Raw genomic sequence first — 455,625 nt, 5'->3', positions numbered from 1 at the left:
TCGGGTTGGCCGTTGTCGGACCTCGTCCGTAGCGTCGAGGGCGGGTCGACCTGATGGGAAGGAGCAACGATGAACGACGAGACGAGCCAGAGCCAGGAGGCCCGCGACGTTGAGCAGGCCACCTGGTTCGAATGCGACGACGGCTGGGGCGCGTTGATCGCCGAGCTGGAGACCAGACTGAAGGCGCTGTCCCCGGACTACACGATCAGCCAGGTGAAGGAGAAGTTCGGCGGGCTGCGTTACTACGCGAATGCAGGCGACGTGAACGCGGAGACCTCGAAGCGGTTCTACGACCTGATTCATGAAGCCGAGACGAAGTCCTTCGAGATCTGCGAGTGCTGCGGTCAGCCTGGGCAACTCTCGCGCCGCGGAAAGCACGGTTGGTACAAGACCCTCTGCCCGAAGTGCGCAGCGAGTATGAACTTCGAGCCCGTGCGCGATGCCGGGAGCGGGACCTCATGACGAGCGCGGCAATAGTGTCACGTTTCCGTTATACTTCTGCCATGGCAGGGAAGGCTCTCGCGCGTGACGAGCTGTGGGATATCGCGAACACACAGCATGGCTTCGTGACCGCTCAACAGGCCACCGAGATCGGGATCGACAAGCACGCACTCCAGATGCTCGTCCACCGGGGCACGCTCAGCAGGGCTGCCCACGGCGTCTACAGGTTCCCGCAGTATCCGGTCGGCGAGCACGACAACCTCATGCTCGCGGTTCTGTGGGCGAGGGTGCCCGAAGCCGCTCTGTCGCACGAGACGGCGCTGGACGCGTACGGCATCAGCGACGTGAACCCCAACCGCATCCATCTCACCGTGGCCAAGCAGCGCCGCTTCCGCCGGGCCGGTGGAGACGACTACGTCGTGCACTACGAGGACCTGGCCCCGAAGCAGATCGGCTGGTGGCAGGAGATCCCGGCCGTGACTCCGGCGACCGCCATCGCGCAGTGCATCGAGTTCGGCACGCCGACGTACGTGCTGCGTCAGGCGATCGAGCGCGGACACGCGCAGGGCTACCTGAAGGCGGCTGAGCGCGACGAGCTCGCGGCAGCGTTGGAGGCTCGCCATGAGCGATGAGCACCTCGGCTCACGGCTGGCCGCACTCCTCCGCACGCTGAAGCCGAAGGCCAAGGAGCCGGTCTCCGCCAAGGTCCTCAACACCTGGATCGCCCAAGCCGAGGGCAAACTCGGCGACGAGGCGAAGGGCGGACGGCTCGGCTGGCTCATCGCGTCCTCCGTCGCGATCGCCGCGGTCCAACGTGCCATCGATGCCAAGGGCCGGCACCTGTTCCTACTCAAGGGCGGCACCCTGCTCCAGCATCGGCTGCCGGCCACGGCCCGGACGACCAAGGATGTCGACGGTCTGATCCGTGGCGACCTCGATCAGTTCATCCTCGCCTTGGATGAAGCGCTCGATGAGCCATGGGGTCCGCTCACCTTGCGCAGGGGCGAGGTCGAGGTGGTCAACGTGCCGACCAAGATCATCAAGCCGCGTCGCTTCGACATCATCCTTGAACTCCGAGGTGTGACCTGGCGCCGCATCCAGTTCGAGGTGTCACCCGACGAGGCCGGCGTGAGCGATGAGCACGAGGCCATCGAGCCGCCGCCGCTTGGCGGTTTCGGGCTGCCTGATCCGGACGCCCTCGTCGGGATCGCCATGCGCTTCCAGATCGCGCAGAAGCTCCACGCAGTCTCCGATCCGCACGAGCCGCCGGACTCGATCAACGACCGCGCGCGTGACGTCGTCGACCTCCTCCTGCTCCGCGACCTCGCCGAGTCGACCGGGAGTCCGACCATGGCCGAGATTCGATATTTTGCGCCATGGAAGCGCAGGTCCCGGGCCAGTGTCTCCAGAGGCCGACGTGCTCGCTACAAAGCGACCATGAACCTGCCTCTCTCGATCACGCCTGATCCCTTCCTCACCGACCTGACGGACCTTCCCGCTGGCCTCACCAGCGTCGATGTCGACCGCATCCAGACGGCGGTCACCGCCGCCCGCGCCAGCTCGACACGCAAGACCTACGCCCTCGCGTGGAGCCAGTGGGAACGCTGGTGTGCCGACCGGGCCCTGACCGCGATGCCCGGCAACCCCTACGCGCTGGCGGCCTACCTCACCGAGCGCGCCGAAGCCGGACGCGCCATGCGCACCTTGGACATGGCCTGCACCGTCATCCGTCACGTCCACCGCGCCGCCTCGGCCGAGGACCCGGTCGACACCGACGTGGTGGACCAGGTCAGACGCGGCCTGCGCCGGACCTACGGCGTCACGCCCCGTCGGCAGGCCCGCCCACTGGGCGTGGACGAGCTGCGTCAGATCATCGAGGCGATCGACCGCACCACCGTCATCGGGGTCCGTGACGCCGCCATGATCCTGCTCGGCTACGCCTCGGCACTGCGACGCTCCGAGCTGGTCGCCCTGAGGTTGGCCGACATCACCTACGAGCCCACCGGACTCCTGCTCGCCATCCGGCACTCGAAGACAGACCAAGAGGGTCACGGTGCCATCGTCGCGGTGGCACGCGGCGCCAGGCCCGAGACCGACCCCGTCGCCGCCCTCGCCGCCTGGCGCGCCCTGCGCGGAGAGCAACCCGGCGCCCTCTTCACCCGACTGTGGGGCAGCACGATCAGCGACAAGCCACTCGACGGTCGTGCTGTCCTGCGGGTTCTCCGCGGCCGCGCCGAGGCCGTCGGGATCGACGCCACCCGACTCACCGCCCACTCCCTGCGAGCCGGCCACGCCACCACCGCGGCACTCGCCGGAGTCCCGGTCGACCGGATCGCGGCACAGACCAGACACAAGGACCTCTCCGTCCTGGTCAACTGCTACATCCGCCCCATCGAGACCCTGGCCAACACCTCCAGCACGCACCTCGGCCTATGACAAGACCATGTCCCGTTTCTTGGAATGAGCTGTCTCCGCTCATGGGAAACATGTCGATTCGAGAAAACAGTGTTCATTGACGAGCATCACCCGGGTCCCGGGCTGACTCGCTGAAGCCGCCGTCCCGAGGAGCTTCAGGTGCGGGGGCGGCGCTTGGTGCGCCGGTACTCCTCAACGGCTTCCTTGGTCGCGTGCCAGACGCCGTCGGGAGTCTGCATGGCCTCGAGGCGTCCTCGCTGGGCTGCCTGCCGAAGGGCTGCCAACGAGAACTCCTCATCCACCAAGGCGGCCAACGGCACGAGCCGGTCGGGTTCGGCGAGCGCAGGAACGATGAACCGGTTGAGATTGTCATACATGGCACGAGCCAGGATCTCCCCCAACGGGCCGTAGTCACCGTTGTCACCGCGATCCAACGCCGACAAGTACGCCGCGCGCTGCCGCTTGAGAATGATCACCGGCGGATACCCGAGCCGCACCAAGATCAGGTTCAGCACGAGCCGTCCCGCGCGGCCGTTGCCGTCGATGAAGGGGTGGACCCGCTCGAACTCCACATGCAGCCTCGCGAGGGTCTCCGGGAGCGGCGCCTCCGTCTGACCGGTCAGTGCATCGGTCGATGAGTTCACGACGTCGATCCAGTCCTGGACCCTCGCAGCCACCAGCGGCCACGTCGGCGGGGTCATACCACCCCCGAAGGGGCGGATGTCGTGCTCACGGAACCGTCCCGGCGCCTCGTTCGGAGTCGCCTCCGGGTGAGGCTCGACCTGCCAGACCGGGCTCATCGCCAGCTCGTGGACGTGGCGCAGCTCGGACAGCGAGATCAACCCGTCAGTCTTCCAATCGCCCGGGTCGAGGGCCTGGGCGTAGACCCACTGCGCGGCATCGGCATACCCGCGGACCTCCATGTACTCCTTGAGCGGCTTCGCGCCCACCGCCTGCCCCCGGTCGAGGAGTTGCTCGACCTCTCGCAACACGAGGGTGTTGCCTTCGAGCGCGGTCGAGTGGTGGGCCTCCAGGTGCCAGATGTCCGCCCAGATCAGTTCCGCCTGGGCAGGCGTGGGCAGGCCGCCGAGCCGCTCGTGGAACTCGGTGATCGCATGGTCGAGGCGCGCGTAGACCGTCGCGCGTGACGGACGCCCACGAGCCACACCGCACCTCCATTGATAAGTGTGATGACTAGCGAATAGATCTTATCAAAGTGTGATCAGGTGCGGTCGAGGCAATAGATCTAATCAAAGAGACGTCGGCGCTGACGCGGTCGCTCCCGTGTGCAGCCACGCCACGGCCGGCCTCCCCAGGAGTCGAAGTCGACCGGATCGCGGTCGCAGGCCAGACACTCAGTGACTATCCCTATAAGTGGGATGTATTTTCCAGTTATGCGTAGTGATGGTCCGGCCCTGCTTCCGATCTTCCGGTCGCAGCATCAGGCGGAGCTGCTGATGTGGCTCTACCTCCATCCCGACGCCGAGTACGGCGTGAGCGATCTCGCCGAGCGTCTCGGGGTGCCACTGTCGACCCTGCACCGCGAGGTCGTTCGTCTCGACGCCGCCGGCCTCATCGCCAGCCGAACTCTCGGCCGCAACCGACTCGTCCGCGCCAACACCGACCACCCAGCGGCGAAGGCGCTCGCCCAGCTCTTGGAGGTCACCTTCGGCCCCCGCGTGGTCATCGCCGAGGAGTTCGCGATCCCCGGCGTGAAGAAGGTCGTCTTCGGGTCCTGGGCTGCCCGCCATGCCGGCGAGGCCGGCCCGCCCCCGAACGACATCGACGTGCTGGTGGTCGGCAAGGTCGACCGCGCCGATGTCTACGAGGCGGCCGACCGGGCGTCGAGCCGCCTCGGCATCGAGGTCAACCCAGTCGTCCGGACGTCGAAGCAATGGGTGGACCCCGAGGATGCGCTCGTGAAGCAAATCAGGGCGTCGGCCCACGCCGAGGTGGATCTGGCAACGCTCCACGGGACGGCTGCGTGTGACGCCCTAGAGTCGAAACGTGCAAGAACAGGATGACGAGATCTCGGACCATGAAGATGACAACTCGACCGACGGCGGTGAAGCGGTCGACCCGTCATGGTGGGCAGAGGCTAACGGACAGCGCCGACGCCCGTAACTTCGAGCCGGCAGAACTACTGCACGAGATTCTGCGGAACCTGGCAGAGGCCTCCGGCGACGAGTTTGGCATTGAGTCTCTGCGCGCCCGCACACTGACGGCGATGGCTCGGGTGACGTCCGCGATGCTGAACCCCGACTCGCGGGACGATCCGTTCGCCCCTGCAATGCGGTGGTCCGGACGGAGAACAGTCGTTCCTAGCGACCTCGACGACGACGAGCTGAAATTGCTCGCCGATGCCCTTCCTTTCGTGGAACAGGCCGTCCTCAAAGCCCGGCTCGCAGATGTGGTGTGGACCTACCGAGTCCCGCGCGATCCGGCTACCGCAGTGGCCGCCACCGACGGTTACCTCGCGATCCCACTCACCTGGGATACGTGGGTACGCACTGGCCATGACAGCTACCGCCGAGTCGTGCAGCTGGCCCGCAGCCAAGGTAAGCCAGGCGGCGCCGTGCTCGACACCCTTACTGCCCGCCTTGTCGCGTTCATCTCGACGGGTGACGAACAGGGACACTTTCGCGCGCAGGTTTCCCAAGTCCTTCGAACCACCGGGAAGGTCACCAAGGCTCAGTCCCTTGACCTTGGCAAGCGACTCTCCGAGCTCGCCGCCGACAACCCTGCCGGCAGCCAGCCCGAACGTGCCCTCCTGCGGGAGGCCGCTGCCTGGTATCACCGCGCCGGCGAAGACGACGGAGCCCTTACGTGTCAGGTCCGCATCGCCAACTCCTACGCCGCAGAGGCAGAGCAACGAATGCATGGCGACAGGGGGGCGATGGCCGCGAGTGGACCGTTGGAACAGTCCATTGAAGTCCTCAGGGAACTACCCCGCACATACCGAGACGCTCATGGACTCGAGGAGGGTCTCGCCACCAGGCGATCCCGGCTGCGTGAACTGCGCCAGCACTCGCTCGAAGAGATGACACCTATCCGTAGCCAAGAACTGGACGACATCTACGAGTGGGTGGAGAGAGCCCGCCAACATGTCTCCGGCCGCGAACGCTTCGCCGCCCTGGTCGCGTTGACGGGAGTCTCGCCGATGATCGACCTCGACGAGCAAACCGAAGCGGTGCGTGAGTACCTCGCTGACAGCCTCATGCGGCTGTTCTCCCGCACGACCTTGAGTTCAGATGCGCGCAAGGTTGGTGCCCGCACCGGCGACGCGACGATGGCCCCCATGGACGATGAAGTCCTCGAGGAGCTGGTGCGCCGCAACACTTTCCGCATCGGGCTGATTGTGCAGGCACTCATCGTGCCTGCGGTCGAAACGCTCAGCGACGAGCATCGATTCGACCTCGCGTTCGTTGAAACCATCTGCCGTGAATCCTCGACAGTACCGATGCGACACGCCGGTCTCTGGGCTCGTGGTCTCTGGCACGGCCTCAGCGGTGACTTCCCGTCCGCGGTCTCGATCCTCATCCCGCAGATCGAACAGATGGTGCGCTTGCGTCTGAAGAACGAAGGCGTCCACACGCTCTACATCGGTGACGGCGGAGTTGAGACTGAAAAGGCGCTCGGCGCGCTCCTAGACATAGAGCAAGCCATTGCCTATCTCGGGCCGAACCTGTGCTTCGAGTTGCGCGCCCTGTTGCTCGAACAGGTCGGACCCAACCTGCGCAACGAACTCGCGCACGGACTCGTCACTGATGGCGTGTTGTGGGGTGCTCCGAGCATCTATGCATGGTGGCTTTGTCTGCGCATGGCGCTCGCACCCTTCGAGTTCGGCGAGGACCCTGCAGGCGACCCGGAAGTTGAGCCGAGAGACGAAATCGGGCTCTCCTGACCCTTCCGTGGGTGTCTGAGCGCGCCTTTGGGTGAGAACACGCCGTTCCTGCCTAGGTTCTGGTCTTGCGAAGGATCAGAACTGCTGAGCAAGGAACGGCGCGCAATCACGGACTCTATGGCGGCGGCTCCTCGGGGTCGAGAAGACGGTGGTCGAGGGCGTGGAGTTTGAGGAGGAACTCGTCGGCACGGTCAGGCTGGTGGCCTATGTCCGGCCGACGTCGAGGGCGGCGTCGCGGTGCGGATTGTGTGGCCGCAGATCCGGGCGTTACGACGCTGGTGAGGGACGCCGGCGGTGGCGTGGCCTGGACTTCGGGGAGGTGATGGTCTTTCTCGAGGCCGACGCGCCACGGGTCCGGTGCGGGGTCCACGGAGTGGTCGTGGCGGCGGTGCCGTGGGCTCGTCACAACGCTGGTCATACCCGCGGGTTCGACCAGCAGGTCGCCTGGCTGGCCACCCAGGCGTCGAAGACCGCGATCACGGTGTTGATGCGGATCGCGTGGCGCACTGTGGGAGCGATCATCACCAGGTTCTGGGCAGACACCGCGGCTGCGGTCGATGCGTTCGCTGGGCTGCGGAAGATCGGTGTCGATGAGATCTCCGTGCGCCACGAGGCGCTGTTGTTTCGGATGGAGGTGAGAGACCTTCATCGCCTGGTTGTCGTAGTGGCTGGGTGAAGCTGGCGGCAGCCTGAACCGGGAGGCGCCGGTGAGGGTGGGAGCAGCCGCGGTGAAGTCAGGGCGGTTCGGTACTACCGGACGGGGCCGTGCCTGGTGAGCGAGAGGGGAAGGTGTACGCGAGGAACCGGTGTCGTAAAGCCTCTTGATCGTCGCCCAGCTCTAACCCGGTGGATTCGGGCTGGTCAGCGGTGCGTACCCCGTCCGGGACGGCGCCAGCCAGGCGCTGGGACCGACGGGGAACTACCGGAACGGTGCGGAGTGTCGCGTCCGGTAGGTCGTGGTGTGGGCCTACGGCGTCCGCGGAGCAATCCGTGGATGTAACCACGACGAGGCCGCAGGGGCAAAGCCGGGCACCTCACCCCTCGACCGAACAACAGTGAACGTGGGAACCGTCTGCATCTGTTCCCGCGGCCGTCAGCAGTCCTGGCGGTCCGGGATAGGCACGTCGTCTGCTGAAGGGCGTAGATGGGGCGGAGCCGTCGTAGTACTCCGAGGCCGGGAGAGCCGGTCACATGGGGAAGGGCGGCAGCGAGAGGAAGCAAGGAGGGACTGTGATGTCTGAAGATGCGTCGGTGAATATCGGCGCCGTCCTCGATGCGGGTGTCTGGCCCGAGCCAGACCACGCGTGGTGGGCGGTACGGAGGATGCAGACCAAACTGCACTGCTGGGCGGTCGACGACGTCGACCGCCGGTTTGATGATCTGTACAACCTGGTCTGTGACCCGGCGTTCTTGATGGTGGCGTGGGAACGCGTCGCACAGAACAAGGGGTCGCGGACGCCCGGGGTGGATCGGGCTACTGTGGCCCAGATCCGTTACCGGGATGGGGTGGAGGCGTTCCTGAGCGAGGTCCGCGAGCAGTTGAAGGCGCGGACCTTCACACCGGTTGAGGTGCGGCAGGTGATGATCCCCAAGGCCAGCGGCAAGGTCCGCGCTCTGGGCATCCCGACCGTGACTGATCGGGTCGTGCAGGCCGCCTTGAAACTGGTGTTGGAACCGATCTTCGAGGCGGACTTCGAGCCGTGCTCCTACGGGTTCCGACCGAACCGGCGCGCGCATGACGCGGTCGCTGAGATCCACCACTTCGCGTCCAAGTCGTACAAGTGGGTGTTGGAGGCCGACATCGAGGCGTGTTTCGACATGATCGACCACGTCGCCTTGATGGACCGCGTCCGGCGCAGGATCGGCGACAAACGCGTGCTGGGGCTGGTCAAGGCGTTCCTCAAGGCCGGGGTGATGACCACCACCGGCACCCGCGAGGCGACGCACACCGGCACCCCGCAGGGCGGGATCTTGTCCCCGTTGTTGGCGAACATTGCGTTGTCAGCGCTCGATGAGCACTTCATGACGAAGTGGCGCGAGCAGATGGCCACCGAGGTTCACCGGCAACGGCGCCGCAAGCACGGCGAGGCGAACTACCGACTGATCCGGTACGCCGATGACTTCGTCATCGTCGTGACCGGGGAACGGGAGGATGCCGAGTCGTTGCGTGAGGAGGTGGCGGCCGTGATCGCCCCACTGGGGTTGCGGCTATCGCCGGAGAAGACCCGCGTGGTCCACATCGACCACGGGTTCGACTTCCTCGGTTTCCACATCCGACGGATGCGGAAGCGGGGCAGCAACAAGTGGTTCGTGTACACCAAGCCCTCGGCCAAGGCGATCGCCACGGTCAAGGGCAAGGTGAAGGCGATGACCTACAGAGCGACCCTGCACCGCGAGCCCGGGTATCTCATCGACTACCTCGGCCGGGTGCTACGGGGGTGGGCCAACTACTTCCGACACGGTGTGTCCAAAGCGATCTTCGCCGGGATCGACTCCTACGCGTGGGAGCGGATCACGGCATGGCTACGGAAGAAGCACCGCATCGGGTGGCCAGAACTCCGGCGCAGGTTCTGCCTGCCCGGGACCTGGAGGCTCGCCGTCGATGGTGTCAGGTTCAAGGGCGCAGCCAGCGTCCCCGTAGTCAGGTACCGCTACCGCGGCTACCGCATCCCGACACCGTGGACACCGACAGGCAACGCCGCCTGAACAGCAGCCACCTCGTGGAGAGCCCGGTGCGGTGAGAATCGCACGCCGGGTTCGGCGGGCGGCCCGGGGAAACGGAACGGCAGCAATGCCGCCACCGCGCCCCGGGCCGACCCAACTACAAACGCGGCCACAAGTACCTCACCGTCGTGGTCGACCACGACTCTGGGCGCCTGGTGTGGGCCGCTCCGGGACGCGACAAGGCCACTTTGAACTCGTTCTTCGACGCCCTCGCCGAATCCGGTGTTCTTGCTGGACAGGACCGGTGTTCGCTCATCACTCACGTCACCGCTGACGGTGCGGAGTGGATCAGCGCAGTGGTCGCCGACCGATGCCCGAACGCGGTCCGCTGTGCTGACCCGTTCCATGTCGTGAAGTGGGCGACCGACGCTTTGGACGAGGTCCGCCGCGAAGCGTGGAACCAGGCCCGGGGCGCGGTCCATCAGCGCCGCGCGGGCCGTGCGACCGGCCTCGCCAAAGACCTCAAGGGCGCCCGGTTCGCGTTGTGGAAAAACCCCGAGGACCTCACCCCCGGCCAGACCGCGCAACCGGAGTGGATCGTCAAGACCAACCCCAGGCTCTACCGCGCCTACCTGCTCAAAGAGGGCCTGCGAACCGTGTTCAAGCTGCCGCTGAAGCAGGCCACCGAAGCTTTGGAACGATGGCTGTCGTGGGCACGTCGCTGCCGCATACCCGTCTTCGTGAAGCCCGCCAGGACCATCACCAGCCACCAAGCCTCGATCCTCGCCGCGATCGAGCACGGCCTGTCCAACGGACGCATCGAGTCGGTCAACACAAAGATCCGCCTCATCACCCGCGTCGCGTTCGGGTTCAAGTCACCCGAAGCCCTCATCACCCTGGCCATCCTCAACCTCGGCGGCCACCGCCCCACCCTCCCCGGCCGGAAATGACCCACGGAACAGTCAGGAGAGCCAATAAAGGTGGGCAGCAGCGAGCGCGCGGGTCGCACAGCGACTCGCGTACGTGTGCCTGTGATGGATGCCCACTGCTCGTCCCTCCAGATCAGCCCGGCGATGTTGCCGGACATTCCCAGCGTAGGAGACGTCCAGATGGTCGGCCAAACGACTTTCGCTGAGACTCGGCCGGACGGTGTCCCACCCAGCGGTCAGGGGCCGAGCAGGCCGAGGGGGACGACCTGGACGCCGTCGTCGCGGGTGTAGGCCAGCGAGGTGCCGGTGACGATGACGAGAGCCTTGGGCTTGCGGTTGACGCGGTCGGCGAGTTTGAGCAGCGATGCGGCGGCCTTGTCGATCTCGTTGCGACCGAGTTTGACTTCGACGCCGATCCATTCGCCGTCACGGGTTTCCAGGACGTAGTCGACTTCGAGACGTCCTGCGGCTTCGCGGTAGTGGAAGATCCAGGCTTGGGCAGCCTCGGCGTAGACACGCAGGTCGTGGGCGACGAGGCTCTCGAACAGGAAGCCGGTGGTCTCCAGATCGGTGAGCATCCGGGTCGGGGTCATGCCCAGCAGCGCGGCGGCCAGGGATGGGTCGGCCAACTGTCGCTTCGGCGTGGTGGTCAGCCGCTTCGAGGAGCGGACTGACGGGTCCCAGGCAGGCACTTCGTCAACGACCATCATCCGGCGCAACGCTTCGAGGTAGGGCTCCGCCGCGTAACGGCTCGGCCCTTCGGCGTCGTGATCGTCACGGGCGCGTTTGACGATTGCCGCCAGTGTCGCCGGTTGCGAGATGACTTGGGCGTATGCCTGCAGGAAGCGGCGCACCATGCGGGGATTGCGTTCGGCGCCGGACACCTCGTCGATGTCGTGGTCGATGATGACGTTGAGGTAGCCCTCCAGGAATCGGGTGGCATCGGTCTCGCTGCCACCCACAAGAGCGGGCCAGCCGCCGACAGCGATGTGGTTGAGGTAGTCGCGGATCTCGACCGGCGAGTTCGTTGGGCTGACCGTTGTACCGCTCATCAGACCGGACACCGAGACGGTCGGTGTCGTTGCCTGCTTCTCGGTCAACGTCATGGTCCGCATCCGCAAGGTGCCGAATCTTCCCGCGCCGGAGTGGCGGGGAATGCTGTCGTCGGGAGTGGCTGACCCGGTGAGGATGAACTGGCCGCGTTGCCTGCGGTCGTCCACGGCACGCCTCACGACATCCCAGAGGCGAGGAACACGCTGCCACTCGTCAAGTAGCCGAGGAGGTGTGCCGTCGAGCAGGAGGCGCGGGTCGAGCCCGGCCAACTCGATGGCGGACGGGTCGGAGTCGAGCAGGACCTCGCTCGCTGCTCGCTGGCGAGCGGTCTGTGTCTTGCCGCATCCCTTGACGCCTTCGATGAGGACCGCGCCCATCGCGTCCAACTCCGCTTGGAGAGCAGCATCGGCCAGACGCGGCAGGTACGCCAGCGCTCCATCCTGGGTTTCGACCATCAGAAATCACCTCCTTCAACCAACAAAATACACGGATGCGAACTACAAAATCGCACATCCTGATCGACGTGGCGCGGCGAACAGCTCAGTCTGGCGCACATGACCAGAAAAGCGTTCGGCCAGGGCCATCCTTCGGTGGCAGGCTGGACGAACAGAGTGGGTGACGACGGGAGCGAGAGGGGATGGGCCGGTGGCCGAGAGATTCTTCGGTGTCGACGGTGAGATGTCCAGCAACACCATCGCCGATGGTCACCGGCTGATTCAGATTGGCGTTGCGGTCGATACGACGCCCGACGGCAGTCGTCTCGACGTGCCGGAGTTGTTCGCCTCGCTGGTCGGCTGGTCAGAAGGCGAACTTCCGTGGGATGACCGCGCTGCTTCGATCCATCGCATCCCTCGCGCTGACGTGCTCGCCGCGCCGAGAGCCGACGTCGTGGACGCTCGCCTCCACGATTGGTTGGTCGAGCACGGGGCGCACGAGGACTGGCGTGCCGATCAGGTCATGGTCGGCTTCAACGTCGGTGCTTTCGATGCGCCGTTCATCTCCCAAGCGCTCCCGCGCTCATTCAGTCTGTTCTCCCGTAGATACGGTGATCTCAATCCCTTGTGCTTCGCGCTCGGGCATGCGGTTTCTCTCTCGGGAGGCAGCCCTTCTCCGACCTCGTGGCGTCGTTACCTGCGGCGGGTGGGACTGAGGAAGGTCCAACTGCTGGGGCGGGAAGAAGCCGAGCACGACGCAGGTACCGACGCGCTGCTGGCGCTCGCGGCATGGCGCGAGGTCGAGTCGATCCTGTCCGGGCTCCAAGCGGACGCGGCAAGGCAAAGGCGTGCCGACCGCGAAGAACGGATCGCTGCGGTCGACGGTGCGCGAAGACCTTCCCCATAGCTGAGAGACTCATCCTGACTATGGGGAAGGTCGAGGTTGCTCACTCGCCGCCGTGCCAGTCGCCTGCCACGCCGATCCGCAGACCACTCATGACGTTACCCACGGCAGTACGCCGAGGTCGCGCGGCCCGGCTTCGATCAGCTCGATGACATCGGCTTCGCTGACCGGTCGGCCGCCCCAGGCATCGACACCGACGTTGATCATCCGGCCCTTCTGCCGCCACGAGTCGTGGACATGGCCGCACAGAAGCCACGAGCCGTCGTCGACAACACGCCACGGGGCGAACTTGTCGGAGATGACCTCGCCGTGACGATCCTCCTGGCCCGCCAGTGAGGGGTCGACATACGGGAAGTGCGAGACGTGCACGTCGATGCCGTTGCTCAGCGTGAGTGACGTGTTGGTCAGCACCAGATCAGCGAGCTGGCAGCGCTCGCGGTAGACCTCGACGAACCGCTCGGCGCGCTTGCCGTTGTAGGGGTGGCAGCGATCGTGGTTCCCGGCCACGAGCGTCACGTCGACCGGAATCCGGGCGAGATGTGTGAGCGTGTGGTCGAGCGTGCCGAGTGCCACGTCGCCGAGGTGCCACAGTTCGTCGCCCAGCTCGAACAGGGTCGCGGCGCGGTTCACCAGGTCCACGTTCATGTGGTCGACGTGCGCGTACGGGCGGTCGCAGAACCGGATGATGTTCTGGTGTCCGTAGTGGGTGTCTGAGGTGAAGTACCGCATTACTCAAGCCTGACCGAACCCACCGCCGACGGCGAAGCCATTTTCTCCCGACTCGACGTACCGCACCTGTCGCCCTGCTCACGAGTCCCAGCGCCCGTCCCCGGGCTCCGCCCGCCCGCAAACGAATGGACGCATGCTACCGGTGGTAGTGGCTGCACACCTGTCTCACGAAGACGTGAGAGAGGAGCGGTCGGTGAAGGGTGGCGTGACCCTGTTTCGTGGCACGGGTGCGGCTGAGTGCCGGTATCTGGAGTCGGATCGTTCGACGGCTGATGACTACTACTTGGAGGGCGGCACCGCGCTCGCCGAGTTCACGCTCACCGACTCCTCCGGCGAGGTCGTGGCCGAGCGCTCGCTCACGCCGGAGGAGTACGCCGACTGGGTGGACTGGATCGACCCTGTGACCGGGACTTCGATGGGCACACCGCGCCTCCCGGGTGAGGGGCGGAAGGGTTCGCCCCGGTTCGCGGAGATGGTGGTCAATACCCCGAAGTCCCTGTCGGTGGCCGCGGCTCTGCACTCGGAGGTGTCTGAGGCTCTGGACGAGGCGCAGCGGGACGCGGCTGCTGAGATTCGCCGCTGGCTCTCGGCGCATTCGGTGACTCGGGTGGGGCCGCGTGGGTTGCAGGAGGTGGTGCCGGTCGAGGGTTTGCAGACGGTGGCCGTGATGCACAAGACCTCCCGCGCGGGTGATCCCCACCGTCACATTCATCCAGATCGGCACTCGGGTCCGCGCGGCCGGGAAGTGGCGGGCGTTGGACACGGCGGCGTCGTTCAAGCAGCAGGGCGCAATCCGAGCGCTTGGGACGGCGGTCATCGCCGCGCACCCGAAGTTGGCGGCCGTACTGGATGCCCATGGCCTGACACTCGACCCGGTGACCGGCGAAGTCACCGAGCTGGAGCAGTTCAACGCGGTGCTGTCGAAGCGCGCTGCACAGGTGGAGCGGAACCTCGCCCGCTTCGCCGCCGAGTGGGAGAACGCCCACCCCGGTCAGGAACCGGGGCCGGTCGTGCGGGCGAGGTTGCATGCGAAGGCGTGGGACCACCAGCGCCCGTACATCTTCAAGGCTTGGCTCCCGCACTGGACGGCCGATTTCTACCTCGCTCTGCTGCTCGGCATCGAGATCCTCGGCTGCAACGCCTTCTTCACTGCGGTGTCTCGCCAGCTCTTCGGCATGGCTCGGGCTGGTCAGCTGCCCGCCGCTCGGACGCTGTCCAAGACACGCAACGGCACGCCGTACGCCGCCATCCTGACTGTTGGTGTCTTCACAGCGCTGCCTCTGCTCATCGCCCAGCAGATGTCCGTACTTGCCGGCGGAGCGACAGCCGGGATCTACGTTGCCTACGTGCTGCTGCTTCTGGTCCTGCTGATCGCTCGCCTCAGGGGCTGGCCGAAGCGCGATGCCCCCTTCAAGCTGGGTGGTTGGGGGATCCCAGCCAACCTGATGGCCCTCGTCCTCGGCGCCGCGTCGCTGCTCACGCTGGTGTGGCCTCGTGACGACACCAACCCCGAGGTGTGGGGCATGCGAGCGGCGTACTGGATGGTCGGCATCCCGATCGTCCTCGGCGCCGTGGTCTACCTCGCGCGTGGCGGCGAGCGTGCCGTGGCCAGCGAGTCCGACTTGCTGCAGACCTCGGAGCTGGAGAGCCAGGCTGAAGCAGCCTCGAACCCGCACTTGTCCTAGACTCATGGCCGTTCGTCGACGGATGCGTCGAGTGTCCCGTCTTTTCGGCGGGCACTTCGTTGCGTGGGTGGTGTGCAGCACCGCGAACTGTGCGGGCATGCTGCGGCTGGGTTGGTTTGCCTCGGGCCGAGCCCGGGGCTAGCGCCCCGACATAGGAGCCGACGAAGGGATGCAGACATGCCGATCGATCCGAAGACCACTGCGGTGGTGCTGATCGAATACCAAAACGACTTCACTTCCGAGGGTGGCGTCCTGCATGACGCCGTCTCCGAGGCGATGGACTCGACGAAGATGCTGTCCAAGACCAAGGACGTCGTCGACGCAGCGCGGGCCGAGGGCGACATCGTGATCGAGTGTAAGCGTGGTCTCGACACCTTCGCCAGCACGAACCTCGACTTCATGCTGCGCAGCAAGGGCATCAAGACATTGGTGCTCGGCGGGTTCCTCACGAACTGCTGTGTCGAGTCGACGATGCGGTCGGGCTACGAGAATGGCTACCAAGTGATCGCGCTCAGCGACTGCGTGGCCGCGACGTCGCCCGATGAGCATGAGAACGCACTGAAGTACGACTACCCGATGTTCTCCACTCCGATGCCCGCTGTGGAGTTCATCGACCAGCTCGAAGGCTGAGACCCCAGCAGGGCGAATGCCGGCTCGGTGCGGCGGCGGTCACCGAGCTTCAGGCAGGATGAACGCCGTGCTGCTGACCGTCTCCACCACTCACCACCCGGCGACCGACCTGGGCTACCTCCTGCACAAGCACCCCGACCGCGTGCAGGAGTTCAAGCAGTCGTTCGGCACGGCAACGGTCTTCTACCCCGAGGCCACCGACGAGCGGTGCACCGTCGCGCTGATGCTGTCCGTGGACCCGGTCCGGCTGGCGCGCTCGCGCGCGAAGAACGCTCCCGACTTCAGCCTGGCGCAGTACGTCAACGATCGGTCCTACGCCGCCTCGTCCCTGCTCGGGGTGGCGATGGCCGACGTGTTCAGCACGGCCCGCAGTGGCCGGTGCAACTCCCGGCAGGATCTGGCCGACTCGGCGATCCCGCTCGAGATCGTGATCCCGGTGCTGCCATGCCGTGGCGGACCGGACATCGCGCACCGACTCTTCGAGCCGCTCGGCTGGACGGTCGAGGCAGAGCCCATCCCGCTCGACGATGCCTTCGTCGACTGGGGCGACTCGCGCTACGTTCGCCTCCGCTTGACCGGAGTGGTCAGGCTCGCGGACGCGCTCAACCAGCTGCACGTCCTGCTGCCTGTGCTGGACGAGTCCAAGCACTACTGGCAGGGACTCGACGAGGTCGACAAGCTGCTCCGGTCGGGTGGGGGCTGGCTGGCGAGCCACCCCGATGCCAGCCTGATCACACGTCGCTACCTCGGCCGCCGCGGCAGCCTGACGCGCACCGCGCTCGCACGGCTGGCCGAGCTCGGCGACGACGTGGAGGAGACCCTCGACCCGGTCGCGGACGAGGAGATCGCCCAGCCGGAGGAGAAGCGGGTCCCGCTCAACACCCAGCGGCACGACGCCGTCCACCAGACGCTGCTCGACCTCGGCGCACGGTCGGTGATCGATCTCGGCTGCGGCCCGGGCCAGTTCCTGGACCGTCTGGTCAAGACCCCCACGTTCACCCGAGTTGCCGGCTGCGACGTGTCCACCCGCTCACTCCAGTACGCCGCAAGGCGCCTGCATCTCGACCGGATGAGTGAACGCCAGGCCGCGCGCGTCGTACTCTTCCAAAGCGCTCTCACCTACGAGGACGACCGGTACTCCGGCTTCGACGCCGCCGTGCTGATGGAGGTCGTCGAGCACGTCGACCCGCCCCGGCTCGAAGCACTCGAACGCGTCGTCTTCGGGGCCGCTCGGCCGGGAGCAGTCGTCGTCACGACGCCGAATCGGGAGTACAACGCGCTCTACGACGGGCTCGTCGGTATGCGGCACCCCGACCACCGGTTCGAGTGGAGCCGCAAGGAGTTCGCGGCGTGGAGCGATCGCGTCGCCGCGACGTACGACTATGCCATCGAGCGCCGAGGCATCGGCGAGCACGACGACAACCTCGGTCACCCGACGCAGATGGCGATCTTCACCCGGAGGGAGGGATCCGATGACTGAGACAGCAACCGGGAGTCGGCAAGTCACCGTCCCCGCCATGGGACTCGTCGTCCTCGTCGGCGTCTCCGGGAGCGGCAAGTCCACTTTCGCGCGCGCCCACTTCAAGCCCACCGAGATCGTCTCCAGCGATTTCTGCCGTGGCCTGGTCGCCGACGACGAGAACGACCAGTCGGCCACTCCGGACGCCTTCGACGTCCTCCACTACATCGTCGGCACCCGGCTGCGCCGAGGCCTGCTCACGGTCGTCGACGCCACCAATGTCCAGCAGGCTTCGCGCGCCGCGCTGGTCAAGCTCGCCAAGAGCCACGACGTGCTCGTGGACGCGATCGTCCTCGACGTCCCCGAGTCCCTCGCGATCGAGCGCAATGCGCAGCGCTCTGATCGCAACTTCGGCAGCCATGTGATTGCTCGGCAGCAGCGCGACCTCAAGCGGTCCTTGGGGCGGTTGAAGAAGGAGGGCTTCCGTCGCGTCCACGTGCTCCGGGGCACCGATCAGATCGACGGTGCCGAGATCGTCCGCGAGCGCCCGTGGAACGACCGCACGGACATCCGAGGCCCGTTCGACATCATCGGCGACGTCCACGGCTGTGCCTCCGAGCTGTGCAGCCTGCTCACCGAGCTCGGCTGGACGCTGGAGTACGACGACGGCCGGGCCGTCGGAGCCACCCACCCGGAGGGACGCCGAGCCGTCTTCGTCGGCGACCTCGTCGACCGCGGCCCCGACACCCCCGGTGTGCTCCGCCTCGTCATGGGCATGGTTGCGGCCGGGACGGCGCTCTGTGTGTCGGGCAACCACGAGGCCAAGCTGGTGCGTGCCCTCAAGGGCGCGAAGGTGACCGTCTCGCACGGACTGGCCGAGTCGCTCGAGCAGCTCGGCAACGAGTCCGAGGACTTCCAGAAGGCGGCGTTGTCCTTCATGGACGGGCTGATCAGCCACTACGTCCTCGACGACGGCAAGCTCGTCGTCGCCCACGCCGGGCTGAAGGAGTCCTACCACGGACGATCCTCCGGTCGCGTGCGTGCGTTCGCGCTCTACGGCGACACGACCGGCGAGACCGACGACTACGGCCTTCCGGTTCGCTATCCGTGGGCCCAGGAGTATCGCGGTCAGGCGATGGTCGTCTACGGACATACCCCGGTGCCCAAGGCCGAGTGGATCAACAACACCATCTGCCTCGACACCGGCGTCGTCTTCGGCGGCGAGCTGACCGCACTCCGCTACCCCGAGCGGGAGATCGTCTCCGTCCCGGCAGAGCAGGAGTGGTACGAACCGGTCCGCCCGCTCGTCCCGACCTCGGCGGACCGGGAACCCTCGGTCCTCCAGATCAGTGACGTCGCGGGCACCCGCTGGTTGGAGACGACCCACGCCGGCAAGGTGAAGATCCCCGAGGAGAGCGCCGCCGCGGCCCTGGAGATCATGAGCCGCTTTGCCGTCGACCCGCGCTGGCTCGTCTACCTCCCGCCCACCATGTCACCGGTTGCTACTGCCAAGCTCGACGGCTACCTCGAGCACCCCGAGCAGGCGTTCGAGGAGTACGCCGGCTGGGGCGTCACCCGGGTCGTCTGCGAAGAGAAGCACATGGGCTCCCGTGCTGTTGCGGTCATCACCGCGGACACCGATGCTGCCGAGCGCCGCTTCGGAGTCGCCGATGGCAGCACCGGCGTGATCTACACCCGCACCGGACGGCCCTTCTTCGCCGACATCAGCGAGCTCGTCGACCGGCTGCGGGTGGCCGCAGCCCCGCTGTTCGAGTCGCTGGACACTGACTGGCTCGCCCTCGACTGCGAACTTCTGCCGTGGTCTGCCAAGGCCCTCGACCTGGTCAAGGCGCAGTATGCCTCGGTCGGGGCCGCCGCGCGGCACGTGCTGCCCGAGGCGATCACCGTGCTCGAGCAGGCCGCGTCCAGGGGCCTCGACGTCGGCGGTCTCATCGACCGGTCGCAGCAGCGGCTGGCGAACGCGGAGGCTTTCCGCGACGCGTATGCGGCGTACGTCGCCCCCACCGACGGGCTCGACGGCGTTACGCTCGCCCCGTTCCAGATCCTCGCCGCCGAGGGCCGCGCGCTCGCACTCACCGAACCCCACGAGTGGCACCTCGCCGAGCTCGCCAAGCTCGACGGCAGCCTCATCACGCCCACTCGGCACCGCTTCGTCGACCTTTCGTCGGCCGACGAGCGCGAGGCAGCGACCCAGTGGTGGCTCGACCTGACCGCCAGCGGGGGAGAGGGCATGGTCGTCAAACCGGCCCACCTCACCGAGGGGCGCATCCAGCCCGGGATCAAGGTCCGCGGCCGGGAGTATCTGCGGATCATCTACGGCCCCGACTACACCGACTCCCTCGACGTGCTCGGTGAGCGCCACCTCGGCAAGAAGCGGCAACTCGCCCAGCGCGAGCACGGCCTCGGACTCGCCGCGCTGACCGCCTTCGTCGACCACGAGCCGTTGTGGAAGGTGCACCAGTCGGTCTTCGCGGTTCTGGCACTGGAGTCGGAACCCGTCGATCCGCGCCTGTAGTTCAATAGAGCGGTGGTGGCGCAGGTCCAAGAGATGGGGACGGCGCGGCTCGTGGGCGGGGGCGGCGTCTCGCGTTCCGGGCAACGCCGCGGATGAGTGCGTCGCATCTCTTCCTCGCCGCCGCCGTGACCGGCTACATCGCTATCGGCATCCGCTTCGAGGAGCGCGACCTCCGGCGCACCTTCGGAGCGGCGTACGACGACTATGCGACACGCGTCCCCGCTCTCCTCCCGTGGCACCTCCGCGGTCGGCCGGCGGAGTAGACGTACTGACCGTCATCTGACGAGGTGGTCTGGCCGGCTCGTCGAGCTAGGGAGCCAGGTGGGCCAGCCCGACCTGCTCGATCACATTGGCGCCGACATAGAGGCCGTTGCGGGCCCGGATCGCCTCCCCGGTGGCGGCTGCCCGCCTCCGGACGGTCTGGTCGGTCAGCAACCGATCGACCGCGCCCAGCAGCTCCTCGTCGGTGAAGCCGTAGGTCGAGAGGCGGATCCCATAGCCGGTCTCGTCCACGCGCTGAGCGTTGTCGTATTGGTCCCAGAACAGCGGAAGCACGATCATCGGCTTGCCGAAGTGGAGGGACTCAGTGGTGGTGTTGTTCCCACCGTGGCTGATCACCAGGTCGACGAGGGGGAGGACGTTCGTCTGCGGCACGATCGGGGCGCCGACCATGTTGTCGGCCAGGCGGATCTCGTCGGCCCGGGGCCCCATGCTCACGAGGACCCGGTGCTCGGTGGTGCCAAGCACGTCGATCAGGCGCTGCATCAGCCCGATGTCGGCGCTGCCCAAGGAGCCGAGTGACAGATAGATCAGTGCCGACCCGTCCGGCCGGTTGGCGAGCTCGGCCGGCAGGGTGAAGTCGGCGTCGGTCTCGCGCAGGCTGGAGTCCATCCGATGCCAGGTGGGACCCAAGGGGCGAGCGGCGACGTAGTCGAGCTCCTCAGGGAAGACGTAGAGGTTCGCCACCTCTGAGGTGTGCACGAAGTCGCGCTCGGGCAGCGGGGGAGCGCCCTGCTCCTGCATCCAGGCGTCGTACGCCGCCCAGGTCTCGTGGTGGGTTCGATCGAACTCCGCGAGGAACTCCGCCCAGCCACTGCGGTCCGCAGCCGCGTATCCGGAGAAGACCGGCGGGATGTCCGCGCCGCGCACCTCCAACGGATTGCAGGAGACGATGCGCACGAATGGGGCGCCCGAGGTGAGCAGGGCCGGGAAGCTGATCACGTTGTCCTCGACGAGGACATCGGGTCGGTGCTCGGCGATGGTGGCCTTCAGCTGCGGCTCGACGTACTTCGCGCCGTCGATCAATGCCTGGTAGGTGGGCTGGACGAACGAGCGCAACTGCTCAATCGTGGGCTTGCGGAACTCCGGCGCGGTTTCGTTGATGAAATCGATCCAGAACTGGCCGGCTGCTTCCTCGGTCGCATCCGGGTCCGGCTCGGCGAGGTCGACCAGTGCTTCCACGAAACCGAGTGGCGCGAGTTTCCCTTCCCAGGAGCGTTCGGCAGCAAAGACGATCTTGTGGCCACGGTCGTACAGCACCTTGGCCAGCCCGATGCACTGGTTGGTGGGCCCGTGGGCGGACTCGGGCATGAACAGCACGGTCAGGCTCTGGCTCATCGAGCGTCCTCCGGCACCGACATACCCAGAGTCTTGCACTCCTGGTCATCGGACGGCCCTCGTGTTCCTTGGCCGCGGGCATCACTGGATGTCGACGGTGGGGTCACCTGGCCCGTCAGGATGGAGCAGGTCGTAGGCGCGGGAGAGCTTCTTGGGCACGACCATCCGCCACGCATCGACGACCAGCTCGCGGGCTTCGGTCGGGTCCAGCGCCGCGAGGTTCGACTCGACCCAGTTGAAGCGCATGTCGGAGGCCGAGGGCATCAGGAACTTGTGGGGCTCGCTCTCGACGAGAGCCTCACGCTCCTCCTTCGGGAACCCGAAGCCCATCATCGCCTCATCGCGTGAGAACGCGACGTAGACGATCTGCTTGACGCGGAACTTCAATCGGCCGCGCACATACACGGGGTACGACCGCTCGAGCTCACTGCCCAGCGGCAGGACATCCTCCAACACCGCCATCCCCCGAGTCTTGCACCCGAGGACGTCGCGGGCCGACTGGGTTCTTTCCGCTGCCAGTAGTGCTCCTCGAACCAGGTCAGCATCTCGGGGTGAGTGATCGACTACGACGCCGGGCGCTGGTACGACGAACAGTGGCAGGTAGTAGCCACCGTCGGACTCCTCGACGCCGACGACGAGGCTGTGGTCGGCGATCAGGCCGCCGCGGCAGGGGCCGTCATCGTGAGAACGGCTCGGCGGTCCAGCGCATCGCGCGACCGTGGCCGTGAGTCTCGGCGACCATCTGCCCGTCGATCCCGAGCACGAACGTCTGCCTGTCGGCAGGGATCGCCGGTCCGGTCGCGGTGATCGAGGGCAGGACATTCTTTCCCTCGTTGCTCACCCAGTGACACTCACCTTGAGCAACCAGTTGCCGCATCATCGCGTCGAACCGGAGCCGGTCGGTTGGTTCTAGGTAGGCGATGACGGCGCTGTGAAACACGACCACGGTCCCGAACCCCCGAGCGATCTCGACTTGTCCGGTCAGCTCCTCCAGCAGGTCGCCACGAACGAGATGGGGAGGTGCGGCACTGGCGATCTCGATCGCGTGGGCGAGAGTCACTAGTCGTCTCTGTTGTTCTGGCCAGACCAACTGCGCCAGCCAGGCCATCTGGTCGGCGTCTCGTACGTCGAGAGGGCTGATGTCGATCCCGCCCCGCCATGCGATCTCCGGAAGTCTCGGTGGGAGTGGAACCGGGCCCGAGACTCGGCAGGGGAGGACCGGATCGCCTCCGAGGGATGTGATGTCGGATTCTGACTCCCATCTATACCCCCATCGATCTGGGAAGAGGCACAAGCCCGCAGAGGCGCCGACCTCGACGAGCGCCAGGGGGCCGGGGACCTGAGCGAATGCCGGGACGAGCGTGGCCAGGCGGCCGACCTCGTTGGTCTGAGTTGCTCTTCTCAAGATCGTCGCTCGGATGGCACCGTCGTCGCGCAGTAGTGCCTCGCGCAGATTCGAATACGGCCCGGGTGCTGGGACGCCGTGCCAGCGTGCCGCGGCGAAAACGAGGTTGGGTTGCTGCTTGGGCCCTGGCAGGGATGCGACCCACGCGCTGACCTCAGGATCATCCGCTAGGTGAGTAGCCCACTCGGCGAAGGTCGGAGAGTCCGGAGCGGCGTACGCCGCGAAGCTGAGGTAGGACTCCGCGACGTCGGCATAAGGCTCCATCAGTCACGAGGATACGAGGCGCTCACGGTGGCAGGGCTGGTGGTGCGTGGCTGTGGTAGGTGTGGCCGGTGGGGGTGGTGATCTGGACGGTGTGGTGTCCTGGTCGGGGATCGGTGACGTGGCTGGTCCAGCCGGGGGTCTCCTTGGTTTGGTTGTGCGCCGCGCAGAGGCCTTGACCGTCGGCGATGGTGGTTGGTCCGCCGGCGGCGACGGGGACCACGTGGTCGGCGTGGGCGATGGGGGCGTCGCATCGGGGGTGTCGACAGTGCTGGTCACGGGCGTGGATGACGCGCAGCTCGGGTCCGCTGTAGAACCGTTTGCGGGCCCGGTCGACGGTGGTGACCACGTCGGTGGCGGGGTCGGTGAACCAGCGGCGGAGCCATACCGGTGCGTCGGGCTGGGTAGCGAGGTCTCGCGCGGTCGATGCGGGGCAGGGTGTGTTGGTGTGGGTGAAGCGTCCGGGCTGCTCGGAGTTGCCGAGCAGGGCGTCGGGAGTCAGCACTAGGCCGATCTCGACCGGGACTGCGGTGGCGGTGGTCTGGCCGGTGAGGCGTTCGACCATGAGGTCGGCCATGATCTGGCGGGTGGTGCGTTGGTCGCCGCCGGCGTGGATGGCTTCGGCTGACTTCTTCAGGTTGGCGTAGCAGGCGACGCCTTGGCCCATCGGCACCAGTGCGGTCAACCAGGCCATCGATTCTGGTGCGGGACGCACTGAGACTCGCCGCTCGGACTCAGCGTGCGCGCGGCGGCGCACGACCGCCTCGACGTCGAGGCGGGCAGCAGCGGCCTGGGCTGCGGCGACCACACGGCGGGGTGTCATCGACGTCACCGGCGGCTGTATCAGGTTGCCGTGGTCATCGAGGCGGGTGGCGCACAGCAGTGCGTCGACCCGGCCGCGGCCTTCGCGGGTCAGGCATGCGGTCTCGCGGACCAGCAGGGTCGCGGTCCACTCGCTGATCTCCCCGCCGGTGAGCAGGACCTGGGTGTGTGGCATCTCGCGAGTCAACGCGGCCGCCAGGCCGAGCCGCCGCGAGCCTTGTGAGGCTGGTAGCGCGCAGGCCAACGCGACCTGGTCGCCGATCCCGCGGCCTAGCCGCCGAGCCGGCACACCCGCCGCACGCTGCTGCTCGCGTTGGGAGGCAGCGAAGGTGTCGGTGATCCTGGCCTGTGCCGCGGCAGTGGCGGCCTTGACCCGCTCCAGCAGCGCGAGCTGCTCGATCCGCACCGCATCCGGATCGGGCCCAGGATCGGCACCGGTATCGGTGGGCCGTCCATCCAGATCAGCGAGGTCGGCCATCATCGCGCGCAGCGACGCCACCCCGGGGTCCAACCCCATCGCGTCGGCTTGCTCGACCGTTCCTGCTGCCATACATGTCACTCAACACGTGACCACCGACAGCCAGGCCCTGGATCCGGGAGTTACCCACAGGATTCAGATAACGAAACGATAACGATCGCTTGAGCGCCGACGGTTGGCGGCCACGCGCGATTGGCCGGGGCGGTGATCACGGTTCGGTCCGTCGAAGAGGGACGGGACGCGGCTCGGGGTTGTGTCGGACGCCGCCGATACGTTCCAGATGTGACCGACACGAACCACGGTGGGACACCCACCGACACCCCGCGTGAGCCGAACACCGCGAGCCATGACCCCGACGCAGCCTGGGAGGAGTTCGAGGGCAACCTCGCCGCCTACCTGGCCACGATGGTCGACCCGGAGGAGGGCGATCACTTGTTGGTCGAGCTCACGGATCCGACTCCCTTCGACGGCGCCGGCTGTGCGCCGTACGCCCAATTCGCCTCGTTCGGTGACGGGGAGGCGATCCGTGCGGAGATCTCCGGCAACGCCCACCTGCGGCCGCGGCACCAGTTGGATCCTGCGGGTTGTGAGTTCCTCGATCTGATGGGTTGGTCGGGCAACGACGCTGCCGGCGACGCCGACGAGCAGAACTGGTTTGCCATGTGCCCGATCGCGGATGTCGGCCAGATCGCTGCCGAGGTGGTGATCGCGCTGCGGCACTACTTCGGCATCGCCCACCCGCACCTGTTGACCTACGACGCATGGGGGCCCGCAGCGGAGGGTGCCGGTCTGCTCGGCCTGTGTGCTACCTCGGACGTCCCGGCTGATGAGCCGACCGCACCGCGGACGGCTCCGGGCAGGGTGCGGCGGCCGGTGCTCGAGCAGATGGCCATCAAGGCTGCTGATCACGACGAGTTGCGCGACCTGGTCAGGCGACTGCTCGGGGAGAAGTACGACGACGAGCCGACCGTCGACGACGACGGCGACTTCGTCCTCGAGCACATGGGGCAGCCGGTCTGGATCCGCGTGCTTGTCAACCAGCCGGCTGTCGAGATCATGGCCCGGGTCGCCCATGGAGTGCGCTCGCGTCGCGGGACCGCCGTCGAGCTTGGGCTGCTCAACCGGGACAACCTGTGGGTGCGCTGGACCCTGCGCGATCGTGCGGTGTGGCAGGGCCTTGTGCTGCCGGCGCACCCGTTCGTGCGCCGATACCTGTGGTGGGTCTAGCTCACCCGCCAGGTCCGCCATCGGTACGGCGGTTATCCACATCCCTGCGCGAGCAGGGATGCAGCAACGCCTTGGCCGAGGCAGGATCCCTCTCATGAAGAAGCCAGTCGCCACCATCGCTGCGGCCCTGATCCTCGGCGGCACCGCAGTGATCTCGGCTGGTGTCGCACCGGAGCCCAACCCGCCGCGCACGCCGTGGTGGATGCGCACTCCGTGCGCCTACGAGGACTCGGCGAACTGCTACTGGAACGCAGGTGAGCAAGGCGACGGCCAAGGCCACTCGTTCTACGTCCGCAAGTTTCCCCACCGCACCTGCTGGATGTATGTCCAGAGGGCCTACGCCAAGAAGCATGACCACTGCGAGGCCCACAGGAAGGGCCGGGTGTAGGCGCCCTGCCCTGGTCTCGCTTGCCCCGGTTGGGGCGCACCCAATGGCGCGCTGCTGTGAACCCCGCTGCTCCCTTTCGGACCGGTACGGTGACGCCATGTCAGAGGACGCCGCCCCTACCCGCGGTCTTCGCTGGGTGCTCGCGGTGGTCGGCCTGGCCGCCTTGGGCGTCGTCACTTTGCCGCTGGCTGCTGCCATCTTGGACCGTTGGGACGAGAACCTGATCTTGCCGGCGCACCTCCTGGTGATGGTGCTGGCCGGCGCGCTGGCCTGGCTCGCGATTCCCGGCTTGGCAAGAACCGGCACCTCGCGGGGCCGCCGTGCCTTGGTAAGTGGTGCCGTTGGCCTAGTGATGGCCCTCGTCGCGGTGGGGTTGTTCTTCCTGCTTCTGAACGGCTTCAGCGGCGCCTAACCTGTACGGGCCGATCGGCTCGTGCCGCCCCAATCCGAGGAGCTATGCCCCTCCCTACAGTTTTACCGCCGGGCTAAGGCGCCGGGAATGAAACGGCCGCAGGGGGATTCTGGGACCTGGCCGTCCTCCATGACTACCTGGCCGCGAACCAGCGTCATGACCGGCCAACCCACGAATCGACGTCCCTCGAACGAGCTGTACCCGACGTACGACTTGACGTGCTCGGGACCAAGGATGACCTCGCGTTCCATATCAACGAGGACAAGGTCGGCGTCATAGCCTGGCTCGAGAAGGCCCTTGCGTGGCCGGAGACCGAAGATATCGGACGGGTTGTAGGAGGTGAGCCGCACCACGTCGGGCAAGGTGAGGGCACCCCGGTTCACGGCGTCGAGTGCAAGTGGCAGCATCTCTTGAACTTGCGGGATGCCGTCGTAGGCATGCCAAATGTTGTCTTGACCCTGGAGCCTGGCCTCTTTGGTCCACGCCGCATGATCCGAGGAGAGGATGGAGACGCTTCCGTCCCGTAGCAAAGGCCAGAGTGCCTCGACTTCGGCGGGGTCTCGGACTGGTGGTCCTGTCTTGACCCAAGAGCCACGCTTTGCGAGATCGACAGTGCTTAACCATAGGTTGCGGGGGCAGACCTCTGCGTAGATCTCCGCGCCGCGATCTCGTGCGTGACGTGTGTGTTTCACTCCCTCTGCCGTGGACATGTGGGCGACAACAACTCGGGTACCTATCCGACTGGCAAGGTAGGTGATGCGTCGTACTGCTTCATTCTCAGAGAGTTTGGATCGGTACTCCTCGTGAGCCAGTGGATCCTTCCTGCCCGCAGCGAGTAGGCGCTCGCGATTGCGGGAGAGGATCGCTTGGTTTTCGGCGTGCACGATAAGGGTTGCATTGAGCCGCTTCATGATGGTCAGGACGTCGACCAGTTGAGCATCGTTGAGGTGCGGGAAGTGTGGATCTGTTGACACCATCAGGACCTTGACCCCGGTCACACCCCGCTCATACAGCGCCGGCAAGGTGTCCGCTGCGGTGTGTGCGGTGAGTCCGGTGACGCCACCGTGCAGCCCGTAGTCAACGAAGCAGCGACCTTCTGCGTAGCCCCTCCGGTAGTCAAAGTGGTCGACGCTGTCGAGCGGCGGGGTGTCCCACGGCATGAGCAGTACCGTGGTCACCCCGCCAGCTGCGGCAGCCCGTGTGCCGGTCTCGAGCGGTTCCGCCAGGATGTTCGCGTCCTCGCAGAAGTGGGTATGCGCATCGATGACTCCAGGAAGGACTACTCGCCCGGTCGCATCGATCTCGCGCCGCGCCGATGGCATGGCGGAGCGATCACCAACGGCGACAATCACGCCACCGTCGATTGCGAATGATGTCTGCGAGACGCCCTCAATTGACGCGACTTCCGCATTCTCGATGACCAGGTCGACCGGCAACGAACTGAATCCTTTCCTAGAGGGTCACTTTTCCTTGACACCGATGCGGGGGTGCGGGCGGGGGCCGAGGCTGATGCCGGCCGCGATCAGGATCTCGTCCGCGCCCGGACCGTCTGGAACGTAGATCTGCACTGTCTGGTGGAATGCAGCGAGGGCAGCATCGTGGCGGTTCTTGAGCGGGATATCCAGGCTGGACCCAGCTGGCCCGCGCTTCTCGACGGACGGAATCATGGCGTCACCTCCTCCGAGGAGATCGCGAACGGTCCCGCCGAAGTCCATGTTGTGGATGATCGCAGATCCATGCTCGATTTCTCCGTTGAGGCCGACGAGTGCGGCCTTGCCGAAGCAGGCAGTCTCGATCGAATCGAGCCCAAAGCCGATGGCATTGAGGGCGCGGGGCACGAGGAGTTCGGCCAGAGCCTTGGAGTACTGCGCACGAAGCGGCGTGAGGTCCTCGGTGAATCCACCCGCGAATGGATTGTCGATGATGGCCGCTCCGACAGCCGCCCGACATGGTCCCTCTACATTCTGGCCGCCCTCGATGAGAGTTTCCTCGACGAAAGTGAAGACCTTTCGAATCACTGCGATTCTCCGTTCTTGTTGTTGTGTGGTGTGCGGCGCACCAACCGTCCTGCAGGTGCGCCGACGATCTGGTTGTTTTCCATGACGAGCTGGCCGCGCACGAACGTCATCACCGGCCATCCCTTGATTTCTCGACCCTCAAAGGCGCTGTAGCCGACGTAGGCCTTGATCAGGTCAGAGGTGAGCGTCTCCGTGCGTTCCATGTCGACGACGACGAGGTCAGCGTCGTAGCCGGGTTCCAGAAGGCCCTTGCGTGGTCGAAGACCGAAGATGCGGGAAGGGTTGTAGGAGCTCAGGCGTACGACGTCAGCGAGGGAGATCCTGCCCCGACTGACGGCATCCAGCGCTAGGGGCAACATCTCTTGTACCGAAGGAATCCCCCCGTCGGCCATCCAGATGTTCTCTTCGCCAGCTTGTTTGTTCTCTTTGGTCCACGCGGCGTGATCCGAGGAGATGATGGAGATGCTTCCATCACGCAGCAAAGGCCAGAGTGCCTCGACTTCGGCGGGGTCTCGGACTGGTGGCCCGGTCTTGACCCAGGGTCCTCGCTCTGCGAGGTCGACCGTGCTGAGCCACAGGTTCCTCGGGCAGATCTCTGCATAGATCTCACTGCCGCGGTCGCGGGCATCGCGGGTGTGGAGCACCCCTTCGGCAGTCGACATGTGCGCAACCACGACCCGGGCCCCCACCTGCTCGGCGAAGTAGGTGAGCCGACGCACCGCTTCGTTCTCCGAGAGGCTGGAGCGAAACTCTTCGTGCGCTAGCGGATCTATCCGACCCTCGGCAACGAGCCTGTCGCGATTCGCCACGATCATCTCGTGGTTCTCGGCATGGACGATCAGAGGCAGGTCAAGGTCCTTCATGATCCGAAGGACACCGACCAGGTCGCCGTCGTCTAGGTGCGGGAAGTGCGGATCGTCGGTGACCATCAACACCTTCACGGCCGTGATCCCGGCCGAGGCGAGCTCGGGCAGGTTGCGCCATGCGTCGCTAGCGGCACTTCCGAGAACGGTCCCGTGGAAGGTGTAGTCGACGTAGCACCGACCCTCGGCGTACTTCCGGCGATACTCGAAGTGCTCGAGACTGTCGATCGGTGGCGTGTCCCACGGCATGAGCAGCACCGTCGTCACGCCCCCGGCTGCAGCAGCCTGCGTCCCTGTCTCGTACGGCTCTGCGAGGATCCCGAGGTCCTCGCAGAAGTGCGTGTGAGCATCAATAGCTCCGGGAAGAATGACCTTGCCGGCAACGTCGATCACCTGCTCGGCCCGCGGCATTGCCCCGGACTCTCCGACCGCGACGATGCGGCCGCCATCGACGGCGATGGACTGCCGCGAGATGCCTTCGACGGTTGCTACCTCTCCGCCCTCAATAATTAGGTCAACTGCCATGAGACGACTGGACCACTCTTTCTGCAACTCGGCCGGATGTGTTCGTTGCGTGACTAAGAATGTTTCGACCCGTTGGCTGCGCGACACGCACTTCGCCCTCGGCGACGACGATCTCTCCGCGCACGATGGTGAAGCGGGGCCATCCCGTCAACTGCATGCCATCGAAGGGCGTGAGTTTGCCCTGACTGTGAAGGTCGCGGGAGTCGACCACCTTGGTCCATTGAAGATCAACGATGGTCAGGTCGCCGTCGGCGCCAGGTGCTATCGAGCCCTTGCAAGGCGACCATCCGAAAAGACGGGACGGGTTGGCGGAGGTGGCTCTCACCAATTGATGCAGATCTAGGTCGCCGCGGTGCACAGCATTCAACAGCGTCGGCACCAGTAGTTCGGCCCCCGAGAATCCGGTGACGCTCGGATGCCAAAGGTCGGCGCGATCGAGCTCTGCTGACTCATGTGGCGCATGATCCGAAACAACGATGTCGACGGAGCCATCGCGAACTCCGGCCCATAGGACCTGCTGGTCTCCTGCTGTTCTCAGCGGAGGAGAGATCGGGGCGAGCCGATGACGGGAATCTATGTCGTGGCGCCCGAAGTAGAGGTAGTGCGGACTGGTTTCGCACGAGACGCGGGTGCCAAGCCCACGAGATCGGCGGATGGAGTTCAGCCCCTCCCCGGAGGAGAGGTGGTTGACGTGTAGTGGCTTCTTGGCACCGTTCGCGAGCGCCAAGAAGCTGGAGATCGAGTGGTTCTCCGCCTCGACCACGCGACTGCCCAGCCAGCGCTCGCGAGCACAATCGGTGGCTCTGATCGTCCGTTCGGCTGAGACCAGCGCCTGGGTCTCGGGAAGGAAGCCGATCGGAGCGGTTGTCGAGGTGGACTTAAGCAGATGGAAGAACTCGCCGGTGTCCGGCGGCTCGGCACCGAAGATCGCGACGTCGGTGAACACGTTGAGTCCGCACGCGCCCGCTGCCAGCATGGCGTCGACCTGTCGAGGCGTGGTTCCATGTTGGATAAGTCCGCAAACGCCATAGTCGACGAAGGAACCCCGCTCCTCGATCTGCTCGAGTTTCGCCCGCAGCGAAGCGTCGTCCACCGGCGGTGGGTCGGTGTTCGGCATGTCAACGATGCTCGTGACGCCACCGACTGCGGAGGCGAGCGACCCAGTCCGGAAGGATTCCTTCCTGGGCATGCCCGGGTCGCGATAGTGCACGTGGGCATCGATCACGCCGGGCAGGACGGTGAGTCCCGGCACGGGCAGAACCACCCGTGCGGACGGAGCCAGCCGGGCTGTGCCGAGGTAGACGATCTTTCCACTCGAGATTCCGACGGAAGCTGCTGCAGCCCAATCGGCGGTCACCACCGTCCCGTCGGTGACGAGGAGGTCGAGCTCAGGCACTGGGCGTCCTATCCTTCCTAACCTCCCATATTCGGAAGATATGTTGACACGATAGGCGGAGGTTCCTACCATGTCAACATGGTCGACCTTTCGAGTCAGCGCAAGACGCTCGCTCAGACTGTGGCGGAGGACCTGCTGTCGCAGATCCAGGCTGGAGCGTTTGCCCCAGGCACCAAACTGCCCGCCCAGCGGCAGTTGATGGAGACCTATGGGGTGGGCGCCAACGTGGTGCGCGAGGCGTGCCAGATGCTCGTCATGGCAGGTGTGTTAGACGTTCGACCTGGGCGCGGGTCAACGGTGGTCGGCGTCTCCTCCGATCGAGCTCTGGGGCCCGACACCGTTGCAGCTCTGCTGGAGAACCAGGCCATCCTCGACCTGGCCGAGTTTCGCCAGGTGATCGAGGTCGAGATCGCGGAGAAGGCCGCGGCGCGAGCGGAACCCGAGGACATCGAGGCGATGCAATCAGCGCTGGAGTCCTTCGAGGCTGCGCTTGAAGCGCACGAGTCGGTCTACGACTCTGACATCGAGTTTCACAAGGCTGTGGCGCACGCTTCCCAGAACCAGGTCTTCGTCAACGCCCTCGATGCGCTCGGAGACCTCCTTCGAGTGGCACGTGAACGGACCGCCGCGGTGCCAGGCACCACCGAGCGCGCCGCCGAGGAGCATAGACGGGTTTTCGAGGCCGTACTTGCACGGAACCCTGCAGCAGCGAGGGCCGCGATGGCAGCACACATGACCACCGTTGCTGAAACGACCCGGGCCATGCAGATCGACACCGGTGAACGTTCTGATCGCCGGTCGCAGCGTCCCGAGCAGGAGTTGGACAGTGGCCCCAGCTGACCCCCCGATCCGGGTTGGCCTTCTGCAGATGCAAGCCGTGGACTCAGTGCCCGCCAATCTCGCCAATGCGGCCGTCTTGGTCAGCAAGGCAGCGCAGGCGGGAGCGCGGATCGTGTGTCTGCCGGAGCTCTTCGCCACGCCCTACTTCTGCCATGACGTCGACCCGGCCAACTTCGCCTATGCGGAACGACTCGATGGGCAGACGGTCGAGACGATGAGAACAGTAGCGAAGCGACACGGTGTCACCATCGTCGCTCCCATCTATGAATGCGCTCCTGATGGAAAGAACTACAACACGGCGGCGGTCATCCATGGGGATGGCACTCTCGCCGGGGTGTATCGGAAGTCCAGCATCCCCAGGTCAGTGATGAGCGATTGGGTGAGCGTCGAACAAGACTATTTCGCTCCGGGTGACACCGGCTTCCGAGTCTTTGATGACCCGAGCGGGATCCGGGTGGGCATCATGATCTGCTACGACAGACACTTTCCCGAAGCGGCCCGAGTCCTGGCGTTGCGAGGTGCCGATCTCATCCTGGTTCCTGCCGCAACGGGAGGGCCATCGCGCAAGTGGTGGGATGTCGAGCTCCGAGCCCACGCGATCGCGAATATCTGCTACGTGGCCGGCGTCAATCGGGTGGGGTTCGATGACCACGACGTCGATCGACCTTTCTACTACGGAGCAAGTCTCATTGCGGCTCACGACGGCTCGATCCTTGCGTCGGGCTCTGAATCGACCCAAGACGTCGTCGTGGCTGACCTGGACCTCATGGCTATGAAGCGTGCGCGTGAAGAACTTGGTTGGCTGCGCGACCGTCGGCCCGATCTCTACGGCGATCTCACCAACTGAGAGTGATCCGATTCCTCGAAAGACAACTGAATACAGCCACGGCCGTCCCGCTGGGATGTTCGAACAATGCCAGAAGAAGCGAGGAAAGAGTAATGAACCAACAGCCGTTGGGCGCACAGTTGCGCCCTTCTCGTAGGGGTCTCATCGCGGGAGGCGCCTCAGTTCTCGGGCTCATGATGCTTGGCGCGTGTGGGAGCAAGAACGGTGGATCCAGCGGAGGATCAGGGGGTGGCGGCTTGAAGGGCCTCAAGTTGAGCGGCACGCTTCAAGATGCTCCACTGCCGGGCAACCAGTACAAGACCGTGGTAGCGCCGGCTTGGGACAAGAGCGTCGGCTCAACGATGAACCTCTCGCTCACCGACTACGACTCCCTCTACCAGAACGTCGTGCGTGACCTCACCAGTCGCAGCGGCGAGTACGACGTCTTTGGTCTCGACCTCCTGTGGACCGGACAGTTCGCCGTTGGTGGGTCGGTGGAGTTCCTCGACGATATGGTCGCGAAGGATGCGGACCTCAGCAAGAATGTGAATAAAGTCCTCCTGGACGGCGTTCGGTGGCAGGGCGATCTGGTCGGCCTACCCGCCACCAATCAGAGTTGGAATCTGTTCTACCGCAAGGACGTTTTCGAGAAGCAGGGCCTTCAGCCGCCCGAGAACTGGGACGATTTCCTAGGGATCGCGAAGGAATTGACCCACGACTGGGCAGGTGACGGCAAGGATCATTACGGCGTCGCGATGAACTGTGTCCGCGGTGCGCCGGTGGCCCATGACTGGCTCGGATACTTCGCGGCCATGGGCGGTCAGGTCTTCGACAACTGGCCCGACACCGAAGCGACGAACTACAAGCCCCAACTGAACAGCGATGCCGCCGTCCAGGCGCTTCAACTTCTCATGGACATGCGCCAGTACGCTCCTGGCGATGTCTTGACCTATGACTGGAACAAGACCCAGGCGGCCTTCGCCAGCGGCAAGGTCGCGATGATCTGTTCGTGGAACGACGGCACCGCGGCGCAGGCTTTTGCTGATGGCTCACCCATCGCGGACAACGTCGGCTGGGCTCGGCTCCCCAACTCTCCTGGAATCGATCGCTTTGACCCGCGCGGTTTCTGGGGGATCTCGGTGAACGGTGCCGGCGACTCGACCAATGCGGCGTTCAACTTCTTGGCATTCGGACTCAGCAAGGAGATGCAGCGCCAGATGGTCGCGAACCTCCCTGGCACCGTTCCGGTTCGCGACGATCTCATCGGTGAGTTGAAGTCGGACTCCGGACCGAACGCCTACCTGGGCTTCATCGAAGAGATCAACGGAAACTCCAACCCGATGAACTTCGCGTGGCGACCCACGCTGCCTGAGTGGTCGAGCATCCAGGACGCCCTCGGTCTGGCGCTGAACCAGGCGCTGACGGGCCAGGCCAGCGTGACCGATGCCCTCAACCAGGCCAATTCGGAGGTTGAGAAGGCCATGGAGAAGGCCGGTCACTAGCGATGGGCCTCCTGGGGTGGGCCGACTGAAGCGTGGTCGGCTCACCCTCCGGGGGGAAGCCCGAATCTCCTGCAGCTTGTTAGACGAAAGGAAGCGGTGTGCCCGATCAATGGCTTGGTGGCGTGTACGACCCCAGGGAGCGTGAGCGAATCGATGTGCGCGATCCGGCGACGGGGAACGCGATCGACGACGTCCCGCGTGGCACTGTCGAGGACGTCGAGGATGCGGTCTCGCGTGCGGTGGACGCTTTCGCGACCTGGCGGCGTCTGCCCACCGGGGAACGCGCAGGGCTCCTCCACGGCGTCGCCTCCGGAATCCGAAGTCATCAGGACTCGCTCGCCCGGTTGCTCACCCTGGAGAGCGGAAAGCCGCTGCGCGATAGCGTCGCAGAGCTCGATCTGGCTGCAGAGACCTTCGACTTCTATGCCGAAGTGGGTCGGACTGATGTTGGCAGGATGATTGCCCCTGGGGATCCCGATCAGATCGACTTCACCAGGTATGAGCCGTACGGCGTCACCGCCTGCATCACGCCCTGGAACTTTCCCCTCCAGCTCTTGGCGTGGAAGATGGCGCCAGCCCTCGCGGCCGGCAATCCGGTCGTCGTCTTGCCCTCGCCGCTGACACCGCTGGCAACCCTGAAGTTCGCCGAGGTTGCGACAGGCCACCTTCCGCCGGGCGTCGTCAGCGTGCTCACCGGCTTCGGCCCGGAGGTCGGCGAGGCGCTCGTCCTTCACCGCGATGTCCCGCACATCGCGCTCACTGGATCCGTGCAGACCGGACAGGTCGTGATGGCTCAGGCGGCGAAGCGTCTGAAGAAGCTCACCCTTGAACTCGGTGGCAAGGATCCGCTCGTGGTCGCTCCAGACATGAGCGTCGACGAGGCGGTGCCGCCGATCGCCTTCGCTGGGCTCCTCCATGCTGGCCAGTGCTGCACCAGCACCGAGCGGGTCTATGTCCCCAGGGCCTCATTCGAGGAGTTCACCGAGGCGCTGGCCGCGTTCGTGAGTGTCATGCGCCTCGGCCCTGGGATGGACTCGACGACCGACATGGGGCCACTGATCAACAACGATGCTGTCGACCGGGTGGCAAGCCAGGTCGACGAGGCCGTCATCGGCGGGGCCCGACTCGTGACCGGTGGCAGGCGGGAGGGCGTGGAAGGTGGGAGCTTCTACGCGCCCACTGTGCTTGCCCACGTCGACCCAAGCTCTCGGCTGATGAGAGAAGAGATCTTTGGTCCCGTCCTTCCGATATCCCCGTATGACGACTTCGACCACGTGATCGCGATGGCGAACGACAGCGAGTTCGGTCTCGCAGCCTCCTTGTTGACGCGAGACGCCGCTCTTGCGAAGAGATTCTACGAGGAAGTGGATGCGGGAACGATCTACATCAACGACCCCCTCACGCCAAACTACGCCGCCCCATTCGGCGGGATGAAGTCGAGTGGTCTGGGCCGTGAGCTCGGTGTCGAGGGGCTGGATCAGTTCCGACAGGTTAAGCATGTCCACTGGGACGTGGTTGGTCGCGCTAAGGACGCGTGGCGCACGTCGTGAGCTGGACGATGCGTCAGCAGCGCGCGGGTGCGCCACGACGACGGCGCGCACGGCGCGCGGGTGCGCCACGCTGGTGGGCAAGGGCCGGATTTCTAGCCCCCGCGCTCACCGCCCTCGTCCTGACGGCGATCTATCCCGTCGTGTTCCTCGGTGTCACCAGCGTTCTCAACTGGCGGTTCAACCGACCGGACCTCGGCATCTCGTTTGCGGGAACAGACAACTTCACGCAGCAACTTGACTCAGCTGGGACCTTCGTCCCAGCGCTGATCCGATCGTTGGTGTTCGTCGGCATCACAGTCAGCGTCGAGACCATTCTCGGTGTGCTGATCGCCCTTCTTCTCTATCGGGACTTCAAGATGAAGGCCGCTGTCGTGGCGGTCTTGGCGCTCCCGATGATGCTGACTCCAGTCGCCGTGGCATACATCTGGCGCTACATGTTCGACGCCGATGGTGGAATCATCAATGCACTCCTTGAGAGTGTTGGAATCGCGGGCCCTGTGTGGTTGCAGTCTGTCGATCCACCGTGGCTCTCCTTCGCCTCTGTGATGATCGTCGACGTGTGGCAGTGGACTCCCTTCATGATGCTGCTTGCGCTGGCGAACTTGGCTGCGATTCCCGAGGAGGTGATCGAAGCCGCTCGCATCGATGGCGCGGGAACGTGGCAACTCATCAGGCGGATCATCTTGCCCCTGATGACTCCGGGACTGCTCGTAGCCGTCCTGTTGCGTTCGATGACGGCCTTCAAGGAGTTCGACAAGATCTTCATCATGACGGGGGGTGGACCGGGGTCGTCGACTGAGTTGGTCTCCTATCGGATCTACGTCGATGGACTTCGTGAGTTCGACTTCGGCGCCGTGGGAGTATCGGGCCTGCTGATCACCATCATCGCACTGATGTTCGCCTCGACGTTCCTCGGCGTTTCGCGGAGGTTGAGCAGATGAGGCGTGGTCACGCGTGGATGCGGATGGGGCTAGCGGCCGCCCTAGGGGTGGTCGTCGTGTTCTCTGTCTTCCCGACCTACTGGGCGCTCATGTTGTCCTTCAAGCCGCCCGGGATGGAGCTCTCGCAGTCGCCAGACTTCATTTTCAGGCCGACCCTGCAGAACTATGACGCCGCCCTGCCCACCCTGTGGCCGTATGCGAGTCACAGCATTGTCGTAGCAGTGGCCTCCACGACACTGTCCATGGCCGCCGGATGCTTGGCTGCCTATGCGATCGCTCGGTTCGGGATTCGAGGCCGAGAGGGATTCATGTTCGCGATCTTGGTGACGCTGATGGTGCCTCCGATCGTGATCGCTATCCCGCTGTATCTGCTAGCCATCGAAACCGGAACGCAGGGAACCCTGCTCGCAGTCGCGCTCGCGCAGGCGCTGTTCAACACGCCGATGGTCGTATGGATGATGCGGTCGTTCTTCGAAGACGTCCCCATTGCGATCGAAGAGTCGGCCCAGATAGATGGCGCGTCGACGTGGAGGACCTTCATCTACATCGCTCTCCCTCTGGTCCGCCCCGGAATCATCGCGACAGCGACCTTGAGTGCCTTTTATTCGTGGAGCGAATTCTTGCTCGCTAACACCTTAGCAGGCCCTGACAGCCAGACTCTGCCGGTTCGGATCGCGGGTTTCAATCGAGATGCGTCAGAGGTGCTTTGGGGGCAACTTGGAGCGACGATCGTAGTCAGCATTGTTCCGACGATTTTGTTCACATTGTTAATTCAGCGCTACCTGGTGCGTGGCATCACCTTCGGTGCAGTGAAGGACTAGGTTGACGTGAACCCGGGAGGAGATCTGTGAAGATCGAACGAATCGAGCTAGTGCCCCTGAGGTGGCATCTAGACACGCCGAAGTGGGATGCCCATCTTGATATCCGCTTTCGAGACTGCCTCCTTGTCAAGGTCCATACCGATGAGGGAGTTGAAGGGATCGGCGAGGCCGCCGCTTTCGGATCGGCCATGGGGGCGGTCTCGTCGGTCATCCGCGATCAGTTGTCGCCGCTGGTGGTAGGAGAGGACCCCCTGCGGATCGAAGGCATCTGGCGGAGGATGTACGACGCGACGATCCACCTGGGCAGATCGGGCATCGTGATGGCGGCGATGAGCGGCATCGACATCGCACTCTGGGACATTGCAGGCAAGGTGGCGGGCCTCCCGCTGTACAAGATGCTCGGTGCGGTGACCGGGAGGCTCCCCTGCTACGCGAGTGGTGGTCTCTATGAACGGGGTTCGTCGCCCGAACATGTGGCCGGAGAGGTCGTCGCCTATGCGGAGAGGGGTTTCACCGGAGCGAAGGTGAAGGTTGCGGGCGCCGACTTGAAGGATGACCTCGCTCGCGTGGAGGCTGTTCGGGCAGCCGTCGGCGACGCTTTCGACCTCATGGTGGATGCGAACTGTGGCTACTCCGTTCAGGAGGCGGTCGACTTCTCTCGGGCTGCGGCTGACGTCGGTCTGGCTTGGCTTGAGGAACCGGTTCGAGCGGACGATCTCGATGGTGCCGTCGAGGTGGCTCGGCGCTCAGCCGTGCCGATCGCCGGGTATGAGTCCCAGTCATCCAGGTTCGTCTTCCGAGATCTCATCGTTCGGGGCGCGGTGAGTGTCGTTCAGGCTGACTGCATTTGGGCAGGCGGCGTGACGAACGTTCGCAAGATCGCTGGACTGGCGGATTCGTGGCACCAGAAGTTCGCGCCGCACGTCTTTTCATCTGCCGTCGCGCTGGCCGCGAACTCACATCTGCTCGCGTCCTGCCCCAACGCAGGGCCACTGGAGTTCGATGGGCAGCCGAATCCGCTCCGTGACGAGATCGTGTTGAACCCTCGCTTCCCTCATGACCTCGGGGTCTACCAACTTCCAGAACGTCCCGGACTAGGCCTGGAGCTAAATCCGGATGGACTGGAGAGGTACCGGATCAGTGTGGCGAGGGGTTAGCGGAGCCGATGGCTACCCTCGGCATCGACTTGGGAACATCGTCGCTGAAGGCGGTGATCGTCGAGGGCGATGAGATCATCGTCAGATCAGGTCGTTCTGTTCCGAAGCCGGGCCAGGATTCAGCCGGTCGCGTGGAACTTGATGCAAGGGCCTACGCGGACCTGGTGCGCGAGGTCATACAGTCCTGCATCGCGGAGGTCGGCGTCATTGACGGCGTGGCGATAGTGGGTCAGACCCCGACCATGGTTCTGGCCGACTCGTTGTTGCGGCCGGTGCGGCCAGCATTGAGTTGGATGGACGCACGCGCCGTGACGGAGGCGGCGATGCTAAGCGAGCGACTTGGGGATCCGATCGCGACAGTGGGGACTTCGTTGCCCTGGGCCGCCGCGAACCTGCCAGCGAAGCTGCTGTGGTTGCGAAGGCACGAGGCTGATGTCCTTGATTCGGCGCGCTGGGTGCTTCAGCTAAAGGACTACATCGCGGCGCTCCTCACTGGACAACCGTGCACCGATAGCTGGTCGTCGAAGGGACTGACGCGGGTCGACCGGCCCGAACCGGCCCTGCCGGTTCTTGAAGTTGCGGGGCTCTCGCAGGACGTCTTGCCTCCGGTGAGGGACCCTTGGTCCACGGCCGGCGAGGTCTCCCGGGCCGGGTCGGAGTGGTCCGGCATTGCGCAAGGGACCGTTGTTGGCGTCGGCTGGAGTGATGCCCTCGCCGCCATGGTTCCCCTTGGAGTGTTCGATGACGAAATGGAGTTCGTCGCAACGGGGACTTCCGACATTGTTGGGTTCTCATTCTCAGGACCGCCCCTGTCTGGTGGCGAGGGACTCCTTGAGGTTCCGGCTGCTGCCACCGGGACATTGACCGTGCGTTATGGACCGACGCAGTCAAGTGGGGGGTCCCTTGCGTGGTTGGCGAGCCTCTTGGGACTGACGGTCGACGAGTGCCTGCGGCGAGTCGGTGAGATCGTTGACTGGGATGTGCCGACGTTCCTCCCCTATCTAGAAGGTGAGCGAGCGCCGATCTGGCGACATGATGTAGCGGCGATCTTTGAGGGCGTGCGAGGTCGGCATGACCGCGGCGCATTTATTCGCGCGGTCTTACTGGGCGTGGCGTGCAGCGCGCGTCACGTCCTCGAGTCGGGCGGACGGTCCCTGCCCACTTCAGGCATGGTCCGCTTGGGAGGGGGACCTAGCCGCAACCAACACTGGTCGTACTTGAGAGCAGCAGTGCTTGGACGTCCTGTCGAGGTGCTCGCCGAGTCCGAGCTGTCCGCCTTGGGAGCCGCTCTGCTCGCTCGCGCCGCAACGGGATGCAGCCTCCGTGGTCTGGCAACCGGCGTGTTGGCCCGTGCCACGGTCGTCAGACCGTCTGTAGAGGATGTGGCAGCTGGGCAGGTCGCCTATGAGAAGTACAGCCGCGCTGTGGCTGTCGCGTTGGGAGCTGGATAAGTTGGTCGAGATTTCCTTTCCGGAGGGCGTGGTTGCTGTTGTCCGTACGACCGACGAAGCCCTCGGCAGAACGGTCTGCCTCGGCCTTGCGCAGGTCGACGGCATTGCCATCGAAGTGACCCTGACGACGCCAGGGGCGTCGAGTGTCATTCGCGAACTCAGCTCCATGGGGGCGCGGGTGGGAGCCGGAACGGTGCTCGGTGTCGCCGAGGTTGATGAATGTGTGCAGGCCGGCGCGACGTTCATGGCTAGCCCGGTCACAGACGCGCGTGTGATCGATCGAGCGCGGAGGCATGGGGTTCCGTTCGCGCCTGGAGTGATGACTCCAACCGAAGCACTCACGGCACGGAGTCTCGGCGCGCCCGCCGTGAAGGTGTTCCCGATCAATGCGGTCGGGGGCACCGCCTTCATCACGACGCTTCTCGAACCGATTCCCGATCTGGCGACCGTCGTATCGGGCGGCGTCAAGCTGTCCGACATCGCGGAGTATCTGGATGTTGGCTCGCACGCAGTATGTGTCGGGCGATCGCTGATCGATGCCCCCGCTGCGGCAGCGGGGGACATCGACAGCGTCGGCGCGACCGCGAGGCGTCGCCTTCGGGAGGCCGCCGTCCAGAGAAGGGCTGACGGTGGTGGCCCATGTTGACCCGGACGCGGGATCGTCCTGACCCAGGCGGGCGCTACCTCACCTCGGCCCGACGCAGCGCCCACAGCCCGATGGCCATCGGGATCACCAGCCAGGGGAGCGAGGCGACGGCGACATGAGCCCACTGCTCACCGGTCGGCCAGCCTTCGAAGAGCGCGCTCTGGGCGAAGTTGAAGTCCAGCCACGGCTGGAGGTCGCGCCACCATTGCTGGTAGGCGGCCAGCATCGCCGAGAGTCCGCCGAGCACGAAGCCGTAGACGAAGTAGGCGACGATCGCGGCCGGTGAGTTGCGCAGCACCACGCCGAGCATGAAGCCGACCGCCATGCCGAGCAGGTTGGCGATCACGATCGAACTGAACTCGCCGACGCTGACGTTCCACACCGTGTCGACGCCCACCAGAGCGGAGCCGACGAGGTTGCCGAGGGCACCGACGGCCAGCGCGATCAGCATCGACACCACGCCGATGATCGCGGCGACCACGGCCTTGGCGCGGATGATCCGACCGCGGTGCGGCACCATCGTGAACGTCGCCAGCCCACTGCGCTGGGTCCACTCACTCGTCACCGACAAGATCGCGAGCATCGGCAAGATGATCGTCATCGGGATGCCGATCGCGCTGGCGAACGCCTCGAACGTGATCTGGTCGTCGGGCGCGAAGGCGATGATCGCCCCGGTCGCGATGACCGAGAGCACCACGACGCTGGCACACAGCCACCAGCCAGCCCGGGTGTCGAAGGTCTTGCGCAGCTCGACGCCGACGAGTCGGGCGAAGGATGGCGGGGAGTACGTCGCGCGCACCTGACTTGGGTCACGCGCTTGGGTTGTGTCGGGTCGTAGGCCTGTGACCTGTGGTGATGCGGTGGGTTTGGTGGGTTTCCACGCACTAACGGGGTCGGTTTAGGGTCACTGGATGGCGTTCATCCGACGGGTCCGAACGGCGTCGGGCGCGACGGCGGTGCAGGTCGCGGAGTACGCCGGCCAGGGCCGTCAGCGGATCGTGAAGCACCTCGGCTCGGCCCATACCGAAGCCGAGCTCGGGCTGTTGCTGGAGCAGGCCCGCGAACTGCTGGCCGATCCGTCACAAGGACTGCTGCCGCTCGAGGTCGAGCCAACGCCGGCGGTGGCTGGGCTGGTGCCCGAGGTCGGCGAGCCGCTCCTGTTCGACGTTGCCGGGCGTGACTCGGGTATCGAGGAGGACCGTGTTGCTCGGGGTGCTGGCAGGGACCGGCCCGGCCGGGTGGTGGCGACGGGGTCACGGCTGCTGTACGAGGCTCTCACGGCGGTCTACGACGAGCTGGGATTCGACGTGCTGGGCGACGAGACGTTCCGGAGCCTGGTGGTGGCGCGGATCGTGGAGCCGACCTCGCTGCTTGACAGTGCCCGGGTGCTGGCCGACCTGGGTGTTGCTGCGTCGTCGTATTCGACGATGAAACGCACCCTGCGACGGGTCAAGACCGCCAAGTACCGCGACCAGATCGCCGCCAGGTGCTTTGCCCATGCCCTCTCGGCCGGGGACGTCTCACTGTGCCTGTACGACGTGACGACGCTCTACTTCGAGGCCGAGAACGAGGACGCGTTTCGCAAAGTAGGCTACTCCAAGGAGCGTCGCATCGACCCACAAATCGTGGTCGGCCTATTGGTCGACCGGCAGGGATTCCCCCTGGAGATCGGCTGTTTCGAGGGCGACACGGCAGAGACGACCACGATCGTCCCGATCATCGAACAGTTCGCTGACCGGCATGGCATCGCTGACATGGTCATCGTCGCCGATGCCGGGATGCTCTCGGCGAAGAACCTCACCGCTCTGGACGGGGCTAACTTGAGGTTCATCGTCGGCTCCCGCACCACGAAGGCACCCATCGACCTGGCCTCCCACTTCCGCTGGCATGGGGACGCGTTCACCGACGGGCAGATCATCGACACCACCACACCCAAGAACGCCCGGGTCATCGACAACGACGAACTGGAAAGGGTCGAACCGATCTGGGACCGGCAGCAGCATCCGGGATCGTGGCGGGTGGTGTGGGCCTACTCGGCCAAACGCGCGGCGCGTGACAACAAGACGCTCACCATTCAGGAGAACCGGGCCAAGGACGTCATCGCCGGTGAGAAGAAGGCGAAGGCCACCCGGTTCGTCAAAACCAGCAAGGGCAAACCCACCCTGGACGAGGCATCACTGGCACGGGCTCGCCGGCTGGTCGGGTTGAAGGGCTACGTCACCAACCTCGACGCCACGACGATGCCCGCCGCCGAGGTCATCGCGAAGTACCACGACCTGTGGCACGTCGAGCAGTCCTTCCGCATGTCCAAAACCGACCTGCGCGCCAGGCCGATCTTCCACCACACCCGCGACGCGATCGAGGCCCACCTCACCGTCGTGTTTACCGCACTGGCCGTCGCCCGCGAGGCCCAGAACCGCACCGGGCTGGCGATCGGCAACATCGTCCGACAGCTACGCCCGCTGCGCAGCGCGACCATCGCGATCAACGGTGCCCGGCAGACCTTCAGGCCCGAAGTCACCTCAGGGCACCAAGAGATCCTCGACGCACTGAACTCGCCCGGCGTCACGCACTAACGCGTTTGGCCCAACTCAGGTCGGGATGCCGATCGCGCTGGCGAACGCCTCGAACGTGATCTGGTCGTCGGGCGCGAAGGCGATGATCGCCCCGGTCGCGATGACCGAGAGCACCACGACGCTGGCACACAGCCACCAGCCAGCCCGGGTGTCGAAGGTCTTGCGCAGCTCGACGCCGACGAGTCGGGCGAAGGATGGCGGGGAGTACGTCGCGCGCACGCGGCTCGGTGCGGCGTCGGTGGCTGGCAGGGTCGTGGTGGTCATGCTGCTGCTCCAGAGGTCGGGGCGCTGTCGCGCTGGGTCTCGGCGGTCAGATCGAGGAAGATGTCCTCCAGACCGCCACCGTCGGCGGGCCTGAGGGTGGTGAGGGGTACGCCGGTCGCGTGGGCGACCAGTCCGATGGCACGGGTGTCGGTGTCGACCCGCAGGCCGCCCTCGACCGGGGTGGCGTCGTGGCCGGCACGGATGAGTGCGTCGGCGAGCCGGGGTTGGTCGGCGGAGTGGGCGGGAGCGACGTACGACCCGGCGCCGGCCAGCAGGTCGGCCTTCGAGCCCTGCGCGACGATGCGGCCCTGGCCGATGACCACGATCTCGTCGGCGATGACCTCGATCTCGCCGAGTAGGTGCGAGGACAACAACACCGAGCCGCCAGCGCCGGCGAACTCGCGAAGCAGGTCGCGCATCCAGCGGATGCCGGCGGGGTCGAGACCGTTGGCCGGCTCGTCGAGGATCAGCGTGTGTGGGTCACCGATCAGCGCGGCCGCGATCCCGAGCCGCTGCCGCATGCCGAGTGAGTAGTTGCGCACCCGACGGTCCGCCTCCTCGTCGGTCAGCGACACCAGGTCGAGCATCTCCTGCACGCGGGTGCGGGGGAGTCCGATGGTCTGGGCGGCGATCGCAAGGATCTCGCGGCCGGTGCGGCCGGCATGCTGGGCGGAGGCGTCGAGGAGGACACCGACCTCGCGGGCCGGGTTCGGCAGATCGGCGTACTGCTCACCTGCGATCGTCGCGGTGCCCGACGTGGCCGGAGTGAGTCCGACCAGCACTCGCATGGTCGTGGACTTTCCGGCGCCGTTGGGACCGAGAAAGCCCGTGACGAGGCCGGGTTGAGCGGTGAACGAGACGTCGTCGACGGCGCGGTAGCCGCCGTAGACCCGGGTCAGATGAGAGACATTGATCATGGCTGCGAGCCTGCCCGCTCCACCACCGTCACCACATCCGGGAGCGCCCCCGGCTCGACCCTGAACCGACCCCGGGGTAGTCCCCGGCTCGGTCGACGGGGGCCTCGCCGACGGCTGCGGGTTGGGGGTATCGCGGGAGTCCGCCAACACCGATGATGAGGTTTGTGCCCACCACCACTCCCGCCGACAAGGCGGCCGCCCTCCTTGCCCTGCACGCCGGCCCCGGCTTCGTGCTCCCCAACGCCTGGGACGCCGGCTCCGCCAGCATCCTCGAACAGGTCGGCTTTCCCGCGATCGCCACGACCAGCGCCGGCATCGCCTGGTCGCGCGGTGTGCCGGACGGAGGCACGCTCGACCGCGACGAGATGCTCGACCAGGTCGGCCGGATCGTGGCCGCGGTGAGCGTGCCGGTGACCGCGGACCTGGAAGCCGGGTACGGCGACACGGCGGACGATGTCGCCGACACCATTGCCCGGGCCGCGGAAGCTCGGAGCGGTTGGCGCCAACCTGGAGGACGCCGACAGCGACGGCCTGTTCGAGGTCGAGAAGGCCGTCGAGCGGATCACGGCAGCCAGGCAGGCGGCGCCCCGGGGCACGTTCGTGTTGAACGCTCGCACCGACACCTACTTCGCCGGCACCAGCGGCGAAGTCTTCGCCGAGACCGTCGAGCGAGCACGGCGCTACGTCGATGCAGGCGCCGACTGCGTCTTCGTGCCCGGGGTCGTCGAAGCGGACACGATCCACCAGCTCGCCGAGGCCATCCCGGCCCCGCTCAACATCGTGGCCGGGCTGTCCAACACCATCCCCGCGCCGACCCTCTTCTCTCTCGGCGTCCGACGGGTCAGCTTGGGTGGCAGCCTGGCTCGAGCCGCCCTCAGCGGATTGGAGCGTGCCGGCCGGGAACTGCTCGACGCGGGGACACTCGGCTTCCTCGACGGCGCGATCGGCTATGCCGACCTGCAGCGCCGCTTCAGTTCCTAGCCCTCACTCCACCGGGAACCAGTTCCCGTGGATGGCCAGGTCGACCAGGTCGCCGCGAGAGACGACGGGGCTGGCGGCGACTGGATCGGCATCCACCGCCGGGCCGTTGGAAGCCCTCAGGTCGATCACCTTGCCGTCCCTGCGGAAGTAGGTCACCCGCGCGGTAACCACCCCCGGGTCGGCGCCGGCGACGTCGGGGCGACCGATGGTCCACACGGCCCAACCGTCGTCGGTGGAGACGCAACCGGTCCGCCGACTCTCCTGCATCTGCATGCAGCGCTGCTGCATCAGGTCGGGATCGATCGACTGTCCGAGGACCGCGTCGTAGTCGTAGGCCATCGCGTCCACCGCCCCGCCCTGGAACAGCCGCTCCGCCTGGCTCCGCTGGGCGACCCGCTCGAGGCTGACCTCCGTGCTCGGGCCGGGAAGGGCGTCGGCGAGGATCGTGGACAACTCCGTCGGAGTCGCGATCCTGACCGTCGGCGGGTTCTGCTCGCCGGCGGCGTACGACGTCGTGTCGAGGTCGCCTCGTGCCGGGGTCGCCGTCCGATCGGGAGCAGCGGGCTGCAGAGTCGTGGCCCAGGTGGTGCCGAGCACGGCCACGGTGGCGAGCGCGGCACCGCCCATGGCCAGCCCACGGCGGCGTCGGCGGCGATCGCCGACCGCCATGGCAGACGTGATCAGGTGGTCGTCGGGGACGAGCTCGTCGGTGACGTTGTGCATCAGCACGGCGAGTCGGCCCTCGGTGTCGTGGGTCATCGGTGTTGTCCTTCCTCGAGTGTGGGCACGGTGAGGAACTCCTCGCCCAGCTGATCGCGCAGCCGCGCCAGCGCTCGGCTGGAGCGGCTGCGCACAGCCTGGTTGGTCAGCTGGAGATCAGCCGCCACCGACGCGACGTCCTGGTCGAGCAGGTAGCGCTGTACCACCACGGTCCGGTCCAACGGCGCCAGCGAACGCAGCGCCTCGACCAGGCTGTGCCGCAGTTCGACGTCGACCCCGTCGGTAGCCGCCTGCTCGGGCGGCTCCGCCATCGGTCGTTCGCCAGAACTCTTCCGTCTGCGGCCGTCGATGAAGGTGCGGACCAAGACGGTGCGGGCGTACGCCGCCACGTTGCCGGCCTCCCGGACCCGCCCCCAGCGGACGTAGATTCGGGTCAGCGTCTCTTGGACCAGGTCGTCTGCGGAGTGCCGATCGCCCGCCAGCAGCCAGGCAGTACGAAACAGCTCACCGGATCGCGCTCGCGCGAACTCCTCGAACTCGGCCCGCTGGGCTGCCCGCATGGTTGTTCCTCCTCATCCTCCTCGACGGGGTGGCTCAGGGAGATGTGTCATGACGTGCCTTGTGGGCGATCAGCGGGCCCGAGCGTCGACGACGCTGGCGGTGAAGATCCTGCTCGTCTCAAGGAGAGATAGTGCGGCATCTCTACGACGCCCCGACGATCCGCAGCGCGATGTCGACGTAAGCGTCGGCGAGCTCCTCGGGCGAGGACGGGCCTTCGGTGCTGTACCAGCGTGCGATGTCGACACCGAGCGAGAGCAGCGCGGTGGCCGCGATCCGCGGCTGAGGACAGTCGAAGGAGCCGTCGGCGACACCGCGCTCGACGAGGACGTGCACCTCGTTGCTGATCTGTCGGCGGAGCTCGCGGACCTCGGCCCAGTGCGCGGGGGTGAGCGCAGCCAACTCGTAGTTCACGACCCGGGCGCTGGTGCTCTCCATTGCGTGGTGACGAGCGAACTCGCGCACGGCGTTGCAGAGTTGCTCGACGGTCGAGCCGCCGCGAGCGACCGCCTCCCGCAGCAACAGGAGAGTGCGCTCGTGGCCGGAGCGTGAGATCTGGTAGAGCAGCTCCTCCTTGGAGCGGTGGTGCACGTAGACCGCAGCCGGACTCATCCCCGCGGCGGCGGCGATGTCACGGGTCGTGGTGCCGTGGAAGCCGCGCTGGGCGAAGGCCCCCGCGGCGGCTCGCAGCAGCCGGCTGCGGCTGTCCTCGCCCGTCGGCGGCTGGCTCGTGCTCATCTCGCTCCCTCCTGCTCGGCCGTTGACCGAGGCTCGGGCCTCGGGCATAGTAAGCGCCAAGCCTACTAAGCAACCGCTTAGTAGCGCCCAGGCCACGAAGGAGCAGCGGTGCCCGAAGCAGTCATCGTCTCAGCGGCCCGGTCCCCGATCGGTCGGGCGTTCAAGGGGTCACTCAAGGACATCCGACCCGACGACCTAGCCCTTCAGATGGTCCAGGCTGCGCTGGCGAAGGTGCCGGAGCTCGATCCGAACGACCTCGTCGACCTGATCCTCGGCTGCGGACTGCCGGGCGGTGAGCAGGGCTTCAACATGGGCCGGGTCGTCGCGGTGCGGGCGGGCTACGACCACCTTCCTGGTACGACGGTCACCCGCTACTGCTCCTCTTCTCTGCAGACGACCCGGATGGCCTTCCACGCCATCAAGTCCGGTGAGGGCGATGCCTTCATCTCCGCCGGCGTGGAGACGGTCAGCCGGTTCGCCAAGGGCAACAGCGACCACATCGAGGGGCGCGACCTGAAGAACCCCGCCTTCGGCGCGGCGGAGCAGCGCACCGCAGGGCGCGCCGCGGGCGGAGCCCCGACCTGGACCGACCCACGCGAGGACGGAGCCCTTCCCGACGTCTACATCGCGATGGGCCAGACGGCCGAGAACGCTCAGCAGGTCCTCGGGATGAGCCGCCGCGAGCAGGACGAGTTCGCCGTGCGCAGTCAGAACCTCACCGAGCAGCGGATCGCCGAGGGCTTCTGGGCGCGCGAGATCAGCCCAGCCACCATGCCGGACGGGACTGTGGTGTCAGCAGACGACGGACCGCGAGCCGGGGTCACCCTGGAGGCCGTCAGCGAGCTCAAGCCGGTCTTCCGGCCTGACGGGACCATCACCGCCGGCAACGCCTGCCCTCTGAACGACGGCGCCGCGGCGCTGGTCGTGATGAGCGACGCCAAGGCCCGTGAACTCGGTCTGGTGCCGCTGGCGCGCATCGTGTCCACCTCGGTCACCGGCCTGTCGCCGGAGATCATGGGCCTCGGTCCGGTCACGGCTATCCCGGCCGCGCTGCGTAGCGCGGGGATGACTCTCGAGGACATCGACCTGGTGGAGATCAACGAGGCGTTCGCGGTGCAGGCGCTCGGATCGGCGCAGCAACTGGGCATCCCGCTCGACAAGTTGAACGTCAACGGCGGCGCGATCGCCGTCGGGCACCCGTTCGGCATGACCGGTGCCCGGATCACCGCCACGCTGATCAACTCCCTGCAGTGGCACGACAAGCAGTTCGGCGTCGAGTCGATGTGTGTGGGCGGCGGGATGGGCATGGCGATGGTCATCGAGCGGCTGAGCTGAGCGACCCGCCACGATGACCGACCCCGTCGCTGGACAGGCCCCCGCCGGGCGGCTCTTCGCCGGGCAGGGCGTCGTCGTCACCGGTGCGGCCGGCGGCATCGGCCGAGCGTTGGCGGCCCGACTCGTCATCGAGGGCGCGCGGGTCGTCATCAACGATCTGGACCCCGCGCGCACCCGCGCGACCGCCGCGGACATCGGCGCGACGGCCGTCCCTGGCGATGCCGCGAGCGAAGCCGGATCAGCGGCGCTCGTCGCCGCGGCCGACGAGCAGCTGGGCACGATCGACGCCTGGTTCGCCAACGCCGGCATCGTGCGTGGTTTCGGTCTCGACGCGACCGAAGCGGAGTGGTCGGCCAGCTGGGAGGTCAACACGATGGCGCACGTCCGGGCGGCGCGGCTGCTGGTGCCGCACTGGCTCGAGCGCGGCCAGGGGCGCTTCGTGGTGACCGCATCGGCTGCCGGACTCCTGACGGCGCTCGGCGCGGCGCCGTACTCCGTCACCAAGCACGGCGCGGTCGCCTTCGCGGAGTGGCTCGCAGCGACCTACCGACACCGCGGCATCGCGGTGCACGCGGTCTGCCCACAGGGCGTGCAGACCGAGATGCTCACCAACTCGGGGCCGATGGAGCAACTGCTCGTTGCCGACGGCGCGCTCACAGCCGACGACGTCGCGGAGGCGACCATGACGGCGATCCGCGAGGATCGCTTCCTGGCGCTGCCGCACGCGCAGGTCGCCGGCTACTACCGTCGCCGTGCCGAGGACACCGACCGGTGGCTGAGCGGGATGAACAAGCTGCAGCGCCACCTAGAGAGCGAGGAGGAGAGATGAGGATCTTCAACGGGATCCCCGAGCTGGAGGCGGCCGTGGGGTCGCAGCTGGGGTATTCGGAGTGGCACACCGTGACCCAGGAGCAGATCGACAAGTTCGCCGAGGCTACCGGGGACCACCAGTGGATCCATGTCGACCCCGAGAAGGCGGCGGCCGGCCCGTTCGGCACCACCATCGCGCACGGCTTCCTCACCCTCTCCCTGCTGCCGATGCTCGTCTCGGGGATCTACCGGGTCGACGGGGTGAAGATGGCGATCAACTATGGCGCGAACAAGGTGCGCTTCCCCTCGCCCGTGCCGGTCGGCTCCCGAGTGCGGGCCGGTGTGGAGCTGCTCGGGGTCGTCCCCAACTCGCTCGGCTACCAGGTCGCCAGCCGGGTGACCATCGAGCGCGAGGGCGGCGACAAGCCGGCCTGCGTGGTCGACATGCTCGCCGTCGTCGTGCCGTGATGACGGATGCAGCGGACGCCGTTCCCGGCCTCGACCTGGGTCGGCTCGGCAGATGGCTCGCCGGCCATCTCCCCGGCGCAGGCCCGGAGTTCACCGCCACCCTCGTCGCAGGCGGCAAGTCCAACCTGACCTATCTGGTCGCAGACGGTGATCACGAATGGATCGTCCGTCGACCTCCTCTGGGTCACGTGCTCGCGACCGCGCACGACATGGCTCGGGAGCACCGCGTCATCACGGCCCTGCGCGGGACCGCGGTCCCGGTGCCCACCACCTATGGCTTGTGCGAAGACGTCGACGTCATCGGTGCGCCGTTCTATGTGATGCAGCGCTGCGCCGGGACGCCATACCGCTTCGCCACAGAGCTGGAGGCCCTCGGAGCCGAGCGCACCCGCGCGATCTCCGAGCAGCTCGTCGACACCCTGGCGGCCTTGCACGCGGTCGACCCTGTCGTCGTAGGGCTGAGCGACTTCGGTCGGCCCGCCGGGTTTCTCGCCCGCCAGGTGAGCCGGTGGAAGAAGCAGCTGGACGCCTCCCACAGCCGAGATCTGCCGGCTGCCGACGAGCTTCATCGGCGGCTCGCCGCAGACGTCCCGACGGAGTCGGCCGCGGGCATCGTGCACGGCGACTTCCGCCTCGACAACGTGCTCGTCGACGATCAGGACCAGATCGCCGCTGTGCTCGACTGGGAGATGGCGACCCTCGGCGACCCGCTCACCGACCTGGCGTTGATGCTCGTCTACGGCAGGCTCGGGGCCGCCGACAGCGCTCTGGCAGTGAGCACAGTGAGTGCGGCGCCGGGGTTCCTCACCGAGGACGAGATCGTCGCGCGCTATGCCGCCGGCAGTGCGCGTGACCTCGCCCGATTCGGCTTCTACCTCGGGCTGGCGGCGTTCAAGCTCGCCGTGGTCCTTGAGGGCATCTACTACCGGCATCTGCACGGTCAGACGGTCGGTGAAGGCTTCGACCGCGTCGGCGAAGGCGTCGACGTGCTGCTGGACGTGGGACTGAGAGCAGTGGAGGAGAACCGCTGATGGACTTCGCCTTCGACGCGCGCACCGAGGAGATGCGCGCCACCATGCTCGCGTGGATGGACAGCCACGTCCATCCGGCCGAGCAGGTCTTCGCCGAGCAGCTGGAGCAGCTCGATGACCGGTGGGCGTGGGACTCGGTGCCGATCCTGGACGACCTGCGCGCCTCCGCACGCGAGCGGGACCTGTGGAACCTCTTCCTGCCCGGCGACGAGGGCGGTGGTCTGACGAACCTGCAGTACGCGCCGCTGGCGGAGATCTCCGGCCGTAGCGGGCACCTTGCGCCCGCGGCGATGAACTGCGCGGCCCCGGACACCGGCAATATGGAGGTGCTCGCCCAGTTCGGCACGCCCGAGCAGAAGGAGCGCTGGCTCCGGCCGTTGCTCGACGCCGAGATCAGGTCTGCCTTCGCGATGACCGAGCCGGCGGTGGCCTCCTCCGACGCGACCAACATCGCCACCCGCATCGAGCGAGACGGCGACGAGTACGTGCTGAACGGTCGCAAGTGGTGGATCACCGGTGCGATGAACCCCCACGCGAAGATCTTCATCGTGATGGGCAAGACCGACCCGACCGCGGATCGGCACCGGCAGCAGTCGATGATCCTCGTGGAGCGAGACACTCCCGGGTTCGAGATCCATCGCGGCATGCGGGTGCTCGGCTACGACGACCACGAGCACGGCGGCCACGCGGAGCTGTCGTTCACCGACGTCCGAGTGCCGGCCACCAACCTGATCGGCGGGGAGGGCGACGGCTTCGCGATCGCCCAGGCCCGGCTCGGCCCCGGCCGCATCCACCACTGCATGCGGGCGATCGGCATCGCCGAGCGGGCCATCGAGCTGATGTGCGCCCGCGCTCAGGAGCGGGTCGCCTTCGGCAAGCCGCTCGCCGACCAGGGCGTCATCCGGGACTGGATCGCCGAGTCGCGGGTGCGACTGGAGCAGCTCCGGCTGCTGGTGCTCAAAGCAGCCTGGCTGATGGACACCGTCGGCAACAAGGCCGCCCACACCGAGATCCAGGCGATCAAGATCGCCACCCCGGCCACCGTGGAGTGGATCTTGGACAAGGCGATCCAGACCCACGGCGCCGGCGGCCTCTCCCAGGACTTCCCGCTGGCCAGCATGATCGCCGGGGTTCGCACGCTGCGGTTCGCCGACGGTCCCGACGAGGTCCACAAGAACGCCCTTGCCCGCGCCGAGCTGCGTCGCCAAGCCGCAGCCCGCGAGGCACGCTCGTGAGCGACGCACTCGCCGCCGATGCCGTCAGCGAGCTGGAGCAACGGGTCACGACCTTCCTCACCGAGCACGCCCCCGCCGAGACCGACCGACTGGACTTTCTGCGTGCCCAGTTCGACGCCGGCCTCGCCTGGGTGTGGTGTCCCGTCGGGCTCGGCGGACTCGACCTCCCGCGCAGTCTGCAGGGCGTGGTCGACACGCTGCTCGAGCGGGCCGGTGCGCCGACCAACGCACCGGAGAAGAACGGCATCGGTCTCGGCATGGCCGCACCGACGATCCTCGCGGTCGGCACTGACGAGCAGAAGCGCCGCTTCCTCCGACCCCTGTGGACCGGTGAGGAGATCTGGTGCCAGCTGTTCAGCGAGCCTGGTGCCGGCAGCGACCTCGCGAACGTATCGACCCGTGCGGTCCGTGACGGTGACGGCTGGGTGGTCAACGGGCAGAAGGTGTGGACCTCGGGTGCGCAAACCGCCCGGTTCGCGATTCTGGTCGCCCGCACCGATCCCGACCAGCCCAAGCACGCGGGGCTGACCTACTTCCTCTGCGACATGACCGACGCCGGCGTGGACGTCCGGCCGCTGCGGCAGATCACCGGCGAGGCAGAGTTCAACGAGGTCTTCCTCACCGACGTGCGCATCCCGGACAGCCAGCGGCTCGGCGCCGAAGGCCAGGGCTGGCGGGTCGCCAACGCGACGCTCAACAACGAGCGGGTCTCGATCGGCAGGTCCGCCGAGCGTGAATCCGCGATGATCGGGGTCGTCGCCCGGACCTGGCGCGAGCACCCGGACCGGCGTACGCCCGAGTTGCACGACCGCCTGCTGCGCCTCTGGGTGGACGCCGAAGTGCTCCGGCTCACCGGCCAGCGGCTGCAGCAGAAGCTCGCCCAGGGCCAGCCGGGTCCGGAAGGGGCGGCGATGAAGCTCGGCTTCGCGCGGGTAGCCCAGCAGGCGTCCGGGCTGGAGCTGGAGCTGCTGGGTGAGGAGGGACTGCGCTACTCCGAGTGGACGATGCGGCGACCGGACCGGGTCGACTTCACCGGCCGTGACGCCGGCTATCGCTACCTGCGCGCCAAGGGCAACTCGATCGAGGGCGGCACCTCGGAGATCCTGCGCAACATCGTCGCCGAACGCGTCCTCGGCCTGCCCGCCGAGCACCGGGTCGACAAGGACCGGCCGTGGAAGGAGACCGTCAAGTGAGCCTCGATCTGCTGCCCTCCGACGTCGAGACGGATCTTCGGGCGGTGGTCGGCCAGCTGCTCGCCGACCGCTGTCAGGCAGCCGCGATCGCCGCGGCGTACGACGGCGACCGATCCGTGGTCGCGCCCCTCTGGACCGCCCTCGCCGCCGAGCTCGGACTTGCGGGGCTGCTGATCCCAGACGAGCGTGGGGGAGCGGGTGCCACCGCTCGGGAGGCTGCTGCGGTGTTGGAGGAGCTCGGTCGGGCCGTCGCGCCGGTGCCCTATCTGACCAGCGCCGTGATCGCCACGACAGCGCTCCTCGACTCCGCCGATTCCACCGGCCCCGCCGCCGAACTGCTGGCCGGTCTCGCCACCGGGGAGCGCACGGCGGCGTTGCTGCTGCCGCTGTCGACCGGCCCTGACGATCCGCTCCCGGCCCTGTCTCGAGACGGCGGCGGTCGGGTGAGTGGGTTGGTGACCAGCGCGGCCGGTGCACTGGAGGCGGACACGTTCCTCGTGCTGGTGGCCGCGGACGAGGGTCCCGCGCTGGGTGTGGTTGCGGCAGCGGATGCGACCGTCCTCCCGGTGGCGTCTCTCGACATGTCCCGTCAGCTCGCCGACGTCACCCTCGACGGCGCGCCGGTCACCATCGTCGTCGAGGCCGGCGAGCCCGCGGTGAGGCGGGCCCTGCTCGTCGGCGCCGCATTGCTTGCCTCCGAGCAGGTGGGTCTGGCTCGCTGGTGCCTCGAGGAGACCCTCGCCTACCTCAAGGTGCGCACCCAGTTCGGCCGAGTCGTCGGCGGCTTCCAGGCGCTCAAGCACCGGTTCGCGGACCTCTACGCGCAGGTCGAGTCGGCCTCGGCAGCAGCTGCCTACGCCGTCGCCGCGTTGGCCGCCGACGATCCCGACGTGGCCGTCGCCGTCAGTGTGGCGCAGTCCTACTGCAGCGAGGTCGCGGTCCATGCCGCCGAGGAGGCGATCCAGCTCCATGGTGGCATCGGGATGACCTGGGAGCACCCGGCCCACCTCTACCTCAAGCGCGCCAAGGCCGATCAGATCGCGCTCGGCACCCCCGGCGTCCATCGCGCCCGACTGGCTGCCCTGGTCGATCTCCCTGGCCCGGCTGCCGCGGGCTAGGACAGGCCGCGCTCGAGCGAGTCGAACGCGGCGGCACCGGCGGCCATGACCTGCCGAGCCACCTTGGGAGCGGCGTGGCCCGCGATGGCGCCGTCCTGGACGGCCCGAGACATCGCCCGGCTGACGTTGACCAGCGCCGAGGCGTGCACGAACGGGCGCAGGTCGCCGGGAGCGGCCGCCAGCTCGTCGGCGATCAACTCGGTCAACGCGGCGACCGCGCGATCAGACTCCAGGCGCTCCCTCGCCTGTAGTGACGGGCTCTCCCGGATCACCTCGTCTCGGCCGGGACGGCGTCGGTGAGGCTGGCGAGGCGGCCGATCAGGCGGACCCTGGTGAAGAGGCCGACGGCCAGCGCGACCGCCGTACTCCCCGCGCACACGAAGAACGCGACGTCCACGCCCCAGGCCCCGGCCAGCACGCCGCCGATCGCCGCGCCGGCCGGGGAGCCGCCCCAGGCGATCATGCGGGCGGTCGTGTTCACGCGCGACTGCAGTCGCATCGGGGTCAGCGTCTGGCGGACGACGATGCCGTTCAAGATGACCACCGTCGACACCAGGTTGAACCCGATCATGACCGCGGCCGCGAGCACCCACGACGTCGTTGCCCCGAGTGCGATGGTCAGCAGCGACACGGCCGCATAGCCGATCACCGTGACTGCGCCGACGGTCCAGTTCCGTTGCAGCCAGCCGAGGGCGACGCTGCCGAGGAAGGCGCCGATGGAGGCGGCGACGTAGAGCAGTCCGAGTCGGCCGTCGTCGTCTGCGAAGCCGAGCTGTTCGACTGCGAGGACGACCGTGAGTCCGGCCACCGCCCCTCCGGTCACCGAGAGGCCGATGCCCATGAAGGTCAGCTGGCGGATCACCGGATGTGCCCACACGAACGCCAGGCCCTCGGCGATCTCGGCGCGCAGCGAGGTGGGGGCGTCCGACTTCTCGATGGCGCCCGGATCCCACGGCATCCGGGCGAGCAGGAGCGCGGCGATGGCATAGGCGACGCCGTCGATCGCCACCACCCAGGGTGCCCCGACCGAGGCGATCAGCACACCGGCGATGCCGGGGCCGGCGATGCTGAGCACGGTGTTGATGGCCGTCATCGTTGCCATGGCCGATCCGATGCGGTCGCGGCCGACCAGCACCGGCAGTGCGCCGAAGGCGGAGGCGTCAGAGAACACGAAGGCGATGCCGACCGTCAGCGCGACAGCGAAGATCTGTGGCACGGTGAGGATCCCGGCCAGATGGGCGGCCGGGATCGTGAGCATCGTCGCTCCGGCCAGGATGCTCGTCCATGTCATCACCCGCCGGTTGTTCCATCGGTCCGCGAGGGCACCGGCAGGTAGGCCCAAGACCAGATAGGGCAACGCCTCGAGGGCGGCCAACAGCCCGGTCAGGGTCGCGCTCGAGGTGCGCTGGTAGACCAGCACGGGCATGGCGACCAGGCTCATCACGTTGCCCGCCCAGGAGACGGTGCGAGCGGCGAGGAAGTCCCGGAAGCCGGGCTCGCGGATCCAGGCGGTGGTCATCGCCAAAGTCCTCCGGGCAACTAATGAGAAATCTTCTCAACAAGCGTACGCCGCCCCCTCGCGCATGGCGACGCCGCCTCGTGTGCGCGATCGCTGGTGCAGCGGCTCGGCGAGTGGCATTAATACATGCGCATGTGTTTATATATGGAGCAAGGGCCCCGCAGCGGCCTCTGGGCAGCCGGCGAAGAGCTGCCCTCCCGATACCAGCCAGGGAGGCAACATCATGTCGACTACCCATGAGGTGCACGCAGCCCACGAGCACACCCACGCACCGGACTGCGGCCACGTCGCCGTCGAGCACGAGGGCCATGTGGACTACCTCCACGACGGACACGCCCACCACGAGCACGACGGCCACTACGACGAGCACGCGCTCGATGCGCATGTCACCGCAGAGGTGCACGAGCATGAGCACGGTGCCGACTGTGGCCACGGGACGGTTCAGCACGGCGACCACGTCGACTACGTCCACGGAGAGCACCGGCACGCCGCGCACGGCGACCACTATGACGAGCACTGATCCGGGACGCGTGTCAGGTTGAAGCCGGGTGGCGCCCTCCAGCAAGATCTGGCCATGGCCGGTTCGCGTGAGGACCCTGGTGGCCGGCGCGACCTGGACGCCCGCTACCGCGCGGTCGGCGAACTCTTCAGCGCCTTGGCAGCACCGGTGCGTGCGGCGATCGTGCACCGGCTGACGGTCCGGGAGCACTCGGTGACCGAGCTGGTGGAGGAGTTGGGCATCTCGCAGCCGCTGGTGTCCCAGCATCTGCGCACCCTGCGTGGAGCCGGCCTCGTGCAAGCCGATCGCAACGGACGCGTCCTGGTCTACCGCCTAGTCGACGAGCACGTGGCGCACATCTTCCTCGACGCCTATCGGCACAGCCGCGAAGGCCGGGAGGGCGACTAGCAGTCGCGGTGGGCCCGCACTAGGAGGTACTCCGCGTCGATGTCGATCGAGCCGCCGGGGTGGGCGAGAGCGGCCAGCTGATCACCGAGGTCGGTGCGCATCTGGTCGGCCCGCGGGCCGAGCATGGCGCCGGCTGCGATGTGTGCGGGAGAACAGGTGAAGTAGAAGTCCACGGCGGCCTCGCTGCTCGCGAACCGCCAGGGGAGGGTGCGGACCTCGATCTCGACCTCGGCGAACGCTTGGCCCAAGAGACCCGCCACCTGCTCGGCATCGCCCCACCTCAGCGGTGCAGTCGCGGCGCCCGGCTGCGGCAGGTGGCGGGCCATCAACGCCGACATCTGACCCAGGTAGCCCGCCGGAGTCCAGGCGGTGAAGGCGAGGATGCCGTCAGGGCGCAGACAGCGGGCCACCTCTCGGAGGGTGGCCGAGGGATCGTTGGTGAAGATCAGGCCGAACGACGAGGCGACCACGGCGAAGGTCTCGTCTCGGAAGGGGAGCTCCTCGAGCGGTTCCTCCCGCCAGTCGACGACCAGGTCTTCGCGATCCGCTGCCTCACGGGCCTGAGAGAGAAGCGGAGCGCAGACGTCGACCGCGCTGACCGCCCAGCCGTCGGCGGCCAGCGCGAGGGCGACCGACCCGGTGCCGGTGGCCAGGTCCAGCGCACGGCGCCCGTGGCCCTCGCCGAGGGCTCCGGCCAGGGCACCTGCTGCAGGACGCAACCGCTCGGCCAGGCGGGCGTAGTCGCCCATCGCCCACAGCTGGGCCAGCGCTTGTCTGTGCTCGGCCTGCATCACTGACCTCCAGGCGCAGCCACCAGGCGCGCGCTATGGCCCCGGCCCTGCAGCTGACCGAGGAGACGGCAGACGAGGTAGATGGCGAACGAGATGGTGGTGACATAGGGACTGATCGGGATGGTGGTGCCGAGCGCGAGCAGGATGCCGCCCACCATCGAGCTGAAGGCGAAGACCACCGACAACACCGGCACCAGGCTGGGTGACGAGGTCACCTGCAGGGCTGCGGCCGCCGGCGTACACAGCAGGGTGAGGATGAGCAGTGCGCCGATGACCTGGATCGACACCGCGACCGTGCAGCCGAGCAGGATCACGAAGAACGGGCCAAGGAAGCGCACCGGCACTCCGCGGGCGGCAGCGACCTCGGGATCGACGCTGGCGAACATCAACGGACGCCAGATGGCCGCGAGCACGATCAGCACGACCAGTGAGGTGACCAGCAGGACGGTGAGGGAGGTGTCGTCGATGGCCACGATCTGGCCGGTGAGCAGACCGAACTTGTTGGCCGCTCGGCCCTTGTAGAGGGCGAGGAACAAGATGCCGAGCCCGAGTCCGAACGGCATCAACACGCCGATGATCGAGTTGCGATCGCGTGCTCGCATGCCGAGGACGCCCAGCGCGAGTGCTGCGAGCAGGGAGCCGGCGAAGGAGCCCGCGACGACACTCACCCCCAAGAGCAGCGCGCCGGAGGCGCCGGCGAAGGAGAAGCTCGCTGATCCCGTGCACCGCGAAGGGCAGGTCTCGCGTCATCACGAAGACACTGACCAACCCGCCGACGACACCGAGCACCGCTCCGGCGATCAGCGAGTTGCGGACCAGGGGGAGCAGCTCGCCGTAGTTGTCGAAGTTGACGATCTGGTGCCAGTCGATCGCTGCGATGCTCACGCCGTTGCCTTCGTCGGATGAGAGGTCGTGTGGGGGTGGGTGTGGGCCACGTCGTCGGCGCCGAGGACGACGATCTGGTCGCCCCGGCGGATCACCTCGATCGGCGAGCGGTAGAGCTCGCTGAGCACCGCACTGGTCATCACCTCGTCGGGAGGTCCGATCCGGAAGCGGCCGTCGTTGAGATAGAGCACCTGGTCGGTGACCGGCAGCACCGGGTTGATCTCGTGGGTCACGAAGAGTACGGCGGTGTCGCGGTCGCGGCGCTGCTTGTCGAGCAGGTCCACCACGCCTCGCTGGTGGCGCAGGTCCAAGGAGAGGAGCGGCTCGTCGCAGAGGAGCACGGCGGGTTCGGTTGCCAGCGCCTGGGCGGCACGGAGCTGCTGCTGCTCCCCGCCGGAGAGTCGACCGATCGGCCGATTCGCGAAGGCGCCGGCGCCGACCCGCTCGATCAACTCGTCGACCTGGCGCCGCTGCTCTCGGTTCCGCCAGGGCAGGGGAGGACCCCAGTGGGTTCCGTCCAGACCGAGCTGGACCAGGTCGCGGCCGCGCAGCGGGACGTCGATGGCATACCCGTGATGTTGGGGGATGTAGCCGATCCGACTGCTGCCCCGGCGTGCTGGCTGCCCGCAGACACGGACCTCGCCCTCGGTCAGCGACAGGGTGCCCAGGATGGCTTTGAGCAGGCTGGACTTGCCCGACCCGTTCGAGCCCAGCACGGTGATGAACTGTCCGGGCTCGACCGTGAGATCGAGCCCGGACCACAGCGTCCTGGTGCCGAACGAGAGTCGGGCGTCACGCAGCTCGACGACCGCCGTCATCGGCTCAGCCGAGGGCCGAGCGCAGGGCGTCGATGTTCTGCTGCATCCAGCCGACGTAGTCCAGCCCGCTGGGGAGCGTCTCGGTCACTGGCACGACCGGGATGCCCGCCTTCTTCGCTGCCTTCTCGATCTGCTCGGTGATCGGTCCACTGGTCTGCTCGTTGTAGACCAGCACCTTCACCTCGTGGTTGGTGTAGAGGTCCAGGGTCTCCTTCAACGTCGCCGCGGAGACGTCCTCGCCCTCCTCGATCGCCTCGCTGAAGGCCTCCGGCGTCTTGTTGACCAGGCCAGCCGCCTCGGTCAGGTAGAGCGGAACCGGCTCGGTGATGCCGACGCCCTCGCCGGCGTGGGAGGACTTGAGATCGTCCGTCTCGCTGATCAGACCGTCCACCTTGTCCTTGAAGGCGCTGGCGTTGCTGGTGAAGGTGGCGGCGTCGTCGGGATCGGCCTTGCCCAGCTCGGCAGCGATCTCGTCGGCCACCTTCTGGACCGTCGGGAAGTCGTACCACACGTGTTCGTTGAGCTCACCGTCCGCCGGCGCGGTCTTGCCGGAGATGTCCACGGCATTGAGCACGGTGGCGTCGGAGCTGTTGGCGTCGAGGAGCTGGTCCACGAAGTCGTCGTAGCCGCCACCGTTCTCGATCACGATGCTCGCCTTGGAGATGGCCAGCGCGGTGTTCGCGTCGGCCTCGTAGGAGTGCGGGTCCTGATCGGGGTCGGAGATGATCGAGGTCACCTCGACAGCGTCTCCGCCGACCTGCTTGGCCACGTCGCCCCACACATTGGTCGACGCGACGATGCCGATCGGCGCGCTCTGCCCGCCACTGCTGGTGGCGTCCTTGCTCGCACCGTCGTCGCTCGAGCCACAGGCGGACAGCGCGAGCACGCCCGCCAGCATCAATCCGGCGCCCACCGTGCCGGTCTTCCTCCACCGCATTTCTCGGTCCCTCTCTGATTTCGTCCGCGACTGTCGTGTCGTCGTACAACCTAACGTAGACGATAATCATAATCGCTACCGGGAGGGAGGGAGCGATGACACAGCTCGACACGACGCCGAGGAGGCGATGGATCGGCCAGGCCGAGCTCGTCGCGCTCGCGGCGCTCGCGGTCATGCTCGGCCAGCACTGGGTCCGACAGGCGCTCGATGGCGAGGCCTTGCGCACCTGGTGCACGATGTTCGTCGCTGTGGTCGTCCAGTCCACGCCCTTCCTGGTCGCGGGTGTGCTCCTGTCCGCATCGATCTCTCGGTTCCTCTCCGAGGGCGCTCTGCGTCGGCTGATCCCGGAGAATCCGGTGCTGGCGGTGCCGGTTGCCGGGATCGCCGGTGTCGGTCTGCCTGGGTGCGAGTGCGCCGCGGTCCCCGTCGCCGACGGGCTGATGCGCCGCGGGCTCCACCAGGCCGCTGCGCTGACCTTCCTGCTGGCCGCCCCCGCGGTGAATCCAGCGGTGATCGTCTCGACGGCGGTCGCCTTCCGGGGCAACCACGCGATGGTGTTCGCCCGGGTGGGCGCGTCCCTGGTGACCGCCATCCTGGTGGGTTGGTGGTGCCTGGCGCGCGGCGACCGCCTGCGTCTGGAGCAGCGAGCACGCGTGCACGAGCACGAGGAGACCTTCCTCGGCGCGGCGCTGCACGACTTCCTCTATGCGGGAGGCTTCCTGGTGATCGGGGCGATGGCGGCCGCGGCGATCAACACCTTCGTGCCGCCACGCATCCTGGATGCCGTCGCCGGGCATGCGTTGCTCGGCGCGCTCGCCTTGGGCGCCTTCGCCTTCGTCGCAGCTCTCTGCTCGGAGTCCGACGCCTTCGTCGCCGCGAGCCTGACGTCGTTCTCCGACTCGGCGAAGTTGGTCTTCCTCGTCGTCGGCCCGGCGATGGACATCAAGCTCGCCTCGATGGAGTCCGGCCAGTTCGGGATCGGCTTCGCGCGCGAGTTCGTCCCGGTCGTCTTGGTGGTGGCCGTGCTCACGGCACTGACCGCGGGGTGGATCCTGCTATGACTGCGAAGACGCAAGGCATCGTGGTGGCGCTGCTTGCCGCCGTCCTGGTGCGGCTGGCCCTGACCGGGGAGTACCTCCGCTTCGTGCTGCCCTGGATGCGGTGGCCGCTGCTCGTCACCGGCCTGGTGTTGCTCGTGATGGCGATCCGCCCCGCGCTCGGGCTGGGCGGCAGCGCCGAGCGGGTTCCGTGGCCGACCTGGTTGCTGGTCTTGCCGGTGCTGATCGTGTTCGCGGTCGCGCCGCCACCGCTCGGCGCCTACCTCGCCGAGCGTCGGTCCGCACAGCCGCCTCCGCGCCCTGCCAGTCCATCGGTGGTTCGGGTCCACCACGGCAGGGGACCGGTCGACCTCGGCCTGGACGAGTTCACCTGGGGAGCCGCTCAGCCGGACGACGTGATGGGGCTGACCGACGCCACCGTCCGGATCGAAGGCTTCGTGAGCACCGATCACCAGGGAGGGTGGTATCTCACCCGGCTGGTGATCTTCTGCTGCGCCGCTGATGCGGTCGTCGAGCGGATCAAGATCCTCGGACATCCCGCACCGCCCCGGGACCAGTGGGTGCGGGTCACCGGTGTCTGGGTCGCAGGCACCGGCGCCGACCCGGCAACACCGCCCGAGATGACCGCGACGGAGGTGGTCGACCTGCCACCGCCGAAGAACCCCTACGGGTAGCCGGCCTACGCGCGCTGCCGAGCGCAGTCGGCACAGGTGCCGAAGAGCTCGAGGGTATGGCTGACCTCGGTGTAGCCGTGCTTCTCGGCCATCGCGTCCGCCCAGCGCTCGACCGCCGGGCCTTGGATCTCGACCGCGCGACCACACCAGCGGCAGACGAGGTGGTGATGGTGGGTCTGGCTGCAGGAGCGGTACGCCGACTCGCCCGAGTCGGTCTTCAACACGTCGGCCTGACCCGAGTCGACGAGTGACTGGAGGGCGCGGTAGACCGTGGCGAGCCCGACGGTGTTCCCGCCTGCCCGCATGGTCGCGTGGATGTCCTGGGCACTGCGGAAGTCGGGGGACTTCTCCAGTTCCTCGATGATCGCGTTGAACTGGCGAGTCGAGCGCTCACGGGTCCCCGCACGCACGGTCGGCCCCGGCTCGCTGGCTGGCATCGGTCCTCCACTCGTTGGCTCGGCCCCAACTTACCGGGCCGCGGGGAGATCGGCTGCTGGTGGCTTTCGGAGAAGTGATGCCAGACCTCGAAGTGGCGCCTGCAGATCAGAGTCGACGTAGCAGGAGGACGGCATCGTCGAGCTCGGCCGGCTCGCCGTCAGGTGAGGTGACCTGCTTGGTGCGGATCTCGGCGAGCATGGTCTTCCAAGCGTTGGTGTCCAGGGCCAGCTCCTCGAGCTCCTCGGCCGGGGTGAGGAACCGGTGCTCGTGGGCCGAGGCATCGGCCCACGGCGGTGCCGCTGCGTGGGAGGTGATCAGCAGGTGCCCGCCGGGCACGACCAGGTCGGCCGCCCGGCGCAGGATCTCGCTGCGCGGCAGCTCCACCGGTGAGTGCAGGAAGCTCGCGGTGACCAGGTCGTAGGGGCCGTCGTCGGCCAGCGTGGAGAGGTCTCCGGCGACGAAACGAGCCCGGCCCGGGGGGAGCCCCGCAGCCTCGGCGGCAGCGGTCGCCCGCCGGATCGCCGTGGGCGAGATGTCGATGCCGGTAGCCGACCAGCCCTGCTGGGCGAGCCAGACCACGTCCGCCCCTTCCCCGCAGCCCAGGTCGAGCGCACGGCCGACCGAGAGGCCACCGGCGATGTCGGCGAGGGTCTGGTTCGCCCGTCCCGACCAGACCCGGTCGGCGGCGTCGGCGTACCGCTCCTCCCAGAAGTCCACGGGCGCGACCGTCGGCCAGGTGCTCTCGACGGCGGCGTCGAAGTCTTCCTCCACGAGGACAGCATTCACCATCGCGCCGGTGAACGAGGCGGTGCCGATCGAGGCTGGGACGTTCGCGGACGGGTCGGCGACGTTGCCGACCGCCCAGATGCGCGGATGGCTGGTCTGGCCGACTCGGTCGGTCGCGAGGAAGCTGCCCATCGGAGTGTCGGTGCGGGCGAGGTCGAGGTGAGCGAGGAAGCCGTCGTGGGGTCGACCGCTGGCGCCGGTGAACAGGGCGTCGACCGTGGTCACCTGGCCATCAGCGGTGCGCACACCGAGGGACGAGCCTTGGTCGACGATCTCGGTGACGGGGGAGTCGACCAGCTCGACGTGGCGCGATCGCAGGCGCCGCTCGGTCGACTCGTCGAGCTCGCCGATCCCGGCGGTGAAGACGACGAAGCGGTTGCTCCACTGCCGCACCAGCTGCGCCAGATGCAGGCCGAACGGTGAGGTGGCGAGCAGCCCCAGGCGCTGGTCGCGCACCTCCCAGCCGTGGCAGTAGGGACAGTGCAGGACCCGCGTGCCCCACTGCTCGGCCAGCCCGGGGATCTCCGGCAACTCGTCGGTCATCCCGCTGGCGACGATCACTGCACGTGCCTGGAGCGCCCTGGTGGAGAGATCCCTGCTGGCAGGGTCGACGTCGAGCGGCTCGGCCAGGGTGACGGTCAGGCCGTCCTCGCCGTCGTCGACGCGCTCCGCGGCGCCGGATCGGATCTCGACGCCGTACGACGCGCACTCGGCCCGGCCGCTCTCGAGAAGCTCGAGCGGGTTGGTGCCCTCTCGGCCCAAGACGCCGTGCATGTGCGTGGCGAAGCGGTTGCGGGGGCTCCCTGCGTCCAGCACGAGCACGCGACGGCGTGCCCGCCCCAGCATCAGCGCGGCAGACAGCCCGGCCGGGCCACCGCCGATCACGATGGCATCCCAGCGGTCGTCACGCTCGGGTGCCTGCGGTCTGGTCATGGGCGCGTCAGTCATGGACACAGTCCAGTCGCAATCTGCGATAATGACAAACATTCTTGCGGTATTCGCAAAGATCTCTTCGCCGTGAGTGCGTTGAGGGGAGGCCCCATGGTCGAGGAGTTGAAGCAGATCGGTGCGCGGTTGCGCAGTCTGCGGCATGCCCGCGGGCTGACCCTGGCCGAGCTCGCTTCACGGGCGGACATCTCGGTCAGCACCCTGTCTCGGCTGGAGTCCGGCAAACGGCAGGCGAGCCTGGAGCTGCTGCTGCCGTTGACCCGTCAGCTCGGGGTGCGGATTGACGACCTGATCCCACCGGAGCAGACCGACCCTCGCGTGCGCAGGCCGGTGATCCGCAGGGACGGACTGGTCATCGCCCCACTCGCGCCCGAGGGTGCGCCGATCCGCACCTACAAGATCACCTATCCGCCGGCGACTACGCCTCCCGAGCCGCGCGTCCACGACGGCTATGAATGGCTCTATGTGATCTCGGGGCGGCTCCGGCTGATCCTGGGTGACCAGGACCTCGTCCTCACCCGGGGCGAGGCAGCCGAGTTCGACACTCGCGTCCCGCACAGCATGTCCGCCGTCGGCTCCCGGCCCGCCCAGGTGCTCAGCATCTTCAACGACGACGGCATGCGGATGCACACGCACACCGCGGTGGCGGAGTGAGCAGCCCGACCGGCTGCGGCGCAGTGGGTTAGCCTTCCGTCATGGCCTCGGTTGACCTCCCTGCGGGCGACTCGTCGGCGCCCGAGGCGGATCCGCTTGCCGATCCCGTCGGCGACGCGCGCGCCGCCGTCCACGTAGGGCTCTATGTCTCCGGCCTGCGGTGCATGCTGCAGTACGTCGTCGCGCCTGCCGTCGGAGCATTCGGCGTCGTGCTCGGTCCGATCGGGTTCGTGCTGCAGGTCCTCGGCACGGTGACCGCGACCTTCGGTGCGCTGCGGCTGTGGCGGCTCGGACACCGGTTCCGGGTGCCCTATGCCGTCGTTGCCGTGGCCTGCTGGCTGCTCGCCTTCTACGCGCTGGCGGAGATGGTCGGCCTCGTCGGCTGAGTCCACGGATTTGCGGTCGGTGCGACCTGTGGCGACCGATTTGGTTGCAGAGTGGTTACCGAACGGTCATTTTCGCGTGTGACGCCTTCCGCTGACGGGGATGGCGTGCGATTCTCTGCACGTCCACCATCTGGGACGTTGTCTGCCGAGGGAGAAGTGATATGCGCCGAGCACTGCTCGTCGCGTCCGCCGCTGTGCTGTCCAGCCTGATGCTGGTGTCGTGCGGGGACGCCAAGACCGATTCCAGCGGTTCCTCATCGAAGACGGAGGCCGGCACCGGGACCGTCTGCTCGACCACGGATGCCGCCGACGACCTGCTGGCTGAGATCTGCGACAAGGGAGTGCTCACGGTGTCGACGGACCCGGCGTACCCACCGCAGTCCAAGCTGAACGCGAAGACGGGGGAGTACGAAGGCTTCGACATCGACGTGGCCACGGAGATCGCCAAGCGACTCGGGGTGGACATCGCTTGGGAGGCGCCCTCCTGGGACGTCATCACCGCAGGCAGCTGGAACGGCCGCTGGGACATGAGCGTGGGCTCGATGACGCCGACCAACGACCGGCAGAAGGTGCTCTACTTCACCGATCCCTACTACTACACGCCGGCCGTCGTCGTGGTCCACCAGGACAACACCTCGGTGCAGGATCTCTCCACGGACCTGGACGGCAAGACGATCGGCGTCTGCAGCGGCTGCACCTACGACCAGTACTTGCAGAAGACCCTGGCCATCAAGGGCTTCACGTTCGACTTCATCATCGATGACGCCGTCATCAAGGGCTACGACACCGACACCACCGCGCTGCAGGACCTCGCCCTCGGTGACGGCAACCGTCTCGATGCGGTGATCACCTCATCGACCACCGCGCAGGGCTACGTCGACGCGGGCAACCCGGTCAAGATCGTCGGCGACCCGGTGTTCTACGAGCCGTTGTCGGCTGCCTTCGACAAGAGCTCCGAGAAGGACTCGACCAGCCTGGCCGAGGCTGCGAACAAGATCGTCGCCGACATGCACGCTGACGGCACGCTCAGCAACATGTCGAAGAAGTGGTACGACGGGCTCGACCTGACCGTCCAGAACTGATCTTGTCGTGATCGACGAAGCCCCGGGCTGGCGAGAGCGGGCCGCTCTCGCCAGCGCCCGGGTCCCGTTCAATCTCAAGGTCGCCGTGGTCTGGCTGCTGCTGTTCGCGGTGGTGGCGACGTTCTTCGCGCTCTCCCAGTTCGACACCGACTGGATGAAGCAGAACACAGGGTTCATCGCCAAGGGCGTCCGCTTCACCATGCAGATGGCGATCGGCGGCATCGTTCTCGCGGTGATCCTGGCCCTGTTCGGCGCGCTGGGACGCCTGTCGAGCAATCCGATCGCCTACGGCGTCTCCGGGTTCTACGTCTCCTTCTTCCGGGGCACGCCGCTCATCGTGCAGATGTTCTTGATCTACCTGGCGCTGCCGCAGATCGCCAACAACCTGGTCGATCGGTATCCCGGCCTCGGCACGAACTTCTCGCACACGCTGACCCTCTCGTCCCTCCAGGCCGGCACGTTGGCGCTCGGGCTGAACTACGGCGCCTACATGACCGAGATCTTCCGCGCCGGCATCCAATCGGTCGCGCACGGGCAGGGCGAGGCCGCCGACGCGCTGGGCATGCGCTATTGGACCAAGATGCGCCGGGTGGTCCTCCCGCAGGCGCTGCGGGTGATCATCCCGCCGACCGGCAACGAGTTCATCGCGATGATGAAGGACACCGCGCTGGTCTCCTTCCTCGGTGTGACCGTGGAGAGCGCCGAGATCTTCCGCCGGGCCCAATTGGTCGGCAAGGCCGACTTGAAGAACCTCGAGGCGTACATCGTCGCGGCTGGTCTCTATTGGGCGCTGACCGCCGTGTTCTCGTTCTTCCAGCGGCGGATGGAGAAGCGGCTCGAGAGCGGCTACGTCCGGGACGCCAAGGGCGGGCGGTTCGTAGAGCCGATGGTGTTAGGAGGTAGCCATGCCGGAGGCGGCCCATCTGCCTGAGGTGTTGAACCGCGACGTGATCGTCCGGATCAGCGATCTGCGCAAGGTCTACGGCCACAATGAAGTCTTGCGTGGCGTCTCCCTCGACCTGCACAAGGGCGAAGTGATCGTCATCTTCGGCCGGTCCGGCTCGGGGAAGTCGACGCTGTTGCGCTGCGTCAACTTCCTCGAGGATCCCAGTGGAGGGACGATCGAGATCGCCGGACAACACCTCGGCGGCGGCCATCGCACCCGGGCCAAGCGCGAGCGCATCCGTCGAGTGCGACTGTTTGCCGGCATGGTGTTCCAGCAGTTCAACCTGTTCCCGCACATGACCGCCGTCGAGAACGTGATGGCCGGCCCGTTGGCGCTGAGCCGCGGGGACCGGAAAGCGCAGGCCGAGCTCACCGGCACCTCGATGGAGAAAGAAGCGGTGCGGGCCCGAGCGATGGATCTGCTTGCCGAGGTCGGCCTCGCGGACCGGGCCGAGGAGCACCCGATCCGGCTCTCCGGCGGTCAGCAGCAGCGGGTGGCGATCGCCCGGGCGCTCGCGATGCAGCCCGAGGTGATGCTCTTCGACGAGCCCACCTCGGCGCTGGACCCCGAGCTCACCGGCGAGGTGCTGGCGGTGATGAAGCGGTTGGCGATCGAGCGACACATGCCCATGCTCGTGGTGACCCACGAGATGGGTTTTGCGCGCGAGGTCGCCGACCGGATGGCGTTCTTCCACGAGGGCGTCATCTTGGAGCAGGGCCCACCTGCCCAGATCTTCGGTCAGAGTCAGAACCCGGAGACCCGACAGTTCCTCGAGGCGGTGCTGTAGCCCGCGCCGGCCTAGCCCTCCGACTCAGCCCGGAGCGATCCGGTCCTTGCCCGGACCGCCGTTGATGTAGTCGCGACCCGGCCCGGTGCGCAGCCAGTCGTTGCCCGGGCCGCCCCAGACACGATCGTTGCCCTTGGCGCCATTGACGAAGTCGGCGCCCTTGCCGCACTTGACGATGTCGTTGCCGGCGTCGGCCAGCACCCAGAGGCGGAAGCGAGCGGGCAGGGTGTGGCCGTCGACGAAGTCGTTGCCCAACCGCGGCCAGACCTGGACGAACATCTTGCGGTGGTTGAACTTCTTCGGGATCTTGCACACCACCGAGATGCCCTTCTTGACCTTCTCGCGGTGGCAGCCCTTGGCGATCCGAGAAGCGTGCTTGGTGCGGGTGTCGCGATAGCGCAGGCTGTCGGTCTTCTCCACGTACTTGACGGTGAGATGGGAGTGCTGCTGCCCGGCGATGTAGACAAATCCGAACTTCGACATCCGAATGATCGCCTTGTCCTTCACGTCGTGGACGCCGGCGTCTCCGGGGCCCAGCATGAGCGGCGGCAGACCCTTCGCGGAGGCCGGACTGGCACCGATCGCGAGGATGGTTCCGAGGGCAAGACAGAGTGCTACGAACAAGCGAGTCAAGAGAATCTCCTGGCTGTGGGGGTCCTCGACCTTTGCACATCTCCCCCGAGATGGCGAGTCCGGACGGCTATCGACAGCCTGACTGAACATTCAGTAAGGTCCGATGAACAAGCCAGACAGGCAGGTCGACGATGAAGATCCGATGGGCCCATCTCGCGGCCCTGCTCGTCGCTGCGGCGCTAGCCGCATGCAGCACGTCGACCGAGGATCTGGGCGCGGGACCTCCGCTGGCGACGGCCGCCGGCACGCCGTCCTCAGCCGCGACGGAGGACCCGATGTCCTTGTCGTTGGCGGTCTTCAACGTCGAGTACGGCGGCACGGCCGCCACCGACGCCGTCCTGGCCGACCTCGACGCCGATGTCGTCGGTGTGCTCGAGTCCTACAACCGGTTGCCAGAGATCGCGGCCGCTGCCGACTATCCCTACTACGACGTCGGTCTGCAGATTCTCTCGAAGTACCCCATCCTCGAGCCGTCGGGCGCCGACGGGCTCTACGCCTACCTCGAGGTGCGGCCGGGCGAGGCGATCGCGATGATCAACACCCACCTCGACTACGTCAAGGACGGCCCCAACCGGCTCCAGCGTGGGGTGCCCGTGGCCAAGGTGCTCGCTGACGAGCAGGAGATCAGACTCTCCTCGATCGACAAGCTGCTGCCATCGGCGACCCGGCTGCTGGACCAAGGCTGGCCGGTGCTGTTCACCGGAGACCTGAACGAGCCCTCCCACCTGGACTGGACCGGGCAGACAGCGGACCAGCACGACGGGATCGGCCCGGTGGCGTGGCCGGTCAGTGAGGCGCTCGTCGGCGCCGGGCTGCGCGACTCCTACCGCGTCGCGCACCCGGATCCGCGCACCGACCCGGGCAACACCTGGGGCCAGGTCGCGGGTCGGGGCCACAGCATGCCGCGTCGGATCGACTTCGCCTATGTCGGCGGCCCGATCACCGTCCACGACAGCCAGGTGGTCGGCGAGCGCGGGGGAGAAGGCGTCGACCGAGATTATCCGCGATGGACCTCCGACCACCGGGCCGTGCTGTCCGACCTCAGTGTCACCCCAGTCCCCATCCCGACGACGGTGGCGCTGTCCAGCCGGATGCTGACCGTGGGTGACACCGTGACGGTGACCTATCGCCTGCCCGCAGCGGTCGACGGTCGAGACGATGCCTCGGGCGGCAGGATCACCCTGACCGGGCCTAGCACCATGTCACGCGACCTGTCCGATGCCGCTGGATCGGAGAGATTCGGCACGCGCGATCTCGAGCCGGGCTCCTACCAGGTGGACCTGGTCGATGCGGACGGCCAGGTCGTCGCCAGCAACGAGCTCTACGTCCGGCCGCGTGATGCGCAGGTCAGTCTCACCACTGATCGATCGACCTACGCGGTGGGCGACCCGATCACGGTGAGCTGGACCGACGGGCCGGCCAACCGGTGGGACTGGATCGGGGTCTACCGCGCCGGTGCGGCGGACCCGGAGAGTGACGACTACCTGGTCTGGGCCTACACCGGCGGCCACGACGCCGGCGCACTCCCGCCGACGACGGACGGCGAGCTGGTCCTCGGTCGGGACCAGCAGGGCAGGCCCTGGCCCCTGCCGCGTGGACGCTACGTCGTGCGCTACCTGCTCACCGATCAGTACGCCAGCGCTGGCTCGGCCACCTTCACCGTCCGCTGATCTTGCCGATCGACCGGCGGCTACGGGAGCGGCTCGAGCACCTCGTAGTCGCCGAGCCTGGGTGCGAGCGCCGCCACCTGGGCATCGCCGTCGCCGAGCAGGTGGTCCAGGGTGGTCAGTCGGGCGACCAGGTGGCCGACGGCGTACTCCATCGTCATCCCGATGCCACCGTGCAGTTGGATCGCCTCCTGGCCGATGTGTCGACCGGCCCGGCTCACCTGCAGCTTCGCGCGGGCGGCGGCGTCGCGCACCTGCGCGGGGGTCGAGCGGGGGTCGGCCAGCACCATGGTGGCCCAGGTAACGATGCTGCGGGTGAGCTCGAGCGAGGTGTACATGTCGGCGGCCCGGAAGGTGAGGGCCTGGAAGTGGTTGAGGGTGACGCCGAACTGCTTGCGCGTGGTGAGGTAGCCGGTCGTCAGCCGCAGGGCCGTCTCCATCGCGCCCAGTGACTCGTGGCAGGAGGCGATCCGTGTCGCCGCCAGCACCTGCTCGACAGCCTCGGTGGCGTCGCCGCCTGCGCCGAGAGGCCGAGCAGGAGCCGCGTCGAAGGCGACCCGCGCGGCGCGGCCGCCGTCCAGAGTGCGGTACGACGTCCGCTCGGTGTTCGCGGCATCCACCAGGTGAAGGGTGTCGTCGGCCAGCACCACGAAGACGTCGGCGCGTCCGCCGTTGAGGACTGGTTCCGCGACGCCCGTGACCCGACCGTCGTTCACGTGCAGTTCGTGGCCACGCGTGGTGAGCCAGGCGAACGCCGGCACCATCTCACCGGATGCCAGCGACCCGAGCAGCTCTGTCTGCTGCTCGGGTGAGCCGCAAGCGGCGATCAGGCTGCCGGTGAGCACGACCGCCTCCACGAACGGCTCGGGCGCGATCACCGCACCGATCTCCTCGGCGACGACAGCCACGTCGACCGGGCCGCCGCCGCTGCCGCCCACATCCTCGGGGAAGGGCAGGCCGAGCACGCCCATCTCGGCGAGGCCCTGCCAGATCTCCTCGTCGAAGCCGGGGTCGGTCTCGGTGACGGTGCGGCGCCGTTCGGCGTCGTACCCCTTCAGCAGTGAGCGGACCGCATCGGCCAGCGCTTCTTGCTCGTGGTCGCGCAGGAAGTCCATGGATGTGCTCCTTTACAGCCCGAGGATGGTGCCGGCGATGATCTGCCGCTGCACCTCGTTGGAGCCGCCGTAGATCGAGGCTTTGCGGAAGTTGAGGTAGGTCGGCCCGGCCAGCCGGGCCCAGACAGGAACGTCGGAGCCGTCGCCACCCCCCGACGCCACCGAGAGTGGGCCGGCGGCCTCGACCAGGAGCTCGGTGACCGCCTGCTGCAGCTCGGTGCCCTTGAGTTTGAGCACCGAGGAGGCGGGATCGGGCTTGCCGTCGGCGGAGTTCGCGACCACGCGCAACGCGGTCAGCTCCAAGGCGAGCAGCTGGTTCTCGACCTCCACGACGCGTGCCGCGAAGAGCGGGTCGGCGAGCTTGCCGTTGCCGGCGGCGACCTTCTTGACCCGAGTCAGGTTGCGCTTGGTGGAGCCGACTGGTGCGACCCCCACCCGCTCGTTGCCGAGAAGGAACTTGGCATAGGTCCAGCCTTGGTTGAGCTCGCCGACGAGAAGGTCGGCTGGCACTCGGACGTCTTCGAAGAAGACCTCGTTGACCTCGAAGGAGCCGTCGATCAGCTGGATCGGGCGCAGCGTGACGCCGTCGGCATCCATCGGCACCAGGAGCATCGAGATGCCGGCCTGCTTCTTGGCCTCCGGGTCGGTGCGGCAGAGCACGAAGATCCAGTCGGCGTGCTGCCCCAGGGTCGTCCAGGTCTTCTGTCCGTTGATCACCCACTCGTCGCCGTCGCGCACCGCCCGGGTGGTCAGCGACGCAAGATCCGACCCCGCGTTGGGCTCTGAGAACCCCTGACACCACCAGATGTCGAGGTTGGCGGTGGGCGGTAGGAAGCGCTCCTTCATCTGCTGGCTGCCGAAGTTCGCGATCACCGGACCGATCATGTTCGCGTTGAAGGCGAGTGGCGGGATCACCCCCGCGAGCTGCAGCTCCTCGTGCCAGATGTGGCGCTGCAGGGGCGTCCAGTCGCGCCCGCCCCACTCGACCGGCCAGTTCGGCACGGCCAGACCGTGGGCGTTGAGGATCCGCTGGGTGGTGACCACGTCCTCCTTGCTGGTGTGCCAGCCGGCGAGGGTCTGGTCCCGGATCTCTGCGGGAACCTCGGTGGTGAAGAAGATCCGCATCTCCTCGCGGAACGCCTGCTCCTCGGCGGTCAGGGCGAGATCCATGCTTTGCTCCTCAAGGCTGCTGGGACGGGCGGCTGCTGGGACGGGCGTCTCACGCTACCCCGCGCCATCTGGCGGGGGCGCGATGGATCGCACTTCCATGGATACTGGGCAGGTGGCCTCGACGAGTAGCACCGGCACTGCGGCGATCGCTGGAGTGGTGGACCGACCCCGGCTGTTCCGAATCCTCGACTCGCCATTGCTCCGGGTCTGTGTCGTCCAGGGTCCGAGTGGTTCGGGCAAGACCACCCTGCTTCGCAGCTGGGCGCTCCAGCCGGACCGCTGCGGAGCGACCCTGTGGGTCTCGCTCGGAGGCGGTTTCACGACCCGGGACGCCTTCTGGCGACATGTCGCGAGCAGCGCAACGCGTCACGGCGATCTCTCGAAGGAGGCGGCTGCTCAAGCGGGGGAGGAGCTCAGCCTGGCTGGCGATCCGGTTCGGATCGCGACCAGGTTGCTTGCTGACGTCGGCCCCGTCGCGGTGATCCTGGACGCCTACGAGCATCTGGCGGACCTGACGTCGGCGATTGACGCCGACCTTGCGCGGCTCCTCGCCGCTGTGCCCGAGCTACGGGTCGTGATCACCACCCGGGGGCGCACCGATCTGGTGGACCTGGATCTGCCAGGCGGCGGGCTGGTCCGCGTGATCACGCTGGCCGAGCTGGCCTTGACCACCGGCGAGATCGCCACCTTGGTCGCCGCCCAGACCGGGATCGACGATGGGGACTTGGCTGTGTCGGTCGGGGACGCGACCCGTGGGTTCCCCTTGACAGTGCGTGCCGTCGTGCTCGCGCTGGCGCAGCTTGGTCGGATCCCGCGAGTCGACTCGATGGAGTGGGACGCGGTCGTGGCGGCCAGGCTCGAGTCCCTGTTGCCCGACCCGGTCGCGGTCCAGTTCGTCACCGACACCAGCGTGCCGCCCTATGTCGACCTTGAGCTAGCCCAGCAGTTGAGCGGACACCCAGCCCCGCTGGAACTCTTGGAGATGCTTGAGCGCAACGGCTTCGGTCGGTGGATTCCCTACGCCCGGAACCGGCCGGTCTTTCAGTACGCCGAAACCATCCGCGACACGTTCCGGGCCCGCGCCCTCGATGACGCCGAGCGTTTTCGGCGGTCCTGCACGACCACCGCACTGTGGTTGCTCGAGAACGAGGAGGTCGTCGACCAAGCGCTGCGGTTCGCTGTTGACGGCGAGGACTACGCCCTCGCCGACCGCGTGGTCATCTCGCTTCTGATCAGCAATCCGCACAGCTACATCACCGACCGGTTCCTTCCGGTGTTGGAGAAGGTTCCCGAGACCAGGCTGAGCGAGCACCCGATGCTGGCATTCGGGCTCGGCCTAGCGCTGATGGCGAACCCCCTGCGACGCCTCGAAGCGCCTCGCGTCTTCCAGATTGCGGTCGACTCATCCACGCGACCGCCGTACATCGAGCCGTCGATCGATGCGTTCTCACACCTCAGCATGCGAGCCGTCGCCCAGCGCCTTGCCGGGGACTGGCACGGGTCGTCCACCGAGTGCCTGGAGGCGCTGCGGTTGGTCGATGAGATCCCGGCTGCCGTGCTCGGCAGCTTCAGCGAGCACGTGGGGACGATCCTTCGGCAGTTGAGTTTCTCGATCTGGCAGGGCGGCTTGGTCGAGGAGGCTCTCGCGACCGCCAACCGCTCGGTGGCCCTGTGCTCCGCGCCTGCCCCGCGCAACTACTCGACGGTCTATGCCGCGGCGATCCATGCGTTCGCCGGGGAGACCATGGCGGCCGAGGCCATCGTCACCTCGATCGATGGAAGCGCCTGGCCACCCGAGATGCGCCAGACCTCGCTGAACGGTCTGGGTCTGCTGGCCGAAGCCTACGTGTGCCTCGACCGACACGACTTCGAGCGAGCGGCAGCGGTTCTTCGGGACACCCACGCATACATGCGCACCAACGAGTACTGGCCGTTTGTCACCTCGGCCTGGGTGCTAGCCAAGCACGGACTCGGCCAAGCGCACGCAGAGGCCGAGCGGGTCACCAGGGAGCTTGCCGGAACGACCCCTCCGCCTGGCGCGGGCGACAACGTCGCCACCGCCCAACTGCATGCCGTCCTCGCGAGCGCGTGGATGGCCAGCGGTGATCATCGCGCGGCCCGGCGGCTGCTCGAGGCGCAACCCGAGGACAGCCCCTTTCTGGCGTCGGCCAGGGTGACGTGGCTGCTCGGGGCGCGACGTGACGGCGAGGCGCTGCAGCAGACTCGCCTCCTCCTCGACCTCCCCGGCCACACGATTCGTTCACGCGTCGAGACCCAGACGGTCGGCGCGGTGGCAGCGCTCCGACAGGGTGAGGCCGAACCGGCCTGGTTGTGGCTGAACTCCGCTGCCGTGGCATGGGAGACCTCTGGGCCGCGGATGCACGTTGCTCTGCTCGACCCCCGGGACCGGCGAGCGCTGTGGGAGTTCGCTTGCGAACGGAGGTCGGCGGCCCTGCGCCGCTATCTCGACATCCCTTTGTCGTCCGTCCAATCTGTCGGGCGTGCCACGGCGAGCCTGACTCGGCGCGAAACGGTGGTGCTCGCCGCGCTCGCAGAACACGAAGGGATCCGCGAGGTGGCCGAGGCACTCTTCGTGTCTCCGCACACCGTCAAGACACAACTACAGAGCATCTACCGCAAACTCGGCGTCTCCTCGCGCCAGTCCGCTCTGATCGTCGCGCGCGAACTCGGCCTGGTCGAGGCTCCGCTGGTCCCGGGACCAAGTGTGCGTCCTCGCGGATGAATTGGGGAGCATGGGGCCTTCCGCTCCGGCGGTCTGGTGCGGCAGAGTCCATGCCACTGGGGGCTGAATCGTTTCGGCTGGATATCCCACGGGCAGTTTGGACCCACGCTCGTCGCTGCTTGGTCGGGCCGCATCAGGAAGCCCCAGTGTGTAGTACTATGCGCGCGTTTGCCGCTTACGACCGGGCAGCGCGGGCCATGGGCCCGTTTGCCCTCTACCTAAACAGACCTGAGATCTGGGGGACTGATGAGACTGCTCGGAGTTCGACGCACGCCCTCGCTTGGACAGATGTGGATCAGAGCGGCATTCGTCGGCCTCTTGGTCGTCCTCGGTTTGCCGATTCTCGGCACTCCTGCCCACGCTGCGGAAGACTACCTACAGATCACCAAGACCGTTGACGAGTCGCAGCCAGAGCCCGGGCAGACGTTCACCTACACCATCCAGGTCACGTGCTCCGAGGCGGACTGTCTCGACGCCCAGCTGACCGACACGTTGCCGACGGAGCTAGCCGGCTTCGACATCGTCAATGTCGTGATGACCCCGAGCACCGGGACCATTCCTCGGACAGTCACCTGGAACCCCGGCGGCACCTCGGTGCCGCCGACGGAGGTTGGCACCGACACCGGCTTCGTCGTCGACATGGCCCAGGTGACCGATGACCCGGTCGGCGTTGGGCTGATCAACGGCCAGACACTCACGGTGCAGATCAGTCTCCGGGTGCCCGACGACTATCCGGCAGGGGTCAGCGCCGACATCGTGAATACCGCGCACGCCACGGCGTCCAACGCCAATCCGGTCCAAGACAGCGCGACAGTCAACATCCAGTCCCCCACCGAGATCGCGGTCAACACCACCAAGACGTGGACCCCGGCGAGCCAGGCGTTCAACCCGGGAGCGGCGTCGAACATGGCGCTCGGCGTCACCAACACCTCGAACGCAGCCGTCAACACGATGGCTATCCAGGATCCGAAGGCGGCGCCCGACGGTGCGGCGAACCTGGATGCGACCAACCCCTTCACGATCACGAACTTCACCGGATTCAGCGGAGTTTCGCTCCCTGCTGGCTGCACCAACGTCCAAGTCGACGCCTACGTGCTCAGCGGCGGGACGTGGAGTTGGGTCGAGGGCAACTCCGTCGCAGCGCCGACTCTCAACCTGCCCGCTGGGGTGGCCAATGACGATGTCGGCGGCATCCGGATCACCTGCACGGGCACCATGGCGCCCAATGCGCAGATGAGCGTCGACGTGGGTCTAGCCCAACGTGCGACCCACCGCAACGACGGGTCGGATCTGTCCACTGCCCAACACCGGGTCAACAACGTCGCGGTCGGCTCGGTGTCGGTCACTGGCGGGGACGCCCCGGTCACCGGGGACGCCACCGACGACTACACCGTCCTCCCGTCGGTCCCGTCGGTCGAGGCCACCAAGGACATCTCCCCGAACCGCATCACCGCCGGCCAGACCTCGGTGGCGACGCTGAGCGTCAGCAACGGTGCCGTCCCGGTCACCGAGATGACCGTGTCCGACCTGGACTTCTTCACCGACGAGGTGACCTTCGGCGGGTTCACTTCGGCACCGAGTTGGCCAGCTGGCGCGACCGCCGCGACCATCACCTACTACCCGCTCGACGGTGGTGCCTCGGTCACTACGTCGTTTGCCGACGGGGCGACTCCGAATGCGCCGGGCATGCCGATCTCCGGCTTCGCGATCACCTGGACAGGCGATGCCATCCAGGCCAACGCGCCCAGCCAGATCGTCTTCGATATCGACACCACCGAGGATGCCGTCGGCGACCTGAGCAACACCGTCGACGCCGAGGTCACCGCCGCCAACGGGCTGACCGGCGAAGACAGTGACACCGACACCCTGACGATCATCAACCCGAGCGTCGATGTCACTCTCAACAAGAGTGTGCGCCCGTCCACCGCGGTCGAGCCGGGCGAGCAGGTGATCGCCTCCCTGGAGACCAACGCCACCGCACAGGGTGACGGCGTCACTCTCGACACCATCGTGGTGGAGGACTCCTGGGCCGACGGTGCGAACGAGTTCTGGAACGCCTTCGACCTCCAGGCCATCGCGCCAACGCAGGTGCCTGGCGGCACCACGCTCGTGGTGGCTGTGCAGGGACCTGACGGCGTCTGGCACGACCTTCCGGCGTACGGTCCGCAGACGGGCGCGACCGTCTTCCAGATGACCAATGCCGAGTTGGCGACCGCGCTCGACGCGTTCGGGCTGACCCCGGAACAGGCCCAAGGCATCCGGTTCACCTACACCAACGCCGACTTCCCGGCCGACGTCACCGTCACACCCAACATCGTCTACTCCGCTCGTAGTACGCAGCGCGACGGCGGTGCGGTGACACCCGGCGACGACCAAGCGACCTCCTACCAGAACACCGCCACTGCTCAGGTCGAGGGTGAGTCGGCCGGAGGCAAGAGTCTCGACGACGACGACACCGATGTCGGCCAGGGCACCGTGATCACCCACGAAGGCGGACCTGGCCCGGCCGACATCACCAAGAACTGGGTGGAGTCGTCGGTCAATGCCCAGTCGAGTCAGCAGGCCACCAGCAACCTGACCTGGAACGTCGCGGAGGGCCTCGGCTCGGTGACGATCAGCGACCCGGCCAGCGGATACGCCAGCCCGGCCGGGACGGTGTTCGACGCCTTCGACCTGGTCCAGATCAACCCGATCGCGGCCAGCAGCGAGCCGTACTCGAACGGCTGGTATCTCAAGTACGACACCATCACCGCTGTTCAACTCTTCAACTCGATCACCGGCAGTTGGGAGACGGTCACCACCCCGGCGGCCGGCTGGATCAATGCGAGCGGCGCGTTCGTCGGCTACACGCTGAGCGCCGCTGAGCGGTCCCGGACCACTGGAGTCCGCCTGGTGCTCGAGCCCAACGACGCAGCCCGGACCGCGGCTCAGCAGACCGGCGCGTCCTTCGACCCGTTCGCGCCGGCTCCTGGCTCGGGTGTGGGCTGGGGTAGCGCGGACCGCACGTTCTCGTTGACCTGGCAGGTGCGGGACCAGAAGCGCTCCGACGGGTCGTTCGTGGTCGGCGATGAGCAGTACAACACCGCTGACGAAGGGATCGTCGACAACACCACCTCCCTCGACGGTGTGCCACTGGACGGCAGCGCCGCGGTGCGTGACACAGACAACGACACCATCCAGATCCTCGACCCCGAGCCCGGTGTCGCGGTGGACAAGTCGGTGACCGCGGCGGACCCGATCTTCGTGCCCATGCCGGACCCGGGAACCTCGGCGGCCGATTACCCGACCGCCTCGTGGCAGATGGTCGCCCACAACACCTCGACTGCTCGGGCCTCCTATGTCCGGGTCACCGACCCGGCAACCTGCAGCGACACCGCTCTCGGTGACTGCCAGACCGCCGCGACCGCAGCGGGCGCCACCGGCAACCCGTTCGTGACCGACGGCAGCGTCGACTACCTGACCGACTCGGCCATGGGCACGCCGTTCGATCGGTTCAACCTCACCGGCATCAACATCGCCGCCAGCATCCCCGGGCAGGTCGACCTCTCCCAGAGCGTCGTGTGGCTGTTGCGCTACCAAGGTGGCACCTACACCGCCGAGCAGACCACTGCTGCCGCGGTCAACGCCATGCTGACCAACCCGGAGACGATCGTCGGGATCAGCGTGACCTTCCAGGGTGCCGACCCGGCGTCGACTGGTGGCACCATCACCCAGGACAACCTGCTGAGCGTCACCATGAGCACCCAACTGCGCACCACGCTGCGCAGTTCTGGTGCGGATCAGGTGCTGTCGGCGGGTCAGAACGTCGAGGTGCCGAACCGCGTCTTCGCCCAGTCCTACGACCCGGTTACCTCGCCCGGCACCGTGACCGGTGACGTCGATGACGCTCAGGTCAACCTGACCGGTGGGGACATCAACATCACCCCGACCAAGTCGGTCTCGCCGGGCGTGGTCTACGAAGCCGACCCGGACGCTCCCGTCACGGTGACCCTGGGCGCCAACCAGGGCTCCAACCCCCGCAGCACCCTGCCGCCGTCCTCGGTGGTGATCGAGGACCAAGCCGACTCGGTCGGCTTCTGGAACACCTTCCAGTTCACCGGTTTGGGGGCGATCACCCTGCCGGCCGGTGCCGACCGTGTCCAGGTTGACGTCTACGGTCCGTTCGGTGCCGGCGGAGCACTCGGCTGGGCAACCGGCACCCCGGCGGCGAGCACCCCGGAGGTGCCCGTGGCCGAGGCGTCGTATCCCGACATCCAGGGCATCCGGATCACCTACACCCGGGCTGACGGCGGCTACTTCAGCGGCGTCCCGGCGGCTAACTGGTCGGCGTCCGCGGTCTTCACCGTCGAAGTGCGCGACACCTACCTGGATTCCGGCGACCCGGTCGAGTTCGAGGGCACCTACCAGAACAGCCAGACCTCGCAGGCGATCCGTCGAGACGGCAACAACTCCGAGGAGAAGGCCACTGGTGCCCAGATCGAGCTGTCGCACGGCACCCGCGAGATAGCCGTCCACAAGTTGACCAACGAGGGCAACCGGCTGGCCAGCGTGGGTGACACCGTTCCCTTCGCGCTCACCTTCGAGAACACGGGAACTGGCGTGCTCACGGTGACCGAATTGCGCGACGTGCTGCCACCCGAGCTCGTCTACACCGGCAGCACCGAGCCGACCTATACCGCTGAGCCCAGCGGCACGCTGTCGGAGAACGTCACCGTGAGCAGTTCTGCCGACGGAAGGACGCTGACCTTCACCTGGCCGACCGGCGGGCGGACGATGCAGCCGGGTGAGACTTTCGAGATCATCCTCCCGCTCGAGTTGCAGCCAGGCCTGAGCGCCGGCGAGACGGCCACCAACACCATGACCGTGCAGACCGAAGAGGAACTCAGTCGCTGCACCAACATCCAGGCCGGTGGCAGCACGACCGAAGACTACGCAACTGATCCGCACACCTGCGGCACGACCGACTATGTCGGCGTCATCACCGGGCCCAACCTGTTCACCGTCAAGGGTGTCCGCGGGTCGTTGGACAGCACGGCCGACGGCGGTGCCTACAACCCGAACAGCGGCGCGAGCTGTGCCCCGACCTTGACAGCCACGCCGGGTGACACGGTCGCGGCCGATGGCCGCTTCTACCGGGCGCCCTGCGTGTCGCACAGCACCCTTGGCGGCACCGACGACTGGGTGCTGCACGCGGCGAATGCCGGCACGGTGAACGTGGATCGGATGATCATCTTCGATCAGCTCCCGGTGGCCGGTGACAGTTCGCTGATCTCCGGCGCCGCGCGCGGATCGCAGTACCGCCCGCAGATCGTGCCGGGCTCGCTGAAGGTGACCGCCCCCAACCTGGCGGGCTACACCATCGAGACCACCAGCAGTCCCAACGTCTGTGTGGGCACCTGGGCCAACCTGCAGAACCAGGCCCCGTGCGAACAGAACGGCGAGGTCTGGACCGCGGCCTCGGGCAGCACGGACTGGAGCCAGGTGACCGGTCTTCGGATCACCATGGACTTCGGGCCGACCGCGGCAGGGGCACTGGCTCCCGGACAGACTGTGGACGTGAACTTCTCCACGATCAATGTCCCGATGACCGCCGGGGACCCCAGCGGCGCGTCGACGGAGGTTCCCGGCACCGACGAGTTCGCGTGGAACCAGTTCGGCGTGAAGTACCACAACGCCAACGCGGCGAACGACAGCAAGATCGCCCCGAGCAGGGTCGGCGTCCACCTCCGGTTCGGTTCGATCCAGATCGACAAGAGGGTGACCGGAGCCGCCGCCTCGCATGCACCAGACCAGTTCCTGGTCGACGTGGCGTGCACCTTCGGCAGCGGCGCCGATCAGGTTCCACTCGACTTGGGTGACGACGCGGTGGTCGAGTTGAACGACGGCAATGGCTACAGCCATCGGATCGACGGCATCCCGCTCGGCTCGGAGTGCACCGTGGCCGAGCAGGGCGACGTCGGAGAGTTCGGCGAGACGAGCCGCGACGGCACGCCGACCACCCTCCAGGTGACCGAACCCACCGATCCGACTCAGCCGGTTGACGAGCAGGATGTCCCGTCGGCACAGATCGCAACGATCACGAACGACTACCAGTTCAGCGGCCTGTCGGTCACCAAGCACGTCGACACCGAGGCCACCGGAGCCAGTTTCGGCCCGTTCCAGTTCACGCTCGCCTGCACCGATGGCGCCGGCGACCCGATCGACTTCGATGGTGATGGGACGACTCTGCTGGAGTTCAGCCTGGACGCCGACGAGACGTTCACGGCGCCGGAAAACACGATCCCGGTCGGCGCGACCTGCGACCTGGCGGAGACCGACAGCTTCTTCGCCGACAACATCGTGATCACCGGTGACAACGTGGTCGACAACGGCGACGGCACGGCCACGGTGACCCCGGGGACCGAGCCCGCCGAGGTCGTCGTCACGAACGCCTACGACGCCGGCACGCTGACCCTGACCAAGGTCGTCGACGGTCAAGGCGCGGACCTGTACGGTGCCGGTCCCTTCACCTTCGATGTGCTGTGCACCTACCAGGGCCAGGACGTTTTCGACGACTCCATCGAGTTGGCCCGGGGCGGTAGTAGCACCCTTGGTCCCTACCCGGTGGGCACGACCTGTGTGGTGAGCGAGACCGGCACTGGTGGAGCGTCGGCCAGCGTCCTCGACCCCGAGGACGGCACGGTGGTCATCCCTGCTCCGGATCAGGACGGCGGAACCACCCAGGTGGCGGTCACGGCGACCAACACCTTCGACCTGACCGGGTTCGAGGTGGACAAGAAGATCGTCGGTGCGCTGGACGCGCCCGGTGCGCATGGGCCGTTCACGGTCCGCGCCACCTGCACCTGGCTGGTCGACGGTGATCGCGTCGCGTTCGACGTCCCCGGTGGTGCCGATCGTGTCCTCTCGGCGCGCAACGACTACCACGCCAGCTATCACCACCTGCCGTCCTCGGCGCGGTGCACCGTCAAGGAGACCGACACCGGAGGGGCCGATAGCACGACCGTCCGGGTCAAGGGCGGCGACGACGGTGCGGTCAAGTCCGGCACGAGTGTGAACGTCGACCTGGCGGGCACGCAGACCGGTGGCGTGAGCGTGCTGTTCACCAACCGCTTCGTCGACGAGTCGGACACCAACAACGGCCATCACCATGGCAACGACGGTCACCTGCCGGGCACGGGCTCGGACATCTCGCCGTGGATGCTGTGGGTCGGTGGTCTGCTGTTGGCCCTCGGTGCCGCCGGGGTGTACGCCGGACGGCGGCGTCGCACCGGCTGACCCGCGAGACTGTGGGGATCTGTGGGATGTGGCCGCCGGGGATGGGCCACATCCCACAGATCGCTGGTGGATGGGCGCCGCGCAGCGCGAACGGCGTGGCGGATACCATCTCGCCATGAGCTTCGACAGTGACCTAGGGCCGATCAACTACGTGGTCGTGGCCTTCGCATCCACCCCCGTTCCATCGGCGGGGCTCGACCAGCTCGCCGCGCTCGTCGACACCGGGCGGATCCTGGTGCTCGACGTGGAGTTCGTCGCGAAGTCGGCCGACGGATCGGTGACCACGGTCGACGCGGCCGAGGTGGGCGCACCGACCTTCGCGGGTGCGTCGTCTGGACTGATCGACAACGACGACATCGCCGTGGTCGCCGACAAGCTCGTCCCCGGTGGCGTCGGCATCGTCGTGGTCTACGAGGACCTGACTCTCTTGCCTGCGCTGAAGGCGTGGGAGGGCGAGGGCGCCACCGTGGTCTCGGAGGGTCCGATCCTGGTCGAGGACCTGGTCGAGTCGATCGACGCGACCGAGCAGGGTTGAACTGGGCAGGGTTGAACTGGGCAGGGTTGAACTGGGCAGGATCGAACTGGACAGAGTTGAGGAGACAACTATGAGTCTGTTGCGCACCGCTGGTCGGGCCGCCGTCGCGAGCTCAGTGCACGGGCGGGTGCAGCGTCGCCAGCAGCAGCGCTGGGCCGCCCAAGACGCTACCGCTGCGACGCCTCAGCCGCCCCCGGCTGCACCGGCCCCGGCTCCGGTCGCGGCCCCGGTGTCGGCGGCGCCAGCCGAGGACCCGATGATCGCCCAGCTGCGCCAACTCGGTGAGCTGCGTGACGCGGGCGTCCTCACCGAGGAAGAGTTCAGCGCCAAGAAGGCGCATATCCTCGGCATCTAGTTTGGCCGCCGCTGGGCAGCCGTTCGGCGCACCAGACGGGTCCGAGCACCCACGGGGGCCGCAGGGCCTCGACAGGCGGGTGGGTTCGCCCTAGGGTGGCTCAAAACGAATCATGTTCGTTTAGGACGGGCCGTCAGTGACGTATCAGCCGGTGCCCAGGGGCGCCTGAAGTGGTGACTCTGTGTGCGTTGTGGCGCTATCCGGTGAAGTCGCTCGGGGGTGAGCGACTGACTGGCGCCGATGTGCGGCCGGAGGAGCCCTTGCCGGGTGACCGGGCGTGGGCGATCCGTGACGACGCCACCGGCGAGATCATCTCCGCGAAGCGTGACCCACGGATCCTGTATGCGTGGGCGACGACCCACGACGACGGCGTGTCGGTGTCGGTCCCTGGGTTGGCGAGCCCAATGCCGGTCGCGCAGGCGGGACCCACGCTGAGCGCGTGGTTGGGGCGACGCGTCTCGATGTGCGACACGTCGTCGCTGCGCCCGGAGACGACCTTCGACTTCGGCTTCCGCGTGGACCTGGGCTCACGGAGCTACGGCGACTCCGGCAACGTGCTGCACCTGGTCTCGACGGCCACCTTGCGAGCACTCGGTGACCTGGTGCCCGGCATCACCCCTGCCGAGGCGGTGCGCAGGACTCGGCCGAACCTCGTCGTGGATCTCGGCCCCGAGCCGTTCGCCGAAGATCAGCCGGCTGGGTCGACGCTCATGGTCGGCGAGGTCGTGCTCAGGGTGGTCGGTCGGACGGGCCGCTGCATGATGGTCGACCGGGCCCAGCCCGGTGTGCCCCGAGCCGCCCTGCTCGACCTGCTCACCGAGCGCCGCGACGGTGCCCTCGGGGTCTATGTGACCGTCCGTCAGGGTGGCCGGCTTGAGGTCGGGGTGGAGCCACCGGTTGGGGTGGAGCCATGAGTGGCACCGATCGGACGGACGCTGCCGAGCTGGCCGTCGCGCTCTCCTCCCTGACCGGGGACGACAGCGACCAAGCTACCGCGCTGAGGCCCGTCATGGCCCGCCTGACTGACTATCTGGACCGGGTGCCAGCCGAGGGCGTGCACACGGACGAAGCTCGACCCACGTGCGAGGACCCTCTCGGGACCTTGCGGAGGCTGGTCCTGTCCGACGACCTCGGTGTTGCCGCTCTCGCCAGAGCGGCCGAGCGTGCGCTGGCCCGCGCCACGCCTCCGCAGGCATCGGGCGTGGCGGCGGCACGGCGCGCACACCTGCTGCGGGTAAGCGCGGTGCAGCCGACCGGTCGCGATGCGGCCATGCTCACCTTCGACGTCCCGCCCGGGCTCCGGTCGACCTATCGATGGCGAGCAGGTGAGCACGTCACGGTGATCGTCGACGTCGCCGGCGTGGAGCTCGAGCGGCACTACTCGGTGTGCCTGCCGCCGTCGGCCCTCGAGGAGGGGCGGCTCGCGATCGCGGTCCGAGCCACCGCAGCCGGGCTCGCGTCACCTGCGCTGTGCGCGACAGCGCCCGGAGACCTACTGGAGCTGGGGCCACCGGAGGGGGAGATGTGCTGGCCGGGCCGGGGCGATGCTCCCGACGGCGTCGACACCGGAAAGGTGCTGCTCGTCGCCGTAGGCAGTGGCATCACGCCGGTCCTGGCCATTGCAGCGGCTGCGCTGGAGGCCGGTCGACAAGTCGGCCTGCTGATCGTCGAGCGACGGGTAGAGGACGTGGTGTTGGGGGAGCTGGTGGCCGAGCTCGCCGCGCGCTTCCCGGCAACTCTCACTTGGCAGGGGCTGTGGACGCGCGCCGGAGACGGGCGACCCGACCGGGCGCGCTTGCGCGCCGAGCTTGCGGTCCTGGCCGACGCGCTGGGTGATGATCCGGCCGTCTATGTCTGCGGCCCGGACGAGGTGGCCGACCTGGCGGTCGAGGCCCTTGCCGATCTGGGCTTCGATGACCGCGTCCAGCGGGAGAAGCTTCACCTCCGATCGACTGGCCCACGTGGAGGTGCCGCGACCAGGCGGCGAACTCGTCGTACGCCTGCCCAGTGGCACCAGGACCGTGCAGCTGCTGCCCGGCGAAACCTTGCTGGTGGCGATGCGACGTGGAGGCATCGATCACCCGTTCTCCTGCCTGTCTGGCAGTTGCGGCACCTGCCTGGTCGACGTCGCGCCCGGATCGGTCCCAGCCGCTGTCGTCCAGCAGCCCGCCGGAGGCGAGCGGCTCTACGACCGCGTCTACGCCTGCCTCGCCGCCCATGCGATCGGCCACGACGCCGCTGCCCCCGAGCTGACTCCGTCGAACAACCATTCACCCGAGAGCGTGAGGACCCAGCCATGACCATCACCATCCACGCGTCCGCCGAGACCGGCCGGCGGCAGCGGGGCCTCGCCCTCGGCGAGCGGTTCGCCGCCGACGTCGCCGCCGGCTGGGAGGGCTACTCCCGGCTGTTCGACGACTGTGGTATCTCCCGCGAGGAGGTCGGCACGATCGGACGACGCACGCTCGACGTCGTGGGCGAGTGGGCGCCGGGTCTGGCCGAGGAGATCATCGGCATCGCCGAGGGCGCCGGCCTCGAGCCGTGGCAGGGCGCGGCGCTGAACGCCCGCACCGAGATCTTGGCACGCTACCGACCGGCGACGGTCGGTGAGTGCTCGACGGCGGTCTATCTGCCGATCGGCGAGCTGCCCCGGACCCTGCAGACCTGGGACTGGTATGCGCATCTGCGGAACGTGAAGCTGCTCTGGCAGCTGCGCACAGACGCCGGGCGGCGGGTGACGACGTTCACCGAGTTCGGCGTGCTCGGCAAGATCGGCGTGAACGACGCAGGCCTCGGGCTCCACTTCAACCTGCTGCAGCACGAGCAGGACGGGGAGGAGCTGGGGGTGCCGGTCCACCTGGTGGCGCGGCGGATCCTCGAGGAGGCCGCCGATCTGGACGCCGCGGAGGCCATCGTGCGCTCGGCACGGGTGTCCGCGTCGACGGCCATCACCGTCGTCACGACGACCTTCGACGACTCAGGCGCACGGCGCTCGGGGGCGACCACCTTCGAGCTTCTCCCCGGCCGGACTGGGGATCCAGCACATCGAGGATGGCGGTCAACTGCTCCACACCAACCACTTCTTGGACCCCGAGCTGGCCAAGGGGGAGCGGCTGACGCCGGTGGACCCGGACACCAACTTCCGTCACGACGAGATGGTCCGGCGCCAAGAGGCGCTGCAGGACCGGTCCCTGGCCGCGCGAGCCGAGGCGCTGCACGTCCACCGCGAGGACGGCGCCGCACTGTGCTGCCACCCGGTCCCCGATTCACCTCTCGGCGAGCAGTGGGAGACCCTGTTGGTCGTCGGGCTCGACGTGGATCGTGGCGAACTGGTCTGCCGGGACGGCGGCGTCTGCGCACCCGAGCAAGACGCCTGGATCAGACTGTGACACCGCGGCGTCGCGCCGGTCGACCGAGCAGCCCGGTCCTCGACCGGGAGCGGATCGTCACCGGTGCTCTTCGAGCTCCTCGACGAGGTGGGCCCGGACCGCTTCTCTCTCGATGCGCTGGCGCAGCGACTGTCGGTGCGACCGTCGTCGTTCTACAACCACACCTCGGGGAAGGACGACATCCTCGCCGGTGTCCAGGAGCTGGTCACCGATGCCATCGGCGCCACCATGTTCACCGAGCTGCCCTGGCGGGAGGCCACCAGCGCCTGGGCGCACAGCTATCGCAACGCCTTCATCGCCCATCCCAACGCGATCACGCTGTTCGCGATCTCGCCGGTGATGGGGGCCGCGCGCACGATGCACATGTACGAGCAGGTCGTCGCCGGATTCGAGCGCGCAGGCTGGCCGCAGCACACGATCATCTCGGCGCTGGTCGCCATCGAGTCGTTCCTGCTCGGGTCCGCGCTGGATGCCTGGGCCGCACCCGCCCAGTGGCAGCCCGGTCGCGACGCTGCCGAGGTGCCGCGGTTTGCCGCCGCCGTCCAAGCCCGAGACACCCACGCCGAGGAGACCGGCTTGCGATTGAGCGAGCTGTCCTTCGAGCTCGGCCTCGCCGCCCTGCTCGACGGGCTTGCTGCCGAGCTCGACAGTCACCTAGCCGCGAACACCGGCCGTTCCGCTCGCACCACAACGTCTCGACCCACTGCCACCACCCGCAAGGAGCCCGATGATGGCTGATGACAGCTACGGAAGCGTGCTCGACGTGGTTGCCCGATATCGCGCGCGAGAGGTGTCACCGGTCGAGGTGCTGATCGAGACCTGTCCCGGTCCGATCACCCCTTCACCTCGGCCGGAGATATCGCTAAGGTCGTGCGAGGCAATAACGAAGACCATTCGTTTCTGGACGGAGGCTCTATGAGCGCCACCCTGGCCATCATCGGTGCGGACATCCGCACCATGGATCCGCAGCGTCCACGCGCGAGCGCCGTCGCCCTCGACGGCGACACGATCGTCGCCGTCGGCGACGATGCCGAGATCCGTGAGGTCTGCGACGGCGCCACCGAGATCCTCGACGGCCGGGGGTGGCACCTGACCCCGGGCCTGACCGACGGGCACCAGCACCTGCTCGAGGGCGCGACCATCGCGCAGGGCATCGACTTCGACCGGGTCGGCACCCTCGACCGGGCTCGGACCCTGGTGGCGGCGGAGCGGGATCGGGTCGGGCCCGGGTCGTGGCTCTACGGCTACGCGCTGGAGTACTCCACGTTCGGTGGCCGCCCCTACCACCACACCATGTTCGACGACGTGTCCGGTGGGCGACCGATGTTCGTCTTCGCGCTCGACCTGCACACCGGCTTCGCGAACGCGGAGGCGCTGCGGCTGGCCGGAGTGACCGGCGCCCGGGACTTCCCGGACTCCTCCTCCATCGTGGTCGACGACGAGGGCAAGCCGACCGGGGAGCTGCGGGAGCGGTCAGCGGTGGAGGTGGTGCTCGCTGCGATCCCGCCGCGCACCCCCGCGCAGACCCGAGCTCTGCAGATCGAGGCGCTGCGGCGGCAGAACGCCGTCGGCCTCACCGCGATCCACCAGATGGACGGTGACCCGGACGCGCTCGACGCGTTCGAGGCGCTGGAGGCCGAGGACGCGCTCACCATGACGGTCGCGGTCCACAACATCTTGACCCCGACCATGGAGAGCGACTACATCGACGAGCTGCTCGCCACACCGCCGCGCAGCGGTCGCCGGTGGCGCTCCGACGGCGTCAAGTTCTGGCTCGACGGTGTCGTCGAGACGGGGACCGCGTGGTTGGAGCATGCCGACGACCGCGGCGGCGGCACCGAGCCCAACTGGCCCTCCCTGCCCGACTGGGAGGTGCTGGTGCGTCGCTGCCACGACGCCGGTCGGCGGATCGCCACCCACGCGATCGGGGACCGCGCGGTCCGCGAGACCTTGGATGTCTACAGCCGGATCGACGGTGCCGCCGGACGGCACCGGATCGAGCACATCGAGACCGCGCCCGACCAGATCGTCGGTCGCTTCCGGCCGGAGGGAATCACCGCTTCGGTGCAGCCGATCCACATGCGCTGGATCGCCGCCGACTTCTCCGATCCGTGGTCGCAGCGGCTCGACCACGACCAGTGTCAGCACGCGATGCCCTCGGGTGATCTCTCCGCGGCCGGTGCACTGGTCGTCTTGGGGTCGGACTGGCCGGTGGCGCCGTACGACCCTCGGCTCGGCATCTTCGCCGCCCAACTGCGGCGCTCGCCTGACGTGGACGACCCCGCGCCGGTCGGCGCATCCCGGCCGCTGACCGGGGAGGAGACTCTCGCCGGCTACACAATCAACGCTGCCCGCGCCGTCGGAGAGGGCGACGTCGCCGGGATGCTGCGCCCCGGCTACCGCGCTGACGTGGTTGCCTGGGCCGACGACATCGCCACCTGCAATCCGGTCGACGTGCCCGACCTCCCTGTGCTGCTCACCGTGCAGGCGGGTCGGATCGTCCACCGCGCCCCGGAGGTCGACCCGGCATGACCAGACGCCATCCGAGCAGCCACACCTGAGCAATCCATTCACGACTACTGTTCCAACCATCGCACCACACAGAGCCGGCAAGACCGGCGAAGGAGAGGCCCATGTCCCGAGTTGGCCGCACCCGTGTCCTGACCGCCGTCGCTACGGTCGCTCTCTTGTTCATCGCCGGATGCGGTCGCTCCGCCGACGAAGATGACAACCAGAACAACAACGTCAGCGAGGACACCAAGCTGACCACGATCACTCCCGCCGGCACCTCCGAAGCGGGACCGATCACCTGGACGGTCTACCGCGACGTGCAGACCCTTGACCCGATCTACGCCTTCGACTACCCGGACAACACGGCCGTCTCGCTCATGTGCGAGTCGTTGCTGCGCATGCAGCCCGACGGTCAGATCGCCGACGGCCTTGCCAAGATGAGCCAGCCCGACGACTCCACCTTGGTGTTCGACATCGACCCGGCAGCGACGTTCTGGGACGGCAACAAGGTGACCGCGGAGGACGTGGTCTTCAGCCTCAAGCGGCAGACCGATCCGAACCTCGGTGGCTTCTACGGCGCCACCTTCAGCCGCGTCGACTCGATCGAGGCAACCGGCGACGAGCAGGTGACGGTGAAGCTGAAGGAGCCGGACGCCTGGCTGCAGGGCGAGCTGGCGTCGTTCCCCGGCATCATCTTGGAGAAGAGCTTCACCGAGGCCCAGGGAGCCAAGTACGGCACCCCGGATGGCTCCATCATGTGCACCGGTGCCTACAAGCTGAAGTCCTGGGAGCCCGCCACCGGCGTGGTCGCCGAGGCCAACACGGACTACTGGGGCAGCACTGGTGCTCCGAAGACGAGCGAGATCGTCTTGAAGGGCGCCCCCGACGAGGCGGCGTTCACCAACTCCTTGACGACTGGTGAGATCCAGGGCTCCTACGTGTTCGCACTCTCGACGCTCAAGCAGCTCGAGGACTCCGACAAGGTCAACGTCGTCCAGGGCCCCGGCTACTCGACCGATGCCTTCGTGATCAGCAACCTCGACGGTGCGCTCGGCGATCTGAAGGTCCGCCAGGCGCTCTCGATGGCCATCGACCGACAGGGCATCATCGACACGGTCTACAAGGGCGCTGCGTTGATGCCGCGCTGGTTCTCCAACCCCGGCACCTTCGGCTACGGCGTCTCCACCTTCCAGGATGCCTACGACGCGACCGACCCGATGTCGCAGGACATCGACAAGGCCAAGGAGCTGGTCAAGGAGGCCGGCGCCGAGGGCAAGACGGTCACCATCGGCATGTCGAGTGAGCTCGCCAACATCTCCGCAGTGGCCAGCGAGTATCAGACCGCGGGCAAGGCGATCGGACTCGACGTCAAGCTGAAGTCGGTGTCGGCCAACAACTACATCAACTTCTTCATCGACCCCAAGGCTCGCGCCAGCGTCGACGGCTTCCTCACCGTCAACTACGGTGACTATGCCGACCCGGCCGCCCTGCTCGCCACCATCGTGCTGCCGGACGGATCGCAGAACTTCTCCGGCTACAGCGACGCGGAGACGACCAAACTGATGAACCAGGCGCGCAGCGAGATGGATCCGGACAAGCGAGCCGAGATCATGGTCAAGGTGGAGGAGCGGATCACCGAGCAGCTCCCATGGATCCCCAACGTGCAGCCCACCACGGTGCTGATCCTCAACAAGGAGTTCAGCGGAGCAGTCTCGTCCTTCGCCTACATGTTCGCCCCCTGGGCGAACCAGCTCGGCGGTAGCTGAGCCGGGGGTGACTCGCGTGCGGTTCCTGCTGCGGAGGCTGGCCATGCTGGTGGCCAGCCTCCTGGTGGCCAGCTTCTTGATCTTCGCCGCGATGTACGCCGCACCCGGCAACCCGCTGGCGGCCCTCTCCGGTGGTCGGTCACTCTCGCCGGAGGCGCAGGCGGCGCTCGAGCAGCGCTACCACCTGGACCAGCCGTTCTTCAAGCAGTACTGGTACTGGCTCAGCGGCGCCGTGCACGGTGACCTGGGGATCTCCATCACGCTCAAGCAGGACGTCTCGTCCCTGATCGCCCAACGCGCGTGGATCACCATGTCGCTGGTGCTCTACGCCTCGATCCTGATCGTGCTGATCGGGGTCGGGTTGGGCATCGTGGCGGGGCTCAAGTCCGGCTGGCTGGACACCTCGATCCTGGTGGTGTCGTCGTTCTGCGCGGCGATCCCGGCCTTCGTGGCGGCGATCGTGCTGGCGCTGGTCTTCGCGGTGACGCTGGGTTGGTTCCCGACGATGGGCACAGGGGAGGGCTTCTTCGGCAACCTGCGAGCGTTGACTCTGCCCGCCATCTCGCTGGCGATCTCGGCGATAGCGATCGTGGCCCGGGTGACCCGGGCGGCGATCCGGGAGGAGGCCGGAAAGGAGCACGTGCAGACCGCCGTCTCCCGTGGCATCCCACGACACTTCGTGATCACCCGGCACGTGTTGCGCAACGCGTCCATCCCGATCACCACCGTCACCGGCATCACCATCGCCTCGCTGATCGCCGGGTCGGCGGTCGTCGAGCAGGCCTTCGGCCTCAACGGGTTGGGGCAGTGGCTGGTCAGAGCCGCCGCGTCGAAGGACCTCGCTGTCGTCCAGGGGATCTCGCTGTTGCTGGTGATCGCCTTCGTCGTGGTCAACGTCGTGGTCGACATCCTCTACGCGGTGCTCGATCCCCGTGTCACCCTTGGGCAGCGTGCGTCATGACCGCGATGGTGACCACGACGGCGACCCAGGAGAGGCCGCGCCGACGGGGACTGCGATCGAGGCTCGGAGTCTCGGGCGCCATTGCGGCGACCATCGTCGCGATCGCTTCTCTGGTCGCGGTGATCGGCCCCTGGATCGCACCACACGACCCCACCATCGCCAACCTGTCTCAGGCGTGGCTCGCTCCCAGCGCCGACCACTTGCTGGGTCAGGACGTCCAGGGTCGCGACGTGCTGTCGCGTCTGCTCGCTGGCGCCCGATCCTCCATGCTCGGGCCGCTCCTGGTGGTCGTGGTCTGCATGGTCCTCGGCTCGTCCCTGGCGGTGACCTCCGCCTGGCGACGGGGCTTCACCGATTCGGCGATCTCCTCCGGCCTGGACATCCTGTTCGCCTTCCCGGCCATCTTGTTGGCGGCACTGTCCGCGGTCGTCTTCAGCCCCGGCCTGTGGGCCGCGGTGGCCGCACTGTCGGTGGCCTACACGCCGTACGTCGCTCGCGTGCTGCGCGGCGCCATGCTGCGCGAGCGCAACCAGCCCTACATCGCGGCGCTCGAGGTGCAGGGCAGTGGAGCGACCTCGATCTGCATCCGACACCTGCTGCCGAACGTGATGCCGCTGATGGTCGCCCAGGCCACCATCCTGTTCGGGTACGCCGTCCTCGACCTCGCCGTCATCTCCTATCTGGGGCTCGGCGTCCAGCCGCCGAACCCCGACTGGGGCGTGATGATCTCCGAGAACCAGTCCGGCATCCTGCAGCACTACCCGATGCCCGCGCTCACTGCGGGTGCCTGCATCGTGGCGGTCGTGGTGGCGATGAACCTGCTCGGCGAGCGACTGCTCGAGCGATCGAATGCGAGTGGACGATGACCGCGACGACGATCGAGACCCAGCCACAGCCCGCCGGCGCGGGGTCACCACTGCTCGAGGTGGACTCACTGGCGCTCCAGTTGCCCGTGGACGGCGAGTATCGGCCCATCCTGCGAGGGGTCTCCTTCACCCTGGCCGCTGGTGAGGCGCTCGGCCTGGTCGGTGAGTCGGGCTCGGGCAAGTCGATGACGGTGCGCGCGATCGACCGGATCCTCCCGCCGCGCGCTCGACTGGAGGGCACGATCCGTTTCGACGGCCAGACGGTGGCCGACCTGTCCGGCGCGGCGCTGAAGAAGTATCGCGGCGAGGTCGCGATGGTCTTCCAGGATCCACGCGCGCACATCAACCCGGTGCGCCGGGTCGGTGACTTCATGACCGAGGTGCTGCGCACCAACCTCGGGGTGAAGCCGAAGGCCGCGGCGGAGCGAGCGGTGGAGATGCTGGCTCGGGTCGGCATCCCCGACGGTGCGCGCCGGCTGGATCAGTATCCCCACGAGCTCTCGGGCGGACTGCTCCAGCGGGTGATGATCGCCAGTGCTCTGCTCACCGAGCCGCGGCTGCTGCTGGCCGATGAGCCTACTACCGCGCTGGATGTGACGACCCAGGCCGAGATCATGGCGATCCTCGACGACCTGCGCCGCGACTTCCAGCTCGCGGTGCTGTTCATCACCCACGACCTGGATCTGGCCTCCGCGGTCTGCAACCGGACTGCGGTGATGTATGCCGGGGAGATCGTCGAGGTCCGCCAGTCATCGCTGCTGCACACCGATCCGCTGCATCCCTACACCTCGGCGCTGGGAGCCGCTCGACCGGATATCAGCGAGTCGGCGCATCGACTGCAGGCCATCGCCGGCCGACCGCTGTCCGCGCTCGAGGCGCCACTCGACGCCTGCGCCTTCGCGGCCCGCTGCCAGCATCACGAGGAGGTCTGCGACAGCAGCCACCCCGACCTGGTTGCGATCGACGGCGGCCTCACTCGATGTGTGCGCGCCGACGATCTGCGTGGACGACTGGGGGTGAGCCATGACTGAGCCCTCGCACACCACCCCGTCGAGCGGTGCGCCCAGCGACGCCGTACTCGCCGTGCGCAACCTGCGCAAGGACTTCGGTGAGGTGACCGCCGTCGACGACGTGAGCTTCACGGTGCCGCGCGGAGGCTCGCTCGGCATCGTGGGTGAGTCGGGATCGGGCAAGACCACCGTCGCGAAGATGATCGTCGGGCTGGAGCGACCCACCTCCGGCGAGATCTACGCCGCTGGCCACGATCGCTCCAAGCCCGCGCGAGGCGGGGCGGAGCGTCGGCGCCGTGGGCGCGAGGTGCAGATCGTCTTCCAGGATCCCTACTCCAGCCTCGACCCGCGCCAGCCGATCGCCGCAATGCTGGACGAGGTGCTCCGACTGCACCACGAGATGTCGCAGGCCGATCGACGAGCTCGGGTGGTCGAGTTGGTCGACCTGGTCGGGCTCGACGAGCGGCAGGGACAGGCGCTGCCGCGAGCGCTCTCTGGAGGGCAACGCCAGCGCGCCGCCATCGCCCGAGCGCTCGCCGCCCAGCCCGAGGTGATCATCCTCGACGAGTCGGTAGCCGCGCTGGACGTCTCGATCCAGGCTCAGATCCTCAACCTCCTGGCTGACGTGCGCGACGACGTCGGTGTCTCCTTCGTGCTGATCAGCCACGACCTGGCCGTCGTCCGCCAACTCACCGAGGAAGTGGTGGTGATGCGGAACGGCCGCATCGTCGAGTCCGGCACCACGACGAGCGTGCTGGACGATCCGCAGGAGGCCTACACCAAGCGACTCCGGGCCAGCGTCCCCGGTCCTGGGTGGAGCATCGACCAGGTCCGCGAGGCCGCCAGCCTCGCCACCGACTGACGCCGCGGTTAGCGGCCGAGGGCGGTGAGGGTCTGGCGGGCGATCTCCCACTCCTCGTTGGTGGGGATGACGAGCACGGCGACGTCGGCGCCGGCGGGCGAGACGAGGGTGGGACCGTCGACCTCACCCCGGTTGCGCTCCAGGTCCAGCCGGATGCCGAGACGGTCGAGGCCGGCCAGTGCGGCCTCCCGCAGGTCGGGATTGTGCTCGCCGACACCTGCGGTGAAGACGATGGCATCCACGGAGCCGAGCACGGCGTAGTAGGCGCCGACGTACTTGCGGATGCGGTAGGCGTAGACGTCGAAGGCCAGCTCCGCCGCGGGATCGCCCTCCGCCCGCAGCCGCACCACCTCACGGAAGTCGTTCTGGCCAGCGATCCCCTTCAGACCCGAGTCGCGGTTGAGTGCGGTGTCGATCTGCTCGAGTGTCCAGCCGAACTGCCGAGCGAGGTGGGCATGGAGGGCCGGGTCGATGTCACCGGAGCGGGTGCCCATCACCAGCCCCTCCAGCGGGGTCAGCCCCATCGACGTGTCGACCGACTCGCCAGCACGTACGGCGGTCGCCGACGCGCCGTTGCCGAGGTGCAGCACGATCACGTTGACCTCGGCCGGATCGCGGCCCAGCATCCGGGCGGCCTCGCCCGAGACGAACTGATGAGAGGTGCCGTGGAAGCCGTAGCGGCGGATGCGGTGCTCGTCGCGCCAGGCGAGCGGGACGGCGTAGGTGTAGGCCCGGGGTGGGATGGTCTGGTGGAACGCGGTGTCGAACACCGCCACGTGGGGCAGGTCGGGGAAGAGCCGGCGTGCGACGGTCAGCCCCTCCAGGTTCGCCGGGTTGTGCAGCGGGGCGAGCGGCACCAGGTCGGCCACCGCTGCCAGCACCTGGTCGTCGACGACGACCGGATCGGCGAAGCGTGCGCCGCCGTGGACCACCCGATGGCCGACGGCGGTGATCGGGGTCTCGGTGAGGGAGGGCCCGATCCGGCCGAAGGCATCGACCGCGGTGCGCAGCGCCTCCTCGTGGCTGCGACACTGCCGATCCTCTCGGTGCTTCGTGCCATCGGGGCCGGTGTGGGTGTGGCTGCCGCCCGACTCCTCACCGATCCGCTCGACGAGCCCGGTCGCCAGGGCGACGCCGGTGTCGGCATCGACGAGGCTGTACTTCAGCGACGAGGAGCCGGCGTTGACCACCAGCACGTGGGCGGTCATTGCTGCTGGGCCTCGGTCGGGGCTTGGGCCTGGATCGCGGTGATCGCGACGGTGTTGACGATGTCGCGCACGGTGGCTCCCCGGGACAGGTCGTTGACCGGCTTGCGCAGCCCTTGCAGCACCGGCCCGATCGCGACCGCGCCGGCCGAGCGCTGCACGGCCTTGTAGGTGTTGTTGCCGGTGTTGAGATCTGGGAAGACGAACACGGTCGCCCGACCGGCCACCTGCGAGTCCGGGAGCTTGGTCCGGGCGACGGCGGCGTCGATCGCGGCGTCGTACTGGATCGGGCCCTCGACCAGCAGGTCGGGCGCCTTCTGCTTGACCAGAGCGGTCGCTGCCGACACCTTCTCGACCTCGGCGCCGCTGCCGGAGCTGCCTGTCGAGTAGGACAGCATCGCCACCCGCGGCTCGACCCCGAACGCGGCGGCGGTGCCGGCCGAGGAGATCGCGATGTCGGCGAGCTGTTCCGCGGTCGGCTCCGGGTTGACCGCACAGTCGCCGTAGACCAACACCTGGTGGTCCAAGCACATGAAGAAGACCGACGACACGACGGAGACGCCCGGCACGGTCTTCACCAGCTCGAGGGCCGGTCGGATCGTGTGGGCGGTGGTGTGCACGGCGCCGGAGACCATGCCGTCGGCCAGCCCGAGCTCGACCATCATGGTGCCGAAGTAGGACACGTCCAAGACGGTGCTGCGCGCCTCCTCGAGGTCGACGCCCTTGTGCTGGCGACGTTGGTGATACTCCTCCGCGAAGCGCTCCTTCAGATCGCTCTCGCGCGGGTCGAGCAGCGTTGCTGCCGTGATGTCTGCGCCGATCCCCGCGGCCCGGTTGGTGATCGTCACCGGGTCGCCGAGCAGGGTCAGGTCGGCCACCCCGCGCCGCAGCAGCAGGTCGGCTGCCTGGAGGATGCGCTCCTCCTCACCCTCGGGCAGCACGATGTGCCGGCGGCCACTCCTGGCCGTGTCGAGCAGCTGGTGTTCGAACATCAGGGGAGTGACGGCGCTGGTGGGCGCCACCTCGAGCCGGTCCAGGAGGGTGTCGGTGTCGACGTGCTCCTCGAAGAGGTTCAGGGCAACACCCACCTTGCGGGGCGAATCGGGATCCAACCGTCCACGGACCGAGGAGAGTCGGGCGGCCGTCTCGTGAGTCCCGTGCTCGGTGGCGATCATCGGCAGTCGGGCGCCGGTGCCCTCGAGCAGCCGACTCACCTGATCGGGAAGAGCGAAGCCGCCGTTGAGCACGATGCCGGAGACCTGCGGGAAGCTCGTCGAGTGGTGCGCCATCAGCACACCGAGCACGACCTCCGGACGGTCGCCGGGCACGATCACCACGGCGCCGTCGAAGAGCCGGTCCAGCACGTGGGGCATCGTCATCGCGGCCACGATCACACCGGTGGCCTCACGGGTGAGCAGAGCATCCTCGCCGCGCACCAGCCAGCCGTCGCAGGCCGCCACCAGGTCCTCGACCGACGGCGCCGACAAGATCGGCTCCTCGGGCAGAACGGCCGCCAGCACGTCCTTGCCCGCGAGCGTCGCCCTCGTCTCATCAAGGTCGTCCGGCTGCACCCGGTTGGCGATCACCGCGAACAGGCTGCCGTGGCTGGCACTGAGCTCGGTGGCGGCGAGATCGGCCATCGCGTTGAGCTCGGCCGGCGTCCGGCCGCGACCATTGAGCACCAGCAGCACCGGCGCACCCAGGTTCGCCGCGATCCGGGCGTTGTAGGAGAACTCCGTCGGCGTCCCCACATCGGTGTAGTCGCTGCCCACCACGACGACCGCGTCGCTGGCATCGGCAACGCGGTGGTAGCGCTCGACCACCAGGTCGAGCGCCGCAGCCGGATCGGCGTGGGCCTGGTCGTAGGTCACCCCGACACACGAGTCGTAGTCGAGGTGTACAGCGTCCTGGGCGACCAGCAGATCCAGCACCGCATCGTGATGTTCCGGGTGACTGGGTTCGGTGCGGATCACCGGGCGGAAGACACCGACCCGCTCGACCCGACGAGACAGGGCATTGAGGACGCCCAGCGCCACTGCCGACTTGCCGGTGTTGCCCTCCAACGAGGCGACATAGACGCTGCGACCCATGTTCGGAGCGTAGCGATGTCCGTCGGAGTCGAGGGCGTGCGTCCATGGCGCTCGACGCCGATTGGTCGAGCCCGTGCCGTCGGCCGAGCCTGTCGAGGCCGCGGCGCCTGGTCGGGCAGACTGAGGCGGGTGGTCCGGGCTCGGAGCGGACCGACGACCAGCGGGTGGAGGGACGACGGTGGCCAAGTCAGCGGGGCGCGACCAGCGCGAGCCGATGGAGCGACTGGTGCGGCTGGCCAGGGTGTTGCACCACGCAGGCAAGGTCGGCGTCGAGACACCGACGTTGCTGACGGTCGCCGGCTTCGAGGGTCGCAAGGACGGTGCCAGCCAACTCGCCCGCGAGTTCCGGCAGATGCGCACGCTCGGCTGGCAGATCGACAACATCGGCGGCAGCGGCGAGTTGGGCCGCTACCGGATGACCACCGTCGACAACCGCCTGCGACTCCGGCTCACCCCTGCCCAGCAGACCGCCCTACGTCGTGCCGTGCTGCTCGCCGACCGCGACGGCCTGGTCGAGCGACTCGGGCTTCCCGACAGCGAGCGGCCCGCCGACCTCTCGGCAGCGGTGCCGACCGGGCCTGCCGATCCGGCGCTCGCGGCGGTGATGCGCGCCGTACGCCTGCGGTGCATCCTGCGCTATCGCTACTCCGGCGTCGACCGCGTGGTGCATCCCGACTCGGTGCGCACGCAGCACGGCACCTGGTATCTCCTGGGCCACGAGGACGGCTCCGACCTAGCAAAGTGGTTCGTGGTGAGTCGGATGCAAGACGTCCGCTCCGACCCACCCGGCACCGCGACTCCCACGCCGACGACACGTCACACCGGCCTGCACCCGATGACGTGGGAGATCGACGAGCCCACCGAGGTGACGCTGCGGGCGTCCGACGAGTTCGCACCCGACGTACGCCGCTCGCTCGGCCCCCCGCACTCGGAGACCGCGACCGACGGCGTCGTGGAGATGGTCTATCGGGTGACCCATCGCGCCGCGCTGCGCCACCGGCTGTGTGAGCTTGGCCCACGGGTGGAGCTGGTCGGACCCGAGGACGTCCGCCGCGAGTTGCTCGACGAGCTCGCCGAGATGGCAGGTGAGTGATGCCACCAGCCAAGTACGTCCAGCGCATCGCTCGGCTGCCGGAGGTCTTCGAGGTGCTCGCCGCGCACCCGGACGGACTCCCGCTCGCCTCCGTCGCCGACACGCTCGGCCTCCCGCCTGACGAGCTGCGAGAGGACCTGCTCGCCTTCTTCGCCGCCGACGTCGGCGTCCTGCTCGGTCTTTCCGGCCCGGCATCCTTCGAGTTCCTCGGCTCGGATGGCGAGGAGGAGGATCCAGCGACGGCCGATGTTCTTCGCCTGGTCGACGAGCGACCCACCGAGGAGCTCGGCGTCGAGCATGTCGACGCCTCCGAGCTCGCCCTGATCTACGCCGCCGCCCAGGCCCTGCTGGAGATCGAGCCCATGAACGACGACCTGGCCGGCGCGGTCGACGTGATCGCCGAGACGCTCTTCGGAGGCAGTGCGGGCGCAGCCGACCTCGGCGCCGTCGATGGATCGCCTGACCAGACCACGCCGGATGTCGAGCCGTTGGCGGTCCTGCAACAGGCTGTCAGGGAACACCGCCGGGTGCGGATCTACTACTCACGGGCCTGGCAGCCGGGGGTGACCGAGCGAGACATCGACCCCTACCTGCTGGTGCAGACCCGGCGCGGCTGGGAGGTCGATGCCGGCCCGCCCGACGAGGAGACCGGGCTGCGCACCTTCCTGCTCTCCCATGTGCGCTCCGCCGAGCTGACCGACCGGACCTTCGACCCGCCCGCCGATCTGGACCGTCTCCTCAAGGAGCAACGGGCGACCACCACCGTGCGGGTCGAGGTGCCCCACACGGCGCGCTGGGCCGCGGATGTGTACGCCGAGCGGGTCGAGGTGATCGACGACGACGAACACAGCGTCGTGCTCGACCTGGACCTGTTGCCACCGGTGCGGGAGCGGATCGGCCGGCTGCTGCTCGTCTCCGGACCCCGGGCGCGGGTGCTCGACCCGGCCCGGTTGGTCGCCGCGGGTCCCGAAGTCGCCGCGACGTTGTTGGCCCATCATCGAGCGCCCGGCGCTCGGGATCTCTCTGCTGTCGAGACGATCGATACCAAAGCGATACACGACTAGGTCGAGGCTCAGAGGCTGAGCCGACCCTCGAGGAGTAACATCACGCCGAACCGTGGCCGGATGGTCGCGGGAGCACCCCAGAAGGAGAAGAGATCCACATGCGCAAGCCGTCGCTGCGGTCGGTCCTGTCGCCTTTCGCCATCGTGGCTGTCGCCGCGTTGTCGCTGGCCGGATGTGCCAACAACGAGACGTCCTCACCCGCGAAGAGCAGCGAGAGCGTGGAGGTGTCCAAGGACGCCGACGCCGCCGCCAAGCTGCCGTCGGAGATCGCCGACAAGGGCGTGATCGCGATCGGGATCGACCCGACCTATCCACCCAACGAGTCGAAGGACGCGCAGGGGCAGCCGGTCGGCTGGGAGGTCGAGTTGATGGACGCGATGGCGGCCAAGCTCGGCGTGAAGACGGAGTACACCGTCGCCAAGTTCGACAACATCATCCCCGGCATCACCGGCGGCAAGTACGACATGGGTCTGTCCTCCTTCTTCGACACCAAGGAGCGGGAGAAGCAGGTCGACATGGTCGACTACTACACCGCCGGCATCCAGTGGGCCACCTTGAAGGGCAAGACGGTGGACCCGGACGACGCCTGCGGCATCACCCTCGCCGTGCAGAACGGCACCACTCAACAGCTCGAGGACGGCCCGGCGAAGTCCAAGGCCTGCACCGACGCGGGCAAGGAAAAGATCACCCTGCTCGGCTTCGACACCCAAGACGACGCCACGGCCGCCGTCACCCTCGGCCGCGCGCAGGCCGTCTCTGCCGACTCGCCGGTGATCCAGTACGCCGTCAAGCAGTCCGACGGCAAGTTGGAGCTGTCTGGTGACGTCTACGACGTCTTCCTCTACGGCATGCCCACCGCGAAGGGTGACACTGCCCTTGACGAGGCGCTGGTGGCGGCGCTCGACTCGCTCAAGGCCGACGGCACCTACGAGGCGATCCTGAAGAAGTGGGGCGTCGAGAGCGGCGCACTGTCCGAGTTCAAGATCAACGGGGCCGAGCGGTAGCCATGAACTCCTCGGCGACGACCCCGGGGGTTCAGCCCCCGGGGTCGACCCCGGATGACGAGGACGTCATCAAGGCGATTCCGCTGCGGCACCCGGTGCGGCTCCTGTGCGCCATCCTCGTCCTGGCCGCCGTGGCCATCTTCCTCTACGACGCAGCGACCAACCGCCCGGCCTATCAGTGGGACATCGTCGGGAAGTACGTCTTCGACCGCCGGATCTCCCGGGCCGCGATGATCACCCTGTCGCTGACGGCGCTCTCGATGTTCTTCGCGATCCTGCTGGCCGTCGCGCTGGCCATCATGCGGCTCTCGCCCAACCCGGTGCTGAAGTCGGTGGCGTGGGGTTACCTCTGGATCTTCAGAGGGACACCGGTCTACGTGCAGTTGGTGTTCTGGGGGCTCTTCCCGACCATCTACCAGAGCATCTTCCTCGGCATCCCGCTTACTCACATCGGGTTCGACATCTCACCGCAGAGCGCGATCAGCCTTTATTGGTGGGCGGTCATCGGTCTCGCCCTCAACGAGGCTGCCTACATGGCCGAGATCGTCCGCGCCGGACTGCTCTCGGTCGACCCGGGCCAGGAGGAGGCGGCGACCGCCCTGGGTCTGTCCTGGTGGCAGACCATGCGACGGATCATCCTGCCCCAGGCGATGCGGGTCATCATCCCGCCGACGGGCAACGAGGTGATCTCGATGCTGAAGACCACCTCCCTGGTGACTGCGGTGCCCTACTCGATGGATCTCTACACCCGCACCCGGGACATCTCCGGTGAGAACTTCGCCCCGGTGTCGATGCTGATCGTGGCCTCGATCTGGTACGTCTTCTTCACCTCGATCCTGATGATCGGGCAGTACTTCCTCGAGCGGCACTACGCACGCGGGACCCGACACGTGGAACTCGGCGGCGTCCAGGGTGAACCCAACCCGATCATCGCGCCGAACCACCAGGGAGGGCCGGCATGACGATCACGCCCATGGTCAACGCCGAGCGGGTGGTCAAGAAGTTCGGCTCCCACACCGTGCTCAAGGGTTGCAGTGCCACCGTCGAGAAGGGGCAGGTGCTCTGCATCATCGGCCCGTCCGGCTCGGGCAAGTCGACGTTCCTGCGCTGCATCAATCACCTGGAGAAGATCGACGGTGGCCGCCTGTTCGTCGATGGCTCACTGATCGGCTACCGCCAGCACGGGGACAAGGTCTACGAGCTCAAGCCGCGGGAGGCGTCGGCCCAACGTCGAGACATCGGCATGGTGTTCCAGCGCTTCAACCTCTTCCCGCACCTCACCGTGATGGAGAACATCACCGAGTCCCCCCGGCGAGTCAAGCGGGTGCCGAAGGCCGAGGCCGAGGCCCGGGCGACCGAGCTCCTGGCCCGGGTCGGTCTGGCCGAGAAGGCGAAGGCCTACCCGGGCTCGCTGTCGGGTGGTCAGCAGCAGCGGGTGGCGATCGCCCGGTCACTGGCGATGGAGCCCAAGCTGATGCTCTTCGACGAGCCGACCTCGGCCCTGGACCCGGAATTGGTCGGTGAGGTGCTCGAGGTGATGAAGCAGCTCGCCGAGAGTGGCATGACGATGATCGTGGTCACCCATGAGATGGGCTTCGCGCGCGAGGTTGCCGACCGGCTCATCTTCATGGACGACGGCCTCATCGTCGAGGAGGGTGAGCCCCGGGAGATGATCGCCAACCCGCAGCACGACCGCACCAAGGCGTTCCTCTCCAAGGTGCTCTGACCCCGGCGGTCCTTCTCGGAACGCTCAGACCAGGGCGCGCAGACCCCGCTTGGCGAGCTGGTCGGCGATGATCACCCGGTGGATCTCCGAGGCGCCCTCCCAGATCCGCTCGACCCGCAGCTCGCGGGTGAACCGCTCGGCGACGTTCTCCCGCATGTAGCCGCGGCCGCCGAAGATCTGCACGGCCCGATCGGCGACCCGGCCGGCCATCTCGGAGGCGTAGAGCTTGACCATCGATGCCCGTGCGTGCAGCACCTTGCGGTCGGTGCCCGCGTCGATGGAGCGGGCCGTCTCGTAGACCATTGATCGGGCGGCGAACAGTTCGGTGAGGCTGTCGGAGAGCATGGCTTGGACGAGCTGCTTGTCGATCAGCCGCTCGTCGCCGATCACCCGGTCCTGGGCGAAGGCGGTGGCCTCCTCGATGAGCCGCTCGGCGGCACCGAGACAGCGCGCGGCGATCATCATCCGCTCGAACCGGAACCACTCGTGCGCGAAGGTCATCCCCTCGCCCTCGGCACCGATCAGGTGCGAGACCGGCACCCGCACGTCTTCGAAGGCGACGATCGGGTGATGGTGGGTGGTTGTGTGGGAGTACGCCGGCGTGCGGACCACGCGCACCCCGGGCGACGGGAGGTCCACCACCACCAGGGCATGCTCACCTGCCTGGTCTCCCTCGGTGAGCACGCCTTGGAAGAAGCAGTAGGTCGAGGAGTTGAAGGAGGTCACGTGCCACTTCACGCCGTTGAGGACGTATTCGTCGCCGTCGCGCCGGACGGTCGCCTCGAGTGCTGAGACGTCGGTCCCGGCGAACTCCTCGGTGATGGCGTAGCACTCCTCGTTCTCTCCGCGCACGGCCGGCAGCAGCCACCGCTCCCGCTGATAGTCGGTCGCGACCTCGGCCCACCAGGCTGGGGGAGTGTGCATGATCCAGGCGAGGGCGTTGGTCACCCGGCCGGCCTGCTCTTGGACCAGCACCTGTTGGAGGAAGGGCAGCCCGGGGCCGCCGACGGAGGCCGGGATGTTGGTGGCGTAGAGGCCGAGCTCGATGGCTCGGTCGCGATGCTTCTCGGTGGCGCCGGCGGGGAGTGCGCCGCCGGCCATCTCGGCCTCGACCTCGAGGGGGATGAGCTCGTCGGTGAAGGCCCGTGCCCGCGCTTGCAGCTCTAGGTCCTGCTCGGTCAAGCCGTACATCCCGCACCTCTCCCAGGCTCATTGACTGACTGTTCAGTCTAGATCAGGGTCGGGCGCGGTGACCAGCACCCGGCGTACGCCGTCAGCCACCACTCGCGTGGCACAGGGCGACGAAGGCACCGAGGGGGCTTCCCGGACATTGACTGACGGTTCAGTCTGTGCCAGCGTGGGCGAGTGGCCAGCACACGGTGTCTCCCTCGGAGTGCCGACGCCGTCGTGGTCGGTGGCGGGACGATCGGAGCCTGGGCGGCCTGGTTTCTCAAGCAGTCCGGACTGGCCGATGTCGTGCTGGTCGAGGCCGACCGGCTTGGTCAAGGTGCCAGCACCCGCGCGGCCGGGATGGTCCGGGCCCAAGGCGGCACTGAGGCGGCTGTCCGGCTCGGCATGTTCAGCCGTGACTTCTACGCCCAGCTCGGGGAGCGGGTCGGCATTGATGCCGGGTTCGTCGCGCAGGGCTACTTCATGCCGTGCTTCACCGAGCCGGAGGTGACGACCGCGCACGCGCGCATCGCGATGCAACAGTCCCTCGGGCTGGACGTGCGGTGGGTCGGGCCGGACGAGTTCGACGCGATGAACCCGTCGGTGGCGCCGGGGGAGACGCTCGGTGCGTCGTACGCCCCCGGCGACGGCTACATCGAGCCGCCGTTGAACGTGCTCGCCTACACCGCGGCCCTGTTCACCGCGGGCGTGCACGTCGCCGAGCGGACCGCGTTCACTGGCGTGCGCACGGCCGGCGGGCGGATCACTGCAGTGCAGACGACCGCCGGCGAGGTCGCTACGGATCGGCTGGTGCTGACCGGCGGCCCGCACCTGAAGACGATCGGTGAGCAACTCGGCGTGCTCATCCCCTCCGCCGGCGTGCGGCACCAGGTCGTCACCACCGCGGCCCACCCCGACCTGGCCGCTGATCGGCTGCCGATGGTCTTCGACCTGATGTCGGGGATCTACTGGCGGCCCGACGGGTACGGCGGAGCGCTGTGGGGGATGAGCAATCCCGACGAACCCGCTGGGGTGGCGGTGGACTTCGACTGGGCCTACTTCGAGTCCATGCGGGCGCGGATCGCCAAACTTCTGCCGGCCACCGACCGGCTGGGCCTACGCCGTGCCTGGGCCGCCACCATCGACTTCACGCCGGACCACCTGCCAATCCTCGGACCGTTGCTCACTGCGGACGGGCCGGTCGGAGGGACCACGGTGGCCGCGGCCGGAGGACACGGGATGATGTGGGGTCCTGCCGTGTCTCGGGTCGCGGCCGACCTGGCCACCGCTGGCACGACCGATGTCGTGGACGTCGCCGATCTGGGTCTGGACCGTTTCGATGACCAAGGTCGCAGCCGCCTCGACCCGGACCCGATCGCGCTGCCCTTCCCGACGTCCCCGTAGGAGCGCGGGCGACCGCGACGGATGCGCCCCGGTCGCCGGTCTGAGGTGCATCCTGTCGCGGGTTGCTGCGCTGAGTCGTCAGAGCACGGGCACGTCGTACTGAGCGATCGCCTGGTCAACCGTGACCAACGTTCCCCCCTCACTGATCGTCTGCGCGATGAGCATCCTGTCGAACGGGTCACGGTGGTGGAAGGGAAGCTCACGGAGCAGCGCGGCGTGGCCTGAGGTCAGCGGGAGATCGGTGTAGGTCCCGCCTGCCGTGGGGTCGGCCAGGAACGGCTCGACGCCGTGGAGTTCGCCGACCGAGGACTTGATGGCGAGCTCGGCTACCACTACCGCAGAGACGAGGACGTCGTTGCCCGGGTCGATGATCGCCTCCCGCTGCGAGGTGGTGAGTCGGTTCGGCGAATGGCGCGCCCAGAGGTAGGTGTGGGTGTCGAGCAGCAACCTCATGCGCCGTACCAGTCGCGCTCGTCTTGGGGCGTCCAGGAGTCGAAGTCGTCGGCGACGGTCAGTGGACTCTCGGCGAGGTCGCCGAGCCGGCGGGGCTCGCTTCGACGGACCACAGGGCCGAGTTGCGCAACCGGCTTGCCGTTCCGCGCGATCACCACGGTCTCCCCAGCCTCCGCGGCCGCGATCAGCCGACTGAACGAGCTCTTCGCGTCGTAGATGTTGACAGTGGTCATGGCACCATCATACCTGGTTGGCCAGACCTGGTCAGGCCCGATCGTGCGTGATGGACGCCGGCCAATCCAGCCCGATCTCGGCGCGCGTGGATCGCGTCGCCCTCAGCAGACCAATACATCCACGGCGAGCACGCCGTCGGGGGTGCAGATCAGCGGATTGATGTCCAAGGCGTCCACGTGGTCGGGGAGGTCGAGGGCGAGGCGAGAGAGGGCGGCGAGGGCGCCGGCGACGGCAGTCCGGTCGGCCGGCGGCGCGCCGCGGACGCCGTCCAGCAGACGGGAGATGAGGGGCACCTCGCCCAGCAGCGCGAGCGCGGCCGATTCGTCGAAGGGTGGCAGCGCCACCACCCGCTGGGCGACCAGCTCCACCAGGGTGCCGCCGGCGGCGAGCACGACCAGTGGCCCGAGGTGGGGATCGCGCACGACGCCCAACGCGAGCTCCACGCCCGCCGGCGCCATCGCCTGCACCAGCACGGCGGGACCGAGTCGAGCGGCCAGGTCGTCGTACGCCGCCTGCACCTGCGCGGCATCCGTCAGCCCCAGCACCACCCCGCCGACGTCGACCTTGTGAGCGACCGCGGCGGCGGTCTTCAGCGCGACCGGCCAGCCGACGGCCTCGGCGGTCAGCACGGAGTCGTCGGGGGAGGTCACCACGCGGGAGCCCGCGACCGGAATGCCGTACGACGACAGCAGCGCGAAGCCGTCACCCACCTCGGCAGTCCCGCTGGCGGACCCGGTGGTCAGGGGCGGGGGAGTGACCCGACGATGCGTGACCAGGTGACGCAATGCCCGCAGGCCGGGCTCCAGCCCCTCCAGCACGGGGATCCCGGCGGCCCGGAGCCGGGCCGCCGTCGGCTGATGGACCGCGGCCGAGGAAGGGGCGAGCGCGACGAACGGCGCATCGATCTCGGCCTGGACGCGCAGCAGCGCCTCGGGATAGGAGTCGTCCCCGTCGAACTCCTCGACCAGGTCGACGGCGAGCGCAGTCACGCCCACCGAGTCGTCCGCAGCCAGCATCGCCAAACAATCGGCGAACAGCTCCTCGGTGTCGGCCCCAGTGCTCCACACGTCGAGCGGATTTCCAGCCGCCAGGCCGTCGTCGATGCGTGCGGAGAGCGCGCCGAGGGTGGCCTCGGAGAGCTGGGTGAACGAGACGCCGAGCCGCTCCGCCACGTCGGCGGTGTAGGTGCGCTCGCCGCCCGAGTCGTGGATCGAGGCGACACCGAGCCCGGGCCGGACGGGCCGCCGGCCGATGGCGAACAGCTCGAGGGTGTCGATCAGCTCGTCGAGGGAGCGGGCCCGGTGCACGCCGTAGGCCCGCAGCAGCGCCTCCCACGCGGCATCACCGCCGGCAATGGCACCCGAGTGAGCAGCGACCAGGGACTGGCCGACCTCGGAGGTCCCGACGGTGAGAGCGACCACGGCCACGTCCTGATCGGCCGCCCGGGCGAGCGCTGCTCGCAGCGAGTCGATCGACCGCATCGTCTCGAGGAAGAGGCCGATCACGCGGGTCTGCGGCAGGTCCAGCGCATAGTGCAGATAGTCGGCAGTGGTGGTGACCAGCTCCTGGCCGGAGGAGACGACCAGGGAGTAGTCCAGCCGTCGATGCGTGCGCAGCATCGCGGAGAAGACCGAGCCGGAATGGGTCACGAACGCGATCGGTCCCGGCGTCAGGTCGTCGCGCTCCAGATAGCCCATCGCCCGGACTCCCCGGGCCAGGTTGAGGTAGCCCATGCAGCCTCCGCCGACCATCGGCAGGTCGCCGGCCGCGGCTCGCAACGGCTCGGCGAGTCCGGTCGCCGAGCCGAAGACGACCGCGCCGCCGTCGCCGCGCTTGGCCGCCAGGGAGACCTGGTCGACCAGCGCTGCGTCCGGCACTCCGAGCAGGACCAGGTCGACGGCTTCGTCGAGGTCGGCGAGGCTGGGCACGGTGGGTTGACCCTGCACCTCCGGGTGGTGGGGGTGAACCAGGTGGACCCGCTCGACGCCGGGGCTGCGCAGGGCCTCGGTGCTCAGCCGCGCACCGAATGAGCCGGGTCGGGCGCTCGCTCCGACGACCGCGATGGACCGGGGCTCCAGAAGGCGACGCACGGCGGCGCGACGCGGATCCTCGCCCACCAGAGTCCTTCCGCTCGACCGGCCGTTGCTGACTGACTGTTCAGTCTAAGCGCCTGATATCGTGAGCGGCAAGGCAGGCAGGTTTCCCGCTGACCCTCGGCGCAGGCGCGCGGGCCAGCGTGGCGAAGGGGAGCTCGGAGTCGATGACCAGCACGGCAGGCGCCTCAGGCAGTGCGCCGCTCGCCGGGGCGGACCAGCGTCGCGATCAGATGCTGGCCGCGGCCGCTGCGCTGATCGCCGAGCGTGGTTTCTCCGAGACCCGGATCGCCGATGTGGCCAAGCGGGTGGGCGCCTCCTCAGCGCTGGTCGTCTACTACTTCGGCACCAAGGACAAACTGCTCACCGAGGCGCTGACCTACTCCGAGGCGCATTTCTACGACGCGGCCGACCGCATGCTTGCCGAGACCCCCGGCCTCCGCGACCGGCTCGAGACGCTGGTGCGAATGACCTGCGACCCCGACGGTGAGGACGACATCCCCGGCGCCTGGGGGCTGTGGTTCGACCTGTGGGCGCAGGCCTTCCGGCACCCGCAAGTGGCCGAGGACCGGATCGTGGCGGATCGACGTTGGCGAGACACCATCGTCGGGGTGCTCGAGGACGGCATGGCCGCGGGCGAGATCGGCACCGTCGACACCGCGCAGTTCGCGATCACCTTCGCGGCTCTTCTCGACGGGCTGTGCATTCAGGTGGCGTTGCGGGACCCCGATGTCGACTCCGACCGCGCGTTCGCGATCGCGATGGACTTCGCAACTAAGGCGCTGTCGCTCCCTCCGGCGTCGCGGGGTCGGCGATAGCCTCCGCGGATCCCACGGCCGACTCCGGCAGCAGCTGGGCGGCCCGGTGTGAGACGCGCGTGCACACCTCCTGACCCTCCACCAGCCAGGCCGGCAAGCTCGCCGTGCACGTTGGCGACCTCGGCGGTCAGCCGACAGCCGGCGGCTCGGGTGATCACGTGGGTGTGGCCGCCGCGGAAGACCAGGTGCTCGATCCGGGAGGGGAAGACGTTGGCCTCGTCGTCGGCGCAGATCCCCTCGATCGGGCTCAACTCGACCCGCTCCGGTCGCAGCACCAAGGTCACCTCCTGGCCCAAGGTCACGGTGCGGGTGGCGTGCGCGACCAGGGCAAGGCCCTCGATCTCGGTGGTCACCAGGTCGGCTGCGGTCTCGGTCACCTTGCCCTGGTAGAGGTTGGCGCTGCCGAGGAACCCGGCGACGTACGCCGACGCGGGGTTGGCGTAGATCTCGCTGGGCGTGCCCTGCTGCTCGACCTTCCCGTCGACCAGGATCGCGAGGCGGTCCGACATCGTCAGCGCCTCCTCCTGGTCGTGGGTGACGTAGACGAAGGTGGTGCCGATCCGCTTCTGCAGCGCGCGCAGGTCGACCTGGAGCTGACGCCGCAGCTTCGCGTCCAGCGCGCCGAGCGGCTCGTCGAGCAGCAGCACCGTCGGCTCGAGCACGAGTGCCCGGGCGAGGGCCACCCGCTGTTGTTGGCCGCCGGACAGCTGGGCCGGCCGCCGGGTGGCGTAGCGAGACATCTCGACCAGCTCGATCGCCTCGGCGACACGCCGGCGGGTCTCCTGCTTCGAGGTCTTCTGATACTTCAGGCCGAAGGCGACGTTGTCCTCCACCGACATGAAGGGGAAGAGGGCATAGGACTGGAACACGGTGTTGACCGGTCGCTTGTTGGGCGCGATGTCGACGATGCTGCGCCCGTCGAGCAGGATCTCGCCCTCGTCGGGGTACTCGAACCCCGCGAGCATGCGCAGCGTGGTGGTCTTCCCGCAGCCGGAGGCGCCCAGCAGCGAGAAGAACTCACCTGACGCGATCTCGAGGTCGAGGCCGTTGACCGCGACGGCGTCGGCGTACCGCTTCACCAGGCCCTGCAGGCTCAGGGCACCCGCCGCGCTCTCCGTCATCAGCCTCAGGCCTCCCCGGTCTCGTCGTCCGCGACCGGAGCGGCGACCAGCTCAGCGAGCCTGGCCACGTTGGCCACGAACCTGTCCACGTCCTCGTCGGTGTGCTGCACCGAGATCAGCCATTGCTCGATCTTGCCCCACGGAGGCAGGAACACACCACCGTTGTGCTGCACCAGCCAGTGCGCCTGACCGAGCTCCGCGTCCACGTCGAGGAAGTCGCGGAAGTCGTGGCAGGGTTCGGAGCGGAAGGCGATGCAGCCCTTGGCGCCGGCGGTCACCACGTGCCAAGGCAGGCCGTGTCGCGCGATCACGCCCTCGATGCCGTCGACCATCCGGCGGCGCAGGCGATCGATGTGTTCGTACGCCGCGGGGGTGAGGACCTCCGTCAACGTCGCCAACGCCGCAGCCATGGCCAGCGGGTTGCCGTTGAAGGTGCCCACCTGCTCGTAGGAGCCGTCCGCGATGAGCTCCATCAACTCCTCGGTGCCGCCGATCGCCGCGGTCGAGACCCCACCGCCGATCGCCTTGGCGACGGCGACCAGGTCGGGCGTCACACCGTAGACGCCGGTGGCGCCGGCCGGGCCGGCGGTGAGACCCGTCTTCACCTCGTCGAAGGCGAGCAGCGCGCCGTGGGCATGCAGCAGCTCCTTCAGCCCGGCCAGATAGCCCGGCAGCGGGTGGATGATGCCCGCGTTCATCATGATCGGCTCGACGATCATGCCGGCGACCTGGCCGTCGTACTCCTTCAGGATCTGCTCAAGGCTGACCAGGTCGTTGAACGCGACGATGACCGTTAGGTCCCGGATCGCCTGCGGGATGCCGCTATTGCCCGCCACGGCGATCGGCCGAGTGGCCGGGCCGATCTCCTCGTCCTCGGGGAGCACGGAGACCTCGACCGAGTCGTGGTGGCCGTGGTAGCCCCCCTCCACCTTGATGATCACGTCGCGACCGGTCGCCGCCCGCATCAGGTGGATGCAGTCCATGGTGGCCTCGGTGCCGGAGTTGGCGAAGCGCCACTCGGGCAGGCCCCAGCGCCGGGACAGTTCCTCGGCGACCGCGATGGCGTCCTCGGTGGGCTGCGCGAAGTGGGTGCCGCGGGCGACCCGCTCGGAGACCGCCTTGACGATCGCCGGATGGGCGTGGCCGACGATCGAGACGCCGTACCCCCCATGGAAGTCGGAGTACTCGTTGCCGTCGACGTCGTAGATCTTCGAGCCGGCGCCGTGGCTGAGCCAGACGGCTTGCGGCTCGGCGATCTGCCAGTTCGAGGTCGCTCCTCCGGCGAGCGAGCGGCGGGCCCGGTCGATCAGCTCACGGCTGCGTGGCTGGCGGTCCAAGAAGGCCTCGCTCTCGGTCTCGATGACCTCGGCGATCGCCTCGCGCGAGGGCGCGGCGATCGTGCTGGAAGCGGGGCTGGCGGTGCTGGTCACGGTGTCCTCCACACGTGCGATTCATCGTTGTGATTCATTGACTGATCGTTCAGTCTATGTGACGGTGTCACTTATCCGCCCCGGTTGGCAAGGGTCGACGCGGAAGTTCGAGGTGGCATGACTGACAGTTCCGGAGGCTCACCACGCGGTGCTGCCGCGCGGCTGCGGGTTCGCCGGAGCATCTCTCGCCGCTCCTTCCTGAGAGGGCTGTCGGCTTCGATGGTCGTCCCGGCGACGGGGTCGCTGCTCAGCGGCTGCGGCAACCAGCTCTACACCTCCGGCGACTTGGTCATCGCCTCCCCCGAGCATCCGGTGAAGTGGCCGTTGAGCACGAAGAACCCGCCGATCGAGGCTGGCCAGATCCCGGAGCCGGGCAGCACGCTGCGGCTCTACAACTACGCCGACTACATCGGACCGGCGGTCCTCAAGGCCTTCAAAGCCAAGTACGACGTCGACGTCAGCGTCTCGACCTTCAACAGCACCGACGAGGCGCTCACCAAGATCGCCTCCGGTGCAGTCGAGTTCGACATCTACTTCCCGAGCTACGACCAGATCGGGAAGATGGTCGCCGGTGACCTGCTGCGGCCACTGACCCACGACTACATCACCAACGTCGGCAACCTGTGGCCGATGTTCCGCAACCCGTGGTACGACCAGGGTTGGCAGTACTCCGTGCCCTACACCGTCTACACCACCGGGATCGGCTGGCGGGCCGACCGGGTCGACCTCGACATCGCGACGCTGGACAATCCCTACGACGTCTTCTGGGACTCCCAGTTCCGCGGTCGCACCGCCGTCATCGACGACTTCCACACCACGATGGCGATGGTGCTGCTCCGCAACGGGATCCGCGACGTCAACACCGGCAAGGTCGCCGACCTAGACCTGATCCGCACCCAGCTCAAGCAGATGACCGACGCCACCGACCCGCGCGTCACGATCACGATGTACAACGACCTGCCCGCAGGACAGTTCGACGTGTCGATGATGTGGAGCGGTGACCTGGTCAACGCGCAGTACTACCTGCCCAAGGGCGTCTCCCCGGAAGTCCTGCGCTACTGGTTCAACTCCGACGGCTACGGCACCGTCGACAACGACCTGATGGTGCTCCTCGCCTCCGGGAAGAACCCGGTCGCCGCCCACCACTTCCTCAACTTCATGCTCGACGCCGACATCGCGAGCAAGAACTTCTCCTACACCGGGTATCAGCCGCCACAGCGATCGATCAACCCCGACACCTTGGTCGAGGACGGTTTCCTCCCCGAGCAGCTCTCGACCGCAGCCGTGCAGCCGGCGTACTTCCGCGACAGCCCCCGACTGCTCGAGCTCAACCCCGTCGTCGACGCGCAGTGGCACAACATCTGGCAGGAGTACAAGGCCAATGGCTGATCCAGGGCGAGACGCACGCACCCGCCGGGCCAAGAAGCAGGCGGGTGGCTGGGTCTGGCCGCTGGTCGCCGCTCCGGGCACCCTCTGGCTGCTTCTGCTGTTCGTCGCCCCGCTCTACGTCGTGCTCGCCATCTTGTTCGGCCAGATCGACCCGATCCTGCGCCAGCCGGTGCCGGTGTGGAACCCGATCGAGTGGAACACGATCCAGTTCCGCTTCGTCATCGAGCACATCGTCGGCGACCAGGGCTACTTCGGTCCGCCGCTGCTGCGCACTGCGGTCTACGTCGGCATCGCCAGCCTCCTGTGCCTGCTGATCTCCTATCCGGTGGCCTATTTCGTGGCGCGGTTCGCGGGCCGCTGGCAGGGCGTCCTCCTGATCCTGCTCGTTGCGCCGTTCTGGATCAGTTACATGATGCGGATGCTGGCCTGGATCAACCTGTTACAGAACGACGGCCTGGTCAACCAGGTGATCGGCCTGGTGAACCCCTCCTGGCAGGTCAACTGGCTCTCAGGGCACGCCGTGACCGTCATCCTCGGCCTCGCCTACGGCTACGTGCCCTACATGATCCTGCCGCTCTTCGCCGGCCTCGATCGGATCCCCCAACAGACGTTGGAGGCGGCCCGCGACCTAGGCGCCGGCCGGTTCGAGACGTTCCGCAGAGTCACCCTCCGGCTGTCCATGCCCGCGATCGTGACCGCCTCGCTGCTTACCTGTCTGCCGATGCTCGGTGACTACTTCACCACCGACCTGCTCGCCGGCACGCCGGGGAACTCGATGGTCGGCAACCTGATCAACAACGCCGTGCTCACCCCGGGCCAGACCGGCCAGGCCGCCGCCTTCGTGGTGATCGTCTCGCTGGTCTCGCTGGTGCCGATGATGCTCTACGTCTGGGTGTCTCGTGACCGAGAGGGGGTGGCGTCTTGATGAGTTCCCGCCGTCGACCGACCGTGCTGGCCACGATCACGGTGCTCTACATCGCCTGGTCCCTGCTCCCGGTGCTCATCGCCGTCCTGTTCTCCTTCAACGCCGGCCGCTCTCGCACCGAGTGGACCGGCTTCTCGCTGCAGTGGTACTTCACCGAGCCCGAGCGCTCGGTCTGGCACGACGCCAGCATGCACACCGCCCTGCTGCACACCATGCGGCTCGGCGTCATCGTCACCCTTGTCACCGTCCCGCTTGGGGTGCTGCTCGCACTCGGTCTGGACCGGTGGCGCGGCCGGTTGCCGAGCGGAGTCAGCTTCTTGGTGCTGCTGTCCTTCGTGCTGCCCGAAGTGCTGCTCGCCGTCGCCCTGCTGTTCGTCGCGACCACCGTCTCGACGCCGCTCCAGCTGGGCACCTTCGGCCAGGTCCTCGGGCTGGTCACCTATCAGCTGTCCTATCCGGTCATCATCGTGCGCGGCCGGATGCTCGCGATCGGGCCGCAGTACGAACAGGCGGCCGTCGACCTCGGCGCCAGCCGCTGGGGCGCCGTCTGGCGGGTGCTCATCCCGATGCTCATCCCGGCGATCTTCGCCAGCACCGTGCTGGTCTTCGCCGACGTGATCGACAACTTCGTGCTGGTCCGCTACCTCTCCGGCGACGCCTCCACCGAGCCGGTCTCGGTGAAGATCTACAACACCGCCCGTGCCGCCCCCACTCCTGCGCTCAACGCCCTGGCCACCCTGGTCCTCCTTGCTTCGCTGATCGTGGTGACCGTCGGCTTCTTGGCCTACAAGTGGTTCAGCCGAGGCGAGAAGGGTGTCGGCGTCCAATCGTTCGCCGCCGAGCTCTAACCGGCCTTCGGCCCGTGCTGGGTCGTCGATTCGGACCAGATTGGGGTCCCGCCAAGGTCGGGACCCCCGAACCGGTCCGAATTGGCGGCGAGCCACGATCCGGGTTGCGCGAGAGGTGCAACCAGAGCGGCGCAGCCGGCGCGGCTGGTGCTGGACGGGGTAAGGGGCCCCAGATATCCTGACTGTGCGTTCAATCAGGATTCAATCGACCTCGAGATCGGACGGACACGCACCATGAGCATCGACGTGAGCCCACAGCAGCTGACCGCGACCGCGGACGCCGCGCCACTGGATCATGACGAGGTGCGACTGTCGCTGGCGCCGTTCGGCTCGAGTCGGATGCTGCCGGTGGCGGCGTACCTCGACGAAGCGGTGCTGGGTTGGGAGAAGAAGCACATCTTCGGCGGCTGGGTCTGTGTGGGGCGCGCGGAGCAACTGCGCAAACCACAGTCCGCCGCCGCGTTCGCCTGGGGCGAGGTCGGTGTGCTGGTGACCCGAACCAAGGACGGCTCACTGCGTGCGTTCGAGAATGCGTGCCGGCACCGTGGCCACGAGCTGCTGCCGTGCGGCGGCAGCTCGGAGACCCGGATGGTCGTCTGTCCCTACCACGCCTGGACCTATCGGCACGAGGGTGACCTCCGGGCGGCGCCTGGCTACTCGCGCGACGACGACTCCTTCGACAGGAGTCAGTACAGCCTGAAGAAGCTCGACGTACAGGAGTGGCATGGCTGGCTGTTCGTTGCGCCCGTGGACGAGCACGGCGACTTCGCGGCTCACATCGGTGAGCTCGAGGGGATCATTGCCAACTACGACGGCGAGGATCTCGTCACTGCCGAGTCGCACACCTACGACGTGGCGGCGAACTGGAAGGTGATCATCGAGAACTACCAGGAGTGCTACCACTGCTCGTCGATCCATCCCGAGCTGTGCGCGGTCAGCCCGCCACAGAGTGGCGAGAACATCGAGCGCGAGGGCAACTGGGTCGGCGGCTGGATGGACCTGCGCGACGGTGCCGCCACCATGTCCTTGGACGGTCACAGCGACGGCACCGTGATGGCGCGGTTGTCTGAGGAGGAGCAGCACACCGTGATGTACGTCGCGGTGATGCCCAACCTGCTTCTCAGCCTGCACCCCGACTACGTGATGACGCACCTGCTGACGCCGATCACCCCCGACCGGACCCAGATCACCTGTTCGTGGGCCTTCCCGCGGGCGGTGGTGGAGCGGGAGGGCTTCGACCCGGCGTACGCCGTCGACTTCTGGGACATCACCAACCGTCAAGACTGGGGTGCCTGCGAGTCGGTGCAGCGGGGGATCAAGACTCCTGGCTACGAGCCAGGCCCGTTGGCACCCGACGAGGACGGCGTCTACCACTTCGTCACGCTGCTCGCGCAGCGCTACCTCGGGCACTGACCGAGGACGGGCAGCCCCTCTCGGCGGAACTCATATCCGACGGCCCGGTGACGACGAGTTGGACGGGTGGCTGGGTGCGGTCGGCGTCGATCTGTGGCTGACCGGGTGGTTTGGTCGGGCCCTGGCCGAGCGGAGCCGTCCCGATCCGCCGGGCTACGATAGTCCCGTGTCAACCACCGTCATCGAGCGAGCATGAGCGACTCAGCGGCCGACCCGGAGTTGGCGGAAGTCGAGGCGAGTGGTCGTGCGATGCGGCGGCCGGCCTGGGTGAACCGGATGATCTGGCTGGCGGTGGCCGCAGTCATTACGGTGTTGACGGTTCGCCTGGTCGGCAGGGTGGACTGGCCGGCTGTCGGGCGGGCGCTGTCGCACCTGACCTGGTGGCAGCCGTTCGTGCTGCTGGCGGTCCTGCTGACACGACAGGTGATGAATGCGCTGCCGCTGAAGATCTACATCCCTGGTGTGACCATCTATCGCGCCACGATCAACGATCTGGGCGCGATGCTGATGTCGCTCTTCGCGCCACCGCCTAGCGACATCGCGCTGCGCACCGCCATGTTCAGCTCGTGGGGCATCTCCACCAGCACCGGCCTGGCGGGCGCGGTGATGAACACGCTCACGTTCTACGTCGTCAGGTTCGGCGTGCCGGTGCTCGGGTTCGTGCTGTTGCTGGTGACCGGACAGCCGGCTGGATTGCGCTACCTGGAGATCTTGAGCATCGCGATCGCGGTCGCGATCTTCGTGGGCATCGTGCTGGTCATCCGCAGTGAGGCACTGGCCCGCACGGTGGGCACCCGGTCCGCCCTGGTCGTGCGGAAGGTGCGGTCCAGCGTCAAGCCCGAGTCTTGGGCCGAGGCCTGTGTCCGCTTCCGCGCCGAGACGGCGCTCCGCTTCCGACAGGGCTTCCCGCGCTCGATGCTGGCCCTGGTGGGCATGGTCGTCGCGGACCTCACCCTGCTGGTGTGCTGTCTGCGGTTCGTCGGGGTGAGTGCCGCCGACGTGAGCCTGCTGGAGATCGCGATCGCCTACCTGTTCGCCTACCCCTTCACCGTCTTCCCCTTCGCCGGCATCGGCGTCGTGGACGCGATCCTGCTCGCCGCCCTGGTCGGATCGGGTGGCCAGGGCATCGAGGCGGCGGCTGTGGCGGCGCTCGGTGTGTGGCGCATCTTCACCATCGGCGGACCAGTTCTGCTCGGCGTGATCGCCGTGGCCATCTGGCGGCGAAGTCTGGGCGACAAGCAGCACGCCACTGCCGGCTGAGGTCTCCTGGCGCCTGAGCCGGGTGTTCTGTCAGACGGTTGTGCCGTCAGGCCCGGGCGAAGCAGCGCAGGTAGACGGAAGGCGAGCGTGCCCCGTGGCCCCGGCTCCCATCATCGCGACCACCGAGCCGACTCTGGACGTCGATCGGCGTCGAGAGGTGATGAGGAGGCCCCGGAACGTATCCGTGCTGGTCCGGCTCAGTGATGCATGAGGACTACCGCTCCTCGAACGCACTGCGGAGGGCGAGGGCGAGGTGGTCCTGTCGGGTGGGTGACACCCATCGGGCCTCGTCGTCGACGAGATAGGCGAAGACGCGGGGCCCGAGGGTGTGATCGGGTTGGTCGGGCAGGCGGGGCACCAGGTGGAGGTGCAGGTGGGAGAAGCCCTCGGCCTCGGAGAACTGCATCAGGTAGGTCTTCGCGCACCCGGTGACCTGCTCCAGGGCGGCGCTCAGCCGCTGCACCAGCCCGCCCAGCTCATCGGCGGCGTCAGTTGTCAGATCGGTGAACGCCAAGACATGCCGGGTCGACAGGATCACCAGCCAGCCGGGCAGGGTGCTGTTGAAGGCGTGAGCGACCCGCCAGTGCTCGGTGCTGACGATGCTCTCGCGCGGAGGTGGGGCCGGGTTCGTCTGCTGGTCGCAGGAGTAGCAGCCAGGCACGAGCTCCCCTTTCGGGACCCACGACAGGCTCAGACGTCAACTGCGAGCAGCGCCGTCGCTGCTCACCTTCTCCTTGATGATCAGAGCGGGCAGCAACAAGGTGGCCACCGCAGTGACCAGCCAGACCAGCACAGTGGCTGCGATCCAGGAGCCGACCCCGTTGATGGTCAGTCCGCTTCCGAACACCTTGGCTCCGAGGAGCGCCACGAAGCTCGCCACGAGGCCCGTGCCGCCGAGGAACGCGGGAGCGTTCTTGGCTGCGACCTTGGTGATGAAGGGCGAGAGAATCGCCTGGATCGCGGCATAGATGATCACGACCAAGACGAAGCCCGAGGGATGCAACGTCATGCCCGGAACGATCAGCGAGGCGACGATGAGGCCGACTGCGGCGGACAACAAGAAGACGGCAAGTCGCAGGAGAAGTCGCACCATGGGCTCACCCTAGCGAGCCCGTACCTCGGGGGCGCCTCCTGGACCGGCGTGGCGCCGCGATCTCATCCGTCGGAGGTGACGAAATCGGCCCCATCCAGAGGAGATCAGCGCAGCCTTTCCTCGCTTGCGGCAACTCGATGAACGGTGTTCCATCGGGGTCGATGCAGACAGATGACGAGGATTTCGCAGGGGCGGACGAGATCGGCCATGTCCACGCCGACGTGTCCGGTGGCTGGCTGCGCGCGGCCGTGTTCGGCGCCATGGACGGGTTGGTCACCAACATCAGCCTCGTCGTCGGGATCGGGGCGGCAGGGGCTTCGGATCGGGTCGTGCTGCTGACGGGAACGGCGGGTCTGGTGGCCGGGGCATTCTCGATGGCGATGGGCGAGTACACCTCCGTGTCGACGCAGAACGAGCAGGTCGAGCGCGAGGTGGCGGTCGAGCGCAGGGAGATTGCAGAGAACGCCGAGGCCGAGGTTGCCGAGCTCTCGGAGATGTTCGTCGACATGGGCATGCGTTACGAGGTCGCCCTGCTGGCCGCACAGGACGTGCACCGCGACCCCGAGCACGCGACCATGGTCCATGTCGCCCAGGAGCTGGGTGTCGACCCCGACGAGCAGCCATCGCCGCTCGTCGCGGCGGGCTCGTCGTTCGCGATGTTCTCGGTCGGTGCGCTGATCCCGCTGCTCCCCTACCTGCTCGGCTTCGGCTCGGTGCTGACCGGACTCATCGCGGGGGCACTCGGCCTGCTGGCGGCCGGCGGTGTGGCCGCGCGGTTCACCGCCGTGCCCTGGTGGCGAGGCGCGACCCGACAGCTGGTGTTCGGTGCCCTGGCGGCAGCAGCGACGTACGCCGTCGGCTCGCTCTTCGGTGCCGGTGGGTTGACCTGATCCATCGGTGCCGGCCGGCAGGTGAGGGCGACCCACCACTAGATTGACGCCGTGTCCGATCAGGTAGTCAACGGCATCTTCGCCACCGCGCTCGGTGCCGTGCTGGCCGTGCTGCTGCTCGCCCCGACCGCCGCCGTGCAGTATCGCCGGGACGGGCGACTCGGCCCGGGCGACCTGCTCACCTTGGTCGGTGCGGCGGTGTACGGGTTGGCGCTATGGACCTACACGCTGCTGCCGTTTCCCGTTGACGACACCTTCGCCTGTCAGCGCACCCAGCTGGAGATCCTGGGCTCGTTCCGGCCGGTGATCGAGCGCGGTCTGGTGGCGCCGTCGGTGCTGCTCCACGACGCCGCCTTCATGCAACTGGCGTTGAACGTGCTGCTGTTCGTGCCGCTCGGCTTCTTCGTCAGGCTGGTGCTGCATCGCGGAGTGGTGGTCACCACCATCCTCGGCCTGCTGATCTCACTGGCGATCGAGACGACGCAGCTCAGTGGCATCTGGGGGCTCTACCACTGCGCCTATCGCGTGTTCGACGTGGACGACCTGATCGTCAACACCTTCGGCGCCTTCCTCGGAGGCGTGTTGGCGTGGCTGCTGCTGCACCGGCATCGGCGCGCCCCCGAGGCGCTGCCGACCACGATCACTCTCGGTCGCCGATGGGTCGGCTTCCTCAGCGACGCGATCGTGGTGATGACCGCGGGGCTCGCTGCGGCGATCGCCTACCGTGCATGGAGTCTCTACGGCCGGGACCTCCCGTTCGATCAGGTGAGCACCCACGCCACCACAGCCTGGCAACTCGGCGTGCCGCTAGCGCTCGAGGCCGCGATGGTGCTGATCGCGGGCCGGACGGTGGGGGAGTGGGTGATCTCCGTGGAGCCGGTCACTGGTCGGGTTCCCGTGCCGCTGGCTCGGTTGATCAAGCTGACCTTGGGGGTCGGCGGCTTTGCCGTGCTGCTGGTGCTGGACTTCCCGGGCAGCCGGTTGCTGCTCATCGCCCAGGTGGCGGTGACCCTGCTGGCCGCGATCCGGACGCGCGCGCACCGAGGGTTGACCCACTGGGCGGCCGGCATGGAGCTGACCATCGGGCGATCGTGAGGCCTCCTAGGAGACGTCCGCCTCCATCGCGGCGACGTAGTCGCGCTTGATCTGCCGCCAGGCCTCGTCGGTCATCGTGCGGCGCCAGTACGGCGAGCACGACATGTCGGAGCGGGCCAGGCCACGGTCGGAGAGCAGATGACGGCGGACCTGCCGGATCTCGTCGGCCTCGCCATGCACGAAAGCCTGCCCGCGGCCCACCGGAAACCGCAGGTCGGCGACCGCGTCCGGCAGGAGGTCGACATCGTCCGGTCCACCGCTGCGGTGCAGCCAGCCGATGTCGGCCTCGTCGGGCGCGGTGAGCGGGATCTCGTGATCGGGACCGTCGCAGACCAGCCGCACGATGACCCGGGCTTCGCTGGGCATGCTCTCCAAGGCGGCGGCGATGGCGGGAAGCGCGGACTCGTCACCGACGAGGAGGTGCCAATCGGCGGCGGGGTCGGGCAGGTAGCCGCTGCCGGGACCCTCGAAGACCAGCACGTCACCGGGCTGGGCGTGGCTGGCCCAGCGGCCCGCGACCCCGACATCGCCGTGCACGACGAAGTCGACCGTCATCTGCCGGCTGGCCGGATCCCAACTGCGCACGGTGTAGCGCCGACGGGCCGGCTGCTGCTCGCGGGGGTGAGTCTTGCGGACCTCTCCCGGATCGAACACGCCGTCGTAGCCGGCGCCCTCGGGCGGGAAGGCCAGGTTGATATAGGTGTCCGTCGCCTCCGGCATCTCGAGGTGGTCCAGATCGCCGCCCCCGAGCACCACGCGGACCAGGGTCGGCGTGAGTGGGGCGGCAGTGACGACACGAGCATGCATGGGCGATCCTTCGCAGGCGACTGAGTTAGGCAACCCTAACTCAGTGGTTCCGTTAGCTGGTCCGGTGCCCAGCCCATCGGCCCGAGTCCGCCTGACCAGGCGAGGTCAGCGTAGGCGATGTGGCCTGCGCAGCACCGCGGGCAAGTAGGCAGCACCGGGGGCGTCGGGAGCGGTCCAGCTCGTCGCCGGCTCCGCCGAGCTGACCCCGCTGGCGGCGTACCCCGTCGAAGCGTCACCGACCGGCGCCGGCAACCGATTCTGGCGCGCCCGGTCCCGCGGCCCGTTGACAGCCGAACTCGCCCGAGCTGGTCGACCGATCGCCTACGGCTACCTCGACGAGCGATTCCCGCTGTCGGCCTACCAGACGGTGTTCGCCACTCGACCCGGGAGCGCGGAGATGCCATCCGCCGGTCGTCCGTTCACCACCGAACTGGTCACCCTCCTGGTCAGCCGAGGAATCGCGATCGCGCCGGTCACGTTGCACACGGGTCTGTCCTCGCAGGAGGTTGGCGAGGGGCCGCCGCCTGAGTGGTTCGAGGTCCCCGAGACGACCGCTCGCCTGCTGAACGCCGCTCGTGTCGCCGGCGGGCGGATCGTCGCCGTGGGCACCACCGTCACTCGAGCCCTGGCGTCCGCTGTGGACCCCTCGGGACTGGTGGTCGGGCGACGCGACTGGACCGACCCACAGGCCTCTCACCTCCTGCTCGTCGAGGCGGTGGCGGGCGCGGACCTCACCCGGGCGGCGTACGACGCGGCGGAGCGCGGCGGCTACCTGTGGCACGAGTTCGGCGACAGCTGCGTCTTCCTCCGCTGAGCGCTCAGCCGGAGGAGACGACGCAGGCGGAGGATGCGGCGCCCTCGGCGGGGAAGGCGTTGGCGAGGGCGTCGGCGATCCGGCGGGATCGTTGGGCATAGCCGGCGCTGGTGAAGTGGATGCCGTCATCGACGAACCAGGAGTCCTGCACCTCGGCCCGCCAGTCGTAGATCCGCAGGTCCGGATAGCGACTGCAGGCCTTGAGCAGGGCCTGGTCGAAGGCCTGCATGTGGCTGTCGGCGTAGGCGCCCGATTTGTTCCGTGACTTCACCGTCAACCAGAGCACCGGCTGGCCGGACAGCTTCTTCATGAGCAGGTCGATCCGCTGCGTCGAGGAGTAGACGCCGCCGACGGCCTGGTTGGCCGAGTCGTTGGTGCCCATCGCGATGATCCAGCAGCCCCGATAGCCACGCTTGAGCTGGGCCTGCACGGCGTCTTGGGCGTTGGGCTGGTTGTGCCAGCGCTCCACGATGGAGCGAGCACCGAGGATGTCGGTGCGGATGTCGCTGACCCCGTGCCGACGGAGCTGCGCCGGCAGCCGCAGCGACGCGTCGGGCAGGTAGGCCGGGCTGACCAGACCGAGTGAGGTCGACTCCCCGATCACGACCACGCTGGAGCAGGACGTGGCGGTCGCCGACGTCCGCGTCCGGTGGCGATGCCGGTGGGCGTTGCGCAACGGGGCGGCAGCCAGCTGAGCGCCCGAGTCACCCGACTGGCCGTCTCCCGAGTGACCCTGCGCGGTGGAGGTGCGGTCCGGGAACTCGTCGAGCCCACGATGACCGGTGATCCCCGAACCAGCCGCGTCGGAATCCCCGCTCTGGCCGGCGAAGTCGGCCACGTCAGGTGGGATGGGCGGCTCGTCGACACCCGGAGCGATCACCGTCGCCGCACTGGCCCGGCTCCCGTCGGCGGTCTGCGCCGACATGAGCGCAAACGTCCCTGCCACCAACATCGTGGCGAGCCCGATGGGGAGCAGGGGAACATGCGTCAGCCGCCGGCCCTCGCCCGGCACCTCGGCGCCCTGCACAGCGGGGCTCTGCACAGCGGGGCTCTGCACCTCGGCGATCTGGAGCCGCACCCGTCGCAAGGCACCGACGAGTCCGTAGCGACGGATCGGATCCTCGACCAGCCGCCAGGAGAAGCTCGGCGAGCACCAGCACGGTAGCCGTCACGAGGGCTCCCCAAAGGTAGCGGTGCGCGTCCAGCGTCGCCGAGGAGACGGCGACGATCACAGGCAGCTGCCACAGGTAGATCGCATAGGACCGCTCACCGAGCCAGCGCAGCGGCTCTCGGCCGAGCAGGAAGCCGAGGCCCGTCCGCGGCACGGCCACGGCGGCGACGACGGCCGCCGTACACACCGACAGCAGCAGGATCCCACCGCGGTAGATGCCCAGGGAGTAGTCGTCGGTGTGGGCGACCAGCCAACCGATCCCGACCAGGCCGGCCACGCCGAGCAGGTCCACGCCGAAGCGGCGCACGCGGCTCGACCCGAGAGCAGGGCCGAGGCGGTCCCAGACCAGCGCCAGCAGCGCGCCCACCAAGATGCCGCCGGCGCGGGTGTCGGTGCCTTCGTAGGCGCGGGTGTGGTCGAAACCGGGGCTGACCAGCACCGCCAGCAGCACGAACGACAGGCTCGCCGCCAGGAGCGTGAGCATGACCAGGGTGCGGCGGCGAAGCCGGAAGACGCCGAAGGCGAGCAGCAGCAACAGCGGCCAGACGACGTAGAACTGCTCCTCGACCGAGAGCGACCACAGGTGGTCCAGTGGACCCGGGCCGGTGAACCGCTGGAAGTAGGTCTCCCCGACGGCGATCGTGTGCCAGTTGGCGACGTACGCCGCCGCGGCGGCGGCCTGCTCGCCGCGCTGGGCCAGCAGCGGCCGCTCGCTGAGCGCCGTCCACGCCAGCACCACCGTCAACACCACGGCGAGCGCTGGCAGCAGCCGTCGTGCCCGGGCGAGCCAGAACCGACGCAGCTCGAGCGTGCCGGTGCGCTGCCAGCTGGACAGCAGAATGCGAGTGATCAGGAAGCCGCTGAGGGTGAAGAACACCCCGACCCCGAGCAACCCACCGGCCATCTGCGGGAAGCCCAGATGGAAGCCGAGCACAGCCAGCACGGCCAGTGCCCGGATGCCATCCAGGCCCGGCAGGTAGCTCCGCTCCTCACCGACTGGTCGGGGCACCCTGACACTCCTCTTTGTCGTCGATCGGCACTGGCGGGGCTGGCTGGCGGGGCTGGCTGGCGGGGGCTGCTGACACCACTAGGACGACTGGCTGACCCGTGGGGTTGTCAGCGTCCCCCGTCGCACCGGACCGCCCCGGCCAGTCTTCCGCAACTGCCCCGGCTCCCGCGGCACCGCTGACCGCGCGTCTCCTATCGGGATGGGCGACGCCGGCTGCCGGTGCTCGGACCCATCTCCCGCGGTGCTGTGGTGGGTGAGGACCCGGTATCCAGGGCAATTTGCCACGACAAGACCGCGGCAGACGCAAGAAGACCGCGGCAGTTGGCAGCCTCGATCAGGCCGGGTAGGACACCTCGGCCTGCCAGTCGCCCTCGGGCTGGCGGGAGGCGGCGAAGATCGCCTCGGCGACATGAGGCGGGCTGAGCGGACCCTCCTCGGCCAGCACGCCGCGGACGGTGACCGAGACGGCGCGGATCCCGTCGGGCGCGAGCGCCTGATCCAGGCTCAGAACGAGATTGCGCAAGCCGGCCTTCTGCACCCCCAACGACGGCGCCACATGGGAGGGGTGGTCGGCTGCCGAGCTGCCGGTGACGGTGACCCGGCCGCCGGCCGTCATGAAGGGCCGGGCCGCCTGGACGGCAGTGAGCAGGGCGCCGACGCCGAGCGCGACGTCGGCGAGCAGTTCCGGCACGCTGAGCACGAGCGGATCCCGAGCCCGAAACGCGCTCGGGTTGAAGTGCAGCACGTCGATCTGGCCGAAGCGACGGCCGTACGACGCCACCGCCTCGGTCAGTGCCGGCGCATCGGTCACGTCCAACGCGTCCCAGACCGTGGTGATGCCGTCCGCTGCCAGGGAGTCGGCGAGCGTCTCCAGCTGGTCCGCGCCGCGCGAGACCAGCGCGACGTCGTACCCTTCTCGCCCGAAGCGGCCGGCCACCTGCCCACCCACGCCGGGACCGGCCCCGATCACCACGATCACTGGTTTGCGCACGCGTTCAGGCTACCGACGCGCCCGCAAACATATTGCGAGACGCGGGGCGGTCGAGGTCTCTGCCAGGACGGGAACTCGACTCTTCGACGCCCTGTTCATTCGACGCGCTGTTCAGGCTGTTCAGCCAGGGTGGCCACGATGCGGCGGTGCGCGGCCCAGATCTCCTCGGGGAGGCCGGGGAACTGCTCCAGGTGGGCCTGCCGGTTGTCGAGCTCCTGCTTCCAGCGCTCCACGTCGATGGTGAGCACCCGGTCGAGGTCGTGCTGGGGCAGGTCCAGGCCGGTCAGGTCGAGCTCGTCCTCGGTAGGCAGGATGCCGACCGCGGTCTCGCGGCCCTTGACCTCGCCGTTCTTGAGCTGCATCAGCCAGAGCAGGGCCCGCAGGTTCTCGCGGTAGCCCGGCCATAGGAAGTGGCCGTCCTCCGGGTCACGCTGGAACCAGTTGACGTGGGCGAAGATGGGCTGCTCGGAGGCGGCTCCGACGATCTTGAGCCAGTGCGCGGCGTAGGGGCCCTCGGGGTAGGACATGAACGGCCGCATCGACATCGGGTCGTAGCGCAGCTGTCCGTCGACGCCCTCGGCCGCGAAGGTGGCCTCCGCGCCCAGGGTCAGGCCGTCGTAGACGCCCTCGGCCAGGTCGGTGATCGCCCGGACCAGCGGCTCGCGATCACGGGTGCGGCCACCGAAGATGATGCCGTCGATGGCGACCCCCTCGGGGCGCTCGAAGTCGGCGGCCACGTTGGGCACGTTGGCGAGCGTGGTCGTGAAGCGGCTGTTGGGGTGCGCCCAGGGGTCACCGGCCTGCTCGGGGGAGCGCTCGGAGATCAGCTCGCCCTTCCAGTCCCGCCAGCCGGTGAGGTCGGCGGGCGCCTGCTTGGTGCGGCCCTCCCACCAGACCTCGTGGGTGAGCTCGTTGTAGGCGATGTTGGTGAACAGCGCGTGGGAGTCGGCCCGGATGGAGTCCAGGGCCGTCGGGTTGGTCAGTTCGTTGGTGTCCTTGGCGACCCCGAAGACGCCGAACTCGGGGTTCATCCCGTAGAGCTTGCCGTCTTCTGGGTCGACCCACAGCCAGGTGATGTCGTCGCCGTAGAACGACACGTGGTAGCGGTCGCCGAGGGCGTCCGGGGCCAGCGTCATGGCCAGGTTGGTCTTCCCCGACGCGCTCGGGAAGCCGCCGCAGATGTGGTAGACCCGACCGGTCTCCTTGTCGGTGATGCCGAGCAGCATGAACTGCTCGGCGAGGAACTTGCCGGACGCCCAGCCGTCGTACGCCGCCTGGCGCAGGCCGTGGGCGATCTTGCCGAGCAGCGCGTTGCCGCCGTACGACGACCCGAAGTGCAGGATCGTCCGCTCGTCGGCGACCGTCACGAAGTAGCGCTTGTCGTCCGGCGTGCCCTGGCCGAGGTTCTCCAGGTCGCCGGTCACGTGCACGGCTCGGACGAAGGAGTCGGGGTCGGCGAGGTTCTCGATGAAGGAGACGTCGACGCGGGCCATCCGGATCATGTGCAGCACGACCGTGCGGTGGTCGGTCAGCTCGACGCCCGCCGCGTAGGCCTCGAGCGGCGATCCCGGGGGTGACATCAGGTAGGGGATGACGTACATCGTCTTGCCCGCCATCGCACCCTTCATGTGGCCCTCGACCACGGGGCGGATCTCGTCGCTGTGTCGCCAGTTGTTGTAGACGCCCTTGTCCTCCGGGCGGCTGGTCGCGACGATGGTGCGCTCCTCGGAGCGCGCGGTGTCCTTGAAGTAGCTGCGCGAGTAGTAGAGGCCCTCTCCGGCCGGAAGGATCTCGCCCGCGTCCAGCGACTCCCGGACCAGCCGGGCGTCGTCGGCCGCGCTGACGACCTCGATCCGGGCAGCACCGGTGTGCTCGGCCCAGTGCTGGACGTACTCCCTCACTCTGGGGTTGTGCAGTCCTGCTTCGTCGAGCACCTTGTCCACGTCGACCACGGGCGTTCCTCTCTGTCGTGTGAGGTGTGCGCGGGGAATCCTCGACGCTGAGGAACAGCTCGCGCGGCCATCTCGTGTGCTGCTGCGGTCATTCCACCTCAATTGGCGGAAATCCACACTTGGCACGATCCAATGGTCGGCTAGTGGAGTGGCGCGGCTGAGATTTGGGGTCGTGGCGGCGTCTAGATGCCGCGCAGCCGCACCGAGAGGCAGGTGACGCAGCCCTCGAGCTTCTCGTACTCCGAGATGTCGACGGCGACCACGTCGAGTCCGCGCTCCCGGTAGAGCTCGGCGGTGCGGGGGGCGGAGGTGCTCATCAGCACCCGGTTGTCCCCGAGCAGGACCACGTGGCCGCCGTGCTCCTCGGGCACCGCGAGGAAGGAGGGGTAGACCGACGAGTCGTCGACGAAGTCGGGGTGGCCGACCACAGTGCCGTCCGGCAGCGCCGTGACGGCGGACTTCAGGTGCAGAACCAGGCTGAGCGGGACGGGCACGACCTCGTCGGCGAGCCCGCGTAGATGGGTGGCGAACTGGTCGAAGCCGTCCCACGACGTGCGGCCGCCGATGCCCACCCAGACGGTGCCGTTGTGCTTGAGCACGTCGCCGCCGTCGAGGGTGCCGGGGTCCTCGATCCGCTCGATCCGGTAGCCGAGATCGCGGAGCACCGGCTCCACCTCGACCGGCTCGGGCTGCCGCTCCGGCGCGCCGGGACGAGTCATCACGGCGAGATCGCCGTACACCACGACGGTGTCCTCGATGAACGCCGAGTCGGGGCACTCCGGCGCGGGCGGGGCCTCGCGGACCTCCCAGTCGTTCTCCTGCAGGGCGGCGACGTAGGACTCCCATTGCTGGAGCGCCAGGTTGGCGTCGACCGGCTGCCGTTCGAGGTGGGTCAGGAGGCCCTCGGCCATCCGCGGGCTGGGGCGACGGACCAAGGCGAGGCGACGGCTTCTCATGGCCCCACTCTGCCGCATCACGGCCGAGTCGAGTAGGTGTGTCCGCTGCCTGCCGCACTGATCAGGCGGGGTCGGTCAGGCGGGGTCGGTCAGGCGGGGTCGGTCAGGCGGGGTCGGTCAGGCGGGGTCGGTCAGGCGGGGTCGGTCAGGCGGTGGTGCTGGTGGCGGACCAGGTGAAGACCCGGTTGTCGTCTCGCGGGCTGCCGGTGCAGGAGTACGCCGGGTCGGCGCTGGGGCGGGTCCAGCAGTCGAAGCGGGTGGAGGCGTTCACCACGGTCACGATGACGTTGGAGATCTGGCTCGCGTCGAAGAGCACGGTGCCCTTGCCCTTGCCGGCGGCATCCAGTGCCAGCACCTTGCGGGTGACCTTGCCGCTCTTGTAGCGGACCTGGACCACGGCGGCGGGCGCCGACTTGGAGGACGGGCCGTCGATCTTCACCAGGAGGCGCTGGTTGGCGCCGGTGACCGAACTGCCCGGCCGGATCCGCACATGGCGGGAGGCCAGGTGGTCGACTTCGAGGCTGCCTCCGGTGGACTTCCCGCTGGTGAGGACGGGATCGGCGTCCATCGGGGCGCTGACCGACCAGGCTGCGCCCTCTTCGTAGGTCTTGGCGGGTGTGGTGTTCGCGGCGGCGAAGTCGCGGTAGAGCTTGTTGAAGGTGCCCTTCTTCTCCAACGCCTTGACCACGGCTCGGGTGGAGTACATGCTGCCGCCGCCGTTGTACTCCCCGGCGTTCTCCCACACGGTGCGGACGATCTTGTCGCCGAGCTTGCGGCTCTTGGTGAGGTATTCCCACCAGATCCAGTTGCCGAACTGGGTGGTGCCGCCGCTGCCCGCCATGTCCAGCGGGCTCCACGGGAGTGCGATCTGGCTGGAGGGGAGGTACTTGCGGTTGTCGTTGACCTTGTCGGCGTACCGCTCCTCCATCCACGTCGCGGTGGACTCCACCAGCCAGGCATCCTCGTCGCTGTCGTAGGCGAGCTGGATAGCGTGGAAGAGTTCGTGGGCGGCGGTGGCCCGCAGCGTGTTGAGCGCCTTGTGTCCGTCGAACTGGTCGGGCTGGAAGTCGTTGTCGAGGACGCAGTACGCCGACGCCAGATAGCCGTTGCCGACCTTCTTGTCCTTGGTGCAGTAGCCGGCGTACCCCTTCGAGCCGACGTCCTTCAGATAGACGTCGAGCTTCTTGTTTCCTCCGCGCTTGCCGTCAGGAAGCGGCGACCGGAAGCCGAGCTTGTCGACCTCGAACTTCCAGATCTTGTTCATCTGGGTGAGCACCACGTCGGGCTGTCCGGCGGGGGGCTTGTCGACGGTCGTATTGACCCAGTGCACGCACACGTGCGTGGAGCACTTCGACTTCACCTTCTTGGTGGTGTAGGCGTCGCCCCGTGGGTCGTCGGGATTGGTCGGCCGAGCGGCCGCTGTGGAAGGCGAGGCCTGCTTGGTCGGGGCGGCGGTGGCGGGCGAAGCGAGGGGAAGTAGCAGGGCCACCGCCAGAGCGGCAGCCGTCGTCAGGGTGGCGGGCCTGACGGCGAACAGGCGGCGCATGCTCTCTCCAGGGCGGTCTCGGCGATCGATCTCGTGGTCCGGCGCGGAGGTGGCGACGGGCTCGCGGCGGATCCGGCCTACCTCTGCAGTGTCATCATGTCGGCCGAGGGCCATCGGTGACTCAGGAATGCAGAAATTGATCCGAGCAGACTCCGAGACCCCCGTGCCGATCCACCGTAACCCGGCCAGTCGGCCGACCCCAAGCCTGCCTCCACCGGTCTCGGCGCTGGGACGGTAGGAGAGAATCACACGCGATGGCGACGTCGTTCTCTCTGCCCAGCTCTGATCCGGCCACCGATGCGGCCCGCCGGCGGGGTCTGCGCCGGATGCGCTCGCTCGCCGTCGCGCTGCTCGTCTTCGCCGCGGTGGTCTATGTCGCGACCCAGGGGATGACCGGCTGGTGGGGGTTCGTCAACGCCGGTGCCGAGGCCTCCATGGTGGGAGCGATCGCGGACTGGTTCGCGGTGACGGCGCTCTTCAAGCACCCACTCGGGCTGCCTGTCCCACACACCGCGCTGATCCCGCGGCGCAAGGACGATCTGGGCCGCAGCCTGGAGGAGTTCGTGGGGGAGAACTTCCTCCAGGAAGCCATCATCCGGGACCGGGTCGCAACGGCTGCCATCTCGCTGCGACTCGGCCGTTGGCTGGCCGAGCCGGAGAACCGGGATCGGGCAGTGGGCGAGATCGCCGACGTTGCCGCGATCGGACTGGCCCGGGTCACCGACCAGCACGTCGCCGACTTGATCTCCGAGGCGATCGTGCCGCGACTTCGCGAGGAGCCGATCGCGTCGCTGCTGGGTGGGCTGTTGGCCGAGACCGTGCGCGACGACCTCCATCACGGACTGGTCGACCTCGGTCTCGACGAGCTGCTGCGCTGGCTGGTGCATAACCCCGATACCTTCACCGAGGTCCTCGCCGAGCGTGCGCCCTGGTGGGCGCCACCCCGCCTCAACACCGCGGTCACGGGTCGGCTGCACACCGAGGCGATCAAGTGGGTGGCCGACATCCGCAACGACCCGCACCACCATGCCCGCGAGGCCGTGGACTCCATGCTCGCCCAGCTCGCCACCGACCTGCTCTCCGACCCCGCGACCCAGGAGCGGGCGGAGCGGCTCAAGGAGCGGGTGCTGGATCACCCCGCCGTGCTGGAGTCGGCCGTCTCGGTCTGGAACGCCCTCCGACGCGCCCTTCTTGCCTCGCTGGAAGACCCGACGGGAGCGGTGCGACAGCGCCTCGCCCTGGAGCTGGCCCGCTTTGCCGACCGGCTGCTGGCGGACCCAGCGCTCCGCGAGCGCCTCGACGGCTGGGCTGCCGATCTGGCGGTGTTCGCGGTGCAGCGGTACGGCGCCGAGGTCACCGCCGTCATCACCCACACCGTGCAGCGCTGGGACGGCAAGGAGGCAGCCCGCCGCATCGAGCTGCACGTGGGCCGGGACCTGCAGTTCATCCGGATCAACGGGACCATCGTGGGCGGCCTGGTCGGCGTCCTCATCCACGCCGTGAGTCTGCTCGTCCCGTAGGGGCTGGGTCTGCGGGTGGGCGCCGCCGCGGTCGGGGTCGCCAGCGGGTGTCTGGTTGTCCGTGGTGACGACCGACAGGGCAACGACGACGGATGGGCGCCGCCGGTGGCTGGGGTTGCTGGCCGGGTCGCTGGTCGGCTGGTCTGCCCGGGTGGGCGTCTGCCGCGGTGTTCTTGTGTCTGCCGCGGTCTTGTTGTGGCAAAGTGCCCTGTGTTCCGGGTCCTCAGCCACTACAGCACCGCGGGAGTTGGGTCCGGGCCACCACCGCAGACCAGCAACCCGGACGACGACCAGGACCACCGGCGGCCTTCCCGTGTCGCTGCCCGGCGAGCACCCCAGGCGACCAGCAACCCGGCCGACGGCCTCGGCCACTCATCGCCTCCTGTGCGAGGATCTGCGCATGCGGGAGGTAGTGATCGCGGACGAGTCGATCCGGCTCGGGCAGTTCCTCAAGCTGGCCGACCTGGTGGAGTCGGGGGCTCAGGCCAAGCCGCTGCTGCTTGCCGGGGAGGTCCGGGTCAACGGCGAGGTGGAGACCCGACGCGGTCGACGACTGGCACCGGGAGACGAGGTCACCGTGGCCGGTGAGAGCTGCCGGGTCGGCGTCAGCTGACGCCGAGCAGGTCCACCACGAAGACGAGCGTCTCGCCGGGCTTGATCACCCCGCCCGCGCCGCGGTCGCCGTACCCCAGATGCGGGGGAATCACCAGTTGACGTCGACCGCCGACCTTCATGCCCTGCACACCTTGGTCCCAACCGGCGATGACCTGGCCGATGCCGAGTCGGAACTGCAGCGGCGCGCCGCGGTTGTACGACGCGTCGAACTCCTCGCCGGAGGACAACGCCACCCCGACGTAGTGCACGCTCACGGTCTGGCCGGTCGCCGCCTCGTCACCGTCGCCGACGGTCAGGTCGGTGACCACGAGGTCGGCCGGGGGAGTGGGGTCGACAAAGTCGATCTCAGGCTTGTCCATAGGAACACCCTAGGGTGCATGGTCCCTGCCGGCGCGAGGCGCCGGGTGGATCAGGACTGGATGTAGGAGTCCAACTGGTCGCGCTCGAACTCCAGCTCGCCGATGCGGTGCTTGACGATGTCGCCGATGCTCACGATCCCGGCGAGCCGCCCCTCGGTGACGACCGGGACGTGGCGGATCCGGCGCTCGGTCATCAGCGCCATCAGGTCGTCGAGGGAGTTGTCCGGATCGCAGGTGAAGACGCCGACGGTCATGATCCCCGACACGGGGCCCTCCAGCGCGCTCTCGTCGGTGTGCAGACGCCGCACGACGTCGCGCTCGGAGACGATGCCGTCCACACTGGTGCCGTCGGAGCTGACGATGAGGGCGCCGACGTTGTGCTCGGCGAGGAGGGCGAGCAACTCGCGCACACTCGCGTCGGGATTGATGGTGATCACCTGCTGGCTCGGCTTTCCCGAGATCACCTCGTGGATGCGCATCGGCGTCGCCTTTCGAGTCGAAGTCCGGACCTACGCGAGATCAGTCGGCTGCTGACCTCCACGCTATCCGGATCGGCGGGTGCCGAGGAAGAGTGGCCGACGTCACGTGAGCGGTCGGATCGGCGGCCTCAGACCTCGGGGCTCTCGACGGAGCGCATCCGGCGCGCCCTCAACTCGCTCACCGATCCGGGGCCGCGCGGATGGTCGTCGGGGTCTGGTCGGCCGTCTCCGCGTGCGGTGCCGAGGAAAGACAGCGCCGCTTCGTGCAGGTGACCGTTCGAGGCGATCGCGTTGCCGCCCCAGGGGCCGTCGCTGCCGTCGAGGGCGGTGAAGCGCCCACCGGCCTCCCGCACGATCACATCGAGCGCGGCCATGTCGTAGACGAACAGTTCCGGCTCGGCCGCTAGGTCGACGGCTCCCTCGGCGAGCAGCATGTAGGACCAGAAGTCGCCGTACGCACGCGTGCGCCAGCAGCGCCGCGCCAGGGCCAGGAAGTCGTCGAGCCGGTCACGTTCGTCCCAGCCGCCGAGCGAGGCGTAGGACAGCGAGGCGTCCTCGAGCCTGCGCACATCGGACACCTGGCAGCGGGTCGCCTTGACCAGCGATCTGCCGGTCCAGGCGCCGGCGCCGGTCGATGCCCACCAGCGCCGTTGCAGGGCGGGCGCCGAGACCACACCGACCACGACCTCGCCGTCGACGGCCAAAGCGATCAGAGTGGCCCAGACTGGGACGCCGCGCACGAAGTTCTTGGTGCCGTCGATCGGGTCGATGATCCACTGGCGTTGGCTGTGCCCGCTGCTGCCGTGCTCCTCGCCGATCACGGCGTCGCGGGAGCGCACCCGCGAGAGAGTACGCCGCAGCGCCTCCTCGACGGCCAGGTCGGCCTCCGTGACCGGTGTCAGGTCTGGCTTGTTCATGACGTGGAGGTCCAGGGCCCGGAACCTGGCTTCGGTCAACGAGTCCGCGTCGTCTGCGAGCACATGGGCCAGCCGCAGGTCGTCGGTGTAGTCGGGCAAGGAGGCCATGGGCACAGGCTAGTGCCCTGTCGCGGCCAAAGGGCGGTGTGGGCGCGCTCATAGGGAAGCCGACTAGCCTCTCGCCGTATGGAGCTCGACGGCTTGCCCCTCCACCCCCTGATCGTGCATGCCGTGGTGGTCTTCGCGCCGCTGACCGGTGTGGCCGGGCTGGTGTACGCCGCGGTGCCACGCTGGCGGTGGTGGCTGCGGTGGCCGCTGGTGATCGCCGCTGTGCTGGCGGCCGGGGCCGCGGTGCTCGCCGCATCGTCGGGGAAGGATCTCGCCGAGGCGCGGGGCCTGGATGTGCTGCCAGCGGTGCACACGCACGAGGAGGCTGGTGAGCTGTTGCGCAACGTGTTGCTCGGCAATGTCGTGGTGGTGGCGCTGGCCGCGTGGCTGCTCGGTGGACGCACCGCGCTGGCGTCCGGCCGTGGCGCCCGAGACTCTCGGGGTGCGTTGAGCTGGGTGGTGGCCGGCCTCCTAGCGACCGCCTCGGTCATGGTGCTCTACGCGGCGTTCCGCGCCGGCGACACCGGAGCCCGGGCGGTGTGGGGCTGATGGAGGGGGCGTCGGGGTAGGGACTGTCTGGCGGGATCAGAGCGCCGTGGCGTCGTACCGCGCCGCGAGCAGACGCCGGAAGGACTCCACCCGCTCGGGATCGGCCTGACCCTCGGCGATGGCCTCGTCCAGGCCACACTCGGGCTCGTCGGCACCGTGGGTGCAACCCCGTGGACAGTCCTCGGTCATCTCGTCCAGGTCGGGGAATGCCTCGATCAGGTGCTCGGGCTGGACGTGTGCCAGGCCGAACGAACGGATGCCAGGGGTATCGACGATCCAGCCGCCACCGGGGAGTTCCAGCATCCATGCGCTGGTGGAGGTGTGCCGGCCGCGGCCAGTGACGGCGTTGACCCGGCCCACTTCTCGATTGGCCTCCGGCACCAGTGCATTGACCAGGGTGGACTTGCCGACCCCGCTGTGACCGACCAGCACGCTGGTCCGGTCGGACAGCCGCTCCCTCAACTCGTCGAGGTTTCCGCCCTTGTGGGTGACCACCCAGGGCACCCCCAGCGAACGGTAGGTCGACAGCAGCGACTCGGGGTCGGCGAGATCGGACTTGGTCAGGCAGAGCAGCGGCGCCATGCCCGCGTCGTACGCCGCCACGAGCGCCCGGTCGATCAGCCGGGGCCGCGGCTCGGGGTCGGCCAGAGCGCAGACCACCACCAACTGGTCGGCGTTGGCGACCACGATGCGCTCGACGGGGTCGTCATCGTCGGCGGTACGCCGCAGCACCGTGGCCCGATCGGCGACCTCCACGATCCTTGCCAGAGAGCCCTCGGCACCGGACACGTCGCCCACGACGCGGACCCGGTCCCCGACCACGACGCCCTTGCGTCCCAGCGGTCGGGACTTCATCGCCATGACCCGGACCCCGTCGACCGCCAGCGTGAAGCGACCTCGGTCGACGGTCACCACGGTGCCGTCGACGGCGTCGTCATAGCTGGGCCTGTCCTTGGTGCGCGGTCGCGTGTGGCGGCGCGGGCGTTCGTAGTGTTCCTGGTCTTCCTCGGTGTAGCGCCGAGTCACGACAGCAGACCAGCCCAGACGTCGGCGAAGCCGGGGAACGTCTTCGCGGTCGTGGCGACGTCTTCGATCAGGACGCCGGGCACGGCCAGCCCGACCAATGCGGCGGCGTGGGCCATCCGATGGTCGGCGTAGGTGTGGAAGACCCCGCCGTGCAGCGCCGCCGGGCGGAAGGAGAGGCCGTCGGCACGCTCTGTCACGGCGGCTCCGAGGGCGTTGAGCTCGGTGGCCAGGGCGGCCAGACGGTCGGTCTCGTGACCGCGGATGTGACCGACGCCGCGCAGGTGGGACGGCGACTCCGCCAGTGCGCAGAGCGCCGCGATGGCGGGGGTCAGCTCGCCCACGTCGTGCAGGTCGAGGTCGACCCCGCGCAGGGCGTCCGGTCCGCGCACCTCTAGTCCGTCGTCGTCGAGACTGACCGTGCAGCCCATCTGCTCGAGGATGTCGCGGAGTGCGTCGCCCGGCTGAGTGGTCTCGGTGGGCCAGTCTCGGATCAGCACCCTGCCGCCCGTGACCGCGGCGAGGCCGAGGAACGGCGCCGCGTTGGACAGGTCTGGCTCGATGGTCTCCTCGACAGCGGCGATCGGACCCGGTGCCACCGCCCACCGGTTGGCGTCTGCGTCGTCGACCTCGACCCCGCGCGCTCGCAGCATCGCCACGGTCATGTCGATGTGGGGAAGTGACGGCACCGGCTTGCCGTCGTGGCGGATGTCGATGCCCTCGTCGTAGCGAGCCCCCGCCAGCAGAAGAGCGGAGACGAACTGGGAGGAAGCCGAAGCGTCGATGACCACGCATCCGCCCTTGACCGACCCTTGACCGAGCACGGCGAACGGCAGTGCGCCGCGGCCGTCGTCCTCGATCCGCACTCCCAGCGCACGGAGCGCGAGCAGAACCTCGCCCACCGGCCGGTTCCGCATGTGCGGGTCGCCATCGAAGTCGATTCGTCCGGTGGACAGGCCCGCGACCGGCGGCACGAATCGCATCACGGTGCCGGCTAGGCCACAGTCGACCTTCGCGTCCCGATCGAAGGCGGCTGGCGACACCGACCAATCGGGTCCGCTGGTGCCCACCAGCGCCCCCAGGCCGGTGAGCGCCTGGGCCATCAGCAGGGTGTCACGGGAACGCAGTGCGCGTCCCACCACCGATGGACCGTCGGCGAGCGCCGCCAGCACCAGCGCCCGATTGGTCAGCGACTTGCTCCCGGGCAGGGTGAGCTCCGCCTCGATTAGGCCCCGGGCGCTCGGCGCCGGCCACAGCTCGGACGAATCACTCACCTGCGCAGCCTATCGGCGCCAGCGGGTGCTCAGGGCCGGGCGGAGAGGTCCCCACCGGGGACCGCAGACTTGCCGAGCACGCCGTCGAGGTCGATTCGTGCCACGTCGTTGTCGGTCGAGCTGTTGGGCGTGCCGGTGTCGGGGACGATGCTGAACTGCATCCAGGCGTCGCCGATCGTCGCCGGGACCGTGAAGCCGAGGGTCTCGTCGCCGGCGGAGTCTGGGGTCGAGAGGTGGCAGCGGGCGGTCCGGCTGTTGACATAGGTGCAGCGGGACCCGAGGTCGCGGCTGAAGGACAGGTTGTTCGACACGGTGACCGTCACCGTCACTCCATTGCCCGGGTTGAGCCCGGACACCGTGCCGACGACATCCCAAGAGACGAGAGTGGTCCGCTTCGCCGCGGCCGACACGCTCACGTCGGTGAAGACCGCCGGCGTTGACGTGGGGTCGGTGGGGGTCGACGTGGGGTCTGACGGGCTAGAGGTCGGGTCGGTGGGGGTGGAGGTCGGGTCTGACGGGCTAGAGGTCGGGTCGGTGGGGGTGGAGGTCGGGTCTGACGGGCTAGAGGTCGGGTCGGTGGGGGTGGAGGTCGGGTCTGACGGGCTAGAGGTCGGGTCGGTGGGGGTCGACGTCGGGTCTGACGGGCTAGAGGTCGGGTCGGTGGGGGTCGAACTCGGGTCTGACGGGCTAGAGGTCGGGTCCGTGGGGGTGGAGGTCGGGTCGGTGGGGGTGGACGTCGGGTCTGACGGGCTAGAGGTCGGGTCCGTGGGGGTGGAGGTCGGGTCGGTGGGGGTGGACGTCGGATCGGTGGGGGCGGAGGTCGGATCCGACGGGCTAGACGTCGGGTCGGTCGGATCGGTGGGTGTCGAACTCGGGTCCGTAGGGGTGGAGCTCGGGTCGGTGGGGCTGGTGACCGGGTCACTCGGATTGGTGGACTCCGACGGGGTGACCGTCGGGCCGCCCTTGCCCTGATCCCCGCCCCGGTCACCGTTGTTCGTCCCCGGGTCACCGCCCTGACCGGCGTTGCCGGGACTGACCGCCCCGATCTGGTTGTCGGCAGTGCTGAGGTCCTGGTCGTTCTGGTGGGTGAGGACGGCGACCGCCGTGCCCGCGATCACCGCGGTCGCTGCGACACCCGCGACGGCGGCCGTGGCGAGGTTCCCCACCACGGCTTCCTTGGCGCGGCCGACCAACAACAGCAGCCCACCCTTCGCGGCCAGCCCGCCGGCTGTCGCGAGATAACCGGTCGCCGCCGCACCGAGGAGCAGAGGTCCCAAGATGCCGGCCAGGTTGGAGTTGACCTCGCTCAACTCCAGGTAGATCGCCATGCACTTGCGGCACTCGTCGAGGTGCTCCTCCACCTTCGCGGCGTCGCGGCGGGAGATGCCGTTGCGGATATAGGCGCCCAGGTGCTGGTGGGTCCACTCGCAGGTGTCGTTGTCGAGATCTTGCGCATGCTGGTTGAGGAAGGCCTGTCGGAGGCCCTCGCGAGCCCGATAGGCCAGGGCGGACACCGAGTTGGCGCTCATGCCCAGCATCGGCGCGATGTCACCGGGCTTCTGGCCCTCCACCTCCAAGTGCCACAGCACCAGTTGCCAGCGCTCGGGGAGCGAGGCGAACGCCTTGGCCGCCGCCTCGTTCTCGAATCCGGCGACGGCGGTGTCCTCGAACGGGGTCCCCGGGTCGAACGGTTCGAGGTCATCGGTGGTCTGGACCCGTGAGGTCGCGCGGATGCGGTCCACGTGCAGACGGCGTACGGCGGTCAGCAGGTAGGCCCGGAAGGCGATATCTGGGCCGCCGCCCCGCTGCAGCACGGTGAGCACCTTGGCGAACGACTCGGAGACCAGGTCGTCGGCGTCAGCCGAGGAGACCAGCTGCCGGGCGAGCCGTCGGGCGGCGTCCGCGTGGCGCGCGAACAACTCGCCGTAGGCGTTCAGGTCGCCACCACGGACGGCCGAAATCAGTTCGGCGTCCGCTCGGGTGTCGACCAGTGGCTGCGTGCTGCTCATATCACTTCAACGGGGGAAGGGATCAGGAATGACGTCAGTCTAGGCTCCGCAGTCCGGTATCCACCGAGGAAACCGGGAACCAAAATGATCTCCGCAACTCGCGTCATGACCCGTCGGGTTGGTCGTCTCATCGGTGAATAGAGACGCCGAGGGGGTGCTTGTGGGCAGATTCAGCCTACGTTCGCGTGGCCTGTCCACAGCGGACTCCGAGGCGAGCGACGGACGCTTGGAGCAGGTGCGGTTGGGGTTGCCGCCACGCTTCGAGGCCGTGGGAGAGACGCTCGCCTCGGGGTCCGGCTCTACCGACGCATGTGCCGTCGCCGGCACCCAGATGGCCAAGGACGGCGCCTCGTTGGACGAGACGCTCGAGGCGCTGGCAACCACCTACCGGCTGGTGCTGGACCTGGAGCCGACCTTCGAGGATGTTCGCGCGGTGTCTCGCTCGTGGAGCGACACCACCTTGACCTACCTCCATCAGCTGGCCTGTGAGGACCCGTTGACGGGTCTGGCCAGCCTCGCGCACGTTCGGAGCAGACTGTCGGAGCTGTACAGGGGAGAGCTCCGACACCCGACGCGCGTGCGCGACACCTTCGCCCTGGTGGTGGCCGAGTTGCCCCAGGACCGGCACGTCGACCCCGCAGACCAGCGGGCCCGGCATGTGCTGACTCGGGCGATGCGGCTCAGCTCGCTCGGCGATGCTGCCCGGACGGTGTTCTCGGGCACCGAAACCATCGGCAAGCTCGGACCCGAGCGGATCGTGGTGATCGCCGAGCGCGACGACCGTCTCGGTCAGCGCGTCGCGCTGCTGCGCCGGATGGTCCGCACCCTGCAGGGGGGCGGCGAGGCCGGCCGAGTCTGGATCGAGGGTCTGCCCGGCTCCGACGCGACCGCTGCACTGCTGCTCGACGAGCTCGCCCGCTGACGCCAGCTCGACCCACAGGCGGGGTCCTAGGCTGCTGACATGTGTGGTCGCTACGCCTCCAGCCGAAGTCCGGACGACCTGGTCGAGGAGTTCGAGATCTCCGAGAGCAGGATCGGTGAGCACCTCGAGGCCGACTACAACGTCGCGCCCACCAAGCCGGTCTACGCCGTCGTCGAGCGACCACCGCGCAAGGACAGCCCGGAGCCGCCACAGCGGCAACTGCGGGTGCTGACCTGGGGACTGGTGCCGTCCTGGGCCAAGGACGCCTCGATCGGCACTCGACTGATCAACGCGCGGATGGAGACGGTTGCCGAGAAGCCGGCCTTCCGGCGCGCCTTCGCTGCCCGGCGCTGCCTGCTGCCCGCGGACGGCTACTACGAGTGGTATCCCACCGCGCAGTTGACCAAGGCCGGCAAGCCGCGCAAGCAGCCCTTCTTCATCCGCCCGATCGACCACGGAGTGTTGGCGATGGCCGGGCTCTACGAGATCTGGCGAGACCCCGACCGCTCGGAGGACGACCCGCACCGGTTCCGCTGGACCTGCACGGTGCTGACCACCCAGGCCGAGGACTCGCTGGGGCAGATCCACGACCGGATGCCGCTGATGGTGGAGCCCGAGAAGCTGGGGGCGCTGGTTGAATCCCGGGAGCACCGGTGACCTGCTCGACCTGCTCGTGCCGGCGGCGCCGGGGCGGCTGGAGGCCTATCCGGTCTCTGCGCTGGTCGGCAACGTGCGCAACAACGGTCCGGAGCTGATCGCGCCCATCCCCCTCGACGAAGGACTGGCATGATGCGGGAGTGAGCCGCGAACGGATGATCCGCACGCCGTACGGCGAGGGCAGGCTGGTCACCGACCGGGCGACCAGCCCGGTGGCGACCCTCCTGCTGGGGCACGGGGCGGGCGCGGGGATCGACACCGCCGACCTCGAGGCGCTCGCCCGCAGTCTGCCCAAGAACGACGTGACGGTGGTCCGCTTCGAACAGCCCTGGCGGGTCGCCGGCCGCAAGGTGGCGTCCTCGCCGGCCACCTTGGATGCCGGCACGATGGCCGCCGCGTCGGCGCTGCGCACCCGCACACCACTGGTGGTGGGTGGCCGCTCAGCGGGCGCGCGGTCGGCAGCCCGCACCGCGAAGTCGTTGGGTGCCTCCGGGTGCCTGTGCCTCTCCTTCCCCCTGCACCCACCCGGACGCCCGGAGTCGTCCCGGGTCGACGAGCTGCTCGGCACCCGCCTCCCCACCTTGGTCATCCAGGGTGAACGAGATCCGATGGGGCGGCCCGAGGAGTTCCCAGCCGGGGTCGAGATGACCGTGATCCCGTCCGCCGACCACTCCCTGCGGGTGCCGGCCTCTGCCGAGATCACCGCCGAGGAGGCGCTCGGCATCATCGTCGAGACGACGCTGGAGTGGATCATCCGCGAGGTGACCGGGAATCAGCCGCGGCGATAGCGCGTTCACCCGACGTGCTCGCGCTGCTCTCACCTCCGCCGCCGTCCGGCTCCGGGCTCGTGCGGCCGACGCCGCCGGCGACCCCCCGGGCACTACTGTGGGATGCGATGACTGACGACTTCGACACCGAGGTGGCCGAGCTTCCCGACGTAGCCACCGAGACCGACGAGCAGCGCACCGCCCGCTTCGAACGCGACGCCCTGCCCTTCTTGGACCAGCTCTACTCCGCGGCGATGCGGATGACGCGCAACCCGCAGGACGCCGAGGACCTGGTGCAGGAGACCTTCGCGAAAGCCTACGCCTCCTTCCACCAGTTCCGCCCCGGCACCAACCTCAAGGCGTGGCTCTACCGCATCTTGACCAACACCTTCATCAACTCCTACCGCAAGAAGCAGCGGGAGCCGCAGCAGTCGATGTCGGAGGACGTCGAGGACTGGCAGTTGGCCCGCGCCGAGTCGCACACCTCCTCCGGCCTGAAGTCGGCGGAGATGCAGGCGCTGGAGCACCTGCCCGACTCCCAGGTCAAGGCTGCCCTGCAGCGACTGCCGGAGGAGTTCCGCCTCGCGGTCTATCTCGCCGATGTCGAAGGGTTCCCCTACAAGGAGATCGCCGAGATCATGGGCACCCCCATCGGCACCGTGATGTCTCGGCTGCACCGGGGCCGCCGGCAGCTGCGCGACATGCTCTCGGACTATGTGCGCGACAACGATCTGCTGCGCGTGGGGGAGGGGGACTGATGGGCAACGACGACTCGTGCGCCGACTTCATCGAGCGCATCGTCTACTTCCTCGACAACGAGCTGTGCGCGACCGACATCGAGGCGGTGCAGGCACATCTCGACGGGTGTCGTCCCTGCCTGGAACGGTACGACGTGCAGCGCACCATCAAGGCGTTGGTCGCCCGCTCCTGCTCGGAGTCGGCGCCCGACACCCTTCGTCAGCGGGTGATGCTCTCGATCCGCGAGGTCGAGATCGAGATCCACGAAGCCTGAGCGGCTCGCAGCTCCCAGCGGTGGGCCACGCTGATTCGCGCCTGTCCCGCGCATTTGAGAGGATGCTCGCTGCCCACGGGTCCCGACGGACTCCCTCGGGCTCAGCACTCGATCCAGGAGGACACCATGGGCAAGACCGGTCGCAAGCGTCGCGGGCGCAAGAAGAAGGCCGCCAACCACGGCAAGCGCCCCAACGCCTGACTCCTTCTCCGCCGCACTGGGTCAGCGGAGCCGGCCGAGGAACCGCTCGACGTCGACCACGGCGCGGGTGATCTGACCGGTGCCGAGCACGGTGCCGTCCGCTCGGGTGGCGGTGACCTCGAAGTGGTGTAGCCGGCCGTCCTGGCCGTCGGGATGCGCGGTGACGGTGACCTGTTCACCGATCGGGCTCGCGGCGAGATGACGGAGGGCCACCTCCGTGCCGACGCTGGTCGACCCGTCCGCCACCACATCTGCAAGAGCCACGCAGGTGGCCGCCTCGCACCAGGCGAGCAGCCGTGGCGTGCCGAGCACCGGCAGGCTGCCCGAGCCGACCGCAGCGGCGGTGTCCGCCTCGGTGACGAGGAAGGTCAGCTCAGCCTCTGCCGGTCTCGCCTCCATCAACTCGATCCCTCTTTGTCCGCAGGGTGCCGCATCGCGAAGGCGATCAGCGCGGTCCCGGGCTGGGGCTGCCAGTCCCGCTCCGGGGCGCGCGTGAAACCGAGCCGCTGGTAGACCCGGTGGGCGCTCGTCTGGTCGGGCAGGGAGGACAGCACCATCCCTCGGTCGCCGTCGGCCACCGACCGGCGCACACACTCCCGGACAAGGGCAGTGCCGACACCTCGACCCTGAGCCTCCGGGGCCACGGCCAGGCTGCGGAACTCACCCTCGTCGTCGGCGCCGAGCTCTCGCCACGCCGAGCCGTGCGGGCAGTAGGTCACCGTGCCGAGGACCTGCCCGTCGACCGCGGCGACCAGGAGCACCGCCTCCGTCGCGCGACCTCGCACGTCGCGCAGGATGTCCAGGTAGCCGTGGCCGGGTGGCAGGTGGCCACCGGCGACGTACGCCGACGCGGCCAGCTCGCCGATGGCGTCGTACTCCTCCGACCGGGCCGGTCGAACCTCTAGCTCGTCGCTCACCGGCAATCAGATCCCGAAGGTGTTGCGCGGATAGGCAGCAGCGACATCGGTGATCACATTGACGAGATAGGGCACCCCTGAGGCGAACGCCCGGTCGAGGGCCGGTCCGATCTGCCGCGGGTCGGCCACGGTCTCCCCGGCACCACCCAGCGCGCTGACCACCGTGTCGTAGCCGGTCCGCTGGCCCAGGTCGGCGGCGACGTCGTAGCCGTAGAGCATCTGCATCGGACCCTTCTCCAAGCCCCAGGCGGAGTTGTTGCCGACGACCATGACCACGGGCAGCTGGTGACGGACCAGGGTGTCGACGTCCATCAGTGAGAAGCCGGCGGCGCCGTCGCCGAAGAGCAGCGCTACCTGCGCCGACGGCCGGGCCAGGCGGGCGGCGATGGCGGCACCGAGCCCGGCGCCTAGGCAGCCGTAGGGGCCGGGGTCGAGCCAGCCGCCGGGCCGCTGCGGCTCGACGAACTTGCCGGCGAAGGAGACGAAGTCGCCCCCGTCGCCGATCACCACGGCGTCGTCGGCCAGCCGGGGGAGCAGCTCGCCGTAGATCCTGGCCGGATGGATGGGGTCGGCCTCGGCGGTGAGCAGGGCTCGATCGCGCTCGGCGGCGGCCGCAACGGTCGCCTGGAGCTCGCCCAGCCAGCCGGACCAGTCCGGCCGGCGGACCAACCCCTGGCAGGCGGCGAGTACGCCGTCGAGCACCGAGGTGAGGTCACCGCTGGCCGACCCGGCCAGCGTGGCATGCCTGGAGACCTGGTCCGGCGAGTCGGCGAGGTGGACCACCTGCGCGGGCGGGGCGCCGTCCTTGCCGCCGAAGACGCCGTACCCCAGCCTGAAGTCCAGCGGTGTGCCGACCACGATCACCAGGTCGGCGGCCCCGAACGCCTGACTCCGAGCCTTGGTCACCAACAGCGGATGCCCGCCGGGCAGGATCCCTCGTCCCATGCCGTTGGTGAGGGTGGGCATGCCCAGCTCCTCGGCGAACCTGGCGGCGGCGTCCTCCGCGCCATCGGCCCACACATCGGTGCCGAGCACCAGGACCGGGCGTTGAGCGGCCCCGACCAGCTCGGCGATCTCGACCAGCGCGTCCGAGTCCGGCTCGAGGCGGACCTGCGTGGGAGGCGTAGGCCGCGGGCCGCTGGCGGTGTTGAAGAACTCGTCCATGGGCACGTCGACGAACACCGGGCCACGGTGAGCCGAGCCCGCCGCGGTGAACGCCTCGTCCATCCCGCCGAGCACGGCGTCGGCGGTCGGCAGGGTGCGAGCCACCTTGGTCACCGGGGCCAGGATCGGCGGCTGGTCGAGCTCCTGCAGGCTTCCGGTGCCCCAGCGGTTGTTGGGGGCGCGGCCGCCGACGACGACCATCGGTGAGCCGGCGAAGGAGGCCTGTGCGATCGCGCTCACCCCGTTCGTCACGCCCGGGCCGGCGGTGAGCACGGCCAGGCCGGGGACTCGGGTGAGCTTGCCGGTCGCTTCCGCCGCGAAGGCCGCGGTCTGCTCGTGGCGCACATCGAGGATGCGCATCGGTGGATCGGCCTTGACCGCTCCGTCATACATCGGGAACACGTGCGCACCCGACAAGGTGAACATCGTCTGCACGCCGTGGCCGCGTGCGACGGCCACGGCGAGCTCGCCCGCGTGACCGGTGAGGAGGTCGGGACTGTGCTCACCGGACGTGGGCTCACCGGACATGGGCTCACCGGACATGGGCTCACCGGACATGGGCTCACCGGAGGAGGTCATGCGCGCATGCTACTCACGAGTCATGAGTGGCCCCGAGGGTGTGTGGGTTGGTGGTCCGCAGGGTGTCCACCAGCGCCAGCAGCAGGTCGGAGCGGACCGCCGGAGGCTGGGGCCCGATCGCCAGCTGGAGGTAGAGGGCACGCAGGAAGGCCTCCGCGTTGCCGCTGTCCAAGAACGGGTCGCGGTCGGTGTCGGCGGCATGTTGTCGGGCGGCACCGGCCAGCCGAGCCACCCAGGGCTCGACGACTGTCAACGGCAGCAGGTCGCGCCGCAGCACCTCCATGGTGGCCAGGGCCATCCGGTCGGGCTCTCCCGAGACCAGCAGCGTGTCGCCGTGCAGCAGCACGCGGTCGGCGATCACGTCGAGCAGCACGGTGAGCTCAGGACCGCTGAGGTGCGGTGACCGGGCCAGTCGGCCGATCGCGTCGGCGCCGTGGGCCAGCGCGTGCGCCCAACCCTTGCCGGGGACGAAGCCGCGCAGATCCTGCTCGCGGAGGTACCACGTCGTGATCCGGTCACCCCACTCCAACACCTTGCCGGTGGGCAACAGCCGAAGCCGGCTGTCCCGCTCGATGCACTCGGCGAGGATCAACGCCGAGAAACTGCGCCGGAAGACGGTGTCGGTGCCCCGCTCGCCGAGGCCGACGCTGAGCCCGGCGGCCATCCCGTCGCCCAGGCCGGCGAGCAGGTCGTCGTACACCCCCCGGTCGATCCAGGTCGCCAACGTGGGGTACGCCGTCCGGTCCCGCTCGTCGGGATCGACGGAGCCGAGCAGGGTGGTCAGCTCGGCGGTGAGCTCATCGAGGGGCCGGTCGGCGGGAACCGTCAGCCCGGCAGCTCTCACGTGCTGCCAGTAGCCAGCCCCCATGACCCTCCTTCGTCGACAACCGCTCACACAGACCGGCGCGGCAGGGCCCGGTCTGTGCCGAATATACGCTGAGGCCGTGCCCTCGATGAGCGAACTCGTGCGTGCGCACACCGACCTGGGCGCCGAGGACGTCGCGTGGCTCCATCTGTTGCTCGCCGACTGGCAGATCATCGCCGACCTGTCCTTCGCCGACCTGGTGCTCTGGCTGCCCGACCGCGAGGGCAAGGGTTTCTGGGCGGGGGCGCAGATGCGCCCCACAACGGGGCCTACCGCCCACGTCGACGACGTGGTGGGGACCTTCATCCCGGTGGGCCGGCGGCCGCTGCTCGATGCGGCGTACCGCGAAGGCCGCCTGGTCCGAGAGGGCGATCCGGAGTGGCGCGACGACGTGCCCGTGCGGGTGGAGACCATCCCGGTGCGCCGCAACGACCGGGTGATCGCGGTGATCGGGCGCAACACCAACCTGCTGGGTGTGCGCACCCCTAGCCGGTTGGAGCTGTCCTACCTGCAGACCGCCGCCGACCTGACCCAGATGATCGCGGGCGGCTACCTGCCGGCGCCGGGGCAGCGCAGCGACCACGCCGACTCACCGCGGGTCGGTGACGGGTTCGTCCGGGTGGACAGCACCGGGGCAGTGGTCTATGCCAGTCCCAACGCGCTCTCGGTCTACCGACGCCTCGGCCACTCCGGCGACCTGACCGGGCTGGTGCTCGCCGATGTCACCCGCCAGCTCATCCCGGCCCGCCGTCGGGCCGACGAGGAGAGCCTGAGCGCGGTGCTCGGCGGCACCCAGGCCCGCGACACCGAGGTCACCTCGGCCGACATCGCAGTGATCGTGCGATCGATCCCGCTGCGTCCGCACGGCGAGCGGATCGGTGCGCTGGTGCTGGTCCGAGACGTCACCGACCTCCGTCGCCGTGATCGCGAGCTCGTGACGAAGGACGCCACCATCCGTGAGATCCACCATCGGGTGAAGAACAACCTGCAGACCGTCGCCGCCCTGCTGCGCCTGCAAGCCCGCCGCATCGACGAGCCGGCCGCCAAAGGCGCCTTGGAGGAAGCAGTACGCCGCGTCGGCTCGATCGCGATCGTGCACGAGACGTTGAGCCAGTCGGCCGAGGGCCTAGTCGACTTCGACGAGATCGTCGACCGACTCGGCCGGATGGTGAGCGAGGTCAGCGTGGTCGGCGCCGCGGTCAGAGTCTCCCGACAGGGCTCGGTGGGTGAGCTTCCCTCCGAGATGGCGACCGCGCTCGCCATGGTGCTCACCGAGCTCCTTCAGAACGCGGTGGAGCACGGCTTCCCCGACGAGGCGACGGGCACCATCGTGGTGTCCGCCCGCCGGCGCCGCGGACAGCTCCGGGTCACGGTCACCGACGACGGCGTCGGTGTCGTCGAGGACTTCGATCTCGACACGACGACTCACCTCGGCCTGTCCATCGTGCGGACCCTGGTGGAGTCCGAGCTGGGCGGCCGGTTCTCCGTCGCTCGCGGTCCGGACGGTCACGGCACCAAGGCCGTCGTCGAACTGCCCGCCGACTAGCCCTGACAGGACCTCCGGTCCTAGACCCCGGCGCGCACCCGGGACCGAGCGTTGCGCCGTTTCAGTGCCCGCCGCTCGTCCTCGCTGAGCCCACCCCAGACACCATGGTCCTGACCGGCTTCCAGGGCCCACTGCAGGCACTGTTCGCGCACCTCGCAGCGTCGGCAGACCGCCTTGGCCTCCTCGATCTGGAGGATGGCAGGACCGGTGTTGCCGATCGGGAAGAACAGCTCCGGGTCCTCATCGAGACATGCGGAGCGGTGCCGCCAATCCATGGGTGGGGGCTACCTACTTTCTTTCTGGTGCGTGCGGGATGCCCAAACCGGGCAAGTCTACCTGGTCGCCGGTGGCGGACCATGTGAACTGATTCACGAGTTCACCCCGCTAGGGTGCCAACCTTGCTGGATCGATACAAGACCCTGACCAGGTTTCTTGCGTCACATGGTCCATCTGGTGGTCAGGGGCTCTGGCCTAGCCTGGACCGGTGACGGAGTCCGTGTCGACGAGTGAGGGCGTGCCGCGGCCGCTGCTGGCTGCTGTCGTGGTGGTGGCGCTGGAGGCCGTGGTGCTGGTGGTGTACGCCGTCCTCGAGCTCTTCTCGCTCACCTCCGGTCGGGTGGTGATGGGCCTCAGCACGGCCGGCTTCTTCGCCGTCGTCGGTGCCGGTCTGGCGGGCTGTGCCTGGGCGGCCCGCCGCCGCCAGACCTGGGCCCGCAGCCCGCTGGCGCTGAGTCAGCTGATGGCGCTCGGGCTGGCCTGGAGCTTCCGCGGAGGCCAGACCACCTGGATTGCCGCGCTCCTCGCGCTCGCTGCCGTGGTCGGGCTGGTCGGCGTGCTGCACCCGCGCAGCATGACCTGGCTGCTCGAGGGTCAATCCGACGACCGCTGATCCGGCGGAGTGGTCAGCCCGGCTCCTGCCAGGAGCTGCGCAGCCGGTCCAGAGTGCGGGTGAGCAGGCGGGAGACCTGCATCTGGGAGACGCCGAGCTCGGCGGCGATCTGGGACTGGGTCATGTTCTTGAAGAAGCGCATCACCACGATCCGTCGGTCTCGCGGGTCGAGACTCTCCAGGAGTGGGCGGACCGATTCGCGGATCTCCACGTGCTCCAAGCTGCCGTCGCTGCGGGCCAGGGCCGCCTCGTCGGTCGGCGTGTGGAGGGGGAACGTGGTGGATCGCAACCGTGACTCCAGGCCCTCCACGATCTCCTCGACCGAGCAGCCGACGACCTCGGCGAGCTCGCGCGGAGTCGGTGAACGGCCGAGTGACTGGGTGAGGTCACCGGTGGCGGCGGCGATCGCGGTCTGCAGCTCGTGCACACGCCGCGGGAGCCGGATGGCTCGGCTGCGGTCGCGGAAGTGGCGCTGGATCTCGCCGACGATGGTCGGCGTCGCGAACGTCGAGAACTCCACGCCGCGCTCCGGGTCGAACCGGTCGATCGCGTTGATCAGACCGATCGTGCCGACCTGGACGAGATCGTCATGGGGCTCGCCGCGGTCACGGAAGCGTCGCGCCGCGTGCTCCACGAGTGGCAGGTGCAGGGTCACCAACTCGTCTCGGGCCCCCGGGTCGCCCACCTCGCCGTCCGCTCGCGTGTCACCCAGCCGGGCGAACAGCTCAGCCGTGCGTCGCCTGGTCTCCTCGGGCCCCCGAGGGCCAAGACCGGAGGGCGTCATCTCAGCCGCCGTCGGTGACCGGTTCCGGCTGCATGGCCAATGCGATGGTGAGTCGCCCGTCACCGACCTCGCTGTCGACCTCGCTGGCCAGCGTGCTGAGCACCTGCCAGGCGAAGCCGTCCTGGTCGGGCGGTGCGGCCGCCGCGGCCTGGACGGTCAGGCGCAACGCGAGGCGACCCGGGTCCAAGAAGAAGCAGCACAGCAGGTCGGCTCCAGGATCCGCCTGATCGAGCATCAGGGCGCTGGCCTCGCTCGCGGCGATGCGCAGATCCTCGATGTCGTCGATGGTGAAGTCGAGCCGAGCCGCCAGGCCGGCCGTCGTGGTCCGCAGCACCGACGCGTAGGCGCTGTCTGCGGGCAGCCGCAACTCGACGTCGGCCCGACGGCTGCCGCCGACAGCGTCCACGGAGCCTGCTAGCCCTTCTTCGTCTGCCAGAAGATGTCGGCGATCTCGTCGATCTTGGCGAGCAGCTCGTCGGCCTTGGCCTCGTCGAGAGAACCCTTGACGCCGCCGGCGCCAGCCAGCTTGGTCGCCTGGTTCACCAGCTCGTGGAGGTTGGGGTACTTCTCGAAGTGCTCGGGCTTGAAGTAGTCGGTCCACAGCACCCACAGGTGGTGCTTGACCAGCTCTGCACGCTGCTCCTTGATGATCACGGCGCGAGTGCGGAAGTCGGGGTCGTCATTCGCAGCGACCTTGCCGATGAGGGCCTTGATCGACTCCGCCTCGATGCGGGCCTGGGCCGGGTCGTAGACGCCGCAGGGCAGGTCGCAGTGGGCGGAGACGTCGATGGTGGGTGCGAACAGTCGCGTGAGCATGGATGTCCTCTCGAGACTCAACGGAGGTGGATTCGGTTCCACCTGCGACACTACCGGTCGGTGGGGGAAGCGTCAGCGAGGAGTTCACCGATGGCGATCGGGCTTGCCCGGGTCCACGGCGACTCGATGCGCCCGACGCTGCACCCCGGCGATCGTCTGGTGGTGCGGTACGCCGCCGCGGCGCGCCCCGGCGTACTCGTCCTGGCGCGGTTCCCCGACGGCACGGTGGCGGTCAAGCGCGCCATCGAGCCCCGGACCACCGCCTCCGGCGCCCCGGGCTGGTGGCTGCTCAGCGACAACACCGACGCCGGGGTGGACTCACGCCATCGCGGGCCGGTGCCAGCGGACGACGTGTTGGCCGTCGTCCTCTTCCGGGCATGGCCTCGGCCCGGACGGGTCGCGCGGGGCTGATCGTCACAGATGTGAGAGGATCGTGGACCGGGACAACCCCAGTTCGCCAGGTTCCGCGAGCCACCCGATCGTGTCGAGCCGCATCCCGTGCACCGGTGCTCGCTGGTGCTGACCTGAAAGACTCGTTGATGGATCATCCGTTCGCCGGTGACCCGGTGTTCGACCTGCATGTGGGCGGCAAGATGCAGCTCACCTCGACCGTGCCACTGACCGGGCGCGACGATCTCTCGCTCGCCTACACGCCCGGTGTAGCAAGGGTCTGCACGGCGATCGCCGATGACCCCACACTGACCCAGCACTACACCTGGGTGCCCAACACCGTCGCCGTCGTGACCGATGGCACCGCGGTCCTGGGGCTGGGTGACATCGGCCCTGCCGCTGCGATGCCGGTGATGGAGGGCAAGGCGGTGCTCTTCAAGCAGTTCGGTGGCGTGGACGCGGTGCCCATCTGCCTCAGCACCACCGACGTCGAGGAGATCATCGAGACGGTCGTGCGGCTGGCGCCCAGCTTCGGTGGCATCAACCTCGAGGACATCTCGGCACCACGCTGTTTCGAGATCGAGGAGCGGCTCAAGCAGCGGCTGGACATCCCGGTCTTCCACGACGACCAGCACGGCACCGCGGTGGTGGCGCTGGCGGCACTGCAGAACGCGCTGCGTCTGACCGGCCGATCGGCGGAGACGACCCGGGTCGTCATCTCCGGCGCGGGTGCGGCCGGGGTCGCGGTCGCCAAGATCCTGTTGGAGGCCGGCATCTCCGACATCGCTGTGCTCGACCGGCAAGGCGTGCTCAACTCCGAGCGCCCCGACCTCAATGCTGTCAAGCGGGCCCTGGCGCGGGTGACCGCCGACCGGTTCGATCGCCGCGGCTCGCTGGCCGACGTGATGGCCGGCGCGGATGTCTACATCGGCGTCTCCGGTGGCACGGTGCCCGAGGAGGTGGTGGCCTCGATGGCTCCCGACGCGATCATCTTCGGGTTGGCCAACCCGACTCCGGAGGTGCACCCCGACCTGGCCAGCCGGCATGCCCGCGTCGTGGCAACCGGTCGCTCCGACTACCCCAACCAGATCAACAACGTGCTCGCCTTCCCGGGCATCTTCCGCGGCGCGTTCGACGTCCACGCCACCGCGATCACCGAGGGCATGAAGGTGGCCGCCGCCAACGCTCTGGCGGACCTGGTGGGCGACGAGCTGCGCGAGGACTACGTCATCCCCTCGCCCTTCGACCCTCGCGTCGGCCCCGCCGTCTCCACCGCCGTCGCCGCCGCCGCTCGTCGTGACGGTGTCGCTCGCCGCTGAGGATCTGGTCGGTTGCTGGGTGGGCGTCTGCCGCGGTGTTCGTGCGTCTGCCGCGGTCTTGTAGTGGCAAAGTGCCTCGTATTCCGGGTCCTCAGCCACCATAGGACCGCGGGAGATGGGTCGGAGGTCGGTCAGCACCTGAGGCCACTCGATAGGTTGGCCCCATGTTCGCTGTCTATGCCGACTCCTTCTCCGCTGACGACCCGCTGTCCGGCCTGGTGGTGGGGGAGCGGCCGGACCCGGAGCCACCGGAGGGCTGGACGACGGTCACCGTCGAGGCCGCCTCGCTGAACCACCACGACCTGTGGAGCCTGCGTGGGGTCGGCCTGCGGCAGGAAGCGCTCCCGATGATCCTGGGCTGTGATGCGGCGGGATATGACGAGGACGGCAACGAGGTGGTCGTCCACGCCGTGATCAGCGAACCCGGCTGGGTGGGCGACGAGACGCTGGACCCGAAGCGGTCGCTGCTCTCGGAGCGGTTCCAAGGGACCTTCGCCGACAAGGTGATGGTGCCCCGAGGGAACGTGGTGCCCAAGCCGGCGTCGCTGTCCTTCGAGGAGGCGGCCTGCCTGCCGACCGCGTGGCTGACGGCCTACCGGATGCTGTTCGTCCAAGGTGGCCTCAAGCCGGGAGACACCGTCCTGGTGCAGGGTGCGGGCGGCGGTGTCGCCACCGCGCTGATCTCGTTGGGGAGGGCCGGTGGGCTCAAGGTGCTGGCCACCTCTCGAGACGAGAGGAAGCGCGAGCGTGCCTTGCAGCTGGGTGCGCACGAGGTTTTCGAGTCCGGCGCCAGGTTGCCGGTGCGCGTCGATGCCGTCATGGAGACGGTCGGCAAGGCCACCTGGTCACACTCGATCAGGTCGCTGCGACTGGGCGGCAAGATCGTCATCTCGGGCACGACCTCGGGCCCGGACGTGGCCGACGCTGAGCTGACGCGGGTCTTCTTCCTGCAGCTCCAGATCATCGGGTCGACGATGGGCACCCGCGGCGACCTCGCCTCGCTGGTCACCATGCTCGACGCGACCGGCGTTCGGCCCCTCATCGACCGAGTTCTGCCGATGACGGAGGCGCGTGAGGGCTTCGCGGCGATGGCGGCCGGCGAACAGTTCGGCAAGATCGTCTTCACCCGGTGAAGACCCATGTGCTCACCGGAGCTGGCTCCGGGATCGGCCAGGTGCTGGCTGAGAGGCTGCGCGACCGCGGCGACCGCCTCGTGCTGCTGGCGCGCGACCAGGACCGCGTCGACCAGCTCCGCCCGGACTTCCCCGAGGCCGAGTTCGTCGTCGCCGATCTGGCGACCCCGGAGTCGCTGACCGACCTCGGCGCGAGGATCACCGACCCGATCGACTCCCTGCTGCACGTCGCCGGGGTGCTGGACCTCGGGCCGGTGGCGGAGCAGGACCTGGCGTCCTGGCGTCATCAGCTCGACGTCAATCTCACCGCGCCGGCCGTGCTGACCACGGCGCTGCTGCCCCAGCTGCGGCGCGCCCGGGGGACGGTGGTGTTCGTCAACTCCAGTGCCGGCCTGACCGCGCACGCCAACTGGTCGGCGTATGCCGCGTCGAAGTTCGGCCTACGCGCCCTCGCCGAGGCACTTCGCGCCGAGGAGGCCGAGCACGGGATCCGGGTGACCTCGGTGTTCCCGGGGCGCACGGCGACTCCGATGCAGGCTCGGGTCCACGAGCAGGAGGGCCGCGCCTACGACCCCGCCGCGTTCGTCGCACCAGACACGGTGGCCGAGGCGATCCTGCACGTCCTCGACCTGCCCGACAACGCCACCATCGGCGACCTCAGCATCCGCCCCCGCTGACTGCAGCTCAGTCCTCAGGGTCGTCCAGGCGGGCCAACCAGGTGGCGAACCGCTCGACGGCGGTCTCGAACTCGGGGTGGACGTCGGTGAACTCGCTGAGTCGGTCGGCGAGCCAGGCGAGGGTGACCTCCTCCTCGCCGCGCCGGGACTGGAGCTCCTCGACGCCACGGTCGGTGAAGTACATCGCTTAGGCCTCGACCGGTCCGAAGGCCCCCTCGAGCAGCGACCCCTGCTCCTGCGTGTGCCGCTTCAGCGTGCCGACGGAGGGCGAGGCGCTCGCGGATCGGGAGACCAGCTCGACGGGCAACGGCATCGTCGGCCAGACGGTCAGCTGGTAGTGCGGCCAGGGGCCCATGTTGGCGGGCTCGTCCTGCACCCACCGGATGGCCTTCAGGTTCGGATAGCGATCCAGCTCGGCGCGCAGCTCCGGGCTCGGGTGCGGATAGAGCTGCTCGATCCGTGCGATGGCGAACCGTTCGGGATCCTCGAGCTTGCCGCGGGCCGTCATCAGGTCCCAGGTGACCCGACCCGAGCACAACAGCAGCACCTCGACCGCCTCCGGGTCCGTGGTGGCGTCGCCGATGAGCGGCCGGAAGGACCCGCTGGTGAAGTCGGCCGGCAGCGAGGCGGCCTCCTTGCGCTTGAGCATCGACTTCGGCGTGAAGACGATCAGCGGCCGGTGCTCCTCGCCGAGCGAGTGCCGACGGAGCAGGTGGAAGTACGACGCCGGCGTCGACGGCTGGGCCACCGTGATGGTGTCCTCGGCGCAGAGGGTGAGGAAGCGCTCGATCCGCGCCGAGGAGTGGTCGGGCCCCTGTCCCTCGTAGCCGTGCGGGAGCAGCAGCACCACGCCGGACTGCTGGCGCCACTTGGTCTCTCCGGCGCTGATGAACTCGTCGATGATCGTCTGGGCGCCGTTGACGAAGTCGCCGAACTGCGCCTCCCAGAGGACGAGTGCATCGGGCCTGGCCACGGAGTAGCCGTACTCGAACCCGAGGGCGGCGTACTCCGAGAGCAGCGAGTCGTAGACGAAGAACTTCGCCTGGTCCTCGGCCAGCGAGGACAACGGCGTCCACTCGTCGGCGTTGACCCGGTCGATGATGGTGGCGAACCGCTGCACGAAGGTGCCGCGGCGTGAGTCCTGGCCGGCCAGGCGCACCGGCCGCCCCTCCATCAACAGTGAGCCGAACGCCAGGATCTCGCCGGTGCCCCAGTCGATCGGGCCGTCGGCGATCGCGGTGGCGCGCCGCTCGAGCTGCGGCATCACCTTGGGGTGCACGGTGAACCCCGCCGGCGGTGTGACGTAGGCGTCGGCGATGATCTTGAGCACCTCTGGGGTGACTGCCGTGCGCGCCTCGCCCGCCGGCTTGTCCGGGTAGTCGGGGACCGTGGTCCACTCCGAGGGCTGCGAGTCGGCCTCGCGGACCTCGGTGAAGACGCGCTCCAACTGCTGCTGGTAGTTGCGGAGCACCTCCTCCGCCTCGGTCATGGTGATGTCGCCACGGCCGACCAGCGACTCGGTGTAGAGCTTGCGGACCGAGCGCTTCTGCTCGATCAGGTCATACATCAGCGGCTGGGTGTACGACGGGTCGTCGCCCTCGTTGTGCCCGCGGCGTCGGTAGCAGACCAGGTCGATGACGACGTCCTTGTTGAACGCCTGGCGGTATTCGAAGGCGAGCCGGGCGACCCGGATGCAGGCCTCGGGGTCGTCGCCGTTGACGTGGAAGATCGGCGCCTGCACCATCCGCGCGACGTCGGTGCAGTAGAGCGAGGAGCGCGAGGAGCCGGGAGAGGTGGTGAAGCCCACCTGGTTGTTGACGACAAGGTGGATGGTGCCACCCGTGCGGTAGCCGCGGAGCTGGGACAGGTTGAGGGTCTCGGCGACCACGCCCTGGCCGGCGAAGGCGGCGTCGCCATGCACCAGCAGCGGCAGCACGGGATACTCGATCCCGCGGTCGAGCACGTCCTGCTTGGCTCGAGCGATGCCTTCCAGCACCGGGTCGACGGCCTCGAGATGGGACGGGTTCGCGGCGACGGAGACCTTGATCCGGGCTCCTGATCCGGCGGTGAACGCCCCCTCGGCGCCGAGGTGGTACTTCACGTCGCCGGAGCCCTGCACGGTGCGAGGGTCGATGTTGCCCTCGAACTCCCGGAAGATCTGGGAGTACTTCTTCCCGACGATGTTGGCAAGCACGTTGAGTCGGCCGCGGTGAGCCATCCCGATGGTCACCTCGTCGAGGCTGGCCTCCGCCGCCGCCTCGCAGATCTCGTCGATGACGGGGACGGTCGTCTCGGCGCCCTCGAGCGAGAAGCGCTTCTGCCCGACGAACTTGGTCTGCAGGAACGTCTCGAAGGCCTCGGCCTGGTTCAGCTTGAGCAGGATCCGCAGCTGCTCCTCGCGAGGCGGCTTCACATGCGGCTGCTCGACGCGTTGCTGGATCCACTTGCGCTGGGCCGGATCCATGATGTGCATGTACTCGATGCCGACGGTGCGGCAGTAGGAGTCGCGCAGGATGCCGAGGATGTCGCGCAACTTCATGAAGCGGCGGTCCTCGCCACCGAAGGATCCGGTCGCGAACTCGCGGTCCAGGTCCCACAGGGTCAGCCCGTGCGTCTCGACCTCGAGGTCGGGGTGCGATCGCTGCTTGTACTCCAACGGGTCGGTGTCGGCCATCATGTGGCCACGCACGCGGTAGGCGTGGATCAACTCGACGGTGCGGGCCTGCTTGCCGATCTCGTCATCGTGGGAGGTCGCGATGTCTCGCGCCCACCGGATCGGCTCGTAGGGGATCCGCAGCGACCGGAAGATCTCGTCGTAGAACTCGTCCTCGCCGAGCAGCAGATCGTGGAGGCGCCGGAGATACTCCCCAGACTGGGCACCCTGGATGACTCGGTGGTCGTAGGTCGAGGTGAGCGTCATCACCTTGCTCACGGCCTGCCGGGTCAAGGTGTCCTCGGAGGCGCCCTGCCATTCGGGGGGATACTCCATGGCGCCGACGCCGATGATCGCGCCCTGGCCCGGCATCAGCCGGGGCACGGAGTGGTTGGTGCCGATGGTGCCGGGGTTGGTCAGCGAGATCGTGGTGCCTTGGAAGTCGGCCACGGCGAGCTTGCCGTCGCGGGCCCTCGTCACCAGCGTTTCGTACGCCGTCCAGAAGGCCGCGAAGTCCATCGCCTCGGCGGCCTTGATCGCCGGCACCAGCAGTTGGCGGGTGCCGTCCGGCTTCGGCATGTCAATGGCGAGACCCAGGTTGACGTGGGCCGGGTTGACCAGGGTTGGCTTGCCGTCGACGACCTGGAAGCCGACGTTCATCTCCGGCATCGCGCGGAGCGCCTTGACCATCGCATAGCCGATGATGTGGGTGAAGGACACCTTGCCGCCGCGGGCCCGGGCCAGGTGGTTGTTGATGACGATCCGGTTGTCCCACAGCAACTTGACCGGCACGCTGCGCACCGAGGTTGCGGTGGGGACGGCCAGCGAGGCGTCCATGTTCTGCACGGTGCGCGCCGGGGCGCCGCGCAAGATGGTGAAGGTCGGCTCGTCGTTGGCCTCGGAAGTCGCCGTCGGGGCGGCCTCCTTGGCAACCGGCTGACTCGTTCCGCGGGCCGGTTCGGCGGCGGCCGCCGCGGGTCGGGGCCGAGCCACCGGGGCGGGTCGGCTGGGCTCCGCGGGCGGGCGCGCCTCGACCGACGGGGCGGCCTCGGCCGAGGGAGAAGCCTCGGCCGACGAGGAGGTGCCGTTGCTGCCGGGTGCGAAGTAGGCGGCCCACTCGCTCGGCACACTGGCCGGATCGGACTGGTAGCGCTCGTACATCTCGTCGACCAGCCACTCGTTGGCCCCGAAGCCGGCGGGCTCGCCGATCGTGGAGGTGTCTGACGGGGGTTGATCGGGGGGCTGCGACACGGCTTCGGTTGCCTTCTCTACGGTTGCGTGTGAGGACAATGGGTCCAAGCACTAAGGCTAGTCGCTGGACCCCAGCCTCGCAGGCACCTGCCCACCCGGTGCGGCCAGTGTCGCTAGCACCCCGATGGACCAGTGTCACCAGCACTCGACGAAACGGAGTCAACCCAGCATGTCCCGCCCGACTCGCGGCTACCTTGCCGCCGCCGTGACCTTGGGGGTCGCCCTGGTTGCGACCGCCTGCAGCGGCGGGGACGACGACTCCCCGCCGGGTCCGTCCTCCTCAGCTCCCGCGCCGATCTCCACGACCGTCAAAGTGGGGGCCGTCGAGGGTGCCCTCCCCGCCAAGGATGCCAAGCAGGCCGCCGATTCCGTAGCAGCGGTGGTCGACGGCTGGCTCGACGCCGCCTTCGTCGGCGGCGACTACCCCCGAGACGACTTCGCCGATGCCTTCCCAGGCTTCACCAAGGGCGCGGCCGCGCAGGCCAGCCAATCGCTCAAGCTGATGAGCAATGCGGACATCGGGTCGCGCATCGACGGGGTCACCGTCGACAAGCGAGCCGTCGCGGTCGATCTGCTCGGGGTGAAGAAGAAGCCGGAGGGTGCGACCGCGCGGGTCCGGCTGGTGTTCGACACCACCGGTGACGTCGAGCGGAAGGTAGCGGTAACCGGTCGGCTGATGCTCACCCCGGACTCGTCGGGCACCTGGCAGATCTTCGGTTTCGACGTCGCGAAGGGGAAGAAGTGATGACCCGTCTCCTGCATCCCAGGCTGCTGCGCCTGCTCGGCCTGGCCGTGGTGCTCGGCGTCACCTCCCTGGTGGTGCCCAACGCCGGTGTCGCGCCCACCCAGATGGAGTTGGTCAAGGTCGACACGGCAAGCGGCGTCGACCTGTCCCCGGATGTGGTCTGGATCCTGTGTGTGGGCTCGGATGCCCGCCCGGGTGAAGACATGACCCATGTGCGAGGCGATGCGCTGCAGCTCGTGGGCATCAACACCAAGACCGGCGCCGCGGCGGACATCGGCGTCCCGCGTGACTCCTGGGTGAACATCCCGGGCTACGGCAGCAACAAGATCAACGCCGCGTTGTACTTCGGCGGTCCACAAGCGCTGGGCAAGGCGATCGGCGACCTCGTCGGGATCCAGCCGGACTATGTCTTCGTCACACGATTCCAGTACTTCGAGGATGCCGTCGGCACGATCGGTGGCGTGGACGTCAAGAACCCGGTGGCCTTCTCCGACACTTACCTGAAGCCGAAGGGGTTCCCGGCCGGGAAGATCCATCTAGGCGCCTACGACGCGCTCGCCTTCTCCCGGATCCGGCACGACCTCTTGCGGGGGGATTTCGACCGGTCCGCCAATCAGCAGCGGGTGCTCAAGGCGATCCAAGCCAAGGTCGCGGCTCGCGCCGACCGGCCCGGCTTCTTGGAGAAGGGAGTGCTGACGGCGATGAAGGACATGCACACCGACCTGTCGCCCGCGGAGCTGTTCCAGCTGGCCCAGGCCGTCGCGCACGTCGATCCCAAGAAGGTCACCAATTGTGTGGTCCAAGGCGGCATCGGCGATGTCGGCGGCGCCTCGGTGGTGCTGCCGTACGTCGATCAGGCGCGCTCCTACGGGGAGCAGGCGCTCAAGGACGCCACCATCGAGCACTGCTAATCGGGCTCCACGCTGGGTGAGGCTCGACTGGTCGGGTTGAGTCTGGCATGGGGTTGAATGTCGCCATGAACTCCCCCGAGGCGACCGCCCTGGTGTCCACGACCTACGGTCCGGTGCTCGGCCTGATCGAGAGCGGTCGACCGGTGTTTTGTGGCATCCCCTATGCAGCGCCCCCGTTCGGCGAGTTCCGCTTCCAGGCGCCGGCGCCACCCCAGCCCTGGCCAGAGGCGCGGGAGTGCTTCGCCTTCGGGCCGACGGTGCCGAAGAGTCCCTACCGCGAGCAGGTGGCCGACCTGCTGCCCGAGCCCGACATCGACGGCGAGGACTGCCTGAACCTCAACGTGTGGTCGCCGGATCTGGCCGGCTCGGCACCGGTGCTGGTCTGGATCCATGGCGGCGCCTTCCAGAACGGCTCCAGCGCCGTGTCGGTCTACGACGGCGCCGCCTTCGCCCGGGACGGCGTGGTCTTCGTCAGCATCAACTACCGCCTCGGCGTGGACGGCTTCGCCCACCTTGCCGGCTGCCCGGACAACCGCGGCCTGCTGGACCAGATCGCGGCGCTGGCATGGGTGCGCGAGAACATCGCGGAGTTCGGCGGCGATCCGGAGCGCGTGACGATCGCTGGCGAGTCCGCCGGCGCGATGAGTGTCAACGTGCTCACCGCCATGCCCGGGGCGCGAGGACTCTTCCGACGGGTCATCGCTCAGAGTGGTGGTGCCCACTACGCCATCACACCCGCGACCGCGACGCTGATCACCGCGGCGCTCGCCGCCAAGCTCGGGGTGGAGCCCACCGCCAGCTCCCCTGGCGAACGTCGACTTGCCCGTGCTGCTGGCCGCACACAGCGAGCTCGCGGCCGAGCTCGCCCTCAACCCGGACCCGAGCGTGTGGGGAGAGTGCGCCGTCAACGGCATGCTCTGGGAGCCCGTCGTCGACGGCGACACGTTGCCGGCCCTGCCGATCGAGCTGGTCGCCGCCGGTCAGGTCGCCGACGTCGACCTGCTGGTGGGCACCAACGACGACGAGCACACCTTGTTCCTCTATCCGGTGCTCGATCTATTCGACCAGGCCACCGTCGCGACGCTGCTCGCGGCACTCGGCGCGGAGCCCGCGGCGTACGACACGTATGTCGCCCTGGTCGGCTCGCGTCCGGGCGACATCCTGGTCGCCGGCCTGACCGACTGGTTCTTCCGTGTGCCTGCACTTCGTCTGGCCGAGGCGCGGTTGGCGCTCGGTCTGGACACCTTCGTCTACGAGTTCGGCTGGAAGACGCCGGTCCTGGACGGTGTCTTGGGGTCGACCCATGCCCTGGAGATCGGCTTCGCCTTCGACACGTTGACTGCGCCCGGGGCGGACTGGCTGACCGGTCCTGAGGCACCGCAGGAGCTCGCCGACCAGATGCACGCGGCCTGGGTTGCCTTCGTCAAGGACGGCCACCCGGGCTGGCCCGCCTACGGGACCGGTCGCAGGACCCGGCGGTTCTCGACCGAGGCCGACCGGGCCACGGTCATCGACGACCCCTCGGCCAAACGGCGCCTGCTCTGGCCACACCGCTGAGTTGATCCGGGCCGATCACCCGCGTGGGGTGATTCCGCGTCCGGTCTGCCGCCTGACATGGGACCCGCGGTCGAGAGCGGGGTGACGGCACTGGCACGATGTCTGCGTGGCGGTTGACACCGCCGATCCGCTCATAGACAAGGAATCGTCGTGGATAGCTTCTGGGACTTCTTCTGGCTCACTCTGTCCGTCTTCTTGTTGATGGCCTACCTGATGGTCCTCTTCAACGTGCTGATCGACCTGTTCCGCGACCGCGGCATGTCCGGCCTGGCCAAGGCGGTCTGGGTCCTGTTCTTGATCTTCCTGCCCGCCTTGACAGCGCTGGTCTACCTGATCGTGCGGGGCGACGGGATGGCAGCGAGGGCGGCCGCGCAGGCGCAGCACGCCAAGGCAGAGACCGACGCCTACATCCGAGATGTCGCCGGTCAGTCGGCCGCCGACCAGATCGCCTCCGCGCACCAGCTGCTCACTGCCGGGGCGATCACGCAGGAGGAGTACGACGCCCTCAAGGCGAAGGCCCTCGCCCGCGAAGGGTGAGTTCCGAGGCTCCGACTCAGGGTCTGCAGCGGCTTAGAGATCCGGCCCGGGATCGCGACCAGTAGGCTCGGCTGGCGTGACGGCGATGGGCAGCCCCCGGGTGCGTAGGACCACCCAGCAGCTCCAGCGGGCGATCACCTCGGGGCGGTGGCCGGTCAACACCAAGATCCCGAACGAAGCCGACCTGGCGGCCGAGCTCGGAGTGGGTCGGAGCACGATCCGGGAGGCGGTGCGCAGCCTGGCCCACCTCGGCATGCTCGAGCCCGCCCCGGGCCGAGGCACCTTCGTCCGATCGCTGAACCCGGTCCGCGGCGTGCTGGCCGACTTCGCCGCGGAGCACTCCTGGCCCGACATCTTGGCCGTGCGTCGGGCCCTGGAGGTGCAGGCAGCAGCGCTGGCCGCGCGACGTGCGGACCACGCCGGCATCGAACGGCTCCGTGCCGCCCATGCGCTGGACACCGAGAACGGCAGCCCGGCTGAGTGCCTGCGCAGTCCGGGCCAGTTCCACGCGACGATCATCGAGCTCGCGGAGAACCAACTGCTCGCCGAGCTCTACGCAGGACTGATGAGCGCGCTGCGCAGGGGCTTGCGATCCGGTGCGGTGCGCAACGACCTCGACGACGCTCGGCGCCGCCGCGACCACGAGGCGTTGTTGGCCGCGATCTCGGCCAACAACCCCACTGCCGCAGCCGCCCTGGCCGCCTCGCACGCCGACGAGGATCTGGTCGTCGTCTAGGCACGTGCTCGGGCTACCGGATCCAGCCCGAACCACCCTCGTCTTGGCCCGCGGACCCATCGTGGAAGCAATCATCTGATCTAAGTTAGGGTTGCCTTTCCTAAATATGACCTGCTTGGCCGAAGGCCCGGCTCCGTGATCCAGGAGAGACTCGTGAAGAAGATCCTTGTCCGCCGCGGCGCAGCGCGCCGCACGGTCGGACTGTGCGCCGCGGTCGTGGTCGGCCTCGGCTCGCTGACGCTCGGCGCCGTGGCGCCGGCCAGTGCCGACACCGGGACAGCTGCCGACGGCGCGACGGCGACCGTCTCCGACGTGGTGCTGTCCGACAGTGCGATCCACCTCGAGGGCAGCGGCTGGACCACCGCGCCCGGCTCGGGCGTCGGCTCGACGATCGCGGTGAAGCTCGGCGACGCGCTCACCACCGAGCCGGCTTCGGGTCCGGTGGTCAACCCGGCGACCGGCACGTCTGCCGACGACTTCAACATCTGGGACGCGATCCAGGCCAACGACGACGGCACCTTCAGCGCCGACATCACCTTCCCGACCACGGACAACACCAATCCCGCACTGTCGTCGCCGTGGGCAGTGGGCACCACGCACACGCTGCGACTGCTGAGCGGCTCGATGAGGAGCGGCGACACCGGTCGCAGCGTGCTGCTCACCTTCACCGTCGGCGAGGGCCTGGTGGCCAGCGCCACCACGGCGACCACCGGTGTCGTGACAGTGAGCGTCTCGGGCGGCGACTTCACTCCGGGCGAGATCCTCTCGGTCGCCCACGGCGAGACCCCGCTGCAGTGGACGACCACCTCGGGGCGCACCTCGACCACCTCCGACACGTTGACCGTGCCGGACTCGGGCGTCATCTCGGCCAGGGTCGTGCTGCCCGCCGGGACGGCTCCAGCTGGCCGAGTCACGCTGACGATCACCGGCGACGGCGGCACGCACCAGAGCGTCACCGTGCAGGTCCCGCCCTCGGTGAGCTTCGACAACGGCACCGCCATCGGCGCCAGCGGCACGCTCACCCTCGGCAACCTGGCCGACGGAGCGACGATCTCCTCGGTGGAGCTCGGCGACACGGTGCTGGCCACCGACCTGACCGCCGACTCGACCGGCAACGCCACGGCGGCGTACGCGATTCCGGTCGGCACGCCACCCACCGTGCAGTCGCTGGTGATCAGCCAGACCGCACCGTCGCAGGAGACCTACACCCTCAGCCAGGCCGTCTACCCCGACGAGAGCACGGTCGGCGCGGACAAGTTCACGATCATCTCCACCGCTGCGGACCAGGGCCTCTACCAGGGCTTCTACCAGTCGGCCTACAGCGCCACACAGGACGCGCTCTACGTCACGGCTTCGGACCGCGGGACGGGCAACAACGGCTTCATCTACAAGCTCGACCCGGACACTCTCGAGGTCGAGACGAGCTACCAGACGGTGGACCACGACGGCTTCACCAAGACCGGCGCGTTCGGTATCGGCGTGGACGACGTGAACGGCAACATCTGGGTCAGCAACACCGGGTCGGGCTCGGTGGCCGTCTACCAGGCGAGCGATCTCAGCCTGGTCAAGCAGTTCCCGGCGAGCACGATCAGCCACCCTCGAGACGTGGTCTACGACCCCTCGACCGACCAGGTCTTCGTCAGCTCGGCGAGCGAGGGCTCGTCGGCCACGTCGACCGGCTACATCTCGGTGTTCGAGGCCGCGGACAAGGACGGTGACGGCACGCCGTACGAGAAGATCACCGACATCGAGACCGGCACCCGTGACGTGTTCAACCCGGTGTCGCTCTCGCTCGCGGACGGCACCCTCTTCTCGCCCAGCCTGGGCAGCAACAAGGTGGTGCGCATCGAGACAGCCCACGCCACCGAGGACGGCTACGAGCCGACGTTCCTCACCGTCGACGGGATCAGCGTCGGTGGGCGCGGCGCCTCGGGCATCGCCTACGACGCTGCGCACAACCGAATCTTCGTGGCGAGCCAGAACAGCCACGATGTCACCATCGCCAACGCCACCACCGGGGCGACGATCAACGAGGTGCCCACCGGTCGGCAGGCGCTCAACGTGGTGCTCGACCCGGTGCACGAATGGGTCTACGTCGCCAACTTCGGCGGCACCTCGGTGACCGTGCTCGACACCGATGGCGACAAGGTCGCCTCGCTGCCGATCGCCACGGCCAACCATGTCTCGACCGATGGCAAGGGCAATGTGTTCGTGGTCGACAAGGCTGCCAGCAACCGGGTCTGGAAGATCACGCCGAACGTGACTGTCGAGGCCGGCACGCCGACGATCTCAGGGACCGTGCGGGTTGGGGTGAAGGCGACTGCGAAGCCGGGCGCATGGGGTGAGGGCACCGAGCTGTCCTACCAGTGGAACCGCAACGGGAAGGCGATCGACGGCGCGACCAAGGTGACGTATACCCCGGTCGCAGCCGACGCGGGCAAGAAGCTGACCGTCACGGTCACCGGCACCCTGCCCGGCGCGGAAGCGGTCGCCGAGACCTCGGCCGCCAAGACCGTGGCCAAGGGCAAGCTGAAGGCCGCGAAGCCCACGGTCACCGGGAAGGCTCGGGTCGGAAAGACGCTGACGGCCAAGCCGGGCACGTGGACCGCGGGCACCACCTTCACCTTCAGGTGGTTCGCCGATGGCAAGGCGATCAAGGGTGCGAACAGCAAGTCGCTGAAGCTCACCCGGGCCCTGGTCGGCACGAAGATCCAGGTGAAGGTGATCGGCGCCAAGGCTGGCTACGCCACCGCGACCAAGGCGTCGAAGAGGACCAGCGCGGTCAAGCGGTGATCGCTCGCCGCTGAGTCGAGCTGCTCGGGCGCCCCATGCATCGGGACATGGGGCGCCCGGGATTCGGGCAAAGATCCGATCTAGATTAGGGTTGTCTAACCTAATGTTTCGTGAGTCTTCCGACTCACAGCGATCCGGTGTCGTGCGAGAGGTGTCTGTGATGGTCGTCCGATGGCCGCGGCGCGCGGTCTTCGGGGTGGTCGCCACCCTCGTCCTGCTCGGCGGGTGCGCCGACGGTGGCGAGTCGACCGAGCGGTCCGCCGAGACGCGGACCGTCACCGACGCGGATGGTGTCTCCGTCACCGTGCCGGAGCGCCCGAAGCGGGTGGTGACGCTGAGCGAGCCGACGTTGGACGGTGCGCTCGCGCTCGGGGTCACCCCGGTGGGCACCGTGGCGGGCAGGGGCCAGTCGACGGCGCCCGGCTACCTCTCCGACCTGGCCTCGGACATCCCGTTGCTGGGCGGGGTGGCTCAGCCGGACTACGAGGCGATCGCCGCGGCCAAGCCCGACCTGATCCTGGTCGACGGCACCAGCATCAACAACAACCCGGACGCACTGAAGATCCTCGCCAAGATCGCACCGACCGTCTCCACCGGCTTCGCGGGCGGAGACTGGCGGGCGAACTTCACGCTCGTCGCCGACTCGCTCAATCGGGTCGGCGAGGGGGCGAAGGTCCTCGAGGAGTACGACGACCAGGTCGCCGACGCCCGGCGCCAGTTGACGGCCTACGCCAAGGACACCTTCTCCATCGTCCGCTGGCAGGGCGGCTCGGCCTCCCTGATCCTCACCGAACTGCCGGCCGGGGTGGCGCTCACCGACCTCGGCCTGAAGCGGCCTCCGTCTCAGGACCACCCGGGTCGGGGTCACAGCGACCCGGTGTCGCTGGAGAACCTGGACCGGATCGACGCCGACTACATCTTCTTCGGCACCCTCGGCGGCTCGTCGGTGGACAACACCAACGCGGGTGGTGACAGCGACGTCGCCGCCGCCGAACAGGCCCTGGCCCAAGCCGAGCAGGTGCCCGGCTTCACCGGCCTGCAGGCCTATCGAGACGACCACATCATCCCGGTCGACGGGTCGCTGTGGACCTCGACGGGCGGGCCGCTGCTCATGTCACGCATCGTCACCTCAGTCACGGAGGCACTCCGATGAACCCCTTCACTCCCATCCGCTCGGGCCGCTGGACCGCGGGACTGGTCGCACTGGCCGTGACGGCGGCAGCCGCTCTCGTGGGTCTCGCCCCGGCCGGCCCGGCCGCCGCGGCCGTCGCCTGCACACCCACCTCGGAGTCGCCGACGGTGACGTTGACCGACACCACCGCCACGCTGGGCGGCAAGCTCCGTTTCACCGGCACCGGCTGGTGCAACTCGGTCGACGGCGGGTCGCGGATCGCGGTCAAGGTCGACGACGGTGCCTACAGCCACGTCGATGACAGTGTGCACGCCAACCTGACCGTGTGGGCGATCGTCGACGCTGCCGCGGACGACGGCACCTTCAGCGCCAGCATCACTCTTCCCGACGGCACCACCAAGACCTCCACTCCGGCCTTCCCGACCGGCGAGCACACGCTGCGACTGCTGACGGGCTCGCTCAAGGAGGACGACCCCGCACGCACCGTGCAGTCCGCGGCCTTCACCGTCTCGAAACCGTCGACTCCGACCGTCGCCGGCTGCGAGCCCACCACGCCCGACGCCACCGTGAGCCTCGGCTCGACGAAGGTGGCGATGGGCGGCAAGCTCAAGATCACCGGCACCGGTTGGTGCCATCCGACCAACGGTGGGTCGCGGATCGCGATCAAGCTCGACGACGGTGCCTACAGCCACGTCGACGACAGCGTGCATCCCAACCTCACGGTGTGGGCGATCGTCGACGCCGATCCCGAGGACGGCGCCTTTGCCGCGACCGTCAAGCTGCCGGACGGCACCACCAAGACATCGACGCCGGCCTTCCCGAAGGGATCGCACACGCTGAGGTTGCTCACCGGATCGCTCAAGGACGGTGACGCGGTGCGCACCGTGCAGTCCGACCCGTTCACCGTCGGTGCCTACCGGCCCAACGGCACGCCCGACCCGATCAACGCGAAGAAGCTCCGCAAGGCCAACAAGCACGGCGTGACCGCCACGAAGAAGGGCAAGAAGCTGACGGTCAAGGCGCCGCAGACGAAGGTCGGCTCCTGGGTCTACGTCAGCCTCTATGCCAAGGACGGCTCCCCGCGCTACCCCTGGCCGTCCTGGCAGCGCCTCGGCAAGGGACACAAGGTCACCTTGTCGCTCAAGGGCAAGGGGCTGACCGGCAAGGCTCGGCTCGTCGTCCAGAGCGGCGATGCCGGTCGAGTCGGCAAGCTCCTCGGCTGGACCAAGGTGAAGCTCGGCAAGGCCAAGACCACCCCCGGCTGCGTCGGCTCGTGCGGCAAGCCGCCAGCCCCCGCCGCTCCCGGCTCCACCACACCGACCGACGGCAGCGGGGCCACCACGGCCACACCTACGGCGCCAGAGCCGCCGCTGGCGTCGTACGACGCCCTCGACCCGGGCGACCACGGCTCCGTCAAGGGCCGCCTTGCCGATGGTGTGCTCACCGTGAAGGTGGGCGACGCCGCAGCGGGAAGCCTGGTCTACCTCTACGTCTACACCCCCACCGACACGCTGCCAGTCGGCTGGGCCACGGTCGACGACAAGCACACCGTCGCCCTCGACCTGGGCAGCCTTGGTGCGAGCTATGCGGGCGTGACCGTGCAGGACTCGGCGGGTGCGCTGCTCGGCTGGGCCCCGGTGGCCCTGCCGGCCACGGCCTCGACTGCGGATGACACGGCCACGGTCGCCACCACGGCGTCGTCCGCGGCGGTGGCTCCCGCGGCAGCATCGACCGCTCAGCGCGTGTGGGTCGGGACGACCGATGGGCTGCTGCTCGCCACGGGAGCCCTGCTGTTAGTGGCCGCGGCGCTGCTGACCGGCCGGAGGGGCGGCAGCCTGGCCCGGCACGCCGTGCCGGCCCAGTGACGCTAGTCGTTCGCCTGCTGGGCGCCGTGGCCGCCGCTGCCCTCCTCGTCGGAGTGGGCTGGGTCGCGATGGCGGTGCCGCCAACCGGTCCGGGACCGGACACTCCCGGCACGAGTGGATCGGTCAGCCCCCGGTCGCTCCGGGCCGGGCAGACGCTGAGCTTTCGGATCAGCGGGTTCCCCGGCGGCGAGATCGTCTACATCAAGATCGACGACGGCAAGGTGTGCAGCCAGTCGGGCGTCCATGGCGCCTGCGTGGTGGCCCAGCAGCGGATCCCTTCCTCCGGAGCGGTGTCCGGCTCGCTGGTCCTGCCCGGGGACCTGAAGCCGGGTGCGCACTGGTTGCGGTTCCTCGCCAGCAAGAAGGTTTACGACGCCAACGGCGACTATCAGGGCGTCAAGGGCTACACGCTGCGCGGCAACAGCGACTTCACCGTGCTGTCGGGCTCGACCAATCCAGGCTCTTCGACCCAGTCGCCCGGCTCCTCGACCGCGCCAAGCCAGTCCGCCTCGGCTGCTGACCAGGGCGACGCGGGGATCCCCGAAGCCGGCGCCACCTTGTCGGTGTCGCCGGCCGCCGAGACCTCGTCGGGTCCCACGGCCGGCGACCCGGCTGGTGAGCGGCCCGCGGAGAGCGACCCCGCGACCGAACAGGTCACCGCCGCCGCCGACGAGACGACGGCTGCGAGCTTCCCCGTCGTGGGGGTCGTCGGTCTCGCGGTGCTGGTCGGTCTGGCCCTGCTGGTGTTGGTCACCGGTCGCCGGGCCCGTGAGTGAGGCCCGACGCCGACGCCTGCTCGTGTTGCTCGGCTCGTTGATCGTGTTGGCGCTCGCCCTCCTCGCCAGCCTTCTGCTCGGCTCGCACGCGCTGGCCCCGAACCGAGTCCTCGACCTGCTGCTGCACGACGACGGGAGCACCGAGGCCGCGGTGATCCGGGGACAGCGGCTGCCCCGGACCCTGTTGGCCGCGGCCGTCGGCGCGGCCTTGGGGCTCGCGGGCGCCCAGATGCAGGCACTGACCCGCAACCTGCTCGCCGACCCCGGCATCTTGGGCGTCAATGCCGGCGCGAGCCTCCTGGTGGTCGTGGCCGTCGCGCTGGTCGGAGTGACCGGGATCGGGTTCTATCTCTGGTTCGCCTTCGCGGGTGCCGCGATCACCGCCATCGGGGTCTACGTGCTGGCTGGCGCCGGGCGTCAGAGCGCGACACCGACGCGACTCGCGCTCGCGGGCGTCGCCGTCAGCGCGGCACTCACGGCGTCGACACAGACCGTGATCTTGCTGGACCAGGAGGCCTTCAACGAGTTCCGCTTCTGGGTGACCGGCTCCCTGGAGGGGCGGGGTTGGGACGTGCTGCTCACCGTCGCCCCCGTGCTCGTGGTCGGGGCGGTGGTCGCTCTGGCGATCTCCCCGGCGCTTGGCGCGCTCGTCCTCGGCGAGGACGCTGCGCACGGGCTGGGCGTCCGCGTGCCGCGCACTCGCGTGCTCGCGACGGTCGCGATCACCGTGCTGTGCGGGGCGGCCACGGCAGCGGTCGGGCCGATCGTGTTCGTCGGTCTGGCAGTGCCGATGATCGCGCGGCACCTGGTCGGCCACAACCAGCGCTGGGTGGCGGTCTGCTCACTCGTGCTCGGCGCGTGTTGGCTGTTGGGTGCCGACATCGTGGCGCGGATCTTGGTCGCACCGCAGGAGTTGGCCGCCGGCGTCGTCGCCGCCATCGCCGGTGCACCCGTCTTCGTGGCGGTCGTCAGCCGACGGAAGGTGCCGGCACTGTGACCGTGGGACTGGAGAGGGCCATGACCGCACCGGGCCGGAGGGCTGGTCGGGTGACCCTGCGCTGGCGGGGCTGGTCGCTTCGGTTCCGGATCCGCAGCGTGCTGGTGCTGCTGGCGAGCGTGGCGGCGATCGCCGCCGCCGCGGTGATTGGACTGCTGCTGGGCGACCTGGACCTCTCCTTCGCCGAGGTGTTGCGCGCCCTGACCGGTCGCTCCAGCGATCCGTTGGCGACCTACTTCGTCACCGAGGTCCGGCTGCCCCGAGTGGTGACCGCGCTGGTGGTCGGTGCGGCACTCGGGATCGCCGGTGCGGTGTTCCAGAATCTGACCGGCAATCCGCTCGGAAGCCCGGACGTCATCGGCTTCACGACTGGTGCCGCCACCGGGGCCCTGGTGTTGATCATCGTGGTAGGCGGTGGTCCGACGGCCGTCGCGTTCGGTGCGCTGCTGGGTGGGCTGGGCACGGCCGCACTCGTCTGGTTGCTCACCCGACGCACCGGGCTGACCGGGCAGCGACTCGTCCTGGTCGGGCTCGGCGTCGGCGTCGGCCTGGCCGCTCTCAACACCCTGCTGGTCGCCCGTGCCTCGCTGGTCGCCGCGCAGACGGCGGCACAGTGGCTCGCTGGCTCCCTCAATGCGGTGCTCTGGCCACGGACCGGCTGGACCGCGGTCGCCGTGCTCCTGCTGGTCGTGCCGCTGTGCTGGCTCTCCCGGCCGCTGTCGATGCTCCCGCTGGGCGAGGACGTTGCGATCGCCTCGGGTGTGCCCGTGCAGAGGCTGCGCACCGCCTTGGTGCTGCTCGCTGTCGGTCTGGTGTCGGTGGCGACAGCGGCGACGGGTCCGATCGGCTTCGTCGCGCTCGCTGCGCCCCAGGTCTCACGCCGACTAATCGGTGTCCCCAGCCCCGGCCCGATCGGCTCCGGGATCACCGGCGCCTTGCTGGTGCTGGTCAGCGACCTGCTCGCCCAGCATCTGTTCTCGCCGACGGAGCTGGCCGTCGGAGTCGTCACCGGCACCCTCGGCGGTGCCTATCTGGTCGCCCTGTTGGCGCTGGAGTGGAGGAAGTCTCGATGAGCCGACTCACTGTCGAGGGACTGGCCGCGGCGTACGACGGCCGCCTGGTGCTCGCCGACCTGGACCTACAGGTGCCGGACGGCCGGTTGACGGTCATCGTCGGCCCCAACGCGTGCGGCAAGTCAACGCTGCTGCGCTGCCTGGGTCGAATGCTCAAACCGGCCGACGGAGCCGTGCTGCTCGACGAGACAGCGGCAGCCGAGTGGCCCGCCAAGGCCTACGCCCGGGTCCTCGGCATGCTGCCGCAGAGCCCGCACGCCCCCGACGGGATGACGGTGGAGGAGCTGGTCGCCAGGGGTCGCTACCCCCACCAGGGCCTGCTCCGGCAGTGGTCGGAGGCGGACGAGACCGCCGTGGCGGCTGCCTTGGCGGCAGCCGACGTCGCCGACCTGGCCGACCGCGGGATCGACGAGCTCTCCGGTGGCCAACGCCAGCGGGTCTGGCTCGCGATGACGCTCGCGCAGGAGACGCCGCTGCTGCTGCTCGACGAGCCCACCACCTATCTGGACCTCTCCCACCAGCTCGAGGTGCTCGACTTGACCCGACGGCTGGTCGAGGGAGGTCGCACCGTGGTGGCGGTGCTGCACGACCTGCACCTGGCGTTCCGCTACGCCGAGCACCTCATCGTGATGTCGCGGGGCCGCATCGTCGTCCAGGGAGCGCCGGGCGAGGTGGTGACCGCGGAGTTGATCGAACAGGTCTACGACCTGCCCTGTCGGATCCTGAGCGATCCGGTCTCGGGCACGCCTTTGGTGATCCCCGAGGAGCGGCCGCGATGAACCGGCCACCGAAGGTCCCGCGCCCGACCCCGGTGCCTCGGGTGCGCTCGGCGGCGATCGATGCGCTCGCCGCTGTTGACGTCGATCGGTTCTGGCAGGACCTGTCAGCCCTGCCCTTGGTAGCGCCGACCGGAGATGGACGGTCGATCGTGACCTTCTGCTGGCGCGATCCCTCGGCCGCTGACGTGTTGCTCTTTGCCAACCGCCTCACCGACGAGACCAGCCTCGCCGACACCATGCTCGAGCGACTCCCCGGCTCCGACTTGTGGCACGTCTCCTTCTTGATGGACGACGACTGGCGGGCGTCGTACTCCTTCCTGGTCCGGCGACACGGCGAGCTTCGCCCCGTGGGAGACCGACGGGCAGGTCGCCTTGCGGGCTGCCCTCGACCGTGGCCACCCAGATCCGCTCAACCCGGCGACCTGCCGCAACCGGGCCGGCGTCGTGCAGTCGGTCGTCTCCTTGCCGGATGCTCCTCCGCAGCCGTGGCTGGCGCCTCGCCCGGATGTTCCGGCTGGTCGGGTGACCGAGGTGACCGGCCCCGATGGGCGGCCGGTCTGGCTCTACGATCCGGCCGGCCTCGATCCGGGTGCGGCACTGCCCCTGCTGGTCGCGCTCGATGGCGAGGTCTGGGTGTCGACGCAGTCGCTGCCGACCATCCTGGACAACCTGATCGCGGACGCTGCCCTGCCGCCCGTGCGAGCGGTGCTGCCCGCCTCGGGCGGGCGGGAGGCGCGGTGGGCCGAGTTGGGCTCCGGTGCCGGCGGCGTCGGCTTCGTGGTCGACGAACTGGTGCCGTGGGCGGGGACTGTGCGTGGGGTGGCGAGGGATCGCGTGGTCGTCGCCGGGCAGAGCCTCGGCGGGCTGACCGCGCTGCGCTGCGGGCTGCTTCGGCCCGAGGTCGTGTCCGGTGTGGTGAGCGAGTCGGCGAGCCTGTGGCAGGACCCGCTCGTCGATCGGGTCGGATCCGCAGCGGGACGTGGGCCTCGGATCCATCTCGCCTGGGGAGCCCAGGAGTGGGTGCTGGCACCGCCGCACGAGGCGCTGGCCCACCGGCTCGATGCTGGCGGCTGGGTGGTGCACGAGGCCCTGCACAACGGCGGCCATGACTACGCCTGGTGGCGAGGCGACCTGGCTGACGGGCTGCGGTGGGTGCTCGGCTGACTGGCTGCGACGGGGGTAGTCTCGCCGAATGAGCTTTGCAGTAGCCGCAGACTCCTACGACCAGTTCATGGGTCGCTTCTCCCGACCCCTCTCGGCGGCACTGCTCGACGACTTCACCCTCACCCCCGGTGATCGGGCCCTCGACGTGGGCTGCGGCACGGGAGCGCTGACCGCAGCATTGGTGAGCGCCCTCGGTGCGGAGCAGGTCAGTGCGATCGACCCGTCGGAGTCGTTCGTCGAGGCGATGCGCTCCCGCTTCCCCGGCGTCGACGTCCGGCACGGGCGGGCCGAGCAGCTGCCCTTCCCTGATAACTCCTTCGACCTGGTGCTCGCCCAGTTGGTGGTGCACTTCATGGCCGACCCGGCCGGTGGGCTGCGTGAGATGGGTCGAGTGCTGCGTCCCGGCGGCACGGTGGCTGCGTCGGTCTGGGACCACGGTGGGGGAGAGGGCCCGTTGGTGGGCTTCTGGCGCGCGGTGCTCGATCTGGATCCCACTGCCGAGGACGAGGGCGCACTGGCTGGGGCCCGACCCGGCCAGCTCGCCGAGCTCGCCGTCGCGGCCGGACTGAGCGACGTCGACGAGCGCGAGCTGTGGATCGAGGTCGGCTTCGACACCTTCGAAGAGTGGTGGACGCCGTTCACGCTCGGTGTGGGGCCCGCAGGCGCCTACGTCGCCGGACTGGACGCCGTCCGTCGTGAAGCATTGCGCGCGCACTGTGCCGAGCGGCTCCCCGAGCCGCCGTTCACCCTGCGGGCGCGGGCATGGTGCGTGCTGGCGAGCGTCGCGTAGATCACCTCAAGTTCTCGGCGGCCCTCTGTGTGGTGACGCTGTCGATTCTCGACCGGCTCGTTCGTCAGTGAGAGTGAAGACATCCCACAGGAGGTTCCATGCTATCGCCCCACCGCTATCTGCTCCTGCTGCCCGCACCCGAGGAGGAATGGGCAGCGCTGCCGGAGTCCGAGCACGAGCTCGGCATGGAGAACCATCGACGGTTCAACCAGGCCCTGGCTGCACGCGGACACCGGGTGGTGACGGCCAGCCCGCTCGAGCCCTCCGACCGGGCGGTGTCGATGCGCAACACCGGCCGCGGCTCGGCGGTCGTCACCGACGGGCCGTTCACGGAGACCGCCGAGCAGATCGTCGGGTTCTACCTGATCGAGACCACCGACGAGGAAGACCTGCTCGCCGTCGTCCGAGAGCTCGCCGAGGGCGGTGACCACGTGGAGCTCCGCAAGCTTGTCAGCGGCTGACGCGTTCTTAGTCTCTCGGGTCGACAAGGACTAGCTGGTGCCAGCGGTCGGTATATGCGTCGTACGCACCAGTAGCCTTCGCGCCCGCGGAGATCAGCGGACCAGGGTGACCAGGTCGTGGGCGCCGTCGGGGCGGGCGGCCTCGACGTAGAAGCGGGTGCGACCGTCGGGGAGGGGGACGGCGCTGGCGTAGCGCCAGGCGCCGTCGGAGTACGGCGAGGCGAGGGGTGCCTCGTCGTCGGCGACCAGGCGTTCGCCATCCCACCGAGCGACGCCGGTCCTCTCGTGCCAGTTGGAGGCGGCGTCCGGCCGTCCGTCGTACAGCACCACCAGCGGCTCCTGGCTGAGCACCGTCGTGACCCGGGCGCCACGTGCGTCCCACTCGCCGGGTCGGCCGGCGAGCACCTCGCCCTGGTCGGCCCAAGTCAGCCCATCGGCGCTGGTGAGCAGGCGAGTCGTCATCCGGTCCTCGTGACCGGACTCGGTGAGCGGATGGCAGCACAGCCACATCCGCCAGCCGTCGCCGGTGCGCTCGATGACGGGGTCCTTCACGGCGACCCGATCATTGCCTGGCAGCACCACCTGCCGGTGACCGTCGGCGAGCGTCTCGGGGGTCGGGGCGGTCAGTGAGTCGACCCACCAATGCTTGGACCCGGGGGTCGCGCACGAGAGATACAGGCGCCAGCCGAGGCCGGGCACCGGCACCAGCACCGGGCGCTCGAACGACTCGCAGCCGAAGGTGTCGCGGCCGATCTCCGTGACCTGCTCGAAGCTGACTCCGTCGGTGGATCGGGCGACGACCACCGACACTCCGCGCCCTTCGTCGAGCGGGCGGCGGACGCGATAGGTCAACCAGATCGTGCCCTCCACGAGCACCGCGCTCGCTGCGCCCGACCAGTTGCCCGGCCCGGCGCCGGGTGCCGGCGCGACGATCTCGACAGCGTCGTCGTACGACGGCAGGGGCGGCAGCGTGTCCACGGTCATGCGGCGATCATAGTGGACCACTTTGGTCGACTATGGCAGCGGAGGGTGAAGGCCAGGCCCTTGTGTCAGGGCGGGCCGCCTGGCCCGGCGGATCGGCCAGGCGATCAGGGCGCCCACGCCGATCGGCGGCACGCTGATGATGACGGCGAGGATCACCTCCAGCGGCCACAGGTTGTGGGAGGTCGGATCGGCGGCCGGGTCCACCAGCACGCGGCCGAGAACGGCGATGGGCGTGCAGGCGAACATGGCGCCGAGCACCAGCCAGATCTGGCTCCGCATCAGGGAGCACGCGACGACCGTGCCGACCACGAGGGCCCCTTGGACGAGGAAGAAGGAGCCGAAGATCCCGTCGTCCTGGACGCTTGCATAGCTGCTCGCCCAGTAGGGCACGGCGATCACCGCGGTCGTCACGGCCACGGCCAGCAGAGCGACCGGGAGGTCGCTCTCTGTGGAGGCACTCTCGGGTGGCCCCTCCGGGTGGCGGATCAGATCCGTTTCCATCCCGGCAGTGTCGCATCGGGCGGGTCCACACGAGGTGGGTTTGGCCGAACCGTCCTTCGGGCGCCGTCCGTGTGGGTCACTTCACGGTGTAGGACGGCAGCGGCGGATCCCAGGTGAGCCTGACGCTCGGCTCGTTGCCCTTCTGCACGTCGTCGGGATAGCGGCCGGTGCCGGTGTAGTGCGTGCCGTCGAGCACCAGGTCGACGGAGTAGGTGAACGGGCCGGGACCGATGCGGGTGGCCGCCGATCCGTCGCGGAGGGTGAAGAAGAGGTTGCCGGCGTCGGTGCACGCCCCGGGGCCTCGGGGCACGAACTGGACGGACTCGCCGGTGCTGCTGGTCACGGTGATGGTGGCCTCGGCGGAAGCGGGCTGGGTCGCGAGGTCGCTGATCGACAACTCGACGCCGTAGGAGTCGAGCTTCCCGTCGTGGTCGGCGAGGACGGCTGCGATACCGGCGGCGGGCTTCGGTGCTCGGCCAGCGGTCGGCGTGGTCCAGCCGAAGCTGTAGACGACGTCGCCGCCGCTGGGAGCGCGGCCGAAGACGTCCACCCGATAGCTCCCGGCGGGTCCGGCGGGCTCGAGGAGCACATGGTGACCGTCGTAGGGCTTGGCTGAGTAGCTGATCGACCGCGCGCACTTGTCTTTGACCCCGGTCTCGACGAAGGTGACCGACCAGCGCATGTCTGCCTCCGGTGACCAGGCGATCACCTGGTCGGGGCTGCCTACCTGGGCGAGGTCCGGCGGCGGGAAGCCGTCGACGCAGCCGTTCCCCCAGCAGGCCGTCCACGCACGCAAGGCCACCTCGCGATCCTCCAATTGCAGAACGAGATTCGGCATCTCGCCCGTCGGGCCGTCGGTCGAGGTGGGCACGCTGGTCGGCGTCCCGGGCGTGCTGTCCGTCGTCGGCGTGGTCGAAGTGGTCGGCTCGGAGGTCTGGCCCGATCCGGTCACCTGGTGGGGCGCTCCGCCTCCGGTCAGGGCGGGCACGACGATGGCGATCGCTGCTACGGCGCCGGTGGCTGCGACCACTGCCGAGACCTGCCGTCGCCGGCGTCGACGTGCGCGCGCCACGACCTCCTCGAACGGCGTGACCGAGTCGGGTGTCTGGTCGGCTACGCGGTCGCGCAGATTCTCAGCGAAGCTCATGGTCTTCCTCCAACAGTGGTGCCAGCGCTGATCGAGCGCGGCTCAGCCGGGACTTGACCGTCCCGGGCGCGACACCGAGCAGGCTGGCGATCTCGGCGACGGACAGATCGTGGAGGTAGTGCAAGAGCACGACCGCACGGTGCGTCAGCGGCAATGTCGCCAGCGCGGCGTCGACGTCGACCGAGTGCTCGACCGTGGCGCTGGGGCCCGGAGTGGTCAGCGGCGCGGTCGTGGACAGTCGGCGCAGGCCCAACGTTGCGACCTGGCGCCGACGCGCTCGGGAGATCGCAGCCCGGGTCGCGACCTGACGCAGCCACGCCACCGGGTCGTCGTACTCACGAACCTTCGGCCAGTGCTGCAGCAGCTTCACGAAAGCGTCCTGGGTGAGCTCCTCGGCGTCCGTGCGGCTGCCGGTGAGCACCGTGAGGTAGCCGACCAGGCCGCGCGCCGACGACGCGTAGACCTCCGCCACCTCGGTGTCCCAGCGCGACCTCACACCTCTGACACGCGCGAGGCCGGGGTCTGGTTCCATCGGTGGCCTCCCGGTCTCGGTCCAGCGGCGGGTGGACTCAGCTGCTGGTCAGCACGACCAGTTGCTGGGTCGCGCGGGTCATCGCGACATAGCGGTCCACCGCGCCCTCGATGCCCTCGCCGAAGTCTGCCGGATCGACGAGGACGACCAGGTCGAACTCGAGCCCCTTGGCCAGTTCTGGCGTGAGCCAGCGGACCTGTGGGTTCGCGGGCAGTGCGTCGTCCTCGACGTCGACGACACTGATCACGCAGGCGATCCCGTCGCCGTGCTCGGTGAGCCAGGAGTCGAGGATCGCGTGAAGCTGCGAGCGCTCGCCATGCCGGACCGGGACACCCGTGCTGCGGATCGAGGTCGGCACGTTGGCGTCGGGCCGCTCCGCCCGGATGACCGGCTCGGCCTCGACCATCACCTCCTCCGGTGTGCGGTAGTTGATGCTGAGCGTGGCCAGCTCGATCCGGTCCAGCCCGATTCGTCGGAGCCGCTCCTCCCACGATTCGGTGAAGCCGTGCCGTGCCTGGGCACGGTCCCCGACGATGGTGAGGCTGCGGGCCGGGCTGCGCCGCAGCAGGATCTGCCACTCGGCGTCGGTCAGCTCTTGGGCTTCGTCGACGACGACGTGGGCGAACGGCCCCACGAGCAGGTCTGGGTCTTGGGTCGGCAGCGCCGACTCGTCGACCAGGATGGTGAGCAGCGCCTGCCAGATGTCCTCACGCGCCTCGTTGTGCGGCATGTCCGGCTCGGTGGCCTCGAACGCCTCGGCCCAGTCGGCCGGGCTGAGCCACAGGTCGGCGTACGACGTCTCCACCACCATCCCCTCGGTGGGTGCCTCCTCGTAGAGCCTGACGGCCGGCTCGATGGCGCCCACCATGTCGGCCGTGGCCTTCAGCCTCGCCACCTCGGGGTCGGCCTCCGGCTCGGCTGTACTGCCTTCGGGGACCAGGTCCGCAGGGTGCAGGTCTGCACGCCCTCCTCGCCGAGACTGGGCAGCACGTCGGGGACGTAGGCCAGATTGGGCTGGCGCGGCCCGACGAAGAGGACGCCTCCGCGATGGTGGCCGAGCCGCGGATCGGCGTACAGCAGGTACGCCGCCCGGTGCAGCGCCACCACCGTCTTGCCGGTGCCCGGCCCGCCGTCGACGACCAGCGCGCCGGGCGACCCCGCTCGGATGATCGCGTCCTGGTCGGCCTGGATGGTGCCGAGCACGTCTCGCATCCGAGGTGAGCGGCTGTCGCCGAGGCTCGCGATGAAGGCCGACTGGTCGTCGAGCGCAGCGCGGTTTGCCAGGCCGTCGGCGGTGAAGGCCTCGTCCCAGTAGTCGGTGATCCGGCCGTCGGTCCAGCGGTATCTCCGGCGGCTGACCAGGCCCATCGGCTGCGCGTGGGTGGCCGCGAAGAACGGCTCGGCCGCGGAGTCTCTTCGGCCGGCGATTCTCCACCGCCGAGGGGGTCTTGCCACAAGCCCCCCGCTCGGCTATAGATTGAAAGTGGAGGGCCAGGTGCGCCGGCGCCGACTGCGGTCGTCCGAGACGATGCGGCGACGCAGGCGAAGATCTATTCATGGCATTCGACGCGCCCGGGCCCTGGGGACTCTCGTGGTCTTACTTCGCGCTGCTCGTCGTGCCGCTGTCGTCGGTCATGAGCGCGGCACTGACAGTGGTACGCCGCCGCGACATTTCGGTCAGGCTCCGTGCCGAGCTTAGTTGGTGCGCACGGTCGGTATATGTGTCGTACACACCAGTAGCCGTGCGACAGGCTCAGTCTCCCGCCAGCATCGGGGCCGTCTCGGTGGTGAAGTCTTGATGTGTGCGGCAGGCCCCGGTGTCGAGGTCGCAGGTGGTGACGTCCCAGGTGTCGAACATCGTCGTGGTGTTAGGGATGAATCCAGAGACCGGTGGCGATGGACTCGGCGCTGGCCGCCCACCGGACACGAGGACGACGGTCTTGTCATCGGCGAAGGCGACGCCGAGGATGGACCGCTCGGATGTGCGGGAGAGGTCGAGGTCGAGCGAGCTCCCGGATCCGACCCTGAACAGTTTGGTGCGGTCGCCAGTCGACACCGCGACGTAGGTGCCGCCGGGTGAGAGGCGGGCGTCTTCTCCCCGGTAGTCGGAGAAGACATCGTTTGTCGCGGGGGTGACTCTGAGCCGGTGCGACCACCCCTGACCTGGCGACCAGGTGCGCGTGATCTCTACTCCTGCCCGCCGATCGACCATGTCGGTGTTGACTGATGTCTCACGCTGCGGGTCGGGTGTGTCGGGTGTCCACGACCAGTCCCCGTTCTGCGTGGCGTAGTAGACGCGACCGTGGTCGATGGAGATGGGATAGCTGCCGTCATCGAGCCGGCCCCATCGTGGCCCGCGGTAGGGCAGCGCCAAACGGCCAACCTCGGCTTCCTGGGCGAGGTCATAGACGACCAGCTCCGGGGCCTGGTCACCTGGGTCGACCCAGGCCAGCCAGCGCTCCGCATCTCCCGCCGCCATCGGCGCACCTGGCACCTTGCTTCCCACTGTGGTGCGATCACCTTCGGCGTTGACCACGACCACCTGTCCGGCCTCAGTGCCGTACGCCGCTCCGTCGTACAGGGCGACCACCTCGGTGGGTTGGGACACCGGCAGCTCGATGTGAGTGAGGTGCAGAGTGTCGTCGCCCCACCACGGAAGGGGCAGTGGGTTGTCGCGTTCAACCGGTCCCACGGGCGCGATCGACGAATCCTGCCGGATGACGATCGACCCGGTCATGAGGAGCGCGCCCACTAGTGCCACTGTCCCGCCGATCGTGGTGGTTCGGCGCCGGCGTACTCGCTGTTGCCCCTGCCGCACAACCGTGTCGACCGGCGGTGGGCCGACCCTGACGTCGGCCGAGGCCGCGCGGATGGCCCGCACCACGTCTGCTTTGCTCACGAGATCGCCCTCCTCAGCGCTTCGGTGTCGATCCGAGCGATCGCCCTGGCAACCCTGCTCTTGACGGTTCCGGCTGGGACGCCGAGCACGGCCGCGACCTGGGCCTCCGACAGGTCTGCCACGAACCGCAACACGAGCACTTCGCGATGTTCGGCGCTGAGCTGCTGCAGAGCGCGGGTCAGCGTCATCCGGAGATCGAGCTTCCGCAGCGTGGTCCGGTGCCGGATGGTCGAACGGCTCTGCTGTTGGCCGTTCGCCCCACCAGCGTCGACGTCGGCTGCTGGCCCAGGTGTTCAGGAGTATCCGGTACACATATGCGTCTCGGTCATTCGCGCGCTCGACGCGGTCCCAAGAGGCGTAGCAACGCACCAGCGCTGTCTGGGCAACGTCCTCTGCCTCGTCGACCGCGCATCCCAGGACCACCAACGACCGCACCATCGAGACCCACCGGGCACGCATATAGGAGGCGAAGTCAGCGACGTCGCGCATGCGAACTCCCGGGTCGGGCGGTCCTGGTCACCTTGTCAGACGCCGACCTTCGGCAAACGGGTTCCCTCCTTCTGCGCGGACCCGGTCAGTCGGACGTGTTGAGCAGCTCGGTCGAGGGTGCGACCTGTTTGCACCACTCGTCGAAGTGGGCTCGGTCCTTGCTCAGCCCGCGCGGCCAGAGGTGGTCGACCAGCACCCGCTGGCCGTCTGCTTCCTTCGGCGGGTCATACGCTCGCCGCACCCGGACCTGCGGTGCCCTTGTCATGGGATCCCCTCGCTCCTGCGAACGTCCCTAGCCGCTGGGCGTGCACTCGCACGGTATCCCGTCGATTGTGTTCTCCCGCATGGGCTGGCGACAGCGATGAGAGCCGCCGATTAGGTGCCTGGGCCCCGAGTACGGCGGCCAGAGTCTCTCGGGAAGCTACGCGGTCGGACGAACGGTGACCCTCATGCGGAGAGCGATGTCGTAGAGCCACTCGCTGTCTGCTGGAGTGGCGAAGATGCGTGAGTCGGGATCATCTGGAAGTGGTGTGAGGTCGGCTGCGGCGACACGGTCCGCGAAGAGGCAGTAGGCGCGAACGCTGTTGAGCTTTCGCGACATCCAGACCACACCGTCCGCACCTGCCGCGTGGGCGGCGTGCGCCCACTCGACGGTGAAGAGGTATTGATCGGAGTCGGTGTCGGTGAGATCGCGCGGGTGGAGGTCGAACCGGCGCAAGCCGTCGGAGTGCAGTTGCGCCAAGTTCAGGGTGCGCTTGCCGGCGAGCGGAGTCAGCACCTTCTGGATCCAGCGGCTTCTTGGCAGGTGCGCGTGCGGTACGGCGTCGTGCAGGACCGACTCATGGACGGCCGCCTCCGGTGTTGCCGCGGAGTAGTGGACCGGCATCGGAGGGTCTCCGAAGAACGACCAGCGCAGTGCAGAGCCGAATCCCGGGTTGAACCGTCTGCCGTCGTCGACTGTCCCGTCCGGCAATCGAGGCTCATGGACTCGAAAGATGCGGGTGCCCGTCGGCAGCGGCTCCCACAGCGGATCGAACGGGTCAGGCGGATCTGGAACCCTGCGGTCGGTCACCAGACTCCCGCGGTCTCGTTCTCGACCAGACCGAGCACGAGCTCCCGGTGGCCCTGGTCGAGTGCCTCGACGGGGCTGCGCCCCCCGAGGCGTCCGTTGGGCGCCGCCAACCACAAGATGATGTCCTCGTCATCCCAGCCTGTGTCACGCAGTGGAGCGACGATCTCGTTCCAGCCCGCGCGCAGACCGCGCTCATCGAACTGGAATCCCGGGTAGAGGAGTCGTCGCCCCCGTCGATAGCCGACCAGCCCCTTCGCCTTGGCCTTGCTGGCCACCGATCTGGAGGTGGGGGAGGCCCCGACGAGCTGGGCATATTGGCCGGCATCGAGCACGCCGTAGCGAGACTCGATGCAGCGCCACCTCTGGTCGACGAGGGCGATCTGTCCAGCCGTGCCGGGGCCGATGGGGACAGGCTGATTGGCGACGGTGTCTGTGATGTGACGGAGGACGCCCTCGCGGACCGTCAGGGTCTCGAGAAGCCCGGCAACCGCGCTGAGTCCAGCCGGGTTGCGGGAGGTGTACTCGAGCAACTCGCTGATCGCGCCGCGCAAGTCCTCCGCGTTGTCGGCAAGCTTGGCGGGAACGTCGATCTCGATCGTGGTCACGTCGCACCTCCACGGCAACGATAGCACCTATATCCGCAATCGTTTCTAATGTATCCACGGTCGCCGCGGAGCCTCGTCGGTGGCGCAGAGAGCGATGGGAGGTTTAGCGTCGGTGCGCCGGGGGAGGTGCATGGATGTATCCGCTGCTGGGGTTGGCGTGGACACAGTTGTGGCGCCGCCGATCCCGGACGGTGGCGATGCTGGTGGGTCTGGTGGTCGCCTCGGCGGGGTTCAGTGTGTTGACTGCGCAGACGAGGGCTGAGACGTTGGCGGTGCGGGGCACGGTCAACGCCAACGCGCGGTCGGCGTACGACGTGTTGGTGCGGCCGACGGGGTCGGTCTCGCAGGCTGAGGCGTCGGATGGCCTGGTGCAGGCGCAGTTCTTGTCGGGGATCCAGGGTGGGATCTCGATGAAGCAACTGCACCAGATCCGCCGGATTCCTGATGTCGAGGTCGCTGCTCCGGTTGCAGTGATTGGGTATGTGGTGCCCAAGGTGCAGGTTCCGGTGCTGGAGAAGCATCGGTTCGCGTTGACTGGTGATCGGACGCTGTTTCGGATCCGCTCAACGTGGCACCTCGACAACGGTGCGACAGTGGTTCGGTCGGCTCCGCGGTATCAGTATGTGACGGCCCACGAGCTGGTCGCGCCGCGCTTGGTGTTCGGGCGGTACTTCGAGGTCGGACCGCAGGGTGACTACTTGACCAACGCGCCGGTCAAGACCCGCCACGACTCACAACAGGTGCCGGTGCTGGTCCCGACCGAGTCCTCGACGAAGGTGAGGGCCTCCTACCGGGTGGACAGGCTCCCGGCCGAGTACGCCGAGGCGTTCGGCAACGGGCACGGCCTGACCGGCGCCGCTACCGCACCAGGGACCTTGATGCTGCGCGGCCAGGCCAACCAGAGCGTGGCCTTCGAGAGATTCCTCAAAGGACCTCAGGTGGGGCCCCGCTCGCCGGCTTCCAGCCGCTATGCGACCCACTTCACCCAACTGTTCACCGTCGGACAGGCGCGATTCCAGACCCGTGCGGGCCCTGACGGGGCGGTGCGGGTGCCGGCGGTGGTGCGCAACAAGCTGGGCACCTGGGGGAACCGGCCCTCGACCGAGCCGTACGGTCCGACCGTGCCTGCCGGCGGGGACGACACCGGGTTCCGCACGATGGCGGGCTATCAGTGGTCGCTGAAGAACCCCCGCAACAACTGGTCCCCGTCGATGCACGTCGTCGGCCGGTTCGACCCGACCAAGTTGCCGGGGTTCTCGTCGTTGTCGGAGGCACGCCTATTGCGCCGGTGGCTCAGGAGGCGCCGTTGTCGTCGGTGCGGGTGCGGGTGCGGGTGGCCGGGGTCACCGGGGTCGATGAGGTCTCCCGGGCGCGGGTGCGGCTGGTGGCGCAGCGGATCCGGGACCGCACCGGGTTGCAGGTCGATGTGACGATCGGGTCCTCCCCGTCCCCGCAGAAGATCGAGCTGGCGGCCGGGAGGTACGGCCGCCCGGAGTTGTTGCTGCATGAGAACTGGGTGAAGAAGGGCACCGCGCTGGTGATCTTGAAGGCGGTCGACAAGAAGTCGCTGGCCCTGTTCTTGCTGGTTCGGTCACCTGCGGGCTGTTTGTCGCCAACGCCGCGACCGCGTCGGTCCAGGCCCGCCGGGTCGAACTCGGGGTGCTGGCCTGTCTGGGCTGGGCACCGGGCAATCTGTTCAGACTGGTCGCCCTGGAACTGGGTCTGACCGCGGTGGCGGCCGGCAGCGTGGGGGCGGTGCTCGCGCTCGTGACCGGGACGGTCTTCGACATCCCGGTCGGGCTGGGCCGTGCCCTGATAGCGATCCCGGTCGCGGTCGCGGTCGTCCTGCTCGCCGGCGTGGGCCGCGGCCCGGGCGGCGCCGATGGAGGCTGCCCGCCGCACGGCCCGGTTGCCGAACCGCGCGTTCGAGCCACGCACGGTGACCGGGCTGGCCTGGGTCAACCTGCGCCGAGTGCCGCAACGCGCGATCCTCGCCGGCGTCGCGCTGACGGTGGCGGTGGCTGCCCTGGTGTTGGTCACCGGGATCCAGGCGGTCTTCCAGGGCGCGGTGGTCGGCACCCTGCTCGGCGACGCGGTCACCATCCAGGTCCGCGGCGCCGACATCGCCGCCGTCGCCGGAATCTGCCTGCTGGCCGGGATCGGGGTCGCCAACGTCACCTTCCTCAACCTGCGCGAACGAGCCGGAGAGCTGGCCACCCTGCGGGCCTTGGGCTGGGGCGAGGGCACTCTGACCCGGCTGCTGCTCATCGAGGCCGCCTTCATCGGCCTGATCGCCGCCACCCTCGGCGCCGGCCTCGGCGTACTGGGGCTGGGCTACGGCCTCGGGCTCCCCCTCCACGACATCGCTGCTGCTGCGGGCTGGTGCTGGGCCGCCGGCATCCTCATCGCACCCGCCGCAGCCCTGGCACCGGCGCTGTCGATCACCAGACTCGACACCGTCACCGTGCTCAGCGAGGACTACTAATGGACACCACACCCCGAGGAAAAGAGGAGGATGCCGCCGGGGTGCTGGTCCGAGTCCAGGGCGTGACCAAGCAGTTCGCCACCCTCGACACCGTGATCACCGCGGTCGATGACGTGTCGCTGGAGATCGAGGCGGGCTCGATCGTCGCGCTCACCGGTGCATCGGGGTCGGGCAAATCGACGCTGCTGCACCTGCTCGGTGCGCCCGACAAGCCTGATGCGGGCACCATCACCGTGACCGGCGGCTCTGCTGGCGACCACGACCTGACGAAGCTGAACCGCAAACAGCTGGCGGCCTACCGGCGTGGGATCGGGTTCGTGTTCCAACAGTTCAACCTGCTGCCGACCCTAACCGTGATCGACAACGTCACCGTCCCGTTGATCCCGCTCGGCAAACCCAGCACCCAGGCCCGCGAGCGGGCGCGGCAGCTGCTCGCCGATGTGGGGCTCCCCGACCGCGACCACACCCTGGCCACCCGACTGTCCGGCGGTCAACAGCAGCGGGTCGCGATCGCCCAGGCACTCATCAACCAGCCCCGCCTAGTCCTGGCCGACGAACCCACCGGCAACCTCGACTCCATCACCGCGGCCCAGATCATCGATCTCCTCCTCGGACTCCGCGACACCCACGGCACCACCCTGGTCATCGCCACCCACGACCCCGACTTCGCCGCCCGCTGCGACCGCACCATCACCATCCGAGACGGCCACATCCACACCGACAGCCGGACGGGCTAGGCACGCGGAACGGAACCCAACCTGAGCGCGGCGAGTCGGCTGCCGACCGGAGCGTCCCTGGCGTCTGTCCGCCAAGCTGCGAGTCTGCTTGCCCTCTCGGACTGGCCGCGCCACAATTGTGTACATGACCATCGAACCGCTACGCGACGTGCGCAACCACTTCAGTGATGTGATCGATCGGGTTGAGCGTGAGCATGAGCGGGTCACGGTCACGCGCAACGGCAGGGCCGCCGCGGTCATCATCAGCCCGGATGATCTCGCCGAGCTTGAAGAGACCCTCTCCGTGCTCAGCGATCCCGAGGCTTTGGCAGACATCCGCGAAGCAGATAGGGCCTATCGGGCCGGTGACGTGATCCGCGGCGTTGACTCGGTGCGCGCTCTGCGCTCGTGAATGTGCGTGAGCCCTACGAATTGGTGCTCGCGCCGCCGGCGGTCCGGGTGCTGCAGTCCGGACTGCCAGAAGCGGTGGCGGCCGCGGTCATCGAGTTCCTCACCGGTGCGCTGATCGAAAATCCCCAACGCGTCGGCAAGCCGCTGCGCGGCGACCTGGGCGGCATCCATGCAGCCCGCCGGGGCACCTACCGGGTGCTCTACCGGATCAACGAACAGCTCCACGAAGTCCTCGTCATCCGGATCGACCATCGCGCAGACGTGTACCGATCGAGGTGAGGCCATCTGGATCAGCCGGCGCCATCTGCGGACAACCGGCGCTCCGGCCCGATCGGCGAACATGCGAAGGGGAGCCCGGACCTGACATTTCCGATGATCATCAGGTCGACCGCGCTAATGCCCACGTCGCCCACGAGATCACCCACTCCTTGTGACAGCCGGGCCCGACGGTTTACCTCAGCACATCCCGCTCGGAGCAATTCGCCCGCCTATGCGTGTTGTTGGGCCCGGTAGGCACGCTGGCAGCGTCCGATCGTCATCTCGCGAGGACAGTTGGCGATCGCGGCCTGGTACTCGAGCGTGTACTTCTCGTCACCCACGGTGTAGTAGAGGCGGACGCCCGTGCGGATTGCCAGGCCAGGCTTGACGACTTCGAGCCCGATCAGCAGCAGACTGCCGACCTTGCCGGTCGCGAGATCCGCGCCCTCAGCAGACACCAGTGTTCCGAGGCCTTTGACGTCGGGCGGAAAGCCGCTGACGACCTGGTAGGAGCCAACCTTTCGGTGTGGCCCCGCTAGGAGGATGCCGACTACCCGGAAGTGATCCGCATCGGGTCCCGTCATCTCGACCCGACGCAGAACTCCTGGTTGATCCCCGCTGAGCAGGATCCGCTCCATCCCGTCTGTGAAGACGTCACCCACGTCATAGCGCACGACATAGCCGTGCGTGAACGGCATGCGTACAGGGCCGTCACCGCGCCAACCATCGATGTCGTCACGAGAGGCGTGCCGCCAGATGATCACAACGGCAACCAGGATCAGGACAACGGCGACCACAACCACGCCGGTTCGGGCTGGGAACTTCGGCACGTCACCTCCTTCACCGCAGCTGCCGCGCACGACGGCGTGGGTGGGTTCGTCGCTCCCTCTCGCTGGCTGGTCACGGTATCGAGGTGAGTCCCCATCCGTGGGTGCTCTGTCGATCTGGTGCGGAATCGTTGGGTAGCCGCGGTCATCACCACCACTTGGATGGTCAGATTCCATCGGCACCTGGGTGAGGTAGGGCACACTCCGGGGAGGGGTTCATCGAGGCGGCGGCTGTGCGGGCTGCGACGCGGCGCTACGCCGGCGGGGCGTTGGTCGGCCTCGCTGCCCTGACACTGAGCGGATGTGACACGTCAACCTCGGCCAATCCGCTCGCCGTCGAGGTCGAGGAGGCTCCGGATAGTCCGTGGGCCCCCACCGGCTTGCCCTACGGTGCCCGCGAGGACAACGGGAGAACCCTGCGGCTCAGCTATCGGGAACACGCGGTGTCACTTTCCACGACCAACCCGGATTGGACGAAGGCGGTCACCCTCAAGCCCGGCGAGGACACTCCTCGGCTGGAACTGTCCACCGCGGGCGCGACCGCGGATGCCGCCATCTTCCAACTCACTCCACCCGGCGGGGAGTCTGAGGTGTGGGACCTCACGGCCGAGGGCGACTGGCAACAGATCGGATCGGGCTTGCCCAAGATCGCCCTCGCGGATGTCACCGGCCACCTCGTTGCCTGGGTCCAAGGGGCCGGAAAGAACGCCGAGAACCGCAAGAGCGCGAAGATCGTTGCCTACGACACCGCGGCGGACAAGGTCGCAGGTGAGCTCGACGGAGCGAAGCTACCGGGCAACTACCTGTGGGTCATGGCCGTGAACGATCCCACCGTCGTCGTGGAGGCCGTGCAGGACTCCCAGGACGCTTACTGGTCCAGGAACTACAGATGGAACCCCAAGACCGGGGACCTGGTTGAGTTCACCGATGCCCGGTCCGACGATCGCATCACGATCACCGATTTCGACCAGGAGACCGAGAGTCGAGTGCTGCTGTCCTTCGACGGGCCATCGCGGGTGGTCGGACCTACGGGCATAGTGACCAAGATCGGCAGCTTCGGCTTCGGACAGTTCAACAGCGACGCCACCCAAGTCGTGCTGGAGGGCTACGGCTTGGCCAAGCTCCTTGATGTGCGCACCATGAAACCGGTCCCGCTCGACCTGCCGTTGCGCAACCACAACGTCTTCTTTCCGGCGGCACTCTCCTGGACCGCTGATGACCGGTTGGCGGTCGTCGGCCAGATGGCCGACTCGATGTTGCAGACATGGCTCTGTACGACGAGCACGGGCGCCTGCGAGAGTCTCGGCGTCGACTATCTCGGATTCACCGACAACTCCGCGCTCGGGCAGTTCGCCTACCACGACGAGCCAGAAGGCGACTGACCTAGCCCTCCTCAGCCGGCGGACCGTCGTCGAGCTCACGTCGCCGAACATCTGCTGGACGGCCTTGAGGTCGGCTCCGATGGCGACGGCGAGGCTAGGTGTCGCGGCGGGCATGGATGACGAGCTGGTTCGCGAACTCGACGCGGTCGGCGTGCTCGAACGCAGCCTCGATGGCCGGCAGGTGGGTGTCGAGGAGTGTGAGCAGTTCGGCGTTGCGTATGTTGCCGGTTGTCACTTCGAGCAACTGATGGGGCGTGCCCCGGAGCAGATGGCTGTCGCGGAAGTCGGTGTCCTTGCTGACGACGACACGCTCCTCGGCGTCGGCAACCTGGTTGATCCTGCCGTCCTTGGCCCGGTTGCGATCGGGGAGGTTGAGAGTGTGGACCGCGTCGTGTCCCGCCTTGGCGAGTGCGCGGGTGAGGCGGCGGGGGAGCTGTGCGTCGACGAGGAACTTCACGCCACGCCGAGTGGGAGGCGCTGGCCGCTGACGGTCAGTGCGCCGAACTCAAGCGCGGCGAGGAGGTCGTCACGCTCCAGGTCCTCGTAGTCATCGAGAATCTCCTCGTGGGTCATGCCCGACGAGAGCAACTCCAGCAACATCGACACGGGATAGCGCAGGCCACGCACGACGGGCTGTCCATGGCAGATCTCCGGGTCGGAGGTGATGCGGTCGAGGCGGGACATGGCTCAACGATACCGAGTCGAGGGGATAGCAGCCCTCAACTCGACGGGAACCCGAGGCTCTCGGTGGTCAGGCCCCTTTCTGCGCGTACCCCCGGTAGGATTCGAACCTACGCTCCCGCCTCCGGAGGGCGGTGCTCTATCCCCTGAGCTACGGGGGCCTGCACACCGACGAGCGGTGCGATGACGACCTTACCCGGGCCGGGCGGAGCGCGACCAATCGGTTGACGCGGGAGCCTGGCGTCGCAGGCGATCCGCGAGTCGAAACCGGTTCGAAGTGCGGAAGGGGCCGCGGCTAGGCTTGGCCGGTGACCCCCGAGCAGCTCAGCCAGTCCATCAGCGACGTCCTCGACGCGCTGGTGCGACGCGGGGATCTGACGCTCGCGGACGGGCTGCCGGCGCGGATCAACGTGGAGCGGCCGCGCAACAAGGAGCACGGGGACTACGCCACCAACGTGGCGCTGCAGCTGGCCAAGAAGGCCGGGACCAACCCGCGGGAGCTGGCCGAGCTGATCGCCGCGGGCCTGCGGGCGAGCGACGGGGTGGCTGCGGTCGACATCGCCGGCCCCGGCTTCCTCAACATCACCGTCGCCGCCGGAGCCCAGGGCCAGGTCGCCGGTGAGATCGTCGCCGCCGGGTCGTCGTACGGCACCAACCAGGAGTTCGCGGGGGAGAGGATCAACCTCGAGTTCGTCTCCGCCAACCCGACCGGCCCGCTGCACCTCGGCGGCGTGCGTTGGGCCGCGGTCGGTGACTCGCTCGGCAAGGTCTTCGAGGCCGCCGGCGCGGAGGTCACCCGGGAGTACTACTTCAACGACCACGGCGCCCAGATCGACCGGTTCTCCCGGTCCCTGCTGGCCAGTGCGCGCGGTCAGGCGGTGCCGGACGACGGGTACGGCGGCGAGTACATCGCCGACATCGCGACCGCCGTCCTCGCCGAGCGGCCGGACGCGGCGAGCCTGCCCGACGACGAGGCGCAGGAGGTCTTCCGCGAACTCGGCGTGGAGATGATGTTCGACGAGATCAAGAAGTCGCTGCACGACTTCGGGGTCGACTTCGACGTCTACTTCCACGAGGACGACCTGCATGCCTCAGGCGCGGTCGCGAAGGCCGTCGAACGGCTCGGCTCGCTCGGCGTCACCTACGAGAAGGACGGCGCGATCTGGCTCGCCAGCGAGCAGTTCGGTGACGACAAGGACCGGGTCATCATCAAGTCCGACGGCGCCGGTGCCTACTTCTCCGGCGACCTCGCCTACTACCTCGACAAGCGGGAGCGGGGCTTCGACCGCTGCTTCATCATGCTCGGGGCGGACCATCACGGCTATATCGGCCGGATGATGGCGATGTGCGCGGCGTACGGCGACACCCCACACGTCAACCTCGAGATCATGATCGGCCAGATGGTCAACCTGCTCAAGGACGGCCAGCCGATGCGGATGTCCAAGCGGGCCGGCACCGTGGTGACCATCGACGACCTGGTCGGCGCGATCGGGGTCGACGCAGCCCGCTACGCGCTGACCCGCTACAGCGCGGACTCCAACATCGACATCGACCTGGACCTGTGGGCCAAGGCCGGCAACGACAACCCGGTCTACTACGTGCAGTACGTCGCCGCCCGGACCGCCTCGATCCTGCGCAACGCCGCGGACCTGGGGATCTCGATCGACGGGGGCTCCACCGACGCGGGCTCGACCGATTTCCGGGCCGAGCTGCTGGTGCACGAGAAGGAGGGCGAGCTGCTGCGCGCCCTCGCGGAGTATCCCCGGATCGTGGCCGCCGCCGCCCAGCTGCGAGAGCCGCACCGGGTGGCCCGCTACCTGGAGAACACAGCCGGGGCGTTCCACCGGTTCTACGATTCCTGCCGGGTGTTGCCGCAAGGCGACGAGGAGCCCGGCGACCTGCATCGTGCGCGACTGATGCTCGTCGCGGCGACACGTCAGGTCTTCGCCAACGGTCTCGGCCTGCTCGGGGTGACCGCCCCCGAGCGGATGTGACATCGGACCGACCGGAGCTGATCACGAGTGACCACGCACGAAGCTGGATGGGCGCACGCCGAGGGTGCCCTCAAGGGGCCCGTCTGGCTGCGCGAGCCGACCGACGTCAACGCGTTGGTGCCCTCGCTGTGGTCGACCACGGCTCACAAGGACGAGCACGGACAGCTGCGGGTCGGTGGTCTCGCGGTCGCCGACGTGGTCGCCAACGTCAACACCCCCGCCTTCCTCCTCGACGAGGAGGACTTCCGCGCTCGCGCCCGCGCCTTCCGGGACGCCTTCGCGGGCTGGACGGTGTTCTACGCCGCCAAGGCCTTCTTGTGTACGGCGGTCGCGCGGTGGGTCGCCGAGGAGGGTCTTTCGCTCGACGTCGCCTCCGACGGTGAGCTGACCGTCGCGCTCCGGGCCGGCTTCGACCCTGCCCGGATCGGCTATCACGGCAACAACAAGACCGTGACCGAGCTGCGTCGAGCCGTCGACCTCGGCGTCGGCCGGATCATCGTGGACTCCTTCGCCGAGATCGAGCGGCTCGCCATGGTCGCCGCGGACATCGGCCTGGCGGACGACTCGGCCGGCCGCGCTGTGCAGGTGATGGTGCGGGTGACTCCCGGAGTGGAGGCGCACACTCACGAGTACATCGCCACCGCCCACGAGGACCAGAAGTTCGGCTTCTCGATCACCGGAGGCGACGCGTTCGAAGCGGCGCGGCGCGTCCTCGCGGCGCCGGGCCTGGAGCTGCTCGGGCTGCACTCGCACATCGGCAGCCAGATCTTCGACTCCAGCGGGTTCGAGGTCGCCGCGCGTCGGGTGCTGGCGCTCCATGCTCGGATCTCTGACGAGCTCGGTGTCACGCCACCCGAGATGGATCTCGGTGGCGGCTTCGGCATCGCCTACACGACCGTCGACGACCCGTCCGACCCGAGCCAACTAGTCACCGAGATGGGCAAGATCGTCGAGCACGAGTGCGCGGCTCTCGGCATCCCCGAACCCCGGCTCTCCATCGAGCCCGGCCGAGCGATCGTCGGCCCGGCCATGTGCACGGTCTACACGGTCGGCACCGTCAAGCAGGTCGCGCTGGACGGCGGTGCGCGGCGCACCTATGTCTCGGTCGACGGCGGGATGAGCGACAACATCCGCACCGCGTTGTACGGCGCGGACTACTCGTGCACCCTCGCCTCACGGCGCTCGGCCGCACCGCCGATGCTCGCTCGAGTGGTCGGCAAGCACTGCGAGGCCGGCGACATCGTGGTCAAGGACGAGTTCTTGCCGGCCGACCTGGAGGCGGGCGACCTGCTCGCGGTGCCGGGCACGGGCGCCTACTGTCGCTCGATGGCCTCCAACTACAACCACGCCCTGCGACCGCCCGTGATCGCGGTGCGGGACGGCGCCTCGCGCGTCGTCGTACGGCGGGAGACTGTGGACGACCTCTTGGCGACGGACGTGGGTGTCGAATGAGTGACGGTGAGAAGCCACTGAAGGTGGCCGTTCTCGGCTGCGGCTCGGTGGGCTCCCAGGTCGTCCGGCTGCTCGAGGAGCAGGCCGACGACCTCGGCGCGCGGATCGGAGCGCCGCTCGAGCTTGTCGGCGTCGCCGTCCGCCGCATCGACGCACCACGCGAGGTCGAGGTGCCCGCGGGGCTGCTCACGACCGACGCGATGGGCCTGGCCACCCGGGACGACGTCGACCTGGTGATCGAGGTGATCGGGGGGATCGAGCCAGCCCGGTCGTTGATCCTGGCCGCCCTCAAGCACGGCGCCTCGGTCGTCACCGCCAACAAGGCGCTGCTGGCGGAGGACGGGGCGACGCTGTACGCCGCCGCGGACAAGGCCGCCGGCGGGGAGGGCCGCGACCTTTACTACGAGGCGGCCGTCGCCGGCGCAATCCCTATCCTGCGCCCGCTGCGCGAGTCGCTGGCCGGTGACCGGGTGACCCGCGTCCTCGGCATCGTCAACGGGACCACCAACTTCATCCTCGACAAGATGGACACCTCCGGGGCCGGTTTCACCGAGGCGCTCGAGGAGGCCCAGGAGCTCGGCTACGCCGAGGCCGACCCGACCGCCGACGTCGAGGGGTTCGACGCCGCGGCCAAGGCGGCGATCCTCGCCTCGCTGGCCTTCCACACGCGGGTCACCGCAGCGGACGTCTATCGCGAGGGGATCTCCGACGTGACCGCCGCCGACGTCGCCTCGGCTCGGGAGATGGGCTCGGTGGTCAAGCTGCTGGCCATCGCCGAGCTCAACGACGGCGCCGTGTCCGTGCGGGTGCACCCGGCGATGATCCCGAGGTCGCACCCGCTGGCGTCGGTGCGGGAGGCCTACAACGCAGTCTTCGTCGAGTCCGAGGCGGCCGGCCAGCTGATGTTCTACGGCCCCGGCGCCGGCGGCTCACCTACCGCGTCCGCGGTCCTCGGCGACCTGGTCACCGTCGCCCGACACCGCCTCGCCGGCACTCGCGGCGCGGGCGAGTCGTCGTACGCCGACCGCGAGGTGCTGCCCATGGGCGAGACGCTCACCCGCTATGCCGTGGCGATCGACGTCGACGACCGTGCCGGTGTGCTGGCCGCGGTGGCTACGGCGTTCGCCGAGCACGGGGTCTCGATCAAGACCGTGCGGCAGGAGGGTCGTGGCGAGGACGCGCAGCTGGTGGTGGTCTCGCACCAGGCCACCGACGCGCAGCTGGACGCGACCGTCGAGGCCCTGCGCGGGATGGACATCGTGCGCGCCGTCTCCTCGGTGATGCGGGTCGAAGGGGAGTCCGATGAGCACGGATGAGATCCAGGCTGGGTCCGCCCCGCCGCACAACCCGCGCGGGTTGGCGCATCGGCCGCAGTGGCGCGGGGTCATCGAGGAGTATCGCCCGCTCATCGACCTGTTGCCGGAGTCGCTTGAGCCTGTCACCCTGCGTGAGGGTGGCACCCCGTTGGTGCGCTCGGAGTGGCTCTCCGGGCTGACCGGGGCGGCGGTCTGGCTCAAAATCGAGGGCGTCAACCCGACCGGGTCGTTCAAGGATCGCGGCATGACCACGGCGATCTCGGTCGCCAAACATGACGGCGCTGCCGCGGTGGTCTGCGCGTCGACGGGCAACACGTCGGCGTCGATGGCGGCGTACGCCGCCAAGGCCGGCCTCAAGCCGCTGGTGCTCATCCCCGAGGGCAAGATCGCGGCCGGGAAGATGGCGCAGGCGATCATGCACGGCGCTCAGATCCTGATGGTGCGGGGCAACTTCGACCATTGCCTGACGATGGCCAAGGCGCTCTCGTGGGACTACCCCGTCGCGCTGGTGAACTCGGTGAACCCGGTGCGGTTGCAGGGCCAGAAGACCGCGGCCTTCGAGATCGTGGACTTCCTCGGCGATGCCCCGGACTTCCACCTGCTGCCGGTCGGCAACGCCGGCAACATCTCGGCGTACTGGCTGGGCTACGAGCAGTACCACGCCCTCGGGCTGGCCTCGAAGAAGCCCGTGATGCGGGGATTCCAGGCCGAGGGCGCGGCGCCTCTCGTGACCGGTGAGCCCTTCCCCGACCCCGAGACGAAGGCGACCGCGATCCGGATCGGCAACCCCGCTTCGTGGAAGCTCGCCGAGGCGGCTGCGGAAGAGTCGGGCGGTCGGTTTGCCGCCGTCTCCGACGCGCAGATCCTGGCCGCGCAGGCCGAGCTGGCCCGCCGCGACGGGGTGTTCGTCGAGCCCGCCTCGGCCGCCGGCGTCGCAGGACTGCTCGCGGAGCTGGCCGGCGGCGAGTCCTATGCCGGCACCACCGTGGTCGTCACCGTGACCGGCCACGGGTTGAAGGACACCCAGACCGCATTGGAGTCGGTCGCCATGCCCACCGTCGTCATCGACGCCGACGTCGAGGCGGCTGCCCGCGCGGCCGGGCTGGCCTGAGGCTGACGTGGTCACCTTCGTCCACGGCCCGGTCCGGGTCTCGGTGCCCGCCACGTCGGCCAACCTCGGTCCGGGTTTCGACGCACTCGGCCTGGCGCTCTCGCTGCGCGACGAGCTGGTCGGCGAGGTCGTCTCCTCCGGATTGTCGGTGTCGACCGAGGGCGAGGGGGCCTCCACTGTGCCCGCCGACGAGTCACATCTGGTGGTCCGTGCGATGCGGGCCGCCTTCGACGCGATGGGGTGCACGCCACCCGGCCTGTCCCTGTCGTGTGTCAACGCTGTGCCTCACTCGCGAGGGCTCGGCTCCTCGTCGGCGGCGATCGTCGGCGGGATCTGGCTGGCCCGGGCGCTGGTCGCCGGCGGCCGGCTGCTGATGGACGACGACGCCTGCTTCCAGCTCGCCACTGCTCTGGAGGGTCACCCGGACAACGTCGCCGCCGCTGTGTACGGCGGCTTCGTCATCTCCGGCGCCTCCGGGCCATCTGGGCCCTCTGGAGAGTTGGCGGAGTCGGGGTCCGACGGCAGCCGCTTCTTCGCCGTACCCTCTGGTGTCGACCCGCGGGTCAGCACCGTGGTCTTCGTGCCGCCCGCAGGCGTGCCGACCACGCTGGCCCGCAAACTGTTGCCGGAGACGGTCCCGCACGACGACGCGGCCGCCAACTCCGGCCGGGCTGCGCTCCTCGTCGCGGCGCTCGGCGCACACCCCGAGCACCTTCTGCTCGCCACGCAGGACCTTCTGCACCAGGACTATCGGACGCAGGCGATGCCCGAGTCGCTCCGGTTGATGCACCGGCTCCGTGCCGACGGGATCGCCGCCGTGGTCTCCGGGGCAGGCCCCACCGTGCTCGCCTTCTCCGCCGGTCATCGGGGTGCTGCCTGTCAGACCGAGCTCCGAGCCCGCTGCCCCGACGGCTGGACCGCGCTGCACCTCACCGTCGAGCGGGACGGCGTGCTGGTCCGCTGAGCCGGGTTGGTCTTGCTCGGCGGCGGGGTTGCTGGTGCTGCCCGGCGTCTCGCGTCCGGTCGGCATCTGCCGCGGTCTTCTTGCGTCTCCCGCGGTCCTATGGTGGCAAAGTGCCTCGTATACCAGGCCCCAACCCACTACAGCGCCGCGGGAGTTGGGTCCGGGCCACCACAGCACCGCGGCAGACGGGGTCGGGATGCAGTTTCGGCCCCATCGGCGAATCCTGCGGCGTCGTGAGAACGGTTACTGGTGTGTAGGACACATATGCCGACCGTACGCACCAGTAGCCGGACGATGGCCTGTCGTTTCGGGCCAATCGGTGCGCCAGTCCCCGGAGTCCACGCCTGTCTGACCCCATGGGTCATCCGGGTTGCTGCTTCATCAAGGTAAGTGGGTCAGGCGTCACTTCTCATTGCGTGCACGCCATGAGAAGTGCAGGCACATCGAGATACCTTGATGAAGCAGCGACAGGAGTGACCACCGCGGACCAGCAACCCGGCCAACGACCCAGACCACCGGCACGTCTCTCCGCGTCACTACTCTGTCGGCGAGCACCCATAGGCCCGCGGCAGATGGCCCCGAGTCAAGCCCGGTGCAGCGTGGCGACCAACCGGTCGACGGCGTGCCGGAGTCGAGCGGGGTCGGGGGAGTCGCTGGCCAGGACGGCGTGGACGTCGGTGAGTCGCTTGCGTGCAGCAGGCGAGATGACGGCGCCGGGGCCGTCGCTCCACTGTGCCAACACGGCTGGGAGGCGGGCGACGTCATCGGGCGAGAGCACCCGCGGAGCGTTCCAAGCGCGGACCAGGGCTACGGCGGCGCGGGCGTCGCTGACCCGTTGCTCGAGCATCCCGCCTGCCTTGGTGAGCACGGCACCGGTGTCGTCGAAGCCGACGAATCGGCGGTACGACGTGCCGCGGGCCAGCAGGTCGTCGGCGAACAGCCGCTGGCGGGCTGACGCCTCCGGGTCGGCCGATCCGGAGGTGGTGTCGGCCCGGTCGATCTCGGCCCGGGCGATCTCGAGCAGACCGACCAGCGGCATCACGACGGGGACCACGATCAACAGGGTCAAGGCGAAGGTCACCGCGGTGGCAAAGACGACGCGGCGCCAGAGCGGGTTCTCCGCGCCGAGCGCCTCCAGGCTGGCCACCCAGGCGACGACAAGATAGATGCTCCCGTAGACGACCGACCAGCCGGCGCCGGTGGCGCGCGGCGCAACCACAGCGGCGTACTCCCAGCCGGCGGAGGCCGGCGCGCCCGGCCGGCGGGTAAGGACCGAGAACCAGCGCGACTCTTGGTTGGCGACGAAGCCGCCGAGTGCGACCGCCGCGAGTGCCGGCAGCCACAGCCACCGGTGGTTCGCCTGGGCGAACTCGATCACCGAGGGGTCGACCAACCGCCAGGCCAACAGGGCCACCAACAGCGCCAGCAGCGCCAGCCCGACCAAGGTCGAGAGCGCCCAGAGCACGGACGCCAGCCGACGCAGCCAGACCTGCAGGGCGTAGCGAGTCCGACTCGATGGCGCCGACCCGGCCGGGCGTGGCCGGATGAAGCCTTGCCGATCGGCCATCGTGTCCAGAGCCGCCCACACACTGCCACTGGCGACACCGATGCTGCCCAGCCCGATCAACCCGAGCGCCAGCGCAGCCACGATGACGACGGTGGAGACACCGGTCGCGTCGGCATGGCCGGCCGTGACGGCGTACGCCGTCAGCGGGATCACCGGGGTCAGCAGCACCACACTGTGCAGCAGCGAGCCGGTGCGCAACGCGCCGTAGGCGAACCCCGCCAGCAGCGCTCCGGCCCCGAGCGCGGCGGCGATCGGCTGCAGACCAGTGGAGAGCACACCGAAGAGCGCCAGTGCGAGCGCCGTGCCACCGAGCGCCAACGCCAACAGCGACAGACCACGGGCGATCGTCTGCCGGGAGCTGAGTCCCCAGATCGCCCAATAGGGGAGCAGCATCGTGCCGCGCAGCGCCCGGGTCACCGGCTTGGCCGCGGAGAGCCCGGATCGCTTGGAGTCGGCCACCGTCGAGGCGACCGCGGCGGCCGAGGCAGCCGTGCGGATCATCAGGTCGCTGCTGGCCTCCTCGCGCAGCGGCTCCCAGCCGATGCCGGCCCGGTCGAAGGCGTCCAGTGCGTCCCGCCGATCCTGCGGGGACGGCCCGGCGCCCTTGGCTGACGGCGTGTCCAGGCGACGGATCAGGTCGGTCTGCTGAGCCAGGAAGAGCTCGCCCCGCGAGCGCGGGTTCGCGCCGTCGACCCGGTCCGCAGCGATCGCCTGTGCGAGGGCGGGCAGCTCGCCGGGCAGCGCGTCCAGGTGCAGGGCCCAGGCGAACACGGCACCCAGCTTGGACAGCGCGGCAGGGAGGTCACCGTCCTCGACCCCGGTCAGGTCGAAGACGTCGGTCAGCTCCTTGATCACGGCTGGGCGCAGGTCGGCCGCCTCCTGGGTGACCTGCAGGCGGTCGAGGATCTCGTCGGCCGTGGCGGTGGCCAGCAGAGTGGCCTCGGCCCGATCGGACTGCTCGGTGAGATAGCCGGAGAGTCGCGCCGCTCGACGGATCCGGCGCGGATCGAGCATGGCTCGACTCAGTGCGGTGGCCCCGTCGGCCCGACCCCAGATCCAGTCGTTGACCCGCCAGGAGCGCTTGAGGAACCCACCGAACCGGTTGATCGCGTCGCCGCCGAGCTTGTCGTGCGCGGTGGTGCTGTAGACCGCGAATGGGTTCTGGGTCTGCGCTGACACCTGCACCAGCTCGACCGGGAGAGTGGCACCGGTGCTGACCTCGTCGCCGAGCGTGGTGCTGGCCACCTCGAGCTGAAGCAGCCGGGTGAGGAGTACGGCGGTGCTCAGGCGCTCGGGCTGGCTCCCAGGGAACAGTGCTCGCCGCCAGTGCGCGAGGTCCTCGTCGAGTGCGGCGAGCTCGTCGGCTCGATCGGCCAGCACGCCGAGGGCGGGGCGGAGCAGCCGGATCACCGCATTCACCATGATGCGCACCTGCCGACCGGCGTGGCCGGGCGCCATGTCCGGCTTCAAGGTGGGCGTGAGCGCGCTCATGATCAGATCGGTGTCCCCCTGTGGGTGGACCTTGCCGGCCGCTGCACGCACCTCGTCGAGGGCGACGTCGCCACACATCAGGTAGTCATAGCTCGCCAACCGGAGCTGCCAGTAGGACTGGTCTGGCGCCAGCCCGAGCAGCGCGGGCTGGTCGCGCCAGCAGGCGTCGGTGAGATCGCGCGCCTGTCGGATCTTCTCGGCGAGCTGGAGGACGCCGTTGCGGGCCTGCTCGACCGCCTCGTAGTCGGGACCGGGTGGGAGCACCCACACCAGGCGCCGGAGCAGATCGTTGACCACCTCGGTCACGCCCAGCGCGGTGGTGATGCCCCAGCGCCAGCCACTCTCGTTGACGGTGTCGGGTGTCGGTGGATTGCTCGGGACGTAGGGCAAGGCGGCGCGTCCCTCGGCGGGAGCCGACTTCGCCCACTTCTCCTGGGCGCCGGCGGCAGCGGCGCGGACCCGTTCGAATCCCCAGTCCGGCGGCAGGTCGCTGACGGAGAACTCTGCCTCGATGGCGGTGCCGGTCCGTCGTGCGGCGAGGTCGCGCCCCGCCCGCCAGCGGCGCAAGCGCTCATACTGCGGGTAGATCGAGCGGACCAGGCTGGTCAGTCCCGCTGGCGTCTTGATCTGCTCGAGGATGTCGCCTCGGGCTCCCCGCCGACCGGCCGCGGCGAGGTTGTGGCGCTCCAGGGCCTCCACGTAGGAGCGGCCACCCTGGGCGGTCAGCGCGCCCAGCAGGCCGCTGAGCGCGCCCGTCACCGTCGGAGGGGCACCCTGCTTGTCGGCCGGGTCGAGGCCCGGAGCCGGAGCATGGGGGAAGACCAGCAGCACCAGTCGTCGTACCGGACCGGCCGCCGGCATCGCCTCACAGGCCTGCAATGCAGCCAGAGTCGGAGTGTTGGCGAGCACGCCGCCGTCCACGCAGAAGCGGGAGCGGTCAGAGCCGACCCGGCCGGTGCCCCAGGACTCGACCAGGTCGCCCATGTCCGGGCGGAGTCGCACCTCCGCGCTGAGCGCGTGATCCGCAGCGGGCTCTCGGTGGTCCGGCGACCCGACCGGCACGAAGGACGGCTCGAATGCCACCGGGAAGCTCGCCGAGGATCGAGACGCCAGGGCCAGACGGTGCGCCGTGCGCGGCAGGTGCTCGCGGGAGAACGGATCGTCCTCGGCAGGCCGCCCAGGCAGCCGTTGCCAGTGGAAGCGGGCCGCGTGCAGACTCTGCGGAAGGAGCTGTCCCGTCGAGTCGACCGACACCGCCTGGTTGCCGCGCAGGACCGTGGTGGTGATGGACAGATCGATAGGCGCCTCACGCGGATCGGTCACGGTGTCGGTGTCGGCGGGCGTGGCCAGCATCTCGAGGGCGCTGTGCAGGCGGGGCAGGAAGTACTCATCGCCGCGCAGCAGCGAGGTCGGCTCGCCCTGGAACGGCTGCCGCAGCAGCGACTCGATCCTGCCCTGGTCGATCCACAGGTCCCGCAACATCGCCGGGTCCTTGTGGCGGTTGACCTGGGTCAGTGCCAACGCCGCGCCGTTGATGCCGCCCGCCGACGTGCCGGTGATGACGTCGACTCGGGCCGAGCAGCCGGTGAGCAGCTTGAGCAGGGAGTACGCCGTGTCGGTGTCGGCTGCTAGTTCGGCCTTGGTGAGCCGATCGAGCTCGAGGACGACACCGCCCATCCAGACCGCGAGAGACACCCCGCCGTTGAGGACGACCGCGAAACGGACCTCTTCTGGCGGCACCGGGTGGTCGGTCAGGTGGCTGAGCAGACCCGTTCTCGCACTGATGCGGACCATGCTGACCCCTCGGGGATCCCGCGCCGGCGACCGGGCGTCGCCGTGTGATCGAACCCCTCTTGAGGGTAGGAGTCTTCGCGGGGCGAGGGGAATACCTCGTCCGGTCGGGTGCTGGATCCCGGCGATGCCACCTCGGGGACGTGCTGGTGTTAGGCTGGTCGCGCGCCATTCGGCGTACGCACCCCACACCGACATTCGTCCGGGTGCGAAGCCATCCCTCTGCTCGGCGTTTCGCGCGTCAGCACCTGCGGTCCGTGCCCACCAGGCAGCACCCGGAGGTCGAGGAATACCGATGAGTGAAGGCCGACGGGTTCACCGGTCGGCATTGATACGTGGGAAGGACTCACGTGACCGAAACCACCGAATCCGCCGCAGCCGCGCCCAACGCTGCTGAGAACGGCACGAGGAAGCGCGCCGGCGGACTCAACTCCATGCTTCTCGCCGATCTGAAGTCGATGGCCGGCGGCCTCGGCATCCGCGGCATCAGCTCGATGAAGAAGGCCCAGCTGGTCGAGGCCATCAAGGCGGCCCAATCGGGTGGCCAGTCGGGCACTGCCCGGGCCATGGCCCCGCCCCGCGAGGAGGGACGCCCAAACCAGGGGCGAGCCGACCAAGAGCGTCCAGAGCAGAGCCGTTCGGGCCAGGATCGTTCAGATCGGTCCGACGCCGGGGGCGCCGATCGCCAGGACACCCAGCAGGGCGCCGACAAGGCCGCCAGCGAGAAACAGGACGGCAAGAAGCGCAACAAGAAGGACAACAAGAAGCAGGGCTCCAACAAGCACGGCAACCAGAAGGACGCCGGCAAGCAGGGGTCAGGCAGACAGAGCGACGGGCACACAGACGACAAGCAGAGCGCGGACAAGCAGGACAAGCCGCAGCAGGGCACTCAGCAGCAAGGGGCTCAGCAGCAGGGCCAGCGCGACGACGAGGGCACCGGTCGGAGCCGCAACCGTCGGCGCCGTGGTCGCGACCGCAACCGCGACCGAATGTCCGGGTCGCGCAGCGAGCCGGACACGCAGATCCTCGAGGACGACGTGCTGGTGCCGGCGGCCGGCATCCTCGACGTGCTCGACAACTACGCGTTCGTGCGCACCAGCGGCTACCTGCCGGGCACCGACGACGTCTACGTCTCGCTGTCGATCGTCCGCAAGTACGGCCTACGCCGCGGTGACGCGATCGTCGGACAGGTCCGTCAGCCCCGCGAAGGTGAGCGCCGGGAGAAGTTCAACCCGATGGTGCGCATCGACTCCGTCAACGGCGCCGACCCGGAGTCGGCCCGCAACCGGGTGGAGTTCGCCAAGCTCACCCCGCTCTACCCCAGCGAGCGGCTCCGGCTGGAGACAGAGCCGGGCAACCTGATCGGTCGTGTCATCGACATCGCGGCCCCGATCGGCAAGGGCCAGCGCGGCCTGATCGTCTCCCCGGCGAAGGCTGGCAAGACGATGATCATGCAGTCGATCGCCAACTCGATCACCACCAACAACCCCGAGTGCCACCTGATGGTGGTGCTGGTCGACGAGCGCCCCGAGGAGGTCACCGACTTCGAGCGCTCGGTCAAGGGCGAGGTCATCTCCTCGACCTTCGACCGGCCCGCCTCCGACCACACCACGGTGGCAGAGCTCGCCATCGAGCGGGCCAAGCGCCTGGTCGAGCTCGGCCACGATGTCGTGGTGCTGCTCGACGGCATCACCAGGCTGGGCCGCGCCTACAACCTGGCGGCGCCTGCGTCCGGCCGGATCCTGTCCGGTGGGGTCGACTCCGCGGCGCTCTACCCGCCGAAGAAGTTCTTCGGCGCCGCCCGCAACATCGAGAACGGCGGCTCGCTCACCATCCTCGCGACGGCACTCATCGAGTCCGGCTCGAAGATGGACGAGGTGATCTTCGAGGAGTTCAAGGGCACCGGCAACATGGAGATCCGGCTGCGCCGGGACTTCGCCGACAAGCGACTCTTCCCGGCCATCGACGTGGTTCAGTCCGGCACTCGCCGGGAGGAGCTGTTGATGAGCAAGGAGGAACTCGCCATCGTCTGGAAGCTGCGCCGGGTGCTGTCCGCGCTCGACGGCCAGCAGGCCCTCGAGGTGCTGTTGGAGCGGTTGAAGAAGGCGCACACCAACATCGAGTTCCTGATGCAGGTCCAAAAGACCACCCCAGGCTCCCTCGGCGAGGAGTAGCCGCCCGCGGGACGCATGGCGTCGCGCCGGCGGGAATGTGAGGATTGGATCGCGCGTTGCGACCAGTGGCACAATTGCCGCGGCCTGCGCGACCGTGCGGCAGGCACATCTAGGCCCCGGTTCACCCGGTGCGGCCGATCCGAGGGTCGAGCCGCCAGGGACCCGGTGCCCCCAGGAAAGATCTGAGGACACCATGAAGAAGGACATCCACCCGGAGTACGTCGCCACCGAGGTGACGTGCACCTGTGGCAACACGTTCACCACCCGCAGCACCGCGACCTCCGGCGTCATCCACGCCGACGTCTGCTCGCAGTGCCACCCGTTCTACACCGGCAAGCAGAAGATCCTCGACACCGGTGGCCGGGTGGCCCGCTTCGAGGCCCGCTACGCCAAGATGGCCAAGAAGGACGACGAGAAGGCCAAGACCGACTCCTAGGTCCCTCCGACGCCGGCTTCCGTCCTCGCGGCGGAGCCGGCGTCGTGCATTCGGCGGCCCAAACCGCAACATCGGAGACGAGGAGGACGCGGTGTTCGAGGCGGTGGAGGGTCTGGTCGCCGAGCGGAGTGAGTTGGAGACTCGGCTGGCGGACCCGTCGGTGCATGCAGACCAGCGGGTGGCCCGAGAGCTCAATCAGCGCTACGCCGAGCTGACGGCGATCGTCACCACCTACACCGAGTGGCAACAGCTCGGCGACGACGTGGAGGCGGCCCGCGAGCTTGCGCACGAGGACGCCTCGTTCGCCCAGGAGGCCGACGAGCTCGACCAGCGTCGTGCCGCGGCCGAGGACCGGCTGCGGCAGTTGCTCGTCCCGCGCGACCCGGCGGACGCCAAGGACGCCATCCTCGAGGTCAAGTCGGGGGAGGGGGGCGAGGAGTCGGCTCTGTTCGCTGGTGACCTGTTGCGGATGTATCAGCGGTACGCCGAGCGGCGGGGCTGGCGCACCGAGGTCCTCGACGCCACCGAGTCCGACCTCGGCGGCTACAAGTCGGTCACCGTGGCGGTCAAGGCGAAGGGAACCTCCGAGCCGGGGGAGGCGCCGTACGCACTGTTGAAGTTCGAAGGCGGCGTGCACCGTGTGCAGCGGGTCCCCGTCACCGAGTCCCAGGGTCGCGTGCACACCTCGGCGGCCGGTGTCCTGGTCATGCCCGAGGCAGAGCAGGTCGACGTGTCGATCGACGAGAACGACCTGCGGATCGACGTCTTCCGTTCCTCCGGACCCGGCGGGCAGAGCGTGAACACCACCGACTCGGCGGTGCGAATCACCCACCTGCCGACCGGGATCGTGGTCAGCTGTCAGAACGAGAAGAGTCAACTGCAGAACAAGGATCAGGCGCTGCGCATCCTGCGGGCCAGGCTGCTCGCCGCCGCTCAGGAGGCAGCCGACGCGGAGGCCAGTGAGGCGCGCCGCAGCCAGGTGCGCACCGTCGACCGCTCCGAGCGGATCCGGACCTACAACTTCTCGGAGAACCGGATCTCCGACCACCGCACCGGCTACAAGGCCTACAACCTCGACCACGTGCTCGACGGTGATCTCGGCCCGGTGCTGGACTCCTGCGTCGAGACCGACCTGGCGGCGCGGCTCGAAGCCCTCGAGTCATGACGACCACCCTCGCCGCAGCCGACGTCCGCCGAGCCGCCGCCGCACGACTCCGGACTGCGGGGGTGCCGTCGCCCGAGTGGGACGCCGACGAGCTGCTCGTCCACGTGCTGGGCGCACAGCGCAGCCAGCTGCCGGTTGTCGAGGAGCTCACCGAGGGGGAGGCGAGGACCTACCTCGCCCTGATCGACCAGCGCGCCGACCGGATCCCGCTGCAACATCTCACCGGCACCGCGGCGTTCCGACACACGGAGCTCCTGGTCGGCCCCGGAGTCTTCATCCCCCGCCCCGAGACCGAGCTGCTGGCGGGCTGGGCGATCGACGCGGTGCGGGCGATCTCGACCAACGCGACCGACCTGGAACCGATCGTGGTCGACCTGTGCACCGGGTCGGGCGCGATCGCGAAGGCCGTCGCCCAGGAGGCTCCCCAAGCGAGGGTGTATGCCGTCGAGCTCGACGAGCGCGCCCTGGTCTGGGCCCGCCGCAACCTCGCCGACACGCCCGTGGACCTGCGCCACGGCGACATGGCCACCGCCTTCGACGAGCTCCTCGGCCAGGTCGACGTGATCGCCTGCAATCCGCCCTACATTCCCCTCGACGCCTGGGAGTCGGTGGCCCCGGAGGCCCGCGACCACGACCCGGAGGTGGCGCTCTTCTCCGGGGTCGACGGACTGGATGCGTTCCGAGTGCTCGAGCGCCGGGCCGCGTGCCTGCTCAGGCCCGGCGGCCGCGTCGGCGCGGAGCATGCCGACGCCCAGGGCGAGGCCGCGCCGCAGGTCTTCACCCGCACCCAGCGGTGGACCGAAGTGGTCGATCATCTCGACCTCGCGAACCGGCCGCGCTTCGTGACCGCGCGGCTGGCAGGATGACCCGGTGAGGAGGCAGCCGTGAGCACGATGTGGCCGGCTCGGACGACCGAGGAACAAGAGAAGGCCATCGATGCTGCCGCTCGGGCGATCAGCAAGGGTCTGCTGCTCGTGATGCCGACCGACACGGTCTACGGCATCGCGGCGGACGCGTTCGACGCCGACGCCGTACGCCGTCTGCTCGCCGCCAAGGGCCGTGAGCGCGACATGCCGCCACCGGTGCTGATCGGAGAGATCGACACGGTGGACGCCCTGATGGTCGGACTGCCAGACTATGCGCGCACCTTGATCCAGAAGTGCTGGCCGGGCCCGCTGACGATCGTCGGCAAGCAGCAGGAGTCCCTGCAGTGGGACCTCGGCGACACGTTCGGCACGGTCGCGGTCCGCGTCCCCCGCCACGACCTCGCCCGCGACCTCCTGCGCCGCACCGGACCGCTCGCGGTCAGCTCGGCCAACCTCACCGGGCAGCCGGCAGCGACGACGGCCGAGGATGCCGAGGAGATGCTCGGCGACCGGGTGAGAGCATTGATCGACGCGGGCCCGGCACCAGGTGTGACCCCGTCGACGATTATCGACGTCACGACCGAGCGGCCCCGCTTGCTCCGCAGGGGGGCACTGGCGGTTTCCGAGCTGAACACGCTGCTGGAGGACCACGACCTGACGGTGTTGGAAGAGGGCTGAACTCAGTGCGCGAGTACGCCCTGGTCTTCCTGGTCGCCGCGGCCGCGACGTACCTCCTCACCGTGATCGCCCGGGAGATCGCGATCCGCACCGGGGCGGTGGCCGCGGTCCGGGACCGAGACGTGCACGACGAGCCGATTCCCTACCTTGGTGGGTTGGCGATGCTGGGCGGGCTGGTCGCGGCGTACTTCGTCGCGCGGGAGCTGCCGTTCCTGTCCCAGAGCAACCCCGACGTCTTCCATGACGCCGGCACCGTGCTCATCGCGGGCGCCATGATCTGTGCGGTCGGTGTCCTCGACGACATCTTCGAGCTCGATGCACTCACCAAGTTCGGCGGCCAGTTGATCGCGGCCGGCTTCTTGGTCTGGCAGGGCATCCAGCTCAGCTTCTTTATCAAGCCCGACGGCGGTCAGTTCAGCCTGCAGACCACGCAGGCGGCGCTGCTCACCGTGTTCATCATCGTGGCGGCGGTCAACGCGGTGAACTTCATGGACGGGCTGGACGGCTTGGCTGCCGGCGTCATCGGCATCGGTGCACTGGCCTTCTTCTTGTTCTGCTATCAGCTCTCCTATCTCAACAAGGTCACCCTGGCCACTACCGGTGCCCTGTTGACGGCGTCGGTCGCGGGCGCCTGCGCCGGATTCCTCCCACATAACGTCCACCCGGCCCGCCTGTTCATGGGCGACAGCGGCTCGATGCTGCTCGGACTCACCCTGGCGGCGTCGGAGTTCACCCTCACCAGCCAGTTTCCCGCCGGCGCGATCAGCAAGGGCGCGATGGGCACCGACGTGAACTGGGTGGTGATGCTGCTGCCACTCGCGCTGCCCTTGGCGATCATGCTGCTGCCGCTGCTGGACCTGGTGCTGGCGGTGGTCCGCCGCACGCGCGCCGGCCGCTCGCCGTTCGCACCCGACAAGCAGCACCTCCACCACCGCATGCTCGAGATCGGCCACTCGCACCGTCGTGCCGTGCTGATCTTGTGGCTGTGGGCTGCGTTGCTCTCCTTCGGTGCGGTGGTGATCAGTCTCTACACCGGTCCGCTGATGTGGACCGGGATCGGCTCGGCCGTCCTGATCACCATCGCGGCGACCTTCATCTTGCCGATCGTGCACCGGCCGAAGGAGCCACCGGCGGATGCCGGACCGGTGATCAGCGAGGTGCCCGAAGGCACCGATTTAGAGCCCCCGCGGACTTGGTGATAACTTTCACGAGCAGTCGCCAGACCCCCTGACCAGGGTCTTTCGCACCCGCCAGCCCACGACAGATCAAGGCCGCCGACATGACGACCGAGACGACGACCCACACCCTTCGGGCGGGTGTGCGCGTGCTCCTCGGATCGGCGGCAGTGGCGCTGATCGTCGGGCTCGGAACGGTCGCCGCGGCCGCTGTCTCGGCCGATGCGTCGGCCGTCCGAGGTGCCGCTGTCGGAGCGGCGACGGCGCTCGGCGTCTTCGCCTTCGGTGCACTCACCGTCGACCTTGTCGCTACGACGATGCCGGCGGCTTCGATGCTGGTGGCCCTGCTCACCTATACCCTCGAGGTGCTCGTCCTCGGCCTGATCTTCTGGCGTCTCGCCGGGTCAGGACTGCTCGACGATGCGCTCTCGGCAGGGTGGCTCGCCGGCGCCGTCATCGTGGTCACCCTCGGCTGGTTGGTCGGTCAGGTGGCGCTCACCGCGCGAGCTCGCATCCCGCTCTACGACCTTGCCTCGGACCGCACTCTCCACCCCTCGGTTGGGGGTGAACGGTGACCCGTGGCTGCTGCTACGCTCCGGAGCGCGATGGCATCCTCGACACCCCCGTCCTCTACCACCGCTCAACAGGGCGACCCCTGGCACGCGGTGGGATATCTGGGGGCCGGAGTGGGGTTCTACGGCGTCGTCGGATGGGCGCTGGACCGGTGGCTCGACACGTCCTTCCTGGTCGTGGTCGGGATCCTCGGTGGCGCGCTGCTGGGGCTCTACCTCACCTGGGTGAGGTTCCGTCCCGGCCTGGCGGAGCCGGAGCCAACCATCGGGGAGCCAGCTGCCGGCGAGCAGATCAGGCGGGAAGCCGACAGATGAGCGAACAGACCAGGCGGGCCCAACAGACGAATTGGGAGAGGCGGGCATGACGGGGATGATCGTGCGAGCGGACAGCTTCACCCCGCCCGGACCCGGTGACTTCAACCTCCCGGCGATCTTCGGTGGCGGCACCTTCGACTTCGGTGGCCAGGAGATGTATCTCGGTGTGACCAAGCCGATGCTCCAGCTGGTTCTCTCCGCCATCTTGGTCTTCGGGTTCTTCTACGCCGCGTCTCGGCATCGCGCGATGGTGCCCGGCAAGCTGCAGTACGTCGGGGAGCAGGCCTACGGATTCGTCCGAAACTCGATGGGCCGCGACCTCATCGGCAGCCACGACTTCATGCGGTTCGTGCCCTACCTCTTCGCGCTCTTCTTCTTCATCTTGCTCAACAACCTCTTCGCGACCATCCCGTTCATCCAGTTCCCGACGCTGTCCCGCTCGGGAATGGTCTACGGCCTGGCCGCGATGAGCTGGATCATCTACAACTGGGTGGGCATCAAGAAGCACGGCTTCGTGGGCTATCTCAAGCTTCCAGTCGGTCCCGAGCGGGATCTCCGGCCCGATGCTGGTGCTCTTGGTGCCGTTGGAGTTCTTGTCGAACATCTTGGTCCGCCCGGTCACGCTGGCCCTCCGTCTGTTCGCCAACATGCTGGCCGGCCACCTGCTGCTGATCCTGTTCGCGCTAGGCGGGGAGTATCTCCTCGTCCACGGCGCCGTCATGGTCAAGCCGGTCGGCATCCTCGCCTGGCTGCTGTTCATCGCCATCGCGTTCTTGGAGATGTTGGTGCAGTTCCTGCAGGCCTACGTCTTCACCTTGCTCAACGCCATGTACATCTCTGGGGCTCTCGCAGACGAGCACTGAGCCCAACGCCCTCCGCGGGCACCAGAGCAGAAAACGACACGCAGTACCAACCGAAAGGAAGAACAATGGACGGCTCGCTCAACATGGTCGGCTACGGTCTGGCGGCCATCGGCCCCGGCGTCGGCATCGGCCTGATCTTCGCGGCCTACATCTCCGGCGTGGCTCGGCAGCCCGAGGCCCAGAGCCGGCTGCAGTCGATCGCCATCTTGGGCTTCGCCCTTGCCGAGGCGCTCGCCATCATCGGTATCGCCCTCGCGTTCGTCCTCTGACGCCCGCCTGACGAAGGACCTGCCCCATGCAGAGTGTCAACATCTTGGCGTCGGAGGAGAAACTCAACCCTCTCATCCCGCACCCGATCGAGATCGTGCTCTCGGTGATCGTGTTCGGGCTGCTCTACTGGGCGGTCCGCAAGTGGGTCGTGCCGAACTTCGAGAAGACCTTCGCCGACCGCACCGCGGCGATCGAGGGTGGTCTGGCTGCGGCCGAGACCAAGCAGGCCGAGGCCGACGCCAAACTCGCCCAGCTCGAGCAGCAGCTGTCCGAGGCCCGTCACGAGGCTGCCCGGATCCGCGAGGAGGCGCGCCAGCAGGGCGCGCAGATCGTCGCGGAGATGCGCGAGCAGGCGCAGTCCGAGGCCAGCCGCATCGTCGAGCACGGCAAGGTGCAGATCGAGGCCGAGCGTCAGCAGGCCATCACCTCACTGCGCGCCGAGGTCGGCACCCTCGCCACCGGACTGGCCGGCCGCATCGTCGGTGAGAGTCTGGACGACGAGGCTCGCCAGAGCCGCGTGGTCGAGCGGTTCCTCGCCGAGCTCGAGGCCGACGGCTCCACGAGTGGGGTCAACTGATGGCCTACCGCGGTGCCTCCGCCGAGGCGTTCACGGTCGTGCGCCGTGTGTTCGACGACGCTGTGGGGTCGACCTCGCTCGACCTCGACAGGCGCGTCGGCGGCGACCTGTTCTCGGTGGCACAGGTGCTGCGCCACGAGCCCGCGCTGCGCCGGGTGGTGACCGACCAGCGGGTCGCCGCGGCGGCGCAGGTCGACCTCGCCCGGCAACTGTTCTCCAGTCGGGTCGACCCCGCCTCGCAGCAGATCATCGAGGCGGCGTTCGGCGAGCGGTGGACCGCCGTACGCGACCTGAGCGACACGCTCGAGCACTTCAGCGTCGTCGCCTCGGTTCGCTCGGCCGGCGACGACAGCGAGCGACTCTCTGACGAGCTCTTCTCACTGACCCAGCTGGTGCGGCACACACCCGACCTGCGAGACGCGCTCGGCGACCCGGTGCGCTCGGTGGAGGACAAGTCCGCACTGCTCGATCGGCTGCTGGCCGACAAGGCACTGCCCGCTACTCTGACGCTCGCCAAGCAGGCGCTGGCCGGCACCTACCGCACCGTGAGCGCGGCGCTGGCGGCCTACCAGAAGGTCGCCGCCGACGAGCACGACAAGAACGCCGCCGTCGTCCGCGTGGCCACGCCGCTGTCCGAGGACGACCGCAGCCGGCTCGGTCGGGCGCTGGCCCGCCAGTACGGCCGTGACGTGCACCTCGACGTGGTCGTCGACCCAGAAGTCGTCGGCGGCATCCGGGTCGAGATCGGCGACGACGTCATCGACGGCACCATCTCCAGCCGTCTCGCAGATGCCCAACGCAAGCTCGCCGGCTGACCGGCGCACCCACACTTCGAACAAGTAAGGATGAGGAAATGACGGAGCTGTCCATCCGTCCCGACGAGATCCGGGACGCGCTCGCGCGCTTCGTGTCGGACTACCAGCCCGACACCGCCACCAAGGAGGAGGTCGGCACGGTCGCCGAGGCCGCCGATGGCATCGCTCGCGTCAGTGGCCTGCCCTCCGCGATGGCCAACGAGCTGCTGGAGTTCGAGGACGGCACGCTCGGCCTCGCGCTCAACCTCGACACCCGTGAGATCGGTGTCGTCGTCCTCGGTGACTTCGAGAAGATCGAAGAGGGCCAGACGGTCCGGCGCACCGGGGAGATCCTCTCCGTGCCGGTCGGCGACGCCTACCTCGGTCGGGTGGTGGACCCGCTCGGTGTCGCCATCGACGGTCTCGGCGACATCGAGACCACCGAGCGGCGCGCGCTGGAGCTCCAGGCGCCGACCGTGGTGCAGCGCCAGTCGGTGCACGAGCCGCTGGCGACCGGCATCAAGGCGATCGACTCGATGACCCCGATCGGTCGCGGCCAACGCCAGCTGATCATCGGTGACCGGGCGACCGGCAAGACCACCATCGCCATCGACACGATCATCAACCAGAAGCAGAACTGGGAGTCCGGCGACCCGACCAAGCAGGTCCGCTGCATCTACGTCGCGATCGGTCAGAAGGGCTCTACGATCGCGTCGGTGCGTGGCGCGCTCGAGGAGGCCGGCGCGCTGGAATACACCACCATCGTGGCGGCGCCCGCCTCCGACTCCGCCGGCTTCAAGTACCTCGCGCCGTACACCGGCTCGGCCATCGGCCAACACTGGATGTACGACAGCAAGCACGTGCTGATCATCTTCGACGACCTCACCAAGCAGGCCGAGGCCTACCGCGCGGTGTCGCTACTGCTGCGCCGTCCTCCCGGCCGTGAGGCCTACCCCGGTGACGTCTTCTACCTACACAGCCGCCTGCTCGAGCGCTGCGCGAAGCTGTCCGACGACATGGGCGCTGGGTCGATGACCGGGCTGCCGATCATCGAGACCAAGGCCAACGACGTCTCGGCGTTCATCCCGACCAACGTCATCTCCATCACCGACGGGCAGATCTTCCTTCAGTCCGACCTGTTCGCCGCCAACCAGCGGCCGGCCATCGACGTCGGCATCTCGGTCTCCCGCGTCGGCGGCGCCGCGATGACCAAGGCGATGCGGAGCGTCACCGGTTCGCTCAAGGTCGACCTCGCGCAGTTCCGCGCGATGGAGGCGTTCGCGATGTTCGCCTCCGACCTCGACGCAGCCTCCCGCCAGCAGTTGGACCGCGGTCAGCGACTGATGGCGCTGCTTCGGCAGCCGCAGTACACGCCGTACCCGGTCGAGGAGATGACGGTGTCGCTGTGGACCGGCACCTCGGGTCGTCTCGACGTGGTGCCGACCGACGACGTGCTGCGCTTCGAGCACGAGTTCCTCGAGTTCCTGCGGCGCTCACACGAGGGGATCCTCGCCGGCATCCGGGAGTCGCTGAAGTTCGGCGACGACGCCGAGGCCGAGCTCGCGGCGGCGTACGACGAGTTCCTCAACCAGTTCGAGACCTCCGACGGCCGGTCGATCAAGGCCGGCAAGGAGGAGCACGAGGCGCTGCCCGCCGAGGAGCTCGAGCAGGAGCAGATCGTCAAGCAGAAGCGGGGCTGACCCTCCATGGCTGTATCGCTGCGTGAGTACCGCGCGCGGATCAAGTCGACGGAGTCGATGAAGAAGATCACGCGGGCGATGGAGCTCATCGCTGCTTCGCGCATCATCAAGGCGCAGCAGCGGGCCCAGGCCGCCGCGCCGTACGCCCGAGAGTTGACGCGGGCGGTGTCGGCGCTGGTGACCTACTCCAACGTCGACCATGCGCTGACCACCGAGCCGGAGAGCCCGGACCGGGCAGCGGTGCTGATCGTCACCTCCGACCGAGGCTTGGCCGGCGCCTACTCCTCTAACGTGCTCAAGGAGGCGGAGCGCCTGATCGAGAAGCTCCGCGCCGAGGGCAAGGCGGTGGACGCCTACGTCACGGGTCGGAAGGGGGAGGCCTACTTCCACTTCCGGCAGCGGCCGGTGACTCAGGCGTGGACCGGCTTCTCGGACCAGCCGACCTACGACGTGGCCGCCGACATCGGCAGCACCCTGATCGCGGCGTTCCTGGCCGGCGAGCAGGAGGACAACGCCACCGAGCAGGCCCCAGCGGTCGACGAGGTGCACGTCGTCTACACCCGGTTCAAGTCGATGCTGAACCAGGAGCCGGCCGCCGTTCGGCTGCTGCCGCTGGAGGTCGTGGAGGGCGAGGAGCCGCCGGAACCCGATGACCTGCTGCCGCTCTACGAGTTCGAGCCGTCGCCGGTAGAGGTGCTCGACACGCTGCTGCCGCGCTACGTGCAGAGCCGGATCTACTTCGCCCTGCTCCAAGCGGCGGCCTCCGAGCTCGCGGCCCGACAGAGCGCGATGAAGTCGGCGACAGACAACGCCGACGAGCTCATCAAGAAGTACACCCGAATCGCCAACCAGGCCCGCCAGGCCGGTATTACCCAGGAAATCAGCGAGATCGTCGGTGGCGTCAACGCCCTTGCCGACGCCCAAGCGGGGAGTGAGTGAGACAGATATGACCGCGACTGTGACAGAGACCATCGAGACCGCTGGTGGCGTTGGCCGGATCGCCCGGGTGATCGGCCCGGTCGTCGACATCGAGTTCCCCGTGGACGCGATGCCGGAGATCTACAACGCCCTCACCTGCGAGTTGACCATCGAGGGCGAGACCAGGGAGATCACCCTCGAGGTCGCCCAGCACATCGGCGACGGCATGGTGCGCGCCATCTCGATGAAGCCGACCGACGGACTGGTCCGGGGCGCCCAGGTCAAGGACACCGGCGACTCGATCACCGTCCCCGTGGGCGACGCGACGCTCGGCCACGTCTTCAACGTGACCGGCGACTGCCTCAACCTCAAGGAGGACGAGAAGTTCGAGGTCAAGGAGCGGTGGGGCATCCACCGCAAGGCCCCGGCCTTCGACCAACTGGAGTCGAAGACCCAGATGTTCGAGACCGGGATCAAGGTCATCGACCTGCTCACCCCCTACGTCCAAGGTGGCAAGATCGGCCTCTTCGGCGGCGCCGGCGTGGGCAAGACGGTGCTCATCCAGGAGATGATCGCCCGAGTCGCCAAGGACCACGGCGGTGTGTCGGTGTTCGCCGGCGTCGGCGAGCGCACCCGTGAAGGTAACGACCTCATCCAGGAGATGGACGAGGCGGGCGTCATCGGCCAGACCGCGCTCGTCTTCGGCCAGATGGACGAGCCGCCGGGCACCCGCCTCCGGGTGGCGCTATCCGCGCTGACCATGGCGGAGTACTTCCGCGACGTCCAAAAGCAGGACGTGCTCCTGTTCATCGACAACATCTTCCGGTTCACCCAGGCCGGCTCGGAGGTCTCCACGCTGCTGGGCCGGATGCCGTCCGCGGTGGGCTACCAGCCCAACCTGGCCGACGAGATGGGTCAGTTGCAGGAGCGGATCACCTCGACGCGCGGCCACTCGATCACCTCGATGCAGGCGATCTACGTGCCCGCGGACGACTACACCGACCCGGCGCCCGCCACCACCTTCGCCCACCTGGACGCCACTACCGAACTGTCGCGTGAGATCGCTTCGCTCGGCATCTACCCGGCGGTGGACCCGCTGACCTCGACCTCGCGGATCCTCGACCCGCAGTACATCGGCGAGGAGCACTACAACGCGGCGATCCGGGTCAAGCAGATCCTGCAGCGCAACAAGGAGCTGCAGGACATCATCGCGATCCTCGGTGTGGACGAGCTCTCCGAAGAGGACAAGACCATCGTTCACCGCGCGCGCCGGATCCAGCGGTTCTTGTCACAGAACACCTACGTCGCCAAGCAGTTCACCGGCATCGAAGGCTCGACGGTTCCCGTGAACGAGACCATCGAGGCGTTCAACAAGATCGCCGACGGGGAGTACGACCACGTCGCCGAGCAGGCGTTCTTCATGTGCGGTGGACTCGAGGACGTCGAGCGGAACTGGAACGAGATCCAGAAGAGCCTGCGATGAGCGACCAGCTCCTTCACGTCGAGGTCGTCTCGGCCGACCGGGTCGTCTGGTCGGGCGAGGCGACCCGTGTGATCGCGCGCACCACCGAGGGCGACGTCGGCATCCTGCCCGACCACGCGCCGATCCTGTCGCTGATGGTGCATGGCGTCGTCGACGTCCTCACCGACGAGGGTGAGACCTGGGTGGCCGCGGTCAGTGACGGGTTCTTGTCGGTTGCCGGCAACCGGGTCTCGATCCTGGCTGAGTTTGCCGAGGCCTCCCACGACATCGACTTGGAGAAGGCGCGCGCCGACCTCGAACGAGCCAAGGCCGCGGGTGAGCACAGCGACCAGGCCATCGAGGTCGTCCGGCTCGCCGAGGCACGCATCCGAGCCGCAGAACAGGCACGCTGACCAGATCTAGCCGACCGAGAGGGGAGACCGGGTTTGCCGGACTGGGCGATCGTGCTCGACTCGATCGGTGTTGTCCTGCTCCTGGTCCTGCTCTATGCGATCTTGCTGGTCATCCGCCGGCGGCTGTTGTCCCGGCACGGGGGCACCTTCGAGCTGGCTTTCGAGCTCGGTCCGGGCGGGCCGAGCACGGCTGGCTGTTGGGCATGGGTCGGTATGCGGGGGACTACCTCGAGTGGTTCCGCATCTTCTCGCTGTCGATCCGTCCGAAGCGCTCGTGGGAGCGCGCCAGCCTGGAGTACGTCGAGCAGCGCCGGCCAGAAGGAGTCGAGGCGCTCTCGCTCTACTCCGACCACGTGGTGGTCACCTGTCAGACCGCCGACGATCGGATCGAGCTGGCGATGAGCCCCGCCTCGCTGCTCGGCTTCCAGGCCTGGTTGGAGGCGATGCCTCCCGGCACCCGTGGGGTCCGGCCGGGAGATGCGCCGGACCTGATCTGACTCGACCGTCCCGGTCGGGTTAGCGTGGTGTCGCGACCCTCTCCTCGATCTCGCTGTCTTCTCCCTGATCTGATCCCACCTCGACGATGACCGGAGCACTCCTGGTGACCGATGTGCTGCGCGCACGCACTGCTGTGCTGCTCACGTTCATGCTGAACGGCTTCGGCTTCGCGTCCTACGCTTCCCGGATCCCCGAGATCCGGTCGAGCCTTGAGCTGACCAACAGCGAACTTGGCTTGTTGCTGCTGACCCTTTCGGCAGGCTCGATGGTCGCGCTGCCGACCACCGGCGTCCTCGTGCATCGGTGGGGGGCGGCATCGGTGGTCCGCGTGGGTGTCCTCCTCGACGCGCTCGGACTGCTGGCCTGCGGTCTAGGCACCGGCTGGCTCGAGTCGGTGCTGGTCACCGGGTTCGCCTTCGTCACCTACGGCGTCGGAGTGGCGCTGTGGGAGGTCGGGATGAACGTGGAGGGCGCCGGCGTGGAGCGGGGGCTCGGGCGCAGCATCATGCCGCGGTTCCACGCCGGTTGGAGCATCGGCAGCGTGGTGGGCGCTGCCTATGCCGCAGTGCTGGTGGCACTCGGCGTTCCCTTGTCGGTGCATCTGGGCTCGGCGGCGCTGGTGGTGCTGCTCGTCGGCACGGCCGCGACCGGACGCTACCTGCCGCGGATCGAGGAGCCCGACGGGCCCGCCCCGAGCCGGTCGATGCTGGCTGCTTGGCTGGAGCCGCGCACCCTGCTGATCGGGCTGATGATGCTCGCCCTCGCGCTGACCGAGGGCGTCGCCAACGACTGGCTGGCCGTCGCGCTGATCGACGGCTACCAGGTGCCACACTGGGTCGGCGTGGCGGGCTTCGGTCTGTTCGTCACCTCGATGACTGCCGGTCGCTTCTTCGGCCCGCTTATCTTGGATCGGCACGGCCGGGTGCCGGTGCTGTGGGTGACCATGGCGGTGGCCGGTTGCGGCGTCCTGCTCATCGTGTTCGGTGGCGCGCTCCCGCTCGTGGTCGTCGGGATCGTCGCCTGGGGACTCGGTGCCTCCCTGGGCTTTCCGGTCGGCGTCAGCGCTGCCTCGGACGATCCGGTCCATGCCGCGGCCCGAGTCAGCGTGGTCACCTCGATCGCCTACACCGCGTTCCTGGCGGGGCCGCCCCTGCTCGGCTTCGTCGGCGACCGGGTGGGCACACTGCATGCCTTGCTGGTCGTCGCGCTCCTGCTCATCCCCTCGGCCATGGTCGTTCCTGCCGCTCGCGAGCGGCGCTCGTGACTCCGCCCTTCTAGCGATCTCCGCCGGGTATCCACAACACGTCGCCCGACTCCTGGTTGGCGTGCCGCGCGAGGATGAACAGCAGGTCGGAGAGCCTGTTGAGATAGGTGATCGCGAGCGGGTTCATGGTGTCCGCATGCTCGGCGTGCGCCGCCCAGGCCGACCGCTCCGCGCGTCGTACGACGGTGCGCGCGACGTGCAGCAGAGCCGCCCCCGGCGTGCCACCGTTGAGCACGAACGAGCGCAGCGGCGCCAGGTCCTCGTTGTAGGTGTCGCACCAGCCCTCCAGCCGGTCGACGTACTCCTGCAGGATCCGCAGCGGCGGGTGCTCGGGCGCCTCGATGACCGGGGTTGCGAAGTCGGCGCCCACGTCGAATAGGTCGTTCTGCACTCGGGTCAGCACGGCGACGACGTCCTCGGCCAGGTCACCCATGGCGAGTGCCACCCCGAGATGGGCGTTGGCCTCGTCGACATCGGCATAGGCAGCCAGCCGAAGATCAGTCTTGCTGGTCTCACTGAAGTCGCCGAGTCGGGTGCAGCCGCCATCGCCGGTGCGGGTGTAGATCCGGGTGAGGTTGACCATGGCAGCGAGCGTAGTGCCCGGCTCACCGGCACGACGTCGAGCCACCGGCTGTCCGGTGCAAACTCGCGGGGCGCTCAACGCAATTGTCTGCTTGTGAAGTGCGTCATAGTGGGTGTGAGAGATCGCTGCTGTCGGGGGACGAGGTGAGCGATGGAGATCAGGATCGACGGTCCGATGCTGGTGTTGCGCGGTGATCTCGACGGGCGCTCGACTCACGAGGTCCGCAACGCGATCTATGGGCTGATCGCCCGCCACCAAGTGGTCGTCATCGACTGCACCGAGGTGACCAGCATCGACCTGACCGCGGTCAAGCTCTTGGTCGTGGCTACTCGTCGCGCCGGTCTGGGCGGCGGACAAGTGGTCTTGCGCGGTTGCGGCCCGACGGTGCGCCGATTCCTCTATCTCTCCCATTTCAGGCGTGCGCTCGAGTTGGAGCCGGTGCCCGCCTGACCGTGGCGTGCTGGTGGGAGTGTTGGATGTCCCACACCTTCGGACTGGTGACCAGCGGGTAGCCTCCGGCCTACCCTCGTCGCCATGACCGAGAACGAGCGGCTGTCGCAGGATCGGCCGCAGAAGGACCGACCGTGGGTGATGCGCACCTACGCTGGCCACTCCACGGCGGCGGCGTCGAACGAGCTCTACCGCACCAACCTGGCCAAGGGGCAGACCGGACTCTCCGTCGCCTTCGATCTGCCTACCCAGACGGGCTACGACCCCGACAGTCCGCTGGCGCACGGCGAGGTGGGCAAGGTCGGCGTACCGATCCCGCATCTTGGCGAGATGAGGCGGCTGTTCGACCAGATCCCGCTCACCGAGATGAACACCTCGATGACGATCAACGCCACCGCGATGTGGCTGCTCGCGCTCTATCAGGTCGCGGCAGAGGAGCAGAACCCCGATCTCGACCCGGCGGAGGTGGCTGCCCAGCTGGCTGGCACGACCCAGAACGACATCATCAAGGAGTATCTCTCCCGCGGCACCTACGTCTTCCCGCCCGAGCACTCGCTGCGGCTGATCAGCGACGTGATCGCCTACACCGTGCGCGCGATGCCGACGTGGAACCCGATCAACATCTGCAGCTATCACCTGCAAGAGGCCGGCGCCACCCCGGTTCAGGAGCTCGCCTACTCGATCTGCACCGCGATCGCGGTGCTCGACCAGGTCAGGGCGTCCGGTCAGGTCGCCGAAGCGGACTTCGGCCAGGTGGTCGGACGCATCTCCTTCTTCGTCAACGCCGGGGTGCGATTCGTCGAGGAGATGTGCAAGATGCGGGCGTTCGTCGAGCTCTGGGATGAGCTGACCCGCGACCGGTATGGGGTTGTCGACGACAAGATGCGGCGCTTCCGCTACGGCGTCCAGGTCAACTCGCTGGGGCTGACCGAGGCCCAGCCGGAGAACAACGTCCAGCGCATCGTGCTGGAGATGCTCGGTGTGACGCTCTCGAAGAACGCCCGCGCCCGCGCCGTGCAACTGCCCGCCTGGAACGAGGCGCTCGGGCTGCCCCGCCCGTGGGATCAGCAGTGGTCGCTGCGCCTGCAGCAGGTGTTGGCCTACGAGTCCGACCTGTTGGAGTACGACGACCTCTTCGACGGCTCGCACGTCGTCGAGGCGAAAGTCGCCGAGTTGGTCGACGGCGCCCGGGCCGAGGTCGACCGTGTTCAGGCGATGGGCGGGGCGATCGCCGCGGTGGACTCCGGTTACATGAAGGGCGAGCTGGTCGCCGCGCACGCCGCGCGGCGGGCCCGGATCGAGTCGGGCGAGGAGAAGGTGGTCGGTGTGAACGTGTTCACCACGACCGAGCCGTCGCCGTTGACCGCCGACCTCGACGCCGCCATCCAGACTGTCGATCGGGCCGCCGAGCAGGCTGCGATCGAGTCCGTCCGGGCGTGGAAGGAGCAGCGCGACGATGCGGCTGTGGCCGAGGCGCTGGCCCGACTCGGCGAGGACGCCAAGTCCGAGGTCAACCTGATGGAGTCCACCCTGGCCTGTGCCCGCGCCGGGGCGACCACGGGGGAGTGGGCGGCGACCCTGCGGGAGGTGTTCGGCGAGTTCCGGGCGCCGACCGGGGTCGGCGGTGCGGTGGGCGTCGCCGAGGCGGGCGCCGACCTCGCCGCGGTGCGGGAGCGCGTGCGTTCCACGGGTGCCGAGCTGGGCACTCGGCTGCGGCTGCTGGTCGGCAAGCCCGGCCTGGACGGCCACTCCAACGGCGCCGAGCAGGTCGCCGTGCGTGCCCGAGACGCCGGCTTCGAGGTCATCTATCAGGGCATCCGGCTCACCCCGGAGCAGATCGTCGCTGCCGCCGTCGCCGAGGACGTCCACTGTGTCGGCCTGTCCATCCTCTCCGGGTCGCACATGGAGCTGGTGCCGGCGGTGCTCGAGGGTTTGCGCCGGGCCGGCCTGACCGACGTACCCGTGATCGTCGGCGGCATCATCCCCGAGTCCGACGGCCGGGAGCTGCGGTCGCTGGGCGTCGCCGCGGTCTACACCCCCAAGGACTTCGGCCTCACCGAGATCATGGGCGGCATCGTCGAGGTGATCCGAGCCGCGCACGGGCTCACCGCCGAGTAGCCCTCCGTCGAGGAGGCAGCCGTCGAGGGGCCCGCCGCGGTCGGCGAGGGTAAGGCAAGCCTCACCTTCGTGTACCATCCTCGTGTGGCCAAGGTGGCGAAGCTTCCGAAGAAGAAGTGCTGCGTGTCCAAGACGCGCTGCGGCCGCTGCCCGATCCGCATGCTGAAGGAGGGCACCCTCCCCGAGGGGTATACGGTCAAGAAGCGCAAGCTCGTCAAGACCGGTGCCGGAAAGAAGTCCGGCCGCAAGAAAGCCGCCTGAGGAAGGACCCACCCTTGCCCGCAGCCCGCTTCGTCGACCAGCTCAACGTCCAGATCGGCAACGAGCTCTCCGCACACAACCAATACCTCTCCTGCGCGGTCTACTACGACGCGCTGACGATGCCGCAGATGGCTGCCTTCTTCTACAGCCAGGCGCTGGAGGAGCGCGGGCACGCGCTGATGATGGTGCAGTACCTCGTCGACACCGACACCGACGTGGTCATCCCCGGGGTCGAGGCACCCCAGTCGTCGTTCGCCGACGTGGTCGAGCCGGTCCAGTTGGCACTCGACCAGGAGAAGCGGGTCACCGAGCAGATCAACACCCTGCTCCGGATCGCCCGCGAGGAGTCCGACTTCGCCTCCGAGCAGTTCATGCAGTGGTTCATCAAGGAGCAGGTCGAAGAGGTTGCCACGATGACCGACCTGCTCGCCGTCGTCACCCGCAACGCCGACGATGTCGAGGACATCGAGGAGTACGTCCTCCGTGAGCAGTCCGCCGGCGACACCGACCCCACCGCTCCGAAGCAGGCCGGCGCCTAGCTCAGAAGTAGCCCCTATGGGCGGAGCCTCCAACAAGCTCATCGACCACCACACCGTGGAGGGCACCGGCGGCAAGACCTATGCCCAACTGGACCGCGACGACCCGGCGCGCGAGACGGCGACGACCGGATCCTTCCTGCAGGCCCCGCTGTTCACCTCGGTGCTGTCCTTCGGGGTGTGTCTGATGGCCATCGGCGTCGGTGCCGTGCTCTTCTTCGTCGGTCTAGCGTTGCGCAAGCTCATCCCGGCCACGGCTCCGCCGGCGTAGCACCCACCAGAACACCGCGGCGCCGACCGCGAGGCCGAGCAGGGCGCCGATCAGGCCGCCCAACTCGGGACTCAGTTGGTGACCGATGGTCGAGCCGATCACCGAGAGCGTCATGGCGGCCAACGCCAGACCGATCCGCAGCAGCATCTCGGAGAGGAAGGCCTTGGTGAACGGCTCCGGTCGTCCGCGCCGATCGAGTGGTTCCACGCTGATGACTGCCGAGGTGTTCAGCGGGCCGTAGATATGCGGGAACGACTGATCGCCAACGGGGTCTTCTCGCCACGGTGCGCTCAACTTGTCGGTATCGATGGTCAGCAGCACCAACGGCTCCCGGACGGGGCGGTAGAAGGCCTCGAAGGCGGCCGAGACCTGCTCCCGGCGGGAAGCGTGGATGAATCCCTCCTCGGCCAGACTCCGGCCCAGCGTCGAGGTGGCGTACGTCGTCGTACGGCGCGCTTCGGCCCAGTCCGCCGCCGTCGCAATGTGGTAGATGCGCATTGCTGGCGATGGTGTCACAGGTCGCCGAGTCGCCGGAGAGCGTCTGTCGCCGACCCGCACGCTGTTCAGGAAGGCTCCGGCAGGCGCCGGACCACCTCGTTGAGGGTGCTCTCGATTCGGTCGAACCGGCGGGTGTGCTGGTCCAAGGTGGCGTTGACTTTGGTGAGCGAGTTCTCGACCTGGTCGAGGCGGCGGGTGTGCTGGTCCAAGGTGGCGTTGACTTTGGTGAGCGAGTTCTCGACCTGGTCGAGGCGGCGGGTGTGCTGGTCCAAGGTGGCGTTGACTTTGGTGAGCGAGTTCTCGACCTGGTCGAGGCGGCGGGTGTGCTCGTCTTGGGTGGTGGTGAGCGTGGCGAGGGTCTTCTGCATGCCCTCGAAGCGGCGGGTGTGTTCGCCTTGGGTGGTGGTGAGCGTGGCGAGGGTCTTCTGCATGCCCTCGAAGCGGCGGGTGTGCTCGTCTTGGGTGGTGGTGAGCGTGGCGAGGGTCTTCTGCATGCCCTCGAAGCGGCGGGTGTGCTCGCCTTGGGTGGACCTGACCTCGGTGATGAGCTCGTAGATCGACTCTGTGTCGTTCTCCAGCCGATCCACGCGGCGGCTCAGGCCGCGGCGACTCAGGTTGGGATCGCTCGTCATGCCTGCCACCGTATGCCGGGCCAGCGAGAACCGCCAGCGCGCAGCGAGGACCTGTGGACAGCGCCCGAAGACCCGTCCACCTGCTGGCTGAACAGCTCAGAACAGACGTTCCGTCGGGTCGTCGAGCCCGCGGAGGGCGTCGTAGTCCACGACGGCGCATACGATGCCGCGATCCTCGGCGAGGACACGGGCCTGGGGCTTGATCTCCTGCGCGGCAAAGATGCCGCGCACGGCGCCCTTGCCGGTCAGCAGGGGGTCGCGGTTGAGCAGCTCGAGGTAGCGGGTGAGCTGCTCCACGCCGTCGATCTCCCCGCGTCGCTTGATCTCGACTGCAACGGAGTGGCCGGAGGCGTCGCGGCACATCAGGTCGACCGGGCCAATGGCGGTGGGGTACTCCCGGCGTACTAACGTCAGCCCGTCGGCAAGTGTGGCCGGGTGCTCGGCGAGGAGCCTTGGAGGTGCTTCTCGACGCCGTCCTTCTGCAGACCGGGGTCGGCGCCGAGCTCGTGGAGGGAGTCGTGGTGGATCTCCTCGATCAGGATCCGCAGGGTGTCGTCCGGGCCCTTGCCCGAGCCACGGCTGGTCACCGTCCACTCGACCTGGCCGTCCTCGGTGCTGCCCTCGTGCAGGATGCACGGCGGTGACATCCAGTTCAGCGGCTTGTAGGAGCCACCGTCGGAGTGCACGAGCACCGAGCCGTCGGCCTTGATCATCAACACCCGGGTGGCCATCGGTAGGTGGGCGGTCAGCCGGCCGGCATAGTCGACCTGGCAGCGCGCGACGACGAGTCTCACGGGGAGGCAATCTACCTGCGGTCGGTGGTGAAATGCCTCACGGCACAGCTCCCGGTCCGCGTGGCATGATGCCCGCCATGACCACCCTCCAGGAGAGCTCGGCCGCGCCGTCTGGGCGCACCGTCAGCACGGTCGGCGTCGTCGGCCTCGGCACCATGGGCGCCGGCATCGCCGAGGTGTTCGCCCGCAACGGGTATGCCGTCATCGGCGTCGAGCAGAACAACGAGGGTGTCGAGCGTGGCCGCCAACACCTTCAGCACTCCACCGAGCGTGCGGTCAAGCGCGGCAAGCTGACCGAAGACGAGCAGGCTGCCCTGCTTGGTCGGATCCGGCTCACCACCGACATGGCCGAGCTGGCCGAGGCCGACGTCGTGGTGGAAGCTGTGGTGGAGTCGCTGGAGCTCAAGAAGGAGATCTTCCGCCGCCTCGACGAAGTGGTGAAGCCCGACACCATCTTGGCGACGAACACCTCGTCGCTGTCGGTGACCGAGATCTCCACGGCCAACTCCCGGCCCGGCCGGATCGTCGGAGTGCACTTCTTCAACCCCGCGCCGGTGCAGAACCTGGTCGAGGTGGTGCGCACCGTGGTCACCGAGCCGGAGGTGCTTGCTGAGGTCGAGTCCTTGATCACGGCGCTCGGCAAGAGCCCGGTCATCTGCGGCGACAAGGCGGGCTTCATCGCCAACACCCTGCTCTTCGGCTACCTCAACCACGCCGTCGCGATGTACGAAGGCCGGTATGCCAGCCGCGAGGACATCGATGCCGCGATGCGGCTGGGCTGCGGCTACCCGATGGGTCCGCTCGCGCTGCTCGACCTGATCGGTCTCGACACGGCGTACGAGATTCTCGACACGATGTACCGCCAGGGCCGCGACCGACTGCACGCACCCGCCCCGATCCTGAAGCAGATGGTGACCGCGGGCCTGCTCGGTCGGAAGTCTGGCCGGGGCTTCTACACCTACGAGGGGCCGGACAGTTCGGTCGTCGTGCCCGACCACCTGACGCCGTCGGCCGACGACGCGCCCCGGCTCAAGCGTGAGATCAATCGGGTCGGCGTGGTCGGCACGGGCACGATGGCGTCCGGCATCATCGAGGTGTTCGCCAAGGCGGGGTACGACGTCACCTACGTGGGCCGCTCCCAGGCCAAGGTCGACGGGGTTCGGGCGAGCATCGAGCGCTCCGTGGACAAGGCCATCGGCCGCGGCAAGATGGACGCCGCCGACAAGGACGCAGTGCTGGCCAGGCTGCACGGCTCGAGCTCCCTGGATGAGCTGAAGGACGCCGACCTCGTGGTCGAGGCGATCGCGGAGGACCTGCAGGTCAAGAGCACGCTGTTCGCCAACCTCGACGACATCTGCAAGCCAGGCGTGATCTTGGCGACGACGACGTCGTCGCTGCCGATCATCGCCCTCGCTCAGGCGACCTTGCGCCCGCAGGACGTGGTCGGGATGCACTTCTTCAACCCGGCGCCCGTCATGCGCCTGGTCGAGGTGGTCTCCACTGTGGCGACCGACGACGACGTGGCCGAGACGACTCGGGCGCTGTGCGCCGCGATCGGCAAGCATGCGGTCTCCTGTGGCGACCGGGCGGGCTTCATCGTCAACGCGCTGCTCTTCCCCTACCTCAACGACGCGGTCAAGATGCTCGAGGCGCACTACGCCTCCGCCGACGAGATCGACACGGCCATGAAGTTGGGCTGTGCGCTGCCGATGGGTCCCTTCGAGCTGCTCGATGTCGTGGGCAACGACGTCTCGCTGGCGATCCAGCGTGAGCTCTACCTGGAGTTCCGTGAGCCCGGCTTCGCCCCCGCCCCCCTCCTAGAGCACCTGGTCACCGCCGGCTACCTCGGCCGCAAGACCCAACGCGGCTTCCGCGACTACCGCACCGCCTAGCCCATCTCCCGCGGTGCTGTGGTGGCTGAGGACCCGAAATCCAGGGCACTTTGCCATCACAAGACCGCGGCAGACGACACAAGACCGCGGCAGACGCCGACCCGGGCAGCCAAACTCAGCCTTCGGCGCGCTGCCAGGGGGTTAGCCAGGGCGTGGCCGGCATCTCCTCCCGAGCGGCGACCAGGGCATACATCGTGGCGCCGTCGACGCCCTCGCGGATGATGTCGGCGTGGCCGGCGTGGCGGGCGAGCTCCTCGAGCAGGTGGAACCAGACCCAGCGGACGTTCCAGGCCTCGACGTCTTGGGGAAACCAGGGCGCCTGCGGCACCGGCACCGATGTGTCCAGGTCGAGGTCGCGGACGGCGTGGAGCACGGTGGCGCTGACCTCGTCGAAGGCGGCGATGGCGGCATCGACGGTGTCGCCCTCCAGCCAGCTGAACTCGGCGGCGTAGTCCGCCATCTGCTGCTCCTGGCTCCGCGCGTCGACAGGTCGCTCCGGAGCGGCCACAGCGGACGCAAGCCAGCTGCGCTGAACGCCGGCGCCGGGCTTGACCAGGGTGCCGACCGTGAGCGTGCTCGCCGCACCTTGACGGCCGGCCTCGGCGTCGGTGAGACCGAAGATCGCGGCTCGGAACGCGTCTTGCTGCTGGGCCAGGAAGCCGGCGATGGCGTCCTGCTCGGTCGGTGCAAGTGGGGCATGGAAGGGCATCAGGACTCCTCGACAGTGCGGCTGAGCGGGCGGTGGGCGTAGAGGTCGCGGAGCAGGGCGAGCTCCGCCCCGTGATGGATCAGCTCACGGTTGATGTGCAGCACGAGGGTGGCCATCGACTCCTCGGCGTAGGGACCCTCGGCGGGGCCGCACGGCTGGGCGAGACCCTCCTCGCCGAGCGCCTCGACACCGGCCAGCCAGATGGCGACCTGCTCATCGAGCTGCGCGAGCGCCTGGGCGGCGGTGCCGGCGTAGTCCCAGGACTCGTAGTCGGCAGGCGGGGCGTCGAAGTGTCCGGCGTTCCGGATGGCGAGGCAGCCGACGATGATGTGGCCCAGCCGCCAGGCGATGGTGGTGACGGGCGGCGGCACGGGCTTCGGCATCGCGAAGTCGATGACGAAGGCGCCGGATCCGGCCTGAACCGACGCCTTCGACTGGCCGCGAGGATGCACGTTCCAGCAGTCGGCCACGGGCTCCCAGAAGTACTCCTCGTCGGTGAGGCCGTCCAGCCGGGGCCGCAGCTGGTGCTGCCAGTGCCAGGTGAACTGCACGCGGACTTGGGCGTTCCAGTCGATGTGGAGAGTCATGCCACCAGTCTGGCAGTCATATAGGACTGATTCTGTCCGCTATATGCGCGAGGATGGTGCGATGGCTGAGACCACCCAGCGTCTGCTCACCCTGCTCGGACTGCTCCAGTCCCGACCGGTGTGGACCGGGCCGGAGCTGGCCGACCGGCTCGAGGTGACGACGCGGAGCATTCGACGCGACATCCAGCGGCTGCGCGACCTGGGCTATCCGCAATGCCGCGCAGTTAGCGATGTGACTGGTGTGGCGAGTGTGGCGTCGGCGTGTCGTCGGGTAGAGCAACAGAACTCCTCGATAGGCAGGGGATGTCCTGACAAGACGCCCTGCTACCGATGGAGTTCTGTTGCGTTCTCAGTCTGTCACGTCTGATCCGGTGGATCCGTTCTCTGCTGGCCATCTGGGCGAGTTGACGCGGATCGTCTCCTTCGATCTGGTCGACGCGGCGATCAGCGCCGCGGGGGCGACGCAGAAGCGGCTGCGGCGCCTGCCCACCCGGGTGGTGGTGTACGTGCTGCTGGCCGGGGTGCTGTTCGCCGACGTGGGTTATCGCCAGGTCCTGCGGCGTCTGGCCGCCGGCGCGGACCTGAGCATCCGGGTGCCGGGCAGCTCGGCGTTGTCCCAGGCCTTCCGGCGGATCGGAGTGGGTCCACTGCGGGAGTTGTTCGACCTGGTCCGCGGCCCGGCGGCCGGTGCTGCCCGTTGGCGTGGGTTGCTGGTGTGCGCCATCGACGGGACCACGATGTGTGTGCCGGACACCGACGTCAACGCTGCGGCGTTCGGTCGGGCCACCGGCCGCCCGGACGCCCCGGGCGGCTACCCGATGCTGCGGCTGGTGAGCATCCTCGCGTGCGGCTCACGCACCCTCATCGACGCCGTGTTCGGGTCCTACCGGGTCGGGGAGACTACCTACGCATCCCGCCTGGCGCGCTGTCTGCGGCCCGGGACGGTGCTGCTCGGTGACCGCAACTTCGCTGCCGCGGCCCTGATCGAGCAGTTCGCCGCCACCGGCGCGGACCTGCTCATCCGGTGCAAGGACAACCGTAGGTTCGCCCTCGTGGACCGCCTGGGCGATGGCACCCGCATCGCTGTCCTCGGTGGCATCCGGGTGCGGATCATCGACGCCCAGATCATCGTGGACCTGAAAGACTCAGGCACCCAGCGCACCGGCACCTACCGCCTGATCACGACCCTGACCAACCCGCAGCGGTACCCGGCACGGGAGATCGTCGAGCTCTACCACCAGCGGTGGGAGATCGAGACTGGCTTCCGCGAGACCAAGTCCACGATCTTGGACGGGAGGGTCCTACGGGCGCGCACACCCGCCGGGATCGCCCAGGAGGTCTACGCCGTCCTGATCGTCCATCAGGCTCTGCGGACCGCGATCGCCGACGCTTCCCTGGCTCACGGTGGCATCGCACCCGACCGGCTCAGCTTCACCATCGCACTGACCACCGCCCGCGACACGATCCACCGCGCAGCAGACGTCCTCGCCGAGGCCGGCACCGACCTGACCGGCCGGATCGGGGCAGCGGTCCTGGACACAGTTCTGCCCGCCCGCCGAGCCCGCTCCAGCCCCCGAGTGACCAAACGCGCGATCTCCAAACACCGCGCCAAAGGCCCCATCGACCGGACGAACTACCAGACCCGGATCACGACACACCTACTGCCGACCCTTGACCCGAGCCAAGATCCTTAACTGCGCGGCATTGGGGCTATCCGGTCGACGCCGTCCAGGGGCCGGCGGGCGGCTACCGGTTGCGGGCGGGGCGAGCGCTGCCGCCGCTGCTGCTCGACGACGAAGAAGCGATCGCGGTGGCGGTGTCGCTGCAACTGGCGACGGACACGGTCAGTGGTGCCAGCGACGCCGCGGTGCGCACCCTGGCCAAGCTGGATCAGGTGCTGCCCCCGCGCCTGCGGCACAGCATCCGCGCGCTTCACGACGCTACCGACTCGTTGCCGTCATACGGCGCGCGCGGCGTCGACGGCGAGGCGCTGATGACCATTGCGCGGGCCTGCCGGGACCGGGTGCGGGTGCGATTCGGGTACGCCGACCGCGGCGGCGTCGCCTCGGAGCGGACGGTCGAGCCGGTGGGGATGGTGACCGCGGAGCGGCGGTGGTATCTGCTCGCCTGGGATGTCGACCGAGAGGACTGGCGCACCTTCCGGCTCGACCGCGCCCGTGCGGTGACCGCCTCGACGTGGCGCTTCCCGGCCAGGGAGCACCCCGATCCCGCGGCCTACGTGCAGCGGTCGGTGACGGCGGCGCCGTACCGCTTCGTCGCTCGGGTCCTGGTCGCTGCTCCGGCCGAGATGGTGCGTGGGCAGCTCTCGGCCCGCGCCGCCACCGTCACGCCGGTCGACGAGGGATCATGTGAGCTGGTCGCCGGGGCGGACGACCTGACTTGGCTGGCCTGTCACCTGGCCGTGCTCGGGCACCCCTGGCACGTGCTCGACCCGCCGGAGCTGCGTGCGGCCGCCGCCAGACTCGGCGCGCTGCTCAGCGACGCGGGCGCCGTGGTGTCGTGACGGACGGAGCGGGGTGCGCTTGGATGAGACGGTTGGCGTCGCATCGAGGGGCGCACGCTGCGGACCACACCCACGGGGACTGAGCAGCAGACTGACCAGCAGGAGGAGAGCATGGTGGAGATCAGGCGTCTCGCGGTCCTCGAGTCGGGTGAGCCGGCCGTCCGCGTGATCGCTGCGGTGGGCAACCTCGAGCGCGGCGGTGACGCGCGGGTGGCCACCGTGCTGGTCCATGCCGAGCCCGGAAGACCGTGGTGGGGCCGTGAGGCCGACGAGGAGGTCGCGACCGGCGGCCACGACCTGAAGACCCTGATCGACGCGCTGCGCGGCGCCGAGGCCGACATGGTCTGGCCGGGACCGTGGGGTGAGATTCCCGCGGCGGACGTCGTGGCTGCCTGCGAGGAGGCGGGGCTGGCCGTCGTCGGCCCCACCAGCGCGACGCTGCGCACGCTCACCGAGCCGGAGCTCCTGGTGGCCGCCGCCGCGGAGGTCGGTGTCACCTGTCGCCCGCAGGCGCCGACTCCCGACCTCCGGCTGATGGAGGTCGACCTGCTCGCGGACTCCCACGGCGTGATCTGGGCGCACGGGATGCGGGAGGTCACGGTCGCCCACGACGGGCATCTGCTGCTGGCCGAGTCGCCCCCACCCTTCCTCAGCGGAGACCTGGTGCGACAGGTCAGGTCTGCCGCGGTGGCACTCGCCGGGTCGGTGAGTCTGGTCGGCGCCGTGGTGGTGAGGTTCTGCGTCGACGAGGCCAACCAGGAGTGCTGGCTGTCCTCGGTCGATCCCTACGCACGCCCCGAGCATGCGCTGGTCGAGGATGCCACCGGAGCCAGCTTCATGGGACTCCGGATCAGGGTCGCCACCGGGGAGCAGCTCGACCCCGAGCCGCCCGCGGCCGACGGCTGGGCCGTCGAGGTGCGCCTCCTCGCACTCGACCCCGATGCCGACCACGCCCCGAGCGGCGGCCGGGTCGAGGTCATCGACCTGCCGGTCGGGACCGGCGTGCGGGTCGACGCCAGCTTGCGCGTCGGCGACCTGGTCGACGCGGTCACGGACCCGATGATCGCGACAATGAGTGCCTGGGGCCGCGATCGCAGCGAGGCGTTCCGCCGGATCCGGCGCGCGCTGGAGCGCACCGTCGTCGTGCTCCAGCCCGGCACCAGCAACCGATCCGAGTTGCTGGCGCTGCTGGCCCGACCCGAGCTGGCCGCCGGGCCGGTCACCCTGGGGTGGTACGCCGACCTCCAGACCGCCGGGGGTCTGGTGCCCGCAGCCGACCCGATGGCCCTGATCGCGGCGGCGATCGAGTCCTACGAGGCCGACCTGTCGCTGGTGCGAGCGGCCTTCCTCGGCTCGGCCCGGCGAGGCCGGCCGCAGAACCCGGAGGCGGTCGGCACCCGGGTGCATCTGGAGTACCGAGGTGCCCACCATCGGGTGCGCGTGGACCGGATCGGACCGGATGCCTATCGGATCCACGACGGCAGCGAGGTCGTCGCCCGAGTGGACCGGGTCGGTCCCTACGAGCGCCGGATCACCTGTCGAGGCCGCAAACACCGGGTCGTGACGGTGGCGCAGGGCAGCATCTTCCGGGTCGAGGTCGACGGCGTCGCCCACCTGGTCACCCGAGTGGACGGTGCCCCCGTGCGCGCAGCGTGGCCGGCGCTGGTGTCGCAGATCCTGGTCACCCCGGGTCAGCGGGTGACCGAGGGCGAGCCGGTGGCCGTGTTGGAGTCGATGAAGATGATCTCCACCGTCACCGCGCCCTTCGCCGGGGAGGTGCTCGGCGTCGACGTGGTCGCCAACGCGCAGGTCGAGCGCAACGCACCGCTCTTCCGGCTGCGCGCCGAAGCCGATGCCCCTGCCGCAGCCGGGGAGGCGGAGGTGAGCCTCGACTCGCTGGCCACGACCGGTGGCGACCGCGCGAGCGGACCGCATGACGTCTATCGCCGACTCACCGACTATCTGCTCGGCTACGACCTCGATCCCGCCGGTCTGCGCACGTTGGCGGCCGATCAGAGGGCCTTGGCCGACGGCGACCCGGGTGACTCGGCGCTGCTGGCCGAGGAGGACGCGTTCGTCGACCTGTTCGCCGAGCTGGGTGGCCTCTATCGACCGCGCACCGAGGCCGAGCCCGGCTACGCCGAAAGCGAGCTGGCCGGCAACACCCAGGAGTACCTCCTGGCCTTCCTGCAGTGGCTGGACGCCGACCGGGCCGGGCTTCCGGAGCGCTACCGGCAGCGCCTGTTCGCCGCCCTGGAGCGCTACGGCGTGCACGGGCTCGAGCACACCGACGAACTCGAAGAGGCGATGCTGTGGATGTTCTGCTCCTTCGAGCGGGTCCCAGCCGTCGCCCCGTTCGTGATGACGCTGCTGCAGCGTCGGCTGGTTGCACTGCCCACCCTGCGGGACTCGGCCGACGCCGACATGCGAGAGCGGCTCGGCCGACTGGCCGCCGCGGCACAGGGTCGTCAGCAACAGGTCGCCGACCTTGCCCGAGATGTCGAGTTCCAGTACTTCGACGAGCCGGTGATGTCCGCCTCCAAGGCCCAGGTGCGCGAGGAGATGGCCCGCCATCTGGCCGCCCTCCGGGAGGACCCGACGCGTGCCGACCGCGCCGAGCACGTGGACCAGTTGGTGAACTGCCCACAACCGGTCCGCGGCCAACTGCTGGCGGCCTGGCTCGAGAGTGGCAGTGCCGCAGACGTCGAGGGCTTCCAATCGGCGATCCTGGAGAGCTACACCCAGCGCTTCTATCGCCTGCGTGACCTGACCGAGCTGGACCATGCGACCGTCGACGGCCGACTCCTCGGCTTCGCCGACTATCGCTTCGAGGGCCGCCAGTTCCACCTGGTCACCTCCTACCTCGCCCTCGACGACCTACCGGCCCTGGCCCGTGCGGTCGCCGAGCACCTCGCGAGTGTCCCCGCCGACCACGCGGTCGTGGTGGACCTGGTCTGTTGGCGAGAAGAGTTGCGGTCGCCCATTGAGGAGCTCAGCGAGACCGTCCAGCAGGTCCTTGCCGACTGTGACTTCGGACGGCCCCTGCATCGTCTCGACCTGACCATCACCAGCCTGATGGGGGACCGTCCGGAGCGGGAGCGCACGCAGCACCTCACCTTCCGCCCTGGCGACGCCGGCCGGCTGGAGGAGGACCTGCTCTACCGCAACCTGCACCCGATGCTGGGCAAGCGCCTAGACCTGTGGCGGCTGTCCAACTTCGACCTGACCCGGCTGCCCTCGCCGGAGGATGTCTATCTCTTCCACGGCGTGGCCAAGGAGAACCCCCGCGACCACCGGCTCTTCGCGCTGGCCGAGGTGCGAGACCTGGTGCGGGTGGAGGATCCGGCCACCGGACAGACGTCGTACCCCGCTCTGGGCCGGATCGGTCTGGAGGCGTTGGCTGCGATGCGGGCCGCCCTGGCCCAGTTCCAGCCACGCGAGCGGCCCGTCTCCAACCGGCTGGTGCTGTCGGTGCGGCCGACCTGGGACATCCCGCCCGAGGACTGGAACGACCTAGCCCTGTCCTACGAGAGCCTCGCCCGCGGCGCCGGGCTGGAGAAGCTCGTGCTGCACGTGCAGATCCCCGATCCCGAGGCCGACGGCGGTCTGCTCGACAAGGTGGTCTATCTGGAGGGCATCGGCAAGGGGCTGATGACGATCCGCCTCGGTGATCCCGGGCCTAACCCGGTGCGGCCGCGCACGCCGTACGCCCAGAAGGTGCTCACCTCGGAGCGGTTCGGTGTGCCCTATCCCTACGAGATCGTCCGGCTGCTCACCACCGGTGGCGCGGACGCCGCCTCGGGCTTCCCGCCGGGCGACTTCGTCGAGCTCGACCTCGCCGAGGACGGCGAGTCGCTGGTGCGCGTCGACCGCGAGCCCGGACAGAACACCGCGCACCTGGTCGTGGGACTGCTGACCAACTACACCGACGTGGTCCCCGAGGGGATGACTCGGGTCGCACTGCTGTCCGACCCGACCCAGGGCCTGGGCAACCTGGCCGAGCCGGAGTGCCGGCTGATCAACGCCGCGCTCGCCTACGCCGCCGAGCACCGGCTGCCGATCGAGTGGTACGCCGTCTCGTCCGGCGCGCTCATCGCGATGGACTCCGGCACCGAGAACATGGACTGGATCGCGCTCACGCTGCGGCGCATCATCGAGTTCACCCAGGCCGGCGGGGAGATCAACATCATCGTCACTGGCATCAACGTCGGCGGCCAGCCCTACTGGAACGCCGAGGCGACCATGCTGATGCACACCAAGGGCATCTTGGTGATGACGCCGGCCAGCGCGATGGTGCTCACCGGCAAGCAGGCGCTGGACTTCTCCGGTGCGGTGTCGGCGGACGACAACTTCGGCATCGGTGGCTACGACCGGATCATGGGTCCCAACGGTCAAGGGCAGTACTGGGCGCCCAGCTTCGCCGATGCCTGCGCACTGCTGCTTCAGCACTACGACTATGCCTATGTGGTGCCGGGGGAGCGATTCCCCCGCCGGCGGCCGACCGCGGACCCACTCGACCGCGACGTGCGGACGGCGCCGCACGCCACCGTGCCGGGCTCGTCCTTCGAGACCGTGGGCGAGGTGTTCGGTGCCGACACCAACCCCGACCGCAAGATGCCCTTCGACATGCGGTCGGTGATGGCGGCCGTCGCCGACGCCGACTGTGCGCCGCTCGAGCGGTGGAAGGCGTGGGCCGACAGCGACACCTCGATCGTGTGGGACGCCACCGTGGGCGGCATCCCCGTCTGCCTGCTGGGGCTCGAGTCCCGGACCGTCCCGCGGCGCGGCTTCGTGCCGTCGTACGGCCCGCCATCGTGGACCTCGGGCACGCTCTTCCCGCAGTCCTCGCGCAAGACCGCACGGGCGATCAACGCCTGCAGCGGCAACCGACCGCTGGTCGTGCTCGCGAACCTCTCCGGCTTCGACGGCTCCCCGGAGTCGATGCGCAACTGGCAGCTGGAGTACGGCGCGGAGATCGGCCGCGCGGTCACCAACTTCGACGGACCGATCGTCTTCGTGGTGGTCTCGCGCTACCACGGCGGTGCGTTCGTGGTGTTCTCCAAGGCGCTGACGGAGTCCATGGAGATCGCCGCGGTCGAGGGCTCCTATGCCTCGGTGATCGGCGGTGCCCCCGCCGCCGCCACCGTCTTCGCCCGCGAGACCAAGCAGCGCACCGAGGCCGACCCCCGGGTGATGGCCGCTCGGGAGGAGGCGGCGTCGGCGACCGACAAGCAGGTCGCTCGCGCCCGGGCTCGGATCGCGGAGATCACCGCCGAGGTGCGCTCGGAGAAGCTCGGTGAGGTCGCCGACGAGTTCGATTCCATCCACACCATCGACCGTGCCCTCCAGGTCGGCTCGGTGGACCGGATCATCGCCCCCGCCGACCTGCGGCCCTGGGTGATCGAGGCGCTTGAGCGGGGGATGGCGCGTTTCCGGTGAGGCATGCTCGCCTCCGGCATGATGGGGCGATGCGTCGCACGGGGTGGGCGGTTCTCGCGGTGGTCATGGGTCTGTTGCTGTCCGGAGTCGCGCCGGCCACGGCGAGTGCCCCGACGCTGCCGCCGACGGGGACCGACTTCGACTATCAGCTGGGTGGCAAGGCGCCGCTCCCGGCCAACGTCGGCATCGTGGTCCGCGATCGGTCGGCCAAACCGGCGAAGCACGCCTACTCGATCTGCTACGTCAACGGCTTCCAGACCCAGCCCGACGAGAAGCGCTTCTGGCGGCATCGCCACCCGCGGCTGCTGCTGCGTGACCACGGTCGACCAGTGCAGGACGACGCCTGGGGCGAGTGGCTGCTCGACATCCGCACCCCCGCCAAGCGCAAGGCGTTGGCCGCGATCATGGGCCGATGGGTCAAGGGCTGCGCCAACGATGGGTATCAGGGCGTGGAGTTCGACAATCTCGACTCCTTCACCCGCAGCCACCACCTGCTGAAGGCCAGGCACGCGAAGAAGTACGCCCGCCTGCTGGTGCGCGCCGCGCATCGGAACGGTCTGGCGGTGGCGCAGAAGAACCGGGCCGGCTGGGACGGGACGACGGTCGGCTACGACTTCGCCATCGCCGAGGAGTGCGGGCGGTGGCGGGAATGTCGAGCCTACGTCGACGACTACGGTGACCAGGTGCTGGTGGTCGAGTATCGCCGCAAGGATTTCCGCTTCACCTGCCGCCACTGGGGTGACCGGTTGGCTGTCGTGCTCCGCGACCTCGACCTGACTCCCGACGGGGTCCACGACTACTGCTGAGCCACGCCGCCGCGTTGTCCCGGAAGCGCAGTAGCCTGGCGAACGTGACCGCCAAGATCCGGGCCAACTCCGTGCTCCCGGCCCGCCGCGAGCCGATCACACTGCACACCGCCGACGGCCTCGACCTGGTCGGCGAGCTGGCGTTGCCAGCGGATAGCGAGCCGGTCGCCACCCTGGTCTGCCTGCACCCGCTCCCGACGCACGGCGGCATGATGGACAGCCACGTCTTCCGCAAGGCCGCCTTCCGACTCCCCGCCCTGGCCGGCCTCGCCGTGCTGCGCTTCAACACCCGAGGCACCTGGAGCGTGCAGGGTCGCAGCCAGGGGGAGTTCGACAATGCGGCGGGGGAGCGGTACGACGTCGCGGCGGCGATCGAGTATGCCGAGTTCCACGACCTCCCCGACCTCTGGCTGGTCGGCTGGTCGTTCGGCACCGACCTGACCCTGATGCACGGCCTCGACCCGCACGTGACCGGCGCCATCCTGCTCTCGCCACCGCTGCGCTACTCCGGGCCGGAGGACCTGGCACGCTGGGCAGAGTCCGGCAAGCCCGTGACCGCGCTGGTGCCCGAGCACGACGACTACCTGCAGCCGCCGGAGGCGACCGAGCGCTTCGCGGCGGTGCCGCAGGCCGAGGTCGTCGCGATGGCCGGATCCAAGCACCTGTGGGTGGGCGACACCGAGCGGGTCCTCGACGAGATCGTGCGACGGGTGAACCCCGCCGTCGTCGTACCGTTGCCGCGGACCTGGGACGGGCCGATGGAGACCGCCGACACCTCCGCCTACAACGCCCACAACCTGGACGCCTACCGCGACGTGCCGGTGCCCGGCCCGCTGAGCTGAGCCGGCGACGGCTACTGGTGTGTACGACACGCCTGGTGTGCCGTACACACCAGTAGACCCGCTAGGGATCCTCCGCCGGTGACTACTAGTGTGCGAGGCATGGCAGCGGTGACCGATGACGTCGAGACAGTCGTCGGGGCGTCGGATCGATCCCCGGTCGTCGTCGGGCTCATGTTCGCACTCCTGTCCGCGTTGTCCTTCGGCCTGGCAGGCACCCTCGGGAAGGGCCTCCTCGACAGCGGCTGGACCAGTGGCGCGGCAGTCCTCGCCCGAGTCTTCGTCGGTGCCCTGGCGCTGGCTCTCCCCGCGTGGCGAAGCCTGGCCGGCCGGTGGTGGCTGGTGCGCCGCAATCTGACGATGATCACCGTCTTCGGCGTGCTGGGGGTGGCTGGCACCCAGTTTGCGTTCTTCCAGGCGATCGACCGGATGCAGGTCGGCGTGGCGTTGCTTCTCGAGTACACCGCCCCGGTCGCCGTGGTCACCTGGCTGTGGCTGCGCCACGGGATCCGTCCTGGTCGGTTGACCATCGTCGGCGCTGCGGTGGCCGCGGTCGGCCTATTGCTGGTGCTGAACCTGCTGGGCGGGGTGTCGGTCAACACGGTCGGTGTGCTGTGGGCGATGGGCGCGATGATCGGTGCCGCGACCTACTTCGTGCTCGGTGCTCACCAGGCCGATGGCCTGCCGCCGCTGGCCCTCGCCTGTGGTGGTCTGGCGGTCGGCGGCCTGGTCCTGGGGCTCGTCGGGCTGGTCGGCCTGGTGCCGATGGACTTCACCACCGGGTCGGCGACGTACGCCGGTGTTCGTGTCGGCTGGTGGGTCTCCGTGCTCGGCCTCGGCGTGATCACCGCCGCGGTGCCCTACGCGAGTGGGGTCGCGGCCAGCAGGCGACTCGGCTCCCGGCTAGCCTCCTTCGTGGCGCTGCTCGAGGTGCTCTTCGCCCTGCTCTTCGCTTGGCTGCTCCTAGGTCAGATGCCCGCTGCCGTCCAGCTCCTCGGCGGCGTGCTCATCCTGGCCGGCGTGGTGGTGGTCAAGCTCGGGGAGGCTCGGGTCGTCGCCGACTAGGGTGTCTCGCTCAGCGTCTGTCCTGGCGGGGGATGAGGATCTCGTCGACCAGGAGAAGGATCGAGGCCGCGGCCGGGATGGCGAGCAGAGCCCCGATGACACCGAGCAGGCTGGCACCGACCAAGGCGGCGATGACCGTGACAGCGCCCGGGACGTTGACCGACCGGGACATCACCCGGGGATAGATCAAGTAGTTCTCCACCTGCTGATAGACGATGTAGAAGATCACGCAGAACACGCCGACGCGGAAGTCGGTGGCGAAGCCGATCGCGCTGACGATCACCGCGCCCAGGGTCGCGCCGATCATCGGGATGACGTCGAGCAGGGCGACGACCAACGCCAATGCGACGGCGTACTCGCCCATGCCGACGGCGAACAAGAACACCAGCGTCGACACTCCGGCACAGCTGGCCACGATGAAGGCACCGGACACGTAACCGCCGATGTTGCGCAGCACCCGATCGCCCAGCAGGCTCACCCGCTCCCGCCGCGACGCGGGCGCGAGGCGGTAGAGCCCCTTCTTGACGTTCGGCAGGGAGGCCAGGAAGTACAGCGTGAGCACGGTGACGACGAAGACGTTGCCGAGAAAGGACACCACCGCGAGCCCGAAGCCGAGCACGCCGCCGAAGACGTTCTGAGCCAGGTCCCCGCTGGTGAGATAGTCCTGGATCTTGTCCAGGATGTCGTATTGCCGGTCTAGATCCTCGACGGTCCGGTTGTGCTGCAGGTCGTCGACCCAGTGCGGGACCTTGTCGATGATCGCCTGGACCTGCTCGTTGACGATCGGCGCGATGGCGACGATGAACAGGGCCAGTGCTACCAGCACGCCGAGCGTGACCACGAGGACCGCCCAGGGGCGCTTCAGGCCGCGTCGCATCAGCAACTCGACCAGCGGGTTGAGACCGACGGCGAGGAACAGCGAGACCACGATCAGGAGCAGCACCGAGCCGATCTGCAGCAGCAGTCCGCCGAGCCACCACGCCACCAGCGCGCCGGCACCGACCGCGAGGCCCCACAGGAACGGCGAGTGGTGATCGAACGGCTTGCCCGGCGTGCCGAGGGGACTCTCCGGGTCGGTCGGCTCGGCGGCTTCTCCTGGTACGGCGGGCCCGGTCGCTGTGGCGGACTCGGCCGCCTCGCCCGACTCGGTCGAGTCGCTCACTCGGACTGGTCGCCGAACCCGGAGACGACGTCGCGTAGGGAGGCCAACTGCGCCGAGATGGCATCACGCCGTCGGGTGAGCTGGTCGACCTCGGTCTGCATCTGGGTGAGCTTCTTGGCCGCCTCGGTCTCGCTGGACTCGCGGATGGAGTCGGCTTGGCTCTGCGCCGCGGACACGATCTGCTCGGCCTCGCGCCGAGCCCTGGCGACCACGGACTCGGCCTCGGTCTGGGCCGACTGCCGTTGCTGGGTCGCGGCCTGGGTGACCTCACGGGCACGCTGCTCGGCGGTGACCGCACGCTGCTCGGACTCCTCCACGATGCGCTTGGTCTCCGCGACGGCGGCCGTGTGGTGGTCGCTCGCCTCGCGAGCGAGTCGCTCCTTCTCGACCGCGAGCGTGCGACGTGCTTCTTGCACCTCGCGATCGGCGCCAGCCCGGAGCTGCTCGGCCTCACGCTTGGCGTTGGTGCGCAGCTCGGTGGCCTCTTGCTCGGCGACGAGCTTGTGCTGTTGGGCCTCGTTCTGCGCTGCGGCGCGCAGATCGTCGGCCTCCGCCCGCGCGATCGTGCGCTCCTGCTCGGCGTCGGCGAGGACACGCTGTCGGTGATCGTCGATCTCCTTCAGCTGCACGGTCTTCATGTCCTCGACCTCGCGGATCGCGTCGGTCCGGATGGCCTTCGCCTCGCGGGCGGCCTGCTCGCGCGCCTCGTCGGCCTCCCGGCGAGCCACGGCCCTGATGTCGGCGGCCTCCTCCTCGGCCAGGCGGAGCATGGCGCTGGCCCGGCCGCCCAGGCCGGCATAGGAGGGCGTCTTGTTCTCGGCGAGCTCGGCGCGCAGGCTCTCGAAGCTCGCCCTGCAGGCCCCTGATCGTCTGCTCGTGCTCGGTCACCCTGGCGGACAGGCCAGCCCGATCCGTGGCCAGCTGACGGATGCGAGCGTCCACACTGTCCTTGTCGTAGCCACCCCGGCGGACCAGCGGCAGCCCGGCCAGGGCTGACGCGGAGTCGAAGGCGGGCTGGGCCGCGGGGGCTGGGGGAGCGGTGGGGGTCGGCGCGGGCGCAGCCGAGGGCGTGGGGCCAGCGGACCCTGCGGTGGTCGGCGGCGCGGCGTCGGTGGACGCAGGTCGTGGCGCGCCGCTCGCTGTGGTGGCCGGTTCCGCCGCGGCGTCGCTCGCCTCGGCAGCGGCCTCGTCGACCGTGTCGCTCTCGACGTCGGAGAAGATGGACAAACCCTCGTCGGTCATGCGTGGGCTCCTGTTCCTGGCCGTGGACAGCAGATCGGCCGCGGGAAGAGATGGGCCCGATCCGTGGGTACCAGTGTGGCGGATGAGTCAATGCCGCAACACCCCGGGTCCGACGCGTTGACGTCCCGCCGGGAGCGAGGCAGTGGGCTCAGACGCCGCGGAACCGGTTGATCGCGGTGAGGTGCCGGGCCCGCTTCTCGGGGTCGCGCACGCCGAGGCCCTCCTCGGGCGCGAGACAGAGCACGCCGACCTTGCCCTGGTGGGTGTTGTGGTGGACGTCGAGGGCGGCCTGACCGGTCTCGGTCAAGGGATAGGTGCGCGACAGGGTGGGGTGGATCATCCCTCGCGAGATGAGCCGGTTCGCCTCCCACGACTCGCGGTAGTTCGCGAAGTGGGAACCGACGATCCGCTTGAGGTTCATCCACAGGTAGCGGTTGTCGTACTCATGCATGAAGCCGCTGGTCGAGGCGCAGGTGACGATCGTGCCGCCCTTGCGCGCGGCGAAGACAGAGGCTCCGAAGGTCTCCCGGCCAGGGTGCTCGAAGACGATGTCCACGTCGTCGCCACCGGTGAGCTCGCGGATCCGGGCGCCGAAGCGGCGCCACTCCCGAGGGTCCTGGGTCTGCTCGTCCTTCCAGAAGTGGTAGCCCTCAGTGGAGCGGTTGATGATGAGGTCCGCGCCCATCGACTTGCAGATCTCGGCCTTCTCCTCGCTGGAGACCACGCAGACGGGGATGGCGCCGCCGTTGACGGCGTACTGCGTCGCGAAGCCGCCGAGCCCACCCGAGGCACCCCAGATCAGCACGAAGTCGCCCTGCTTCATGCCGGCGCCGTTGCGAGAGACCAGCTGGCGGTAGGCGGTGGAGTTCACCAGGCCGGGCGACGCGGCCTCCTCCCAGGTCAGGTGCGCCGGCTTGGGCATCAGCTGGTTGGACTTGACCAGGGCGATCTCGGCCAGACCACCGAAGTTGGTCTCGAAGCCCCAGATCCGCTGCTCGGGGTCGAGCATGGTGTCGTTGTGGCCGTCGGGGGACTCCAGCTCCACCGACAGGCAGTGCGCGACCACCTCGTCGCCGGCCCTCCAGAGGTGCACTCCGGGCCCGGTCTTGAGCACGACGCCGGCCAGGTCGGAGCCGACGATGTGGTAGGGCAGGTCGTGCCGCTTCGCCAGCGGCGAGACCCTCCCATAGCGCTCGAGAAAGCCGAAGGTCGGCAGCGGCTCGAAGATCGAGGTCCACACCGTGTTGTAGTTGATCGCGCTCGCCATCACCGCGACCAGCGCCTCGCCGGGGCCGAGCTCGGGGACCGGCACCTCGTCGAGGTGAAGCGACTTGCGGGGGTCCTTCTCCCGGCTGGGCATGCCCGCGAACATGTCCACCTCGTCCTTGTGGACCGTGACGGCTCGGTAACGGTCGGGCAGGTCCAGTGCCGCGAAGGCCTCGGCTGAGGTGTCCCCGGCGGTGATGGCGTCGACGATCTGCTGCACGAGATCTCCAGTGGTGTGGTGGGCGATCGGGGCTCAGGCGGAGGGGGCCGGCTCGACGAGTTCGACGAGGACACCACCGGCGTCCTTGGGGTGGATGAAGTTGATCCGAGAGTCCGCGGTGCCACGGCGCGGGGCGTCGTACAACAGCCGCATGCCGCGCTCGCGCAGCACCTCGCCCACGGCCGCCACATCGGTCACCCGCAACGCCATCTGCTGGATGCCGGGTCCGGACCGCTCCAGGAACTTCGCGATCGCGGAGCTCTCCGAAAGCGGCGCGAGCAGTTGGATGCACGACCCGGAGTCACCGACCGCGACCATCGCCTCGCGGACACCCTGCTCCTCGTTGGTCTCCTCGTGGACGACCTTCATGCCATAGGTGTCTCGATAGAAGGCCATCGCCTCGTCCAGATCCCGCACGGCGATGCCCACATGATCGATCGCGGTGAACAGTGGCGTCGGAATGTCGAGAGGGACTGAGGTCATGGCTCCATCGTCTCCGATCGCGTGGGGAGCGGGCGACCGCTTGTGACATGTTCCTCATGAGTACGACCTCGCGGGCTCTCGCCGCCGGATCGGCGGATGGGTACTCTCGGCCTAGCTGGAGGAAGCCTTTCCAGCCGGCCCGGATCGTCCCTGGGCCCGTTCCGATCTAGCTGGAGGCCACCATGTCCGGATCCGTCATCGTTGCGGGAGCTCGCACCCCGATCGGGCGTCTGCTGGGTGGCCTGAAGGACCAGACCGCTGCCGACCTGGGCGGCGTGGCCATCAAGGCCGCGCTCGAGAAGAGCGGCGTGGCCCCTGAGCAGGTGGAGTACGTGATCATGGGCCAGGTCATCCAGGCTGGTGCCGGCCAGATCACCGCGCGCCAGGCAGCGGTCAAGGCGGGCATCCCGATGACGGTGCCGTCGATCACGATCAACAAGGTCTGTCTCTCGGGCATCAACGCCATCGCGATGGCCGACCAGCTGATCCGTGCGGGCGAGCACGAGATCATCGTTGCGGGCGGCATGGAGTCGATGACCCGGGCGCCGCACCTGCTGCCGAAGTCCCGGGAGGGGTTCAAGTACGGCGACACCACGCTGGTCGACTCGATGGCCTACGACGCCCTCTACGACCAGTTCACCGACCAGGCCATGGGCTCGCTGACAGAGGCCTGCAACGCGGCTGGCGCTCAGCTGACCCGTGAGGAGCAGGACGCGTTCTCGGCACGGTCGCATCAGCGCGCCGCAGAGGCCTGGAAGAACGGCGTCTTCGATGACGAGGTCGTGCCGGTGGTGATCAAGTCCCGCCGTGGCGAGGTGGTCGTCTCCACCGACGAGGGTGTCCGCGGGGACACCACGGCGGAGTCCCTCGGCGGGCTGCGGCCGGCCTTCAGCAAGGACGGCACCATCACCGCTGGGTCCGCCTCGCAGATCTCCGACGGCGCGGCCGCGGTGGTGGTGATGAGCAAGGCCAAGGCGGAGGAGCTCGGGCTGACCTGGCTCGCCGAGATCGGCGCCTCCGGCCAGGTGGCCGGTCCGGACTCCACCCTTCAGATGCAACCTGCCCGGGCGATCCGCGCGGCGGCCGCCAAGGAGGGCATCGCGATCGAGGACATCGACCTGTTCGAGCTGAACGAGGCGTTCGCCGCAGTCGGCATCGAGTCGGCCCGCGACCTCGGCATCGACGACGACAAGGTGAACGTCAACGGAGGCGCGATCGCGCTGGGCCACCCGGTCGGCATGTCCGGCGCGCGCATCGTGCTGCACCTGGCGTTGGAGCTCAAGCGACGCGGCGGAGGAGTCGGCGCCGCGGCGTTGTGCGGTGGCGGTGGTCAGGGTGACGCCCTGATCGTGCGGGTGCCCTGACGGGCCGCCCGACAGACTCGCTCTCCAGCGGACTAGCTGTGGATCTGGACAACCTCGTCGCGCGGGCCCGGGTCGGCGATGCGCGGGCGGTGGCCCGGCTGATCTCGCTGGTCGAGGACGCCTCACCGCTGCTGCGAGAGGTGATGGCCCGGTTGACGCCGTACGTCGGTCGTGCCCGCGTGGTGGGCATCACCGGCGCGCCCGGGGTCGGCAAGTCCACGGTCACCTCGGCTCTGGTCGGCGAGCTGCGTCGGGAGGGGCGGCGAGTCGGAGTGCTCGCCGTGGACCCCTCGTCGCCGTTCTCCGGTGGTGCGCTGCTCGGGGACCGGATCCGGATGCAGGAGCATGCGCTGGACCCGGAGGTCTACATCCGATCGATGGCCTCGCGCGGCCATCTCGGTGGGTTGTCCTGGGCCACGCCGCAGGCCATCCGAGTGCTCGACGCCGCCGGTTGCGAGGTGATCCTGGTCGAGACGGTGGGCGTCGGCCAGAGCGAGGTCGAGATCGCGGGCCTGGCGGACACCACCGTGGTGCTGCTCGCGCCGGGGATGGGCGACGGCATCCAGGCGGCCAAGGCCGGGATCCTCGAGATCGGTGACGTCTTCGTGGTCAACAAGGCCGATCGAGAGGGCGCCCGCAAGGTGGTCCGCGATCTGCGTTCGATGGTGCGGCTCGCGCCTCGTGAGGAGAACCGTTGGGTGCCGCCGGTGCTCAGCACCGTCGGTCTTCGCGGTGAGGGGTTGGCCGAGGTCGTTGCCGAGCTGGACGCGCATCACGCCTGGCAGGTGGCGCACGGCGAGCTGGACCGGCGTCGTGCTCGACGCGCTCGCGAGGAGGTGACCGCGCTCGCCGTGGCCACGCTGCGGGAGCGGTGGAGCGCGCCGGGCGACCCGGTCGGCCTCGAGAAGCTCGCCGCCGAGGTCGCCTCGGGCGTGCTCGACCCCTACTCTGCGGCCGACAGTGTGGTGCAGGAGACGCTTCACACACCCCGTTGACTGCCCGCCCCGAACCGGTGGTTGGGTGGGAGCATGACCGACGCGGAAGAACGGCTTCGCCAGCGCCTGCGTGACCTGCCCGAGGAGCCGCGGATCGTCGCGACGGGCAACCATGTCAGCCCATGGCACACGCTCGGACTGCTGGACGAGGCCGTGCCGGCGTACCGTCTCTGGCTCCTCAACGCCCAGCGCGGCGTGCCCGATCGCGACGGAGTGATCTTGGAGACCGCGTTCGTCGGGCCAGGCATGCGTCGGAGCAGCCGGCTCAGCTATACACCCTGCCGACTGTCGTTGGTGCCGTCGCTGTTCGGCGGCCCGCAGCCGCCCGACGTCGTCGTCCTGCACACCACCAGGCCCCGGGACGGCAAGCTGTCGCTCGGGACCGAGGTCAACATCCTGCCTGCCGCCCTCGAGGCGGTGCGCCGCCGCGGCGGCCTGGTGGTCGCGCAGGTGAACCGCAACATGCCCTGGACCTTCGGCGACGCGATCATCTCCGAGGACATCGTCGACGTGATGCTCGAGGCAGACATCGAGTTGCCGACCGCGCCGGCGGGCGCGGTCGACGAGGAGTCCGCGCTGATCGGGTCGATGGTCGCTGCCCGGGTCGCCGACGGGGCCACCCTGCAGGCCGGGATCGGCGCGGTGCCTGACGCGGCGCTGCACGGGCTCACCACCAGGCGCGGGCTGCGGGTCTGGACGGAGATGTTCAGCGACAGCGTCCTCGCGCTGGAGCGGGCCGGAGCCCTGGACCGCACGGTGCCGATCAGCGCGTCCTTCCTGTTCGGGTCGCCCGACCTGATGGAGTGGGTCCACGACAACGACCGCATCGAGATGGTGCGCACCGAGGTCACCAACGACCCGGCCCGGATCGCGCGCAACCCGGCGATGGTCAGCGTCAACACCGCGCTCCAGGTCGACCTGTTCGGTCAGGCCAACGCGTCGCGGATCAACGCTCGGATCCACTCCGGCTTCGGCGGGCAGACCGACTTCATCGTCGGCGCCCTGCACAGTCAGGGCGGCCAGTCGATCCTGGCGCTGCGCTCTTGGCACCCTAAGGCGGACGTCTCCACGATCGTGCCGCTGGTGGACGAGCCGGTGACCTCCTTCCAGCCGACCGCGGTGATCACTGAACAGGGAGTGGCCGAGGTCTTCGGCTACGACCAACAGGCCCAGGCCCGCCACCTGATCCGCGATGCAGCCCACCCCCGGGTGCGCGAGGAGCTCTGGGAGGAGGCCGCGGCCCTCGGCCTGGCGTAGACCTCGTCGCCTCGACCTCTATCATTTGTCCACGTGAGCGAGCAGCCCTTCAGCCGTCCCGGCGCCATCGACCTCTCCGGCCTGCAACAGACCCCTTCTGCAGGCGCTGGTGGTGCTCCTGCAGGGTCGGCGTACGCCGTGCAACTGACCGAGGAGAACTTCCAGTCGGTCCTCGAGTCGTCGATGACGGCTCCCGTCGTGTTGGTGTTCTACTCCCGGAGCAGGGCGCCGCAGAGCGGCCAGCTCGCGGACGACGCCGCGACCTTGTCGGGCGAGTTCGAGGGTCGCTTCCTGGCCGGCCTGGTCGATGTCGACCAGAGCCCCGCCATCGCGCAGGCGATGCAGATCCCGTCGGTGCCGCTCGTGGTCGTGGTGCTCGAGGGGCGGCCGATGCCGCTGCTGCAGGACGCGATCCCGATCGATCAGCTGCGGACCGCGCTGACCCAGGTGCTCCAGTCCCTCACCGCCCAGGGTGTCACCGGTCGCCACCAACCCCGCACGGTCGCCGCTGCGGAGGGGGAGGAGCCGGTGGCCGATCCGCGGTACGCCGCGGCCGAGGACGCGCTCGCCGCCAACGACATCGACGGCGCGGTCGCCGAGTATCAGAAGCTGGTCGACGCAAACCCCGCCGACACCGAGGCCGCTGCCGGGCTCGCGATGGCCACCCTGCTCAAGCGCACGCTCGACGTGGACGCCACCGCGGCGCGCGCTGCCGCCGCCGACCGCCCCGACGACGTGGCCGCTCAGATGCTGGTGGCCGACCTCGACCTGGTCGGCGGCCATGTGGAGGACGCCTTCGCCCGCTTGGTCGACGTGGTCCGCCGCACCGTCGGCGACGACCGCGACACCGCTCGCCAGCACCTTCTCGAGCTCTTCGCCGCCGTCGGCAACGACGACCCCCGAGTCCTCAAGGGCCGACAGAACCTCGCCTCCGCCCTCTTCTGAGGTCGTTGTCCACAGCAGTTTCGGGTAGTACGGTCCCGATTGGCTGGTTCCCGTGCGGCAAACCAGCCAATCGGGACCGTACTACCTCAGGCGTCAGCTGGACTGCTCGAGGGTGGCGCGGGCGGCCTCCAGGCGGGCGACGGGGACCCGGAAGGGCGAGCAGGAGACGTAGTCCAGACCCACGGCGTTGAAGAAGTGGATCGAGTCGGGGTCGCCGCCATGCTCGCCGCAGACACCGAGGTGCAGCTCGGGCCGGGTGGCTCGGCCGTCCTCGGAGGCCTTGCGGACCAGCGCCCCGACGCCCTCGGTGTCGAGGGACTCGAACGGGGAGACGGGGAAGATGCCGGCGTCGAGGTATTCGGAGAAGAACGATGCCTCCACGTCGTCACGCGAGAAGCCCCAGGTCATCTGGGTCAGGTCGTTGGTGCCGAAGGAGAAGAACTCCGCCGCCTCCGCGATCTGGCCCGCCGTCATCGCCGCCCTCGGGAGCTCGATCATGGTGCCGATCTTGAACGGGATCTCGACGCCCTCCCGCTCCTGGATCTTCTTGGCGACTTCGATGATGTGCTCCTTGACCACGTTGAGCTCGCGGATCGAAGCGACCAGCGGGATCATGATCTCGGGGTGCGGGTCCCCGCCGGCGCGGAGCCGTCGGGCGGCCGCCTCGAGGATGGCTCGGGCCTGCATCTCGAAGAGCCCCGGGATCACGATGCCGAGGCGGACGCCGCGCAGACCCAGCATGGGGTTCATCTCGTGCAGCCGCTTCACGGCGTCGAGCAGACGGATCTGGCGCATGTCGTGCTTGCCGTGCGCATCCTCGATGGCCACCTTGACCGAGAGCTCGGTCATGTCGGGGAGGAACTCGTGCAGGGGCGGGTCGATCAGCCGGATGGTGACCGGGAGGCCGTCCATGGCCTCGAGGATCTCGACGAAGTCCTGTCTCTGCAGGGGGAGCAGCGCGTCCAGTGCCTTGGCCTGAGCGGGCTCGTCCTCGGCCACGATCAGGTGCTCGACCAGCTCGCGGCGATCACCGAGGAACATGTGCTCGGTGCGGCACAGGCCGATGCCCTGGGCGCCGAACCGACGGGCCCGGGCGGCGTCCTCGGGATTGTCGGCGTTGGCGCGCACCTGGAGGCGGCGTACGCCGTCGGCGCGGCCCATGATGGCAGCGACCGAGTCGACCAGGTCGTCGTCGGCGAAGGCCTCACCCTCGAAGTAGCGCACCACGTGGGAGTCGGCCACCGGGACGGCGCCGTCGAACACTTCGCCGGTCGAACCGTCGATCGAGATCAGGTCGCCCTCGTGCACGACCCCGCCTCCGCGGATCCGGAACTGCCTGGTCTTGACGTCGACGTCGAGGTCGTCGGCGCCGCACACGCAGGTGCGGCCCATGCCACGCGCGACCACCGCGGCGTGCGAGGTCTTGCCGCCGCGACTGGTGAGGACTCCGCGGCTGACCATCATGCCGCGCAGGTCGTCGGGGTTGGTCTCCTTGCGGACCAAGATCACCTCTTCGCCCCGGTCCGACCACTCGACGGCGGTGTCGGAGTCGAAGACGACCTTGCCGACCGCGGCGCCCGGTGAGGCGTTCATGCCTCTGGCGATGAGCCTGCGCTCGGCCGCTTCGTCGAAGCGTGGGAACATCAACTGGGCCAGCTGGCCACCGGTCACCCGCAGCACGGCTTCGTTGTCGTCGATCAATCCGTCGTCGACCATGTGGTGTGCGATCCGGAAGGCGGCCTCCGGAGTGCGCTTGCCGACCCGGGTCTGCAGCATCCACAGTTTGCCGCGCTCGATGGTGAACTCGATGTCACACATGTCGGCGTAGTGGTCTTCCAGTGCGCTCATGATGTGGAGCAGGCCGTCGTACGACGTCTTGTCGACGCCCTCGAGCTCCTGCAACGACATGGTGTTGCGGATGCCAGCGACGACGTCCTCGCCTTGAGCGTTCTGCAGGTAGTCACCGTAGACGCCGCTCTCGCCGCTGGCCGGGTCACGGGTGAAGGCGACACCGGAACCGGAGGACACGCCCTGGTTGCCGAAGACCATGGCCTGCACGTTGACGGCCGTGCCGAGGTCCTCCGGGATGCGCTCGCTGCGGCGGTAGAGCACCGCGCGCTCGCCGTTCCAGGAGTCGAAGACTGCCTTCACGGCGAGGTCGAGCTGCTCTCGCGGATCTTGGGGGAACTCGCGCGCGGCGTGGTGGACGATGATCTTCTTGTAGGTGCCGACCAGCGCCCTCAGGTCCTCGACGTCGAGGTCGAGATCGGCGGCGGTGCCCTTGGCCTGCTTCGCCGCGTCGAGGGCGTCGGAGAAGTGCTCGGAGTCGATGTGGAGCACGGTCGCGCCGAACATCTGCAGCAGCCGACGGTAGGAGTCCCACGCAAAGCGCTCGTTGCCCCCCCGCGCGGCGAGGCCGGCCACCGAGGCGTCGTTCAGCCCGATGTTGAGGACGGTCTCCATCATCCCGGGCATGGAGAACTTGGCGCCGGAGCGCACCGAGACGAGCAGCGGGTCCTCAGGGTCGCCTAGCCGGCGACCCATCGCCTGCTCGAGGCGGCCCAAGTGCTCGGTGACCTCCTCCGCGAGCTCTGTGGGGACGGTGCCCTGCGCCAGGTAGGCCTTGCAGGCCTCGGTGCTGATCGTGAAGCCGGGTGGCACCGGGAGACCCAGGTTGGTCATCTCGGCGAGGTTCGCGCCCTTTCCGCCGAGCAGGTCTTTGAGATCCTTGTTGCCTTCAGCGAAGTCGTACACGTAGGTGGTCACGAGTCTGATACTGGCACTCATCCGAGCGGTGAGGCAGACCGTGTCTCGCTGATGGGGTGCGGGTCACATCGCGGGTTCACGTCGCAGGATCGGTGCGCCCTGACTCGGTGAACGCAGGCGCTGCCTGGTCGCCCCGGGCTCGCCTCCACGCCGCCTCGATCCGGCGTGCGGTGAAGTCCCGCGCTCTGGCCCGGACCTGGTCGAGGGTGCAGAACTCCGCACCGCGGATCTCGCGCTCCTGGTGCACGGCGGAGTCGATCAGGCTCGCCGGATGGACGCCGCCGTCGAAGACCAGGCAGACGGCGTCGTCCCAGCCACTCCAGGGCGGCAGCCAGTCGGTGAGGAGGAGGTCGCCTACGGTCAGTTCCAGGCCGAGCTCCTCGGCGATCTCGCGTTCGCTGGCCAGCCGCGGCGACTCACCGACCTCGACCACACCGCCGGGCAGATCCCAGTCGGGCTTGTAGGTGAGCTCGCAGAGCAGCACCCGATCGGCCTGGTCGCGCACCAACAACTGCGCGATCGCCCGCTTGCGGGGGAGGAAGGAGTTGAGCATGGCCCGGAAGCTCTGCGGGTCGGTGAGCGGAGGATCGGAGGCCAGCCGGGCATGGACGACGTACCCGGTCGCGTCCGGTCGGTCACCCATCCCGGCCTCTACTCGCTGGATGCCCTCCCGCCGTAGACCGGCTCTGGTCGCGATCCGCAGAGACGCCTCGTTGCTCGGGTCGACCCGAGCTTCGATCCGACGCAGGCCGAGGCCACCCAGCGAGCTCTCGGTGAGGGCCCAGTCGGCCAGCACTCGCACCGCGCGGGTGGCCAGGCCGTGTCCGCGGTGTCCGGCCCACAGGGCCCAGGAAAGGCTTCCGCCGACATCCCCTTCCGGCGTGACCTCCACGTTGCCGACAGCCTCGCCGGCGTGTTCGACGACGTACGCCGCGACCGTGCGGCCCTGCTCCCGGGCAGACCGCCACTCCGCCACCAGCAGGCGCCAGTCGTTCTCCGACGGAGGCTCGGCCCGGCCGAACCAGTGTGCGATCTCCTCGTCATGCCCCGCCACCGCGCGCGCGATGTCTTCGTCTCGCCACGGGCGCAAGGTGACCACGCCATCGGTCAGCGTGGGCTGGTCGGTCACCGGATCACCTTAGGACACGTGGTGTTGCGATGTTCCGGGGTCCGCAACGGGTCGGGGTGGAGCTGGGGGTTGCGCGGATTCGCGCCGGTGTCAAGGGCCATCTGGAGCCGAACAGTGGACTGCCCGGGTCACACGTGGGTCGCTGCTTCATCAAGGTAAGTGCATGGCGCTGTACTTCTCATGGTGTGTACGCCGTGGTAGGTGCAGGCTCGCCCACTTACCTTGATGAAGCAGCAACGGATGAGACGTCAGCGCACGAGGTGCCCACGTACGAGTCGACCTCAGCCGAGGGGATGATTAGCCGTCATCCACAGATTCCCGATGGTCAGCGTAAGCAGCCGCCAGGCTGGGCATGCTCCATGATGTGGACCCACTGAGAATCCTCGCCGAGACACGCGGCTTCTTCACGCGCGCTGAGGCCCGCGAACTCGGGTACGACGACCGCGCCATGGCCGCGATCATGCGATCCGATATCTGGCTCCGGATCAGGCGGGGCTACTACACGTTCCCCGACTTGTGGCCGGCGCGCGACGCGGTCGCCCAGCACCGCGTTCGAGCAGCTGCGGTCTTTCACGCCCTCGGGGATGTCGTGGCACTCTCCCATGTCTCGGCTGCCTTGGAGCACGGACTGCAGACGTGGGGTGTCCCGCTGGATCGAGTGCACGTGACCAGGCTCGACGGTGGCGCGGGTCGTCTTGAAGGGGACGTCGTCCATCACGTGGGAGTGGGACTAGACGGTGAGGTCGTCGAGCGAGGGGGCAAGCTCGTGACAAGTCCCACCCGCAGCGCACTGGAAGCGGGCACTCTCGGCACCCCAGAGTCAGCGCTGGTCCACCTCGACTCGTTGCTGCACCTTGAGCTGGACACGCACGAGGGACTGTTCGCCCGATTCGAGATGATGGCCAGGTGGCCGCACACGCGGCACCTCCACATCCCAGTCCGGATGGCCGATGGCGGATCTGCCAGTGCAGGTGAGTCTCGAGGGCGCTGGCTGTTCCGTATCGGTGGTCTGCCCGCGCCGGCGACACAGTTCGAGGTGCGCGCCCTCGACGGAAGGCTGATCGGGACCTGCGATTGGGGATGGCCGCAGCACGGCCTCCTCGGCGAATTCGACGGCCGGACCAAATACGGCCGCCTGCTCAAGCCGGGGATGTCGGCCGGCGAGGTCGTGTTCGCCGAGAAGCACCGTGAGGACCTCATCCGCGAGGCAAGCGGCTGCGCGATGGTTCGAATCATCTGGGACGACCTGAGTCGACCCGAGTTGACCGCTGCGCGGGTTCGACGACTGCTCCGCCAGTCCGCCTGAGGCTCCGCGGGTCCCCTCCCGTTGCTGCTTCATCAAGGTAAGTGGATGGCGCTGCACTTCTCATGGTGTATACGCCGTGGTAGGTGCAGGCTCGCCCACTTACCTTGATGAAGCAGCAACACACGCGACCAGAGTGACGCCGGCGCGGGGACAGCGGCAGATCGTCGGGCTAGGTCCACGGCCGGCGCCCCCGCCCGCCCGGTTCAGTCCGCCCGGCGGAGCCAGATGGTGGCGAGGGGGGGTACGACGAGGTCGGCGTGGGCGGGTTGGCCGGACCACTCGCCGGGGACTGCTTCGACGGCGCCGAGGTTGCCGACTCCGGAGCCGGTGTAGGTGGTGGCGTCGGTGTTGAGCACCTCTTCCCATCGCCCAGTCGATGGCAGGCCGATCCGGAAGCCCTGGTGGGGGAGCGCGGCGAAGTTGGCGATGCAGACGAGGTCAGCGGAGCCGTCCCCACTGCCGACCGACCCGGTCGATCCGTCCGGACTCTCCGATCCGCCCCCGCGTCGCAGGAAGGAGAACACGTTGCGGGCGGCGTCGTTGGCGTCGATCCAGGCGAAGCCGGCGGAGTCGCTGTCGCGGCTCCACAGTGCCGGAGAGTCGAGGTAGACCCGATTGAGGTCGCGGACCAGGGCCTGCACGCCGCTGTGTTCGGGATGGTCGAGCAGCCACCAGTCGAGTTCGCGTGCTTCGGCCCACTCGGCCTCCTGGCCGAGCTCGATCCCCATGAAGATGAGCTGCTTGCCGGGGTGTGCCCACATCAGCGCGAGATAGGCGCGCAGGTTCGCGAGTTGCTGCCACCGGTCGCCGGGCATCTTGCGCAGCAGCGACCCCTTGCCGTGCACCACTTCGTCGTGGCTGAGCGGGAGGACGTAGTTCTCCGAGTAGGCATAGACCATCGAGAAGGTCATTTCGTTGTGGTGGTAGGCACGATGCACCGGGTCGTGTGCCAGATAGGCCAACGAGTCGTGCATCCAGCCCATGTTCCACTTGAAGCCGAAGCCGAGCCCACCCGAGGAGGTGGGCCGGGTGACCCCCTCCCAGGACGTCGACTCCTCGGCGATGGTGATGGCACCGGGGACCCGCTTGTAGACCGTGCCGTTCATCTCTTGCAGGAACTGCACGGCCTCGAGGTTCTCGCGACCGCCGTACTTGTTCGGCTGCCACTGGCCGTCCTCGCGGGAGTAGTCGAGGTAGAGCATCGACGCGACCGCGTCGACCCGGAGCCCGTCGACGTGGAACTCCTCGAGCCAGTACAGCGCGTTGGCGACCAGGAAGTTGCGCACCTCCCGACGCCCGAAGTTGAAGACGAACGTCCCCCAGTCGGGGTGCTCGCCGCGAGACGGGTTGGGGTCCTCGTAGAGCGGCGTGCCGTCGAAGCGGGCCAGCGCGAAGGAGTCCTTCGGGAAGTGGGCGGGCACCCAGTCCACGATCACCCCGATGCCGGCCTGGTGCAGCCGGTCGACGAGGTAGCGGAAGCCGTCGGGGTCGCCGAAGCGCGCGGTGGGGGCGAAGTACGACGTCACCTGGTAACCCCAGGATCCGCCGAACGGATGCTCCATCACCGGCAGGAACTCCACATGGGTGAAGCCCAAGTCGCCGACGTAGCCGACCAGCTCGTCGGCGAGCTGGTGATAGCCCAGGGTCTGCCCGTAGGGCTTGCGCCACGAGCCGAGGTGCACCTCGTAGACCGACATCGGCGACTCGACCGGCTGCCGTTCCCGACGTGCGGAGAGCCAGTCCTGGTCGCCCCACTCGTAGTGGGACTCGAAGACCACCGACGACGTCGCGGGCGGCACCTCGGTGTGGAACGCCATCGGGTCGGCCTTCTCCCGCCACTCGCCGTCGGCGCCGAGGAGGAGGAACTTGTACTTGGCCCCGGAACCCACCCCCGGCACGAACAGCTCCCAGACTCCGGAGGTGCCGAGCTGTCGCAGCGGGTGCTCGCGGCCGTCCCAGTTGTTGAAGTCGGCCTTCACCCGCACGCCCCGCGCCCCGGGCGCCCAGACGGCGAAGGAGGTGCCGGACACTTGGTCGGCGTAGTGGTGCACGTGTGCGCCGAGGACGTCCCACAGCCGCTCGTGTCGGCCCTCGTTGATCAGGTGCAGGTCCGTCGGCCCGAGAGTGGGCAGGAAGCGGTAGGGGTCGTCGAGCACCAGCGGATCGGCGGTGTAGGTCACCTCGATGCGATAGTCGGGCACGTCGGCCACCGGGAGCACGCCGGCCCAGATGCCGGAGTACTCGTGCTCCAGCTCGACCGACGCGTCGGCGTATCTGACCGCCACGCGTGAGGCGAGCGGCTTGTAGACCCGCACCGTCACCCCCCCGTCGTAGGGATGTGGGCCGAGGATGGCATGCGGTTGGCCGTGGCGACCCTCGATGAGCAGGTCGAGCTCGCGCCTCTCCACGGGCTGGACTGCTGGCGCCTGCGGCGACATATGGCCTCCTAGACCTCGAACCTAGACCTCGGACTGTTGGATGGTGAGAGTCGTGATCGCGGACAGCGGGATGTCGACCCAGGCCGGCCTGTTGCGTGCTTCGTAGACGGCTTCGTAGACAGCCTTGTCCGCGAGGTACGCCGCAAGCAGGACCCGCTCGGTGTCGGTGACCGCGCGGTCGCCGACGTACGACGTCACGAAGGCGTCGCCGTTGAGGCCGACCCACTCGTCGCCACGGAAGGCGAGCTGGTTGGCACTGGCCGGGCTGTCCGCGCCCATCGTCCGCTCCACGACCCGCGCCGCGTAGTCGAAGGAGCGCACCATCCCGGCCACGTCGCGCCACACGGAGTCTGGCTGCGAGCGCTCAGCCAGCGACTTGGCCGGCTCGCCCTCGAAGTCGACCAGCTTCCACCCGTGCACGGTGCGCAGGGTCTGGCCGAGGTGGAGGTCTCCGTGGACGCGCTGCACAGGTGCCGTGCCCAGGTCGGCGAGCCGGTCGAAGAGCGACCGCAGATTGGGCGCGTGGTCGGCGAGTTCGGGGACCGCGGCCACTGCCGCCTCGAGTCGCTCGGTCATCTGGTCGGCGACGAAGCCCAGGTCGACGGTGCCGGTGCCGAACTGCTCGCGCAGGTCGCGGTGCACCGCGGCGACCGCCTCGCCCAGCCGCGCGGACTCGCCGGCGAAATCGCCGCCGACCTCTTCGGCGTGCAGGTCGGCCTCGGCGAACAGGTTCCGCACGCTGGCCTGGGCCAGGTCCCAGCCGTCGCTCGCCGTCCGGAGCAGCTCCTGCAGCATGCCGAGTTGCACGACCTCCCCGTTCGTCGAGGCCCCGTTCGTCGAGGCCCCGTCGGCTGGAACAGAGGTCTCCACCCACCCGTAGAGCCGGGCGATGTGGTCGGAGCCGGCCCGGGTGAGGCGCTCGTGGATCTCGATGTCGGGGTTGCGCCCCGGCGTCAGCCGGCGGAACAGCTTGAGCAGGCACTCCTCGCCGAAGAGCACCGTGGAGTTGGACTGCTCGCCGGTGAACGGCGTCGACAGCGCCTCCGGGTCGAGCTCGAGGCTGGGCAGGGAGTGGAAGGACAACGGTCCAGCGCCAGCCCCAGCAGCCGGGTCGACGAAGGCCCGCAGCCAGCAGGCCATGGCGGACCGATCGTGGACCGCGTCGTAGGCATGCACCGACCCGAACTGCTCGTCCTCCCACAGCCCCAGGTGGGCGTGGGACAGCCGCTCCTCCGGGCGCTCGTAGAGCGCAAGCGGGAGTTGGTAGAGCTCGCTGCCGCCCTCGGGGTCGGCGTACTCCACGACGGCAAGGTAGACGACCGGCGGGAGCGGGTCGGCCGACGCTGGTACGGCGCCGACCCGGTGCACCGCCGACACCCGGAACGGTCGCCCCTTGCCGCCGAACCAGCGCTGCCCGGACAGGAAGGGCTCGACCAGGTCGGCTCGGCTCGAGACGCTGGGGCCGGAGGCGGTCACGGCGCGCCCTCCCCGGGAAGCTCGGTCAGCCGGAACCAGTAGAAGCCGTAGCCGCCGATGGTGAGCAGGTAGGGCAGCTCGCCGATGCGTGGGAACGGCACCCCGCCGAGCAGCTCGACGGGGTGGAAGCCCTCCCAGCGGCGCAGGTCCAGCTCCACGGGTTGCGGGAAGCGGGAGAGGTTGTTGACGCACAAGATCGTGTCGGAGCTGCCGTCCGCGCGGGTGTGGTCACGCACGTAGGAGAGCACCGACGGGTTGGAGCCACCGAGGTCGGTGAAGTTGCCCAGCCCGAAGGCCTCGTGCTGCTTGCGTGCGTGGATCATCCGTCGGGTCCACTGCAGCAAGGACGACGAGTCGGCGAGCTGAGCCTCCACGTTGACGCTCTGATAGCCGAACACGGGATCTTGGATCGGCGGCAGCGCCAGTCGACCAGGGTTGGCGGAGGAGAAGCCGGCGTTGCGATCCGGCGTCCACTGCATCGGCGTGCGCACCCCGTCCCGGTCGCCCAGCCAGATGTTGTCGCCCATCCCGATCTCGTCGCCGTAGTAGAGCACCGGTGATCCCGGCAGCGACAGCAGCAGGGCGGTGAAGAGCTCCATCTGGTTGGTGTCGTTCTCCAACAGTGGAGCGAGCCGGCGCCGGATGCCGATGTTGGCCTTCATCCGGGGATCTTGGGCATACTCCGCCCACATGTAGTCGCGGTCCTCGTCGGTGACCATCTCCAGGGTCAGCTCGTCGTGGTTGCGCAAGAAGATGCCCCACTGACAGCCCTGGGGGATGGGCGGGGTCTGCTCGAGGATCTCCGAAATGGGATAGCGCGACTCGCGCCGCACCGCCATGAAGATGCGGGGCATCACCGGGAAGTGGAAGCACATGTGGCATTCCGTGCCCACCCAGGCACCCGACTCGTCGTGGCGACCACCGAAGTAGTCGACCACGTCGGAGGGCCACTGGTTGGCCTCGGCGAGCAGCACCCGACCGGGATAGTGCTCGTCGACGTAGGAGCGCACCTTGGCCAGGAACGCGTGCGTCTCGGGGAGGTTCTCGCCGTTGGTGCCGGGGCGCTCGTAGAGGTAGGGCACCGCATCCAGCCGGAAGCCGTCCAGCCCCATCTCGAGCCAGAACGACAACGCCTCCAAGATCGCGTCGTGCACCCGCGGGTTGTCGTAGTTGAGGTCGGGCTGGTGGGAGAAGAACCGGTGCCAGAAGTACTGCTGGCGCACCGGGTCCCAGGTCCAGTTGGACGGTTCGGTGTCGACGAAGATGACGCGGGCCTCGGCGTAGAGGTCGTCGGTGTCGGACCAGACGTAGAAGTCGCCGTACGGTCCCTCCGGGTCGGACCGTGACGCCTGGAACCACGGATGGGCGTCGCTGGTGTGATTCATGACGAAGTCGATGATCACCCGCATGCCGCGCTCGTGGGCCGCCGCGACGAAGGTCCGGAAGTCCTCCACCGTGCCGAACTCGGGCAGCACCGAGGTGTAGTCGGCGACGTCGTAGCCGCCGTCGCGCAGGGGAGAGGTGAAGAACGGCGGCACCCACAGGCAGTCGACGCCTAGCCAGGCGAGATAGTCGAGCTTGTCGACGAGGCCCTCGAAGTCTCCGGTGCCGTCACCGTTGCCGTCGTGGTAGGAGCGGACCAGCACCTCGTAGAACACCGCGGAGCGATACCACTCCGCGTCAGTCGTGCTCACCCGTGGCCCGCCTTCCGCACGCTGAGCACGTGGGCGGGCTCGCCGCCCGGGCCGAGCCGGACGTAGTTGTCGACGTGCCAGGTCCAGCTGTCGCCGGTGAACTGGTCGGTGACCTGGAACGAGTCACCCCACTCCAGGCCGAGCGCGGGCAGGTCCAGGTGCACGGTGGTCTCCCGGGTGGCGTGGGGGTCGACGTTGACCACGACGATGACGGTGTCGGTGCCGCCGGCGCCGTCCGGCGTGGTCTTGCTGTAGGCCAGGATGGCCGGGTCGTCGGTCGCGTGGACGGTGAGGTTGCGCAGTCGCTGCAGGGCAGGGTGCTCGCGGCGGATCTCGTTGAGCCGGGTGAGGTACGCCGCCAGCGTGTGGCCCGACGTCTCCGCCTCGGCCCAGTCGCGGATGCGGATCTGGTATTTCTCCGAGTCGAGATACTCCTCGCTGCCGGGTCGGACGGCGACGTGCTCGAACAGCTCGTAGCCGGCGTAGACGCCCCAGTTCGGGGAGCTGGTGGCCGCGAGGACGGCGCGGATCTTGAACGCGGCAGGGCCGCCGTACTGCAGGTAGGCGTGCAGGATGTCGGGGGTGTTGACGAAGAAGTTCGGCCGCATCAGGTGGTCGGTCTCGGCGGCGAGCTCGACGAGGTAGTCGGCCAGCTCGTCCTTGCCGTTGCGCCAGGTGAAGTAGGTGTAGGACTGGTGGAAGCCGACCGAGCCGAGCCCGCGCATCATGGCCGGCCGGGTGAACGCTTCGGCGAGGAACAGCACGTCGGGGTCGGTGCGGCGGATCTCGCCGAGCAGCCACTCCCAAAACGGCACCGGCTTGGTGTGCGGGTTGTCGACCCGGAAGATCCGCACGCCGTGCGCCATCCAGAGCCGGACCACCCGCAGGATCTCGCGGCTGATCCCCTCGGGGTCGTTGTCGAAGTTGAGGGGGTAGATGTCCTGATACTTCTTCGGCGGGTTCTCCGCGTAGGCGATGGTGCCGTCGGCGCGGGTGGTGAACCACTCCGGATGGCTGGCCACCCAGGGATGGTCGGGCGCGCACTGCAGGGCCAGGTCGAGGGCGACCTCCAGGCCCAGCTCACGTGCGTGTGCGACGAAGCCGTCGAAGTCGTCGAAGTCGCCCAGGTCGGGATGGATCGCGTCGTGCCCACCGAACCGGCTGCCGATCGCCCATGGCGACCCGGGGTCGGCAGGGCTTGGGTCGAGGGTGTTGTTGGGGCCCTTGCGGTTGACCTCGCCGATCGGGTGGATGGGCGGTAGGTAGACCACGTCGAAGCCCATCGCCGCGACCGCGTCGAGCCGCTTCGCCGCGGTGGTGAGGGTGCCGCTCACCACCGTGCCGTCGGCGGCGAGGTGGGCGCCCTCGGAGCGGGGGAAGAACTCATACCAGCTGCTGAAGAGGGCGCGCTCGCGGTCGGCGTACGCCGGGAAGGGGCCGGCCGTGGTGAGCATCTCGCGGAGTGGGTAGGCCGAGAGCACCCGCCACAGCTCGGTGTCCTCAAGGGCTGCGAGCCTGGCCTCGACCGGCCGGCGGGTGTCCTTGGCGGCGGCGGTGGCGGCCTTGACGATCTCGCGGGACCTCTTGTCACCGCGCGGCAGACGGCGGTGCACCTGCTGGAGCAGCAGCCGGCCCTCGGTGAACATCAGCTCGACGTCGACGCCTGCCCGGATCTTCAGGGGCGCGTCGTGGTGCCAGGTGCCGAGCGGGTCGGACCACGACTGCACCTCGAACGACCAGGCGCCGGCCTGATCGGGGGTGACCCAGGCGGTGTAGCGGTCGGGGGTCTCGGGGCGAGTCTGCATCGGCACCGGTGCGCGCCGCTTGCGGTCGGGGCCGGTCAGCACCACCTCGGTGCCGAGCTGGTCGTGACCCTCCCGGAAGACGGTCGCGGAGACGGGGAACGCCTCGCCCACGGTCGCCTTCGCGGGGCGCCCGCCGTCGACCACGGGCCTCACGTCCATGATGGGGATGCGTCCGACCATGGGGCAACACTCGCCCACCGCGGCGGCCGCGTGCAAGGGCGTCGTCTTGGTTCGGACAGCCGACAGCGGACCCGGGCTTGGATCGATCCAACATCACGGGCTAGGTTCCTCTGGTGCGTGCCATCCGTCGCTTCACCGTCCGTCCAGTCCTTCCCGAGCCGCTGGCCCCCTTGGCCGAGCTCGCCGGCAACCTGCGCTGGTCGTGGAATCCCGAGGCCCACGACGTCTTCCGCGCCGTCGACCTCGAGCTGTGGGAGGCCGTCCACGGCGACCCGGTCCGCCTGCTCGGTGCCGTGGGTCGTGAACGGCTCAAGGAACTGGCGCAGGACGACGACTTCCTGGCGCTGTTGGAGACCGCGCAGGCCAGCCTGTCGTCGTACCTCTCCGAGGACCGGTGGTATCAGCGTGAGGCCGGCCGGAACGCGCCCCGGTCGATCGCCTACTTCTCACCGGAGTACGGCATCACCGCCGTGCTCCCGCAATACTCCGGCGGGCTCGGCATCCTCGCCGGCGACCACCTCAAGGCGGCCTCCGACCTGGGCGTCCCGCTCGTCGCCGTGGGTCTGCTCTACCGGCACGGCTACTTCAAGCAGTCCTTGTCGCGCGAGGGCTGGCAGGAGGAGACCTACCCCGTCCTCGACCCCGACGAGTTGCCCCTCAGCCCGCTGCGGGAGGCCGACGGCACTCGTGCCCAGATCTCGATCAGCCTGCCCGACGGCCCGGACCTGATCGCCCGCATCTTCGTCGCGAGCGTCGGGCGGGTGCCGCTGCTGTTGCTCGACTCCGACGTCGAGGAGAACCCGCAGCACTACCGCGACGTCACCGACCGGCTCTACGGCGGCACCTCGGAGCACCGGCTCCGTCAGGAGCTGCTGCTCGGTGTCGGCGGGGTGCGCGCGCTGCGCACCTACTCCCGGCTGACCGGGGCGCCGGAGCCGGAGGTCTACCACACCAACGAGGGCCACGCCGGGTTCCTCGGCCTGGAGCGCATCCGCGAGCTGACCGTCGCCCCGGAGGGTCCGCGCCTCGACTTCGACACCGCCCTCGAGCTCTCTCGAGCCGGCACGCTGTTCACCACTCACACGCCGGTGCCGGCCGGCATCGACCGTTTCCCGCGCGAGCTCGTGGAGCAGTATTTCGGCGGTGGCAACAGCCCGGTCCCCGGTGTCCCGGTCGATCGCGTCCTGGCGCTCGGCGCCGAGGACTTCGCGGGCGGCGACCCGGCCGTGTTCAACATGGCGGTGATGGGTTTCCGGCTCGCCCAGCGCGCCAACGGCGTCTCCCAGCTGCACGGCCACGTCTCGCGAGAGATGTTCAACGGCCTCTGGCCGGCCTTCGACGAGGCCGAGGTGCCGATCACCTCGGTCACCAACGGCGTGCACGGGCCGACCTGGGTGGCGCGAGAGGTGTTCGACCTTGCCGCGCGGTATGGCGTCGCGCCGCCGACCGAGGACGTGTCTGCCTACTGGGATCTGGTCGACTCCGTCGACGGCGGCGAGCTGTGGGACCTCAAGCGGCAGTTGCGCACCACGCTGGTGGAGGACGCGCGCCGTAGGATGGTCCGCTCCTCGCTCAAGCGGGGGTTCGCCGCAGCCGAGCTCGGCTGGATCGACAACGCCCTCGACCCCGACGTGCTCACCATCGGCTTCGCGCGGCGAGTGCCGTCGTACAAGAGGTTGACGCTGATGCTGCGCGACCCCGAGCGACTCAAGCGCCTGCTGCTCGACCCGGAGCGGCCGATCCAGCTGGTCATCGCCGGCAAGTCGCACCCCGCCGACGACGGCGGCAAGAAGCTGATCCAGGAGATGGTCCGCTTCGCCGACGACCCGGAGGTGCGGCACCGGATCGTGTTCCTGCCCAACTACGACATCGCCATGGCGCAGCCGCTCTACCCCGGCTGCGACGTCTGGCTGAACAACCCACTGCGTCCCTACGAGGCCTGCGGCACCTCCGGGATGAAGGCCGCGCTCAACGGCGGCCTCAACCTGTCCATCCTCGACGGTTGGTGGGACGAGTGGTACGACGGCAACAACGGCTGGGCGATCCCGTCCGCCGACGGCGTCGAGGACCCCGACCGCCGCGACGACCTGGAGGCCACCGCGCTCTACGACCTGATCGAGAACGAGGTCGCCCCGCGGTTCTACGACGTGGACGCCGACGGGGTGCCGACGCGGTGGCTGGAGATGGTCCGGCACACGCTGAAGTCGCTCGGTCCCAAGGTGCTGGCAACCCGGATGGTGCGCGACTACGTCCGTCAGCTGTACACGCCCGCTGCGGGGACCGCACGCTCGCTGAACAGCGACTTCCGCGGCGCGGAGAAGCTGGCGGCCTGGAAGAAGCGGGTCCGCGCGGCCTGGCCGTCGGTCCGCGTCGAGCACGTCGAGTCCAGCGGGGTCGGCGACGCCCCCGAAGTCGGCCTGACCATGCAGGTGCGGGCCTTCGTCGCCCTGGGCGACCTCACCGCCGACGATGTCGATGTCCAGGTCGTCTTCGGCACGGCCAGCGCGGACGACGTGCTGAACGTGGCAGGTGAGACCTCGATGTCGCTCGCCGAGTCCTACGAGGGCGGCCGCTACCGGTTCGACGCCGACGTCACCCTCGAGCGCGCCGGCGCCTTCGGCTACACCGTCCGGGTGGTGCCCAGCAACCCGGCCCTCGCGACCGTCGCCGAGCTCGGCCTGGTCGCCGTCCCCGCCGTGCCGGGGGAGCGGTAGCTGGGTCCCAGATGGCGGGCTCCGGTGGGCTCCGCTGGGCTCGGGTCGCTGGCGGTCTGGGGTGCTCGCCGACAGGCAGCTACGCCGGGTGAGCGGCGCAGGGACGAGATTGCTTTCCGGGTCTCTGGTACTGCCCAGTCTCTCGCGTCGGGGTGGGCGTCTGCTGCGGTCTGGTTGCGTCTGCCGCGCCCTTGTGGGGGCCGAGTGCCTGGCATACCGGGTCCCAACCCACCACAGCGGCGCACCAGATGGGTCCGGGCCGCCACAGCACCGCAGCAGACGGGACCGAGTGCAGCTTCAGCCCAATCGGTGCACCCATCCCCGGTCTCTGGCGCGGCTCCTGGGGCCCCGGGGGTCACTCGGGTTGCTGCTTCATCAAGGTAAGTGGGTCAAGCGTCACTTCTCATGGCGTATACGCCATGAGAAGTGCAGGCCCACCTACATACCTTGATGAAGCAGCGACCAGAGTGACCACCGCGAACCAGCAACCCGGCCGCCGACCCGGCCCGACGGCCCACTTCTCCGGGTAGGTGCCTGTCGGTCGCAACCCCGGCAAGCCAGCAACCCGGCTGCGGGTCGAAACCACGGCGGCGCTCATCCCCCGCATCGCTGCCCCGTCGACCAGCACCCCGGACCACCAGCAACCCGACGACCGCAGCCCGAATCACCCGCAAGCTGCCTAGTCCCGGGGCACTCCGGAGCTAGTCGAAGAGCGCGGAGGTCAGGGAGGTGAGGTCGCCGACCCGGTCGTCCAGGATCGGGCCCAACCGCTGGAGGCCGCTCTCGGGGGATGTCTGTTGCCGGACCTTCCAGACCGGGTCGCAGTAGCCGGGCTGGCCGACGACGACGATGCGGTCGACCTGGTGGAAAACGAGCCGGTAGGTCGGAGCGATCCTCAACGGACAGCTGTGATAGCTGGGTGGCCAACCGGGCAGCGCGTTGTATGCCTCGACGAGGCCTGCGATGGTCCCTGGGTCGGACACCGTGATCGTCGAGCGCTGGCCCTGCGAGTCGACGCGCGTGGCGTCGACCCGGGTGACCTTGTCGTGGAGGTACGACGTCTCGGGGCGTGCAGGTCGCCAGATGCCGGTGATGGTGACTCGCACACCGCTGCCGTCCGGCGTGGTGGCAGTCTGGACGAGCGCGGAGGCGGCAGCGGGCGCGGTGGGGTCTGTAGTGGTCTGCTCGAAGTCAACGTAGTAGCTGTGCCCCTGGGCTCCGCCGCTCTCGCCGATCCCAGCCTCGGGATCCCCGATCTCGTCAGCACCATCGGCGGCGAAGCCCACCGGCGGGTGCGCGACCAGCCAGCGGGCCAGATCGTGGGCGCTCGACCTGGTCAGCCAGAAGCGGACTCGGGAGCGGGACGTGACCGCTCCGGCGATGCCCATAGTGGGCTCGCTCAACGCGGTTGGCATCTCGCGGACAGATGCAGAATGCGGCGACCCGGGCGCGTGGGCGAGGCGATCGCGGAAGCTCGCCTCGGTGCGATCGAGGAGCCTGAGTGCGTCGGCTCGATTGTCGGCAGTGGTGCGCAGCCCGTCTGGAGAGGGTGATGTTGTCACGCTGGGTGAGCCGGTCGAGATTGGGTCTGACCGTCGGGGCTGGGGGAGGTGACCGATCAGGAAGGCGCCCGCCAAGGTAGCTAGGGATACGCCCGCGGCAACGAGAGGGACGGCCCATCGCCGGCGGTGGAGGGACGACTCCGCCTGGCTGACGTGGATCGCCTGTTCGGCGAGTGCCTCGCGAGAAGCGAAGGCGTCGCGCACCAGATCGCTGAGCTGATCGTCGGTCCAGTCGTCCACGGGTTGGCGACTACCGGTCATGGATTCACCTCCGGGTCGGAGAGCCGGGCGCGCAGAGTGGCGAACGCGCGGGAAGCGTGGGAGCGGACCGTTCCCTCGGAGCAGCCGAGCACCTTGGCGATCTCGGCATCTGGGAGATCCTCGTAGTAGCGCAGCGCCAGCACGGCCCGCTGGCGGCGTGGGAGTTCGGCGAGCAGCCTCCAGACGAGGTCGCGCTGGCCGATCCGCACGACTGGGTCCTGGTCTGTGGGCAGGGCCGCGGAGAGTGCGAGAGGTGGCGGTCGCCGGCGCAGCGATCGGCGCCAGGAGAGGTATTCGTTGACCAGGGCACGTCGCAGATACGCCGCTGGGCTCTCCATCGCGATGATGCGCGAGGCGTGCCGTTGGGTCCGGAGAAGGGTCGACTGGACCAGGTCCTCGGCCTGTTCCGCATCGCCGCTCAGCATGACCGCAAGCCTCAATAGCGCAGGGCGTCGAGCGGCCGCCAACTGGGCATAGCTCATCGGTTCGGTCAGCGCTGTCACCTCTTCTCCCACACCACTCTCAACGCCACCGGTGGTCCGACTGTTGAGTTGGAGCGCGGATCCGTCAGTAGATCTCGGTCTGGCGCAGCACCAGCGCCGAGCGGCCCTCGATCGGCAGCACCTGACCGGCGGCGACGGGGTCGCCGATCTGGTGGTGGGGGTCGGTGGACAGCACCACTTCGCCGTGGTTGACCCATTCGTTCTCGGGGAGGGTCAGCTCCACGTCGCCGGGGCTGCTGTTGAGCCACAGCAGGAACGAGGAGTCGTGCTGCTGCTCTCCGCGCGGGCCCGGTGAGCGGAGCGGGTTGCCGGAGACGAACATGCCGATGGTGGCGAGGCTGGTGTCGTACCAGTCCTGCTCGGTCATCTCGCGACCGTTCGGATGGATCCAGGCCAGGTCCTTGGGTCCGCCCTCGATGGTCGGCGCTCCCACGAAGTGGTGGCGCTGGCGGAGGGCCGGGTGGTCGCGGCGCAGCCGCAGCGCCGTCTTGACCTGCTCGTAGAGGTCGAGCCAGGCGTCGTCAGGACGCCAGTCCACCCAGGACACCTCGTTGTCCTGGACGTAGGCGTTGTTGTTGCCGCGCTGGGTGCGGCCCCGCTCGTCACCGGCGGTGATCATCGGGGAGCCACTGGACAGGCACAGCGTGATCATCATGTTGGCCGCCTGCCGACGTCGCAGCGCCTTGATGGCCTCGTCGTCGGTCTCGCCCTCGACGCCGTGGTTCCAGGACCGGTTGTTGTCGGTGCCGTCACGGTTGTGCTCGCCGTTGGGCTCGTTGTGCTTGACGTCGTAGGACACCACGTCTCGCACGGTGAACCCGTCGTGGGCGGTGACGAAGTTGACCGAGGCGTACGGCGACCGGCCGTCGTCGGCGTACAGGTCCGAGGAGCCGGCGAGCCGTGAGGCCACCTCCCGCACACCGTCGGAGCGGCCGCGCCAGAAGTCCCGGATGGCGTCGCGATAGCGGTCGTTCCACTCCACCCAGGGCGGCGGGAACGAGCCGACCCGGTAGCCGTCCATGGAGGCGTCCCACGGCTCTGCGATGAGCTTGACGTAGCGCAGCACCGGATCCTGGCTGATCGTGGTCAGGAAGGCGCTGCGCATGTCGATGTTGTGCCCCGTGCGGGACAGGGCCGACGCGAGATCGAACCGGAAGCCGTCCACGTGCATCTCCGTCGCCCAGTAGCGCAGCGAGTCGAGGATCATCCGCAGCGCCGCCAGGTTGCCGCTGTCGACGGTGTTCCCGCATCCGCTGACGTCCCAGTAGGCGTCCCCGCCGGTGCCTGCCCGCTTGTAGTAGCCGAGGTCGTCCAATCCCCGGAAGGAGTACGCCGGCCCGTCCTGGCCGCCTTCAGCGGTGTGGTTGTAGACCACGTCGAGGAACACCTCGATGCCGGCCCGGTGGAAGTTGCGGACCATCTCCTTGAACTCGGTGACCTGCTGACCCCGGTCGCCGCTGGAGGAGTAGGCGGCGTGCGGTGCGAAGAAGCCGATCGAGTTGTAGCCCCAGTAGTTCTCCACCCCGCGTGCCGCGACCGCCGGCTCGGTGAAGAAGTGGTGCACCGGCATCAGCTCGACAGCGGTCACGCCGAGGTCGCGCAGGTAGCGGATCACGGTGGGTGAGCCGAGGCCGGCGTACGTGCCGCGCAACTCGGGCGGGATCTCGTTGTGCAGCCGCGTGTAGCCCTTCACGTGCAGCTCGTAGATCACGGTGTCGCGCCAACGGGTGCGCAGGTGCACGTCGTCGTCCCAGTCGAAGGTGTCGTGCACCACGACCGAGCGCGGCATCACCGGGCCGGAGCCCTGCCGACTCGGCTTCGCCGGATCCTTGGCGTCATAGGGCAGCGTCCTGGTGCCGTGGCGCAGCGAGCCCGAGATCGCGCGGGCATACGGGTCAAGCAGCAGCTTGTGTCGGTTGAAGCGCAGGCCGCGGGCGGGGTCCCACGGCCCGTCGGCCCGGAAGCCATAGCGCTGGCCGATCGCCACGTCCGGGATCTGTCCGTGCCACACGCCGAGCGTGTGCTCGGTCAGCTGGTGCTTGGTCTCCGAACCGCGCTCATCGAAGACGCTGACCCAGATCCGGCTCGCCGCCGGTGCCCAGACCGCGAAGTTGGTCGCGTCCGGCGCCCACGTCGCACCCAGACTCTGGTGCGAGCCCGGCCAGACGGGAGCGACCTCGTCACGGGTCGTCCAGTGCCAGGCGCGTTGGTTCACCGGGTCATTGTGTACGACGCCCTGCCGGACGCCGATGGCACCCTGTGCTGCCCCGGCACCCCCCGCTGGAGTATGTCGTCTAGGGTCGGAGCCGAGGTAGGCGATCAGCACGGCACCGGGTGTCGAGGAGGAGCAGATGGGTGAGTTCGTGCGGCTCGAGGTGGCCGACGGCGTCGGCACGATCCGACTGGATCGGCCGAAGATGAATGCCCTCAGCGCGGCGGTCCAAGAGGAGATCCGGGCCGCGGCCACCGAGGCCACCGAGCGCGACGACGTCAAGGCAGTCGTCGTCTACGGCGGGGAACGCGTCTTCGCCGCCGGCGCGGACATCAAGGAGATGGCCGAGATGTCCTACACCGACATGGTGCGCCGATCCGGAGCACTCCAGTCCTCCTTCACCGCGGTGGCGAAGATCCCGAAGCCGGTGGTGGCCGCGGTGATCGGATATGCGCTCGGCGGCGGCTGCGAGCTGGCCCTGTGCGCGGATGTCAGGTTCGCTGCCGAGGACGCCGTGCTCGGGCAGCCGGAGGTCCTGCTCGGCATCATCCCAGGTGCCGGCGCGACCCAGCGGCTGACCCGGCTCGTCGGCCCCAGCAAGGCCAAGGACCTGATCTTCACCGGCCGCTTCGTCAAGGCCGACGAAGCGCTCGCCATCGGCTTGGTCGACCGGGTGCTCCCCGCAGACCAGGTCTACGCCGAGGCGCTGGCTTGGGCAGGACAGTTCGTCGGCGCGGCGTCGTACGCGCTGCGCGCGGCCAAGGAGTCCATCGACCGGGGGGTGGAGACGGACCTGGAGACCGGGCTGGAGATCGAGCGTCAGCAGTTCGCCGCCCTGTTCGCCACCGAGGACCGGGCCGTTGGCATGCAGTCCTTCATCGAGAACGGTCCCGGCAAGGCGACCTTCGTCGGCCGCTGAGCACGGGGCCGGGAAGCGTCCGGCCTGTGACCCACTCCACCCGTGGACGAGTTCCGGGCCCGGCACGGTGACGGGTAGCCTCGGGCACATCCGGGTCGTTGCCTGGCGGTGGCCCGTGTCCACTGCGTTGAGTGTCCACTGCGTTGAGGAGGGGCCGCGAGGCCGAGCGCTATGAAGATTGTCGTGTGTGTGAAGCATGTGCCGGACGCGACGGCGAGCATCGGGTTCGAGGCGGACAACACCGTCGACCGGGCTGGTGTGGACGGTCTGTTGTCGGAGTTGGACGAGTATGCGGTCGAGCAGGCGTTGCAGATCCGGGAGAAGCGTGAGGGTGAGGACGTCACGGTCACGGCGGTGTGCGTGGGTCCGGAGAAGGCGGCTGACGCGATCCGCAAGGCCCTGCAGATGGGCGCCGATGACGGTGTGCACGTGATCGACGACGCGGTCGCGGGCTCGGACGCGGTGGCGACGTCGCTGGTGTTGGCCGAGGCGGTCAAGAAGGCGGGCCCGGCGGACCTGGTGGTGTGCGGGATGTCCTCGACCGATGGTGCGATGAGTGTGGTGCCGGCGATGCTGGCCGAGCGGTTGGGGTTGCCGCAGGTGACGTTTGCCGACGTGGTGGAGACCCAGGGCGACCAGGTCCGGATCAAGCGGGACGGCGACGTGGCCACCGAGGTGATCGGTGGCACGATGCCGCTGGTGTTGTCGGTGACCGACCGGACCGGTGAGGCTCGGTATCCGTCGTTCAAGGGCATCATGGCGGCCAAGAAGAAGCCGGTGACCACCTATGCGTTGGCCGACTTGGGTGTCGATGCCTCGCAGGTGGGTCTGGCCGCGGCCTGGACGACGGTGGAGGGCACCTCGGCGCGTCCGCCGCGCAGTGCTGGGGAGATCGTGAACGACGAGGATGGTTCGGGCGCCCAAGCGCTGGTGGACTTCCTTGCTGGCAAGAAGTTCGTCTAGAGGGAGCGTTGTGGTGTCTGAGATCTTGGTTCTGGTCGACCACGCCGATGGTGTGGTCCGTAAGCCGACCTTCGAGCTGTTGACGATCGCGCGGCGGCTCGGTGAGCCATCGGCGGTGTTCATCGGCCCGGCCGCCGCTGCTGGCGTGGTGGTGGAGGCGGTGAAGGGGTACGGCGCGGAGAAGGTCTACCTGGTCGACGACGCCGCGGTGCGGGGCTATCTGGTCGCGCCGAAGGCGGAGGTGCTCGCTCACGTCGCCGGGCAGGCAAACCCGGGCGCGGTGTTGATCACCTCCGGTGTGGAGGGCAAGGAGATCGCGGGACGGCTTGCGATCAAGCTGTCCTCGGGGGTGATCACCGACGCGGTGGACGTGCAAGCCGGGCCCGAGGGGCCGGTGGCGACCCAGTCGGTGTTCTCGGGGAACTACACGTTGACCGGGCGGGTCACCCACGGCACCCCGATCATCACCGTCAAGCCCAACGCCGCGACCCCGGAAGAGGCTGCGGGTGCCGGTGTGGCCGAGCAGGTCACCGTGACGATCTCGGATGCGGCCAAGACCGCGCAGATCGTGGCCGCCCAACCCCGGGTCGCCTCGGGTCGTCCCGAGCTGACCGAGGCCGCGATCGTGGTCTCTGGTGGCCGGGGCACCGGTGGTGACTTCGCGCCGATCGAGGCCCTGGCCGACGCGCTCGGCGCTGCGGTGGGTGCGTCGCGGGCTGCGGTCGACTCCGGTTGGGTGCCGCACGGGCTGCAGGTCGGACAGACCGGGAAGACCGTCTCTCCGCAGCTCTACCTCGCCGCCGGCATCTCCGGAGCCATCCAGCACCGCGCCGGGATGCAGACCTCCAAGACCATCGTCGCGGTCAACAAGGACGCCGAAGCACCCATCTTCGAGCTCGTCGACTTCGGTGTCGTCGGCGACCTCCACACCGTCCTGCCCGCCACCACCGAGAAGGTCCAAGCCCGCAAGGGGTGACCCGCCCAACGGGCCCCGGGACGTCATTCACTCCGGTCGCTTGAGCGACCAAAGACGATGACGCTATCCGGTTAGGCTGGCTGGCATGAGCAGTGTGGATCCGGTGATCGCGGCAGCGGAGCGGGCGCGGGCAGCGAGCCACGGCCTGGCGCTCGCCACGAGGGAGCAGAAGGACCGCGCCCTCGTAGCGATGGCTGAGGCGCTCGAGACCGACTCCGACACGATCCTGGCAGCGAACGCCGAGGACATCGCACGTGCCGAGGCGGCGGGCACACCGAGCAACCTGATCGACCGGCTCCGGTTGACGCCCGAACGGCTGGCCGGGATGGCGCAGGGGCTCCGCGACGTGGCCGGACTGCCCGATCCGGTGGGCGAGGTGGTCCGTGGCAGCACCCTCGCCAACGGACTGGAGCTGCGCCAGGTCCGGGTGCCGTTCGGGGTCGTGGGCATGATCTACGAGGCCCGCCCCAACGTCACCGCCGATGCCGCCGGGATCTGCCTGAAGTCCGGCAACGCGGTGCTGCTTCGAGGCAGCTCCAGCGCGCGGTCGAGCAACGCGGCAATCGTGGACGCGCTCCGAGGCGCCGTGACTGACGTCGGTCTAGAAGCGGATGTGGTCCAGCTCGTCCCCGGCGACTCCCATGACAGCGTGAAGGTGCTGATGCGGGCGCGCGGTCTGGTCGACGTACTCATCCCGCGCGGTGGCGCCTCCCTGATCCGCTCGGTCGTCGAGGAGTCGACGGTGCCGGTGATCGAGACCGGGGTGGGCAACTGTCATGTCTACGTCGACCGTGCGGCCGACCTCGACAAGGCGCTCGCGATCGTGCTGAACGCCAAGACTCATCGCAGCAGCGTCTGCAATGCCGCCGAGTCACTGCTCGTGCACGCCGATGTCGCCGAAGAGTTCCTGTCGCAGGTGGTTCCGGCGCTCCAGGGAGCCGGCGTGACGGTGCATGGGGACGAGCGCTTCGCGGCGTACGACGACGTCGTGCCTGCCACCGACGACGACTACGCCAAGGAGTACCTCTCGCTGGACATCTCCGCGCGCGTCGTGCCCTCCCTGGACGAGGCGATCCAACACATCCGTCGCTTCTCCAGCCAGCACTCCGACGCGATCGTGACCGAGGACCTTTCCGCGGCGCGGCAGTTCACCGCCGCCGTCGACTCCGCCGCCGTGCTGGTCAACGCCTCGACCCGATTCACCGACGGAGGCGAGTTCGGGTTCGGCGCCGAGATCGGGATCAGCACGCAGAAGCTGCATGCGCGCGGACCGATGGGGCTGACCGAGATGACCTCGACCAAGTTCGTCGTCACCGGCGACGGTCACATCCGGTGACCGCGCCCCTGACCGGCCTCCGCATGGCGGCCCGCTAGGCTGTCCGCCATGATCGACCTCATCACGCTGGCGGCCGAGGAGGCCCACGAGTCCTCGCCGTGGCCGGCGATCATCGGGCTCGGGGTGCTGTTCATCCTGTTCGCTTTGATGGCCGGGCTGCTGATGTTCGGCAAGGGACGCGAGCACAGCTGACCACCGCGCCCATCGCTGAGCTCACCCGTGGTCGCCGTGTCGGCGTGATGGGTGGCACGTTCGACCCCATCCACCATGGCCACCTGGTGGCGGCCTCCGAGGTCCAGTCGTGGTTCGACCTCGACGAGGTCGTGTTCGTCCCGACGGGGGACCCCTGGCAGAAGTCCGACCGGGCCGTCTCGCCGGCCGAGCACCGCTACCTGATGACGGTGATCGCCACCGCCGCCAACCCACGGTTCACCGTGTCGCGGGTGGACATCGACCGACCCGGACCGACGTACACCATCGACACGCTGCGCGACCTGCATGCGCTGATGCCCGACACCGGGCTCTACTTCATCACCGGCGCGGATGCGTTGGCCGACATCTTCACCTGGCGCGACGCCGACGAGCTGTTCGGGCTCGCACAGTTCGTGGGCTGCACGCGGCCGGGCTATGAGATGGACCCCGAGGACATCGCCCGGATCCCGTCGGACCGGGTCACCATGGTCGAGATCCCGGCGTTGGCGATCTCCTCCAGCGACGTGCGCACCCGCTCCCAGCGCGGTGAGCCGGTCTGGTATCTCGTGCCGGACGGCGTGGTGCAATACATCGCCAAGCACGGCCTCTATCCCCGCCTCGACCACACCGACGATCACGCCACCGACGATCACCCAGCCGACGACCACCAGGAAATCACCGGATGACCGCCACCGACCACGCCCTCGAGCTGGTCCGGGTCGCCGCCGCCGCGGCCTCGGACAAGCTGGGGGAGAACATCCTCGCCTTCGACGTGAGCGACCAGCTCGCGATCACCGATGTCTTCTTGCTGGTGTCCGGCAGCAACGACCGCCAGGTCAACGCGATCGTGGACGCCGTCGAGGAGAAGCTGCGTGACCTCGATGTCCGGCCGCTGCGTCGAGAGGGGCAGCGGGAAGGGCGCTGGGTGCTGCTCGACTACGGCGACGTCGTCGTGCACGTTCAGCACGAGGAGGAGCGGCGGTTCTATGCCCTGGAGCGGCTCTGGCGCGACTGCCCGGTGATCGCGCTGCCCGGCATCGAGCCACCCGGTGCCGTCCCCGCCGATCCGGCGGACGACGACCCCCGGCGCATCGACGTCCCCGACTTCGAGGCTCTTGTCCGCGACGGCGAGTCCGACGACGGGGACCTGGCGTGACGGCCGATGACGCGATCGGGTCCGGGATCCGCCGGCTCGTCTTGCTGCGGCACGGCCGGACGCCGTGGAATGCACTGGTCCGCATGCAGGGCCACACGGACGTACAACTCGACGACTGCGGTCGGGACCAGTCCGAGGCCGCCGCCCGAGTGCTCGCCCTCGAGGAGCCCGTCCGGCTCTGGACCAGCGACCTGGCCCGTGCCCGCGAGACCGCGTCGTACCTGGAGAAGGAGACCGGCCTGACCGCCGTCACCGACTCGCGGCTGCGGGAGTTCGACGTGGGCGCCCGGTCGGGGCTGACCCAGGCCGAGTTCGCAGAGCGGTTCCCGGAGGAGTACGCCGCCTCGGCCGCAGGTCACCCGCACCCGCTCGTGCCCGGTGAGGAGCCCGTGAGCGCCGTCAGCGTCCGGATGGTCGAGGCGATCACCGAGTGCTTCGCGCAGCTCGCGCCAGGGGAGACCGGCATCCTGGTCGGCCACGGTGCCTCCCTCAAGGTCGGTCTGATGGCGGCCCTCGGCTGGGACCCGGCGGCACGCCAGAGCCTCTGCGGGATCGACAACTGTGCCTGGGCGATCCTCGAGTCGGAGCTCGCGCACCCCACCCCGCGACTGGCCGGCTACAACCACCGGGCGAAGCGCTGCCGCTCGTCCGAGGACCCGACCATGCCCGATTTCGCATCCGATGAGCGCGTTGGCTAGGATTCCTCAGGTTGCCCACCCGGTGGGCAAATGGGGCTGTGGCGCAGCTGGTAGCGCACCTGCATGGCATGCAGGGGGTCAGGGGTTCGAGTCCCCTCAGCTCCACCCAAAGTGTCTTACGGGAACACGCGACATGCGTAGGCGTGTCGTGTTCCCGTAAGGGTTTCTCGCCTCCGCCGTCGCTGTGCTTACTCGCTTCGCGGATGATAGTTGCGAAGGGTTCCGCGAGGCGTGGGCGTAGTCGTTCGTCGTCGGTGATGTCGAGGCGGGTGTAGAACGCCTGATTCGACAAGCGCCGGTCGGCGTCGCCGGATCGGGCGTAGGCGTGGTGCGCGTCGGTGAGTAGCCGCAGGGAGTCGTGGAGGAATGCCCGGCCGCCGGTGTGGTGCTCGTCGTGTTCCGCGAGACGCCGGTTCACGTCGGCCAAGCCCGCGCGGATGCGGTCTTGATGCCGCTTCAGCGTGGGTAGGTCGATGGCGTCGGCGAAGTGCGCGGCGAGGAGTTTGTCGCTCTCGGCTTCGAGTTTGGTGCGGTTGGCCATGAGGTCGGAGATTTCTTGGTCGTGGCCGGCCGTGCGTGTGTCGAACGCGGCATCGACCTTTGCGGCGAGGTCGCGGTAGGTGGCGTCGCTGATGGTGATGTTGGCGTAGGAGTCCGCGACCAGACGTTCCGCGACCGACGACGAGCACCACGGCCGCGGCGAAGCGATCCGCAGGGCCCGCCAAACCGGCCAGAGCGCCGCCCGAGCCAACCGTATTGCCACCCGCCGCAGCATGCGGCAGGATCCATCACAATCCACCAGCCCGGATGAGGACATTTAGAAACCCGAACTGGTTAGTTATCTCAGAAGCGGCGCGCTGCTGGGAAGTGGCGGGGCCTGGACACCGCAGCCCTGTTCAAACAGCAGGGTGCGATCCGCGCCCTCGGTACCGCTGTGATCGCGGCGCATCCCGAGCTTGCCGAAGTGCTGGATCGGCACGGCCTCACCCTCGACCCTGTGAGCGGTGAGGTGGCCGAACTCGAACCATTCAACACGCTCATGAGCAAGCGGGGCGAGCAGGTACACCGCAACCTCGACCGGCTCGAAGCCGAATGGAACGCCGCACACCCCGGCGAGAGCATCGGGCCGGTCGTCGCCTCTCGCCTACGCGCCGAGGCATGGGCGTATCAGCGGCCAGCGAAGAAGCCCACCACCCTCCGAGAAGAAGCGCCGTGGCTGGGCGAGTTGCGAGAGGCCGGCTACGACCCCGAACACCTCGCCCGTCGGCCGGCGCGTGCTCCGGCATCGACCGATGACCTGTCCGTGCAACGAATCGCATCACGGGCGCTGGATCGGTGCGCCGCCGCGGAGTCGGCGTGGGCTCGTCACACCGTGCAGGAACACGCCACCCAGATCATCACCGAAGCAGGCGTGCGCGGCACCCCGGCAGAGTTGCGCGAACTGATCGCGGTAGCAACCACTCTTGCGCTTCAGGATTGCCTCTCAGCCCTGCCACCCGACACCGTGACACCGGAGCATATCGCGCACCTCACGAGCCTGCGAGTGGTGCAGGTCGAGACGGAACTGCGCGACCGCATCACCGTCCGAACCCCCGAGCGCGAGCCGGAGCACGGCGATGTGCGCGAGCACGCGGCCGCACTCGGGCAGCAGCTCGATTCGGGTCAGCTCGGCGCGGCCGCAGCGGTCGCCTCGCCTGATCCGTTGGTGATCGTGGAAGGTGCCGCAGGCGCAGGCAAGACGACCATGCTCGCCACCGCGATCCGTGCCGCTGAGCAGAGCGGCGGGAGTGTGCGGGTGGTTGCGCCGACCAAGCGTGCCGCTGAGGTCGCGCACCAAGAACTCGGCGTGCCCGCCGAATCGGTCGCCGCACTCGTCTACGCGCACGGGTGGCGGTGGAACGCTGACGGCGTATGGACTCGCCTCGCCGTAGGCGACACCGACCCGGTGACCGGCGCAACGTTCACCGGCCCACCGCGAGCAGCACAGTTGCGTCGTGGCGAGCGGATCGTGGTCGATGAGGCGGGGATGCTCGACCAAGACACCGCCCTCGCACTGTTCACCGTCGCCGCCGAAACGGGTGCAACGCTCGCGCTCGTCGGGGATCGCGCCCAGCTCCCCGCAGTCGGACGCGGCGGCGTGCTCGACATGGCAGCGCAGCTCCGTCGCCGCACATTCGACATGGCCGAGGTACACCGCTTCACCGACCCCGCCTATGCCGAGGTCACCGTGCAGATGCGCGACCGCCGCAACCCCGGCGACGTGTTCCACCGGCTGCGCGACCTCGGGTTGATCCGGCTCCACGGCGACGCCGACAAACTGCGCGAACACCTCGCCACCAGCAGACGAGACGGCGAGGCCGTCACCGTCGCATCCAACGACGAGGCGGCGCGGCTGAATGACCGTATCCGAGACGAACGCACCCGCATGGGCGTCGTCGACGGCACCACCACATCGAGCGGCAGCGACGGTCTGAGCATCGGATGGGGTGACTTGATCCAGACCCGCAAGAACAGCACCGACTTGGGGGTGGCGAACCGGCAACAGTGGATCGTCCAACGGGTCGAGGCCGATGGTTCGCTGTGGGTGCGTGACGCGCACAGCGACCGCAAGCGCGAACACTCGCTGCGTCTGCCTGCTGAGTATGTGCGCGAGCACGCCCACCTTTCCTACGCCGCGACCGCTTACGGGGTGCAGGGCGTCACCGTGCCCGCCTCGCACACCGTTCTCGGCGATCAGATGGGCGGAGCGGCCGTCTATGTCGGAATGACCCGAGGACGCGAGACAAACACCCTGCATGTCGTCGCGGAGGACATGGCCGACGCACGGGCACAGTTCATCGAGGCGATGGAACGCGACCGGGCAGACCGTGGACTCGCAGACGCGACCGAGCGCGCAGCAGAAGCCGTGCGCGGCCTCGTAAACGACGGCCCGGTGAGCATGGTTAACGACGAGGTTGCCCGACTCGTGCGCGAGGCCGAGCGCGCCGAGCGAACAGCGGCGAAGTGGGAGCAGATCGCGGAACGCCTCGACCAGCAGCGCGCCAGGCACAAGGCGGAGGGCGACGAGCAATCCGATGTGCTCCGACGGGCCGAGGACGAGACCGACCGCACCCGTTCCGAAGTCGTCCAAGCCCTCGCTGTCCAAGCCGAGGCAGACGGCACGGCCTACCTCTCCGCCGTCGCGAGCGAGACCGTCGCCCGTGCTCGATTCGACAATGCCGGACGATTCAGCAGGCGCAAGGCCCGCGCCGAGTGCCGCGCTACGGGCAAGCACGCCCAGGCGGTTCGAGCGCGGATACGCCAGAGGTGGGGCGAGCCACCCCGCAACGCCGCGACGCTGCCCGAGTGGGCGTCGCGTCAAGCGGAGCGGCACGCGGAAGTCGACCCTCGCGTGCTCGACGCCGCCCGCACTCTCGCCGCTGCGCAGATCGAGCAGGCGGCACTCAAAGACCGGCACGACCGGGGACGTCTCACGCTACTCGCGCAAGAGTTGGGGGCCGAACGAGTGCGCCGTGACCCGATCCGAGTACGGCTCATCCGCCCCGAACGCGAAGCCCGCGACGCGCAGGCTCGTAGAGAAGTCGGAGAACTCCGCGCGCTCACCCCCGCAGAAGCCGCCGCGCGGATCGAGACGAAGCGGGCAGCGGCAGAACAGACTCGACGGCTTGCCGATGAACGAGCACGGCGACTCCACGCGCCGTCTGCGCTGGACACCACTCGAAGCGATCCCTACTTCGGCCGTCCAGGGCTCGGCTTCTGAGTCTCGGGACACCGATCCCGTAGCAGCGCCTACGGGCTACCTGGCACGACGTGTGAGTGCCCGGCGCGGGTGTTGTCAGCGCGTCTTCGCGCGCACCGGGTTCCGTCTTGTGGCCAGTGGGAGTGGAGTCATGCGCGAGGTGAACGTGGCAGACGCGGCAGCTCCGCCCGAGATGCGATAAACTTGTTGTATTCCGCCCCGCCGTCCTCAGGGATTGGCGGGGATTTTTCTTACCCACCGGAGGGATGGATGAGCGCCGACCCGGATCGCGTGGTGGTCTTCATGGACTACCAGAACGTCCACGGCTGGGCACGCCGCCAGTTCCTCCCGTTCGGCGCCGACCCCAGCGACGGGCACGTCTTCCCACTCAAGATCGGCGAACTGCTCACCGGGCGACGACGCCGCGAGAGCGAACTGATGGAGGTCCGCGTCTTCCGCGGCCGACCAAATCCGGAACGCCAGCCCGGTGCTGCGGCCGCGAACGACCGGCAGGCTGCCATCTGGGAACGCTCGGATCAGGTCACCGTGATCCGCCGCAACCTCCAGTATCCCTCCAACTATCCCGGGTCCCGAGCCTCGGAGAAGGGCATCGACGTGGCGATCGCGGTGGACATGATCCGCTTGGGCATGTCCGGCTACATGGATGCCGCGATCTTGTTCTCCTCCGACAACGACCTCATGCCCGCCGTCGAGGTGCTCTGGGCGATGCCACAGTGCCACGTGGAGGTGGCTTCCTGGTCAGGTGCCCACCGCATCCGCTTCCCCGGCACCCAGCAGCCATGGTGCCACCACCTGAACGAGACCGACTTCACAGCGGTGCGCGACACCTACGACTACTCGCTCCGCGAGTTGTAGCCGATTACGCTCGGGCGTGTCTTCGCCCACACCGTGCCCCGGTGAACGCTGAACTGCTTCGCCAGCGCGTTCACGCTCACGCCCTGCGCGCGGGCTGCTCGCATAGCGTCCACTTCCTCGTGAGTGAGACGTGTTCGAGATCGTTTACTTGGTTCCGCCGACGCCCCGATCAACGGGTCATCGGCCCCGTCCTCAGACTCGGCATCCTCGCGGATGCCTTGATTCCACGCGGAAACAAGCCTCTCAACCCGTGGTCGCCTGTTCCCGTAGTGCTCCATTGCGTCCACGTTGGAGGCGTTATCAAAACCGCGTGCAGTGACTCACTGCACGCGGGTTTGCGTTCGCTTGGCAACGTTTGCCCACTTCTCGCGCGCTGCGAGGGTGTTAATAGGGCGCGTTGAGTTCGATGCGGATGTTGGCGGGTTCGGCTTTGAGTCTGCGCTGTTCGCTCAGGAAGAGGCTGCGGGGGACCGCGTCGGCGTAGTAGGCGTCGAGGAGCTTTCCTCGGCTGGTCTCGACGGTTGCGGTCTGTTGGTTGAGCTTGTCGAGTCGTTCGGCGTCGAGTTCGTGCTGGCGACGTAGGCGAGCGAGCGCGATACCTTCGACCTGTTCGCGCTGGTCGCCGGTGAGCGCGATGGTGCGGTAGCAGTCTGCGACGCGCTGCTCGACCTGGGCGACGGGGAGTGCCTTGCGCTGGGTGCAGTCGTCGTTGCCCCGCCGGTGGCAGACGAAGTACTCGTAGACCCTGTCGCCTCGGCGGGTGTGCTGCACAATCAGGCGTCGCCCGCACTCGATGCAGAACACGGTGCCTTTCAAGTAGTGGTCGTGGGTGCGGGAGCGTTCGCCGTTGCGCCGGGCAGTGAGCATGTCTTGGACCGTCGCCCACGTCACCGGGTCGGTGAGCGGCTCGTGGGTGCCGGGGTGTTCGACCTCGTTGAAGGTGACGATGCCGGCGTAGTACGGGTTGCGCAGCAAGTGGTGGACGCTGCGGATCGTCAGTGGACGAGCGGGCGTGTTTGGGCCGGGTCGCGTGGTCATCCCGCGTGCGTTGAGCTCGGCGACGATCTGGCTGATGCTCCACTCCCCGGTTGCGTAGGCTTGAACGCCCACGTGATGTGCGGGCCACGATCTGGGTCGACGACCACAGTGCGGACCTCGCTGTCGCGGATGTGGAGGCGCTTGTTGAGATACCCCAATGGCGCGCGGCCTGGGTTCCTCCGTGGATTGCCTTCTGTCGCATCCCTTTCATCACCTCGGTAGCCAGGTTCTGTGAGTAGAACTCGGCGATCGAGGCCATGATCCCATGCAGCAATCTGCCGGACGGGGTGCTGTTGATCGCCTCGGTCGTCGACACCAGGTGCGCGCCCGTCGCCAAGATCTGGTTCGTCAGTGTCGCGTCGTCGGCCCGGTTTCGGGCGAGCCGGTCGATCTTGTGGACGATCACGAAGTCCACCGGGCTGGTTTCGATGTAGTCCAGCATCCGCTTCAACGCTGGCCGCTCCAATGTCCGTCCTGAGTGGCCGCGCTCGACGAACTCGGCCACGACCAGCGCACCGAGTTCTATCGCGCGGCGCTTGCAGGCTTCCCGCTGGGCAGGGATGGACAGACCTTCGGGTTGGCCGGCTTTCTCGGCTTGTTCGAGGGTGGAGACGCGGAGGTATGACACGGCTCGGAGGGGCGTGAGGGACTCGTTGATGCGGGAAGTAGGCATCCCGCCAACGATTCAGGGTGCCGTGACGTCCAGCTGACCTTGCCGTCACCACCGTGTTGTCAGATTGGCAGAGGCGTGCGCGTTAGCTGAGTTCACTGCACATGCTCGGCACGATGGCCAGGGTTACGGCCGGCTCTTGGTCGCCGGTGGTCGATGTCAGTAGTTGGTCTCCGTCTCGTTCCCAGCCGAAGCCGGGTTGTTCGAGAGCTCTTGCGAGGGCCGCCGAGCTGGACGGCAGTCGCTCTTCGATGATGCGCCGCAGCAGCCAGACGGGCACACCCTCGTCATCGAGGTAGCCGCGCAGGACAGCGAGGTTGTCGGAGTCGGCCCCGTCACCGTTGTCCAGCGCGCGCGTGACATGGGCGAAGTCCTGATAGAAGCCAAATCCTGCAACGGGGTGGCTCAGCAAAGCCACGTGGCTGGCGTGGATCAGCTCGGAGTCCACGATCGTCTGACGGGCGATGGCTTGCGCACGCGCCACCACGTCGGGGTCACGGCCCTCGGTGGGCGCGACTGCCTCGGCGTAGACGGCTGGAAGGTTCTTTCCTTCGACGAGTATCAGGTCACTACCGTGCCTATCGACGAAGCGCTCGTGCATCTGGGCCACCTGCTCGGCGGCGGCGCGCGCCTTCTCGGGGTTGCGATGGGTGAGCCACGGTGCCTGGAGGGCCATCTCCATCACCACTTCAGCGACCAACTCCCGCCGAGATGGTGGCAGCACTTCCAGGACTCCGCTGGGCGTCCACAGGTCGGTCCCGGCGACCGGTTGAGGCGACCAGCCAGGAATGCTCCCGGCGAGAGCGCAGGGACTCCGGCGGGCTCGGTCGGCGCGACGACATGCTCCAGATCGGACAGGCAGCAGCGGACCTCGAATGCTGAAGCCCCTGACGGCGTCTCCGCGACGACCTCGAAGAAGCCCTCGACCCCCTGAGCGAAGCCGGTAGCCATGTCACGCTCGGCCGGGGTGAGTGCGGGTAGCCGGACGAAGCGGTCGATGACGGTGGAGTCGTCGTCGTACCGGAACTCGAAGAGAAGGCGCTCTACGGCCCGCACGTCCGGATCGGGCAGGTGGGGGTCCCTGTCCACGCTCTCGCGGAGCAGGCGGCGCAGGTGCCGCTCGAACGGCGGTGAGGTCGCGAAGTCGACCATCGTTTCCTTGACCACTCCGGCCAACCGCACGGCGTCACGTTGCTTCCGGTCAAGATCCACGGCACCTGACAGTAGTGCGAAGGTCGATCAATTGAGACGGTCGGTGCTGTGAGCGGACGACGGACCGCAGTACCACCCCTGCTCGTCGGTCAGGTCGCGAGTACGCGGCGGATCGCGTCCACGGCAGCAGCGCCCGCGCTCAGCGCAAGCGTCGAGAGAACCTCGGTCTCGGACTTGGGGGAGAACTGAAGCGTCTTCGCATGTGCTGTCCGTACCTCGTCGGGGTACTGGTCGGCGAGCCGGACGAGCAGTTCCCCCGAGTTGAAAAGCTCGATGCCGTGCTCGGTCATCCAGTCGCGCGGGAAGTGTCTGGTGTTGTCGGTCAGAAGGATGTCGGCATCGGCAGAGAGCGCGGCGGCAAGCACATGGCGGTCGCTTGCGTCCATGTCGACGCCTTCGGCCGTGGTGATGTCCGTCGGATCGACGTCGACCAACGCGTACTCGATGTAGTCGTTCATCAACTCTTCGAGGCGAGCCGTGTCGGCGTGATCGAGACTCAGCCGTAAGCGGAGGTTCCGCGACATCTCGTCGAGGATCTGCTGGCTCCAGCGGATCTCGATGGCACCGGCATCGGCGGCGTAGAGGAAGTAGTCACGCAAGGTGCGCGAGAAGAGGATGTTCGCGTCGGCCAAGACGACGGAGATCGTCAATCGACAAGCCCGATCTGGTTGGAGAAGCCCGCGAGTGCCTCTGCCGCCTTCTCGCGGCGCGCTTGGCGTGCTCGTTGGAAGTCGAGGATCGCCTGCGCGGGGATGCGGTGGTGGGTGCCAACCTTCACGTGGGCGATCTCGCCGGCCTCGATGAGCTTCATCAGCGTCGGTCTTGACAAGCCCAGTATGGTGGCCGCCTCGGTGGTCGTGAACACCTCTTTGATCGGAATCACGACCGCCCCCGTGGTGCGTTCAGCGTCCAGCAGGGCGAGCACCTTCTCGGCGCTCTTGCGGGGAAGGCTCAGCGTAACCTTCACGTCATCTGGCGACCTGTCCAGGGCAGCGCGCAGCGTCTCGATGTCGTCTACAAGCGGCTCGGACACGACCAGCCTCCTAGGTGGAGTAAGTGGAATCTAACTGTTCCTAGTGTAACCCGGCCACGGCTGCGGGGTCCGACCCGGGCAGGATGGGGCCGTGAGCGATCTGCATGCCGAACTGGAGAGTCTGCGGGCCGAGAACGCACGCCTGCGCAAGCTCCTCAAACTCACCGACGCTGAGGCTGCTCCTGCGCGTGGCACCCAGGCGGCGTGGTTCGACAAGGCACCGGGGAGGGTAGACGCGCGCTCGTCCGCACAGGCAAAAGTCGAGTTCTACGCCGCGCTGTTCGGTGCACGACGCGACATCTATGGCGTCCGGTCGGAGAATGCCCGCACCGGCAAGTCATGGTGGTTTCCAGCCGTGGCCGGGGGATGGCGGAAGGGCCGCCCCGCTACCGATGTCCGGTATCTGCAGTTGACTCCGGAGGTGCTCGCGGCCCATCTGACCGGAGACGTGCACATCGGCCTGTACCCGATGCTTCGGGGCGACCAGACCTGCTGGCTCGCTGCCGACTTTGACGGGCAGGCTGCCGTGCTCGATGCCCTCGCCTATCTCAAGGCTGCACGAGCCGTGGGTGCGCCAGCCGCTCTGGAGGTGTCCCGCTCGGGGATCGGCGCGCATGTGTGGATCTTCTTCACCGATCCCGTTCCAGCGGCCACCGCCCGTCAACTTGGCACCGCGCTGGTCCGCGAGGCGATCGCGATCCGTGGGCGGATGAGCCTGAGCGCCTATGACCGCTTGTTCCCGTCCCAAGACGTGCTGCCGGGTCAAGGCCCCGGCAACCTGATCGCAGCACCGCTGCACGGCAAGTCCCGCAAACTCGGCACCACGGTGTTCCTCGACCTGGCCACACTGGAGCCGTTCGAGGACCAGTGGGACTACCTCTCCACCCTGGAGCGCCTCACCCCGAGACAGGTCACCAAGCTCGCCTCGGCTCTTCGGGAGCCGACTGTCGGTGCCCGAGTCGACCGCGCTCAGCCCGCCCGGTCCACCAAGACCCAGCCGAACCCGGCACCCATCGTGCATCTGCGGCTCGACGGAACCATCCTGATTCCCGGCAGCGAGCTGCCACCCTCGCTGTATGCGACGTTGAAGCACGCGGCCTCGACGTACAACCCCGAGTTCTATGACAGGCAGCGACGGCGGCAGTCGACGTGGAACATCCCGCGCATCATCACCTCCTACGACGAGACCTTCGATGACCACCTCGTCCTCCCGCGCGGCCTGCACGACACCGTCACCAAACTCATCGAGCACGCTGGCAGCAAGATCGAGATCGACGACCACCGCGTCGCCGGCGACACGCTAAGCCTCTCGCCCGCCTTCGAGCTCAGGTCACTACAGCGCGAAGCCGTCGAGGCCGTGCTCCCGCACGACCTGGGACTCCTGGTCGCACCGCCGGGTTCGGGCAAGACCGTGATGGCCTGTGCCGTCATCGCACAGCGAGCCGTCCCCACGCTCGTCTTGGTGGACCGCAAGACGCTGGCCGACCAGTGGCGACGCCAGATCACCGACCTTCTCGGCCACAAGCCCGGTCAACTTGGCGGCGGCCGCTCCAAGCTCACCGGAATCATCGACATCGCCACCTTGCAGACCCTCGCCCGCCGCACCGATATCGCCGGCAAGCTGAGCGCCTACGGGCATGTCATCGTCGACGAGTGCCACCACATCCCAGCCGCAGCGTTCGAGACTGCCATCCGCGCCATCCCGGCTCGGTACTGGCTGGGGCTCACCGCCACCCCCTACCGCCGAGACGGCCTCGACGACCTGATCGGTTTCCAACTCGGCCCAGTCCGCCACAGCCTCACCCCGGCCGACCCCGAAACCCTCGAAGGAGCAGCCAGCGAGCGACCACGCCCGGTGCTCGCCGTCCATCCCACCGCGTTCCAACTCGACGAGCCGGTCGACTTCTCCGTCCCGGGGGCGATCGCAGGAGTACACAGTGCCCTGGCCGAAGATGAGACGCGAAACGAGCAGATCCTCGCCGATGTGATCGAGGCTCTCGGACGAGGTAGGCACTGTCTCGTGCTCGCGCAACGCACCGGACACGTCGACCACCTCGCTGCGGCACTGACCGATCGAGGGCACGATCCAGTTGTCCTCAAAGGCGGCATGGGTGCCAAACAACGCGCCGCCGCCAACCAACGACTCGCCCCAATCGAGGACTGCCCGCCGCTCCTGGTCGTCGCCACCGGACACTTCGTCGGCGAAGGGTTCGACTGCCCTGCCCTCAACACCCTCTTCCTCGCCGGACCGGTCTCCTTCAAAGGACGCCTCGTTCAGTACGTCGGCCGCATACTCCGCGCCCACCCGGGCAAACAGACCGCCGAAGTCCACGACTACCACGACACCGAGGTCCCGGTGCTCGCCGCAGCACTCACCAAACGAGCACCCGGCTACGTCAGCCTCGGATTCCCCGACCCCCGGAAACTCGCACACTGATGCTGCGAGCGTTCGTGAACTAGCGTAGCCTGCGGGGACGTGATACCCCGCGTTTGATTGAGCCAAACCCTGGCCCCGTCGTGGGCGCGTTCTTTTCAGCCCGGCGGCTCGGTGTCCTGCAAGTGCTGCCAAGGCTTCCGCATCTCGACTCCGAGCGCGAGCAGGACAGCCCTGACGGTATTCGCCGTGGTCCCGTACTTGGTGGCGACCTGGGCCAGCGACCAACCATTATCGTAGAGCCGCGTGGCGGCCTCGGCGTGTTTCTCCGCCAGCCCGTCACGCCGGAGCGGAACTTCTTGCCGATGCAGGTGTACGACGACGGTCCTGCGGTGGATTCCGTACGACCTGCTCAGTTCGGTCGTGCTCGCGCCAGCACGGTACGCCGCCACCAGAGCCTCGATCTGGGCTGGGGTCAGAAATGTTTGAACTTTCCCAACAGCACCCACGATCGGCCCCCGAGAAGCTGATGGTCTGGAAGAACCGGCCCAGAACTGGCAGATCCGGCTCACCTCGTCAGGCCGCTCGTGCGCGGAGCCGACGGTAGTCGCCGGGTGTCAGGCCCACGTACTGGCGGAACAGTCGAGAGGCGTGACTGCGGGAGTGCCAGCCCACCCGCTGCTCGGAGGGGCGTGAGGGACTCGTTGATGCGGGAAGTGGGCATCCCATGAACGATTCAAGGTGCTTTGGCCAAGGCGGCGGGCGGGCCCGTCCCTGTGACGGGGCAAGGCTTGCACCCCTGCGCCTCGCCAGTCTTTCAGGTCGGGATGTCCGGGACCCCTCCCGGTCTTTCAGGTCGGGATGTCTGGGACCCCTCCCCTTCTTTCGGGTCGGCATGTGCCAGACCCCTCTATTTCTTTCAGGTCGACCGATAGGATGGGCAGGTGAGAGACGACCAGCGCTGCCAGCACCTCATCGACTCGAACCCGTGGTGGCAAGCGGCGAGCCTCGGGGAGGACCCGAGCTGCCGACCGACGCCTTCCTGCTGACCGCCCATGACGGTCAGTTGGACGTTGCTCGCGGACAGGTCACCGCTGACGCCACCCTGATCTGCTCGGTCCGCACGGTCCAGGGCTTGGTCTTCGACGCACGCCCCCTTGAAGATGCCGTCCACACTGGCGACGCAACCGTCGAGGGCGACACCGGTTTCCTGAAACGCCTCCTGGGAGCCTTCAACGACAATCGTGCCCAGGAGGCGGGGGAGCTACACGGTTCCGAGCATGGTCAGGACCGCAGCGGGGGCTACGCGGTAGTGGAGCTGGACGTTCGGGGAGTTCTCGTAGCGACGGCACTCGACGAGGTCGAGGCCCACCAGGGCGCCGAACGGGCGTACACCGTCGCCGACCACGGTCGGACTGACCATGAGGTGCAGCTCATCGACTAGACCGTCGGCGAGGAGTCCGTTCCAGGTGCGGCGGCTGCCGAAGATGACAATGTCGGCGTCGCCGGCCTGCTTCGCCTCCGTGATCCACTCGGCAACCTGGCTGCGGGGAACCACGGTGGATACGCACGGAGCGGCTGATTCATCGGTCGGGCGGAAGATCCTCTAGGCCACACACATCGGGCCGACGAAGGTCGCCAGCCAACCGATCCGTCCGTCGTGCAGGTGCAGGATCATCAGCGCACCGGGCCGCCACTCGCCCTCCCACAGCTGCTCCCCGAGCACCGCCGGGTGGCCATCGACCACACCGACCTCGCGCACCTGCGACGGGGTGGCGAAGACGCTGGTGCGGAGGAAGGCGGCGACGTCCGCGCGGCCGTCGAACCAGGCCGGCAGCGGCGGCATCGTGAACCGGGCGTCCTCGGCTAGCAGCTCGATCACCCGCTCGACGTCGCCGGCGGTGAAAGCCTCGACGAAGGTCTGCACGGCAGCGCGATCGAGATCGGGGTCGCTGGCATCGCCGGGCTGCGGCATCTGCTGCGCGAGCGTGGCGCGGGCTCGTTGGAGAGCGCTGTTCACGGATGCCCGCGTGGTGTCGAGGATGCTCGCGGTCTCGTCGGCCGAGTAGCCCAGCGCCTCCCGTAGCACGAGCACGGCGCGCTGGGTCGCGGGCAGGTGCTGCAACGCAGCGATCCACGCCAACTCAAGGTGCTCGCGCCGTTCCGTGGCATCGGCCGGGTCGCTGATCCCGCGGAACGGCTCGACCCAGGGCGCGTCCTCGCGGGGTGGCCCCAACTCGGCTACGGGGTCAGCCGCGGTGGCACTGTCCCAGGACAGCAGGCAGGGTCCGCGCCGTTCGACCAGCCGGAGCGCGGCATTCGTGGTCACCCGGTACAGCCAAGCCCGCAGCGCTGTCTGCTCGCGGAGGCCGGCGAGTCCGCGCCAGGCGGCGATCATGCCTTCCAGCAGGGCGTCCTCGGCATCCGACGACCCGCCGGTGAGCCGGTACGCGTGCACCGAGAGTTCGTAACGGTAGGGCGCCACGATGCGGGCGAACTCGTCCGCATCGACCTTGGTCACCACACGGACCCGCTGCTCGCGGCCTGCCGAATGAGGGTCTGCGCGCTCGACAGGTTGGTGGCGATCGCGATGTTCGATGCTATCGAGGTGGCTCCGCGTCGCCTGTTTCCATTTGCCTGCCCTGCCCTCCCGCGATCAACGGCGGCTACCGGGCAGGGCCACGCGCTCGCCGAGCAGCTCTCCGACTTCTGGTCGACGAGAGTGATCCGCAGGGCGTCGTTCGCGCGACAGTGCAGGTATGGGGCAGTCGTCCAACCTCAGTGATGGGGGGCTGGTGGACCAGCGGGGATGGGCTCGTGTGGGGCGAGCTCATCGATCGGCAAGCCCGCCTGGCTCTTCGGCGGCAGCGCCGTCCGGATGGCTCAGGCGCGGAGCGCCAGCGACTCCCGAAGCCTCGGGAAACAGTTCCCGACCCCTCAGGAACACTTCACCGCCGTTGCGTGAGGTCAGCCTCTGTCGGGTGGGACGCGCATGGCAACAGATTCGAACTGTCCGAGTCGTTGGAGCAGAAGGAAGGACCACCATGTCACTACCGAAGAAGACGCTCGCCGTCACCGCTGCCGCTGCAGCCCTGGCCCTGCTCGGGACGTCCACCGCGCACGCGGACCCACCCAAACCCAAGGTGCTCGCCAAGGGCGGGCTGGTCGGTGTCCTGTCCGTTGCGTACGGCGGCGGCAAGGCCTACTTCACCGACAACTTCGCCGGCCCGCTGTATGTCAGCCAGCCGGGCAAGAAGAGGCCCAAGGTGTTGTATGCGCCAAAGGCGCCGTTCGCCGCGGAGGGAGTCGCCTATCGCCATGGCGAGGTGGTCTTCGGGATGGACAAGAACCAGGGGAAGCCGTCGGCGATGTCGTTCCTGATGCGGCTCACCGCACCTGGCAAGGCCGAGAGGGTCGCCGACCTGTTGGCGTTCGAGAAGGCCAAGAACCCCGACGGCAAGGTCACCTACGGCACCAAGGGCCTGCCGAAGGCCTGCCGGGACCAGGTTGCCGGACATCCAGCTGCGGCGTTCGTGTTGCCGTACAAGGGGATCGTGGAGTCGCACCCCTACGCCATCGCGGCCACCAAGAAGGCCTACTACGTCGCGGACGCGGCCGCCAACGACATCGTGAAGGTCACCAAGTCGGGGAAGGTCTCGGCGGTGGCGGTGCTGCCACCGTTCACCAAGAAGATCACCGCCGACGATGTCGCGGGCGACCCGAGCACGACCGACGACGATCTGCCTGCTTGCCTGATCGGACACACCTATGTCTCCGAGCCGGTGCCTACCGGTGTTCAGGTCGGCTCGCACGGCAAGCTCTACGTCACCACTCTGCCGGGTGGGCTGGGTCTCGGCGGACCGGCTGGGTCGCTGTATTCGATCAACCCGAAGACGGGAAAGACGAAGGTCGTCGTCTCGGGTCTGGTCTCGCCGACTGGAGTCGCGGTCAGGCCCAATGGAGATGTCTATGTCTCGCAGCTCTTCCCGGGCATGATCGGTCGGATCAAGGCAGGCTCGACCACGCTCAAGCCCCACGCCCATGCGAACGGGGTCGCGGCCCTGACCTGGTCCGCCAAGGGTCTGGTCGCTGCTCTGTCGCCGAGCGTCCTCACCGCGGAGGACCCGAGTGCTCCGCCGCCGTCACCCAACGCGAAGGTCGTGCTCTACAAGAAGTGAGTCACGATGGAGCCTGGCCATCCAGTCGGTTCCGGCTGGATGGCCAGAGCACGGCGAGGAAGTGGAGTAGCTCGGCGCTGAAGACGTGGTTGTCATCGCCGGTGATCATGTGACCGGAGTCGACGGCGACGGCGCGGGCATGAGGAAAGGTCGACGCCATCTCCTCGGCCTCGGTCTCGCTGACCACGTCCGAGCGGTCGCCGCGAACCACCAGGACCGGAGGCTTGATGGTCGGCGCCGCCCTGCGCATCCGTGCCGGATCGGTGTGGTCGAGGAGCTCACCGTCGCTGGTCCGGGCGAACCTTGGATCCCAGTGCCAGTGCCAGCGACCGTCCGCGGTCTGTCGGAGGCTGCGCTTGAGGCCGTCGAGGTTGCCGCCGGTCTCACGCCGCTCGGCGGCGTTGTAGCCCGTGATGGCGGCGGCCGCTTCCTCGATCGTGTCGAATCCGTCGAGGTTCGCATTGAGGAAGTCGTAGATCCGCTGCTTGCCGTCGGGGTGGGGCTCGAACGCCACGTCGGCAAGGACGATGCCGCTGGTGAGGCCTGGAGTGTCGTGCTCGGCAAGGATCGAGGTGGTGCCACCCAAGGAGGCGCCGACCAACACTGGAGGTTGGTCGATCGTGGTCAGGAGGAACTGGAGGTCGGCCACGAACGCGTCGAGGGAGTAGTCCCCGTCCGACGCCCAGTCCGACTCGCCGTGGCCGCGCGCGTCGAAGGTGTACGCCGGGTAGCCGGCCTCGGCCACCCGGCGTGCCGTATGCCGCCAGGCCCGGCGAGTCTGGCCGCCGCCGTGGAGCAGGACGACCGGGAGCCGGTCGTCCTGCCCCGCCCAGATGCTTCCGGCGATGCACAGGCCGGACGGCAGCGTGACCCGGATGTCGCGGTTGGAGTCACCCACCTCAGTTCACCGCGCGCTCTTGACCTTCCCAGTGCGGCGCGCGGAGCACGCGGCGCAGCGCCTTGCCAGCAGCGCTGAGAGGGATGTCGTCGGCGTAGTCGAGGCCGGTCGGCTTCATGTAGGAGGGGAGCGTCTGAGTGCAGAACTCCTGGAGCTCCTCCAGGGCGATGTCGGCGCCTTCCTTTCGCACCACCACGGCATGGACCGACTCGCCCCAGTGCTCATGGGGCACACCGAAGACGACGACGTCACGGATCGCGGGGTGCCGTGAGAGCACGCTCTCGATCTCGGCCGGGTAGACGTTGAAGCCGCCGGTGATGATCATGTCTTCCTTGCGGTCCTGGATGAACAGGTAGCCGTCCTTGTCGAGATAGCCGAGATCGCCTTGATGGACCCAGCCGTTGGCAAGCTTCTGCGCGGTGAGCTTTTCGCGGTTCAGGTAGCCCTTCATCATCGACGGAGCGCGCATGCAGACCTCGCCGGTTTCCCCCGGCGGGAGAATGTTGCCGTCGATATCGATGATCTTGATCTCGACACCCAGGACGGCCCGACCGGCGGATCGGATTCGCTTCTCGCCCTCCGGGGTGCTCAGGTCGTGCTCCCACTTGTGCAGGACAACCGACGCCTCGGGGACTTCGCTGGAGCCGTAGTCCTGGACGAAGATCGGGCCGAGTGCCTCCAGCGCGCGGCGCAGGATGCCTTCCGGCATGGGGGAGGCGCCGTAGTAGACGGTCTGGAGGGTGCTCAGGTCGTACTTCTGGAACGCCTCGGACGAGATCAGCTTGTTGACCCCGGTCGGCACCAGCCAGGTAGCGGTGACGCCCTCCTCCTGGACAGTCTTGCAGTAGAGCTCGGGGTCCAATCCGTCGAGGATGACGTTGGTGCAGCCGGCCACGAAGTAGCGCTCAACCTCCATGCCGGCACCGTGTGACAGTGGGTGGACGTTGAGGTGCACCTCCTGGCCGGGGCGGATGTACTGGCCCTGGTTCACGTTGCGCATCAGCAACGTGATGATGTTGGCCCAGGCGTTGTGAGTGTGCATCACACCCTTGCCCTTGCCGGTGGTGCCGGCCGAGAACCGGATCGAGTAGAGATCGTCGGGGGAGATCTCCTCGAGAACCGGGTCGCCCTCGGCTTCGGCGATGAGGGTCTCGTAGTCGAGATCGGACTGGTCTCCGCCGTCGACGCAGATCATCCGCTCGACGGGTGCCCGGCCGGATTCGCGCAGCGCTAGCAGCCGCCCGCTGACCTCGCCGCGGTGGAAGATCGTGGTGGCGCCGGTGTCGCCGACGAAGTGCTCGATATCGGCATCTGTCGAGGCGTACATGACCGGCACCTTGACCGCGCCGATCGTGGTGAGGGCGATGTCGATCTCCAAGAACTCCGCACAGTTGGAGAGCAGGATGATGGCGCGATCACCCTGACGCAACCCGGCGTCCTGCAGGCCCTTGGCGAGGCGCGTGGTGCGCTCTTGCACCTCGGCGAAGGTGCGCCGGGTGCCGTTCTGGGGGACGACGATCGCTACGCGGTTGGGATCGGCGTGCTGGAAGCCCCACCGGAACAGCTCTCGCATGGTCTCGGTCATCGTGACTCACCCTTCGTGTCGTCTGTCACATGGTGGTGCTACAGAATCACAAGCTGACATTGATGTCAATATCGAAAAGTGAGTCCGGTCACCAGTTGAGTCCGCCAGCCCGTTGGAAGGTCACCTCGGGGATCACGCAGGCGGGGGAGAGGCGCAGCAGGGCGCGGACGATCTCGGCGAGGTCGCTCGGCTGGATCATCTGGTCGCGCGGGATGTTGTCGATGTGATCGGTCATCGGCGTGGCGACGTAGCCGGGAGCAAGGGAGCAGGACCTGATGCCGTCCTGGCTGACCTCGGTGTTCATCGCGCGCGTGAGCGTCGCCAGGGCGGCCTTGGTGGCGCCGTAGACGGCCAGCCCCGGCTTGGGGTCGTGCGCGGAGACCGACGAGGTGTTGACGACCAGGGCATTGCCCCTGTCCGCGGCCGCGGCCCGCAAGGCCGGGAGCGCGGCACGGTAGAACGACATCACCGAGCGCAGATTGACCGAGATCTGGAGTTCGATCCGATTGTCCGGCATCTCTTCCAGCGGCACCTCGGTGGCGAGACCGGCGTTGTTCACCAGCACGTCAAGGCGGCCGTACTGCTCCAGATGGGCATCGACGAGTCGCTTCTCGATACCTTCCTCGCCGCCGATCCGGCCGCTGGCCGCCTGGACGTCGTAGCCCTTGTCGCGTAGGCCGGCCACGGCGTCGTCGAGCTTCTCGACTCGGCGCGCGGTGAGGGTCACTCCATGACCCTCCTCGGCGAGCATCTCGGCGATGGCGAGGCCGATCCCACTCGATGCGCCGGTCACTAGGGCTGCCTTTTGTGTGGTCATGTCACCAGTCCTCGAGGTTGTCGGAGTGGAGGGAGTCCCCGAGTGGAAATTAATTGATATTGACATCGATGTCAATATTCCCTATCGTTGATGCCACCCGCAGGCGCGGCTGCCTCGATCACAGGAAGTGACCTCCGATGAACTCTCGTTCGACCTTCCACGATCCCGCTGACGATGTGCCCTGGGCACTGGCCGAGGAGCACCGTCAGTGGCAGGCCGTCGTGCGAACCTTCGCCGACGAGGTCGTGGCCCCCGGTGCCACCGAGCGCTCGATCAACGAGGAGTTCGCACTCGACCTGCAGCGTCAGGTCGGTGAGCTCGGTGTCTTCGGGCTCCGGGTCGCCGAGGAGTACGGCGGTAGCGCCAGCGACGTCACCAGCGTCTGCGTGGCCGCCGAGCAGTTGGCCCGGGTCGACGGGTCCTTTGCCGGCGGCGTCCACGCCCAGTACATGACCTGCACCCTGCTCGACGCGTTCGCCACCGAGGAGCAGAAGCGCGAGATCCTGGTGCCTGCCGTCAACGGTGAGAAGTTGGTGGCCTTCGGTCTGACGGAGCCGCAAGGTGGCTCGGATGCCGGCAACCTCAAGACCTACGCGCGCCGCGACGGCGACGACTGGGTGGTCAACGGCGCCAAGATGTTCATCACCAACGCCGGCACGCCGATCTCCAGCCATGTGCTGACCATCGTCGCCACGGGCGAGGGCCGTCCAGGGCGGCCCTCGGCGAGCATGTTCTTGATCCCGCTGGACGCTCCCGGGGTCACGGTGTCCGGCCACTTCCACAAGCTCGGCTGGCGATCCAGCGACACCCGGGCCATCTCCTTCGACGACGTCCGGGTCCCGTCCTCGGCGATGGTGGGTGACGAGGGGCGCGGCTATGCCCAGGCGCTCAACACCCTGACCTGGGCGCGGTTGCCGATCGGCGCGATGTCGACCGGTCTTGCGCAGGGGTGCCTGGAGGAGACCGTGCGGTTCGTCCAGGAACGCGAGTCGTTCGGGAGGACCCTCGCCGAACACCAGGCGGTGGCCTTCGACGTTGCGGACATCGCCGCCGAGGTGGCGGTCGCCCGCACGTTGACCTACGACGGCTGTTTCAAGTTCGACCGGGGTCTGCCGGGCGCCGAGCAGGCGTGTGCCGTGGTCAAGTTGGTCGCCGGCGAGTTGGTCAACAAGGTCGGCTACCAGGCGACCCAGCTGCACGGCGGCTACGGCTTCATGGACGAGTCGCCGGTGACCCGTCACTACCGCGACGCCCGGGTGCTGGCCATCGGTGAGGGCACCTCGCACGTCCAGCGGATGCTCATCGCCCGCGGTCTCGGGCTGCCCGCTTGAGTCTTCCCGGCCTCAACACACTGAAGGGAGAGATCGTGGCCATCCAACCGGATCTCGACGGAGTCGATCCACTCACCCTCAATCTGGTCCGCCGGGTCTGTGTCGGCGACATGGCGACGCGCACCGCCCGCCACTTCCGCGACCGGACCGCGATTATCGACGGTGAGCTCGAGCTGACCTACCGTGAGTTGGAGGAGCGGTCGAACAGCCTGGGCCAGTCGCTGCTCGACCTCGGTGTCGAGCGCGGTGATGCGGTCGCCCTGATGCTGCCCAACTGCTGGCAGTTCCTGGCCTGCCTGTTCGGGTCCTCCCGCATCGGGGCCGCCATCCTTCCGCTCAACCTGGGCCTGTCGCCCGAAGACTTGGCCTACCAGTTCGGTCACGCCAAACCCCGGGTCGTGATCACCGAGTCGACCTACCTGCCGCTTCTGGTGGCCGCGTTCGCGGAGAGTTGCAGCCCCGAGCGGTTGATCGTGATCGACAGAGATGGCGACACCAGCGCCACGGAGCTTCCCGGTGTCCTCCTTCGACGATCTGGTGGAGAAGCCGGTGCCGTTGGTCGAGACGTTCGTCGACGACCGCGACATCGCGCAGATCCTCTACACCTCGGGCACGACCTCGCGACCAAAGGCAGTCATGGCCAGCCATATCGCGGTGGAGATCTCGGCGCTGAGCACGGCCGTGCAGTTCGGTCACGTGCGAGGCGACGACTACTCGGTGTTCCCGATCGTGCTGCCGCTCTTTCACGTCACCGCGCTCAACTCACTGACGCTACCGGTGCTCTTCACGGGCGGCACCGTCGTGCTGCATCGCGGCTTCGACGCCGATGCCCTGTTGCGTGACCTCGCGACTCGCCGGGTGACGCACATGCTGCTGCTGCCGATCATGTGGGGGGCCTTCGCCGAGCGGGCCGGCCACCAGAGTGTGCCTGGCGGCGAGAACGTGCGGATGGCGATCTACGCGATGGCGCCGATGAACGAGCAGCGCCAGGCAGAGGTGCGCGCGGTGCTGCCTCACGCCGACATCGTGCTCGGCTCGGGTCAGACGGAGTTCACTCCGCCCAACACCATGCAGTGGCCCTCACACCAGGACGACAAGTACGCCTCTTGGGGCTCGCCGACCATGACCACCGACGTACGGATCATGGCACCCGACGGCAGCTTGCTGCCTCCGGGCGAGGACGGCGAGATCGTCTACCGCGGGCCGCAGGGGTTGCAGGGCTACGGCGGCGAGGGGAGTGGCCGGGCCAACTCCGAGCAGTTCGCGCACGGCTGGTTCCACAGTGGCGACGTCGGCTACCTCGATGACGACGGCGTGGTGTGGTTCACCGACCGGATCAAGGACATCGTGAAGACCGGCGGTGAGAACGTCTCGTCCGTCGAGGTCGAGCGCGCGATGTTGGGACATCCCGAGGTGGCCGACTGTGCCGTGATCGGGCAGCCGGACGACCGGTGGGGCGAGCGGATCGTCGCGGTGGTCCTTCCGGCGCCCGGGAGCACGCCCACGCCGGACAACCTGCGCGCCTACGCGAAGGAGCACCTCGCGGGCTACAAGGTGCCCAAGGAGTTCGTCGTCGTCGACCAGCTGCCCAAGACCAGCACCGGCAAGACCCGCAAGGACCTACTGCGGAAGAACGTCACCGCTTAGGGCCTCGATCCGTGGAGGGCGCCGCCGTCGCGGCCCCTCCACGGATCCAGGCGGTCCGAGTAGCCGTCCTCGCGTCAGGAAGGGCTGCCGGGCGGGCTGAGGCGATGCCGCAGGACCGCATTGATCGGCCCCCAGGGGAGCGGGCGCATGCCCCGCTCGGCAATCGCGGCCTCGGCCATCTCCTCGTCGACCCTTGTCGCCTCCTGCCACGTGGTCGACTCGGCGAGCGTGGGCGCGAGGAGGAACTCGCGGATCGGGTCGTGGACGACGCCGTTGTCGTCGAAGAGCAGCAGGTGCCCCTCGCCGGGGGCAACGAACAGCCGGGCCTTTCGCAGCCGGGACGCGATCAGCATGCTGTTGGCCAAGGGCACTAGCGGGTCGTCGTCGCCGGAGACGACGAGGGTCGGCGTCGCCACCCGGTCCAGCCACGGCAGGCTCGACCAGGCCGTCAGGGCCCCGATCTGGTGGTAGTAGGGCAACGGGTGCGGTCGCTTGGCCCTCCGCTCGGCTCCGTGTCGGCGGCGGAAGTCCTCGTCCCAGCGGGCTTGACCGCCCGCCAGGTCGCCGATGGAGCGCTCGTAGTAGCGACGCGAGTAGTAGCGGATCGGGTTGCAGATGTGCGCCACGCTCTTGAAGTCGCCGACGAGTGCGCCTCGCCCGAGCGTGGTCGCGACGAGCACGAGCCGGTGCACCCGATCCGGGTGCCGCCCGGCGAGTTCCTGGGCGACAGCGCCGCCGAAGGAGTAACCCAGCACATCGACCCGGTCGAGCCCGAGCTGGTCGAGCAAGAGCGTGATCCGATCGGCCAGCATGGGGATCGACGGCGGCGGCCACACTCTCGGGGAGTCTCCGATCCCGGGTGCGTCGAACGAGATCAGGCGCATGCCCGGAAGGCGACGCTCCACGGGCGCCCACATCGCGGTATGCGCGCCGAGCCCATTGATGAGCAACAGGGGAGGGCCCGACCCCACGTCGCGCACATGCAAGGTCAGGCCACCGACCCGCATCGGTCCTTCCGTCGCGTTCACGCGGATCTCCTCTGCGGTCACTGGGCAGCTGCCTGGCCGAGGGTGCTGAAGGACGACAGGTTGTCATCGATGCTGTGGGCGAGGACGACGATGTCGAGGAACTCGCCGTCGTCGGCGCGCACCTGATTGAGGTGCAGCGCCTCCGGGGTGAACCCCAGCTCGCGGAAGAGGTTGATGGTGCCGTCCTGGGTGGCGCCGACCTCTACGGTGAGCTTGCGGCAGCCGGATCGCACCGCGGTCAAGATCGCCTGTTGCGCCAGTTTGCGGCCGACTCCGCCGCGGCGGCGCCGGGAGTCCACGACCACCCGCAGCTCGACGACGTGATCGCTGCGCCCGAGTCCGGGAGTCAGCGACGCTACGCCCGTGATGGTGTCGTCCTCGTCGACGTAGATCAGTCGGGTGACGCGACCAGCGGTCAACCAGGCATCGATCACCGCATCGTCGGTCAGATCCTCCTTGAGAAACGCCGCGTCCTGTGCGGGGACGGCATGGAAAAACGCTCGCAGCGCCTCGCGGTCGCTGGACTCGACTTCTCGGATGGTCACCTCAGTCTTCCTTCCGGTCGCTGTGCTCGTGAAGCCAGCCCACGAGCTTCGGGAGCGTCACTTTGTGCGCGGCGCGTCCGACCAAGAGGCCGATATGGCCGGCGTCGAGCTCGTGCATCTCGACATCGGAGGACCCGACCAGGTCGCCGATGGGCCGGGCGACATCGGGCGGGACGATCTCGTCCTGCAAGGTCAAGATTCCAAGCACGGGGCATCGGATCGAGGAGAGGTCCGCAGCGCGACCGGCCAGTCGCAAGGTGCCGTTCATGAACGCATTGCCACGCAGCCAGGTCGTCACCACCTGACGCGCGACGCCTCCGGGCATCGGCACATGGTCGGCGGTCCACCGCGTGATGGCCTGGTGGCCCTCCACGTAGGCATCGTTCCAGAGGTTCTCGAGGAGGTTGGCGTACTGGGTTGCCGCGGCGGTGGGCTTGCGGATGCGGAAGAACGAGTCGACCAGATCGGGCGGGATGCAGCCGGTCTGCGGATCGATGAAGGACTCGAAGTCCACGTCAGGGTCCCGCAGTGCGTTCACATGGGACGGCAGCTGGGTGAAGTCGAGCGGCGCCGCCATGGTGACCAGGTTGCGGATCGGCAGGTCCGGCATGCCGGCCATCCCCTGGAGCGCCATCGCGCCGCCCATGCAGTAGCCCACCAGGGAGACGTCAGAGGTGGACGACGTGCGCAGCACTGCCCGGACCGCCCGCGCGAAGTAGCGACACAGATAGGTCTCGAGGGTGTTGTCGGCATCTGCCGCAGTGGCGATGCCCCAGTCCAAGACGTAGACGTCGAACCCATGGTCGCGCAGCGCGCGGACGAGGCTGGCCTTCTCGTGCAGATCGAAGATGTAGCTACGAGAGACCAGTCCGATCATCATCAGCGCCGGTGGCTGGATCGTCACCTGGTCGCTGCGGTAGCGCCACAGCGTTGCCGTGCCTTGCTGCCAGATCAGGTCGCGAGGGGTGGGCGCCGGAGGGGTCCAGTCGGTGCCGGCGAGATACTTGATCCCGTTCTTGGCTCGGGCCGCATTGCGCTCGACCTCGCGGCGCAGCCGGCTGAGCGGGTCAGTCAGCGTCGATGCCACGAGACTGCATCTCCTGGTCGTCCAGCCGCTGCTCGACCTCTTCGACATTGCGCTGCAGGCGGGTGATCTGGGCGGACAGCATGCGGATGTCGCGCTCGGACGGGAGCGCTGCCATGTGCACGATGCCGCTGCGAAGATCCCCGACCCGGCGCATACAGAACAGCCACGTCCTGCTGACGGCCATGATGTGGTAAGACGAGTCAGCGGCGCCGACCATGCGCTCCAGGGGGCGCCCGACGAGTCGCTCTACGCGATCGAACGCGGCCCGGGCGGGGTGGGTGCTCATCTGATCTCCTTGTGCGCGGGTGCTACCGAGATGGTATATTGACATTGACGTCAATATCAAGACTATGTGCAGAGGAGAGCAGAACATGACCGCTCTCAAGCCCGACTTCGACCGGCGACGTTCCGACTACGTCTTCACCGACGAGCACCAGGCCCTGCGCGAGTCGATGCGCTCGTGGGTCGACGCCGAGCTGGCGCCACACGCCGACGAGTGGGAAGAGACCCGCTTCCCCGACAGCGTGTTTCGTCGCGCGGGCGAGCTCGGCTTCCTCGGGCTGTGCTACCCCGAGGAGTACGGCGGCCAGGGCGGTGACTACTTCTGCTCCCTGGTGCGGACCGAGACACTGACCCATGCACTCTCCGGCGGCATGAGCTTGGGCCTGCTCGTGCACACCGACATGGTGACACCCCCGATCCTGGAGTTCGGCACCGAGGACCTCAAGCAGCGCTACCTGGCGCCAGCGATCGCGGGCACCAAGATCGCTTGCATCGGGATCTCCGAGCCCGGTGCAGGCTCGGACGTCGCCAACATCGCCACCCGCGCGATCCGCGACGGCGATCACTATGTCGTCAACGGATCCAAGACCTTCATCACCAATGGTGCTCGTGCCGACTTCATGCTCCTGGTGGCCAAGACCGACCCGAGCCAGAAGCACGGCGGAATCTCCCTGTTCCTGCTCGACATGGACAGCCCTGGCGTCACCGTGACCCGCACCCTGGACAAGATGGGCATGCACGCTTCGGACACCGCGGAGATCCGCTTCGAGGACGTGCAGGTGCCTGTCGAGAATCTGCTCGGCGAGGAGGGCAAGGGCTTCTACCAGATCTCCTGGGAAGCTCCAGGGCGAGCGCCTGGCCGGAGCGGCATTGGCCTACTCGCAAGCCGAGCGGGCGTTCGAGCTCACCGTGGAGTATGCCAAGCAGCGGGAGGCGTTCGGTCAGAAGATCGGCAACTTCCAGGCGATCCGGCACAAGTTCGCTGCGATGGCCACCAAGCTTGAGGCGGCCAAACAGTTGACCTACAGCACGGCCTGGCGGTTCCAGCAGGGCGACTATGCGGTGCGGGAGGCGACCATGGCGAAGCTGTTCGCTACCCAGATCGCTTGCGAGGTCGCCGACGAGTGCATCCAGATCCACGGCGGCTACGGCTACACCCGTGAGTTCAAGGTCGAGCGTGCCTATCGCGACCTGCGGCTGCATCGGATCGGTGCCGGCACTGACGAGATCATGCTCGAGGTGATCGGACGGAGCTACGGTTTCTGATCACGCCCGCTCGCGCGTCGATACCGGCAGAGCGGCGGTGTCTGGGATCATGCGGTCCATGAGCGAGGAGTCGGTCGCGCAGCGGGGGAGCAGGTCGGGCGGCAAAGAACCGGTGCGTGCGAAGGGATGGCGCACCCGCGAGCGGATCCTCACCGCGGCCATTCGGGTCTTCGAGCGGGATGGGTACGCCGCCACGCGGGTGGCCGACATTGCCAAGGAGGCCGGTGTCGCCCACGGCAGTTTCTATACCTACTTCGACTCCAAGGACCACGTGTTCCGGGAGGCGGCCGGCGCGGTCATCGACGAGATCCACGCGGGGCTCGACGACATGGCCGGCAGCATGGAAACGCGTGAACTCTTGCGCTCGCGCAACCAGATGTTCCTGGATATGTACGAGGCACACGCGGCGATGCTGGCTCTGATCGAGCAGCTGGCCACCACCGACGACCACTTCCGCGAGATGCGTCTGGACCTGCGACACCGGTTGACTCGGCGTGTCGAGACAGCGGTGAACAACATGACCGCGCGCGGTGACACCCGACTGGACGGCCTCGATGCGCATGTGCTCTCCTACGCCCTTGCGGGCATGGTGGAGAACATCGCCTACAACACCTTTGTGTTGAAGGAGCCCTTGGATCGCGAGGTGATGGTCGACACCCTCGACGAGATCTGGCTGCGTGCGCTAGGCATCAAGAACCCCGACGGCGCCAGTTAGCACGTACTTAGCGATCTTCTCCCCGCACTCGGCGCTGCAGAGCGGGGCGGATCACCTCGGCCCAGCGGTCGAGCTGGTCGTGCTGATCCCAGGCGGCCGGACGAAGCACGAAGTGCTCCACGCCCGCGTCGGCGTACTCGAGTAGCTGCTCGAGGCACTCCTCAGCGGTTCCGGCGACCGAGTAGCGCATCAGCGGCTCGGACGGCATGTTGTAGAAGGAGCCGAGGAAGTCGCTCGCCTTCCGGTGGGCCTCATCGCTGTCGTCGCCAGTTCGTAGGTAGATGTTCAACGCCACCGGCACCGGCTGCCCCGCCATCTCGGCCAGCGTCGTCACCTCTTGGGCGATCCGCTGAGGGCTCACCCAGGCGCCGAGCCAGCCGGCCCCGAGCCGGATGATCCTCCGTCGCGCGGGGTTCGAGCGTCCGCCGACCAGCAGGGTCGGGGGAGTGCTGCCGCGCGGCTCGGGGCGAGGACCGCCGTGCTCTGCCCGCCACTGGGTGAGCAGGACGTCGAGCGCCTCGTCGAGAAGCGCCCCTCGACGCTCGTGCGGCACCCCCGCGAACTCGAACTCGGGTGGGTATTCGCCACCGGCGCCGACCCCGAGGGCCAAGCGTCCGTCGACCACGGCGTTGAGCGAGGTGAAGAACTTTGCGGCGATCCCGGGCTGGCGCAAACCCAGCAGGTAGATCGAGGTGCCGAGGGTGACGGTCCTCGTCGTGGCCGCGAACGCCCCCAGGAGGACGGTCGCATCGATGATCGGCATATGGAACAGCACATGGTCGCCGAGCCAGACAGAGTCGAAGCCGCGCTCCTCGACCAGGGCCGGCAGCTCCATGACCCGGTCGATCTCCTCCTTGCTCTCGCGGGGGAAGAAGTTGTTGACCGCGAAACCGCAGCCCGGCACCAGTGCCATCACCTCACCAACTCCCGAGCGTGATCTGGTTCAGTCGGCCCTCCGGATCGATCTGGCCGCGGATGAGGTCGAGCTGCTCCGACGTGGGCGCTGGTGTCTCGCTGAAGCCCTCGGCCACGTCGAACTCGAAGCCGGTGTGCTGGCGGACGTCGTCGACGCTGTAGCCCGGCATCACGTGCTGGAGTTGGGCGTAGCCGTCCGGGTTGAAGGTGAACACCGCCTGCGGAGTGACGATCCGCTCGCCGCCCTTGGAGTGCGGTCGGGCGTAGGTGTCGCGCAGCTCACCGTGGCCGGTGGCGCACACGTAGTCGACCTTCTCGCAGAGGACCCTGGAGTTGTGGTCGTGCAGGTAGATCATGATCCGACTGAAGTGGGCGGCGAAGGCCAGGCCGACGGTGCCCGGACCACGCAGGGCGAGGTTGTCGTAGGGCCCGATGCCGACCATGTTGGCGGCCCCGCGTCGGTCCACCTGGATGCCGCCGAACAGGCCCACGTTGGGCTTGCGGCGCCAGCCGCCGAACTCGTAGTCGACGATGTCCTCGATGTCGAAGATCGCCTCGGCTCGGTAGTGGGTGTTGTAGGAAGACGAGGACTCGACCAGCGTGCAACTGGAGTTGATCGCGCCGCCGCCGCCGCTCATCCACCACAGGTTGGGGGCGTGTTGGGCGCGGGCCAGCAGGAAGGCGGCCATCGGGATCTCGGAGTAGGCGCCGCAGGCGCCCCACTCGTCGTCGCGCAGGTAGCGGGAGAGCTCGACCGCCATGAACTCGGCGGGGGTTGCGTCAGTTGCCATGATTGGACATTCCCTCCAGGAGGCTGATCAGCTGGCGTGCGCCGACCTTGTCGAGATAGTCGTCGTTGGTCGGGCGCTGGCGGATCCACTCGTCGAGGTAGGCCTCGGCGCCGAGCGCCTTGTAGATCTCGATGTGGTCCTCGTCGGTGCGGTAGCGGCCGTGCGAGGACGTGGGGTGGGCGCCGTACGGCGCGTGCACCACGCTGTCGACGAAGAAGCCGGGGATCGTGGTGAGCTTCGGGTTCCGCTGGGTCTCCTCGAGCGGGATGATCTCCTCCGCCGTGACGATCACGTGCGTCGAGGAGCGGGCGATCAGGGAGTCGCCCACCACCGACCCCTCGATCTGGACGTTGCCGTACACATCGGCCTTCTGCACGTGGATGAGACCGAAGTCGGCCTGCAACGGGCGGCAGACGACGACCTCACGTCCGGTGAACGGGTCGGTGACGGTGCGGTAGTCGTCGGGGTTGAGTCGGGTGACGTCGACCGCCTCGTGGCCGAACGGGAAGGGCATGAAGGGCAGCGTCGCGGCGCCGGCCTTCATGCCGTAGACCTGGAACGGCTCGTCGGAGTCGCGGATCTCGATGGTGCGCTCCTGGCCCGCCTTGCGGAACGCGGGCGCTAGCCCGTGGTGCTCGAGGCCGACGTAGCAGGCGTAGACGGTCTTGACCAGGTTGGCCGCGATGAGCAACTCGGCGGGCATGCCCGCCGACACATTGGGAATCAACGTCAGCTCGCGCGGCCCTTGGCGGATGATCTCGCGGATCAGGGCCATCGGCCCGTTGTGCGCGTGGATGCCGCCCAGCGCGAGCGTGGTGCCGTCGCCGATGAGGGCGGCGGCATCCTCTATCGACGTCAACTTCGAGGTGCGCGTGGGTCGGCCGGGACCGGTCGACTGCGCTTCGGCTGAGGCTGTCATCAGTGCTCCTGTGGTCGGGGTGTGACCCGAACAATAAATTGACGTTGATGTCGGTGTCAATAATGGGTAATGTGTCTCGACGTCGACCGCTTCGGCCCACGCACACCGAACCCCACCGAACGAGGAGAGCTCCCATGCAGTACCTCAAGACGAAGATCACTGACATGCTCGGCATCGAGCACCCGATCGTCCAAGACGGCATGGGGCCGTTCAACACGGTCAAGCTGGCCGCGGCGGTCTCTAACGCCGGCGGCATGGGCACGGTGAGCATGCCCACCATGTCCGGGGACCCGGACTGGGCCAGGAAGACCCTGCGCGAGCACATCAAGACGGTCGCCGGGATGACCGACAAGCCATTTGCGGTCAATGTCGGCGTCGGCATCGACAAGACCACCAAGCAGATGGTGCCGGTGTGCGCGGCGATGATCGAGACCGTGATCGAAGCCGCCAACGACAAGTCCATCGGCGGCACGCTCACGGCGCTGACCACCAGTGGTGGCTTCCCGGGACCGTTCGTCGACGACATCAAGGCATCCCCGTTGGTGCACATCCAGAAGGTCGGCGCGACCCGCCAGGCGCTCAAGGCACAGGAGGCCGGTGCAGACGCGCTGTTCGCCTCCGGCTACGAGATGGGCGGCCACACGCACATGAAGCCGGTGCACACCTTCGTGCTCGGCCCCAACGTCACCGAGGCTGTGAACATCCCGGTGATGATCTCCGGCGGGGTCAAGGACGCCCGCGGTCTGGTCGCGGCGCTGGCAATGGGGGCCGAGGGCGTGGGCATGGGCACCCGCTTCATCGCCGCCGACGCCAACGATTGGTGCGAGGAGTACAAGCAGCGCATCGTCGAGTCCAAGGAGGGCGACGACACCCTGGTCCCGATGTGGTTCAGCGTCGCCCGTGCGCTCAAGGGGCCCGGCATCGACAAGTTGATGGCGCTGGTCGACGAGGGCAAGATGAGCGGCGAGGAGCTGGGCGAGTACAAGACGGCCGCGCTCACCGCCGCCCAGCGCGACGCCGACTTCGAGACCGGCATCGTCGCCTGCGGCCAGGTTGCCACCGGCATCCACGACATCGTCAACGTCGCCGAGTTCGTGCCGGCCATGGCCAAGGAAGCGGCCGAGATCATCCAGAAGCAGAACGCCTTCGTGGCGTCCTGACGCGAGCCGTCGACGCTAGTGCGACACGGGGCGCCTTGGCACGAACCGATCGTTCGCGCCAAGGCGCCTCGTCATGTGAGTTGGCGGCTAGCGATTCCCCCATGCGCAGTGTCAGCCGTCGTTGCGGCCGTGCCCGAAGGTGGTCGCCGGGGGCGCGAAGATCTGGGCGAACTCGAGCCAGTGCCGAGCCTCGCCGGTCGCGACCAGGTCGGTCTCGGCGGCGCCGCGGCGTTGGGTGACGACCAGGCAGAAGTCCAGCGCGGTGCCGGTGACGGTGTCGCCGCCCGGCTCGCCCCAGGCCCAGACCTCGCCATCGGGCCCGGTGAGCTCGATCCGGAACTCCGCGTCCGGGACCGGGTGGCCGTGCAGCTGGTAGGCGAAGTCGCGGGTGCGGACACCGAGGAACGCGATGTCCCGCAGCCGCTGGGTCGGGCGACGCTGCACGCCCAGTGCGTCGGCGACGTCCTGCCCGTGCGCCCAGGTCTCCATCAGCCTGGCGGTAGCCATCGAGCGCACACCCATCGATGGCCCGAACCAACGGATCCGGGTTTCCGGATCGATCTGGTCGAGTAGGTCGGCGAGGAGTCGGCGCCCCGAACGCCAGGCTTGCACCAGTTCGTCCGGGCTGCGGCTGCTCCACCTTTCGGCTTCGCTGCTCGCCAGTCCGAACGGGTTGCTGGCCGCCGCGGCCAGCACCGAGTCGAACCCGTCCTCGTCACGGATTGCCAGGACGGCGACGTCGTCGGTCCAGGCCAAGTGGCCGATCTGGTGGGCGATCGACCACCCTGCAGCAGGGGTCGGCCGCTGCCAGTCCCCGGCCGGAAGGTCGGCCACCAGCCGATCCAGGTCCTCGCCCTCGGTGACCAGCGCGGCGGTGGTCTCGCTCACGACGAAACGCTCTCCTCGAGGCGACCACGCTCGAGGATCGTCCGGACGTCGTCGGGGAACGGTTGTGCCGACAGCTTGCGATCGCGGTTGGCCACGAACACGTGGGTCGTGGTGCTCTTGACGGCAAGGGTGTGATCACGGACGCGGTAGCCGAGCATGATCACCTGGAAGGACGTGGTGCCGATCTGGTCGGTGTAGAGCCCGAGGTCGACCTCGTCGTCGAGCCACAGGGGGGAGAGGTACTCCGCCTGGGTAACGACCACGGGGTAGGTGCTGCTGCCGTCCTCCAGCCCGTCGAGGATGCCGTGCCCCACCTCGGCGAGCCAGTTGCTGAACAGGGTCGAGTGCCACCGTTGCACAGCACCGAAGAAGATGTGCCGCGAGGCGTCGGAGTCTTCCATCCCCACGCGGTGCCGGCGCACGAGGAGAGCGTGACCCGGGGGCTCCGGCTCGGCAGCATGCGGGCTGGTCATAGCAACTCCCTGGAGATGATCTCGCGCATGATCTCGGTGGTCCCGCCGCCGATGCCGTAGAGGCGGACGTCACGATAGATGCGCTCCACCTCCGACTCGCGCATGTAGCCCATCCCGCCGAAGAGCTGGACGGCCTGATAGGCGGCCCACTCTGCGGCCGCGACGGCGACGTTCTTGGCGGCGGCGGCCTGGGTGGCGACATCGTCGCCCTCAACCATGGCGAGCGCGCATTGGCGGACCAGCGCCTCGGCGGCCTCGAGGCGCTCCCACATCTGGGCAACTCGGTGGGCGACGACCTGACGGCTGGCCAGCGGGGCGCCGAAGGTGTCTCGCTGACGCACCCAGTCGATGGTGAGGTCGAGGGCGCGGCGGCCGAGCGCGCAGCACTGTTGCGCCAACAGCAGGCGCTCGGACTGGAACTGGACCATGAGCTGAGGGAAGCCACGGTGGACGGTGCCGATCAGGTTGTCCTGGGGCACCCGGACGTCGTCGAAGTGGAGCTCGGCGGTGTCCGAGCTGAGCCAGCCCATCTTCTCCAGCTTGCGGCCCAGGGTGAAGCCGGGGCGGTCGGTCTCCACCACGAAGAGTGAGATCGCGCCCTTGCCCTCGGGCGACGTCCGCGCGGCCACCGTGACGAAGTCTGCGCGGTGGCCGGAGGAGATGAAGGTCTTGGGGCCGGAGATCACCCACTCGTCTCCGTCGGCGACCCCGCGGGTGCGCAGGCTGCCGACATCGGAGCCGCCGGAGGGCTCGGTCACGGCGAGGGCGCAGACCTTCTCGCCAGCGAGCACCGGCCGCACGAACCGGTCGATCTGATCGGACGTCCCGTGCTTGATCACAGACGGAAGGGCGATGACATGGGGGGTGAGGGCGACCAGGGTTCCGGCCGGGGCCCCGGCACGAAGCATGGTGTCGTGGAAGATCAGTGTGTCGATCAGGTCGCCACCGCTCCCGCCGACCTCCTCCGGCACGCCGATGCCGAGCAGCCCGAGTGCCGCGGCCTTCTTGTGCAAGTCGAGAGGCACCATGCCAGTGCGCTCCCATTCGTCGGCAAAGGGGAGGATCTCCGACTTGGTGAAGTCGGCCGTGAGCTGGACGAGCGCCTTGCGCTCCTCGGTCTGCCAGGCGTTCACGGACATGTCAGTGGTCCTGGGTGAGCAGGAGCGCAGAGCCGTTGTTCAGCGCGCCGCTGGTGACGGCGGCAACCTCGCGGCGCGGAACCTGGCGGTCCCCCTGATCTCCTCGCATCTGGAGCACCGCCTCGGCGACGGTGTTCATGCCATGCAGGTAGCCCTCGGCGAGAAGCCCGCCGTGGGTGTTGACCGGCAGCCGGCCGCCCAGCTCGGTCCCACCGGAGCGGACGAGCTCGCCGGCCCCGCCGCGCTCGACGAGCCCGAGGCCCTCGAGGCTCATCAGAGGGACTGCGGAGAAGCAGTCGTAGATCTCGGCGAAGTCGACATCGGCCGGAGTCAGCCCGGCCCGTCCGAACAGATCGTCGCGCAGCAGGTTGGTGAAGTTGCTGCCGTAGTCGCGGTAGTTCAGCTGGTCGCCGATGTCGAGACCGGCGCCCGCGCCGGCGACGTAGCCGCCACTGGCCACGATCACCGGGGCGTGCCGCAAGTCGCGGGCCTCGTCGATCGCGGACACCAGGACCGCGCAGCCGCCGTCGACCTCGGTGGTGCAGTCCGCGACCTTGAACGGCTCGGCCACCCACGGGGAGGCCGCATAGGAGTCGGCGTCGAGCGGTCGCTTCAGGATCGCGCGGGGATTGGCTTGGGCGTACGCGCGCTGGGTGATCGCCACGGCGGCCAGGTCGTCTTGAGTGGCGCCGGTCTCGTGCATGAAGCGCTTGACCCACATCGCGATGTACATCAGGTAGGCGTCGTACCCGATCGGCACGCGGTACTGCGAAGCGCCGCCGCGCACCGCGCTGCCGACCCGGAAGCCGGAGCGCCCGTTGAGCGCGCGGTAGACGAGGACGTTGTCGGCTACGCCGTTCTGGACGGCCAGCGCGGCCAGCCAGACCATCCAGCTCGGCGACTGGCCGCCCTGGTTGAAGTCCAAGATGTAGCGGGTGTTGCCCAGGCCTAGGGCGGTGGCGGTGGCTTCCGGAGACACGGAGTCGCCCATGACCTGATAGGTCGAGACGCCGTCCACGCGGGCGCGGTCGATGCCGGCATCCTCGATCGCGGTGGCACACGCCTCGCGGGCGAGGCTCAGCACGCTGGTGCCCGACTCCTTGGTGAAGGCGGTGTAGCCGACGCCGGTGATGGCAGCGGTTCTCATGTCTCACGCACCTTCGCTGTCGGTGGGGGAGTCGCTGATCGCGAACCGGAGCTCGGTCCAGTCCGGATGGTCGTGGAAGCGTGGCTCCACCCTGCCGCCGAAGTCGGGCGGCGGGTTCTCGATCCGGGCGACCATCCGTGGACCTTCGTCGAAGTCGATGGTGGCCAGCGTGTAGGGCACCTCGGTCGCGAACTCGGGCAGGAACGGGCGGTGCACAACGATCCAGGAGTAGACCGAGCCGACACCGGGGGACTCCACCTGCGCCAGGTCCGTGCACTGGCACGTGCCGCACGCCGGCATCGGGGGCCACTGGATGCGCGCGCAGTCGGTGCACTGTTGGAAGAGGATCTGGTGCCGCTTCAGGCCCTCCCAGTAGGGCAGGCTATCCGGGTCCGAGGCGGGCGCCGGCACGGCGATCGGGGCGTCGGTGGTCATCGGCCCGCCTCAGCGTCCGGTGTAGCGCGGGCTGCGCTTCTCGTTGAAGGCGGCCAGGCCCTCCTGGGCGTCCTCGCTGGTGCCGCAGTAGAGCACCGTGGCCTCGCGCTCGAAGCGGATCGACGAGACCACCGAGTGGCCGTCGTAGAGCGAGGAGTTCATCACCCGCTTGGCGTTCTTGATCGCCAACGGGGACTTCTTGGCGACGCTGGTGGCGAACTCGATGCCGGCCGCGATCAGCTCGTCGTCGGGCACCACCTTGGACACCAGACCCCACTCCAGGGCCTCGGCTGAGGAGAGCAGGCGCCCGGAGAAGATCAGCTCGCGGGCCCGACTGGGGCCGATAAGCCGAGGCAGCCAGGTCAGCACGCCGCCGCCGCCCATCATCCCGTAGGGCAGGTGCGCGTCGCCGATTCGCGCGGACTCGGCCATGATCGCGACGTCGGAGAAGATCACCGTCTCGAACCCGCCAGCCACGGCGACGCCGTTGACCAACGCGATCACCGGGGTGTCGTACCTGCCCATCTGCAGGAACATCTCGTGCATGTGCGTGAGGAACTCGGTGAAGTAGGGAATGTCGTGCTGCATCTTCACGTAGCCCTTCATGTCGCCACCCGCGCTGAAGGCCCGACCGTTGCCAGTAATGCCGATGGTGCGGACCTCGGGATCGAGGTCGAGTGCGTCGAAGGCCGCCCGCATCTCGCGCGCGGTCTGGAAATCCAGCGGGTTCATGTCATCTGGCCGGTTGAGTCTGACCAGCGCGAAGACACCAGGGGCGTCGGCAAGGTCGAACCGCTCGATCTCGATGTTGGTGAAGCTCTCGGTCGTCGTCACGTGTCCCCCTGGGGTCCCGGCACCTTGGCCTGCTGTGGATCAGACGCTGGTACAGTAGCCATTATTGATGTTGATATCAATATCGAGATGTCGGTGATCCGGCTCGAGGAGTGGACGACATGGAGGCACGTGTGCGACAGGGGCCACTGGCGGGGCTCCGTGTGGTCGAGGTGGCCAGCCTCGGTCCCGGCCCGTTCGGGGCGATGATCCTGGCCGACCTGGGTGCGGAGATCGTCCGCATCGAGCAGCCGCGGACCCACCCGCTCGGTGCGGGTGAGGCGAACCTGCTCAATCGTGGCCGCGACAGCATTGCCGTCGACCTCAAGGCGGTCGGGGCGGCCGAGTTCGTGCTGGGGCTGTGCGAACAAGCCGATGTCCTCGTCGAGGGATATCGACCCGGCGTCATGGAGCGTCTGGGCCTCGGCCCCGACGTCGTCCTCGCCCGGGCGCCTGCCCTCGTCTATGCCCGGATGACCGGCTACGGGCAGGAGGGGCCGTTGGCCGCCGAAGCCGGCCACGACATCAACTACCTCGCCGCTGCGGGCGTCTTGGACGCTCTCCCGCGCGCCGACGGGGTGCCGACGGCGCCGCTGAATCTCGTCGGGGACATGGGCGGCGGCGGGATGATGCTCGCTGTCGGAGTGCTAGCCGGAGTCCTGCAGGCGCGCGCGTCCGGTCACGGTCAGGTCGTCGACGTGGCGATGACCGACGGGTCCGCCCTGCTGGCGATGCTCGTCTACATGCTGCGACACACTCCCGAGCCGTTCACCTGGACCGGTGAGCCCGGCCGTCACTTCCTCGATGGTGGAAGCCACTTCTACGGCGCGTGGCTTTGCGCCGACGGCCGCTTCATGGCGACTGGCGCGGTCGAGCCAGAGTTCTACGCCGCTCTCATGGAGGGCCTGGGCTTCGATGCCGAGACCATGCCGCAATGGGACCGGTCGCGGTGGCCGGAGGCTCCGAGCGTTGGTCGCCGACCGCTTTGCGACCCGCACCCAGCAGGAGTGGTGCGACGCCTTCGAGGGTCGCCAGGCGTGTGTGTCGCCCGTGGTCGAGGCCGGCACCGAGCACCTCACGCCGCACAATGTCGCCCGCACCGCCTTCGTCGAGGTCGACGGCCGGATCCAGCCGGCCCCGGCCCCCCGGTTCAGCGGCACCCCGACGGCGCCACCAGGCCCTCCCGCTCGACAGACCGAGCCCGCGCGCTTGCTGTCGCGATGGGCGATGGACGCGGATGCCTGCGAGCAACTCCGCCAACAAGGAGTGATCGTGTCATGAGCCTGCCTCCCATCCTCCAGACCCTGCGACTCCCGGTCGTCGGGGCGCCGATGCTGATCGCCTCGGGCCCCGAGTTGGTGATCGCCCAGTGCACCGCAGGCGTGGTCGGCTCGTTCCCTGCTCTCAATGCCCGTCCGCAGAGCATGCTGCGTGACTGGCTCGACCAGATCGAGGAGGAGACCGAGAGGTTTCGGCGTGCCCATCCCGACCGGGTGGTGGCGCCGTACGCCGTCAACCAGATCGTGCACAAGTCCAACGACCGGTTCGAGGCCGACCTCGACCTGATCGTGTCCAGGAAGGTGCCGATCGTGATCACCGGCCTCGGTGCTCGTGCCGAGGTCTTCGAGGCCATCCACTCCTATGGCGGCATCGCGTTCCACGACGTCATCAACGATCGCTTCGCCCGCAAGGCGGTCGAGCGGGGCGCGGACGGCATCATCGCCGTTGCCGCAGGGGCGGGCGGCCATGCCGGCACGTTGTCGCCCTTCGCCCTGGTCCAGGAGATCCGGGAGCTGGTTCGACGGACCGCTCCTGCTCTCGGGCGCGATCGCGCACGGCCGGTCCATCCTGGCGGCCCAGGCAGCCGGAGCCGACCTCGCGTACATCGGCTCGGACTTCCTGTCCACCCCCGAGGCGAACGTCGACGCCCGCTATCGCGAGATGGTGCTGGACTCGCGCGCCATCGACGTGATCTACAGCAACTTCTTCACCGGGGTGCACGCCAACTTCCTGCGCGGAAGCATCGAGGCGGCGGGCTACGACCCCGACCGGCTTCCCGGAGGCGAGCAGTCGACGATGAACTTCGGCTCCTCTGGGACCACGGCGGTCAAGGTGTGGCGTGACGTCTGGAGCGCAGGCCACGGCATCGGCGCCCTGACGCAGGCACGGCCAGTGGCGGATCTGGTCGACGAGTGGGACCGGCAGTATCAGGCAGCACTGAACTCACTGTGGGGACGGGTCGGTGTCGGGCGCCACCCGGCCCCAGGGGGTGCGTCCGACGGCGCCGGCGTCCGACGAGGTGGGGCGGTGACCAGATGACGGAGCGTCGAACAAGCGGCTACGCCATCGCCGCAATAGAGCCCGACGACAAGGCACCGGTGCATCGGAAGGGTCATCGCACTCGCAAGCGCCTGTTGGAGGCGGCCACCATCGTGTTCGAGCGGGACGGCTATCTCGGCACCCGGGTCGCCGACATCGTGGCCGAGGCGGGGGTGTCGCATGGCAGCTTCTACACCTACTTCGACTCCAAGGACGATGTCTTTCGTGAAGCCGCTGTCGCGACCGTCGACGACATCAAGCTCGCCCTCGATGCGACAGTGAGCACGAGCCACGATCCGCGAGAGGTGGTGCGTGCCGGCAACCTGATGTTCCTCAACATGTATCAGGAGCATGCCCGGATGCTGGCGCTGATCGAGCAGGTGGGCACCTCTGACCCCTACTTCAAGAAGATGCGCGAGGACCTGCGAGGTCGCCTGGTGCGTCGGGTGGAGCGTGCGATCCGATGGATGGAGCGCAAGGGACAGGTGCGCCTCGAGGGCATGAGCCTGCGCTTCACCGCCGCTGCGCTCGCCGGCATGATCGATTTCGTCGCCTCGTCCATGATCGCCTCCGACGGATCACTCGCGGAGGCTGATCTGGACACCTTGGACGCGATCTGGCTGCGGGCGCTCGATGCCGATCAGGGAGTCGACTAACGACCGTCACCCGCGCTTTCCGATATTGATATCGACGTCAAGTTTCGCTACGGTGTGGGCACGCCAGCCGTTCGCGGAGCATCATGTGCTGAACAGGAGTCGGAGCCACCATGGATCCAGTGTCGAGTGGCGGCGCCATCGAACGACCGTCCCCATCCCCGCCGGTTGCGTCGTCGGGGGTGGTGAGAGTCGGGAACTGCTCGGGGTTCTACGGCGACCGTCTATCCGCGATGCGGGAGATGTTGACGGGCGGTGAGCTCGATGTCCTCACCGGCGACTACCTGGCCGAGCTCACCATGCACATCTTGGGTCGCGACCGCGCCAAGGACCAGGAGCTCGGCTACGCCAGGACCTTCCTCACCCAGCTGCGCGACTGCCTCGGCCTTGTGCTGGAGCGGGGTGTTCGGATCGTCGCGAACGCCGGTGGGGTCAACACTCCCGGTCTGGTTGCGGCCATCCGCCAGGTGGCTGACCAGGCCGGTCTCGAGGTCAAGGTTGCCCATGTCCGCGGGGATGACCTCACCGCCGAGCAAGGGCGCCACGGGTTCCGCGATGCGCTGGGAGTGCACGCCTACCTCGGCGCCTTCGGGATCGCCGAGGCGCTCCGCTCGGGCGCCGATATCGTCGTCACCGGTCGGGTAACGGATGCCTCGCTGGTGATCGGCCCGGCGATCGCGCACTTCGGATGGAGCCGTTCCGACCTCGACGCCTTGGCCGGTGCCACCGTCGCCGGCCACGTGATCGAGTGCGGCACCCAAGCCACCGGGGGCAACTATCCCTTCTTCACCGAGATCGACGACCTGACCCGTCCAGGCTTCCCGATCGCCGAGATCGCCGCCGACGGGTCCAGCGTGATCACCAAGCATCCCGGCACTGGCGGTGCGGTGACTGTCGACACCGTCACCGCCCAGCTCGTCTACGAGATTGGTGACGCTAGGTACGGCGGGCCCGACGTCACCACCCGACTCGACTCCGTCCAGCTGAGCCAGGTCGGCACGGACCGCGTCCGGATCAGCGGCGCACGCGGCGAGCCGCCGCCGCCCGAGGTCAAGGTCTCGGTCACCTCCGTGGGCGGCTACCGCAACGAGATGACCGCAGTGGTTACCGGCCTCGATGTCGACGCCAAGGTCGAGCTGTTCCAACGCCAGTTCGCCGATGCCTACGACCGAGAGCCGGCAGAGCTGGAGTGGCGGATCGCTCGACTTGGCGTTGCCGACGCGGAGACCGAGCAGCAGGCGGCCTCGTTGGTGACCGTGGTTGCCCGAGACCCCGACCCGGTGGTCGTCGGTCGATCCTTCTCCTCCGCGGCTGTCGAGGTGGCGCTGGGGTGTTTCCCGGGCTATTGGATCACCACGCCGCCGACCCCAGCGGCGCCGTACGGCGTGTTCACCCCGGGCTATGTGCCGCAGGCGGCAATCACCCACGAGGTGGTGCTCGACAGCGGCGCGGTGGTCGGGATCACCCCACCCGAAGCCACCCTGGCGCTGGAGCCGCTCACGGGGACGCCGGCAAGCGGCGCGGTTGCGTCCGGTCCCACCACGCGGGCGCCCCTAGGGCGGCTGGTGGCCGCCCGCTCCGGCGACAAGGGCGGCAACGCCAACGTCGGTCTCTGGACCCGCGGCGACGCGGCGTACCGCTGGCTCTGCGCCACCCTGACCGAGCAACGGCTCCGCGACCTGCTCCCTGAGGCCCGGGAGTTGCCGATCCACCTGATCTGGCTGCCGAACATCAGGGCGATCAACATCGTGATCGAGGGGATACTCGGCCGCGGCGTCGCCTACAACGCGCGGTTCGATGCCCAGGCCAAGGGCCTCGGAGAGTGGCTGCGCGCCCGGCATCTCGACCTACCCACCGAACTGCTCGGAGAAGGGAGCCCCTCGTGACCACGCTCGGCACGCAACTCGACCCCGCCTCCGAGGCGGCCCAGGAGGCCCGCTCTGCCATGCTCGCCTCGCTGGAGGAGGTCGCCAGCGAGACCGTCAAGGCAGTGGCGGGTGGTGGGCCGCGATACGTCGAACGCCACCACGAGCGCGGCAAGTTGACCGCGCGTGAACGGATCGCGTTGCTGCTCGACCGCGACACCCCCTTCCTCGAGCTGTGCGCGTTGGCTGGCTACGGCACCGACTTCGCTGTCGGCGGCAGTCTCGTCGGTGGCATCGGTGTGATCGAGGGCGTCGAATGCCTGGTCCTCGCCAACGATCCGACGGTGCGCGGCGGGGCGTTGAACCCGTGGTCGGTGAAGAAGATGCTGCGCCTGCACGACATCGCCCGCGAGAACCGCATCCCCCTGGTGCTCCTGGTCGAGTCCGGAGGCGCGGACCTGCCGACGCAGAAGGAGATCTTCATCCCGGGCGGGGCGATCTACCGCAACCTCACTCAGCTCTCCAAGGCGAACATCCCGACGATCGCGCTGGTGTTCGGCAACTCCACCGCTGGCGGTGCCTACCTGCCTGGTCTGAGCGACCACGTCGTGATGATCAAGGAGCGCTCCAAGGTGTTCCTCGCCGGCCCGCCCCTGGTCAAGGCAGCCACCGGCGAGGAGTCCGACGACGAGTCTCTCGGCGGTGCCGAGATGCACGCGCGCACCTCCGGCCTCGCCGACCACTTCGCTCAGGACGAGCAGGATGCCATCCGGATCGGCCGCCGCATCGTCGCTCGGCTGAACTGGACCAAAGACGACCCCGCCCGCGCGCCGGTCGTCGCGCCCCGCTATCCCGCCGACGGCCTGCTCGGGATCGTGCCCCCCGACCTCAAGCAGCCGTTCGACCCACGCGAGATCATCGCCAGGATCGCCGACGCCTCCGACTTCGACGAGGTCAAGCCGCTCTACGGTTCTTCGCTCGTGGTCGGCTGGCTGCGGGTCCACGGCTATCCGTTGGGCATCCTCGCCAACGCCCGCGGCGTGCTGTTCAGCGCCGAGGCGCAGAAGGCCACCCAGTTCATCCAGATGGCCAACCGCGCCAACACCCCTTTGCTGTTCCTGCACAACACCACCGGCTACATGGTCGGCCGCGAGTACGAACAGGGCGGCATCATCAAGCACGGCTCGATGATGATCAACGCGGTGTCGAACTCGACCGTGCCGCACATCTCGCTCCTGGTCGGCAACTCCTACGGCGCCGGCCACTACGGCATGTGCGGGCGGGCGTACAACCCCCGCTTCGTCTTCTCGTGGCCGAGCGCCCGCTCCTCGGTGATGGGTGCCCAACAGCTGGCCGACGTCACCTACAACGTGTCGAAGGCGTCGGCGCTCTCGCAGGGCCGCGACTTCGACGAGGAGGCCGCCTTGTTGACCCGCGCCAAGATCGAGATGCAGATCACCAACGAGGCGATGCCGATGGTGCTCTCGGGGATGGTCTACGACGACGGGATCATCGATCCGCGTGACACTCGCGACGTGCTCGGGATCGCCGTCTCCGCCATCTACAACGCCCCGGTCAGCGGCACCGACAGCTTCGGCATGTTCCGGATGTAAGGACTGCGATGAATCAGGGAAACGCCATCACCTGCGTCCTCGTTGCCAATCGCGGGGAGATCGCCCGGCGTGTCTTCGCGACCTGCCGGCGCCGAGACCTCGGCACGGTCGCGGTCTTCTCCGATGCCGACGCCGACAGCCCGCACGTCGCCGAGGCGGACCAGTCTGTCTGGCTACCGGGCAACATCCCCGCAGAGACCTACCTGCGGGCCGACCTGATCTTGGAGGCGGCGCGCCGCACGGGCGCCGACGCGATCCACCCCGGCTACGGGTTCCTCTCCGAGAATGCCGAGTTTGCCCGCGCCGTCACCGACGCCGGGCTGAGATGGATCGGGCCGAGTGCTGAGGCGATCGAGGTGATGGGCAGCAAGGTCGCCTCGAAGGAGATGATGGCCGAGGTCGGCGTGCCGGTCCTCGGACGTCTCGACCCCGAGGCGATCACGGCCGACGAGCTGCCGGTCCTGGTCAAGGCGTCGGCGGGCGGCGGCGGTCGCGGCATGCGGATCGTCCGGACACTGGACGAACTGCCCGAAGCGATGGAGGCTGCGGCCCGCGAGGCCGCCAGCGCCTTCGGCGACCCCACGGTCTTCTGCGAGCGGTATCTGGAGTCCGGCCACCATGTCGAGGTCCAGGTCCTCGCGGACGCCCGCGGCACGGTCTGGGCGCTGGGAGAGCGAGAGTGCTCGTTGCAGCGCCGCCACCAGAAGGTGATCGAAGAGGCACCTTCGCCGCTGGTGGAGCGCCTCGGTGAAGAGATGCGCACCCGGCTTCTCGACGCCGGCCGACGCGCCGCCGGCGCGATCGGCTACCTCGGCGCGGGGACCGTGGAGTTCCTTGCCGACGACCGAGGCGGATTCTGGTTCCTGGAGATGAACACTCGGCTGCAGGTCGAGCACCCGGTCACCGAGTGCGTGACCGGCCGCGACCTGGTCGACCTGCAGATCGACGTTGCCGAGGGTCTGCCGCTGACCGGTGACGAGCCGACGATGAGCGGCCATGCGATCGAGGCGAGGCTCTATGCCGAGGACGCACTCGACGGCTGGCTGCCGCAGACCGGCACGATCGAGACCTTCGACATCCCAGACGTCCAAGCGGAGTTCGCTCTCCCCCCTCGACCAGGCATCCGGCTCGACTCGGGCTTCGAGGCGGGCTCTCGGATCGGCACCCACTACGACGCGATGCTCGCCAAGGTGATCGCTTTCGCGCCGACTCGGCAGGAAGCAGCCCGAGAGCTTGCCTCCACCTTGCGACGATCCCGCATCCACGGCCTCGTCACCAACCGTGATCTCCTGGTCGCGAGCCTGAGGCACCCCGAGTTCCTCGCCGGCACCGCGGACACCAGCTTCTACACCGAGCACCCTCCCGAGCAGCTTGGCGCAAGTGGTGGCCTTGAACCACGACTCGCTGCCGTGGTCGCGGCCCTCAGCGACGCTGCGGTCGCCCGCTCGTCCTCACCGCTGCCGACGGTCGCCAGTGGCTTCCGCAACGTCCCGGGCGACTACCAGGTGCGCAGTTACGCACACCGCGGGGAGGAGATCCGCGTCGACTACCGCTACGGCCGCGACGGCCTGGAGCTCGGAGCCGATACCGAGCTCGGCCAGGTCGACGAGATCCAGGCAGATGCCGACCGGGTGGCCCTCCGGATCGACGGTGTCCAGAAGTCGTGGCGCATCGCACGCTTCATGGTCGGCGACACGCCGCAGGTTGTGGTCGACGGTGCCGATGGCTCGGTCACCCTGGCCGGGGTCCCTCGGTATGTCGACCCGTCGACCGAGCTGCCAGCCGGTGCGCTGACCGCGCCGATGCCGGGGAGCATCCAACGGCTCGGTGTGGAGCTCGGGGACACCGTAGAGGCGGGTCAACCGCTGTTGTGGTTGGAGGCGATGAAGATGGAGCATGCCGTTGTCGCACCATGCGCGGGAGTGGTGAGCGAGCTGCCGGTTGTCGTCGGCCAGCAGGTGGAGCAGGGTGCCACTCTGGCCATTGTGGACGCTCTGGACGAGACCAGCTCGGCCTGAGCTGAGGCCGAGTGACATCTGGCAGGGTGACGAGCCGGAAGTGGTCGGGTTCGGGCCAGGTTGGACTGCTCGTAGAACCGGCCGCCTGGCACGATCAGTTCGTTGATCGACTGGTAGCCGCCCAACGCGGTCTGGATCGCTTGCTGCGCCAGGTCGGCTGCGGGTCGGGCGGAGTCACGGCCGAGCTGGCGGCGCTGTTGACCGGAGCGGGACTGACCGACATCTGCTCGACCGAGCTTGAGGTGACCGCGCACTACTCCAGACACATGCTCACAGCGGGCGCGCGTTCCTATCGTCGGACTCCTGCCCGCGGGATCGCTTCTGCCCCGCTGGGCGGCGGGGCCGATATCCCCGCATCGTTCGAGGGTCGGTCCGCCCCGACACTTCCCGGCCGTGGCATCCACCATGCTGCTTCCACGCCCGTCGCTCGACCCCCTCGGCAGGTTGTCGCCTCCCGGCCACGCAGTGAAACTTCAGCATAATGTATTATGCTGACTATGCCGAAGAGCATCTTCATCGTCCAGTCGAATGCGGTGCCCGGCCGAGAGGACGAGTACAACACCTGGTACAACGACGTGCATCTGGGTGATATCACTGCACTCCCCGGTGTCGACGCGGCTCAGCGGTTCAGGTTTGCCGACACCCAGCGCGGCAAGGACGGTCCGTACCCATATGAGTACATCGCCATCTACGAACTCGGTGGCGATCCGCGCGAGGTGTTCGACGGTATCCAGCATGGCAAGGAGAACGGCATGGTGATCTCCGATGCCATGCAGACCCAGCGCATCGCCCACCTGTGGCTGCCGATCAGTGAGCGCGTCACGCCGTCCGAATGAGGTCGGCGACATGCCGCAGTTTCGCCTGACTCCGCAACGTCTATTTCCGACTCCGCCGTCCACCCGAGGGGCTTCTCGTGTTGAACTTCCGTGACCTGCAGGGAATCAACACCAGGGTCGGTCCCATTCGCGCTGGCCGAGTCCTGCGCAGCGACGTTCCACTGACGACGGACGGCGCGCCCGACACGTCGGTGTGGCCTCCGGCCGTGGTGATTGACCTGCGCTCCGAGGACGAACGGGCGCGCACCGTCGAAGACGTCGTGTGGGGTACGCCGACACGTCACCTCTCCGTGCCGTTGTTGGCTGACCTGGATCCGACGAAGCTAGCGACGGAGGCCGGCTATCTCGAGATGCGGCGTGGCCTGTATTGCCTCGTCGCTGAGGAGAGCGGAGCGGGCCTGGTTCGGGTGGTTACCGCGGTGGCCGGTGCGCCGGGTGCTGCCCTGATCCACTGCTCGGCTGGCAAAGACCGCACCGGGATTGCGGTCGCGTTCCTCCTGGACCTGCTGGGAGTCAGCGACGAGGAGATCGTCACCGACTTCTTGCGCTCTGACGAGGTGGGGCGCGCAGTCACCCATCGGCATCTACTTGCGCAAGGGAAGGATCCGGAGGACCTGCCGCCCGCCGATCCAGAGGATCTGATGGCCGTCATGGGGGTGTGGCGCGGTCATCGCGAGGGTGTTCATGGATATGCGCAGGACCATGGATGGGATCGCGGTCGCCTGGGCGAGTTGGAGCGGCGCCTCACGAGCCCGTGAGCGTATGACGGAGTGCTGGGGGAACACCCCTGGCCCCGCGAGCACGCGATCCGGGCCTGTTCTCGGGGGGCAACCGAGAAGTGGCGACAGTCAGCCCGCTCCCCATATATCTTATACATTGGCGATCGGCGGGTTCGTCTGCCCACGCGGTCTCAAGGAGAACCCTGATGTGCCCGACCTCGGTGTCTGACTACAGCGACTGGATTGGCCGAAGCGAGACCGTCGAGGACGTCGCATCCCGTTCGGCGGTGCTCCGACTGGCGGCGTTGTTGGATCGAACCCTCGCTCCAGCTCTGGTCGACACGGCGATTCTCGCGCCGACCGGACACTGGCTCCAGTTCACGCCGACAGTTCCTCAAGGCGAGCTCGGCGATGACGGGCATCCCAGGCTCGGGGCCTTCATGCCGCAGCTGGATCTTCCGCGCCGCATGTGGGCGGGCAGCGCGATCGAGTATTCCACGCCGATCCGGGTCGGTCAGCGGTTGTGCAAGACGACGAGGATCGAGTCCATCACGCCGAAAGTCGGTTCGGCGGGACAGCTGTGCTTCGTCGAGCTTCGTCACGATGTCAGCGCCGACGACGTTCACGCCCTCGTGGAGTGGCAGACCATCGTCTACCAGGCGGCTCTCCCCGTCGCTGCGCGACCGACCTTGCCGTGGCAACCCCCTCGTGTCCCGACCGAAGAACCTCAGGGTTGGGCCTGGGTAGAGGCCGCCGTGCCCGACGAACGTGCCCTGTTTCGCTACTCCGCCGCGACGTTCAACGCACACCGGATCCACTACGACCTCCGCTACGCGACCGACGTGGAGGGTTATCCCGGGCTGGTTGTCCAGGGGCCGCTGTCGGCGACCCTCATCGTCTCGGCTTTCCTTGATCACCATCCGGATGCCGCAGTCACCCGCTTCGAGTTCTCGGCGCGCTCGCCGGTCTTCGCGGGTGAGCGGATCCATATCGTCGGCCGACCTTCGGGATCCGGTACGGAGGAACTCGCGCTGATCGCTCCAGGAGGCGGCGTCGCGGTTGCGGCCCGCATCGTTTACCGCTGAATCCCTACCACCAAGTGAGAGGCCCATGACCAGAGCAGCCATCGTCGCCCCTGTTCGTTCCGCAGTCGGAGCCTATGGCAAGTCCCTCCGACCGGTATCCGTCGGAACGCTCGGTTCGACAGTCGTGCGGGCGCTTGTCCAGCGGTCGGGCGTCGATCCGGGAGTCATCGAGGAGGTGATCTTTGCCCAGTCGTACTCGAACAGTGAAACGCCGTGCCCAGGTCGCTGGATCGCACTTGAGGCAGGCCTCCCCGTCCACACGGCAGGCATGCAGCTCGATCGGCGCTGCGGGAGCGGCCTGCAAGCGCTCGCCGTCGCTTCGATGATGGTGCAGACCGGCGCCGCCGACGTTGTGATCGCCGGCGGCGTGGAGAGCATGAGCAACATCGAGTACTACACGACTGATCTGCGCTGGGGAAAGCGCGGCGGGAACGTCACGTTCTATGATCGGCTCGATCGTGGGCGGGAGCGCTCCCAGCCTGTCGAGCGTTTCGGCTACATCTCCGGAATGATCGAGACCGCCGAGAACGTCGCGAAGCAGTGGGACATCACGCGCGAGGAAGCGGATGCTTTCGCAGCGCGCAGCCAGCAGAACGCTGCAGCAGCCCAGGCGCGCGGAGCATTCGATGACGAGATCGTGCCCGTCGAGGTGCCCCAGCGTACGGGTGAACCGATTGTCTTCGCGCGCGACGAGGGCGTGCGGCCCGACACGACGGTTGAGTCCCTCGCGACGCTCCGTCCCCTCATGAAGGAGGGTGTCACCACCGCCGGCAACGCGAGCCAGCAGAACGATGCCGCTGCAGCGTGTCTGGTGGTCGCCGAGGACAAGCTTGACCAGTACGGTCTGGAACCGATTGCGTTCCTCGAAGGTTGGACCGCGGTCGGCTGTGAGCCGGCGACCATGGGGCTAGGCCCGGTGCCGGCAGTGGAGAAGCTCTTCGGCCGTACTGGAAGAACCTGGTCGGACGTCGATCTGATCGAACTCAACGAGGCCTTCGCGGTCCAGGCACTCGGCGTGATCAGGGGGTGGGGCCTGGAGAGCATCGACAATCTCAACGTCAATGGTTCCGGCATCTCCTTGGGCCACCCTGTCGGTGCGACGGGTCTGCGGATCATGACGACCCTCGTGCACGAACTGCACCGTCGCGGTGGCGGCTTGGGCTTGGAGACCATGTGCGTCGGCGGTGGTCAGGGGATGGCCGCGATCTTCGAGGTTCTGTGAGACGGGAGCGGGGCGAGCTGCCGGGTTCAGACCGTGCTCGGCAGGCCCGAGGGCCGTCCCTCGGGGCCTGCCCTCGATGTCCGGACGACCGGTGCATGGGTGGGTTTGCGCAGTTGTCTCAGCACCCTTGACAAGCGAATCAAATATCGTGCATTGTGCATGAGGGCCGCCCGGCCTGTGATTTCGGCTACATGCAGGTGGGAGTGGGAATAGATGGAGAACAAGTGGGGCAGCACGCGGAGCACCCGCACGGTCGAGTTTTTCCACCGTAGGATCGGCGAGGCCTTCGCCGCGCGGGTGGCGGCCAGCGGCAAGTCGTGGAACGAGGTCGTGTTCGATCCGGCTTTCGCCCTGACCAAGGCGGACTTTGCTGCGATCGAGGCCGAGTTTCTGGCGACCGGTGAGCGGTTTGTGCCCTCGGCGGCCAGTTCGGTGGCGCAGGACCCAGAGAAGTACCTGCCGCTCGGCGGCGAGGAAGGTGCGGTCGAGCTGCAGTACGACAGCGACGGCCGGGCGCGGGCCGGCGAGGGCGACAACGTCTTCACCGCGGCCAACGTGACGGGCATCGTGCGACTGATCTCGGGCGTCGAAGAGGTGATGGAGATGCTCACCGACGGAGTGCCGCCGAACACGGTGGCGGTCATTGACGACGCCGGGGGCACGTTGACGGCCCCTGTCCTTGAAGAGTTCACAGCAGTTCTGTGCAAGGGAGGCTCGGTCCGTTCGCACCTGGCGATTCTGACCCGCGAGTACGGCGTCCCCTGCCTGATGAACGCGAAGGTCGCCGGCCTGGCTAATGGCGACCGGGTTGAGGTCGAGTACAGCAGCCCGGCAAAGGGGCTGTACGAGGACGACGACCAGACTGTCGCGGCCATCTGGAAGCTGCGCTGAGCGCCTGCGAAACCACCAACCGACCCTGCTGCCCGACCGAATTGGGAGATCTGACAATGCCAGCGCCTGTTTCTTACACCGACCTGCTGAGGCTGAATGCCTGGATGCAGAAGCACGCCGACGCGTGGTATCGGCTTTGTACGACCCGCACGACCCAGGAGTCGAAGCTGTTCCCTGTGTCGGCGTACATGATGTACGGGTACGCCCTGTCGTTCCTGCGCTACCCGACGTTGCTCCGACGACTGAGCGAACACATGTCGCCCGAGGAGGTCGGGGACCGCATTCGCGAGGTTCACACCAAGAGCAGCGTTCTCAACCTCTCGGTTGCGGCGGGTTTCTTCCTCGGTGGTCGGGAGCTATTCATCGACATGGGGCTGATCAAGCCGACTGACGCCGTCGAGGACGTGTACTTCGTCGAGGACTTTTTCGAGCGCCTACACCTTTCTTTCCACCGCCAGCACAGCCACGCCCTGCCCTCGGATGCCAACATGCGCGCCCAGATGCTGCCCGAGCGACGACTGCAGGTCTACGAAGCCGATGCGATCCCGATGCGACCCGGTGACCGGCTCCATACCGCGCTCAAGAAGTTCATGGCAACGGCGAGCCAGTTTGCCTTCCTTTCGCACTGCGAGTCGCGTCCCGGCATCTTCAACGATGGTCCGTACCGGACCCGCCCCAACGAAGAGATGCTCGTGCGCGGGTTCGCCGACCTCGGTGAGGGCGACCTGCCCTGGCTGGACGGAGTCACCAGCGACGTCATCCACAACAACCTGACCATTCCGGTCATCGTCAAAGACACTCACTTCCACATCGTCGATGACTGGTCGAGCTTTGAGGCGACACCTAGCTACGACCACGACAAGGTGATCGCTGCGGGCCTGTATACCTCGGACTTCCTCTCCGACGGACACATCCCGGTCGCGATGGACAACGCTGCCACGATGGCGGACTTCCTCGAGCAGCAGACCGATGTCCTGCAGAAGGCCACCCGGGACCTATGGCAGGTGATGTCGGGATGGACCCGCGAGCAGATGCTCGACGCTGGTGCGTTGACCTACGCCGCGTGCCTCAAGGACATCTTCCACCTCGCGGGCATCTACGATCAGGACGACTGGTTCACCATGGATCCCCGGCTCGAGGAGTTCCGGCCGATCTTCAACGACGAATACGGCAACGGGGTCATCGGTGAGATGCTGGGAACACTGAGTCTGACGACCCAACAGCGCAGTCCCTATGTGATGAGCAAGTGGAACGACATGCCCGCCTCGATGTGGACGCCGATTCCCTACTCGGTGCTGACCACCGACGACTACACGCTCCGGCTCCCGGAGATGCCGCCGGGCCTCACCACGAGCCTGCCACCGAAGACCGAGAAGTACCTGACTACGCGAGGCAAGTTGTCGCAAGACGAGTACAACGCCGCAGCGAAGGGATTCACCCCGGGCTTCGCTACTGAGCCCTACCGTTTCCTCGACGACGGATGGGTGCAGCACAACTACACGTCAGACTTGGCGCGCGATCTCTACGAGTACGAGCAGCGCACGTCCAAGAACCTGCGTGGTCGCGGTGCCGGGCTCACCCGTGCGGACCTCGACCAGATTCGCGCTGAGCACGAGACCGTCACCACATGATCTCGGCGCCCGGACCTCGGGCCCAGTACTCGGGGCGTTCACCAGAGAACACCTCGGAGGAGAGCAGGGATGGGTGAGATCGAGTTCGTCGACCAGACCTTTCGCGATGGGCAGCAGAGCCTATGGGGAATGCGAATGCGCGGGGGGATGGTCACGGGTGCGGCGGAGAGACTGGACCGAGCCGGATTCCGCGCGATCGAGGTCACCGGGAGTTCGTTGATGGAGTGCGCGATGCGTTACTCCCACGAGGATCCCTGGGAGAGCCTGGATCTGTGGCGTCGGTTGCTGCCAAACAACGAGTTGCGCTCCGGGGTGTGCCAGAACCGGATCGGCACCTTCGGGCTGACGCCCGATGCGCTCGTGGACTTGTTCGTGCAGACGTTGATCAAGCACGGGATCGACACCTTCTGGGTCTACGACTGCCTCTACAACCTGGACCAGATGAGGCGCGTGACGGAGACGATCGCGGCCGCGGGTGGAAAGGCCCTGGGCGCGGTGATGTACGGCATCTCGCCGGTTCACACCGACGAGTGGTTTGCTTCGCGCGTGCGGGAGATGGCCTCGTGGTCGTCGACCGTCGGCATCTACGTCGAGGACGCCCCCGGGATCTTGACGATGGACCGCACTCGCACGCTCGTCCCGGCTCTGATCGAGGCCGGAGGCGAGAAGCCGGTCGAGTTCCATTTCCATAACAACACCGGCCTCGGGGCGGCTAACTACATGGAGGCGATCAAGGCCGGCGCGCGAGTCCTGCACACGGCATCCCGGCCATTGGCCAACGGACCTTCGCTGCCGTCGACAGAGCAGACGCTAGAGAACCTGCAGTGGCTCGGATACGAGCACAACATCGATCTCGAGTCGCTGCCGGGAATCGCTGATCACGTCGAGCGGATCGCGCACCAGGAGGGCTGGGCGGTCGGCGTTCCGAACGAGTACAACGTCTTCGCCTACTCCCATCAGCTGCCAGGTGGGATGACGGGAACGCTCAAGGCACAGTTGGCTCAGTACGACATGAGCCACCGGCTACCGGAAGTGCTCGAGGAGTGTGTGACCGTTCGAGGAGAGTTGGGACATCCGGTCTCAGCCACTCCCTTCAGCCAGCTCATCGGAATCCAGTCCGTCCTGAATATCGTGACGGGTGACCGCTGGTCGGTGGTGCCCGACGAAGTGTGCATCTATCTCGGTGGACACTTCGGCGATCCTCCGGCCCCGATCGACCAGAACGTCAAGGACAAGGCGTTGTCGACCCCGAACGGTCAGCGCTTCCTCGACTGGGAGCGTCCGCAGCCTTCCCTGGAGGAGATTCGGGAGGAGTACGGAGGCACTCGGGTCTCCGACGAGGAGCTGATCATGCGGTACCTCGTTCCGGAGGAGGACTTCGCCAAGGCCCGTGCCGCCGGCCCGTTGAACCCGACGTACTGCTTCGACGATCAAATGGCAGTCACAGACCTGATCGATCATCTCCTGACGCTCAAGCGGCCGAAGTCGGTGTCGCTGTCCGGCTCGTTCGGGACCTTCTCCTACACGCGCTCGTCCGAGGTGACGAGCGGGAAGGGCTCGTCGTGAAGCTGTCTGATCTGAAGCGCCTTGCCGATACCTTCGAGAAGTCGGATTGGGACGAAGTCCACTTTGTCTCTGACGGTGTGGAGATCCGGCTGAGCACCGGAGCCGTCGCGGCGCCTCCGCCCAGCACGGCGATACCGGGTCCCGCAGCGGCGCCTTCGGCGGAGGCCGAAGCCGCGGAGGCCGAAGTCGCGGTGCCAAACGAGGAGCCGAGCAATGTGCCAGCCGTTGGTCCTGAGGCCAGCACCGACGACCCCGCCGTCGGCGTTCCCGTGCTGTCGGCGACACCGGGCATCTTCTACCGTGCGCCCGCACCGGATGCGCCTCCGTTCGTCGAGGTCGGCGACCGAGTCGGGCCAGATACACCGATCGGCATCGTCGAGGTGATGAAGCTGATGAACCGGGTCACCGCCGGCACCAGGGGTGTCGTCGTCGCCATCGTCGCCAACAACGGCCAACAGGTGGAGCAGGGCGCCGTGCTGATCCGGGTGGCAGAGGATGACTGATCCCCACGGAGTTGGGGTAGTGAGGAGCCTGAACCCGGGACATGGACTCCGCCTGCGACGAGTACTCGTCGCAAACCGCGGCGAGATCGCGGTCCGGATCATCCGCGCTTGTTTTGACGAGGGCATCGAGTCCGTCGCCGTCGTATCGGAGGCGGACCGGGACAGCATGGCCGCCCGGTTGGCGACCACTTCGGTGGTCATCGGCCCTGCGGCTGCGACGAAGAGCTACCTGTCGGTGCCGCGCATTGTCGGTGCAGCCATCGCCACCGGTTGCGACGCGATTCATCCGGGCTACGGGTTCTTGTCGGAGCGGCCGGACTTGGCTGAGGAGTGCGAGCGCCAAGGCATCGTCTTCGTGGGCCCTCCAGCCGACGTGATCCGCCGGGGGGGCGACAAGATCGTGGCACGACAGGTGGCCGCCGCCGTCGGCATTCCGGTCGGTGAGGGATCAGATCTCGTCGAGTCCGCGACGCAGGCTCGCGACGTCGCGGATCGTGTCGGGTTGCCGCTGCTGCTGAAGGCAGCGGCCGGGGGCGGCGGACGCGGCATGGTGAAGGTCGGCCGCCTCGAAGATATCGAGACGAGTTTCGCAACGGCTTCGACGGAGGCTGCGAGCGCGTTCGGCGACGGCAGCCTCTTCGTCGAGCGCTACATCGAGAACGCGCGCCACGTGGAGGTCCAGATCCTGGCGGATCGCCACGGCCACGTCATTCACTTGGGCGAGAGGGACTGCTCGGTGCAGCGGCGGTACCAGAAGCTCGTCGAGGAGTCGCCGTCGACCGTGTTGACGAGGGAACTTCGCCAGCGCATCTGGGACAGTGCAGTCGCCCTCGGTCGTGCACTCGACTACGTCGGGGCGGGGACAGTGGAGTTCTTGGTCGACGTTGATCGCGAGGAGTACGCCTTCCTCGAGGTCAACACGCGGGTTCAGGTCGAGCATCCGGTGACCGAGATGGTCACCGGGGTCGATATCGTGCGGGCACAACTACGCGTCGCGGCTGGGGCCGAGCTGGACATCGAGCAGCAAGACGTGCGTCTGGTCGGTCACGCGATCGAGTGTCGCCTGAACGCAGAGAATCCGAGCGATGACTTCCTGCCGAGCCCGGGACTCGTCAAGGCCTGGACCGTTCCTGCCGGGGAGGGCATCAGGGTCGACACACACTGCCACGATGGTTATCGCGTCAGCCCGCACTACGACTCGCTGATTGCCAAAGTGATCTGCTGGGGAGAAGACCGTGCCCAGGCGGTACGCCGTATTCGTCGCGTGCTGGCGGCCGTCAAGGTCGACGGCGTCGAACACACGGGAGATTTCCTTTCCGACGTCGTCGCCAGCGCGGACTTTCAGCTGGACCGGATCAACACGCGGTGGGTCGAGGATGTCTTCCTGCCTGCCTGGAGGCAACAGCTCGGCTCGGATCCGAGAGGTGACAGGAGTCCGGCGTCAACTCGGTGATGTGGTCGAGCGGGGCACCAGAACTGCTCGGCAAGTTAGAATGCGTTGGTGAGTCAAGAGGTGTCTCGATTCGGAAAGCAGCTACCAGCAGCGGTTGCTGACGAACTCCGCCAGCGGATCATGTCGGGGCACCTCCGGCCCAACGCGCCGCTGCGCACCGATGCTATCGCACGTGATCTCGGCATCAGCGTCACTCCCGTGCGGGAGGGCCTGCTCATGCTCCGAGGTCAGGGATTCGTCCGGCAGCTGCCCCGCCGCGGCTTCGTCGTGGCGCCGTTGTCGGCGCGAGATGTGGTCGATGTCTTCGGGCTGCAGGCAGACCTCGCGGGAGAGTTGGCTGCGCGTGCGGTCGAGTTCGTGACCCCCGAGTTCGTGGCGCAACTTGAGAAGATCCAGAGCGAGCTCGACTCGGCTCTCGAGGCCGGGGACTCTGCGCTGATCCAACAGCTCAACGACGAGTTTCACAAGACCATCAACACTGTCTCGGAGGCGAGCAAACTCAGGTGGTTCCTCTCGAGCACGGTTCGATATGCCCCATTGAGCTACTTCGGCGAGATCGAAGGCTGGATGAAGGTCACTCATCGGGATCACCACGACATTCTTGACGCGCTTCGCGTCGGTGACGCGGAGGCGGCTCGAATCGCTATGCGCGAGCACATCCTCGGGGCAGGCTCGCTCCTGGTCAGGCACCTGGAGGACGCGGGCATGTGGTCTGACGAGCCAAAGGCAGGCCCCGGGGACCGTTGACATTCAATGTCAACCATGTAAAATATAAAATAAATCTTGGTTGACTCCGCGCCGAGAGTCGGCGCCCATACCGCAGAAGCTGGCAAGACCTCGTTCCGTATCTGGACCTAGGTCGCTGATGCATGCGCTGACGAATTCCCGGGCCAGGCAGTTCTGAGCAGGAGGAAATGTCTCGATGTTCGTGCAAGATCTGGTGCGCCACGCCGCCGCGCGGTACGGCGATCGGCCCGCGATCATCGAAGGCGACCGTACTCTCGGCTTCAGGGAGTTCGAAGAGCGCACCATTCGGCTCGGCAACGCACTGTTGGCGCGTGGCCTGCAGCCGGGCGACGCGGTGAGTTGTGTTCTTCCGAACTGCATCGAGGAGCTGCTGACCTACGTGGCCCTAGCCCGGACCGGGCTGATACGGGTAGGCCTCAATGCGCGGGACACGCCTGCTGATCACGCATTCAAGGTCGCCGACTCACAGAGCCGGGCAGTGATCACTGACGGAGTGGACCTGCCGGAGACCGAGCTGCACTTTACGAAAGAGGACATCGATGAGATGTCTCTGACCGGGCCCGGAGGAGTGTGTGACGTCCCGCTCGACCCCTCACGGACGTACCGCCTCGCCTATACCGGCGGCACCACGGGCCGGCCCAAGGGAGTCATCTTGCCACTGCGCACCCTGCAGGCGCAGGTGACGAACTACCTCCTTGAGCACGTGCCGGGGATCGAGGTGGGCGACGTGATGCTGCACGCGGCACCGGTCTCACACGCGGGAGGATCGTACTTCCTGCCGCACCTCACCTCGGGTGCCACCAATGTTCTGCTGTCTGCCTTCCGTCCAGGTGCCTTCCTTGAGGCGCTGGAGCGCACCGGAGCGCAGCGAACCTTCCTGGTCCCCACCATGATGGCCGCGCTCCTACAAGAGCCGAATGTCGCCGACGTCAAGACGCCGAACCTCAAGCAGATTGCCTACAGCGCATCGCCAATCGCCCCGAGCGTTGCGGAGGGTTGCCGCAAGGTCTTCGGAGAGGTCCTGTCGCAGACCTACGGGCAGGCCGAGGCGCCCATGACGATCACGCACCTGCGGCCATCTGAGCACGACAGGATCGGCTCCGCCGGACGCGCGTACGCGATGACCGCGGTTCGGATCGTCGATGCCGAAGGCCGAGAGATGGCCACGGGTGATAGTGGGGAGATCGCCTGCCGGGGCGCCATCGTCTCGGACGGCTATTGGAATCGCCCCGAGGCAACCGCCGAGACTCTCCGCGACGGATGGCTGCACACCGGGGACCTCGGCTACCTGGACGAGGAGGGCTTCGTCTATCTCCTCGACCGCGAGAACGACGTCATTATCAGTGGTGGTTTCAACGTGTACCCCCGCGAGGTCGAGGATGCCCTGACCAGTCATCCCGCCGTGATCGAGGCGGCGGTGGTCTCGGTGCAGGACGAGAAGTGGGGCGAGATCGTCCAGGCCGTCGTCGCGGTCAGTGCCGAGGTCGACTCGCGCGATTTGGACGAGTTCATGCGTGATCGGGTCGCCGGCTACAAGCGTCCGCGTGCCTATCACGTCTGGGACAACCTCCCCAAGAGTGCAGCGGGCAAGATCCTGCGTCGTGACGTGCGTGACCAGATTCGACAAACAACAGCTCAACGGGAGGCGTCGAGATGACGGCAACGGAGCAGACCACCTTCTTGGCGGTCCACGGCTTGGTCGTAAAGAAGGCAGGGACGGCTGAAGACGTCGCTGTCGTGACCGGTGTGGCAGTCGAGGATGCGACCGCCGCACTCGACGCAGCCGCGGAGTTGGGCCAGGTGCTTGCGGCCCGCGGCAAGTACATGGTCACGCCAGCGGGGCGCACGTGGCTCGACGAGCAGTATCCGGTTGTCTTCGCCGAGCACCGGGCCAATCAGATCCTCGCGGACGCCTACGAGCGTTTCGAGGTCGTCAACCGAGAGTTGCTCGGATTGATGACGCGCTGGCAGACCATGACGGTCCGTGGGCAGTCGCTGCCGAATGACCATACGGACGAGGCTTACGACGCGGCGCTGGTGGATGAGCTCGGCGACCTGCATGAGCAAGCACTCCCCGTTCTCCAGACGTTCGCCGATCATGAGGTCCGCCTGTCGGCCTACATCAGTGCTTTGGAGAACGCACAGGAGCGGATCCTGGCCGGCGAGCACGAGTTCGTGAGCGGGGCTCGGATTCAGAGCTATCACACAGTCTGGTTCGAGCTGCACGAGGATCTGCTGCGGATGCTCGGCCGCACCCGTGAGGAGTGACGAGATGGAGCAGTGGTGCATTCAACTCGACGGCACGGTCGAGTTGGCGAAGGAGGCCGTCGGGAACAAGGCGAGGAGCATCGCGCTGATGCGGTCCCTTGGTCTCAACGTTCCCCAGGCATTCGTCCTCCCCGTATCGGTCGGTCGTCTCTACGGCGAGAACGGGAAAGCTTCCCGATGAGGCCTGGCAGGCCCTTCAGGTGGGGGTGGCCGCGATGGAGCGTGACACTGGCCTGCGGTTCGGTGGTGGGGACCATCCGCTGCTGGTCTCGGTCCGTTCCGGCGCGGCGGTCAGCATGCCGGGCATGATGGACACGATCCTCGACCTCGGCGTCAACGAGGAGGTCGAGGCCGCTCTCGCTCGTGCCTCGGGTGATCCGGAGTTTGCTCGGGAGACTCACCTGAGGTTCGTGGAGTCCTACGCTCGCGCCGTGTTCGGTGCACGCGTGGTTCGGGGAGACGAGGACACGCCGGCCACCCTCCGGGCCCGGACCCGCCAGGAGTGTGGTCACGAGGTTCCTGAGGATCCGCTGTCCCAGCTGCGTGGGGCGGTCGAGGCCGTCTTCGCCTCGTGGAACTCCCGCCGAGCAGTCGCCTATCGCAAGCACTGGAATCATGGCGATCATGGCGGTACCGCGGTGACGGTGCAGCGGATGGTCTACGGGAACCTCGACGACCTGTCGGGAACGGGTGTGCTCTTCACCCGGAATCCGCACGACGGTACACCCGGGCCGCTCGGCGAGTTTCTCGTGCGCGGGCAGGGGGAGGATGTTGTCTCGGGGGAGGTCGACCCGGTGGACATCGCCGCGCTGGCGACCCTGCTACCCGAGGTGCACCAGGAACTGCTCGAGGCCGGGCGGCTGCTGGAGCGAAATGCGGCGGACGTGCAGGACGTCGAGTTCACCGTCGAGCGGGGGAAGCTGTTCCTTCTTCAGACCCGTAACGCGAAGCGATCGCCGGTAGCCGCGGTCCGTTTCGCGACCGCGCTCGTCGACGAGGGGCTGGTGGACGAGCGCGAGGCACTGACGCGAGTGAAGCCAGCTCACGTGGAGAGTCTGCTCCAGCCCGTCGTGGACCCGGCTGCGGCGCAGAGCGCGATCGTCCTAGCCGAGGGCGAGCCCGCGTGCCCGGGGGTCGGCACCGGCCTTGCGGTGGTGGACTGTGACGAGGCAATGCGGAAGGCCGCCGAGGGCGAAGACGTGGTTCTCGCGCGGCGCTCCACCAGCCCCGACGATATCGAGGGCATGATTCTTGCGTCCGGCATTTGCACCGAGGTCGGCGGACGCACCAGCCACGCGGCCGTGGTGTCGCGCGAGTTGGGCCGGCCGGCGGTCGTCGGTTGTGGCGAGGGCCTGATCTCTGCCATCGCCGGACGTCGGGTGACGGTTGATGGCACCACCGGGCGGGTGTATGACGGAGTCCTGCCCCTGGTGAGGCCGGACCTGCACGACTATCCCGATCTCGCACGACTGGCTGGCTGGGCTCGGCAGTATCCCGACGTGCTCGAGCAGGGGCACCCCTTGGCGGCCGGTCGATATGAGAGCGACGCCGGTCTGCGCCAGGACGCCGTCCGCTGAGCCCGCCAGAGGTGGCGATGGGGCGCTGGTGGACGGCGTCGGGCCGAAGCACCTTGGATCCGGCTCGTTCGAGCGCGTGATGAAACCCTAGAGAAGGATGTGTTCTTGTGATTGATTTGTCGGGTCGAGTGGCAGTGGTCGTCGGTGCTGGTTCTGGCATCGGCCGTTCGTCTGCTCATTCGCTGGCGCGGGTCGGTGCCCATGTCGTAGCGGCGGACGTCAACCTTGAAGGTGCTCAGGAGACCGCCGCGAGCTTCGACGGTGGGGTGATCGTCCCGGTCGCGCTGGACCTGACCGATCCCGATTCGATCGAGAAGGCTCGCGACGAGATCCGCGAGCGGCTGGGCGTACCTCGGATCGTGGTCAATGTTGCGGGCTGGGACCGTATCGAGCCGTTCCTGCAGAACAGCCGCGAACAGTGGGAGAAGGTTCTCGATATCAATCTCCTCGGGCCGATCACGATGATCCGCGCATTTCTCGACGGCATGATCGAGGCAGGCGAGGGCGGTCGCATCGTCACGGTCGCCAGCGACGCGGGGAGGGTGGGCAGCACCGGCGAGACGGTCTATGCGGGCGCCAAGGGGGGCATCATCGCCTTCACCAAGTCGCTGGCGCGGGAGATGGCTCGGTATCAGATCACGGTGAACTGTGTGTCCCCTGGCCCGACGGACACCCCGTTGTTCGCTGTGCAGCCGGAGAAGATGAAGACGGCGCTGGAGCGCGCGATCCCGTTCAGGCGTTTGGGCCAGCCCGAAGAGGTTGCCAGCGCGATCACGTTCTTCGCCTCCGACGAAGCGTCGTTCATCACTGGACAGGTGCTCTCGGTCAGCGGTGGTCTGACCATGCATGGATGAACCATTGCGCGGTGAGAGTTCCCAGGCCCCATCACTCACAGTTCTTCTTCCTTGGACGAAAGGATCACGGTGTACTTCGACGACTATCACGGGCTGAGCTTCGAACGACTCGAAGATGGCGTGTTGCTCGTGACGCTGAACGCTCCGGAGCGACTCAACGCCACCGACGAGCGCATGCACACGGAGTTGGCGCGGGTTTGGAAGGATGTCGACGCCGATCCCGAGACCCGGATAGTCGTCGTCACCGGAGCGGGCAAAGCGTTCAGTGCCGGCGGCGACATGGACATGCTGGGCCGCCAGACGCAGAACTATGAGGCGATCTCGCACCTGCTGGAGGAGGCCGGGTCGATCGTCTACAACATGATCCACTGCCGCAAGCCGATCGTGGCCGCCATCAACGGGGTCGCGGTGGGCGCCGGGCTCGCGGTCGCGATCATCGCCGACATCAGCATCATCGCCGAGGACGCGCGCTTCACCGATGGGCACCTCAGGATCGGAGTCGGTGCCGGCGACCATGCGGCGATCATCTGGCCGCTGCTGTGTGGGATGTCCAAGGCGAAGTACTACCTGATGACCTCCGAGTTCATCGACGGCGCTGAGGCTGAGCGGATCGGGTTGGTCAGCAAGGCGGTTCCCCGAGAGGAGTTGATGACTGAGGCACTGCGGGTCGCCGGGAATCTGGCTCGTGGGCCACAGGTCGCCCTCCGATGGACGAAGCGGTCCCTCAACCAATGGCTGATCCAGGCCGGCCCCATCTTCGAGTCCTCGCTTGCCCTGGAGATGCTCAACTTCTTCGGCGAAGACGTGGTCGAGGGCCGTGAGGCCGTGCTGGCCAAGAGGCCCGCGGTGTTTCCATCCGCCACGTCGGAAGGTTTTGCGCGGATGGGGCCGCGATGAGTTCGCCGTCGCGGTTGCCGTCCGTCGGCTCGGGGAGGCGACCTGGGACATACGCAGTTCCGGCGCTCTCGTCGACGGCCTCGGCGATCTTGGAGACGTTGACCCACTTCATGGAGGAGGAGGTGGTTCCGCGCGAGCAAGAGTGGGTGCGTCTGGCGCAGCCGAGTGACGGGCGCACCTGGACGGTCCCCGAGATGCTGCCCGAGCTTCCAGCGACAGGCGAAGGAGCTCGGGCTGTGGAACCTGTTCCTCCCCGATGCGCGATGGGGTGGACCGGGGCTGTCGAACAGGGACTATGTGCCCATCGCCGAGGAGATGGGCAGGGTCGTCTGGGCGTCAGAGGTTTTCAACTGCGCCCCGCCGGACGCCGGAAACATCGACGTTTTCGTGGACTTCGGCACCGCCGAGCAGCAGGATCGGTGGTTGCCCGGTCTCCTCGATGGCTCAGTGCGCTCCGCCTTCCTGGTCACCGAGCCCGGGGTGTCGTCCTCCGACCCGACCAACCTCACCACCCGAATTCGGAGAGATGGCGACCACTACGTCATTGACGGGCTCAAGTGGTTTGGCACCGGAGTGATGCATCCTGACTGCGCAGTCTGGCTGGTCATGGGTGCCACCGATCCCGACGGTGAGCCACATCGCCGACAGAGCGTCGTGCTGGTCGACCCAAGCGCCCCGGGAATCACGGTCGGCCCGTGCCAGACGGTGTTCACCGAGACACACGCCCCGGGCGGTCACGCCCAGGTGCGGTTCGAGGGAGTACGGGTTCCGATGACGAATATCGTGCACGTCGAGGGCGGCGGTTTCGAGGTCGCGCAGGCGCGGCTCGCGCGCGGCCGGATGCATCACTGCATGCGGGTCCTCGGACTGGCCGAACGCGCGCTGGAGTTGACCTGCGCCCGGCTCTCGGAGCGATCGACCTTCGGACAGCGTCTGGCCGACAACGCACACTGGCAGCAGGTCATCGGCCGGTGTCGTATCGAGATCGAATCCGCGCGGCTCCTGGTCCTCCATGCTGCGACTCGGATGGACGAGGTGGGCGACCGTCGCGCATCCAGAGAGATCGCGATGGCCAAGGTGGCCGTTCCGGGCACGGCGCAGCGGGTGATCGATCGAGCGATTCAGGCGTTCGGCGCCGAGGGGCTGCATCACGACCCCGGCCTTCCCGCGATGTACTCCTATGCACGCTGGATCGCTATCGCAGATGGGCCTGATGAGGTGCATGCCCGCACGGTCGCGCGACACGAGCTCCGTCCTCACCGGCCCGCCACCAGGTGACGGCCACCAGGAGAGTCGGATGAGGTCGATGCGAGAGATCGCCGAGGTGGCCAGAACCTGGCTGTTTGTTCCGGGGGACCGTCCGGAACGATTCGACAAGGCGGCCGCCGCGGGGGCGGACATCGTCATTCTCGACCTTGAGGACGCGGTCTCCCCTGGGGCGAAGCAATTCGCGCGCGACGCCGTGGTGACCTGGGTCGGGGGTGCGCGGACGCCCTTCGCGGTCCGGATCAACGCCGTCGACAGGCCAGGACATAAGGACGATCTGGCGACGCTAGCGGGCCTAGGCCGACCCACGGTCGTGATGTTGCCGAAGGCCGAGGATCCGGGCACCGTTGCCGCTGTCCTAGCGGCACTGCCGGTGGGCTCGGCGGTGGTTGCGCTCATCGAGACGGCGCTGGGCGTCATCCGGGCCACAGATATCGCCCAGTCCCCAGGGGTGGTGAGACTCGCATTCGGTAGCTACGACTTCGCAGCTGGACTCGGAGTCGACCCGGACCATCCCCCGGCTCTCGCCGCCGCGCGCAGCATGCTGGTGCTTGCCTCCGCTGTCGCTCAGCTCGAAGGCCCGGTCGACGGGGTAACCGGTGACGTCTACGACCACGACCGGCTTGTCGCCGACGTAGAGGCTGCAGTAGCTCTCGGCTTTGCTGGCAAACTCTGCGTTCACCCCACACAGGTATCGCCGGCGGCATCTGCACTGGCCCCCACAGCCGAGGAGGTCGCGTGGGCAGCGAAGGTGCTCGCCGCGGTGAGCGAAGGCGGTGGGCAGGGCGTGGTCCTCCTTGACGGCCGCATGGTGGATGCCCCGGTCATCGCTCGGGCGAAGAGGCTCCGTCGTACTGGAGAGGCTGCGGTGCGCCCCTCCGCGGAGCGCCCTCGGGGCGCCGCGCAGCAGGCTATGGGCTTCCCACACACGTTCTCAGAGATCTAGCTCGACGTAGTCGTTCGGTTCTGTTGGGCACAACGAAGGGGAGATTCGATGGGAATCGTGGAGGGTAGGACGGCCGTTGTCACCGGTGGTGCGCAGGGAATAGGCTGGGCAATCGCCGAAGCCCTCGTCTCCGAGGGCGCCAAGGTAGTGTTGGCTGACGTCGATGGCAAGGCTGCTCAGGCTGGGGCTGAGCGCCTCGGTGGTTGCGATGTCGCCGTTGGCGTCACTTGCGACGTGGTCTCGGCGGATGACGTCGACCGGTCCATACAGACTGCTGTCTCGATCTTCGGATCACTCGACATCATGGTGAACAATGCAGGCATCACCCGGGACGCGACGATGCGCACCATGACCGAGGAACAGTTCGACCAGGTCATCGCGGTCCACCTCAAGGGCTGTTGGAACGGCACCCGCCTCGCCGCCGCGGTCATGCGTCGGCAGAGGTCGGGCGCCATCGTCAACGTCTCCTCAATCTCCGGGAAGGTCGGCATGGTCGGTCAGACCAACTATTCGGCCGCCAAGGCGGGCATCGTCGGGCTGACCAAGGCAGCGGCGAAGGAGATGGCACACCACGGTGTGCGGGTCAACGCGATCCAGCCAGGTCTGATCCGATCGGCGATGACCGAGGCGATGCCCGAGCATGTGTGGAACCAGAAGTTGGCGGAGATCCCCATGGGACGACCCGGTGAGGTCGCGGAGATCGCCTCGGTGGCGCTGTTCTATGCCAGCCCGCTCGCGTCGTACATGACCGGGACCGTCGCCGAGGTCACCGGCGGCCGGTTCATGTGAAGGAGTGACCTCCCGATCCGAGTGTCCTGGGATCGGTGGCACCGCCGATCGGCGTTCGAACGGATACGGAAGGACGGACGGCCCGCGAGCGGCTACAGCCCCTGTGCCTTCAAGAGACGACGAGCGATGACCAGCTTCTGCACCTCGCTGGTCCCTTCGTAGATGCGGAAGACGCGCGCAGCACGATAGAACCGCTCGACCGGCACTTCGCGCATGTAGCCGAGTCCACCGTGGATCTGCACACCGCGATCGGCGACGCGCCCGAGCATCTCGCTCGCGAAGAGCTTCGATGCCGATGGACCGAGCTTGCGGTCGGTGCCGTCTTCGAAATCGCGGGCCGCATCGAGGGTGAGCGCTCGCGCCGCACGCAACTCGGCATACGACTCGGCGATCATGGCTTGGATGAGCTGGAAGGTGCCGATCGGCTTGCCTCCCTGCGTCGCTACCGCCGCGTGGGCGACGGACTCGTCGAGAATACGCTGCGCCTGGCCGACGCAGATGCCAGAGATGTGCAGTCGCCCCTTGGCCAGGGACGCCATCGCCGCACGGAACCCAACCTCCTCCTGACCGCCGATCAGGCGATCCGGACCGACCACGACGTCTTCGAAGAAGACCTCGCTCGTCCATGCGCCAGCCTGCCCCATCTTCTTGTCCTGGGGACCGACGGTCACACCCGGGTCGCTGGTGTCGACGAGGAAGGCCGAGATGCCCTTCGTGGTCCCTGCCTTGCTGAGGTCGGTGCGTGCGAAGACCACCAGAACGTCTGCCAGCGCGGCATTGGTGATGAAGCGCTTTGCTCCGTTGATGCGGTAACGGTCGCCGTCTTTGACGGCCGTAGTGCGCAAGCCACTGGGGTCAGACCCTGCCTCCGGCTCGGTCAGCGCGAAGGATGAGACGACCTCACCGGACGCCAAGCGGGGCAGCCACTCCCGCTTCTGCTGGTCGGTGCCGAAGTTGACTAGGGTTTGGCCCGCAATGCCGTTGTTGGTGCCGAAGAGCGAGCGAAACGACGGCGTCGTGTAGCCGAGCTCCATGGCCAGGCGCACGTCCTGGACGGCGTCGAGACCGATCCCGCCGTACTCCTCAGGAATGGCCCAACCGAACAGACCCATCGTGCGCGCCTCGGATATCACGTCGTCGGGAATGCGGTCGGTCTCCTCGATCTGCTCCTCAAGCGGGACAATGCGCGTGCTCACATAGTCACGCACCGTCTTGAGAATGTCGTTGAAGTCTTCCTCGTTCATGTTCAGTGGTCCTCTCTCGACGGCGGTTGTCCGGCCCCAGGCGGGAGCATGGGAGTGGTCCGCGCGACAGCGCTGACCGTGGCACCGGGAACGTCGGCCTTGTCGGGCGGGCAGGTGGCTGGTTGCCGTGGGTTCCGATGGTCACGAGATGGCTGCCGCTCAGAGCGGGTATGTGAAGTCTCGGCCGTCGCGCAGCAGGCCACGGGCTTTCCCGCCACGTTCTCAGACACCGCCGCGCTCCACCAGTTGTTGTGCGATGACGTTGCGCTGGATCTCGTTGGTGCCCTCGCCAACGATCATCAAAGGTGCGTCGCGGAAGTAGCGCTCGACGTCGAACTCGGTCGAATAGCCGTAGCCGCCGTGGATGCGGACTGCGTCGAGCGCGATCTCCATCGCGACCTCGGAGGAGAAGAGCTTGGCCATACCCGCTTCGAGGTCAGCGCGCTGCCCGCTGTCGTACTTCTCCGCGGCGAACTGGGTGAGCTGCCGGGCTGCGGTGAGCTTGGTGGCCATGTTGGCGAGGTGATGGCCGATCGCTTGGTGCTTCCAAATCGGCACACCGAAACTCTCGCGCTCCTGGGAGTACCTCAAGGCGTCCTCGAGGGCGGCGGAGCCAACGCCGAGGGCGCGGGCTGCCACATTGATTCGACCTGCCTCCAGGCCACGCATCATCTGACCGAAACCTCGACCCGGTGTCTCTCCGAGGATCTGCGCGTGGGGTACACGCACATCGGTGAAGATGACCTCGCAACTCTCGATTCCCTTGTAGCCGAGCTTGGGAAGGTCGCGACCGACGGCGACACCCGGAACCTTCTCGATCAGCACGACGGAGATGCCTCGGTGCCGAGGCTCGGCCGTTGGGTCCGTCTTGCAGAGGACAGCCATGAGCCCTGCCATGCGGGCGTTGGAGATCCAGGTCTTCGAGCCGTTGATGACGAGATCATCACCGTCCTCACGAGCGACGGTCGTCATCGCCTGCAGATCCGAGCCCCCCCCGGGCTCGGTGAGCGCCATGGTGGCACGCAACTCGCCGGTGGCCAGCCGCGGAAGGTAAGCCCGCTTCTGTGTCTCGGTCCCGAACTCGACGAGAAGCTTGGCCACGACGGTGTGACCCCCGATCGCGCCGGTCAGCGACATCCATCCACGTGCGAGCTCCTCGCAGACTCGGGCGTAGCAGGGCATCGACGCTGGGGTCCCGCCGTACTCCTCGGGCACCGCAAGACCATAGATGCCCATCGCCTTCATCTGCTCGATCCAGCGCTCGGGATACTCATTCGCGTGCTCGACTTCTCGGACCGTCGGCTTGACTTGGTCGTCGACGAACGCGCGGACCGTGTCGACGAGCAATTGCTCCTCGTCACTGAGTGTGGCCATTCGCAGTCCCCTTCGCAGACATCGAGACCGCCCGGGGGTCTGAGTCGGTCGCAAGCATAATATTGTATAATCACGAGGGAGCGCTAGAAGCCGTGCTCATGGGCGGACTGCATCGGCGGTGACCGAGGTTCTCGTGCGGAGACGCACGCGGGTCCGAGGGGCACCGCACGGTGCCGGTCGTCTGGATCGAGCGCACGCCCGATGCGTCGCTAGGCCGGCAATTCCCTCGACCGAAGGTCCATCCCATGCCTGAAGCAGTGATTGTTGCGACCGCCCGTTCCCCGATCGGCCGTGCAGGGAAGGGCTCGTTGGTCGACGTCCGCCCAGACGACCTGGCCGCGCAGATGGTGCGAGCTGCGCTCGACAAGGTGCCAGCGCTCGATCCTGTCGAGATCGACGACTTGATCCTGGGCTGCGGAAGGCCTGGCGGCGAGCACGGCTTCAATATGGCGCGGGTGGTAGCCACCATGCTCGGGTACGACCAACTGCCTGGATGCACCGTGACTCGCTACTGCGCATCCAGCCTGCAGACTACGAGGATGGCCCACCACGCGATCAGGGCCGGCGAGGGCGACGTCTTCGTGTCCGCGGGAGTCGAGTCCGTCTCCCGCTACGTCACCGGCAACTCCGACTCGTGGCCCAGCACCAAGAACCCGATCTACGATGAAGCGCGCGAGCGGACGGCCGCCGCAGCAGAGCACGGTGCGGTGTCCTGGCACGACCCACGCGAGGACGGGAAGCTGCCGGACATCTACATCCGTGCCGGCCAGACTGCCGAGAATCTCGCTCTGGCCAGGGGAGTGACCCGGGAGGAGATGGACCAGTTCGGTGTTCGTTCGCACAACCTGGCAGAGAAGGCGATCAGCAACGGGTTCTGGGCGCGCGAGATCGTCCCGGTCACGCTGCCGGACGGCCGGGTGGTCGATGCCGATGACGGGCCTCGCCCGGGCACGACCCTGCAGAAGGTCGCCTCACTCGATCCAGCCTTCCGGCCCGGTGGTCGGGTAACGGCTGGCAATTGCTGCCCGCTCAACGACGGCGCGGCCGCCCTGGTGATCATGTCAGATGTCAAGGCGCGCGAACTAGACATCACCCCGCTCGCCAGGATTGTGTCGACGGGCCTCTCGGCGCTGTCGCCCGAGATCATGGGCCTGGGTCCGGTGGAGGCGTCCCAACGGGCACTGGCGCTGGCCGGCATGAGCGTCGACGACATAGACCTCGTTGAGATCAACGAGGCGTTCGCGGCGCAGGTGATCCCGTCGTACCAGGATCTCGGCGTTGATCTGGATCGGCTCAACGTCAACGGTGGGGCGATCGCCGTCGGGCATCCCTTCGGAATGACCGGAGCGCGGATCACCGCGACGCTGATCAACTCACTGCAGTTCCACGACAAGCAGTTCGGCCTGGAGACCATGTGCGTCGGCGGCGGGCAAGGAATGGCGATGGTGCTCGAGCGGCTTGCGTGAGATTCAGAGGCCCCTCCTGGCGGGACCTCTCAGTGTCGTGCGCACTGCCTCGCCAATGCATCAGGCGATATCGAACTTCTCGCCGCTTCCAACCTCGGTCCAGGGCGGCCAGGAGATCTTGGGACCACCGCCGGGAGTGAGATCGGCCGCTGCGCTGCCTTGCCGGCGTGATTGGGTGGCGCCGTGACCGATCTGATGTCGCCGGCGGAGGCACGGCTCCTCGACGCGCTTGACGAACAGGCGTTGGTCGACGACTTGGTCCGGCTGGTGCGGGTCCCGAGCGTGACTGGCAGTGCGGCAGAGTCCGAGCTGATGGCGTGGGCCGCAGGCGACGCGGAGCGCCGCGACCTCAAGGTCGACCACTGGAAGATCGACCTCAAGGCGCTCGCTGCGCATCCGGACTTCCCGGGCACCGAGGCGCCACGGCAGGAGGCGTACGGCTTGGTGGCGACCACTCCGGGTGCCGATGCACCCGCGCTGGTGCTGCAGGGCCATGTCGACGTGGTGCCCATCGGCGACCCGGCGCGTTGGGGAGCCGTGGATCCGTTCGGCGCCCGCATCGAGGACGGCATTCTGCACGGCCGAGGTGCTTGCGACATGAAGGCGGGCGTCGCCGCCAACGCCGCGGTGCTGCGCACCCTACTGGCCGCCGGTGTCCAGCTTGAGCGACCGCTGGCGGTGCACTGGGTGGTCAGCGAGGAGGACGGGGGCCTCGGTGCGCTGGCCACGATGCTGCGTGGCCACGGTGGTGAGGCGGCGGTGATCACCGAGCCGACCAGCGGTCGGATCGTGGTCGCCAACGCCGGCGCGCTGACCTTCCGGATCGAGGTCGAGGGCCGCGCGGCGCATGGCAGCACCCGCACCGAGGGAGTGAGCGCGTTCGAGGTCTTTCTCCCGATCCATCGGGCGATTGCCGAGTTGGAGAAGACTCGGAACCAGAGTCCACCCGAGATCTTCGCTGGCAACCAGCTGCCCTATCCGATCTCGATCGGCATGCTCTCGGCCGGTGACTGGGCCTCCAGCGTGCCCGATCTGCTGGTCGCCGAGGGCCGACTTGGTGTGCTCCTCGACGAGGACCCGGCTGCGGCGCGTCGCGCCTTCGAGGACTGCATTGCCGTCGCGGCTGCCAGAGACCCCTGGCTGCGGACCCATCCGCCAGCCGTGACCTGGCCGGGTGGTCAGTTCGCCAGCGGGCGGACACCGGAGGGCCACCAGATCATCGCCGAGATGGCGACGGCGGTGGCCGACGCCACGGGCGGTGGTACGCCGGCCCTCGCCGCGGCGCCGTACGGCAGTGACCTGCGGCTCTACACCGGGATCGGCAAGATCCCCGCACTGCACTTCGGGCCGGGTGATGTGCGGATGGCGCATGCGCCTCGCGAGCAGGTGTCGTTGACCGAGTTGATCGAGGTCACCCGTGCTTTGCTGCTCCTAGCGGCTCGCCGCTGCGGCGCGCACCTGTGACGGTGGGTCCGGGTCGGATCAGTCGCGGTGGAGTGGTCGGGTCAGACAGGTGGGCCCGCCGGTGCCGAGCGCGATCTGGTCGGCGCTGACGACGGTGACCTCGACACCTGCCTCCTCCAGGCCGGCCACCACGGCAGGGGCGCCGGCGAAGATGACGGCGTGGTCCGGGCTGACGGCAAGGACGTTGCTCCCGAGCAGGTCGTACTCCTCGGCCGAGACCGGCACCCGGTCGATGCCGCGCTCCTCTAGTGCCTCCATCAGCGGGACGGGGGTCAGCGGCTCGTAGACCACGGCCAGGTGCTCGTTCACGAGCGAGACCACCGACATCAGGTGGAGCACCTCGTCGCGGCCGCCAGCATGCGGGAGGTCGAACGAGACGGTGTGCACGCCCTCCGCGGCCATGATCTCGGTGAGCTGTCGGTGTGCCTCGGTGTTGGTTCGATAGCCGCGGCCCAAGGCCAGGGTGTCTTCGTCGAGCCACATCAGGTCGCCGCCGTCGGCGTGCGCACCTCCGGAGAGTGCACCGATGATCGGCAGGCCGAGTGCCTCCAACTCGCGTGCGAGGACCGGCGGCTCGCAAGTGCGGACCGGCTTGATCTGGTCGAGCACGATCACGCCGCGGCCGGTCACGAAGACGGGGTCGTAGGCGAAGGTCGCGTCCACCGCGGTGGGCATTGCTTCGAGCAACTCGACCTCGACACCGAGTCCACGCAGCAGCTCTGTGTAGGCAGCGTGCTCGGCGAGGAGTAGTCCCGGATCAGGATCCTCGGGCCAGCCGGCGCTGGCGAAGTCGCCCGTGGTCGCGGGGACGCGCAGTGCTGCGCGACGTAGGGGAGCGGTCATCGAGCGCACGCCATAGGAGCTCATCGGCACCGACGCTAGCGGTTCTCTGTGGCTACTGGTGTGTACGACGCACCAGGCGTGTCGTACACACCAGTAGCCAGTCAGCGGTATCGGTCGGCGTCGCGCGGACGTAGCAGCGCGAGGGTGCCCCGACCGAGGGCCATCTCGTAGGCCGCTGCGCCCAGGTTGGCGCCGGCGAGGAACACCACGGCGTCGGAGGTCGAGACCGCCTCGCTGAGGCCGCTCGCCCCGAAGGCGCCGACATAGTAGGGCAGCTCCTTGGCGACCTCGGTGAGGACGTAGCCAGCTGAGCCGGCCAGGCGGCGTACCCGAGGAGAGCGCCGCCGAGCCAGGTCGAAGGCCGCCTTGGACACGACGTTCGTGCTGGTCCCCGTGCGCTCGAGCAGTTGCGCGTTGCCGGCGAGGCCGGTGCGCAGCCCAGCCGCCCAAGCGAGGTAGCTGAGCACGAGCACCACCAGCAGGACGCGCAGATCGACGCCGGTGAACAGGCCCGTCCCGACGAGCAGGACACCGGCAGCGGTCGCGACCAGATCGAGTGCGTACGTCGACGCGACGGTGGCGACGATCGAGACCAGCCACCGCGACGAGGCGCCGAGACGGGCGAAGACACCTGGCGCTTTCGTGGTCATGCGGGTGCGCCCGGGAGCACCACGTCCGATCCGGCGACGGCCAGCTCTAGGGCAGCCGAGGCGCCGACCGCGGCCGCGACGATCTCCCTCCGCCCGACCTCCCCGGACGGGGCACGACCCGCCGCCAGCCACGGTTCGAGGCGCTCTTGGACCGTCGGGGCGCCGAGAACCTCGTGCGGGAGGGCGTGCAGCGCCGCGATCCGGCAGGCGGCCCGCGCGAGGTCCGGGTCTGCTCCCGCGCCATGGCGCAGGGCCCGCGACATCATCCAACGGGGATCGTCGGGGATCGGCGAGCCCGATATCTCCGCGCTCATCTCCGCGAGCCGCTGGTGGCCGAACCAGCGGGTCGCCTCCAGCCACGGACCGACCCGCGTCTCGATCTGCGCTGCATGCACCTCCAGCACGGCGGGATCGTCGGGCGGCAGATCGACGAGCACGTCTCGCAGCACCCTCGCCTGCAGCAAGCCCAGCGTCGCACCCCGTCCCAGCGACGGGTCGGTCGACACCGCCGCGTCTCCGAGCCCGACCAGGCCGGTCACTACGGGACGGCCGTCGCGGAGGTAGGACCGGGTGACATCGGCCGTGCCCGCGATCGGGATGACGTCGGTCAGCGGCTCGCCGTGGCGCGTCCACTCTCGCGAGGTCGGGCAGAGGTCCGCGACGGCCTCCCACGAGGCGACTTCGCGCAGCGGTCGCAGCACCCGGTCGTCGCTGCGAGTCGCGAGGACGACCGACCAGGTCCGGTCGTCGCCGGGGAGCGTGAGCACACTGAGCCCGCCGTGGTGGCTGAGCGCCGGTCCGGCGCCGCCGGGCAGGTGCCCCGAGGTCGTACGGTAGTGCCGGCTCCAGTAGACCAGGCCGGTCGCCTCGCGAGCCGAGGCCGGCCGCCTCGCGATCTCGGCCACCATGCGCGGGAGTCGGGTGTGGCGCCCTCCGGCGTCCACGACGAGGGCCCCCTCGACCTTGCCGACGTTCGTGCGCACCCCGCGCACGTGTGGAACGGTCCCGGTGGCAGTGACCAGCCCGGTGACGTGGACACCTCGGCGCACCTCGAGTCCTGGAGTCCGGTCGGCGATGGTCGCCAACGCGGCCTCCAGCACCGGTCGGCGTACGGCGATCGTGTCGAACTCCTCGTCGCCCGGCCTCCATCCGTGGGTCACTGCGGAGGACTGCAGATGCAGGAGATTCGTCCGCGGCAGCCCGGCCTCGGTGAGCGACTCGGCCAGGCTCGGCAGCTCTTCGCGGACGATCTCCCACCAGCGCGGCAGCATGACGTGCGGGTGACGGAACTGGCTGACGCCGGGCCGCTCCCAGTCGGCCCAGGCCTGGCGCGGCAGGCTCGGAGGCGGCATCGGATCCCGCTCGAGTACGACGACGCGGTGGCCGGCGCGGACCAGCAGAAGGGCGGCCAGGAGGCCGACCAGTCCACCGCCGACCGCGACGATCGGGTCGGACGCCGTGGCTGGTGTGGATGCCGGCTGATATGGATGAGATCGAGCGGTGGGCATGGTCGCCTCCTCGGCTGGGCAGTGCCCCACCGTGCGGCCGATGCCTGCTCACCTACCAGGTCATCGGCTGCTCACTCGCTGTCCGTCGGGGGAGGTGGCAGCGGGAGGATCCGCTCCCCGACCTCCACCGACCACAACACGGCCGTGAACCGGTCCAGTGCCTTGGCGAGGTGCCGCCGATAGGTGCTGAAGGGGAGCCCGAGGACTTCGGCGGCGGCTTCTTGCGAAGGGCTGCCCTTGAGATAGGTGCGCTCCAGCACGCGGCGATACGCCTCACCGCCCGGCTCGTCGGCCAGAGCATCGAGGGCTGCCGGAAGCACGGCGGCCAGGGGCGGGCCTTGGGCGGTGAGCGCGCTGTCGGCGAGCCGACACTGCGCCAACTGGTCGGGGAAGGGGAAGACGGCGAGCGCGGCCTTGACCTCGCGCGCGAACTCCTCCTCGCCCAGCGGGGCCGGCCGGAGCAGGTCGGCCGGCGGCGGGCCCGTCTCGCCGGTCAGCTCGCGCCGCGCCATCAGTTCGAGGAAGGCAGGAAGCGGGAAGCGCCGCCGGTCCCAGCCGTAGCAGACGGTCCGGAGGCCGTCGTCCTCCACCTCGACCATCCGACGCAGGCCGAGGTACTCGAAGTAGCGGCCGTAGAACTCATCCCCAGTGGTGGCGATGAAGGTCCAGGCCGCCGGTTGGCGGAGCCACTCCAGGATGCAGCAGATGCCGTTGGCGAGCAGCTGCGCCGGTGACCCCTGGTAGGGGTCGGCTCCGCCCCCGAACCGGTTGACGTTGATCCGTTCGCCCGGACGAAGCGGGCCGTGCTCGGCCACCACGGCCAGCACAGCAGCGGCCACCGGGTCGTCGGAGTCGAGGGCGTCGCCGGTGGGCAGATACACGTGCATGGCAAACGCCGCCACACCCTCGTCGGAGCGGACCACGGACAGACCCTCCGGCTGCGTGGCCAGATACTGCTGTGCCAACGCCGCCGAGCGGGGACTCTCGCCATGCTCGATCAGAGAGAGCACCTGGGACATGTCCTCGTCCTCGGCACGCCGCACGGCGAGCACACCGGCGTCGCGCAGCAAGGCCGTCTGCGGGGCGAGCGGCCCGGCGCGATGCATGAGCAGCAGCTCGGCGGCGGCGCGGTCTGGCCGGCTCGTGGCGGAGTCGAGCAGGAGGCCGACGAAGTACCACCGCACGCTGGTGTGCAGGTCGGCGTACGCCTCGGGCGCCCGCTGCGCGAACTCGGCCTCGAAGGCCTCCCGCACCACGTCGTGCAGGAAAAGACCGACCTCGCCGCGGCGGACGTAGGGCCGCGACTCCAACCAGGCCCAGACCTCCGGCGCGCGCCGGCCCACGATGTGCGCGAGGAGATCCTGGGTCATCCGGCACGCGTGCGCGCAGGTCGCGAGCCCGGTCCGGCAGGCCTCGTCGGGCACGTCGTCCACGATCCGTGCACACAACGCCTCGACCACGCCGGGCGCCTGCGCCAGCACGTCGGGCTCAGCACCCTCGGCCACCGCCTCCGCAAGCATCGCCAGAGCGAGCGGAAAGCCACGGCCGAGCCGCGTCACGGTGGCGCCAGCCGGACCGGACACTCCGAGCCGGTCGAGCAGGGCCAGCGCCTCCTCGTCGGTCAGCCCGGTGAGCTCGTGGACGGTCGCCAGCTGTCGCCAGCCGGGGTCCAGCCACCACTCGGATGAGGGAGCGTCGCGGCCGGCGAGCACGGTGACGGCGCCGGCGGGTCGCGACGGCAACAGCACGTCGCGGAACCAGCGGTCGATCGGCGCCAGCAGCTCGTAGCCGTCGACCAGCAGCAGATCGGGGTCGTCACCCACGGCCTGCGCTCGGAGCGCCGCGAGCACGGACTCGGCCGTCCCCTCGAGCTCGCGCGCGTCGAGATAGACCGCGGAGCGATCGAGCGTCCTCGCCTCTCGGGCGAGGGCGTCCAGCAGCGTCGACTTCCCGATGCCGCCGGGACCGTGGACCAGGTGAACCCGCGCGGGCGACCGGCCCTCGAGAGACCGCCGTACGGCGGCCACCTCCTCGTGACGCCCCACGAAGCCCTGGGCGCGGGCGGCGTCGAGCGCCTCGCTGGTGCGCGCGACGGACCCGCCCGGCGTCCGATCCATCTGAGCCAGCCTAGTACCGGTCGCCGCGCAGAAGCATGGCTACTGGTGTGTACGACGCGCCAGGCGCGCCGTACACACCAGTAGGTTTCCCCCGGCATCAACCGATCAGCGAGCCACCAGGTCGTAGGGCTTCTGGTTCGCGTCGATGGTGATGAGATAGCCACCGTTGGAGAGTGCCGACGGCACCGTGATGGTGCGGGTGCTGACCGGCTTGGTCCCGGTCACGTCGATCTCGGTGATGGTGCCTTCGCCACCACGGGTCACGAAGACGTGGTCCCCGTCAGGAGTGGCGGTGAGGTAGCGGGTGGCCTTCCCGGTCGTCGGCTCCCCGGCGACGGGCCCATTCTCGAGAGGCTCGAGGGCCACACTCTTCAGGCCGCCGGTGTAGGCGTCGGTGCGGGTGTTGCGCTTGAGCAGCAGCAGTTTGTCGCCCGAGCCGCTGGTGAGAGCCACCGCGGCGTAGTCGTCGGTGGGGGTCACGCGGGTGGCGCTGCCCTCCCCGAGCACTACGGTCCGCAGGCCAGCCCGACGGGTGGAGCCGATGGTGAGGTAGGCCGGGGTCTGGTCCCAGGTCGTGCCGACCTCGGTGGCTCCGGCGTGCGAGCCCAGGGCCGTGGTGCCATCGGGAGCCATCGCCGGTCGGTAACTCTCGACGCTCGGTCGCGGGTAGAGCGAGAAGGCCGAGGCGCCGAATCCACTCTTGGTGATGCGCACGGTCTGGTGGCCGAGGGCGACGGTGCTCCCCACCACGGTGCCGTCCGCGGAGACGATCGGGCCGTGCGGGTAGGCGGACAGTGCGGTCCTTGCGAAGGCCTTCGGGTGGCTCCGCCCGGCCATGATGTCGGAGACTCGGTAGGCGTCCAGGTGCCCGCCTGCACTGACCACGAGCCGCAGCGGCTGGCCGACGAGGAAGACCTCCATCTCCTCGTTGGAGAGGCCGGAAGGTGTCTGGACTGCGGAGACCGTGAGCTCGGCGGTGTGACTGCGGCCGGTGCGCAGGTCAACGATGGTCGCCTGCTGGGTCGTGGAGCCGTCGAAGTCCGAGCCGACGGCGACGTAACGGTGAGTCGGGTCGGCGGCCATCCAGCCCGCGCGCTCCCACTCTCCGTCGGGGTTCGGGATCGGGTAGTGCGCGATGATGCGCGGGACGCCGGCCGAGTTGACCTTCACCACGTCGAGCTCCGGCTTCGACTCGTCCATGAACGCCACCTTGCCGCCACCGAGCTGCAGGGTGCCCGCGTGCGTGCCAAGCTCCACGTTGCTCAGCGTGCCGGTGACCTGGCCGGAGTCGGCGCCGACGACATAGACCTGCTCGGCCACAGTGTCGGCGACGAGCAACCACTCCTGCGCGGCGCCACGTTGTCGATCCTGAGCCGGCTGGGCGACCGCGCTTGTCGGGGTGAGTGCGGCGATGGTCAGGGCGCCGGCCAGCATGGCAGCTGCCGGTCGCCAAGACGGGACTCGCATGGTTCCTCCTGTGATCGTAATGAAAATGAGAATCATTAATATCATGAAGTGGAGAGAGGCATACGACCGGGTCACCGCAATCGTCAGAAGAGTCCGAGCAGGTTGAGAGGGCACGGCAGCCCCCAACGGCGCGACCTCGTCGTGGATGAGCGCGGCTCGGTCGCGGCCGCCGAGGCGACGCGTCCGATCGCCTGGGTCAGCGGATGGCTTGTGAGATCGCGTCGAAGGCACGCAGGGTGGAGAAGAGCTTCCAGGCGTGCTGTGGCTCGGGCCAACTGGACAGCTTGGCGCCGACGACTCCGGTGGCGGGGTTGACGTAGATCATCTGGCCGTGGATGCCGAGGCAGACGAGGATGTCGCGGTCAGGGTAGGGAAGCCAGAACTGGTTGCGATACATCCCACCGGGCATCAGCGTCTCGCTCGGGCTGGCGGCGAACGCCTCGCGCGAGTCGGGATCGCCGCGGAAGGTGTCGTGGAGCCAACCCGGGGAGACGACCTGCTCTCCGGTCAGGGAGGTGCCGCCCCGCGCGAGCATGGCCCCGAAGCGGACCAGATCCCGCAGGGTGGCGCAGATGCCGCCGTCGAACATGCCCGCGCCGGCCGAGTCGACGGCAATCGTCGCGTCGTGCTCGGCGCCCAAGGGGCTCCAGAGCAGCCGAGACATCAAGGTGGGCATCCGCTCTCCGGCAGCGGCCTCGCAGATCCAGCCGAGGACGTCGGTCTCACCGCTGCGGTACTCGAAGGGGCCGCCGTGGGCATCCTTCTGCTCCAAGGTGAGCAGGAAGTCATACATCGTGTGGGGGACCGTCGGGTCCCTGCGTGGCGCCCAGCCGATCGCCTGCTCGAGGACTCGCACCTCGGCATCGGGGTCGAGGTACTCCTCGGAGAACCGGATCCCCGAGCGCATGTCGAGCAGATGGCGCACCGTCGCGCCGGCGTACCCGCTTCGTCCCAGATCGGGCACATAGGTCGTGAGTGGGGCGGTCGGGTCGAGGAGGCCGCGGTCCACCAGGGCGCCGGCGACGGTCCCGATCAGGGACTTGCTCACCGACATCAGCAGATGCCGTCGGTCGGGGTCCATGCCTTGCGGATAGTGCTCGGCGACGACCTCGCGGTGTCGCGTCACGATCCAGCCGTCGGTGTCGGTCGCGGCCATGATCTCGCCGACCTCGAGCACGGTGCCGTCGTAGAGCGTCACCTGGATCGCGGTCAGGTCAGAGACGGCATGCGCGAGCGTAGCGACCGGACCGACTCCTCGGGAGATCACCGCGGTGGGGAAGAGGTCCTCGATGTGCTGGAAGGCCCAGTGCAGTTGCGGCGCTGTCTGCCAGTTCTCCAGAGTGACCGGTCTGTCGAGGATCACCGGGCCGTCCGACTGGCCAGCCTGCTCTCCGGGCCCCACGGTGCTTCCCGACCTCCTTTGTTTGGGGCCTGACCCGTGGATCCCACCAGACGGATGTCACCCGGCCCAACGGCGACCGAGTCTAACTCGCAGCAACGGCACTTCCCTTGACCGCCCCGGGCCGTTCGGTGACCGATGCTGCGACCTCCTCGACGGGCTCGACGGTCTGCTCGGGGAGGGGTGCCTCGGCGACCTCGGCCGGAGCAGCAAGCGGAACGCCGGTGTAGTAGGCGCGCACTGAGTCGATCAGGTGCTTGGCCCTGATGGTGAGCCGAGTGGGTCGACCGGGCTTCCCGGTCTGCAGCCGCCCCTTGGTGACCAGGACGCCGAGGTCGGCACCCTTCCAGCGATAGTCGCCGGCCCCGTAGATCCGCAAGAAGAACGCCTCGTTGTCGTTCTGGAGCTGGTGCCAGTCGAGGGCGGCCCGTTGGTAGATCAGGGTGCCGTTGCCGTCGAGGGTGTAGGCGCCGGTCGGCGCGGCGGTGAGGATCTGCTCCACCTCGGGTGCCGTCTCCTTGATGATCATCTGCGACCACAGGTCGACAGCCGCCAACTCCTGCCAGCGCTGGTTGATCTCTTCAGCGTCGAGGTCAAAGTCGACGTCGAGGAACTCCAGGAGGTGGAAGAGGAACAGGGGCACATCGGCGTAGGCGCCCGCTGTCACGTTGGTGATCGAGGAGGCGCCGCTGATGCGTGGGTTGAGCTCTCCGAGATAGACCTCGTCGGCGTCGACATCGACCAGCACGTCGACCTCGAAGAAGCCGCGGTAGCCTTCCTGGCCGAGCCTGTCGCCGAGGCGGCGCACCAGCGTTGCCGCCCGGCTCCGCAGGTCGCCGGTGAGCACCTCGGGGAACATCTCGTTGCCACACCAACCACCGCGGTACGGCGTGAGCTTGCGGTGTCCGGTCAGCTCCGACATGAAAGGACCAACGATCGTGCCGGAGCTGGTGAGGACGGCCTCGACGGCTACCGGTCGATTGTTGATCCGCTTCATCACCTTGACCTCGTGGCCCACGATGTCCTTGCGGTGCTTGCGCCAGTCGCTCTCGGAGGCGATGAAGAAGGTGGTCTTGCCGGAGTCGCCGTACGCCGTCTGCACGACTAGGTCGTTGCCGAGCCCGGCCCCCTTGGCAGCCTTCATGAGGCCCTCGAAGTCCTCGACGGTCGCCAGCACGTTGGGCACGCTGGGCACCCCGACCTCGTTGCCTAGGCGGGTGGTCACCAACTTGGAGTCGAGGTGGGCCCGCAGTTCTGCGGATGGCAGGATCAGGTCATAGCCGAGCTCGTCACAGATCCGCTCGGTCTCCTGGTCGAAGAAGACCATCGCGATCTTCGGCCGCACGCCCGGCTTGGCGCGGGCGCTGATGAAGGCGCGCACCTCGGGATTCTCCAACAGCCAGTTGTTGATGTGTTCGCCGCTCTCGAACTCGACGTACGGCTTGTACCTCGGCGTGAAGACCCGCGGATGCGCGCCGTCCCAGGCGTCGTAGTAGGTGATGTAGCTGAAGTTGCGGACCCAGCGGTCCAGGCCGAGGAGGTTGAAGGGCGTCGCCCCCACGAAGTAGATCGGCACGTCGTTGGTGCGGAAGAAGTGGCGAACCTCGGAGATGTTCCGCAGTGGGCGACGGCCGGTGCCGCGGGGGGCGGCTGGAGCGAAGGCGGCGTCCATCGCCATCGTTGCGACCGGCTCTGACCCCGTTGGCATAGCGACCGAGCTCTCGGGTGCCGCTGCGCGCTTCCTCGGCGCGGTCTTCTTCGCGGCGGTTTTCTTGGTCGACGCAGCCTTCTTCGCCACGCCGCGCTTCTGCGCCGCGCTCGCCCGTCGGCGCGGTGTGGGCTTGTCCGGATCCTTGGTGGGGGCAGCCATAGTGGATCCTTCCGTCGGGGGTGGACGTGATTCGGTCAGGATGACGACGAGCGCAACCCGTCGCAGCTCGTGACCGCATGGTGGTCGGCGCGTCTGTAGCGTCAGTGTGATGCCGGCGGCGCAAGGCTCTCCTGGTCGGCGGCCCGGACCAGAGCGTCGGCCGCGCGCACCAGGGCGAGATGTGAGAAGGCTTGCGGAGTGTTGCCGACATGCCGATGACCCTCGACGTCGTACTCCTCCGAGAGCATGCCCACATCATTGGCGAGCCCGCACAGTCGATCCATGAGTCTCCTCGCCTCGGGCGTTCACCCCGTCGCCGCATACTGCTGGACCAGCCAGAACGAACAGGCGAGGAACGATGCTCAGCCCCGGCCAGTCCGTCCACGCCTGCCTCAGTGCGGTAGCGGTGCACTAGCCCGTCTGCCAACAACACGCGCTCGATCTCAGCGACGGTGCCGAGCATCCGCGGGTCATTCGCTGCGCAGAAGCCGACCTGCGGCAAGATCAACAAGGCCGCATCAACCTCGGTCGATCCGTAGGACTGTGTGAAATGGCCGCGGGCGGCGTTGTAGCCCTGCTCGTCGATCTCTGCGTGGAGCTGGTCGCGCAACTGCTCCCATAGCTCGACCGGGCCGTCGAGGCCGTGATCGCGGACCGCGCGGACGGCCCGGTCGAAGGCCGCCCACACCATGACTCGGGAGTGGGTGAACATCCGCGGATCCCCGCGGATCTCCCAGATGCCGTTGTCGGGCCGCTCCAGCTGATCGTGGACGTGGGAGAGCAGGGCGCACTCCAGCGGCCAGGAGAATGCCGACTCCTGAAGGCCGGCCGCGCGGGCGGCGCTCAGCGCCACGAGCACTTCACCGACGACATCTGCTTGATACTGCTCCGCCGCGCCGTTCCCGATTCGCACCGGGCTGGCGCCGTCGTATCCGGGCAGGCTGGCCAGCTCCCGTTCCCACAGATCCCGCTCGCCGTCGACGCCGTAGACGATCTGCATCTGGGCGATGGCGGCGTCGCAGGGGAGTGGGTCGGCCGCGTCGTGGTGAGCGGCATACCAGGTCAGAGTGATGTCGACAGTCTGACCGGCCCTCACGGTCACCGCTCTACTGCGCGCGTGGTTGTCCGCATCGAGCCTTGCCCCGCGGATGACCAGCGCATCTGGTCCGGCGATCGCATGCAGCTCCGGCGAGTGGGCGCTGCCGACCTGGCGAACCCACGGGAGTGCGCGGGCATAGTCGAAGCGCAGCTGCAGTCGGTGAGTGAAGTCCACCGTGCCGCTGATTCCCACGATCCGGCGGACGAGGTCGATGCGGCGGACCACGTCGAGACGTCGCTGATCGATCGGCATCACATCATGCACCTCGGCAACGCCGGACGCCGTCTCCCACCGGGTGACGAGTTCGAAGCTGTCGCCTTCGTAGTGCCGAGTGCAGGTCGCCTCGATCTCGGCCGGGCGAAGGCCCCAGTGGCCGTGCCCGTCGTCGCCCAGAAGGCCACCGAAGACAGAGCCAGCGTCGAACCGGGGGAGACACAGCCAGTCGATGCTGCCGTCGCGGGAGACGAGCGCGGCGGTTCGGCAGTCACTCAGGAGCGCATAGTCTTCGATCGGAGCGGGCATCAATGACGATCATTGCAGGCGACTGGCCTGCCCAGGATCCCGGCGACGCAAGAGTGACTAGGCTGCCCCGGTGACCCCGGCAGGGGTCCGGTCGACAAGGAGGACGACGTGTCCGAGTCCACGACTTCAGTCGAGTCGCACGACTACCAGATGTTCGTCGATGGGAGGTGGCAGGCAGCGGCGGCGGGAGCGACCGCGCAGGCGTGGAGCCCGGCGACCGGAGAGGTGATCGGCACCGTCCCCGACGGCGATCGCGACGATGCTCGGACGGCGATCGCCGCCGCCAGGCGGGCTGCGCCTGTGTGGGAGCGGTTGTCCGCCTTCGATCGGGCCACCATGCTGCACCGGGTCGCGGACGTCATCGAGAGTCGCCGCGACCATCTGGCGCGCACCCTCACCCTGGACCAGGGCAAGCCGCTGCGGACCGAGGCGTACGACGAGGTGGCCGAGCTGGTGCTCTACTGGCGGATGGCGGCCGAGGACGGCAAGCGCCTGGGCGGTTTCCTCCCCAACTCGGCGAGCACCGGCAAGCGTGCTCTCCTGGTGCGTCGGCCGCTGGGTGTGGTGGGGGTGATCTCGCCGTGGAACTGGCCCTACACGATGCCCTCGGAGCTCGTCGCGCCAGCGCTCGGTGCGGGCAACACCGTGGTCTGGACACCGGCGCCGTCAACATCGGTGTGTGCCGTCGCGCTGGCCGAGTGTGTGGCCGAGGCGGACCTGCCGGCGGGTGTGTTCAATCTGGTCACCGGCCCCGGCCCGGTCGTGGGTGACGAGATCGCCCGCAGTGCGGACACCGATGCGGTGGCCTTCATCGGCTCCACCGCTACCGGTCGACTGGTCGCCGCTGCGGCGGCAGGGAAGCCTGCCGTGCTCGAGATGGGCGGCAACGGTCCCATCGTCGTGATGGACGACGCCGACCTCGACCGGGCGGTCGAAGGAGTCGTCGGGGCTTGCTTCTTGTGCGCAGGGCAGTCCTGCACGGCCGGGGAGCGGCTCTTGGTGCACGAGCGGGTGCGCGAGGAGTTCACCGACCGGCTCGCCGCCGCCGTTCAGGCCCAGGTGCACCTGGGTGACCCGTTCGACGACGCCACCACGATGGGTCCGCTGAACAACGCCGGCGTGGCGGTGAAGATGGACGAGCACGTGGCGGACGCCATCGACCGTGGCGCCACGGTCGTCACCGGCGGTGCACGCGAGGCCGGCCGCCCGACGGACCTCTACTGGGAGCCCACGGTGCTCAGCGGCGTCCCGGCCGACGCCGTCGCCGCCACCGAGGAGACCTTCGGACCGATCGCTCCGGTGGTCTCGATCTCGTCTCTGGACGAGGCGATCGCGCTGACGAATGCCTCGCCGTACGGCCTGTTGGCCGGCATCTACACGCGCGACCTCGCCACCGGGATGGCCTTCGCGGACGCGGTGCGGACGGGTTGGGTCAATATCAACGAGTCGTCGAACTACTGGGAGAGCCACTTGCCGTTCGGCGGTCGCTCCGGCACCGACAGCGGCCGCGGCCGAGTCGGCGGTGCCCACGTCCTAGAAGCGTTCTCCGAGCTGCAGACCGTCATCATCGGATAACGCCGACCCGGCTCGACGGGGTTGTAGGAGCGAGCCTGGAGGTCGAGCCTGGAGGTCCGGGGCCCCGCATGTCGATGACATGATCGAGGCATGAGTGAGACAGCGGAGCTCGCGCCGTCGGGCGTGGTGGTGGGAGACGACGGGTCGGCCAACGCGCGAGCGGCCGTCGAGTTCGCGGCGGAGGAGGCAACCAGGCGTGGCCTGCCTCTGCATGTCATCCGCTGCTACTCGATGTCGACCGCGCCGCGGCCCGACGGCCTGCCGTTCGGCTACGTCCCCTCCGAGGCCGAGCTCGGAGAGTCGCTTCGCGCCTTCCTCGAGAAGCAATGGGCGGGCCTGGCCGCACCCAGTGTCGAGGTGCATGTCGTCGCCGCGCCCGCCGCCCAGACGCTGATCTCCGCCGGTGACACCGCTACCGTGCTGGTCGTCGGCGCCTGTGGTCAGGGCCGGCTCGAGGGCCTCCTGCTCGGCTCGGTGGCGGACAAGGTCGTCCGGCTGACCTCCTGTCCGGTCATCGTGGTGAAGAGAACTCGCGATCTCCAGGGAACCTAGGGCATCACGCCCGAGTGGACCGTTCGGTCCCGGCCAGCGGGGATCGCGACCGCGGTCTGGGCGACAGCCAGCGCGGCGATCAGGATCAAGGTGGCCTGCCAGCTCCCGGTGCGCTGACCGAGGTAGCCGGCGACGACCGGCCCCGCCGCGGCGAACAGGTAGCCCAGCGACTGGGTCATGCCGGACAGTTGGGTGGTCTCCTGGTGGTTGCGCCCGCGCAGACTGATCAAGGAGAGTGCCAGCACCAGCGAGGACCCGCTGCCGAATCCGGCCACGACCACCCACAGCAGCGCCAAATCGGGCACGAACAGTAGACCCAGCGCAGCGATGACAACCGGGACACTCGATGTCACGGCAGCCACGACCTGGTTGTCGGGGCGCCGCATCAGCCGGGGGATCGCCAGGCCAGCCAGCAGTCCGACAAGCTGGTAGCTGAACAGGTGCAGCCCGGCCTCTCCCGCGGAGAGGCCGGCCGAGGTCTCGATGGTGGGCAGCCAGGTCACCATCACGTAGAAGATCGTGGACTGCAGACCCATGAACGCGGTCAGAAGCCACGCCATCGGCTGTCGCCACACGCTGACCGGCGGGTGGCCATCGCTCGGCTGGGGCTCCACCACGCTCGCGCCCGAGCGGGCTCGAGGCAACCACAACACCGCAACAACGAGCGCCGGCAACGCCCAGAAGCCGAGCGCCCCTCGCCAATCCGTCGCAGCGGCCAGCGGCACCGCCACCGCGGAGGCGACGGCCGCGCCGACTCCCATGCAGGCCGAGTAGATGCCGGTGGCGCGGGAGACGTTCGAGGCGTAGTCCTGCTTCACGATCGCCGGCACCAGCACGTTGCCGACCGCGATCGCGGATCCGATCACGAGGGTGCCGAGCCACAGACCGACCGAGCCGGTGTAGGAGCGGAGTCCGATGCCGCCGGCGAGGACCAGCAGCCCGGCCAACATGGCGCGGTCGGCGCCCCACCTAGTGGAGAGCTGGTGCACGAGCGGGGAGACCATGGCGAACGCGACCAGTGGCAGCGCCCCGAGCAGGCCCAACATCCCCTCGCTGAGTCCCTCGTCGTCGCCGATGTGCGGCAGCAGCGGTCCGACCACGGTGAGCGAGGGCCGCAGATTCAGGGTCACCAGGAAGACCAGGGCTGCGATCATCGGCGCCCATCGGTGAATCCGGCCCTCCCCGGCGCTTCCGGTGGACGACGTTGGTCTCACGAAGGGGCCATCAGTTGGGGTGCCATCACCGAGATCAACTCGTAGGCCACGCGTGCGGCAGCGATGCCGGTGATCTCGGCGTGGTCGTACGCCGGCGCGACCTCGACGATGTCGGCACCCACGAGGCGCAGCCCGGCCAAGCCGCGCAGGAAGGCGAGCAACTCGCGTGAGGCGAGCCCGCCCGCCTCTGGTGTGCCCGTGCCGGGCGCAAAGCCGGGATCGAGCACGTCGATGTCAACCGACACGTAGATTGGTCCCGATCCGAGCCGGGCTCGCATCCGCTCCACCAGCGTCGATACCGGCAGGGTGAGCAGGCTGTCGGCGGTGATGATCTGGAAGCCCAGGGCACCGTCTTGGACCAAGTCGTCAGCGGCGTACAGAGGACCGCGAATGCCCACGTGCAGGCACCGCTCAGGGTCGAGGAGGCCCTCCTCGCTCGCCCTGCGGAACGGCGTCCCGTGGGTGTACGGCGCCCCGAAGTAGGTGTCCCAGGTGTCCAGGTGAGCATCGAAGTGAAGCACGCCGATCGGGCCATGTGCCGAGGCCGCAGCACGCAGGAGCGGCAGCGCGATGGTGTGGTCGCCGCCCAGGGTGAGCAGTCGCGTTCCTCCCGAGGAGAGGTCGCCTGCGCCCGCTTGCACCTCGGTGATCGCGGCGTCGATGTCGAAGGGGTTGACCGCGATGTCGCCGGCGTCGGCGACTTGCTGGTGGGCGAAGGGTGCCAGCCCCAGCGCGGGGTTGAAGGGGCGTAGCAACTTGGAGGCTGCTCGGATATGGGCCGGGCCGAACCGGGCGCCTGGTCGATAGCTGACCCCACTGTCGAACGGGACACCGACCACTGCGATATCTGCGTGCGAGACCTGGTCCAGGCGAGGCAACCGGGCGAAGGTCGGTGTGCCTGCGAAGCGTGGGACCCGGGAGGAGTCCTCAGGTCCGAGAATGTCGGCCACGCTCACTCCTTGGTGTCTGGTCCGCCGAACGACGCCTGGCTGGCGACCTGGTCGCTGATGGCGTCGAACATCGCCAGAGCGCCGTTGCCCTGCCAGTTCGCCGGGGTCACCGGATCGGCGGGCAGCGTCTGCTCGGACATGGAGGTCGTCCCCTCGGGTCGGGTCTACCCGGGCATCCTGCCCGACGACCCGACCCCGAGCGCTACCGGGCGTCCGCCTCCAAGGCTCGGGTCCGGGTGCTCGCCGGGTTGCCGGGCGCTGGTGGTCGCTCCGGTCACCGCTTTCACAAGGTATCTCGGTATGCCCGCACTTCTCATTGCGTATGCGCCGTGAGAGGTGACGTCTTCCCCACCTAACTTGATGAACCAGCGACGGGTGTGACTGGCGGGATCGCAGCAGGGATAGGGTCCGCCGCTTGGGCCGAAACTGCATCTCGGCCCGTCTGGTGCGCGGTTGTGGGGGGTGAGTGCCAGGTAGACCCGGCACGCAGCACCCACAGGGGCGCAGGAGGCGCAAGAACACCGCAGCAGATCGCGACATTGCCTCGGCCGCGCTCTGGGTTGATGATGGGCGGATGTGCGCCAGCCTGCTCGAGGTCATGCGAGCCGGCCCGGTGATCCTCGACGGCGGGCTGGCGACCAGGCTCGAGGAGCGCGGCCACGAGTTGACTGACGATCTGTGGTCAGCTCGCCTGTTGGTCGACGACCCAGCCGAGATCGTGGCCGCCCACCTTGACTACTTTGCCGCTGGTGCTCAGGTCGCGACGACGGCGTCGTACCAGGTCTCCTACGAGGGGATGTCCCAGCGCGGCGTTGATCGAGCCGGGGCCAACCGTCTGCTGCAACGCAGCATCGCCCTCGCCAGAGAGGCAGCGCTGACCTTCGACGACGACAGGCCGCGATGGGTGGCTGCTTCGGTAGGGCCGTACGGCGCGGCGCTGGCGGACGGTTCGGAGTACACCGGTGACTACGGGCTGACCGTGCAGCAGCTGCGGGCCTGGCACCGGCCGCGACTGGCGGTGCTTGCCGAGGGGGGAGCGGACGTGCTCGCGCTGGAGACGCTGCCATCGCTGGCAGAGGCGGAGGCTCTGCTGACCGAGATCGCGGGCACGGGCGTCCCCTGTTGGCTGTCCATGACGGCCGACGAGGACACCACGCGTCGGGGCGAGCCGATCGCCGAGGCGTTTGCGATGGCCGGCGACGTGCCCGAGGTCATTGCTGTGGGAGTCAACTGCTGTGAGGCCATCGCCGCGCGGGCGTTGGTGTCACAGGCTGCTCGACTGTCCGGGAAGCCTGTGGTCGTCTACCCCAACAGTGGCGAGGGTTGGGACGACTCGTCGCGATCCTGGATCGGCGAGGGCGACTTCAAGCCCACGGCGGCGCGGGACTGGGTGCGTGACGGCGCGCGCCTGGTCGGCGGCTGCTGCCGGGTCGGGCCCGAGCAGATCGCCGGGATCGCAGACGCCCTTCTCGAGCCGGTCTGAGCTCAACGGTGAGTCCCGTCAGGTGATGGTCAGCCCACCGTCGACCGGGATGGTCTGACCGGTGACGTAGCCACCTGCGGGCGAGACCAACCAGACCAAGGTGGCGGCGAGCTCCTGCGCCTCGCCTTTGCGCGCGGCCGGAATCCGCGCGCCCATCGCGTCCAGATAGCCAGCGGGGTACTGATCGGTCATCTCGGAGGCGAAGAAGCCAGGCGCCAGCGCGTTGACGCGGATGCCCTTGCGGCCGGTCCACTGCTGAGCGAGGTCGCGGGTCAGTCCGATCAGAGCCGCCTTGCTGGCGGCGTACGCCGCCTGCGGCAGTCCCGCTGTGGTGATCGCGAGGATCGAGGAGATGTTGACGATGCTGGCGCCCTCACCCATCACCCGGCCGCAGGCCTGCGCCATCCAGTAGCAGCCGTTGAGGTTGACGTCGATGACTTGGCGGAACTGTTCGGGCGTCTCGCGAGTGGCCGGGACGGCGGTGCCGATGCCGGCGTTGTTGACCAGGATGTCCACCCTGCCGAAGCGCTCCATCGTCGCGTCCACCAGCGTCTGGCACTGCGCGGGGTCGGCGACGTCGGTGGCTACGGCGATCGCCTCCCGGCCGGCCGCCCTGACCAGCTCCTGGGTGTCGGCGAGCCGGTCCACCCGACGGGCGCCCAGGGCCACATCGGCGCCGGCCTCGGCGAGCGCCTGGGCAAAGGCCACGCCAAGACCGCTCGAGGCGCCGGTCACGATGGCCACCTTGTCATCAAGCCTGAACAGGTCGCTGATCATGGTGCGGACTCTAGCGACCGAGGATCGCGGCGCGCAGCAGGCGGAATCGATCAGTGGTTCCCTAACCCGCCGGTGCGAGGATCCTGAGGCCAGCACGACGCGCGGCATCCTGCAGTTCTTGGTCATACGTGGCGATCTCGTCGACGCCCAAGCGGAGTGCGACCTCGAGATGGATCGCATCGTTTGATCGCAACGGTGAATGCATACCGGCGCCGAGCATGTCGCCTCGGGTGAGATCGAAGAGGTCAACAGCCGCGAGCACCTGGTTGACCTCGGTGACGACGAGCACCGAGGGGTGTCGTCCAGCGGCGCAGTGAAGCTCGGCGTGCAACAGGAACGAGGAGACCAGACGCCGGTCGGGGTCATTGCCGATCAGGGTGGCGGCGAAGGCGGCCGACTCGGATTCCTCGATCAGCAATTTCATGGCTGCCGAGGCATCGAGGTAGCACACGGTCGCCGCGGCGAAGGGGACGCTCACCAGCGCCCTCGACTGTCCTCGAGAATCTGAGCTGTCGAGACGGCGGACTTGCTTCGTCTGACGTCACGCAGGGCGGAGGGCGAGGCCGTTGCCCGGCGGAGCTCTCCGCGAGCCGCCGCGTCGTCGAGGCCGGATCGGACGGGTGGTGGAGTGAGCCAGGCGACCACCGTGCCGTTGTTGGTGACTGCGAAGGTCTCGCCTGCCGCGGTGCGGCGGAGGTACTCTCCGCTGTTGTTGCGCATCTCGCGCTGGCTGATCGTCTCCACTCACCAAGCGTAGCACCATGTAGCACGCTCGGCCCCGGGGGCGGAAGAGCCAGCGCCCGCGGTCAGGGCTGCGGGGTTCCGGTCGGGGCCGAACCCCGCTAACCTCCGAACATGATCTCGGTTCTACCTCTCGCTGCAACGCCCCAGCTTTCCGACGCTTCCAACCTGCAGCTCACCCTGGCTGCGCTGGCGGGCATCGCCACCGTGGTCGTCTTGATCACGGTGGTCAAGCTGCATCCGTTCGTCTCGCTAATCCTCGGCGCCGCGGTGGTCGCGCTGGTTGCCTGGATCCCGGGTGCGGAGGCGGTGCAGAGTTTCACCTTCGGGGCGATCAACCCCAACGGCGGCTTCGCCGGCACGGCAGGCTCGGTCGCGCTGCTGATCGCGCTGGGCGCCATGCTCGGCCAGATCCTGATCGACTCCGGCGGCGCCAACCGCGTCGTCGACACCATCAGCGATCGACTGAGCGGCTCGGTGCTGCCCTGGGGGATGGCGCTGATGGCCGCCCTGATCGGCCTGCCGATGTTCTTCGAGATCGGCGTGGTCATCTTGGTGCCGATCGTGCTGATGGTCGCCCGCCGGTCGGGGCAGCGGCTGATGCTGATCGGCATTCCGGCTCTGGCCGGCCTCTCGGTGCTGCATGGCCTGGTGCCACCGCACCCCGGCCCCGAGGTCGCCATCTCGTCGTTGAACGCCGACCAGGGTCGCACGCTGCTGTTCGGGCTGATCGTCGCCGTGCCCACCCTGATCATCTGTGGCCCGTTGCTGGCACGGTTCATCGACCGACTGGTGCCGCTGGAGGCGCCGCCGCTGCCGGAGGGTGCGGAGGACAACGCCGATCTGCACACCGGCGCGACCCGTCGTCCCGGGTTCGGCCGCTCGGTCGCGATGCTGCTGCTGCCGGTCGTCCTGATGCTCCCGGCGGCGATCATCAACCTGTCCGTCCATGACCCCGAGAACCAGGTCCGGCAGATCCTCGACGTGATCGGCACCCCGTCGGTCGCCCTGCTGATCACCGTGTGCGTGGCCTACTTCGTGCTCGGCCTGGGTAGTGGCATGAGCAGCGCCCAGGCCAGTGACGCGCTGGGCCGCGGCCTTCCCGGCATTGCCGGCATCATGTTGATCGTCTGCGCTGGCGGCGGCTTCAAGCAGGTGCTGGTCGACGCGGGCGTCGGCAACGTGATCGCGGACTGGGCCACCGACCAGAACATCAGCGTGTTGGTGCTGGGCTGGCTGGTCGCGGTCGGCATCCGACTGGCCACCGGCTCGGCAACGGTCGCCACGGTGACCGCAGCCGGCATCGTCAGCGGCCTGGGCGCCGACCTCTCGGCCAACCACCTCGCACTGCTGGTGTTGGCGATCGGCTGTGGCTCGCTGTTCTTCTCCCACGTCAACGACGCGGGCTTCTGGCTGGTGAAGGAGTACTTCGGGATGACGGTTGGTCAGACGATCAGGTCTTGGTCGCTGATGGAGACCGCGATCTCGGTGGTCGGCTTCGTGCTGGTGATGCTGCTGAGCCTGGTCACCTAGCTCTTGCTCGGTGAGGACCGGAGCAGGAGCCGTCAGAGAGGAGTGTCGCGCACATGACACGCGGGATCGCCTTGGAGGACGCCGTACCTCCCTTGGTGCTCGCCCTCGACGTCGGCTCGACCGCCTGCCGGGGAGCGTTGTACGACGCCGCCGGCAGGCCGGTGGACAAGCGGGTGAAGATGCCGCACACGTTCACCTCCGCGCCCGATGGCACGTCGGTCATCGATCCGGACCAGGTGGCGAGCGAGATCATCGGGCTGCTCGACCAGCTCGCTGCTCGGGTCGAGCCCGGGACCGTGGGTGGGATCGCTTTCGACACCTTTGCCTCGTCGCTGGTCGCGGTCGACGACGACGGCCGGGCACTCACGCCGTGCTTCACCTACGCCGACGGTCGCTGCGCCGCCGAGGTCGACGGGCTTCGCGAGGAGGTCGACGAGCTGGAGCTCCAGCAGCGCACCGGGACTCGCATCCACAGCAGCTACTGGCCGGCCCGGCTGCGTTGGCTGACCCGCACGGAGCCGGGTCTGCGCGCTCGGCAGTACCTGTCGCTCGGTGACTACGTCTACCGGCGTGTCCTCGGCGAGACCTTCACCGGCACCTCGACGGCGGCGTGGACGGGGCTGATCGACCGGCGCAGCTGTGACTGGTCACCAGAAATGGTCCGGCTCAGCGGCATCGAGGTGGATCAGCTGCCACCCATCCGGCACCTCGACGAACCGTTCGAACCGACCGGCGAGAGCGCTCGGCGGGTCGCCCAGCGGTGGCCGGCCCTTGCCGGCGCCCAGTGGTTCGCACCCGTCGCGGACGGGCTCTCCGCCAACGTCGGCCTCGGCGCCAGCGACGCCACCATGATCGGGGCGAGCGGTGCCACCAGTGGCGCCCTGCGGGTGCTCGTCGACCGGTTGCCGGCCGACCTGCCGACGGGGCTGTGGTGCTACGCGGTCTCCCGGGACCGATGGCTGCTCGGGGGAGCGCTCAACGACGTGGGCCGGGCCACCGACTGGCTGGACGCCAACCTCGACCCGGCGCGGCTCGCTGACGAGCGGGTGAGTGCGGCGTTGCTCGCCGATCCGGTGCCGGGCACGCCCCTGGTGCTGCCTTTCCTGACCGGTGAGCGCAGTACGGGTTGGGCAAGCGACGCGCGCGGGATCCTGATCGGCGTGACCGCCGCGACTGGTGCGATCGAGCTCTATCGCGGTATGGCCGAGGGGATTGCGCTGAGCTTTGCCCGCGTTGCCGCCGAGCTTCGAGCTGCCTCGCCTCGTGCGGAGGGAGTTGCCGCCGGTGGACGGGTCGCGGTCGCTAGGCCAGAGTTGTTCCAGATCGTCAGCGATGTGATCGGGGTGCCGATCAAGATTGTCGACGCCAAACGGTCCACGCTGCTGGGCACTGCCCACCTCGCGCTCGACACGCTTGCGCCTGGCCGTGAGCGCTACCAGTTCCCACCCGGTCACACTTGTGAGCCGGTCGCTGGCCGTGAGCAGTACTACGCGGAGCGGCTCGCCAACTTCGAGCGGGTGTACGACGCCCTCATCCGGCGGTAGCGGGACCCATCCCGTTGCGGAGCAGGTTGCCGCGACCGGTGGGCCAGGGCAGGCAGTTCGTGCCCGAGCCGGGGACGTTGAAGACGTCCAGGCCGTGGTCGAGGGTGCTGGCCACGATCTCCAACGAACCGTTGCCGGTGAGGTCGCCGATCGAGGGCGCCGCCGGGATGCCGATCCCGTTGCCGTTGCGACCCTGGTGGGGCAGGCGGATCGAGAACAGCCGTTTGCCGTGGGCAGAGAGCACCACCAGCCGGCCGGAGCGCGGCTTGAGGGAGTAGGTGCCGAAGACCAGCTCCGGCACGCCGTCCTTGTTCAAGTCTGCGGCGACCACCTCGGAAGCGAAGGTCTTCGCCTTCCGCGGGGCGTAGCGATAGCTCCACAGTCGCTTGCCGGTCGGTCCGACGGCGTACACCCGGCCGCCGGGCACGGCCGCGACGATCTCCGGACGCTGGTCACCGAGGAGGTCGACGACGGTAGGTGCCGGGATGCCGGACGGGGGATACCAGTCGCCACTGCGTCGGTGGACCGGCTTGTTGGTCATCACCAGCTTCTCGAAGCCCCGATGCCGACGTGCCGAGCGGGAGCCGTCGCCGTAGGCGCCGTCGAGGGCCATGAACGCATAGCCCTGGGTCCGGTAGGGCTCGTGCTTCTCCGCGTTGGGCAGCCCGATCACCTCGTTGCGACCGTCGCCGTCGAGATCGGCGACCGAGGGTGGCGAGGCGGTCCACTGCAGCCACATCGTCTTGCGCACGCTCGGCCAGGGACCCTGGTGGGCGTGGTAGTGCCGTCGCTCCACCTTGGGGCTGGCCCACCTGATGAACTGGCCCCAACCCATCCGTCGGCCTTCGGCGCCAGACTCCCGGTTGGTGAACCAGGGCGACGCCAGGATCGAGGTGCCGTCGTTGTTGAAGGCGTTGATCTGGTGGTTGTCGAAGGTGGTGATGATCTCCAGCTCGGGGTCGTCGTCGATGTTGCCGATGCCGACGTTCTCGCCGTAGGCGCCGTATCCGTGGTTGCCGACCCTGTTGAAGTTGCGATCGTTGCCGCGGCCCTTGAGCTGGTTGTAGCGCGGCCAGGCGGGTTGGTGCCCGTCCTTGGGCTGGTAGAGCTTGCCCCGTGAGTTGAAGACGAACACCTGGGCTCCGGTGCTCGAGGTGTTCGTGGTGGTGACCACCACTTCGACGGTGCCGTTGCCATCGAGGTCGGCCGCCGCCATCCCGCGGGCCTCGGGGCTCTGCCCGCCGCTGCGGGTGGATGCTTTCCACACCGTCCGCAGCCGGCCCTTGCGGAGTTGGTACGCCGCCACGGTGCCCTCGTTGCCGGCCACCACGATCTCCTGACGCCCGTCGCCATCAAGGTCGGCCACCACCGACGGGGCATAGACCCGCCCCTTGGTCGCCGTACCTCTGCCCAGCCGGTGCCCCAGCGCGTCGAAGACGAAGGTGGAGTAGAAGGGCGCCACGATCTCCAGGCGCCCGTCGTGGTCGAGATCGACCAGTCCGGGGGAGGAGAACCAGCCGGTCTCGCCGGTGTCGATCCGGCGCACATGGCGGGGCTTGTGCACCGGCGCCGAGCCGCCCGCAGCCACACACGCCGCCGCGGCCGGAGCTTCGGCGGGTGCATCGACGGCGGTGTCGCCGACCGGCCCGGTCCCGCAGCCGCCGACGAGGAGGAGCGCAAGGCCGACGGGCGCGGCTGAGCGGGGGAGGTGAGCAGGACGACGCATGTCGGCTGACCCTACTCGCGCGAAGCGGTAGACTGTCGCCATGTGCAGGACACTGCTTCTTATCTAGCCGCGTCGGGTGCGTTCATGTGACCACCAGCGACGCGGCTGCCCCTCGTGCCCGAGGGGCTTTTTCATGTCCGAACCAGTCCCGGAGCAGACAGCGAGAGAGACGAGATGAGCGAGCAGCAGCCTCCAGCCGATGCGGCACCGTCGAGTGCGGTCGAGCGCGAGCAGTACGACGTCCAGGCGACGCAGGCCAAATGGTTGCCGGTCTGGGAGAAGCTGGACCCCTTCCGCGCCGATGACGACTCTCCGCGGGAGAAGCGCTATGCGCTGACGATGTTCCCCTACCCGAGTGGCGACCTGCATATGGGTCACGCGGAGGTGTTCGCGCTGCATGACGTGATCGCCCGCTATTGGTGGCAGCGTGGCTACGAGGTGTTGAACCCGATGGGCTTCGACTCGTTCGGGCTGCCGGCGGAGAACGCAGCCATCCGCAACGACGAGCACCCCGCGGTCTTCACCTACGCCAACATCGCCCGCTCGATCGAGTCGTGCCGACAGTACGCCGCCAGCTTCGACTGGAGCCGCACGCTGAACACCTCCGACCCGGAGTACTACCACTGGACCCAGTGGCTGTTCCTGCGCTTCTTCGAGCGTGGGTTGGCCTACCGCAAGAACTCGCCGGTGAACTGGTGCCCACAGGACCAGACCGTACTGGCCAACGAGCAGGTGGTCGACGGGCGCTGTGAGCGGTGCGGAGCGGAAGTCACCAAGCGTGAGCTGACGCAGTGGTACTTCAAGATCACCGACTACGCCCAGGAGCTGCTGGACGACCTGGACGTGCTGGCGCCGACCTGGCCCGAGCGGGTGGTGACCGCCCAGCGGAACTGGATCGGCCGCTCCGAGGGAGCGCACGTCGACTTCGAGGTGAACCTGGCCGATGGGACGACCCGGCGTACGACCGTCTACACCACCCGGCCGGACACCCTGTACGGCGCGACGTTCATGGTGGTCGCGGCCGATGCCGCGATGGCCGCCGAGGTCTGTGCGCCCGACCAGCAGGAGGCTCTGACGGACTATCTGGCCGAGACCCGGAAGGCCTCCGACATCGAGCGGCTGGCGACCGATCGGCCCAAGACCGGCGTCGATCTGGGCATCACGGCCACCAACCCGGTCAACGGCGAGCAGCTCCCGGTCTGGGCGTCGGACTACGTGCTGGCCGACTACGGCACCGGCGCGATCATGGCGGTGCCCGCCCACGACCAGCGCGACCTGGACTTCGCCCACGCCATGGGTCTGCCGGTCCGCCGGGTGGTCGACACCGGCGAGGACAACCCGGAGGAGACCTACGTCGCCACCACCGGGGACGGCGTCTATGTGAACTCCGGTCCCCTGGACGGCTTGAGCGACAAGGCCGCCGGCATCACCCGCATCGTGGAGCGGCTGGAGGCCGAGGGGACCGGCACCGGTGCGGTCAACTTCCGGCTGCGTGACTGGCTGCTATCTCGTCAGCGCTACTGGGGCGTGCCGATCCCGATCGTGCACTGCGCCACGTGCGGCGAGGTCGCCGTACCCGACGACCAGCTGCCGGTCACCCTGCCCGAGCTGCGCGGCGCAGACTTGAAGCCGAAGGGCGTCTCGCCGCTGGCAGCCGCCGAGCAGTGGATCAACGTCACCTGCCCGCGGTGCGGCGGACCGGCCAAGCGGGACAGCGACACGATGGACACCTTCGTGGACTCGTCGTGGTACTTCCTGCGCTACTGCTCGCCCGGCGACCAGACCCAGGCGTTCGACTCGGCCCGAGCCAATGCCTGGATGCCGTGTGACATCTACGTCGGCGGGGTCGAGCACGCGGTGCTGCACCTGCTGTACGCGCGGTTCTTCACCAAGGTGCTGGCCGACATGGGGATGTTGGACTTCAGAGAGCCGTTCTCGGCCCAGCTGAACCAGGGCTTCGTCATCAACCGCGGCAAGAAGATGAGCAAGTCGCTGGGCAACGGCGTCAGTTTGGGGGATCAACTTGCGGAGTTCGGAGTTGACGCGGTTCGTCTGACGCTGGTCTTCGCCGGCCCGCCCGAGGACGACATCGACTGGGCCGACGTATCGCCGGCCGGGTCGTTGCGCTTCCTGCAGCGCGCCTGGCGATTGGCCGGCGACGTGACCTCGGCACCGGAGGCCGATCCCGCCAGCGGCGACGTCGCCCTGCGCAAGGTCACCCACAAGACACTGCGTGACGCCGAGCAGCTGATCGAGGGCTTCCGCTTCAACGTGATGGTGGCCCGGACTATGGAGCTGGTGAACGCCACCCGCAAGGCGATCGACGCTGGCGTCGGCCCGGCTGACCCTGCCGTGCGTGAGGCGGCCGAGGCGGTCGCGATCCTGCTGTCCCTGGTGGCGCCGTACACCGCCGAGGAGATGTGGGAGCGGTTGGGGCACGAGCCCACCGTGGCCCGCGTGGGGTGGCCGACGGTCGAGCCGGCGCTGCTGGTCGAGGACTCGGTGACTGCGGTTGTGCAGATCCAGGGCAAGGTCCGCTCCCGGCTGGAGGTCTCCCCGGACATCACCGAGGCGGACCTGGAGGCGGCCGCGATGGCCGATCCGGCGGTGCAGCGTGCGATCGGAGACCAGCCGGTGCGCAAGGTGATCGTCCGTGCGCCCAAGCTGGTCAACGTGGTCGTCGGCTGACCGCTGCTGCGGGTAGCAGTCACGACGGCGGCGATCCGCCCCGCCCGGAGTCGTGCGGGGTCGTCGGATCCGCTCATCGCTCTGCTTGCCGGGCCAGCCCGCGGGCGATGTCGAGGCCGAGCGGGATGAACAGCACGCTCCAGATCAGCAGCGCGATCTGACGGAAGGGAAGACTGCCCGAGATGTTGGCGGGCGTCACCAGCGCGATGATGGCCACCCCGGTTGCGAGGATGGTCCACTTCCACGGGCCCCGCCACACACCTGCGCGCACGACGGCGATCCCGCCCACGATCGCACCGAGAGCGAAAACCATCGAGGTGATGCCGAAGACGGTGCTGACCGTCGTCGCGATGGATGAGTCGTTTGCCTTGCCGCCGATCAGGCCGCTCCACAGCTCCGCGACGGACAGCCCGAGGAGCCCGACGACACCGGCCCACAGTGCGAGGCGTCCGACACCGCTGTTGCCGGCTGCTTCGAGCCGGAGGGCGCCGATGAACCCGGCCGCCTGCAAGAGGTGGACGACCACGAGCAGCAGCGCCTCGGCAAGAAACAGTCCGGTCGGGTGCGGGTAGCTCCACTGGGTGTCGGAGACGTCGCCGATGCGGATCCCAGCCAGGACAGCCAGCGGCGCGGCCAACACACCCGAGGCTGCGCACGCGAGCCCGAGCGAACGTGTGGACGTGCTGGTCTGCGTGTCGCTGCCGGTCATGGCCCCCCACTGGATATAATTCAGCCTGAATTATTATCAGTTGAACTTAGGATATTACTTGCCGCCTCCGCAAGACCCCGGACCTCCGGAAATGAACACCGTCTCCATGCTCGGCGCGGCGTACAGCCTGCTCGGGTTCGACATCGTGGACGGCGTGGTCGGCTCGGGGTTCCCGATCAAGCCCCACCACTCGGCCGTGTTCGGCCAGATCAGGCCAGAGGGGATGCGGCTGACGGACCTGGCCCGTGGCGCGAACATCACGCCGCAGTCGATGGGGAAGATCGTCGACGAGCTCGAACAGTTGGGATACGTCGTGCGGACCCCCGACCCGGTCGATCGGCGGGCCAAGCTGATCAAGCTCACCAAGGACGGCGCCAAGGTCGCGCAGCAGGGTGCGACGACCATCCAAGACATCGAGGAGCGCCTGGTCGACCTGCTCGGCGAGCGCGACTACCGCAAATTGCGCGCCACGCTCGTCAAGATCCTTTCCCGCCCGGAGGGCGAGGGTTGAGCCCACCCACCTCGGGGCACAGGTCGTTAGGCAACGTTGCGCCGGGGGAAGTAGATCAGTGCAGCGATGCCGAAGCAGAGGAGCGCGATGCCTGCGATGGCGCCGAACAGCGCCGCCACCTTCCAAACTAGCCTCACCGACTCGCCGACCACCCGATCGCGGTCGAGATCGGTGCGGGCAGCGGCGAGCAAGACCTCAAGGTCGTCCGGCATCGCAGATCCTTCAGTGCTTTCGTACCGTGAGATGTCCATCCCGAGCTCAAACGTGACTAGAGACCCCGGCCTCCGCTTGGCTGAACGTGAGTGGAGGTCGTCCAGGGTCGGCGTCAGGATCGGGGACGTCCTTGAGCAAGGGATGTGACGCGAGCATCCGTCGTGCTCGATGCAGGCGGACGCGAGCCGTCCCCGCCTTGATCCCGAGTACTGCTGCGGCTTCTGAGATCTGGAGACCTTCCCACTCAGTGAGCCGGATCAGCTCACGGTCCTTCTCGTTCAGTGAGCCCAGCGCCGCGCGTACAGCGTCGCGGCACGCGTCTCGGTCAGCGCGATCGGGTTCGCGGGGGTCGGTGTCACGCGTGGCAGCTTCACGTTCAGCTGTTGTGCGGCGGCGGGTGTCTCGTTGTTTCGCCATGAGCAGCCTTCGTGCGGTGCCGAACAGCCATGCCCGCCGCAGTTCCGGGGCGGGCAGGTCGCCTCGGCGACGCAGGGCGACCACGAACACCTCCTGTAGGACGTCGATCCCGCTCTGACCGGCACGCCGGTACAGGTAGCCGCGAAGCTCGTCCGCGTGGCGGCAGTACAGCTCCTCGACGTCCGCAACCGAAGCCCCCTTCCTCACCACGGCGCAATCCCGAGCTCAGGGGCGAGTCCCGGCGCACACGCCCCGCTGTTCACAAGCGCGTTCTTTGCCGCTGGCGCGTCTGAGGACCTGACCGCTCGCTCCACGCCGCCCAGGTAGTCGAGTTCAGAGGCCGGGATGTACGGGGCGGTGTCGGTGATCGAGGTCCAAGTGTGGGCGCCGAGAATGACTCCAGCTGCCTGCCGCTCCGCCGCCCCGTCGCCGGTATGGAGGGCGACGGCCCAGGTGTTCGTCCACGAACAGACCGCGTGGCCCGCCATCCACAGGCGCAGCGCTCCCGTCGAGACCAGCGCATCGCCTGTGACCAGACTCTCGGTCTCCCACGCCATCGCCCGCTTGCGTGCGTCGACCGTTGGGAAGCGGATGTCACCGGTTACCTGGTCGAAGACGGCCGCGAAGTCCGGCGCCGCGGGGTTGAGCTTCTCGCCGGGGCCGCCGAGTCCAAGGTCCTCCGCATCCGAGGGCCCCTTCCCCGTGTGGGCACTGAAGACCCCCGCGGTCGCAACGCCTGCAACGCCAACCATGCAGGCGGCCGCGGCGCCGGCAATGGCCACCCTCCAGCGCCTCCGACGTGGCGCGCTGACCGCCGCAGCTGTCTGGATCTGCTCCCACAGGGCGCTTCGGTCGTTGGCGTCGAACGGAGGAACTTCGGGCGCAGCCTCACGAACGACCTTGCTGTAGCTGTCCGACCACTCCTTGTGCGGCATCACCAAGCTCCCTCCTTCAACGATGCTGTCACCTCCGGAGTGTCGAGGCGTTACACGGAGGGCTGGCCCGGCGGCCGGTCGCATACGCCGTGTCGTCCAGTGCCCGTCCGGGGGGACGGGGACCCCGGGAAGCGAACAATTGGCGATCGGCCGAGTCCTCCATAACGCCATGGATCCACGGCTGCACGTCGACCCGGACGCTGACAGGGAGGAGGAAGGCGCCTGGTTCGGGGCAACCGCTACTGTGCACGTACCGCGCACAGCACGATCATCACCGACCGTCAGCGCTCATCACCGATCCGAACGTCTCCGCAGTCAGACGTACATATGCGGCAGTCAATGATCTCGGTCGTCGAGCGTGCATGGGTTCCCCTGTGACAGAGCCGATCGAGATCGTGATCGTTGAACACCACCCGGCGTCTCGGTTGGGGATCAGGGCACGGCTCGACCTCGAGGAGGACATCGTCGTCGTCGGCGGTGAGGCCGCCATTGCCGAGGAGGCATTGCCCCTCATTGGCGATGTGCTTCCCGATGTCGCCGTCGTCGATCTCAGCCTTCCCGGCGCAGACGGGGTGAGCTTGACCCGTGATCTGGCAGCAGTCGCTCGAGCGTCCGGGTCCTCGTTCTGACGATGCTCGACGACGAGCACGTCTTCGCAGCAGTCCGTGCGGCGCGACCGGGAGAAGGTCCCGCTGGAACTGCTCGACCACTGCGGTGCGGCTCGCTGGTCGGGGCGGTAGCCTGCGCTCCATGGCCGGTCGCACCGTCGTTGTCACCGACTCCACGGCGATGCTCCCGGCCGAGGTGGCTGCCGAACACGGGATCATCGTGGTGCCACTCCAGGTGGTGATCGGCTCCGAGGTGCACGACGAGGGCTCACCGGGTGCGACCCCCGAACGGGTTGCCGAGGCGCTGCGCGAATTCCTTCCGGTGAGCACGTCCCGGCCGACACCGGCCGCCCTGCAGCAGGTGTACGACGACGCGGCGGAGGCTGGGGCGACGCGGGTCATCTCGATCCACCTCTCCGGTGAGATGAGCGGCACCTTCGAGTCCGCGCAGCTTGCTGCCCGGGCGGCCTCGATTCCGGTGATCCCTGTCGACAGCCGACAGGTAGGCCCCGCGACCGGCTATGCCGCGATCGGGGCCGCCGACGCGCTCGCGGGTGGAGCAACCCCCGAGGGAGCCGTCGCGGCGGCGCGGGCACGGGCCGACGCCGCGTCGTCGTACTTCTATGTGGACACCCTGGAGTATCTCCGTCGCGGTGGTCGGATCGGAGCCGCGAGCGCGATCCTGGGTGGCGCGCTTGCGGTCAAGCCCCTGCTGACGATCACCGACGGCCGGGTGGCGACGTGGGAGAAGGTGCGCACCGCGAGTCGAGCACTCGCCCGCCTGGAGGACCTCGCGGTGGCTGCTGCGGGCACCGGTCAGGTCGACGTCTGCGTCGCGCACCTGGCCAGCCCCGACCGGGCGGGGGCGCTCGCCGAGCATCTCGCACAGCGGCTGGAGGATCAGCTCGACGGCCGGACGATCTGGTGCGGCGAGCTCGGCGCGGTGGTCGGCGCGCACGTCGGGCCCGGCATGGTCGCCGTCTGCGTGTCACCCGTGGCGGGCTGAGCCCCGGCCCCCTCGGTCGGCCCACGTGAAGCTCACAAGCGCGGGCGGGAGAGCGTTCTCCACAGGCTCGGAATCCGCTCTATCGGTGGTCTCTTCGGATTCCTAGGGTCGGTGGCATGCGCACGCACCGATGGAGCACCGAGCACCAGGAAGCCGTCTCCCGTCGGCTGTCCCTCCTCGGTGCCGAGCTCGCGGCCCAGGCCGGGTCGGCGGAGGTGCGCACGGGCGCCACGGGTGGGGGAGACGTGGCGCCCGACCCCTACGTCGAGTCTGACGCCGCCCCGTCGGTCGACTCCGCCCGGGGCGTCGCCGTCCCGGTCCCGGGCCGACACGCCGCGCGCCGGATCCCCCGGGCGGTCCCCACCGCCCCCGGCGCGGGGCTGCCCGGTCGGCTGGTGTTGGCGCCGGCCCAGCTGACCGTCGTGGCGTTGCTGGTAGCCGCGGCGTTGGCCGTGACCTGTTGGTGGGTGCTCGACGCTCGATCCCAGCGGCTGGACCAGGTGCCGGCCGATCCGGCCGGCTCGGTCGCGTCGCCGGTCAGCGCCCAGGAGCTGCCCTCGCCGGCGGCTGGATCATCGCCGGATGCCTCGTCGCCGGGCGCCCGATCGGACGGTGCCTCGGGTGCGGCCGAGCCGGTCACGGCAGGGACGGACGGCAGCGGGTCGGTCGTGGTCGACGTGACGGGCAAGGTGCGGCGACCAGGGATCGTCGTCCTCGTCTCCGGCGCGCGAGTGATCGACGCGCTCAAGGCTGCGGGCGGCGCACGGAAGGGGGTGGATCTGAGCGCGCTCAACCTTGCTCGGGTGCTCGTGGATGGCGAGCAGATCGTGGTCGGTCGTCCGGTGCCCGGGGGAGTGGCGGCGAGTGCATCAGCCCCGCCGGGCAGCGTCGCGCCCGGTGACCTGGTCAACATCAACACCGCCGATCAGGCTCGGCTGGAGGAGCTGCCCCAGGTCGGTCCGGTGACCGCGCAGGCCATCTTGTCGTGGCGGCAGGAACATGGCGGCTTCACCGCCATCGACCAGCTCCTCGACGTGGACGGCATCGGCGAGGCCACCTTGAGCCAGCTCGCGCCACTGGTGACCTTGTGACCCTCGGCTTGCGGGCATGAGTGGCCACCGCCGAAGGGCCACCAGCATCGTCAGCTTCCCGGCGGGCGTGGCAGGACCTGCGGATGCCGATGCTCGGTGCCGCCGCGTGGACCGGTGGTCTGGCCGGATTGTTGGGGCCGCCCGTCGGCGTTGGTGTCACTCTGGCCGTGGCTGCCGCGGCGTTGTGGTGGGCAAGGCGACGACTGCCGCGCCCGTGGTGGCGCTTCTGCGCCGCCGTGGTGATGGTCGCCGGTTCGGTTGCCGGGGTCGCGATGATTCGGGTCGGCGAGGTGGCCGGCAGCCCGGTGACCGCGCTCGGTGCCCGATCGTCCTCGGTCACCGCGACCATGGTGGTCTCCGGTGACCCTCGGATCTCGCGGGGGCGGTACTCCAATCTGGTGGTCATCCGGGCGCGGATGGTGCAGGTGAGCACGCGCGCTGCGTCGTACCAGCTGTCTGCGCCGGTGCTGGTGCTCGGCGACGAATCGTGGGCGGAGGTGGCCCTCGGTTCGACCGTGCGTGCGAGTGGCCGACTCGAGTCGGCCGAGGGCGAGGACCTTGCTGCGGTGCTGCGTGCCACCGGCGACCCGCGACCGGTCGTGCCGCCGCGCTGGTGGTGGCGCGGTGCCGAGGTCGTCCGGGCCTCGCTGAACAGATCGGTCGCGGATCTCCCCGATCATCAGCGTGCGTTGGTGCCTGCGCTCGTCGTGGGTGACGACTCGCGACTCGACGATCACCTGGCCGAGGAGTTCAGGACCACGGGCCTGACTCACTTGCTCGCCGTGTCAGGCACCAACCTCACCCTGTTGATCGGCTTCCTGCTTTGGATCGCTCGATGGGTGGGCGTGCGCGGGCGTGGTTCCTATCTCGTCGGTGCGCTCGGCATCGTCGGCTTCGTTCTGCTCGCCCGGCCGGAGCCGAGCGTGCTGCGCGCCGCGGTGATGGGCGCGGTGGGGCTCGTCGCGCTGGGGCCGGCGGGCAGTCGCTCGGCCGGCCGGGCGCTCGGCGTTGCGGTGACGGCGCTGTTGTTGGTTGATCCGTGGTTGGTGATGAGTCCCGGCTTCGCGCTCTCCGCGCTGGCTACCGCCGGCATCGTCTTCTGGGCACCCGGCTGGCGTGACGCGCTGGCCGGCTGGCTGCCTGGCTGGGCGGCAGAGGCCGTGGCCGTCCCAGCCGCTGCTCAGTGGGCTTGCACCCCGGTGGTCGCGGCGCTCTCCGGTCAGGTGAGCCTGGTGGCGATCGGCGCCAACCTGTTCGCGGCACCGGTGGTCGGACCTGCGACCGTGCTCGGTCTCGGCGGGGGACTGGTCGGCCTGGTCTGGGGTTGGGCAGGCGGGGTGATCGGTCGTCTGGCTGGGTGGTGCGTGGCCTGGATCGTGGCCGTGGCGCACCACGGCGCGAGCCTTCCCCTGCCCGCCGTCGGGTGGGGAACCGGCCCGCTCGCGTTGGCCCTGCTGACCGTGCTGAGCGTGCTCGCCCTGGTGGCGGCACCCCGTCTGCTCCGTCGCCGCCTCGTTGGTGTGCTGCTCTGCGTCGGGCTGGTGATGACGGTCCTGGTGCGGCCCTCCCTGTGGGGTTGGCTCCCTCAGCACGGCTGGCCGCCGGAGGGGTGGATCATCGTCGCTTGCGACGTCGGCCAGGGTGACGCGGTGCTGTTGAACGCCGGGCCTGGTCAGGCGGTCGTGATCGACGCTGGGCCGGAGCCGGCCTCGGTGGATCGGTGTCTGACGCGACTGCACGTCGATCGCGTTCCGCTCGTGGTGCTCACCCACTACCACGCCGACCACGTCACTGGGCTGCCCGGCGTGCTCGATGGCCGCACGGTGGGCCGGATCGAGGTGACCCCGCTCGCCGACCCGCCCGAGGCCGCCCGTCAGGTCGCGGACCAGGCTCGATCGGCTGGTCTGGAGCCGGTGCGGGCGCCCTACGGTGCCGTGGAACACTACGGCGAGGTCACCGTGCGGGCCGTCTGGCCGCCCGCGGACGAGCCCACCGTGGGGCCAGGAGACGGCAGCACCGCCAACGACGCAAGCGTCGTCCTGGTCGCGGAAGTGCGAGGGATCCGACTCCTGCTGACCGGCGACCTCGAGCCTCTTGGGCAGGAGGCCGTCGCCCGGGAGCTGCCGGGGCTGGCGGTGGACATCCTCAAGGTGCCACACCACGGCAGCCCCTCCCAGGACCTACCCTTCCTCACCTCGCTCCACGCCCGAGTGGCGCTGATCTCGGTCGGCGCCGACAACGACTACGGTCACCCGGCGGAGCGCACTGTGGACGCACTGACCGCCGCCGGCGCCCGCGTGCTGCGCACCGACCTCGGCGGTGATCTGGCGGTGGTGGAGCGCAACGGGCAGCTCTACACCGTCACCTCCCACCGCTAACGGCGTGCCCGTCGGTGGTCTGTGGCAGGCTGGGCGCCACCATGAGCACACCCCGCGCCGCCGACGTCCTCGGTCGGGTCACCTTGGTCACCGGCAAGGAGGAGTTCCTCGGTGAGCGCACCGTCGCGGCGGTCCGCTCCGCCGTGCGCTCCCATGATCCGGAGGCCGAGCTGTCGGAGGCGGCCGCCGGCGACCTCACCGCAGGCACGCTCGGCGAGTTGTCCGCGCCGTCGCTGTTCACCAGCACTCGCTGTGTGGTGGTGCGTCAGCTGGAGAATCTGCCCGACGACTCGGTGGCCGGCCTGGTGGCCTACGCCGAGGCGCCCGCCGAGGACGTCGCGCTGGTGCTGGTCCATGGCGGCGGGCAGAAGGGCTCGGGCGTGCTGAACAAGCTGCGCAAGCTGCCCACCGTCGACGAGCACAAGTCGGCAGAGGTCAGGCCCTCGGAGTTCGCCTCGTTCGTCGCGAACGAGGTCCGCTCGCTGGGCTCGTCGATCGACGAGGGTGCCGCCGAGACCTTGGTGCAGGCGGTCGGCCACGATCTACGGGCACTGGCCGGGGCCGCGCATCAGCTGACCAACGACTTCCCGGGAGAGACCCTTACCGCCGAGAAGGTGAAGAAGTACTTCGGCGGTCGTGCCGAGGCCAAGTCCTTCGCTGTCGCCGACGCCGCCTTCTGGGGGCGCTGCGAGATCGCGTTGGAGGAGCTGCGCTGGGCACTCGACGGAGGCACGCCGCCGGTGCTGGTGACCTCCGCCTTCGCGGGCAGCGCTCGCGGAGTGGCGCGTTACAAGGCGGCGGCCCGCGGTCTGCGTGAGGCCGACCTGGCGCGTGAGGTGGGCGTCCCGCCTTGGAAGCTGCGCACCATCCGCGACCAGTCCCGGGCCTGGTCCGACGGCGGCATCGCCCACGCCATCATGGTCATCGCTCGCGCCGACGCCGACATCAAGGGCGCCGCCACCGACCCGGCCTACACCCTGGAACGGCTCGTGCTCACCATCGCCGGCCTCCGCGAGCCCCGCTAGCCGAGGGTAGATCGGCCCCGGGAAATGCAGCTGACCCGGCGTTGGTCAACGCCGGGTCAGCCGAGAAGGCAGTGCGGAAGCGATCAGAGGGCGTTGGTGGCCTTCGCGATCGCGGACTTGCGGTTGGCGGCCTGGTTCTTGTGGATGACGCCCTTCGAGGCGGCCTTGTCGAGGCGCTTGCAGGCGTCGCGGCCGAGCTCGACGGCGGCGTCCTTGTCGCCGGCCGCCGCGGCCTCGCGGAACTTGCGCACAGCGGTCTTCACGCTGGACTTCACAGCCTTGTTGCGTTCGTGACGCTTCTCGTTCTGCTTGTTGCGCTTGATCTGGGACTTGATGTTCGCCACTACGATGCCTTCTGGTCGGGGTGCACTGCCTGCTCAGATGTCTGGATGGGCCACGGAGTCGCCACCCGAAACGGGCAGGCTGACGCCGGACACGCAAAGGGCAACGCTACCAGCGGCCGTCTCAGCCGGCCAAATCCGCCGCCGTCCAGCCGCGCCGTTCGCCGAGCCAGCCCCAGACGGCCTGCGCGCACCAAGCCTGGTGTTGGCGCAGGTACGGCGATGCCGGGGGCGGCGGCTCGGCAGCCTGGCGGAAGAAGTAGCCCGCCAGCAGGGCGAGCACCCGGTCCACGTGCTCCGCTGGGACCTCGCGGGTCGACGGACGCTCGGCCAGGATCGCGTCCACATCGAGGCCGTCGCCGCGCGCCTGGACGAGCAGGAAGACGATGTCCACCCAGGGTGCGCCGACGACCGGCCAGTTCCAGTCGCAGATCCAGACCCGGCCGTCCTTGCCGAGCAGGATGTTGTCGTCGCGCAGATCGGTGTGCACCAGGCTCGTCCCCGCGGCCGCCTCGGCGAAGCCGGCGGCCAGCTCAGCGGCCTCCTCGAGATGGGGCAGATCTGGCCGGGTGGTGCGCACGTGCTCCCAGGCGTCGACGAAGCCGCTGAGCTCCTCCTCGATGCTGGCCACGGCGAGGCCGCTCGGTGGAGGCGTCAGCAGCAGGGTCATCTCCTCCACGGTGTCCAGCACGAGGTCGAGGTCGGTGCTGCGCCACGGGCGCTTGGGCATGCGACCGTCGACGTACTCCAGACCGAGCACCACCCACTCGTCCTCGATCAGCCAGCGCAGCCGAGCCGCCGGTGCCTCCGGTGGGAGCGCCGCGAGCGTTCGGGCCTCCTCGCGATAGGACTCCGCGAACGGCCGTTGCGCCTTGGTCGAGGCCGCCTTGACGAAGTGGCGGGAGTCGTCGGCGCAGACCAGCACCGACGCGAAGCCGGGGGTGAACCCACCGCCCTGTGAGATCGCCTCGACGACAGGGGAGCCGCAGCGGTCCTCGATCTGCCGACGCAGCAGGGGAGGCAGGTGCTGCCACTCGAGTCTGCGGGCGGTGCGACCGGCAGGAACCGGCTCGACTGCGGAGGTGGGCGACGGCATGGCTCGATCCTCCCCGACGGCTCGCGCCGCGGCCAGTCGATTCCGCAGCGCAGACCTCATGGTGGACGAGGCTGCGGACCGCTCACGTTTCGACAGCACCCGCGGTCGGCATGGAACAATGAGGTCATCCCGCCAGCGCCGAGCTCGCGCCGGCCCGCAGCCTCTCGAAAGCCATCTGTCACCGCCATGACCGCGCCCCAGCCCGGCCACACCGATCCCGCGATCATCCGCAACTTCTGCATCATCGCGCACATCGACCACGGCAAGTCGACGCTGGCCGACCGGATGCTGCAGTTGACCGGGGTGGTCGACGAGCGGTCGGCCCGCGCGCAGTACCTCGACCGGATGGAGATCGAGCGCGAGCGCGGCATCACCATCAAGAGCCAGGCCGTGCGGATGCCGTGGACGGTGCCGCCCGACAACGAGCAGGGTGCCGACCCGGGCACCTACATCCTCAACATGATCGACACGCCTGGCCACGTGGACTTCACCTACGAGGTGTCCCGCTCCTTGGAGGCCTGCGAAGCGGCGGTCCTCCTGGTCGACGCTGCCCAAGGCATCGAGGCCCAGACCCTGGCCAACCTCTATCTGGCGTTGGCCGCGGACCTGCACATCATCCCGGTGCTGAACAAGATCGACCTGCCGTCGGCTAACCCGGAGAAGTACGCCGCCGAGCTCGCCGGCATCATCGGCTGCGACCCCGGCGAGGTGCTCCAGGTCTCAGCCAAGACCGGAGTCGGTGTGCCCGCCGTGCTCAACGAGATCGTCAAGCAGACCCCGGCACCGGTGGGCGACGCCTCCGCGCCACCGCGGGCACTGATCTTCGACTCGGTCTACGACACCTATCGGGGCGTGGTCACCTACGTCCGTGTCGTCGACGGCCATCTGAGCCACCGCGACCGGATCAAGATGATGTCGACCGGGGCGGTCCACGAGATGCTCGAGGTCGGCGTGATCAGCCCGGAGCCGGTGAAGGCCGGCCGGATCGGTGTCGGCGAGGTCGGCTACCTGATCACCGGCGTCAAGGACGTCCGCCAGTCTCGCGTCGGCGACACCGTCACCGCTCAGCACGACGGTGCCACCGAGGCGCTGGGCGGCTACCAGCACCCGAACCCGATGGTGTTCGCGGGCCTCTACCCGATCGACGGCGACGACTACCCCGACCTGCGCGAGGCGCTCGACAAACTCCAGCTCAACGACGCGGCGCTGACCTACGAGCCGGAGACCTCCGGCGCCCTCGGCTTCGGATTCCGCTGTGGCTTCCTCGGCCTGCTGCACATGGAGATCGTGCGTGAGCGGCTGGAGCGGGAGTCCGGCCTCGACCTGATCTCGACCGCGCCGAACGTCGTCTACTCCGTCACGATGGAGGACGGCACCGTCCACGAGGTCACCAACCCCTCGGAGTTCCCCGCCGGCAAGGTGGCCGAGGTCCGTGAGCCCGTCGTCCGGGCGACGATCCTGACCCCGTCCGACTACATCGGCACCATCATGGAGCTCTGCCAAGGCAAGCGCGGCTCGCTGCTCGGCATGGACTACCTCTCCGAGGACCGTGTCGAGATGCGCTACACACTGCCCCTGGCCGAGATCGTCTTCGACTTCTTCGACCAACTGAAGTCGCGCACCAAGGGCTACGCCTCGCTCGACTACGAGACCTCGGGCGAGCAGGTCGCCGACCTGGTCAAGGTCGACATCTTGCTGCACGGCGACCCGGTGGACGCCTTCTCCGCGATCGTGCACCGGGACGCGGCGTACTCCTACGGAGTGATGCTCGCGGGCAAGCTCAAGGAGCTGATTCCCCGGCAGCAGTTCGAGGTGCCCATCCAGGCCGCGATCGGCTCGCGTGTGATCGCCCGCGAGACGATCCGGGCGATCCGCAAGGACGTGCTCGCCAAGTGCTACGGCGGCGACATCACCCGCAAGCGCAAGCTGCTGGAGAAGCAGAAGGAGGGCAAGAAGCGGATGAAGATGGTCGGCCGCGTCGAGGTCCCCCAGGAGGCCTTCATCGCCGCCCTCTCCACCGGCTCGCCTGCCGAGAAGACGAAGAAGTAGCGAGCCGGATCAGGCCGGCGTCCATTGCGGATCACGGCCGAGCCGCCCGAGCAGCCGGTCGGCGGCAGAGGCGTCCTCGGGCACCGCGACCGCGGGCCCGCAGACACCTTCGGAGTAGAGCGCCGGACCCCAGCCGTCCGCAGTGCGGCCCATCGACGCGGCCTCAGCGTCGCTGAGCTCCCACTCCTGGCCGGTCGCCCGGGCGATGTCCCACCCATGGATGACCAGGTCCCAGCCGTAGAAGTCGGCGATCGTGTCGCCCAGGGTGGTGCGGCCGAAGTAGCCGTCGTACTCACGCTCGGCGACTCCGTCGCCCTCGAGTACGGCGACCGCGGCGGCCCGGTGCTGTTCCCACCGCTGCACCAGGTCGTCGGTGGCGGGCACCGGACCGAGATCGAGATCGTGCTGGGCCAGGAAGTCGCGCTGGGTGGTGAGGACATGGTCCGCGACGTCGCGGACGCTCCAGCCGACGCACGGGCTCGGCGCATCCCACCTGTCGCCGACACCGCGCAGGATCTGGCTGAATCGGTCGGCTCGGTCGCGGAAGACGATGATGTTGCTGTTCATGAAGTAGAGGCTAGAAGCCCGGTCTGCCCGGACGATTGTGATAATCCGACACATGGAGGAGTTGCGTCGTGTCGACCCGATCGACCGGGCGCATCTGACCGGGGCCACCCGTCCGTCGCCGCCCATCTATCGCTATGCCCCCGCCCCGGAGCTGGCCGACCTGGTCGAGCGCTACTGGCTGCCGGTGTGGTCATTGACGGAGCCGTCCAGCCAGAGCACCCTGCAACACCCGGTCTGTCTGATCGTGGTGAGCAACACCTATGCCCGCTTCTACGGCGTCGTGCGCGGACTCTCGACGGTCACCTTGGAGGGGGAGGGTTGGGCCGTCGGCGTGATGTTCCGACCGGCGGCGGGACGGCTGCTGCTCGGCCGATCGGTCACCGTGGTCGCCGACTCCTATCTCGACCTGACCGAGCTCGACTCGCTCGACGGGGCGGCACTGACGGCCGAGCTGCGGGCGGCGATGACCCCCGACCCGCACGGGGAAGGTGGCCACCGCCGAGCCATCGCGGCCTACGAGGCCAGGCTGCGGTCACTGCTCCCGGTCGACGAGCAGGGGCAGCTCATCAACGAGGTGATCGACTGGCTGCACCACCACCCCGCCGTCACCCGGGTCGCCGACGTTGCTGCCGCCTTCGGGCTCTCCGAGCGGGCCCTGCAGCGCCTGGTGGAGAGCCGCGTCGGACTGACCCCGAAGTGGTTGATCCAGCGACGGCGGCTGCACGACGCGGTCGAGCAGCTCAAGAAGGGTGGCGGGCCGACCCTGGCCGACCTTGCCGTCGAGCTCGGGTACGCCGACCAGGCGCACTTCACCCACGACTTCCGTGCGGTCACGGGCATTACACCGGGCAGTTACCTCGCCGACCAGTCCAGCGCGGAGTAGGCCGTTGCGCATCGAGATTCCACCGGGGCTGGACGAGCAGCGTGACGGCGGCCCGGGCTGGGCCGCGTGGCTCGATCGCCTGCCACGCCTGACGGCCGAGCTGGTCGAGGAGTGGGCGCTGACCGTTGACGGTGCGGCGATGCACGGCGCCTGCTCGGTGGCGTTGCCGGTCCGGACCGAGACCGACGAGGCGGCGGTGCTCAAGATCACCTTCGACGGTGACGACGAGTCCGAGCACGAGCACCTTGCGCTGCAGCGCTGGGGCGGCGTCGGAGCCGTCCGCCTGCTGCGCGCGGATCCGCGGCGCCGGGCGCTGCTCCTGGAGCGGCTGCACACCGAGAACCTGGTCGGGCGCTGGGATGTCGAGGCGTGCGAGGTGATCGCCGGTCTCTATGCCGACCTGCACGTCCCCGCCTCGCCACAGCTGCGGCTGGTGACGACGTACGTCGCGCGCTGGGCCGCCGCGCTCTCCGACATGCCTCGCGGCGCGCCGATCCCTCGCCGGCTGGTCGAACAGACTCTGTCGCTGGCCGACGGCCTGGTCTCGGATCCCGCCAGTGTCGGCACGATGATTCACGGCGACCTCCACCAGGAGAACGTGTTGACAGCTGATCGGGCGCCATGGCTGGCGATCGACCCGAAGCCGATGAGCGGCGACCCCCACTACGAGATCGCGCCGGTGCTGTGGAACGACTGGACGCAGGTGCACGACGACGTCCGCAGCGGTGTCCGCAGGCGGTTCCACACCTTGGTCGACGTGGCCGGTCTCGACGAGGAGCGGGCCCGCGACTGGGTCGTCGTACGCATGATCCTCAACGCCCACTGGAGCATCGAGGACGCCCAGCGCCTCGGCCGACCTCTCGACGCCGACGATCGCGAGTGGATCACCCGATGCATCGCGATCGCCAAAGCGGTCCAGGACTAGCAGTCACGAGTGAGAACTCGGTGGCTCGGCCCGGCGCTGCGATGGAGAATGGCCCGGTGACCCCGAGCGTGATCTCCGTGAACGTCGGCCGTCCCGAGCCGCACGAGTGGGCCGGGATCAGGCGGACAGCCATCCACAAGACCCCGGTGCTGGAGCCGGTGCTGGTCAGCACGCTGGGCCTGACCGGCGATCAGGTGGCCGACACGAAGCACCACGGCGGGATCGACCAGGCGGTCTACGCGTTCGCGCGAGAGGACCTCGACCGGTGGGAGGAGCTGCTCGGTCAGCCGCTGGTCAACGGGCACTTCGGGGAGAACCTCACCACTCTCGGGATCGACGTCAACGAGGCGGAGGTCGGCGAGCGGTGGCGGGTCGGCTCGACGATCTTCGAGGTCGCCTCGGTGCGAATCCCGTGCAACGACTTCAAGGGCTGGCTCGGCGCGACGGGCTACGACAATCGCGGCTGGGTCAAGCGGTTCACCGCCGAAGGGCGTCCCGGCCCCTACCTGCGAGTGGTCGAGGAGGGTCTGCTCCAGACAGGTGACGAGTTGGAGGTGGTGCACCGACCCGGCCACGGCGTCACCGTGTCGACCATGTTCCGCGCCCTCACCACCGACCACGCCCTGCTGCCGTTGCTGCTGCGAGTCGGCCGGCTGCCCGCGCAGGCTCGGCGGCGGGCGGAGGAGTACGTCGCCGGCACGGCCTCCTGACCGGTCCGACCTCGCTGCGATCCGCCTTCCGACCGAGGGTACGGCTACCCATCGGTAGGAACGTGATCTACGTTACTCGGTATCCTTCCGATTCACCGTGGCCTTCGGGCCGCGGCCAGGGCCCCGCCGACGTCCGAGGAGCACGACGAGACCATGCGCACCAAGCCAGATCCCAGCTTTGTCGACACCATGCCGGCCAACGTGGCCGTCCAGTTCCTCGAGCGCGTCGAGCGCACCCCGCACGCGGAGGCATACCGCTACCCGGTCGGCGAGACCTGGAAGTCGGTGTCCTGGCAGGACACCGGCCGCGAGGTGCATCGCCTGGCCGCGGGCCTGATGGCGCTGGGCGTCGAGCCCGAGGAGCGGGTCGGCATCGCCGCCGGCACCCGCTACGAGTGGATCCTCGCCGACCTCGCGGTGATGTGTGCCGGCGCCGCGACGACGACGGTCTACCCCTCCACCAACGAAGAGGACACCGCCTACATCCTCGGTGACTCGGACTCGAAGGTCGCCTTCGCCGAGGACGACACCCAGATCGCCAAGCTGGTGGCCCGCCGGTCCGAGCTGCCCAAGCTGGAGAAGATCGTCACCTTCGACGGCACCGCCGACGGCGACTGGGTGATCGGACTGGCCGACCTCGCCAAGCTGGGTGACGACTATCTCGCCGAGCACCCGAGCGCCATCGAGGACGTGGCTGCGGGGATCAAGCCCGAGCAGCTCGCCACCTTGATCTACACCTCCGGGACCACCGGCCGCCCCAAGGGCGTCCGTCTCCAGCACCGGTCGTGGGTCTACGAGGGTGCCGCCATCGAAGCCCAGGGCTTCCTCGACGAGACGGACCTGCAGTTCTTGTGGCTGCCGATGGCGCACTCGTTCGGCAAGGTGCTGCTGTCGACCCAGTTGGCCTGCGGCTTCCCGACCGCGGTCGACGGCCGGGTCGACAAGATCGTGGACAACCTGGCTGTCGTCAAGCCGACCTTCATGGGCGCTGCACCACGGATCTTCGAGAAGGCGCACGCCCGCATCGTCACCATGCAGCAGTCCGAGGGCGGCGTGAAGGAGAAGATCTTCAACCAGGCCTTCGCCGTCGGCACGAAGGTCGACCAGCTGAACCGCGAGGGCAAGTCGATCCCGCTGCCGCTGAAGCTGCAGCACGGTCTCTTCGACAAGCTGGTCTTCGCCAAAGTGCGCGAACGCTTCGGCGGTCGGGTGCGCTTCTTCATCTCCGGCGCAGCCGCCCTCAACCAGGACATCGCGGAGTGGTTCCATGCCGCCGGCATCGTGATCTTGGAGGGCTACGGTCTCACCGAGTCTGCCGCCGGATCGTTCGTGAACCTCCCGTCGCTCTACAAGTTCGGCAGCGTCGGTCCGGTCTTCCCGGGCAGCGAGGTCAAGCTGGGCGAGGGCGACGAGGTCATGATCAAGGGCCCCGGCGTGATGGAGGGCTACCACAACCTGCCCGACGAGACCACCAAGGCACTGGCCGACGGGTGGCTGCGCACCGGCGACAAGGGCCACCTCGACGAGGACGGCTACCTCCGCATCACCGGCCGCATCAAGGAGCTGTTCAAGACCTCCGGCGGCAAGTACATCGCCCCGCCCCTGATCGAGGCGAAGTTCAAGGCGGTCTGCCCCTACGCCAGCCAGTTCATGGTGTTCGGCAACGAGCGGAACTTCTGCGTCGCGCTGGTCACCCTCGACGAGGATGCGATCGCCGCGTGGGCGAAGGAGAACGACGTCTCGGGCGACTACACCGCGATCATCAACTCCGAGAAGTGCCGCGAGATGGTCGGTGGCTATGTCGAGGAGCTCAACCGGCAGCTCAACCGCTGGGAGACCGTCAAGAAGTGGGAGCTGCTCGACCACGACCTCAGCGTCGAGTCCGGCGAGCTCACCCCGTCGCTCAAGGTGAAGCGCAACGTGGTCGAGGACAATTACAAGGAGACCCTCGACGCGTTCTACGCCTAGCGATTGCAGGCTCTTCGTACTTCAGGTGAGGATGACCTGGTCGAGTCCGCCTCCGATGAGGAGCATCCGTAGTGGGTAGTTGTCACGGTTGCGGAAGCCGCGGGCGGTACGGCGGTGGAACTCGATGAGGCCGTTGATCGCTTCCGTGCCGCAGTTCGAGGCGCGGTTGGTGGTGAAGTAGGCGAGGAACGCGGTCTGCCACTGTCGCAGTCTCCGGCCGGGCCGGCGGATCTCGAGGATCGGGCAGGTCGGGAACGAGGCGAGGACCTTCTCGGCGATCTGTCGCCCTTCGGCCAGGGACTCGGCCCTTTGCAGGCGGCGCGGAGTTGTTGGGCGCACTGCCAGGCGATGTAGACCTCGTCGTGGCGTTCGTCGGCGGTGATCGCCTTGTCGAGGCGGGCCTTCTGCGTGTCGGTGAGTCGCTCGGCTCCGCACCGCAGGATCAGCCGGATCCCGTACAGGAGGTCGCCCTTGCGGCCGCGTGGCTGTGGATGGTCTGCTGCACGCGACGGCGGACCTGGTCAACCGCGTCGGTACCCAGTTTGGTGACGTGGAGGGCATCGAGCACCGCGCGGCGTCCTCGAGCTGGTCATCGATGGCGTTCTTGTAGCCGTGGAACGGATCCAACGTGGCCACGCCGATGCCGGTACGGAACTCCTCGCTGCGGGCCCTGAGCCACTCGGCGTAGGCGGCACCGGACCGGCCGGGCACCAGGTCGAGCAGACGTGCTCGGACCCGAGTCTTGCCCTTGGCGTCGCGGTGACGGGCCAGGTCGACCATCCCGGTCAGCTCCTTCGGCCCCCGGCCGCCGTACTCGATCGGTTTCGTGGACACGTGATGCCAGATGTGCTCATCGACCCCGAGGGTGTGGACGCCGTCGAACCGGGACTCATCAGCAGCGAGGGCTCCAGGATCGGCTGACCGAGTTCCATACCGTGCGCCACGCGGCACCCAGTTGCCGCGCCAGCCCTTGCACGGAGGCATGTTCGCGACGTAGCTGCTCGATCGCCCACCAGCACGCCCCGGGTGGTCAGCAGTGCACGCGATGTGGCCAGGTTCTCGTCCCGCTCGGTGAACGCCCCGGCCGGACAGGCTGGTTCGTCGCAGCGCCAGGTGCGCTTGCGCCACACCAACTCCACCGGGCGACCGAAGCACCGGGGTGTCGCCAGCCGCACCTCACGACGGCCGTGGCTCTCGGCAACGACCCCGCACATCCGGCAGGCTGGCCGGGCACGAAATGTACCGCTTCGGCGGCTACGAGCTCACCCAGAAGCAGAACAGCGCAGCCATGTTCAGAACTCCTTCGCTCAGCTTGCTGAACGGATGAAGTAGCACCTCAGCCGCGTCCCCAAACCAGCGTTGCCGTGGGCCGATCGTCACGCGGAGCGTGCCGATCGCAAGGTGGGCTGGGACGGTGGACGGCCAACCAGGCGGGTGACGCGTGTGCCCTCAGTGGTGTGACAGGGCATGGACTCGGACCCTTCCGCGGCTAACGGCAGAATCGCTTGGTGGAAGGTCTGGGTATGGTCTGTGAAGATCTTGTAATACCCCTTGTCAGGATCACTTCGGGTCGCCCACACTGACAGCGCACTGGTGAGGGGGCGGGCCATGCTCAGCGTCGCGTCATTCGGCCAACGACGGGCCGAAGGCCTTGCGTGGCTCGTGATTTCCGTCAGCCTGGTGTTGCTTCTAACCGCCTGCGGTCGGCATGCGCCAGGGTTTCAGACCGCCTGCGATCACCTGCATGCTGCAATCGATGCCCTTGACGATGGTGACTCGAAGAAGGCGAAGAGCGAGGTCTCCCGTGCCTGGAGTTGGACAGAGCCGGCTGCCGAGGACGCCGCTGGGAGCGACGAAGAAGACGCTGTTGCTGCCTTCGCTTTGGCCATTGGGCGTGCGGATGTGCGCTTCGGCACTGCGAGTGGTCGCCAGGCGATGGAAGAAGCTGAGGCTGCGTGCTCGTAGCGAGCTGTTGAGCGACGTCCTGGGTGAGGACGTCGTGCCGGTGTAGCGACATCGACGGTGGGGATGGGTTCTGGGGCTGTCTTCGGGGGACCCCTTGTTGGTGTGCGACGACAAGATGAGCACGTTCTTGTTGGTCGCAGCGGCCCCTCCTTCTCGCAGGTCACAGCGTTGCAGTGACGCTGATTGACACACCCGTCTACTCGGTAGGGTCTGCTGGTGGTGTTCGTGTGTAGGGTTTCCGGCCGCTCGGGCAGCATTGAGGTCTAGCTCGCTGCACCGTGATGTCGTTGTGGAGCAAATCGGGACGGGCGGAACCAATGCCGAGTTAGCGGTGCTGCTGGCGCCGGGCTCCGGCGCCGTGAGCATGAGAGACAGGGGGCTCTCGACATGCCAGGCGTTGGGCTTTGAGATTGAAGCCTCGACTCGAGGTTTAACATCATCGGCGACGAGGCGTTCAGCCGACTCGGCGCGGATCCTTCATGAGATCGGCGTCTTGACGGTGTCGTTGCGCACGATGGTCCGGCCCGCTGCCGCGGCCCGCGAACGCGACCTCCGGGGCTAAGTCTCCCCGAGCCATGCACCAACACGTGGCGAAACTCGACCTCGCTAACCTCCCCGAATCCGAATCTCGTTGACCTTTACGAGGACCTCCGCGGCGGGCCGATAGCGACCGCAGCCAACCAGGGCCCCGGAAAGGTCGTATCTCAGCAGGTCAGGGTGCATGTGAGGGCTCGTTCTGGGTCGCGTGAGTGATGTCTGGTCGCGGCGGCGATGTCGTCGTACCCGGTCAGGCGCAGCAGGTTGAGCGCGGTGTTGCGCAGCGTGGCCATGACGCGGGGAAGGACGCCGGTGCGGACCTGGGAGCGGTCTTCGTCGTAGGTCACGTCGCGGACCCAGTGGAGCTTGTTCTCGATGGCCCAGTGGCCTTGGACCCAGGCGGCCAGGAGAGCGGGCGCGGCATCGCGAGCGTGGGCGGAAGTGATCAGGTAGACGACCTCGACGCTCTTCTTCCCTGCCTTGGTCACGGTGCGCCGGAGTTGAGCGACTTGAGAGACGCCGGTGAACTCGGGCCAGCCTGGCAGTGTCGGTGCGTCGATGACCTTGATGGTCCGGGTCGCGCGCCGTCCGTGACCACGGTCGGTCGAGCGGGCGCCGGCCGGGACCTTGTTCCAGGGCAGCTTCTTCAACGCTGCCAGGAGCTTGGGACGGTTCGCCTTGACCGTGAAGACGTAGTCCGCGCCCGCGTCGAGGATGACCTTCGCGGTGTCGTCTTGAGTGTGCATCGCGTCAAGGGTGATCACGCATCCGCGCAGGTCAGAGGGCGTGAAGGCAGCGAGCAAGTCGCGCACGGCCGGGATCTCGTTGGACTTCGCTTCGACCTGATGTTGGCCCACCACGACACCGGTGGCATGGTCGAGCGCTGCGATCAGATGAGGCGCCGAGGTCGCTGCCGACCTCGCGCCACGCACGGTCTTGCCGTCGATCGCGATCACCCGACGACCAGTGCTGTGACGGACTCGGCACCAGGCGTAGAGCGCCAGGGCAGCATCGAGTGCGGCCGCGTCCAGGCGAGCAAAGAGCTTGCACAACGTCGACTCCACCGGTGCCGCATCCATACCGAACCGGGCGAGTTGGCCGGTGTCGAGGTCGGCAGCGAACTCGCCGATCGCGGCGAACGACTTCGCGCCCGCGACCACCGCGCACACTGCGACGGCGAGCATCCCGGCCAGGGGGAACCTGACTCCGCGAGGGTCACGCGGGTCGGGCACACGGGCAAGAGCGGTGAGCAGATCGGCGCGTTCATCGATGTTCGCGCCGGCCATTGGGGAAGATGGCATCGACGGGTGGGGCTCTCTGGTCCGGACGGTTGTGTGAGAACTCCCATCCCAGTCCCGCCGGCCCCATCCGTCACAGCCGCCACGCCGGTCTCACCCACACGTTTCCCCAGGTCACAGCCCCGCCAGCCGACCTTTCCGGGGCCCTGGGTATGTCAGGCTGCGGGGAACAGCGGTCGTCTGGTAACGAGGCAGCCATCGATGTATCCGTTGAGTCTCAATTGACCCGTATCTACACGGCGATCGGAGGCACAGCCGCGCAACGTGAGGCCCTGCACTTCCTTGAGGAGAAGGAGCTCAACGCGGGATACCTCGACTGCATGGCCAGTAACGGTGAGCCCATGCAGTTGAAGTTCGTAACCTTATGGAGCGGATTCTCGCCGAACCCGTCCGCCGGACGATGGATGGGACGTCTGGACGTCCGTCCGTCAGTGATGGCCCTCGCCAACTCCGAGGCGGCGCACCTGGAGCACGAGCCCCCACCTCCTCCAGATTCCCGTGAGGCAACAGAGGAATTTCAGAACACGATGCGCTCCTGTCTTCAGAAGAATCAGGAAGTCGTCGTGGATGACGAAGCGCTGGGGAAGCCGGCGACGGGCGAACTAAATGCCGAGTTCCACATGCTCATCGAGGATGTGGACCAGAGCCTTGGACCCATAGACCCATACAACGAGTGCATGAAGCAAGCTGGTTTCGATGTAACATCGCGAGATGATGGAGACCTCGAAGGATGGAACGCCCTGTATGACCTCCTAAGCTCGCGACAGCCCAGGGCCCCGGAAAGGTCGGCTGGCGGGGCTGTGACCTGGGGAAACGTGTGGGTGAGACCGGCGTGGCGGCTGTGACGGATGGGGCCGGCGGGACTGGGATGGGAGTTCTCACACAACCGTCCGGACCAGAGAGCCCCACCCGTCGATGCCATCTTCCCCAATGGCCGGCGCGAACATCGATGAACGCGCCGATCTGCTCACCGCTCTTGCCCGTGTGCCCGACCCGCGTGACCCTCGCGGAGTCAGGTTCCCCCTGGCCGGGATGCTCGCCGTCGCAGTGTGCGCGGTGGTCGCGGGCGCGAAGTCGTTCGCCGCGATCGGCGAGTTCGCTGCCGACCTCGACACCGGCCAACTCGCCCGGTTCGGTATGGATGCGGCACCGGTGGAGTCGACGTTGCGCAAGCTCTTTGCTCGCCTGGACGCGGCCGCACTCGATGCTGCCCTGGCGCTCTACGCCTGGTGCCGAGTCCGTCACAGCACTGGTCGTCGGGTGATCGCGATCGACGGCAAGACCGTGCGTGGCGCGAGGTCGGCAGCGACCTCGGCGCCTCATCTGATCGCAGCGCTCGACCATGCCACCGGTGTCGTGGTGGGCCAACATCAGGTCGAAGCGAAGTCCAACGAGATCCCGGCCGTGCGCGACTTGCTCGCTGCCTTCACGCCCTCTGACCTGCGCGGATGCGTGATCACCCTTGACGCGATGCACACTCAAGACGACACCGCGAAGGTCATCCTCGACGCGGGCGCGGACTACGTCTTCACGGTCAAGGCGAACCGTCCCAAGCTCCTGGCAGCGTTGAAGAAGCTGCCCTGGAACAAGGTCCCGGCCGGCGCCCGCTCGACCGACCGTGGTCACGGACGGCGCGCGACCCGGACCATCAAGGTCATCGACGCACCGACACTGCCAGGCTGGCCCGAGTTCACCGGCGTCTCTCAAGTCGCTCAACTCCGGCGCACCGTGACCAAGGCAGGGAAGAAGAGCGTCGAGGTCGTCTACCTGATCACTTCCGCCCACGCTCGCGATGCCGCGCCCGCTCTCCTGGCCGCCTGGGTCCAAGGCCACTGGGCCATCGAGAACAAGCTCCACTGGGTCCGCGACGTGACCTACGACGAAGACCGCTCCCAGGTCCGCACCGGCGTCCTTCCCCGCGTCATGGCCACGCTGCGCAACACCGCGCTCAACCTGCTGCGCCTGACCGGGTACGACGACATCGCCGCCGCGACCAGACATCACTCACGCGACCCAGAACGAGCCCTCACATGCACCCTGACCTGCTGAGATACGACCTTTCCGGGGCCCTGCGCGACAGCCCCTCCCGCCGCTGCCGGGAGAGGAACCGACGGTGGAATGGCAAGAATATCTGCAGTTCGAAGGATCGGCGATTAATGCCGACGCTGATTGCCGCGCACAGAAGTACGCCCAAGGACTAGCGCTTCTCGCGCCGCTCCTCGACGAGTTCGAGCAGAATCACCAGTCCGAGCTCACGAACGCGGAGAACGGTTGGACTGAGCTCCTGGCCGCTGCCAATAGGCAGGGCATCGACGATGCGCTCACTCACTGATTAGCCCCTGATTGCGGCTGGGCGCCGGCTCGGTGACGCCGCCGACCCGGCGTACCGAACCGGTGGTTGGATGGGGGCGTGCCCTCCGCCCTGCCTGACGGCGACCCGGTCCCTGCGGACGGCTCGCTCCCCGGGTCGGCGATGGCCGGGCTGGGGGAGCGCCCGTTCGGTGTCTACGTGCACGTCCCCTTCTGCCGGGTGCGGTGCGGCTACTGCGACTTCAACACCTACACCGCCGGCGAGCTCGGCGGCAGCACATCGACGGCGTCGTACGTCGCTGCGGCCATCGCCGAGGTCGCGCTGGCCCGAGAGGTGCTCGGGGACTCGGCGCCACCGGCCTCGACGGTGTTCTTCGGAGGCGGCACACCGACGCTCCTGCCTGCCGCGGATCTGGCCAGGGTCCTGGCTGCCATCCGACAGCACCTCGGGCTCACCGCCGATGCCGAGATCACGGCTGAGGCGAACCCCGACAGCGTCGACGCACGGAGTCTGGCCGCTCTCCGAGAGGCGGGGTTCACCCGCCTCTCCTTCGGCATGCAGTCCGCCGTCCCGCACGTGTTGGCGACCCTGGACCGCACCCACGATCCCGACCGGGTGCCGCTGGCCGTGGCCGAAGCCCGCGCGGCCTGCTTCGAGCAGGTGAGCCTCGACCTCATCTACGGCACCCCCGGCGAGACTCTGGCTGACTGGGAGCGGTCGCTGACCGCCGCGTTGGCGTGCGCGCCGGACCACGTGTCGGCGTACGCCTTGATCGTCGAAGAGGGCACCGCGCTCGCCCGCAAGGTGCGGCGCGGTGAGGTGCCGGCTCCTAATGACGACGACCTCGCCGACAAGTATCTGCTCGCGGATCGGCTGCTCACCACTGCGGGCCTGGAGTGGTACGAGCTCTCGAACTGGGCGACCTCGTCGGCCGCGCGCTGTCGGCACAACGAGCTCTACTGGACCGGTGCGGACTGGTGGGGCGTCGGCCCCGGGGCACACTCGCACGTCGGCGGCACCCGCTGGTGGAACGTCAAGCATCCAGCGGCGTACGCCGAACGCTTGGCTGCTCGCAGGTCGCCTGCTCACGCGCGAGAGGTGCTCGATCCCGAGACTCGTCGGATCGAGCAGGTGCTGTTGGAGTCTCGTCTGCGCGCCGGCCTACCGCTGGCGCTGCTCGACGATGCCGGTCTGGCGGTGGTGGCCGACCTGGCCGAGCGCGGCCTGATCGACCGGCACGGCGAGCGCCTGGTGCTCACCCCCGACGGGCGGCTGCTCGCCGACGCGGTCGTCCGGGCGCTCCTTCCCTGACGACGTCGGGTCCTTTAGATGGCAGGCCTCTAGGAGACCAGCCGGATGGTCAGCGGGTAGCGGTAGTCCTCGCCGTTGCTGGCCTTCACCGAGGCGATGATCGGCAGGATGATCGCCAGCGCAGCGACCACGAGCAGCAGCACGATGCCGATCACGACCAGGACCAGGACGACCGACACGATGCCGTAGATCAGCATCGAGAGCTGGAAGTTCAGGGACTCCACAGCCTGGCGACGCACCCACGCCGACTTGGTGCCCTGGGTGACCATCACGATCAGCGGTCCGAGGAAGGACAGGCCGACCAGCATGGCGAGCAGCGCGCTCCAGTGCGCCGCCGCACCCCAGGTGCGCTCGTCGCCCGGACTGAGGCCCGCAGCCGGCTGCGGGTAGCCCGGCTGGCCGTACGGCGCCTGGCCCACATAAGGCGGCTGCCCCGCGGCCGGCGGCTGGTAGCCCGCGGGAGGGCCCGGCTGGGCAGCCGGTGGTGGAGTTGGGTTCGGGTCCGGCTGGTCGCCGGTCGGCGGAGTCTGGTCGGTCATCGCAGTCACCCTCCCGGGGTGTCGTCGAGGTGCCACTTCGACCCTATCCAGACGCGAGGCCGATGGCGTGGTCACCAGGCAGTGATCTTGACGACGGTCGGTGTCGGTGATCAGGTCGTCGTCACGAAGTCGATCAGCTCTTCGACCCGGCCCAGGAGTGCGGGCTCAAGGTCGTGCCACGATCCGACCCTGGACAAGATGTGCTGCCAGGCGCGGGCGAGGTCCGCCTGCTCCTCGTGCGGCCAGCCGAGGTGGCGGCAGATGCCCTTCTTCCAGTCCTCGGTGCGCGGCACGCTCGGCCAGACCGCCAGCCCGAGACGCTCGGGTCGCACCGCCTGCCAGATGTCGACGAAGGGATGGCCGACGACGCGCACGTGTGCGGCGTACGACGACGTGGTCACCGCCGCCGCGATCCGGGTCTCCTTGCTGCCCTCGACCAGGTGGTCGAGCAGCACGCCGACCCGACGCCCGGGTGCGGGGCCGAACTCCGTCAGCGCTCCGACCAGGTCGTCGGCGCCGCCGAGCAGCTCGACCACCACCCCCTCGATGCGCAGGTCGTCGCCCCACACCTTCTCGATCAGCTCGGCGTCGTGTCGCCCCTCCACGAAGATCCGGCTGGCCCGGGCCACCCGTGCGTGTGCGTCGGGCACCGCGACCGAGCCGGATGCGGTGCGGGTCGGCGGGCGGGGAGCGGTCAGTGTCGAGACCGGGCGGGTCAGGATGGTCGGACGGCCTTCGAGGAGGAAGCCGGGGCCGAGGGGGAAGCTGCGTCGCTTGCCGCGCCGATCCTCCAAGGTCACCGTGCGCAGGTCGCTGTCGACGGCCACCACCTCGCCGCACCAGTCCGTGGTCACCTCCTCGACCACCATGCCGAGCTCGACCGGACGCTCCACGGCCCGCCCGCGTCGGGGCGCGCGCCAGTCGGTGGCCAGCACGTCGCTGCCGTAACGGTCGTGGGCATGGGTGGACATCGCCAGCCACGGTAGGCGGCGCCGGTGCCTGCTGTCCGATGGCGCGCCGAGGCGCGTGACGGTTCAGGCGAGCGGGAGGCGGCGAGCGTTGGCCGGGAGGTGGGCGTAGCCACGGCGGACGGCATCGGTCAGCCCAGTGGCGGGGAACGGCCACTCACCCGCGGCCAGGGCCTCGTTGACAGAGACGCCGTGACCGGCGAGCTCCTCGATGGTGAAGGCGACCTGGCCGACGTCGAGTCGCTGCTGCTCGACGAAGTTGCGATCGACGGGTGCACCGTGGCCGGGAACGATCACGGAGTCGGCGGTCGTCATGCCGAGCAGGTTGTCCAGGGTGGCCGGCCAGTCGAGCGGGAAGCTGTCCTCGCCATACATCGGTGCGCCCGACTCCTCGACCAGGTCACCGGCCAGCAGCACGTCGGCGTCCGGGACCGACACGACCAGATCGCCGCCCGTGTGACCCCGTCCGGGGTGCAACAGCTCCACCCGTCGGTCGCCGAGGTCGAGCACCCGGGCCGAGGAGAAGGTGACGTCGGCGGGCACGATCCGGGTCTCCAAGATCTCGTCGCGGTGCGGGTCGTCCGGGTCGGCCTCGTAGCGTCGTTGGACCGCGAGCCCGGTCTCCGGTGTGGCCTCCGCGGCGACCTCGTGGGCATGGATCGGCAGGTCGCCGTACGCCGTGCGGAACGCATCGTTGCCGAAGACGTGGTCGAAGTGGTCGTGGGTGTTGACCACGGTCGTGACCGGGCCGACGCCGAGGCGGCGGATGTCGTCGATCACCTCGCCCGCCGCTCGCGTGGAGCTGTGCGTGTCGACCACGGCCAGTCCGGTCGATCCGCCCACCAGCGTCACGTTGACGTCGAACCACTCGTAGCGCGCGACCCAGATTCGATCGGCGACCTCGATGAAGCTGTGGGAGCTGCCAGCCATGACCCCTGAGGGTACGACGCCGCGAGACGCGGTGGCTCTGCGGTGGACCGCGTGGCCTGTAGACTTGGCACTCGCGACTGCCGAGTGCCAAGACGACCGTGATGACCAGCGTTGTCACCATTGGACGAGGCAGTCGCCGGCGAGAAGAGGAGGCGCGGCATGGTCGAGGATCGACGACTCGACGTGCTGCGCGCCATCGTGGAGGACTACGTCGCCACGGAGGAGCCGGTGGGCTCCAAGGCGCTGGTCGAGCGGCACCGGCTCGGGGTCTCCCCGGCCACCGTCCGCAACGACATGGCGGTGCTCGAGGAAGAGGGCTACATCGCCCAACCTCACACCAGCGCCGGCCGGGTCCCCACTGACAAGGGCTATCGGCTGTTCGTCGACCGGTTGACGACCGTCAAGCCGATGAGTGCGGCGGAGAAGCGGGCGATCGCGACGTTCCTGGACGGCGCGATGGACCTCGATGACGTGGTCCATCGCTCGGTGCGGCTGCTGGCCCAGCTCACTCGCCAGGTCGCCGTCGTGCAGTATCCCGTGCTTTCCCGCTCGACCATCCGCCATCTCGACCTGATCGCACTGTCGGAGATCCGGCTGCTCCTGGTGATCATCTTGAGCACCGGCCGGGTCGAGCAGCGTCTGGTCGAGATGCAGGTGGCGCTCACCGAGGAGCAGCTGGCCGACCTGCGTCAGCGCATCGGGCACGCGACGATCGGGCAGTCCATCGCCGACTCGGCCAGCAATCTGCAGAGCCTCGTCGACGCTGCGGCCGCATCGGGGCGGGCCGATGCCCAGGTGGCCGCCGAGGTCGCCGCTGCCATGGTGGAGGCGATCTCCGACCACCGCTCCGACGAACGGGTCGCCGTGGGCGGGGCAGCTAACCTGGCGCGCTTCGGCGACAGCTTCGACACCGCGGTCCGCCCACTGCTGGAGGCGCTCGAGGAGCATGTCGTGCTCCTGCGACTGCTGGGCGAGGCCACCACCGGAGGTGCGGTCACCGTGCGGATCGGCCACGAGGGCCCGGTGGAGGAGCTCGCGTCGACCAGTGTCGTCGCAACCGGCTATGGCCCCGGCGACCAGACTCTGGCCACCCTAGGCATCGTCGGCCCGACCCGGATGGACTATCCGACCACGATGGCCGCGGTGCGCGCCGTGGCGCGCTACGTCTCGCGGATCCTGGACGAAGCGTGAGACTTCAAGAGATGACGAAGGACCAGTAGGTGAGTCAGGACCTGTACGAACTGCTCGGGGTCGCCCGCGACGCGGACCCCGACACGATCAAGAAGGCCTATCGACGCCTGGCCAGGCAGCTGCACCCCGACGTCAATCCGGATCCGGAGACGCAGGAGCAGTTCAAGCAGGTGACCCAGGCCTACGAGGTGCTGTCCGACCCGCAGAAGCGGGCGGCGTACGACCGAGGCGGCGATGTGTTCGGCGCCGGCGGCTTCGGCGGCCAGGGCGCCGGCTTCTCGTTCACCGACATCATGGACGCCTTCTTCGGCGGCGGTGCGGCTCAGAGCCGCGGCCCGAGACCACGAGTGCGCCGTGGGCAGGATGCGCTGATCCGACTCGACGTGGATCTGGCCGAAGCGGCGTTCGGGGTGACCCGAGAAGCTCAAGGTCGACACCGCGGTCGTCTGCCCCGCCTGCCATGGTGGCGGGGCCGCTCCCGGCAGCAGCCCGGTGCCCTGCGAGACCTGCCGGGGGAGCGGCGAGGTCGCCCATGTGCAGCGCTCGCTGCTCGGCGAGATCCGCACGCTGCGACCCTGTCCGGCCTGCCGTGGCTACGGCACCGTGATCCCCGACCCGTGCCGGGAGTGCTCCGGAGACGGTCGGGTCCGCTCGCGCACCTCGCTGAAGGTCAAGATCCCGGCCGGCGTCGACACTGGCACCCGTGTGCAACTCGCCGGTCAGGGTGAGGTCGGCCCTGGTGGCGGGCCACCAGGGGATCTGTACGTCGAGGTGCACGTCCACCCGCACCCCACCTTCACCCGAGACGGCGCCGACCTGCACTGCACGGTCACGATCCCGATGACCGCGGCCGCGCTGGGCACGGTGATTCCGCTGCCGACGCTGGAGGCGGACCTAGGCGACGCCGTCGAGGAGGCCGAGCGCTCGGTGGATCTGCAGATCGTCCCGGGCACCCAGTCGGGCGCCGAACAGGTCCTCCGCGGCCGGGGCGTCCCGGGGCTGCGTGGTGGACGCGGCAACCTGGTGGTGACGGTCCTGGTGGACACCCCGACCAAGCTCGACCCACGTCAAGAGGAGCTGCTGCGCGAGCTGGCGGCGATCCGCGACGAGGAGTCTCCCGACGGTGCGGTGAAGGCGAGCCACAAGTCGGTCTTCAGCCGCTTCCGCGACGCCTTCAACGTCTGACAGCGATGTCGCTGCCGGTCCACCTGGTCGACTCGCTGGTCGACGTGCGCGTCGGCGACGTCGTCGACGTGACGGGCGCTGAGGCCCACCACGCCGTCGCCGTGCGACGACTGCGGCCTGGCGAGCAGGTCCAGCTCACCGATGGCCGTGGGACCCGGGCCACCGGCGCCGTGGCGACCGCTGATCGCCGCCTGCTCGAGGTGCAGGTCGGCTCGGTCCAGCACGAGGAGCGTCCAACTCCGACGCTCACGGTGGTGCAGGCCATCCCGAAGGGGGAGCGCGGCGAGCTCGCCGTCGAGGTGCTGACCGAGATCGGTGTCGACGTGATCGTGCCCTGGGCGGCATCGCGGAGTGTGACGGTCTGGCGCGCGGAGCGCCGTGAGAAGGCTCTGGCACGGTGGCGCTCCACCGTCAGGGAGGCGGCCAAGCAGGCTCGCCGCTGCTGGTTCCCCGAGGTGCTCGAGCCGGTCACCACCTCCGGTGCGGCGCAGGTCGTTGAAGCAGCAGATCTCGCCGTCGTGCTCCATGAGTCCGCCGATGAGGCTCTCGCCGACCTGGACCTCACCGACGCGCAGCGGATCGTGCTGGTCGTCGGTCCCGAGGGCGGTCTCACCGAGGGCGAGATCGAGGAGCTCGCCGGCCATGGCGCGAGGTCGGTCCGGCTCGGCCGGGAGGTGCTGCGCACCTCGACAGCGGGCGTCGCAGCCTGTGCTGCCCTGCTCTCCCGGACCCCGCGCTGGAGGTCGTGAGGCTCGTCGGCACTCGCCTGTCTGGCGTGCTTGCCCCACGGGCCGACGACGCCGGGTGAGCACCGCCGACGTTTGAGGTCGTCGGCCGGGTTGCTGGTCGTCGGTGGGGCCTGCTGCCCCGTCTCCCGCGGTGCTGTGGTGGCTGAGGACCCGGTATACGGGCCACTTTGCCACCACAAGACCGCAGGAGACGCAAGAACACAGCGGCAGACCGATGACCGCAGGACACCAGCGACCCGGTCACCCAACCGGAACCACCGACTGCCTTCTCCGGTCGCCGCACTGTCGGTCGCGACCACCGACGACCAGCAACCCGGCAACGAATCTTGGGGGCACCGCCCGAGCCGCACACCTGCGCCAGAAGCAGGCGGGCCTCACCCCACCGTGAAGCTGCGGGTGTCCTCGAACGGGCCGGCGCCCTCGCCGTCCGACGGGTCGTCGGTGCGGGCGATGAAGGTGTAGGTGCCGGGGGACAGCGAGGAGATGTCGATCTGGTCGCTCCACGGGTAGAGCTTGTCCATCCAGCCCTCCGCGGTCACGAACCCCTTGAGCACGACCTTCCCGCCAGCGTCCTGGATCTCCCAAGGCACGGTGGCCTCGAACGAGTTCGCGACGCCCTCGACCTTCAACGTCGATCCGGTGACCTGTTGTCCCTCCTCGGGCTGGGTGATGTTGACCAGAGACAGCAGGTCGGGGTTGTGCTGCACTCCCTTGGCAGTGTCGATGCCTAGCAGCGGGACCACCTCGCCGTCGAAGTACGCCGTGAGCGGCGCCCGGACCTTCCCGGTGCCCTGCAGGGTGAACACCAGCCCCTGCACGGCCAGCTTGGCCTCCGCGGAAGACATTCCGGCTGGACGCTGCTCCAACGAGGAGTCGGCCAGCTCGACCGAGAACGACCCCGTCGCGCCAACCCCGTCGAAGCTCACCGCAGCGACCGCGCCAGAAGGCCACAGAGTGCGGTAGTCGGGATCCTGCGGAGGGCCGTCGGTCGCCAGTTGAGCGGCTGCGAGCAGTCGCGTGCCAGCGTCGACCCGGTGGAACTCGCGGAACAGCCGGTCACCCATCGCGGTGTCGCCGACGTAGTAGACCGGCACGGCCACCTGGTCGGTCGACGGCGCGCTGGAGGTCTCCGACGGGCTCGGTGAGTCGGCCGTCTGAGACGGAGAGCCGGCAGACGCGACGGGACCAGACCCGTCGGGGTCGGAGTCGCGTTGCGTGACGACGGCCACGGCGACGACGACGGCGGCTGCGGCCACAGCGGCAGCGCCGGCGGTGAGGAGCCAGGGGCGACGGTTGGACATGGTGGACACCTTCGGGTGAGTGCGGATCTGGTGGAGACGGTCGTGCGGTTCGATGTCGGCGGCGGCGTCGTCGATCAGCGCCCGCAGCCGCGGGTCGCGGGGATCGTTCATGGCTGTTCCTCCCACACCTCGGCCAGTTGCTCGCGCAGTGCCGCGACGCCACGCGACGCGTGGCTCTTGACCGCGCCGCACGAGATGCCGAGGGTGTCCGCGATCTGGGCCTCGCTCAGGTCGAGGTAGTAGCGCAGCGCGATCACCTCTCGCTGTCGGTCGGGCAGTTCGCGGAGCGCCGACAGCACCAGGTCGCGACGGGCATGGTCGTCCGGCAGGTGTGTGCCGGCCTGCTCCGAGGCGACCACCTGCCGCTGAGCCGTGAGGTATCGATCGGCGACGGTACGACGACGCAGCGCCGACCTGGCCCGGTTGACCACCGTCTGGCGCAGGTAGGCCAAAGCCCGGTCCGGGTCACGCAACTGGCCCCACCGGCCATGGACGGCGATGAAGGAGTCCTGGACCACCTCCTCGGCGGCCGCCTGATCATGCAGCAGGAGGACGGCGAGCCGGACGAGCGAGCGCCAATGGGCGGCGTACAGCTGCTCCAGCGCCTCGTCGGCATCCCAGCCGCGAGCGCGCCGGGTCACTGGTGTCTCCAGGATCGCCGCACGGGTCATCACGCTAGTTGGACGCGCACCATCCACCGGAGGTTGACGCGCCAGGCACACCAGATGTCCGAGGGGCGGCCAGCCCCGAGCACGGTCGTGCCGATGAGCAGTGTTCTCAAGAGATCGAGGAGCAACGCCGGGATGTGATCGAGAGATTTGGAGCCCTACCCTGGTGAGATGAGCGCGCCCGACCCTGACTGCCTCTTCTGCAAGATCGTCACCGGTGACATCCCGGCCGAGATCGTTCACCAGACGCCGTCGGTGGTGGCCTTCCGAGATGTGGCGCCGCAGGCTCCGACGCATGTGCTGGTGGTGCCACGCGAGCATCAGCCCGATGCGGCCGCGCTGGCCAGCGCCTCACCCACCACGGTTGCCGACCTCGTCACGGCTGCGCAGACGGTCGCCGAGACCGACGGCCTGGGCGGGGACTACCGGCTCGTCTTCAACACCGGCGTCGGCGCCGGCCAGACCGTCTTCCACACTCACCTGCACCTGCTCGGCGGGCGCCCGATGACCTGGCCGCCCGGGTGAGATCCACGTGGCTGAGATCCACGTCGGTGAGATCGTGGTGCAGCGCTGCCGGTGCTGCCGCGCTGGCACTCCACCACCCAGCCCACCACGATCCGTGCCGTCGCCGGGCACATGCTGGGTCGCTCGATCGCCATCGAGGTCAACCCCGACACCCCGCGCGCCCGCACCGTGTTGTCGATCCCACTGTAGGACTTCGACAACCAAGGCGCCAAGCCGATCAAGCCCGTCCACTTGACACCTGCCGACACGGTCCGAGTCACCTGTCGGCACGTCCAATGGCTGCGGGACAAGCTGCCCGCCTTCTCCGGTCAGCCGGACCGCTACGTCGTCTGGGGCAACGGCACCACCGACGAGATGTGCCTGGGCATCCTCCAGGTCACCCACCCTGAGCCGGCCCCCGGGGGCACTGCGCTGAGACCCCGAGCCGGAGCCCGAACAGACTCGTTAGGTTCGTGTCGATGGCGGGTGAGACGGGAGAGGCGACGCCGAGAGCCGAGGTGCGGCTGCTCGGGGCGCTCGAGGTGCGCGTCGGAGTCACTCCGATCACGGTGACGGCGGCGCAGCAGCGGGTGGTCTTGGTCGCGCTGGCGCTGGCCGGAGGTGCGCCGGTGACGGCAGACACGCTCTGCGACACCCTGTGGCCAGAGCGGATCCCGAACACCGCGCGGACCTCGCTGCACAACACCATACGCAGGCTGCGCACACTGTTGGCCGCAGCTGGAGCGGGCGAGCTGATCCACACCGGCCCGGAGGGCTATCAGCTCGACGTCGACCCCGATGCCGTGGATGCGATCCGCTTCGGCCGCCTGCTGGTCGATGCGCGGCGGGAGGTCGAGAGCGGAGAGGCGGCCGCCGCCTTGACGTCGTACGACGCGGCGCTGGGGCTCTGGCGTGGTGAGCCGGTGCCCGACCTGGTCAATGCCGGTTGGTTGACCGGCCTGGTCGACCAGCTGGTCGAGCAGCGTGTCGTTGCCATCGAGGAGTGGGCCGACCTCGAGCGGGCAGCGGGACGGCCCGAGCGCGCTCTGGAGCGGCTCGCGCCACTTGCCGAGGCCTGGCCCCTCCGCGAGAGCGTGCGCGCCCGGCTGATGCTCGCCCTCCAGGCGGCCGGCCGCACCGCCGAGGCGCTGGAGCAGTATCTCGCTGCCCGTCAGCTGCTGGTCGCCGAGCTGGGTGTCGAGCCGGGGCCGGTGCTGAGCAAGGCGCACGCGGAGGTGCTCCGACTCGACGACGCGCAGACCGGGTCCGGTCGGGCGCTGCCGGTGGTGAGACCAGCGCAGCTGCCGGCAGTGCGCACTCGGGTCGTCGGCCGGGAGGCTGAACTGTCGTTGCTCGACGGCGTCCTTGCCGACGCGGCGGCCGGGGATCCGCTGGTCAGTGTGGTGTCCGGACCGGCCGGCGTCGGCAAGACCACCGTGGCCGCGCAATGGGCACAGCGGGTCGCCAAGGCGTTCCCCGACGGTCAGCTCTGGGTCAACCTGCGCGGCTTCGACCAGGACGGCACACCGCTGACCACCGAACAGGTGCTGCGCCGGTTCCTCGGCGCGTTGGGGGTGGCCGCCGACGAGATCCCGATCGACGTCGAGGCAGCGGCTGATCTCTACCGGAGCCTGCTGGCCGACCGGCGGCTGCTCGTCGTGTTGGACAACGCACGCGAAGCAGGGCAGGTGCGCTCGCTGCTTCCCACTGGCCCGGGCAGCTTCGCTCTGGTGACAAGCCGGCGCGACCTGTCCTCGCTCGCCGTCACCCACGGCGCTCGCCTGGTCTCGCTCGAGCTGCTGTCGATCGAGGACGCCGAGGAGTTGCTCGCGGAGCGGCTGGGGCAGGCCCGGCTGGCCGCCGAGCCCGAGGCGGTCGCCGAGATCCTGCGCCACTGCGGCGGGCTGCCACTCGCACTGGCCTTGGTGGCTGCCCGGGTCGCGGCACGGACCGACCTGTCGCTGGCTGCGCTCGCCGCCCAGTTGCGGGAGAGCTCGTCGCTCGACGTGCTCAACCTCGGCGACGCCAGCACCGACCTGCGCGCCGTGCTCTCCTGGTCGGTCGACGCGCTCAGCATCCGCGCTGCCCGATCGCTTGCCTTGGTGGGTCTGCACCCCGGCCCGGAGATCGGCGTACTCGTGCTGGCCAGCCTGGCCGGGATCCAGCCACGGGAGGCGCGTGCGACTCTGGAGGAGCTCGCGCGGGCGCACCTCGTCGCCGAGCGGGAGCCGGGTCGGTTCGCGATGCACGACCTGGTGCGCGATCACGCCCGCGAGCTGTTCGAGGCGTCGCTGGCGCCGGCCGAGCGGCTCGACGTCGTACGCCGCCTCGCCGACCACTATCTGCACTCGGCCTATGCCGCCACCCGGACGCTCTTCCACACGCCGCTGCCGTTCGCCCTCGACCAGGTCGTCGACGGAGTCGAGCCGGAGAGGTTCGCCGGTCCCGAAGAGGGCTCCGCCTGGTTGCAGGCCGAGCTGCCAGCGCTCGGGAAGGTGGTCGACCTGGTCGCCGCGACGCCGGGGATCGAGGGTCATCCGTGGCGGCTGGCACGCGCGGTGAGCGGCTATCTGTGGGACCGATGTGCCTGGGCAGACATCGCGCAATTGCACGAGCGCGCCCTCACAGCCTGCCTGCGCGTCGCGGATCGAGCCGGTGAGGCCGATGCGCGCCACGGTCTCGGCGATGCCTACGCGGGTCTCGGACGATGGGCGGAGTCGCGGGACGAGCTCGACCGTGCCCTCGAGCTCTACATCGCGGTCGGAGACCAGATGGGGGAGAGCGACGCGCTGTGCACGGTGGGTCGGACGATGGAGATGCAGGGTAGGCCGAGGGAGGGCCTCCGGCCCACCCGTGAGGCGCTTGAGCTCTATCGCCGGATCGGTGACCGCAGCGGCGAGGCGGTCTCCCTCAACAACCTCGGATGGATGCACGCGCTCGTCGGCGACTACGACGACGCCTTGGTGCGCTGCCAAGAGGCCCTGGCGCTCTATCGCGAGGACGGTGACCTGCCCGGTCAGTCCTTCGCCCTGGACAGCATGGGTCGCGCCTACGTCGGTCTCGGCGACCTGCCCCGCGCGATCGACTCCTTCGCCGAGGCGGCGGCGGTCTCGCGGTCGCTCGGCCAGTTCTACAACCAGGCGGTCGGCCTGACCCATCTCGGTGAGGCCCACCACGCGGCCGGCCACCTGACCGAGGCGCACGAGGCCTGGGTGGTGGCGCTGGCGCTCTTCGACGAGATCGGCCACCCCCGGGCGGAGACACTCCGCTCGCGGTTGGCGTTGCTCGTCCCGGAGCGCGAGCCGTCGTAGCGACGGATGACGTTGCGCTGTTAGTGGCGCGTTAGCGGCCGACTGCGAGATTCGTGGGCGTACCTGGCCATGAGGACCGGTCGACCCTTGATCGACGACGATCCCGGGCCGAGCGGCACTCACGTCGTACCGCCGCCGTCAGGCGGCGGGACGACATCAGCACGAAAGGGGCCGACCCATGCCTCGACTCACCTCCCGCGTGCGACTCCTGCTCGGCGCGCTGGTCACCTCCTTCCTCCTGACGACTGTGATCGCGCCGGCGCAGGCGGAGGACAGCTCTTCGAGCCCGTCGTCAGCGGCGACGCCGAGCGGCGCCACCATTTTGGCCGCGAAGTCCTATCCCGGCGTCCAGCTGATCGCGACGACCTATACCGCGACCGTGACGGTCCGTGTGCCGGTGATCAACCAGGCTGCGATCAACACGCTCGCTCAGCGGCTGGCGCAGCAGGCGCTCAGCGGCGCCATCGACACGACCGAGGAGGCGATCACCGAGGAGATCGTGGACGCGGTCGTGAAGTCGCCGAGCACCTACTTCCTTCCCGGCGCGCAGACCTACAGCCGGCGCAACAGCCTGACCGGGGTGGGTACCGGGTGGGTGATCACCCCGGACGGCTACATGATCACGGCCGCGCATGTGGTGCACACTCCCGATGCCCAACTCCGCCGCGAGTTCGCCGTCACCAGCCTCGACAAGCTCGGCCAGCAGTTCGTCCGCGGCCTGCAACGGAGCGGCACCACGCTCACCAACGACCAGGTGGATCGCCTGCGGACCGCGATCCTCGGTTGGTTGGCGGCGCACATGAGCGTGAACCGCCTTCGGGTGTCGGTGTCTGCGGAGTTGGCGCTCGGCTTCGACGGCCTCGGCAAGGATCAGAAGTCGGTGGCCGCCGAAGTGGTCGACCGGGGCAAGCCCTACCCGGGCAACGACGTCGCTCTGCTCAAGATCGACGGTCAAGATCATCTGCCGACGATCGCGGTCGGCAACAACGACGACGTCTCGCCCGGCTCGATCGTGCACGTGGTGGGCTTTCCAGCCGCTTCGACGTTCTCACCCGGGCTGTCGCGTGACGCGCAGGTGCAGCCGACGGTGACCGAGGGGCCGGTGACGGCCGTGAAGAGCACCCGGGGCGGAATGCCGGTGATCCAGACCCAGGCTCCAGCCAGTCCGGGCAACTCCGGTGGCCCGGTGCTGACCGACAACGGATCTTCGGTCGGCGTTCTCGTCGCCAGCGCGATCGGCAGCGACGGCGTGGCCGCGCAGGGACAGAACTTCGTGATCCCGGCCAGTGAGATCAAGGACATGCTCGAGCGCAACGGGGTGACTCCCGAGGAGAGTGACACCACCGCGGCCTATTCCAAGGCCATCGACGAGTTCTACCAGGAGCACTACAGCGCCGCGGTGCCGTTGTTCGAGAAGGTGGAGGTGCTCTATCCGGCGCACCCGTTCGCGAAGAAGTTCATCACCGACTCCAAGACGGCGATCGACGAGGGTCGGGACAAGACTCCGGAGCCGAAGTCGACGAATGTCGCCCTGTTGGTCGGCCTGGTCGCCGCTGGTCTGCTGGTGGTGTTGTTGGGCGGTGGCGGGACCTGGCTGCTGGCTCGGCGTCGCAAGACTATTCCGGCTGGCGCCATGTCGCCGACGTACGCCGCCAACGGAATGCCGTCGCCCTACGCAGGCGGTGGGATGCCCCCGGCATACCCCGCAAGGGATCCGGAGGATGCAACGGCGGCTCCACCGGTCGAGGCCCCGACCAGCCCACCCCCACAGCCGGTGTGGGATCCCGAGCGTGGTTGGTACCTGCCCGAGCAGGATGCCACCGCGGCGGGTGGCCAGCCGCCGGAGGGTAGGCCCTAGCTCCCGGTCGCTCCCTCGGTCGGCCCGGCCGGCGGTGACACGTGCCAGGTGCTTGGCGAGGACCGTGGGGGGACGGGCCCGCTGACGCCGATCGTGCCGGCGGGGAGTGACGTGGGGGGTCTCACCCAGGTGAGGCCGGCGCGGGATCCAGGCACAGCGGCCTGTTGGCTGCCGCCTCGGGTCCCGCGCCTTCGCTTGACCTGCGGACGAGGATCTATCCGCTGGGCGGCGTCGGCGGGCTCCCGTAGCATGGATGAGCAACAGTCACCGACCGAAAGGCCGCCCGGCAGGGCATCCATGACCGACACGCACCAATCCGACACCACTCCGCAGACCAAGCACGTGGTCGTCGTCCCCAACAGCGTCGACATGGTCAGTGTCCTCGGTCCGGGCGACGAGCACCTGTCTCTCATCGAGGACGCCTTCGTCGCCGATGTCCACGTGCGCGGCAACCGGATCACCCTGCGCGGCGCCCCCGCCGAAGTGGCCCTCGTCGAGCGACTTCTCGACGAGATCGTCACCATCGTCCGCACCGGCCAGGGGGTGACCGGCGAGACCGTCGAGCGGATCGTCGCCATGCTCCGAGCCGAGACCAGCGAGCGGCCGGCCGATGTGCTCTCCCTCAACATCCTCTCCAACCGCGGCCGCACGATCCGGCCCAAGACACTGAACCAGAAGCGCTACGTCGACTCCATCGACAAGCACACCATCACCTTCGGCATCGGCCCGGCCGGCACCGGCAAGACCTATCTGGCGATGGCCAAGGCCGTTCAGGCCCTGCAGGCCAAGGAGGTCAACCGGATCATCCTCACCCGCCCCGCCGTCGAGGCAGGGGAGCGGCTCGGCTTCCTGCCCGGGACGCTCAGCGAGAAGATCGATCCCTACCTGCGACCGCTGTACGACGCCCTGCACGACATGATCGACCCCGAGACGATCCCCAAGCTGCTCGCCGCGGGCACCATCGAGGTCGCGCCGCTGGCCTACATGCGGGGTAGGACGCTTAACGACGCGTTTATCATCCTCGACGAGGCGCAGAACACCTCGCCCGAGCAGATGAAGATGTTCCTCACCCGGCTCGGCTTCGGCTCCAAGATCGTCGTCACCGGCGACGTCACCCAGATCGACCTGCCGGGGGGCACCAAGTCGGGGCTCAAGGTCGTCGAGGAGATCCTCGATGGAGTTCGAGACGTCGTGTTCAACAGATTGACCGCCCACGACGTGGTGCGACACAAGCTGGTCGGTCGGATCGTGGCGGCGTACGACGAGTACGACGCCCGCCTGGACCGCCGAGGCGACCTGGACCGCCGCAATGACCTGGACCGCCGGGGCGAGTCGGGGCGCGGGCGACGCTCGTGAGCATCGAGATCATCGACGAGTCCGGGCACGAGATCGACGTGGCCAAACTGAGCCGGTTGGCGCGCTTCGTGATGGATCGGATGCGCGTCCATCCGCTCGCCGAGTTGTGCGTCAAGGCTGTCGACGAGGCGACCATCGCCGAGCTCAACCAGCGCTGGATGGACAAGGAGGGGCCGACCGACGTGCTGGCCTTCCCGATGGACGAGCTCCGGCCGGGCCTGGTCGGCGAGGAGCCGGAGGAGGGTGTGCTCGGCGACCTGATGTTGTGCCCGGCGGTCGCGGCTCGGCAGGCCGAGACGGCCGGCCACTCCGAGTCGGCCGAGATCGAGCTGCTCACCGTGCACGGCATCTTGCATCTGCTCGGCTACGACCACGCCGAGCCCGAGGAGCATCGCGAGATGTTCGGCCTCCAGGCGCAGTTGCTGGAGCAGTGGCGCGCCGAAGCCACGTGACCGGCGACGATCTGGTGGTGCTCATCGCCGCGGCCGCACTGGTGCTGGCCGCGGGCGTCTTCTCCGCTGCGGACGCGGCGTTGGCGCCGTTCTCCCGGGCTCGGGCCGAAGAGCTCGTCGAGGAGCGCCGCCCGGGTGCGCGAGCCCTGGTGCGGCTGCTCAACGACGGACCGCGCTACCTCAACACCGCCCTGTTCCTCCGGCTGCTCTGTGAGATCTCGGCGATCGTGCTGGTCGCCATGTTGACCGACGACCTGTGGGGGCACGCCTGGTGGCCGTCCGTGCTGACCGCTGTCGGCGTGATGCTGGTGATCTCGTTCGTGGTCATCGGCGTCGCGCCGCGCACCCTCGGCCGTCAGCACTCCGAGCGGGTGGCCCTGATGTCGGCTGCCCCGCTGACCGCGATCACCGCGATCCTGGGTCCGCTGCCCAAGCTGCTCATCCTGGTCGGCAACGCGATCACGCCGGGCCGCGGCTTCCGGGAGGGCCCGTTCTCGACCGAGACCGAGCTGCGCGAGCTGGTCGACCTGGCCGAGGCGACTGCCGTCATCGAGGAGGGGGAGCGGAAGATGATCCACTCCGTCTTCGAGCTCGGCGACACCATCGCTCGCGAGGTGATGGTGCCCAACACCGACGTCGTCTACATCGAGGGCACCAAGAACCTCCGCCAGACGATGTCACTCTTCTTGCGCAGCGGCTTCTCCCGGATCCCGGTGATCGGGGAGAACCTCGACGAGGTGCTCGGCTTCGCCTATCTCAAGGATCTGGTCCGCCGCGACTTCGAGGCTCCCGATGTCGAGACCACCCAGCGGGTCGAGGAGGTGATGCGGCCGGCGTACTACGTCCCCGACACCAAGCCGGTCGACGAGCTCCTCTCGGAGATGCAGGCGCGGCGCCAGCACATCGCGGTCGTGGTCGACGAGTACGGCGGCACTGCCGGCCTGATCACCATCGAGGACATCCTCGAGGAGATCGTCGGGGAGATCACCGACGAGTACGACCCCGAGGAGGTCGAGGTCGAGGTGCTCCCCGACGGCGTCTTCCGGGTCTCGTCCCGGTTCTCCGTCGACGACCTCGACGAGCTGGTGGGGATCAACGTCGTGGACGACGACGTGGACAGCGTGCTCGGGTTGCTGGCCAAGCACCTCGGCAAGGTCCCCATCGCGGGCTCCACGGTCAAGGTGCACGGCCTGCGCTTCCAAGCCGAGGAGGCCACCGGGCGTCGCAACCAGATCGGCACCGTCCTGATCAGCAAGCTCGACCCTCACCCGGCCGCCCCCACTCCGACCCAGGGCCCGGACGAGGGATTAGCCTGAGCCCATGCCCGACGCCCTAGCACCGGACACTCTGTCACCCGAGGACGCCAAGCTGGTCACCCTGGCCAGGGCAGCCCGGGCCCGAGTGGGCGCGGTGGAGGGTGCGGCGGTGCGAGACACGGACGGCCGGACCTACGCCGGCGCGACGGTGGACCTCCCGTCACTGCAGGTGAGTGCGGTGCAGGTCTGCGTGGCGATGGCGGTGTCGTCGGGTTCGAAGGGGCTGGAGGCGGCGGTCGTGCTCACGGCGGCCGACGAGGTGGCGCCCGCCGACCGGGCGGTCGTCGAGGAGTTCGGCGGAGCGGGCGTCGTGATCCACCGCGGTCGCTGAGGACGTCATACGCTCCGGTCGGCTCTAGCGGCCAGTTCGTAGGACCTCCCGGGGCGCCTCAGGCCTCCAAGAGCCGCGACCGGATCACGAACCGAACGCCCTCCGGCGCCTCGACGGAGAAGCCGGCCCCGCGACCGGGCACGACGTCGATGGTCAGGTGGGTGTGCGACCAGTACTCGAACTGGGAGCGGGACATCCACACCGGGACGGCCCGGTCCAAGCCGACATCGAGGTCCCCGAGGTGGACGTCGGCGGCACCGAGCCGGAACTCGCCGTCCGGATAGCACATGGGTGACGATCCGTCGCAGCAGCCGCCGGACTGGTGGAACATCAGCGGGCCATGGAGGCCGGTGAGGCGACGGAGAAGCTCCGCCGCCTCACCGGTGACTGCGACCCGCTCGACGGCCTCGTCGAGCGCGGGCTCCATCAGAAGAAGCCGAGCGCGTTGGGGGAGTAGGACACCAGCAGGTTCTTCGTCTGCTGGTAGTGGTCGAGCATCATCTTGTGGGTCTCCCGACCGATGCCCGATCCCTTGTAGCCGCCGAAGGCCGCGTGTGCGGGATAGGCGTGGTAGCAGTTGGTCCACACCCGGCCGGCCTGGATGCCGCGCCCGGCTCGGAACGCGCGAGAGCCGTCTCGCGACCAGACCCCGGCGCCGAGACCGTACAACGTGTCGTTGGCGATCTTGAGGGCGTCGGCCTCGTCGTCGAAGGAGGTCAGCGCGACGACCGGCCCGAAGATCTCCTCCTGGAAGATCCGCATCGAGTTGTCGCCTTCGAAGATGGTCGGCTCCACGTAGTAGCCGCCGGCGAGATCGCCCTCCAAGATCTTGCGGTGGCCGCCGGTCAGCACCTTGGCGCCCTCCTGCTGACCGATGTCGATGTAGGACAAGATCTTCTCCAACTGGTCGTTGGAGGCCTGCGCACCCATCGTGGTGTCGGTGTCGAGCGGGTTGCCCTGGATGATCTGCTCGACGCGTGCGATGGCAGCAGGCACGAACTCGTTGTAGATCGACCGCTGGACCAAGGCCCTCGACGGGCAGGTGCAGACCTCGCCCTGGTTGAGCGCGAACATCGCAAAGCCCTCGAGCGCCTTGTCGTAGAACGCGTCGTGGGCGGCGCAGATGTCCTCGAAGAAGATGTTCGGGCTCTTCCCGCCCAGCTCGAGGGTGACCGGGATGATGTTCTCGCTGGCGTACTGCATGATCAGGCGACCCGTGGTGGTCTCGCCGGTGAAGGCGATCTTCGCGATCCGCGGGCTGGAGGCGAGCGGCTTGCCGGCCTCGACGCCGAACCCGTTCACCACGTTGACCACACCGGGCGGCAGCAGGTGACCGACCAGCTCCATCAGCTTCAGGATCGACCAGGGAGTCTGCTCGGCGGGCTTGAGGACCACGGCGTTGCCGGCGGCCAGCGCGGGGGCGAGCTTCCAGACGGCCATCAGGATCGGGAAGTTCCACGGGATGATCTGACCGACCACTCCGAGCGGCTCGTGGAAGTGGTAGGCGATGGTGTCCTCGTCGATCTCGGAGATCGTGCCCTCCTGGCCGCGCAGCACACCAGCGAAGTAGCGGAAGTGGTCGACGGCCAGCGGCAGGTCGGCGGCAAGCGTCTCGCGGACGGCCTTGCCGTTGTCCCAGGCCTCGATCACGGCGAGGTCTTGGAGGTTCGCCTCCATTAAGTCGGCGATCTGGAGCAGGATGTTGGAGCGCTCGCTCGCGGCCGTGCGACCCCAGCCCGGCGCGGCGTTGTGGGCGGCATCGAGGGCCGCGTCGATGTCCTCTGCCGTGCCGCGCGCGATCTCGGTGAACGCCAGACCGGTGACCGGCGAGACGTTCTCGAAGTAGTTGCCACGACGTGGCTCGACCCACTCCCCGCCGATGTAGTGGCCATAGCGGGGCTGGACGGCAATGGGGGATTCGGCAGATCCGGGAGGTGCGAAGACAGTCATAGGGTGACTCCGATCGGGTCGAAGGGGTGACTTCGATCACACGCTAGGGTCGCCGACGTTGCAGCCACGTTGCACGGCGTACGACGACGCGCACGGGGAGTGTGGGCGATCGAAGAGCAAGGTCAGCCGAACTCGCGGTCCAGCCGGGCCAGCTGACCGTCGACGAGAGCCCGCATCGGCGAGCCGGGTGTGAGTGACGCACGCTGCGCTACCCACATCTCGTAGTCGTCGGCACCCCACGCCGATCGCGTCCAGGTGGACATCAGGTCGGCGGCGCCGGAGTTGAGGACGGCCTGACGGACCGCGCCATGAACACCGTCGCGCAGCGCCGCGACCCCGGGGGCGATGGACTGCGGCAGCAACGGTCCGCGGTAGCCGCGCAGCGCGCGGCGCACGTCGCCACTGGCCGCGCGCGCCTCGACGGCCAGCCAATCGGCCGCGAGGTCGGCGGCCAGTCGGTAGGGCCGGGAGAGCAACAGCTCCCCGCCGAGCAGCCCGCGGAGCCGGTTGACCTCGGCCCGCAGCGTGGAGGAGCCACCGTCTTCGTCGTAGAGCAGCAGAGCCAGCTCGTCGCCGGTCAGCCCTCGGTCGGCTCCGGCCAGGAGGACCAGGACCTCGCTATGTCGGCGGGAGAGGCGCAGCGGGGGCGAGGAGACCCCTTCGGACCACACCGTGACTAGGGCCTCGGCCCGGCCGAGCGCCTCGATCTGGACGTGGGTCCCCCGCATGGGCGGCTCGGTCCGCCGGCGGGCGCCCGCCTCGCGGGCCAGCTCGGACTCGGCCATCCGGGCGGCGGCCCGCACCATCGCCATGGTCTGTGGCAGCGCGACCTCGCTCCCGCCGGTCACGTCGAGGACGCCCAGCAAGCCGGCCGTGCTGGGGTCGTGAATGGGGGCGGCGGCGCAGCTCCAGGCCTGCACCGAGGAGCGGAAGTGCTCCGCGCCGAGGACGACGGCCGGGCGGTCGAGCTGCAGGGCCAGGCCCGGGGCGTTGGTGCCGGCGAGCCGTTCGTCCCAGTTGCTGCCCTCCACGAAGCCGATCGACTCCGCTCCGCGCAGCGCGGCCGACGCGCCGCAGACCCAGAGCAGCTGTCCGCCGGCGTCGGAGACGGCCATCACCGCACCGGTGTCGCGCGCGGCCTGGCCGAGAATGTCGTCCAAGAGCGGGAAGACTGCCGCCAGTGGATGCGCCGCGCGGTAGTCCTGGAGCTGGTCGGCGGGCAGCGTGATCGGCGCCTCGGAGACGTCGGCGCGCACGCCAGCGGCCGCCGACCGGTGCCAACTCTCGGCAACCTCTGCTCGCAGACCGGCCAGCGAACCGTTCTCGCCCGCCGTCCCACCGGCGAGGTGGCCCGTTGCCATAGCGAGAACCTTAGGTTCCCTCGTCCCGCCCTCACAAGCGAGTTGCCTAGGCAAACCTGCGCATGGCGACGGTCGTCGGGGCGGGCACTTCTCGATGTCGGGGCGGCGAGTAGATTATCCGGGTGACTTCTGTCGGCTGGGCAGAGCACGAGCGCGCCGTCGAGCGCCTGCGTGCGTCGTACGCCGCTATCCCGCCGGGCTCACCCGTCCGGCTGGCCAAACGCACCTCCAACCTTTTCCGGGCTCGCCAGGCCACCACGGCGCCTGGGCTCGACGTGGCCGGGCTGGACGGCGTGATCGCCGTCGATCCGGTGGCCCGCGCCGCCGACGTGCAGGGGATGTGCACCTACGAGCACCTCGTCGACGCCACCTTGCCGCACGGGCTGATCCCGTTGGTGGTGCCGCAGCTGCGGACCATCACGCTCGGTGGCGCGGTGACCGGGCTCGGCATCGAGTCGACCAGCTTCCGCAACGGCCTTCCGCATGAGTCGGTCCTCGAGATGGACGTGTTCACGGGCGCCGGCGAGGTGATCACCGCCACCGCGGACAACGAGCACGCCGACCTGTTCCGGACCTTCCCCAACGCCTACGGCTCGCTGGGCTACGCCACCCGGCTCAAGATCGAGCTCGAGCCGATCAAGCCCTACGTCGCGCTGCGCCACCTCCGCTTCGACGACGCCGACCTGCTCGCCAAGCAGATCGCGGAGATCACCGAGACCCGGGAGTGGGACGGTCAGCGGGTCGACGGGCTGGACGGTGTTGCGTTCGAGCCGGGGGAGTACTACCTGACTCTGGCCCGCTGGACCGACCGGCCTGCCGGCGCGCCCAGCGACTACGCCGGTCAGCAGATCTACTACCGCTCCATCCGCGAACGGGAGACCGACCTGCTCACCGCCTACGACTACCTGTGGCGCTGGGACACCGACTGGTTCTGGTGCTCCGGCGCGTTCGGCGCCCAGCACCCCGTCGTACGCCGGATCTGGCCGCGCCGCCTGCGCCGTTCCGACGTCTACTACCGGCTGATCCGCCTGGACCGCCGCTTCGACATCATGGAGCGGCTGGATCGTCGGGCGGGTCGGCCGGAGCGGGAGCGGGTCATCCAAGACGTCGAGGTGCCGGTCGACCGGCTGCGCGAGTTCCTCGACTGGTTCGACGACGAAGTCGGCATGCGGCCGGTGTGGCTGTGCCCACTCCGGCTGCGGGAGGGCACCGCGGACGGCGAACGCTCCTGGCCGTCCTACCCCCTCGCTCCCGGCACCACCTATGTCAACATCGGCTTCTGGGGCACCGTCTTCGTCGGCCCCGAGGCACCGCAGTCACCGCGCAACCGGGCGGTGGAGGCGAAGGTGGCCGAGCTCGGCGGCCACAAATCGCTCTACTCCGAGGCGTTCTACGACGCCGAGACCTTCGACCGGCTCTACGACGGAGCCAACCTCGCGGCCGTCAAGGGCCGCTACGACCCCCACGACCGACTCACCACGCTCTATGACAAGGCGGTGCGACGACAATGAGCAAGATGTCCATCGGCACGGCGCTCGAGACCCTGGCCACGGACCTCCCCGTTCGCGTCTCGGCCTACGACGGCAGCGCCGCCGGCCCGAGCGACGCCGGCATCGGGCTGCGTCTGCTCAATCCTCGCGGGCTCTCCTACCTGCTCACCGCGCCGGGCGACCTCGGTCTGGCCCGCGCCTACGTGGCCGGTGACATGGACATCGACGGCGTGCACCCCGGCGATCCCTACGAGGCGCTGGTCCTGCTGCTGGACCGCATGCGCATCCGCCGGCCGACCCCGAGCGAGGCGGTCGCCCTCGTGCGCGGCCTCGGCATCGGCAACCTGCGACCGCCGGCCCCGCCGCCCCAGGAGAAGCTGCCGCGCTGGCGGCGCACCCTGGAGGGCCTGCGGCACTCTCAGCACCGCGACGCCTCGGCCATCTCGCACCACTACGACGTCTCGAACCGGTTCTACGAGATGGTGCTCGGCCCCTCGATGACCTACACCTGCGCGGTGTTCCCCACCAAGGACGCCACGCTGGAGGAAGCGCAGACCTACAAGTACGACCTGGTCGCGCGCAAGCTCGACCTCAAGTCGGGGGAGCGGCTGCTCGACGTCGGCTGCGGGTGGGGCGGCATGGTCCGTCACGCCGCCAAGGAGTACGGCGTCCGAGCGCTCGGCGTCACCCTCTCCCTTCAGCAGGCCCAGTGGGCCAAGGAGGCCATCGACCGCGAGGGGCTGGGCGACCTTGCCGAGGTGCGCCACCTGGACTACCGCGACGTGATGGAGTCCGGCTTCGACGCCGTCAGCTCGATCGGGCTCACCGAGCACATCGGCGTGCGCAACTACCCGTCGTACTTCGGCTTCCTCCGTGACCGCCTGCGCCCGGAGGGTCGGCTGCTCAACCACTGCATCACCCGGCCGCACAACCAAGACCAGGACACCGGAGCGTTCATCGACCGCTACGTCTTCCCCGACGGGGAGCTGACCGGATCGGGCCGGATCATCTCGGCCGCCCAGGACGTCGGCTTCGAGGTGATGCACGAGGAGAACTTCCGGCGCCACTACGCGATGACGCTGGCCGGCTGGTGCCACAACCTCCAGGAGAACTGGGACGAGTGTGTCGCCGAGGTCGGCGAGGGTACCGCGCGGGTCTGGGGGCTCTACATGGCCGGCTCGCGACTCGGCTTCGAGCGCAACAACATCCAGTTGCACCACGTGCTGGCGGCCAAGACCGACGAGCAGGGCAACGACGGCTTCGCGCTGCGACCCACCTGGTGAGCACGCCGGCGCGGAGGCACACGGCCGTCGTCGAGGGGCGCGAACGGCTGTCCGATCACCTGCTCCGGCTCACCCTCGGCGGCGCCGGGCTGGCCGGTTTCGCCAGCACCGGCGTGCCGGACGAGTGGGTCGGCCTGGTCGCGCCGGGCCAGTTCCAGAGCCGCTACTACACGGTGCGGGCCTGGGACGGCGCGCGGCTCACCCTCGATGTCGTCATCCACGAGCACGGGCTGGTCACCGAATGGGCCAGTCGCGACTGCGTCGGCGACGAGGTGACCATCACCGCTCCGCGGGGCTCCTTCGCGCTCCCCGAGGGCGCACGCTGGCTGATCCTGGTCGGTGACCTCACCGGCCTGCCGGCCATGGCCCGGATCGCGGAGACGGTGCGCGACCTGCCGCTGCGGGTCTGGGCCGAGGTGCCCGACCAGCTGACCGGCTATCTTCCCGAGACCGCCGAAACCACCTGGCTCGCTCCGCCGGTCGACGCCCACAGCGGGCTCGCGCGGGTCGTCGAGTCGATCGACTGGCCGGAGGGTGACGGCTACTTCTGGATGGCCGGTGAATCCGCTGCGATGCGCGCGATCCGCAAGCATCTGATGCGGGTGCGGGGCCTGCCGAGCACGGCGTACGACGTGATGGGCTACTGGCGCGGCGCCCTCCGGCGTCAGCCGCGCACCGTCGACCCGGAGCCGATCTGGCGGCGTGGCAAGGCCGAGGGGCTCAGCGACGAGGAGATCTGGGAGCGGTACGACGCCGCGCGCGACCGGGTCGATGCCGGCCCAGCCGAGGAGGCTCGATGATCGAGAGTGGGACCGGCGCGGACGGTGGTCCGGCGGGCGAGTTCCGCAGCGGCTTCGTCTGCTTCGTGGGCCGCCCCAACACCGGCAAGTCGACCCTGACCAATGCGTTGGTCGGCAGCAAGATCGTGATCACCAGTTCGCGGCCGCAGACCACCCGGACCGTGGTCCGCGGCATCGTGCACCGGCCGGACGCCCAGTTGATCCTGGTCGACACCCCTGGCCTGCACCGACCGCGGACCTTGTTGGGGGAGCGGCTCAACGACCTGGTCAAGACGACCTGGGCCGAGGTCGACGTGGTCGCGGTCTGCTTCCCGGCCGACGAGAAGATCGGTCCGGGCGACCGGTTCTTGGTGGGGGAGCTGGCCAAGGTCCGGCACACCACCAAGATCGCCCTGGCGACCAAGACCGACCTAGCAGGCCCGGAGCGGATCGCCGAGCACCTGCTCGACATCGCCGAGCTGGGTCGCGAGACGTCGACCACCTGGACCGAGATCGTGCCGGTCTCCGCGGTCTCGGGTGACCAGGTCGGGCTGCTGGCCGACCTGCTGGTCGGGCTGATGCCGGTCGGGCCACAGCTCTACCCCGACGGTGACCTGACCGACGCCCCCGAGGAGGTGATCGCGGCCGACCTGGTGCGGGAGGCGGCCCTGGAGGGCCTGCACGACGAGCTGCCTCACTCGCTGGCCGTGGTCGTCGACGAGATGGAGTTGCGCGAGGGACGCCCCGAGGACAAGCCGCTGCTCGACATCCACGCCAATGTCTACGTCGAGCGGGACTCCCAGAAGGGCATCATCATCGGCCGCAAAGCCGCCCGTCTCAAGGAGATCGGCACCAGCGCCCGCGCCCAGCTCACCGCGTTCTTCGGCGTCCCCGTCCACCTCGACCTGCACGTCAAGGTCGCCAAGGACTGGCAACGCGACCCACGCCAGCTCCGCAAGCTCGGCTTCTGATCCTCCGCCGACCTGGGTTTCGGTGGGAGATCGCTCCGGAGTGCCTACAGTTGTGATCTGATGGGTCGATGGGACGCTCATCCGCCGCGCGACGCCTGGCGCTGGTCGCTGTTCTCGGCCTACTCGGTGCGCTGACACCAGCGGTAGCCCACGCAGAGACCAAGGTGGCGCGCGATGCCCGGCGTGACGTCGTCCAGGTGGCGACCGACGACGCAGACGATCAGACACCGATGCCGAGTGTCGCGGTGGGCGACCTCAAGGCGAGTCGCATCACCTACAGCGAGCACCGGATCACCGCAGTGATCCGGTTGCGCGAGCTGGATCACAGTCGAGACACGATCGTCGTCGTCCTCCCGATCCAATATCGCGACAAGATCCAGTTCCGCTACTCCGACGTGGTGGTCAAAGTCAGCAAGGGTCACTGGCGTGGCAAGGCCAAGCTATGGGCGGACGGGGATCCGAAACGTTGCAAGCCCCGCCACCACGTCGACTATCGGGACAACCGGATCCGCGTGTCGTTCCCGGCCACGTGCATCGGCTCCCCGAAGTGGGTGAGGACCGCGGCGAGGAGCTTCACCTGGGATCGGGGAGCCTCGACCTACTGGGTCGACGAGATGCCTCGCCAACACGGTGACGTCGAAAGGTTCGGCCCGCGCATCCACCGCGGATAGCGGGCCCGGCCGGACTAGCCGCGCGACTTCCGAGAGCTGCGGCCGAACCAGGGGAAGATGGAGCCGACCACCAGGCCGGCGAGGAAGAGCCCGACGAACCAGAGCCAGGCCGGGGCGCTGAGCTCGAAGAAGAACAGCGTCACCTGCCCGCGGCCGCTGTTCTGCAGCACGAAGATGAGCGCGAGCACCGCGACCACCAGCGCGATGACCATCTTCGGTGACAGTGAGCGTGACTGCTCTTGGCCGGCTGGGTCCTTGCTCACGGGCACTCCTTGTCGACGGGTGGTGAGAGTCTAGAGACCCTATCCTTCCGGTGCCCAGCAGAGGCCGTAGTGCTGACCGGCGCGCCACTGCTCACGGGTGGGCCAGTCGTAGCCCCACTGGAAGTCGAGGGGGTCGTCGGCCTGCGCCTTGACGGCCGGCTTGCACCTGCTCTGCGCCTCGGCCTGGAGTTTCGCGGTGCCGGGGAAGGCGTCGCCGCGGACGTCGTACGACGAGATCGCGCGCCAGGTGTGTGGCGCCGAGCAGATGACTCGAGTGAACGTCGGGGTGCCGGGTTCGGTCGTCCCGCAGACTCCGACGGCACGACGACCCGCTTCGGTGGTGAGCACGCCCTTGAGCCGGTCGGGTAGAGGGGCAAGTCGCCGATCCCCACCGAGGGCGATGAGGTCGCAGCGGAACCAGTTCTGGCCGCGGTCGGCCTGCTTCAGGGTGGGGGAGAACCAGACGGCATGCAGCGAGGTCAGCCGGAGTTGCTCCTCGCTCCCGCCGAGGAAGCGCAGCAGCCGGCCTGGGCAGGCGGCCGCGACCTGGTCGCGCACGCGGGTGGCATCGACAGCGAGGAGGTGTCCGTCGACCACCGTGTCGAGGTCGCCGACCGCATAGGTCACCGCGGTGTGTGGCTTTTCGCACGGTCGGGGGGCGCTGGTGTTGGTGGGCGCCAAGGCCTGGCGATAGGCGAGCCGATAGCAGCTGCCGACCTTCGGCCGAGCTGGTTCGGGTGCGGCGGAAGGACGCGCCGAGGACGCTGACGGCGAGGCCGCCGCCGAGCTGTCTGCGGCAGCCGATTCCTTGCTTGCGGAGTCGACGTTGTCCCCGCTGCAACCAGCGACCGCCCACACCGTCACGACGGCGAGAAGCACTCGCGTCAACGAGATCACCCGGCTCCCCTGCCAGCGCCTCACTGGTCGGTCGCCGCCCAGCAGACCGAACGGCGGTTGCCTGCCTTCCACTCGGTCTCGTGGAACCAGGTGTAGGCGAAGTCGTACTGCACCGGATAGCCGAGCCAGGCGCCGACCGAGTCCGAGCAGTAGTCCTGGGTGCGGGCGCGGGCGACCTTGTCGCCGGGATAGGGGTCGTCGGGCTCGCCGAGCTTGATGGTGGTCACCGCGCGCCAGTTGTGGTCCTCCGAACAAGGCACCTTGACCGATCCGTCGAACGACTCGCCGTGAGCACAGGCGAGCCATTCGTCCTCGGGACGCCCGGACAGCAAGCCCTCGGCCTCCGTCGGCAGCGTGACGAACTTCTTGCTCTGTGGCCCACCACCGACCAGGTCGCAGCGGAACCAGCGTGCACCGTCCTCCCAGGCCTGCTCGGATGGCCCGAACCACACCCAGCTGACCACGCTCCGCATCACCAGGCTCTCGTCGCCGCCGGTGAAGCTGGCGAACGCGTCGCGGCACTGCGGGTAGGCGTGGGCAGCCAGCTCCGGATCATCGTGCGTCGCGTCCGCGAGCGAGGTCGGGAAGCTGTCGACCAGGAAGGTCTGCGCGGTGTGTGGCTCGGTGCAGGGCACTGTCCCCGTCGCGTTGCTGGTCAGTGCCACGTCGTCGGGAGTCAGCATCCGACAGGCGCCCGATTCGGGGGCGGTGGTGGTGTCGACCTGGTCGGGGTCGGAGTTGCTGCCTTGCGCGGAGCCGCCGCAGCCGGTCAGCGTGGCGACCAGGCCCAGCGAGATGAGACCCGCCAGGAACCGTAGGAGATGGTACGCCGGAGCGCCAGCGGCGCTGGTGCGCACGTGCGACCTCCTCGCAGACCGGATCACCCGCTGAGGACGGGCTGGGCAGTGCCGCGATCGTACCGCCGCCCGGGTGGCCCGCGGGCGCGATCCGGGCGCATCGGTCCCGCGCAGATGCGGTAGGGTGTGCCCGTCATGTGGCACAGTCCGATCGCCCGTCTCACCGGGCTCCTTGGCTGCCGCAGCGAGGTCTGACCGCCGGACCCCTCGCTGCGGAGAGTGTGCTGCGCGCCGGCCCCATCTGCGAGACCGCAACCAGCGAACGAGGACCCATGACTCTGCAACACTCCGGCTTCACCAATACCCAGCGCCCGAGCGGCATGCCGATCCAGCGCTACGCGCCCTTCCCGCCGATCGACCTGGCCGACCGGACCTGGCCCACCAACCAGATCACCAAGGCGCCGCGTTGGCTCTCCACCGACCTGCGCGACGGCAACCAGGCGCTCATCGATCCGATGACGCCGGCGCGCAAGATGAAGATGTTCGATCTGCTGGTCCGGATGGGCTACAAGGAGATCGAGGTCGGCTTCCCAGCGGCGAGCCAGACGGACTTCGACTTCGTCCGGCAACTGATCGAGTCCGACAAGGTGCCCGAGGACGTCACCATCTCGGTGCTGACCCAGGCGCGCGAGGACCTCATCGAGCGAACCGTGCAGAGCCTGGTCGGCATCCACCACGCCAACATCCACCTCTACAACGCGCTGGCCCCGCTGTTCCGGCGGGTGGTCTTCCACGCCAGCAAGGACGAGATCAAGGACATCGCCGTGCGCGGCACGGCGCTGGTGATGAAGCACTCCGAGAGCTACCTCGACAAGACCGTGATCGGCTACGAATACTCCCCGGAGATCTTCACCGGCACCGAGTTGCCCTTCTCGGTCGAGGTCTGCGAAGCGGTCTCCGACGTGTGGCAGCCCGACGACGGCCGCGAGATCATCCTCAACCTGCCCGCCACGGTGGAGATGGCGACGCCCAACGTCTACGCCGACCAGATCGAATGGTTCTCTCGGCAGCTGTCGCGGCGCGAGTTCACCACGATCAGCCTGCACCCGCACAACGACCGTGGCACGGCCGTCGCCGCCACCGAGCTGGCCATGATGGCCGGCGCCGATCGCGTCGAGGGCTGCCTGTTCGGCCACGGCGAGCGCACCGGCAACGTCTGCCTGGTGACGCTGGGACTCAACCTGTTCAGCCAGGGCATCGACCCGCAGATCAACTTCTCCGACATCGACGAGATCCGTCGCACGGTGGAGTACTGCACCCAGCTGCCGGTCCACCCGCGCCACCCCTACGCGGGCGACCTGGTCTACACCGCCTTCTCCGGCTCCCACCAAGACGCCATCAAGAAGGGGTTGGAGGACCTCGACCGCCAGGCCGAGGAGCGGGGCGTCCCGGTGTCCCAACTGCCCTGGGCGGCGCCGTACCTCCCCATCGACCCGCATGACGTCGGCCGCAGCTACGAGGCCGTCATCCGGGTCAACAGCCAGTCCGGCAAGGGCGGCGTGGCCTACGTCTTGAAGACCGAGCACAAACTGGACCTGCCGCGGCGCGCGCAGATCGAGTTCAGCCGGGTCGTGCAGCACCACACCGACGTCGAGGGCGGCGAGATCACGCCGGAGGAGATCTGGGCGGTGTTCTCGGGGGAGTACCTCACTCGAGACGAGCCGCTGCGGCTCAACTCCGTGCACACCTCCTCCGCGGCCGGCGAGAAGGACGCGCTCACCGTCAACGTGTACGTCGACGGCGAGCTGCGCACCCTGGCGGGCACCGGCAACGGCCCGATCGCCGCGTTCGTGAACGCGCTCAACGATCTGCTCGTCGAGAAGCAGGCCGAGGGCACCGACCCGGTCTGGCAGACCCGCAACGAGATCCGCGTCCTCGACTACGCCGAGCACGCGCTCTCCGCGGGCGGCGACGCCATCGCGGCGGCGTACGTCGAGTGCGGGATCGGCGACAAGATCCTGTGGGGTGTCGGCCTCGACGCCAACATCGTCACCGCCAGCCTCAAGGCGGTCATCAGCGCGGTGAACCGTTCCTAGGCTGGATCCTGGTGTCTGCCGCGGTCTTGTAGTGGCAAAGTGCCTCGTATTCCGGGTCCTCAGCCACCACAGCACCGCGGCAGATGGGGCGGCGATCGCGTCAGCCTCCCATACCCGACACCGCCTGCGGGGTTACCCTGCGGCCATGTTGGTCTCCGAACGCGTCGGCGAGCTGCACCTGGACTCCGCGCACGATGGTGCGCGGCTGGAGTACACCGAGTACGGCGGTGGCGACCGCTGGGTCGTGCTCATGCACGGCCTGCTGATGCCGCGCCGCATGCAGCAGCCGTTGGCCAGGGCGCTCGCGGCCAACGGCCTGCACGTGGTCACTCTCGACCTGCTCGGGCACGGTCGCTCGGACCGGCCGGCGGACTCGCGCGCCTACTCGATGACCGCGTTCGCTGACCAGGTGGTGGCCCTGCTCGACCATCTCGGGGCCGATCGGGCGGTGGTGGGCGGGCTCAGCCTGGGCGCCAACGTCGCCTTGGAGACCGCGGTGTCGGCGCCGGAGCGGGTCGCCGGCCTGCTGCTGGAGATGCCGGTCCTCGACCACGCCCTCGAGGCCACCATCGTGGCGTTCGTGCCGCTGCTGTTCGCTGCCCGCTACGCACCGTTCACGGTCGACACGATGCGGCGGCTGAGCCGACGCATCCCGCGCGGGCTGGTGCCCTTCTGGGCGGGCATCGGCCTGGACACCCTCAACCAGCAGGCCGATTCGGCGGCCGCGGTGCTGCACGGGCTGATCTTCGGGCGGCTGGCGCCGCCGTCGTCCCAGCGGCGCACGATCGAGATCCCGGCTCTGGTGGTCGGGCACCCCAGCGACCCGATCCATCCGGACGTGGATGCCGAGATGGTCGCCGACGAGCTGCCGCAGGCGACGTACCTCCAGGCGCGCAGCGTCGTGGAGTGGCGGGTCGCGCCGGAGCGGCTCAACCAGGCTGCCGTCGAGTTCGCGCAGACCTGCTGGGACGACGACACGCGCCGGTCGAGGCGTCGAACGGGTTCTTGACCTTCTGCACGGCAGAATGGCCAGGTGCCCCTCTACCGTGACGAGGCGATCGTGCTGCGCACCCACAAGCTGGGTGAGGCCGACCGCATCATCACCCTGCTGACCCGCCACCACGGGCGAGTGCGGGCGGTGGCACGCGGCGTGCGGCGTACGTCGTCACGGTGGGGCTCGCGGCTCGAGCCGTTCACCCACGTCGACTTGATGATCGCCGAGGGCCGCACCCTCGACGTCGTCACCCAGGCGGACACGCTGACGCCGTTCTCGGGTGCGCTGGGCGGCGACTACGAGCGCTACACCTCCGGGACGGTGATGCTCGAGACGGCGGAGCGGCTGGCGACCGAGGACAAGCAGCCGGCCTTGCAGCAGTTCCTGCTGCTCGTCGGCGGGCTGCGTGCATTGGTCGCGGGGGAGCGCACCGCGAGCCAGGTGCTGGACTCCTATCTGCTCCGGTCGATGGCGGTCGCCGGCTATGCGCCGTCGTTCGAGCACTGCACCCGGTGTGGCGACCCCGGCCCGCACCGCTGGCTGAACCCGTCGGCTGGTGGTGTGCTGTGCGCCGATTGTCGCTTGCCCGGCTCGGCCACGCCGGCCGTCGAGACCGTCACGGTGCTGGGCGCCCTGCTGGCGGGGGACTGGGCGACCGTCTCGGCTGCCGAGCCGCGGCACTTGAAGGAAGCCAGCGGCATTGTCGCCGCCTACGTCGCCTGGCACCTCGAGCGTGGCCTCCGCTCGCTGGCCTATGTGGAGCGGTGAGCGATGACACCTCGGCCCTCCCAGCGTGAGCCTCGGCCACCCACCCCGCATCCGTCGGGTGCTCGGCCCCCCGCCGTACCCGCCCGACTGGTGCCTCGCCACGTCGCCATCGTGATGGACGGCAACGGACGCTGGGCCAAGGAGCGGGGGCTGCCCCGCACAGCGGGTCACGAGCAGGGTGAGCACTCGCTCTTCGACGTCGTGGAGGGCGCGATCGAGATCGGGGTCAAGGCGATCTCCGCCTATGCCTTCTCGACCGAGAACTGGTCGCGCAGCCCCGACGAGGTCCGTTTCTTGATGGGCTTCAACCGAGACGTGATCCGCCGCCGTCGCGACGAGATGCACGAGCTCGGGGTGCGGGTCCGCTGGGCCGGCCGCGCGCCCCGACTGTGGCGGTCGGTGATCAAGGAGCTGCAGATCGCCGAGGAGATGACCCGCGACAACTCTGTTTTCACACTGACCATGTGCGTCAACTACGGCGGTCGTGCCGAGCTCGCGGATGCCGCGCGTGCCATCGCCCAGGAGGTCGCCGCCGGTCGGCTCGACCCGGACCGTGTCACCGAGCGCACCCTCGCTCGCCACCTCTACGTCCCCGAGCTCCCCGACGCCGACCTGGTCTGGCGCACCTCGGGAGAGATGCGGCTGTCCAACTTCATGCTCTGGCAGGCGGCCTACTCCGAGTTGGTCTTCACCGACGTCCTCTGGCCCGACGTCGACCGCCGTGACCTCTGGCGGGCCATCGAGCTCTATGCCTCCCGCGACCGCCGCTACGGCGGCGCGCTGCCCAACCCCTCTGCCTAGCCCACCGCTCGCTATCCACAGGCTGTCGCGGTAGTACGCCCCGATTGGCTGGCCCTCGGCACTCAGACCAGCCAATCGGGACCGTACTACCTGCCCAACGGTCAGTGCTCGTCGTAGTGGGCGCCGTGGGCGGCGTGGCGGTGGCCGTCGTGGACGTAGTCGATGTGGTCGTCGTGGGGGATGGCGGGGTGGCCGCAGTCGGGGCCGTGCTCGTGGGGGTGCTCAGCGGCGGGCTCGTGGGCGGCTGGGGCGCCAGTGGGGAAGGGCTCGCGGCGGCGCAGGCGGCGGCGCAGCAGCGCACCCAGCGGCCAGGTGAGCAGGAAGCCCGCCAACGACAGCAGCACGATGGTCGGGCCGGGAGCGACCCGAGCGTGGAACGAGGCCCAGGAAGCCAGCAGCAGGCCACCGAGTGAGGCGGCCGCGCCGCAGGCCATCGCGACGGCGAGTGTGGAGCGGAACGAGCGGGTGACCTGCTGGGCGGTGGCGACCGGGACGACCATCAGTGCCGAGACCAGAAGCAGGCCTACGGTGCGCATGGCCACGGAGACGCTCACCGCGGCGAGGACGGCGATCAGCACGTTGTAGACCGGCACCCGCAGGCCCGCCACGCGAGCGAACTCGGGGTCCTGGGCGACCGCGAACAGCTGGGGGGCGAGTCCGATCCCGGCCACGATGACCACTGCCGCAAGCACGATCGTGGCGATGATGTCGGAGACGGTGAGGGTGGCGATGGAGCCGAAGAGATACTCCTGCAGGGAGGCCGCGCTCTCGCCGGCCAGGCCAGTGAGGAGTACGCCGCCCGCAAGGCCGCCGTAGAACAGCAGCGCGAGCGCGACATCGCCGTTGGTGTGCCCACGCTCCCGGATCACCTCGATCAGCAGCGCGCCCAAGACGGCGACGATGACGGCCATCCAGGTAGGTGAGGTGCCGGTGACGAGGCCGAGTGCGACGCCGGTGACCGCGACGTGACCGATCCCGTCGCCGAGCAGGGACAACCGGCGCTGGACGAGATAGGTGCCGACCGCCGGTGCGGCCAGACCGGTGACCACAGCGGCGATCAGGGCGCGCTGCATGAAGCCCAGTCCGAACAGGTCCCAGAAGGTCATCGCTGGTCTTCCCAGGGCGCGGTGACCTGCGGGGCATGGTCCGGTGCGTGGTCGCCGACGTGATGGTGGTGGCTGTGCGCTTCCCCGAAGAGTGGGTGATGCACCTGGTGGTCCTCAAGCGCGGGCCCGTCGTAGGCCACCCGACCGTCGCGGAGCACGATGGCCCGGTCGACGAGCGGTCGCAGTGGGCCCAGCTCGTGGGCGACCAGCACCACCGTGGCGCCGCCAGCCTTGAGACGGTCGAGTGCCTCGGTCAACGTCTGCTGATTGGGCAGATCCACCCCGGCGGTGGGCTCGTCAAGGAAGAACAGGTCGGGCTGTCCGGCCAGCGCCCGAGCGATCAGCACCCTCTGCTGCTGGCCGCCGGAGAGCGTGGCCACGCCGTCGCTGGCCCGATCGGTCAGCCCCACTTCCTCGATAGCCGCGTCGATGGCGGCCCGGTCGGCTCGGGTCAGCCGATGCAGCAGCCGCCGTCTGGTGAGCCGCCCCGAGGCGACCACCTCCCACACCGAGGCCGGCACGCCCGAGGCGGCGCCGATGCGTTGGGGCACGAAGCCGATCCGCTGCCAGTCCTCGAAGCGCGCCAAAGGTGTCCCGAAGAGGTCGATCTGACCGCTGGCCAACGGCAGCAGTCCGGTCATCGCCCGGACCAGGGTGGACTTTCCAGAGCCGTTGGCGCCCATCAGCGCCACGAACTGGCCGGCACGCACCCGCAACTCGACCCCGCGGAGGACGGGCCGCCCTCGGAGAGCGACCGAGGCGTTGGCGACCACGACCGGGTCAGCCGAATCAGGAGCGCTGCCGGCGTCGGGCGCGGCCGAGGTCAGCGACACTGGTTGGCCTCCTGCAGCTCCGCGAGATTCTGTCTCATCAAGGAAAGGTAGTCCTCGTCCGCGGTCGACTTGTCGAGCCCCTCGATCGGATCGAGCACCCGCATCGAGATGCCGAGGTCGTCGGCCAGCGTTTGCGCCATCTTCGGTGAGGCGAGCCGCTCACCGAAGACCGTCGTGATCTGGTCGGAGCGGATCAGATCCTGGAGCCGGGCGAGATCGGCCGGCGTCGGCTCGGCATCGGGGGAGAGGCCGGCGATGGACTCGAACTCCAAGCCATAGCGAGTCAGGTAGCCGAACGCATCGTGCGAGACCACCACCGTGTGCCGCTTGCAGGAGCGGAGACCGGCGGCGAAGTCGCCGTCCAGGCGCTCCAGATCGGCGCGCAGGTCGGTGGCCCGGGCGCGGTAGTCCGCGGCGTGGTCGGGATCGACCGTGGCCAGCCGATCAGCGACCGCGTCTGCGACCGCCGCCAGCTTGAGCGGGTCCTGCCAGAAGTGCGGGTCGAGGTCGCCCAGCCCGGCTTCCCCGGACGACTCGTGCTCCTCACCGCCCTCGTGGTCGTGGCCGTGGTGTCCGGTCTCTTCCAATCCTGCGACGGGGCCGACGTCGAGGATCTCACCGGTGGCCTGGCCGGCAGCAGCGTCCACGGCGGCCTGGAAGCCGTTCAGGTAGACCACCACGTCGGCCTGGCTCACCTCGGCGGTCTCGGCGATGGAGAGCTCGAGATCGTGCGGCTCGGCGCCCGGCTGGGTCAGGTTGGTGACGACCACCGCCGATCCGCCGACAGTCTCCGCGACGAACTGCAGCGGGTAGAACGCCGCCACCACCGAGACCTTGCCCGACGCCGCGGGGCTGTCGTCGGTGAACGCCGCACAGGAGGACAGCCCCAGGGAGGACAGCCCCAGGGTCGCCGCGACGAGCAACGACAGCAGCGCCCGACGTGATCGCCCGCGCCGCCCGTCACTCATGAGAATCATTTTCATCCGTGGGGTGGTCATCTCCAAATCGGCCCGGCTCTTCCCCTGGGGTAGCGTGCCGAGCATGTTGGTGGTCACCCGATTCCGGGTCGCCGAGTCGGAGGGGGAGCGGTTCCGCGCCGAGGTCGACCAGGCGCTGAGGGCGTTGGCTGAGCGGCCCGGGTACGTCGACGGCATGCTCGGTCACAATGTCGACGACCCCGGCCTATGGGTGCTGACGACGCGTTGGGAGTCGGTGGGGAGCTATCGCCGCGCGCTGTCGTCGTACGACGTCAAGGTGGCGGCTGTCCCGCTTCTGAGCCGAGCGCTCGACGAGCCCAGCGCCTACCAGATCGTCGACCCGCGGACCGACCTCAACGTCGCGTTGCCCCGATCGTTAGGCTGACCCTTCGATCGCAGCAGATCCAGCCCAGCAGACCCGCAGAACCTCAAAGGACCTTCGTCGTGGCCAAGAAGCCCCCGTCCGCCCTCGACAGTGTCGTCTCCTTGGCCAAGCGCCGAGGACTCGTCTACCCGTGCGGCGAGATCTACGGCGGCACCCGCTCGGCGTGGGACTACGGCCCGCTCGGTGTGGAGCTGAAGGAGAACATCAAGCGCCAGTGGTGGCGCTCGATGGTCACCGGTCGAGACGACGTGGTCGGCCTCGACTCGAGCGTGATCCTCCCGACCAAGACCTGGGAGGCCAGCGGCCACCTGGCGACGTTCTCCGACCCGCTGACCGAGTGCCAGTCCTGCCACAAGCGCTTTCGCGAGGACCACCTCCAAGAGGACTACGCGAACAAGAAGGGCATCGCCGACCCCGACACGGTCGACATCAACGAGTCGGTGCCCTGCCCCAACTGCGGCACCCGTGGCGCGTGGACCGAGCCGCGCGCCTTCAACATGATGCTGAAGACCTACCTGGGCGTCATCGAGGACGCGTCGGGGCTGCACTACCTGCGCCCGGAGACCGCGCAGGGCATCTTCCTGAACTTCGCCAACGTGGTGACCTCGAGCCGCAAGAAGCCGCCGTTCGGCATCGCCCAGACCGGCAAGAGCTTCCGCAACGAGATCACGCCCGGCAACTTCATCTTCCGGACCCGGGAGTTCGAGCAGATGGAGATGGAGTTCTTCGTCAAGCCGGGTGAGGACGAGGAGTGGCACCAGTACTGGATCGACGAACGCACCCGGTGGTACGTCGACCTCGGCATCGACCCCGCGAACCTGCGCCACTACGAGCACCCCCAAGAGAAGCTCAGTCACTATGCCAAGCGCACGGTCGACATCGAATACCGCTTCGGCTTCTCCGGGCGCGACTTCGAGGAGCTCGAGGGCATCGCCAACCGGACGGACTTCGACCTGACCCAGCACAGCCGGTTCTCCGGTCAGGACCTGTCCTACTACGACCAGGCCGCCGACGAGCGCTACATGCCGTATGTCGTCGAGCCCGCGGCGGGGTTGACCCGGTCGCTGATGGCGTTCCTGATCGACTCCTACGACGAGGACGAAGCGCCCAACACCAGGGGCGGCGTGGACAAGCGCACCGTACTCAGGCTCGACCACCGGCTCGCCCCGGTGAAGGTGGCCGTGCTGCCGCTGTCTCGCAACGCCGACCTCTCGCCGAAGGCGCGCGACCTGGCCGCCGAGCTGCGGCGCAACTGGAACGTCGAGTTCGACGACTCCGGGGCCATCGGCCGCCGCTATCGGCGGCAGGACGAGATCGGCACGCCCTACTGCGTGACGGTCGACTTCGAGACGCTCGAGGATGACGCGGTCACCGTGCGGGAGCGGGACTCGATGGCGCAGGAGCGGATCTCGCTGGCCGGCATCTCGGCGTACTTCGCCGAGCGGCTCCTCGGCTCCTGAGACCATCGAGCAGAGGGGCCCGCGGGTCAGGCCGGCCGCTCCCAACGCACCCCGAGGAAGCGACCGAAGTCGCTGTCGAAGCTGACCACCGTCGCCTTGTGCTCTCGCGCCAGAGCGGCGAGGTGCGCGTCGTTGGCGAGGTTGCCCGCGGCACCGGCGGCCGCGAGCAGTTCACGGACGAGCGTGGCGTGACCCGGGCCGGGATGCAGAACTTGCGCGGTCCGGGCACCGAGCCAGCCGTCGACGATGTCCATCGCTGTGGTGACGGTGGCCGGCGCGGCAGAGAGCGAGGGATGGGTCGAGAGCCGGATGAAGCCGACGAGCACCAGCCAGGCGAAGCCAACCGGCGCGCCGCCGGTCAGGGCGCGATCCAGCCAGCCGCGCGCGGCGCGATGATGAATCGACGTCTCATCGACGGCGTAGAGCAGCACATTGAGATCGACGATCTTCATTGCCCGGCTCGCATTTGGGCGAGGATCTCCTCGTTCTCCAGTTCCGCCGCGACCTGATTGGCCTTGGTGAGGTCGATGGTGAATCCGATGGGGGCCGTCGGCGTCTGGAAGATGTAGTCCGGTCGAGCGTGCGCGCCGTCGCGAATGCTGTCGTTGAGCGCCTGCTTGAAGGAGAGCCCCTTCGTCTTCATCCGCTCACGGACGATCTGCTCCGTGTCGGGATCGAGCGTCACAGTGGTACGCATAGTGACAGCATAGCATCAAGAGTGATGCTGTGCTGTCATCCTGCTACGGAACGCTCCACTGGTTTGGAGCCGGCGCCTGCGAAGCCGGACAATCGAGCCATGTCCGCCCTGCCCACCGCTCTGAGCCTCGGCTCGCTGCGCGTGCCGACGCCGGTGGTGCTGGCGCCGATGGCGGGGATCACCAATGCCGCCTATCGACGGCTCTGTGCCGAGCAGGGTGCTGGTCTCTACGTGTGCGAGATGATCACCTCGCGCGGCTTGGTGGAGGGTGACGCCACGACGCGGCGGATGCTGGTCTTCGACCCGGCCGAGGAGATCCGGTCGGTCCAGCTCTACGGCACTGATCCGGCCTACGTCGGCAAGGCCGCCGAGATCCTCTGCGCGGAGTACGGCGTCCGCCACATCGACTTGAACTTCGGCTGCCCGGTCCCGAAGGTGACCCGCAAGGGCGGTGGCGGCGCGCTGCCTTGGAAGCGCGGCCTGCTGGCCGAGATTCTGACGGCCGCGGTCGGCGCGGCGACGCCGTACGACGTGCCGGTGACGATCAAGACCCGCAAGGGACTCGACGAGGACCACCTGACCTATCTCGACGCCGGCCGGATCGCCCAGGAGACCGGTTGTGCGGCGATCGCCCTGCATGGGCGGACCGTGGACCAGGCCTACTCGGGCGTGGCCGACTGGGACGCCATCGCCCGGCTGGTCGAGCACGTGGACATCCCGGTGCTCGGCAACGGCGACATCTGGGAGGCCGCCGATGCGCTCCGGATGGTCGAGCAGACCGGCGCCGCGGGAGTCGTGGTCGGGCGCGGTTGCCTGGGCCGGCCGTGGCTTTTCCGGGATCTGGCCGCGGCCTTTTCCGGCCAGGCCTCGCCGGACCAACGAACCACTCTGCCCACCCTCGGTGAGGTGCGAGCGATGATGCGCCGGCATGCCGAGCTGCTCAGTGAGCACATGGGCGAGGAGCGCGGCTGCACCGAGTTCCGCAAGCACGTGTCGTGGTATCTCAAGGGGTTCCGTGCCGGCGGCCAACTGCGTCATGAGCTCGCCCTGGTCGACTCGCTCGCAGCGCTGGACGATCTGCTCGACGAGCTCGACCCCGACGAGCCCTTCCCCGTTGGCGAGCTCGGCGCACCACGGGGCAGGCAGGGCTCCCCACGGCGTCATGTCGTGTTGCCGGAGGGCTGGCTCGACGACACCGACGGGCGCGACCGACACGTCCGCGAAGACGCCAGCGAGACCACCGGTGGCTAGCTCGCTCGCCCTGCTGCTGCACCCGTCGGCCAATCGCGTCTACGCCGAGGCGTCGGTGGCGCTGACGGTGGCCGAGCTCACCATCCTCGGCGAGCGCGTGCTCGGGGGACGGCTCGCCGAGCCGAGGCCCGAGGTCATCGCCGGGGTGCCCTATCTCGTCTTCGAGGTCGAGGACCTCACCGACCAGGACCTGCGTCACCTGGCCAACGTGTCGACGACGTACGCCCTCTTCGAGCGGGAAGGAGACCTGCTCCGGCCGCTGGCCCTGACCCCGCTCGACCGGCACGACGACGACCTGCTGAGCACGTTGAAGTACTCCGGCAAGACCAACGAGACCTTCACCAAGCTCCTGCTCAACGTGACCGTGCTGGCCTCGTCGACGGCCGATCGGATGCTCGAAGACCGGCTCCGGGTGCTCGACCCGCTCTGCGGCCGCGGCACCACCCTCAACCAGGCGCTGATGTATGGCTGGGACGCGGCCGGCGTCGACGTCGACGGCAAGGACTTCGACGCCTACGTGGCCTTCTTGCGCTACTGGCTCGAACACAAGCGGCTCAAACACACCCTCGCCAAGCACCCGGTGCGGCACCAGGGGAAGCCACGCGCCACTCGTCTGGAGGCGACCTTCGCCCGCGATAAGGCGGCTCTCCGCTCCGGTGCTGCGCAGCGGGTGGAGGTCGTCCACGCCGACACGCTCCGGGCGGGCGAGTTCTTCCGGCCGCGCTCCTTCGACGTGGTCGTCGCGGACGCGCCGTACGGCGTCCAGCACGGCAGTCGCTCGACCTCCGGTGGACTGGCGCGGCGCCCCCTCGACCTGGTCGCCGAGGCGCTGCCGGTGTGGATCCCGCTGTTGCGACGCGGGGGAGCGTTAGGGATCGCCTGGAACACCAAGGTGGCCTCTCGAGACAGCCTCGCCGATCTCCTCCGTGATGCCGGCCTGGAGGTCGTCGACACTCCTGGCTATCTGGATCTCGAGCACCGGGTCGACCAGGCGATCGTGCGCGACGTGATGGTGGCCCGCCGCCCCTGACCCGCGAGGTGCCAGCCGGGGTTGCGCGAGGTGCCAGCCGGGGTTGCGCGAGGTGCCAGGCGGGGTTGCGCGAGGTGCCAGCCGGGGCGGCGTACCGCCTCGCCCATCCATAGAGGGATTCGCGACCTGGTCTGGACCTGTGGTTGACTACATGGCCGTATCCGTTTCGTTATCAAACGCGCCGGATGCACCACCCCCGTTGTCAGCCGAAAGCAAGGACCCAGCGCAGTGGCACAAGGCCGCCACAAGCGGGAGACCACCGCTCGCCGTTTTCCTAGGGCAGTCGTCGTCGGCGTGCCCACCGCCGCCCTCGTGACCGCGGCGACCGTAGCGACCGGCGTCGCCTTGCACACGCCTGACAAGGACGGCGGTCTCGTCGCTAGCAGCGCCCTGCAGGACCTGTCGTCCGCCATCCAGCGGCCCGACCAGGTGTCCCGCTCCAGCACGAGGATGGACCGGCAGACCCTCCAGGCGCTCGGCGACAAGCAGCAGGCCTACGACCGTGAGCTGGCTCAAGCCGAGCGGAAGCGCCTGCGGCAGATCGTGACCGCCGCGCTGGATCGCAACGTGCAGCGCTGGACGACCACCGATCTCGATCTCTGGACCGCCGCCGACAAGGACGCCGAGCAGTCGGGTGAGCTGACCGAGGGCAAGAAGGTCGTCGTCACCGGCCGCTCGGCCGAAGGCCGCGTCGAGATCGTCCTCGACGGCAAGGCGCTGTGGGTGACGGCTGGCTACCTGACCGACGAGAAGCCGATCGCCGCGGCGGCGGGCCTGTCGATGGAGCCGTGCCCGGATCCGTCGGTGGAGAATGGGCTGACGGATGGTGCGGTCTACGTCTACCGCTCGGTGTGTCACGCGTTCCCGCAGATCACGTCGTACGGCGGCTGGGACAACCACGGCGAACACGCCTCCGGTCGCGCCCTCGACATCATGACCAGCGACGTGGAGCTCGGCAACGCGATCGCCGAGTTCCTCCAGAGCCACGCCGCCGAGCTGCACCTCTACGACATTCTCTGGCGCCAGCACATCTGGACCCCCGAGCGCGCCTCCGAAGGCTGGCGGGCGATGTCTAGCCGGGGCTCCGCCACCGCCAACCACTACGACCACGTGCACGTCGCGGTCTACTGAAACCAGCCTTTATTACATTAGATGTAAGGGGTTGGTGCGTGTCCTGAGCGTGCCAAGGGATAGCGTACGACGGCTCCCGCCGGGGTCTCTGGCTCGCTGACCTGCACGAACGCGACCGTGATTACATCAGATGTACGGATCCTACATTTGATGTAAGACTGTCTGTGTGGACGACCGCGACGAAGACGCACCCGTGGCGGTGTCGCTGCTGCGGTCGGGCAAGGTCGCGCTGCTACATCCAGCTGAGCAGGTCTTCGAGGACATGCTGGCGGGATGGTCTGGCCAGCAGTCCTCCCGTCTGCTCTCGACGAAGACGATCCGGGCTCGGGAGCGACACATTCGGCGGTTCGCGGAGTTCTGCGGCTCGTACCCGTGGGACTGGACGCCGGGCGACGTCGAGGAGTGGACCACTCAACTGTTGTCAGGGCCACGACCGTTGGCGCCGTCGTCCATCCGTGGCTACCAGAACGCGGTCGAGCTGTTCTGCACCTACCTGACCGACCGGCGCTACGACTGGGGCGAGCAGTGCATGGAGCTGTTCGGCACGCATCCGGTCCAGGTCTGCCACGAGTGGAACACCGCGATCCACGTCAGCGATCACGAAGCCAACCCCGCCGTCCGGCCGCTGACCCGGGCGGAGTTGCAGCAGTTCTTCGACTACGCCGACTACCGCGTCGAGCGCGCCCGCGCTCGTCACCGCAAGGGCTGGAAGTCAGTGTTCCGCGACGCGACCTTGTTCAAGATGATCTACGCCTTCGGGCTGCGTCGACGTGAGGTTGCGATGCTCGACCTGCACGACTTCACCCGCAACCCCGACGCCGCCGAGTTCGGCAGGTACGGGGTCTGCAACGTGCGCTGGGCCAAGGCCACCCGTGGCTCTCAGCCACGACGTCGAGCGGTGCTCGCGGTCTTCGACTGGACCCGCCCCGTGCTGGAGGAGTACGTCACCGACGTCCTGCCGATGTTCGACATGGCCGACCGCGCGATGCTGTGGCCGACCGAGCGCCAGTCGCGAGTGACTGGTAACCACATCGGGCTGAAGTTCGCCGAGTACCGCGACGAACTCGGTCTGGACCGAGCCCTGCATCCGCACTGCCTGCGGCACTCCTACGTCACCCACCTGATCGAGGACGGCTTCGACCCGCTCTTCGTCCAGCAGCAGGTCGGCCACCGCTGGGGATCGACCACCGCGCTCTACACCGGCGTCTCGGGCGACTATCGCAACCGCGTCCTGCGCCGGGCCCTCGACCAAGCACTTCAAGCTCCAGCAGAGGAAGGACCAACCGCATGACCAAGACTGTGGCTTACCACTGGCACCTGCGGAAGGTGATGACCGACAACGACATCCACAGCACCACCAAGCTTGTCCCACTACTGGCGGACCGGGGCGTGGTGATGACCTCGACGCAGGTCTACCGGATCGTCACAGGCGAGCCCGAGCGGCTCAACATGCAGCTCCTGGCGGCGCTGTGCGACATCTTCGACTGCACCCCCAACGACCTGATCGAGCCCTACGTCGTCACCGCCTCGACCCGCGGCCGCAAGGCGGCCTCGGGCGACGCGAAGACGCCGGCCAAGTCGGGTGGTAGGGGCCGGCCAACGCGCGCCGTGATCAAGACCGCCAACGACTGACCCGATGGCAGACACCTGGGTCGAAGCCGCCTGCGTCGACTGCGGCCGAGTCAAGACGGTCCGCTGGAACAGCGAACTCAACCAAGGTCGATGTCGCGCCTGCCGAGCACGAGCCGCCCCCAAGGAGCCCTGCGGTGAGTGCGGACGCCCGATGCGCGTCAATGCCCGCCGCGCTGATGGGGCAGCTCTCTGTGTCACCTGCTACGCCCGCACGCGCAACGCCGACGACCGCTGCGACGGATGCGCGACCGTCGGACCGCTTGCCGCACGCGCCGGTGGCAAGGGTGGCCACACCCAGGACCTCTGCGCACGGTGCTACCGCAACCCCAGACGCCCCTGCGGCATCTGCGGCCGCACCCGACGTGTCGCGCTGAAAGCCACTGCCGACTCCCCGGACATCTGCCCCACCTGCTTCCAGGCACCAGTCGTCGAGTGCTCCGTCTGCGGGCAGCAGGCGCTGGGCAGACGCACGACGAAGAACGGACGACCGTGGTGCTTCGGTTGCCAGGCCACCGAACGCATAGACCAGCTCCTCGCCCCGACCGGCACGATGCCGCCACAACTCAAGCCCGTGCGGGACGCGTTGGCCAGCACCTACCGACCGCGCTCGATCCTGAGCAACTGGAACTCGACTGTCGCGCTCAATCTCTTCGCCCAGCTGATCAACGAGAACGACGACCTCACACACGAGGTCCTTGATGCCCAAGGCGACCGCTTCTCCGTCGGCTACCTCCGCGCGCTCCTCGTCGCCACCGGCGTCCTCCCCGAACGCGACGAACAGGCCGCCCGGCTCGACCGCTGGACGACCGCACTGCTGGCCAACGTCGAGGACCCCGACCAACGCAAGCTCCTGACCCGCTACGCCCGCTGGCACGTCATCGCCCGAGCACGACCCGACCGGCACGGCCAACTCCGCCCCACCGTCGCCGACAGGTGTCGCCAAGAGATCCGCACAGCCCAACGATTCCTCACCCACCTCGATGAGCGAGGCGTCAGCCTCGAATCCTGTCGGCAATACGACATCGACACCTGGCTCACAGAACGACACGGCATGAAGACCCGATTCCTGACCTGGCTCCAGGGCGACGGCGAACTCACGGGGCTGACGTTGCCCGTGGTCGCTCGGCCGGAGGGACCCGGCGACCGGATCGACCAAGACGAACAGTGGACGATCGTCCGCCGGATGCTCCACGACCCCACGACCGCCAGCATCGAGGACCGCGCCGCCGCATGTCTGGTCCTGCTCTACGCCCAACACGTCACGACCATCGCCGCCCTCACCGTCGACGACATCACCATCGCCAGCCACGGGATCTACCTCAAGCTTGGGCGCGAGCCGGTCCAACTCCTCCCAGCCGTTGCTGACCTGATCACCGCGCTGCCCATCGCCAAGCCCTTCGGCGCGGCACGCACCCTGGCCGACCCGAAGTGGCTGTTCCCCGGTAAGCGGGCCGGCCACCACCAGCACCCGACGTCGCTGATGGGCCGCCTCAACCGACTCGGGATCATCACACGCGCTGGCAGGAACACCGCGATGCTGCACCTTGCCGCGAGCGTCCCGCCTGCCGTGTTCGCCAGCCTCATCGGAATCGACGTCGCCACCGCAACCCGCTGGGCCGGACACGCGGGCGGCAACTGGACCGGCTATGCCGCCGAACGAAGCCGCTAACGTCGTGGACGTGGAGGAGGCGAGCGACGTGTGGCGCGAGGTCGACTACGACTCAGCGTGGACGCCCTTCAACGAACGCTTCGGGTTCGTCGCCAACTATTACGAACGCGATCGCCCCGCGGTTCAGCTCCCGCCCGACTCTCTCGTCATCGACCTGAGCCCGGTGTTCGAGCACAACGGGCCACGGTTCGCTGCCGGGGAAGCAGGGATCAACGCCGCCGCACTGCGTGCCTTCGTCTGGCTCGTCGAAGGCGATGAGCTCGTCGCCCTCGACTGGCAGCACCCCGCCTACCGCTACTCGCCAGGACGCCAGGCGCTCTCCGACGACATCCCAGCCATCCCTGTCTTCCCGAACGGCGACTACTACGCGCACATGACGCCCGACCTCCGCTGGGGCACCTTCGGTCACCCGTGGCAGCAGACACTCACCATCTGGGGCAACGACCTCATCGCCACTCTCGGCGCCGAACTCCTCACATGGCTCCCTCGCCACCCACAGAGCCCAACGTGACCGGCTGAACAAATCCGTAGGGGCTCCAAGCAGCGTCGCGAGAAGATGAACCCATGATGCCGTCGATGGAAGCCCGCGAGCTCGCCGTCAGCCTGGCATCAAAGGTCACCGACGGTGGCCCTGAAGACTGGCGCACCGGAGCCACCGAGCTTGAGTCACTCGACAGCCGCTCCTGGCTCCTCCTCGACCAAGCAGCACGCACCTTCACCTACGCCACGGGAACACCGGTCAGCGGCATTCGTGGCTGGCTCGGCTCCAACGCTGACGAGCAGACCGCGTTCGTCGCCACCATCACCAGCCTCCACGTCGACGGCCGCTTCCGGGAACGAGCAACGCAGATTCTGGCGACGAAGCGAACCGGCATAGCGATCGCGGCGCTCGCAGTACGCCTCCTCGACCACGTCCCACAGGTCCGCGCAGCCGCATGGACGAGCCTGAAACCGAACCTCGACGCCAACACCGCCCCCGTCGTGCTGGACATCATCCTGTCCGGCCGCGGTCGTCAGCACGCAGCCCTGACTCTCAGGCAGGTTGAGGAGGCGCTGACGGCCGACCTCGGTGCTGAAGGCGTCGTCCAAGCATTCCTCACGAGCAACAGACGAAATGTCCGCCGGTGGGCATTCGAGCTCGGTCACCGGGAGAGCCTGCTGACTGCCGACCAACTCGTTGGCGCCGCACGCAACGATCCTGACCAGTGGCTCCGCGCCACCTGTGCCGACTGGCTGATGTCGATCGGCGATTCAAGCCACATCGCGCAGCTGCTCGACGCCAACAGCGTTGACGGCCGTCTCGTCGCGCTCACCCGCTTGCCCGATGACCGACTCTCCGACGAACAGCTCCACACCCTCCTGACCGACCGCGCCCCCAGGGTCCGGGAGCAAGCTCGGTGGCGGGCACGCCGCCGCGGACTCGACATCATCGGTCACTACCGCGGCCAGCTCGCTGTTGCGTCCGCCGCACCACGCCTGCACGCAGCATGCCTCGACGGCATCGCGGTCCTCGGCGACGAATCAGATATGCCCACCTGCATCGAGCACCTCGGCCACCCCAACGCACGCATCCGCGCTGCCGCCGTCAACGCCATCCTCGGCCGTGCGACCAGCGACGAAGTCATCCCTCTCCTGGCCCCCGTGCTCCTCGACCCCAGCCCACGTGTGAGCTCAACCGCTGCCCGCGCTCTCGCCCGACTGAGTGCCCCGCCATCACTCGCCGACGAAGCGTGGACGTCCGAGCGGCCAGCGACAAGACGAGCTGCCTGGCGACTCACACGAGCCGGTGGTGGATGGCACCGCGTCGAAGCAGACCTTCGCGCGGCAGGCGACCCAGACGCGCACCTGGCTTCACTCGGTCAAGCAGGCATCTCGAACTGGCTCGCCGTCAGCGCCGCCACCACCTGGGACCGCCTCCCCGACGAACAGCGAAGCCGACTCGCTGACCTCCTCGACACAGCGGACATCAACCCCGAGCAAGCCCGGATCGTCGCGTTCCACGCTGGTATCAAACGGTCGTCGAACAGTCCCGACCACGCAGTGGGGTCGGCTCCTCAGGCCACGGGTCGCCGGCGCTGGCTACGCGCGATCCGCCGCCGCTGACACCCGAGGTGCCGTCCAGCGCACCTACACGTCGTGAAGGCATTCACGCAGTTCGGATATCAACCGTCGCCGGTAAACACTGTTCGAGGTCTGGCGAACGGCGCCTTGCAGGGCTGGCGAACGGCGGCTTGTCCGGCACGGCACGATGCCCGCTCAGGCTCGCGACAGCTGAGCGGTTTCCGCTGCGCTGCTCCGTGAGCTGGACCATCGTGTCGAACCAGAGGTGCATAGAAGGTGCATCAGTGATGCTACGCTGGCGGCATGCGGACGACGGTGCGTCTTGATCCTGAAGTGGCAGCGGCGGCTGAGCAACTGCGCCGAGAACGTCATATCGGGCTCGGTGAGGCCGTCAACGAACTCGCTCGCGCAGGCCTGGCGCGGCGCGAGGAGACCGCGCAGTTTCGGCAGCGGACGGCGAGCGTGGGTCTGAAGATGGACGTCACCAACATTGCCGAAACACTGGAGTTGCTCGATCAGTATGACGCGGAGCACGCCCGTTGATTGTCGATGCCAACGTCCTGCTCTACGCGGTCGACGACCAGTCACCCTTTCATGAGAGCGCGCGGACCTGGATGGACTCCGCGTTGAACGGCGTCGAAAGAGTCGGGCTTCCATGGGCGTCGTTGATGGCGTTCCAGCGCATCATTACCCACCCGCGCGCGACAGCGACCCCGCTGACCGCCAAGGATGCCTGGGGCTATGTCACCGATTGGCTCGACGCAGAGCGGGCGTGGATTCCATCGCCGGGCGCGCGCCATCGCGAAATCCTCGGCAGGCTCCTTGTCAGTGATGATCTGCGAGGGAATCTGGTCACCGACGCCCATCTGGCCGCGCTCGCGCTGGAGCACGGGACGGGCATCTGCTCCTTCGACAGCGACTTCGCCCGCTTCCCCGACCTGCGCTGGCTGAACCCACGCCGGGCGTGAGGCCACTCGCCTGGTTCCACGCCGAGGTGTCAGCGAGGGTCACGCGACCTCTGGCGGCGGCGCACCTGTCGGGATCTCATCGATTGCCTGCGCACCCTCCATGGCGAGTGCCTCCGCCCTCGACATCGGCTGACCCGCGAGGCTCCTCAGCGCGAGGTCGACGGCCTCGGTCTTCGTCGAGATGGCGTAGCGGCTCATGATCGCATCGAGGTAGTCGTTCTCGATCTCGATATTGGTCCTCGACCGCCCCATGCACGTAGTTTTGCACCAACCATGGGCCATGGCGACCGAGCTGTCTGTGACGCCGAGGTCAGGTCGCCCAGTTGAACCCATCCAGAGCCGGTCGAGGAAAGACGGTCACAGCCACCATTCGACTGGTTGGCCGCCGAGCCCCTCGGGCGGGTCGGCGAGCAGGGCAACGAGAGCTTCCGCCAAGCGGGTCATCCCGGCTCGGGTGCGGGGATAGGCGGTCGCCCGCACGAAGACCACGCCCAGGTGAGTGGGCACTTCCGCGATCGCGACCGGAAAGGTGCGGACGTCTTCGGTGACCACGACTCTGCCCTCGGCCGTGGCGGCCCGCAGGACCTCGGTGTCGTCAGCTCCGACGAGGTGGGCACGGTCACGGGTCAGGCCGACAGCATCGATGCCCCGGGCCGAGACCTGATCGACAACCCAGAACGGATAGTGCTCATCGAAGAGCAACGCGACCGTCACACGATGCCCAGGGACCGTCGGCGCTCCCATGAGGCATAGGCAGTCTGGGTCGCCTCTTCTTGCAGCGCGATGGCGCGGTCGATCTCATCGGGGTAGTCGGCCCAATAGGCCAATGCCGCCGACACCTCGATCGGGTCGAGCCCGGTCGCATCGGCAACGCTTGCGACAGTTCGCTCGTCGGCGTCATGGGCGAGCCATGACTCCACGACCACGCGCACGTCCATCCTGCCGCCGACGCGCGGGACGCGCTCGCCAAGGTTGTTGGCCGTGAAGGTGACCCGTGGGTGGTCTTGCATCCGCAACCACTCGTCGACCGCGACGAGGACCACGTTGGACTTCGGACGGCCTGATTGGCGTGCGCGTGACGACACCCGGCGGTCTAGGTCAGCAGGGAAGCGCACCGGCACGGGAGAGCTCATGTCTACAGTGTAGACATCGATGCCCGGGGCTCGGCGGTCTCGGTCATGGTGACGACCTGGCCCGGCTCGACCATCGTTCCCGGCTCCGGGCTCACTCCGAGCACCCAGCCGGGCTTGGATCCGGGCCGGAGCTTGGTGCGCACCTCGACCTGGAGCCCTGCGGCCTCGAGCTCGGTGCGGTAGTGCTCACCCGCGTCGTCGTCCTGGTGATCCGGTCGCCGTGCCACAGCGGAGCGCGTTCGTGGCCCAGTCCTCCGGCACGGCGATCGCGGGGTGGCCGATGCCGACCAGGCGCGTCCCTGCCGGGATCGGGGTCGCGCTCTGGGTGGCAACAGGCTTGTCGACCTTGTTCAAGGACGGCCTCGCGATGTGGGTGGACACGAGAGCGGTGCCTGCGATGACCACGGCCACCGCCGCCGAGGACACCGCCGCACGCCTCGCCCTCCGGCGCCGACGCAGGTGGTCGGCGCCGGCCACCATCTCCGGCAGTGGGGGAGTCCCGATCGGGATGCGCTCCGCGGAGCGCTCCAGCAGGTCGGCAAGGTCGTGGTCGGTCATCGTGCGCCTCGCAGGTCGGAGAGGTCGGGGTCGTCGGCGAGCAGCTTCAGCGCCCGGGACAGGCGGGACTTCACCGTGCCGGGCGCGATCCCGAGCACGGCCGCCATCTGCTGCTCGGTCAGGTGGGCGTAGTAGCGCGCAGCACGACTGCAGTTCGATGCTCCGGGGTCAGCCGTCGCAGTGAGCGGGCGATCGCGTCGGCGTCGTCGTGGCGTCGTCATGCCCCAGGTCTGGGACGTCGGCCACCGGGCGCTCCCTGGTCCACCAAGCGAGCCCAGCGCGCGGCGACGTACTCGCTGAACTCGGCGTTGCCGCCGTCCTCGTCCACGCCACCATCCTCAGCCTTGGTGCAGCCCTGTGGTCATCAGACGCTGCAGGGTGCGGCTGAGGTTCCGCATATGGCCGCCTAGCGCCGCCGTACGACAAGGGAGCCGTCCTCGGTCGCCGCAAGCCGCCACGTCTTCGTGTCGATAGCGGTGCCCGCGACGGTCGAGTAGGGCTCGACCCGCAGCTCGAATCCTTCGCCCGACCGGGTCAGCACCGCTTCGGCCGTGGAATGGTCCCGGAACAAGACGATGACGTCGGCCGACTCGCTCGGCAGTGCCGAGGTCTCGGGGACGGTGAGGCGAGCGCCGGGATACAGGTGCGTGTGGTCGGCGGTGAGGGCGAGGACTTCCTCCATCGGGAGAGGCTATCTCTCACGACGCGGCCGACGCGGGTGGTTGTCACAGCGGGAACTTGATGCTAGCACGAGGTGCTAGCATCAATGCTATGGCTGCTCTCCACATCAGGGACGTTCCGGAGGAGACGGTGGCTGCTCTCAAGCGGCGCGCTGCTCGGCGCGGTCACTCGGTGCAGCAGGAGTTGCGAGAGGCGCTCGAGAGGTTGGCGGCAGAGCCGGTTCCTGGCGGACGCGCACGCCGACTGAGTCTGCGGACGGTGGCAACTGGCCACGTCGGATCATTTGATCGCGGCAGTTTCTACGATGACGACGAGCGCTGATCCGAACGAGTTCGTCGTCGTCGACACCAACGTGTTGCTCGCTGCGACCGACCGGAGTCGCGCGGCCCACGACGCGGCGACCGGATTCCTCAACAACGACGGGCGCCGCCTGGCGTTGACTCCGCAGATCATCAGGGAGTACGTCGCGGTGACCACGCGACCCGTCGAGGCCAGCGGGTTCGGTCTCCCGGGCAAGGACGCCGTGGCGAACGTGCAGCAGTTCCTCGACGACATGGTGCTCCTGCCGGAGAACATCTCCACGACACGGCGCCTCCTGGCTCTCGTCGGCGAACGCGCCGTGACGGGCAAGCAGATCCATGATGCGAACGTCGTCGCAGTGGCCCTGACCCGTCAAGCCAGCACCATCGTGACCGACAACACGCGACACTTCTCCCGGTTCGCGGACCTCATCGATATCGAGAGCCTTCACTCTGGTTGAGGCATCCGAACGCTCGCGCCGCTCCTCCGCAGCCTCAGTGTGACGGGTCGATCATCGTCATCCCGGCGACGGTGGCCTGGTCGAACACCGGCAGCAGCTCGGCGGCCTCGTCGAGGCCGATCGTGCGCTCGATCAGGTGCTGTGGCTGCAACGCGCCCTCTCGGATCAGGCTCATCATCTCCGGGTAGTCCGCCGCGGCCATGCCGTGGCTGCCGAGAAGATCGAGCTCCCACCCGATCACCCGGGCCATCGGCACCCGCGGATGTCCCTCGACGGGAGGGAGCAAGCCGACCTGGACGTGCCGTCCCTGTCGCCGTAGCCCCAGGATGGCGTCAGACGCCGTCCGCTCACTGCCGACGGCGTCGACGGCGACATGACTGCCGCCGTCGGTCAGCTCGCTGATCACGGCTGGGACGTCGGTGCCGTCGGCGAGGACGGTGTGCTCGGCCCCCAGCTCTCGAGCCGCGGCGAGGGCCTCGAGATTGCGGTCGACCGCGACCACCCGCGCACCCAACGCCCGGGCGATCATGATCGCGCTGAGCCCGACCCCGCCGGCGCCGACGACGGTGACCCACTCACCCTCACGGAGACGGGCGCGCGCCGCCAGGGCGCGATAGGCGGTGGCGAATCGACAGCCGAGGCTGGCCGCAGTCGTGAGGTCGACCTGCTCGGGGACCGACACGAGGTTCACATCGGCGGCCGGCAGGGCGACGTATTCGGCGAACGAGCCCCAGTAGGTAAAGCCGGGCTGCTGTTGATCGGGACACACCTGCGCCTGCCCGCTCCGGCACCAGTCGCAACGCCCACAGCCGCACACGAACGGCACCGTCACCCGTTCGCCCGGCGTCCAGCGCCGCACCTGTGATCCGACGTCGACAATGACGCCGGCCAGCTCGTGGCCGGGGACGTGCGGGAAGGCGATGTCCTCGTGCCCGGCCCAACCGTGCCAGTCGCTGCGGCACATCCCGGTGGCCCTCACCTCGACCAGTACGCCGTTGGCGGGGGTGGTCGGCACTGGCACCGAGCGAACCTCCGGATGTCCCCGGACCGCGTCCACCACTACTGCGCGCATACTTCCTATTCTGTCTTGGCTGAGGTCGCTCGCTTCAGCCGGCTGGCAAAGGAGATGGTGGTGGGTCCTAGTCGGTGGCGGTCGTTTGTGGTCGAGCATGGTGGACCGATTCTGGAGGCTCATGGGTTCGTCCGAGAAGGACGGACCGATCTCCTCGGTGCCCTCGGCATCCATCAGCCTCAGGCGTGACTGTGTCGGGCTCCCTCGCGCCGCTGCGCGAACCCAACTTCCGCTACTACTTCCTCTCGCGCATGGTGAACCTCGCTGGCTCGGCCATGGGCGGGCTGGCGCTCGCGTTCGCCGTTCTTGAGGTGAGCGATTCCCCGAGCGCGCTGGGTGTTGTGCTTGCCGGTCGCAGTATCCCGATGGTGCTCTTCCTCCTAGCCGGCGGAGTGATCGCGGACCGATTCGGCCGGGCATTGGTTATCCAGGTGTCCAACGTGGTGGCCGGCTTGACCCAGCTCACGGTCGGGTTTCTAGTGGTGACCGGCACCGCTCAGTTATGGCAACTGGTCGTCCTCTCGGCGGTCAACGGAGTAGTCGCCTCGATCAGCTTCCCCGCCTTGGCCAGCCTGCTTCCTCAGCTGGTTCCGCGTGACCAGCTCCAGCCAGCCAACGTGTTGATGTCGATGATGCGCAACGTGCTCACCATTCTCGGCCCGACAATCGCCGGCCTGCTCGTCGTCGGTGTCGGTGCTGGTTGGGCAGTCGTGGTCGACGGCGCGACCTACCTGGTTGCCGCAGCCCTACTCGTTCGGGTTCGGGTGCCGCCCCCGCCGGCTCGGGTCGACAAGCCGTCGATGGTGGTCGAGTTGCGTGAGGGGTGGACGTTCTTCGTGTCGACCACCTGGCTCTTGGTCGTCGTGATCGCCTTCTGCGTGCTCAACGCACTCCAGAGTGGTGGCATGTACACGCTGGGTCCCGTGCTCGCCAAGGACACCGCCATCGGCGAGGGTGGATGGGGCGTGATCATGTCCTCTCAGGCTGTTGGGCTGCTGGCCACCACACTGGTCCTGCTCCGAGTGCGACTTCAGCGACCACTGATGTGGGGCATGATCGGTTGCTCGTTCTTCGGAGTGCCGATGATCGTGCTGGGCGTGCATCCCAGCCTGGTGCCGGTGATGATCGCTGCCTTCGCTGCTGGTGCGGGGATCGAGCTCTTCATGCTCGGGTGGGACATCGCGATGCAGGAGAACGTCCCTGACGAGATGCTCTCGCGTGCCTACTCCTACGACGCGCTCGGATCCTTCATCGCCATCCCTGTCGGGCAGCTCGCCTTCGGGCCGTTGGCGGTTGTCTTTGGCATTCGTGAGGTGCTGGTGGTCGCGGGGGTGGCCTACGTGGTGATCGCGCTCGCGACCCTCACCGCTCCCTCGGTGCGGAATCTTCCCCGGGCGGAGGTTGGAGGAGCGGCCTGAATTCCACGCTCAGTAGGCGTGCCGCCGCCGCATCCGCCAGGGACGCCCGTCCGGATCGTGCAGGAAGCGGTAGGAAGGGGCGGCGATCACCTGTCGCGGCGGCGGAAGCGATGGCAACGGGAGCAACCGCAGGCGACCCGGCGGTCGGGGGCCCGCCTGCCCGGCGGCATGCCACTCGTCCAGGGCATCCGCGGCGGCAGCGACGGTCTCGAACATCCCGCGGGCGTCGACGCAGTCGGTCATCGCCTCGATCAGGGCGTCCTCGGCCGGTTCGTCCGGATCGATCGGCCGGTCCGGATCGATCCGGTCGAGGTGCTCGGCGGCGAGGGTGAGCCGGAGCTGGCGCGGGTAGCCGGTCCGGTCGAGGGAGCCGAGGTCGACGACGGCGGCCGAGAGCTCGGAGTCGTTGGTCCACGACCGTCGGCAGAAGTTGTCGGAGCCGATGGTCGCCCACCGGTCGTCGATCACGCAGACCTTGGCGTGGACGTAGACCGGTGTGCCGGCATGGTTCTCCGGGGCGTAGATGGCGACCCGGTCCGGGGCTGTCTCGATGACTCGGCGGACCGCCTGAATCCGGCCGAGCGTCTGCGGATCGCGCGCGAACCAGCCGTCCTGGTCGGGCACCCGGGGCAGCACCGCGATCAGGTGGAGTCCCGGGTGGTCGCGGAGGGCCTTGACCAGCATCGTGCTCGTCTCCCGACCCCACAGGAACTGGTCCTCCAGGTAGATCAGGTCGCGGGCACGCTCCAACGCCTTGGTGTAGCCGCGGGCAACCGAGCGCTCGCCCGCGGGCGCGAAGTCATAGGACCAGCCGACGCCAAGAGCCGGATAGGTGCGGAGCAGCTGCACGGCGTGGTCATGGTCGGTGGCCGGCGGCGCCGGCTGCTGCGGGGGGAGCGGGCGGCGCGGCTCGTCGAGGCCGCGCAGCCTGTCCTGAAGGCGTCGGACCGGGTTCCGGGTGCGTGGCCCGGTGTCCTCCCAGCGCTCGCGGAAGACCGTCTCGACGTCGTAGACGACCGGCCCGGTCAGCTCCAGTTGTACGTCGTGCCAGGGCGGGCGCTCGCCGTACTCCGAGGCGATCGGATCGGCCTGGGGATCGCCGAGGTGGCGAGCATCGTCGCGGCGCCCGTGGCACAGGTCGATGCCGCCGACGAAGGCCACGTCCCGGGTCGAATCGGCGGCATGTCGGATGACCAGGAACTTCTGGTGGTGGGCGCCGCCCGGCCGCACCCGCATGTCGAGCTGGATATCGGCACCGCGCTCCTGCAGCAGCTCGCCGAGGCGGTGATGGGACTCGGTCGAGTAGCCCAGCAGTCGACTGTGTGAGCGCCACACCAGGGCACGGACGTCGACGCCCCGGTCCAGCGCGCGGCCGAGCACCTCGACCAGCTCGCTTCCGGGCTGTCCGGTGAGGCGCTCGTCGGCATCGCCTTGCCAGTCAGTGAAGAGGATGAGGTCGCCGGAGCCGGTGGCCTCGATCCGTTCGTAGAGCACGGAGAAGTAGGTCGCGCCGTGGATCAGTGGTCTGGCCCGGTTCCCGCGGGTCCACGCCACGCGCCCTTGCCGCCCGCTGCCATGACCGCTGCCCAGCCTTGTCGACGGATTTCCCCGCTCGTCGACCGTCAGGAACCAGGAGGTCCGCTCGTCGTCGCCCAGCATGGCCTGCTCAGACATCGTGGGCGTCTCCTCCCTGCCCGTCATCGACCGCCTGATCGGAGATTACCGGCCTTCGGAGGGAGAGCCGGCCCAGTAGCGTCGGCCTCCGCCGGAGGTCGGAGTTGGCCGCTCAGCCGTCGGCGGGCAAGATCGTGAAGCTGGCGAAGCCACGCGTGAGCGGCTTGACCACCCTGAAGTCGCGTTGGTCGAGCGTGAAGATCCTGTTGGTGCGGTAGCGGTCGGCGATCACCACCCCGATGCCGTCCGCAAGGTCGAGTTCGAGACTGCGGTACGCCAACCGCACCTGACCGGCCGAGAGCAGATCGTCGTTGGACACCGTGGCCAGGGTGTAGTCGCCGTCGGTGATCCGGTCGGTCAGGGCCTCGATCGCCTCGGTGGCCGCACGGAATCCGAAGTCGCGATGCACCAGATGATCCAGTTCTGCCAGCACCAACGGCGAGATCACCAGCCGTTCGCTCGACATGACGGCGAGAGCCCTCGTGTGCTCGGCCTCCCCATCGTCGAAGGCTGCGAGGAGCGCCGAGGTATCCGCGACAACGATCAACGTCGCGCAGCTCGCTGGCTGATCTGGTCGACGAGGTCGCGGTCGATCTCGTCCATCGTGCGAGTCCGCTTGCCGTGGAAGACGGGTAGGGGTTTGGCGCGTCGCGTGCGCTGACTGTCGTCGAGCAGCCTTGCCACGCCCCGTCGGATCAGCTCGGCCTTGCTCACCCCCTCGGCTTTGGCCTCCGCCTCCAGGCGAAGATCAAGCTCGACGGGGAGATAGACGGTCGTCTTCTGCATGCCACCTATGGTACCTGCGCTTCGCGCATGGTGATGGCGGTCCACAGGCTGCCGAGACGTCATTCCTTCTGGTCGCCTGGGCGACCGACTCCGATGACGTTCGGCGGCAGGCACTGACATTTGTCACGGGTGATCGGTGACAGGACGACCAGGGGCCTCGCGCCGATGGCCGCCAGGGTGGAGTCATGACAACTCCGAGCACGACGACTACGGGCGCAACGGACGCCGGCCCGGCGAGCGCGGCGAGTGGACGGCGTACGTCGTCCCGATCGGCGGCCGCGGCAGCGATCGAGCTGTCCGGGGTGACCCGCACCTACGGCAAGGTGGTGGCCGTCGACAACGTCGACCTGAGCATCGAGCAGGGCGAGGTGGTCGCCTTCCTCGGCCCCAACGGCGCCGGCAAGACCTCGACCATCGACATGATGCTCGGGCTCGCCTCGCCCAACCGGGGTGAGGTGGCTCTCCTCGGGATGAGGCCACGGGCCGCCATCGAGCGTGGCCTGGTCTCGGCGGTGATGCAGACCGGTGGCCTGCTCAAGGACCTGAGTGTGCGCGAGACGGTGGCCTACATGGCGAGCGTGTTCGCCAACACCCAGGCCGTCGACGACGTGCTCCGCGGCGCCGGCATCGCCGAGATCGCCGACCGCAAGGTCGGCAAGTGCTCGGGCGGCGAGCAGCAGCGGTTGCGGTTCGCGCTCGCGCTGTTGCCAGATCCGGCCGTCCTCTTGTTGGACGAGCCCACCACCGGGATGGATGTCGAGGGCCGTCGCTCCTTCTGGTCGGCGATCCGCGAGGACGCCGAGCGGGGCCGCACGGTGGTCTTCGCCACCCACTACCTCGAGGAGGCTGATCAGTACGCCGACCGCATCGTGCTGATCAGCCATGGGCGCATCGTGGCCGACGGTTCGGGAGCCGAGATCAAGGCACTCGCCAGCGGCCGCACCATCCGCGCCACCCTGACCGACGCCGAGAGCTACGACCTCCACCGGCTGCCGGGCGTCGACTCGGTCGAGGTGCGCGGCGACACCGTGCTGATCCACTCCCGCGCAAGTGACGACGTGGCGAGACACCTGCTCTCGGCCACCCCGGCTCGCGACCTCGAGATCACCGCCCAAGGTCTCGAGGAGGCCTTCCTCAGCCTGACCGGCGACGCGCGAAGCACGGCCGACGACGCGAACGAGACGGAGAGCCTGCGATGAGCGCCATGACTACCTTCGATCCCAGCACCCGCAGCGTGCCGCGCTTCGGTGCCATCAGCCCGACGCTGTTCGGCATCGAGCTGCGCCGGATGCTGCGCAACCGGCGCACGATCATCTTCGCGCTCATCTTCCCGGGAGCGATGTTCTTCGCGATCGGCTCCTCGCAGTCCTACGCCACCGAGCGGGTCGGCGTCGGCAACGTAGCGGCGTACATCATGGCCTCGATGGCGCTCTACGGCGCCGCGCTCACCGCGGCGAGCGCGGGAGCATCGGTCGCCATCGAGCGGGCGCAGGGCTGGTCGCGTCAGCTGCGGCTGACGCCGTTGTCGCCGGTGGCCTATGTCGTTCTCAAGGCACTGGTCGCGTTGGTTCTCGGCGCGATCGCCGTGACGGTGGTGAACATCTGCGGACTCATCCAGGGCAAGCCGGACATGCCGGTGTCAGCCTGGATCGGCTGCGCGCTGCTCGCTGTGGGGTGCACCCTGGTCTTCGCCGCCCTAGGCGTCTTCGTGGGCTACCTGGTCCCGGGGGAGAACGCGATGCAGATCCTCGGACCGGGACTCGCCGCGCTGGCCTTCCTCGGCAACGTCTTCATCCCGATCACCGAGGGCACCACGATGTGGTGGGCGGCGTCCTTCACCCCGATGTTCGGAGTGGCCGAGATCTCTCGCTGGCCGCTGACCCAGCAGCTGGACTGGTACTCCCTGGTCAACGCCGTCGCCTGGCTGGCGATCTTCCTCGGTGGTGCCGCTTGGCGGATGAGCAAGGACACCAGCCGAGTCTGACGGCGGATGCAGGGCAACAGACTCGAGAGCCGGATCGGATCAATGTCCACGACGCGACCCACGGATAGGTTGGGAACTATGGCGTCGTCCGACTCTCGTGTGGAGCCGGAGGCGGGTGGACTGACGGGGGGTCTGCCCGCCCCCGGCCCATCACCGTCCGGCCCGTCGGCGAGCGTGCGCGGCTCGGAAGCCTGGGCCTCGACCAGGCCGGAGCGACCGCATCGCCGGATGTGGATCGGCTTGGTCATGTCGGCCATCTGGCTGTTCTTCCTCCAAGAGCCGTTCACGGTCGCATTGACCCAGCGGACCGGTGTCGAGCGGGTGGTCGGTCTGCTCTCGCTCACCCTGTTCGTGCTGGTCTATCTGGTGTCCTTCCCGCTGGGCATGCGCGGACGGATGAGCCGCCGGCCCGATGAGATCCCTGCGGAAGGCGTCCTCATCGTGGGCGCGCTGGCCGTGCTCGCCACGCTGGTGTGCGTCACGACGGGCCAGCCGGGCACGGCAACCTGGGTCTTCGTCGGCGTGTGCGCAGTCCACTGGTTCCCGTTTGCGGTGTCTGTGTGCGTGGTGGTGAGCATTCTGCTCGGGTTGCAGGTGGCGACTGCGTCGGTGCCGGCCTGGACCGAGGAGCCCTCGCTGTCGTTCGCGGTCGCCATGTCGGCGTTTGCGATGTATGGCTTCACCCAGCTCCTCAACCGCAACGTCGAGCTGGTTCGGGCCAAGGAGGAGAACGCCCGCCTCGCGGTCGCCGACGAACGCGGTCGGTTCGCTCGCGACCTGCACGACATCCTCGGCCACACCCTCACCGTGATCACGGTGAAGGCAGAGCTCGCCGAACGACTGGTCGACCAGGATCCCGAGCGCGCGAAGACCGAGTTGGAGGAGGTCCAGCGGCTCGGACGCGACGCCCTGGCCGACGTACGCCGTGCGGTCGGCGGCTACAGCGCCCCGTCATTGGCCGGCGAGCTGGCTCGGGCCAGCAAGGCGCTGGAGGCTGCCGGCATCAAACCCGACCTGCCGACCACCGTCGACGACGTGCCGAGCGAGTTCCGCGAGCTGTTCGCGTGGGCGGTCCGGGAGGGGGTCACCAACGTGATCCGGCACAGCGGTGCGACTCGCTGTCTGGTCCGGTTGGAGCCGCACGGTGTGCGGATCGAGGACGACGGGCGTGGGCCGGCGCAGGTCGGGAGCGGGTTCGTCGGCGGCCATGGGCTGGCGGGCCTGCGCGAGCGAGCGGCTGCGTCGGGCGCCGTCTTGGTGACCTCGCTGGTGGAGCCGCGAGGCTTCGTGTTGGAGGTCAGCCTCGCGTGATCCGGTTGTTGCTGGCCGACGACCAGGCGCTGGTGCGGGGGGCGTTGGCCGCTCTGCTCGATCTGGAGCGGGACTTGCAGGTCGTCGCCGAGGTGGGTCGCGGCGACGAGGTCGTCGCCGCCGCGGTCGAGCATGACGTCGACGTCGCACTGCTCGACGTCGAGATGCCGGGCCTGGACGGCATTGCCGCCACCGAGGCCGTGAAGGTGGTTCGGCCGTCGACGCGCGTGTTGATCGTGACCACCTTCGGTCGCCCGGGCTTCGTCCGGCGTGCGCTGCGGGCAGGTGCGGATGGCTTCGTGGTCAAGGACACGCCCGCCCGTCAGCTCGCCGATGCGGTTCGCCGCGTGCACCAGGGGCTGCGCGTGGTCGACCCGGATTTGGCTGCCGACAGCATGCTGATGGGGGAGTCTCCGCTCACGGACCGGGAGACCGAGGTGCTCCGGGCTGCTCGCGACGGAGCGCCGGTGTCGGTGATCGCCCGCACCCTCTTCTTGAGCACCGGCACGGTTCGCAACCACCTCTCCGCCGCGATCGGCAAGACCGGCGCCGCCAACCGCGCCGAGGCGGTCCGGATCGCCGACGACTCCGGTTGGCTCTGAGTACGTGTTTAAGAAGTCTCGGCCGTCGCGCAGCAGGCCATGGGCTTCTTAAACACGTACTGAGATCTCGTTGATGGCCCGCTCGACCAGCGGCGACCTGCCGGGAGCGGGAGCCATCGGCGCTAACCTCGGCTCAGATGGACACCCGTGCAATCGACACCACAGCCGAGGGGTACGACGACGCTGCCGCCGAGCGGCTGGTCGCCGAGCCCCCGAAGCGGGTCGACGCACCGATCCGGACTCCGTTCGAGCGTGACCGAGCCAGGGTTGTGCACGCCGCCTCGTCGCGCCGCCTTGCCGCCAAGACGCAGGTGGTCGGCCCGCAGACCGACGACTTCGTGCGGAACCGTCTGACCCACAGCCTGGAGGTTGCCCAGGTCGCCCGTGATCTGGCGCGAGCACTCGGCTGCCACCCCGACATCGTCGAGACGGCCGCCCTGGCACACGATCTGGGTCACCCGCCGTTCGGCCACAACGGCGAGCGGGTGCTGGCCGAGTTGAGCGAGCCTTGTGGCGGCTTCGAGGGCAATGCCCAGACCCTGCGCCTGCTGACTCGGCTCGAGTCCAAGACCTTCGACGGCGACGGCCGATCGGTCGGCCTCAACCTGACCCGGGCGACCCTGGACGCCTGCACGAAGTACCCCTGGACCCTCGCCCAGGCAGAACCACCGGGTGGCGTCCACGCCGACGGGTCCCCGCGGACGGTGCTGAAGTTCGGGGTCTATGACGCCGATCTCCCGGTCTTCACCTGGATGCGTCGCGGCGTCTCCGGCACCCGCCGCTGTTTGGAGGCGCAGGTGATGGACCTCGCTGACGACGTCGCCTACTCCGTCCACGATGTCGAGGACGGCGTGGTCGCCGGCCGGATCGACCTGACGCGACTCGGTCGGGCCGCGATCTGGGAGACCGTGCGGGAGTGGTATCTCCCGGCTGCCACCGACGAGGAGCTGGAGGGCGCGCTGGCCGGACTGGCAGCGATCGATGGTTGGCCGCACACGCCGTACGACGGCACTCGGCGCGCCCTGGCCGCCTTGAAGAACCTGACCTCCGACGTGATCGGGCGGTTCTGCGGAAGCGTCCAGGCGGCGACCTTCGCCGAGGGGCGGGGGCCGTTCGTGCGCTATCAGGCCGACCTGGTGGTGCCCGAGCGAACCCGACAGGAGATCGCGGTGCTCAAGGGGATCGCGGCGCACTATGTGATGCGAGCCGACGACCGGGTGGCCCTGATGAAGCAGCAGCGCGAGCTGCTAGGTGAGCTGGTCGAGGCGATGCTAGTGCGGGGCCCGGAGGCGCTGGATCGACAGTTCGCCGACGACTGGCTGGCCTCGCCGGACGAGGCTGGGCGGACTCGGGCGGTGATCGACCAGGTGGCCTCGCTGACCGACGCGAGTGCCGTGGCGCGCCATCGGCTGCTGATGGGGAGGACGAGCCGATGACAGAGCCGATGGTGTGGCTGCCCTTCGACCCCGAGGACCTCGGTGAGGTCCCGGAGGGGCTGCGCTTCGACATGGTGTTACCCAACGAGGTCGACGTGTTGCCGGACTCTGCGGCCGAGGTGGAGTTTTACGTCCTGCCCTATCAGTTCTCCCCGAAGGACAACGAGGTGATGGCCCAGATGCCCCGGCTCAGGGTGGCTCAGACGCTGACCGCGGGCATCGAGCACATCGTCGACGCCGTCCCGCCGGGTGTCACCCTCTGCAACGGCGCCGGCATCCACGACGACTCGACGGCCGAGCTCGCGCTGACTCTGATCCTGTCCAGCCTCAACGGGATGCCCGGTTTCTTGCGGCGCCAAGAGGAGCACCAGTGGCGCTCGCTCTGGCGCGATGCCCTCGCCGATCGGCGGGTGTTGATCGTGGGCTACGGCCGGATCGGCGCCGCGATCGAGGACCGGCTGCGGCCCTTCCAGGTCGACATCACCCGGGTGGCCCGATCGGCGCGGACCGGGGTCCACGCCGTGGCGGACCTGCCCGATCTGCTGCCCGCCGCGGACGTGGTCGTCCTGATCCTGCCCGCGACGGCGGAGAGCCGGGGCCTGGTGAACGCCGGCTTCTTGGCGGCCATGAAGCCCGGCGCTCTGCTGGTCAACGTCGCCCGCGGCAGCATCGTCGACACCGACGCGCTGGTCGACGCGCTCGAGGACGGCCGCATCTCGGCCGCGCTGGACGTGACCGACCCGGAGCCGCTGCCAGCCGACCACCCACTGTGGCGCGCCCCCAATCTCCTGCTCACTCCCCATGTGGGTGGCGCAAGCGCGGCGATGTGGCCGCGGGCGCACCGGCTGGTCCGCGCCCAGTTGCGTCGCTATGTCGCCGGCGAGGCGCTCGTCAACGTGATCCCACCCGGCTAGTGCCTGCCTGTTGAGGGCCAGGCGACCCACGACCGGTCGCCCGTAGACTCCGGGCGTGGCCGGACGGATCCGCGATGAGGACATCGCCGAGGTGCGCGAGAAGGCGCGCATCGACGAGGTCATCTCCGGCTATGTCACGCTCCGCAACGCCGGCGGCGGCTCCCAGAAGGGACTGTGTCCCTTCCACGACGAGAAGTCGCCGTCCTTCCACGTCACCCCCGCCCGCCAGTTCTGGCACTGCTTCGGGTGCGGCGAAGGCGGTGACGTGTTCACGTTCTTGATGAAGATCGACGGGCTCACCTTCGTCGAGGCGGTCGAGCGGCTGGCGGAGAAGTACGGCGTCCAGCTGCGCCGCGAGGAGGGTGACCATCGCCCGGAGCGGCCGCGAGGACCGCAGCGGTCCCGACTGATCGAGGCGCACCGGTTGGCTCAGGAGTTCTACGCCGACCAGTTGTCCGGGGCGGATGCGCTGGCGGCCCGCCAGTTCCTGCACGAGCGTGGCTTCGACCAGGACGCAGCCGGGCGATTCGGCATCGGCTTCGCGCCGCGAGACGGTGAGGCCCTGCTGATCCATCTGCGGCAGAAGGGCTTCGCCGACGAAGAGACGGTCGCCGCAGGCCTGGTAGCGATCGGCCGCTCGGCGTACGACCGCTTCCGAGGCCGCCTGCTCTGGCCGATCAGGGACGCCACCGGCGACACGATCGGTTTCGGAGCTCGCCGGATCTTCGACGACGACCGCATCGAGGCGAAATACCTCAACACTCCCGAGACACCGATCTACAAGAAGAGTCAGGTCCTCTACGGCATCGACCTGGCCCGCCGCGAGATCGCCAAGTCCTCCCAGGCGGTGGTGGTGGAGGGCTACACCGATGTGATGGCCTGCCACCTCGCCGGCGTGCCGACCGCGGTCGCCACCTGCGGCACCGCCTTCGGCGACGACCATGCCCGAGTGCTGCGCCGCTTCCTGCTCGATCAAGCCGACGGGCATGGGGAGGTCATCTTCACCTTCGACGGCGACGAGGCTGGCCAGAAGGCGGCGCTGCGGGCCTTCCAGGGCGATCAGAACTTCGCGTCGCAGACCTACGTCGCGGTTGCACCGGCCGGTCTGGACCCGTGCGACCTGCGCCTGCAGCAGGGTGACCAGGCCGTCCGGGACCTGGTCGGCTCGCGGCTTCCGCTCTACCGCTTCGTGCTCGGCAACGTCGTGGGCCGCTACGACCTGGACCGCGCTGACGGGCGGGTGGACGCGCTGCGGGCGGGCGCCGGCCTGGTCTCGAGCATCCGCGACCGCTCGAAGGTCGACGCCTTTGCTCGCGAGATTGCGCGGATGGTGGGGGTCGATATCGAGGAGGCCCGAGCAGAGGTCCGCCGAGCTGTCGCCCGGGGCAACAACCGCCCGCAGACCACTCGCCGCCCGACCCAGGAGGATCCACCGGCGGCACCCGCGGTCGACGTACCCCCACTGCTCCATCCACGGTTCGCCATCGAGCGAGACACCCTCAAACTGGTGGTTCAGCACCCTGCCGCAGTCGGGCGCACCATGGCCGAGGTCACCGAGCAGGACTTCACCCATCCGACCTATCGCGCGGTGTGGGCGTTGGTCACCGCCGCGGGCGGGCCGTCCGTCGGCGCCCAGGACCCGCAGTGGGCCGCCCGGCTGCGCGATGCGACCACAGACCCGGCGCTCGCCTCGGCGGTCAGCGGCCTCGGCGTCGAGCCGGTGCTGAGCACCAAGGCGGTCGACGAGGCGTACGTCGCCTCGCACGTCGCTCGCCTCCGTGAGGTCACCGCGCAGCGTCGGATCGAGGACCTCAAGTCGCGGCTGCAGCGGACCAATCCGGTCGAGCAAGCGGAGGAGTACCAGTCCCTCTTCGGGCAGCTGGTCGCGCTAGAGCAGCAGCGCCGGACTCTGCATGAACAGGCACTGGGAGAGGCATGAGCGCCCGCCCACGCCGCCCCGATCTCGTTGTTGCTCCCGGCGAGCGACTGCTCGCCTGGGCCGCAGCTACCGACGGCCGCGTGGTCGGTGGCACCCGTGACGCGTTCTACCTGACCGACCCCGGCGGTGGCGCGCCGACCCGAATCGCCTGGGAGCAGGTGGAGGCTGCGGACTGGGACGGCGAGACGGGCACCCTCCGGGTCTCCGAGGTCGGCACCTGGGGGGCGCAGCGGCCCGAGCACCAAGTCATCTTGGAGAACTCCCGCCGCCTGCTGCAGCTGGTCCGGGAGCGGGTTTCGGCGAGCGTGGTCTTCCAGCAGCACGTGCCGATCACCGGTCGCAGAGGTCTGCGCGTGGTCGCGCGACGAGCCCCGGGCGGCGCTCCTGGGATCTCCTGGTTCTACGAGTACGACGCCGACATCGACCCCGAAGACCCCGACGTCCGCCGCCTCGCGGCCGACGCCCTGGCCGTCGCCCGGGAACAGCTGGGGGAGTGACCCGCTCGATTCGCCCGCCTTCGGCCGTCCTTGCTAGTCTGTGCGGGCTCCACAGCGATCCCCTGTAGCTCAACTGGCAGAGCATTCGGCTGTTAACCGAAGGGTTGTTGGTTCGAGTCCAACCGGGGGAGCCAAACGCCACTCGCTCGACTTGATCGGTGCTTTCTCGCCACGTCGGCCTGGGTTCGATACGCGTACTCAACCTGGGTCCGACGTGGGGCTGTGGAGGGGCGAACTCCGTGGCGCCATGCTCTGTCAGGATTACCTCGACGACCCAGATCTGTAAAGGTAATCTTGACAGTGGAGATCATTGACTCGGCTC

Annotated in this window: 427 protein-coding genes, 3 tRNA genes and 20 pseudogenes; 273 read left to right on the top strand and 177 right to left on the bottom strand. The window is 68.5% G+C overall.

All coding sequences use genetic code 11. The features are described 5' to 3' along the window. Window positions 1-69 precede the first annotated feature (69 nt). Genes QM714_RS08555 through QM714_RS08545 form a run of 3 tightly spaced genes read left to right on the top strand, consistent with a single transcriptional unit; the run spans window position 70 to window position 2,877 of the window. Window positions 70-462 carry a hypothetical protein gene (locus QM714_RS08555; RefSeq protein ID WP_415099468.1) on the top strand — a complete coding sequence of 131 codons (393 nt, stop codon included), beginning with the start codon at window positions 70-72 and terminating at the stop codon, window positions 460-462. 41 nt (window positions 463-503) lie between these two features. Next, entirely contained in the window at window positions 504-1,073 is a 570-nt protein-coding gene (locus QM714_RS08550) for a type IV toxin-antitoxin system AbiEi family antitoxin domain-containing protein (RefSeq protein WP_415099466.1), read from the top strand. Further along, window positions 1,063-2,877: a nucleotidyl transferase AbiEii/AbiGii toxin family protein gene (locus tag QM714_RS08545; RefSeq protein ID WP_415099464.1), complete on the top strand. Its 1,815-nt coding sequence runs from the start codon at window positions 1,063-1,065 to the stop codon at window positions 2,875-2,877. Before QM714_RS08550 ends, QM714_RS08545 begins: the two co-directional genes overlap by 11 nt. A gap of 134 nt (window positions 2,878-3,011) precedes the next feature. Here the strand turns inward: QM714_RS08545 and QM714_RS08540 are convergent, their stop codons facing one another. After that, a complete protein-coding gene (locus QM714_RS08540; RefSeq protein ID WP_415099462.1) occupies window positions 3,012-4,022 on the bottom strand; it encodes a Fic family protein in 1,011 nt (336 codons plus the stop codon). Window positions 4,023-4,250: 228 nt separating this feature from the next. Between QM714_RS08540 and QM714_RS08535 the strand changes: the two genes are divergently transcribed. From QM714_RS08535 to QM714_RS08515, 5 genes and pseudogenes are all read left to right on the top strand, one after another. Continuing rightward, window positions 4,251-4,880 carry an ArsR family transcriptional regulator gene (locus QM714_RS08535; RefSeq protein ID WP_415099460.1) on the top strand — a complete coding sequence of 210 codons (630 nt, stop codon included), beginning with the start codon at window positions 4,251-4,253 and terminating at the stop codon, window positions 4,878-4,880. A gap of 14 nt (window positions 4,881-4,894) precedes the next feature. After that, window positions 4,895-6,760, top strand: a complete 1,866-nt coding sequence (locus tag QM714_RS08530) for a DUF4209 domain-containing protein (RefSeq protein WP_415099458.1) — start codon at window positions 4,895-4,897, stop codon at window positions 6,758-6,760. Between the two features lie 148 nt (window positions 6,761-6,908). Beyond that, window positions 6,909-7,433: pseudogene (locus QM714_RS08525) on the top strand (helix-turn-helix domain-containing protein); the annotation flags it as partial. Between the two features lie 560 nt (window positions 7,434-7,993). Continuing rightward, entirely contained in the window at window positions 7,994-9,466 is a 1,473-nt protein-coding gene (gene ltrA, locus QM714_RS08520; protein ID WP_415099456.1) for a group II intron reverse transcriptase/maturase, read from the top strand. 113 nt (window positions 9,467-9,579) lie between these two features. Continuing rightward, window positions 9,580-10,374: pseudogene (locus QM714_RS08515) on the top strand (ISL3 family transposase); the annotation flags it as partial. A gap of 215 nt (window positions 10,375-10,589) precedes the next feature. Here QM714_RS08515 and QM714_RS08510 read toward each other — a convergent pair. Then, the gene (locus QM714_RS08510; protein ID WP_415099454.1) at window positions 10,590-11,861 is read right to left on the bottom strand and encodes an ATP-binding protein; all 1,272 of its coding nucleotides are present in this window, start codon (window positions 11,859-11,861) and stop codon (window positions 10,590-10,592) included. 190 nt (window positions 11,862-12,051) lie between these two features. Here QM714_RS08510 and QM714_RS08505 point away from each other — a divergent pair, with 190 nt between their 5' ends. After that, window positions 12,052-12,747, top strand: coding sequence for a hypothetical protein (locus tag QM714_RS08505; protein WP_415099452.1), 696 nt, complete (start codon window positions 12,052-12,054; stop codon window positions 12,745-12,747). A gap of 87 nt (window positions 12,748-12,834) precedes the next feature. Here QM714_RS08505 and QM714_RS08500 read toward each other — a convergent pair whose 3' ends face one another. Beyond that, window positions 12,835-13,473 (bottom strand): hypothetical protein, encoded by a 639-nt coding sequence (locus QM714_RS08500; RefSeq protein ID WP_415099450.1) that lies wholly within the window; start codon window positions 13,471-13,473, stop codon window positions 12,835-12,837. Between the two features lie 133 nt (window positions 13,474-13,606). Between QM714_RS08500 and QM714_RS08495 the strand changes: the two are divergent. The 6 genes and pseudogenes from QM714_RS08495 to QM714_RS08470 form a co-directional block, all read left to right on the top strand. Next, a pseudogene (locus QM714_RS08495) lies at window positions 13,607-14,125 on the top strand (relaxase domain-containing protein); the annotation flags it as partial. 37 nt (window positions 14,126-14,162) lie between these two features. Continuing rightward, window positions 14,163-15,158, top strand: coding sequence for an amino acid permease (locus QM714_RS08490; protein WP_415099448.1), 996 nt, complete (start codon window positions 14,163-14,165; stop codon window positions 15,156-15,158). A 177-nt stretch (window positions 15,159-15,335) separates the two neighbouring features. Beyond that, window positions 15,336-15,788 (top strand): cysteine hydrolase, encoded by a 453-nt coding sequence (locus tag QM714_RS08485; RefSeq protein WP_415099446.1) that lies wholly within the window; start codon window positions 15,336-15,338, stop codon window positions 15,786-15,788. Window positions 15,789-15,846: 58 nt separating this feature from the next. Continuing rightward, the gene (locus QM714_RS08480; protein ID WP_415099444.1) at window positions 15,847-17,268 is read left to right on the top strand and encodes a 3' terminal RNA ribose 2'-O-methyltransferase Hen1; all 1,422 of its coding nucleotides are present in this window, start codon (window positions 15,847-15,849) and stop codon (window positions 17,266-17,268) included. Continuing rightward, window positions 17,261-19,783: a polynucleotide kinase-phosphatase gene (locus tag QM714_RS08475; RefSeq protein WP_415099442.1), complete on the top strand. Its 2,523-nt coding sequence runs from the start codon at window positions 17,261-17,263 to the stop codon at window positions 19,781-19,783. The genes QM714_RS08480 and QM714_RS08475 overlap by 8 nt, the downstream gene beginning before the upstream one ends. Before the next feature lie 92 nt (window positions 19,784-19,875). Beyond that, on the top strand, window positions 19,876-20,046 hold the full coding sequence (locus QM714_RS08470) for a methyltransferase family protein (protein ID WP_415099440.1): 171 nt from the start codon (window positions 19,876-19,878) through the stop codon (window positions 20,044-20,046). A gap of 46 nt (window positions 20,047-20,092) precedes the next feature. Here the strand turns inward: QM714_RS08470 and QM714_RS08465 are convergent, their stop codons facing one another. From QM714_RS08465 to QM714_RS08450, 4 genes are all read right to left on the bottom strand, one after another. After that, on the bottom strand, window positions 20,093-21,400 hold the full coding sequence (locus QM714_RS08465; RefSeq protein WP_415099438.1) for a glycosyltransferase: 1,308 nt from the start codon (window positions 21,398-21,400) through the stop codon (window positions 20,093-20,095). Between the two features lie 81 nt (window positions 21,401-21,481). Further along, a complete protein-coding gene (locus tag QM714_RS08460; protein WP_415099436.1) occupies window positions 21,482-21,862 on the bottom strand; it encodes an MmcQ/YjbR family DNA-binding protein in 381 nt (126 codons plus the stop codon). Window positions 21,863-22,076: 214 nt separating this feature from the next. Further along, window positions 22,077-23,069: a DUF2332 domain-containing protein gene (locus tag QM714_RS08455; protein WP_415099434.1), complete on the bottom strand. Its 993-nt coding sequence runs from the start codon at window positions 23,067-23,069 to the stop codon at window positions 22,077-22,079. Window positions 23,070-23,091: 22 nt separating this feature from the next. Beyond that, window positions 23,092-24,438: a DUF222 domain-containing protein gene (locus tag QM714_RS08450; RefSeq protein WP_415099432.1), complete on the bottom strand. Its 1,347-nt coding sequence runs from the start codon at window positions 24,436-24,438 to the stop codon at window positions 23,092-23,094. Window positions 24,439-24,648: 210 nt separating this feature from the next. Between QM714_RS08450 and QM714_RS08445 the strand changes: the two genes are divergently transcribed. The 3 genes from QM714_RS08445 (at window position 24,649) to QM714_RS08435 (ending at window position 26,393) form a co-directional block, all read left to right on the top strand. Beyond that, window positions 24,649-25,593 (top strand): TY-Chap domain-containing protein, encoded by a 945-nt coding sequence (locus QM714_RS08445; RefSeq protein ID WP_415099430.1) that lies wholly within the window; start codon window positions 24,649-24,651, stop codon window positions 25,591-25,593. 94 nt (window positions 25,594-25,687) lie between these two features. Then, window positions 25,688-25,981 carry a hypothetical protein gene (locus QM714_RS08440; protein ID WP_415099428.1) on the top strand — a complete coding sequence of 98 codons (294 nt, stop codon included), beginning with the start codon at window positions 25,688-25,690 and terminating at the stop codon, window positions 25,979-25,981. Window positions 25,982-26,078: 97 nt separating this feature from the next. Continuing rightward, entirely contained in the window at window positions 26,079-26,393 is a 315-nt protein-coding gene (locus QM714_RS08435; RefSeq protein WP_415099426.1) for a hypothetical protein, read from the top strand. A gap of 62 nt (window positions 26,394-26,455) precedes the next feature. Here the strand turns inward: QM714_RS08435 and QM714_RS08430 are convergent, their stop codons facing one another. Genes QM714_RS08430 through QM714_RS08415 form a run of 4 tightly spaced genes read right to left on the bottom strand, consistent with a single transcriptional unit; the run spans window position 26,456 to window position 31,195 of the window. Then, a complete protein-coding gene (locus QM714_RS08430; protein ID WP_415099424.1) occupies window positions 26,456-27,829 on the bottom strand; it encodes a dihydroorotase in 1,374 nt (457 codons plus the stop codon). Between the two features lie 24 nt (window positions 27,830-27,853). Further along, on the bottom strand, window positions 27,854-28,411 hold the full coding sequence (locus QM714_RS08425) for an amino acid synthesis family protein (protein WP_415099422.1): 558 nt from the start codon (window positions 28,409-28,411) through the stop codon (window positions 27,854-27,856). After that, window positions 28,408-29,799, bottom strand: a complete 1,392-nt coding sequence (locus QM714_RS08420; RefSeq protein WP_415099420.1) for a dihydroorotase — start codon at window positions 29,797-29,799, stop codon at window positions 28,408-28,410. Before QM714_RS08420 ends, QM714_RS08425 begins: the two co-directional genes overlap by 4 nt. After that, entirely contained in the window at window positions 29,789-31,195 is a 1,407-nt protein-coding gene (locus tag QM714_RS08415; RefSeq protein ID WP_415099418.1) for a dihydroorotase, read from the bottom strand. The genes QM714_RS08420 and QM714_RS08415 overlap by 11 nt, the downstream gene beginning before the upstream one ends. Before the next feature lie 78 nt (window positions 31,196-31,273). On the opposite strand from QM714_RS08415, the gene QM714_RS08410 reads away from it, so the two are divergent. The 9 genes from QM714_RS08410 (at window position 31,274) to QM714_RS08370 (ending at window position 40,929) form a co-directional block, all read left to right on the top strand. Beyond that, window positions 31,274-32,035: a FadR/GntR family transcriptional regulator gene (locus tag QM714_RS08410; RefSeq protein WP_415099416.1), complete on the top strand. Its 762-nt coding sequence runs from the start codon at window positions 31,274-31,276 to the stop codon at window positions 32,033-32,035. Further along, window positions 31,974-32,882 carry a nitrilase-related carbon-nitrogen hydrolase gene (locus QM714_RS08405; RefSeq protein WP_415099414.1) on the top strand — a complete coding sequence of 303 codons (909 nt, stop codon included), beginning with the start codon at window positions 31,974-31,976 and terminating at the stop codon, window positions 32,880-32,882. Before QM714_RS08410 ends, QM714_RS08405 begins: the two co-directional genes overlap by 62 nt. 236 nt (window positions 32,883-33,118) lie before the next feature. Next, entirely contained in the window at window positions 33,119-34,363 is a 1,245-nt protein-coding gene (locus QM714_RS08400) for an extracellular solute-binding protein (protein ID WP_415099412.1), read from the top strand. A 98-nt stretch (window positions 34,364-34,461) separates the two neighbouring features. Further along, window positions 34,462-35,913, top strand: a complete 1,452-nt coding sequence (locus QM714_RS08395; protein ID WP_415099410.1) for an aldehyde dehydrogenase family protein — start codon at window positions 34,462-34,464, stop codon at window positions 35,911-35,913. 140 nt (window positions 35,914-36,053) lie between these two features. Then, a complete protein-coding gene (locus tag QM714_RS08390) occupies window positions 36,054-36,854 on the top strand; it encodes a carbohydrate ABC transporter permease (RefSeq protein WP_415099408.1) in 801 nt (266 codons plus the stop codon). A 56-nt stretch (window positions 36,855-36,910) separates the two neighbouring features. Further along, window positions 36,911-37,675: a carbohydrate ABC transporter permease gene (locus QM714_RS08385; RefSeq protein ID WP_415099406.1), complete on the top strand. Its 765-nt coding sequence runs from the start codon at window positions 36,911-36,913 to the stop codon at window positions 37,673-37,675. 26 nt (window positions 37,676-37,701) lie between these two features. After that, window positions 37,702-38,832 (top strand): mandelate racemase/muconate lactonizing enzyme family protein, encoded by a 1,131-nt coding sequence (locus tag QM714_RS08380; RefSeq protein WP_415099404.1) that lies wholly within the window; start codon window positions 37,702-37,704, stop codon window positions 38,830-38,832. Window positions 38,833-38,840: 8 nt separating this feature from the next. Continuing rightward, on the top strand, window positions 38,841-40,283 hold the full coding sequence (locus QM714_RS08375) for a xylulokinase (protein ID WP_415099402.1): 1,443 nt from the start codon (window positions 38,841-38,843) through the stop codon (window positions 40,281-40,283). Between the two features lies 1 nt (window position 40,284). Then, window positions 40,285-40,929 carry a bifunctional 4-hydroxy-2-oxoglutarate aldolase/2-dehydro-3-deoxy-phosphogluconate aldolase gene (locus tag QM714_RS08370; protein ID WP_415099400.1) on the top strand — a complete coding sequence of 215 codons (645 nt, stop codon included), beginning with the start codon at window positions 40,285-40,287 and terminating at the stop codon, window positions 40,927-40,929. Between the two features lie 34 nt (window positions 40,930-40,963). On the opposite strand, the gene QM714_RS08365 is transcribed toward QM714_RS08370, so the two are convergent. After that, on the bottom strand, window positions 40,964-41,728 hold the full coding sequence (locus QM714_RS08365) for an ABC transporter permease subunit (protein WP_415099398.1): 765 nt from the start codon (window positions 41,726-41,728) through the stop codon (window positions 40,964-40,966). Between the two features lie 112 nt (window positions 41,729-41,840). On the opposite strand from QM714_RS08365, the gene QM714_RS08360 reads away from it, so the two are divergent. Then, entirely contained in the window at window positions 41,841-43,505 is a 1,665-nt protein-coding gene (locus tag QM714_RS08360; protein WP_415096759.1) for an IS1634 family transposase, read from the top strand. A gap of 15 nt (window positions 43,506-43,520) precedes the next feature. On the opposite strand, the gene QM714_RS08355 is transcribed toward QM714_RS08360, so the two are convergent. Together QM714_RS08355 and QM714_RS08350 are read right to left on the bottom strand one after the other, a co-directional pair. Further along, on the bottom strand, window positions 43,521-43,769 hold the full coding sequence (locus QM714_RS08355) for a hypothetical protein (RefSeq protein WP_415099396.1): 249 nt from the start codon (window positions 43,767-43,769) through the stop codon (window positions 43,521-43,523). Then, window positions 43,766-44,686: an ABC transporter ATP-binding protein gene (locus tag QM714_RS08350; protein ID WP_415099394.1), complete on the bottom strand. Its 921-nt coding sequence runs from the start codon at window positions 44,684-44,686 to the stop codon at window positions 43,766-43,768. The genes QM714_RS08355 and QM714_RS08350 overlap by 4 nt, the downstream gene beginning before the upstream one ends. A 152-nt stretch (window positions 44,687-44,838) precedes the next feature. Here QM714_RS08350 and QM714_RS08345 point away from each other — a divergent pair. Both QM714_RS08345 and QM714_RS08340 read left to right on the top strand, forming a co-directional pair. Beyond that, a pseudogene (locus QM714_RS08345) lies at window positions 44,839-45,114 on the top strand (isocitrate lyase/phosphoenolpyruvate mutase family protein); the annotation flags it as partial. A gap of 25 nt (window positions 45,115-45,139) precedes the next feature. Then, window positions 45,140-45,667 (top strand): isocitrate lyase/phosphoenolpyruvate mutase family protein, encoded by a 528-nt coding sequence (locus tag QM714_RS08340; protein WP_415099392.1) that lies wholly within the window; start codon window positions 45,140-45,142, stop codon window positions 45,665-45,667. A 3-nt stretch (window positions 45,668-45,670) separates the two neighbouring features. Here the strand turns inward: QM714_RS08340 and QM714_RS08335 are convergent, their stop codons facing one another. From QM714_RS08335 to QM714_RS08325, 3 genes are all read right to left on the bottom strand, one after another. After that, complete coding sequence (locus tag QM714_RS08335) at window positions 45,671-46,426, bottom strand: hypothetical protein (RefSeq protein ID WP_415099390.1); 756 nt, start codon at window positions 46,424-46,426, stop codon at window positions 45,671-45,673. Then, window positions 46,423-46,947 (bottom strand): SigE family RNA polymerase sigma factor, encoded by a 525-nt coding sequence (locus QM714_RS08330; RefSeq protein WP_415099388.1) that lies wholly within the window; start codon window positions 46,945-46,947, stop codon window positions 46,423-46,425. Before QM714_RS08330 ends, QM714_RS08335 begins: the two co-directional genes overlap by 4 nt. Before the next feature lie 142 nt (window positions 46,948-47,089). Continuing rightward, entirely contained in the window at window positions 47,090-47,683 is a 594-nt protein-coding gene (locus tag QM714_RS08325; RefSeq protein ID WP_415099386.1) for a TetR/AcrR family transcriptional regulator, read from the bottom strand. Between the two features lie 108 nt (window positions 47,684-47,791). Between QM714_RS08325 and QM714_RS08320 the strand changes: the two genes are divergently transcribed. The 7 genes from QM714_RS08320 to QM714_RS08290 are packed head-to-tail and all read left to right on the top strand — an operon-like array spanning window position 47,792 to window position 54,873. Continuing rightward, complete coding sequence (locus tag QM714_RS08320; protein WP_415099383.1) at window positions 47,792-49,018, top strand: acetyl-CoA C-acetyltransferase; 1,227 nt, start codon at window positions 47,792-47,794, stop codon at window positions 49,016-49,018. 13 nt (window positions 49,019-49,031) lie between these two features. After that, complete coding sequence (locus QM714_RS08315) at window positions 49,032-49,847, top strand: SDR family oxidoreductase (protein ID WP_415099381.1); 816 nt, start codon at window positions 49,032-49,034, stop codon at window positions 49,845-49,847. Beyond that, window positions 49,844-50,296, top strand: coding sequence for a MaoC family dehydratase (locus tag QM714_RS08310; RefSeq protein WP_415099379.1), 453 nt, complete (start codon window positions 49,844-49,846; stop codon window positions 50,294-50,296). The genes QM714_RS08315 and QM714_RS08310 overlap by 4 nt, the downstream gene beginning before the upstream one ends. Then, window positions 50,296-51,327, top strand: a complete 1,032-nt coding sequence (locus QM714_RS08305) for a phosphotransferase family protein (protein ID WP_415099377.1) — start codon at window positions 50,296-50,298, stop codon at window positions 51,325-51,327. The genes QM714_RS08310 and QM714_RS08305 overlap by 1 nt, the downstream gene beginning before the upstream one ends. Then, window positions 51,327-52,562, top strand: coding sequence for an acyl-CoA dehydrogenase family protein (locus QM714_RS08300; RefSeq protein ID WP_415099375.1), 1,236 nt, complete (start codon window positions 51,327-51,329; stop codon window positions 52,560-52,562). Before QM714_RS08305 ends, QM714_RS08300 begins: the two co-directional genes overlap by 1 nt. Then, window positions 52,559-53,755 (top strand): acyl-CoA dehydrogenase family protein, encoded by a 1,197-nt coding sequence (locus QM714_RS08295; protein WP_415099373.1) that lies wholly within the window; start codon window positions 52,559-52,561, stop codon window positions 53,753-53,755. The genes QM714_RS08300 and QM714_RS08295 overlap by 4 nt, the downstream gene beginning before the upstream one ends. Next, entirely contained in the window at window positions 53,752-54,873 is a 1,122-nt protein-coding gene (locus QM714_RS08290; RefSeq protein WP_415099371.1) for an acyl-CoA dehydrogenase family protein, read from the top strand. Before QM714_RS08295 ends, QM714_RS08290 begins: the two co-directional genes overlap by 4 nt. On the opposite strand, the gene QM714_RS08285 is transcribed toward QM714_RS08290, so the two are convergent. Then, a complete protein-coding gene (locus QM714_RS08285) occupies window positions 54,870-55,079 on the bottom strand; it encodes a hypothetical protein (RefSeq protein ID WP_415099369.1) in 210 nt (69 codons plus the stop codon). The two genes, QM714_RS08290 and QM714_RS08285, sit on opposite strands and share 4 nt — an antisense overlap. A gap of 62 nt (window positions 55,080-55,141) precedes the next feature. Further along, a complete protein-coding gene (locus QM714_RS08280) occupies window positions 55,142-56,392 on the bottom strand; it encodes an MFS transporter (protein ID WP_415099367.1) in 1,251 nt (416 codons plus the stop codon). 223 nt (window positions 56,393-56,615) lie between these two features. Here QM714_RS08280 and QM714_RS08275 point away from each other — a divergent pair, with 223 nt between their 5' ends. Next, window positions 56,616-56,912: a hypothetical protein gene (locus tag QM714_RS08275; RefSeq protein ID WP_415099365.1), complete on the top strand. Its 297-nt coding sequence runs from the start codon at window positions 56,616-56,618 to the stop codon at window positions 56,910-56,912. Window positions 56,913-56,966: 54 nt separating this feature from the next. Beyond that, window positions 56,967-57,299 (top strand): ArsR/SmtB family transcription factor, encoded by a 333-nt coding sequence (locus tag QM714_RS08270; protein WP_415099363.1) that lies wholly within the window; start codon window positions 56,967-56,969, stop codon window positions 57,297-57,299. Here QM714_RS08270 and QM714_RS08265 read toward each other — a convergent pair. The 4 genes and pseudogenes from QM714_RS08265 to QM714_RS08250 all read right to left on the bottom strand — a co-directional run bounded on the left by QM714_RS08265 (window position 57,296) and on the right by QM714_RS08250 (window position 60,730). Further along, window positions 57,296-58,090, bottom strand: coding sequence for a class I SAM-dependent methyltransferase (locus QM714_RS08265; protein WP_415099361.1), 795 nt, complete (start codon window positions 58,088-58,090; stop codon window positions 57,296-57,298). The genes QM714_RS08270 and QM714_RS08265 overlap by 4 nt on opposite strands. Next, window positions 58,090-58,960, bottom strand: a pseudogene (locus QM714_RS08260) (metal ABC transporter permease). Before QM714_RS08260 ends, QM714_RS08265 begins: the two are co-directional and overlap by 1 nt. A gap of 11 nt (window positions 58,961-58,971) precedes the next feature. Continuing rightward, window positions 58,972-59,793, bottom strand: a complete 822-nt coding sequence (locus QM714_RS08255; RefSeq protein ID WP_415099359.1) for a metal ABC transporter ATP-binding protein — start codon at window positions 59,791-59,793, stop codon at window positions 58,972-58,974. A gap of 4 nt (window positions 59,794-59,797) precedes the next feature. Further along, complete coding sequence (locus tag QM714_RS08250; protein ID WP_415099357.1) at window positions 59,798-60,730, bottom strand: metal ABC transporter solute-binding protein, Zn/Mn family; 933 nt, start codon at window positions 60,728-60,730, stop codon at window positions 59,798-59,800. Between the two features lie 95 nt (window positions 60,731-60,825). Between QM714_RS08250 and QM714_RS08245 the strand changes: the two genes are divergently transcribed. Both QM714_RS08245 and QM714_RS08240 read left to right on the top strand, forming a co-directional pair. Then, window positions 60,826-61,791, top strand: a complete 966-nt coding sequence (locus QM714_RS08245; protein ID WP_415099355.1) for a permease — start codon at window positions 60,826-60,828, stop codon at window positions 61,789-61,791. Beyond that, window positions 61,788-62,462: a TIGR03943 family putative permease subunit gene (locus tag QM714_RS08240; protein WP_415099354.1), complete on the top strand. Its 675-nt coding sequence runs from the start codon at window positions 61,788-61,790 to the stop codon at window positions 62,460-62,462. Before QM714_RS08245 ends, QM714_RS08240 begins: the two co-directional genes overlap by 4 nt. A 5-nt stretch (window positions 62,463-62,467) precedes the next feature. On the opposite strand, the gene QM714_RS08235 is transcribed toward QM714_RS08240, so the two are convergent. After that, complete coding sequence (locus QM714_RS08235; protein WP_415099352.1) at window positions 62,468-62,899, bottom strand: Fur family transcriptional regulator; 432 nt, start codon at window positions 62,897-62,899, stop codon at window positions 62,468-62,470. Window positions 62,900-63,005: 106 nt separating this feature from the next. Further along, window positions 63,006-64,634: an FAD-dependent oxidoreductase gene (locus QM714_RS08230; RefSeq protein WP_415099350.1), complete on the bottom strand. Its 1,629-nt coding sequence runs from the start codon at window positions 64,632-64,634 to the stop codon at window positions 63,006-63,008. 93 nt (window positions 64,635-64,727) lie between these two features. Here QM714_RS08230 and QM714_RS08225 point away from each other — a divergent pair, with 93 nt between their 5' ends. The 5 genes from QM714_RS08225 (at window position 64,728) to QM714_RS08205 (ending at window position 68,489) form a co-directional block, all read left to right on the top strand. After that, complete coding sequence (locus QM714_RS08225) at window positions 64,728-65,288, top strand: helix-turn-helix domain-containing protein (RefSeq protein ID WP_415099348.1); 561 nt, start codon at window positions 64,728-64,730, stop codon at window positions 65,286-65,288. Between the two features lie 41 nt (window positions 65,289-65,329). Continuing rightward, a complete protein-coding gene (locus QM714_RS08220) occupies window positions 65,330-65,674 on the top strand; it encodes a hypothetical protein (protein ID WP_415099346.1) in 345 nt (114 codons plus the stop codon). Window positions 65,675-65,835: 161 nt separating this feature from the next. Further along, window positions 65,836-66,756: a transporter substrate-binding domain-containing protein gene (locus QM714_RS08215; protein ID WP_415099344.1), complete on the top strand. Its 921-nt coding sequence runs from the start codon at window positions 65,836-65,838 to the stop codon at window positions 66,754-66,756. Between the two features lie 7 nt (window positions 66,757-66,763). Then, window positions 66,764-67,687 carry an amino acid ABC transporter permease gene (locus tag QM714_RS08210; RefSeq protein ID WP_415099342.1) on the top strand — a complete coding sequence of 308 codons (924 nt, stop codon included), beginning with the start codon at window positions 66,764-66,766 and terminating at the stop codon, window positions 67,685-67,687. After that, window positions 67,662-68,489 (top strand): amino acid ABC transporter ATP-binding protein, encoded by an 828-nt coding sequence (locus tag QM714_RS08205; RefSeq protein ID WP_415099340.1) that lies wholly within the window; start codon window positions 67,662-67,664, stop codon window positions 68,487-68,489. Before QM714_RS08210 ends, QM714_RS08205 begins: the two co-directional genes overlap by 26 nt. Before the next feature lie 24 nt (window positions 68,490-68,513). Here QM714_RS08205 and QM714_RS08200 read toward each other — a convergent pair whose 3' ends face one another. After that, window positions 68,514-69,122: a calcium-binding protein gene (locus QM714_RS08200; RefSeq protein ID WP_415099338.1), complete on the bottom strand. Its 609-nt coding sequence runs from the start codon at window positions 69,120-69,122 to the stop codon at window positions 68,514-68,516. A 131-nt stretch (window positions 69,123-69,253) separates the two neighbouring features. Here QM714_RS08200 and QM714_RS08195 point away from each other — a divergent pair, with 131 nt between their 5' ends. After that, complete coding sequence (locus QM714_RS08195) at window positions 69,254-70,792, top strand: endonuclease/exonuclease/phosphatase family protein (RefSeq protein WP_415099336.1); 1,539 nt, start codon at window positions 69,254-69,256, stop codon at window positions 70,790-70,792. A gap of 20 nt (window positions 70,793-70,812) precedes the next feature. Here QM714_RS08195 and QM714_RS08190 read toward each other — a convergent pair whose 3' ends face one another. After that, window positions 70,813-71,904, bottom strand: coding sequence for an acyl-CoA dehydrogenase family protein (locus tag QM714_RS08190; protein ID WP_415099334.1), 1,092 nt, complete (start codon window positions 71,902-71,904; stop codon window positions 70,813-70,815). A gap of 12 nt (window positions 71,905-71,916) precedes the next feature. Then, window positions 71,917-73,074, bottom strand: a complete 1,158-nt coding sequence (locus QM714_RS08185; protein WP_415099332.1) for an acyl-CoA dehydrogenase family protein — start codon at window positions 73,072-73,074, stop codon at window positions 71,917-71,919. 112 nt (window positions 73,075-73,186) lie between these two features. Here QM714_RS08185 and QM714_RS08180 point away from each other — a divergent pair, with 112 nt between their 5' ends. The 16 genes and pseudogenes from QM714_RS08180 (at window position 73,187) to QM714_RS08105 (ending at window position 95,347) form a co-directional block, all read left to right on the top strand. Further along, window positions 73,187-75,817, top strand: coding sequence for a LuxR C-terminal-related transcriptional regulator (locus QM714_RS08180; RefSeq protein WP_415099330.1), 2,631 nt, complete (start codon window positions 73,187-73,189; stop codon window positions 75,815-75,817). 288 nt (window positions 75,818-76,105) lie between these two features. Continuing rightward, window positions 76,106-83,092 (top strand): DUF5979 domain-containing protein, encoded by a 6,987-nt coding sequence (locus tag QM714_RS08175; RefSeq protein WP_415099328.1) that lies wholly within the window; start codon window positions 76,106-76,108, stop codon window positions 83,090-83,092. Window positions 83,093-83,207: 115 nt separating this feature from the next. After that, window positions 83,208-83,627, top strand: coding sequence for a DUF6325 family protein (locus QM714_RS08170; RefSeq protein WP_415099326.1), 420 nt, complete (start codon window positions 83,208-83,210; stop codon window positions 83,625-83,627). Window positions 83,628-83,697: 70 nt separating this feature from the next. Then, entirely contained in the window at window positions 83,698-83,982 is a 285-nt protein-coding gene (locus tag QM714_RS08165; protein ID WP_415099324.1) for an SHOCT domain-containing protein, read from the top strand. 173 nt (window positions 83,983-84,155) lie between these two features. After that, window positions 84,156-84,896 carry an MOSC domain-containing protein gene (locus tag QM714_RS08160; RefSeq protein ID WP_415099322.1) on the top strand — a complete coding sequence of 247 codons (741 nt, stop codon included), beginning with the start codon at window positions 84,156-84,158 and terminating at the stop codon, window positions 84,894-84,896. After that, a pseudogene (locus QM714_RS08155) lies at window positions 84,893-85,801 on the top strand (FAD-binding oxidoreductase); the annotation flags it as partial. The gene QM714_RS08160 and the pseudogene QM714_RS08155, both read left to right, overlap by 4 nt. A 142-nt stretch (window positions 85,802-85,943) precedes the next feature. Beyond that, window positions 85,944-86,282 (top strand): 2Fe-2S iron-sulfur cluster-binding protein, encoded by a 339-nt coding sequence (locus QM714_RS08150; RefSeq protein ID WP_415099320.1) that lies wholly within the window; start codon window positions 85,944-85,946, stop codon window positions 86,280-86,282. Then, a pseudogene (locus QM714_RS08145) lies at window positions 86,279-86,938 on the top strand (C45 family autoproteolytic acyltransferase/hydolase); the annotation flags it as partial. The gene QM714_RS08150 and the pseudogene QM714_RS08145, both read left to right, overlap by 4 nt. 127 nt (window positions 86,939-87,065) lie before the next feature. Next, window positions 87,066-87,371 carry a hypothetical protein gene (locus tag QM714_RS08140; protein WP_415099318.1) on the top strand — a complete coding sequence of 102 codons (306 nt, stop codon included), beginning with the start codon at window positions 87,066-87,068 and terminating at the stop codon, window positions 87,369-87,371. 63 nt (window positions 87,372-87,434) lie between these two features. Next, complete coding sequence (locus QM714_RS08135) at window positions 87,435-88,109, top strand: TetR/AcrR family transcriptional regulator (RefSeq protein ID WP_415099316.1); 675 nt, start codon at window positions 87,435-87,437, stop codon at window positions 88,107-88,109. A gap of 177 nt (window positions 88,110-88,286) precedes the next feature. Next, on the top strand, window positions 88,287-89,903 hold the full coding sequence (locus QM714_RS08130) for an amidohydrolase (protein WP_415099314.1): 1,617 nt from the start codon (window positions 88,287-88,289) through the stop codon (window positions 89,901-89,903). A gap of 101 nt (window positions 89,904-90,004) precedes the next feature. Next, window positions 90,005-91,648 (top strand): ABC transporter substrate-binding protein, encoded by a 1,644-nt coding sequence (locus QM714_RS08125; protein ID WP_415099312.1) that lies wholly within the window; start codon window positions 90,005-90,007, stop codon window positions 91,646-91,648. Between the two features lie 16 nt (window positions 91,649-91,664). Continuing rightward, window positions 91,665-92,609 (top strand): ABC transporter permease, encoded by a 945-nt coding sequence (locus tag QM714_RS08120; protein WP_415099310.1) that lies wholly within the window; start codon window positions 91,665-91,667, stop codon window positions 92,607-92,609. Further along, window positions 92,606-93,475, top strand: coding sequence for an ABC transporter permease (locus QM714_RS08115; RefSeq protein WP_415099308.1), 870 nt, complete (start codon window positions 92,606-92,608; stop codon window positions 93,473-93,475). Before QM714_RS08120 ends, QM714_RS08115 begins: the two co-directional genes overlap by 4 nt. Continuing rightward, window positions 93,472-94,506: an ABC transporter ATP-binding protein gene (locus tag QM714_RS08110; RefSeq protein ID WP_415099306.1), complete on the top strand. Its 1,035-nt coding sequence runs from the start codon at window positions 93,472-93,474 to the stop codon at window positions 94,504-94,506. The genes QM714_RS08115 and QM714_RS08110 overlap by 4 nt, the downstream gene beginning before the upstream one ends. Continuing rightward, a complete protein-coding gene (locus QM714_RS08105) occupies window positions 94,499-95,347 on the top strand; it encodes an ABC transporter ATP-binding protein (protein ID WP_415099304.1) in 849 nt (282 codons plus the stop codon). The genes QM714_RS08110 and QM714_RS08105 overlap by 8 nt, the downstream gene beginning before the upstream one ends. 8 nt (window positions 95,348-95,355) lie before the next feature. Here the strand turns inward: QM714_RS08105 and QM714_RS08100 are convergent, their stop codons facing one another. Continuing rightward, complete coding sequence (locus QM714_RS08100; protein ID WP_415099302.1) at window positions 95,356-96,555, bottom strand: acetate/propionate family kinase; 1,200 nt, start codon at window positions 96,553-96,555, stop codon at window positions 95,356-95,358. Next, window positions 96,552-98,642 (bottom strand): phosphate acetyltransferase, encoded by a 2,091-nt coding sequence (gene pta / locus QM714_RS08095; protein WP_415099300.1) that lies wholly within the window; start codon window positions 98,640-98,642, stop codon window positions 96,552-96,554. Before pta ends, QM714_RS08100 begins: the two co-directional genes overlap by 4 nt. Window positions 98,643-98,820: 178 nt before the next feature. Here pta and QM714_RS08090 point away from each other — a divergent pair, with 178 nt between their 5' ends. The 5 genes from QM714_RS08090 to QM714_RS08070 all read left to right on the top strand — a co-directional run bounded on the left by QM714_RS08090 (window position 98,821) and on the right by QM714_RS08070 (window position 103,529). Further along, the gene (locus QM714_RS08090; RefSeq protein WP_415099298.1) at window positions 98,821-99,735 is read left to right on the top strand and encodes a WYL domain-containing protein; all 915 of its coding nucleotides are present in this window, start codon (window positions 98,821-98,823) and stop codon (window positions 99,733-99,735) included. Further along, window positions 99,735-100,799: a helix-turn-helix transcriptional regulator gene (locus QM714_RS08085; RefSeq protein ID WP_415099296.1), complete on the top strand. Its 1,065-nt coding sequence runs from the start codon at window positions 99,735-99,737 to the stop codon at window positions 100,797-100,799. Before QM714_RS08090 ends, QM714_RS08085 begins: the two co-directional genes overlap by 1 nt. Before the next feature lie 98 nt (window positions 100,800-100,897). After that, the gene (locus tag QM714_RS08080) at window positions 100,898-101,803 is read left to right on the top strand and encodes an ABC transporter substrate-binding protein (RefSeq protein WP_415099294.1); all 906 of its coding nucleotides are present in this window, start codon (window positions 100,898-100,900) and stop codon (window positions 101,801-101,803) included. 2 nt (window positions 101,804-101,805) lie between these two features. Next, window positions 101,806-102,765 carry an amino acid ABC transporter permease gene (locus QM714_RS08075; RefSeq protein ID WP_415099292.1) on the top strand — a complete coding sequence of 320 codons (960 nt, stop codon included), beginning with the start codon at window positions 101,806-101,808 and terminating at the stop codon, window positions 102,763-102,765. Beyond that, window positions 102,762-103,529, top strand: a complete 768-nt coding sequence (locus QM714_RS08070; RefSeq protein ID WP_415099290.1) for an amino acid ABC transporter ATP-binding protein — start codon at window positions 102,762-102,764, stop codon at window positions 103,527-103,529. The genes QM714_RS08075 and QM714_RS08070 overlap by 4 nt, the downstream gene beginning before the upstream one ends. A gap of 24 nt (window positions 103,530-103,553) precedes the next feature. Here QM714_RS08070 and QM714_RS08065 read toward each other — a convergent pair whose 3' ends face one another. Next, on the bottom strand, window positions 103,554-104,720 hold the full coding sequence (locus QM714_RS08065; protein WP_415099288.1) for an acyl-CoA dehydrogenase family protein: 1,167 nt from the start codon (window positions 104,718-104,720) through the stop codon (window positions 103,554-103,556). A 174-nt stretch (window positions 104,721-104,894) separates the two neighbouring features. Between QM714_RS08065 and QM714_RS08060 the strand changes: the two genes are divergently transcribed. Further along, on the top strand, window positions 104,895-106,103 hold the full coding sequence (locus tag QM714_RS08060; protein WP_415099286.1) for an NAD(P)/FAD-dependent oxidoreductase: 1,209 nt from the start codon (window positions 104,895-104,897) through the stop codon (window positions 106,101-106,103). A gap of 78 nt (window positions 106,104-106,181) precedes the next feature. Here QM714_RS08060 and QM714_RS08055 read toward each other — a convergent pair whose 3' ends face one another. The 3 genes from QM714_RS08055 to QM714_RS08045 form a co-directional block, all read right to left on the bottom strand. Further along, window positions 106,182-106,556: a type II toxin-antitoxin system VapC family toxin gene (locus tag QM714_RS08055; RefSeq protein ID WP_415099284.1), complete on the bottom strand. Its 375-nt coding sequence runs from the start codon at window positions 106,554-106,556 to the stop codon at window positions 106,182-106,184. Continuing rightward, window positions 106,553-106,789 (bottom strand): type II toxin-antitoxin system Phd/YefM family antitoxin, encoded by a 237-nt coding sequence (locus tag QM714_RS08050; RefSeq protein WP_415099282.1) that lies wholly within the window; start codon window positions 106,787-106,789, stop codon window positions 106,553-106,555. Before QM714_RS08050 ends, QM714_RS08055 begins: the two co-directional genes overlap by 4 nt. A gap of 102 nt (window positions 106,790-106,891) precedes the next feature. Further along, window positions 106,892-108,907 carry an acetate--CoA ligase family protein gene (locus QM714_RS08045; protein ID WP_415099280.1) on the bottom strand — a complete coding sequence of 672 codons (2,016 nt, stop codon included), beginning with the start codon at window positions 108,905-108,907 and terminating at the stop codon, window positions 106,892-106,894. Between the two features lie 143 nt (window positions 108,908-109,050). Between QM714_RS08045 and QM714_RS08040 the strand changes: the two genes are divergently transcribed. Further along, window positions 109,051-109,701 (top strand): TetR/AcrR family transcriptional regulator, encoded by a 651-nt coding sequence (locus QM714_RS08040; RefSeq protein ID WP_415099278.1) that lies wholly within the window; start codon window positions 109,051-109,053, stop codon window positions 109,699-109,701. Here the strand turns inward: QM714_RS08040 and QM714_RS08035 are convergent. Continuing rightward, entirely contained in the window at window positions 109,590-110,822 is a 1,233-nt protein-coding gene (locus tag QM714_RS08035) for an ABC transporter ATP-binding protein (RefSeq protein ID WP_415099276.1), read from the bottom strand. The two genes, QM714_RS08040 and QM714_RS08035, sit on opposite strands and share 112 nt — an antisense overlap. A gap of 5 nt (window positions 110,823-110,827) precedes the next feature. Continuing rightward, a complete protein-coding gene (locus tag QM714_RS08030; RefSeq protein ID WP_415099274.1) occupies window positions 110,828-112,252 on the bottom strand; it encodes an aspartate aminotransferase family protein in 1,425 nt (474 codons plus the stop codon). A 117-nt stretch (window positions 112,253-112,369) separates the two neighbouring features. Between QM714_RS08030 and QM714_RS08025 the strand changes: the two genes are divergently transcribed. The 5 genes from QM714_RS08025 to QM714_RS08005 all read left to right on the top strand — a co-directional run bounded on the left by QM714_RS08025 (window position 112,370) and on the right by QM714_RS08005 (window position 118,087). After that, complete coding sequence (locus tag QM714_RS08025) at window positions 112,370-113,641, top strand: spermidine/putrescine ABC transporter substrate-binding protein (protein WP_415099272.1); 1,272 nt, start codon at window positions 112,370-112,372, stop codon at window positions 113,639-113,641. Then, on the top strand, window positions 113,634-114,566 hold the full coding sequence (locus tag QM714_RS08020; RefSeq protein WP_415099270.1) for an ABC transporter permease: 933 nt from the start codon (window positions 113,634-113,636) through the stop codon (window positions 114,564-114,566). The genes QM714_RS08025 and QM714_RS08020 overlap by 8 nt, the downstream gene beginning before the upstream one ends. Then, window positions 114,566-115,414: an ABC transporter permease gene (locus QM714_RS08015; RefSeq protein ID WP_415099267.1), complete on the top strand. Its 849-nt coding sequence runs from the start codon at window positions 114,566-114,568 to the stop codon at window positions 115,412-115,414. Before QM714_RS08020 ends, QM714_RS08015 begins: the two co-directional genes overlap by 1 nt. Before the next feature lie 234 nt (window positions 115,415-115,648). Next, window positions 115,649-116,827, top strand: a complete 1,179-nt coding sequence (locus QM714_RS08010) for an aromatic ring-hydroxylating oxygenase subunit alpha (RefSeq protein WP_415099265.1) — start codon at window positions 115,649-115,651, stop codon at window positions 116,825-116,827. A gap of 192 nt (window positions 116,828-117,019) precedes the next feature. After that, window positions 117,020-118,087 carry a hypothetical protein gene (locus QM714_RS08005; RefSeq protein ID WP_415099263.1) on the top strand — a complete coding sequence of 356 codons (1,068 nt, stop codon included), beginning with the start codon at window positions 117,020-117,022 and terminating at the stop codon, window positions 118,085-118,087. A gap of 214 nt (window positions 118,088-118,301) precedes the next feature. On the opposite strand, the gene QM714_RS08000 is transcribed toward QM714_RS08005, so the two are convergent. Together QM714_RS08000 and QM714_RS07995 are read right to left on the bottom strand one after the other, a co-directional pair. Further along, window positions 118,302-118,748, bottom strand: a complete 447-nt coding sequence (locus QM714_RS08000; RefSeq protein WP_415099261.1) for an HIT family protein — start codon at window positions 118,746-118,748, stop codon at window positions 118,302-118,304. Between the two features lie 36 nt (window positions 118,749-118,784). After that, window positions 118,785-119,180: a hypothetical protein gene (locus QM714_RS07995; RefSeq protein ID WP_415099259.1), complete on the bottom strand. Its 396-nt coding sequence runs from the start codon at window positions 119,178-119,180 to the stop codon at window positions 118,785-118,787. 161 nt (window positions 119,181-119,341) lie between these two features. On the opposite strand from QM714_RS07995, the gene QM714_RS07990 reads away from it, so the two are divergent. Together QM714_RS07990 and QM714_RS07985 are read left to right on the top strand one after the other, a co-directional pair. Then, window positions 119,342-120,070, top strand: coding sequence for a VIT1/CCC1 transporter family protein (locus QM714_RS07990; RefSeq protein ID WP_415099257.1), 729 nt, complete (start codon window positions 119,342-119,344; stop codon window positions 120,068-120,070). Window positions 120,071-120,121: 51 nt separating this feature from the next. Continuing rightward, complete coding sequence (locus QM714_RS07985; RefSeq protein WP_415099255.1) at window positions 120,122-121,165, top strand: VanZ family protein; 1,044 nt, start codon at window positions 120,122-120,124, stop codon at window positions 121,163-121,165. Window positions 121,166-121,171: 6 nt separating this feature from the next. On the opposite strand, the gene QM714_RS07980 is transcribed toward QM714_RS07985, so the two are convergent. Further along, complete coding sequence (locus QM714_RS07980; RefSeq protein WP_415099253.1) at window positions 121,172-121,972, bottom strand: siderophore-interacting protein; 801 nt, start codon at window positions 121,970-121,972, stop codon at window positions 121,172-121,174. Window positions 121,973-122,171: 199 nt separating this feature from the next. Between QM714_RS07980 and QM714_RS07975 the strand changes: the two genes are divergently transcribed. Beyond that, complete coding sequence (locus tag QM714_RS07975; RefSeq protein WP_415101026.1) at window positions 122,172-122,786, top strand: S-adenosylmethionine:tRNA ribosyltransferase-isomerase; 615 nt, start codon at window positions 122,172-122,174, stop codon at window positions 122,784-122,786. A gap of 4 nt (window positions 122,787-122,790) precedes the next feature. Here QM714_RS07975 and QM714_RS07970 read toward each other — a convergent pair whose 3' ends face one another. From QM714_RS07970 to QM714_RS07945, 6 genes are all read right to left on the bottom strand, one after another. Then, a complete protein-coding gene (locus QM714_RS07970) occupies window positions 122,791-123,711 on the bottom strand; it encodes an SGNH/GDSL hydrolase family protein (RefSeq protein ID WP_415099251.1) in 921 nt (306 codons plus the stop codon). Beyond that, window positions 123,626-124,966: an acyltransferase family protein gene (locus tag QM714_RS07965; protein ID WP_415099249.1), complete on the bottom strand. Its 1,341-nt coding sequence runs from the start codon at window positions 124,964-124,966 to the stop codon at window positions 123,626-123,628. The genes QM714_RS07970 and QM714_RS07965 overlap by 86 nt, the downstream gene beginning before the upstream one ends. Before the next feature lie 334 nt (window positions 124,967-125,300). After that, window positions 125,301-125,957 carry an SDR family oxidoreductase gene (locus QM714_RS07960; protein WP_415099247.1) on the bottom strand — a complete coding sequence of 219 codons (657 nt, stop codon included), beginning with the start codon at window positions 125,955-125,957 and terminating at the stop codon, window positions 125,301-125,303. Between the two features lie 95 nt (window positions 125,958-126,052). Continuing rightward, window positions 126,053-127,909: a phosphoenolpyruvate carboxykinase (GTP) gene (locus tag QM714_RS07955; RefSeq protein WP_415099245.1), complete on the bottom strand. Its 1,857-nt coding sequence runs from the start codon at window positions 127,907-127,909 to the stop codon at window positions 126,053-126,055. Between the two features lie 182 nt (window positions 127,910-128,091). Then, window positions 128,092-128,865, bottom strand: a complete 774-nt coding sequence (gene ddaH / locus QM714_RS07950) for a dimethylargininase (protein WP_415099243.1) — start codon at window positions 128,863-128,865, stop codon at window positions 128,092-128,094. Window positions 128,866-129,010: 145 nt separating this feature from the next. Continuing rightward, window positions 129,011-130,411: an MXAN_6640 family putative metalloprotease gene (locus QM714_RS07945; protein ID WP_415099241.1), complete on the bottom strand. Its 1,401-nt coding sequence runs from the start codon at window positions 130,409-130,411 to the stop codon at window positions 129,011-129,013. A 254-nt stretch (window positions 130,412-130,665) separates the two neighbouring features. On the opposite strand from QM714_RS07945, the gene QM714_RS07940 reads away from it, so the two are divergent. Further along, entirely contained in the window at window positions 130,666-131,931 is a 1,266-nt protein-coding gene (locus QM714_RS07940) for a DUF445 domain-containing protein (RefSeq protein ID WP_415099239.1), read from the top strand. A gap of 400 nt (window positions 131,932-132,331) precedes the next feature. Further along, window positions 132,332-132,544, top strand: a complete 213-nt coding sequence (locus QM714_RS07935; RefSeq protein WP_415099237.1) for an RNA-binding S4 domain-containing protein — start codon at window positions 132,332-132,334, stop codon at window positions 132,542-132,544. On the opposite strand, the gene QM714_RS07930 is transcribed toward QM714_RS07935, so the two are convergent. The 3 genes from QM714_RS07930 to QM714_RS07920 all read right to left on the bottom strand — a co-directional run bounded on the left by QM714_RS07930 (window position 132,537) and on the right by QM714_RS07920 (window position 134,409). Further along, a complete protein-coding gene (locus QM714_RS07930) occupies window positions 132,537-132,905 on the bottom strand; it encodes an FKBP-type peptidyl-prolyl cis-trans isomerase (RefSeq protein ID WP_415099235.1) in 369 nt (122 codons plus the stop codon). The genes QM714_RS07935 and QM714_RS07930 overlap by 8 nt on opposite strands. A 50-nt stretch (window positions 132,906-132,955) precedes the next feature. Then, window positions 132,956-133,384 carry a CBS domain-containing protein gene (locus QM714_RS07925; protein ID WP_415099233.1) on the bottom strand — a complete coding sequence of 143 codons (429 nt, stop codon included), beginning with the start codon at window positions 133,382-133,384 and terminating at the stop codon, window positions 132,956-132,958. A 128-nt stretch (window positions 133,385-133,512) separates the two neighbouring features. Next, on the bottom strand, window positions 133,513-134,409 hold the full coding sequence (locus QM714_RS07920; RefSeq protein WP_415099231.1) for an inositol monophosphatase family protein: 897 nt from the start codon (window positions 134,407-134,409) through the stop codon (window positions 133,513-133,515). A gap of 78 nt (window positions 134,410-134,487) precedes the next feature. Between QM714_RS07920 and QM714_RS07915 the strand changes: the two genes are divergently transcribed. Then, a complete protein-coding gene (locus QM714_RS07915) occupies window positions 134,488-134,958 on the top strand; it encodes a DUF2231 domain-containing protein (RefSeq protein WP_415099229.1) in 471 nt (156 codons plus the stop codon). A 36-nt stretch (window positions 134,959-134,994) separates the two neighbouring features. On the opposite strand, the gene rsgA is transcribed toward QM714_RS07915, so the two are convergent. Genes rsgA through QM714_RS07900 form a run of 3 tightly spaced genes read right to left on the bottom strand, consistent with a single transcriptional unit; the run spans window position 134,995 to window position 139,264 of the window. Then, window positions 134,995-135,984 (bottom strand): ribosome small subunit-dependent GTPase A, encoded by a 990-nt coding sequence (rsgA, locus tag QM714_RS07910; RefSeq protein ID WP_415099227.1) that lies wholly within the window; start codon window positions 135,982-135,984, stop codon window positions 134,995-134,997. Beyond that, window positions 135,981-137,255 carry a 3-phosphoshikimate 1-carboxyvinyltransferase gene (gene aroA / locus QM714_RS07905; protein WP_415099225.1) on the bottom strand — a complete coding sequence of 425 codons (1,275 nt, stop codon included), beginning with the start codon at window positions 137,253-137,255 and terminating at the stop codon, window positions 135,981-135,983. Before aroA ends, rsgA begins: the two co-directional genes overlap by 4 nt. A 29-nt stretch (window positions 137,256-137,284) precedes the next feature. After that, window positions 137,285-139,264, bottom strand: coding sequence for a sigma-70 family RNA polymerase sigma factor (locus QM714_RS07900; protein ID WP_415099223.1), 1,980 nt, complete (start codon window positions 139,262-139,264; stop codon window positions 137,285-137,287). Window positions 139,265-139,424: 160 nt separating this feature from the next. On the opposite strand from QM714_RS07900, the gene QM714_RS07895 reads away from it, so the two are divergent. The 7 genes from QM714_RS07895 to QM714_RS07865 all read left to right on the top strand — a co-directional run bounded on the left by QM714_RS07895 (window position 139,425) and on the right by QM714_RS07865 (window position 142,823). Beyond that, window positions 139,425-140,186, top strand: coding sequence for a hypothetical protein (locus QM714_RS07895; RefSeq protein WP_415099221.1), 762 nt, complete (start codon window positions 139,425-139,427; stop codon window positions 140,184-140,186). 39 nt (window positions 140,187-140,225) lie between these two features. After that, window positions 140,226-140,843: an SOS response-associated peptidase gene (locus tag QM714_RS07890; RefSeq protein ID WP_415099219.1), complete on the top strand. Its 618-nt coding sequence runs from the start codon at window positions 140,226-140,228 to the stop codon at window positions 140,841-140,843. Beyond that, window positions 140,821-140,976, top strand: a complete 156-nt coding sequence (locus QM714_RS07885; RefSeq protein WP_415099217.1) for a hypothetical protein — start codon at window positions 140,821-140,823, stop codon at window positions 140,974-140,976. The genes QM714_RS07890 and QM714_RS07885 overlap by 23 nt, the downstream gene beginning before the upstream one ends. Before the next feature lie 7 nt (window positions 140,977-140,983). Continuing rightward, a complete protein-coding gene (locus tag QM714_RS07880; protein ID WP_415099215.1) occupies window positions 140,984-141,631 on the top strand; it encodes an alpha/beta family hydrolase in 648 nt (215 codons plus the stop codon). Window positions 141,632-141,738: 107 nt separating this feature from the next. Next, window positions 141,739-142,368, top strand: a complete 630-nt coding sequence (locus tag QM714_RS07875; RefSeq protein WP_415099213.1) for a sigma-70 family RNA polymerase sigma factor — start codon at window positions 141,739-141,741, stop codon at window positions 142,366-142,368. After that, the gene (rsrA, locus tag QM714_RS07870; RefSeq protein WP_415099211.1) at window positions 142,368-142,622 is read left to right on the top strand and encodes a mycothiol system anti-sigma-R factor; all 255 of its coding nucleotides are present in this window, start codon (window positions 142,368-142,370) and stop codon (window positions 142,620-142,622) included. Before QM714_RS07875 ends, rsrA begins: the two co-directional genes overlap by 1 nt. Before the next feature lie 126 nt (window positions 142,623-142,748). Next, entirely contained in the window at window positions 142,749-142,823 is a 75-nt protein-coding gene (locus QM714_RS07865) for a 50S ribosomal protein bL37 (RefSeq protein ID WP_396408713.1), read from the top strand. Window positions 142,824-142,844: 21 nt separating this feature from the next. Here the strand turns inward: QM714_RS07865 and QM714_RS07860 are convergent, their stop codons facing one another. From QM714_RS07860 to QM714_RS07845, 4 genes are read right to left on the bottom strand one after another with little or no spacing between them, the layout of a single operon-like run. After that, window positions 142,845-143,222, bottom strand: coding sequence for a thioesterase family protein (locus tag QM714_RS07860; protein WP_415099209.1), 378 nt, complete (start codon window positions 143,220-143,222; stop codon window positions 142,845-142,847). Then, window positions 143,222-143,740, bottom strand: coding sequence for a GNAT family N-acetyltransferase (locus QM714_RS07855; protein ID WP_415099207.1), 519 nt, complete (start codon window positions 143,738-143,740; stop codon window positions 143,222-143,224). The genes QM714_RS07860 and QM714_RS07855 overlap by 1 nt, the downstream gene beginning before the upstream one ends. A 6-nt stretch (window positions 143,741-143,746) precedes the next feature. Next, window positions 143,747-145,483 (bottom strand): acetolactate synthase, encoded by a 1,737-nt coding sequence (locus tag QM714_RS07850; protein ID WP_415099205.1) that lies wholly within the window; start codon window positions 145,481-145,483, stop codon window positions 143,747-143,749. 13 nt (window positions 145,484-145,496) lie between these two features. After that, window positions 145,497-146,351 (bottom strand): DUF2785 domain-containing protein, encoded by an 855-nt coding sequence (locus QM714_RS07845; protein WP_415099203.1) that lies wholly within the window; start codon window positions 146,349-146,351, stop codon window positions 145,497-145,499. A 76-nt stretch (window positions 146,352-146,427) separates the two neighbouring features. Between QM714_RS07845 and QM714_RS07840 the strand changes: the two genes are divergently transcribed. After that, complete coding sequence (locus tag QM714_RS07840) at window positions 146,428-147,894, top strand: sensor histidine kinase (protein ID WP_415099201.1); 1,467 nt, start codon at window positions 146,428-146,430, stop codon at window positions 147,892-147,894. A 20-nt stretch (window positions 147,895-147,914) separates the two neighbouring features. Here QM714_RS07840 and QM714_RS07835 read toward each other — a convergent pair whose 3' ends face one another. Then, complete coding sequence (locus QM714_RS07835; RefSeq protein WP_415099199.1) at window positions 147,915-148,169, bottom strand: WhiB family transcriptional regulator; 255 nt, start codon at window positions 148,167-148,169, stop codon at window positions 147,915-147,917. Window positions 148,170-148,378: 209 nt separating this feature from the next. On the opposite strand from QM714_RS07835, the gene QM714_RS07830 reads away from it, so the two are divergent. Then, window positions 148,379-148,783: a hypothetical protein gene (locus tag QM714_RS07830; RefSeq protein ID WP_415099197.1), complete on the top strand. Its 405-nt coding sequence runs from the start codon at window positions 148,379-148,381 to the stop codon at window positions 148,781-148,783. Between the two features lie 13 nt (window positions 148,784-148,796). Here QM714_RS07830 and QM714_RS07825 read toward each other — a convergent pair whose 3' ends face one another. The 3 genes from QM714_RS07825 to sodN are packed head-to-tail and all read right to left on the bottom strand — an operon-like array spanning window position 148,797 to window position 150,383. Continuing rightward, window positions 148,797-149,567, bottom strand: coding sequence for a SigB/SigF/SigG family RNA polymerase sigma factor (locus tag QM714_RS07825; protein WP_415099195.1), 771 nt, complete (start codon window positions 149,565-149,567; stop codon window positions 148,797-148,799). A 1-nt stretch (window position 149,568) separates the two neighbouring features. Continuing rightward, on the bottom strand, window positions 149,569-149,973 hold the full coding sequence (locus QM714_RS07820) for an anti-sigma factor (RefSeq protein WP_415099193.1): 405 nt from the start codon (window positions 149,971-149,973) through the stop codon (window positions 149,569-149,571). Window positions 149,974-149,981: 8 nt separating this feature from the next. Continuing rightward, the gene (gene sodN, locus QM714_RS07815; RefSeq protein ID WP_415099191.1) at window positions 149,982-150,383 is read right to left on the bottom strand and encodes a superoxide dismutase, Ni; all 402 of its coding nucleotides are present in this window, start codon (window positions 150,381-150,383) and stop codon (window positions 149,982-149,984) included. 90 nt (window positions 150,384-150,473) lie between these two features. On the opposite strand from sodN, the gene QM714_RS07810 reads away from it, so the two are divergent. The 4 genes from QM714_RS07810 to QM714_RS07795 all read left to right on the top strand — a co-directional run bounded on the left by QM714_RS07810 (window position 150,474) and on the right by QM714_RS07795 (window position 153,902). Then, a complete protein-coding gene (locus tag QM714_RS07810) occupies window positions 150,474-150,794 on the top strand; it encodes a S24/S26 family peptidase (protein WP_415099189.1) in 321 nt (106 codons plus the stop codon). 128 nt (window positions 150,795-150,922) lie between these two features. Continuing rightward, the gene (locus QM714_RS07805) at window positions 150,923-152,092 is read left to right on the top strand and encodes an NAD(P)-dependent malic enzyme (RefSeq protein ID WP_415099187.1); all 1,170 of its coding nucleotides are present in this window, start codon (window positions 150,923-150,925) and stop codon (window positions 152,090-152,092) included. Between the two features lie 164 nt (window positions 152,093-152,256). Next, on the top strand, window positions 152,257-153,225 hold the full coding sequence (locus tag QM714_RS07800) for a zinc-binding dehydrogenase (RefSeq protein ID WP_415099185.1): 969 nt from the start codon (window positions 152,257-152,259) through the stop codon (window positions 153,223-153,225). Further along, the gene (locus tag QM714_RS07795) at window positions 153,222-153,902 is read left to right on the top strand and encodes an SDR family oxidoreductase (protein ID WP_415099183.1); all 681 of its coding nucleotides are present in this window, start codon (window positions 153,222-153,224) and stop codon (window positions 153,900-153,902) included. The genes QM714_RS07800 and QM714_RS07795 overlap by 4 nt, the downstream gene beginning before the upstream one ends. 7 nt (window positions 153,903-153,909) lie before the next feature. Here the strand turns inward: QM714_RS07795 and QM714_RS07790 are convergent, their stop codons facing one another. Beyond that, entirely contained in the window at window positions 153,910-154,086 is a 177-nt protein-coding gene (locus QM714_RS07790; protein WP_415099181.1) for a DUF6104 family protein, read from the bottom strand. Window positions 154,087-154,089: 3 nt separating this feature from the next. Then, window positions 154,090-157,716 (bottom strand): multifunctional oxoglutarate decarboxylase/oxoglutarate dehydrogenase thiamine pyrophosphate-binding subunit/dihydrolipoyllysine-residue succinyltransferase subunit, encoded by a 3,627-nt coding sequence (locus QM714_RS07785; RefSeq protein ID WP_415101023.1) that lies wholly within the window; start codon window positions 157,714-157,716, stop codon window positions 154,090-154,092. Window positions 157,717-157,975: 259 nt separating this feature from the next. Here QM714_RS07785 and QM714_RS07780 point away from each other — a divergent pair, with 259 nt between their 5' ends. The 18 genes and pseudogenes from QM714_RS07780 (at window position 157,976) to QM714_RS07695 (ending at window position 174,122) form a co-directional block, all read left to right on the top strand. After that, window positions 157,976-158,551 (top strand): hypothetical protein, encoded by a 576-nt coding sequence (locus QM714_RS07780; RefSeq protein ID WP_415099179.1) that lies wholly within the window; start codon window positions 157,976-157,978, stop codon window positions 158,549-158,551. Next, window positions 158,551-159,462 (top strand): LCP family protein, encoded by a 912-nt coding sequence (locus tag QM714_RS07775; RefSeq protein ID WP_415099177.1) that lies wholly within the window; start codon window positions 158,551-158,553, stop codon window positions 159,460-159,462. The genes QM714_RS07780 and QM714_RS07775 overlap by 1 nt, the downstream gene beginning before the upstream one ends. A gap of 47 nt (window positions 159,463-159,509) precedes the next feature. After that, window positions 159,510-160,244: pseudogene (locus QM714_RS07770) on the top strand (carboxylesterase family protein); the annotation flags it as partial. A gap of 43 nt (window positions 160,245-160,287) precedes the next feature. Beyond that, a complete protein-coding gene (locus tag QM714_RS07765) occupies window positions 160,288-161,019 on the top strand; it encodes a carboxylesterase family protein (RefSeq protein WP_415099175.1) in 732 nt (243 codons plus the stop codon). A 150-nt stretch (window positions 161,020-161,169) separates the two neighbouring features. Continuing rightward, a complete protein-coding gene (locus tag QM714_RS07760) occupies window positions 161,170-161,556 on the top strand; it encodes an SHOCT domain-containing protein (protein WP_415099173.1) in 387 nt (128 codons plus the stop codon). A gap of 85 nt (window positions 161,557-161,641) precedes the next feature. Continuing rightward, window positions 161,642-162,292 carry a FadR/GntR family transcriptional regulator gene (locus QM714_RS07755; protein ID WP_415101021.1) on the top strand — a complete coding sequence of 217 codons (651 nt, stop codon included), beginning with the start codon at window positions 161,642-161,644 and terminating at the stop codon, window positions 162,290-162,292. Between the two features lie 153 nt (window positions 162,293-162,445). Beyond that, window positions 162,446-165,085: a hypothetical protein gene (locus QM714_RS07750; RefSeq protein WP_415099171.1), complete on the top strand. Its 2,640-nt coding sequence runs from the start codon at window positions 162,446-162,448 to the stop codon at window positions 165,083-165,085. A 160-nt stretch (window positions 165,086-165,245) separates the two neighbouring features. Further along, window positions 165,246-166,238 (top strand): ABC transporter substrate-binding protein, encoded by a 993-nt coding sequence (locus tag QM714_RS07745; protein WP_415099169.1) that lies wholly within the window; start codon window positions 165,246-165,248, stop codon window positions 166,236-166,238. Then, on the top strand, window positions 166,235-168,082 hold the full coding sequence (locus tag QM714_RS07740; RefSeq protein ID WP_415099167.1) for a hypothetical protein: 1,848 nt from the start codon (window positions 166,235-166,237) through the stop codon (window positions 168,080-168,082). Before QM714_RS07745 ends, QM714_RS07740 begins: the two co-directional genes overlap by 4 nt. Further along, entirely contained in the window at window positions 168,079-168,858 is a 780-nt protein-coding gene (locus tag QM714_RS07735; RefSeq protein WP_415099165.1) for a hypothetical protein, read from the top strand. Before QM714_RS07740 ends, QM714_RS07735 begins: the two co-directional genes overlap by 4 nt. Continuing rightward, window positions 168,851-169,855, top strand: coding sequence for a FecCD family ABC transporter permease (locus QM714_RS07730; RefSeq protein ID WP_415099163.1), 1,005 nt, complete (start codon window positions 168,851-168,853; stop codon window positions 169,853-169,855). The genes QM714_RS07735 and QM714_RS07730 overlap by 8 nt, the downstream gene beginning before the upstream one ends. Window positions 169,856-169,875: 20 nt before the next feature. Continuing rightward, window positions 169,876-170,928: a FecCD family ABC transporter permease gene (locus QM714_RS07725; RefSeq protein ID WP_415099161.1), complete on the top strand. Its 1,053-nt coding sequence runs from the start codon at window positions 169,876-169,878 to the stop codon at window positions 170,926-170,928. After that, complete coding sequence (locus tag QM714_RS07720; protein ID WP_415099159.1) at window positions 170,925-171,707, top strand: ABC transporter ATP-binding protein; 783 nt, start codon at window positions 170,925-170,927, stop codon at window positions 171,705-171,707. Before QM714_RS07725 ends, QM714_RS07720 begins: the two co-directional genes overlap by 4 nt. After that, window positions 171,704-172,018: pseudogene (locus QM714_RS07715) on the top strand (enterochelin esterase domain-containing protein); the annotation flags it as partial. The gene QM714_RS07720 and the pseudogene QM714_RS07715, both read left to right, overlap by 4 nt. A 46-nt stretch (window positions 172,019-172,064) precedes the next feature. Further along, a pseudogene (locus tag QM714_RS07710) lies at window positions 172,065-172,184 on the top strand (enterochelin esterase domain-containing protein); the annotation flags it as partial. Window positions 172,185-172,229: 45 nt separating this feature from the next. Then, entirely contained in the window at window positions 172,230-172,871 is a 642-nt protein-coding gene (locus tag QM714_RS07705; protein WP_415101019.1) for an alpha/beta hydrolase, read from the top strand. Window positions 172,872-172,899: 28 nt separating this feature from the next. Then, window positions 172,900-173,661: a class I SAM-dependent methyltransferase gene (locus QM714_RS07700; protein WP_415099157.1), complete on the top strand. Its 762-nt coding sequence runs from the start codon at window positions 172,900-172,902 to the stop codon at window positions 173,659-173,661. 98 nt (window positions 173,662-173,759) lie between these two features. Further along, window positions 173,760-174,122, top strand: a complete 363-nt coding sequence (locus tag QM714_RS07695; RefSeq protein ID WP_415099155.1) for a YciI family protein — start codon at window positions 173,760-173,762, stop codon at window positions 174,120-174,122. Window positions 174,123-174,215: 93 nt separating this feature from the next. On the opposite strand, the gene QM714_RS07690 is transcribed toward QM714_RS07695, so the two are convergent. The 12 genes and pseudogenes from QM714_RS07690 to QM714_RS07635 all read right to left on the bottom strand — a co-directional run bounded on the left by QM714_RS07690 (window position 174,216) and on the right by QM714_RS07635 (window position 182,351). Continuing rightward, window positions 174,216-175,106 (bottom strand): hypothetical protein, encoded by an 891-nt coding sequence (locus tag QM714_RS07690; RefSeq protein WP_415099153.1) that lies wholly within the window; start codon window positions 175,104-175,106, stop codon window positions 174,216-174,218. A 30-nt stretch (window positions 175,107-175,136) separates the two neighbouring features. Further along, entirely contained in the window at window positions 175,137-175,607 is a 471-nt protein-coding gene (locus QM714_RS07685) for a hypothetical protein (protein ID WP_415099151.1), read from the bottom strand. 76 nt (window positions 175,608-175,683) lie between these two features. Further along, a complete protein-coding gene (locus tag QM714_RS07680) occupies window positions 175,684-176,754 on the bottom strand; it encodes a hypothetical protein (RefSeq protein ID WP_415099149.1) in 1,071 nt (356 codons plus the stop codon). After that, window positions 176,741-177,226, bottom strand: coding sequence for an RNA polymerase sigma factor (locus QM714_RS07675; protein ID WP_415099147.1), 486 nt, complete (start codon window positions 177,224-177,226; stop codon window positions 176,741-176,743). The genes QM714_RS07680 and QM714_RS07675 overlap by 14 nt, the downstream gene beginning before the upstream one ends. Before the next feature lie 97 nt (window positions 177,227-177,323). Next, a complete protein-coding gene (locus tag QM714_RS07670) occupies window positions 177,324-178,181 on the bottom strand; it encodes a hypothetical protein (RefSeq protein WP_415099145.1) in 858 nt (285 codons plus the stop codon). Further along, on the bottom strand, window positions 178,169-178,654 hold the full coding sequence (locus QM714_RS07665) for a hypothetical protein (protein ID WP_415099143.1): 486 nt from the start codon (window positions 178,652-178,654) through the stop codon (window positions 178,169-178,171). The genes QM714_RS07670 and QM714_RS07665 overlap by 13 nt, the downstream gene beginning before the upstream one ends. Window positions 178,655-179,039: 385 nt before the next feature. Next, on the bottom strand, window positions 179,040-180,185 hold the full coding sequence (locus tag QM714_RS07660; RefSeq protein WP_415101094.1) for a hypothetical protein: 1,146 nt from the start codon (window positions 180,183-180,185) through the stop codon (window positions 179,040-179,042). Beyond that, window positions 180,182-180,373, bottom strand: coding sequence for an RNA polymerase sigma factor (locus QM714_RS07655; protein WP_415101017.1), 192 nt, complete (start codon window positions 180,371-180,373; stop codon window positions 180,182-180,184). The genes QM714_RS07660 and QM714_RS07655 overlap by 4 nt, the downstream gene beginning before the upstream one ends. Window positions 180,374-180,503: 130 nt before the next feature. Continuing rightward, window positions 180,504-180,623, bottom strand: a pseudogene (locus QM714_RS07650) (SigE family RNA polymerase sigma factor); the annotation flags it as partial. 136 nt (window positions 180,624-180,759) lie between these two features. Then, window positions 180,760-180,939, bottom strand: a complete 180-nt coding sequence (locus tag QM714_RS07645; protein WP_415099141.1) for a DUF488 domain-containing protein — start codon at window positions 180,937-180,939, stop codon at window positions 180,760-180,762. A gap of 156 nt (window positions 180,940-181,095) precedes the next feature. After that, window positions 181,096-181,746: an RES domain-containing protein gene (locus QM714_RS07640; protein WP_415099139.1), complete on the bottom strand. Its 651-nt coding sequence runs from the start codon at window positions 181,744-181,746 to the stop codon at window positions 181,096-181,098. Beyond that, window positions 181,743-182,351 carry an Rv2175c family DNA-binding protein gene (locus tag QM714_RS07635; RefSeq protein ID WP_415099137.1) on the bottom strand — a complete coding sequence of 203 codons (609 nt, stop codon included), beginning with the start codon at window positions 182,349-182,351 and terminating at the stop codon, window positions 181,743-181,745. The genes QM714_RS07640 and QM714_RS07635 overlap by 4 nt, the downstream gene beginning before the upstream one ends. 134 nt (window positions 182,352-182,485) lie before the next feature. Between QM714_RS07635 and QM714_RS07630 the strand changes: the two genes are divergently transcribed. The 5 genes from QM714_RS07630 to QM714_RS07610 all read left to right on the top strand — a co-directional run bounded on the left by QM714_RS07630 (window position 182,486) and on the right by QM714_RS07610 (window position 186,242). Further along, complete coding sequence (locus tag QM714_RS07630) at window positions 182,486-183,781, top strand: hypothetical protein (RefSeq protein WP_415099135.1); 1,296 nt, start codon at window positions 182,486-182,488, stop codon at window positions 183,779-183,781. A gap of 509 nt (window positions 183,782-184,290) precedes the next feature. Then, window positions 184,291-184,836: an FtsX-like permease family protein gene (locus tag QM714_RS07625; protein WP_415099133.1), complete on the top strand. Its 546-nt coding sequence runs from the start codon at window positions 184,291-184,293 to the stop codon at window positions 184,834-184,836. Next, entirely contained in the window at window positions 184,836-185,573 is a 738-nt protein-coding gene (locus QM714_RS07620; protein ID WP_415099131.1) for an ABC transporter ATP-binding protein, read from the top strand. The genes QM714_RS07625 and QM714_RS07620 overlap by 1 nt, the downstream gene beginning before the upstream one ends. A gap of 124 nt (window positions 185,574-185,697) precedes the next feature. After that, window positions 185,698-185,964, top strand: coding sequence for a type II toxin-antitoxin system Phd/YefM family antitoxin (locus QM714_RS07615; RefSeq protein WP_415099129.1), 267 nt, complete (start codon window positions 185,698-185,700; stop codon window positions 185,962-185,964). After that, window positions 185,961-186,242 (top strand): type II toxin-antitoxin system RelE family toxin, encoded by a 282-nt coding sequence (locus QM714_RS07610; RefSeq protein WP_415099127.1) that lies wholly within the window; start codon window positions 185,961-185,963, stop codon window positions 186,240-186,242. The genes QM714_RS07615 and QM714_RS07610 overlap by 4 nt, the downstream gene beginning before the upstream one ends. A gap of 209 nt (window positions 186,243-186,451) precedes the next feature. On the opposite strand, the gene QM714_RS07605 is transcribed toward QM714_RS07610, so the two are convergent. After that, the gene (locus QM714_RS07605) at window positions 186,452-187,051 is read right to left on the bottom strand and encodes a hypothetical protein (RefSeq protein WP_415099125.1); all 600 of its coding nucleotides are present in this window, start codon (window positions 187,049-187,051) and stop codon (window positions 186,452-186,454) included. Window positions 187,052-187,281: 230 nt separating this feature from the next. On the opposite strand from QM714_RS07605, the gene QM714_RS07600 reads away from it, so the two are divergent. After that, window positions 187,282-188,430 carry a hypothetical protein gene (locus tag QM714_RS07600; RefSeq protein ID WP_415099123.1) on the top strand — a complete coding sequence of 383 codons (1,149 nt, stop codon included), beginning with the start codon at window positions 187,282-187,284 and terminating at the stop codon, window positions 188,428-188,430. A gap of 94 nt (window positions 188,431-188,524) precedes the next feature. Here QM714_RS07600 and QM714_RS07595 read toward each other — a convergent pair whose 3' ends face one another. The 3 genes from QM714_RS07595 to QM714_RS07585 all read right to left on the bottom strand — a co-directional run bounded on the left by QM714_RS07595 (window position 188,525) and on the right by QM714_RS07585 (window position 189,272). Then, complete coding sequence (locus QM714_RS07595; protein ID WP_415099121.1) at window positions 188,525-188,887, bottom strand: DUF5615 family PIN-like protein; 363 nt, start codon at window positions 188,885-188,887, stop codon at window positions 188,525-188,527. Continuing rightward, window positions 188,884-189,114 carry a DUF433 domain-containing protein gene (locus QM714_RS07590; protein ID WP_415099119.1) on the bottom strand — a complete coding sequence of 77 codons (231 nt, stop codon included), beginning with the start codon at window positions 189,112-189,114 and terminating at the stop codon, window positions 188,884-188,886. Before QM714_RS07590 ends, QM714_RS07595 begins: the two co-directional genes overlap by 4 nt. Window positions 189,115-189,200: 86 nt before the next feature. Continuing rightward, a tRNA-Arg gene (locus QM714_RS07585) sits at window positions 189,201-189,272 on the bottom strand. 147 nt (window positions 189,273-189,419) lie between these two features. Here QM714_RS07585 and argS point away from each other — a divergent pair. From argS to thrB, 5 genes are read left to right on the top strand one after another with little or no spacing between them, the layout of a single operon-like run. Continuing rightward, the gene (gene argS, locus QM714_RS07580) at window positions 189,420-191,105 is read left to right on the top strand and encodes an arginine--tRNA ligase (RefSeq protein ID WP_415099117.1); all 1,686 of its coding nucleotides are present in this window, start codon (window positions 189,420-189,422) and stop codon (window positions 191,103-191,105) included. Window positions 191,106-191,132: 27 nt separating this feature from the next. Further along, window positions 191,133-192,557: a diaminopimelate decarboxylase gene (gene lysA / locus QM714_RS07575; protein WP_415099115.1), complete on the top strand. Its 1,425-nt coding sequence runs from the start codon at window positions 191,133-191,135 to the stop codon at window positions 192,555-192,557. Further along, window positions 192,554-193,873: a homoserine dehydrogenase gene (locus QM714_RS07570; RefSeq protein ID WP_415099113.1), complete on the top strand. Its 1,320-nt coding sequence runs from the start codon at window positions 192,554-192,556 to the stop codon at window positions 193,871-193,873. The genes lysA and QM714_RS07570 overlap by 4 nt, the downstream gene beginning before the upstream one ends. Continuing rightward, complete coding sequence (gene thrC, locus QM714_RS07565; protein ID WP_415099111.1) at window positions 193,860-194,984, top strand: threonine synthase; 1,125 nt, start codon at window positions 193,860-193,862, stop codon at window positions 194,982-194,984. The genes QM714_RS07570 and thrC overlap by 14 nt, the downstream gene beginning before the upstream one ends. Window positions 194,985-194,991: 7 nt before the next feature. Further along, window positions 194,992-195,948, top strand: coding sequence for a homoserine kinase (gene thrB / locus QM714_RS07560; protein ID WP_415099109.1), 957 nt, complete (start codon window positions 194,992-194,994; stop codon window positions 195,946-195,948). Between the two features lie 583 nt (window positions 195,949-196,531). Here thrB and QM714_RS07555 read toward each other — a convergent pair. Then, a complete protein-coding gene (locus tag QM714_RS07555; RefSeq protein ID WP_415099107.1) occupies window positions 196,532-200,800 on the bottom strand; it encodes a patatin-like protein in 4,269 nt (1,422 codons plus the stop codon). Window positions 200,801-201,147: 347 nt separating this feature from the next. On the opposite strand from QM714_RS07555, the gene rho reads away from it, so the two are divergent. From rho to QM714_RS07465, 18 genes and pseudogenes are all read left to right on the top strand, one after another. Beyond that, on the top strand, window positions 201,148-202,971 hold the full coding sequence (rho, locus tag QM714_RS07550; protein WP_415099105.1) for a transcription termination factor Rho: 1,824 nt from the start codon (window positions 201,148-201,150) through the stop codon (window positions 202,969-202,971). A 193-nt stretch (window positions 202,972-203,164) separates the two neighbouring features. Beyond that, complete coding sequence (rpmE, locus tag QM714_RS07545; protein ID WP_415099103.1) at window positions 203,165-203,407, top strand: 50S ribosomal protein L31; 243 nt, start codon at window positions 203,165-203,167, stop codon at window positions 203,405-203,407. Window positions 203,408-203,498: 91 nt separating this feature from the next. Beyond that, on the top strand, window positions 203,499-204,572 hold the full coding sequence (gene prfA / locus QM714_RS07540) for a peptide chain release factor 1 (RefSeq protein WP_415099101.1): 1,074 nt from the start codon (window positions 203,499-203,501) through the stop codon (window positions 204,570-204,572). Then, window positions 204,569-205,438, top strand: coding sequence for a peptide chain release factor N(5)-glutamine methyltransferase (prmC, locus tag QM714_RS07535; protein ID WP_415099099.1), 870 nt, complete (start codon window positions 204,569-204,571; stop codon window positions 205,436-205,438). The genes prfA and prmC overlap by 4 nt, the downstream gene beginning before the upstream one ends. Window positions 205,439-205,465: 27 nt before the next feature. After that, complete coding sequence (locus QM714_RS07530) at window positions 205,466-206,116, top strand: L-threonylcarbamoyladenylate synthase (protein ID WP_415101015.1); 651 nt, start codon at window positions 205,466-205,468, stop codon at window positions 206,114-206,116. Between the two features lie 5 nt (window positions 206,117-206,121). Next, window positions 206,122-207,315 carry a glycosyltransferase family 4 protein gene (locus QM714_RS07525; protein ID WP_415099097.1) on the top strand — a complete coding sequence of 398 codons (1,194 nt, stop codon included), beginning with the start codon at window positions 206,122-206,124 and terminating at the stop codon, window positions 207,313-207,315. A gap of 80 nt (window positions 207,316-207,395) precedes the next feature. Then, complete coding sequence (locus tag QM714_RS07520) at window positions 207,396-207,866, top strand: hypothetical protein (RefSeq protein ID WP_415099095.1); 471 nt, start codon at window positions 207,396-207,398, stop codon at window positions 207,864-207,866. Window positions 207,867-207,896: 30 nt separating this feature from the next. Further along, window positions 207,897-208,178, top strand: coding sequence for a hypothetical protein (locus QM714_RS07515; protein ID WP_415099093.1), 282 nt, complete (start codon window positions 207,897-207,899; stop codon window positions 208,176-208,178). Window positions 208,179-208,224: 46 nt separating this feature from the next. After that, a pseudogene (atpB, locus tag QM714_RS07510) lies at window positions 208,225-209,041 on the top strand (F0F1 ATP synthase subunit A). 65 nt (window positions 209,042-209,106) lie between these two features. After that, window positions 209,107-209,310, top strand: coding sequence for an ATP synthase F0 subunit C (gene atpE, locus QM714_RS07505; RefSeq protein WP_324499906.1), 204 nt, complete (start codon window positions 209,107-209,109; stop codon window positions 209,308-209,310). Window positions 209,311-209,336: 26 nt separating this feature from the next. After that, window positions 209,337-209,888 carry a F0F1 ATP synthase subunit B gene (locus QM714_RS07500; RefSeq protein ID WP_415099091.1) on the top strand — a complete coding sequence of 184 codons (552 nt, stop codon included), beginning with the start codon at window positions 209,337-209,339 and terminating at the stop codon, window positions 209,886-209,888. Further along, window positions 209,888-210,703 carry a F0F1 ATP synthase subunit delta gene (locus QM714_RS07495; RefSeq protein WP_415099089.1) on the top strand — a complete coding sequence of 272 codons (816 nt, stop codon included), beginning with the start codon at window positions 209,888-209,890 and terminating at the stop codon, window positions 210,701-210,703. Before QM714_RS07500 ends, QM714_RS07495 begins: the two co-directional genes overlap by 1 nt. A gap of 38 nt (window positions 210,704-210,741) precedes the next feature. Next, complete coding sequence (gene atpA / locus QM714_RS07490; RefSeq protein ID WP_415099087.1) at window positions 210,742-212,382, top strand: F0F1 ATP synthase subunit alpha; 1,641 nt, start codon at window positions 210,742-210,744, stop codon at window positions 212,380-212,382. Window positions 212,383-212,388: 6 nt separating this feature from the next. Beyond that, window positions 212,389-213,321: a F0F1 ATP synthase subunit gamma gene (locus QM714_RS07485; protein ID WP_415099085.1), complete on the top strand. Its 933-nt coding sequence runs from the start codon at window positions 212,389-212,391 to the stop codon at window positions 213,319-213,321. A gap of 7 nt (window positions 213,322-213,328) precedes the next feature. Next, complete coding sequence (gene atpD / locus QM714_RS07480; RefSeq protein ID WP_415099084.1) at window positions 213,329-214,783, top strand: F0F1 ATP synthase subunit beta; 1,455 nt, start codon at window positions 213,329-213,331, stop codon at window positions 214,781-214,783. Then, on the top strand, window positions 214,780-215,175 hold the full coding sequence (locus QM714_RS07475) for a F0F1 ATP synthase subunit epsilon (RefSeq protein WP_415099082.1): 396 nt from the start codon (window positions 214,780-214,782) through the stop codon (window positions 215,173-215,175). The genes atpD and QM714_RS07475 overlap by 4 nt, the downstream gene beginning before the upstream one ends. Further along, a complete protein-coding gene (locus QM714_RS07470) occupies window positions 215,172-215,672 on the top strand; it encodes a DUF2550 domain-containing protein (RefSeq protein ID WP_415101013.1) in 501 nt (166 codons plus the stop codon). The genes QM714_RS07475 and QM714_RS07470 overlap by 4 nt, the downstream gene beginning before the upstream one ends. A gap of 86 nt (window positions 215,673-215,758) precedes the next feature. Next, window positions 215,759-216,937 carry an MFS transporter gene (locus QM714_RS07465; protein WP_415099080.1) on the top strand — a complete coding sequence of 393 codons (1,179 nt, stop codon included), beginning with the start codon at window positions 215,759-215,761 and terminating at the stop codon, window positions 216,935-216,937. Between the two features lie 10 nt (window positions 216,938-216,947). On the opposite strand, the gene QM714_RS07460 is transcribed toward QM714_RS07465, so the two are convergent. Beyond that, the gene (locus QM714_RS07460; RefSeq protein WP_415099078.1) at window positions 216,948-217,520 is read right to left on the bottom strand and encodes a cob(I)yrinic acid a,c-diamide adenosyltransferase; all 573 of its coding nucleotides are present in this window, start codon (window positions 217,518-217,520) and stop codon (window positions 216,948-216,950) included. A 150-nt stretch (window positions 217,521-217,670) separates the two neighbouring features. Here QM714_RS07460 and QM714_RS07455 point away from each other — a divergent pair, with 150 nt between their 5' ends. The 5 genes from QM714_RS07455 to QM714_RS07435 all read left to right on the top strand — a co-directional run bounded on the left by QM714_RS07455 (window position 217,671) and on the right by QM714_RS07435 (window position 221,156). Continuing rightward, the gene (locus QM714_RS07455; RefSeq protein WP_415099076.1) at window positions 217,671-217,970 is read left to right on the top strand and encodes an STAS domain-containing protein; all 300 of its coding nucleotides are present in this window, start codon (window positions 217,671-217,673) and stop codon (window positions 217,968-217,970) included. 84 nt (window positions 217,971-218,054) lie between these two features. Continuing rightward, window positions 218,055-220,088, top strand: a complete 2,034-nt coding sequence (locus QM714_RS07450; RefSeq protein WP_415099074.1) for a protein meaA — start codon at window positions 218,055-218,057, stop codon at window positions 220,086-220,088. 84 nt (window positions 220,089-220,172) lie between these two features. Continuing rightward, window positions 220,173-220,349 (top strand): hypothetical protein, encoded by a 177-nt coding sequence (locus tag QM714_RS07445; RefSeq protein ID WP_415099072.1) that lies wholly within the window; start codon window positions 220,173-220,175, stop codon window positions 220,347-220,349. A 14-nt stretch (window positions 220,350-220,363) separates the two neighbouring features. Continuing rightward, entirely contained in the window at window positions 220,364-220,888 is a 525-nt protein-coding gene (locus QM714_RS07440; protein ID WP_415099070.1) for a ferritin, read from the top strand. A 16-nt stretch (window positions 220,889-220,904) separates the two neighbouring features. Then, the gene (locus QM714_RS07435; protein WP_415099068.1) at window positions 220,905-221,156 is read left to right on the top strand and encodes a hypothetical protein; all 252 of its coding nucleotides are present in this window, start codon (window positions 220,905-220,907) and stop codon (window positions 221,154-221,156) included. On the opposite strand, the gene QM714_RS07430 is transcribed toward QM714_RS07435, so the two are convergent. From QM714_RS07430 to nucS, 3 genes and pseudogenes are all read right to left on the bottom strand, one after another. Continuing rightward, complete coding sequence (locus tag QM714_RS07430; RefSeq protein ID WP_415099066.1) at window positions 221,112-221,654, bottom strand: DUF952 domain-containing protein; 543 nt, start codon at window positions 221,652-221,654, stop codon at window positions 221,112-221,114. The genes QM714_RS07435 and QM714_RS07430 overlap by 45 nt on opposite strands. A 65-nt stretch (window positions 221,655-221,719) precedes the next feature. Continuing rightward, the gene (locus QM714_RS07425; RefSeq protein ID WP_415099064.1) at window positions 221,720-222,286 is read right to left on the bottom strand and encodes a hypothetical protein; all 567 of its coding nucleotides are present in this window, start codon (window positions 222,284-222,286) and stop codon (window positions 221,720-221,722) included. Between the two features lie 96 nt (window positions 222,287-222,382). Continuing rightward, window positions 222,383-223,128 (bottom strand): annotated as a pseudogene (nucS, locus tag QM714_RS07420) (endonuclease NucS). Window positions 223,129-223,157: 29 nt separating this feature from the next. Between nucS and QM714_RS07415 the strand changes: the two are divergent. After that, entirely contained in the window at window positions 223,158-224,972 is a 1,815-nt protein-coding gene (locus tag QM714_RS07415) for a 3-hydroxyacyl-CoA dehydrogenase family protein (protein WP_415099062.1), read from the top strand. Between the two features lie 115 nt (window positions 224,973-225,087). Here the strand turns inward: QM714_RS07415 and QM714_RS07410 are convergent, their stop codons facing one another. Both QM714_RS07410 and QM714_RS07405 read right to left on the bottom strand, forming a co-directional pair. After that, complete coding sequence (locus QM714_RS07410; protein WP_415099060.1) at window positions 225,088-225,681, bottom strand: DinB family protein; 594 nt, start codon at window positions 225,679-225,681, stop codon at window positions 225,088-225,090. After that, on the bottom strand, window positions 225,681-226,268 hold the full coding sequence (locus tag QM714_RS07405) for a DinB family protein (RefSeq protein WP_415099058.1): 588 nt from the start codon (window positions 226,266-226,268) through the stop codon (window positions 225,681-225,683). The genes QM714_RS07410 and QM714_RS07405 overlap by 1 nt, the downstream gene beginning before the upstream one ends. Before the next feature lie 61 nt (window positions 226,269-226,329). Here QM714_RS07405 and QM714_RS07400 point away from each other — a divergent pair. The 7 genes and pseudogenes from QM714_RS07400 to QM714_RS07370 form a co-directional block, all read left to right on the top strand. Next, window positions 226,330-226,479: pseudogene (locus tag QM714_RS07400) on the top strand (helix-turn-helix domain-containing protein); the annotation flags it as partial. A gap of 160 nt (window positions 226,480-226,639) precedes the next feature. Continuing rightward, window positions 226,640-227,962 (top strand): IS4 family transposase, encoded by a 1,323-nt coding sequence (locus QM714_RS07395; RefSeq protein WP_415097970.1) that lies wholly within the window; start codon window positions 226,640-226,642, stop codon window positions 227,960-227,962. A 59-nt stretch (window positions 227,963-228,021) separates the two neighbouring features. Further along, a complete protein-coding gene (locus QM714_RS07390) occupies window positions 228,022-228,792 on the top strand; it encodes a helix-turn-helix transcriptional regulator (RefSeq protein WP_415099056.1) in 771 nt (256 codons plus the stop codon). A gap of 111 nt (window positions 228,793-228,903) precedes the next feature. Beyond that, complete coding sequence (locus QM714_RS07385) at window positions 228,904-234,231, top strand: carboxyl transferase domain-containing protein (RefSeq protein ID WP_415099054.1); 5,328 nt, start codon at window positions 228,904-228,906, stop codon at window positions 234,229-234,231. A 29-nt stretch (window positions 234,232-234,260) separates the two neighbouring features. After that, window positions 234,261-235,037, top strand: a complete 777-nt coding sequence (locus QM714_RS07380; RefSeq protein WP_415099052.1) for an endo alpha-1,4 polygalactosaminidase — start codon at window positions 234,261-234,263, stop codon at window positions 235,035-235,037. A 44-nt stretch (window positions 235,038-235,081) separates the two neighbouring features. Continuing rightward, window positions 235,082-235,879 carry an alpha/beta hydrolase gene (locus QM714_RS07375; protein ID WP_415099050.1) on the top strand — a complete coding sequence of 266 codons (798 nt, stop codon included), beginning with the start codon at window positions 235,082-235,084 and terminating at the stop codon, window positions 235,877-235,879. A 99-nt stretch (window positions 235,880-235,978) separates the two neighbouring features. Further along, on the top strand, window positions 235,979-236,941 hold the full coding sequence (locus tag QM714_RS07370; protein ID WP_415099048.1) for an EamA family transporter: 963 nt from the start codon (window positions 235,979-235,981) through the stop codon (window positions 236,939-236,941). 10 nt (window positions 236,942-236,951) lie between these two features. Here QM714_RS07370 and QM714_RS07365 read toward each other — a convergent pair whose 3' ends face one another. From QM714_RS07365 to mce, 4 genes are all read right to left on the bottom strand, one after another. Next, window positions 236,952-238,103 carry an AI-2E family transporter gene (locus QM714_RS07365; protein WP_415099046.1) on the bottom strand — a complete coding sequence of 384 codons (1,152 nt, stop codon included), beginning with the start codon at window positions 238,101-238,103 and terminating at the stop codon, window positions 236,952-236,954. Next, window positions 238,100-238,873, bottom strand: a complete 774-nt coding sequence (locus QM714_RS07360) for a hypothetical protein (RefSeq protein WP_415099044.1) — start codon at window positions 238,871-238,873, stop codon at window positions 238,100-238,102. Before QM714_RS07360 ends, QM714_RS07365 begins: the two co-directional genes overlap by 4 nt. A gap of 620 nt (window positions 238,874-239,493) precedes the next feature. Further along, a complete protein-coding gene (gene ccrA, locus QM714_RS07355) occupies window positions 239,494-240,831 on the bottom strand; it encodes a crotonyl-CoA carboxylase/reductase (protein WP_415099042.1) in 1,338 nt (445 codons plus the stop codon). Window positions 240,832-240,864: 33 nt separating this feature from the next. Then, on the bottom strand, window positions 240,865-241,314 hold the full coding sequence (mce, locus tag QM714_RS07350; RefSeq protein WP_415099040.1) for a methylmalonyl-CoA epimerase: 450 nt from the start codon (window positions 241,312-241,314) through the stop codon (window positions 240,865-240,867). Window positions 241,315-241,496: 182 nt separating this feature from the next. Between mce and QM714_RS07345 the strand changes: the two genes are divergently transcribed. The 4 genes from QM714_RS07345 to QM714_RS07330 are packed head-to-tail and all read left to right on the top strand — an operon-like array spanning window position 241,497 to window position 245,875. Then, window positions 241,497-242,678, top strand: a complete 1,182-nt coding sequence (locus tag QM714_RS07345) for an acetyl-CoA C-acetyltransferase (protein WP_415099038.1) — start codon at window positions 241,497-241,499, stop codon at window positions 242,676-242,678. A 44-nt stretch (window positions 242,679-242,722) separates the two neighbouring features. After that, entirely contained in the window at window positions 242,723-243,673 is a 951-nt protein-coding gene (gene meaB / locus QM714_RS07340; protein ID WP_415101011.1) for a methylmalonyl Co-A mutase-associated GTPase MeaB, read from the top strand. A 33-nt stretch (window positions 243,674-243,706) separates the two neighbouring features. Further along, on the top strand, window positions 243,707-244,930 hold the full coding sequence (locus tag QM714_RS07335; RefSeq protein WP_415099036.1) for an acetyl-CoA hydrolase/transferase family protein: 1,224 nt from the start codon (window positions 243,707-243,709) through the stop codon (window positions 244,928-244,930). A 33-nt stretch (window positions 244,931-244,963) separates the two neighbouring features. After that, window positions 244,964-245,875: a co-chaperone YbbN gene (locus QM714_RS07330; protein ID WP_415099034.1), complete on the top strand. Its 912-nt coding sequence runs from the start codon at window positions 244,964-244,966 to the stop codon at window positions 245,873-245,875. A 93-nt stretch (window positions 245,876-245,968) separates the two neighbouring features. Here QM714_RS07330 and ppdK read toward each other — a convergent pair whose 3' ends face one another. Further along, a complete protein-coding gene (ppdK, locus tag QM714_RS07325; protein WP_415099032.1) occupies window positions 245,969-248,662 on the bottom strand; it encodes a pyruvate, phosphate dikinase in 2,694 nt (897 codons plus the stop codon). Between the two features lie 55 nt (window positions 248,663-248,717). Next, the gene (locus QM714_RS07320; protein WP_415099030.1) at window positions 248,718-249,770 is read right to left on the bottom strand and encodes an NUDIX hydrolase; all 1,053 of its coding nucleotides are present in this window, start codon (window positions 249,768-249,770) and stop codon (window positions 248,718-248,720) included. Between the two features lie 364 nt (window positions 249,771-250,134). On the opposite strand from QM714_RS07320, the gene QM714_RS07315 reads away from it, so the two are divergent. Further along, entirely contained in the window at window positions 250,135-251,076 is a 942-nt protein-coding gene (locus tag QM714_RS07315) for a type IV toxin-antitoxin system AbiEi family antitoxin domain-containing protein (RefSeq protein WP_415099028.1), read from the top strand. A gap of 203 nt (window positions 251,077-251,279) precedes the next feature. Here the strand turns inward: QM714_RS07315 and glgB are convergent, their stop codons facing one another. Genes glgB through QM714_RS07295 form a run of 4 tightly spaced genes read right to left on the bottom strand, consistent with a single transcriptional unit; the run spans window position 251,280 to window position 258,669 of the window. Continuing rightward, the gene (gene glgB / locus QM714_RS07310) at window positions 251,280-253,514 is read right to left on the bottom strand and encodes a 1,4-alpha-glucan branching protein GlgB (RefSeq protein WP_415099026.1); all 2,235 of its coding nucleotides are present in this window, start codon (window positions 253,512-253,514) and stop codon (window positions 251,280-251,282) included. 21 nt (window positions 253,515-253,535) lie between these two features. After that, window positions 253,536-254,990 (bottom strand): maltokinase N-terminal cap-like domain-containing protein, encoded by a 1,455-nt coding sequence (locus QM714_RS07305; RefSeq protein ID WP_415099024.1) that lies wholly within the window; start codon window positions 254,988-254,990, stop codon window positions 253,536-253,538. After that, window positions 254,987-256,684 (bottom strand): maltose alpha-D-glucosyltransferase, encoded by a 1,698-nt coding sequence (gene treS / locus QM714_RS07300; RefSeq protein WP_415099022.1) that lies wholly within the window; start codon window positions 256,682-256,684, stop codon window positions 254,987-254,989. The genes QM714_RS07305 and treS overlap by 4 nt, the downstream gene beginning before the upstream one ends. Further along, window positions 256,681-258,669, bottom strand: a complete 1,989-nt coding sequence (locus QM714_RS07295) for a maltotransferase domain-containing protein (RefSeq protein WP_415099020.1) — start codon at window positions 258,667-258,669, stop codon at window positions 256,681-256,683. The genes treS and QM714_RS07295 overlap by 4 nt, the downstream gene beginning before the upstream one ends. A 113-nt stretch (window positions 258,670-258,782) precedes the next feature. Here QM714_RS07295 and glgP point away from each other — a divergent pair, with 113 nt between their 5' ends. Beyond that, on the top strand, window positions 258,783-261,383 hold the full coding sequence (glgP, locus tag QM714_RS07290) for an alpha-glucan family phosphorylase (protein ID WP_415099018.1): 2,601 nt from the start codon (window positions 258,783-258,785) through the stop codon (window positions 261,381-261,383). Window positions 261,384-262,084: 701 nt separating this feature from the next. Here glgP and QM714_RS07285 read toward each other — a convergent pair. From QM714_RS07285 to glgX, 3 genes are all read right to left on the bottom strand, one after another. Further along, on the bottom strand, window positions 262,085-263,206 hold the full coding sequence (locus QM714_RS07285) for a hypothetical protein (protein WP_415099016.1): 1,122 nt from the start codon (window positions 263,204-263,206) through the stop codon (window positions 262,085-262,087). Further along, window positions 263,203-263,709 carry a SigE family RNA polymerase sigma factor gene (locus QM714_RS07280; RefSeq protein WP_415099014.1) on the bottom strand — a complete coding sequence of 169 codons (507 nt, stop codon included), beginning with the start codon at window positions 263,707-263,709 and terminating at the stop codon, window positions 263,203-263,205. Before QM714_RS07280 ends, QM714_RS07285 begins: the two co-directional genes overlap by 4 nt. Before the next feature lie 64 nt (window positions 263,710-263,773). After that, window positions 263,774-265,924: a glycogen debranching protein GlgX gene (gene glgX, locus QM714_RS07275; RefSeq protein WP_415099012.1), complete on the bottom strand. Its 2,151-nt coding sequence runs from the start codon at window positions 265,922-265,924 to the stop codon at window positions 263,774-263,776. Window positions 265,925-266,060: 136 nt separating this feature from the next. On the opposite strand from glgX, the gene QM714_RS07270 reads away from it, so the two are divergent. The 11 genes from QM714_RS07270 to QM714_RS07220 all read left to right on the top strand — a co-directional run bounded on the left by QM714_RS07270 (window position 266,061) and on the right by QM714_RS07220 (window position 276,776). Continuing rightward, on the top strand, window positions 266,061-266,840 hold the full coding sequence (locus tag QM714_RS07270) for an enoyl-CoA hydratase/isomerase family protein (RefSeq protein WP_415099010.1): 780 nt from the start codon (window positions 266,061-266,063) through the stop codon (window positions 266,838-266,840). 171 nt (window positions 266,841-267,011) lie between these two features. Further along, window positions 267,012-267,803: an electron transfer flavoprotein subunit beta/FixA family protein gene (locus QM714_RS07265; protein ID WP_415099008.1), complete on the top strand. Its 792-nt coding sequence runs from the start codon at window positions 267,012-267,014 to the stop codon at window positions 267,801-267,803. Window positions 267,804-267,816: 13 nt separating this feature from the next. After that, window positions 267,817-268,779, top strand: coding sequence for an electron transfer flavoprotein subunit alpha/FixB family protein (locus QM714_RS07260; protein ID WP_415099006.1), 963 nt, complete (start codon window positions 267,817-267,819; stop codon window positions 268,777-268,779). Window positions 268,780-268,864: 85 nt separating this feature from the next. Continuing rightward, complete coding sequence (locus QM714_RS07255) at window positions 268,865-270,115, top strand: glutamate-5-semialdehyde dehydrogenase (protein WP_415099004.1); 1,251 nt, start codon at window positions 268,865-268,867, stop codon at window positions 270,113-270,115. A 48-nt stretch (window positions 270,116-270,163) separates the two neighbouring features. After that, window positions 270,164-270,307, top strand: a complete 144-nt coding sequence (locus QM714_RS07250; RefSeq protein ID WP_415099002.1) for a hypothetical protein — start codon at window positions 270,164-270,166, stop codon at window positions 270,305-270,307. 11 nt (window positions 270,308-270,318) lie between these two features. After that, window positions 270,319-270,993: a nicotinate-nucleotide adenylyltransferase gene (gene nadD / locus QM714_RS07245; RefSeq protein ID WP_415101009.1), complete on the top strand. Its 675-nt coding sequence runs from the start codon at window positions 270,319-270,321 to the stop codon at window positions 270,991-270,993. Next, on the top strand, window positions 270,990-271,463 hold the full coding sequence (rsfS, locus tag QM714_RS07240) for a ribosome silencing factor (RefSeq protein WP_415099000.1): 474 nt from the start codon (window positions 270,990-270,992) through the stop codon (window positions 271,461-271,463). Before nadD ends, rsfS begins: the two co-directional genes overlap by 4 nt. Then, a complete protein-coding gene (locus QM714_RS07235) occupies window positions 271,460-272,161 on the top strand; it encodes a histidine phosphatase family protein (protein ID WP_415098998.1) in 702 nt (233 codons plus the stop codon). The genes rsfS and QM714_RS07235 overlap by 4 nt, the downstream gene beginning before the upstream one ends. A 32-nt stretch (window positions 272,162-272,193) precedes the next feature. Then, window positions 272,194-272,266 (top strand) — tRNA-Ala (locus QM714_RS07230). Between the two features lie 829 nt (window positions 272,267-273,095). Then, window positions 273,096-275,921 carry an AAA family ATPase gene (locus QM714_RS07225; protein WP_415098996.1) on the top strand — a complete coding sequence of 942 codons (2,826 nt, stop codon included), beginning with the start codon at window positions 273,096-273,098 and terminating at the stop codon, window positions 275,919-275,921. A 249-nt stretch (window positions 275,922-276,170) separates the two neighbouring features. Next, window positions 276,171-276,776: an NYN domain-containing protein gene (locus QM714_RS07220; protein WP_415098994.1), complete on the top strand. Its 606-nt coding sequence runs from the start codon at window positions 276,171-276,173 to the stop codon at window positions 276,774-276,776. Window positions 276,777-277,160: 384 nt separating this feature from the next. Here QM714_RS07220 and QM714_RS07215 read toward each other — a convergent pair whose 3' ends face one another. The 6 genes and pseudogenes from QM714_RS07215 to QM714_RS07190 all read right to left on the bottom strand — a co-directional run bounded on the left by QM714_RS07215 (window position 277,161) and on the right by QM714_RS07190 (window position 280,729). Then, the gene (locus QM714_RS07215; RefSeq protein WP_415098992.1) at window positions 277,161-277,886 is read right to left on the bottom strand and encodes a recombinase family protein; all 726 of its coding nucleotides are present in this window, start codon (window positions 277,884-277,886) and stop codon (window positions 277,161-277,163) included. Between the two features lie 166 nt (window positions 277,887-278,052). After that, window positions 278,053-278,487, bottom strand: a pseudogene (locus QM714_RS07210) (recombinase family protein); the annotation flags it as partial. A gap of 82 nt (window positions 278,488-278,569) precedes the next feature. After that, a complete protein-coding gene (locus tag QM714_RS07205) occupies window positions 278,570-279,160 on the bottom strand; it encodes a hypothetical protein (RefSeq protein WP_415098990.1) in 591 nt (196 codons plus the stop codon). 5 nt (window positions 279,161-279,165) lie between these two features. Continuing rightward, entirely contained in the window at window positions 279,166-279,696 is a 531-nt protein-coding gene (locus QM714_RS07200; protein WP_415098988.1) for a hypothetical protein, read from the bottom strand. Window positions 279,697-279,785: 89 nt separating this feature from the next. After that, entirely contained in the window at window positions 279,786-280,346 is a 561-nt protein-coding gene (locus tag QM714_RS07195; protein WP_415098986.1) for a PIN domain-containing protein, read from the bottom strand. Further along, window positions 280,343-280,729: a helix-turn-helix domain-containing protein gene (locus QM714_RS07190; RefSeq protein ID WP_415098984.1), complete on the bottom strand. Its 387-nt coding sequence runs from the start codon at window positions 280,727-280,729 to the stop codon at window positions 280,343-280,345. Before QM714_RS07190 ends, QM714_RS07195 begins: the two co-directional genes overlap by 4 nt. A gap of 91 nt (window positions 280,730-280,820) precedes the next feature. Here QM714_RS07190 and QM714_RS07185 point away from each other — a divergent pair, with 91 nt between their 5' ends. After that, a complete protein-coding gene (locus QM714_RS07185; protein ID WP_415098982.1) occupies window positions 280,821-283,166 on the top strand; it encodes a TOTE conflict system archaeo-eukaryotic primase domain-containing protein in 2,346 nt (781 codons plus the stop codon). Window positions 283,167-283,261: 95 nt separating this feature from the next. Here QM714_RS07185 and QM714_RS07180 read toward each other — a convergent pair whose 3' ends face one another. The 3 genes from QM714_RS07180 to QM714_RS07170 all read right to left on the bottom strand — a co-directional run bounded on the left by QM714_RS07180 (window position 283,262) and on the right by QM714_RS07170 (window position 285,624). Further along, window positions 283,262-283,675, bottom strand: a complete 414-nt coding sequence (locus QM714_RS07180; RefSeq protein ID WP_415098980.1) for a hypothetical protein — start codon at window positions 283,673-283,675, stop codon at window positions 283,262-283,264. A 692-nt stretch (window positions 283,676-284,367) separates the two neighbouring features. Beyond that, a complete protein-coding gene (locus QM714_RS07175) occupies window positions 284,368-284,661 on the bottom strand; it encodes a dihydrofolate reductase family protein (RefSeq protein WP_415098978.1) in 294 nt (97 codons plus the stop codon). Window positions 284,662-284,709: 48 nt separating this feature from the next. Then, window positions 284,710-285,624: an RNA polymerase subunit sigma-70 gene (locus QM714_RS07170; protein WP_415098976.1), complete on the bottom strand. Its 915-nt coding sequence runs from the start codon at window positions 285,622-285,624 to the stop codon at window positions 284,710-284,712. Between the two features lie 523 nt (window positions 285,625-286,147). Here QM714_RS07170 and QM714_RS07165 point away from each other — a divergent pair. Then, the gene (locus QM714_RS07165; RefSeq protein ID WP_415098974.1) at window positions 286,148-287,281 is read left to right on the top strand and encodes a ScyD/ScyE family protein; all 1,134 of its coding nucleotides are present in this window, start codon (window positions 286,148-286,150) and stop codon (window positions 287,279-287,281) included. Between the two features lies 1 nt (window position 287,282). Here the strand turns inward: QM714_RS07165 and QM714_RS07160 are convergent, their stop codons facing one another. The 3 genes from QM714_RS07160 to QM714_RS07150 all read right to left on the bottom strand — a co-directional run bounded on the left by QM714_RS07160 (window position 287,283) and on the right by QM714_RS07150 (window position 290,581). Beyond that, window positions 287,283-288,179 carry an alpha/beta fold hydrolase gene (locus QM714_RS07160; RefSeq protein WP_415098972.1) on the bottom strand — a complete coding sequence of 299 codons (897 nt, stop codon included), beginning with the start codon at window positions 288,177-288,179 and terminating at the stop codon, window positions 287,283-287,285. Window position 288,180: 1 nt separating this feature from the next. Continuing rightward, window positions 288,181-289,764 (bottom strand): class I adenylate-forming enzyme family protein, encoded by a 1,584-nt coding sequence (locus tag QM714_RS07155; RefSeq protein WP_415098970.1) that lies wholly within the window; start codon window positions 289,762-289,764, stop codon window positions 288,181-288,183. A gap of 88 nt (window positions 289,765-289,852) precedes the next feature. Further along, a complete protein-coding gene (locus QM714_RS07150; protein WP_415098968.1) occupies window positions 289,853-290,581 on the bottom strand; it encodes an SDR family NAD(P)-dependent oxidoreductase in 729 nt (242 codons plus the stop codon). Between the two features lie 137 nt (window positions 290,582-290,718). Here QM714_RS07150 and QM714_RS07145 point away from each other — a divergent pair, with 137 nt between their 5' ends. The 3 genes and pseudogenes from QM714_RS07145 to QM714_RS07135 all read left to right on the top strand — a co-directional run bounded on the left by QM714_RS07145 (window position 290,719) and on the right by QM714_RS07135 (window position 293,559). Next, complete coding sequence (locus QM714_RS07145) at window positions 290,719-291,912, top strand: acyl-CoA dehydrogenase family protein (protein WP_415098966.1); 1,194 nt, start codon at window positions 290,719-290,721, stop codon at window positions 291,910-291,912. Between the two features lie 110 nt (window positions 291,913-292,022). Next, window positions 292,023-292,370: pseudogene (locus QM714_RS07140) on the top strand (AMP-binding protein); the annotation flags it as partial. A gap of 58 nt (window positions 292,371-292,428) precedes the next feature. Next, window positions 292,429-293,559 (top strand): class I adenylate-forming enzyme family protein, encoded by a 1,131-nt coding sequence (locus tag QM714_RS07135; RefSeq protein WP_415098964.1) that lies wholly within the window; start codon window positions 292,429-292,431, stop codon window positions 293,557-293,559. Window positions 293,560-293,633: 74 nt separating this feature from the next. Here the strand turns inward: QM714_RS07135 and QM714_RS07130 are convergent, their stop codons facing one another. From QM714_RS07130 to QM714_RS07115, 4 genes are read right to left on the bottom strand one after another with little or no spacing between them, the layout of a single operon-like run. Continuing rightward, a complete protein-coding gene (locus tag QM714_RS07130) occupies window positions 293,634-294,587 on the bottom strand; it encodes an alpha/beta fold hydrolase (RefSeq protein WP_415098962.1) in 954 nt (317 codons plus the stop codon). Between the two features lie 17 nt (window positions 294,588-294,604). Beyond that, entirely contained in the window at window positions 294,605-295,132 is a 528-nt protein-coding gene (locus tag QM714_RS07125; RefSeq protein ID WP_415098960.1) for a GNAT family N-acetyltransferase, read from the bottom strand. Window position 295,133: 1 nt separating this feature from the next. After that, the gene (locus tag QM714_RS07120) at window positions 295,134-296,219 is read right to left on the bottom strand and encodes an alpha/beta fold hydrolase (protein ID WP_415098958.1); all 1,086 of its coding nucleotides are present in this window, start codon (window positions 296,217-296,219) and stop codon (window positions 295,134-295,136) included. Continuing rightward, window positions 296,200-296,505 carry a hypothetical protein gene (locus QM714_RS07115; protein WP_415098956.1) on the bottom strand — a complete coding sequence of 102 codons (306 nt, stop codon included), beginning with the start codon at window positions 296,503-296,505 and terminating at the stop codon, window positions 296,200-296,202. Before QM714_RS07115 ends, QM714_RS07120 begins: the two co-directional genes overlap by 20 nt. 64 nt (window positions 296,506-296,569) lie before the next feature. Between QM714_RS07115 and QM714_RS07110 the strand changes: the two are divergent. From QM714_RS07110 to QM714_RS07100, 3 genes and pseudogenes are all read left to right on the top strand, one after another. Then, window positions 296,570-297,265 (top strand): annotated as a pseudogene (locus tag QM714_RS07110) (acyl-CoA dehydrogenase family protein); the annotation flags it as partial. A 106-nt stretch (window positions 297,266-297,371) separates the two neighbouring features. Beyond that, window positions 297,372-297,767, top strand: coding sequence for an acyl-CoA dehydrogenase family protein (locus tag QM714_RS07105; RefSeq protein ID WP_415098954.1), 396 nt, complete (start codon window positions 297,372-297,374; stop codon window positions 297,765-297,767). Between the two features lie 58 nt (window positions 297,768-297,825). After that, window positions 297,826-298,482: a TetR/AcrR family transcriptional regulator gene (locus QM714_RS07100; RefSeq protein WP_415098952.1), complete on the top strand. Its 657-nt coding sequence runs from the start codon at window positions 297,826-297,828 to the stop codon at window positions 298,480-298,482. Between the two features lie 7 nt (window positions 298,483-298,489). Here the strand turns inward: QM714_RS07100 and QM714_RS07095 are convergent, their stop codons facing one another. Genes QM714_RS07095 through QM714_RS07085 form a run of 3 tightly spaced genes read right to left on the bottom strand, consistent with a single transcriptional unit; the run spans window position 298,490 to window position 301,107 of the window. After that, complete coding sequence (locus tag QM714_RS07095) at window positions 298,490-299,395, bottom strand: LLM class flavin-dependent oxidoreductase (protein WP_415098950.1); 906 nt, start codon at window positions 299,393-299,395, stop codon at window positions 298,490-298,492. A 4-nt stretch (window positions 299,396-299,399) separates the two neighbouring features. Further along, on the bottom strand, window positions 299,400-300,188 hold the full coding sequence (locus QM714_RS07090; RefSeq protein WP_415098948.1) for a hypothetical protein: 789 nt from the start codon (window positions 300,186-300,188) through the stop codon (window positions 299,400-299,402). Then, entirely contained in the window at window positions 300,178-301,107 is a 930-nt protein-coding gene (locus QM714_RS07085) for a CoA transferase subunit A (RefSeq protein ID WP_415098946.1), read from the bottom strand. Before QM714_RS07085 ends, QM714_RS07090 begins: the two co-directional genes overlap by 11 nt. 134 nt (window positions 301,108-301,241) lie before the next feature. On the opposite strand from QM714_RS07085, the gene QM714_RS07080 reads away from it, so the two are divergent. Further along, window positions 301,242-302,267 (top strand): NAD(P)H-dependent flavin oxidoreductase, encoded by a 1,026-nt coding sequence (locus QM714_RS07080; RefSeq protein WP_415098944.1) that lies wholly within the window; start codon window positions 301,242-301,244, stop codon window positions 302,265-302,267. A gap of 111 nt (window positions 302,268-302,378) precedes the next feature. Here QM714_RS07080 and QM714_RS07075 read toward each other — a convergent pair whose 3' ends face one another. From QM714_RS07075 to QM714_RS07050, 6 genes are read right to left on the bottom strand one after another with little or no spacing between them, the layout of a single operon-like run. Continuing rightward, window positions 302,379-303,155, bottom strand: coding sequence for a TIGR03084 family metal-binding protein (locus tag QM714_RS07075; protein WP_415098942.1), 777 nt, complete (start codon window positions 303,153-303,155; stop codon window positions 302,379-302,381). After that, window positions 303,152-303,628: an acyl-CoA thioesterase gene (locus QM714_RS07070; RefSeq protein ID WP_415098940.1), complete on the bottom strand. Its 477-nt coding sequence runs from the start codon at window positions 303,626-303,628 to the stop codon at window positions 303,152-303,154. The genes QM714_RS07075 and QM714_RS07070 overlap by 4 nt, the downstream gene beginning before the upstream one ends. Then, the gene (locus tag QM714_RS07065) at window positions 303,625-304,767 is read right to left on the bottom strand and encodes an acyl-CoA dehydrogenase family protein (protein ID WP_415098938.1); all 1,143 of its coding nucleotides are present in this window, start codon (window positions 304,765-304,767) and stop codon (window positions 303,625-303,627) included. Before QM714_RS07065 ends, QM714_RS07070 begins: the two co-directional genes overlap by 4 nt. Before the next feature lies 1 nt (window position 304,768). Beyond that, window positions 304,769-305,914, bottom strand: a complete 1,146-nt coding sequence (locus QM714_RS07060; RefSeq protein ID WP_415098936.1) for a thiolase C-terminal domain-containing protein — start codon at window positions 305,912-305,914, stop codon at window positions 304,769-304,771. Window positions 305,915-305,917: 3 nt separating this feature from the next. Next, entirely contained in the window at window positions 305,918-306,349 is a 432-nt protein-coding gene (locus tag QM714_RS07055) for a Zn-ribbon domain-containing OB-fold protein (protein WP_415098934.1), read from the bottom strand. A gap of 9 nt (window positions 306,350-306,358) precedes the next feature. Continuing rightward, entirely contained in the window at window positions 306,359-307,183 is an 825-nt protein-coding gene (locus QM714_RS07050; protein ID WP_415098932.1) for an enoyl-CoA hydratase/isomerase family protein, read from the bottom strand. A 119-nt stretch (window positions 307,184-307,302) separates the two neighbouring features. On the opposite strand from QM714_RS07050, the pseudogene QM714_RS07045 reads away from it, so the two are divergent. From QM714_RS07045 to fabG, 25 genes and pseudogenes are all read left to right on the top strand, one after another. Beyond that, window positions 307,303-308,052: pseudogene (locus tag QM714_RS07045) on the top strand (CoA transferase); the annotation flags it as partial. Further along, window positions 307,985-308,461, top strand: coding sequence for a CoA transferase (locus QM714_RS07040; RefSeq protein ID WP_415101007.1), 477 nt, complete (start codon window positions 307,985-307,987; stop codon window positions 308,459-308,461). The pseudogene QM714_RS07045 and the gene QM714_RS07040, both read left to right, overlap by 68 nt. A gap of 1,034 nt (window positions 308,462-309,495) precedes the next feature. After that, window positions 309,496-310,155 (top strand): TetR/AcrR family transcriptional regulator, encoded by a 660-nt coding sequence (locus QM714_RS07035; protein WP_415098930.1) that lies wholly within the window; start codon window positions 309,496-309,498, stop codon window positions 310,153-310,155. A 110-nt stretch (window positions 310,156-310,265) separates the two neighbouring features. Further along, on the top strand, window positions 310,266-312,038 hold the full coding sequence (locus QM714_RS07030) for an acyclic terpene utilization AtuA family protein (protein ID WP_415098928.1): 1,773 nt from the start codon (window positions 310,266-310,268) through the stop codon (window positions 312,036-312,038). A gap of 59 nt (window positions 312,039-312,097) precedes the next feature. Then, a complete protein-coding gene (locus tag QM714_RS07025; protein ID WP_415101005.1) occupies window positions 312,098-313,630 on the top strand; it encodes an acyl-CoA carboxylase subunit beta in 1,533 nt (510 codons plus the stop codon). Between the two features lie 8 nt (window positions 313,631-313,638). Then, window positions 313,639-315,648: an acetyl/propionyl/methylcrotonyl-CoA carboxylase subunit alpha gene (locus QM714_RS07020; RefSeq protein ID WP_415098926.1), complete on the top strand. Its 2,010-nt coding sequence runs from the start codon at window positions 313,639-313,641 to the stop codon at window positions 315,646-315,648. A gap of 497 nt (window positions 315,649-316,145) precedes the next feature. After that, on the top strand, window positions 316,146-316,484 hold the full coding sequence (locus QM714_RS07015) for a hypothetical protein (protein WP_415098924.1): 339 nt from the start codon (window positions 316,146-316,148) through the stop codon (window positions 316,482-316,484). A 77-nt stretch (window positions 316,485-316,561) separates the two neighbouring features. Continuing rightward, the gene (locus QM714_RS07010; RefSeq protein WP_415098922.1) at window positions 316,562-317,242 is read left to right on the top strand and encodes a tyrosine-protein phosphatase; all 681 of its coding nucleotides are present in this window, start codon (window positions 316,562-316,564) and stop codon (window positions 317,240-317,242) included. A gap of 167 nt (window positions 317,243-317,409) precedes the next feature. Then, on the top strand, window positions 317,410-318,288 hold the full coding sequence (locus QM714_RS07005) for a MaoC family dehydratase N-terminal domain-containing protein (RefSeq protein WP_415098920.1): 879 nt from the start codon (window positions 317,410-317,412) through the stop codon (window positions 318,286-318,288). A gap of 25 nt (window positions 318,289-318,313) precedes the next feature. Continuing rightward, the gene (locus QM714_RS07000; protein WP_415098918.1) at window positions 318,314-319,510 is read left to right on the top strand and encodes an acetyl-CoA C-acetyltransferase; all 1,197 of its coding nucleotides are present in this window, start codon (window positions 318,314-318,316) and stop codon (window positions 319,508-319,510) included. Window positions 319,511-319,723: 213 nt separating this feature from the next. After that, window positions 319,724-320,401, top strand: coding sequence for a PEP-utilizing enzyme (locus QM714_RS06995; protein ID WP_415098916.1), 678 nt, complete (start codon window positions 319,724-319,726; stop codon window positions 320,399-320,401). 104 nt (window positions 320,402-320,505) lie between these two features. Next, the gene (locus QM714_RS06990; protein ID WP_415098914.1) at window positions 320,506-322,032 is read left to right on the top strand and encodes a hypothetical protein; all 1,527 of its coding nucleotides are present in this window, start codon (window positions 320,506-320,508) and stop codon (window positions 322,030-322,032) included. A gap of 69 nt (window positions 322,033-322,101) precedes the next feature. Next, window positions 322,102-323,598, top strand: coding sequence for a hypothetical protein (locus QM714_RS06985; protein WP_415098912.1), 1,497 nt, complete (start codon window positions 322,102-322,104; stop codon window positions 323,596-323,598). Next, a complete protein-coding gene (locus tag QM714_RS06980) occupies window positions 323,595-324,101 on the top strand; it encodes an acetyl-CoA carboxylase biotin carboxyl carrier protein (RefSeq protein ID WP_415098910.1) in 507 nt (168 codons plus the stop codon). The genes QM714_RS06985 and QM714_RS06980 overlap by 4 nt, the downstream gene beginning before the upstream one ends. Before the next feature lie 19 nt (window positions 324,102-324,120). After that, complete coding sequence (locus tag QM714_RS06975) at window positions 324,121-325,554, top strand: acetyl/propionyl/methylcrotonyl-CoA carboxylase subunit alpha (protein WP_415098908.1); 1,434 nt, start codon at window positions 324,121-324,123, stop codon at window positions 325,552-325,554. Window positions 325,555-325,602: 48 nt separating this feature from the next. Then, window positions 325,603-326,301 (top strand): GntR family transcriptional regulator, encoded by a 699-nt coding sequence (locus QM714_RS06970; RefSeq protein WP_415098906.1) that lies wholly within the window; start codon window positions 325,603-325,605, stop codon window positions 326,299-326,301. Window positions 326,302-326,476: 175 nt separating this feature from the next. Beyond that, a complete protein-coding gene (locus tag QM714_RS06965) occupies window positions 326,477-327,958 on the top strand; it encodes a class I adenylate-forming enzyme family protein (RefSeq protein WP_415098904.1) in 1,482 nt (493 codons plus the stop codon). Then, window positions 327,955-328,569 (top strand): hypothetical protein, encoded by a 615-nt coding sequence (locus tag QM714_RS06960; protein WP_415098902.1) that lies wholly within the window; start codon window positions 327,955-327,957, stop codon window positions 328,567-328,569. The genes QM714_RS06965 and QM714_RS06960 overlap by 4 nt, the downstream gene beginning before the upstream one ends. Beyond that, window positions 328,559-328,750, top strand: a complete 192-nt coding sequence (locus tag QM714_RS06955; protein ID WP_415098900.1) for a hypothetical protein — start codon at window positions 328,559-328,561, stop codon at window positions 328,748-328,750. The genes QM714_RS06960 and QM714_RS06955 overlap by 11 nt, the downstream gene beginning before the upstream one ends. Window positions 328,751-328,769: 19 nt before the next feature. Continuing rightward, window positions 328,770-330,146 (top strand): pyruvate, phosphate dikinase, encoded by a 1,377-nt coding sequence (locus QM714_RS06950; RefSeq protein WP_415098898.1) that lies wholly within the window; start codon window positions 328,770-328,772, stop codon window positions 330,144-330,146. A gap of 128 nt (window positions 330,147-330,274) precedes the next feature. Beyond that, window positions 330,275-331,000, top strand: coding sequence for an SDR family NAD(P)-dependent oxidoreductase (locus tag QM714_RS06945; protein ID WP_415098896.1), 726 nt, complete (start codon window positions 330,275-330,277; stop codon window positions 330,998-331,000). A 51-nt stretch (window positions 331,001-331,051) separates the two neighbouring features. Then, window positions 331,052-331,897, top strand: a complete 846-nt coding sequence (locus QM714_RS06940; RefSeq protein WP_415098894.1) for an enoyl-CoA hydratase/isomerase family protein — start codon at window positions 331,052-331,054, stop codon at window positions 331,895-331,897. Window positions 331,898-332,062: 165 nt separating this feature from the next. Further along, window positions 332,063-333,175, top strand: a complete 1,113-nt coding sequence (locus tag QM714_RS06935; RefSeq protein WP_415098892.1) for an acyl-CoA dehydrogenase family protein — start codon at window positions 332,063-332,065, stop codon at window positions 333,173-333,175. Between the two features lie 28 nt (window positions 333,176-333,203). Then, window positions 333,204-334,109, top strand: coding sequence for an HpcH/HpaI aldolase/citrate lyase family protein (locus tag QM714_RS06930; protein ID WP_415098890.1), 906 nt, complete (start codon window positions 333,204-333,206; stop codon window positions 334,107-334,109). 48 nt (window positions 334,110-334,157) lie between these two features. Further along, entirely contained in the window at window positions 334,158-334,898 is a 741-nt protein-coding gene (gene fabG / locus QM714_RS06925) for a 3-oxoacyl-ACP reductase FabG (RefSeq protein WP_415098888.1), read from the top strand. A gap of 92 nt (window positions 334,899-334,990) precedes the next feature. On the opposite strand, the gene QM714_RS06920 is transcribed toward fabG, so the two are convergent. Further along, complete coding sequence (locus tag QM714_RS06920; protein ID WP_415098886.1) at window positions 334,991-336,142, bottom strand: acyl-CoA dehydrogenase family protein; 1,152 nt, start codon at window positions 336,140-336,142, stop codon at window positions 334,991-334,993. A gap of 222 nt (window positions 336,143-336,364) precedes the next feature. Continuing rightward, window positions 336,365-337,516, bottom strand: a complete 1,152-nt coding sequence (locus QM714_RS06915; RefSeq protein ID WP_415098884.1) for an acyl-CoA dehydrogenase family protein — start codon at window positions 337,514-337,516, stop codon at window positions 336,365-336,367. Window positions 337,517-337,761: 245 nt separating this feature from the next. Here QM714_RS06915 and QM714_RS06910 point away from each other — a divergent pair, with 245 nt between their 5' ends. After that, the gene (locus tag QM714_RS06910) at window positions 337,762-338,982 is read left to right on the top strand and encodes an acetyl-CoA C-acetyltransferase (RefSeq protein WP_415098882.1); all 1,221 of its coding nucleotides are present in this window, start codon (window positions 337,762-337,764) and stop codon (window positions 338,980-338,982) included. Window positions 338,983-339,165: 183 nt separating this feature from the next. Beyond that, on the top strand, window positions 339,166-340,446 hold the full coding sequence (locus QM714_RS06905) for an ArgE/DapE family deacylase (RefSeq protein WP_415098880.1): 1,281 nt from the start codon (window positions 339,166-339,168) through the stop codon (window positions 340,444-340,446). 18 nt (window positions 340,447-340,464) lie between these two features. Here the strand turns inward: QM714_RS06905 and QM714_RS06900 are convergent, their stop codons facing one another. The 9 genes and pseudogenes from QM714_RS06900 to QM714_RS06860 all read right to left on the bottom strand — a co-directional run. Next, window positions 340,465-341,313 (bottom strand): dimethylarginine dimethylaminohydrolase family protein, encoded by an 849-nt coding sequence (locus tag QM714_RS06900; protein WP_415098878.1) that lies wholly within the window; start codon window positions 341,311-341,313, stop codon window positions 340,465-340,467. A gap of 77 nt (window positions 341,314-341,390) precedes the next feature. Beyond that, a complete protein-coding gene (locus QM714_RS06895) occupies window positions 341,391-341,939 on the bottom strand; it encodes a hypothetical protein (protein ID WP_415098876.1) in 549 nt (182 codons plus the stop codon). Then, window positions 341,936-343,447 (bottom strand): NAD(P)/FAD-dependent oxidoreductase, encoded by a 1,512-nt coding sequence (locus QM714_RS06890; protein ID WP_415098874.1) that lies wholly within the window; start codon window positions 343,445-343,447, stop codon window positions 341,936-341,938. The genes QM714_RS06895 and QM714_RS06890 overlap by 4 nt, the downstream gene beginning before the upstream one ends. A 71-nt stretch (window positions 343,448-343,518) precedes the next feature. Then, window positions 343,519-345,564 (bottom strand): hypothetical protein, encoded by a 2,046-nt coding sequence (locus QM714_RS06885; RefSeq protein WP_415098872.1) that lies wholly within the window; start codon window positions 345,562-345,564, stop codon window positions 343,519-343,521. Window positions 345,565-345,669: 105 nt separating this feature from the next. Beyond that, window positions 345,670-347,031 carry a hypothetical protein gene (locus tag QM714_RS06880; RefSeq protein ID WP_415098870.1) on the bottom strand — a complete coding sequence of 454 codons (1,362 nt, stop codon included), beginning with the start codon at window positions 347,029-347,031 and terminating at the stop codon, window positions 345,670-345,672. A 196-nt stretch (window positions 347,032-347,227) separates the two neighbouring features. Next, a complete protein-coding gene (locus QM714_RS06875; protein WP_415098868.1) occupies window positions 347,228-348,433 on the bottom strand; it encodes a serine hydrolase domain-containing protein in 1,206 nt (401 codons plus the stop codon). A gap of 82 nt (window positions 348,434-348,515) precedes the next feature. After that, a complete protein-coding gene (locus QM714_RS06870) occupies window positions 348,516-350,300 on the bottom strand; it encodes a biotin carboxylase (RefSeq protein ID WP_415098866.1) in 1,785 nt (594 codons plus the stop codon). Between the two features lie 101 nt (window positions 350,301-350,401). Continuing rightward, the gene (locus QM714_RS06865) at window positions 350,402-350,584 is read right to left on the bottom strand and encodes a glycoside hydrolase family 15 protein (RefSeq protein ID WP_415098864.1); all 183 of its coding nucleotides are present in this window, start codon (window positions 350,582-350,584) and stop codon (window positions 350,402-350,404) included. Between the two features lie 149 nt (window positions 350,585-350,733). Further along, window positions 350,734-351,921, bottom strand: a pseudogene (locus QM714_RS06860) (glycoside hydrolase family 15 protein); the annotation flags it as partial. A 108-nt stretch (window positions 351,922-352,029) separates the two neighbouring features. Between QM714_RS06860 and QM714_RS06855 the strand changes: the two are divergent. After that, window positions 352,030-353,496 carry an aldehyde dehydrogenase family protein gene (locus QM714_RS06855; protein ID WP_415098862.1) on the top strand — a complete coding sequence of 489 codons (1,467 nt, stop codon included), beginning with the start codon at window positions 352,030-352,032 and terminating at the stop codon, window positions 353,494-353,496. A gap of 90 nt (window positions 353,497-353,586) precedes the next feature. After that, window positions 353,587-354,048 (top strand): universal stress protein, encoded by a 462-nt coding sequence (locus QM714_RS06850; RefSeq protein WP_415098860.1) that lies wholly within the window; start codon window positions 353,587-353,589, stop codon window positions 354,046-354,048. On the opposite strand, the gene QM714_RS06845 is transcribed toward QM714_RS06850, so the two are convergent. From QM714_RS06845 to QM714_RS06835, 3 genes are read right to left on the bottom strand one after another with little or no spacing between them, the layout of a single operon-like run. Continuing rightward, window positions 354,045-355,202: a CynX/NimT family MFS transporter gene (locus QM714_RS06845; RefSeq protein WP_415098858.1), complete on the bottom strand. Its 1,158-nt coding sequence runs from the start codon at window positions 355,200-355,202 to the stop codon at window positions 354,045-354,047. The two genes, QM714_RS06850 and QM714_RS06845, sit on opposite strands and share 4 nt — an antisense overlap. Window positions 355,203-355,258: 56 nt before the next feature. Beyond that, window positions 355,259-356,212 carry an agmatinase gene (gene speB, locus QM714_RS06840; RefSeq protein WP_415098856.1) on the bottom strand — a complete coding sequence of 318 codons (954 nt, stop codon included), beginning with the start codon at window positions 356,210-356,212 and terminating at the stop codon, window positions 355,259-355,261. Window positions 356,213-356,214: 2 nt separating this feature from the next. After that, entirely contained in the window at window positions 356,215-356,352 is a 138-nt protein-coding gene (locus tag QM714_RS06835) for a hypothetical protein (RefSeq protein ID WP_415098854.1), read from the bottom strand. A 434-nt stretch (window positions 356,353-356,786) separates the two neighbouring features. Here QM714_RS06835 and mmuM point away from each other — a divergent pair, with 434 nt between their 5' ends. Then, on the top strand, window positions 356,787-357,695 hold the full coding sequence (gene mmuM, locus QM714_RS06830; RefSeq protein WP_415098852.1) for a homocysteine S-methyltransferase: 909 nt from the start codon (window positions 356,787-356,789) through the stop codon (window positions 357,693-357,695). 18 nt (window positions 357,696-357,713) lie between these two features. Here mmuM and QM714_RS06825 read toward each other — a convergent pair whose 3' ends face one another. The 3 genes from QM714_RS06825 to QM714_RS06815 all read right to left on the bottom strand — a co-directional run bounded on the left by QM714_RS06825 (window position 357,714) and on the right by QM714_RS06815 (window position 359,216). Beyond that, on the bottom strand, window positions 357,714-358,472 hold the full coding sequence (locus QM714_RS06825) for an SDR family NAD(P)-dependent oxidoreductase (RefSeq protein WP_415098850.1): 759 nt from the start codon (window positions 358,470-358,472) through the stop codon (window positions 357,714-357,716). Between the two features lie 61 nt (window positions 358,473-358,533). Continuing rightward, entirely contained in the window at window positions 358,534-358,950 is a 417-nt protein-coding gene (locus QM714_RS06820) for a type II toxin-antitoxin system VapC family toxin (RefSeq protein WP_415098848.1), read from the bottom strand. After that, complete coding sequence (locus QM714_RS06815; RefSeq protein ID WP_415098846.1) at window positions 358,947-359,216, bottom strand: type II toxin-antitoxin system Phd/YefM family antitoxin; 270 nt, start codon at window positions 359,214-359,216, stop codon at window positions 358,947-358,949. The genes QM714_RS06820 and QM714_RS06815 overlap by 4 nt, the downstream gene beginning before the upstream one ends. Window positions 359,217-359,327: 111 nt before the next feature. On the opposite strand from QM714_RS06815, the gene QM714_RS06810 reads away from it, so the two are divergent. Further along, entirely contained in the window at window positions 359,328-360,746 is a 1,419-nt protein-coding gene (locus QM714_RS06810; protein ID WP_415098844.1) for a GntP family permease, read from the top strand. Between the two features lie 53 nt (window positions 360,747-360,799). Continuing rightward, entirely contained in the window at window positions 360,800-362,290 is a 1,491-nt protein-coding gene (locus tag QM714_RS06805) for a gluconokinase (protein ID WP_415098842.1), read from the top strand. On the opposite strand, the gene QM714_RS06800 is transcribed toward QM714_RS06805, so the two are convergent. Continuing rightward, window positions 362,277-364,058, bottom strand: coding sequence for an FG-GAP repeat domain-containing protein (locus QM714_RS06800; protein WP_415098840.1), 1,782 nt, complete (start codon window positions 364,056-364,058; stop codon window positions 362,277-362,279). The genes QM714_RS06805 and QM714_RS06800 overlap by 14 nt on opposite strands. Before the next feature lie 132 nt (window positions 364,059-364,190). On the opposite strand from QM714_RS06800, the gene leuS reads away from it, so the two are divergent. Beyond that, window positions 364,191-366,704: a leucine--tRNA ligase gene (gene leuS / locus QM714_RS06795; protein ID WP_415098838.1), complete on the top strand. Its 2,514-nt coding sequence runs from the start codon at window positions 364,191-364,193 to the stop codon at window positions 366,702-366,704. A 73-nt stretch (window positions 366,705-366,777) separates the two neighbouring features. Here the strand turns inward: leuS and QM714_RS06790 are convergent, their stop codons facing one another. Beyond that, window positions 366,778-367,413, bottom strand: coding sequence for a hypothetical protein (locus tag QM714_RS06790; protein WP_415098836.1), 636 nt, complete (start codon window positions 367,411-367,413; stop codon window positions 366,778-366,780). A gap of 91 nt (window positions 367,414-367,504) precedes the next feature. Between QM714_RS06790 and QM714_RS06785 the strand changes: the two genes are divergently transcribed. Continuing rightward, window positions 367,505-367,924 carry a MarR family winged helix-turn-helix transcriptional regulator gene (locus tag QM714_RS06785; RefSeq protein ID WP_415098834.1) on the top strand — a complete coding sequence of 140 codons (420 nt, stop codon included), beginning with the start codon at window positions 367,505-367,507 and terminating at the stop codon, window positions 367,922-367,924. 26 nt (window positions 367,925-367,950) lie between these two features. On the opposite strand, the gene QM714_RS06780 is transcribed toward QM714_RS06785, so the two are convergent. From QM714_RS06780 to QM714_RS06770, 3 genes are read right to left on the bottom strand one after another with little or no spacing between them, the layout of a single operon-like run. Next, window positions 367,951-368,136 (bottom strand): hypothetical protein, encoded by a 186-nt coding sequence (locus QM714_RS06780; protein WP_415098832.1) that lies wholly within the window; start codon window positions 368,134-368,136, stop codon window positions 367,951-367,953. A 46-nt stretch (window positions 368,137-368,182) separates the two neighbouring features. Continuing rightward, window positions 368,183-368,761, bottom strand: coding sequence for an RNA polymerase sigma factor (locus QM714_RS06775; RefSeq protein ID WP_415101003.1), 579 nt, complete (start codon window positions 368,759-368,761; stop codon window positions 368,183-368,185). Next, window positions 368,758-369,489, bottom strand: coding sequence for a hypothetical protein (locus tag QM714_RS06770; RefSeq protein ID WP_415098830.1), 732 nt, complete (start codon window positions 369,487-369,489; stop codon window positions 368,758-368,760). Before QM714_RS06770 ends, QM714_RS06775 begins: the two co-directional genes overlap by 4 nt. A gap of 374 nt (window positions 369,490-369,863) precedes the next feature. On the opposite strand from QM714_RS06770, the gene QM714_RS06765 reads away from it, so the two are divergent. The 5 genes from QM714_RS06765 (at window position 369,864) to holA (ending at window position 375,597) form a co-directional block, all read left to right on the top strand. Further along, a complete protein-coding gene (locus tag QM714_RS06765) occupies window positions 369,864-370,118 on the top strand; it encodes a response regulator transcription factor (protein ID WP_415098828.1) in 255 nt (84 codons plus the stop codon). A 121-nt stretch (window positions 370,119-370,239) separates the two neighbouring features. Further along, on the top strand, window positions 370,240-371,103 hold the full coding sequence (locus tag QM714_RS06760) for a DegV family protein (protein WP_415098826.1): 864 nt from the start codon (window positions 370,240-370,242) through the stop codon (window positions 371,101-371,103). A 116-nt stretch (window positions 371,104-371,219) separates the two neighbouring features. Continuing rightward, window positions 371,220-372,194, top strand: a complete 975-nt coding sequence (locus tag QM714_RS06755) for a helix-hairpin-helix domain-containing protein (protein ID WP_415098824.1) — start codon at window positions 371,220-371,222, stop codon at window positions 372,192-372,194. 83 nt (window positions 372,195-372,277) lie between these two features. Then, the gene (locus QM714_RS06750) at window positions 372,278-374,572 is read left to right on the top strand and encodes a ComEC/Rec2 family competence protein (RefSeq protein WP_415098822.1); all 2,295 of its coding nucleotides are present in this window, start codon (window positions 372,278-372,280) and stop codon (window positions 374,570-374,572) included. A 41-nt stretch (window positions 374,573-374,613) separates the two neighbouring features. Beyond that, entirely contained in the window at window positions 374,614-375,597 is a 984-nt protein-coding gene (gene holA / locus QM714_RS06745) for a DNA polymerase III subunit delta (RefSeq protein WP_415098820.1), read from the top strand. 83 nt (window positions 375,598-375,680) lie between these two features. Here holA and rpsT read toward each other — a convergent pair whose 3' ends face one another. Both rpsT and QM714_RS06735 read right to left on the bottom strand, forming a co-directional pair. Then, the gene (gene rpsT / locus QM714_RS06740) at window positions 375,681-375,941 is read right to left on the bottom strand and encodes a 30S ribosomal protein S20 (RefSeq protein ID WP_415098818.1); all 261 of its coding nucleotides are present in this window, start codon (window positions 375,939-375,941) and stop codon (window positions 375,681-375,683) included. Between the two features lie 121 nt (window positions 375,942-376,062). Further along, window positions 376,063-377,034: a phosphotransferase gene (locus tag QM714_RS06735; RefSeq protein WP_415098816.1), complete on the bottom strand. Its 972-nt coding sequence runs from the start codon at window positions 377,032-377,034 to the stop codon at window positions 376,063-376,065. A gap of 186 nt (window positions 377,035-377,220) precedes the next feature. Between QM714_RS06735 and lepA the strand changes: the two genes are divergently transcribed. Beyond that, complete coding sequence (lepA, locus tag QM714_RS06730; RefSeq protein ID WP_415098814.1) at window positions 377,221-379,083, top strand: translation elongation factor 4; 1,863 nt, start codon at window positions 377,221-377,223, stop codon at window positions 379,081-379,083. A 9-nt stretch (window positions 379,084-379,092) separates the two neighbouring features. On the opposite strand, the gene QM714_RS06725 is transcribed toward lepA, so the two are convergent. Further along, window positions 379,093-379,650: a TIGR03086 family metal-binding protein gene (locus QM714_RS06725; protein WP_415098812.1), complete on the bottom strand. Its 558-nt coding sequence runs from the start codon at window positions 379,648-379,650 to the stop codon at window positions 379,093-379,095. Between the two features lie 52 nt (window positions 379,651-379,702). On the opposite strand from QM714_RS06725, the gene QM714_RS06720 reads away from it, so the two are divergent. The 4 genes from QM714_RS06720 to QM714_RS06705 all read left to right on the top strand — a co-directional run bounded on the left by QM714_RS06720 (window position 379,703) and on the right by QM714_RS06705 (window position 384,136). Then, on the top strand, window positions 379,703-380,533 hold the full coding sequence (locus QM714_RS06720; protein ID WP_415098810.1) for an AraC family transcriptional regulator: 831 nt from the start codon (window positions 379,703-379,705) through the stop codon (window positions 380,531-380,533). Window positions 380,534-380,537: 4 nt separating this feature from the next. Continuing rightward, window positions 380,538-381,458 carry an aminoglycoside phosphotransferase family protein gene (locus tag QM714_RS06715; RefSeq protein ID WP_415098808.1) on the top strand — a complete coding sequence of 307 codons (921 nt, stop codon included), beginning with the start codon at window positions 380,538-380,540 and terminating at the stop codon, window positions 381,456-381,458. 56 nt (window positions 381,459-381,514) lie between these two features. Continuing rightward, window positions 381,515-382,168, top strand: coding sequence for an MOSC domain-containing protein (locus QM714_RS06710; RefSeq protein ID WP_415098806.1), 654 nt, complete (start codon window positions 381,515-381,517; stop codon window positions 382,166-382,168). 153 nt (window positions 382,169-382,321) lie between these two features. Beyond that, complete coding sequence (locus QM714_RS06705) at window positions 382,322-384,136, top strand: AMP-dependent synthetase/ligase (RefSeq protein ID WP_415098805.1); 1,815 nt, start codon at window positions 382,322-382,324, stop codon at window positions 384,134-384,136. Between the two features lie 21 nt (window positions 384,137-384,157). Here the strand turns inward: QM714_RS06705 and QM714_RS06700 are convergent, their stop codons facing one another. Both QM714_RS06700 and QM714_RS06695 read right to left on the bottom strand, forming a co-directional pair. Then, window positions 384,158-384,475, bottom strand: a complete 318-nt coding sequence (locus QM714_RS06700) for a transposase (RefSeq protein WP_415098804.1) — start codon at window positions 384,473-384,475, stop codon at window positions 384,158-384,160. Window positions 384,476-384,578: 103 nt separating this feature from the next. Continuing rightward, on the bottom strand, window positions 384,579-384,704 hold the full coding sequence (locus QM714_RS06695; protein WP_415098802.1) for a transposase: 126 nt from the start codon (window positions 384,702-384,704) through the stop codon (window positions 384,579-384,581). Window positions 384,705-385,744: 1,040 nt separating this feature from the next. On the opposite strand from QM714_RS06695, the gene QM714_RS06690 reads away from it, so the two are divergent. Continuing rightward, window positions 385,745-386,101: a hypothetical protein gene (locus tag QM714_RS06690; protein ID WP_415098800.1), complete on the top strand. Its 357-nt coding sequence runs from the start codon at window positions 385,745-385,747 to the stop codon at window positions 386,099-386,101. 704 nt (window positions 386,102-386,805) lie between these two features. On the opposite strand, the gene QM714_RS06685 is transcribed toward QM714_RS06690, so the two are convergent. Next, a complete protein-coding gene (locus QM714_RS06685; protein ID WP_415098798.1) occupies window positions 386,806-387,924 on the bottom strand; it encodes an ISAs1 family transposase in 1,119 nt (372 codons plus the stop codon). Window positions 387,925-388,157: 233 nt separating this feature from the next. Here QM714_RS06685 and QM714_RS06680 point away from each other — a divergent pair, with 233 nt between their 5' ends. The 4 genes from QM714_RS06680 to hemW all read left to right on the top strand — a co-directional run bounded on the left by QM714_RS06680 (window position 388,158) and on the right by hemW (window position 391,558). Beyond that, complete coding sequence (locus tag QM714_RS06680) at window positions 388,158-388,781, top strand: hypothetical protein (RefSeq protein ID WP_415098796.1); 624 nt, start codon at window positions 388,158-388,160, stop codon at window positions 388,779-388,781. Between the two features lie 85 nt (window positions 388,782-388,866). Next, a complete protein-coding gene (locus QM714_RS06675; protein ID WP_415098348.1) occupies window positions 388,867-389,985 on the top strand; it encodes an ISAs1 family transposase in 1,119 nt (372 codons plus the stop codon). Between the two features lie 64 nt (window positions 389,986-390,049). Next, window positions 390,050-390,268 carry a hypothetical protein gene (locus tag QM714_RS06670; protein ID WP_415098794.1) on the top strand — a complete coding sequence of 73 codons (219 nt, stop codon included), beginning with the start codon at window positions 390,050-390,052 and terminating at the stop codon, window positions 390,266-390,268. Window positions 390,269-390,346: 78 nt separating this feature from the next. Then, the gene (gene hemW, locus QM714_RS06665; RefSeq protein WP_415098792.1) at window positions 390,347-391,558 is read left to right on the top strand and encodes a radical SAM family heme chaperone HemW; all 1,212 of its coding nucleotides are present in this window, start codon (window positions 390,347-390,349) and stop codon (window positions 391,556-391,558) included. A 29-nt stretch (window positions 391,559-391,587) separates the two neighbouring features. On the opposite strand, the gene QM714_RS06660 is transcribed toward hemW, so the two are convergent. The 3 genes from QM714_RS06660 to QM714_RS06650 form a co-directional block, all read right to left on the bottom strand. Then, a complete protein-coding gene (locus tag QM714_RS06660) occupies window positions 391,588-392,097 on the bottom strand; it encodes a DUF4870 domain-containing protein (RefSeq protein WP_415098790.1) in 510 nt (169 codons plus the stop codon). Window positions 392,098-392,207: 110 nt separating this feature from the next. After that, window positions 392,208-393,068, bottom strand: coding sequence for a DUF3097 domain-containing protein (locus QM714_RS06655; protein WP_415098788.1), 861 nt, complete (start codon window positions 393,066-393,068; stop codon window positions 392,208-392,210). A gap of 63 nt (window positions 393,069-393,131) precedes the next feature. Further along, window positions 393,132-393,995, bottom strand: coding sequence for an MBL fold metallo-hydrolase (locus QM714_RS06650; protein ID WP_415098786.1), 864 nt, complete (start codon window positions 393,993-393,995; stop codon window positions 393,132-393,134). A gap of 159 nt (window positions 393,996-394,154) precedes the next feature. Between QM714_RS06650 and hrcA the strand changes: the two genes are divergently transcribed. The 3 genes and pseudogenes from hrcA (at window position 394,155) to QM714_RS06635 (ending at window position 397,120) form a co-directional block, all read left to right on the top strand. After that, entirely contained in the window at window positions 394,155-395,186 is a 1,032-nt protein-coding gene (gene hrcA, locus QM714_RS06645; protein WP_415098784.1) for a heat-inducible transcriptional repressor HrcA, read from the top strand. A 29-nt stretch (window positions 395,187-395,215) separates the two neighbouring features. Continuing rightward, window positions 395,216-396,371, top strand: a pseudogene (gene dnaJ, locus QM714_RS06640) (molecular chaperone DnaJ). A 5-nt stretch (window positions 396,372-396,376) separates the two neighbouring features. Continuing rightward, the gene (locus tag QM714_RS06635) at window positions 396,377-397,120 is read left to right on the top strand and encodes a 16S rRNA (uracil(1498)-N(3))-methyltransferase (protein ID WP_415098782.1); all 744 of its coding nucleotides are present in this window, start codon (window positions 396,377-396,379) and stop codon (window positions 397,118-397,120) included. Between the two features lie 374 nt (window positions 397,121-397,494). Here the strand turns inward: QM714_RS06635 and QM714_RS06630 are convergent, their stop codons facing one another. Both QM714_RS06630 and QM714_RS06625 read right to left on the bottom strand, forming a co-directional pair. After that, window positions 397,495-398,532: a Gmad2 immunoglobulin-like domain-containing protein gene (locus tag QM714_RS06630; RefSeq protein ID WP_415098780.1), complete on the bottom strand. Its 1,038-nt coding sequence runs from the start codon at window positions 398,530-398,532 to the stop codon at window positions 397,495-397,497. Further along, window positions 398,529-399,092 (bottom strand): SigE family RNA polymerase sigma factor, encoded by a 564-nt coding sequence (locus QM714_RS06625; protein WP_415098778.1) that lies wholly within the window; start codon window positions 399,090-399,092, stop codon window positions 398,529-398,531. Before QM714_RS06625 ends, QM714_RS06630 begins: the two co-directional genes overlap by 4 nt. A gap of 168 nt (window positions 399,093-399,260) precedes the next feature. Between QM714_RS06625 and QM714_RS06620 the strand changes: the two genes are divergently transcribed. From QM714_RS06620 to QM714_RS06585, 8 genes are all read left to right on the top strand, one after another. Further along, a complete protein-coding gene (locus tag QM714_RS06620; RefSeq protein WP_415098776.1) occupies window positions 399,261-399,614 on the top strand; it encodes a histidine triad nucleotide-binding protein in 354 nt (117 codons plus the stop codon). Between the two features lie 51 nt (window positions 399,615-399,665). Next, complete coding sequence (locus tag QM714_RS06615) at window positions 399,666-399,803, top strand: hypothetical protein (protein ID WP_415098774.1); 138 nt, start codon at window positions 399,666-399,668, stop codon at window positions 399,801-399,803. A gap of 269 nt (window positions 399,804-400,072) precedes the next feature. After that, window positions 400,073-402,904 carry a tetratricopeptide repeat protein gene (locus tag QM714_RS06610; protein ID WP_415098772.1) on the top strand — a complete coding sequence of 944 codons (2,832 nt, stop codon included), beginning with the start codon at window positions 400,073-400,075 and terminating at the stop codon, window positions 402,902-402,904. Between the two features lie 178 nt (window positions 402,905-403,082). Then, on the top strand, window positions 403,083-404,762 hold the full coding sequence (locus QM714_RS06605) for a trypsin-like peptidase domain-containing protein (RefSeq protein ID WP_415098770.1): 1,680 nt from the start codon (window positions 403,083-403,085) through the stop codon (window positions 404,760-404,762). Window positions 404,763-405,059: 297 nt separating this feature from the next. Next, window positions 405,060-406,118, top strand: a complete 1,059-nt coding sequence (locus QM714_RS06600; RefSeq protein ID WP_415098768.1) for a PhoH family protein — start codon at window positions 405,060-405,062, stop codon at window positions 406,116-406,118. Next, window positions 406,115-406,570 carry an rRNA maturation RNase YbeY gene (gene ybeY, locus QM714_RS06595; RefSeq protein ID WP_415098766.1) on the top strand — a complete coding sequence of 152 codons (456 nt, stop codon included), beginning with the start codon at window positions 406,115-406,117 and terminating at the stop codon, window positions 406,568-406,570. Before QM714_RS06600 ends, ybeY begins: the two co-directional genes overlap by 4 nt. After that, the gene (locus QM714_RS06590) at window positions 406,567-407,886 is read left to right on the top strand and encodes a hemolysin family protein (protein ID WP_415098764.1); all 1,320 of its coding nucleotides are present in this window, start codon (window positions 406,567-406,569) and stop codon (window positions 407,884-407,886) included. The genes ybeY and QM714_RS06590 overlap by 4 nt, the downstream gene beginning before the upstream one ends. Before the next feature lie 4 nt (window positions 407,887-407,890). Beyond that, window positions 407,891-408,217, top strand: a complete 327-nt coding sequence (locus QM714_RS06585; protein ID WP_415098762.1) for a cytidine deaminase — start codon at window positions 407,891-407,893, stop codon at window positions 408,215-408,217. 58 nt (window positions 408,218-408,275) lie between these two features. Here the strand turns inward: QM714_RS06585 and QM714_RS06580 are convergent, their stop codons facing one another. The 3 genes from QM714_RS06580 to QM714_RS06570 form a co-directional block, all read right to left on the bottom strand. After that, window positions 408,276-408,644, bottom strand: coding sequence for a DUF779 domain-containing protein (locus QM714_RS06580; protein WP_415098760.1), 369 nt, complete (start codon window positions 408,642-408,644; stop codon window positions 408,276-408,278). Next, a complete protein-coding gene (locus QM714_RS06575; RefSeq protein ID WP_415098758.1) occupies window positions 408,644-410,167 on the bottom strand; it encodes an aldehyde dehydrogenase family protein in 1,524 nt (507 codons plus the stop codon). The genes QM714_RS06580 and QM714_RS06575 overlap by 1 nt, the downstream gene beginning before the upstream one ends. Before the next feature lie 122 nt (window positions 410,168-410,289). Beyond that, window positions 410,290-411,528: a GAF domain-containing protein gene (locus tag QM714_RS06570; protein WP_415098756.1), complete on the bottom strand. Its 1,239-nt coding sequence runs from the start codon at window positions 411,526-411,528 to the stop codon at window positions 410,290-410,292. A 122-nt stretch (window positions 411,529-411,650) separates the two neighbouring features. Here QM714_RS06570 and QM714_RS06565 point away from each other — a divergent pair, with 122 nt between their 5' ends. The 5 genes from QM714_RS06565 to QM714_RS06545 all read left to right on the top strand — a co-directional run bounded on the left by QM714_RS06565 (window position 411,651) and on the right by QM714_RS06545 (window position 416,722). After that, window positions 411,651-413,039, top strand: a complete 1,389-nt coding sequence (locus QM714_RS06565; RefSeq protein ID WP_415098754.1) for an FAD-binding oxidoreductase — start codon at window positions 411,651-411,653, stop codon at window positions 413,037-413,039. Window positions 413,040-413,044: 5 nt separating this feature from the next. Next, window positions 413,045-414,301 (top strand): class I SAM-dependent methyltransferase, encoded by a 1,257-nt coding sequence (locus tag QM714_RS06560; RefSeq protein ID WP_415098752.1) that lies wholly within the window; start codon window positions 413,045-413,047, stop codon window positions 414,299-414,301. Then, window positions 414,298-415,101, top strand: coding sequence for a siderophore-interacting protein (locus tag QM714_RS06555; protein ID WP_415098750.1), 804 nt, complete (start codon window positions 414,298-414,300; stop codon window positions 415,099-415,101). The genes QM714_RS06560 and QM714_RS06555 overlap by 4 nt, the downstream gene beginning before the upstream one ends. Next, entirely contained in the window at window positions 415,098-416,051 is a 954-nt protein-coding gene (gene era, locus QM714_RS06550; protein WP_415098748.1) for a GTPase Era, read from the top strand. The genes QM714_RS06555 and era overlap by 4 nt, the downstream gene beginning before the upstream one ends. Before the next feature lie 68 nt (window positions 416,052-416,119). Continuing rightward, window positions 416,120-416,722 carry a hypothetical protein gene (locus tag QM714_RS06545; protein WP_415098746.1) on the top strand — a complete coding sequence of 201 codons (603 nt, stop codon included), beginning with the start codon at window positions 416,120-416,122 and terminating at the stop codon, window positions 416,720-416,722. A 14-nt stretch (window positions 416,723-416,736) separates the two neighbouring features. Here the strand turns inward: QM714_RS06545 and QM714_RS06540 are convergent, their stop codons facing one another. From QM714_RS06540 to QM714_RS06530, 3 genes are read right to left on the bottom strand one after another with little or no spacing between them, the layout of a single operon-like run. Further along, window positions 416,737-416,985 (bottom strand): LapA family protein, encoded by a 249-nt coding sequence (locus QM714_RS06540; protein ID WP_415098744.1) that lies wholly within the window; start codon window positions 416,983-416,985, stop codon window positions 416,737-416,739. A 39-nt stretch (window positions 416,986-417,024) separates the two neighbouring features. Next, the gene (locus tag QM714_RS06535; RefSeq protein ID WP_415098742.1) at window positions 417,025-417,882 is read right to left on the bottom strand and encodes a septum formation family protein; all 858 of its coding nucleotides are present in this window, start codon (window positions 417,880-417,882) and stop codon (window positions 417,025-417,027) included. 20 nt (window positions 417,883-417,902) lie between these two features. After that, window positions 417,903-418,739 carry a septum formation family protein gene (locus tag QM714_RS06530; protein WP_415098740.1) on the bottom strand — a complete coding sequence of 279 codons (837 nt, stop codon included), beginning with the start codon at window positions 418,737-418,739 and terminating at the stop codon, window positions 417,903-417,905. Between the two features lie 272 nt (window positions 418,740-419,011). On the opposite strand from QM714_RS06530, the gene leuA reads away from it, so the two are divergent. From leuA to QM714_RS06510, 4 genes are all read left to right on the top strand, one after another. Further along, window positions 419,012-420,775 (top strand): 2-isopropylmalate synthase, encoded by a 1,764-nt coding sequence (gene leuA / locus QM714_RS06525; RefSeq protein WP_415098738.1) that lies wholly within the window; start codon window positions 419,012-419,014, stop codon window positions 420,773-420,775. 145 nt (window positions 420,776-420,920) lie between these two features. Then, a complete protein-coding gene (locus QM714_RS06520) occupies window positions 420,921-421,784 on the top strand; it encodes an alpha/beta fold hydrolase (protein WP_415098736.1) in 864 nt (287 codons plus the stop codon). Window positions 421,785-421,808: 24 nt separating this feature from the next. Beyond that, a complete protein-coding gene (gene recO / locus QM714_RS06515) occupies window positions 421,809-422,537 on the top strand; it encodes a DNA repair protein RecO (RefSeq protein WP_415098734.1) in 729 nt (242 codons plus the stop codon). A gap of 3 nt (window positions 422,538-422,540) precedes the next feature. Then, a complete protein-coding gene (locus tag QM714_RS06510; protein ID WP_415098732.1) occupies window positions 422,541-423,338 on the top strand; it encodes an isoprenyl transferase in 798 nt (265 codons plus the stop codon). 101 nt (window positions 423,339-423,439) lie between these two features. Here QM714_RS06510 and QM714_RS06505 read toward each other — a convergent pair whose 3' ends face one another. Genes QM714_RS06505 through QM714_RS06495 form a run of 3 tightly spaced genes read right to left on the bottom strand, consistent with a single transcriptional unit; the run spans window position 423,440 to window position 426,245 of the window. Beyond that, window positions 423,440-424,444 (bottom strand): metal ABC transporter permease, encoded by a 1,005-nt coding sequence (locus QM714_RS06505; protein ID WP_415098730.1) that lies wholly within the window; start codon window positions 424,442-424,444, stop codon window positions 423,440-423,442. Beyond that, window positions 424,441-425,277 carry a metal ABC transporter ATP-binding protein gene (locus QM714_RS06500; RefSeq protein WP_415098728.1) on the bottom strand — a complete coding sequence of 279 codons (837 nt, stop codon included), beginning with the start codon at window positions 425,275-425,277 and terminating at the stop codon, window positions 424,441-424,443. Before QM714_RS06500 ends, QM714_RS06505 begins: the two co-directional genes overlap by 4 nt. Further along, window positions 425,268-426,245: a metal ABC transporter substrate-binding protein gene (locus QM714_RS06495; protein ID WP_415098726.1), complete on the bottom strand. Its 978-nt coding sequence runs from the start codon at window positions 426,243-426,245 to the stop codon at window positions 425,268-425,270. The genes QM714_RS06500 and QM714_RS06495 overlap by 10 nt, the downstream gene beginning before the upstream one ends. Before the next feature lie 73 nt (window positions 426,246-426,318). Between QM714_RS06495 and QM714_RS06490 the strand changes: the two genes are divergently transcribed. After that, window positions 426,319-426,639 carry an antibiotic biosynthesis monooxygenase family protein gene (locus QM714_RS06490; RefSeq protein ID WP_415098724.1) on the top strand — a complete coding sequence of 107 codons (321 nt, stop codon included), beginning with the start codon at window positions 426,319-426,321 and terminating at the stop codon, window positions 426,637-426,639. 59 nt (window positions 426,640-426,698) lie between these two features. Next, window positions 426,699-428,099: a glycine--tRNA ligase gene (locus QM714_RS06485; RefSeq protein WP_415098722.1), complete on the top strand. Its 1,401-nt coding sequence runs from the start codon at window positions 426,699-426,701 to the stop codon at window positions 428,097-428,099. 26 nt (window positions 428,100-428,125) lie between these two features. On the opposite strand, the gene QM714_RS06480 is transcribed toward QM714_RS06485, so the two are convergent. Next, window positions 428,126-428,551: a TA system VapC family ribonuclease toxin gene (locus QM714_RS06480; protein ID WP_415098720.1), complete on the bottom strand. Its 426-nt coding sequence runs from the start codon at window positions 428,549-428,551 to the stop codon at window positions 428,126-428,128. Continuing rightward, window positions 428,548-428,796: a hypothetical protein gene (locus QM714_RS06475; protein WP_415098718.1), complete on the bottom strand. Its 249-nt coding sequence runs from the start codon at window positions 428,794-428,796 to the stop codon at window positions 428,548-428,550. The genes QM714_RS06480 and QM714_RS06475 overlap by 4 nt, the downstream gene beginning before the upstream one ends. 99 nt (window positions 428,797-428,895) lie before the next feature. Between QM714_RS06475 and dusB the strand changes: the two genes are divergently transcribed. From dusB to QM714_RS06425, 10 genes are all read left to right on the top strand, one after another. Further along, window positions 428,896-430,047 carry a tRNA dihydrouridine synthase DusB gene (gene dusB / locus QM714_RS06470; RefSeq protein WP_415098716.1) on the top strand — a complete coding sequence of 384 codons (1,152 nt, stop codon included), beginning with the start codon at window positions 428,896-428,898 and terminating at the stop codon, window positions 430,045-430,047. Beyond that, window positions 430,040-431,077 carry a TRM11 family SAM-dependent methyltransferase gene (locus QM714_RS06465; RefSeq protein WP_415098714.1) on the top strand — a complete coding sequence of 346 codons (1,038 nt, stop codon included), beginning with the start codon at window positions 430,040-430,042 and terminating at the stop codon, window positions 431,075-431,077. Before dusB ends, QM714_RS06465 begins: the two co-directional genes overlap by 8 nt. A gap of 312 nt (window positions 431,078-431,389) precedes the next feature. Then, a complete protein-coding gene (locus QM714_RS06460) occupies window positions 431,390-432,208 on the top strand; it encodes a mucin-2 protein (RefSeq protein WP_415098712.1) in 819 nt (272 codons plus the stop codon). A gap of 166 nt (window positions 432,209-432,374) precedes the next feature. Then, window positions 432,375-433,499, top strand: coding sequence for a tyrosine-type recombinase/integrase (locus QM714_RS06455; RefSeq protein WP_415098710.1), 1,125 nt, complete (start codon window positions 432,375-432,377; stop codon window positions 433,497-433,499). Then, entirely contained in the window at window positions 433,496-433,840 is a 345-nt protein-coding gene (locus QM714_RS06450) for a helix-turn-helix domain-containing protein (protein WP_415098708.1), read from the top strand. Before QM714_RS06455 ends, QM714_RS06450 begins: the two co-directional genes overlap by 4 nt. A gap of 151 nt (window positions 433,841-433,991) precedes the next feature. After that, the gene (locus QM714_RS06445; RefSeq protein ID WP_415098706.1) at window positions 433,992-435,509 is read left to right on the top strand and encodes a hypothetical protein; all 1,518 of its coding nucleotides are present in this window, start codon (window positions 433,992-433,994) and stop codon (window positions 435,507-435,509) included. A gap of 10 nt (window positions 435,510-435,519) precedes the next feature. Further along, entirely contained in the window at window positions 435,520-436,020 is a 501-nt protein-coding gene (locus QM714_RS06440) for a DUF2716 domain-containing protein (RefSeq protein ID WP_415098704.1), read from the top strand. Between the two features lie 65 nt (window positions 436,021-436,085). After that, window positions 436,086-437,612 (top strand): HEAT repeat domain-containing protein, encoded by a 1,527-nt coding sequence (locus QM714_RS06435; protein WP_415098701.1) that lies wholly within the window; start codon window positions 436,086-436,088, stop codon window positions 437,610-437,612. Between the two features lie 261 nt (window positions 437,613-437,873). After that, entirely contained in the window at window positions 437,874-438,113 is a 240-nt protein-coding gene (locus QM714_RS06430) for a CopG family transcriptional regulator (RefSeq protein WP_415098699.1), read from the top strand. After that, window positions 438,110-438,538, top strand: coding sequence for a TA system VapC family ribonuclease toxin (locus tag QM714_RS06425; protein WP_415098697.1), 429 nt, complete (start codon window positions 438,110-438,112; stop codon window positions 438,536-438,538). Before QM714_RS06430 ends, QM714_RS06425 begins: the two co-directional genes overlap by 4 nt. A gap of 39 nt (window positions 438,539-438,577) precedes the next feature. Here QM714_RS06425 and QM714_RS06420 read toward each other — a convergent pair whose 3' ends face one another. The 7 genes from QM714_RS06420 to QM714_RS06390 form a co-directional block, all read right to left on the bottom strand. After that, the gene (locus QM714_RS06420; RefSeq protein ID WP_415098695.1) at window positions 438,578-438,790 is read right to left on the bottom strand and encodes a type II toxin-antitoxin system VapB family antitoxin; all 213 of its coding nucleotides are present in this window, start codon (window positions 438,788-438,790) and stop codon (window positions 438,578-438,580) included. 105 nt (window positions 438,791-438,895) lie between these two features. Continuing rightward, window positions 438,896-439,252 carry a DUF5615 family PIN-like protein gene (locus QM714_RS06415; RefSeq protein ID WP_415098693.1) on the bottom strand — a complete coding sequence of 119 codons (357 nt, stop codon included), beginning with the start codon at window positions 439,250-439,252 and terminating at the stop codon, window positions 438,896-438,898. Further along, complete coding sequence (locus QM714_RS06410; protein ID WP_415098691.1) at window positions 439,249-439,671, bottom strand: hypothetical protein; 423 nt, start codon at window positions 439,669-439,671, stop codon at window positions 439,249-439,251. Before QM714_RS06410 ends, QM714_RS06415 begins: the two co-directional genes overlap by 4 nt. A 2-nt stretch (window positions 439,672-439,673) precedes the next feature. Next, complete coding sequence (locus QM714_RS06405; RefSeq protein WP_415098689.1) at window positions 439,674-439,898, bottom strand: PASTA domain-containing protein; 225 nt, start codon at window positions 439,896-439,898, stop codon at window positions 439,674-439,676. Further along, window positions 439,858-440,229 (bottom strand): hypothetical protein, encoded by a 372-nt coding sequence (locus QM714_RS06400; protein ID WP_415098687.1) that lies wholly within the window; start codon window positions 440,227-440,229, stop codon window positions 439,858-439,860. Before QM714_RS06400 ends, QM714_RS06405 begins: the two co-directional genes overlap by 41 nt. Beyond that, complete coding sequence (locus QM714_RS06395; RefSeq protein ID WP_415098685.1) at window positions 440,226-440,450, bottom strand: RNA polymerase sigma factor; 225 nt, start codon at window positions 440,448-440,450, stop codon at window positions 440,226-440,228. The genes QM714_RS06400 and QM714_RS06395 overlap by 4 nt, the downstream gene beginning before the upstream one ends. A 185-nt stretch (window positions 440,451-440,635) precedes the next feature. Beyond that, window positions 440,636-440,911: a hypothetical protein gene (locus QM714_RS06390; RefSeq protein ID WP_415098683.1), complete on the bottom strand. Its 276-nt coding sequence runs from the start codon at window positions 440,909-440,911 to the stop codon at window positions 440,636-440,638. An 89-nt stretch (window positions 440,912-441,000) separates the two neighbouring features. On the opposite strand from QM714_RS06390, the gene QM714_RS06385 reads away from it, so the two are divergent. Beyond that, on the top strand, window positions 441,001-441,231 hold the full coding sequence (locus tag QM714_RS06385) for a FitA-like ribbon-helix-helix domain-containing protein (protein WP_415098681.1): 231 nt from the start codon (window positions 441,001-441,003) through the stop codon (window positions 441,229-441,231). After that, window positions 441,215-441,670, top strand: coding sequence for a type II toxin-antitoxin system VapC family toxin (locus QM714_RS06380; protein WP_415098679.1), 456 nt, complete (start codon window positions 441,215-441,217; stop codon window positions 441,668-441,670). The genes QM714_RS06385 and QM714_RS06380 overlap by 17 nt, the downstream gene beginning before the upstream one ends. Before the next feature lie 34 nt (window positions 441,671-441,704). On the opposite strand, the gene QM714_RS06375 is transcribed toward QM714_RS06380, so the two are convergent. Then, the gene (locus tag QM714_RS06375; protein ID WP_415098677.1) at window positions 441,705-442,742 is read right to left on the bottom strand and encodes a zinc-binding dehydrogenase; all 1,038 of its coding nucleotides are present in this window, start codon (window positions 442,740-442,742) and stop codon (window positions 441,705-441,707) included. Window positions 442,743-442,927: 185 nt separating this feature from the next. On the opposite strand from QM714_RS06375, the gene QM714_RS06370 reads away from it, so the two are divergent. Then, window positions 442,928-444,160: an MFS transporter gene (locus QM714_RS06370; protein WP_415098675.1), complete on the top strand. Its 1,233-nt coding sequence runs from the start codon at window positions 442,928-442,930 to the stop codon at window positions 444,158-444,160. 9 nt (window positions 444,161-444,169) lie between these two features. Here QM714_RS06370 and QM714_RS06365 read toward each other — a convergent pair whose 3' ends face one another. From QM714_RS06365 to QM714_RS06355, 3 genes are all read right to left on the bottom strand, one after another. Beyond that, entirely contained in the window at window positions 444,170-445,834 is a 1,665-nt protein-coding gene (locus tag QM714_RS06365; RefSeq protein WP_415098673.1) for a phospholipase D family protein, read from the bottom strand. A gap of 112 nt (window positions 445,835-445,946) precedes the next feature. Beyond that, window positions 445,947-446,381 carry a type II toxin-antitoxin system VapC family toxin gene (locus QM714_RS06360; protein WP_415098671.1) on the bottom strand — a complete coding sequence of 145 codons (435 nt, stop codon included), beginning with the start codon at window positions 446,379-446,381 and terminating at the stop codon, window positions 445,947-445,949. Continuing rightward, complete coding sequence (locus tag QM714_RS06355) at window positions 446,378-446,620, bottom strand: ribbon-helix-helix protein, CopG family (RefSeq protein WP_415098669.1); 243 nt, start codon at window positions 446,618-446,620, stop codon at window positions 446,378-446,380. The genes QM714_RS06360 and QM714_RS06355 overlap by 4 nt, the downstream gene beginning before the upstream one ends. A gap of 185 nt (window positions 446,621-446,805) precedes the next feature. Here QM714_RS06355 and QM714_RS06350 point away from each other — a divergent pair, with 185 nt between their 5' ends. From QM714_RS06350 to QM714_RS06310, 9 genes are all read left to right on the top strand, one after another. After that, window positions 446,806-447,819, top strand: a complete 1,014-nt coding sequence (locus tag QM714_RS06350; RefSeq protein ID WP_415098667.1) for an ABC transporter ATP-binding protein — start codon at window positions 446,806-446,808, stop codon at window positions 447,817-447,819. Continuing rightward, window positions 447,816-448,604: an ABC transporter permease gene (locus tag QM714_RS06345; protein WP_415098665.1), complete on the top strand. Its 789-nt coding sequence runs from the start codon at window positions 447,816-447,818 to the stop codon at window positions 448,602-448,604. Before QM714_RS06350 ends, QM714_RS06345 begins: the two co-directional genes overlap by 4 nt. Window positions 448,605-448,832: 228 nt before the next feature. Further along, entirely contained in the window at window positions 448,833-449,915 is a 1,083-nt protein-coding gene (locus tag QM714_RS06340) for a sensor histidine kinase (RefSeq protein ID WP_415098663.1), read from the top strand. Next, window positions 449,912-450,517, top strand: coding sequence for a response regulator transcription factor (locus QM714_RS06335; RefSeq protein ID WP_415098661.1), 606 nt, complete (start codon window positions 449,912-449,914; stop codon window positions 450,515-450,517). The genes QM714_RS06340 and QM714_RS06335 overlap by 4 nt, the downstream gene beginning before the upstream one ends. A gap of 137 nt (window positions 450,518-450,654) precedes the next feature. Further along, window positions 450,655-451,953: a deoxyguanosinetriphosphate triphosphohydrolase gene (locus QM714_RS06330; RefSeq protein ID WP_415098659.1), complete on the top strand. Its 1,299-nt coding sequence runs from the start codon at window positions 450,655-450,657 to the stop codon at window positions 451,951-451,953. Further along, window positions 451,950-452,867: a 2-hydroxyacid dehydrogenase gene (locus tag QM714_RS06325; protein WP_415098657.1), complete on the top strand. Its 918-nt coding sequence runs from the start codon at window positions 451,950-451,952 to the stop codon at window positions 452,865-452,867. Before QM714_RS06330 ends, QM714_RS06325 begins: the two co-directional genes overlap by 4 nt. Window positions 452,868-452,922: 55 nt before the next feature. Further along, the gene (dnaG, locus tag QM714_RS06320) at window positions 452,923-454,806 is read left to right on the top strand and encodes a DNA primase (protein ID WP_415098655.1); all 1,884 of its coding nucleotides are present in this window, start codon (window positions 452,923-452,925) and stop codon (window positions 454,804-454,806) included. Further along, a complete protein-coding gene (locus tag QM714_RS06315) occupies window positions 454,803-455,303 on the top strand; it encodes a hypothetical protein (protein WP_415098654.1) in 501 nt (166 codons plus the stop codon). Before dnaG ends, QM714_RS06315 begins: the two co-directional genes overlap by 4 nt. Window positions 455,304-455,361: 58 nt before the next feature. Beyond that, window positions 455,362-455,437, top strand: a tRNA-Asn gene (locus QM714_RS06310). Window positions 455,438-455,625 lie beyond the last annotated feature (188 nt).

This window comes from Nocardioides sp. (assembly GCF_047602075.1).
GTDB lineage: Bacteria > Actinomycetota > Actinomycetes > Propionibacteriales > Nocardioidaceae > Nocardioides.
This window is presented reverse-complemented; position numbering and strand designations above follow the sequence as displayed.

Bases quoted from the DNA above. Each gene is read 5' to 3' on its own strand.
- QM714_RS08455 (WP_415099434.1), bottom strand. From the start codon at position 23,069: ATGGAGCCTTATGCCGACGTCGCGGAGTCCTACCTCAGCTTCGCGGCG.
- QM714_RS08175 (WP_415099328.1), top strand. From the start codon at position 76,106: ATGTGGATCAGAGCGGCATTCGTCGGCCTCTTGGTCGTCCTCGGTTTG.
- QM714_RS06635 (WP_415098782.1), top strand. From the start codon at position 396,377: ATGTCGCTGCCGGTCCACCTGGTCGACTCGCTGGTCGACGTGCGCGTC.
- QM714_RS06385 (WP_415098681.1), top strand. From the start codon at position 441,001: ATGGCTGCTCTCCACATCAGGGACGTTCCGGAGGAGACGGTGGCTGCT.
- QM714_RS06865 (WP_415098864.1), bottom strand. From the start codon at position 350,584: ATGGATCGACTGTGCGGGCTCGCCAATGATGTGGGCATGCTCTCGGAG.
- QM714_RS06575 (WP_415098758.1), bottom strand. From the start codon at position 410,167: ATGACTGTCTTCGCACCTCCCGGATCTGCCGAATCCCCCATTGCCGTC.
- QM714_RS07860 (WP_415099209.1), bottom strand. From the start codon at position 143,222: ATGGAGGCGAGACCGGCAGAGGCTGAGCTGACCTTCCTCGTCACCGAG.
- QM714_RS08130 (WP_415099314.1), top strand. From the start codon at position 88,287: ATGAGCGCCACCCTGGCCATCATCGGTGCGGACATCCGCACCATGGAT.
- pta (WP_415099300.1), bottom strand. From the start codon at position 98,642: ATGGGTCGCAGCGTCTATGTCGCCTCGTTGGAGGGCAACACCGGCAAG.
- QM714_RS06315 (WP_415098654.1), top strand. From the start codon at position 454,803: ATGAGCGCCCGCCCACGCCGCCCCGATCTCGTTGTTGCTCCCGGCGAG.
- QM714_RS06690 (WP_415098800.1), top strand. From the start codon at position 385,745: ATGCTCAGCGTCGCGTCATTCGGCCAACGACGGGCCGAAGGCCTTGCG.
- QM714_RS07775 (WP_415099177.1), top strand. From the start codon at position 158,551: ATGACCCGTCTCCTGCATCCCAGGCTGCTGCGCCTGCTCGGCCTGGCC.
- QM714_RS08040 (WP_415099278.1), top strand. From the start codon at position 109,051: ATGACCAGCACGGCAGGCGCCTCAGGCAGTGCGCCGCTCGCCGGGGCG.
- QM714_RS07370 (WP_415099048.1), top strand. From the start codon at position 235,979: ATGGCAGCGGTGACCGATGACGTCGAGACAGTCGTCGGGGCGTCGGAT.
- QM714_RS07800 (WP_415099185.1), top strand. From the start codon at position 152,257: ATGTTCGCTGTCTATGCCGACTCCTTCTCCGCTGACGACCCGCTGTCC.
- QM714_RS08235 (WP_415099352.1), bottom strand. From the start codon at position 62,899: ATGCCAGCCAGCGAGCCGGGGCCGACCGTGCGTGCGGGGACCCGTGAG.
- QM714_RS06450 (WP_415098708.1), top strand. From the start codon at position 433,496: ATGACCAAGACTGTGGCTTACCACTGGCACCTGCGGAAGGTGATGACC.
- QM714_RS07590 (WP_415099119.1), bottom strand. From the start codon at position 189,114: ATGTCCCGCCTCGACCGCATCACCTCCGACCCGGAGATCTGCCATGGA.
- QM714_RS08010 (WP_415099265.1), top strand. From the start codon at position 115,649: ATGAGCATCGACGTGAGCCCACAGCAGCTGACCGCGACCGCGGACGCC.
- ddaH (WP_415099243.1), bottom strand. From the start codon at position 128,865: ATGAGAAGCCGTCGCCTCGCCTTGGTCCGTCGCCCCAGCCCGCGGATG.
- QM714_RS06770 (WP_415098830.1), bottom strand. From the start codon at position 369,489: ATGCCGCACAAGGAGTGGTCGGACAGCTACAGCAAGGTCGTTCGTGAG.
- QM714_RS06800 (WP_415098840.1), bottom strand. From the start codon at position 364,058: ATGGCGACAGTCTACCGCTTCGCGCGAGTAGGGTCAGCCGACATGCGT.
- QM714_RS07520 (WP_415099095.1), top strand. From the start codon at position 207,396: ATGACGACCGAGACGACGACCCACACCCTTCGGGCGGGTGTGCGCGTG.
- QM714_RS06505 (WP_415098730.1), bottom strand. From the start codon at position 424,444: ATGACCTTCTGGGACCTGTTCGGACTGGGCTTCATGCAGCGCGCCCTG.
- QM714_RS07015 (WP_415098924.1), top strand. From the start codon at position 316,146: ATGCCGAAGAGCATCTTCATCGTCCAGTCGAATGCGGTGCCCGGCCGA.
- ppdK (WP_415099032.1), bottom strand. From the start codon at position 248,662: ATGAGTGCCAGTATCAGACTCGTGACCACCTACGTGTACGACTTCGCT.
- QM714_RS07945 (WP_415099241.1), bottom strand. From the start codon at position 130,411: ATGCGCCGCCTGTTCGCCGTCAGGCCCGCCACCCTGACGACGGCTGCC.
- QM714_RS07270 (WP_415099010.1), top strand. From the start codon at position 266,061: ATGGGTGAGTTCGTGCGGCTCGAGGTGGCCGACGGCGTCGGCACGATC.
- QM714_RS06490 (WP_415098724.1), top strand. From the start codon at position 426,319: ATGTTGGTGGTCACCCGATTCCGGGTCGCCGAGTCGGAGGGGGAGCGG.
- QM714_RS08555 (WP_415099468.1), top strand. From the start codon at position 70: ATGAACGACGAGACGAGCCAGAGCCAGGAGGCCCGCGACGTTGAGCAG.
- QM714_RS07080 (WP_415098944.1), top strand. From the start codon at position 301,242: ATGCAGTACCTCAAGACGAAGATCACTGACATGCTCGGCATCGAGCAC.
- QM714_RS08035 (WP_415099276.1), bottom strand. From the start codon at position 110,822: ATGACGGAGAGCGCGGCGGGTGCCCTGAGCCTGCAGGGCCTGGTGAAG.
- QM714_RS06790 (WP_415098836.1), bottom strand. From the start codon at position 367,413: ATGACCGGCAGCGACACGCAGACCAGCACGTCCACACGTTCGCTCGGG.
- rsfS (WP_415099000.1), top strand. From the start codon at position 270,990: ATGACCGCCACCGACCACGCCCTCGAGCTGGTCCGGGTCGCCGCCGCC.
- QM714_RS07930 (WP_415099235.1), bottom strand. From the start codon at position 132,905: ATGGACAAGCCTGAGATCGACTTTGTCGACCCCACTCCCCCGGCCGAC.
- QM714_RS07740 (WP_415099167.1), top strand. From the start codon at position 166,235: ATGAACCCCTTCACTCCCATCCGCTCGGGCCGCTGGACCGCGGGACTG.
- QM714_RS07900 (WP_415099223.1), bottom strand. From the start codon at position 139,264: ATGAGCAGCACGCAGCCACTGGTCGACACCCGAGCGGACGCCGAACTG.
- QM714_RS06725 (WP_415098812.1), bottom strand. From the start codon at position 379,650: ATGAACAGCAACATCATCGTCTTCCGCGACCGAGCCGACCGATTCAGC.
- glgB (WP_415099026.1), bottom strand. From the start codon at position 253,514: ATGTCGCCGCAGGCGCCAGCAGTCCAGCCCGTGGAGAGGCGCGAGCTC.
- QM714_RS07070 (WP_415098940.1), bottom strand. From the start codon at position 303,628: ATGACCAGCCCGCATGCTGCCGAGCCGGAGCCCCCGGGTCACGCTCTC.
- QM714_RS07665 (WP_415099143.1), bottom strand. From the start codon at position 178,654: ATGGGCCTGGTCAGCCGCCGGAGATACCGCTGGACCGACGGCCGGATC.
- QM714_RS07405 (WP_415099058.1), bottom strand. From the start codon at position 226,268: ATGACTCTCCACATCGACTGGAACGCCCAAGTCCGCGTGCAGTTCACC.
- QM714_RS07000 (WP_415098918.1), top strand. From the start codon at position 318,314: ATGACCAGAGCAGCCATCGTCGCCCCTGTTCGTTCCGCAGTCGGAGCC.
- QM714_RS06445 (WP_415098706.1), top strand. From the start codon at position 433,992: ATGCGCGTCAATGCCCGCCGCGCTGATGGGGCAGCTCTCTGTGTCACC.
- QM714_RS08535 (WP_415099460.1), top strand. From the start codon at position 4,251: ATGCGTAGTGATGGTCCGGCCCTGCTTCCGATCTTCCGGTCGCAGCAT.
- QM714_RS07455 (WP_415099076.1), top strand. From the start codon at position 217,671: ATGGAGATCAGGATCGACGGTCCGATGCTGGTGTTGCGCGGTGATCTC.
- QM714_RS07360 (WP_415099044.1), bottom strand. From the start codon at position 238,873: ATGCTCCGCCTGGCCGAGGAGGAGGCCGCCGACATCAGGGCCGTGGCT.
- QM714_RS06915 (WP_415098884.1), bottom strand. From the start codon at position 337,516: ATGGCCACACTCAGTGACGAGGAGCAATTGCTCGTCGACACGGTCCGC.
- QM714_RS08420 (WP_415099420.1), bottom strand. From the start codon at position 29,799: ATGGCAGTTGACCTAATTATTGAGGGCGGAGAGGTAGCAACCGTCGAA.
- QM714_RS06380 (WP_415098679.1), top strand. From the start codon at position 441,215: ATGACGACGAGCGCTGATCCGAACGAGTTCGTCGTCGTCGACACCAAC.
- QM714_RS06600 (WP_415098768.1), top strand. From the start codon at position 405,060: ATGACCGACACGCACCAATCCGACACCACTCCGCAGACCAAGCACGTG.
- QM714_RS06965 (WP_415098904.1), top strand. From the start codon at position 326,477: ATGTTCGTGCAAGATCTGGTGCGCCACGCCGCCGCGCGGTACGGCGAT.
- QM714_RS08190 (WP_415099334.1), bottom strand. From the start codon at position 71,904: ATGGACTTCCTGCGCGACCACGAGCAAGAAGCGCTGGCCGATGCGGTC.
- QM714_RS06570 (WP_415098756.1), bottom strand. From the start codon at position 411,528: ATGGCAACGGGCCACCTCGCCGGTGGGACGGCGGGCGAGAACGGTTCG.
- QM714_RS07295 (WP_415099020.1), bottom strand. From the start codon at position 258,669: ATGGTCGGACGCATCCCCATCATGGACGTGAGGCCCGTGGTCGACGGC.
- QM714_RS07335 (WP_415099036.1), top strand. From the start codon at position 243,707: ATGACCGACGCGGAAGAACGGCTTCGCCAGCGCCTGCGTGACCTGCCC.
- QM714_RS07380 (WP_415099052.1), top strand. From the start codon at position 234,261: ATGCGTCGCACGGGGTGGGCGGTTCTCGCGGTGGTCATGGGTCTGTTG.
- QM714_RS07410 (WP_415099060.1), bottom strand. From the start codon at position 225,681: ATGCCCTTCCATGCCCCACTTGCACCGACCGAGCAGGACGCCATCGCC.
- QM714_RS07940 (WP_415099239.1), top strand. From the start codon at position 130,666: ATGGCGACGTCGTTCTCTCTGCCCAGCTCTGATCCGGCCACCGATGCG.
- QM714_RS06610 (WP_415098772.1), top strand. From the start codon at position 400,073: ATGGCGGGTGAGACGGGAGAGGCGACGCCGAGAGCCGAGGTGCGGCTG.
- QM714_RS08080 (WP_415099294.1), top strand. From the start codon at position 100,898: ATGCGCAAGCCGTCGCTGCGGTCGGTCCTGTCGCCTTTCGCCATCGTG.
- QM714_RS07805 (WP_415099187.1), top strand. From the start codon at position 150,923: ATGGATCATCCGTTCGCCGGTGACCCGGTGTTCGACCTGCATGTGGGC.
- QM714_RS08350 (WP_415099394.1), bottom strand. From the start codon at position 44,686: ATGATCAATGTCTCTCATCTGACCCGGGTCTACGGCGGCTACCGCGCC.
- QM714_RS08470 (WP_415099440.1), top strand. From the start codon at position 19,876: ATGAGTGCGTCGCATCTCTTCCTCGCCGCCGCCGTGACCGGCTACATC.
- QM714_RS07060 (WP_415098936.1), bottom strand. From the start codon at position 305,914: ATGAGAACCGCTGCCATCACCGGCGTCGGCTACACCGCCTTCACCAAG.
- QM714_RS06780 (WP_415098832.1), bottom strand. From the start codon at position 368,136: ATGCCGGACGACCTTGAGGTCTTGCTCGCCGCTGCCCGCACCGATCTC.
- QM714_RS08015 (WP_415099267.1), top strand. From the start codon at position 114,566: ATGAGTTCCCGCCGTCGACCGACCGTGCTGGCCACGATCACGGTGCTC.
- QM714_RS07285 (WP_415099016.1), bottom strand. From the start codon at position 263,206: ATGACCGGTAGTCGCCAACCCGTGGACGACTGGACCGACGATCAGCTC.
- QM714_RS06835 (WP_415098854.1), bottom strand. From the start codon at position 356,352: ATGTCCGAGCAGACGCTGCCCGCCGATCCGGTGACCCCGGCGAACTGG.
- QM714_RS08125 (WP_415099312.1), top strand. From the start codon at position 90,005: ATGTCCCGAGTTGGCCGCACCCGTGTCCTGACCGCCGTCGCTACGGTC.
- QM714_RS08475 (WP_415099442.1), top strand. From the start codon at position 17,261: ATGACTGAGACAGCAACCGGGAGTCGGCAAGTCACCGTCCCCGCCATG.
- QM714_RS06390 (WP_415098683.1), bottom strand. From the start codon at position 440,911: ATGGAGGAAGTCCTCGCCCTCACCGCCGACCACACGCACCTGTATCCC.
- QM714_RS06325 (WP_415098657.1), top strand. From the start codon at position 451,950: ATGACAGAGCCGATGGTGTGGCTGCCCTTCGACCCCGAGGACCTCGGT.
- QM714_RS08335 (WP_415099390.1), bottom strand. From the start codon at position 46,426: ATGACCCACGACACCGAGGGCCGACTCGCCGTGCTGATGCACAACGTC.
- QM714_RS08100 (WP_415099302.1), bottom strand. From the start codon at position 96,555: ATGACCGCCCACGTGCTGGTGGTCAACGCCGGCTCCTCGTCGCTGAAG.
- QM714_RS06430 (WP_415098699.1), top strand. From the start codon at position 437,874: ATGCGGACGACGGTGCGTCTTGATCCTGAAGTGGCAGCGGCGGCTGAG.
- QM714_RS06585 (WP_415098762.1), top strand. From the start codon at position 407,891: ATGCCCGACGCCCTAGCACCGGACACTCTGTCACCCGAGGACGCCAAG.
- QM714_RS07680 (WP_415099149.1), bottom strand. From the start codon at position 176,754: ATGAGCTTCGCTGAGAATCTGCGCGACCGCGTAGCCGACCAGACACCC.
- QM714_RS07020 (WP_415098926.1), top strand. From the start codon at position 313,639: ATGAATCAGGGAAACGCCATCACCTGCGTCCTCGTTGCCAATCGCGGG.
- QM714_RS06825 (WP_415098850.1), bottom strand. From the start codon at position 358,472: ATGATCAGCGACCTGTTCAGGCTTGATGACAAGGTGGCCATCGTGACC.
- era (WP_415098748.1), top strand. From the start codon at position 415,098: ATGATCGAGAGTGGGACCGGCGCGGACGGTGGTCCGGCGGGCGAGTTC.
- QM714_RS06705 (WP_415098805.1), top strand. From the start codon at position 382,322: ATGCGCACCAAGCCAGATCCCAGCTTTGTCGACACCATGCCGGCCAAC.
- QM714_RS08165 (WP_415099324.1), top strand. From the start codon at position 83,698: ATGAGTCTGTTGCGCACCGCTGGTCGGGCCGCCGTCGCGAGCTCAGTG.
- QM714_RS07700 (WP_415099157.1), top strand. From the start codon at position 172,900: ATGAGCTTTGCAGTAGCCGCAGACTCCTACGACCAGTTCATGGGTCGC.
- QM714_RS08025 (WP_415099272.1), top strand. From the start codon at position 112,370: ATGACTGACAGTTCCGGAGGCTCACCACGCGGTGCTGCCGCGCGGCTG.
- QM714_RS06480 (WP_415098720.1), bottom strand. From the start codon at position 428,551: ATGAAGATCGTCGATCTCAATGTGCTGCTCTACGCCGTCGATGAGACG.
- QM714_RS06850 (WP_415098860.1), top strand. From the start codon at position 353,587: ATGAGTGAGACAGCGGAGCTCGCGCCGTCGGGCGTGGTGGTGGGAGAC.
- QM714_RS08340 (WP_415099392.1), top strand. From the start codon at position 45,140: ATGTCGCCGACACCATTGCCCGGGCCGCGGAAGCTCGGAGCGGTTGGC.
- leuA (WP_415098738.1), top strand. From the start codon at position 419,012: ATGACTCTGCAACACTCCGGCTTCACCAATACCCAGCGCCCGAGCGGC.
- thrC (WP_415099111.1), top strand. From the start codon at position 193,860: ATGAGCACGGATGAGATCCAGGCTGGGTCCGCCCCGCCGCACAACCCG.
- QM714_RS06495 (WP_415098726.1), bottom strand. From the start codon at position 426,245: ATGAGTGACGGGCGGCGCGGGCGATCACGTCGGGCGCTGCTGTCGTTG.
- QM714_RS08070 (WP_415099290.1), top strand. From the start codon at position 102,762: ATGACGATCACGCCCATGGTCAACGCCGAGCGGGTGGTCAAGAAGTTC.
- QM714_RS07990 (WP_415099257.1), top strand. From the start codon at position 119,342: ATGCAGACAGATGACGAGGATTTCGCAGGGGCGGACGAGATCGGCCAT.
- QM714_RS07850 (WP_415099205.1), bottom strand. From the start codon at position 145,483: ATGACCTCCTCCGGTGAGCCCATGTCCGGTGAGCCCATGTCCGGTGAG.
- QM714_RS06395 (WP_415098685.1), bottom strand. From the start codon at position 440,450: ATGACGACGCCACGACGACGCCGACGCGATCGCCCGCTCACTGCGACG.
- QM714_RS07065 (WP_415098938.1), bottom strand. From the start codon at position 304,767: ATGTCCGTGAACGCCTGGCAGACCGAGGAGCGCAAGGCGCTCGTCCAG.
- QM714_RS07095 (WP_415098950.1), bottom strand. From the start codon at position 299,395: ATGGCACTGGTGCCGGGCTGCGGTTTCGCGGTCAACAACTTCTTCCCC.
- QM714_RS07755 (WP_415101021.1), top strand. From the start codon at position 161,642: ATGGGCAGCCCCCGGGTGCGTAGGACCACCCAGCAGCTCCAGCGGGCG.
- QM714_RS08485 (WP_415099446.1), top strand. From the start codon at position 15,336: ATGCCGATCGATCCGAAGACCACTGCGGTGGTGCTGATCGAATACCAA.
- leuS (WP_415098838.1), top strand. From the start codon at position 364,191: ATGAGCGAGCAGCAGCCTCCAGCCGATGCGGCACCGTCGAGTGCGGTC.
- QM714_RS08315 (WP_415099381.1), top strand. From the start codon at position 49,032: ATGACCGACCCCGTCGCTGGACAGGCCCCCGCCGGGCGGCTCTTCGCC.
- QM714_RS08225 (WP_415099348.1), top strand. From the start codon at position 64,728: ATGGTCGAGGAGTTGAAGCAGATCGGTGCGCGGTTGCGCAGTCTGCGG.
- QM714_RS07255 (WP_415099004.1), top strand. From the start codon at position 268,865: ATGAGCAGTGTGGATCCGGTGATCGCGGCAGCGGAGCGGGCGCGGGCA.
- QM714_RS07785 (WP_415101023.1), bottom strand. From the start codon at position 157,716: ATGTACGAGCGCTACCAGTCCGATCCGGCCAGTGTGCCGAGCGAGTGG.
- QM714_RS07430 (WP_415099066.1), bottom strand. From the start codon at position 221,654: ATGCGCATCTACCACATTGCGACGGCGGCGGACTGGGCCGAAGCGCGC.
- QM714_RS06340 (WP_415098663.1), top strand. From the start codon at position 448,833: ATGTGGATCGGCTTGGTCATGTCGGCCATCTGGCTGTTCTTCCTCCAA.
- prmC (WP_415099099.1), top strand. From the start codon at position 204,569: ATGACGACCACCCTCGCCGCAGCCGACGTCCGCCGAGCCGCCGCCGCA.
- QM714_RS06900 (WP_415098878.1), bottom strand. From the start codon at position 341,313: ATGAGCTCCTATGGCGTGCGCTCGATGACCGCTCCCCTACGTCGCGCA.
- QM714_RS08185 (WP_415099332.1), bottom strand. From the start codon at position 73,074: ATGGATCTCGCCCTGACCGCCGAGGAGCAGGCGTTCCGCGAGGAGATG.
- QM714_RS06580 (WP_415098760.1), bottom strand. From the start codon at position 408,644: ATGGAGCCCGCGCTCGACGAGGCCGTCGAGCGGGTCGCAGTCACCGGT.
- QM714_RS07155 (WP_415098970.1), bottom strand. From the start codon at position 289,764: ATGACCGAGACCATGCGAGAGCTGTTCCGGTGGGGCTTCCAGCACGCC.
- QM714_RS06810 (WP_415098844.1), top strand. From the start codon at position 359,328: ATGATCTCGGTTCTACCTCTCGCTGCAACGCCCCAGCTTTCCGACGCT.
- QM714_RS07115 (WP_415098956.1), bottom strand. From the start codon at position 296,505: ATGAGCACCCACCCCGCCCGGGCCGCGTTCGATCGCGTAGAGCGACTC.
- QM714_RS08085 (WP_415099296.1), top strand. From the start codon at position 99,735: ATGCCACCAGCCAAGTACGTCCAGCGCATCGCTCGGCTGCCGGAGGTC.
- QM714_RS06345 (WP_415098665.1), top strand. From the start codon at position 447,816: ATGAGCGCCATGACTACCTTCGATCCCAGCACCCGCAGCGTGCCGCGC.
- QM714_RS06330 (WP_415098659.1), top strand. From the start codon at position 450,655: ATGGACACCCGTGCAATCGACACCACAGCCGAGGGGTACGACGACGCT.
- QM714_RS06760 (WP_415098826.1), top strand. From the start codon at position 370,240: ATGGCCGGTCGCACCGTCGTTGTCACCGACTCCACGGCGATGCTCCCG.
- QM714_RS06930 (WP_415098890.1), top strand. From the start codon at position 333,204: ATGCGAGAGATCGCCGAGGTGGCCAGAACCTGGCTGTTTGTTCCGGGG.
- QM714_RS06420 (WP_415098695.1), bottom strand. From the start codon at position 438,790: ATGGGGCGGTCGAGGACCAATATCGAGATCGAGAACGACTACCTCGAT.
- rsrA (WP_415099211.1), top strand. From the start codon at position 142,368: ATGGGCAACGACGACTCGTGCGCCGACTTCATCGAGCGCATCGTCTAC.
- QM714_RS06750 (WP_415098822.1), top strand. From the start codon at position 372,278: ATGCCGATGCTCGGTGCCGCCGCGTGGACCGGTGGTCTGGCCGGATTG.
- QM714_RS07620 (WP_415099131.1), top strand. From the start codon at position 184,836: ATGGACACCACACCCCGAGGAAAAGAGGAGGATGCCGCCGGGGTGCTG.
- QM714_RS07695 (WP_415099155.1), top strand. From the start codon at position 173,760: ATGCTATCGCCCCACCGCTATCTGCTCCTGCTGCCCGCACCCGAGGAG.
- QM714_RS06890 (WP_415098874.1), bottom strand. From the start codon at position 343,447: ATGCCCACCGCTCGATCTCATCCATATCAGCCGGCATCCACACCAGCC.
- QM714_RS08360 (WP_415096759.1), top strand. From the start codon at position 41,841: ATGGCGTTCATCCGACGGGTCCGAACGGCGTCGGGCGCGACGGCGGTG.
- QM714_RS06995 (WP_415098916.1), top strand. From the start codon at position 319,724: ATGGAGAACAAGTGGGGCAGCACGCGGAGCACCCGCACGGTCGAGTTT.
- QM714_RS08220 (WP_415099346.1), top strand. From the start codon at position 65,330: ATGGCCTCGGTTGACCTCCCTGCGGGCGACTCGTCGGCGCCCGAGGCG.
- QM714_RS06545 (WP_415098746.1), top strand. From the start codon at position 416,120: ATGGGACGCTCATCCGCCGCGCGACGCCTGGCGCTGGTCGCTGTTCTC.
- QM714_RS06355 (WP_415098669.1), bottom strand. From the start codon at position 446,620: ATGCAGAAGACGACCGTCTATCTCCCCGTCGAGCTTGATCTTCGCCTG.
- QM714_RS07685 (WP_415099151.1), bottom strand. From the start codon at position 175,607: ATGGAAACGGATCTGATCCGCCACCCGGAGGGGCCACCCGAGAGTGCC.
- sodN (WP_415099191.1), bottom strand. From the start codon at position 150,383: ATGCTCACGCGACTGTTCGCACCCACCATCGACGTCTCCGCCCACTGC.
- QM714_RS08170 (WP_415099326.1), top strand. From the start codon at position 83,208: ATGAGCTTCGACAGTGACCTAGGGCCGATCAACTACGTGGTCGTGGCC.
- QM714_RS06560 (WP_415098752.1), top strand. From the start codon at position 413,045: ATGTCCATCGGCACGGCGCTCGAGACCCTGGCCACGGACCTCCCCGTT.
- rpmE (WP_415099103.1), top strand. From the start codon at position 203,165: ATGAAGAAGGACATCCACCCGGAGTACGTCGCCACCGAGGTGACGTGC.
- QM714_RS08215 (WP_415099344.1), top strand. From the start codon at position 65,836: ATGCGCCGAGCACTGCTCGTCGCGTCCGCCGCTGTGCTGTCCAGCCTG.
- QM714_RS08065 (WP_415099288.1), bottom strand. From the start codon at position 104,720: ATGTACGGCTTGACCGAGCAGGACCTAGAGCTGCAAGCGCGGGCACGG.
- QM714_RS08530 (WP_415099458.1), top strand. From the start codon at position 4,895: ATGAAGATGACAACTCGACCGACGGCGGTGAAGCGGTCGACCCGTCAT.
- mmuM (WP_415098852.1), top strand. From the start codon at position 356,787: ATGTGCGCCAGCCTGCTCGAGGTCATGCGAGCCGGCCCGGTGATCCTC.
- QM714_RS07150 (WP_415098968.1), bottom strand. From the start codon at position 290,581: ATGACCACACAAAAGGCAGCCCTAGTGACCGGCGCATCGAGTGGGATC.
- QM714_RS08195 (WP_415099336.1), top strand. From the start codon at position 69,254: ATGAAGATCCGATGGGCCCATCTCGCGGCCCTGCTCGTCGCTGCGGCG.
- mce (WP_415099040.1), bottom strand. From the start codon at position 241,314: ATGACCTCAGTCCCTCTCGACATTCCGACGCCACTGTTCACCGCGATC.
- QM714_RS06400 (WP_415098687.1), bottom strand. From the start codon at position 440,229: ATGACCGACCACGACCTTGCCGACCTGCTGGAGCGCTCCGCGGAGCGC.
- QM714_RS07570 (WP_415099113.1), top strand. From the start codon at position 192,554: ATGAGTGACGGTGAGAAGCCACTGAAGGTGGCCGTTCTCGGCTGCGGC.
- QM714_RS07100 (WP_415098952.1), top strand. From the start codon at position 297,826: ATGAGCGAGGAGTCGGTCGCGCAGCGGGGGAGCAGGTCGGGCGGCAAA.
- QM714_RS06785 (WP_415098834.1), top strand. From the start codon at position 367,505: ATGAACACCGTCTCCATGCTCGGCGCGGCGTACAGCCTGCTCGGGTTC.
- QM714_RS07790 (WP_415099181.1), bottom strand. From the start codon at position 154,086: ATGTACTTCACCGACCGTGGCGTCGAGGAGCTCCAGTCCCGGCGCGGC.
- QM714_RS07435 (WP_415099068.1), top strand. From the start codon at position 220,905: ATGGGCGGAGCCTCCAACAAGCTCATCGACCACCACACCGTGGAGGGC.
- QM714_RS07040 (WP_415101007.1), top strand. From the start codon at position 307,985: ATGGTGGAAGCCACTTCTACGGCGCGTGGCTTTGCGCCGACGGCCGCT.
- QM714_RS07425 (WP_415099064.1), bottom strand. From the start codon at position 222,286: ATGACGAGCGATCCCAACCTGAGTCGCCGCGGCCTGAGCCGCCGCGTG.
- QM714_RS07925 (WP_415099233.1), bottom strand. From the start codon at position 133,384: ATGCGCATCCACGAGGTGATCTCGGGAAAGCCGAGCCAGCAGGTGATC.
- QM714_RS06660 (WP_415098790.1), bottom strand. From the start codon at position 392,097: ATGACCGACCAGACTCCGCCGACCGGCGACCAGCCGGACCCGAACCCA.
- QM714_RS08275 (WP_415099365.1), top strand. From the start codon at position 56,616: ATGTCGACTACCCATGAGGTGCACGCAGCCCACGAGCACACCCACGCA.
- QM714_RS07915 (WP_415099229.1), top strand. From the start codon at position 134,488: ATGGAGCTCGACGGCTTGCCCCTCCACCCCCTGATCGTGCATGCCGTG.
- QM714_RS06685 (WP_415098798.1), bottom strand. From the start codon at position 387,924: ATGGCCGGCGCGAACATCGATGAACGCGCCGATCTGCTCACCGCTCTT.
- QM714_RS06510 (WP_415098732.1), top strand. From the start codon at position 422,541: ATGACACCTCGGCCCTCCCAGCGTGAGCCTCGGCCACCCACCCCGCAT.
- QM714_RS08280 (WP_415099367.1), bottom strand. From the start codon at position 56,392: ATGACCACCGCCTGGATCCGCGAGCCCGGCTTCCGGGACTTCCTCGCC.
- QM714_RS07345 (WP_415099038.1), top strand. From the start codon at position 241,497: ATGTCCGGATCCGTCATCGTTGCGGGAGCTCGCACCCCGATCGGGCGT.
- QM714_RS06895 (WP_415098876.1), bottom strand. From the start codon at position 341,939: ATGACCACGAAAGCGCCAGGTGTCTTCGCCCGTCTCGGCGCCTCGTCG.
- dusB (WP_415098716.1), top strand. From the start codon at position 428,896: ATGTCCGCCCTGCCCACCGCTCTGAGCCTCGGCTCGCTGCGCGTGCCG.
- QM714_RS08460 (WP_415099436.1), bottom strand. From the start codon at position 21,862: ATGGCGGTGTTGGAGGATGTCCTGCCGCTGGGCAGTGAGCTCGAGCGG.
- QM714_RS06885 (WP_415098872.1), bottom strand. From the start codon at position 345,564: ATGGATCGGACGCCGGGCGGGTCCGTCGCGCGCACCAGCGAGGCGCTC.
- QM714_RS08230 (WP_415099350.1), bottom strand. From the start codon at position 64,634: ATGACTGACGCGCCCATGACCAGACCGCAGGCACCCGAGCGTGACGAC.
- QM714_RS08005 (WP_415099263.1), top strand. From the start codon at position 117,020: ATGAGCGACTCAGCGGCCGACCCGGAGTTGGCGGAAGTCGAGGCGAGT.
- QM714_RS07055 (WP_415098934.1), bottom strand. From the start codon at position 306,349: ATGACCACCGACGCCCCGATCGCCGTGCCGGCGCCCGCCTCGGACCCG.
- QM714_RS07165 (WP_415098974.1), top strand. From the start codon at position 286,148: ATGTCACTACCGAAGAAGACGCTCGCCGTCACCGCTGCCGCTGCAGCC.
- lepA (WP_415098814.1), top strand. From the start codon at position 377,221: ATGACCGCGCCCCAGCCCGGCCACACCGATCCCGCGATCATCCGCAAC.
- QM714_RS07890 (WP_415099219.1), top strand. From the start codon at position 140,226: ATGTGTGGTCGCTACGCCTCCAGCCGAAGTCCGGACGACCTGGTCGAG.
- QM714_RS06845 (WP_415098858.1), bottom strand. From the start codon at position 355,202: ATGATCGCAGCCCTGGTCTTCCTGGTGACCCTGAATCTGCGGCCCTCG.
- QM714_RS07835 (WP_415099199.1), bottom strand. From the start codon at position 148,169: ATGGATTGGCGGCACCGCTCCGCATGTCTCGATGAGGACCCGGAGCTG.
- ltrA (WP_415099456.1), top strand. From the start codon at position 7,994: ATGTCTGAAGATGCGTCGGTGAATATCGGCGCCGTCCTCGATGCGGGT.
- QM714_RS07655 (WP_415101017.1), bottom strand. From the start codon at position 180,373: ATGACGCTGACCCGCGCTCTGCAGCAGCTCAGCGCCGAACATCGCGAA.
- QM714_RS07875 (WP_415099213.1), top strand. From the start codon at position 141,739: ATGACTGACGACTTCGACACCGAGGTGGCCGAGCTTCCCGACGTAGCC.
- QM714_RS06755 (WP_415098824.1), top strand. From the start codon at position 371,220: ATGCGCACGCACCGATGGAGCACCGAGCACCAGGAAGCCGTCTCCCGT.
- QM714_RS07720 (WP_415099159.1), top strand. From the start codon at position 170,925: ATGAGCCGACTCACTGTCGAGGGACTGGCCGCGGCGTACGACGGCCGC.
- QM714_RS07450 (WP_415099074.1), top strand. From the start codon at position 218,055: ATGACCGAGAACGAGCGGCTGTCGCAGGATCGGCCGCAGAAGGACCGA.
- QM714_RS08310 (WP_415099379.1), top strand. From the start codon at position 49,844: ATGAGGATCTTCAACGGGATCCCCGAGCTGGAGGCGGCCGTGGGGTCG.
- QM714_RS08410 (WP_415099416.1), top strand. From the start codon at position 31,274: ATGGTCGACCTTTCGAGTCAGCGCAAGACGCTCGCTCAGACTGTGGCG.
- QM714_RS08205 (WP_415099340.1), top strand. From the start codon at position 67,662: ATGCCGGAGGCGGCCCATCTGCCTGAGGTGTTGAACCGCGACGTGATC.
- QM714_RS06920 (WP_415098886.1), bottom strand. From the start codon at position 336,142: ATGAACGAGGAAGACTTCAACGACATTCTCAAGACGGTGCGTGACTAT.
- QM714_RS08050 (WP_415099282.1), bottom strand. From the start codon at position 106,789: ATGACCACTGTCAACATCTACGACGCGAAGAGCTCGTTCAGTCGGCTG.
- QM714_RS07385 (WP_415099054.1), top strand. From the start codon at position 228,904: ATGGTGGAGATCAGGCGTCTCGCGGTCCTCGAGTCGGGTGAGCCGGCC.
- QM714_RS08240 (WP_415099354.1), top strand. From the start codon at position 61,788: ATGACTGCGAAGACGCAAGGCATCGTGGTGGCGCTGCTTGCCGCCGTC.
- QM714_RS07030 (WP_415098928.1), top strand. From the start codon at position 310,266: ATGGATCCAGTGTCGAGTGGCGGCGCCATCGAACGACCGTCCCCATCC.
- QM714_RS07205 (WP_415098990.1), bottom strand. From the start codon at position 279,160: ATGGCCCTCCAGGCACCGTGGCTCACCCATCGCAACCCCGAGAAGGCG.
- QM714_RS08545 (WP_415099464.1), top strand. From the start codon at position 1,063: ATGAGCGATGAGCACCTCGGCTCACGGCTGGCCGCACTCCTCCGCACG.
- QM714_RS08500 (WP_415099450.1), bottom strand. From the start codon at position 13,473: ATGCGGTACTTCACCTCAGACACCCACTACGGACACCAGAACATCATC.
- QM714_RS07005 (WP_415098920.1), top strand. From the start codon at position 317,410: ATGTGCCCGACCTCGGTGTCTGACTACAGCGACTGGATTGGCCGAAGC.
- QM714_RS07495 (WP_415099089.1), top strand. From the start codon at position 209,888: ATGGCCTACCGCGGTGCCTCCGCCGAGGCGTTCACGGTCGTGCGCCGT.
- QM714_RS07035 (WP_415098930.1), top strand. From the start codon at position 309,496: ATGACGGAGCGTCGAACAAGCGGCTACGCCATCGCCGCAATAGAGCCC.
- QM714_RS07465 (WP_415099080.1), top strand. From the start codon at position 215,759: ATGACCGGAGCACTCCTGGTGACCGATGTGCTGCGCGCACGCACTGCT.
- fabG (WP_415098888.1), top strand. From the start codon at position 334,158: ATGGGAATCGTGGAGGGTAGGACGGCCGTTGTCACCGGTGGTGCGCAG.
- QM714_RS06720 (WP_415098810.1), top strand. From the start codon at position 379,703: ATGGAGGAGTTGCGTCGTGTCGACCCGATCGACCGGGCGCATCTGACC.
- QM714_RS06675 (WP_415098348.1), top strand. From the start codon at position 388,867: ATGGCCGGCGCGAACATCGATGAACGCGCCGATCTGCTCACCGCTCTT.
- QM714_RS07090 (WP_415098948.1), bottom strand. From the start codon at position 300,188: ATGGCAACTGACGCAACCCCCGCCGAGTTCATGGCGGTCGAGCTCTCC.
- QM714_RS07810 (WP_415099189.1), top strand. From the start codon at position 150,474: ATGGCGATCGGGCTTGCCCGGGTCCACGGCGACTCGATGCGCCCGACG.
- QM714_RS06880 (WP_415098870.1), bottom strand. From the start codon at position 347,031: ATGCGAGTCCCGTCTTGGCGACCGGCAGCTGCCATGCTGGCCGGCGCC.
- QM714_RS08265 (WP_415099361.1), bottom strand. From the start codon at position 58,090: ATGCAGGCCGAGCACAGACAAGCGCTGGCCCAGCTGTGGGCGATGGGC.
- QM714_RS07725 (WP_415099161.1), top strand. From the start codon at position 169,876: ATGACCGCACCGGGCCGGAGGGCTGGTCGGGTGACCCTGCGCTGGCGG.
- QM714_RS07265 (WP_415099008.1), top strand. From the start codon at position 267,012: ATGAAGATTGTCGTGTGTGTGAAGCATGTGCCGGACGCGACGGCGAGC.
- atpA (WP_415099087.1), top strand. From the start codon at position 210,742: ATGACGGAGCTGTCCATCCGTCCCGACGAGATCCGGGACGCGCTCGCG.
- QM714_RS07085 (WP_415098946.1), bottom strand. From the start codon at position 301,107: ATGACAGCCTCAGCCGAAGCGCAGTCGACCGGTCCCGGCCGACCCACG.
- QM714_RS08075 (WP_415099292.1), top strand. From the start codon at position 101,806: ATGAACTCCTCGGCGACGACCCCGGGGGTTCAGCCCCCGGGGTCGACC.
- QM714_RS07615 (WP_415099129.1), top strand. From the start codon at position 185,698: ATGACCATCGAACCGCTACGCGACGTGCGCAACCACTTCAGTGATGTG.
- QM714_RS08305 (WP_415099377.1), top strand. From the start codon at position 50,296: ATGACGGATGCAGCGGACGCCGTTCCCGGCCTCGACCTGGGTCGGCTC.
- QM714_RS08450 (WP_415099432.1), bottom strand. From the start codon at position 24,438: ATGGCAGCAGGAACGGTCGAGCAAGCCGACGCGATGGGGTTGGACCCC.
- QM714_RS07515 (WP_415099093.1), top strand. From the start codon at position 207,897: ATGGCATCCTCGACACCCCCGTCCTCTACCACCGCTCAACAGGGCGAC.
- QM714_RS07630 (WP_415099135.1), top strand. From the start codon at position 182,486: ATGTATCCGCTGCTGGGGTTGGCGTGGACACAGTTGTGGCGCCGCCGA.
- QM714_RS08255 (WP_415099359.1), bottom strand. From the start codon at position 59,793: ATGACGGCGGTCGTCGAGCTGCGTGACGCCCGACTCTCGTTCGGCACC.
- QM714_RS07485 (WP_415099085.1), top strand. From the start codon at position 212,389: ATGGCTGTATCGCTGCGTGAGTACCGCGCGCGGATCAAGTCGACGGAG.
- QM714_RS08355 (WP_415099396.1), bottom strand. From the start codon at position 43,769: ATGACCACCACGACCCTGCCAGCCACCGACGCCGCACCGAGCCGCGTG.
- QM714_RS08435 (WP_415099426.1), top strand. From the start codon at position 26,079: ATGTCAGAGGACGCCGCCCCTACCCGCGGTCTTCGCTGGGTGCTCGCG.
- QM714_RS07980 (WP_415099253.1), bottom strand. From the start codon at position 121,972: ATGCATGCTCGTGTCGTCACTGCCGCCCCACTCACGCCGACCCTGGTC.
- QM714_RS08440 (WP_415099428.1), top strand. From the start codon at position 25,688: ATGAAGAAGCCAGTCGCCACCATCGCTGCGGCCCTGATCCTCGGCGGC.
- QM714_RS06870 (WP_415098866.1), bottom strand. From the start codon at position 350,300: ATGGCTGCCCCCACCAAGGATCCGGACAAGCCCACACCGCGCCGACGG.
- holA (WP_415098820.1), top strand. From the start codon at position 374,614: ATGAGCACACCCCGCGCCGCCGACGTCCTCGGTCGGGTCACCTTGGTC.
- QM714_RS07745 (WP_415099169.1), top strand. From the start codon at position 165,246: ATGGTCGTCCGATGGCCGCGGCGCGCGGTCTTCGGGGTGGTCGCCACC.
- QM714_RS07645 (WP_415099141.1), bottom strand. From the start codon at position 180,939: ATGACAAGGGCACCGCAGGTCCGGGTGCGGCGAGCGTATGACCCGCCG.
- QM714_RS07460 (WP_415099078.1), bottom strand. From the start codon at position 217,520: ATGGTCAACCTCACCCGGATCTACACCCGCACCGGCGATGGCGGCTGC.
- QM714_RS08325 (WP_415099386.1), bottom strand. From the start codon at position 47,683: ATGAGCACGAGCCAGCCGCCGACGGGCGAGGACAGCCGCAGCCGGCTG.
- QM714_RS08330 (WP_415099388.1), bottom strand. From the start codon at position 46,947: ATGCGGGCAGCCCAGCGGGCCGAGTTCGAGGAGTTCGCGCGAGCGCGA.
- QM714_RS07250 (WP_415099002.1), top strand. From the start codon at position 270,164: ATGATCGACCTCATCACGCTGGCGGCCGAGGAGGCCCACGAGTCCTCG.
- QM714_RS08510 (WP_415099454.1), bottom strand. From the start codon at position 11,861: ATGGTCGAAACCCAGGATGGAGCGCTGGCGTACCTGCCGCGTCTGGCC.
- QM714_RS06435 (WP_415098701.1), top strand. From the start codon at position 436,086: ATGGAAGCCCGCGAGCTCGCCGTCAGCCTGGCATCAAAGGTCACCGAC.
- QM714_RS07025 (WP_415101005.1), top strand. From the start codon at position 312,098: ATGCTCGCCTCGCTGGAGGAGGTCGCCAGCGAGACCGTCAAGGCAGTG.
- QM714_RS07500 (WP_415099091.1), top strand. From the start codon at position 209,337: ATGCAGAGTGTCAACATCTTGGCGTCGGAGGAGAAACTCAACCCTCTC.
- QM714_RS07690 (WP_415099153.1), bottom strand. From the start codon at position 175,106: ATGACCGTGGACACGCTGCCGCCCCTGCCGTCGTACGACGACGCTGTC.
- QM714_RS06650 (WP_415098786.1), bottom strand. From the start codon at position 393,995: ATGGCTGGCAGCTCCCACAGCTTCATCGAGGTCGCCGATCGAATCTGG.
- QM714_RS08270 (WP_415099363.1), top strand. From the start codon at position 56,967: ATGGCCGGTTCGCGTGAGGACCCTGGTGGCCGGCGCGACCTGGACGCC.
- QM714_RS07935 (WP_415099237.1), top strand. From the start codon at position 132,332: ATGCGGGAGGTAGTGATCGCGGACGAGTCGATCCGGCTCGGGCAGTTC.
- QM714_RS06985 (WP_415098912.1), top strand. From the start codon at position 322,102: ATGGGTGAGATCGAGTTCGTCGACCAGACCTTTCGCGATGGGCAGCAG.
- QM714_RS06735 (WP_415098816.1), bottom strand. From the start codon at position 377,034: ATGCCGTCGCCCACCTCCGCAGTCGAGCCGGTTCCTGCCGGTCGCACC.
- QM714_RS08055 (WP_415099284.1), bottom strand. From the start codon at position 106,556: ATGAGGTTGCTGCTCGACACCCACACCTACCTCTGGGCGCGCCATTCG.
- QM714_RS06605 (WP_415098770.1), top strand. From the start codon at position 403,083: ATGCCTCGACTCACCTCCCGCGTGCGACTCCTGCTCGGCGCGCTGGTC.
- QM714_RS07555 (WP_415099107.1), bottom strand. From the start codon at position 200,800: ATGGTCCGCATCAGTGCGAGAACGGGTCTGCTCAGCCACCTGACCGAC.
- QM714_RS06620 (WP_415098776.1), top strand. From the start codon at position 399,261: ATGAGCGCGCCCGACCCTGACTGCCTCTTCTGCAAGATCGTCACCGGT.
- QM714_RS08020 (WP_415099270.1), top strand. From the start codon at position 113,634: ATGGCTGATCCAGGGCGAGACGCACGCACCCGCCGGGCCAAGAAGCAG.
- QM714_RS07920 (WP_415099231.1), bottom strand. From the start codon at position 134,409: ATGGCCTCCTTGCCCGACTACACCGACGACCTGCGGCTGGCCCATGTG.
- QM714_RS06960 (WP_415098902.1), top strand. From the start codon at position 327,955: ATGACGGCAACGGAGCAGACCACCTTCTTGGCGGTCCACGGCTTGGTC.
- atpE (WP_324499906.1), top strand. From the start codon at position 209,107: ATGGACGGCTCGCTCAACATGGTCGGCTACGGTCTGGCGGCCATCGGC.
- QM714_RS06375 (WP_415098677.1), bottom strand. From the start codon at position 442,742: ATGCGCGCAGTAGTGGTGGACGCGGTCCGGGGACATCCGGAGGTTCGC.
- QM714_RS08115 (WP_415099308.1), top strand. From the start codon at position 92,606: ATGACCGCGATGGTGACCACGACGGCGACCCAGGAGAGGCCGCGCCGA.
- QM714_RS06625 (WP_415098778.1), bottom strand. From the start codon at position 399,092: ATGACCCGTGCGGCGATCCTGGAGACACCAGTGACCCGGCGCGCTCGC.
- QM714_RS07530 (WP_415101015.1), top strand. From the start codon at position 205,466: ATGTGGCCGGCTCGGACGACCGAGGAACAAGAGAAGGCCATCGATGCT.
- QM714_RS07780 (WP_415099179.1), top strand. From the start codon at position 157,976: ATGTCCCGCCCGACTCGCGGCTACCTTGCCGCCGCCGTGACCTTGGGG.
- atpD (WP_415099084.1), top strand. From the start codon at position 213,329: ATGACCGCGACTGTGACAGAGACCATCGAGACCGCTGGTGGCGTTGGC.
- QM714_RS06475 (WP_415098718.1), bottom strand. From the start codon at position 428,796: ATGCGTACCACTGTGACGCTCGATCCCGACACGGAGCAGATCGTCCGT.
- QM714_RS08110 (WP_415099306.1), top strand. From the start codon at position 93,472: ATGACCGCGACGACGATCGAGACCCAGCCACAGCCCGCCGGCGCGGGG.
- QM714_RS06365 (WP_415098673.1), bottom strand. From the start codon at position 445,834: ATGTCTGAGCAGGCCATGCTGGGCGACGACGAGCGGACCTCCTGGTTC.
- QM714_RS08375 (WP_415099402.1), top strand. From the start codon at position 38,841: ATGGCTACCCTCGGCATCGACTTGGGAACATCGTCGCTGAAGGCGGTG.
- QM714_RS06520 (WP_415098736.1), top strand. From the start codon at position 420,921: ATGTTGGTCTCCGAACGCGTCGGCGAGCTGCACCTGGACTCCGCGCAC.
- QM714_RS07475 (WP_415099082.1), top strand. From the start codon at position 214,780: ATGAGCGACCAGCTCCTTCACGTCGAGGTCGTCTCGGCCGACCGGGTC.
- QM714_RS07415 (WP_415099062.1), top strand. From the start codon at position 223,158: ATGACCACCCTCCAGGAGAGCTCGGCCGCGCCGTCTGGGCGCACCGTC.
- QM714_RS06990 (WP_415098914.1), top strand. From the start codon at position 320,506: ATGCAGAAGCACGCCGACGCGTGGTATCGGCTTTGTACGACCCGCACG.
- hrcA (WP_415098784.1), top strand. From the start codon at position 394,155: ATGGTCGAGGATCGACGACTCGACGTGCTGCGCGCCATCGTGGAGGAC.
- QM714_RS06805 (WP_415098842.1), top strand. From the start codon at position 360,800: ATGACACGCGGGATCGCCTTGGAGGACGCCGTACCTCCCTTGGTGCTC.
- QM714_RS08550 (WP_415099466.1), top strand. From the start codon at position 504: ATGGCAGGGAAGGCTCTCGCGCGTGACGAGCTGTGGGATATCGCGAAC.
- QM714_RS07845 (WP_415099203.1), bottom strand. From the start codon at position 146,351: ATGGGGGCTGGCTACTGGCAGCACGTGAGAGCTGCCGGGCTGACGGTT.
- QM714_RS06350 (WP_415098667.1), top strand. From the start codon at position 446,806: ATGACAACTCCGAGCACGACGACTACGGGCGCAACGGACGCCGGCCCG.
- QM714_RS07825 (WP_415099195.1), bottom strand. From the start codon at position 149,567: ATGACGCCCTCCGGTCTTGGCCCTCGGGGGCCCGAGGAGACCAGGCGA.
- QM714_RS06630 (WP_415098780.1), bottom strand. From the start codon at position 398,532: ATGAACGATCCCCGCGACCCGCGGCTGCGGGCGCTGATCGACGACGCC.
- QM714_RS06655 (WP_415098788.1), bottom strand. From the start codon at position 393,068: ATGTCCACCCATGCCCACGACCGTTACGGCAGCGACGTGCTGGCCACC.
- QM714_RS08480 (WP_415099444.1), top strand. From the start codon at position 15,847: ATGAACGCCGTGCTGCTGACCGTCTCCACCACTCACCACCCGGCGACC.
- QM714_RS07145 (WP_415098966.1), top strand. From the start codon at position 290,719: ATGAACTCTCGTTCGACCTTCCACGATCCCGCTGACGATGTGCCCTGG.
- QM714_RS08465 (WP_415099438.1), bottom strand. From the start codon at position 21,400: ATGAGCCAGAGCCTGACCGTGCTGTTCATGCCCGAGTCCGCCCACGGG.
- QM714_RS08250 (WP_415099357.1), bottom strand. From the start codon at position 60,730: ATGCGGTGGAGGAAGACCGGCACGGTGGGCGCCGGATTGATGCTGGCG.
- QM714_RS06910 (WP_415098882.1), top strand. From the start codon at position 337,762: ATGCCTGAAGCAGTGATTGTTGCGACCGCCCGTTCCCCGATCGGCCGT.
- QM714_RS08245 (WP_415099355.1), top strand. From the start codon at position 60,826: ATGACACAGCTCGACACGACGCCGAGGAGGCGATGGATCGGCCAGGCC.
- QM714_RS06410 (WP_415098691.1), bottom strand. From the start codon at position 439,671: ATGAGCTCTCCCGTGCCGGTGCGCTTCCCTGCTGACCTAGACCGCCGG.
- QM714_RS07995 (WP_415099259.1), bottom strand. From the start codon at position 119,180: ATGGTGCGACTTCTCCTGCGACTTGCCGTCTTCTTGTTGTCCGCCGCA.
- QM714_RS08105 (WP_415099304.1), top strand. From the start codon at position 94,499: ATGACTGAGCCCTCGCACACCACCCCGTCGAGCGGTGCGCCCAGCGAC.
- QM714_RS08300 (WP_415099375.1), top strand. From the start codon at position 51,327: ATGGACTTCGCCTTCGACGCGCGCACCGAGGAGATGCGCGCCACCATG.
- QM714_RS07220 (WP_415098994.1), top strand. From the start codon at position 276,171: ATGAGCGCCGACCCGGATCGCGTGGTGGTCTTCATGGACTACCAGAAC.
- QM714_RS07970 (WP_415099251.1), bottom strand. From the start codon at position 123,711: ATGTCGGCGCAGACCGCCGACGGGAGCCGGGCCAGTGCGGCGACGGTG.